Here is a 458459-nt window from a genome sequence, read left to right on the forward strand (position 1 = left end):
AAACGCGCCCCCCGCACGAACATCCCTTCGCCAGAAACGACGCCTTCCTGCCCTCGTTCAGGACAAGCCTCCCACCATCTCACGGCACTGAAGAATATCCCTCTTTTCCTGGGAGTTATGCCCCCCCCTTTGAAAGTTTTTGAAGGGGGTCCAGGGGGAAACTTTTTTTAAAAAGTTTCCCCCTGGCCGCCGGAGGCATTTCTTCCCTCTCCCTCCCTCCATCTATTATAATGGCCTGGTTGCCTGGCGGCGGTCATAGACGGCCCGGATGGCGCCTTCGAGTTCCTCGGTGGGGCAGGGTTTGAGCAGGTAATCGGCCGCGCCGCCGGCGATCATGGCCGAGGCGATGTCGACCGAGGCATGGCCGGTGAGCACCAGCACTTCGGCTTCGGGGCAGGCCTGGCGCAAAAGCGGCAGGGCTTCTTCGCCCGAGAGTCCGGGCATCTTCACGTCCAGCACGATCACGTCGCAGGGGGATTGGCCCAGAAGGGCGAGCGCCGCTTCGCCGCCGCCGGCGGCGCGCACGGAAAAGCCGTGGCGCGAGAGCAGCTTGGCCAGGGTTTCGCGAAAGCGTTCCTCGTCGTCCACAATGAGCACACGGATGGGGTCGGCCATTGGGGGGCTCCGTTTTTTGGGGGGACGTAGCGTTACAGGGGCAGGGTCACGGTGAAGGTCGCGCCTTCTCCGGGCGGGCTTGCGGCGGCGAGCGTTCCGCCAAGGCGCGCCACGATGCCGTGGGAGAGCGACAGGCCCAGTCCCGTGCCCTGGCCGGGTTGTTTGGTGGTGAAAAAGGGATCGAAGATCTTGTCCATGTTTGCCGGGGCGATGCCGCTGCCGGTATCGCGCACGGCGACGACGGCCCATTTCCCTTCGCGTCGCGTGGACAGGGTGATGGAGCCGCCTTTCGGCGTGGCGTGCAGGGCATTGGTCAGGAGGTTCAAAATCACCTGTCGCAGGAGCGGCACGTCGGTGCGCACCGGCGGCAGATCGGCCGAGTAGTCGCGCACGATGACCACGTCCCGGCCCCGGGCCTCGCGTTCGACCAAAAGCGCCATGTCCTCGATGACCCGGTCCAGGGCCTCTTCCTGGAGCACGGGGTCCATCTTGCGGGCGAAATTGAGAAGCTTGTGGGTGATCTGGCGGCAACGGTCCACCTGGCTGGCGATTTCGCGCAGGCTGTCGCGGGCGTCGACCAGATCCGCCTCGGCGAGGCAGGGCCCGCCGGCCAGAAGCTCCCGGGCCAGGTCGAGCTCCTGGGTGATGATGGCCAGCGGATTGTTGATCTCGTGGGCTATGCCCGAGGACAGTTCGCCTATCGAGGCGAGCTTTTGGGACTGGAGCAGGCGCAGGTCCATTTCGCGCAGTTCGTGTTCGTGGCGGCGGGTGCGCCGGGCCAGCATCAGGGCCGAGCCGATGCACACGGCGCCGGCGAAAAGGGCCAGGGCGACGTCCACGGCCGGGGGTGTGGCCAAGGTGGCCACCACCGCCGCGCCGGCCAGGGCAGGGGACAGCACGGTGTAGGGCCAAAGGGGCGCGAACGCGCCCGGGTCAACCCTGCCGGGTACGGGCTTCGGTGAGGTTTTTGCGTTCATAGGCTTTGCGGGCCTTTCCCAGCAGTTCCTCGAAGTCCACGGGCTTGAGCACGTAATCGTAAGCCCCGAGCGACATCCCTTCCATGCCGGCCTCCACCGAGGCGTGGCCGGTCAGGATAATGACCTCGACCAGGGGATGGCGTTTTTTTATTTCCCGAAGCACCGTCATCCCGTCCATGCCCGGCATGCGCATGTCGAGGATGACCACATCGAAGTCCTGGCTTTCCATCAGCTCCAGGGCCTGGGCGCCGCTTGCGGCGGCGGTGACCGGAATCTGGCGATAGGTGAAGCGTTTGACCAGGGTTTCGATGAAATCGGCCTCGTCGTCCACGGCCAGTACGCGAAGTCCCATCCGTTCCTCCCCTGCCGCGCTTACAGTTCCTTCCCACGGCGCGGTGCGCTCGGCGTTTTCAGGGAACAGCCGCCATTGGAATCCATCGTTTTTTTTAACCAATGCCTTTTAAAAACACGGCCTCAGGCGTGCAGCGGCAGCGTGATGTGGAAGGTGGTGCCCTGGCCTTCCTCGCTGGTCACATGGATATGGCCGCCCAGTTTCTCGATGATGCTGTAGCTGATAGTGAGCCCGAGCCCGGTTCCCTCGCCGACCTTCTTGGTGGTGAAGAAGGGGTCGAAGATCTTTTCCAGGGCTTCCTTGCCGATGCCCTTGCCGGTGTCGGCGATGGCGATGTCCACCTCGCCGGATTCGGGCAGGGACCGCGTGGTCACGGTGATGGTCCCGTTTTTATCGATGGCGTCTATGGCGTTGTCCATGATGTTGAGGAAGACCTGCTGGAGCTGGGAGGTGTCGGATTCGATGCGGGGCAGGTCGCTTTGGTAGTTGCTGACAAAGGCGATGCCCCGGAAACTGGCCTCGTTTTCCAGAAACGAGCGGGTCTGGTTCAAGAGCAGGTTGACGTCGATGTCCTCCTGGGTGGGCTCCATGCGGCGGGCGAAGCCGAGCAGGCGGTGGGTGACGTCCTTGGCCCGGCGCACGTGGAATTCGATCTTGCTCACGGCGTCGGCGAATTCCTGGAAGTTGGGGCTGGCCTTGATGTCCTCCTCGCTTAGGAGGTCGCGCATCCAGCCGGCCTTTTCCATGATGATGGCCAGGGGGTTGTTGACCTCGTGGGCCACGCCGGCGGCCAGCTTGCCCAGGGCGGCCATTTTGCTCGACTGGGTCAGCGACGCGTCGAGGGCCGCTTTTTCCCGCTCGGCCGAAATCAGCGCCTTGACCGTGCCGCCGGCCACCAGCACCGCCCCGCCGATGATGAGCAGCGTGCCGCCGGCCAGAAGCAGGACGAGCAGCCAGCGCGCCCGGGTCACGGGCAAAAGCTCCTCGCGGGGATCGTCCTTGATCACCAGCAGCCAGTCCTTGTGGTTGAGCCAGGTCATGGCGAAAAGCGAGGTCTGGCCGTCGATGTTCAGGCTGCTCACGCGGGTGCCGGCGAAGCGGGGAATGTCCGGAAAATCGAGGGTGTCGAACATGGCGTGGTCGAAGCGCGGCTTGGTCTGGAACACGTGGTCGGCGGAGAGCAGAAAGGCGTCGCCGGATTTGCCCAGATGGATGCTGCGCACCAGCGAATCGAAAATGTCCGAGTCGATGGCCGCCCGCAGCACCCAGGTCCGGTTGCCTTCGCGGCGGCTGACGGCGATGTTGAAGTGGGGGTATTTGCGAAAGCCCAGAAAGACATCGCTGACGTGAATGCCCTTGGCCATGACCTTTTTGAACCACTCTTCGTGGCCGTAATTGACGCCGAGCAGCTTGTAGGGGCCGATGTAGGAGACGCAGATGCCGTTCTGGTCGATGACCTGCAAATCGAGGAAGGATTTGCTGTGCAGCTGGAGCACGCTGAAGATGTGCTCCAGGTAGTCTTCCTGGGACAGGTCGCGGTAGGATTCGGTCTGGGCCAGATTGGAGAGCTGGGCCACGCGTTCGGCCAGAAAAAGGTCGATGGTGACCTTCTTGTTCTCCACCAGGTTGCTTAAATTGTCGTAGACCTTGTCGGTGTAGGTCACATAAAAGCGATCGTAGAGGACGAGGCCGAGACTGAAGAGGGGAATAAACGAGAACGCCAATGTTATGGCGATGAGTTTCAGGCGTAATTTGCTGAGTTGATCCTGTATCATACGGACGCCTCGCTGGTTATGCCGCCTGGGACGAAAATAGCCCAGGCCCGCCGCGATGGAAAGCGGAGTCGCTTACGCGGCTTCGGCCAGCGGTACGGTGACGGATACCGTACTGCCTTTTCCGGGTTCGCCGGAGATTCGGATGGAGCCTCCGTGGTACTCGACCACGGCCCGCGCTGCCGCCAGGCCGATGCCGAGCCCCGGCATCTTGCCGGTGAGATTGTCGCCGAGCTGGAGAAATTTTTCGAAAACCGCCTCGCGCTTTTCCGGGGGAATGCCGGGGCCGCTGTCCTCCACGCTGATGACGGCCATGGGCCCTTCGCGCGTCACCCGGCAGGCGATGTGCCCGGAGTCGGTGAACTTGACGGCGTTGGAAAAAAGATGGCGCAGCACGTAGACGAGGCGTTCACGGTCGCAGCGAAGCGGCGGCAGGTTGATAGGGATCTCGCTGGCGTACTGCAGCCCCTTTTCCGCGATGGCCCCGGCGAAGGGTGAAACGGCCCGCTCCACGACTTCGGCCGCGTGGACCAAACCTATGGCGAGCGGCGTTTCCCCGGCTTCCAGAGAGGACAGCTCCAGCACGTTGTCGATCATCTGGGCCAGCCGTCGTCCCTCGCCGAGCATGATGTCCAGGTTCTCGCGAAACCGGGCCAGCTCGGCGTCGAGTTCCGGCCGGCCGGCTACGGCCTGGGGCAGGGGGCGGCCGCGTTCCAGGCGTTTGCGCATGACCTGGGCGAAGCCGACCATGGATGTCAGCGGCGTTTTGAGCTCGTGGGAGACGAGGCTTAAGAAATTGGCCTTGACCCGGCCGAGATCCTCGGCGCGCTGGCAGGCCTCCCGGGCGCGCCTGGCCTCTTCGGCTGCCTCGCGCTCCTTGCGGGCCAGATCGAGAATGGTGGCGAGCAGATGGGTTTCCATGCGGCCGATGTCCTCGGCCAGGGCGTGAAATTCCCCTGTGAACGCGGTCGGATTCAGGTCGGACGCCTCGCCCCGGGCCACCCGGCGGGCATGTTCGCCGATGGCGGCAAGCGGCATGGCCACGGACCGGAACACGGCCCAGGCGGCCAGGCCCACCAGGATAAGGACCGCGCCCTGGATGCTCCAGCCGATCAGGGCGGATTGCCGCACGATGTCCCGGCGGTGGGTTTCATAGTGCTGCTCGAGCGCCTCGGTCATGGGTTCGAGGGCCCGGGCGGCGGCTACGAAGGCGGTGGTGGTGGAGCCGACCTGTTCCAGGCGGCCGGCATAGGTGGCCAGGGCTTCGCGGTAGCGCGCAAGCGCGGTGGCGGCGGCCTCGCCGGCCGGGCCGTTGTCCCGGGCCTTGGCGGTCAGCTCGTCCACTGCCGTCTCCAGGCCCTGCAACGGCACCCCGGTACCCGAGACGAGCCAGCGCTTTTCCAGCAGACGCAGCCGGGCGAGGCCGCCGGCGAGCGCCGGGTCGGCGCGTTCCAGGTGCTCCAGGTCCAGGGAGCGATCCAGAAAAAGCGTGGCCGGCGTATCGACGCCCGTGGCGTCGGGATTGCCGGTCATGGCGTGGAAGCTGGTCAGATAGTCGCGCAACAGGTGCAGGGCCGCGTCGCAGGAGGCGGCATGGGCCGGGTCGAGTCCGCGGATGGCTTCCACGTCCCGGATGGCCGTTTGCTGATTGCGGCGCACGGCGGCCAGGGATTCCTGGTCGTGGCGCAGGAAGTAGTTCTTTTCCTGGCGCCGCATGCCGAGCACCGCGATCTTGGCGGACACGGCCAGACGTTCCAGCTCCAGGGTGCGCTCGGTAAGACGGGTTTCCAGATGGTCAACAGTAAAGACCAGCAGGAAGCCCGCCAGAATGCAGCCGAAAAGCGCCAGCAGCTTATGCTTGACGCTTATGGCCGCGAATGTCGCCCCGGGTGCTCTCACGACCGTCTCCCTCCCCGCCTGGGGGCCGATGGCGGTTGCCGCCGGTCCCGGCCGCGCGGCGTTGCAGTCGCAACTGCTCGGTAAACCGTAGCGCAACCGGCCTGGGTTAGCCAGTGGATTGTTCCCTGTTTCACATGCGACGGCAGGGCTGACGGAAAACGTCCCGAAGCGGCGGGGGCCGTTCCGGGACGTTTGGGGAAAGGCGGAGGCGGTGGCGGGTTACTGCACGTCCTTTTCGAATGCGCCGTAGCCGTCGGCCGCCATGTCCTTGGCGGGAATGAAGCGCAGGGCGGCGGAATTCATGCAGTAGCGAAGGCCGGTCGGCGCGGGGCCGTCCTTGAAGACGTGGCCCAGGTGCGAATCGCCGTGGCGGCTGCGCACTTCGGTGCGCGTGGTGAAAAGGCGTTTGTCCTCGCGCGTGACGATGTTGTCCGGGACCAGCGGCCGGGTGAAGCTCGGCCAGCCCGTGCCCGAATCGTACTTGTCGCGGGAGCTGAAGAGCGGCTCGCCGGACACGACGTCCACGTAGATGCCGGGGGCCTTGTTGTTCCAGTAGGCATTGTCGAAAGGCCGTTCCGTGCCTTCGTTTTGGGTGACCTCGAACTGCAGGGGCGTCAGGCGCTTTTGCAGGGCGGCGGCGTCGGGCTTCTTGAACTGCCGCCAGTCGCCGTTGGCCTTCGGTTCCGGCGCGTCGGGCTTTTTATCCCAGACCTGGGCCAGAAACTGGTCGCGGCCGGAAAAGCGCCGGTAGGTCTGGTACTGGAGCTTGTGGGTCTTGTAATAGTTCTGGTGGTAGGCCTCGGCGTTGGTGAAGAAGGTAAAAGGCAAGACGGCCGTGGTCAGCGGCTTGTCGAAACGGCCCGTGGCGGCCAGGTCGGCCAGGGCTGCTTCGGCTTCCTTTTTTTGGGCCTCGGTGTGGTAGAAAATGGCTGTGCGGTATTGCCGGCCCCGGTCGGCGAACTGGCCGTCCGGGTCGGTGGGATCGATGTGGCGCAAAAATGCGTCGAGAATCTGGCGGTAGCTTACGCGCGCGGGATCGTAAAAGACCTGGACGGCCTCGTAGTGGCCGGTGCGGCCGGAGGAGACCTGTTCGTAGTCGGGGTGGGGCTCCTCCCCGCCGGTATAGCCCGAAACGACGTCCAGGACGCCGGGGAGCTTTTCCAGGTCCGATTCCACGCACCAGAAGCAGCCGCCGGCAAGGGTCGCCACGTGTTGCGTGGCATCGTTGTGGCTGGTCATGGCGGTTTCTGTCCTGGTTGCGGTTTGGCCGGCTCCGAAGACGGAGACGGCGGAAAAAAGCAATGCCAAAAGGCCCAGGGCCAGGGCGGCGGTCCGGGACCGTATGGGCAACATGTATTTTCGGAGGGGCATGGCGACCTCCTTGGCGGCATTCCGTTGGGCGGTAAATTCCTACGCCGCAGGTTCCATACCCTGGAATAAGACAGAAAACGGCGCAGGGAAGGGGGAGGCTGGTCGCAATGGGGGGCTTAGGAATCCTTGGCGGTGACGTAGGGGTGGGCGCGCACGACCCCGAGCACGGTGGCCAGCTCGCTGTCGGCCAGGCTGTAGCGGGCGCGGCAGGTATCCAGATCGCCCATCAGGCAGGCTTCCTGGACCGCTTTCATGCTCTTGAGCAGCTGATTGGCCCGTATGGGGCCGGCCATGCCGGCCAGATCATGGGACGCGGCCACGGCGGCTTCCAGGTTGCCGCTCTCCAGGGCCTGGCGCAGGGCGCATCGCCGGGACTCGGCCAGTTCCAGAAAAAGCGTCAGCATTTCCGTGGCGAATTCCCGCCGGCTTTCGCGGATGAAGGCGGTCAGGTCGAAGGCGGCTTGCGGGCCGGTCCCTTTGCCCTGGGGCATGGATGCCCAGCGATCGAGGGCCTGGCGCAGATCGTCGGCGTGCAGGGGTTTGGGCAGGTGGTCGTTCATGCCCGCGTCCAGGCACCGGGCACGGTCGTCCCGCATGGCAAAGGCGGTGGTGGCCAGAATGGGGATGTTCGGCGCATTGACGGTTCCGGCCTTGCCGTCGCGGATGATCCGGGTCAGTTCTAGGCCGTTGGTGTCCGGCAACTGGATATCCATGAGAATGATGTCGAAACGCTGGGAAGCCAGGATGGAGAGCGCCTGCCGTCCGTCGCAGGCCGCGGCCGGGACGTGGCCGAGCCTGCGCAACAGATGCAGCATGTAGAGTTGGTTGACGTCGTTGTCATCCACCACCAGCACGGACAGGGAAGATTTGGCCTGATCCGGCCCGCTTGCGCTCATACGCGTGTCCTGAAATCCTTCGCCAACCGTACGATCGGCCGGCTGCTCAGTTGCGAGGACCAAATGATAGCATAAAGCCGAATGAATTCAAGCGGGGGGCAAACCGGTGTTCCCGGCCTGGGCGATGGCGGTGTCAGCCGTGGCACACGTGAAGCCGGCGGCGAGCAGGGCGGCCTTGCCCCGGACGCTTAAGTCGGTGAGGAAGTCGAACTGGTCGCGGGAGTCCACGGGATAGGCCTTGAGCGCATAGCGGGTGCCGAGCGGGGTTTCCGCCACGATCACGGACACCGGGCGGTCACAGTCGAGAAAGGGGCTGGAAAGGGCCGTATCGCGCAGGATCTCCCTGGCCCGGACGCTGTCGTGCTCCGGCACGAGGCGCCAGGTGGCCACGCACAGGAGCGTGCGTTTGCCGTCGTTGGCGTTATAGACCGGGTCCTTCCAAATGACGCCGTGGGGGATGGTCACCACGGTGTCGTCGGGGGTGACGAGGCGCAGGCTGCGGTGGTTGACGGCCAGCACCTCGCCGTAGGCGTCGCCGATGCGCACGAAATCGCCCGGCCGGTACGGTTTTTCGAAAACGACCACCACCCCGGCCAGCAGGTTGGTGGCGTATTCCTTGAACGCGAAGCCGAGCACGATGCCGAATATCGAGGCCAGGGCGATCAGGTTGGCGGCCGTGGGGCGAACGACCATGGGGAGGATGAGCAGGGCGCTGCCGAGGATGATGACCAGCCGCAGGAACGGGATCAGGGGCAAAAGCCGCAGTCGCCACCCCGGGGCCAGGCGGCCGGTCACCCAGGGGATGGCGATGTCGACCAGCTTTTTGAGAATCCAGGCGCTGCAGAGAACGGCTGCAATGGCCAGGTAGTTGATGGAGTCCAGGTCGCGCAGGATGGACAGGGCGTGCTCTCGTATCTGGTCCATGGCGGTCCTTACGCGTCGTCGGCCAGGTAGCCCTGCTCGGCAAGCAGCCGGCGGCAGGCGGGCAGGGCCACGGGCGTCACGCGGCAGCGGCCGGCCGTGGCGGCAATGATGCCCGCCCGGCGCAATCGGGCCAAAACACCCGGTATGGCGTCGGCCAGAAGCGGCAGCAGCCGGGCCAGCCAGTCCGGCGTCAGTCCGCCGTGGACAAGCAGGGCGGACACGATGAACACCGTTTCGCGTCGGGCCTTGCCCGGCACTTCCGACGCGGTGGTCTGGGCGAAGGGGCGCACCCACAGCGGGCGAGCCATGGGGTCCGGGTCAAGTTGCGGATGTCGCAGGGCCAGGGGATCGGCGCCGAAAAGGATGTTTCGCCGCCAAAAGGCCAGGGCCGCGCCCGGCTGGCCCAGGACGTAAAAAGCCAGGTTCTTGAGAAAATCCGAGGTCGGCGCGTCAGGGTCGTCGGCCTCCGGCAGGACCGGTGCGCCGGTGTCGGACTGGAGCACCGTCACATGGCCGGTCAGGGCCGGGGCGGTGGCGAGCCAGCGGCCAAGGGCCTGGCCGTCGAATGGCGCCAGGGTCAGCGGCTTGGGGAAAAACGCCTCCAGGTCCGTGGCGCGGCGCAGGTAGGCCCAGGCGAACGAGCCGCAGCCGCAAAAAACCGCGCGGCCGCCGGCGGCAAGCCGCGCGCCAAGCCGGCGCAGCAGCGTCAACCCGTCGGCGTGGCGCAAAAAGAGCCGTTCCAGCCGGGGAATGCACACCGGCCCTCCCCGGTGGCTGTCCAGGCGCGACAGCCATTCCCCGCCCCCGGCCAGGATTGCCTCGGGTGTGGGCGGGGCGAGGATCGGCATGTCGCAACGCCTGGCGGCCAGGGCCAGGGCGGTGATGCCCGCGCCACCCGGCGGATCCACCACCAGCACGTTGTCGGAAGGGTGCTCCATGGCCACGGTGCAGGTGGGGAGCAGGTCTTCGGCGGCCAGATCCGGCCGCAGGGACGGGGAGATGGCGTCGGTGAGGCGGGTCGGCGGCGGGTAGAGCTTTTCCGGTCCGGAAAAGGGCTCGACCTGCCGGGGGCGGCCGAGAAAACCGTGGAAGATGGACCGAAGCTCCCGCCGCACCGTGGCCGTGGTCGGCCCATGGGGACGGGCGTAATCGGCCAGGGCGATAAAACGCCAGGGACCGGGGGCGTGCTCGCCAGCCGGAGCGGAGGGTCGGGACATAATCGGACGTTAGCCCAAGGCCGGCGCGCCGGCAATCCCGGACGCGGCCGGCGAGAGCGGAAACAGCGGTTGGCGAGTCGGCCTGGGGAAGGTCCCGCATGCGGGTGCCCGGAGGGGGGCGCGTGCCGGAAACGTGAAGAGAATTTCATGATGGAACCCGGGGGAAACGACGACCTGTCCGCGACGTCCCATGCGTCGCTGCGGAAAGCCGTTCCGAATCCCCCCCCGAGCGGCTCTGAAAAAGGAGGCACAGCCCTGGGTTTGCCCCCGGGGGACTTGCCATCTCGACGGTTAACCCTTACCTGATGGCGTGGCTGGGATGCTGCATACTACGAACACCGCGTGGTGCGGAGACCTCGCCTGGAGGTGCCCCGATTGGCGTCCCGGCTGGCGTAATGTTCCGGGGCGCTTGTGCGTTGCGGCGTCGGGCGTGAAGCGGCGCAAACCGCGCGGCTTCGATGACGCGGCCGGCCCGGAACCGTTCCCACCACGGTTTTTCCCGTAACCTCGTCCCCGTCGTGCCGCCGTCCCCGCAACCGTTGGGAATGGGACGGTTTCGGTCATGGCCCGACGGACCGCTCACTCGGCAAGGCAGAAGAGACCCTCCTATGGATAACCCGCAAGACAACGACGCGACCGAAGCCAAGGGCGGCGCAGCCAGCCTGGGCGGCTTCGGCATGACCCTGTCCGACAGGGAAAAAAAGAACCTGCTGACCTTCCTCTCCATCGGGGTCATCCTGGTGGAATTCGCCGTCACCATCGCGGCCGTGTGCTACGGCATCATCAACTCCCACAAGCTCCCGGACGGCACGACCCAGTTCCGCTTCCCCTGGATTCCCTACGGCGTGGCCCTGATCCTCGCTCCGGCGGCCATCATGCTCGTGGTCAACATCATCGGCCAGGGCTTCAACCGCTTCTTCAAGGGCGATCCGGCCATGGACGAGGAACACCTGCGCTATATGCCCGAACGGCTGCGGAAAATCATCAGCCTGTCGCGCGGCCTGCCCACCATCATCCTGCTCGGCGGCCTGATGCTCCTCGGCGTGGCGCTCTATTACCTCGACGCGGTCATCCAGATGCTCCTGCGCATCGGCGACCACGTGGAGGTCATCGCGCCGTGGGTCATGCTCGGACTCGTGGCAGCCTGGTGCCTAAGCTACCTCGTGCGCATGTGGTTTCTTTACAAAACCCGGCGCATGCAGGAGGAATACGCCTTCCGCCGCGAGGTCCTCGAACGCACGGGCATCGTCATCGTCGACGGCCAAAAGCATATCACCGCCGATGGCCGGACCGTGTGCGACCAAAAGGCCCTGCCCGGTCGCGTCATCGACGTGCTGCCGCCCGGTGAGTCCGATGTGGACAAGGAGGCCCCATGACAACAACATCCGATAATGCCGCCGCCGGTCTGCGGGAAAAAGCCCGCGTGGCGCTCCTTCGCCGCGTGGCCAGGACCGACGACGTCGGCCGCGCCGAAGCCCTGTCCGCCTTCGTCAACCTGGCCCGGCCCGACCTCGGGCCCGAGGCGGCCCGGGTCCTGGCCGAAAAAACGCCCCGCCTGCTGCCGCAACTAACGGAAAAGTGGATCGGCATGTTCGTGGACCGGCTTTTCGAAACCGTGCCCCTGCCCCAGCTCGAAATTCTCTGCGACGAGAGCGAGGAAAACGAGGCCGCCCTGGCCCTGGCCTACGTGATGTTTCTCGAATCCGAACGCATGGAAAAACAGATGGCCGAAGACCTGGCCGCCTGCGACCTGCCGCCCGGCAAGGACGGCAGCGACCTGGCCGCCGAAGTCTGCCGCCGCCTGACTACGGCCGAGGAAAAACGACGCCAGGAAGGACGCCGCAAGGCCGCGGAATACCAGCGCACACACGGACGTCGTAGTAAGTTGAACTAGGCGCGTTTTTCGGTCGGGGGAGGCGCTGCCTCCCCCGAACCCCCTCCGCCGGGAGGCCATGGGCCCCCCGGACCCCCCTTTACGCTTTGATCGAGCGGGACTTCGCGGGTTGGCGGACGATCGGGTAATTGTTGCGGCAATCGGCCCGGCGACATGAGGCGCTTTCGCGCCTCGACGCCGGACGCGATTGCCGCAACAACCACGCCAGCGGCGAAGCGCCGCATTTCAAGAAGAACTTTTTTCTGAATGTCGCCCCAAAGGGGCGACCGGCGCGGTGGGGGCGGAATTTGCCCGGGACGAGCCTGCCGCGAAGCGGCGGCAGCGTCCCGACAAATTCCGCCCCCATCTTCTCCACTCTCCGCCCTCCCGCCAGCCAACGCCTCCCTCGCCCAACCAAAGCACACCGGAAGGGGGGCCCGGGGGGCCCATGGCCTCCCGGCGGGGTCTGGGGCAGAGCCCCAGCCAGCTCCTGCCTCTGCTCCTACCTCTACCTCATGCCTGCGCCCGCGCCTACGCGAGGTAGCCTTCGCGTTCGAGGTAGAGCAGCACTTCCTGGGCGGCTTCGCCGGGGGCGAGGCTGGTGGTGTCGAGGGTGATTTCCGGGTGTTCGGGGATTTCATAGGGGTCGTCGATGCCGGTGACGCCTTTGACGATGCCGGCCCGGGCCTTGGCGTAGAGGCCTTTGCGGTCGCGTTGTTCGCAGACGGCAAGCGGGGTGGCCATGTGGATTTCGACAAATCCGCCGTGGGGCGCGACGAGGCTGCGGGCTTCGTTGCGCGAGCTTGCGTAGGGGGCGATGGGGGCGCAGATGGCGATGCCGCCGTTTTTGGTGATTTCGCTGGCCACGAAGCCGATGCGGGCGATGTTGAGGTTGCGGTGTTCCTTGGTGAAGGTCAGTTCGCTGGAGAGGTGGCGGCGCACGATGTCGCCGTCGAGCAGGGTGACGGGCCGGGTGCGCAGTTCCATGAACTTGACGTAGAGGATTTTGGCCAGGGTGGATTTTCCGGCTCCGGAGAGGCCGGTCATGAAGAGGGTGAAGCCCTGCCGGGACCGTGGGGGAAAGACGGCGCGCAGTTCGGCTGTCACCTCGGGCATGGTGAACCAGTCCGGGATATCCAGGTCGAATTCCAGCCGGCGGCGGAATTCCGCGGCGTCGATGGTTTTGACGGTCATTTCCGGCCCGACCTGGGCGCGGGGCATATACTGGGCCTTTTCCTCCACGTAATCCATGCAGGTTTCCGGAATCATGGCGATGCCGGTTTCGTCGGCGAAGTCGGCCACCAAGCGTTGGGCCTGCCCGGCGGGATAGAGCGGCTCGGCCTCCGGGGGCATGGGGTCGGCGTGGCGGCCTCCGATGAGGGCGTGGGTGCAGCCGTGGTTTTTCTGGATCAGCGCCTCGAACAGGGCCTGCCGGGGGCCGGCCGTGCGCAGGGGCAGGGGCAGCAGGTTTAAAAGCAGCATGTTTTTGGGGAAGGCGTCGGCGAAGATGCGGGCGCAGCGGATGCCGGCGAAGTGGGCCGCGCCTTCGGCCATGGCGTCGCCCACCGCCCGCAGCAGCAGGACGCTTGCCCCGGCGTCCATGGCGGCCTGACGGAGCATGGCCCTCTGGCGGCAGTGGAGCAGGGAGCCCGTCTGGTAGCCGAGAACCTTGCGCCAGCCGCGTTGCTGCAGGACGGCCTGGACTTCGGCCGGGCTGCGGCGCATCTCGGGAAAATCGACATGGGGCGGCAGGGACAGGCCGACCACGGGGCCGGCCACCCGGTACGCGCCTGTGCGCCGGACATGGGCGCGGGCTCCCGGATGGGACGCGATATCCTGGACGGCGAAAATGGCCCGGGCCTCGCCTTCGGGGTCGGCCGGCCAGACCTCGGCGACGGTCATGGCGGCCAGCATGAAGCCTTCCTGGTCGCGCAGGGCCAGCTTGTCCCCGGATTCGAGGCTTTCGCCGAGGGGGCCGGGCACGTCGAGGCTCACCGGCATGGGCCAGGGTGTGCCGTCGGCCAGGCGCATGGAGGCCAGTACCGCTTCGAAGTCGTCCTTTCCGAGATATCCCGTCAGCGGGTAGTAGGCCCGCGACAGCAGGAGCTCCAGATCGAGCAGTTGGAGCGGGGAGAGGTTAAAGGATTTGTAGGAGAGGGATTCGGCCTTGATTTCCTCGGCACGTCGAAAATGCACGAGGAGATTTTGCGCGTGATTGTCCATACGTTTCTCGCTGGTGCTATGGTGGAAAGGCAGGGAGGAATGCGGTGGGACGGAAGATGTTTTACAAATATGTCGGAACCTGGTGCATGTCCAGGACTTTCTCGTCGTTTTCGACGCTAGGCGGCGCTCAGGCGAACATGGCGCAGACGACCTCGAGGTGGCTTTCGGCCATGGCCACGATTTCGGGCAGGTCGGAGGGGGAAATCGCGGCCAGTCGCCAGGCTTGCGGAATGAACTCGGGGATGAGGCGTTCGCCGCTGCCGCCGGCCAGGGTGGCCACAGCCACCATGTCGGCCACGTTGATGATGGCCGGTTCCAGGGGCACGTCCGCGGCCATGGGGTCGTGGTGCCGCCAGACGGTCTGTTCCAGGCTTTCGGGGAAGCGCCATTTGCGCAACAGCATGCCGCCAAGTTCCGCGTGGTCGAAGCCGAAGGTCTCGCGTTCCACCACGACCAGATGCCTGTTCGATTCGGCGGCCCGGGCCAACGCCTCTCCGGATACGTCGGGAATGCGCTTGTAGAGCACCAGCCGGCCGATGTCGTGGAGCAGCCCGGCCACGAAATAACGTTCCGGGCTGGGGTCGCCCAGGCGGGCGGACAGGATTTTGGCCACGAGGCCGACGCCGATGCTGTGCTGCCAGAATTGGCGCAGATCCACGCAGTCCGGCGGAATGTCCCGGAAAAGCGGCAGCACGGAAACGCCCATGGCCAGGGTGGAAAGCTGGTTGAGCCCAAGCAGCATGACCGCCCTTGTCAGGGTGTCGACGGAGGCGGGGGGCAGAGAGCCGGAGACGCGCAGGGTGCGGGCGTAAAAGGCGCTGTTGACGAGCTTTAAGAGCTTGGCCGTCAGGCTCGGGTCCTTGCCGATGACCGCCGCCGCCTCTTCGATGGTGGAGGAGGGGTCGCTGAGGACTTCCCGGATGCGCATGAAGACTTCGGGCAGCGAGACGAGGACCGGATCGCCGGTGAGGATTTTTTCCGGCGCGGGCACGCCGGCCGGGGCATCGGGTTTGCGGCGCGCCGGCCGACAGGCCTTGGGCGGGACGCGGGTGTCCGCCCGGGCCAGGGCCTGGCGGCGCAACTCGATCACGAAGGGGTTGTCCCCGGGCAGATGGACGAACCGGGACAGGACGGCTTGCGCGGCATCCTCGGGCGCGTCATCCGTCGGCGCGTCCTGAGGCGGGGGCGGGGCTTCCACCTCGATTTCCCGGAGGTGCCAGCCGCGCAGCATGCGGATGTGCGTTTCCGTCAGGGAGGTGCCGCCGGTCAGGCGGTGATTGCCGTCGGGGCTTTCGGCATCTGCCGCCAGGACCATGCCCGGCTGCAGGTCGGCAAGGGAACGTAATGGCATGGGCCGTCACCTGGCCGGGCGTGCCGCCGGCCTGGGTCGTGAAGGTTTGCGGCCGAACCGGCCAATGTTCTTTGCATTTCATTATCAACGTCAAGCCGGATGGGCAAGCGGGGGCGCGGACGGGGCTTTCCCCGCGAAGGCGCTTGGCCTATAAGGGAGGTCCGTATTCCCTCCGCCGCAACCACGCCATCTTTCGGAGGCATCATGCTCACATCCCCGCTCGTTACCGGAGACGGTCAACTCGTCAGCGTCGGCGAGGTTCATTTCAACGAGGAACTGGCCGCGCCCCAGGCGCTTGGCGTCATGCGGTTTTCCCATACCAGCGACGCCTTGCGCGGGCTGGTGCGCGATTTGCGCGACCGGGCCGCCCGCGATTCCCTGCCGCTGCATCGGTTCATGGAAATAAGCGGCCGTAGCGGCCACTCCCGCATCGGCCTCGACGTAAGCCTGACCGGCGAACCGCCGGAGGTTTCGGACGGGCAACGGACCGTGGACGTGTCGGTGGCGCTGACGGCGCTCAACGCCGTTCTGGCCGAGTCCCTGGCCGACCTGCGCTGCTTGTGCGACGCCGGGGGCGTGGACTTCGGCCGCCTGTTCATCCCGCGCGGGCCGGCGCTCGGCCGGGACGAGATCGAGGAGGCGCTCGATCGCGGCTGGCTGCTTTTGCCCGAGGGGCACCGCATCGACGCGGACGGCGTGATGGAAATTCCGCTGCTCGACATGCGCTACGTGCTTTCCTCGCGTCTGCTCGGCGTGGGGCGCAATTTCGCGGAGATGCTGATCAAGGGCAAGCACGGCCTGACCATTTTCCAGTGCCTTTCGCCGACCGGCATGCCGCCGGCTCTGGCCGCCAAGGAGTTTCTGGTCGGGGCCATGCACATCGCCATTGGTCCTTTCGTGGCCCTGATCGAGCGTCAGACGTCGTCGCCGGACGTGTTCCATCTGGCCTCGCGGCTGCTCGACGGCGTACGCACCACGGGCATCACCACGCCGCGCCAGGTGGAACTCTACAACGGCGGCGAGGATGCCGTGCCAACCGCAGGCCTGGCCATGCGGATGCGGCTGTACCCACCGGATGTGCGGCTGGCCGGGCTGGCCGAACGGGTGCTGCCGCCCGGGCGGGCCAGGGATGTGCTGGCGGCCGGGGTGGATTTCGCGGACCTGACCGGCATTTTCGATCCGGCCGTCGCCCGGGGGCTTTTGGACGAGATCACGGCCGGACCGGACGAAGGCGGCAGCTACGGCCGGATATTCATGCCCGGCCGGATGCTCGCCATCCCCTGGGAACAGGAGGAAGGGGGCTGGCTCCAGGAGTTCCAGTGGCGGCTGGTCTACGAGTACGCCCGGGGCAACATCCCGGAAGGCGTGCTCATGGGCGAGGAGATCCCCAAGCGGCTGCGGCCGTTTCTGGAGGGGCTGCGCTATGTCGGCGGCGAGCAGAACCTGTCCAAGGTGTTCGTGGCCGAGTCCTTGCCGCCGGTGGACACGTTGCGGGTGCTCAAACGAAACGGCATCGGCGTGGTGGCGGCCCGGGGCATGGGCTGTTCGGTCGGCGAACTCTGCCGGCTGCCGCATTTCCGCATGGACCAGACGCTTTACGAGGAGCTGGTGCGCCTGGAAAACGAGAGCATGCGGTTCTACCTGCTGCTCGACTACAACGGCCACGCCCAGGTGCGGGAATTTTTCCGGGGCCTGTGGGTGACGCGCGAAGGCAAGGAACGCCTGCCGGGCGTGCACACCACCATGGCCATGTTCGGCTCGTCCTGCGACGTGCTGGGGCCGGTGCTCGAGGCGCCGATCACGGAATTTCTGCGTCGGCTGCGGGATCATCCGCGCCTTGGCGAGGGCTTTGCCGTGGCCCACGGTTCCGGGCCGGGGGTCATGCAGACCGTGGACAACGCGGCGGCCGCCCTCGGCATCTTTCGCATGGGCGTCGGCATCAATGCCGAGGAAATCGGGCAGAAGACCAATTTCGAGCCCGAAGCCGTGGCCCAGTTCACCAACCTGGCCATGAATACGCGCCAGGACATCCTGGATCGGCGTTCGGTGTTCAAGGTCTTCAACCTCGGCGGCTTCGGCACCAGCTACGAGGTCAACATGGCGCTCACCTTCATGAAGATCGGCCAGTGCCTGCCCGCGCCGTACATCTTCGTCGATCCGGTGGGGCTCGGGCCCGGGGGCGAGCCGTTCTGGCGGCAGACGCTGAGCCAGTTCCGCACGCTTTCGAGCGACCTGTCCGGGGGCGGCTACGACCTCGGGCCGCTCGGGCCACGCTGGATCGTCAACTGCTGCCACGAGGTGACGAGCTACGAGCAGGGCTACGACGTCATCGCCGCCTTTCTGGACGACCCGGCCGCCTACTGGCGCGAACGCGAAATCCCGATGGAAAAGGTGCGACAGGCCCGGGATAACCTCCACCGGGCCGGCATGCCCATCCCCCCCTGCATCGACGAAGCGCTTGGAGAGTGAGGGTAGAGAGGAAGGAGGAAGAGTGAAGAAAGTGCGAGAGGGGAACCCTTTTTGAAAAAAGGGTTCCCCTCTCGCGCTCTCCCCTCCCCAAAACTTTTACCCGGTTATGGCAATGGTGACGATAACATGCTGTAACCGTTAAAAGTCTTTTCCTATGTGGCCCGAAGTCAAGCCGGCTGACGCAGTCTAACCGCCCGTTTCCTATTCGCGCCCGAAGCGCCAAGTACCGATTCGGTAGTTTTCGGATTTTCGCCATTTGAGAAACGCCGCCATGCGGCCAGACTTTTCCGCGACCAATCCGAAAAATTGTTGGCTGTTAGGCTTTCAGTCTTCCCTACTCGTTGCCACAGGTCCTTGTTGGCGCTGCAATACCCTCTTGGCGGGCGAGGAGCACGGGGCTTCCCAGAGCCGGCGTGATCCTCGCCCGCCGCCGTTTCACGCCATAACCGCCTCAAATCGGTACGCTCGTTTCTCCAGGCTCAGCCGCCACAAAATGATGGCCAGTTTTCGAGCTAAGGCTGTGATGGCCTTTTGGGCCAGGCCGCTTTTCCCCAGCAACTTGTGATACCAGGCCTGAGCCTTCGGATCGTGTGCGCGCCATTTCCAGGCCGCCTCCACTAAAAGACTTCGCAGTTTGGTCTGCCCCACGGGCCGTAACCTGGCCCGGCCCTTGCTCTCGCCGCTCTGGCGCACCATGGGGGCAAGTCCCAGATAGCTTGTCACCTCTTCGGCCCGGCTGAAACGTTCCGGCTGAAACAACTCCAGACGGAAGGTCGCGGCGATGAGCGGCCCCACACCGGGCACGGTGCGCAGGCACTTGATGACTTTGTCATGCTCTCCCTGGCGGCAAATTGTCTCAAGTTGCTGTTCAACGAGGGACAATTCGCTGGTGATGGCATGCATCTCCCGCACAAAACTTTCCAGCGTATACCGGGCAGCCTGATGCATGGGCAGTTTAAGCAGGGATGCTACAGCGACCTTGCTCCAGTATTTCAGATTGGGTGGTTCGGTAAGGCCCAAAAAAAGCAGATGGGAATGGATGCGCAGTTTCACACGACGCAGGTCGTCGGCCAGATCGTGTCGTCGGCGCTCCAGGCTCCTCTGGGCTTCTTGCTCCTCGGTCGGCACGGCGATGGGACGCAGCATCCCCTTGGCGGCGTAATCGGCCAGTTTGACGCAATCGAGCCGGTCTGTTTTTGCGCCCCAGACCACGGGGCGGGGAATCCGACTGGGAGCCGCCACGAGATTGGGAATCCCTGCCTTTGTGAGCGCTCTGGACAGGGTGAATCCGGTCGGCCCGGATTCACTGGCCGCCATGGCCACGGTGACGCCCACCGCGGCCAATTTGTCGATCAGAGCCTGCGGGCTCGCCGACATCACCAAGGTGTGGACGACTCCATCAAACCGACGTAACGCAACAAAATAACTATTTTTATGGACATCCAATCCGACAAAAAAAGATCGACCTTGTGAAGCCTCCACAAACGCTTGAAGTTGGGATAACGCTTGTCCTGCCATGTTGGTCTCCTCGCCTCGTTTGTGTCTACGAGCACATTTACTGGCACTATCAGCCAGTTTGAGGGTCGAGGCCAACATGGTATTTGGGAAGGGGGTCCGGGGGGGAACCCTTTCTCCAGAAAGGGTTCCCCCCGGCTCGTTTCGGAAAATTTTCCCTACTCCATACTGCGGTGGGCGACGATGACTTCGCTGCGGATGCGTTCGTAGCGGTTGGCGTGGTCGCGGATGGCCCACCAGACCGAGCCCGCGATGCGGGCCTGCCAGCCCGGGCCGGCGTCGAGCATGTTGGCGATAACGGCCGCGCTGTCGCCGGATTCCGCCGTGCCGCCGAGCCAGTTTTCCGGTCTGGCCACGGTTTCGGACCAGGAGAAGGGGTCGGCCACGAGCAGGGTCGCCGTCTGTGCGCACACGCGTCTGGCCTCGACTAGGTGGAGCATCGGGCGCGGCAGCTTGTCCACGACATTGAGCGAGGCGACAAGGCCGAAGCTTGCGGCGCGAAACGGCAGGCGCGCGACGTCGGCCCGCACGAATTCCACCGTGCCCTGTTGCAGCCGCTTGGGCAGGGAAAAGCCGAAGCGCGTGGTCAGAAGCCCCTGCCTCGGGGCGGTGAAGACCATTTCCTTTTTCCTGGCGATCCGTCGGGCCAGGGTGATGAAGGGCCGCGACAGGTCGACACCCACGGCGAAACCGGTTTTCGCGGCCATCTCGAAGGTGAAACGCCCCACGGCGCAGCCGGCGTCCAGGGCCGGCCCCGCGCAGTCTCCGGCCATCTCCAGCCAGCGCGGATAGGCGTCCGTGGCTTCGCGGTCCTCCCACAAATCGGCGTAGTGGCTCCACAGGTAGGAGGCGGCCAGCCTGTCCGTGTCGTAACGTTCCTGGGCCGTGGGCACGGCCTTTTCGGGCGGGGCCAGATCGGCCAGCCCGTCGGTGATGGCATAGGCCGCGCCGCAGCCGGGGCAGACGAGGGTCCCGGAGGTGATATCGTCGCCGGAATGGCCCTTGTCTTTAAGCTGTAGCGGATGTTCCTCGGGCAGACAGACCGGACAGACGAGCATATCGAGCAGGCTGGTGTGCATGCGGTTTCCCCCTTTTGTTCTACGGCGGATGGGGGCTCGCTAGCCTTGCCCCCCGACCAGTTTGGCGATGGCGGCCATGAGCGGCCCGGGCCAGACGCCGAGCCAGAGCAGGCCGGCGGCCACGGCCCACAGGGTGAGACCGGCGGCCGGGCCGGCCGGGGCGGGAACGGCCGGGTAGGCTTCCACGCTCTCGCGCATGTAGAGGGTGGCCACGAGGCGCAGGGCGTAAAAGATGCCGATGACGGCCATGAGGATGCCGAAGACGGCCAACCCCGTGTAGCCGGCCCGAAGCGCCGCGCCGAAGACCAGAAATTTGCCAATGAACCCGGCCGTTGGCGGCAGCCCGGCCAGGGACAGCAGACAGAAGGCGAGGGCGCCGGCCAGCCAGGGATGGTCGTAGCCGAGGCCCTGGTAGGAGGTGATGGCGTCGCGGTCGGCGGCGTCGCCGGAAAGCGCCCCCACCGCGCCGAAGGCGCCGAGGTCCATGAGCGCATAGGCGGCCAGATAGAAAAGCGCGGCCTCGCCCCCGCCGGACTCGACGGCCAGGGCGGCCATGGCGATGTAGCCCATCTGGGCGATGGAGGAATAGGCCAGCAGGCGTTTGACGCTTTTTTGCCGCAACGCGCCGATATTGCCCACGGCCATGGAGAGGCCCGAAATGGCGACCAGGGCCGGAGAGAGGACCCCCATGGCGTCAGGCGAAGCGTCGGCGCACAGATGGAGCAGCGCGGCGGCCGTGGCGGCCTTGGAGCCGGTGGAGAGGAAGGCGGCTACCGGGGCCGGCGCGCCTTGATAGGTGTCCGGCGTCCAGAGATGGATCGGGGCAAGGGAAAGCTTGAAGCCGATGCCGACCAGGGCCAGCGCCAGCCCGGCGGTGACGATGGGGCCGCCGGCGGCCAGGGAGTCGGCGATGTCGAGGGTGCCGCTGCCGGCGTAGATCAGGCTGATGCCGAAGGTGAGGGTGGCCAGGGCCACGGCTCCGGGCAGGAAGTACTTGAGCGCCGCTTCGGCCCCGAGCCTGTCGTTTAGGCGCGCGGCCACCAGGGCGTAGAGGCAAAGGGACGCCAGCTCGAGCCCCAAAAGGAGCATCAGCCAGTCGGTCGCCTCGGCCAAAAGCAGCATGCCGAGGGCCGACCACAAGGTCAGGCCGTACAGGGCGTCGCCGGAAAATTTGCGCTCGTCGGCATAGCGGGCCAGCAGGCCGATCGTGCCCAGGGTGATGGCGCTTAGGAGCCCGGCGTAAAAGCGCGTCATGCCGCTGGCGTCCGGGCCGGACTGGAAGGCCCAGATGCCCGGCACGAGGGCGAAGAGCGCGGCCAGGATCGGGAGCAGTCCCTTGGGCGCGCCCCGGCGGAAAATGGCCGCGCCAAGGGTGGCCAGTCCCCCGGCGGCCAGGGCCATGTGGGGAATCAGGTCGGGAAAAAGTCCGGTGAGTTGGGCGGGCATGGGGAGTCCTTTTCTGTCTTACAGGCCAAGCCCGGTTGTCACTGTCGCCACCGCTGGCCAGACCTGTCCGGCGATGATGTCGAGGGGGGCGCTGATGATCGACAGGACGGGGCCGGGAAAAAGCCCGATCCAGAGCATGGCCAGGACCAGGGCGGCCATGAGCGCGGTTTCCCGGGGCGACAGGTCGGCAAAGGGGGCGTCCGAGCGGGGCGGGCCGAAGAGCGTGTCCCGGGCCAGACGCAGCAGGTAGATGAGCGTCGCGGCCATGCCGAGCACGGCGAAAGCGCCCGTGACGACATCGACCCGGAACAGCCCGAAGACGATCATGGCCTCGCCCACGAATCCGGACAGCCCCGGCAAGGCGGCCGAGGCCAGCACGCACACCAGAAAGGCCGCGCCGAACCGGGGGGCCTTGTTCCAGATGCCGCCCAGCACCGCGAAGCGGCGGCTGCCCATGCGTTCGCCGATCATGCCGGCCTGGGCGAACAGTCCGCCCGAGGTCAGGCCGTGGCTGACCATCATGACGACCGCGCCGCCGAGGGCCAGCCGGCTGCCGGAGACGATGGCGGCCACGGCCAGGCCCATATGTCCGATGCTCGAATAGGCGACGAGCCGTTTGACGTCCTCCTGGGCCAGGGCAACCCACGAGGCGTAGAAGAGTCCGATCAGGCCAAGCACGGTCAGGACCGGGGCATAGGCCACGGCCGCTTCCGGGAAAAGGGGCAGGGCGAAGCGAATGAGCGCGTAGCCGCCGGTTTTCAGCAGCAGCCCGGCCAGGATGAGGCTGCCGGCCGTGGGGGCTTCGGTGTGGGCGTCGGGCAGCCACATGTGCACCGGCACGAGGGGAATTTTTATGGCAAACGACAGCACGAAGGCGGCGAAGAGCCAGCGCGCCGTGGCAAGCGGCAAATGGAGCCGCGTCAGGTCGTAGAGGGCGAAGGTGGGGCCGGTGGGGCCGTCGGCGGCGTAAATGCCGAGAGCGATGACGGCCAGGAACATGAGCAGGCCGCCCACGGCCGAGAACAGGAAGAATTTGATGGCCACCCGCATGCGGTCGCCATGGCCGAAGATGCCGATGAGGAAAAAGACCGGGATGAGCTGGGCTTCCCAGAAGAGCGCGAAAAGAAAGAGGTCCGTGGCCAGGAACACGCCCTGGACGGTTGCCAGCGAACAAAGGATCAGGGCGTAATAAAGGGCCGGACGTTTCATATCGTCATGACGCGAGGCCAGCATGCAGCACACGCCGATAAAGGCGGTCAGCGCCACGAAGACGAGGCTCAATCCGTCGCAGGTCAGCGTATAGCGGATGCCGAGCGCCGGTATCCAGGCGACGTCCTCGGTGGCCGGCAGGGAGGAGCGGCCCACGGCGAAAAGGAGGATCACCAGCAAGGCCATCGCGGCTTCGATCAGGGCGGCGGCCAGGGCGTAGGAGCGGCAGGCCTCCCGGGAGCGCCGGAAAAGCGGCATGGCCACGGCCGCGGCCAGGGGCCAGAAAATGAGCAGGGTTAGCCAGGGGAGGTCCCGCAGCATGGACAGCATGGACGTCGTGGGCATCATGGCTGCGTTTCCTTATCCTTGTGTCCAGCCCACCGCGAGCCAGGTCAAAATGACGGCGGCCAGGGCGAAGACGGTGACCAGGGAGACGGCGATGCGCCCGCCTCCCAGCCGGCGCAGGCCGTTCGACAGGCCGGAGATGCCGGCTGTGGCGGCCAGGACCGTGCCGTTTAACATATCCTCATCCACGCCGCGCCACAGGAAGGCCGCCGCCCGCACATACGGCGCGGCCAGCCATTTCCGGTAAAAGCCGTCCAGGCCGAGTCCGGCCGTGAGGCACCCGTCCGGCGCGGCCTTGGGCCGGCGCGCGGGCCGGTAGATGGCCCAGGCGATAAACAGGCCGCCGATGGCGATGACCGCGTCCAGGACCATGACCACCACCTCGGCGTTTTCCACTTCGGGCGGGTTGGGGGCGACGGTCCCGGCCAGGAAGCTGTCGAGAAGTGGCTTTATGTGGAAAAATTCCGGCAGGTTGATGAACCCGTACACCAGGGCCAGGACGCCCAGGGGCCACAGCGGGCGCTCCATGCGGAAGAGGGCCGGATCGTCGCTTAAGCGGGCCGGGTCGGCCGGATCGGCGAAAAAGGCCACGAAGTACATGCGGAAGACGTAGATGGCGGTTAAAAGCGCGGCCACGGTCCCGAGCACGAAGGACAGCAGGAAAATGTCATTGGGGTGGGCCAGGGCGTCGGCCAGGGTCCGGCCCTTGCTGAAGTAGCCGGAGGTGGGCGGCAGGGCGGCCAACGCGGCCGCGCCACAGGTGAAAAGAACGAACAGGCCGGGCATCTTTTTGCGCAGCCGCGCGCCCATGCGGAAGATGTCGTGCTCCTCGTGAAAGGCCTGGATCATGACGCCGGAGCACATGAAGAGCAGGGACTTGAAAAAGGCGTGGCTTTGCAGGTGAAACATCGCGCCCGCCACGTCGCCGCAGCCGGCGGCCAGGAACATGTACCCGACCTGGCTTATGGTCGAATAGGCCAGGATGCGTTTGACGTCGCGTTGCCCGAGGGCGCAGATCGCGCCGTAAAGCGCCGTGGTCGCGCCGATGAAAGCTGCCGCCGCGCCGACGTCCGGGGCGAAGGCGAGCAGCGGGTCCAGGCGCATGAGCAGGTACACGCCGGCCGTGACCATTGTCGCGGCGTGAATCAGCGCCGAGACCGGGGTCGGGCCGGCCATGGCGTCGGGCAACCAGGCCGAAAGCGGCAGCTGGGCCGATTTCCCGAGCGCCGCAAAGAGGAAGCAAAAGCCGATGGCGGCGGCCATGCCCGGCGAAAGGGTCTCGGCCCTGGCGGCGAGGTCGGAAAGCGAGGCGTGGCCGAAAAGCGCGATGACGAGGCCGAGCGCCGCCACGTAGCCCAGGTCGCCGATGCGGGTCATGATGAACGCCTTGCGCCCGGCGTCCACGTTGGGCAGCTCCTCGTGCCAGAAGCCGATGAGCGCGAACGAGCAAAATCCCACGCCTTCCCAGCCCATGAAAAGAAAGATCAGGTCGTCGGCCAGGGCTATGACCAGCATGAAGAAGACGAAGAGGTTCAAGTAGCAGAAATAGCGCGCAAAGGATTTGTCCTCGCGCATGTAGGTGGCGGAGTAGAGGTGGATGAGCAGGGCCACGAAGGTGACGGTGACGGTCATGACCCCGGCCACGCGGTCGTAGAGGAGCGAAAAGGCCGAGGAAAAGCCGTCGAAGGCGAACCAGGAGCCGTAGCTTATCCGGTGCGGCGCGACGCCAAGGCCCCAGATGGCGACGACGGCCATGGCCAGGGCTCCGGCGATGGCGGCCGCGGCGGCCATGTTGCTGGCCCGACGGCCGCATTTCGCTCCCCAGCCGGCCTGGAACACCGCCCCGGCCAGGGGAAAGAGGAGCATGAGCGCAAGGAGTTCGGCCATCATTCCCCCGTAAGCCGGTTGTAGTCGTCGATGGAGGCGGTCCCGCCCGAGCGCCGGCCGTGGACGAGCAGGGCCAGCCCGAGGCCGGCCTCGGCCGCGGCCAGCCCCATGACGATCAGCACCGCCGCCTGGCCGTCCAGGTTGCCCCAGGCCAGCGACGCGCCGACAAAGGCGATCCCGGCGGCGGTGAGCATGAATTCCACGCCGACGAGGATCATGAGGATCGAACGCCGGGAAACGGCGCAAAGCGCCCCGATGGCGAAAAGCAGGCTGGCCACGGCCAGGACGTGGGACAAGGGCACGTTCATGCGGCGCTGCCTCCCTGCTGCCCGGCGTCGCGTTCGGCCCGGCCCAAAAGCAGCACGGCGGCCAGCGCGGCGAAAAGGATGATGGAAACGGCCTCCACCGCCAGCCAGTAGGTGCCGAAAAGCACCGTGCCCACGGCCGCCGGGCTGGCCATGGCCGCCGGCAGCAGGCCCCGGCCCACGGGATCGACGCCGATCAGGGCGAAAAGCGCCACAAGGGTCGCGGCGGCGATGACGCCCGGAACGACCAGCCGCGCCGCCGGCACCGCGCCAACGCCGACCGGCAGCCCGAGCAGCATGATGATGAAAAGAAAGAGCACCATGATGGCCCCGGCGTAGACCACCACCTCCAGTACGCCGGGCAGCGGCGCGCCGAGGACCACGAACACGCCGGCCGTGGCGATAAAGGCCACCACGGCGCAGCACACGGCATGGACGGGATTGCGCCGCGTGGCGGCAAGTCCCGCCGCGATGAGCAGCACGGCGGAGAGAAGGTAGAAAAGTGCGCCAAGAGCGGTCATGATGTGATCCTACGGCAGAATGCTTTTGACATCCACGGGTTCGTCCTCGCCGATGTGTTCGCCTTTGGGCCTGCCGGCGGCCACGCCGGCATGGGCGTAGAAGTCGTAATCCGGGTCCTTGCCGCCGTGATCCACCAGCAAGTCCTCTTTTTCATAGACGAACGCCTCGATGGAATCCTTGGAAAAGGCGAATTCGGGCGTGAGTTGGATGGCGAGCGTGGGGCAGGCCTCCTCGCACAGGCCGCAGTAAATGCAGCGGGCGAAGTTGATGCGAAACCAGGCCGCGCGTCGCCGGCTGTCCGGGCCCTCCTCGGACTGCATGGAGATGCAGTTGACCGGACAGACGCCGGAACAGAGGTAGCAGGCCACGCAGCGTTCCTTGCCGTCCGGGGAGCGGGTGAGAATGATGCGGCCGCGCGTGCGGGCCGGCATGGGCCGCTTGTATTCCGGGTACTGCTCGGTGACGGGCTTGCGGAAAAGGTGGGTCAGCGTCGCGGCGTAGGACCCGATGATCCCGGTCGCGCCGTCGACGACCTCGCGCAACAGGCCCGGCTTGTCGTTTTTATCTTCCATCGGCACGACTCCTTACATCCCGGCGGCTAAAATCGCGCCGGTGACGAGGATGTTGACCAGCCCGAGCGGCACCAGGAACTTCCAACCCACGGCCATGAGCTGGTCGTAGCGAAGGCGCGGCAGCGAGGCCCGGGTCCAGATGAGAAAGACCGGCACGGCCAGGACCTTGAGCATGAACCAGACGATCGGCGGCAAAAAGGGCCCATGCCAGCCGCCCAGGAAAAAGACGGCGGTGATGGACCCCAAAAGAATCATGTTGACGTACTCGCCGACGAAAAAAAGCGCGAAGCGCATGCCGGAATATTCGGTGTGGTAGCCGGCTTGCAACTCGTTTTCGGCCTCGGGCAGGTCGAAGGGGATACGGTTGGTCTCGGCCAGGGCGCTGACAATGAAGATGGCGAAGGCCACGGGCTGGAGGAGGGCGAAGGGAAGCCGCGCCTGGGCGGCCACGATGTCGGAGAGGCTCAAGGAGTGGGAGAGCATGACCACCGGGACCAGGGAGAGGCCGAGCGCCAGTTCGTAGCTGATCATCTGGGCCGCGCCGCGAAGGCCGCCCAAAAGGCTGTACTTGTTGTCCGAGGTCCAGCCGCCAAGGGCCACGCCGTACACGGCCAGCGACGACAGGCCGAAGATGACGAGCAGCCCCACGTTGGCGTCGGCGATCACCTGCCGGATGGTCACGCCGAACACGGTGAAATCCGGGCCGAAGGGCACCACGGCAAAGGCGAAAAGGGCGGTGCCGGCGACGATGGCCGGAGCAATGAGGAAGATGCGCCTGTCCACGCCGTCGGGGATGATGTCTTCCTTCAGCAGCATCTTGAGGCCGTCGGCGATGGGCTGGAGCAGGCCGAAGATGCCGACACGGTTGGGGCCGTAGCGCACCTGCATGCGGCCAAGGAGCTTTCGTTCCAGCAGGATCATGTAGGCGGCGAGCCCGAAGACCACGGCCAAAACGAGGCCCATCTTGACCAGCATGACCAGGACGCCGACGAGGATACTGAGCATGGCCTATCTCCGGCGCAGGTCGCTGGGACCCAGGGTTGCGGTCAGGCCGGCGAATTGCGGCAGTCGGGGAAGAATGGCCACGCCCCGGGCCGCATCCGGGGTGACGCGCGCCACGGCCTGGATGAAGCGGTCGAGCACGGCCACGGCGACGTTGTCGCCGTCGACAAAACCCAGGGAAGCGGCGTCCTCGGGATGGAGCGTCAGCGTCGGCTCGGTCGCGGCCAGTTTCGCCGCCAGCGGGGCGTAGCGGCCAAGCTCCTCGGTGCCGAAAAGGGCGTCGGCAAAGACCACGGCCAATCCTTCGGCGGCGGGGAAGGATTCCTCGCCGGTTTCTTTGGCCAGGCCGGCCAGGGCGGCAAAATCCGCGCGGCTTCCTTCCGGGCCGAGCCCGGCGATGCCTTCCAAGGGAGTTTCGGGCATGTCCACGGCCAGCGCGGCGGCCAGTTCGCGGCAAAGCCGGTCCGCCGGGCGCGGGTCCGTGCCGGGGAGCCTGCGGTCGTAGGCCCGGGGCGGATGGTTGCCGCCGCCGTCGCGGGAAACGGGATCGCCGGCGGGTTGCACCGGGGCGGCGCGCTGGAGCCGGCCTTCGTTATTCAGGAAAAGCCCGCCGGACTCGAACAGTGTGGTCGTGGGCAGAAAAATCGTGGCCTTGGCCGCGCTCGGCGTGGGCAGGCAGTCGCACACGGCAAGAGTGTCCAATCCGGCGCAGGCGGCGAAGAGCCTGGGCGAAAGCGTGGCCGGATCCGCCTCGACCACGAGCAGGCTTTTCACGCGCCCGGCGGTGATGGCGGCGGCCAGATCGGCCAGTCCCGGCGCGTCCGATGCGGCGCAGAGAGCCGCTCCGGCGGCGCCCGGGCCGGCAAAAACCGGGAACAGGCCGAATCGGTCATCGGTCGGCAAGGCTCCGGCCAGGGATGGGGCGAAGACCACGGCCGGGCGCTTGGCATCGGCCAGGGCCTTGGCCGCCTGTTCCAGCACCGGCCAAAGCTGGGGCGCAAGCGGCAGGCGTTTTTGGGCCAGGGCGGCGGCCTCGGTCGGGCCGGCGGTGACGATGGCGGCCACGGCCCCAAGTTGTCCCGGCGCGACCGGCAGGTGCGTGAAAGGCAGCGGCAGGGACACGGGCCTCGGGTCGGCCACGATGACGGTCCCGCCGTTTCGTGTGGCCTGACGCAGGGCGAGCGCCAGCATGGGCGCGTCGAAAAGCGGCGAAACGCCAAGCGTCAGCACAGCGTCGCAGCGGCCGATGTCGGCCAGGGACAGGGCGCGCGTTGGCGTCAGGGCGGCCAGGGAAGCGGTCACGGCAGCTTGCTGCGCGCGACTTTCGAAAAAGACCGGGCCGGTCCAGCCGGTGACCTTGGCCAGGGCCGTCAGCGCGGCCTGGGTCTCGAGGGTGGAGCGGGCCGAACCCACCACGGCCACGCTTGCCGGGCCGTTAGCCTTGGCCGTTTCCGCAAGCCGCGCGGCCACGGCGGCAATAGCGTCGTCCACGGCCGCTGTCGCGCCGTCGATTTTCGCTTCGCGCGGCCGCTCGGGGCTCGACTCGAAGCCGTGGGAGAACCGGCCCCGGTCGCAGATGAAAAAGCCGTTTACCGCCTCGTTTTCCCGGGCTTCGATCCGGGCCACGGCCCGGTAGCGCGACAGGGCCACGGTGTTGCAGCCAAGCGAACAATGCGGACACACCGAGGGCGCGCGTTCACAGTCCCAACGCCGCGACGTGAAGCGCGCGGTCTTGTCGGTCAGTGTCCCGGTGGGGCAGATGTCGGCCAGGTTGCCGGCAAAGGGGCTTGTAAGCGCGCCGTTTTCGAACCGCCCGAAATAGACCCGGTTGGCGTTTTGCATGGGGCCGAAATCGCGGTAGCCGCAGTAGTCCTGGTAGAACCGTACGCAACGGTAGCAGTGGATGCAGCGGTTCATCTCGTGCTGGATGAACGGCCCCAGGTCCTGGTCCAGGTAGGTGCGCTTGGTCCCCGGCCAGCGGCGCAGGCTGTGGCCGCCGGAGATCGTCTCGTCCTGGAGCAGGCAATGGCCGCCCTCGTCGCACACCGGGCAGTCGTGGGGATGGTTGGCCATGAGCAGTTCGATGATACGCCGGCGAAAGGCCATGGCCTCGGGGTGGAACGTCTCCACCACCATGCCGTCGGCGGCCGGGGTCATGCAGCTCATTTCCAGCCCCTTGACCGGGCCGCCGGTGAACATCACCGCGCACATGCGGCAGGCCCCGGCCGCGCCCAGGGCCGGATGCCAGCAAAAGCGGGGGATGACGATGCCGAGCGCCTCGGCCGCCTCGATGACCATTTTCCCCTTGGCGACCGTGACGGGGCGTCCGTCGATAATCAGATCGGGCATTGGTCCTCCGGACAGGGAGTCGGGCCGAAAGCAATGGGGCGCGTGCCGCAGGCCTTGCCGTGCAGGGCTGGCGGCGGGTTGCCGAAGGGGCATTTGTGCTGGTGCAGGTGCTCGCGCACTTCCGCCTCGAAATGGGTCAAAAGGCTCAGGATCGGTTCGGCGGCCCCGGGCGCGAAGGCGCAGTAGGCCGACTGCATGACCTTGGCCATGTCGCGGATCATGCCGATGTGCTCTTCCCGGCCCTCGCCGGATTCGATGAGCCGCAGCAGATGGCGCACGTAGGGCAGGCCCTCGCGGCACGGCGTGCACCAGCCGCAGGACTCGCGGGTGAAAAATTCGATCAGGTTCAGCGTGGCCCCGACCAGACAGGTGTTCTGGTCGAAGACCATGATGGAAGCCGTGCCCAGGCGCTGGCCGGCTTTTTTCATGGAGTCGAAGTCCATGGGCAGGTCGAGCAGCCTTTCGGGCATGAAGGGGGTCGAGGCCCCGCCCGGAATGACGGCCTTGATGGTCCGCCCGGGCGGCATGCCGCCGGCGTGCTCGAAGAGGATCTCCCGCAAGGGGATGCCCATGGGCAGCTCGTAGCAATCCGGCTTGGCGATGCGGCCGGACACGCTGAAAAGCTTGGTGCCGGCGCTTCCCGGCGTGCGGGCCAGGGACTTGAACCAGTCCGCGCCGTTGCGCACAATCCCCGGCAGGTTGGCCAGGGTTTCCAGGTTGTTGACGATGGTCGGGCAGTCCCAGAGTCCTTTGACGCTGGTGCGCGGTCCGCCTTTTCTCGGATTGGGGCGCAGGCCGGAGATGGCCTTGATCTGGGCCGAGGCCTCGCCGCAGATGTAGCGGCCGGCGCTTCGGTGCACGTGGATGTCGAAGGAAAAATCCGTGCCCAGGATGTTTTTGCCGAGGAGTCCCTTTTCCCGGGCGACCTGGGTTTCGCGCTCCAGCAGCACCGCGTCGGATTCGTAGGAGGGCCGGATGAAGCAGACGCCGAGCGTCGCCGAGACGGCATAGGCGCACAGGAGGATGCCCTCGATGACAAGGTGCGGGTCCACGTTGACCAGCACGCGGTCTTTGAAGGTGCCGGGCTCCATCTCGTCGGTGTTGACCACCACGTAGCGCGGCCCGACGTAGCCGGCCGGGATGCCCTGCCATTTGCGCCCGGCCGGAAACCCCGCCCCGCCCCGGCCGCGCAAATCCGAGGCCAGGACGATGTCCAGCACTTCCTCCGGCGTGCGCTTGCCGATGGTGGCGTAAAGCGCCTCGTAGCCGCCGCCGGCCCGGTATTCGTCGAAGGTGGCCGGCCGGCCGAGGTGGCGGTTTTTGAAAAGCACCTGCGGCGCGTCTACTTGCATCGAACCGGCTCCTCGGTGGTCTCGCGCAGTTCCCTAAGGACCGCATCAATGCGCTCGGGGGTGAGCTTGTTGTAGAAGCGGCCGTTGATGAGCATCGTCGGCGCGTTGTGGCAGTTGCCGATGCAGGCCGAAGGCAGCACCGTGAACAGGCCGTCGTCGGTGGTGCCGCCGGGCGGTACGCCGAGCGTGCGGCACAGATAGTCGAAGATGGAATCCTGGTGGAACATCCAGCACACCACCGAGTCGCACACGTGGATGACGTAATGCCCCACCGGCCGGCGGTAGAGGTAGTCGTAAAAGGTGGCCAGGGACTCCAGCTCCAGCGTGGTCATGCCAAGCAGCGTCGAGGCGTAATGCATGGCCTCGTCGCACAAATAGCCGTAGTGGCGCTGCAAGGCGTACATCACGTCCACCGCCGCCTCGCGGGGATGCTCCGCCTGGGCGATCATGCGCTTGAGGTCGCTTACGAGTGCATCAGGCAATGCCATGGCGAGTGCCTCCGGCGGCCGGAAGGGGCTCTGCCCCTTCCGGACTTCCCTGCCAGGGGCGCTGCCCCTGGACCCCGCCGAGGGGCTGTGGCGGACGCGAAGGCGTATTCTTCAAATATGCGCCGCGCGCGGCCGTCACAGCCCCTCGCCGGCCAACCAACCCATATTTTTCCAATATTTTCATATCACTATCACTATGTCTCATCTGTCGATGTCCGGCAAAATATAATCGTACGACGCGAGCACGGACACGAAGTCGGCCACCCGCAGTCCCTCGGCCAGAAGCGGCAGGGCCTGGATGTTGGCGAAGCCCGGGGTGCGCACCCGCATGCGGTAGGCGTGGCAGCCGCCGTCGGAGACGACGTAATAGCCCTGCTCGCCGCGCGGGGCTTCGGTCGCGGCGTAGGCCTGCCCGGCCGGGAGCCTGGGGCCGCGCGTGACGTTGACGAAATGGTGGATCAGGCTTTCGATGTCGGTGAGCGCCTCGCGCTTCTGGGGCAGGCTGTAGCGGGCGTCTTCGGCCAGCCAGCGGCCGCCCGGCATGTTATCCGCCGCCTGCTTGATGATGCGCAGGCTTTCGAGCATCTCGTCCATGCGCACGAGATAGCGGGCGAAGCAGTCGCCGGCGTCGCGGGTCGGCACGTCGAAATCGAAATCGGCATAGGCGCCGTAGGGCATCTTCTTGCGCCGGTCCCAGGCGACCCCCGTAGCCCGCAGGTTGGGGCCGGTCACGCCCCAGTCGATGGCCTCGGCGGCGGTGATGGTCCCCACGCCTCGGCAGCGGGCCTTGACGATGGGGTTCTTGGTCACCCCGGCGTGGTATTCCCGCACCCGGCCCGGAAAGATCTTGATGAAGGCGTCGACCTGCTCCTTCCAGCCCTCGGGCAGATCGGCCGCCATGCCGCCGATGCGCAGCCACGACGGATGGAGCCGGCCGCCGGTGATGGTCTCGATGATGTCGAGGACCATCTCGCGTTCCCGCAGGGCGTAGAAAATCGGGCTCATCATGCCGAGATCCTGCAGGAACGTGCCGAAATACATGAGGTGGTTGGAGATGCGGAAAAGCTCCGACAGCATGACCCGGGCATAGGCGGCGCGCGGCGGCACCTCGATGCCGGCCAGCGTCTCCACGGCCGTGACGTAGGACAGGTTGTTGGCCACGCCCGAAAGGTAGTCCACCCGGTCGGTGTAGGGGATGAACTGGTGCCAGGTCTGGCGCTCGCCGATTTTTTCCACGCCCCGGTGGTGGTAGCCGATGTCCATGCCGAGGGCCTTGATCCGCTCGCCGCGCATGGCCAGGACGTAGCGGAAGATGCCGTGGGTGGCGTAGTGGTGCGGCCCGAAATTGAGCAGGTAGTCCCCGGCGTCGGCACGGGCCCCAAGGATTTCCCGGGCGTCCACGGGCTCCAGGCGGCGGCAGTCGTCCTCGGTGAAGGGCGGCATGTTGGTGGCCCGGCCTTCGTAGTCCTTGCGCAGGGGATGGCCGACCCAGTCGCGATGGGTGAGCAGCCGTCTGGGGTCGGGGTGCCCGGTAAAGCGCAGGCCGAACATCTCGGCCGCTTCGCGTTCGTACCAGGAAGCGCTCGGCCACACGTCGGTCGCCGTGGCGATGGCGCTGTCGCGGGTGGGGAGCGCGCAGGTCAGGCGCACCATGCCCGGGGTGGACAGCGAGGTGAGCGTGTAGACCACGCTGGCCTCGTGGCCGGGTGGCGTGCGGCGCATGGTCTCGTCGACGGCGGTCAGGTCCTCCAGGCGCTCGAAGCGGGTGGGCGCTTGCGTCTTGAGATGGGTCAGCACTGCGGTGATGCGCTCCGGGGCCACGGCATAGGTCGGCATGTCCGGGGTGTCGGGGACGGGCGTTACGGCGTCGCCGAACGCGGCGGCAAGGTTGGACGCCACGGCCTGCTGGTCGTCGCGAAGGGACAGGCGCGGCGCGGGCGGGGTCCACATGCCGTCCGCCCGGGAGCCGTAGAAGCGGGGTTCGGTCGCGGCCGTGCCCCGGACGGGGATGCCGGCGTAGCCGGGGCCGCGCGTGTCGCGGCATTTGCTCACCCCGTCCACGAGGTGGTCGCGCCGGCCGCCTTCGCTGCCGCCCGGCAGGTGCAGCACGGGGCGTGTGGGTTTTTCGCCGGCCGCGATTTTTTTCTGGAGCAGCAGCAGCCCGTCGAAAAGCGCTTCGGGCCGGGGCGGACAGCCCGGGATATAGACGTCCACGGGCAGGATCTGGTCCGAGCCCTGGACCACGGAATAGACGTCGTACATGCCGCCGGAATTGCTGCACGAGCCCATGGAGATGACCCACTTGGGGTCGCTCATCTGCTCATAGAGCCGCAGGGCCACCGGGGCGATTTTTTTGAACATCGTGCCCGAGACGATGAGCACGTCGGCCTGCCGTGGCGAGCCCCGGAAGACTTCCGAACCGTAGCGGGCGATGTCGTAGCGCGGCCCCCAGGCCGTGGCCTCCTCCACGAAACAACAGGAAAGGCCGAAGAAAAAGGGCCAGAGGCTATTCTTGCGCGCCCAGTTGATGATGTAATCCGTGGGCGAGAAAATGGCGTCGAGGGGACCGGTCACAAGCCTTCCTCCTCGTTCCAGTCGAGCCCGCCCTTTATCCAGGCATAGGCCAGGCCAAGGCCCAGGATCACGATGAACACGGCCATGCGCAGGTAGCCGGGGAGCCCCAGTTCCGGCCAGGCCACGGCCCAGGACACGATATAGGCGGTTTCCACGTCGAAGATGAGGAAAAAGACGGCCATGAGGAAAAACGGCACCGGATAGCGAAACCGGGCGTCGCCCGTGGGCAGGATGCCGCATTCGTAGGGGCGCTGCTTGTCCGGGGTGGGCCGGCGGCGCACCAGGAAGCCCGAAAGAAAAAGGATGAGCCCCAGGACTGCCAGCACCAGGACGAAAAAGACCAGAAAGGCCAGCGCGCCCGGCTCCCAGGGGGAAAAGGGGGAGGCCAGGGGGGTAAATGATATCTGCGGCTGCATGGGCCCTCGTGTGCCGGCTCCGGATGCGCTCCCGAATGAAGCTTACAGGGCCGATTGCAGGCGATAATACCCGCAACGCTTTTTTTTGCAAGCCGCCATGGTCGGAAAGGGAGGAAGATCGGCGGGATGGCGTGCCGCATGGGCGACGGGTCGGTCACGGTCCCGCGACGGACGCCTTGCCGGGGGGGATCGGCGGTCGTGGCCTGGCGTCATGAAAACGTCATGGCAATGTCGGAAAGGCGCGGCCAAGCACGATGGGGAGCGGGGTAGCGAAAGACGATTCCGCCCAAGGTCTTGCCGGGCGCCCGGGCCGCAGCGCACGCGAAGGAAGTTTATGCAGTTCTCGCCGTGTCTTAAAGAAGATGTACGTATTCCGGATGGTGGTCCCCTCGACGGCTGCCAACTCCTTGGCCTCTTGCAGCGGGAGCACCGGGAGCGCGTGGCCGGGCATGTCGCCAAAGGCGGCTTCCTCGGCCTCGTTTTGCTGGAGATCCAGGACTTTTCCTTGCTCCGCCGGCTGTTTCGGCCCGAGGTGGCCGAGTCCCTGGCCGGAACCATGGCCCGGGAGGTTCTGCGAGTGGCCGAGCGGCGCACCCGGGAGCATCCCCTGGGACTCATGGAGGTGCTCGAACCGTCCCGGGTGTTGGTGGTTGTCGGCTGCGAGGATGACGACGCCGAGGCCCTCGAACGCCTGGCCGCGGTGCTGCGCCTGGAGGCGCGGGGCCGGCTGCGCCAGGAGTCGGTGCGTTTGACCGGTCAGGCCCTGGAACTGCGTTGCGGCGCGGCCAGGGTCATAAGCCGGGGGCCGGTCGGGCTCGACATGGCCTTGGCCGCGGCCGTGGCCGAGGCGTCGCGTCGGGCCGGCGGAGGCGGCGCGCTGGCCCCCGCCTTGCGCGAATTTCGCGAGATTCTCGAGTTGCGCCGGGTGCGGGCCGTTTTCCAGCCCATCGTCAACCTGCGGGCCGGTTCGGTCTTCGCCTGGGAGGCGCTGGCCCGGGGACCCCGGGACAGCACGCTGGAATCCCCGGCCATGCTCTTCGACGTGGCCGAGGAGGCCGGGGCCATCTTCGCCCTGGAGAAAATCTGCCGGGAGGCGGCCATCCGGGGATTCGCCAAACGCGAGCCCGGGGCCAAGCTTTTCTGCAACGTCCATCCCCGCACCCTGCTCGATCCCCAGTTCACCCCCGGCGAGACGCGGCGGCTGCTGGACAAGTACGGCATGGAGCCCCACGACGTGGTGCTGGAGATCACCGAGCGCCACAGCGTCAAGGATTTCAACCTGTTCCACCGAACGCTGGCCCATTACCGCGACGCCGGCTACGGCGTGGCCGTGGACGACGTGGGCACGGGCTATTCCGGGCTCGTGTCCATCGCCGAGATCCAGCCGGATTTCATGAAGATCGACATGTCGCTGGTGCGCGGCATCGACGCCAATCCGGTCAAACGGGCGCTCATGGAGACGCTGCTCACTTTTTCGGAAAAGGTCGGCTGCCGCATCGTGGCCGAGGGCATCGAAACCGAGGCGGAGCTGGCCTGCCTGATCCGGCTCGGCGCGCATTTCGGCCAGGGCTTTTTCCTGGGCCGGCCGGCGGAAACGCCCGCGCCCCTTGCCGAGGAGCCGCGCCTGGCCATCGTGCGCGGCGCGAACCGGGCCGCCGACGGGCTCAAATGTTCCTCGCCCATCAACGATCTGGCCGAGCGGCCCCATCAAGTGGAGCGGAACGCCACCATCGGCGAGGTCAAACACTTTTTCGACGGCAACGAATCCGTGCACGCCGTGGTGGTGACCCAGGCCGGCCGGCCCGAGGGGCTCATCATGGGCCAGCACCTGGATAAGCTCTTGAGTTCCCAGTACGGGCTGTCCCTGTTCCTGCGCCGCGACGTGAGCCGCATCATGGACCCCTCGCCCCTGGCCGTGGAGTGGGACACGCCGGTGGAGGTGGCGGCCCAGGCGGCCATGGCCCGGGATCGGGACAAACTGTACGATCCGATCCTGGTCACCTGCCGGGGCCGGCTGTCCGGGCTGGTCTCGGTGCAAAAAATCCTCGACGCCCTGGCCAGCGTCCAGGTGGAGATGGCCAAGGGGGCCAATCCGCTCACCGGCCTTCCCGGCAACGTGGCCATCGAGCGCGAGATCGCACGGCGCGCCGCCGCCGGCCGGCCGACCTGCTTCGTCTACGCCGATCTCGACAACTTCAAGGTCTTCAACGACGTCTACGGCTTCAAGGACGGGGACAAGGCCATCCTGCTGACGGCCCGCATCCTGGGCGAGGCGCTGTGCGCCCATGGCGGCCAGGACGATTTCCTGGGCCACGTCGGCGGGGACGATTTCATCATCCTGTGCGACGGCCCTGCGGCGGAACCGATCTGCCACGCCGTGGCCCAATCCTTCGCCGCCGCCTCCTCGGCCCTTTACAGCGCCGAGGACCGCGAGCGCGGCTACATCGAGGGCCAGGGCCGCGACGGCCGGGTGGGCCGGTTCGACCTGCTTACCATCTCCATGGGCGTCATCGACTGCGCCTTTGCCGTGCCCGTGACCATGGACGAGCTGGGGCTGCGGGCGGCGGCGGTGAAAAAATACGCCAAGTCCCAGTCCGGCAATTCCTTCGTGCGTGACCGCCGCGCCCCCTTGGGACTGCCTGATGCGCCGGGGCAGGAGGCCGAAAGGGCCGCCTGTCCGCCTCCACACGATACGATCTGATTGGCTTTGGCCTGTCCGTCGCCGGAGAATGGGCGGCTGCGTTTTCCGGGCGTCGCCGCCTCGGGGGGCGCGGCCGCTCTCTGGTGGCTGCGTTTGGGGGGCGCGTTTGGCGGCTGCGGCTACAGGCCGGGTTGGGCGGCCTTCAGGGAACGCGGCGTTTCGGTGGTTTCCCTGGTGGCCAGCATGTCCCAGGACACCATGTCGTCCTGGCGCGCCGGGCAGGTGAGCAGGCAGCCGGCCACGGCGTCGAGCAAAAGCGGCGACAGCCCGGTGCCCGGGCATTTGACGGTCAGGTCCTCGGGGGCAAGCACGTGTCCGGCCGGCAGGTCGCGGGAAAAGACCACGGACTTGCGCAGTTTGGCCGCCGCGCCTGCCTCGCCGGGAAAAACGCGCTTGCGCGAGACGCGCATGGCCGCCTCGGCCTCGCGCACCATGGCGGCCATGGCCGCGAATTCCGTGGGCGACAGCGACGCTTGGTGGTCGGTGCCCGGCAGCGTCTTGTCCAGGGTGAAATGGCGTTCGATGACGGCCGGGGCGAAGGCCGTGGCGGCGATCGTCGGGCCAAGGCCGCGCTCGTGGCCGGAATAGCCCACCGGCAGGCCGTAGCGGCGGCGCAGGGCGTCGATCAGCGGCAGCCCCACCTGCTCGTCGGGGCAGGGGTAGGAGCTGTTGCAGTGCAGCAGCACGATGCGGTCGTGGTAGCGGCGCAGTTCGGCCACGGCCGCGTCCACCTCGGGCAGGCCGCTCATGCCGGTGGACAGGATCACGGGCAGGCCGGTCTCGCCGGCCTGGCGCAAAAGCGGCAGGTTGACCAGGTCGGCCGAGGGGATCTTCAGTAGTTCCACGCCGAGATCCACCAAAAGGGCCAGGCTGGGCGCGTCCCAGGCCGAGGCGAAAAAGGTGAGTCCCAGCGACTCGGCCAGGGTTTTGAGTTCGGCGAGGGCTTCGCCGGAAAGCTCCAACGCGGCCCGGTGGCGGCCATAGGTCGGACCGAAGCTGTTTTTGCCGTTATACGGCGCATCCAGGCCGGCCTTGGTGAAAAGGGCGGCCATGTCGCGTTTCTGGAATTTGACGGCGCAGGCGCCGCTTGCGGCCGCGGCGCGGACCATCTCCCGGGCCATGTCCAGGCTGCCCTGGTGGTTGTTGCCGATTTCGGCCACCAGAAAGGCGGGACAGCCCGGGCCGATCAGCTGGCCGGAACGGAGGCGGATAAGCGGTGCGGCGGTGGGCATGAAGCGTTTGTCTCCCAAGCGGCGGCGAACGCGCCGCGCCTTGTGATGCTAGCCTCGAAACGGGGCCAGCACAAGCCGGGCCTGTGAAACGGCGGAAATTGCCGCCCGGCCATGAATTTTGCAAGCCTCGTGCCGTGCCGGGGGTTCTTGCCTTTGGCCGCGTTTGCGTTCAAGATGCTTCGATTTCGCCAAACGGACGCAAAAAACGCCATGACAAAACCCTTCATCGAAATACGCGGCCTCAAAAAGGCCTTCGCCGGACAACCCGTGCTTTGCGGCGTGGACATGACCGTGCCCGAAGGGGAAGTCACGGCGGTCATCGGCAAGTCGGGCGAGGGCAAGAGCGTGCTTTTAAAGCACATCATCGGTCTGCTTGCCCCCGACAGCGGCGACATCCTTTTTAACGGCGCGCCCCTGGCCGCGGCCAGCCATGCCGACCAGCGGGAATTCCGCCGGCGGTGCAGCTACATGTTTCAGAACATGGCGCTTTTTGATTCCATGACCGTCTACGACAACATCGCCTTGCCGCTTCGGGAAACCGCCCGGCTGTCCGAAACGGATACCGGGGAGCGGGTGCGGGCCATGGCCGAGCGGCTGGAACTGACCGGCATCCTCGGCAAGTATCCGTCCCAGATTTCCGGCGGCATGCAAAAACGCGTCGCCCTGGCCCGGGCGCTGGTTACCGAGCCCCGGCTGATCCTCTTCGACGAACCGACCACCGGTCTCGATCCCATCCGCAAGGCCTCGGTTCTGGCGCTCATCGACCAGTCCCGGCGACAATTCGGATTCACGGCCATCCTGGTCAGCCACGACATCCCCGACGTGTTCGAGGTGGCCGGCCATGTGGCCATGCTCGACGGCGGCCGCATCGTCTGGGAGGGCTCTCCCCAGGCCATCACCGCCTGCGACGATCCGGTGGTGCGGCGGTTCCTGGCCGGCGAGCCGGAACCGGAAGAGGCGGAGCGGATCGCCCAGGCCGGCTGACAGGGGGCTTTATGCGAAACGGTGCGCACTGTCGGCGCGTGGCGATTCTTGCCGCCGCCCTCTGGCTTGTTCTTTCGGTCCCGGCCCTTGCCGCCGTCCTGTACCAGGTCGGCACCATCGCCTCCCTGGCCGCCGGGGACTACGAAGGCCGGGAGACTTTCGCCACCCTGGCCCGCCACGGCGATTTCGGGCTTGGCACCTTCGAAAACCTCGACGGCGAGATGGTGGCCGTGGACGGCGGGTTTTACCAGGTGACGAGCGACGGCCTGGCCCGGCCCGTTGCTCCCGACCGCAAGACGCCCTTTGCCCAGGTGACCTTTTCCCGGGGCAGCCTCGATTGCGGCCGGCTGGACGGCCTGGACCTCAAGGCGATCGCCGCCGCCCTGACCAAGCGGCTGCCCGACCCGGCCCGCCAGTACGTGGTCCGGGCGGACGGGCTTTTTGCCGCCATCACGACCAGAAGCGTGCGGGCCCAGGCCAAGCCCTGGCCGCCCCTGACCACGGCCATCAAGGGCCAGGCCAGCTTCCCCATGGAAAACGTCCAGGGCACGCTCGTCGGCATTTACACGCCCCCGGGGATGCAGGCGCTTTCGCCCACGGGCTGGCATTTCCATTTCCTGACCGTCGACCGGCGGCACGGCGGCCATGTGCTGGCGGCCCGGGCCGAGGCCGTCAAGGCGCGCGGCGACCGCATCGACGCCATGACCGTTGTTTTCCCGGAGCATCCCGCCCCCTGTCCCGACGCGCCTCGGCCGGAGGCCGGAGCCGAATAGATGGCCTGGGATTTTTTCGCCTTTTTCATGCCTGGCGAGCGTCGTCCGGCCCCGGCCGCCCGCGATGCCGGGATACTGGCCGCCCGCTCCATGGCCGGGGAGTATCTGTCCCGGGCCAGACTGCGGCTGGACGGCCTTTCCGCCCTGCTCGAAACCGACGACCGGCGCGACGCCGCCCTGGTGGCCGCGCTTTTGGCCGAGGACCTGGACGCGGCCGGGGATATCCTGACCCGGGATGCCGGCCTGCCCCTGGCCGAGGCCCGGGCCATGCTCGGGCCCTTGCCTGCCGCCGCCGATCTGGCCGCTTTCGCCGCCAAGGCGCGGGCGCGGCTGACGTTTCTGGAAAAAGAGCTGGTCGGCCGTGTCGCCGGCCCCTGGCGCACGGACGCCGACCGCTTCACCGCCCGGGCCATGCGCCGGGCCAGACTGTCCCTGGTCGTGCTGGTGCTTGTCCTGGCCGGGGCGATCCTTTTTGGCGACGCCGTGGCCAAGAAACGCCGCGCCTTTATCGCCGGGGTGACCCTGGAGCATCAGCGCGCCGCGGCGACCGAGGCCCTGGCTGCCTTGTCCAGGCTGGCCGTGCGGGCCAAGACCGCCACGGGCCAACCCCTTTGGGTGGTGACCGGTCGCAACTGTTCCCGCTGCGGCTGCCAGGGCCGCGACCTGCGCACCGTCCCGGACGGCGACAAGTGTGTGCGTCAGTGGCGCGAGGCGCTTGGCCGCATCGGTCATGCCGCCGGCGCCTCGGACAAGGAGCTGGCCCGGTTTGCGCGCGATCCCTGGGGCGCGCCCTATCTGCTCAATGAAAACGAAGGCGAAAGCCCGGATTTCCCCTGCCTGCCCGATACCTTCGCCACGGCCGGGCAAAACGGGCTGGCCGGCGACGGCGACGACATCCAGGTGGCCGTCCCCAACGCCTTTTGCCCGAAGTAGGGGCCCGGCGCATGGACGCTTCTTCCTCCGTTGCCGGCGCCCAGGGCGCATCCCCCTTTTCCCGGGCCGTCGCCGGGGCCGGATTTTTCGCCGGCCTGCTGCTCGTGGCCCCGCACGCCTTGCTCACCTCCCTGACCCTCGTTCGGGCCGGCTGGTCGGCTGCGGGACTCGTGGCCTTTTTGTGGCTGTGGGGGCTGGCCATGGCCGTCTCCCGGCGCGGCCTCGCCTTCGGGCTGACGTTGCTCGGCTTTTCCCCGTTTCTTTTCGGCGCCCAGTCCTACGTCTATCCGGGCGTGGCCTTCGGCCTGCTGGCCGATGTGGCGGCCCTGGCCTTTTGCTGGCGAAACGCCGGCCGGGATGCCGCGACGCCTGGCCGTGCCGGCCCCACGGGCGCGCTCCTGGCCGCCCTGGCCGCCCTGGCCCTTGGTTCCACGCTGCTGTTGCCCTGGGCCAGGTTTGGGCAGGAGCTGTCCCTTTTCGGGCCGGGCGGCTTTTTCGCGGCCATGGCCTTTTCCCCGGCCGCCGCTCCGGGCTACGCCCTGGCCGGGGCCTGGCGGCTGGCCATTTTCGCCGTGCTGGCTTGGCAGCTTGCCCGGCTCGATTTTCCGGACCGCTTCGGCTGCCTGATCCGGGGACTTGTGGGCGGACTCCTTACCGCCATCGTCTTCGGCCTCTACGAGCATTTCCAGGGCGACCATTATCTGCTGCACTACCGGTTCACGTCGCTTTTCGCCAATCCGGGCTGGTTTGCCGAATACGCCGCCGTGGCCGCGCCGTATCTGCTCACGCTGCTGGCGGGCTCCGGCTGGCGGCGGCGCTGCCTGGCCGCGTCGGGGCTGGCCCTTTGCGGCGCGGCATTGGTCCTGACACTGGCCCGGGCCGGCTGGATCGCCGGCAGCCTGACCTTTTTCGCGGCCGGCTGGCTGTATTTTCGCGAGAACCGCTTTGTGCATTTTCGCCGGCCCTATGGCCATCTGCCGACCCTGGCCGTGGCCGGGGCGCTGGTGGTGGGAATCGCTTTATGGGGCGCGGGCCGGGAGTTCTCGGCCATAAGCCGGCCCATCAACGCGCTTTTGGCCCAGCGGGTGGACAATTTCACCGATTCGCCGCGCCCGGCGCTTTTCCGCTCCGGGCTTTTGATCGCGGCCGAGCGGCCGGTCTTCGGCATGGGCTTTACGAGCTACGCCCGGCACTATCCGGTGCTTCTGGCCACGCCCGGGGCCTGGCTCAACCGCTACGGCGACGCCGGGGCCGAGGTGTTCGAGACGCCGCACAGCCTGTACGTGCAGCTAGTGGCCGGGCTCGGCGTGGCCGGGCTTCTCGTCTGGCTGGCCATGGCCGGCCGGGCGGGCTGGGTGCTGTGGCGGCGGGCGCGCGACTATGCCAGCTTGCCGGACGCGGCCATGCTGCTTTCCCTGGTCGCCTTCCACATCTATGCGTTTTTCCAGGAAATGTTTTACGTGCCGGCGGTCTTGTTTCTGCTGTTCGTTCCCCTGGCCCGGGCCATGGCCCTGGAGGCCAGGGCGGTGCGCCTGGGCCGGGCTGGCCGGGCGGACAGGAGGGGCTGGGTCGGGGCGGCGGCCACGGGCGTGGCCCTGTGCGGCATCCTGGCCTACGGCCTGGATATCGGGCTTGGCGGCACGGCGGCGCGCCTGGGGCTCTACGACTGGCTGCCGCCCGGAGAGAAGGTCGTTTTCGAGGGGTTTTATCCGCCCGAGCAGGGGCGGGGGCGGACCTTTCGCTGGAGCGCCGGGGACGCGGTGCTGCTCGTGCCGCCGGGAAGAGGCAGCCTGACGCTGTCCCTTGCGGCCGTGTCACCGACCGAAGCGACGTTTTTTTCGCCGGCCGGACTGTGGGCCACGGTCCGCCTCGACAGCCGGCCGGTGACGTTGACCCTGCCCGTGCCCGAGGCGGGCGGCGGCCGGGCCGTACCGCTTTTCCTCACGCCCGCCCGGACGTATCTGCCCCAGGCGATTTCCGGCGCGCCCGATCCCAGGCGTCTCGGCTTGGCGGTTGGCGTCGCCTGCGATCACTGATTGTCGGTATTGCGCTCGAACACCCGCATTTCGTTGACCACCAGGTTGCCGATCGCGCGCACCTGCTCGTTGTCCTGGTTTTCCACCAGATCGCCCAACAGCTTGATGTCCTGGGGAATGCCGGCCAGGATCACCTTGCGCACGTCGTCGAGCCGGGCCTTGACGTATGTCCGGTCGCGCTTGGCGGCCATGTGCTCGAGGACATCGGCCAGATTCAGGATCACGTAGGCTTTTTCGGCGTAGATGGCGGAAACGGCGGTCAGGTGGGACAGGATGTTCTTCTCGCTGGTCTGGGACGCCTTGAAGTAGAGGTCGGCGGCCTTGGTGGCGTATTCGTTGAAGTGCTCGTAGGAGGCGCGGAAGTGCCTGGACGCGCCGAGAACCGGGGGCGCGGCGGCCAGGAGCATGGCCAGGCACAGGGCGCAGGAAGATGACAATTGTGTACGCATGCGGACTCCGTTGACAAAGGGGCCGCCAGAGAACGTGCTCCAGGCGGCAAGCGCCACATACCAGTTTTTGCTCAGGCGTCAAAGCGCCGGGACTCCGGGGGGGCCGGCCGGCGGCGCATTGACTTTTGGCGCTTTTGGGATAGGAATGCCGCGATTTCCACGCGTCACGACTTTTACGCCGTCTGGACCAGTCATGAAAAATACCGCCTTATGCCGCGTCGTCGGCCTGTTGTTCTTGGTTGCCCTGCTGTCGTCGTCGCCTGCCCCGGCCCGGGCGGGCATGGTCTCGATCGTTTTCGACGACGGCCTGGAAAGCGTCTACCAATATGCCTTTCCGGTCCTCGAAAAATTCGGCCTGCCGGCCACCGTCGGCATCATCGCCAACCGGGTGGACCGGGGCGATCCCGACTTCATGACCGTGGGGCAGATCCGCGATCTGGCCAAGGCCGGCTGGGAAGTGGCCTCCCACAGCCTGACCCACAAGCGGCCCATCGACATCCCCAAGTTCTACGCCCAGGAGAACTGCCTGCTCCTTAAGCCCGTTCGCGGCCAGCGCGCCATGTACGAGGCGAAATACAAGTACGAGGAACTGGCCGGACTGGTCGAAAACGGGAAGCTGCTGCGGGAACGCTCCAGCGATGCCCTGGTGCGCGCCGAACCGGGGAGCTACTACTTCGACGGACTGATCGGCGAGGTCCTCGTGCATCCCTTCGAGCCGGCCGAGGCCGCAAAACAGCAGATTCGGGCCATCTCCTACGAAAGAGAGATGGACCAGTCCAAGACCAAGCTCGCCGCGATGGGCTTTGCCGTTACGACCTACATCACCCCGCACAACTATTGGACGCCTGAGATGAGCGCGCTCTCCAAGAAGTTCTATTCCCAGGTGGCCGACGGCGGGGACGACTGCAACCGCAAGGGGGCGACCGACCGCTTCTGGCTCAAGCGCTATACCGTGCACTCCGACGATACGGCGGTCTCCCTCATCGACTTGGTCAAAAAGCACGCCATTCGCGAGGACGCCTGGGTCATCTTCTGCATGCACGGCATCGGTTCGGACCTGGGCTGGGAGCCCTGGGATGCGAGCAAACTGGCCGAACTTGCGGAATTCCTCAAAAAGCAGGCCGTGCCCGTGGTCACCATCGATCAGGGCGTCAAACTCTGGTTCGCGGGCAAGGGAACTCCCCGCATTTAAAAAAAAGGACGGATAGGTGAAACGCCCCCTTCGCATCCTGGTCGCCGGTTTTGCCATTGGATTTCCCTTGGGCGGCCAATTGTGGATGATGCTGCATTTCCTCTCCGGCTTACGCCGCCTCGGCCATGAGGTGGTTTTCCTCGAAGATACGTCCAACTGGGCCTACCCCTTCGATCCGGTGCTCGGCTATCCGGTGTGCGAGTCGTCGCGCGGCCGCGCCACCGTGGAGCGGCTGTTCGGCCGGGCGGGGCTGGCCGGATGCTGGGCCTATGTCAGCGAGATCGAGGACAAGCTTTACGGCATGGACCGGGCCACCCTGGACCGCCATTTGCGCGAAGCCGACTTTTTCCTCAACATCTCGGGCATCGCGCCCCTCAAGGAAGAGTACTTCCAGGCCCCGGTCAAGGCCGTCATCGACACCGACCCGGTCTTCACCCAGGTCAAGGTGGAGCGCGACGCCTGGACCCGCGACTATTACGCCGCCCACGACGTCTGCTTCACCTACGGCTACAACCTGCCGGCCGGCAAAACGGACGTGCCGCTTTCGGGCGTGGACTGGAAGCCGCTGCTGCCGCCGGTGGTCCTCGACGAATGGCCGGTGGGGGAGGGGGCTGGCGACAGCTACACCACCATCGGCACCTGGGAGGCCAAGGACCGGGACGTGGAGATCGCCGGGCGCAAGCTCTCCTGGCGCAAGAACGTGAAATACGAGGCCATTCTCGATTTGCCGACCACGCTGCGCGACATCCCCCTCGGCATGGCCATGGGCGGCATGTGCGACGACGCCTGGCGCTACGCCAACGCCGGCTGGATCGTGCGCGACGCCCTCGACGTTTCGCGCGACCCCGACGTGTACCGCGACTACATCCGGGGCTCGCGGGGCGAGTTCACCATTGCCAAGGACCAGAACGTGGTGCTCAAAAGCGGCTGGTTTTCCGACCGCACGGCCACGTATCTGGCGGCCGGCCGGCCGGCGGTGGTGGAGGACACGGGCTTTGGCGACTACCTGCCGGTGGGGGAGGGGCTTTTCCCCTTCGAAGGCCCCGATGCCGCCGTGGAGGCGCTTCGGACGGTCGAGGCCGACCCCATTCGGGCGGGCAAAGCGGCCCGGGAGATCGCCGGCGACTATTTCGACAGCGACAAGGTCCTCACCGGACTTTTGCGGGAATGCGGGCTGGCCTGAGGCCCGCTTTGCGACGATTGGGGGGAATTGTTCCCGAATTGATTGAAAACCGTTTGACTTCGGGCTAATAGGTCGCCGATGGCGGAAAAGACGATACTTTTTGTCGCCCCGGCCCAGGCGGTGACCCAATTCTTCCCGTATTTCAAGGAAGCGGGCATCGCCGCAGGCATCGCCGATTCCCTGTCCGCCGCCCTGGCCTCCATCCGCAAGTCGTCGCCCTGCCTCATCTTTTCCCAAGCCAAGATGGGCATCTACACCGCCGAGGCCCTGCTTGCCGCCGGGCAACAGGACGAGGCCTTTCCGCCGGTCATCGTTTTTACCGACCGGGGCACCGCCGCCGAGGCCGCCCGCTGCCTGGAACTCGGGGCCAGGGACTACTGGCTCGAACCGCTGACCTGGGAGAAAATCCAGGCCGTCATGCCGGAGAAGGCCGCGCCGCCCGAACCGGCCCCGGCCCCGGAAGCCGCGCCCGCCCGCCACGGCGCGGGAGCCGCGCCCTCCGGCAAGGGCTTCGCCATCGTCGGTGAACACCCGGCCATCCTCCGGGTTCTGGCCCTGGCCCGGCAGGTGGCCCGGTCCAAGGCCACGGTGCTCATTTCCGGCGAATCCGGCACCGGCAAGGAGATGTTCGCCCGCTACCTGCACGCCAGTTCCGACCGGGCCGAAGGCCCCTTTATCGCCATCAACTGCGCCGCCCTGCCCGAACATCTGCTCGAATCCGAGCTGTTCGGCCACGAAAAGGGCGCCTTTACCGGAGCCATCGCCCGCAAGCTCGGCAAGTTCGAGATGGCCTCGGGCGGCACGCTGCTCCTCGACGAGATTTCCGAGATGGACCTCGGGCTCCAGGCCAAGCTCTTGCGCGTGTTGCAGGAAAGCGAGTTCGACCGGGTCGGCGGCACCGAGACGGTGCATGTGGACGTGCGGGTGTTGGCCACCACCAACCGGCGCATGGAAGACGCCGTGGCCGAAGGGAAATTTCGCCAGGACCTCTATTACCGCCTGAACGTCATCCCGCTCAAGCTCCCGCCGCTGCGCGAACGCGGCCAGGACGTGCCGAGGCTCGCCGCCTTTTTCGTGGACAAGTTTCGCAAGTCCTACGAACTGCCACCGCTGGCTTTTGCCGCCGACGCCAAGGAGTGGCTGCTCTCCTACGATTGGCCGGGCAACGTGCGCGAGCTGCAAAATCTCATGGAGCGGGCCGTGCTGCTGGCCGGCGCCGGCCCCATCCACAAGTCCCATTTCCTGCTCGACGGCGACAGCGACGGCTGGCAGGACGGCGCCGGCGAGGCCTGCGAGGATACGCCCGAAAACGCTTCCGGCGCAGCCGAGGGCGAAGGCGCGGCCGGGGGGGCCGGGGGGGACGACGGTTTCGCCGCGGCCTCCCGCCTGTTCGACCAGACGCCGGCGGCCGGCGTGGGCGAATTGATGCCGCTTGATGTCATGGAACGCCACATGATCATCAAAAGCCTGGACCGCACCGAGGGCAACCGCACCCAGGCCGCCCAACTGCTCGGCATTTCCGTGCGCACGCTCCGCAACAAATTAAACGAATACCGCAAGCTCGGCATCGAAGTTCCCTGACGTTTTCGATGGGCGCCCCCACCACCTACAATATCCTGATGTATTCCCACGACACCTACGGTCTGGGGCATCTGCGGCGAACCATGGCCATCGCCGAGCATCTGCGCCAGCGTGGGGTCAATATCCTGATCCTCACCGGCTCGCCCCTGGCCGGCCGCTACGAGACGCCCGAAGGCGTGGACTTCGTGCGCATTCCGGGCATGATCAAAAAGACCAACGAGGAATACCTGCCCCTTTCGATCAAGATCAACGCCCGCCATGCCCTGAACATCCGGCGCAACATCATCGTGGCCACGGCCAAGGCCTTCCAGCCCCATCTTTTCATCGTGGACAAGGCGCCCATGGGACTGCGGCGCGAGGTGATGCCGACGCTCAAGTGGCTCAAACGCTGCATGCCGCGCACGCGCACCATCCTCGGGCTTCGCGACATCATGGACGACGCCGCCTCCACCACCAGGGAGTGGCGCGAGAAGGGCGTCTACGAGGTGCTCGACCAGTATTATTCGGAAATCTGGGTCTACGGGGACCGGGACCTCTACGATCCCATCGCCGAATATGCCATCCCGGAGAGTATCAGCCGCAAGATGGTCTTTACCGGCTACATCCCGCGCCATGTGCCCACGAGCCAGGCCATGGCCCGCACCAGGCGCGAGGAGCGGCTTTCCAGCCACGACCGGCTGGTGGTGGTCACCACCGGCGGCGGCGGGGACGGCTTTCCGCTCATGGACGCGTATCTCTCGATGCTGGAGGCCGGCAACGCCCCGGCCCACCGGGTGATTTTCGTGACCGGCCCCTTCATGCCGCGCCCCGAACGGGAAAACGTGGCCAAACGGGCCGGCCGGCTGCGGGCCCGGTTCTACCACTTCTACCGCCGCATGGAGACGCTGATCGGCCTGGCCGACGCGGTGGTGACCATGGGCGGCTACAACACCACCTGCGAGATTCTGTGCCAGGGCAAGCCGTCGCTGGTCGTGCCCCGGGAGGTGCCGCGCCTGGAGCAGCGCATCCGGGCCGAGGTCCTGAGCGCTCGCGGGCTGCTCGAATACCTGCCCTGGGACAGCCTCGCGCCCGAGACCCTGCGCGAGAAGCTCACCCGGCTTCTCGACGCGCCGGAGCCCTACAAGGCGGCCATGGCGGGTTTCCCTTTTACCGGCCTGTCCGTCATTTCCGAACGCCTGGCCTGCTTTCGCCAAGGCCTGCGCCGCGCGGGCGAAGAGCCGGGGGGAAACCTTTCTTGCAGAAAGGTTCTCCCCCCGGACCCCCTTTCCAAAGACGCTTGACGGTTACGGCGCATCAGCGTCACCGCATCCGTACCCGGTAAAAGTTTTGGGGAGGGGAGAGCGCGAGAGGGGAACCCTTTTTTCAAAAAGGGTTCCCCTCTCGCACATCTTCTCCCTCTCTCTCCCGTCCTAATGCGCGAAAAAGACCGCCCAGAGGCCGAAGGCGGCGATCAGCCAGCCCGAGACGCGCTTGATGGAGCGCATGTGGGCCAGGAGCCGCAATCGCAGCAGCTTGCCGCCGCAGGCGATGGCCGCCCACCAGATCATGGAGCCGCAGAAAACGCCGGCCACCACGGTCGCGGCCTCGCTGGCGTGGGCGTTGACCTGGCCCAGGCCGAATCCGGCGAAAATGGCCAGAAAGGCCACCACGGTCAAAGGGTTGGTCAGCGTCAGCAGGAAGATGGAGGCGAACGCTCCGGCATAACGTTTTTTGGGGGGCGCTTCCGCCGGCCGGGGCGGGGCCTTGGAGAGGGCCAGACGCAACCCCATGCCCACCAGGAAAAGTCCGCCCCCGGCCTGGAGCACCGTTGCATGCGCGGCCAGGAAATCCGACACGAAGGTCAGGCCGAACGCGGCGACGGCGCCGTAAAAGGCGTCCGCCGCGGCCGCACCCACGCCCGAGAGCAGGCCCACCCGCAGCCCCATGGTGATGGCCCGGCCAAGGCACAGCATACCGACCGGGCCGAAGGGCATGGCGATAATGGCCCCGATGGCCACGCCTTTGAGGAAGAATGCAAGCATGTTAAAGGGCTATCGGGTTTTCAGCCAGGGGGCAAGGCGCAGTGGTCGCGAGGCGCTGCCGCAAACGTGGCGTCACTCCGGGGCTTCCCGCGTGTAGCCGAGCAGGTCGATGTCCGCCGCCTTGATGCCGCAGACGCCGAGCAAGCCGTGGAGCTGGCCCCGGTGGTGCGTCTGGTGGTTGAAGAAGTGGGCCAGGCACAGGGCTAGGGGCGTGGCCATGGCCGTGCCTTCGGTGGTGGTGTAGCGCAGGATGTCCTCCAGGCGGGCCGGATCGAGGCCGCGCACGAAGGCCACGGCGCGCTCCTCCTCGATGTTCCGGGCGGCGGCCAGATCGGCGAGGTCCGGGTAGGGCACGGCGTCCACGGTCGTCACGGGCGCGCCCTGGCCGGTCAGGCGGTTGAGCCACAGCCGGTCGGCCAGCACGAGGTGGTTGGCGATGGCGAGCATGGACCCGAAATTGACTTCGCTTTTGGCTGTGAGCTGTTCGGGCGCGAGCTTGGCCAACTCGGCGTACAGCCGTGCATTGGCCCAGCGGTTGTAGCGGGAAAGGGTCACGAAAATATCTTTCACGGGTGCGGCTCCTCAGCGGCGGGCGCGGGTCGGCGGCGGCCCGTCCCGGCTTCCCGCAGCACGCGGGCGATGGTTTCCTTCAGGACTTCCTTTTCCATGGGCTTGGCGATGTAGTCGTCCATTCCGGCGGCCAGGAAGCGCTGCCCGTCGCCATCCATGGCATAGGCCGTCATGGCCACGATAGGCGTGTCCGCCTTGTCGCCGAAAGCGTCGCGGTCCCGAATTTCCTGCGTTGCCCGCACGCCGTCAAGGGTCGGCATCTGGATGTCCATGAAGACGAGGTCGAAATCCTCCTTGGCGAACAGGTCCAGTGCCTGTCGGCCGTCCGCGGCCGTCACCACCGTATGCCCCATGTGTTCCAGGAGATGCCGGCAGGCGATGGCGCTTATTCGGTCGTCTTCGGCCAGGAGAATCCGCAGCCCCGGTGTGGGTATCTCGGCGGGGCGGAGCGCGTCGCGGGGCACGGCCGTTCCCGGCTGCCGGGGGAGTTCCAGCGGCAGGGACAGGGAAGCGGTCGTGCCATGGCCTTCCCGGCTTTCGAGCGTGATTTCGCCGTCCATGAGGCGGGTGAGCTTCCGCACGATGGAAAGCCCCAGTCCCACGCCCTGGGTGGGGGGGAGCGTGTCCGGATGGGCCTGGGTGAAGGGTTCGCAGATCCGGGCCATGATCGTTTCCGGGATGCCGATGCCGGTGTCGGCCACGGTGAAAAGCAGGCGGATGCGCTGTTGCCCGATCCGTATGGGTTCGATGGCCAGGGAGACCGAACCCTGGCTGGTGAATTTGATGGCGTTGCCGATAAGGTTGAACAGAATCTGCCTGATCCGGACCGCGTCGCCCAGGAGGCCGTCCGGAATGCCGGGGGCTACGGAAAAGGACAGGGGCAGCCCTTTTTTCTGGGCCGAGAAGCTGAAGAGCTCTTCGATGGAGGCGACGAGTTCGCTCAACTTGAAGGGGGCCGGCGTGATCCGGATCTTTCCTGTCTCGATGCGCGAGAGGTCCAGGATGTCGTTTAAAAGCTGGGTCAGCCGCCGGGAGGCGCGTATGGCGGCCCCGATAAACCGCTGCTGTTCGGCCGAGGGCGTCGTATCCTCGAGCGCCTGGAGCATGCCCAGGATGCCGTTTAAGGGTGTGCGGATCTCGTGGCTCATGTTGGCCAGGAATTCGGTCTTGGCGCTGTTGGCCAGCTCCGCCCGCTGCCGGGATTCGATCAGGTCGGCTTCGATCTGCTTTTGCGCGGTCACGTCCTGGATGGTGCCGAAAATCTTGTTGTCCGTGGAATCATAGGTGGCGCGCGAGTTGATGTCGATGACGGCGTTATCCACCGGGCGGCGTATCTTGAACGTGACGTCGTAGGGGATGCCCCGGGCCACGAGGTCCGTCAGGGCCGCGTCGAGCATGGGGCGGTATCGGGGCAGCGGAATGTGCTGCACCTCCCGAAGCGTATAGTGGCGGTTCGGGTCCATGCCGTAGATGCGTCGCGCCCCTTCCGAGGTGGAGAGGGTGCCGTCCGTGAGGGCGACTTCCCAGTTTCCCGTCTCGGCCACGAGTTCGGCGCGTTGCAGCCGTGTTTTGCTTTCTTCCAGCTCCCTGGTCTTCTCTTCGATCTCGAACAGTTTCGTCCTGTTTTTTTTCTCCAGCGCGCCGACCAGGAAGGCCATGGCCGGCATGGTCATGAGGAAAACGGCCAGCCGGGAGACGTCGCGTGGGGCGTAGACGAGAAAATGGCCGGGTTGTGACCAGTAATAGAGGAGAAACAGGAAGGCGATGACCACACTGAGCGTCCCCGCGGCATACCCGCCGAGGTAGGCGGACAGGACTATGGCCAGTGACAGGAAAAGGACCGGGTTGGGCACGACGACGCCGTTTATCGCCAAAAAAGTCAGCACGGCCTCGATGCCGAGGATGAGCAGGGGGCCGGCCAGTATTATTGTCCAGGACGTTTTTTTCTGCATGCCTGTGCCTGCGGCGTGGATGCGGTCCGTCGTCCCGGGAAAAAAAGGACGTTGTGCACTGCTGCAACGAAGACGGCTATTGTCATAGTCGTAGCGGATAACTTGTCAAAGCGAAAGGGGAAAGGGGGGGCGTCTGCCCGGCGACTGCGCGCGGTCCCCGGGATGCGTCGGGCAGACGTGTCGGCCCGACTGGCCGTCGCGGCTTGCCTCGGGGCGTCCCGGACGCTATCCCTGTCCGGTCGCGCGGGAAATCGTCCGTGCGTTCGTTCGTTAAGGAGTACCCTGCCATGTCCACCCGCTATGTCCACACCAACATCGTTGCCCGCGACTGGCGGGCGCTGACCTCCTTCTACATCCGCCTGTTCGATTGCCGGCCCGTGCCGCCGGAACGCGACCTGTCCGGCGACTGGCTCGATGCCGCGACCGGGCTTGACGGCGCGCATATCACCGGCCTCCACTTGCGCCTGCCCGGGCATGGCGACACCGGCCCCACACTGGAAATCTTCTCCTACGACGCCCTGGACGAACGCCCCGAGGTGGGCGCCAATACCCCGGGGTTCGCCCATATCGCCTTTCTCGTGGACGACGTGGCGGCCAAGGCGCGCGAGATGCTCGACGCCGGCGGATCGGCCGTGGGGGAGCTGGTCTCGCGCGAGGTGCCGGGCGTCGGCAAACTGACCTTTCGTTACATGCGCGACCCCGAGGGCAACATGATCGAGATCCAAAGCTGGGGCTAGTGGCGGGCCTCCATGCATTCCGCGATCAACCAACTAAGATAATTGATTTTTTCGTGAAAAACGGACGTACCCTTTACCGGGCGCGACACGGAGTCGCCCGGTAAAGGGAGTGATTTCCGGGCCGTTTCCAGAAGCGCCCGGGTGCGCTATATCGCCCTGGGGCGGAGTATCCCGCGCCCAGGATTTTTACCCCCAAAAGTACCCATGTCCGATTTCGTCCATCTGCACTGCCATACCGAGTACAGCCTCCTCGACGGGGCCATCCGCATCGGCGATCTCGTCAAGACCGCCAAGGGTTTCGGCTGTCCGGCCGCGGCCATAACCGACCACGGCAACCTTCACGGCGCCTTGATGTTCTACGACTACGCCAAGAAGGCGGACCTCAAGCCCATCATCGGCTGCGAGGTCTACGTGGCCAAGGAGGACCGGCGCAAGAAAGACGCCCGCTCCCCCCGCGACGCCGGCTACCACCTGGTGCTCCTGGCCAAGGACATGACCGGCTACCACAATCTGCTCAAGCTCGTTTCCAAGGGCCACCTCGAGGGCTTTCACTACAAGCCCCGCGTGGACAAGGAACTGCTCGGCCAGTACGGCGAGGGGCTCATCGCCCTGTCCGCCTGCCTCAAGGGCGAGATCAACCAGAAGCTTCTGCGGGAGAGCCGGGATGCGGCCGTGGCCACGGCCAAGGAGTACGCGGCCCTGTTTCCGGACCGGTTCTACCTGGAAATCCAGGCCAACGGTATCCCCGAGCAGACCACGGTCAACAATTTCCTCATCGAGTTGTCCGACGACCTCAGGCTGCCGCTTGTCGCCACCAACGACTGCCACTACCTCCACGCCGACGACGCCGAGGCCCACGACATCCTGCTGTGCATCCAGACCGCCGCCTGCGTGGACGACGTCAAGCGCATGCGGTTTACCTCCAACGACCTCTACTACCGCTCCCCCGAGGAGATGGCCGAGGCCTTCAAGGATGTGCCCCAGGCCCTGGCCAACACCTGCGAGATCGCCGACCGCATCGACGTGAAGCTCGATTTCGAGGGCTACCATTTCCCGGTCTACAAGGCCCCGCCCGGCAAGTCCCTGGACGACGTCATGAGCGGCATGGCCCGGGAAGGCCTCAAAAAGCGCCTGGCCAAGATGCCGGACGTGGACGCGAAGAAATATTGGGACCGCCTGGAGCTCGAACTCGACGTCATCACGAAGATGGGCTTCCCGGGCTACTTCCTCATCGTCCAGGACTTCATCAACTGGGCCAAGGACCACGATATCCCCGTCGGGCCGGGACGCGGTTCGGCGGCCGGTTCCCTGGTCGCCTATTCGCTGCGGATCACCAACCTCGATCCGATGCCCTACGACCTCTTTTTCGAGCGCTTCCTCAATATCGAGCGCGTGAGCATGCCCGATATCGACGTGGACTTCTGCGAACGCCGCCGCCACGAGGTCATCCGCTACGTCACGGAGCATTACGGCGCGGACGCCGTGGCCCAGATCACCACCTTCGGCACCATGAAGGCCAAGGGCGTGGTGCGCGACGTGGGCCGGGCGCTCGGCATGACCTTCGGCGAGACCGACCGCATCGCCAAGCTCATTCCCGAAGACCTCAAGATGACCATCGACAAGGCGCTGGAGCTCGAGCCGGAACTCAAGACTCTTGTCCGCACCGATCCGCGCATTGCCCACCTCATCGATATTTCCCGTCGCCTGGAAGGCCTGGCCCGCCACGCCTCCACCCATGCCGCCGGCGTGGTCGTGTCCGACAAGGCCATGACCGAGTACGTGCCGCTCTATAAGGGAAAAAACAACGAAACCGTGACCCAGTGGGACATGAAGCGCGTGGAGAAGTCCGGACTGGTCAAGTTCGACTTCCTGGGGCTCAAAACCATCACGGTCATCGACGATGCGCTGAAAATCATCCGCGAGATGGGGGAGGAGCCGCCCGACTTCGAAACCCTGCCCATGACCGATCCGGCCACCTACGAACTCTTCGCCCGGGGCGACACCGACGGCATCTTCCAGGTGGAAAGCCAGGGCATGCGCAAGTATCTGCGCATGCTCAAGCCCAACTGCTTTGAAGACCTGATCGCCATGCTCGCCCTCTACCGCCCGGGGCCGCTCGGGTCCGGCATGGTCGAGCTGTTCATCCGCCGCAAGCACGGCCTGGACCCGGTCGAGTATCCGCATCCGCTCCTGGAGGAGACGCTCAAGTCCACCTACGGCGTCATCGTGTACCAGGAACAGGTCATGAAGATCGCCCAGGTGCTGGCCAACTATTCCCTTGGCGGCGGCGATCTGCTGCGGCGGGCCATGGGCAAGAAAAATGCCGAGGAAATGTCCCGGCAGCGCACCATTTTCGTGGAGGGCTGCGCCCAAAACAAGATCGACGCCAAAAAAGCCAACGAAATTTTCGACTTGATGGAGAAGTTCGCGGAGTACGGCTTCAACAAGTCCCACAGCGCCGCCTACGCCCAGATTTCCTATCAGACCGCCTATCTGAAGGCCCATTACCCCGTGGCCTTCATGGCGGCGCTCATGACCTCGGACATGGAAAACCAGGACAAGCTCCTGCAATACATCGCCGCCTGCCGCGACAACGACATCGAACTGTGCCCCCCGGACGTCAATGCCGGCCTGCCGCACTTTTCCGTCAAGAACAACAAGATCCTCTACGGCCTGGCCGCCGTCAAAAACATCGGCCGCGACGCCGTGCTCGAAATCGTGGCCGAGCGCGAGCAAAACGGCCCCTTTTCCTCGCTGCTCGACCTGACCAGCCGCGTGAACATGCGCAAGGTCACCAAGCGCGTCATCGAATATCTCATCAAATGCGGGGCCTGCGACGGCTTCGGCTGCACCCGGGCCGGACTTTTCGCCGGGCTCGATCAGGCGGCCACGGCAGGCCAGCGGCGGGCGGCTGATAAGAACGAAGGTCGCCTGTCGCTGATGGAGCTTATGCCCGACAAGCCCAAGCCCACCGTGGGCCTGGGGTTTTCCTGCTCCGAGGCCGATCTGCCCGAATGGCTCCACGAAGAAATGATGGCCTACGAAAAGGAAGCCCTCGGCTTCTACCTCACCAGCCATCCGCTTCTGGCCTACGAGCGCGACCTGCGTGCCATGCGCGTCACGACCCTGGCCCAGTGCGCCGGCCTGGAACCCGGCGTCGAGGTCAAGGTCCCCTGCATCTGCGTCACCACCAAGGAAATCATCACCAAGAAAGGCCAGAAGATGGCCTTCTGCAAGCTTGAGGACCATCTCGGCGGCGAAGCCGAAGTGGTCGTTTTTTCCGATTGCTACGCCCTTTGCCGCGAAAATCTGGCCGCCGACGCGCCGCTTTTCATCACGGCCAAGATCGGCCAGACCGAACAGACCGAAGGCGAGGGCAAGCAACTTATCAAGTTGCAGGCCGTGCGCATCGACCCCCTGTCCAAGATTATCGGCGGCAGCGACGAGCCCGTGGAAGTGTTGGTGGCCTGCCCCGAGGAAAAGGCCGTGCCCCTGGACCCCCTTGCCGACATCCTGCGCCGCTATCCCGGCCAGTGTTCCGTGCATCTGGTGCTGCATCTCCCCAAGGCCGTCTGCCGGCTGCGCCTGGGGCCGGGCTACGGGGTGCGGCGCTGCCCGGAACTGCGCCGCGAACTGGACGATTTCGAGCACGGCATGGCGCCGGCCCGGCCGTCTGCCGTGCGGTAGCGCGGCAGGGAAGGCGGAGGGAAGGCGGAGGGGAGAGAACCGGGCTCTGCCCGGACCCGCCGGGAGGCCACGGGCCCCCCGGACCCCCCGTCCGGTATGCTCTAGCGGGCGGAGGTAGGGCTGGACGGCCGGAGGCCGGAGAGTGGAAGATGGCGGCGGAATTTGCCGGGACGCTGCCGCCGCTTGCGCGGCAGGCTCGTCCCGAGCAAATTCCGCCGCCACCACGCCGTCGCCCCTGCGGGGCGAAAGGGGTGGAGGAAGATTTTCCAGAGCCTTCTGATGTCGGCTACTGGGGTGGACTCTCAAAGGTTTTAAGAAAGTTTGGTCCAGCCCCCCGTTAAAATTTTTCGGGGGGGTGGGGGCCTGGGGGAGGGGACCCCTTTTTTTAAAAAGGGGTCCCCTCCCCCAGTTCTCCCTCCTCTCCCAAAGGGAACTTTATGACGACGAATAAGCGTGGGATATGGCGGTTGACGGTGACGGAGTCGTTTAGCGCTTCGCATTGTCTGCGGGGCTATGAGGGGCCGTGCGAGAATCTGCATGGCCACAATTTCGGCGTCGAGGCTGTGGTGGAGGGCGAGCGGCTCGATCCGAAGATCGAGTATCTGATCGACTTCAAGAAACTGCGGGGGCGCTTGCGCGAGATATTGGCCCCCCTGGATCATCATCATTTAAATGAGGTGCCGCCGTTTGACGTGGAGAATCCTTCGTCCGAGAATCTGGCCCGGTATATTTACCGGAAGTTGGAGGCCGCCTTGGCTGGGGAAGTGGCCCGGCTGGTGAGCGTGTCGGTTCTGGAAAAGGAAGCCAGCAAGGCGACCTACATGGAATTGTAAGCAGCACGATTGAGGTTTGGTCATGTCGGCGGTCTCCTTTGAGGTGGATTTGGCGGAGGCGTTTGAGGCCAAGGTGTCGCGTCGCGTCCGGGAATTGGACGCGGGGGCGCTTTGGCGGCTGGAGCGGCAGGTGGCGGCCAAGCGCGAGGCCTGGTTTGAAAGCGCCGCAGGCCGGGATTTCCTGGGCAAGCGCATGACGCCCCGGCAGGCTTTTGAGACGCTCTTTTTTTCCTATATGGGCCTGCATTCCGAGGATTTGCCGGTTGTGGCCGAATCCGAGGACGAGATCGTCTGGCATTCGAAAAATTCCTGTCCGACCTTGGAGGCTTGCCTGCGGTCGGGGAGGGACACCCGGCAGGTCTGCCGGGCGGTTTACGAACGTCCGACCCAGCGTTTTCTATCGCGCCTGGACCCGCAATTGCGCTTCATGCGCGACTACTGCACGATCCGGCCCCATGCGCCGTATTGCCTGGAGCGCATCGTGCGCGTTGATTTCGACGGCATGATGCGCACCGCCATAGCCGAGGCCAAAGCCTCTTTTGCCGAGGGCAACAAAGGTTACGGAGCCGTGGTGGCCATGGGCGGGGACATCCTGGCCGTAGGACACGACACGGCCGCGACAGACGGCGATCCGAGCCGTCATGCCGAGTTCAAGATGCTGGGGGAAGCCGTCAAGGCGTATGGCGACACGAATCTTTGCGGCGCGGTCCTGGTGAGCACCTGCGAGCCGTGTCCGATGTGCGCGGCCATGGCTGTGTGGTGCAACGTGACGTCCATCGTCTACGGAGCGTCCATCGCGGACACCGTGGCCATCGGGCGTACCCGCATCGAGGTGGACACCCGGACCATTGTGGACAACGCGCCGGCGACCATAGAGGTAATCGGCGGCGTGCTTAAGGACGATTGCCTGGATTTGTATCGCTACTGAAGGTTGGAATCCTTTATGCGTCTTTTGCTCCAGCGGGTGCGGCGGGCATCGGTGACGGTGGCCGGGGAGGGCGTGTCCGCCATCGGCCCGGGTATTTTGGCCTTGGTGGGATTTGGGAAAGCCGACGGCTCGGATTTTGCCGACGGCCCTGTGTGCCGGATGATGCTGGAGAAGGTTTGCGACCTGCGTATTTTTCCCGATGCCGCCGGCAAGTTCGATGTCAGCCTGCGCGAAACCGGCGGGGAGCTTTTGCTGGTGTCGCAGTTCACGCTCTACGCCGCCTGTCGCAAGGGCCGCCGGCCGTCCTTTTCCGACGCCGCCCCGCCGGAGGTGGCCAGGCAATTGTATGACCGCCTCCTCGTCCTGGCCGGGGAAGTGTTGCCCGGGCGGGTGGCTTCCGGCGTCTTCGGCGCGGACATGGACGTTTCCCTGGTCAACTGGGGGCCTGTGACCATTCCCCTCGACAGCGCGACCTTTGGGGCATCCCGGCCTCTTGACGGCGCTTGAGGTTTCAGCGCAAAGCGTAATCGGGCTCACACGCGGCAAGCGGCCGCAAGCCATCCGGAGCGGGATTTTGAAACAGCCGGTGATTCACAAGGTCTTTGGCGCCATCTCCCATCCTGGCGACAGCCGTCGGCTGGCCAAGGACGTGGTGGAGTATCTGGCCCGCGAGCATCTGGCCGATCCGGAGGCCCTGCACGACCTCGACATCATCCTGACCGAGGCCTGCGCCAATGTCTGCCGGCACGCCTACGGCGGTGCCCCGGGCCGGGTGGAAGTCCGGCTGGATGTGCTGCCGGGAGAGTGGGTGGAGCTTGAGATCGTGGATTGGGGCAAGGGATTTGCCTCGGACGCCCGCTTCGAGAATCCGGGACCGGATTCCGAGGGCGGCCGGGGCCTTTACATCATGCGCATGCTCTCGACGCACTGCCGGGTGCATAAGCGGGACGGCGAAAACGTGGTCTTCATCCATAAGGACATAGGGACGACGCGGTGGAAAAGCTGACCATCATGCATGTTGGAAACGCCTTGATGCTGCGCTACGTCGGCGAAATCACCCTGGAGATCACAGGGGACCTCAAGCGCAGCCTGGACGCGGAACTCGACGGGAACAGCGTGGCCACGGTCGTCATCGACCTTTCCGAAGTCACGTTCATGGACTCCTCCGGCATCGGCTTCCTGGTGTCGGTCAATACCCGGATGCGCAGCGCCGGACGGTCTTTCTACCTGTATCGGCTGAGCAGACCCGTTGAGAAGACCCTGGGTCTGGTCCAGTTGCTCCAGTTCTTCCAGATTCTCGCCGACGAAACCGCCCTGGCCGCCGTCTGCGGCTGACGGGGCGTCATGGCTTCTTCCCGGCATGTCGCCACGCCTGGTTCCCGAAGGCCGCTTTTCCGTCAAAAGCTGCCCCGGGTGCTGTGCCTGACCAGCCGGTTGTTTCTTTTGGGCGAGGTGACGGCCGCTTGCAAGCGGCTTGGCGCGCCGTGCCGTTATCTCGAAACCGGCGACAGCATGGACCTCGACGCCTTCGTGGCCCTGGTGCGCGGCGCGGTGGCCGAATTCCGTCCGGATTTTCTGTTGACCGTCAACCATCTGGGCGTGGACCGCGAGGGCGTGCTGCTTTCGCTGCTTGCCGAGATGCGCCTGCCCTTGGCCTCGTGGTTCGTGGACAGCCCGGAACTGACCCTGCCGCTCTATGCGCCGGCGGCGACGGCCGACACGGTTCTTTTCACCTGGGACACGGACAGCATCGAACCGCTTGTCGCGGCCGGGTTTCCCCACGTCCATTATCTGCCGCTGGCCGCCGACGAGACGCGTTTCGCGCCGCGCCCTCCCGAGCCGGCGGACCATCCCTGGCGGGCGCGGGTGTCTTTCGTCGGCAATTCCATGCGCGTCAAGACCGCCTTGCGCCTGGCCGCCGCCAGACCGCCGCAGACGCTTCTCGACGCCTTTGGCGAGCTGGCCGCCGGGTTTGGCGCGTCGCATCATCGGTTGGTGCGCGCCTACATGGCCGAGGCCCGTCCCGAGCTCCTGCCGGCCTATGCGGCCCTTGGGACCGTGGAGCGGGGCCTGGCCTTCGAGACGGCCGTGATCTGGGAATCCACCCGCCGCTACCGGGCCGGGTGCGTGGCGCGCACCATGGCGTACAAGCCGTTGCTTGTCGGCGATCCCGGCTGGCGCGACACCTTTGGCGGCGAGGGAGCGGACTGGCGCTACCAGCCGGAGCTGGCCTATTACAACCAGTTGCCGCTTTTTTATCCGCTCTCCGAAGTCAATTTCAACGCCACCAGCCTGCAAATGAAGGGCGCGGTCAACCAGCGCGTCTTCGACGTGCCGGCCTGCGGCGCGTTTGTGCTTACCGACGCGCGGGCCCAGATGGAGCGGCTTTTCGAGCCCGGCCGCGAGGTGGCCATATATAGTGATGCCGAGGAGATTCCCGAACTCCTCGCCCGCTACCTGGCCGATCCCGCCGCCCGGCAGGCCATTGCTGCGGCCGGCCGCCGCCGGGTGCTGGCCGAGCACACCTATCCCCGGCGCATGACAGAGCTTTTCGCCGTCATGCGCCAGACCTTCGGGGGCGGCGCCTGATGGTGGTGGGGCAGGCGCCGTTTGCCCGGTTGCCGGAAGCGGTCTGCCGCCTGCTGCTCGTCGGCGGGCGCGGTCCCGGACTGGTGGCGGCCCGGGACGCGGCCATGGCCGCCGGGGGGGCGTGTCCGTCCCTGGCCGATGCCCTGGCCCTGGCCGTGTGGCAGGACGCGCCGCTTTGGCCCGAGGCGGCGGCGGTGCTCGCGACCCGCAATGCCAGCCGTACTTTTTTGCCGCCGGAGACGACCCACCTCGCGGCCCAGGTGGCCGCATATGCCGGGAAAAGCGTTCCCGAGCCCTATTTCGAGCGTCTGGCCGCCAGGCGCGAGACGGCCAGGATGCTGGCCTATCTGCTGACCCGGCACGGGAAGTCCCCGGACGATCCCGGCCTGGCCCACAGGATCGCCTGCCTGGCCCCCATGGTCGGGCAATTTGACGAAGCCGTGGATGTCTTGGCTGCGCTGCCGGAGCCGCTTGCGCCGCTTGGGCGGCAGGCGGCCGGCGAACTGGCCCTGCTTGCCGGCCGGGCCGGTGCGGCTGCGACATTGTTTCAGGGCACGTTGCCGACGCCGGCCGTGGACAAGCGTCTGGCCGAGGCGCTTGTGGCCGCCGGGAACCGGGAAGGGGGGCTAGCCGCGCTTTCCCGGGCGGTTTCGGCCCGGCCCTTCGACGCCTTGGGACTGGCCCGGCTGCACGATCTGGCCGTCGGCTTCGATTGGCGCACCGTCCCGCTCCCGGGTTCGGTCGCGGTGCTGGTCTATTCCTATAATAACGCCCGGCTGCTGGAGCGCACCCTGGACGCCCTGTCCCGGACCGACTGGACCTTTGCCGCCGACGGGGCGCGGCTGACGGTGCTGGACAACGGCTCGGGCGACGACACGGCCGCGCTGCTTCGCGGCTGGCGCGAACGCCTGGCCGGGCGCCTGGACGTCGTGGCGCTGCCGGTCAATATCGGCGCGCCCGCCGCCCGCAACTGGCTGGCCGCCCTGCCCGGGACCCGAAGCGCCGGATTCGTGGCCTTTCTCGACGACGACGCCTTGCCGCCGCCGGACTGGCTGGGGCGGTTCGGCGCGGCCGTTGCCGCGCATCCCGGGGCGGGTGTGTGGGGCGCGATGATCCGGGGCATCGGCAGCCCGCATTTCGTCCAAAGCGCGGACACGCACCTGCTCCCCACGCCGCGCTTGCAGGGGGAGTGGGGCAGGGGCTTCGATCTGGCCCGGCCCTGGCTGGCCACGGCCGATGACGGCGCGTACGGCGTGTGCCGGCCGTGCGCCTCGGTGACGGGCTGCTGCCATCTGTTTCGCGCGTCCGTTTTGGCCGATCTCGGCGGCTTCGACCTGCGCTTTTCCCCCACCCAGTACGACGACCTGGATATGGACCTGCGCCAGTTGCTCGCCGGCCGGCCGGCCGTGTGCCAGGGGCATTTGCGGGTGGTCCACGCCAAGGCCACGGGCGCGGCCTCGGGCCAGGGCGGCGGGCAGTACGGCTCGGGTTTCGCCAACCAGTTCAAGCTCCACCACAAATATGATGACGGGCAGTTTGCCGCCGCCGCCGAAACGGCCTTTGCCGCCCTGGCCGGGGACTGCGCCGCCAAGGCCGAGGCCCTAGCCGGCATGGGGCGCATCGCGCCGGAAACGGCGGCCTTGTGGCGCGTTGCGGAGGACGGCCGTGGCGGCTGAAAAACTCCCCATCGCCGTGCTCCAGACCCAGCGTATGGGAGACTTGATTCTCACCTATCCGCTGCTTTTGTGGCTGGCCCGGCGCTACCCCGGTCATCCTGTCACGGTGGTGGCCGAGCCAGATTTCGCCGCGCCCCTGGCTCCCCTGAGTCCCCCGGCCGGCTATTGGCCGCTGTCGCGCGGGGACGAGTTGGCCCGGCGCGAACACGCCCTTGTCGTCAACCTGAGCATCCGGCCCGAGGCGGCAAGGCTTGCCAGCCTGATCCCGGCGGAAACGACCCTGGGCCCGGTCGCCGATGCGGCCGGCGTGGTGCGGGTGGCCGGCGACTGGCAGCTCTACCGGGCCTCGGTGGTCGGCAACAACCGCCACAACCGCTTCCACTGGGCCGAGCTCAATGCCCTGGACCTGATCCCGGCCGGCGACATGGCGGCAACGGTCTGGCCTGCCCCGCGCGGCGGTCGGCCCGACCGGTCCAAGGTCGGGGTGTTCGTGGGCGCAAGCGAGCGCGACAAACGGCCGTCCGCGGCGTTTAGCGGGGCGCTTTGCCGGGAACTGGCCCGGCGGGGGCTGGTGCCGGTGCTCCTTGGCGGTCCGGGCGAGGTGGCGCTCGGGGCCGAGGCGGCAAAATGCGCCGGCATTGCGGTCGCCAACCTGTGCGGCAAGCTGGGGCTCATGGAACTGGCCGTGCTCGGCCAGGAACTTTCCCTGCTCATCACCCCGGACACCGGCCCCATGCACCTGGCCGCCTGGACCGGGCTGCGCACGCTCAACATTTCCGTCGGGCCGGTCAGCGCCTACGAAACCGGGCCGTACCAGCCCGGCCATTTCGTGCTGCGGCCCCGCATGTCCTGCCGGGGCTGCTGGGGCTGCGGGCGGGATCGGCCGTATTGCCGGGAACGCCTGGACGCGGCCCGGGTGGCCTACGTGGCCTCCCGGCTGGCCCGGGGCGAAACGGACCGGCTGGCCGGGGCGGTGGTCCCCGGCTACGAACTGCTTACCACGGGCCGCGACGGGTTGGGGCTCTACGCGCTGACGCCCCTTTGCCGGGGGGAGCGTCCCGACGCCCGGGAGGCGTTGGGGGCCTTTTGGCGGGCCCAGTTCGGCTGGCTGCTCGGGGCCTTTGACGCGGCCGCGCCCCGGGTCGCCCTGGACGCCCTTGCCCAGGACCATTCCCGGCTCCTTGTCGCCCTGTCCCGGGGGCTGGCCGGCCTTGGCGCCCGGCTTGTCCGGCTGGCTCGCCAGGGAGACGTGCCCGATGCCGGCTTTGCCCTTACCTTTGCCCCGGTGGTGCGCCCCCTGGCCGGATTTGTCGAACGCCTGCTGCAAAACGCCGACGGCGACCGGGCCTCGCGCCTGCGCTGCCTGGCCTTGCTCGAGCGCACCGCGTCCCTCGTTTCCCGGTCCTGAGCACTCCCCGCTGGGCCGTTTCCCGCCCCTTCCATTTGTCTCCGCCGCCCTTGCTCTTGTCCCGATTTTTCGGGTCCGGGGCCGCGTATCGGCCCGGCAAGGCGGAAAAAAACTCCCTGCCGCCTTTCTTTCAAATCGGTAAGATGCCGCCACTGCTCCTTTTTTCAAAATGGAACGGGTCTTGAACAATGTCAGGCGTCAGGAGGCCCAGTATGCAGATTCTTCCGCTTGTCACCCCGCGCGCGCAGGCAGCCGCAGACGCCAAGCAGCAAAACGCCGCGCTCACCTCGCGCCAGTCCGCGATGTTCGCGAGCCTTATGCAAAGCGTCCGCGACACTACCCAGGCAAGCGCCACGCAGGCTGGCGCCGATCGAACGAGCGCCTCTTCCGCCGCCGCCAGCACCAGCACCAGCACCGATCCGCTCTCGGCGTCCGACACCCCCAGCCGCCAGGACCTGATGGATCTGCCCCTGACCCGGGAAGATCTTGCCGCCCTGCATGACGACCTGGTGGATCAGGGCTTTTCCGACGACGAACTCGCCGCCATGGAGCAAAAGGTCGACAGCCCGGAGGGGCTGACCTGGGGCGAGATGATGCACGAGGTGGAGAAGAAGGTTTCCAAGACCAAGAGCAACGAGAAGAAGGAAGTGTCCAACGAGGATACGGTCCAGCTGCTCGGTCTTTTCGGCAAGCTCGGCTTCACCGCCGACGAGTCGCAGTCCATGGTGGATTCGCTCGGTAAGGGCGAATCCGAGGGCGTCTGGTCCAAGATCAGCGACAAGGTGGCGAGCCTCGGCGACGATAGTTCCGTCAGCCTCAGCTCTTCCGAAATGGCCACCCTCGGCCGGACCATGAACCTGTCCGAGGCCGCCCAGAAGCGTCTGACCGCCCTGTTCGACCAATCCAATGCCGAATCCGGGCTGTCCGGCCAGGGCCTGCGCACGGCCTTCGGCCTGGTAAAAAACGAAGTCTTGTCCCAGCTGGGCCAGGAAGCGCAGTCCATGCAGGCGTTTCGCCAGGCCGCTTCGGTGGTGCTGGACAAGGCCTGGCAGCGCCAGCAGACCAAGATCAGCTCCGACCTGCATCAGGACGACGTGGCCCGCAAGGCCGCCCAGGTCGTGGCCATGGGCGGCGAAAAGAAGGCCAAGCCCCAGGACGTGCCCACGGCCAGCCAGCCCGGCATCGACGTGCTGGCCGACGTGCCCGACGCCGGGACCTCGCCCCTGACCACGGATGCCGCCAAGGATGGCCAGGACTCCGGCCAGGCGCGCCAAGCGCAGCAGGGTGGCCGGGCCACCGGGCAAAGCGCCCAGGCGGCGGCTTCCGAGCTGCACGGCAAGGCCGGTGCGGTGGCCACCGAACAGGCGGTCGCGACCGGTAACCAGGCCGCGACGACCGGCGTCGGCACTCAGACCGCTTCTTCGGGCGATACGGCGCAACAAGCCCAGGCTTCGCCCAAGCAGACAGCGGCCACGCCCCAGTTCGCCGCCGGGAATTCGAACGGCAACGCGGCCGGCAACGCGGGCGGCTTTGCCGCCGGACAGCAGGGCGGCGGCGCGGGCGGTTCTTTCGAGCAAAACGGCCAGGAAGGCGGCTGGGGAGAATTTTGGAGCAAGGTGCGGGTGGACAAGTCCGGCGGGCAGGCGACCACCGGCACGGGCGGCAATACCGCCCAGACCATGGCCGCCATGGACGCGGTCAACGGTTCGCGCCAGGCCTCGCAGGCCAAGCCCTTTGACGCCGCCCTGGCGGCCCGGGCCGCCAGGCAACTCGAAACCGGCATCCTGCGCAACGTCGGCCAGGACGCCAAGCAGCTGACCCTCAATCTTTCGCCTGACGAGCTCGGCAAGCTGAGCGTCACGCTGACGGTCAAGGACAAGGAAGTCAAGGCGATCATCAAGGCCGACAATGCCGACACGGCCGCCATGCTGCACGATCAGGCGGCGCACATCAAGAAGACCCTGGAGGACCAGGGGTTTAAGGTGACCAAACTCGAGGTGCAGACCGGCGCCGCCCAGGACAACCAGACCGCCTGGCAAAGCCCCGAGCAGCACAATCAGGCCCGCGAACAGCGCGAGGCCATGGAACGGATGCGTTCCTCCCAGCGCCTGGCCCGTTCCGGCGGCAGTATCGCCCTGGACGCCGACGCTTCGGGATTCGTGCCCCAGGCCGCGACATCCGCCGCCTCCGGGCTCGACCTTTTCGCGTAACAACGGAGCACAGCCATGAGCTACATCAGCAGCATCCTCGGCGCCGATAAGTCGACCACGTCGACCACGTCGAAGACCGGCACCTCCAGCCTCGGCCAGGACGCTTTCCTGCAACTGCTTGTGACCCAGTTGCAGCACCAGGATCCCCTGAGCCCCATGGACGACAAGGAGTTCGTGGCCGAACTGGCCCAGTTCTCCAGCCTCGAGCAGCTCACCGAGATCAATTCCGGCATCGATAACCTGGCCACCCTCAACGAGAAGTCGCAGGTCATGGGCGCGGTCAACTTCATCGGCAAGACCATCGAGGCCACCGGCACCGCCGTGAGCCTCACCAAGGGCAAGGCCACCTCCGTGACCTTCACCCTGCCCGAGGATGCGCAAACCTGCATGGTCAACGTGCTCGACAGCTCGGGCACCATCGTGCGCACCAAGGACCTTGACGCAACGAAGGCCGGGGATGTGGAATTTACCTGGGACGGCAAGGATTACGACGGCAACGTCTGTGACGACGGCCAGTATCAGATCGCGGTGACCGCCACCAACGCCGACAGCGAAGTCATGAAGGTGTCGAGCACCATGAGCGGCACCGTGGTCGGCATCACCCAGCAAAACGGAACATACTACCTCAATATCGGCAATGATCGGTACGTGGCTTTCAACGACATCACCAATGTGATCGACAAGACCCCGACGACGACCAGCGATTCAGGCAGCGATTCAGGCAGTAAGTCAGGCTCCTAGCCGCGCGGACACGGGACGAAAGGAGGAGGTTTATATGGGCGTTGGATTAAATACCGCCATGTGGTCGGGAGTGTCCGGTCTGATGGCCAACTCGACGAAGATGACCAGCATCGGCAACAACCTGGCCAACGTGAATACCTACGGCTTCAAGTCGGCGCGCACGGACTTCGTGACGCTCATGAGCGCCACCATCGGCACGGCTTCGGGCGTGGACCAGGTCGGACGCGGCGTGCGCGTCGGCTCCGTGGTGACGGATTACTCCCAGGGCGGCCTGGAGACCACCAGCATCAACACCGACATGGCCATAAGCGGCAACGGCTTTTTCATGGTCAAGCAGAAGAGCTCGGTGGGCTCCAACGGCAAGATGCTCAATACCGGCAACCAGACCATGTATTACACCCGGGCCGGCGACTTCCACTTCGACGAGAACGGCTACCTGGTGAGCACCACCGGACTGGCCGTACAGGGCTGGAAGGTGGATCAGGACAAGCTCGACACTGCCAATGCCTCTGGTACGACCCTGAGCAACACCCCGATCACCGGGCAGATCCGGGACATCGTCCTCGATTCGTACTCCAGTCCGGCCAAGGCCACCACCAGCGTTACCGTCATCACCAACCTGGATTCCGATTCCACCAGCGCCACCACCCGCGACTCCAACGCCGGGTCCAGCTTCTACGCCATGAGTGCCACCTGGGATGGCACCAAGGACCCGGCCATGGCCTCCACCGCCTACAGTTATCAGACCACCGTCAAGGTGTACGATGCCAACGGTTCGCCCCATACCCTGACCACCTACTACGACAAGATCAAGAATAAGGACGGGAAGGAGTACTGGGAATACGCCGTGACCTGCAACCCGTCGGAGGACGGCCGGGTGGACGCCGCAGGCAACCCCCTTGCCAATACCGCGGTGGCCGGCTTGCTCATGGTCGGCACCATGACCTTCGACTCCTCGGGGTCCATGGAGAACATGAGTGCCTATACGCTGAAGGCCAGCAACGCCACCGCCGGTGCCTTCGACCCGGATGCATGGAGTGTGGCCGGCATCTCGTCCAGCGGCTATCCCGAATTCACGGCCAACTTCAAGTCGGTTTCCAACGGCAGCTTCACGGACCAGAGCGGCGCCACCAACATCTCGCTCAACCTCGGCATGCGCAGCACCTCAGGCTGGGCCACCGGCACCACCCTGGGCGACATCGACCCGACCGACCCGACCACCCTCGGTTCCTTCAACCCGGCGAAACTGAAGATCAACAGCAACGTGACCACCAACTACGCCACGTCCTCCTCCACGGTGTTCAGCTCCCAAAACGGCTATACCGCGGGGCTTTTGACCAGCGTCTCGGTGGACAGCGACGGCGTGCTGACCGGCACCTTCTCCAACGGCGTGAGCCTGCAACTGTGGGTGCTGGCCCTGGCCAACTTCACCAACCTGCAAGGACTCGACAACGCCGGCAACAGCCTCTACACCGCCACCCTGGAATCCGGCGAGGGGACGACCAACCGGCCCAACAGCGGCTCCGTGGGCTCCATCTCCGGCAACACCCTGGAATCCTCCAACGTGGACATGGCCACGGAGATGGTCAACATGATCGTGACCCAGCGCGGCTTCGAAGGCAACAGCAAGACCATCACCACCGTGGACTCCATGCTCTCCGAGATTATCCAGCTCAAGCGTTAGTCCCGTCCCTTCTCCTAGCCTGCGTCCAAGGCCGCCCCTGTCCGGGGGCGGCCTTTTTTCGTCGGTCGGAAAACCTTGCCCGGCTTCCGATCCGGCCGTGGCCGCCCGGGTGCGTCAATGGCGCGGGAGAATTGACTTTCGCGGGAGGAATTTTTTTCCCGCACCTGCCAATCGAATGTCTATCTTGTTGTTATTCATTTGAAAATGAGTGTTGGTACGGTGTCTGCTTACTCCAAGAAAAACCAACAAGGAATGTCTGGTTGCAACAAGGAGGTTTTTTATGGCCCTGACCATCAACACGAACATGATGGCGATGAACGCCGCCAGGAATCTGTCCAATTCCTATGGCGCCCTGTCGACCTCGACCCAGCGCCTGTCGTCGGGCCTTCGCATCAACACCGCGGCCGATGACGCCGCCGGCCTGGCCATTCGTGAGCTCATGCGCGCAGATATCTCCACCCTGAACCAAGGGGTGCGCAACGCCAACGACGCCATTTCCATGATCCAGACCGCCGACGGCGCGCTCCAGGTCGTGGACGAAAAGCTCATCCGCATGAAGGAACTGGCCGAACAGGCGGCCACCGGCACGTACACGTCCGACCAGCGCCTGATCATCGACTCCGAATATCAGGCCATGGCTTCGGAAATTACCCGTATCGCCATGGCGACCGACTTCAACGGCATTTATCTGCTTAACGGCAACCTTTCCGGCGCCGCCCACGACGGTACCGGCATCAACTCCGTGGGCAAGCTCAAGGTCCACTTCGGCACCGGCAACTCCAGCGCCGAGGACTACTACTACGTCCAGATCGGCAACTCCACGGCTTCCGCCCTGGGCGTGGGCATGGGCGCCGTATCCGGGGCTTCCGGCCGCAGTATCTCCACCCAGGCACTGGCCCAGAAGGCCCTCGACGCCCTCCAGTCGGCCATTGTTTCCAAGGACAAGATCCGCGCCAACCTGGGTGCCTTGCAAAACCGCCTGGAAAACACCGTTTCCAACCTGCAGATCCAGGCCGAGAACCTGCAGTCGGCCGAATCCCAGATTTCCGACGTGGATGTGGCCACGGAAATGACCAATTTCGTGAAGAACCAGATTCTCACCCAGTCGGCCGTGGCCATGCTGTCCCAGGCCAACTCGCTGCCGAAGATGGCCATGCAGCTTATCAGCGGCTAGGCCTGACGCGCGGAGTGTAGCATGAAAAAGGACCAGGGAGGCGGGGACTGCGGACGTCGGTCCCTCCCTGGTCCGAAACGGTTCGTTGGCGGTCGCGGCAAAGAATTGACGCTGCCCGCGCAAGCGCCTTGGCCCGGATGGAAGCATGCGCCGCCCCCGGGCGGAGGTTCTCCGGGAACCCGGCGACGGACGAAACGTCGCTTCTTCGGGCTACCAGATCGAGGTGGCGTCGGCGATTTTTTCCAGGGCCAGTCTGGCGGCCATCTGCTCGGCCTTTTTCACGCTTTTTTCCACGGCTTTTAGCGCGCGTCCGTCCGGCAGCTCCAGGCGTACGGTAAAGCGCTTGTCGTGCTCCGGCCCCTCGCTGCCGAGCAGGGTGTAGACGGGGCGCGCCTTGTGGACCTTCTGGGTGTATTCCTGAAGCCGGCTTTTATAGTCCCTGGTTTTGGGCGCAACGGACCTGACCGGCCAGACGTCGGCAAAGGTCGCGTCCACGAAGCGTTTGGCCGCTTTGTAGCCTCCGTCCAGAAAAAGCGCGCCGATGACGGCCTCGAAGGCGTCGCTCAAAAGCGACGGCCGGGTCCGGCCCCCCTGATTTTCCTCCCCCTTGCCGAGCAGGATGTGGTCCTCCAGGGACAGGCGCAAGGCCATGGCGGCCAGACTCGATTCGTTGACGAGTTGGGAGCGCAGGAGCGTCAGCTCGCCTTCGGGGGATTCCGGAAAGCGGGCGAAGAGTTCCTCGGAAACGGACAACTCCAGTACCGCATCGCCCAGAAATTCCAGACGTTCGTTGTGTTTGGCGGCTTCGCCGCGTTCATTGGCATAGGAACTGTGGGTCAGCGCCGTGGTCAGCAGTTCAGGCCGGGCAAAAACATGCCCCAGGGTGTTTTCCAGGGCGGTGGCTTCAGACATTGGGCAGGCTCCGGATGGCGGCGGGTCGTGACATGGGCAGGGATATTAGCGCGTTCGGACGCCATTTCCAAGGCACGGGCCGAACGTGATCGTGTTTTTACGCTCTCCCGGGCCAATTGTCTTGATTATCCCGGCCGGCGCAGGCATTTTATGGGGAGGACGTCCGTGATCGGCGCCAGGCGCGGCGGCTGCGGACGAGCCGCACAGGAGGGCAGCCATGGCTGGACTGTATGTTGGCGCGACAGCCGGATATTCCGGTAAAAATATGGTGGTCATGGGGCTTGGGCTCCGGTTCCAGAAGGAAGGCTACTCCGTCGGCTACCTGAAGCCCGTGGGGGCCATGCCGCGCGAGATCGACGGCCGGCTCTGGGACGACGACGCCTACCACGTCCAGCGCATCCTGCGCACCAACGAGGAACCCGAAACGCTGACCCCGGTCATCGCGTCCCATGATTTCCAGGTCAAGGCCTTTCGCAACCAGACCGGCGACGTCATGGGGCTTATCCGCGCCTCCTACGAGAAAGTCTCCGCCGGCAAGGACATCACCATCGTCGGCGGCTCGGGCGGCATGCACACCGGCAAATACTGCAACGCCGACGGCGTGCGGGTGGTGCGCGAGCTGGGGCTGACGGCCGTGGTCATCGACCGCTATTCCAAGGAACTCAACTACGACTACCTGCTCGTGCTCAAGGAGCAGCTTGGCGACCATCTGGCCGGCGTCATCCTAAACGACGTGGCCCAGAATTTCCTGGACGAGACCCAGACGCTCATCGCGCCCTTTTTAAGCGACCGGGGCATCCGGGTGCTCGGCGTCATTCCCAAGGACCCGCTCATGGGGGCGATCAAGGTCTCGGACCTGGCCGACCGGCTCGGCGGCAAGGTCATTTCGGCCCACCACAAGGCCGACCGCATCGTGGAGAATTTTCTGATCGGCACCATGCAGGTGGAAAATTTCATGACGCATTTCCGGCGGCAGAAAAATTCCGCCATCATCGTCGGCGGCGACCGCTCCGACGTCCACCTGGTGGCCCTGGAAGGCGACAGCCCCTGCCTGGTGCTGACCGGCAATCTTTACCCCAACGACATCATCCTCACCCGCTCGGAGGTCCTGGAGATCCCCATCATCGTGGTGCGCGAGGATACCTACACCGTGGCCAAAAAGATGGAGACACTCCTTTTGCGCCACAAGCTGCGCGACGAAATCAAGATCCGCCAGGGAGCGCAGCTGATAAACGCCAATCTCGATTTCCCCCTGCTGCTCGATATTTTGGGCCTCAAGCGTTAGGGAAGAGGCCAACGAGGATGCGAGAGGGGGACCCTTTTTGAAAAAAGGGTCCCCCTCTCGCGCTCTCCCCTCCTAAAAACTTTTAACGATTACAGCTGGGTGACGATAACACCCTGTAGCCGCCAAAAGTCTTTTGAAAGGGGGTCCGGGGGGAAACTTTTCGGAAGACAAAGTTTCCCCCCGGTTGCTTCCTCTCTCTTCTTCCCCGTCCTTAATTCCGTCGATGTTCGTGGCAACTGATGAGGAAAAGCGCGGCGCGAAGGCGCAGCACCTCGCGGGGCGCTCGGTCCATGAGGGCGTGTCCCGGCATGGGGGCCATGGTGGCAAAGGAGGTCGCCTCCCGGGAGGGCTGGTCGGCGTAACGCATGGTGGCGAGTTCGGCCAGGGCGGCCTGGACCTCGTTGCGTTCCCGGGCGAAGGCTTCAGTCAAGCGGGCGGCGTGTTCGGGCCGGTGGATATCGAGAATGCGGTCGGGTTGTTCGTGGCGGAGGACGGCGGCGTCTTTCATGGCGGACTCCTTGCCCGGTTCTCTTCGGCCGTCCGGGCGCAAGTCTTAGGGAAGGGCGGCCGATTTTTCCTGGCACGAAAGCTGCTTTGTGTCTGGAAAACGCAGGGAAGCGCCATCGTGAAAGAGCTCGTACCTATTTTCCGCCTGATTCGCCCCGCCCGGCTGCTGCTGGTGTTGCTAGCCATCGCGCCGTGCTGGCTTGGCGCGGCGGCAACCGAGGCCCTGGCGACCGACGCGGCCCAGGCCGCCGTGCGTGAGCCACAGCCGCCCCAGGTCGACCCATTGTCGCCCGGCGCATCGGGCGATGAAACCGCCGCCGGCCAGGGATTCCGGGTGGAGCTGGCCAAAAGCGCGCCGCCCGCCGGGACCATGCGGGTCGGCGGCGCGGCCTCGTTCGCGGCCCGTCTTTTTGACGGCGAACGGGAGCTGGACCGGGAAAACTACGTCTGCCGCTGGCGCTCCGACAGCGAAGCCCGGTTTCTGGAAACCGAGGGGCCTTTCACCAACACGGCTGTTTTTTTGCGTCCGGGACGCCAGCGGGTCTGGGTCGAGGTAGTGCCCCGGTCCGGCCCGTCCAAGGGGTTGGCGGCGGTTTCCGCCCCGGTGGAGTTGGACGTGGCCCAGCCGGCCTTTTCGCTTGCCGTGACGCCGCCGTCGCCGCTTGTCGGCGAGGAGACCACGGTCGCCATCCGGGACTTTCCGATCCATGACGGCGTGGAATTTCGCTGGGACCCGTTGCCGGCGTCGGCCAAGCTGGTGCGGGTGGGCGAGCGCAGCCTGACCTTTTACCCCACGGCGGCCGGGGAGATTCCCGTGCGGGTGTCGGCCACGGCCGGCGCGGGCGCGGGCGATGCGGCGGATCTGGGCGCGTCCACGGCCCGGGTGCGGGCAAAGGAATACACTGTCGCCGTGGCCGATAAGGGGCTTACCGGGCCACCGGCCACGGTCTGGCGCGAGGGTGAGGGGCCGGTTGCGGCCTCGGGCGTGGCCGTGCGGCAAAACGTGCGGCTTTTGGCCCGGATTTCCCCGTCCCCGCACAATCCGCCCCTGGCCTATGCCTGGAGTTTGTGTCCCGGGGCGCGGGCCCGGGGCGGGACGGATGGCCGTGAGATCGAGGCCTCGCGCGACGCCCTGGGGCCGTGCAAGGCTTTGGTCGAAGTCCGCGACGCCAGGGGCCTGCTTCTTGGCCGGGGGGAGGGCGGGTTTACCGTTTCCGTCTCCCAGGACGAACTCGACGCGGCCGTGGCCAACGCCCGCGAGACGGACAGGCTCACCCGGGCGGCGACCGACGCCTGGGAGGCCGGCGATGCGGCCGGGGCGCTGGCGGCGGCCGGACAAGCCGTGCGCAAAAGCCCCCATGATGCGCCGGCCCTGACCGCCTATGACCGCATCAGCCGCGACAAGGCCCGTCTGGATGACGCCTTGGCCAAAGCCGACGCGGCCCTTGGCGTGGACGATTTCGGCGAAGCGGCGGCCATGCTCGGCGAAGCGGCCAAGGTCTGCCCCCGGGCCGGGGCCATCGGGGCCATGCGCCAGGCGGCGGCCGCCCGTCGCGCGATCCTGGACAAGGTGGCGAAACTGCTGGCCGACGCCCGGGACAAATGGGACGCCGGCGCGGTGGACGACGCCTTGCGGCAAACCGGCCAGGCCCTTTCCCTCGATCCGAACCATGCCGCGGCCAAGGCCGAGCGCGAACGCATGGTGGCCGACCGCGACAGGCTGCTCGCCGCGCTCAAGCAATCCGCCAGTTATCTTGCGGCCAAACGCTTCGACAGCGCCGATGAGGCGCTGGCCGAGGCGCGGGCCATAAGCCCCCGTTTCCCGCCCATCGCTGAGCTGACGCGGGCCATTGCCGCCCGCAAGGATAAGGCCTGGCGCATGGATGAGCGTCTGGCTCGGGCCCGGGACCAGTGGAACGCCGGGGACGTCGACGGGGCCTTGGCGACGCTGACCGAGGCGTCCAATCTTGATCCCGAACATGCCGGCGCGGCCGGGGCCAAGAAGAAGCTGGGCCAGGCCCGGGAAAATCTCGCGTTGGCCGAGGATCGGGCCGAGGCGGCCTTGCGTGACGGGAAAATCGACGCCACCAAGGCGGCCCTGGCCGGTGCGGCCAGGATCAACCCGCGCCATGCGCGCCTGAAGCAATTGCAGGCGGCCCTGGCTCACCGGATCGACCGCGACCGGCGTGTGGCCGGGCTCGCTTCCGAGGCCGCGCGCCGCAGCGCCGCCGGCGATATGGACGGGGCGATTCTGGCCTTAAACGACCTGCTGGCTCTGGTCCCGACCGACGCCAAGGCGACGGCGACCCGTGATGCGCTGGTGCGCGCCCGCGACGCGGTCAACGAAGCCCTTTCCCGGGCCAGGGACGCCCTGGCCGCCGGCCGCTTCGACCTGGCCCTCGGGGCCGTGGCCGAGGCGCAAAAGGCCAATCCCAAACTGCCGGCCCTGGCCGGCTGGCGCGACAAGATCCAGGCCGCCCGGAAGCAGGCGGAAACCGAGGCTGCATCGCGTCTGGCCACGGCGGAAAAGTTGTACGCCAAAAAGGACATCCCCGGGGCGGACGCGGCCTTGCGCGCGGCCCGGGAGGCAGGGCCCATGCCGTCGGCCCTGGCCGGCAAGGCCCGGGACCTGTCCCGGCGCATCGAGGCCGGGCTGGCCCGCGAAGCGGCCGCCCGTCGCGAGCAGGCCAACCGTGTCCAAACGGCCGCCCAGCCCTCCCGTGGCGCCGACGCCGACCGCCGCGCGCGGTGCGCCGCCATCGGCCGGCAGGCCGCGGCCAAGCGGACCCAGGGGGATCACGCCGGAGCCATCCGCGACTACCAGTCCCTGCTCAACCAGTGTCCCGACACCTGCCAGGCCTATAATAATGTCGGGGCCTCGCTTTTCTCCCTGGGCTACGCCGCCGAGTCCCTGCCCTGGTTTGACGAGGCGGTCAAATGCGCGCCGGACGAGCGGCTTTACCGGGACAATGTGACGCTCACCCGCAAGCGGCTGGCCCAAAACCATCGTCCCGATCCCGGGAAAGCGGCGACCTGCCAGGCCGCTTTTGAAACCGCCGAATCCCGGCGCGTGGGCGGGGATCTCTCCGGGGCCATGGAAGGCTACCGCAGCGTGGTGGCGACCTGTCCGGATTTTTGCGCCGCCTACAACAACATGGGCCTGGCCCTGCACAAGCTCGGCCAGACGGCCCAGGCGCTGCCGCTTTTCGAGCGGGCGCTTCGCTGCAATCCCAGGGACAATCTTTTCCGGGACAACTACGAGCTGACGGTGAAGCGGCTGCGCACGGCCGAGCGGCGGCCCTGACGCATTGCGTTCCGGTCGGGTGGGCGGCTATGCTCGGCCCATGGAAAACGATGATGCGGGTGTGGTCGAGGCCGTGGTCCCCGGGGAACTGGCCGGTGAGCGCCTGGACCGGGCGGCGGCGCTTGTGCTGCCGGACACGGGCCTTCGCGGCCGGCGGCGGCTGATCGAGGCGGGACGGCTGCTTGTCGACGGGCGGTCGAAGGCCGCCGCTTACCGGGTCCGGGCCGGGGAAAAACTTGCCGCCCGCATCGCCACGCGTCCGCAAGGGGAGTTCCGGGCCTCTGACGTTCCGATTCTTTTTGCCGAGGCCGCCTATGCCGCCGTGGCCAAGCCCGCCGGGCTCCACAGCGCCGCCATCGCCTGCGGCGGCGGCCAAAGCCTCGAAGACCTGCTGCCGGAGCTTTTTCCCGGCCGCACGGCGATGCTGCTCTCCCGCCTGGACAGGCTCACCTCGGGCATTGTGCCCGTCGCCTTCGACGCCGTGGCCGGGGAAGGCTATCGTCGTCTGGAGAACGCCGGCCACGTGGCCAAGACCTACCTGGCCGTGGTCCACGGCAGCCTCTCTTCCCCGTTCGTGGTGGATTTTCGTCTGGACATGGCCGACCGGGCCAAGACCCGGGTGGGCCGGACAGCCGATCCCGATCCCTTGCGCCACACCCATGTCGCCCCGCACCGGACCGAAAGCGGCCTGACCCTGGTCGCCTGCCGCATCGCCAAGGGGGCGCGACACCAGATCCGGGCCCATCTGGCCGCCTCGGGCCATCCTTTGGTCGGGGACCCGGTCTATGGGCGGGGAGAGGGGACCCGGCTCTACCTGCACTGCGCCCGGCTCGAAAGCCCGGTGCTCACGGCCGCCAACGAACCGCCCTGGTCGCTTGCGGAAGCGGCTCGAACAGTCGGAAGCGATGCGCTGGAAAGAAACGCGGAAAAGGAGTGCGGATAAGGCCGGCTACTCGGCGTCGGTGCCAAGCGCGTCGAGCAGGCCCTCGATGATTTCGTAGCGTTGGATGAGGTACGTGCCGGACTCAACGCGGCGCTTGAGGTCCGCGATGCGACGGGCGCGGGCGGCCGGGTCCTCGCGGGGCGGGGCCGCGCCTGGTGGTCGGGAAGTGCTTTCTGGTACGGTCATGGCTGACATCCTTGTCTGCGCCGTCCGGCTGTGGCCGGGAAGGCATTTTGCTTCGTCAAACTTATCGGCCCTCACGACGGGGAACTTTAGCATGCCGGGAAAAATCCAGACCGAGCGCCGGCGGGGAAAAAACACTTGCCCATTGGGACCGGGTCGTTTATAAGAATAAACATGATGCAACGACATGACGCCGCGTTTGCGAGTTCAGGGGGGTTCGAGGGTTTTTTCGCCCGGGCCTCGCAAGCGGCGGACATCGTTTCCCAGGCCGAACTGGCCGCCCTGCTCGGGGTGCACCGTTCGGCCGTGACCCAGGCCAAGAAGAAGGATGCCGTGCCCAAGGCCTGGGTGCTGGCCGTTTCCCGAAAGACAGGGGCCGACGCCGACTGGCTGGAATACGGTCGGCCGGCCAGGGCGGTCGAAAAGGGCGCGGCGACCGATGACGGGCCGTATGTCGGCGTGCCCAAGGTCCGGGCCAGGCTTTCGGCCGGCGGCGGTTCCTTCGAGACCCGGGGCGAGGTCGAGGTTGTTTTGCCGTTTCGCCGGGACTGGCTGCGGCGCAAGGGCAATGTCTCGGGCATGGTGCTCATGGATGTCGTCGGAAACAGCATGGAGCCGGATATCCACCACGGCGACACGGTGCTGATCGACCAGGGCCAGACCTCCATAGTGGCCCATGGCGTCTACGCCGTGGGCGTCGAGGACACGGTGCTGGTGAAGAGGGTGGAAAAGCGCCCGGGTGCGCTGGTGCTTCTAAGCGACAACCGGGATTATGCGCCCATCGTTCTTTCCGGCGACGAACTCGACGCCTTGCGGGTCATCGGGCGGGTGTTGTGGGTGGGGCGGGAGTTGTAGGGGGAAATTTTTTTCTCCGCAGTGTTTATACTTATAAACTAATTGTTGTGCGGTTGCGCAACACGGAGGCTCATCATGCAACGTCGCTATTGCCGCTGCGGCATGTCCATCCTGGTGGAATTCAAACCGACCGGTCCGACCTGGCGGGCGCTTTTCTTCCGGCCGAGCCGGCTGTTTCGGGCCCGGCTGTCGCGCTGCCCGCATTGCGGCGAGCCCCTGGACATCGACCGGCTGTCCTAGGCGGCAAATTTGTTTTGAAAAGGAAGCCGCGTGAGGGGGAACCCTCGGCAAAGGGATTTTCCTTCGCCTGCGTTTCGCTTCCAATCCAAAACGCTTTGCTGCGGCGGGCGTCTTGGCCGGGCTTCCCTGCAATAACTGGTCGGACCCTTTTCCGGCGCACAACCGAGCAGGTCAGCGGTCATCGGACCCGTCGCCAGAGGGCGGCCTTCCCCCCGATCGGTCGTCCGGTGACGTTCCCCGTCCCGTGGCCGCATACCCCACGCCTTCGGCGTCGCACCCGCTCCCGCGACGCCGAAGGCATTTGTCGCGGTGCGACGGTTTTTTACTTTCCCGCGGCAAGCATTGCGCGTATAATAACAGTTGGCGCGTCGCCACAGGGAGCATGACACATGGGGAAATGGACACTGTTCGTGTTGTATGCCGCCACGGTCAGCGGCATCTCCTCCATCTACGCGCCCCAGCCGCTGCTGCCGGTCCTGGCTTCGACCTTCGGCGTGTCCGAGTCCACGGCCGGGCTGACCATCACCGCCACCATGCTGCCCCTCGGCCTTGCCCCCCTGGCCTACGGCTTTTTTCTCGACGCCGTGCCGGCACGCCCGCTGATCGGCATTTCTCTGGCCTTGCTGGCCGTCTGCGCCGGCGGCTTGTGCCTCGCGCCCAATTTCGGCTGGTTTCTGGCCGTGCGCGTGGGGCAGGGCCTGCTCGTGCCGGCGCTTTTGACGGCCCTTATGACCTATCTGGCCACCGCCGCGCCACCGTCCCAGGTGCGACGGGTCATGGCCGCCTATATCGCGGTCACGGTGTTCGGGGGCTTCTTCGGCCGTTTTTTTTCCGGCCTGACCGCCCAGGCCTTTGGCTGGCGCATTCCTTTCGCCGGACTGGGCATTTTTTTGGCCCTTTGCGCCGCGGCCTGCCTGACCCTGCCGCCGGATGCGCGCACGGCCTTTTCGCCCATCCGTCTGGCCTATGCGCCCCAGGTGCTGAGGAAACCCGGTTTTGCCGCGACATACGCCGTCGTCGCCCTGCTTTTCTTCGTTTTTTCCGGCATGCTCAATCTGCTGCCGTTTCGCCTGGGCCACCTTTCGGGCGGCTATTCGCCGCTTCGCGCCGGAATCATGTATTCCGGCTATCTCATGGGCATCATCGTCAGCCTCACCTCCCACCGGTTTTCCAAAAACTTCGGTGGGCCGACCCGGGCCATGAGCGTGGGCGCCGCCATTGTCATCGCGGCAGCGGCCGTTTTTTCCCTTCCCGCCCAGTCGGCGATCTTCGCCAGCGTCTTCGTGCTGTGTTCGGGCATGTTTCTGGCCCATTCCGTTGCGCCGGGCGTGCTCAACGGCGCGGAAAACGAGCACAAGGGACTTGTCAACGGCCTCTATATTTCCTTTTATTATTCAGGCGGGTCGCTTGGGACCTATCTGCCCGGGCTCATGCTCGCCGAGTTCGGCTTTTTCGCCGCGGCCGGGCTGCTGCTCTTGTCGGCCACCGCGGCCACGTGTATCGCCTTGCGGTTGCGTACGACGGCGTTCCGTTGACGGCGGCCGTCGAAAGGCGGAGATGTAGGCATGCGACGATACTTTGCACTGTTTCTTCTGGCCGCCAGCCTGCTGTGCGGGCTGTTTGCGGCCCGTAACGCCCCGGCGCAGCAGGGGGGGACGTTCGCCAGGGGTGGCACGGCCGTTTACTCCGGCATCGACGTCAACGTCGCCGACGGCGCGCGCCTGGCCCGACTGCATCTGGCCTTCGAGGCCCAGTGCATCAGCGAGGAGGCGGCGCGCATGGCGGCAAGCCCGGGAACGCGCGAGGCTGTCCTGCTTTTTTTGCGCGACCAGACCGTGGCCGGGCTGTCCACCCCCCTGGGCAAGCGCGCGTTTAAGCGCAACCTGCTTGCGGTCATGAACAAGGCCGTGGGCGGTCCGCGCGTGGTGCGCCTCTATTTTCTGCAATTCGTCATTGAATAAAGGGAGAAGGGATACCCCGCCATGCCGCTTTTCCGCCTGATCCGTCACGGACAAAGCGCTTCCAACGCCGGGCATGTGACGGACTATCCCGACACCATTCCCCTGACCGACCTGGGCCATGGGCAGGCCGCCCTGGTGGCCTCCTGCTTTCGTCGCGCGCCCCGGCTGATCGTTTTTTCCTCCTTCGACCGGGCCGTGCAGACGGCAACGCCCCTTTGCGAGCGTTTCCCCGAGACGCCCGTCGCGGTTTGGCCGGTGCAGGAGTTCACCTACCTGGCGCCGCGCCGCTACATGGGCACGACACGCCAGGAGCGGGGCGAGGCCGTGGCCGCCTATTGGAAGCGCCTGGACCCGCGCTGGCATGATGGCGACGGGGCCGAATCGTTCGTCAATTTCTGGGACCGCGTGGAAGCCTTCATGGAGCGGGCCGCCGGGACCCGGGGGCCGGTGGTCGTTTTTTCCCACGGCCAGTTTCTGCGCGGCGTGCTGTTGCGGGTGTTGTCCGGGCCGCTCGGGGCCCAGGAAGCCATGGTCCGCTTCCGTGCCCTGCGTCAGGCCGTCACCTGGCCCAACGCGGCCATGGCCGTGCTGGCGTTCTCGCCTTCCATGCCGCTTGTCGGTCCGGTCACGGCCGGACATTTGCCGCCGGAAATGCTCTCCACATAAAAAACCGTTGTCTTTTTGCACAATCCATTGAATCGGGGTCCCTCTTGCTCTACAACGTTGGCGCAACAAAAAATGCCCGCCCGGACAACCGGAGGGAGAAGTGAAATGACGCAAAGACGAAAGGCACGATCGGCCGGCATGGCGGCCATGATCGGGGCGATCGCCCTGGCGGCCCTCCTTTGCGTTCCGTCGCGGGGATTGGCGGTCAAACGGGCCGGAGTTTTCTGGTCCGGGCTCTCGCGCGAGCAGAAAACCGACCTGATCCTCGGCATCTTCGACGGCTTCAACCTCAACGAGAACATTTTGGGGATCACCCTCAAAAACGAATACACCATCTGCACCGACATCATGGAAAGCATCATGCGCCAGTCCGACGCTTTTTTCGCCGGCATGCCCGCCGGCAAGATCGTCACGGCGCTGGATACGTTTTATACCGACAAGAAAAATAAAAATATTCCGGTGTCTTGGGGCTTGTGGGTGGTCGTGCGCCAAAATCGTAAGGACCCGACCGTGGGGGATTTTCTGGGCGAATTGCGCGGCTTGTATCCGTAGGGCCGCGCGCCTTGCTTTTTTGCGCCGCGCGATTAAAAGGTCTTGCGCCGACGGACCGGGCGGCGCAAAGGAGACGGCATGCAGGCACCTATCGAAACGTACTACGCCAAACGCCTCGAAGATGTGGCGCAGGCCCTGCGGGACAATCATTTCAAGGCCCACGTCGTCGCTGATGCGGCGGCGGCGCGCGACCTCTTTTTGCAAGAGATCCTTCCCGCTGCCGGGGCCAAAACAGTGGCCTACGGCGGTTCGGGCACCATGCTGGCAACCGGCCTGCCGACGGATCTGGCCGCCATGCCGGATATCGACGTCATCGATACCCTGGATAAGACGCTCACCGCCGAGCAGGCCTATGAGCGGCGGCGGCAGGCGCTGTTGACCGACCTCTTTCTCACCGGTACCAACGCCGTGACCGAGGACGGCATGCTGGTCAACCTGGACATGATCGGCAACCGGGCCTGCGCCATCGCCTTCGGCCCCAGGCAGGTCGTGGTGTTTGTCGGCCGCAACAAGATCGTGCCGGACCTGACCGCCGCCATGTGCCGCATCAAGGAATACGCCGCCCCGACAAACGCCATGCGCCTGTCGAAGAAGACGCCCTGCGTGCGCACCTCCCGTTGCGAGGACTGCGGTAGCCCGGAGCGTATTTGCAACGTTTGGACCATCACCGAAAAGTCCTTTCCCAGGGGACGCGTCACGGTGATATGCATCAATCAGGATTTGGGACTGTAACAGAGCCGCTTGCGGCTAAACGAGGGTCCGGCTTTGGCTTGGAAGAAGATACCCCCCGAGGCGGATTATTTTCACTGCGAACCCGGTACGGAGTACTATATCTGCGAGGAGGGGCTTGTCGTCGAGGGGCGCTACCTCCAGGACGGCGAGGCCAATCTGGATAAGGCCATCTGGCCCACGGTGCAGGGCAGCCGGGCCTATATCCGGGTGCGGCGCAAGGGCGTGGACAAGAAGTTCCAGCTGGTGCGCATTTTCGCGGAGCTTTTTCCCGATCTGCTGGGGGGCGAGACCCAGGTGCGTACCCGCAAGGGCTCGTTTTCCCTGCGCGTGGAGACCGACGTCCGCGAAGCCGAGTCGCCCGCCCGACCGGTTGCCGCCAAGCCGCGCCGGGAAAAAGTCCATCGGCACGAGCACGAGGAGGCCGTCGAGGAACAAAGCGAAGTCGACGAGCCCGGCCTGGTGGACGAGGATGAGGACGAGGAGGCGACAACCACGCTGTCCGACGCCCGCATCTGCAAGGTGTGCAACCTGCGCAAGCGCGCGTCGGAGTTCAGCCCGCGCGACGACATGTGCATGGACTGCTACATGGGCCGCGACGAGCTCTTGAAGGAAATCATCGCCCGGCGTCGTCGCAAGAACCGGGCGGCCGCACCCCGAGCCAACGAGGAAGGCGGGTCGGGTGGCAACTCCGAAGAAAGCATGGACTCCTTCGGGCGGATGGATTTTCGCATCAACCTGCCCGAGTAGGGCCTGCCGGTTTTCCTTGGGGGAGCCGACTTCGGGGCGGGCGGTCCACGGTTTTTTGAACCGGCCGTCCGCCCCGTGCCGTTTCGTCGTGGCGCTCCCGGCTTTCTTGACAGCCTTCCCCAATCCCTTATGATCGTCGGATAGCAGGAATGCATCGCGTTGGCGCGGGCTTGGGGGACAATTGGTCAGATGCAACGTTTCCGAATTGCGGGAGGGCATGGTCCTGGCCGAGGATGTGCTCACAGCCGGCGGGCGTTTTCTCATGCCCAAGGGGACGACGCTTGACCACGGCCACCTGAAGTCCTTGCAGGCCTGGAACTTAAGCGCCGTATCCGTGGCCGCCGAGGCCACGCCTTCTGCGCCCGGGGCCTCGGACGACGGCGCGGTCGCGGCCAGGGAAGCGGCCGAAACCGTCGTGCGGGAGCGACTTTGCCGGCTCGACTGCGAGCACGAGGCCGGACGGGTGCTGTGGCGTCTGGCCCTGGAACGGGAGACGCGCCACCGGCTGGCCGGAGAGGCCGTATCCCCCGGTCAGGGCGAATCCGGGCCGCACCACCCGGGTGACGGCACCGTGGGCCGCCCGGAAGAGCTGCCGCCGCCGCTGTCCTCGCCCGAGGCGCTTTTGCGCGACGAGCCCAAGCTTGTCTCGCCCCCGGAAGTCTATCTGCGCATAAACGACGTCCTGCGCGACCCCAAAAGCACCGTCGAGGACGCAGCCGAAAGCATCCGCCATGACCCGAGTCTGGCCGCCAAGCTCCTGCGGCTGGTCAACAGTTCCTTTTACGCCCGCACCCTGCGGGCCGTTCGCGGCCGCTTTCCGGCCAAGGTGGACAGCCTGTCCCGGGCCGTGATGGTGGTCGGTGGCCGCCAACTGGCCACGTTGGCTCTTGGCGTGTCCGTGCTGCCGCTTTTTCAGGACATTCCCCCCCACTGGGTCAACATGCGCGTATTCTGGGAGCACAGCGTGGGCTGCGCCGCCGCCGCCCAGGCCATTGCCGGGGCCTGCTCCCGGGGCAATCCCGAAACGGCCTTCGTGGCCGGGCTGCTCCACGACATCGGCCGCATCATCGTGTTCAAGCAGGCCTCGACCCACATGGCGGCGGCCATGCGCCAGGCCGCCGACGCCAGGGAACCGCTATATAAGGCCGAACGCGACCTGCTCGGCTTCGACCACGCCGAACTCGGCGGGCATCTGCTCCACAAATGGCAGTTCCCGGCCAATCTGGAAAAGATGGTCCGCTACCACCACGACCTCGGGGAGCCGCTTTTCATCGACGAGCCGGCCGTGATCCATCTGGCCGACTGCGTGGCCACGGCCATGGGCTGGGGGGCCAGCGGCAACCGCCATGCGCCGCCGCTCGATCCCGCCGCCTGGCAGGCGCTGGGGCTGACCGGCGAGGAATTGGCCGGGCTGGTGCCGGCCATGGAGGCGCGCCTGGCCGAAACCATGCACAGTTTTTTTCCGGACAGGGACGGGCGGGCATGAGGGCCCGGCGGCAAGACAACCTGGAGCGGTGATGCCTGCGCGCATTCTGGTCATCGAAGACGACGCGGCTTTTCAGGCCATGCTGTTGGAGGCGCTTTCCTCCAAGGGCTACGATCCGGTCGGCGTGGGCTCGGCCGAGGAGGGCGTGGCCCGGGCCAGGGCCGAAGCCTTCGACCTGGTCATCACCGACGTCATGCTGCCCGGCATGGACGGCATCGAGGGCCTGTCCAGGATCAAGGAGGCCAGCCCCCAAAGCGAGGTCATCGTCATGACCGGCTACTCGGCCCGGGAAAAGGCCTTGCAGGCGGTCAGACTCGGGGCCTACGATTTTTTCACCAAGCCCTTTTCCCTGGCCGAGATGGAGGTCGTCATCCACCGGGCCCTGGAGCGCCGGGAGCTGGTCATGGAACTCTCCCGCCTCAAGTCGGCCATGGCCGCCGGGCGCGGACCGGTCATCGTGGGCCAGTCGCCGGTCATGCGGGACGTGGTGGACATGGTGCGCCGGGTGGCCCCGCTCGATTCCACGGTGCTCATTACCGGCGAATCCGGCGCGGGCAAGGAGGTGGTGGCCGACGCGGTCCAGGCGCTGAGCCTGCGGGCCGACGCCCCGTTTATCAAGGTCAATTGCGCCGCCATTCCGGAAAACCTGCTGGAGTCGGAGCTGTTCGGCCACGAGAAGGGCGCCTTTACCGGCGCGGTGGCGCTCAAAAAGGGCAAGTTCGAGCTGGCCAACGGCGGCACCCTCATGCTCGACGAAATCGGGGACATGCCGCTTTTCCTCCAACCCAAGCTGTTGCGCGCCGTGGAGCAAAAGCAGATCGAACGCGTGGGTGGAGCGCGGCCCATCGATATCGACATCCGCATCATCGCCGCCACCAACCAGGATCTCCAGACCCTGGTCGCCGCAAAGCAGTTCCGGGCCGATCTCTACTACCGCCTGAGCGTGGCCGCCATTCCCCTGCCGCCGCTGCGCGACCGCAAGGAGGACCTGCCCCTTCTGGTCGGGCATTTCCTGGAACGCATCAACCCGCGCGTGGGTGTCAATTTGCGCGGCGTCTCCCGCGAGGGCATGCAGCTCCTGTATGCCTGCGACTGGCCGGGCAACGTCCGCCAGCTGGCCAACGCCCTGGAACGGGCGGCCATTCTCAGCTCCGGGGATGTGCTGACCGCCGCGGAAATCTCCCGGGCTCTGGACGGCACGCCCCGCCGTCCGCCCGAGGAAGCGCAGGCGCCGGTGGTCGCCGACCGGATCGGCAACCTGCGCCAGACGCTCCAGGACATGGAGCGCGGCATGATCGTGGCCGCGCTGCAAAAATCCGGCGGTTCCCAGAAGGACGCGGCCAGGCTTTTGGGGGTCAGCCCCAAAAACCTGTGGAATAAGATACAAAAGCATCGCATTGGGGCGACCGACTACGGCGCCCTGCCGGCTTCCTGATCGTTTTCGGCCTTGCCGCAGCGGCGAAAATCGGGCATCGCCCCCTGCTGACTTCCACCTTGTTGCGTACGCTGCCCGAGGAGGTTTCATGGGCGACAGACGCTTGGCCGAAATCGTCTCACCCGACGTCATCGCCATTGCCCCGACCGAGACCATGCGCGCGGCCCTGGCCGTCATGCGCGACCACGGCATTTCCTGTCTTGTCGCCACCGAGGACGGCGCGCCCGTCGGCATCGTCACCGAGCGCGACATCCTGTGGGCGGCGGCCCATCGCGGCCTGGATTTCCCGGACCGGCCCGTGCGCGACGTCATGACCGCGCCGGTGGTGACCGTGGCCGGGGACACCATGCTTGTCGATGCCTACCATCTGATGGTCAAAAAGCGCCTGCGTCATCTGGTCATGGTGGACGCGGCCGGCAAGATCGGCGGCGTGCTGACCCAGTCGGATCTGGTCGAGGGGCTGGGCCATGAGGGCCTTTCGGAAATAAAGCGCGTCGGCGCCATCATGACCCGCGACGTGGTGACCGCGCCGGGAGGCATTTCCGTGCGCGAGGCCGTCGGGCGCATGGCCGGGCGGTCCATCTCCTGTCTGGTCGTGGTCCGCGACGGCCGTCCGGCCGGCATCATCACCGAGCGCGACGTGGTGCGGCTTTTGGCCGACAATCCCCGGCTCGGCCGGCTGACGCTGTACGACATCATGAGCTGTCCGGTGGTGTGCGTGGAGGCCGACCAGCCCGTGTTCGAGGCGGCCATGCTCATGAAAAAGCGCCGCATGCGCCGACTGGTGGTGGTCGATGACGACCGCCGCCTGATGGGGCTCGTCACCCAGTCGGACATCGTGCGGGGCCTCGAAAGCCGCTACGTGCGCAGCCTCAAGTCGGCCCTGGACGAGAAGGACCAGGCGCTGCGGCACGTGGGCGACTGCCTGGGCGAAAAGACCCTCTTTCTCGACAACCTGCTGCGCAGCGCCGAAACGGGCGTCATCGCCGCCGACGAGCACTGGCGCGTCACCTATGTCAACCCGGCGGCCGAGGACATCTTTTCCATTTGCGGCACGGCCCTTGTCGGCAGGGACATCCGCGAGGTGCACGTCCAGTACGGCGTGGACCTCGGGTCGCTGGCCCGGGGGCTCGACGCCATTTCCGCCAGCCGCAGCCACGAATTTTCCTTCTCCCTTCCCGCAGGCGACGGCCCCCGCCATTATGCCGCCCGGGCCTCGGGCATCTACGACACGCAGGGGGCCCCCGTCGGCTTCATGCTCGTGGTGCGCGACGATACCGAACGCTGCCGGGCCGGGGAGCATCTCGAACGCCTCACCCGCAACCTCGAGCGGCTCGTCATCGAACGCACGAGCGACCTGACCGCCAAGGCCCGGGAGTTGACGGAAGCCAACGAGCGCCTGCGCGATATGGACGCCATCAAAAGCGCCTTTCTCTCCTCGGTCTCCCACGAGCTGCGCACGCCGCTGACCTCGCTTTTGGGCTTTTCCAAGCTTATCGGCCGGGATTTCGGCCGGCATTTTCTGCCCCTGGCCGCTGGCGACGCCGTCCTGGCCAAGCGCGGGGCGCGCATCGTCGAGAACCTGCGCGTGCTTGCGGCCGAGGGCGAGCGCCTGGCCCGGCTGTTAAACGACTTTCTCGACCTGTCCCGCATCGAGTCCGGCCGCATGGAGTGGCGCGACCGTCCGGTGGATCTGGCCGAGGTGATCCGTAACGCGCTGGCCGCCGTGTCCGGGCTCTTCGCTTCCCGGCCGGAGGTGGATCTGGAGTCGCGGCTGCCGGAAGTCTCGCCGGTGGTGGTGGCCGATCCGGACCGGCTGGAGCAGGTCCTTTTGAATCTCATCGGCAATGCGGCCAAATTCACCACCGTGGGCGCGGTTACGGTGATGCTCGACGTGCCCCGTCCCGGGCTGGCCCGGGTGTCGGTGCGCGACACGGGACCCGGCATCGCCCCGCAGGATCGGGAACGCATCTTCGACAAATTCCGCCAGGTCGGGCGCGATCCCGAAGGCTCGGCCCCGGCCAAGGGCACGGGCCTGGGCCTGGCCATCTGCCGGGAGATCGTGACCCATTACGGCGGGCGCATCTGGGTGGAGCCTGCTCCGGCGCGCGGGGCGGCCTTCATCTTCGAACTGCCCACCGCAGCGTCCGGGGACGCGGACGCACCCGCCTCGCCGGGCAAGACGCGGCTGCGGGAAAAGCCGCTGGTCCTCGTGGTCGACGACGATCCGGCCGTGTCCTCGTTTCTCATCCAGTTCCTGGAAGGGGAGGGCTACCGGGTGGCCTCGGCCCATGACGGGGAATCGGCGCTGGCGGCGGCGGAAAAGCTGCGCCCCGGAGTGATCACCATGGATATGGCCATGCCGGGCATGGACGGCCGGGCGGCCATGGAAGCCTTGCGCCGGGACCCGGCCCTGGCCGCCATTCCCATCCTGGTCATCACCGGGCATGGCGACGCGCCGTTTGCGGCCGCCGACGCGGTGCTGCCGAAGCCCCTCGACCCCGACAAGCTGTTGACCGCCATCGAGACGCTTTTGGCCCGGAAGTGAGGGGCCGGCTCTTTACAACGGGACGGGGATGCTTATTTGGAAGGTGTAAGGGGAGCGGTTCTCCAAGCGATATGGGAGCAACGGAAACGGAGGGCAGCGCGAAATAAACAATATCTACCATACCCAGCGCATCGAGGCGCGATTTTCCGAGATTCGCCAGACGTACTAGGAAGAGTTCCCGAAGCAAGCTTCGGAACCGGTTGTGTAAGCAACTCCTGCGTCGACGGCGAATCTCTTTTTATATGGTTCGTTCGAAAGATTCCGGGGGGAAACTTTGTCTTTCGAAAAGTTTCCCCCCGGACCCCCTTTCCAAAGACTTTTAACGATAACAGCTTGTCACCGTTGAAAGTTTTTGGGAGGGGAGAGCGCGAGAGGGGAACCCTTTTTTCAAAAAGGGTTCCCCTCTCGCATCGCTTTCCATTTCCGCCCCTCTAGATCGTACCGTCAGCGGGTGGGGTGATGTTCCATTTCTTGCCCACCAGGGCGTCGAGGTTCTCGCCGGGCACGGGCTTGGAAAAGTAGAATCCCTGGGCGCTTTCGCACCGCAGATCCGACAGGGCCGTGCGATGCTCGGCCAGCTCCACCCCCTCGGCCACCACCTCCAGCCCCAGCTTGTGCGCCATGGCGATGATCGTGCGCACGATCTCCATGTTTTGTTCCGCCTCGTTCATGTTGCCCACGAACGAGCGGTCGACCTTGAGGCTGTCGAAGGGGAAGCGCTGGATATAGGACAGCGAGGAATAGCCCGTGCCGAAGTCGTCGATGACCACCTTGACCGACAGGGCCTTGAGCCGCTTGATGGTGGCCACGGCCTCGTCGGCGTTGTCCATGAGCACGGATTCGGTCAGTTCGAGCTTGACCAGCGACGGATCGATTTCGGTCTCGGTCAGAATGGCGGCCACTTCCTCCACGAAATCCGGTCGCTTGAACTGGCGTCCCGAAATGTTGACGGAAAGCGTCAGGTTTGCGCCGTCCGGGTGCTTCCTGCCCAGGTCCACCATGCACCGGCAGGCCTGGCGCAGGACCATGGCCCCCAATTCGTTGATGAGTCCGGTTTCCTCGGCGATGGGAATGAATTCGCTTGGCGGGATGGTTCCCTTGGCGGGATGGAACCAGCGGGCCAGGGCCTCGACGCCGGTGATCTCGCCCGTGGAAAGCGACACGATGGGCTGGTAGTGGACCGTCATCTCGCCCGACTCCAGGGCATGGCGTAGCGCCAGCTCCATCTCCATGCGGCGCTGGGTGAGCACCCGCATGCCGGCGTCGAACACGGTGTAGTGGTCGCCGCCGTGCTCCTTGGAGCTGTACATGGCGTTGTCCGCGTCGCGAAGCACCTGGTCGGGGTGTTCGTAGGCCCCGGAGCCAAGCACCACCCCGATGCTGCAGGTGACGAAAATTTCCTGTTTTTTGAGGCGAAACGGCGCGGCCAGATGCCGCAGCACATTGTCGGCCATGGCGCTGACGTCGGCCAGGCCGGCCAGATCCTCCACCAGGATGGCGAATTCGTCGCCGCCGAAGCGGGCCAGGGTGTCCACGTCGCGCAGCAGTTTTTGCAGCCGGTTGGCGATGATCATGAGCAGCCGGTCGCCGGTGACGTGGCCGAACGTCTTGTTGACCAGCTTGAAGCGGTCGATGTCGAGGTACACCACCGCGTACAGGGCTTCGGGGTTGCGCTTGAGGCGCTTTATGGCCTGCTCCAGGCGGTTGAGGAACAGGGCCCGGTTGAAGAGCCCGGTCAGGGTGTCGTGGAAGGCGTCGTGGAGGATGTGCTCCTCGAGCTGCTTTTGCCGCGAAATGTCCGTGAGAACGATCAGCGCCCCGGGCATCGCCCCGGCCAGCGGGGTCACGACCAGGGAGCGCCAGCTCGTGGATTGCGACTTGCCGCAGGGCAGGTCCATGGCGTAGCGGGGCGCTTTTCCCGCAAGCACCGAGGCCAGTCCTTCGCGTACGGCCGTCGCGGCCGCAGGCTGGAACAGGGCGTTGCAATACTCGGCGAAGGCGCGTCCCACGGGCTCGCCCGGAACGATCTCGCGCAACTGGGACAGGCAGGAGGCATTGGCCGCGACGACGACCCCCGCCGCATTGAGAACGGCGGTATGTGATGGAAGGGATTCCAGGAGGTCGGAAGGTTCGGGAAGCATGACCCTCGGTCGCCGGTTGCTTTGGTGGGGGAGCAATTGGCCGCCGTTTGTCGAAAAATTATACAGTTTTTGCAATCAAGCGTAAAGGCAAATCGCCGTCCGCGCGTCCTCCCTCAAGGCACCTGACGGGCTCGCCACAATCCAGGAATTTTCTGTTTGGCATAATATGCAAGCAAACACAATGCCTTGACCAGAGCTTTCGAAAGGGCGCTCCGCCTGGGCCGTTCTTGACTTTTCGCGGACGCCCCGTCATAGACGAGCTTCCCGGGCAATGTGCCTTGCCTGGGCGTTGGGGGGACAAGGTCCCGTGTACGTGACCATTTTTCTCCAACAACCGCGGAGTGTTGAGGCATCTTCCAGGGTGAGCGCTTCTCCCTGGAGCGGCAGAGGGTTTAGTGACGACATCCTGGCAACATAGGGTTTACAAGTCGGCTTGACGCCGCCCAGGGGTTTTTCCGGAAAACCGGGCAAGGCGGCTTCGAGCCAAACCTTTTAAGGAGGACCGGTCATGGCCATTGTTATCGACGACGACGCTTGCATGGGTTGTGAAGCCTGCGTGGAAACCTGCCCCGACGCCTTCGAGATGAATGGCGACGGCGACAAGGCCGTTGTGAAAGACGCCGATTCCGACGCCGAATGCGTGGACGAAGCCATCGACGCCTGTCCGGCCGAAGCCATCAGCAAGTCCTGAATCCGTTCGCCCGTTACGGGCAAAACCGCGCCGGGAAACCGGCGCGGTTTTTTTTTGTGGCGCGGCTAAGCCCTTCCCGGGATCGTCCGATAAGAACGGCGAAGGCCTCCCCGGAGAAGGGAGGAGAAATAAAAAAGGAACGCTTCTTGCTTATGAAAAAGCGTCAGGGGGCTCCCCCCCATCCGAGGTGCCATCATGAAGCGCTTTCGAAACTACCTGCAACATCGGCTCAACCCCGTGCATATGTACTGCCGGCTTGTGGATTTCGGTCTGGCCAGCGTCCGCGCCAAGCGTGTGTGCTCCGTCTACGAGCGCTTCATCTACAAAGCCTTGCTGTTTCATTAGGAAACGCCGTCCCCTGGTCGTAAGCCGGCCGCGACTCCCCGCCGCCGGCCTTACGGCTGGCCATCCCTCGACAATTCCCTCGCCTCGGCCCGAGTGCAATTTTTTCTCACTCCGATCACCAATTGTATCATTTTCGTAACCGGAACCGTCGGGCGCGTCCCTATCCGTCTCGCGCCTGCCTTGAAGCGCGGCCGGTTTGGGCGTACGTACGGGCACTTTCATAGCCAAGGAGGCGTCGATGGCCGAACGCACGCTGTGCCTGGATATCGGCTCCGGTACCCAGGACGTCTACTACCACCTGCCCGACCTGGAACCGGAAAACTGCCCCAAATTCGTGCTGCCCTCGCCAGCCCGTCGCGTTGCGGCAAGACTTGCCGCGCTGACCGCCGCCGCCAAGCCCGTCTACCTGTGCGGGCACAATATGGGGGGAGGTTTTTTCAAGGCGTTTCGCGCCCATAGAAAGGCCGACCTGCCCCTTGCCGCCCACCCCGACGCCGTCTGGGCCCTGACCGACGACCCCAAACGCCTCGAAGACACCATGGGCGTCACCATTACCGAACACCGCCCCGACGGCTACGTGCCCCTGCCGCTGTCCGATTACGACCCCGGTTTCTGGTCCTGTTTCCTGGCCGCCGCCGGACTGCCCGAACCCGAATGCGTCATGGCCTGCGCCCAGGACCACGGCCTGCACCCCGGCAAAAGCAGCCGCGAAGGCCGCTTCAAACTCTGGGAACGCTTCCTGCGCGAGGCCGACGGACACCCCGAAGCCCTGGTCTACGAAACGCCGCCCCCGGAACTCACCCGGCTGGCCACCCTCCAGACCGCCATCGGTGGCGGCCCCGTGGCCGACACCGCCGCCGCCGCCGTGCTCGGCATGCTCACCGACCCGGCCATCAAAGCCCGCTCCGCCGAGACCGGCGTCATGCTCGTCAACGTCGGCAACAGCCATACCGTCGCCGCCCTGGTCCACCGCCAGCGCATCTACGGCATCTACGAACACCACACCGGCATGCTGCCCGCCGATGACGTCTGGAACGACCTCGAACGCTTCCGACGCGGCGACCTTACCAACGCCGAAGTCTTCGACAAAGGCGGACACGGCAGCCTCACCCTGGCCTTCCCCGAAACCGCCGGCATTTTCCCCCATACCTGCGTCATCGGCCCCAAACGCGCACTGCTCAAAGGCTTCGATGTTACTTTCCCCAGCCCCGGCGCCGACATGATGCTCACCGCCTGCTTCGGCTTGGTGGATTGGCTGCGCCGTCGTCGGTAACGGGCGGGGGCTCTGCCCCCGTACCCCCGGCAGGGCGCTGCCCTGCACCCCACCGCCGGGCTCTGCCCGGACCCGCCGGGAGGCCATGGGCCCCCCGGACCCCCCTTCCGGTGTGCTTTGGCCAGGCTGGAGGTTTGGTTGGTTGGCGGAAGGGCGGAGAGTGGAAGATGGCGGCGGAATTTGTCGGGACGCTGCCGCCGCTTCGCGGCAGGCTCGTCCCAGGCAAATTCCGCCGCCACCACGCCGGTCGCCCCAAGGGGGCGACATTCGGAGAACATCTCTTCTTTTTTTAATGCGGCGCTTCGCCGCTGGCGCGGTTGTCGCCGCAATCGCGTCCGGCGTCGAGGGGCGTAAGCCCCTCGTGCCGCCGGGCCGATTGCGGCGACAAGCATTCGTCGTTCCGCCCCCCGACTCCACCTCCACCCACCATCCCAACCCGGTAAAAGGGGGTCCGGGGGACATCAAGTCCCCCGGCGGTGGGGGCCAGGGGAGGCAGAGCCTCCCCTGGCCGTCTATCCTTCCTCCTCCGCGAACGCTTCCCTGGCCACGGCCAGGCCGTTGAGGGCGGAGGGGAAGCCGGCGTAGACGGCCATCTGGATGAGCACCTCGGTGATTTGTTCACGGCTGACGCCGACGCTGCGGGCGGCCTTGATGTGAACTTTGAGTTGCGGGGCCATGGTGCCCCGGGCTGTGGCGGCGGCGATCATGGCGATTTCCTTTTGGGCCGGGGTGAGAACGGCGCGGGAGATGACGTCGCCGTAGGAGAAGTCGAGGATGAAGCCGGCCATGTCGGGTGCGATGTCGGCCAGGGAATCGACGACGCGTTGTCCGGCGGATTGGCTGGTGATGGCCAGGGCGGCGAGGCCGCGTGCGTGCCGGTCGGGATTTTCGGGCGCGGGCGGTGGCGTGGGGACGACGCCCTGGGCGGTGAAGACCTCGCGGGCGGCGGCCAGGGCGTTGAGCCCGGCGGGGAAGCCGGCGAAGACGGTGGTCACGTAGATGATGTCCACGATGGCTTGCGGCGTAAGTCCGGTGGCCAGACCGGCTTCGATGTGGAAGCGCAATTGGGGCGCGGCGTTGCCAAGGGCGGCCAGGGCGGCGATGGTGGCGGTCTGGCGCGAGGCCGGGTCCAGCCCGGGCCGGGTGAAGACGTCGCCGTAGCCGAATTCCACGACGAACCGGGCCATGTCCGGGGCGATGTCGGCCAGGCCATCCTGGACGGCCTGGGCTTTTTGGGGGGCCAGGGCGACAAGCGCCTTCCAGCCGCGTGCGTAGCGTTCGCTTTCCATGGTCGCACCTCCGCAAAGGGTTGTGGTTGTGAGGGTGAGCAAAAGGGCCAGGGCGGCCCGGATGCCGGTTACGGGTGATCGGATCATGGTCGCCTCCCTGGGGTTGTTTCCGGCAGGGTAGGCGGGCTGGATTGATATGTGAAATATAATTTCACATTCTGATTGATATGTGGAAGATATCGATCCATGGAATTGCGGGATTGTCGGTGTTTCGTGGCCGTGGCCGAGGAGCTGCATTTCGGCCGGGCGGCGGCGCGACTGGGCATGGCGCAGCCGCCGCTCAGTCAGCGGATTCGGGCGCTCGAGGCGGAACTTGGAGCGGCGCTTTTCGTGCGCACCAGCCGCATGGTGGCGCTGACTCCGGCCGGGGAGGCGTTTTGGCGCGAGGCGCGGGCGCTTCTGGCGCTGGCCGGAGAGGCGGCGGCGGTGCCACGGCGGGTGGCGGCCGGGCTTTGCGGGCGGCTCCGGGTGGGGTTCGTCAATCCGGCCATGGACGCGTTTTTATCCGCGACGCTGGCCATATTTCGGCAAAATGCCCCGGATGTGGAACTGGTGCTTCGGGAAATGGGCAGCCGGGAGCAGGGCGAGGCCTTGGCCGCCGGACGTCTGGATGTGGGGTTTCTGCGCCTTGGCGGGCCGGAGCCGCCGGGGGTGGAGGTGAGCGTCATTTCCCGGGAGCCGTATCTGCTGGCGGTGCCGGCCGGCCATGTCCTGGCCGGGAAGAAGCGGATCGCGCTGGCCGATCTTGGCGGGACAGCCATGATTTTGCCGCAACGGCGGCAGGCCTCGGGGCTTGTGGCGGCCATCGAGGCGGCGTTCGCGGCGGCCGGGAGCAGGCCGCGGGTGGTGCAGGAAGCGGCGTCCAAGTTCACCATGCTGTCGCTGGTCGCGGCCGGCGTGGGCGTGGCGCTGTTGCCGGCCTCGGTACGGGTGTGGCGGCGGCGTGGGGTGGTGTTCCGGGACCTTGAGCCGGGGTTGCCGGAGGTCTTGCTGGCGGCTGCCGTGCCCCGGGGGCGCGGAGATGCGGCAGTCGGGCGTCTGGTCGCCCTGGCCCGGGCCTGCGCTTCGGGCGATCAGTAGATCTTGCGCCGGGCGAAGCCTTCTCCGAGCACGTTGAAGGTGTTTTCCACCACGAAGAAGGCGTTGGGGTCGTGCTTGAAGACGAGTTCCTCCAGGCGTTTGATCTGCACGGTGTTGGTGATGGTGAGGATGACCCGCTTGGATTTGCCGGTATAGGCGCCCCAGCCGTGGAGGAAGGTGGCCCCGCGCCGCAGCTTGTGGATGATTTCCCAGGCGATGGCGTCGGCCTGGTCGGAAATGATGAAGACCATCTTGCGCTGGTTGAAAAGCGACAGGAAGTAGTCCATGACCTGGGAGTAGGTATAGGACAGGATGATGGAGTACAGGACCAGGGTCGGTTCGTAGAAGGCGAAGCCGGCGGCGAACACGGCCAGATTGAAAAAGAAATTGAATTGGCCGATGCGCAGGTTGTATTTCTGGTTGAGCCAGATAGCCAGGATGTCCGTGCCGCCGGCGGAGCCCATCGAGCGCAGCATGATGCCCGAGCCCGCGCCGAGGACCGCGCCGCCGAAAATGGCGGCCAGAAGCGGGTCGGCGATGAGGACGCGTTCAGGCAGGACCTGCATGAAGAGGCTGACGATGCCCATGCCGAAACAGGTGTACAGGAAGAAGCGGCGCGACAGGCTGTGCCAGCCGAGCAGCAGCAGCGGCACGTTGAGCAGGAAGTAGAGCGGACCCGGACCGAAGATTCCGGTCAGGTAGTAGACGAGCAGGGCCAGGCCCGAGATGCCGCCGGACATGAGTCCTTTGCCAACGGCGAATTCGTTGATGCCAAGGCTGAAGATCAGGCCCCCGAAAGTAAGCAGGCCGAGGTTCCAGGATACGGCGCGGATGTTTGTGGGCATATCCCCCTGTAGCCTTGCCGGCTTGCCCGGGCAAGGGGATTGTTGCCACTGCGGTGGGGTGGGTGTAGCCCTGGCTTGGCGTGGCCGACAACCGACCGGACGTGCGGGATTTTTTAACATGGCGTGTGGTGAGCAAGCGTATGGATGACGCCCTGCTGCAGCATCTCAAAGTCGCCTTGCTGGGGTATCTGGGCAAGGCGGTCGATTTCTGCCTGGGGCTGCTGGAAGCGGCCCTGGGCAGGCTCCTTGACGCGGCGGCCGCGCTGGCCGGCTGGACCGAGCACCTGCTTGCCCGAATCGCGGCCATGCCCTTGTGGATCACCATTCCGGCCGCCCTGGCCCTCATCGCCCTGGCGACCGCCTACGCCATGCGCCAGAAGCTCTACGACCGGCTCCTCCTTTATTACGATGTCTGGCTGCTGCGCGAAGGCTACCGCCGGCTGACGTTTTCGGTGCGTCGCGGCGCGGTGCGGCTGCGGCGGGTGCTCATGGCCCGGCCGGTGGCGCTGCCGGATCGCTTTGACGCCGTGGCGCTCTATGAGGCCGCGCCGGATCGCTATGCCGTGGCCTACGGCCCCGTCGACGGGACGGCCGAGGACGTGCGGCTGTACCGACGCGACAGACGCGCGGGCCTGCGGGACATGGGCGAGGACCTGATCCGGCATTTTCGGGCCAATGTGCACATGCTGCGCGCCGACGGGGAACTGCGGGCGCTTTTCGCCGTGCTCGATGCCCGGGACCAGGATTTCGCCGCCTGCCGGCCGGTGCTGCCCGGGGAGGAAGTGGAAAAGAGGGGGAAGATAAAGGAAGAAAGTGCGAGAGGGGAAACCCTTTGAAAAGGGTTCTCCCCTCTCGCGCTCTCCCCTTCCTAAATTTTTTACCTGTGAGGGGTTACGTCGGACATTCCCCCTTTATAGAGTCTTTGGAAAGGGGGTCCGGGGGGAGAACCTTTCTGCAAGAAAGGTTTCCCCCCGGTTCCTCCCTCGCGCCTAACGGCGGACGTTGGACCTGTTGGTGCAGGTGACGAAGCGGGCGTTGCACTGGTTGTAGCACATGTTGCGCGATTGCCCGAAGGTGGCGTGGTTGCAGCGCTGGGCGCAGTCGGCCTGCATCTGGTTGCAGCGGGCCACGTCGGCGACCCTGGCCCGTTCGGACCGTCCGGGTTGCCGCACGACAGCGCCCGGGGGCACGATCACCGACCCCGGAGGGGCGACCACCGGCGCACCGGGCTGGACCACGCCCTGGGAACGCGGCACGTACTTGGGGCGCGGCTTGTACCCCGGGGCCTTGGGCACGGGCGTGGTGGGCGCGGCTCTCGGGGGCTTGGGCACGGGTGCTGTGGGCGGGGTCACTTTGGGGACTGTGTTTCTGAATATGGGCTTGCCCGGCGCGTTGGGATTGACTGGCTGCCCGGGCGCGGGGCCGGACTGGAGCTGCACGAGCGGCTCGGCGGCAAGGGCCGGCGCGGCGGCGGGCAGGGTAAGCGCCAGGCAGAAAAGAAACGTCCTGATGCATGGCTGCATGGGCGAAAGCCTCCTTTGGCAAATGAAACATAATGCCGTTTGACAGCATAACGCGATCCTGCGAGAAAATACATCCGCCAAGGGATATGCAGGGAGTATGCCGTGGATGATGCCGCGCTTGAAAAGGCGGCCGGGCTTCTGGCCCGGTCGAGGACCGCCATTGCCCTGACCGGAGCCGGCATTTCGGTCGCCAGCGGCATTCCCGATTTCCGCAGTCCCGGCGGCCTGTGGGACCGCTACGACCCCATGGCCGTGGCCACGGTGACGGCCCTTGACCGTGCCCCGCGCCAGGTCTGGGAGTTTCTGCTCGACGCCATATCGGTCATCGGCCCGGCAAGGCCCAATCCGGCCCACGACGCCCTGGCCCGGCTGGAGGCGGCCGGGCGGCTCTCCGGCATCGTGACCCAAAATATTGACGGGCTGCACCAGGCCGCCGGCTCGAAAAACGTGGTCGAATTTCACGGTGGCATGGAGCGTTATTTCTGCATGGGCTGCGGCCGGGCCCACGCCCCGGAAACGGCGCTATCGCTGACCCGGGCGGACATCCCCTGGCGCTGCGGAGCCTGCGGCGGGGTGGTGCGGCCGGATATCGTGTTCTTCGGTGAGGCCATACCACTTGACGCCCTTGATAAAAGCGGTCAATTGGCCTTGGCCGCTGACATGATTATCGTGGCCGGAACATCGGGGGAGGTCGCCCCGGCCAACCTCCTGCCCAGGGAGGTCAAGGCCAAGGGCGGAACGGTCGTGGAAATCAATCTGACGGAAAGCGCCATAACGGGGCTCGCCGACGTCTCGATCTTCGCCGCGGCGGAGATCGCCCTGCCGGCCCTGGCCGGGCGCGCACTTTCCTAACCTCTTACATTTCCCACAGGTGGGTCGCAATGGATGCGCTTACGCCGCATGGCGGCTTTTGGGCCATGATGGCCAATGCCACGCCGACGGTCATGTTCGTCTTGTGTGTCCTTGGTTTCATGTCCCTTGGTTGTTGGAGCATCATCTTCGTCAAGATCTTCACGCTGACCTCGGCCAAGCGTGAAACCGCCAGGGATTTCGTCCGGTTCCAGGAAGCCGAAACCTTGCGCACGGCCATGCAGTCGCTTGGCCAGTCCCGCCAGTCCCCGGCGTTTCACGTCGGACGGCTGGCCTTCGAGGAACTCGTGCGCATGGAGCAGGCCGATCTCGATCCGGTGGAAAAAGGCCACGTCGCCATGGACAACATCCGCCGGGTGTTGCGCCAGGGCGTGTCCCAGGAACTGGCCAAGCTTTCGAGTTCCCTGCCCTTTCTGGCCACAAGCGCCAACGCCACGCCCTTTATCGGCCTTTTCGGCACGGTCTGGGGCATCATGAACTCGTTTCACTCCATCGGACTCATGCAGTCCGCCGCCCTGGCCGCCGTGGCCCCGGGCATCTCCGAGGCGTTGATCGCCACGGCCATCGGCTTGGCCGTGGCCATCCCGGCCGTCATCTCCTACAACTTCTTCCTGGGCTACATCCAGGCCATCGAGGGCGAGCTGGTCAACTTCGCCGGCGCGTTTCTCAACCGCATCCAGCGCGAAGTGACCTGGACCCCGCGCGAGGCCCAGGCCGACGCCCCGGCGGCGGCCCGTCGCCGGCCGGCCCCGGAGAGGTTCTAAGCCATGGGCATGCAGGTCGGCGGCAAGGGCCGCTTCATGGCCGACGTCAACGTGACGCCCTTTGTGGACGTCATGTTGGTGCTCCTTATCATCTTCATGGTCACCGCGCCCATGATGACCCAGGGGTTGCAGGTCGATCTGCCCCAGACCCGCGCGGTTTCCGTCCTGCCCAAGGAAAGCGACAGCGTGGTGTTGACCATCAAGGCCGACGGTGCCCTCTACCTGGATAAATACCAGGTGGAGCTCGGCGATCTGGGGGGACAGGTGCAACAGCTGGTGACCGCCCAGAAAAAGCAGCTTTTCCTGCGGGCCGACAAGTCCGTGCCCTATGGCACGGTGGTTGCCGTCATGGGTGTGGTCAAAGAGGCCGGCGTGGATAAGCTCGGCGTCGTGGCCGAAGAAGAAAAAACGGCCGCGCCCTCCTCAGCCGCCAAAAAGAAATAGGATCCGGACGCGTCGCCCGGCGTGTCACAGCGAGTGCCCCCATGCGCGTTCTTGGCTGGATATTTTCCATCTTCCTGCACCTGACGGTGGTGCTGGCAAGCCTCGTCTTCATCAATATCGAGCCGGTCAAATTCCAGCTCAACGTTCCCGTGTACGAAGTCGACCTCGTCTCGCTTGGCGCGCCCGGCCTGCCCCCCGGCGAGGCCGGCCTGCCGCCGGGGCCCAAGGGTCCGGGAGACCGGCCCCAGCCCGGTCCGCCCGAACCCGAGGGAGGACCCGGCGATGCCGCCGAGGCGCAACTGCCCGAGCCGGCCAAGGCTCCGGCCGAACCGGCCAAGCCCACCACACCCGAACCCGTGGCCGCCGTGCCCCAGGCGCCGGAACCGGAGCCCAAATCCGAGCCCAAGACCGAACCGAAGCCCGAGCCCAAGGTCGAGCCCAAGACGGATTTTAAAAAGCTCGAGGAAGCGACGAAGAAGGCCGAGGAAATCCAAAAGAAGGCCGCCGAGGCCAAAAAGATCGAGGAAATCAAAAAGGCCGAGTTGCTCAAAAAGGCCGAGGATGCCAAGAAGGCCGAAGAGAAAAAGAAAGCCGACGAGGCCAGGAAAGCCGAAGAGGCCAAGAAGAAGGTAGAGGAAGCTAAAAAGGCCGAGGAAGCCAAGAAAAAGGCGGACGAGGCGAAAAAGAAGGCCGAGGACGCCAAGAAGGCTGAAGAGGCCAAGAAGGCCGCTGACGCCAAAAAAGCCGAGGACGCGAAAAAAGCCGCTGACGCCAAGAAAGCGGCGGAAGCGGCCAAGGCGGCCGCGGCGGCCAAGGATGCGGCTTCCGCCAAGGACGTCCTGGCCAAGGCGCTCAAGGAGGCCAAGGCCAAGGCCGGACAGGGCGGCGGCAAAGGCACGGGCAAGGGCTCGGCTGGCGGTGATCCCCTGGCCAAGGCCCTGGCGGACGCCCGTCGCATGGCCGGCGGAGGCGGCGGTGGCGGTGGCAGCGGAGGAGGCGGCGGCGGCAGCGGCGTCACCATGGGGGTCTACGCCCAGATCGTCAACCGCGAGGTCAAAAAGAACTGGCGCTTCCCGCAAAGCGGCGCCCGGCAGCCGCTTATAGCCGTCGTGGAAGTGCACATCGACAAGAACGGGCGTATCCTCGAATATCGGCTGGTGCAGTCCTCCGGCCAGACCAGTTTCGACGCTTCGACCGTCAAGGCCGCGTCCGAGACGGACACGCTGCCGCCGCCGCCGCCGGGGCTGAACGTCCTGCAACTGCGGTTCAGCTCCCAGGAGCTTGGGCGGTAGAAATTCGATGGACGAGAGTTTTTTCCCCGGCCGGCATTTGCCTGGGACCCGGGAACACGGTATAGGCCGAAACGTGGGAATACCCATGCCGGCCATGAGGGCAGGCTCCCCGGCGCGGCGTCGGGGCTTAACGACAAACCGGCAAGCAGCGAGCTTCAGGGACTTGGACAATGACCACGCGCGTGCATAAGCGAATCATCAGTGTTTTCGGGGCACTCTTTATGCTTTTGGGCATCCTGTCCGGACGGGCCCCGGCCCAGACTTCCCTGGCCGTGGATATCCAGGGGCCGGGACAGGCCAAGATGAACCTGGTCCAGGCCAGGCCTTTTGCCGACGGCGGACAGCTCACACCGGCCGACAAACTGCAGGACCTTATCAACAAGGACCTGCAGTTTCTGCCATTCTTGCAACTGGTGCCGCCTTCCAACATCCCCGGCCAGATCGGCGGGGCCAAGGCGGAACAGATCGATTTCAAGCCCTTCGGCATGGCCAAGATCGACGTGCTCGTCACCTCCCAATGGTCACCCGGCGGCAACCTCGGCAATGTGGAGCTGCGCGCTTTCGAGGTCTATTCCCAGAAAGTGATCGTCGGCAAAGGCTATGACAGCGTCACCGACGCCCAATTGCCCGATATCGCCGATCGGTTCTGCATGGAACTCATGGCCGCGCTCACCGGCCAGGGCGGCTTCTTCAATTCCCAGATCGCCTTCGTGAAACCCAGCTCCGGCAAGGGCACCGACATCTGGACCGTGCGCCCCACCGGCCGGGGGCTGACCCGCGTCACCCACTACAACGAGCTCGGTATGGCCGAAAGCCCGTCCTGGTCTTTCGACGGCCGGCGCATCGCGTTTACCCTCATCGGCTCGCGCTCCCATTACCTGGGCGTCTGGTCCGGCGGCGGCAAGCCCCAGGTCTACACCCTGCCCAGCACCAATGTGGTGAGCCCGCGCTTTCTGCCGAGCGGCCAGATCGCCGTCAGCCTGCGCGTGCACGGCAAGGCGGACATTTACCTCCTGAATGCCAACCACCAGCCCGGACGGGTACTGGCCGGCGGCCCGGGCATCAACGTCTCCCCGAGCTTCGACGCCTCGGGCCGGCTCATGGCCTTTGTCAACGACCAGGCCGGCAACCCCAACATCTACCTTCAGGATGTCGGCGGCGGCTCCCCCAGGCGCATCACCACCTCGGGCTACAACACCAACCCGTCCATAAGCCCCGACGGCAAGCTCATCGCCTTCACCAAACAGCTTGGCGGCGGTCAGAAGGTCTTCGTCCACGATATGACCACCGGCCAGGAGACCCAGGTGACCTCGGGCGGTGGTTCGGATGAAAACCCCAGCTTTTCGCCGGACGGCTACTTTATCGTGTTTTCCTCGACCCGAAGCGGCCAGAAAAAGCTCTATGTCACGACCCGGCACGGCACACCGCCGATTAAGATTCCCACCGGTGACGGCGTAGCCCAAATGCCTTGCTGGGGGCCGCTGCCGCAGTAGTGTCACGGTTTTTTTCATTCCATGACGATCCTGTAATGGTCTGGCCAATGTGGAAAAGAACGGGATAAATGGAGTCCAGGGGTTAGCAAAAGCACTCAACCATGCAGAAAGCCCATAATTTCCCTGTTGCATTTTATTGCAGGAGGCGTAATTGGAGGCGCGTTCCGGTTGGTGCTTCGCCAGCCCCATCGAGAACACGGCCAGGGGTAAAGCTCCTGGCTTTGTAAAGCCCGGGCGGGCTATGTGAGGAGGAAGAAAAATGACGCGTTCGAGGATTTTGACTTTGGCGGTACTGGTGTTGATGCTTTCCCTTATGGGTTTTGGCTGTGCCAAAAAAGCCGGCGGCCCCGGCGATGGTTCCGGAACGAGCTGGGAAGACCAGGAAAAGGCTCGTCTGGAACAAGAGCGTGCCCTGCGGGAAAAGATGGGACAGGCCGCTAACGAACTGGCCCAGATGATTCACTTCGCCTTTAACAGCTCCAACCTGACGGCCGAATCCCGGCAGATCCTGACCCGCAAGGCCGAGATCATGCGGCAGTACCCGCAGATCAAGGTGATCGTGGAAGGGAACTGTGACCAGCGCGGCACGGCTGAGTACAACCTGGCCCTCGGCGAACGCCGTGCCCAGGCTGCCGCTCAGTACCTGAGCAAGCTGGGCATCCCCGCCGATCGGCTGTCCACCGTCAGCTACGGTAAGGAACGCCCCTTGGATCCGGCAACCACTGAGGCCGCATACGCCCAGAACCGCCGCGACGAATTCCGCGCCACCTACTAGTTTCTGTTGATTTCACGCCCACAAGGCGCAAAAGGCTGCCGGGTTTTCCCGGCGGCCTTTTTTTTTGTGTGTGTGTACGGATGCGGTTACAGGGGAGGCCGGCAGGGGAGGCTCTGCCTCCCCTGGACCCCACCGCCGGGGGACTTGATGTCCCCCGGACCCCCTTTTACCGGGTTGGGATGGTGGGTGGAGGTGGAGTCGGATGGCGGAACGACGAATGCTTGTCGCCGCAATCGGCCCGGCGACACGAGGGGCTTACGCCCCTCGACGCCGGACGCGATTGCGGCGACAACCGCGCCAGCGGCGAAGCGCCGCATTTTAAGAACAAACAGTTTTTCTGAAATGTCGCCCCAACGGGGCGACCGGCGTGGTGGCGGCGGAATTTGCTTGGGACGAGCTTGTCGCGAAGCGACATGCACCGTCCCGACAAATTCCGCCGCCATCTTCACCCAACCGACCCCCGCCCACCAACCCTGCTCCCGCCCAACCAAAGCACACCGGAAGGGGGGCCCGGGGGGCCCATGGCCTCCCGGCGGGTCCGGGCAGAGCCCGGCGGTGGGGTGCAGGGCAGCGCCCTGCCGGGGGTGCGGGGGCGGAGCCCCCGCCCGTTACGACCGGAGCCAGTGAAAGATGGCGAGGCAGATGCAGGCGTAGATGCCGGCCAGCACGTCGTCGATCATGACGCCGTAGCCGGCGGGCAGCCAGTTTTCGGAGGCGCGCACGGGGCGCGGCTTGAGGATATCGAAGGCGCGGAAGAGGAGGAATCCGGCGGCCAGTTCCAGTGGCGGCAGGCTGGCGAAGGGCAGGTAGGTGATCCACTGGCCGACGAGTTCGTCGATGACCACGTGGCTGGGGTCTTTTTTGTGGAGCAGGATTTCGGTTCGGGTGGCGGTGACGCTGCCGATAAAAAACAGGGCGACGAGGACGATGATGCGCCAGAAGCCGGGCAGCGGCAGGAAGAGGGCAGGTGCGGCGATGGCGGCCGCGGCCGAGCCCCAGGTTCCCGAGGCGTAGGGGATTTTGCCGATGGGGCCGAGCCCTGAAACGAGCAGGGACAGGCGGTCGCCTGAGGTCATGATCGAGGCCTCCGTGGAGTGGATGAATGAATCGGGGCAAGCTACACCGGGGCACGGAGCGGGGCAAGGGGTTGGGCATCTTGAGTTCGGGCGCGAAGTGTGGGAAAAAACAGGCGGCGGGCCATGGGCGCGCCACAACCCGAAAGGAAGGTGTCGATGTTGAGCCTGCGCTATACCATGGTGCTCTTTGTTATGTACTTTATGTTTTTTTGGCTCTTTTATCGTTTTTATTTCCGCCCACGGATTTATCTGCTGTTGTTGACCGAGCCATCCTACATGGATCATTATATTGATAAACTGCCGCATATGTACGACCGCCCTGACGAGCGGCTTGGCATGATCGAATTCATGCTGGCCAAGCGGAAGCGGTTTGTTCGTACCATGCGGCAATTCGTCTTTACCGTCACGGCCGCTTATGTGGCCCTGCTTATTCTCGGCGCAACGCTGTAACGCTCCGGCGGACTCTTTTCGATTCTACTATGAAAGATGAAAGTTTTTCGCTCCCGGCCACGGACGATGCGGCTGCATCCTTAGCGCAACGGGTGGTCGAGGCGGCGCGGCAGATTGCCGTGCATTACGGGCTATGGCTGGCCGAAACCGCGCATCAGTTGGGCCCGGAACAGGCCGTGGCCTTGGAATCCCAGGTCGGGGACGCCTATATTCCGCTGCTCACGCGCCGCATCGAGCGGGCGCTGGGGCTTTCCGGGGATATCAACGGCGTCTTGGCGGGGCTGGGCGAGGAAAAGCTCGGCAAGCTGCTCGACGCCCTGGCCGTTTCCTGGCTGGCGGCGGACGGGGTCTGGTTCCGCAAGGTCGAGGACGCGCGTGGCATGCATGACGCCAAGCGGGTCAACGACACCTGCTGGTCGCGCCTGGGCTATTACGAGGCCCTGCGGGCCAAGGCCGCTCTGGGACTGCCCGAGCGGGGCGGCCTCCCCGCGCTCAAGGCCGCCTTTGGCGCGCGGCTGGTTTCGCGCATCAACCAGTGGGAGATCGCGGACGAGACGCCGGATTCCTTCGTCCTGCGCATGGTGCGTTGCCGGGTGCAGTCCTCGCGCGAACGCCAGGGACTGCCGCCCTATCCGTGCGTCTCCGGCGGTTCGGTGGAGTACACGGCCTTCGCCGCCGGCATCGACCCCGCCATAGCCACCACCTGCGTCAGCTGCCCGCCGGATATCACACTTCCCGCCTGCGCCTGTGCGTGGAGATTTTCGACGAAATGAAAGTGTTAGGATGAGGAAGAGAATGCGAGAGGGGAACCCTTTTTGAAAAAAGGGTTCCCCTCTCGCGTTCTCCCCTCCCAAAAACTTTCAACGGTGACAAGCTGTTGCCGGTAAAAGTCTTTGGAAAGGGGGCCTGGGGGGAAACTTTTCTGCAGAAAAGTTTCCCCCCGGTCTCTTTACTCCTTGCTGATGCCGAGCTTGCGCAGGCGGGAGTCGAAGGTGGAGCGGTTGACGCCGGCGGCCCGGGCGGCCTTGGTCACGTTCCATTTGTGTTTTTCAAGCAGCGCCAGGGCGTAAGTCCGCTCGAGGGCTTCCCAGGTATAGTCCGTCAGGTCGAGGCTGGGGGCGTTGGCTATGGCTGTCTCGGGCGCGGCGGGCATGGCGTCGCGGTGCTGGCCGATCTCGTGTGGCGGCGGGATGTCGCCGGCCTCGATGACCGGGCCGGAAACGGTGGCGAGCAGGTAGCGCACCAGGTTTTCCATCTCCCGGACGTTGCCCTGGAAGTTGCGGCGCTTGAGGGCGGCCAGGGCGTCGCGCGAGAGGGCCTTTTGCGGAATGCACAGCCGACCGGCGTCGCGGGCCAGGAAATAGTCCAGCAGTTCCGGGATGTCCTCGGGCCGTTCACGCAGAGGCGGCAGCTTGAGCGGCAGGACGTTCAAGCGGTAAAAGAGATCCTCGCGGAAGGTCCCTTCGGCGATGGCCCGGGTGAGGTCCCGGTTGGTGGCGGAGATGACGCGCACGTCCACGGTGCGGGTCTTGGCGTCGCCAAGGGGTTTGACCTCGTTTTCCTGGAGCACGCGCAGGATGCGGGCCTGCAAGGAAAGCGGCATGTCGCCGATCTCGTCGAGGAAGACCGTGCCGCCGTCCGCCGCCTCGAAAAGACCTATCTTGTCCTTGTCCGCGCCGGTAAACGCGCCTTTCTTGTAGCCGAAAAGTTCCGATTCAAGCAGGGCGTCGGGGATGGCCGACACGTTTTGGACCAGGAACGGCTTGTCCTTGCGGTCGCTTTGGGCGTGGATCTCCCGGGCGAAAAGCTCCTTGCCCGTGCCGGACTCGCCGGTGATGAGCACCGGAAAATCGGTGCGCGAGTAGTTTTTGGCCGCTTCCAGGGCCGCGCGAAAGGCCGGGCTTTTGCCGACGAGCGGGGTCTCGCCCTTGATGCCGCCCAGGAGTTTCTTGAGTTTCTGGGCTTCGTTTTTCTGGTCGGCGAAGGCCAGGGCGTTGCCCAGGGCGATGGAGCCGATGGCCACGAATTCTTCCAGGAGCTCCAGGTATTCCTTGCCCAGGTTCAGCCGGCTGCCGCCGTGGGCCGTGTCGATGATCTCGACCGCGCCGTAGACATCGCCGTTCTTGAGTACCAGCGGAAAGCAGAGAATGAGGGTGGATTTGACGTCCAGGCCCGATTCCGCATCCTTGAAATGGCGTTTGTCCTTGCCCGGCTCGGCGATGGTCATGCGGCCGTTTTCGATGGCCCAGCCGACGATGCTCGGCTTGTCCTTGGGCACGACAAAGCCCACGAGCTGTTCGCTCTGGCCACCGCCGATGGCCTCGATGCACTGGTAGCCGTCTTCGCGCTTGATCCAAAGCGAACCGCGCTCGACGTTCTGGAATTCCACCAGCGCTTCCAGAAAACGACGCTGGAGCTTGTCGGTTTCCAGCTCCTCGAACAGGGCCTTGGGAAAATTGGGAGTGTGGGGGGGCATGGCGCGTTCCGGCGAAATCATGGTTGTCCGCAGCGCGTCGGGACGCGCAAGGCGGAAGGACTGACCGGAACATGCCGGAAAAGCGGCAATGGAGCAAGCCGGAGGGGGACTCGCCAAGCGGACGCTGGGCGGGGACCTGCGCCGCCCACGACAGGCTGCTATTTTGGAGGAAGGCGGAGCGCGGGCGGGGAACCCTCCTTCAAAAAGGGTTCCCCGCCCGCATGGTTTAATGGGTCGCCTGGGACAATTCGCGGATGCGCCAGAAATCCTCGGGAATTTCCAGGTACAGATCGTTTTCGGGCAGAGGGATGACGCAGACGAGCACCCCCGTGGAAGCGACCCAGTACATATGGCCGCTTAGGCCGCGCATGACGTCTTCGTAGCTGACGCCCGTCTGGGCCGCCACTTCCTTCATGGCGCGTTTCATGGTGGACATGGCCCCGTGGCCGATTTCCACTTCCAGGGCGGAGACGCGGTGAATGGCGTGGCTTTGTTCGGACAACTCGGGAGGAGCGGTTTTGCGCAATGTCAGAGCCGATTCCATGGCAACCTCCTAGAAGAATTAGGGCCCGGCCCGACAAGGGTCCGATCCGGGCTATCGCTTGTTATAAGCAATAGCCGTGCAAAGTACACCAATCTCGTGGAGAAAGTTGGTGTCTTTTTTTAATAGGCCGATTTTACTCAATGAATTTGTGGGGAGAAAATGTCGTGGCTGCGACACGCGGTACTGCCGACGTCAGGCTTGCTGCAAAAACGAAGGAAACAAAACAAAAGTGTCGCAAAATAGGGAGATGTCGTGACTGCCGTGGGTCAGAGCGATACGTCCGGCAGGGCGTCGTAGAGCGCGTTCCATGTTGTGTGGCGCGTCAGAGCCTCCATGACCACGGGCAATGGTGCGGCGTGGATGCCGGGCAGGTCGGCCTCGCCGGGAGCCATGACGGGAAAGGCCAACCGTTCCGTCGGCGGCGTGAACCGGGCATCGACGCCGGCTTTGTTGCCGCGCGGATCGATCCGGTACCAGCCCCAATCCTTGAGGCGCACGGCGGCAAGGCCATGGAGGCAGTAGCGCGTGGCGTCCTTGCCGGGATCGAGCACGAGGCGCTGGTAGCACAAGCCGGCCGGGATGCCGCTTGCCCGCAGCAGGGCGGTAAGCAGGTGGGCCTTGGCGTAGCAATAGCCCGTGCCATGGGCGAGCACCTCGGAGGCGGCGCGGGTGACGGGATTTTGGCGGTAGTCGGCGCTGTGGTGGATGGCGTCGCGCACAAAGGCGAAGACGGCTTCGGCCACGGCGGCGTCCGTGTCCAGCCCGGCGGCAAGCGCGGCGGCCTTGGCCGCGACGGCCGGATGGTCGCTGTCGATCCAGGCGGACGGGGCAAGGTAGGCGGCAAGGGGCGAAAGCGGCTCTAGCATGGGTGTGGCTCCGTTATGTTCCGGTGCTGTGCGTCCAGGAAAAGGTCCGTATACGCGCGGGGGCACTCCCGCCTGAGGCCAAGGGATGCGCCGTAGGCCCGGATGACGGGCAGGGCGGCCAGCCCGCGGGCGCGGTCCGGAGCCTGGTGTTCGATCTCGACGAACGCCTCGTCGGCAAAATCCACCGTGACCCGGGTGAGCTCCAGGGCGAGGCCGTCATGCACGACCCGGGAGCGCCGGCAATGCTTGACGTAGGCCATGCGCCGCACGAACCCCAGGCCGGCAAGAATGGCCTCCATGGCCTGGGCGTCGGCAACGGTCGTCTCCAGCTCTTCCTTGGAGGCCGTGGCCATGTCGAAGGGAGGATTCTTGCAGGTGAAAAGCGTCTGGCCGTCCGCCTGTCGCAGCCGCAGTTCCCGGCCCGAGGCGTAAAACGTCCCGTCGGGCGTATCGAAATAGACGTCATGATAGACCGCGTCGGCCAGACGCGTTCCCGGCAACCGGAACCCGGGCGGGGCGATGAACTTGATTTCGGCTTCGTACATGGGGCGCACGGTTAGCTGTTTACGACAGACTGATTTTGATCCATTATGACGCCATGTTACGCAAAATATCCGCAAACGGCAATCCCGGCCCGGCACCGGGGGCGGCTTCCGATCCGATGGCCGGCCAGGGACGGGCGGCCGCCGGGCTTTTGGCCGTCACGGCGCTTTTGTGGAGTACCGGGGGGCTTGCCATAAAGCTCGTGCCCATGCCTCCCATGGCGGTCACGGGCGGGCGCAGTCTGCTTGCCGCACTGCTGCTTGTGGCGCTTTTTCGGAGCAGGCTCGACTTTCGTCCGACAAAGCCCTTTTTGTGCGCGGCCCTGGGCTATGCCGGCCTGCTTGTCACCAACGTGGTCGCCACTCGGCTGACAACAGCCGCCAACGCCATCCTGCTGGCCTACACCGCGCCGGTCTACGTGGCGCTTTTGGCTCCGGCGGTGCTCGGCGAACGCACGCGCCCGGCGGACTGGGCCTTTGTCGCGGTCACGGTGGGGGGCATGGCGCTTTTTTTCCTGGACAGGCTGTCGCCGGAAGGCTTCTGGGGCAACGTGCTGGCCGTGGGCACGGGGCTGTCCTACGCGGTTTTCACCCTCGGCATGCGGGCCGGCCGGGCGGGATCGCCGGTTTCGGCGGTCATTGCCGGCCATTTGCTGACCGCCGCCGTGGGCCTGCCCTTTCTGGTGCGCGAACTGCCGCTTTCCGGGGAGGCGCTTTTGGGGCTGTCCTATCTCGGCATCGTGCAGCAGGGGCTGTCGTTGGCGCTTTACGTCTGGTGCATCAAGCGGTTGCGGGCCTTGACCGCGATTTGCATCATGACCCTGGAGCCGATTTTCAACCCGGTGTTCGTCGCCCTGGGCTACGGTGAACTGCCCGGCAAATGGGCCATGGTCGGCGGCATGGTGGTTGTCGGCGCGGTGACGCTGCGCAGTCTGGCCGCCGCGCGTCGGTAGGCTGTCCGCGCCCGGCCCGGCGGAAATACGCTATTCGGTAAATCCTTTTTCCCGCATGGCCTCGGCCTTTACAAACTTTGCCATGCCTGTCCGCATGTTGCTGAAGCCCTGTTTTCGATAAAAGCCTTCTTTCCCGGGGGCGGCATAGAGAATGACATTGCACCCGGCAACGGCGTCCAGGAGGTTTCGCATGATCATGGCGCCGATTTTCCGGCCCTGGTATTCCGGCAGGACCGCGCAGTCATATATTGCGGCCTGATAGGCCCCATCGGAAATCGCCCGACCAAATCCGATCAGCTTCCCCGCATCGTAAATAAACACGGTTGCCTGGCTCGCTTCAAACGCTTTGGCATGGACTTCCGGCGCATAGGAGGCCATGCCGACGCGTTTGAGAATATCCGCAATGGCTTGCCAGTCGACGCCGGAGCATTCATTTATAGTTTGTAATTGCATTCTATTTCCTTTTGAATTCGCGAGACAAGCTCCTCATACGAACTGGCAACCGGAATTGGAAGATTTATCTTGAATGCATAGCATGGGAATTTTTACGAAAATGGCGCACGCCAGCGCCTGCAAGGAGATTCAGGCCAGCTTCATGTGCAGTAAGGGAAAGGGCTTTCCCTGGCCATCGACCGATGAACGTCCGATGCGTCGGAAACCAATGTGCTCATAGAATGCGATTGCCTGCGGATTCTGCTCGTTTACATCAACGTAGGCAATATCCATATTTTCGATTGCATGCTTGCACAGAAAAGAACCGATGCCTTGCCCTCTGTTTTGGGGCAACACAAAGAGCATTTCAAGTTTCTTCTCGGAGACGCCGCAGAAGCCAAGAATGTTGCCTTGCTCATTTTTGACGCATCGTAATTTTACAGCATCAAAATATTGCTCAAGAAGCAATGGCTTTAAAAAGGCAATATCTGCATCTTTCAGGAAATGATGCGTCGCCCGAACGGAAGATTCCCATACTTCCACCAATTCGGGATAGTCTTTTTTGTCAGCATATTTGATCTTCATGCAACTTTCCTCCAAGCGGATACCTTGAAACTCTTCCGACAAGGGAATTCTGTTTCCTTTGAAACAAGAGCATCCAAACGTATGAGAAAATCCAGCAGTTCGCCAAGGGAAATTTCATGACGTCGATCAAGGTTGTGTCTCTATAACCGTCTTGTTCAATTGTAGGCGACCTTGCGACTCGCGCCTGGTGGGAGCTTTAGTGGGAATTGGGGGCGCATCCGTTCTTGGATACGTCACTACTCCTATTCTTACCTATTCCATTGTACTTTATTCATGTTGTGTTCTCGTTGTCAAGCAAGCAACTCCTTGAATATAAATATTTTTGTGTATTACTGAAAGTATGGGCAAGGATTTTGACCTGAATGTTTTGGGAGGAAAAGAGCGTATGAAACAGCAGCTGACCAGGAAAGGTATCAAATATCTTCTGGCACCATTTCGCTGGACCTTATTCATGATGATCGTATTTTTTGTCGCTGCGGGAAGATTGGATATCCCCAGGGCATGGCTTGCTTTCGGCCTTCATTTTATTGGAGCGGTGTTGGGGGCGTTGCTCATGTATCGCTTCGCGCCTGAACTGGCGAATCAGAGAGCGTCGGCCGGGCATGGAACGAAAGGTTGGGACAAAGCGATCCTGACGATCTATTTCTTTCTGTTGCTGGTGGGGATTCCGCTTACGGCAGGATTGGATGTCGGGAGATATCAGTGGTCCGAGTTGCATGACATGGGTCTTGGGCTTATATGCTATCTTCTTTTCTTCCTTCTCTTCTACTGGGCAATGCTGACAAATAAATTTTTCGAGGGGACCTCTCGAATTCAGACGGATCGAGATCATAGGGTCATTCGTTTTGGCCCGTATGCGTATGTGCGACATCCCGGTTATCTCGCAATGCTCTTCGCCAGCGTGTCGGATGCGTTGATCATCGGTTCGCTCTATGCCTTGATCCCGAGCTGCCTTGCCGTCGGCGTCACGATTGTGCGCACAAGCCTTGAGGATAAAATGCTCCGGAGTGAATTGGACGGTTACGCCGAATATGCCGCGACAGTAAAATATCGCTTGATTCCTGGCCTATGGTAGATGGCGTCAGCTCGCCTCGGAAATGCTTTTTGGGGGGAGTCGAGGGCTTTCGGCTCCCAGAGCGTTTCGGTGTCTTCAACTTCTTCGGCGCTCTGAGAACCCGGCCCAGTCATGGACCGAGAAAACGGGATCGCGGCTTTGCATCAGTCCCGGAGAGCCAGCGGAACCCTTTGAGGGCATCCGCTCTGATTTGACAAATTCGGGATGGAAAAATTATGGATCGATCTTACACATAGCTCATGCAGGACCCATACAATGTTTGACTACTCTTTCGGCCATTGGTCGACTTTTTTTCTCGCCGCTTTTTTGCTGAATATTTCACCAGGCCCGGATATGGCCTTTATTTTGAGCCATACGGTGAAAGGCGGGAAAAAAGCCGGGACCGCCGCGATGTTTGGGATTTGGACAGGAGCGTTCTGTCACGTCCTGCTGGCCGCATTGGGGCTCACGGCGATCGTCGCCACTTCCGCCACGGCCTTTTCCGTCGTCAAGTGGGCTGGCGTCGCCTATTTGCTCTGGCTCGGCGTACACGCCCTTCGTTCCGACGGCGGCTCGCTGCTCATAGACAAGAAGGCCAAGCCCAAAAGTATCGGTGCGGTGTTTCGGCAAGGCGTTTTTATTGATTTGCTCAATCCAAAAGTCGCCACCTTTTTTCTGGCTTTTCTGCCCCAGTTTGTCGTGAACGGCGCGGGTCCCGTCTGGGCGCAACTCATGATCCACGGCGTCCTGATCATTGCCGTCGCCGTGTTTGTGGAGCCTCCGATAATTCTGCTGAGCGACAGGGTCGCGGAAAGATTGCGCCAAAGCCATTCCCTCAGACTTTGGCTGGACCGCGTTCTCGGGCTCGTGCTCGTTTCTCTTGGAATCAAGCTGGCAATGTCCGAGCGGTGAATCGACCACTGCGCGGTTCGTGGAAAATCCTGCGGATGTACGGTTTTTTCAGCCTCTCCGCGGAACGAGAATACACCAAGATACTGAGACCTCTAATACACGAGGCAGGGGTAAGCCGACGACGTTGATCAGAATGGTAAAGTGGTAACCACTTGTCGTCGATTAACTTTGACTGCACCAGATGCCGTTGAGTGGGGAGTTGCGTGGGAGGTCTCTGGGCGCAACTCCTTGTGTTTTTGCCGCATTATTTTATTAGTCTTGAGAAGTGGTTGAGCTAGGCATAGCCCGCAACATATTATGACCAAGCGCCTTATTTTCATACCGGTAGTTCTCTTCTTCGTTATGGTCCTGTTCCTCGCAGGAGTCATATTTCACACCAAGGGGACTATCCGTGAATCCTTCAGATTGAATCAGTTGCGCAAAAGCGAGGGATATTACCTTGCTGAGTTCGAATGGAACATGCTTGCTTGCGTCAAGTATCTTGACACCGGGCAGTACGTTCGAGCCCTGACTGTCATGCATGCAATACATGACAGTCTTTCTGACCCCAAGCTGTTGGCACGGGCTCCGGCTTCGCCCGAGCCGCTGGAACGGCTGCGCTTCTACCAGTCCATGCAGAATCCGAGGACAGGAGCCTTCATCAGAGACGATTCCCTGCCCTTGTTCACCTACATCGGCCCAACCGCGAACATGATCACCCTTATCGAGGAACTGTCAGCCAAAGCGAAAAAACCGTTTGAGCTGAAATACTCACTTTCATTTCTCGATAAGATCAACACTCCTGAACGGCTCAAGGAATTACTTGATGACGCTTCCCGCGTCGGTTGGATAGGAGCTCAATTCAAAACTCCCTATGTCTGCGTTGCGGAACTCGGAGAGTTGGCGGCGAGTTGCGAACGGCTGGGAATCTACGAGTTTACTCCGGAGTGGAAAAAGTCCCTGTTCGATTGGTTTTACGAAAATCAGGATCCCGACACGGGACTTTGGGGACCTCGCTCGCGGTCTGACGACAGTCTGCTTCATGGCGGTTCTCTCACGGAGAGCGAACGGGTGATCAAGATGTTTGTGGATCGGGAGGGCAACCAGATTCACCATGCCTACCCTCTCAGATATGTGGATAACATCATTGCATCCTCGCTGGAAAAACTCGCCACCCCTATGCCCGACGATCTTGACGAACTCCACGAATGGATTTTGGCGCGGGACCATGGGACGCGGTTCATCACGCGGTATCTTTGGAGTTTCGCATCGTTGGAAAGCAGGGAAAAGGCAAAGGGCCTGATGGAGGATTTTATACAGCTCCGATTCAAAAAGTACTATGCTGAAAAGGACGGAGCATTCAGCTTATACCCCAATTCGGAAACCGCCGATCTGGACGGTACCGGCGAGGCCATAGGGATGTTCGGCTACCTGGGCATACTGGACAGCCTCAAGCAGCAACGTTTGTGGGGCGACTACGAAACGATTGTTGAAAACTTCGGTCGGCGAATAATCGCCAGGACATCCCAGGTGTCTTTCGAGTCAGTCAGCGGCTATTCCGGGGTCAACTCGATACGGGTTTACATTGCTCCCCCGGGTACGCGTTTCTTGGACAAGGTTGCTCTGATCTACTATCCAAGGAAAACCGTCGTGCCGGACGCAGTGCAAATCTTGGCAAATGTTAATGATTGGCTCGGTAAGACCCCGCAGCAGATGGGGAACTGGGTAACAAAGGACAGTATTCGAAAATTACTTGCAAACATTGCCGTCCAATCCGTCCCGACATTCATGTACCCTCCCGTTGATGAGGTGAACAGAATTCTCCAGGATAATGGGCAGGTAGTCTTGGTCGGATTCGATCTACTGCAAATTCCCCTCTGTATGATCGCATATCAGGGTGAAGGTCGAGAGAGAGAGAGAACTCCGAATTCAAAGCCCCGACGGGACAACTACACCCCAGGATGACAACACTTCTACCAGCCTTGCCAGGGGCAACCCCACGACGTTGGTGTACGAGCCGTTGATCGCGGTGACAAACGCCGCCGCCTTGCCCTGGATGGCGTAAGCCCCGGCCTTGTCCATGGGCTCGCCGGTCGCCACGTAAGCGGCGATGGCCACATTGGAAAGCGCCGCCATGGCCACGTCCGTGGACACGGTGAATATCTCCGGCTCCGGGCCGCAGCCGAAAATCGCGCAGCCGGTCACCACCTGATGCGTGCGGCCGGAAAGCAGCCCCAGCATGCGTTCGGCGTCGGCCGCATCGCGCGGCTTGCCCAAAATCACATGCCCCACGGCCACCACCGAATCCGCGCCGATGACCGCCGCTTCCGGATGCTCCCGGGCCACAGGCGCGGCCTTGAGCCGGGCCATGCGCGCGGCATAGGCCGACGGCAACTCGCCCATGTCCGGTTCGGGTTCCTCGGCCGGACTCGGAACGACCGAAAACGGCACCCCCGCCAAATCAAGCAACTCGCGCCGGCGTGGTGACGTCGAGGCCAGAATGATGCGTCGCTGTGTCGTGTACATAGTATGATGTTGGAAGAGCCGGGGGAGGGAACCCCTTTTTGAAAAAAGGGGTTCCCTCCCCCGGACCCCCACCCTCCCGAAAAACTTTAAAAGGGGAATAACGGCTCAAATTCCATCTTTATTCGCCCCGAAGGGGCGACGGCGTGGTGGATGCGGCATTTGCCGGGACGCGCCTGCCGCGAAGCGGCGGCATCGTCCCGATAAATGCCGCATCCATCTTCCACACATCCGCCTGACCGCCAGCCAACCCAGCCTCCGCCCGGCCAAAGCCGAGAAGGGGGGACCGGGGGGCCCGTGGCCCCCCGGCGAAGGGGTCCAGGGGAGGCCGCGCCTCCCCTGGACCCCGGAGGCATCATTTAGCTGTGGAAGTGGGGCACTTCGGTGTCCCAGTTCTGGGTGACGGGGCGGCCGCGTTTGTAGCGGAAATCGCACAGCGCGTCGCCCTGGGCCAGGGTGTGCCTGCGTTCGAGGCCGGTGTCCTGGGCGCGGGAGGCCAGGAAGTCGTTGAGGCAGAAGTAGGGGGCGACTTCGGCCACGCCCTGAGCTTTGAAATAGAGGACCGCGCCGCACTGGGTGTAGTCGTAGCCGAGGTCGAAGGTCTTGCCGTCGCCGGGGATGGCCTTGCCGACCCAGTCGCCGGGATACTGGCGTTTCTGGCTGGCGGCGGCCCATTCCTTGAGCGACGCGAAGTAGGCCGGCGAGAAAAGCGCCGCGCCCATGGCCTTGGCTTTTTGGGGCGGCACGGCGGTCCAGTCGGCGGCGTCGAGGTCGTAGAGGAGCCGGCCGGCGTCCTTGGCGGGCATGCCCTTTTCGCCCATGGCCTGGGTCAGCGCCGTGAGCCAGCCGGCCATGATGAGAAAGGGCTGGTTGCGGTTGGTCGTGCCGCCGATTTCCGGCATGCCGGGAAGCAGAAGGGCGTAGCGGCGCTCGGCGTCGGCGGTGATGGCCTTGGCCGTGGGTTCGGCGGTGCGGGCGGCGAGCCAGTGTTCGGCCCCGGCGCACACGCCCCGGAAATCAGCCAGTAGCTTGTCGCGGTTGGCGACGTAGAAATTCGGCTTCACCGTGGCGGCGGCCAGCGCCCGCCAGGGGAACAGGCAGGCGCAAGCGCCGACAAGCCCGGCGCGCAGGAGATGACGCCTGGTGATTCCTTGTTGCATCGTGGCATCTCCCATACTTCTCAAGACCCTTTTATCCTGCTTTCTTCAATGAACTGCCCCGTTGAAAGTTCTTGAAGGGGGGCGCGGGGGGAAACTTCTTTCAAGAAGTTTCCCCCCGCGTTCATTCTTTAATCTTTCGTCTTCATTTCACCCAACAGCGCCGCGCGCAGGGTCTCGTCCAGGCCCGGGTGGGGGAAGACGAGGGCCTCGCATTGGGCGCGGGTCCAGCCCTGGGACACGATGGCCGTGGCCAGGGTGCCCATGGCGGACGCGCCGTGTCCCACGGCGGTGAGTCCCGCCACCTTGCCGTCCTTCCAGGTGACGCGGGCGAACCCGGCCGTGTCGGCGTAGGCCTGGGCCATGGGGTTGGCCACGAAGGGGGCTTCGGAGACGGCGTCGCCGGGCTGGGCGATCTCTCCCACGCGCATGATCTCGGGGGCGCCGTAGTAGCAGCCCGGGATGGGGCCGGGCGCGTAGGGGCCGGATTCGAGGCCGGCGGCGTGGCGGGCGGCGTAGGTTCCCTGGCTGGAGGCGGCGTGGGCCAGGAGCACCCGGCCGTTGCAGTCGCCCACGGCATAGATGCCGGGCGCGGTTTGCAGGGTTTCGTCGGTGGAAATGAAGGCCCGGTTGGGCGAGGGATTGGCGAAGGTCGCGCCAAGCTCGGCCAGTCCCGGCACGGCGGTGGGGGCGAAGCGGCCGATGGCCACCAGCGCCTTGGCGGCGGTCACGACCTCGCCGCCGGCCAGGGTCATGCGGGCCAGACCGTCCTCGTCCGTGACCAGGCTTTCCACCTTGACCCCGGCCCGGGCGTCGATGCCTTTGCGGCGCATGACCTGGGCCACGACCTTGGACACGTCCGGGTCCTCGGCCGGAGCCAGGCGCGGGGCCGCGTCGACCAGGGTCACCTTGGTGCCGAGCCGATGGTAGATTTCGGAAATCTCGATGCCGATGGCCCCGCCGCCGATGATGATGAGGCTTTCCGGGGCTTCGGTGAAATCGAGCACCGGGGCCACGCCGAGCACGGCCTTGCCATCGGGCTTAACGCCCGGAAAGGCGGCGGCGCGCGAGCCGAGGGCCAGGATCAGCGTGTCGAAGGGAATGTCTTCGGTTTTCCCGCCGGCGGCCACCTGGGCGACGCTTGGCTTGAGGCCGGCGAGGTTGCCGGTCACAAGGCGCACGCCGGCCGATTCCAGGCGTTTGGCCATGGCGGAGTGGGTGGCGGAAAGGAGTTTTTTCTTCTTGGCCTGGATGGCGGCCAGATCCGGCCGGACTTCGCCGGCCACCAGCTTCTGTTTGGCCTGATCGGCCAGGGCGGCCACGGCCTGGGTCGTGGCCAAAAGATGCTTGGTCGGGATGCAGCCCCAGTTGAGGCAGGTGCCCCCGAGTTTGCCGCGCTCGACCAGGGTCACGGCCAGCCCGGCCGCCGCGCCGGTCAGGGCCGCGTCATAGCCGCCGGGCCCGGCGCCGACCACGACAAGGCGTTTGGCTTGGCTCATGTTTTGTCCTTGGGCTGTGCCCATGGGAAGGGCGTGTTTTGGGAGATGGCAAGGCTAGAGGTCATCGGTAATTTCCATGGCCCGGGCGGCGTACGTTTCGTCCAGACGGCCCACGGGCAACGTGGTGGGGCAGGCCCGCACGGCCTCGGGGTCGGTTTCGGCCAGGGCCAGGATGTCGCACAGATCGGCCACGAAGGCGTCGAGGGTGTCCTTGCTCTCGGTCTCGGTCGGCTCGATCATGAGCGCTTCCTTGATGATGAGCGGAAAGTAGATGGTCGGCGCGTGGTAGCCTTTATCCAGCAGCGCCTTGGCGATATCCAGGGCGCGCACGTTTTTTTCGGTCGCGAGCCTGGCGGCCGAGGCCACGAATTCGTGCATGCAGGTGCGGGCGTAGGGCACCTCGATGACGTCGGCCAGGCGCTTGCGCAGATAGTTGGCCGCCAGCACCGCAGCTTCCGACACCCGCGTCAGCCCCTCGCGCCCCAGGCGCAGGATGTAGGCATAGGCGCGCAGCACGATGCCGAAATTGCCGTAGAACGGGGCCACGTAGCCGATGGACTTGGGATGGTCGTAGCTTAGGGAATAGCGGCCGGCCTCGTCGCGCGTGACCCGGGAGATGGGCAGGTAGGGAATAAGCCGTTGCGACACGCCGACCGGTCCCGAGCCCGGGCCGCCGCCGCCGTGGGGCGTGGCAAAGGTCTTGTGCAGGTTGACGTGGACCACGTCGAAGCCGGCGTCGCCCACCCGCAGCTTGCCGAGGATAGCGTTGAGGTTGGCCCCATCGTAGTAGAGCAGCGCATCCACCTTGCGGCAAAGGGCCACGATCTCGGGCAGGTGGCGTTCGAAAAGTCCGAGCGTGTTGGGCACGGTCATCATCACGCCGGCGGTCTCGTCGTCGATGGCCGCGGCCAGGGCTTCGGGGTCGATGATGCCGTCCTTCGAGGCGATGGACACCACCTCGAAGCCGGCGATGTGGGCCGAAGCGGGGTTGGTGCCGTGGGCCGAGTCCGGGCAGATGATCTTGGTCTTCTTGTTGCCTTTGTCGGCGTGGTAGGCCGCGATCATGAGCGCCCCGGTCAGCTCGCCGTGGGCTCCGGCCATGGGGTGCAGGGTGAAGGCGTCCATGCCCGTGATCTCGCACAGAAACCGCTCCATCTCGTACATGACCTCAAGGGCGCCGGAGGTCATGTCGCCGCCGCCGGGCAGTTGGGGCGTCAGCGGATGGAGCCGGGCGAAGCCGGGCAGGGCGGCCACTTCCTCGGTGAACTTGGGGTTGTACTTCATGGTGCACGACCCCAGGGGATAGAAATTGCCGTCCACGCCGTAGTTCTTGCGCGAAAGCTCGGTGAAGTGGCGCACCACGTCGAGTTCGGACAGCGACGGCAGCCGGGGCGAGCCCTCGCGCAACAGTCCGCCGGGCAGAAAGTCGATGGGCTCGGTCTTGGGTTTTTCCGGCCACACACCTTCCCGGCCGGGGCGGGATTTGGAAAAAACGGTGCTCATAGGATTTTCCCCAGCCGTCTGGCCAGACGGTCGATTTCGGAGCGCTCGTGCTTTTCGGTGCAGCAGATCAGGAGCGCGTTTTCCAGGCCCTTGTAGTAGCGGCCCAGCGGAAAGCCCGGGATGATGCCGTCGTCCATGAGCGTGCGGGCCGCGAGCTTGGCGTTGACCGGCAGCACGGCGGCGAACTCGTTGCCGAAGGGGGCGTCGTTTATAAGCCGCACGCCGGGAATGGCTTCGAGCTTCATGGCGGCATAGTGGGCGTTTTCGATGGACAGCGCCGCCTGGCGGGTGAGCCCCTCCTCGCCGGCCAGACACAGGTTGATAAGCGCGCGCAGGGCGCACAAAGCCTGGTTGGAGCAGATGTTGGAGGTGGCCTTTTGCCGCCGGATGTGCTGTTCGCGGGCTTGCAGGGTCAGCACGTAGCCGGTGCGGCCGGCGGCGTCCCTGGTGCGGCCGGCGATGCGGCCGGGCATCTGGCGCACCAGCGACTTCCGGCAGGTCATGATGCCGAGGTACGGGCCGCCGAAAGAGAGCGGCAGCCCCAGGCTCTGTCCCTCGGCCGTGGCGATGTCCGCGCCCATGGCACCGGGGGTTTTGAGCACGGTCTGGAGCACCGGATAGCAGGACATGATGGACACGGCTCCGGCCGCCGCCGCTTTGGCGAAAAGCCCGGTGAAGTCCTGGACCTGGCCGAAGAAGTTGGGGTTTTGCACCACCACCGCCGCAGTCTGGTCGTCGATGGCCTCGGCCAGCCCGTCCATGTCGTCGCAGCCGGCCTTGTGGGGCACGGTGACGAGCTCGAGGTGGAGGTTCTTGGTGTAGGTGGCCAGCACGATGCGGTAGATGGGACTCACCGTCTCGCTGACCACGGCTTTTTTGCGCTTGGTGTGGCGCACGGCCATCATCAGCGCTTCGTACAGCGCCGTGCCGCCGTCGTAGCCCCCGGCATTGGCGCATTCCATGCCGAGCAGCCGGGTGACGGCGGTCTGGTATTCGAAGATGGCCTGCAGCGTGCCCTGGGAGGCCTCGGGCTGGTAGGGCGTATAGGCGGTGTAGAATTCCCCGCGCGAAAGGAGCAGGTCCGACGCGGCGGGCACGTAGTGGTCGTAAAAGCCGCCGCCGAGAAAGCTCGTCATGTCGGTCCGGTTCTTGGCGGCCAGACGTTCCATGGTCGCGCGAACGGCCATCTCCGTCCCGCCCCGGGGCAGGTCGAACCGTTTGGGCCGCAAGGCCGGCGGAATTTCGGCGAAAAGTTCGGCAACGTCGCGGGCGCCGACAACAGCCAGCATCTCCCGGACTTCTTCAGGCGTATGGGGGACGTAGGGCATGTCCTTCTCCCGCGATCAGTGCTCGGCCTTGGAAATTTCCTCGTATTCCTCGGGCGAAAGCAGCCCTGCCGGCTCGGCCGACAGGCGCACCCGGAGCATCCAGCCTTCGCCGAAGGGATCGGCGTTGATCTTCTCCGGAGTGGCGTCAAGCTCTCCATTGATTTCGATAACTTCACCGGCTACCGGGCTGTAAAGCTCGCTGGCCGCCTTGACGGATTCCACGGAACCCATCTCCTGGCCGGGTTCGAGCTCGGTGCCCACGGCGGGCAGCTCCACATACGTGATGTCGCCGAGCTGTTCCTGGGCGAAGTCGGTGATGCCGATCACCGCGATTTCATCCTCGACCCGTACCCACTCGTGGGTCTTGGTGTAGAGCAGGTCCTTTAACATGGCGCGTGTCCCTCCATGACGTGTGCGGCTTGGCCCGCCGTGGCAAGGTTGGCGGGCTGGCTTCGAATACCCCTTTGCGCAGCCTGGGGCAAGACATGGGGCCGACCGGGGTGACTGTGTCAGCGAATAATCGTCGTCGCCGGGCCCGGTTGCGCTGGCGGGGCTTTCGCGGTAACACGGTTGATGCGGTCAATTGCACGAATGGTCCGCTATGGAGTCTTGTGTGTCCGCTAATTATGCCGCCATGCCACTTTTGGCCGCCAATTCGACCCCACCGGACTGGCGCGGCAATCAGTTGCGGCTTTCCATCGGCGGTTACGATTTCGATCTGCGCCGTGACCAGGACATGGACGCGCTGTGGGAGTCCCTGGGCCGGGACGGTTTCGGCTCGGACGAGCGCATGCCGTACTGGGCCGAAATATGGCCGGCGAGCCTGCTGTTGACCGCCTGGCTGGCGGTGCGGCAGGGCGACATTGCCGGCAGGCGCTGCCTGGACCTCGGCTGCGGCATGGGACTGTCGGCCCTGGCCGGGGCGGCCGTCGGCGGGCGCGTCGTGGCCGTGGATTACGAGGAGGCCGCCATCGTCCATGCCGCCCGCAACGCCGGGCAAAACGGCCTGAGCCTGGATCTGGCCGTCATGGACTGGCGCAGGCCCTGTTTTACGGCCGGGAGCTTCGATCGGATATGGGGCAGCGACATTTTATACGAAACCCGGTTTTACGCGCCCCTGGTTTCGCTTTTCCGGGAGCTTCTGGCTCCGGGCGGCCGTATCTGGCTGTCCCAGCCCTGGCGGCAGGTGTCGGAGCCGGTGTGGGAGCGTCTTTCCGGCGACGGCTTTACCGTCGTCAAGGCGCATGAGGAATCGGTGTCCTTTTCCACGTACCGCTCCACGGTGAGCCTTTACGAGATCAGTCTGTAAAAGGGGGAGGAACATGGGCCAGACGATTCGCTTCGGCGTGTCGCTCAATTCCGAGTTGCTCGAGAAGTTCGACGCGCTTTGCGACGAGAAAAGCTACCAGACCCGTTCCGAAGCCATCCGCGACCTGATCCGGGGCGTTCTGGTCCAGAAGGAGTGGGAACAGACCGACAAGGAAGTTGCCGGCGTGCTCACCCTGGTCTACGACCACCATACCTCGGATCTCGCCCAGCGGCTCATCGAGATCCAGCACGAGGACCACGAGGTGATCCTTTGCACCATGCATGTGCACATCGACCACCACAACTGCCTGGAAGCCCTGGCCCTGAAGGGGGCCGGCGAGGCCGTGCAAAAACTCTCCCAACGCCTCATCTCCACCCGGGGCGTCAAATACGGCAAGCTCACCCTGGCCACCACCGGCCAGGAAATCGTGTAGGAGCGAAGCGCGTGGGAGGGGCGTCGCCCCTCCCACACCCTCCCCATTGGGGGGGATAATCCCCCCCAAACCCCTTTTAACGATGGGTTTCTCTCTTCCACTTTACACTGCCGTCGCCGCACAGTATTGACGATTTCCCGTCCCTTTAATTTTTGCAGGGGGGTCCGGGGGGCCCTCGGCCTCCCGGCGGGGTGCAGGGGCAGCGCCCCTGTCGGAAGGGTCCAGGGGAGGCGCCGCCTCCCCTGGCCGCCGGAGGCATACGAATCCATGCGCGATGTACAGAGCGGACCGCCGGATGTGGCTATTGCCGTGGACCGGGTCGGCATAAAAGATTTCAAGCTGCCCCTGGTGGTGCGCGACCGGGCCAAGGGCCGCCAGCACACCGTGGCTGAGGTTGAGCTGTCGGTCGATTTGCCGGCGCGGTTCAAGGGCACGCACATGAGCCGGTTCGTCGAGGCGCTTTCGGGCTTTGCCGGCGAGCTGGACCTCGTGTCCTTCCGCACCCTGCTTACGGACGTGCGTTCGCGCCTCGAGGCGGAAAACGCCCATCTGACCCTGCGTTTCCCGTATTTCCTGGCCAAGGCCTCGCCGGCTTCCGGGGCGCGTTCGCTCATGGATTACGCCTGCCAGTTGTCCGGGGAATTCGTGGGCGAGAAGTTTCGCCAGACGCTGACCGTGTCCGTGCCGGTGATGACGGTGTGCCCGTGCTCCCTGGCCATCTCCGACCAGGGGGCGCACAGCCAGCGAGCCCTGGTGACGCTGCGCTGCCGGTTTTCGGGCTTCGTGTGGCTGGAGGAGCTCATCGAACTGGCCGAGGCGGCCGGGTCCTCGCCGGTCTACGCGCTTTTGAAGCGCGAGGACGAAAAGCACGTCACCGAGCAGGCCTTTGCCAACCCGACCTTTGTCGAGGACGTGGCCCGGCGGGCGGCCAGCGCCCTGGCCGCGCACCCCAAGGTCACCTGGTACCAGGTGGACGTGGAGAGCTTCGAGTCCATCCACAACCACAGCGCCTTTGCCGGCATCGAGGGTGTGAACGCGCCTGGAAACGGGGCATGATGCATCTTTCTTTGAAATAGGTTCACCTATAACTCTCGCTGCCCCGGCTTCCCTGGTTCGAAAGACGGCTCCGGGACCATGATTCGTCCCGGTTTGGGCCCGAAAGAGTGCGATTTCGGCAGAAATCGTGGCATAAAACGTCATTTGTTCGCTGGATGGCCTTGCCGGGCGGGGGAGGCCCGGGTATTGGTAACCCCATGACGCTCCCCGGTTTGCCCCTAACCGAATGCGAGAGGATTTTGCAGCTCGCCCCGGTGTCCATCATGACCGTGGACGCCGCGGGGACCATCCTCTTCGTCAACGACTGGCATCTGGCCAATTTCGCCCGGGGCAAGCGCGGCCGGGATTTTTTTATCGGCCGCAAGCTGCAGGAACTGCCCGGCATCGTGTCCGCCGGCATCGTCGAGGACATCAAGGCCGTGCTGGCCGGAAAGCCCATCCATCTGGAAAGCGTCTACACCGACGAATGCAGCGGCGGCCAGTCGGCCTATCAGAACATCCGGGGCATTCCCCTTTGCGACGCCGGCAAGGTGACCGGCGCCATTTTCATTCGCGAGGACGTGACCAAGCTCGTCATGGCCCAGCACCTGCTTGGGGAAAACCAGGCCATCTTCAAGGCGCTTTTAAACGCCACGCACGATTCCATCATCCTGTCCGACCTCGACGGCTACATCCTTGTGCTCAATGAGGAAGCGGCCCGGCGGCGCGGCCATCCCGTCGACGCCCTGGTCGGGACGAGCCTTTTCAAGTTCATGCCCGCCGCCCAGGCCGAGGCGCGCCGCACGTACCTGAAGGAGTCGGTGGAGAAGGGCACGCTCGTTTCCTACGAGGAGCGCCACGAGGACCGCTACTTCCTGGTGAGCCTGTGCCCCATCGCCGACGACCATGGCCGGGTGATATTTATGGCCAGCTATTCCCGGGACATCACCATGCTCAAAGAGACCGAGGCCCAGCTGCGCCGGGAACGGGAGCTGGCTTTCTCGGCCAGCCAGGCCAAGTCGCAGTTTCTCGGCAACATCACCCACGAGTTGCGCACGCCCTTAAACGGCATCATGGGTGCGACCCAGCTGGCCCAGCAAGGCAGCGGCGAGGAAGAGCAGGCCGAGCTGTGGGACATTGTCGCGGATTCGGGGCAGCGGCTGCTGGCCATCGTCAACAATGTGCTGGAGCTGGCCGACATCGACGCGGCGGCCATCGAGCCGGTGCTTTCGGGCTGCGACGTGCGGGGACTCATGGAGAATCTGGCCCGGAATTATTCCATACGGGCCAAGGCCAAAAATATCGATTTCGCCGCGCGCGTCGATCCCCGCATCCCGCGACGGCTGATCGGCGACGTTTTCCGGCTGCGCCAGATCCTGTCCAACCTGGTCGACAATGCGCTCAAGTGCACGAACCAGGGACGCATCGACATCCGGGTGAAGCTGATCTCCACCAGCCGCATCGCCTTCGCTCCCAACTACCGCAACCTGCTTTTCATGGTCCGCGACACCGGCATTGGCATCGCCAAGGATTTGCAGGACAGGATTTTCGAGGATTTCGAACTGGCCGAGCACTACCTGACCAAGCGGGTGAGCGGGGCGGGCCTGGGGCTTTCCATCGCGCGCCATCTGGTCGAGATGCTCGGGGGGCGCATCTGGGTCAAAAGCGCGCCCGACCGGGGCAGCACGTTTTATTTCACCATCCCCTTCGCCCTGCCGGACTACGAGTGCCGGGACGCTTCGGTGGTCTATGCCAGCGAGGACGCGGTGTTCCATCCGGGCGAGTACACGGTGCTCCTGGTCGAGGACGAGCGCATCAACCGGCTGACCACCGGCCGCACGCTCGCCCGGCTCGGCTACAAGGTGCTGGAGGCGGCCAACGGCCAGGAGGCCCTGGCGACGCTGGCCAGGGACAAGGCCGACATCATCCTCATGGACATCCAGATGCCGGTCATGGACGGCATCGAATGCACCCACCACATCCGAAACGGCGAGGTGCCGGGGCTGGCCAAACGCATCCCCATCGTGGCGCTCACCGCCTACGCCAGCGAAAAGGACCGGGAACGGTTCCTGCGCCTGGGCATGAACGACTACCTGGCCAAGCCCCATACCATCGAACAACTTGGCGAAGTGCTGGAAGCCAATTTGAAGGCGAACGAGGAGAGAAAGGAAGATGCGAGAGGGGAACCCTTTTTGAAAAAAGGGTTCCCCTCTCGCGCTCTCCCCTCCTAAAAACTTTTAGCGGTGACAGGCTGTTATCGTTAAAGGTCTTTCCTATGTGGCCCGAAGTCAAGCCGGCTGACGCAGTCTAACCGCCCGTTTCCTATTCGCGCCCGAAGCGCCAAGTACCGATTCGGTAGTTTTCGGATTTTCGCCATTTGAGAAACGCCGCCATGCGGCCAGACTTTTCCGCGACCAATCCGAAAAATTGTTGGCTGTTAGGCTTTCAGTCTTCCCTACTCGTTGCCACAGGTCCTTGTTGGCGCTGCAATACCCTCTTGGCGGGCGAGGAGCACGGGGCTTCCCAGAGCCGGCGTGATCCTCGCCCGCCGCCGTTTCACGCCATAACCGCCTCAAATCGGTACGCTCGTTTCTCCAGGCTCAGCCGCCACAAAATGATGGCCAGTTTTCGAGCTAAGGCTGTGATGGCCTTTTGGGCCAGGCCGCTTTTCCCCAGCAACTTGTGATACCAGGCCTGAGCCTTCGGATCGTGTGCGCGCCATTTCCAGGCCGCCTCCACTAAAAGACTTCGCAGTTTGGTCTGCCCCACGGGCCGTAACCTGGCCCGGCCCTTGCTCTCGCCGCTCTGGCGCACCATGGGGGCAAGTCCCAGATAGCTTGTCACCTCTTCGGCCCGGCTGAAACGTTCCGGCTGAAACAACTCCAGACGGAAGGTCGCGGCGATGAGCGGCCCCACACCGGGCACGGTGCGCAGGCACTTGATGACTTTGTCATGCTCTCCCTGGCGGCAAATTGTCTCAAGTTGCTGTTCAACGAGGGACAATTCGCTGGTGATGGCATGCATCTCCCGCACAAAACTTTCCAGCGTATACCGGGCAGCCTGATGCATGGGCAGTTTAAGCAGGGATGCTACAGCGACCTTGCTCCAGTATTTCAGATTGGGTGGTTCGGTAAGGCCCAAAAAAAGCAGATGGGAATGGATGCGCAGTTTCACACGACGCAGGTCGTCGGCCAGATCGTGTCGTCGGCGCTCCAGGCTCCTCTGGGCTTCTTGCTCCTCGGTCGGCACGGCGATGGGACGCAGCATCCCCTTGGCGGCGTAATCGGCCAGTTTGACGCAATCGAGCCGGTCTGTTTTTGCGCCCCAGACCACGGGGCGGGGAATCCGACTGGGAGCCGCCACGAGATTGGGAATCCCTGCCTTTGTGAGCGCTCTGGACAGGGTGAATCCGGTCGGCCCGGATTCACTGGCCGCCATGGCCACGGTGACGCCCACCGCGGCCAATTTGTCGATCAGAGCCTGCGGGCTCGCCGACATCACCAAGGTGTGGACGACTCCATCAAACCGACGTAACGCAACAAAATAACTATTTTTATGGACATCCAATCCGACAAAAAAAGATCGACCTTGTGAAGCCTCCACAAACGCTTGAAGTTGGGATAACGCTTGTCCTGCCATGTTGGTCTCCTCGCCTCGTTTGTGTCTACGAGCACATTTACTGGCACTATCAGCCAGTTTGAGGGTCGAGGCCAACATGGTATTTGGAAAGGGGGGCTGGGGGGAGAACCTTTCTGCAAGAAAGGTTTCCCCCCAGGTGGCTTCTCTCCTCTATTTTTCCCTCGACGGCGGTTGGTGCAGGAAGAAGGTGCCTTCGGAGCGCAGGATGTCGGCGTTGCAGGGCGAGACGGCGGCCTTAAGTTCCGCTTCCGAGTTGCCGAATACATAATTAGTGAGGGTATAGAGCAGCTTGCCCCGGGCCAGGAACGTCTGGCGCACGAGCTGGTAGCGCACCACACCCTGCTCGTCGGCCACGTTGCGCAGGTAGATGGCGTCGTAGGCCCGTCTGCCTTGTAGCAGCGACGGCCGGCACATGACGTTGTAGCCCTTGAGCTTGTCCGCGACGTAGGCCTTGACCAGCTCGCAGTTGGCGAAGTCCGAGGCGGTGGGCAGGAAATCATCGGGGCGTTCGCTGACGCACACGTAGAAGCTGCATTCCCCGTTTTTCGCCGTGACCGAGGTCAGGCAGGACGGCGTTTGCTCGGCCGTGACTTCCCAGCCCCGGGGCGGTACGAAGCTGAAGAGATACTGTTTGTTGACGTAGCGTTTGAGCTGTTGCGGTTCCTTGCATCCCCAAAGCGGGGCCAGACAGGCGCAAAGCAGGCAGGCGGAAGCGAAAAGGCGCATGGCCGGGCTGTAGCATGGCCTTTGCGCTCCGGCAACCGGATGGTCCTTGCCAAGGGTCCGGGGCTGCTTTATCGTGGATAAGTCGGGAAACGGTTTTTTCGGAGGCAGGTCATGACAGACGCCATATCCGCCGCCCAGTCGGCCCTCGGAGCCATGTCCACGTCCATGGCGGTCACGGCCAACAACGTGGCCAACGTCAATACCGACGGCTACACGTCCAAGGAAGCCCGCCTGTCCACCGGTCCCGACGGCCAGGGCACGCAGGTGTCCGCCATCGTCGAGGAGACTGCCGACGCCGGCCTTCGCGCGGAAACCGTGGGCGTCGAAAACCAGGCCGGCGCGTACGAGCCCACCGAGGATATGGTGGCGATGAGCAACGTCGACCTGGTCCGTCAAAACGTCAACATGATCCAGGATTCGCGCGCCTTCGAGGCCAATGTGGCCGTGATCCGCACCGCCGACGACATGGCCGGCACGCTGCTCGACCTGCGCGTCTGATCCCCGGGCCGCGCCTGGGCGGCCGTCTGGCCCCTTTCCCGATACGATCCGCTTCCGTTGCCGCCTGCCATCCGCAAGGCGGCGCGCCAAACCGCCGGCTGCCTGGGTGGCGGTGTCTTTTCCAGGACGCTTCGTATCAGGCGTCATGCCGGTAATCTCCCGCTGTCCTTCTTCCACGCGCCATTGCCGCGTCTTTTTTGGTGTCTTTTTCCGTCAGGAAATTGACTGTGCCGCGCCGACGCTATAGGAAATGGAAAGCCGCCAGGAATGCGGTCTTTTTTCCGGAGGCCAGATGGAACTGAACCTTTCCGGCATGGTGGGCCAGAGTCCCTGCCTGGGCGAAGTCATACGCGTGCTCGCCAAAGTCGCGCCCACCGACAGCACGGTGCTGGTCACCGGCGAGTCGGGTACGGGCAAGGAACTGCTCGTGCGCGCCCTGCACAACAACAGCGGCCGGGCCGGCAAGCCGTTTGTTCCGGTCAACTGCGGGGCCATCCCCCGCGAACTCCTCGAATCCGAACTCTTCGGCCACGAAAAGGGGGCCTTCACCTCGGCCGTGCGTTCACGCCAGGGCCGCTTCGAGCTGGCCGAAGGCGGCACCATCTTTCTCGACGAAATCGGGGAAATGGACCTGAGCCTCCAGGTGAAGATCCTGCGGGCGCTGCAGGAAAAGGAATTCGAGCGCGTGGGCGGCGGCAAGACGCTCAAGGCCGACGTGCGCATCGTGGCCGCCACCAACCGCGACCTGGAAGTCGAGGTCGAGGCCGGCCGTTTTCGCGAGGACCTCTATTACCGCCTGAACGTCATTCCCCTGCATCTGCCGCCGCTGCGCGATCGGGGGGAGGACATCCTGCTTCTGGCCGATCATTTCCTGCGCCGCTTCTGCCAGCAAAAAAAACGGACCACCCTGACCTTTACCGACGAAGCCCGTTCCATGATCCTGTCCTATCCCTGGCCGGGCAATGTGCGGGAGCTGGAAAATTTCATGGAGCGGTTGTCGATCCTGTGCGAGCACGACGTGATCGTCGTTTCCGATCTGCCGCGCAAGATTCTCGACAACGCCGGGGTTGCCCCGCCGGTGGTGCCTGTGGTGACCGTGCCGGCGGGCTTTCGCTGGCCGCGCCTGGGCGATATGGTGGAACAGGGCATGGGGCTGAAGGAATTCTTCGACGTCATGGAGGAAAAGCTCCTCCTCGAAGCCCTGGAAAAGGCCGGCGGCGTAAAGAACCAGGCGGCGGAACTGCTTGGCATCAAGCGCACGACGCTGATCGAAAAGCTCAAAAAGCGCGACCTGGCGGGAGACTAGGCGTCGGTGGCGGCACCGGCGCATCGTGTCGCAGCACGTTCCTTGCAAGGGGATGCGGCGTGAGCCTTACCCTGCCTGCCGGTCTCCGGCGTCTTTTCCTCGCGGCCTTGCTGGTCGCACTCTGGGCCGGCCCGGCCCAGGCCTTGTCCGTTTCCACCATTACGCGTCCCGACACCGACTCGCTGATTCTCCAGTTTTCCAGGCCCGGGGCCTATCCGACCATCGCCCGGACCGGCCCGGCCGAAATCACCCTGACCTTTCCGCCCGGCATTCTGGCCAAGGAGGACAAGCCCGAGGCCGTCGATTTCAAGTCCTCGCGCCTGATCGAGGCGATGCGCGAAAGCGGCGACACGCTGGTGGTGCGCCTGAAAACCGACGCTTTCGGCTTCGTGGGCTGGCCCCAGGGTGAGCAGGAACTCAAGCTGCAGGTCTACCGCGATCCGGCAGGGGCCAACTGGACGCCCGCGTCAAAGGCGCAGCAGGGGCCGGATACCACCATGCCGCCCCGCGCCGCCGCTGCGCCGGCCGCTTCGTCCCTGAAGCTGCCCGTCACGCCGCCGAACAACAAGCCCGGCCCGTTGCATCTGCCGCCGCTGCCGGCCACCCTGGCGGACAACAAAGGCCCTGGGCCGGCCCGCCCCGGCGGTCCGCTGCCGGCACCTGAGCGCGCCGGCAAGAAGCCCGATGCGCCCAAGGAGCCGTTTTACGCCGTGCCCTATTCGATGCGGGCCACGGCCATGCATGTTTCCGCCGACAAATCCCCGACGCTGCGTCCGGCCGGCATGGAAGCCCCGACCCTGGCCGACGCGCGCGCCCCCTCGGCCCTGCCGCCGTCGACGCCGTCCCGGACGCCGGGCGGCAGCGGGGCGGGGGAATACCGCGTCAAATTGCCGCCGATTCCGCCGGCCGTGGCCGCCGCCGGCGAGGCGCGCGGGGCCGTGGCGCCGCCCGGTCCGACGCCGTCCGCCCCGAACAAGACCGCTGCCGCGCCACCGCCCGATGCGGCGCATGGCGGCGCGTCCCATGGCGACGTGGCCAAGGCCGAAGCGCCTGCGGGCAAGCCGCACGGGGCCGAAGGCGAAACGCCGCCTCCCATGGAGGAGGACCACGACGCCAACAGCCTCGTCGCCGCCCAGGCCGAGAAACTGGCCGGCAACTACGAAGCGGCCAGGAACATGCTGACGAGCCTCAAGAATGCGCCCGGCCTCAAGCCCGATCTGTACGAAGAAACGCTGCAAACCCTGGCCGGCCTCTACGTCGATATGTACAAGGACGACCCGGCCGCCCATTACGACGAAATCCAGGGCGCGCTGCTCGAGGCCATGAATGCCAACACCAACTCCTACCGGGTACCGCAGGATCTGCTCCAGCTCGGCATGCTGAATCTGCGGGTGGGCAACCTGCCCGAGGCCAAGGGCTATTTCAATGTCCTGACCCGCAAGTATCCGACGGACGCCAACGTGCCGCTGATCAACTTCTATTGGGGCGAGTATTATTTCGATCGCGGCGAGTACAAGAAGGCGGCCAAGGAGTACCAGCAGCTCATCGAGAAGTATCCGGAGAGCAAATACGTGCGCGAGGGGGCCATGGGCCTGGCCAAGACCCTGGTGCGGCTGGAACAGTACAAGGAAGCGGCCCAGATCGCCGACTACATCAACAAGCGCTGGCCCCGGTATTATGTGGAGTTCCCGCCCATCTTGCGCATAGACGGCGACATTGCCTATAAAAACGGCGATTTCAAGAAGGCGCGCGAGGACTATCTGACCTTTTACAATATGACCCCCAAGGCCAAGGACACCGATCTTGTCCTGGCCCGGCTCGGCGACATCTACGCCAAGCTCGGCAACCGTCCGGCGGCGGTGGATTTCTACAACATGGCCATCAAGGACTATCCCAACCAGGAAGGCGGGCTTATTGCCAAGATGCGCCTGGCCGAGCAGGGGGTGCACGACCAGCCCACCGTCTCCGAGATGTTCTCGCTTTTCGACAAGCCCCAGCAGGAGAGCCCCGAGACCATCTACGAGGGGATCATCCGCGACCATCCCAACAGCCCGCTGGCTCCCCTGGCCCAGATCAAGCTGGCCATGTGGCATCTGTATCGCCAGAACTATCCCGAGAGCCTCAAGGCGGCGGCCCGGTTCCTGGAGCGTTATCCCCAAAACGAGCTGGCCTCCAAGGCCGAGGAAGTGGCGGTCACGGCCTTCGAAAAGATGGCCGGCGACCTGATCGACCACAAGGACTATCCCCGGCTGGTGGCGGCCTACAAGGACAACCCCGTCCTGGCCGCCAACAGGGGCCTTTTATCCGACAAGACCCGGCTCGGGCTGGCGCTGGCCTATCTGCGCACGGGCGACGAGCGTTCCGCCCTGGCCGAGGCGCTGCCCTATATCGGGCCCAGGGAAAACGACAACGGCAACATGGCCTTGGCCCTTTCCATGAACGTGTACCGCAAGGAAAAGGCCTGGCGGGACATCGTCGAGCTGGCCAGGAAGGTCAAGGACTGGAAGTTCGGTCCGACGCGGCGGCGGGAACTCGAATACAACGTGGCCGAGGCCCTGGAAAACCTGGGCGATTCCAGGCGCGCCCGGGAACTGTGGCGACGGCTGGCCGGGGACGAGCTGCTGGAGACGGAAAAGCGCTGTTATGCCATGTATTTCATGGCCAAGGCGGCCATGGCCGACAAGGATCTGGAAAATGCCGAACTGTATGCCGGGGAGGCCGCCTTCATGTTCAAGGAGACGGGGCAGGACCCGGACAAGCGCAAGGCCTCGCTCAACATCCTGGTCGAATCGACCCGGGGGCTCGGCCAGTACGGCAAGGCGCTCAAGTGGGCCGGGGAATACGCTTCGCTGTGCAAGGAAGGCGACGACGACTGGGCCAGCAACCGGCTGCGCATCGCCGCCATCCAGCGGGCCATGGGCGATGTGGACGGCTGGCGCAAGACGCTGACCGCCATGCGCGATGCCGCCCCGGATTCCCTCTACGGCCGCATGGCCGCTTCCGATCTGGCCACAAGCGGCCTACAGCAAAGCCTCAACGCCCTCACCCAGAAGCCGTAAGACGTCGGCTTCGCCATCGCCTCCCTTGTCAAGGCGGCCCGAAGCAGGCTAGGACATCCATACTGCCCTGTGTCCCGACGTCCTGTCCGCCGCGCGGGGCGAGGAGGGAGCCATGTCCGTTGCGTCGTCCTCTTCCGTTTCGTCCATGATCCGCCAGCCCGTCGTGGCCGGCCGTTTCTATCCTGGCGATCCGGCCGGGTTGCGCCGCGAGGTGGCCGGCTATCTGGGGCAAGCCGCTCCCCGGTCCGAAAAGCCGACCCTCCTGGCCATGGTGCCCCACGCCGGCTACGTCTTCAGCGGTTCCGTGGCCGGGCGCACCCTCGGCGCGGCCAGGCTTGCCGACACGATCCTGCTCCTTGGCCCCAACCATACCGGGCGCGGCGCGCGGCTTGCCGTCTGGCCCGAGGGGGCGTGGCTGGTCCCGGGCTGCGAAGTGCCGGTGGACGCCGGGCTGGCCGGCCAACTGCTCGCCGCCGAGCCGCGTCTGACGCCCGATGTCGCCGCCCATCTGGGCGAGCATTCCCTGGAAGTGGAGCTGCCGTTCTTGTGCGCGGTCAACCCCGGGGCGCGCATCGTGCCGGTGTGCGTGGCCGAGCCCGACCCCGCCGTGCTGCGCGAGGTGGCCGGGTCCATCGTTGCGGTCCTTGGCGCGCTGGAGCGGCCGGTTTCCATCGTGGTCAGCTCGGACATGAGCCACTATATTTCCCATAACGCTGCCAAAAAGCGCGATTCCATGGCGCTCTCCCGCGTCCTGGCCCTCGATCCCGAGGGACTTTGCCAGGTGGTGCGCCGTGAAGGCATCACCATGTGCGGCGTGATGCCCATGGCCCTGGGCCTTTTCGTGGCCCTGGGGCTTGGCGCGCGGGAGGCGACCCTTGCCGCCTATGCCACGTCCGGGGAGGTGACGGGCGACATGGAGCAGGTTGTGGGCTATGCCGGAGTACTTGTTTCCTGACAACCGCCAACCGCCCGGTGCAAGGAGATGCCGTATGCGACGTATCCTTTGCGTGCTGCCGTTGACGAGCGCCTTGATCCTGATTCTTTCCACCTTTGCCGGTGCCCAGTTCGGCCTGCTCAAGCAGGGCATCGACGCCGTAACCAGCGGCAAGCAAGCCGCGACGCCGGGAGCGGGGTCGGCCGCCGCGCCGGCGACCGGCGGGGCCGGAGTGCTCGCCAGCGACACCACCTACAAGAACACGGCCCGCAATTTCGCCTTTACCATCCCGGCCGGCTGGAAGCTGGAAAACGGCGATCCGGCCAGCGAATCGGTGCTCTTTATGAAACCCGGCACCACCTGGTCGTTTCAGTTCCACCTCGAGCAGATGGTGCCGAGCTTTCCGCGCAAGGCTTCGGTTGCCGCGTCGCTTAAGCAGGCCAAGGAAATGGTGCAGATCAAGAAGTACCTGGAGGCCCGGCGGCGCGATGACGGCGACGCCAAGCGCAAATGCGGCGTCATCGGCTGGGAGGTTGTGGAAGCGCCCCAGAAAAACGGCTACCAGCGCATCATCTGGCAGGCCTATGACGGGGAGAACTTCTACATGAATTTCATGGCCGCCAGCGAAAACGGCCAGTTCGAGGCGGCCAGGGACACCCTGCGCCGCATCATGGACTCGATCCGGTTCTGCCGGTAGAAGCAATCACCGGCCGGCGTTTGCCGGTCCGGAATATCATCAAGAGGACCTATGAAACGCACCACCCTTTCCATGCCGGTTGGCCGGCTGGCGACGGCTTTGGCCCTTTGTTTCCTGCTTGCCTCCTGCGCGGTCTACACACCGCCGAATCCGCAAATATCGAACGTGGTCAACCCGGCCGCCCTGCCCGGCGCGGCGCGCACGGCCGACTGGGACATCGGGGCGGTGCGCTACCAATGGCAGGGCCGGGGGCTCAATTATTATGACGCCGGCCTTGCCCCGGTGCTGCTTCTGGTCAGCAACCATTCCGGCCGCTATCCGGTCATCTATGCCCAGGAATGCCGGGGGATCGGCGTCGGCGGGGCGGAGTACGCGCCGTATTCCGTGGACCAGGCGGCCGAACTGGTTTTCGCCTCCACGGCCTATCGGAAAAGCGCCGAGGCGGCGGTGGTCGGGGGCCTTACCGGCGCGGCAGTCGGAGCCGGGCTCGGGGCGCTGATCGGCTCGGGTTTCAACCACGGCTGGGGCGCGGGACCGGGGGCCCTGATCGGGGCCGGCGCCGGGGCCATCGGCGGCGCGGCGCTTTCCCAGCAGCCCTCCATGGACCAGTACCGGGCCTCGCTGTACCAGGAGATGGGCACCTATGCCTGGCGGCCGTCGCCGGTGCCGCCGGGCGGCCTCATGCCCGGCTACCTCTACTTTCCGGTCTCGGCCGGCGTCCATTCGCTGCGGGTGATCGTGCACGCGGAAAACCAGGTCCAGACCTTCATCATCCCCGTGGACATGCCGGTCTGGTAGACTGGGCCGGCTTCCAAACGATCGCAAACCGGCTCCGGGCCTTCGCCCGGAGCCGGTTTTTTCATGGAACGCGGCGACAAAAAAAGAGCCTCCCGTTCGGAAGGCTCCCTTGTATTGGTGTAGCTGCGGTGAGACGAGAAAGTTTAGGAAAGGGAGAGCGCGAGAGGGGAGAACCCTTTTCAAAGGGTTTCCCCTCTCGCACTGTAAACGCTAGTCGCGGTCGCGATGGCCGCGGTCACGGCCGCCGCGGTCGCGGTCGAACCCGCCGCGACGGTCGCCGCCGGGACGACGCGGACCGCTGGTCTTGGCATAATCGGCCGGATCGTAGGGGATGCCGCGTTCTTCGTTGAGAACCGCCTTGCGCGACAGGCGGATGCGGCCCGAAGGCTCCTGGTCCAGGACCTTGACCTCGATCTCCTGGCCGAGCTTGACCACGTCGGCCGGGCTGGCCACCCGCTCGACGTCGAGCTGGGACACGTGGCACAGGCCCTCGAGGCCGGGCAGGATCTCGATGATGGCGCCGCAGTCGATGACCTTGCGGACGATGCCCTTGTAGTTGGCGCCGACCTCGGCGTGCTGGTCGTAGTACGCGACGCGCGCCTTGGCCTTTTCCAGGGACTCCAGGGTGGGGGCGAAGATGGAGATCTTGCCCGAATCCTCGATGTCGATGGAAGCGCCGGTATCGGCCGTGATGGCCTTGATGTTCTTGCCGCCGGGTCCGATCACTTCACGGATTTTTTCCGGATTGATGTTGACCACGGCCAGTTGCGGCGCCAGGGGCGACAACTCCGGACGCGGCGCGGCCAGTTCCTCGGCCATGCGGCCGAGGATGTGCAGCCGGGCGTCCTTGGCCTGGGACAGCGCTTGGCGCATGACGGCCTGGGGAATGCCGGTGATCTTGATGTCCATCTGGATGCCGGTGACGCCGTTGGCCGTGCCGGCAACCTTGAAGTCCATGTCGCCCATGGCGTCCTCGTCGCCGAGGATATCGGTCAAGATGAGGAAGTCGTCGCCTTCCTTGATGAGGCCCATGGCGATGCCGGCCACGGGCTCCTTGACCGGAACGCCGGCGTCCATGAGCGCCAGCGACGCGCCGCACACCGAAGCCATGGACGAGGAACCGTTGGACTCCATCACCTGGGACACCACGCGCATGGTGAAGGGAAATTCGTCCGGACCGGGCAGCACGGGCAGGATGGAGCGCTCGGCCAGGGCCCCGTGGCCGATTTCACGGCGCGACGGGCCGCGCATGGGCTTGACCTCGCCCACGCAATAGGGCGGGAAGTTATAGTGGAGCATGAAACGCTTGTAGGTCTCGCCGTTTAACGTCTCGATTTTCTGCTCGTCGCCGGTGGAGCCGAGAGTGGCCACGCACAGGGACTTGGTCTCGCCACGGGCGAAGATGGTCGAGCCGTGGGTGCGGGGCAAAACGCCCACTTCGATGGCGATGGGGCGCACGGTCTTGGTGTCGCGGCCGTCGAGGCGGATGCCGGTTTCCTTGATAAGCTTGCGCAGGAGCTTCTTCTCCATGTCCGCGAGGATATCGCCGGCCTTGGCCTTGTAGGTCGGCTCGTCCGGGAAGGCGGCCAGCACGGCCTCGATGACGGTCTGCTTGACGGCCTTTCTGGCATCGCGCCGGGGCATCTTGTCCTTGATGGAGAAGGCTTCCCTGAGTCCGGCCTCGGCCGTCTCGTGGACGAGCTTTTCCAGTTCCGCGATGGGGGCTGGCGGGACGAAGGCGATCTTCGGCTTGCCGGCTTTCTCGCGCAGCTCCTCCTGGAGGTCGATTAAGGGCAGCACGCTTTTGTGCCCCCACTCCAGGGCATCGGCCAGCATGTCCTCGGAGACGAACTTGCCGCCGCCTTCGACCATGACCACCGCGTCGCGCGAGGCGGCGAAGGTCAGGTTGAGCGTGCTCTCGCCGGCCATCTGCTGGACGGTGGGGTTGAAGACGAACTGGCCATCCACGAAGCCCACCCGGCCGCCGGCGATGGGGCCTTCGAAGGGGATCTTGGAGATGTGCAGGGCGGCCGAGGCGGCGGTCAGGGCCAGCACGTCGGGCTCGACCACGCCGTCGGCGGAGAGCACCGTGGCGATGATCTGGACCTCGTCACGGAAGCCCTTGGGGAAAAGCGGCCGGCAGGGGCGGTCGATCAGCCGGCACACCAGCACCTCGCGCTCGGAGGGACGGCCGATCTCGCGGCGGAAGTACGAGCCGGGGATGCGGCCGGCGGCGTAGGACATTTCCTGGTAGTCGACGGTGAGCGGGAAAAAGCCTTTTTCCTCGGGCAGGACCTGGGTGCAGGCCGTGACCAGGACCACCGTGCCGCCGGACTGGACCCAGATGGCGCCGTCGGCCTGGTTGGCCAGGCGTCCGGTTTCCAGAATGATGGCGTTGCCGCCGATGTTCGCTTCGAGTCGGATGGGAGAAAATGGGGATGTCATGGGCACCTCGCTGAAAAAGGGGGGAATGCGGCGTATCGTGGCCGGCCCTCCCGCCATGCAGCAGGCGCGACGGCCACCGGGACCGGTGTCCCGAGGGCGGGCGCGCATAATGCATGTGCGGGAAGGCGGGAACCGGCCCGGAAAGGCCGGCTCCCGACGTGGCGGCGCTACTTGCGCAATCCAAGCTTAGCGATCAGGTCGCGGTAGCGCTGGATGTCCTTTTTCTTCAAATAGTTTAAGAGTTTCCGGCGCTGGCCGACCATTTTGAGCAAACCCGTCCGGGAATGGTAATCCTTGGGATGGGCCTTGAAATGGTCGGTCAGGTAGGTGATGCGCGCCGTCAGCAGGGCGACCTGGACCTCGGGAGATCCGGTGTCGCCTTCGTGCTTCTTGTGCTCCGTGATGACGCTTGCCTTGTCTTCGGCGGTCATAACCACAGCGTTATCCTCCATGGTTGGGGGTGGTTGTTCGCTCGGGGACGGTTTGTCCGCCGCGCCGGGCCGGCTGCGGGTCGCCGAAAAGACCGCGCAAAATGGCCCACCTTCGCGTGCCTTCCGTTTCTTCGACTTTGGCCAACGCCAGTGGCTGTCCGGCGTCGTCGGTCAGCAGGGCGCATCCGCCGGGAGCAACCGAGGCCCCGGCCCGCACACGCACGCCCTGGCGTACCAGGGCGGCCGTATCGGCGGGCAGGGCAATGGTGGCCCAGTGGGGAAGCGCCTGCCCGATGGGAATGATCCGTTCAGGCAGGGTTTCCGGGGCGGCCAGGATGTCATCCAGGCCATGCGCCTGCGTCAGGTCGAAGGGACGGCTGGCTTCCCGGGTCAGGGCGGTAAGTGCGGCGCCGCAGCCAAGTCGCTTCCCCAGGCTGTGGACCAGGGAGCGTATATAGACGCCAGCGGAAACCCGGACCCGAAATGTCGCCGACGGCAGGTCGATGGCAACGGCCTGCGCGTCGAAAACGGAAATTTTCTTGTGTTTGACAGGGGCGGCCAGACCCTGGCGGGCCAGGGCGTAAAGCGGCTTCCCCTGGTGCTTGGCCGCCGAGTAGGGCGGCACCTCCTGGCTTTCTTCCTGCGTCCAGGCGGCGATGGCCTCGGCCAGTTCGGCCGGGGCGATATGATCCCAGGCCGCTTCGGCGGTCACCGCGCCCTGGATGTCGTAGGTGTCCGTGGAAAGCCCCAGGCGCAATTGCCCCAGATAGGTCTTCTCGCCCTCCATGACGTAGGAGGCGAGTTTGGTCGCCTCGCCCAAAAGCACCACCAACACGCCGGCGGCCAGGGGATCGAGAGTCCCGGCATGGCCGATCTTCTTTTGTCCCAGGCGTTTGATGGCCGTCAGGCAGGCGGTGGAGGTCGGGCCCGACGGCTTGTCGAGCACCAGCACCCCGTGCAGTTGGGGCAGAGCGTTCCTAGGCGTCAATCGAATATTCCTTTGCCCCGGCAACGGCCTTGGACACGGCCGCAACGAGGATATCGGCGGATTCTTCCAGGGGATAGGCGAGTCTGCCGCCAGCGGCGTTTTTGTGCCCGCCGCCGCCAAACGAGGCGGCAACGGCCTGGATGTCGACGGCGCCGACCGAACGCAGGGAAAATTTTACGCCGCCCTCGGGCAGCTCACGCGCCAGGATGGCGGCGCGTACGCCCCGAACCCGGAGCGCGTTGTTGATCAGCCCCTCGCAGTCCTCGGGCCCTGTGCCCGTGCGGCGGAACATTTCCTGGGATATCCTGATAAGCCCCACCTGTCCATGGTCGGCCAGGCAAAGCTCGCCCAGCACCTCGGACCACAGCCGTATCCGGTTCATGGTCCACTGGTTTTTGATGCGCGCGCCAATGGCCCCGACGTCGAGGCCGTTCCGGATCAGTTCGGCCACGATCTCCATGCACACGGCCGAGGTGCCGCTGAAGCTGAAAAAGCCCGTGTCCGTGGCCAGGGCGGTGTAGAGGGCCTCGGCCAGGGGGCCGGAGAGCGGCACGCCCAGGTCCTTGGCGAGCAAGGCCACCATCTCGCCCGTGGCGCAACGGACCGGATCGACCCAGTTGATCAGGCCGAAGCCGGGATTGCCGAGGTGGTGGTCGATGACGATCATGCGGGCCGGATCGAGCACGGTTTCCAGGCGGCCCAGCCGGGGGCCGTCGCCGCAGTCGAGGACCACGGCCAGATCGTAGTCGTCGGCCGGCGGGACGTCGAGCAGGGGGGCCGGCAGTTCCAGCCAGCCGTACTGGGGCGGCACGGGGGAATCGTTTACCAGGGCGAACGACTTGCCGAGCGCTTCCAGAACGAATCCCATGGCGGCGGTCGATCCCAACGCGTCGCCGTCCGGGGCGGCATGGGCGGCGACCACGAAGGTGTGGCCTTCGCGGATCCGACGGGCGATTTCACGCCTCGGGTCGGGCATAGACCATGTCCTCCAGATAGGTGTCGCGGGCAAACCGCAGCTGGGGCACGGAGCGCAGGCGCAACCGCTTGCCAAGCAGCGTGCGCAAGAATCCCTTGGCCTGCTCGAGGCCTTCGGCCGCTTCGGCCAGCCGGGCCTCGTCGCCGCTTAGGGTGTAGTAGACCCGGGCGATGGAAAGGTCGGCATTCAAGGCCACGCCGCTTATGGTGACAAGCATGAGGCGGGGGTCCTGCACGTCCTCGACCAGGGCCGTGGCCATTTCCCGGGCGATCTGGTCGGCAAGGCGCGCCGAGCGGCGCGTAGGTTTGGCTTTCATGGCAGTATTTGCGCCTTACAGGAAAAGTATATCGATGTCGTCATCGACAAGTTCGGCCTCGGCCGTGGCCACGACCATGTTGAGCGCTTTTTGGAGCAGACCCCGGGCATGGGCTGCGTCGGAGGAGACGGTCACCGCGGCCAGAACGAGGGTGTCCCAGGATTCCTGCATGGCCGTCTCGGCGGCGGCCACGTTGAATTTGTTGCGCAGTTTGCGCTTGAGGCTTTGGGCCACGCGGCGCTTGCCCTTGAGCGAATCGTTGCCGTGCAACGTGAACTGGAGGGTCAGCACGCCTACGACCATGGTCATTCCGCATGCGGCGCGGGACGCGTGGGCGTCCCGCGCCGTCATCCGTTACAGGGTGGCCTTTTCCTCCACCGACTCGAAGGCCTCGATCACGTCGCCGACCTTGATGTCGTTGAAGTTTTCCAGGCCGACGCCGCATTCGTAACCCTTGGTGACTTCCTTGACGTCGTCCTTGAAGCGCCGCAGCGATGCGAGCTTGCCGGTGTAGACCACCACGCCGTCGCGCACGAGGCGCACGCCGGCGTTTCGGGTCAGCTTGCCGTCGAGCACGCCGCAGCCGGCGACCGTGCCGATCTTGGGCACGCTGAAGGTGTCTCGCACCTCGGCCTGGCCCAGGTACTGCTCGCGGATGACCGGGGCCAGCATGCCGGACATGGCGTCCTTGATCTCGCCCACGAGCTTGTAGATAATGTCGTAGAAGCGGATGTCCACGCTCTCGCGCTCGGCCATCTCCTTGACCTTGATGGTCGGGCGCACATTGAAGCCGATGATGATGGCGTCGGAAGCCGAAGCCAGCAGGATATCGGACTCGGTGATGGCGCCGGCGCCGGTGTGGATGATCTCCACCTTGACCTTGTCCGTGGAGAGCTTGTGGAGCGCGTCGGTGATGGCCTCGAGGGAGCCCTGCACGTCGGCCTTGAGCACGAGGTTGAGGGTTTGGGCCTCGGCCTCGGGCTTGCTGGCCAGGAAGGTTTCGAGGGTCACCTTGCTGGCCTTGCCGAGTTCGCGCTCGCGCTGTTTGGTGGCGCGGCCCTCGGCGATGCGGCGGGCGACCTTGTCGTCCTCGAGCCCGGCAAATTCGTCGCCGGCCTCGGGCACGCCTTCGAAGCCCTGCACTTCCACCGGGATGGCCGGTCCGGCTTCCTTGATCTTGCGGCCCTGGTCATCGAAGAGGGCCCGCACGCGGCCGGAGAACACGCCGCACACGAAGGCGTCGCCCTGGTGCAGGGTGCCTTCCTGGATGAGCACCGTGGCCACCGGGCCGCGACCCTTGTCCAGGCGCGCTTCGACGATGTGGCCGCGGGCGCGCTTGTCCGGGTTGGCCTTCAGCTGCAACACTTCGGCCTGGAGCAGGATCATTTCGAGCAGTTCGTCGAGGCCGATCTTCTGCTTGGCCGAGACGCTGGCGAAGATGGTGTCGCCGCCCCAGTCCTCGGGCACAAGGCCGAGCTCGCCCAGTTCGCGCTTGACGCGGTCGGGGTTGGCGTCGGGCTTGTCGATCTTGTTGACCGCGACCACGATGGGGACGCCGGCGGCCTTGGAGTGGTTGACCGCCTCGCGGGTCTGATCCATCACGCCGTCATCGGCGGCAACCACCAGGACCACGATGTCCGTGACCTGGGCGCCGCGGGCGCGCATGGCCGTAAACGCCTCGTGGCCCGGCGTATCGAGGAACACGATGTCCCCGCGCTTGGTGCTCACGTGGTAGGCGCCGATGTGCTGCGTAATGCCGCCGGCCTCGCCGGAGACCACGTTGGAGGCCCGGATGGCGTCGAGAAGCGACGTCTTGCCGTGGTCGACGTGGCCCATGATGGTGACGACCGGAGGACGGGGCTTCAGGTCTTCGGGCTTGTCCGTCTCGGAGGCGATGAGGTAGTCGTCCTCGGAGAAGCCGAATTTTTCCACTTCGAAGCCGAATTCGGACGCGGCCAGGGTGGCGGTCTCGACGTCGAGGGACTGGTTGATGGTCACCAGCGCCCCGAGGCCGAGCAGGACCTTGATGAGGTCCTGGGCCTTGGCGCCCATCTGCTTGGCCAGATCGGAAACCCGGATGGTTTCCTCCATGCGGATCTTGCGCTTGGCCGCCTTCATGGGCTGGGCGCCGGCGTCGACCTTGGTCTGGAGGAAATCGTCGCGGTTTTTCTTGCGCTTGAATTTGCCGCCCATGCGGCCGCCGGTGCGGTCCTGGATGTCGCCGGCCTTGCGCTTGCCGCCCTTGCCCGCGCCGAGACCGGCCCTGCGGCGATCGCCTTCGTTGGCCTGGGGCGTGAATTCCACCACGCGGCGGTCTTTCTTGCGCTTTTTCGCAGCGTCGTCGGTGCCGGGCTGCGGCGGCATGCCGGGCACGGGACGTCCGGTGGGACGGGGAGCGCCGGGACCGGGACGCATGCCGGGACGGGGCGAATCGCCGGCCGGGCGCCGGGGGGGCGCGGGGGGCGTTTTCTTCGGGTCCGGCATGGAAATGATACGCACCTTGGGCGCGGAAGAGGGCTCGGGCCGGCGGGGCTTGCGGCGGTCCTTCCCGGCGGCGTCGGCCCCGGCGGCGGGCGCCTCGGCCTTCTCGGGTTCCGGGGACTCTGGCGCGACCGGCGCCGGCGCTTCCTCCACCGGGGCCTCGACGGCTTCGGCGGCAGCTTGCGCTTCCTGCGTTTCGGGTGCCGCAACGGCTTGCGATTCCTCGGTCACGACCTCGGCCTCTGCTGTGACCGCGACTTCGACTTCGGCAGTCGGCGTCTCGGGTTGGGGCTCTTCGGCAGCCGGCGCACCGGCCGGGCGCACGACCCGGGCGGTTTCCATGATGACCGGCCTGGCCTCCTCGCGGGGCGCTTCGGGGGCCTCCGGCCGGGACTCCGGCGTTTCGCTCGCGGCTTGCGGCATCTCTTGCTCCACGGGCTCCACGACCTCCGTCTCCGGCGCCTCGGGGGCGGGGGGGGGCGTCACGGGCTCGGGCGCTTGTTCGCTTACGGTCGGCGCGGGGGGCGGGGTCGGGGCGGCCTTGCGGCGACGGACGATGACGCCGGGCTGCACTTCGGTATCAATGATCTGGGTACGGGCGGTCTGTCCCTGCTGCACGCGGGCGCGCACCTGGGCGGCTTCCTCGTCGGTCAACGTGCCCATCTGGCTTTTGACCTGGATGCCGAGCTCCCGCAGGATCTGCAGCAATTCCTTGTTGCCGATGCCCAGATCCTTGGTAATGTCCTTCAGTCTGATTTTATTCACCATTCCCCCCCCTCCGGCGCCTGGGCCGCCCGGAGTATTTCGAAAATTTCTCGGCGCATTCGGGGTTGGCGCAGAGATAGTGCCCCCGTCCCGGCATGACGGCCCGGGGATCGGGCACCAGGCGGGCGTCGCCGGTCGCGGCCGCAACATGGCGGCGCAACGCGCTTTTAGGATATCGGCCACGGCAGATGACGCACATGCGCGTGGGGCCGGCGCGGCGACCGGTCGTTTCGTTTTGCATCATCGGGTCGTATCCGTCTCCGGTTCATTGTCTGCCGCATCCACCGCCTTGGCGGTTTCAGGGGACGCTTCGGGAGCGGCCGCCTCGGCTTCGGGAGTTGCCGCCACGTCGGCCTCGGGCGGCGTTTGCGCCGCGTCCTCGACCGGAGTGTCCGCATCTTCGGCCTCGGGCGACGCCGGGGTCGCCTCCTCGGCCGGGGCGTCGGCGTCCTCGACCGGGGCTTCCCCGGCTTCGTCCGCATCGTCCTCGGTGTGGGCAGCCACCGCGCCCATGAGCTTGAGCGCCGCGCGCAGGTCGTCGCGCTTGGCCGGCGTCATGCCGTTTATGGCGTCGATGGCCTCATCGGGCGCTCCGGCCAGTTCCTCCATGGACTCGAAGCCGGCGGCCAGGATGTTGTCCACGGGGATCTCGGCCACGCTCGCCAGCTGCTCCAGGAATTTCTTGGAGGCGTTGACCTCGCGGAAGCGGGACTCGGTGAAGATGTCGATCTTCCAGCCGAGAAGCTTGGCCGCGAGTTTGACGTTTTGGCCCTTGCGGCCGATGGCCAGGTTGAGCTGGTCGTCGGAAACCACGACTTCCAGGGCTTTTTCGTCCTCGTCGACGGAAATTCGGGTCACCCGGGCCGGGGACAGGGCGTTGGCGGCGTAGCTGGCGATTTCGGGGTTCCAGACCACGATGTCGATGCGTTCGCCGCGCAGCTCCTGCACGATGTTCTGGATGCGCGAGCCCCGGATGCCGACGCACGCGCCCACCGGGTCGACGTCGCGGTCCTTGGACACCACGGCCACCTTGGCCCGGGAACCGGGATCGCGGGCCACGCCCACGATTTTGACCGTGCCGTCGGAGACTTCCGGCACCTCGCGCGAGAAAAGCGCCTTCATGTATTCGGCGTGGGTGCGCGACACGATGATCTGGGGGCCGCGTCCGGAGGGCAGGACTTCGATGATATAGGCCTGGACCCGGTCGCCGCGCTTGTAGCGCTCGCGGGGAATCTGCTCTTCCTTGGGAAGAAGCGCCTCGGTGCGGCCGAGGTTGATGATCCAGCCGGTACGGTCGCGGCGCTGGATGATGCCGGAAATGATCTCGCCCTTGCGGTCCTTGTATTCCTCGTAGATGATCTCCTGCTCCGCGTCGCGCATGCGCTGGATGATCACCTGTTTGGCCGACTGGGCGGCGATGCGGCCGAGGTTCTCCACCGTGAGCTTGAAGCCCATCTCGTCGTCGAGGGCCACGTTGGGATCGATGGCCTTGGCGTCGGACAGGCAGATCTCCACCGCCGGATCGGCCACGTCGTCGTCTTCCACCACGACTTTGAACTGGTACACCTCGATCTCGCCCTGTTCGTCGTTGTAGCTGACCTCGACGTCGAGGTTCTCTCCGTATTTGCGGATGACCGACGAGCGTACGGCCTCCTCCAGGGTATCAACCAGCAAGTCGCGGTCGATGCCCCGGTCCTTGCTGATCTGATCGATGGCTTTTTTGAGTTCCGTCATGGGGTTCCCTCCGAGGTCCCGGACGACGCTAGGCGTCGCCCTCCGTGGCCTCTCCTTCGGAAATGGCGTCAAAGGCGTGGATGAGACGGACCTTGTCCGCTTCGTCGAAATCAAAAGACAGCGAGAACGCCTGCGGCCCGGGATCCACCGTCAGGGTGACGCGCGTATCCGCAACCGCCGCCAGTTTCCCCCGGAATCGCTTGCGCCCGTCCCGGGGCGCGGCGAGCTTGGCCTCGATGGTCTCCCCGATGTAGGCCGGCAGTTGTCCGGCCGAGAAAAAACGGCGGCCAAGGCCCGGCGAGGACACCTCCAGCACGTAGGGACCGTGAAAGATGTCTTCCATCTCGAGCAGCGAGCCCAGGTGGCGGCTGACCGTGGCGCATTCGTCGATGGTCACGCCGCGACGCTCCGGCGTACGCGGGACGTCATCGGCGAGGTCGAGGTAGAGGCGCACAAGCTGGCGATGTCCGGACGCAGCCAGTTCCACGCCCCAGACGACAAGGCCCTTGGCGGCGAGGAACGGGGAAATCAGTTCCCGAATTTTTTCCGGCGCTACGCTTGTTCGCTGCATGTTGTCCTTTGTCAGCAAAAAAAAAGTGGACCGATCGTCAGGCCCACCTCGTCACGACAACCGTTGGGTTGGGAGACTCAGGTTGGAGCGGGCGACGAGGATCGAACTCGCGACACCAAGCTTGGGAAGCTTGTACTCTACCAGCTGAGCTACGCCCGCTCGAATTGGAGGGAATACCATCTCCCCCGTATTTGTCAAGCGAATGGGGCCAGCCTCGGAAAAAAGTACACAGTCCCCCGCCCGGCGTCTCCGGGAGCGGTTTTGGCCGTTGGCCCGCATGTTGCAACCGTGTCGGCCGAGGAGGGCCGCACCCCATGGAAATGAGCATGCTGAGCGCTGTCTTCGGGGCTTTGTCCACGGAATTGCGCCTGAATATGTCCGCCAATAATTTGGCGAACGTCAACACCACCGGCTATAAGCGCGACCGGGTGTCCTTCGAGGACACCTTCCTGCGCTACGCCCACGACTACCATATGGACCCGCGCGGCAACCTCCGGGAAAAGGAGATCTTCCCCCGGGCGGACCTCGTGGCCACGCCCCGGCTGGCCGAACAGAAAATCGATTTCGGCCAGGGCGCGCTGCAACTCACCGGCAACCCTCTCGACGTGGCCATCCAGGGGGAGGGCTTTTTCAAGGTCTCCTCCGGCGGCTCCACCTACTACACGCGCAACGGGGCCTTTCACCGCGATGCCCAGGGCATGCTCGTCACCGATCAGAATTATCCCGTCCTCGGCAACGGCGGTCCCATCCAGATTCCCGACGGCCGGGACATTTCCATCGACGGGACCGGGGCGATCCATGTCGACGGGGCCCAGGTGGGCCAGATCGACGTGGTGACCGTGCAAAATCCCGAGGCTCTGCAAAAATACGGCGCCAACCTCTACATGCCCCAGGACGGCGTCACCGTCCGGGAAGGGGCGGTGGTGGACGGCCAAAGTCAGGTCGCCCAGGGATACCTGGAAAAACCCAATGTCCAGGTGGTCGAGGAGATGGTCAACATGATCGAGACGCAACGTACCTACGAAGCCTATCAGAAGGTCATGACCAACACCAGCGATCTCGACACCAAGTCCATCCGCATGGGCACGGACAAGTCGTAACGCTCGAGAGGAGAAAGACGCCATGATGCGATCCCTTTGGACCGCCACCACCGGCATGGTGGCCATGCAGATGCAGATAGACACCATGTCCAACAACCTGGCCAACGTGAACACCGTGGGCTTTAAAAAAAGCCGGGCCGAGTTCGAGGACCTCATGTACCAGACGCTCCAGGTGGCCGGCACGGAAACCGCCGGCGGCAACCGCATCCCCACCGGCCTGCAGGTGGGCCTGGGCGTCAAACCGACGACGGTGCACAAGTTCTTCACCCAGGGCGACCTGCAAAATACCGGCAACCAGCTCGACATCGCCATCCAGGGCCAGGGCTTTTTCAAGATCGACGTCAACGGCCGGGAACTCTACACCCGGGCCGGCTCGTTCAAGCTCAACCAGGACGGCACCATCGTCAATGCCGGCGGCTATCCGCTCCAGCCGACCTTTTCCGTGCCCACCGAGACCAAGACCATCACCATCACCGAAAACGGTCACGTCTCCTGCCTCGACCAGGACGGCGCCGAACTGGCTTCGACCGATATCCCGCTTTACACCTTCATCAACCCGTCCGGACTCACCGCCGAGGGCAGAAACCTCTATTCCACCACCCAGGCCTCGGGCACGGCCAACGAAGTGACGCCCGGCGACCAGAACGCCGGCACCCTGGCCCAGGGCTACCTGGAAATGTCCAACGTGGAGCTCGTCGACGAAATGGTCGGACTGATCGTCGGCCAGCGCGCCTATGAAGCCAACTCCAAGGCCATCACCACAGCCGACGGCATGTTGCAGACCGCCGTCAACGTGAAGCGGTAAACGCCGTCGGGAACTTCCCCGGGAGGATGCCATGACACGCCTGATCAAAACCGCCGTCGCCGCCGCCCTGGCCTCGGTGCTGCTTTTCGCCGCCGCGACGGCCGGGGCCGCCTTGTGGCGGCTTTCCGTCAAGGAAGCGGCCACCGCCGCCGGCGAGCGGGTGCTTTTATCCGAAATCGCCGAGCCCCAGGGCCAGTTCCCGCCCGACGCCTGGGCGACGCTCGGGGCCACGCCCCTTTGGTATTCCCCGGAGACGGTGGGCACGCAGACGATCATTCCCGCGGCCAAGATCCTGGAGGGGCTTCGCTACTACCTGCGCGACGCGCCGGTGGAATACGCCCTGCCCAACCAGCTCGTGCTTTCGCGCGGGGGCAAGGTGCTCTCCCACGAGGAACTGCGGACCATGGCCGTCGAAACATTGACGCCCAAGGTGGCGGCCCTTGGCGGCGAGGCCCGGCTCGTGTCGGTGTCCGTGCCCGACCATCTTTTCATCGATGACCGGAGCACCGGCGTCCACGTGGAATGCGGGGAAGCAGTGCCCGGAAAAATGCCCTTCCGGTTCGTCGTGGCCGGTCCGGGGGCAAAGATATTGCAACAGATCCCGGCAGAGGCCGTGGTCGAACAGTTCGCCCGCGTGCCCGTGGCCATAAAGCCCATCCTCCCCAGGGACGGAGCAGCCAGGGAACAGGTCGCCTATGTTTGGGAACGCCGCAACATGGCCCACATCAAGGGCCGGGTGTTCGAACCCGGCGACGGCCAGTGGCGGGCGCGCCGGGGCGTCGGCGCGGGCCAGATCATCATGGCCGACGACATGGAGCCCATGCCGCTTATCCTGCGCGGCGACCAGGTCCGGGTGGTCTACCAGGGGCGCGGCGTGCGCTTGACGCTGCTGGCCGAAGCCCTGACCGACGGGGCCCCGGGCGGCAAGATCACCGTGAAGAGCCCCAAGGGCAACAGGGAACTCATGGGCATCGTCCGGGACAGGTCCACGGTCATGGTCCAGTAGCCTGAGAAAAAAATACGCGAGTATTCTTAAGAAAAAAGAGTGATCCGAATGCGCCGCATGCGGGATGCGCCGGAAAGCATCCCGAGGGCGCGACACGGGGCTGGCGTGGCACAAGGATGTGTTTTCGCAAACGCCGAGGACGGAAAGGACGGAGTCGTCATGATACGCAAGCACTATATTCCCCTGCTTCTGGTCGCCGGCCTTGCCGCCTGCGCGCCGGCCTCCAAGAAGGCCACGCCCATGCCCCAGGTCACGCCGACCGTGGCCAAGGCCCCGCCGCCGGCCCAGAATCCCGGCTCGGTCTTCAGCCAGAACCAGCCCACCTTTTTGTTCGACGACACCCGGGCCCGGCGCATCGGCGACATTTTGACCGTCAACATCGTGGATACGTCGAAGTCCGACCTCAAGGCCGAGACGAAAAACGACAAGACCAGCAGCCAGCAGCTCGGCGTGTCCAACTACTTCGGCAACAAGACCATCACCGGCAACCTGCCCGGGCAGCTCGGCGGGCCGGACTTCGGCATGAAGGGATACACCGGCTCCACGCCGCTGGTTGGCGTCAATAACGCCGAGAAGTTTCAGAGCAAGGGCGAGACCAAGCGGGAATCCGCCGTCACCGCCTCCATCGGCTGCCGCATCGTCAACATCCTGCCCGGCGGGGTGATGCAGCTGGAAGGGGCGCGGCAGACCCGCGTCAACAACGAAAACCAGATCATCGTGGTCAAGGGGCTGGTGCGGCCCATCGACGTCGGCCCGAGCAACACCGTGGCCTCGACCCAGCTGGCCGACTGCCAGATCGAATACTACGGCGAGGGCGACCTGGCCGACCGCCAGAAGAGCGGTTGGCTGGCCCGCATCCTCGACAACGTCTGGCCGTTTTAAGGCCGTATCGCGGGAGCAAAAGGATATGCACCCCATCATCATGAGCACAAGCCTCGCCATGCGTCCGGTCCGAGTGTTGGCCGCCCTGGCCCTGGCCGCCCTCACCGTGCTTGCGGCCCTGCCCCTGACGGCCTCCCCGGCCCACGGCGCGCGCATCAAGGACATCGCCACCGTCTCGGGCATGCGCAAGAACCAGCTCGTGGGCTACGGCCTGGTGGTCGGGCTCTCCGGCACCGGCGACCAGCGCGGCTCGGATTTCACGGTCCAGTCCATCTTCAACATGCTCGACAAGATGGGCGTGCGCGTGGACAAGGCGACGCTCAAGCCGAAAAACGTGGCCGCGGTCATGGTCACGGCCCAGATGCCGGTTTCGTCCCGGCCCGGCAGCCGGCTGGACGTGACCGTGTCCTCCATCGGCGACGCCACGAGCCTGCTTGGCGGCGTGCTGCTGGTGACGCCCATGAAGGGCGTCGACGGCAACATCTACGCCATCGCCCAGGGCTCGGTGCTGGTCGGCGGCGTCTCGGCCCAGGGAGCCGGGGCCTCGGTGTCGAAAAACATCACCACCGTGGGCCTGCTTCCGGGCGGGGCCAACGTGGAGCGGGCCGTGGCCTTTTCCTTCAACGACCAGCCCGACCTGACCCTCTCCCTGCGCAACCCCGACTTTTCCACGGCCACCCGCGTGGCCAAGCGCGTCAACGAAACCATGGGCTCGGCCATGGCCGCGGCCATCGACGCCGGCACCATCCGCCTGTCCGTGCCGCCGGAGAACCAGGGCAACCTGGCGCCGCTCATGGCTTCCATCGAGAACATCGAGGTCACCCCGGACCACCGGGCCCGGGTGGTGGTGGACGAAAAGACCGGCACGGTCGTCCTTGGGCAAAACGTCCAGATCTCGCCCGTGGCCATCACCCACGGCAACCTGCAGATCCAGGTCCAGGAGTCCGCCGACGTGTCCCAGCCGCTGCCGTTTTCCAATGGCCAGACCGTGGTCACGCCCCAGACCAACATCGGGGTGACCGAGGAGAACCGCAAGCTCAAGATGATCGAAGGCGCCACGCTCCAGGAACTGGTGGAGGGCTTAAACGCCCTTGGCGCGACGCCGCGCGACCTCATAAGCATCCTGCGCACCCTGGAATCGTCCGGGGCGCTGGCCGCCGACCTGGAGGTCAACTAGCCGTGAGCCTTCCTTCCGGCATGGGCGACCTGGCCGCGACGGGGTCCTTGCAGGCCGATGTGGCGCAAAAGCTGCGCGTCGACGCCCTGCGAAAGACCCTCTCCGGGGGCAAGACCAAGGAGGCCAAGCTGCGCGAGGCCTGCAAGGGCTTCGAGTCGGTCTTCATCTCCCAGCTCTTCAAGGAGATGCGCGCCACCGTGCCGAAAGACGGGATTCTCCACGGCCACTACGAGGATCAGTATTATTCCATGTTCGACAAGGCCATGTGCGACCAGCTCGCGGACGACGGCGGCATCGGCCTGGCCGACATGATGTACCGCCAGCTCAAGGGCCAGGTGACGGGCCAGGACGGCAAGGCCGGGCCGGGCGACATCCTGCCGGCCAACCGGCCCGTGGCCGCCCACGGATCGTCCTTGTCCGGCGTGGCGCGCATTCCTGTTCCGGGCGGCGCCGCCCCGGCCGGCAAGCGCGGCATCCCGGCCGACCATTTCTCGCCGGAAATGGCCGCCGCCATGGCCCGCCCCGGCGTCCCCCCCCTGGCCAGCGCCCATGCGCCGACGGACGGCGCGACCGACCAGGCCGCCGCCGCGACCCAGGCCGTGACGCCCATGGCCGCGCCGGTCAATGGCGAAATCACCTCGGAATACGGCTGGCGCGCCGATCCGTTCAAGGGCGACCGGGCCTGGCACGCCGGCATGGACATCGCCGCGGCCCAAGGGTCGTCGGTTTCCGCCTGCTGGGGCGGCACGGTCGTTTTTGCCGGGACGAAGGGGGGGTACGGCAACGTGGTCGAGGTGGAGCATCCCGGCGGATGGAAGAGTGTTTACGGGCACTTGAGCAGTTATTCGGTCAAGGCGGGCGATCCTGTCGCGGCTGGCGGAAAAATTGCAGAGGTTGGCAGTACCGGACGTTCCACCGGGCCGCATCTGCACTTCGAACTGCGCCGGGGAAGCGAGACGGTCGATCCGGAGCGGCTGCTGGCCGCGTCGGGACTTGTCCAGGATGCTTCGTAGAAACCGTATATTTCAAGGTGGTTAAGGAGGCGCAGCCATGATCGCGGGCATACTGTCCAACCTCGAACGCCAGCTCAAGGCCGTTTTGCTGCTGGATACGCTGCAAAAGGAAGAATTTTCCCACCTCTCCGCCCGTAATCCGGGTGGGGTCGCCTCCGCCGAGTTTTCCATCCAGGAGCTCCTGCGCCAACTGACCGTGGAGCGCCACAGCCTGCACGCGATTTACGCGGCGCTCGATCCCGGGGCCACGCGCCTTGGCGACGTCATCGGCCGCTTTTCCCCCGAGGATGCGGAAAAGGCCGGCGGGCTCGTGGCGGCCATCGACGCCGGCCAGCAGCGTTGCGCCAAGCAGGCCAGCCGCAACTACGCCATGGCGCTTGGGCTTTACGACGTGGCCAAGGGCAGCCTCGACACCCTGCGCAAACTGCTCGTGCCCAAAAAGGGCGTCTACGGGGCCACGGGACGCATGGCCACCGGTACGTCCGGGCCGGGGATCATCAGCGGGAGACTCTAATGTCGAGCTTAAGCTCCATCCTGTCCATCGGGCGATCGGGCCTTACCGCCTCGCAGGCCGCCCTGCAGGTGACGGGCAACAACATCGCCAATGTCGACACCGAAGGCTACAGCAAGCAGTCGGTGGTGCTCGTCGACGGGCAGTACATCACGTCCTCGCCCGGCCAGCTCGGTTCCGGCGTGGTGGCCCAGGAAGTGGTGCGCTCCTACGACTCCCTGACCGAATCCCAGTACGTGTCCCAGATTTCCGTGCGCGACCGCTGGAAGGCGCTGTATAACGGCCTCACCTCCATCCAGAACTATTTCAACGAGTCCAACACGAACGGGGCCAACGCGGCTTTGTCGAAGTTTTTCGGGGATTGGGGCGACCTGACCGCCAACACCGACGATACGGCCACGCGCCAGACCATGCTCGAGGACACGGACACGCTGCTTTCCATCTACCGGTCCATGGCCTCGTCCCTGGAGGGCCAGAAGACGGCCCTCGATACGGCCATCACCGACGACGTGGGCACTCTCAACCAGCTGGCCTCGGATGTGGCCGACATCAACCGGCGGATCAACCAGTACCAGATCGACGGTAAGAGCATTCCCAACAGCCTTTACGACCTGCGCGACTCCAAGGTCGAGGACCTCGCCTCCCTCGTGGACGTCAATGTGGTGGACAACGGCAAGGGCAACTACACCGTCTACACCAAGTCCGGGCAGACCGTCGTGGACGGCACCGAGGCCTACAGCTTCAAATACAAGCAAGGGCAGACCGTCCGCCAGCTGAGCGCGGCCTCGATAACGGCCGACTCGAACGCCCAGTGTTACTACGACGGCTCGGATTCCCACGAATACACGATCCAGGTGGTGGACTCCGGGGGCGTCGGCGCCGGGGCGACGTTTAAGGCTTCCCTCGACGGCGGCAAGTCCTGGCTGACCGCTTCCAACGGCAGCACCGCCATTTTTCAGGCCGACGGCACATCGGGAAAAGTCAAGGTCGGGGACCTGGATATTTGGTTCGACAAAGCGGATGCCTCGGACCCTTCGCCGTTAAGCGATCTCAACGCCGGCGACACCTTCACCCTGGTCCCCAAAAAGGCCCTCTACTGGCACACCACGACCGGCACCGAGGAAAACGTCACCCCGCAGTTGCATGCCGACGGCACGGACAACGAGCGTCGGCTGACCGGTGGGGCGCTTTCCGGCGCGTTTTTGCTGCGCGACGTGAATCTGGCCGGCTATCAGGATTCCCTCGACGCCATGGCCAACAGCCTGGTCTGGGAGATCAACCGCGTCCATTCGCAAGGCGCGGGGCTCACGAATTTTTCCTCGGTCCAGGGCACCTACGGCGTGGAGGATGCGGACGCGGCGCTCGGCAGCAACCAGGCCCACCTGACCTACGGCGACCGCCTGGCCTCGGGCGCGGCCATGATCTACGTCTACGGGCCGGACGGCGCATTGAATACCAAGGACAGCATCTGGGTGGACCCGACGGCCACCACGCTCAACGACTTCGTCACGTCGATCAACACCGCCTTCAGCGGCAAGCTGAACGCCACCGTGGTCAACGGCCAGCTCAACCTCAGCGCCGCCAGCGGCTACTCCTTCCAGTTCGGCGACGATTCCTCGGGCATTCTGGCCGCCCTTGGCGTCAATACGCTCCTGACCGGCTCCACGGCCTCGGATGTGGCCATAAACCACGTGGTGACAAGCGACACCAACCGGGTCAACGTGGGCCATGTCGGCTCGGCCGGGCTGACGGCTGCGGGTGATAACACCACGGCCACGGCCATAACCGCGCTGGCGGCCAAGGACGTCAATTTCTTCGTGACCGGCAAGGCCACCTCCAGCCAGACCTTGAGCGGGTATTACAACTCCCTGGTCGGGCAGGTGGGCTCGGACACCTCGAGCGCCAACTACCAGGCCACCTACCAGACGGCCCTGGCTTCCCAGGTCCAGGCCCAGAAGCTTTCGATTTCCGGCGTTAGCCTCGACGAGGAGCTGACCAACCTCATCAAGTTCCAGCACGCCTACCAGGCGGCGGCCAAGCTCATCAGCACGGCCGATTCCTTGTTCCAGACGGTTCTGGGGCTCAAAAACTAGCTCCAGGAGGTTGCATCATGGCCCTGCGCGTCACCCAGCAAATGCTCTATGGCACCGTCATCAATCAGAACAACGCCTCCCTCGCCAAGCTGATGGCGACCAACGAACAGGCGTCCACCCAAAAGCGCATCAACGCGCCGTCCGACGACCCCAACGGCGCGGTGCAGGTGCTCGGGACCCGGAGCGATTTGAGCCAGCTGACCCAGTACCAGAGCAACATCACCTCGGCCACGGGCTGGCTCAACCAGTCCGACAGCACCCTAAGTTCCGTCAGTTCGCTTATAAGCACCATCAAGGGCTACGCCGAGCAGGCGGCCACGGGCACGGTCACCGACGAGAACCGCAACGAGATCGCCACCCAGATCCGCCAGTACTTCGGCCAGCTCATCTCCTTGTCCAACACCACCTACAACGGCAAATCGCTTTTCGCCGGCCAGAAGACCGACTCCGCGGCCTACGAGGAAGGCCTGTGGATGAACAGCAACGACGCGACCTTCGACGCGGCCGTCGGCGCAAGCGGCGGGTTCACTATTTCGGGGAGCTCGGATTCGACGGTGCTGGTGCAGTTCATGGGCACCGACACCACGAACTATCAGCCAGCCTTCCAATATTCCACCGATGGCGGCACGACCTGGAACAACGGAACGTACGCCACGGCCCCGGGCGCGGCCAGCCAGACGCTGAACCTCGGTTCGGGCCTGTCCATGGACCTCGATGCCAATGCGCTGACCAACGTGACCGCCTGCGCCGACCATAACGATTCCAAAGGCACCTGGATGTGGATCCGGCCGACCGCCGTCTACCAGGGCAACACCAACGAGGACGTCACGGTATTTAGCGTGGACACCGGCGGCGGTACGGCCACGGCCTCGGCCTCGGGCGTATTCAGCGGCAACGTCATGGTGCGCATGGACGACACGGCCGGTGCCAAATACCAGTATTCCTACAGCACCGACGGCGGGACGTCCTGGGTGACGGGCAACACGTCGAGCGACATCGGGCCACCGACGACCATGGCCGTTCCCGGCGGGCTTTTGACGATCACGGGCGGCGCGCCCGCCGACGGCGACCAGTTCTTCATCCAACCGGGCACGGCCGACATTTCCATCGGCATCTCGCCGACGGATTCGGTGGTGGTCAACGGAGTGGGCACGGAGATATTCGGCGGCATCGACGACAAAACGGCCGTGACGTTTAGCGGTTCCAACGCCGGCAACCTCTTCGAGACGGTGGGCAAGCTCGTCGGCTATCTGGAGACCAACAATCAGGGCGGCATCCAGGATTGCCTGGACAACCTGACCACTGCGCAAAACCAGGTGCTGGTGGCGGCCTCGTCGGTTGGCGCCCGGGAGAACAGGGTGACCGCGGCCGGGACCATGATCACGACGCTTAAGGAGAACGCCACCTCGACGCTCAGCAATGTCGAGGACGCGGACCTGACGACGCTTATCACCACGCTGTCGGAGCAGGAGCTGGCCTATCAGGCGGTGCTCAAGTCTTCCAGCATGGTCATGGACATGTCCCTGGTCAAGTACATTTAGCCCCGGGCGCCGGCCAGCCGTTGACAAACGGCGGCAACGGCGCGTAAGGGTCATCGTAACAGGGCGCGAAGATGGAATTTTTCACGTCTGAAACATAAGTGGGGGCGCGGGCGTTCATGCTCATTTTGACCCGAAGGCCGGGCGAGAGCCTGCACCTCGGCGACAACATCAAGATTACGGTGCTGGGCGTCCAGGGCAAGCAGATCAAGATCGGGCTGGAAGTGCCCGACGATATGCAGGTGTATCGCGAAGAGGTTTATCTGCGGGTGCTGGAGCAGAATCGGCAGGCGCTTTGCGCCATGGATTCCGATGTCCTGGCGGCGGCGAAGTTATGGCCAAAAAAGACGAACGAGTAGTGGAAACGCGGCTCGGGAGCATAACGCTGCCCGAGGACCGCGTGCTCAACTTTCCCCGTGGGCTCATCGGCTTCATGGGACACCGCGAGTTCACCCTGATCCGGCTGCGCGAAGAGTCGCCGTTCATGGTGCTGCAAAGCCTAAGCGACCCCAAGCTCGGACTGCTCGTGACCGACCCCTACAGCTTCATGACCGAATACGAGGTGGTCATAGGCGAGCCCGACCGCCGGCTGCTCGGCATCGAGAGGCGGGAACAGACCGCCGTCCTCGTCACCGTGACCATCCCCCAGGGCATGCCCGAACGCACCACGCTCAATTTGAGCGGTCCCATCATCATCAACAACGAGACCCGCATCGGTCTGCAAATCCCGCAAACCGACTCCCGTTATCCGGCCCACTTTATCCCGGGCATGGTCCCGGTGGAAAAATAGCCCGGTTGCCCGCGGCCTTCGGCGGCCCGCTGGCGAGGCTTCCTCTCCATCAAAAAAAAGCCTTCCCGACGCAACGGCATCGGGAAGGCTTTCGTTTCTGCGTGATGGACCAACGTTAGCCGAACAGGTCGGACTCCATGGTCAGCATCTTTTCGGCGATCTTTTTGGAGTCCGGCTGGTAGGTACCGGCCTGGACCTGGGCCTTGAGGGTGGCCACCCGGTCGGAGCGGACCTCCGGGGCTTCCTTGGCCTGGCTTGCGGCCAGGGAAACCAGCCTGGCATCGCCGGAAAGGGTCACCCGATCCGATGCGGAACCCGCTTCGGTCTCGGAAGCGGAGCCGCGCGTCACGCCCGAGGTCTCGCCCGAGCCGCTGCGGCCGATTCGGCCCTGGCCGTACGCCTGATTGATTCCGAGTATGTTCTTGATGTCCATGGTGCCAACCCCCCTCCCGCGTTATCCCTCGCAATGTACGTATCGGTAGCGGGGGGACCGAAATTTAGAGCATGGTCGCGTCAACTTTTTCCAGGGCCAATTCCCACAACCGCTGAAACACGGCCGTCTTGACCTCACCTGTCAGTTCCTCATGGCCGTTTTCCGGGTCCGCCCGGAATATCTGCATTTCCTGATCCTCGGGCGGATAGGCGAACACCAAGGGGTATCCGAGCTCTTCTTCCAGCTCCGCCTTGATGTCCTCGACCACCGGCGTGTCCGAGCCCGTCACGATGCAGTTCTCGACGATCTCGGCCGCCACCCGACCCACCAGTTCCCGTCGTTTGGCCTCGCGGGAAATGCTGATTTCGTCTTCGGCGCCGGCGGCCATCAGCGACCGTCGGTAGCGGGCCAGGCGCCTGGCCGTGGTCACCTGCCGTCCGTAGGTGCGCAACATGGCGCGGACCTGGTAGGGGATCGCGGTCAAGGCGTGTAACTCCTTCTCACGGAACTTATCGGATGCTTGTCCCATACCTTTAGTGGCAATCGGGAAAAAAATCCATTGCCTGCCGTGGCGAGTCCCGGGCCGCGTCTTTCTTGTGTCATGACCGCCTTTGCCTTATAAGTGGCGTCCTCCCCGGACCGCAAGGGGATACAACCCGAAACGGAGACCGGGCATGGGCCACGACATCAAAACCATTCTCATTATTTATAAAGCCGAGCACACCCTGGCCCGGGATACGGCCTGGACCGTGGCCGACTGGCTGGCCGGGCAGGGCGTGACCGTGCTGGTCCGGGAAAACCTCCCCGACGCCCCAAGCTCCGTGGTGCCGCCCGGTGCGGTGCTGGCCGCCCGGCCGCAACTGGCCCTGATCCTCGGCGGCGACGGCACCATGCTTTCGGCCGCCCGGCAGACCGTGGCCGACGGCGTGCCCTTTTTGGGCATCAATCTCGGCCGGGTGGGGTTTATGACTTCGGCCGGCCTCGACGACTGGCGGACGATCCTGGCCGACGTTCTGGAAAACGGCTTCATCCCGGCCCGGCGCATCATGATCGACGTGGCCGTGATCCGGGGCGGGCAGCGCGTGTACGAGACGACATCGCTCAACGACGCGGTGGTCAGCCGCGGGGCCATGGCCCGGCTCGCCGCCTTCAACGTGAGCCTAGACGACGTCGACGTCTGCACGCTTCGGGCCGACGGCGTGGTCATCTCCACCCCGACAGGGTCCACGGCCTACTGCGTCTCGGCCGGCGGGCCGCTCATCTATCCCGGCCTCGACGTGTTGTGCGTGGTGCCCATCTGCCCGTTTTTAAGCGATTTCAAGCCGGTCATCGTGCCGGCCGAGTCCTCGGTGCGCCTGGCCCTGTCCGCGCCGGAAACCAACATGTACCTGACCTGCGACGGCCAGGAGCTTTTCCCCCTCGACGACAACGACGTGGTGGAGGTGCGCAAGTCGCCCCGGTCCCTGATCCTGGCCACGCGAAAGGACGACAGTTATTTCGGCCGGTTGCGGCTTAAAGGATTCATCAGCTGCCCATGACGGAAAAATCCCTCGAACCGGCGCTGCCGGCCGCGTCCCTGGAGCCGGGCCAGGCCCCGCGTTACGGCCTCGATCCCGTCCTCGACGCCTGGCTTTTGCACTTCATGACCGAGAACAATCTGGAGCATTCCATCGCTCCGGAAAAAAAACGCCTCGCCCGAACAACTGCGCTTCATGGTGGCGCTTGCGCCCGAGGAAATCTACGTGCCGTGCTCGGACGCCATGTTCGCCCATCTTTTCAGCGCCCGGGCCGACCCCATGGTCGTGGCCGAATACGACGGCCGGCTGGCCCGCATCGACGGGCTCATCGACGCCTCCGTGCCCGACGCCTACACCCGGACCAAGATCCGCACCCTGTGCCGGCTCAAGTACCGGCAGGCCCTGGTCAAGCCGACCATGATCCCCTCGCGCCTGGCCAAGCGGCTGTGCACCATCCTCCTGACCCAGTCCGGGCTCGACGACCCGCACCGGGAGCGCAAGCGGGCCTTCAACCGCCGGGCTTTTTCCTTCATCCAGAGCGAGGCGTTTTCGACCATGCTCTACGCCTGTCCGGACGATCTGCCGGGCTGCCGGGCGCTGCCCGACCTGCGTTTCGCCCTGGACATGCTGGAGCTGCGACGGCTTTTGGCCTTGGGCGCCATGCCCGCCATCTGGACGGGCGAGGGCGCGTTTCCCGGCCGGGGCGAACTGGACGCCGCCCTGGCCCGCTTCCCGGCCGATTTCGCCAAGCTTGAGGCGCTGCTCGATCCCCGGCGCGGCGGGCTCAAAATCCTTTTTTTGCCGGACAGCGCCGGCGGGGTGCTCTTCGACCTGCTGGCCGTGCGCACGCTCCTGCGCCTGGGCCACCGGGTGATCGTGGCCGTCAAGGACGGGTTTTATTACGACGCGCCCACGTTCTGGGACCCCGAGGGCGATCCCATTCTCGACGCGGCCCTGTCCGGGGCCCGTTTCGTCAGCGACCCGCGTCTGGGAAAAAACGCGCTGCTCCAGATCATGCGCGAAAACCCGCTGACGGTCATTTCCGACGGCACCCGTGAACGGCTCAACCTTTACCGCGTCTCGGTCACCTTCGCCCGGGCCTGGAAGGAGGCCGACCTGGTCCTGGTCAAGGGGTCGCTCAGCCACAAGCGGCTCATCGAGACGAGCCATCTTTTCACCCGCGACGTGGTGTCCTTTTACGGCGACGGGGAGCGCGGCCTGCGCCTCGACTTCAAGCCCCGCGCCCCCGGAGCCCGCTCGCTGACCGAGGCCGAGATCACGGCCAAGGCCGAGGAGATCATCGCGGCCATGCGCGCGGCCAGGACGGCCGGCAAGATCGTCATGTTCTACAGCGCCGTCATCGGCTCCATCCCCGGCCAGACAAAGACGGCCATCGAGCTGGTGACCGCCTTCGTGGCCCATCTGCGCGAAAAGCTCGCCGATACCTACATCATCAATCCGGCCGAGCACTTCGAAGAGGGCATGGACGCCGACGACCTGATGTTCATGTGGGAAAAGGTGCAGCGCAGCGGCCTGATCGACGTGTGGCGCTTCCAGACCCACTTCGACATCGAAAAGAGCTTCGAACTGCTCGGGCGCAAGGTGCCCCCGGCCTGGTCCGGCAAGGACGCCACCTTCTCCACGGGCTGCACCAAGGAGATGCGCATCGCGCTGTCCATGCAGGCCCGTCAGCCCGAAATGCAGATCATCGGCCCGGACCCGGAAAAATTCCTGCGCCGCCGCGAATACGGCGTGGGCAAGTTCTGCGACGCCGGCATCGAGTGCCGGTGACAGGCGAAAAGCGAACCGGGGGGAAACCTTTCTTGCAGAAAGGTTCTCCCCCCGGACCCCCTTTCCAAAGACTCTTCAAAGGGTAGGCGGTTACCGCCTGTAACTGTTGAAAGTTTTGGGGAGGGGAGAGCGCGAGAGGGGGACCCTTTTTTCAAAAAGGGTCCCCCTCTCGCACGTTCTTCCCCGCTCCTCTCCTACTCTTTCGGCTTGTGGCTGGCGCGGCAGACGACCTTGACCGGGGCCATGGTGATGCCGAAGAGCTTGCGCAGGCCGTTTTCCAGGTATCGCATGTAGGAGTCGCGCACCCGCTCGGTGTCGCTGACGAAAAAGACGAAGGTCGGTGGTGGATCGGAAGCCTGGGTCAGGTAGTAGAACTTGGCCCGGCGTCCGTTGACCAGCGGCGGCTGGTGCTTGTCCAGCACCTCGCGCATGGCCCTGTTGAGCGCGCCGGTGCCGACCCGGATCTGGCATTCCTTCCAGATTTCCTCGGCCATCGGCAGGATCTTGCCGATCCCCTTCCGTTGGGCGGCCGAGATGTAGAGCACCGGCACGTGGCCGCACATGCGCAGTTCGTCCTGGATGTCCTTGCGCAGCGCGATCATGTCCTTCTGGGGGACGAGGTCGATCTTGTTGACCGCGATGAGAAATGGCGTGCGTTCCTTGTCGAGGTAGGAAATGAGCCGTTTGTCCTGCACGCCCACGCCGCCCGTGGCGTCGATGACCACCACGGCCACGTTGGCGCGCTTGGCGCTGCCAAGCGCCTTGCCCACGCTGTAGCGCTCCAGCCCGTCGGTGATGCGGGTGCGCTTGCGCACCCCGGCCGTGTCCACGAACACGTAACGCCGGCCGTTTTTCACCAGCGCCACGTCCACGGCGTCACGGGTGGTGCCGGCCACGTCGCTGACGATGAGGCGTTCCTGGCCGAGCAGTTCGTTGACCAGCGACGACTTGCCGGCGTTGGGCCTTCCGAGCACGGCCAGACGGATGCCGGCTTCGGGCGCGGGCAGGCCTTCTTCCCCGGAGGCTTCTTTCTCGGGCAGGGCCTTGGCCAGGGTCTCGGCCAGATCCTGCAGGCCATGGCCGTGAGCGGCGGAGAGCGGCAGTATCGGAAAGCCCCAGGCGTGGAAATCGCCGGTCAGGGCCGTGATGCGTTCGCTTCCGTCAACCTTGTTGACGGCGACGATGACGGGCTTGCCCGCCCGGCGCAGCCGCTCGGCCATCTCGTCATCAATCGCCGTGCGTCCGGACTTGCCGTCGACGAGAAAAAGCACCACGTCGGCCATGGTCAGGGCGATTTCCGCCTGAACGACGATTTGCCGTTCAAGGCCTTCCGGGGCGTCGAAATCCATGCCGCCGGTGTCGATCAGGGTCACGATCCGGTCGTCCAGTTCGACGGTCGCCTCCAGACGGTCACGGGTGACGCCGGGACGGTCGTGGGTGATGGCTTTTGGGCGTTTGGCCAAGCGGTTGAAAAGGGTGGACTTGCCTACGTTGGGGCGTCCGACGATGGCCACGATAGGGGGCATGGGGCTGGTTTCTCCTTGGACGGGGCTCAAAAAGCGGAACGGCGCGAAGTGCGCGCAAAGGGGAGCTAGTGGCTTGACCACGACTTTCCCGCCATGTCAACCGCTAATACGAAAAGCGTCGTGCCCGGTCAATCATCCGGCAGGGAGGGGGAGGGCTCAGGACGCGGCGGCGGCCCGCTCCAGGGCGTCCACGTCCGCGCCGGCGATACGGGGCAGATGGCGGGCGATTTTTTCGTAGGGCCAGTTCCACCAGGCCACGGCCAGCAGCCGCTCGATCACGGCGTCGGGAAAACGCTGGCGGATGACGCGGGCCGGGTTGCCGCCGACGATGGCGTAGGGCGGCACGTCTTTGGCGACAAGGCTGCCGGAGCCGACGATCGCGCCGTGGCCGATGGTGCGCCCCGGCATGATCGTGGCGTTATAACCGATCCAGACGTCGTTGCCGACTACGGTGTCGCCCCGGCTTTGGCACAGCGGCGCGGCGGCGTCCCAGCCGTTGTCGCCGAAGATGCCGAAGGGGTAGGTGGAAACCGGGGAAAGCTCGTGGTTGGCTCCGTTCATGATGAAGCGCAGGCCGCTGCCCAGCGCGCAAAAGGAGCCGATCAGGAGTTTGTCGCCGATGAAATCGAAATGGTAGAGCACGTTGCGGGTCTCGAAGTCCTCGGCCCGCGCTCCGGGCGTGCCCGTGACGTCGAAGTAGGTGAACGCGCCGACCTTGATGGTGGGGCGGGTGATGCAGTTTTTGAGGAAGACGAGCTTGTCGTAGCCCGTGATCGGGTAGAGGGCATCCGGGTCCGGATAATGTACGATGGGCATGGCCACCCCTTGCCGGATGTGGTTGTTTTCTCTGCGCGGGAGAGGTGGTTCGGGAGGGGGCTTGCCCCTCCCGGCCGTCGGAGGCGTTACGCCCCGATTATCCCCGCAGCTTGGCGGCGATGTCCGCCGCGACTTTTTCGCCGGAAAGGAGCATGCCGCCGAAAATGGGCCCCATGCGGTAGGAGCCGAAGCTGGCGTTGGCGGCCATGCCGGCAACGTACAGGCCCGGGAAGATCTCCCGGGTGTTTTTCACGGTATTGGTCTCGGCCACATCGGCCCACATGGACTGTTCGCCCTCGATGCCGCCGGAAGGTGTATTGAGCTTGACGTCGTTCTTGCGCACCAGGGTGTGCAACACTTCCGTGGCGTGGCCCGTGGCCTCGATGAGGAACTTGCTGCCGAGCACCACCGGGTCCACATGCAGCCCGGCCATCTCCACCGGCGAGGAGTTGATGACGATGCCGGTGACGCGCTTGATGCCGTCCACCTCGCGCAGCACCACGTCCTCGACGCTCATGCAGTTGAACACCTTTACCCCGGCCAGGCAGGCGGCCGAAGCCAGTGTCGTGGTGGCGGCCACGGCGTCGGCGGTGAAGTAGTTGTCCTTGTAGCGGGCAACCGGAATGCCGACGTCGGTGAGGAGATGGGCGCTTTCCTCCTGCACCACGATGATATTGTAGGTCATGCCGCCGCCCCACATGCCGCCGCCAAGGGACAGCTTGCGTTCGAACAGGGCGACGTTGAACCCTTCCTTGGCCAGCAGCCGGGCGGCGGTCAGCCCCGAGGGGCCGCCGCCGACGATGGCGACATCGAGTTCGAGGCTGGATTTGAATTTGGCGAAATACCCGTCGACAATGGCTTCCGTGATGATGCGTTCGTCAAGAGGCATGAGACTTCCTTAACGGCTGTTGCGGTTGTGGTTGTGTTATTTTCCGCCGATGGCGGCACGGATGGCGTCGGTGTAGGGCGCGGTTAAGACGCCCTTTTCGGTGATGATGCCGGCGATAAGCTCGGCCGGGGTGACGTCGAAGGCGAAATTGTAGACCGGCACGCCCTCCGGGGTGATGCGGTGTTCGCCCACATGGGTGACCTCGCGGGGGGTGCGGTTTTCGATGGGAATCAGCTCGCCCGAGGGAAGCGTCAGGTCGAAGGTCGAGGCCGGGGCGGCGACGTAGAAGGGCACGCCGTGGGCCTTGGCGGCCAGGGCCACGGTGTAGGTGCCGATCTTGTTGGCGGCGTCGCCGTTGGCCGCGATGCGGTCCGCGCCGACCACCACTTTCTGGACCATGCCCTTTTTCATGAGGTGGCCCACGGCATTGTCGCAGGCGACGGTGACCGGGATGCCTTCCTTGGCCAGTTCGTAGGCGGTCAGGCGCGCGCCCTGGAGGAAGGGGCGGGTCTCGTTGGCGATGACCTTGATGCGCTTGCCCTGCTCGAAGGCGGCCCGGATGACGCCGAGCGCGGTGCCGTAGCCGGCCGTGGCCAGGGCGCCGGCGTTGCAATGGGTCATGACGGTGTCGCCGTCGTCGATCAGGACCGCGCCGTTTTTGCCCATGGCCTTGTTAATCTCGATATCCTCGGCCTGCATGGTCTCGGCCAGCCCCAGCCATTCCGACAGCAGCGCCGACAGCGAAATTTCGCCGAGATCCTGCCACTTTTGCCGCATGCGTTCGACGCCCCAGCGCAGGTTGACGGCCGTGGGACGGGCGTTTTCCAGCTCGGCCAGCAGTCCCGCCAGCTTTTCCTTCCAGCCGTCGCCGGCCGCGCCCGCTTCACGGGCGGCCAGGTAGCAGCCGTAGGCGGCCGTGACGCCGATGGCCGGCGCGCCGCGTACCACCATGGTCTGCAAGGCGTAGATGGTGTCGGCGGTGTTGCGGCACACGAAGGATTCCTCGCGGTCGGGCAGGAAACGCTGGTCGAGCAGGAGCAGGGCGTGCCTGTCCGGGGAAAAGGCGATGTGGTCGGTCATTGGCTACCATCCGTCTGCATGATGCGGCATAGGGTTAGAGCCTCTCGCGAGGAGATGTGGGGGACGATCCCCCGGGGGCGGCGGAAGCTACCCCAGTTTTTTGCGTAAAAGCTCGTTGACCAGTCCGGGGTTGGCCTGTCCTTTGGTGGCCTTCATGACCTGGCCGACGAAAAATCCCATGAGCTTGGTCTTACCGCCCCGGTAGGCTTCCACTTCGGCCGGGTTGGCGGCGAGCACCGCATCCACGGCCGTCTCCAGGGCGGAGGCGTCGGAAATCTGGACAAGGCCCTTGTCGCGGACGTAGGCGGCCGGATCGGCGCCGGTGGCGAAAAGATCCGGGAAAATCTGCTTGGCGATCTTGCCGGAAATGACGCCCTCGTCGATCAGGCGCAAAAGCCCGGCGAGGTGTTTAGGAGATAGCTTGCAGGCCCCGGGCGTCGTGCCGGACTGGTGGCACTCGCGCAACAGTTCCGTCTGCACCCAGTTGGCGGTCTGCTTCGGGTCGGCCCCGGCCGTAACGGCGGCCTCGAAGTAGTCGGCCATATCGCGTTCGGCCGTGAGCACGTCGGCGTCGTACTCGGAAAGCCCGAGCGCCGTGGCGAACCGTTCCCGGCGCGCGGCCGGCAGTTCGGGAAGCTCCGTGCCCCAGCGGGCGATGGTGTCCGTATCGAGATGCAGGGGAACGAGGTCCGGGTCCGGGAAGTAGCGGTAGTCGTTGGCCTCTTCCTTGCCGCGCATGGAGGCTGTGCTGTTTTTCGCGGCGTCGTAGAGCCTGGTTTCCTGGACGACCGTGCCGCCGTCGTCGAGGACGTCGCCCTGGCGCTCCACCTCGTATTCGATGGCCTTTTGCACGTGGCGGAAGCTGTTTAAGTTTTTCAGCTCCGTGCGGGTGCCGAAGGCCTCCTGGCCGACCGGCCGCAGGCTCACGTTGGCGTCGCAGCGAAACGAGCCTTCCTCCATGTTGCCGTCGCAGATGTCGAGGTAGACCAGGATGGCCCGCAGCGCCTTGAGGTAGGCCACGACCTCCTCGGGGCTGCGCATGTCCGGCTCGGAGACGATTTCGAGCAGCGGCACGCAGGCGCGGTTCAAATCCACGTAGCTTAGGTTGTCGGCCGCGGAGTGGATGTTCTTCCCGGCGTCCTCTTCCATGTGGATGCGGGTGATGCCGATGCGGCGGGGCTTGCCGTCGACCACCACGTCGATGTGGCCGTGCTCGCAGATGGGCTGCTCGAACTGGGAGATCTGATAGCCCTTGGGCAGGTCGGGATAGAAGTAGTTCTTGCGGGCGAAGACCGAAACGGGATTGACCGTGCAGTCCGTGGCCAGCCCCATCTTGGCGGCGAATTCCACGACCCTGGCGTTGAGCACCGGCAGCACGCCCGGCATGCCGGAGCATACGGGGCAGACATTTTCGTTGGGGTCGTCGCCGAAGCGGGTGGAGCAACCGCAAAAGATCTTGCTCTCGGTTTTCAGCTGGGCGTGCACCTCGACGCCGATGACCGTCTCGTACCTGGCCATGAAACGCTCCTTGGCATGGCGCGGTCCCGCCGGATCGCGCCACGAAATTTCGGTCGGGGGTGTACCCTGCTTCCGGCAGGTGGGTCAATGCCGCGCCGGGTGTGGGAAACGCAACGCAAGCGGTTGTATTTTCGGCGGGGGACGCCTACAACAGGAGTGTTCCGGGGCGGCCCGCGTCCGCAGGGTCCGGGACCATATTACCATACCGTGAGGCATGCCATGGCCAGTCACATTTTGTCGGCGGGGCGTTTCTTTCGCGTTGCCGTCCTCAGTTGTACGATGCTGTTCTCCGCTGTCCTGCCCGGCGTGATGCGTCCGGCGGTCTGCATGGCCCAGGATTACGAGGCCATGATGCCCGAGACCTTGCACCGTGAGTTGCGCAAGGCCGAGCACGCCTATCGCGACGCCATCGACAAGGTCAATGCCGCTGAAACGGAGCGTCTGGCCAGGAAGGCGGCCGGTGCGGCCCAAGGCGAGTTGCGCGCCTTGGACGAAAAGGTGGGCGAGCTTGTCAACAAGGCCGAGGACCTCAAGGTCCAGGCCGATTATCTCGAGGAACTCTACCAGGCCAAGAGTAAGGAATACAAGAACAAGTAGGTTGTTCGGGCCGGCCGCCCCAGCGCTGCCGGCCCTTTTTTTACGTTCCTTGCGACCCGGCTCCCGCCGCACGCGCCCCGCGCCGGGCGGCGGTGAAATCCAGATAGCCCCACACGTGGTTGCGGCGGTCGTAGCAGTGCGACTCCTCGGGCCGAGGGGCGATGTCCCATATCCAGGTCCGATCCGGCTCGGGCGGCTGCGCGCCTTCCAGGGCGTCGCGGCTTTCGACCACCGCCCCGTCGCCGTCCACTTCCTCCCACATCCGGTCACACACCAGCCCGACCCGTCCGGGCAGTCCTTCCAGCCAGGCGAAGTGGGCCTCGATCAGCCCCCGGCCGAACCGTTTGAGGTACTCGGCCGGAACCCGGCCGTCCAATACCTTATAAAAAGGGATGGGGAGCTGGGAGGCGAGGTTGAGCGAGATGGTGAAGTCCGCCCGCAGGCCGGGCAGGGGATCGGGCGGGGGCGTCGGGTCGGGCAGGGGGCGGCCGGCGGCGGCCGCGCGGGCGACGGTCTCGCCCATGCCGGTGACGTCGGCCGTGACCAGACGGAGATTGGGGTGGTTCCGGGCGAGCTTCCTGGCCGGCCGGGGGTGATGGGCGTCGACGAGAATCACCCGGCGGAAACGGGCGCAAAGCCCCTCCACGGGCACGTCCAGGCACAGGCCCGAGCCCAGGATGACGGCCGTATCCCGGCCGGGGGCCGTGTCGGCGGCCGTCAGCACGAGATCTTTGGCCGCTTCCAGATGGGGCTCCCAGGCGACGCGGCAGCGACGGTGCCGGGCGGCGATGGCCACGGCTTCGCGGTCATGGCCGAAACGCCTGGCTTGGCGCGAACCCCGGTCGCGCAGCAGTGTGATGCATTCCCACAACATGACGCCTCCCTCCGACGCCTTCGTCTTCTGGGTAAAACAGCCGGGCCGCGCAGGCAATGCCCGACTGCCCGCAACGTTGCGGTTTCGGGGCGGCGCGCGCCGTATCGACGGGGCGGCGCATGGTGCAATTCCGTTTTTTTGCCTGGCGTTGACAACACATGGGCCGTCCTCTAACAAAATGAAATAATCAAACGGTCCGTGCGGCGTGTTGCCCGACGGGCCGGCAAGGAGGTTTCCATGCGTCACCTGTATTGGATCCTCGGCCTGCTCGTCGCGCTGGCCGTTGCGCCGGCGGCCCATGCCGCCGCATCCGGGGATTCGGGGGCGAAACCGGCCCAGCCCGCGACGGCGGACATCACCCCGGCGGCATCCGGACCGATTACGGCCATGTGCGATTTCTTGAAGGCCCAGAAGAAATTTTCCTTTACCGCCGACATCCTCACCGAACTTGTCTATCCCAACGGCCAGACCATCCAGATTTCCCGAAAAGCCACCGTGGCTATCGAGCGCCCCAACAAGGCCTATTCCCATGTCGTCGGCGACGACTGCGATCGGGAGTACTTCTATGACGGCAAGACCGTGACCCTGGTCGACCGCGACCGGGGCGTTTACGCCGTGACCGAGGCTCCGGCAACCATCGACGCCACCACCGACATGCTGGCCGAAAAATACGGTCTTTCGGCGCCGCTGAGCGATTTCGTCGATGCCGCGCCCTGCGTCGCGCTTTTGCACAACGTGCGCACGGGCGACTTCGTGGGCAATCACATGGCCGCCGGCAAGGTCTGCGACCATCTGGCCTTCACCCAGAAGAGCGCCGATTGGCAGGTGTGGATCGAACAGGGCAAGATGCCGCTGCCGCGCAAGTTCGTCCTCAACGACAAGGACGTCCCGGGCTGGCCCCAGTACGCGGCGACGTTTTCGGACTGGAACCTGCATCCGAAACTGCCGTCCGGCCTTTTCACCTTCACCCCGGTCAAGGGCATGCAGCGGATAGAGTTCCTGCCCCTGGCAACCAAGGGCCAGGGCAAACCCGAGTAAGGAGGCGGTCGTGAGACGCTTACGCCTTTATCGAGGAATTTCGTCCGTTCTGGTGCTGGCCGCGGCCCTGAGTCTGGTGTTCGACGCCTCCAGGCTGTTGACGCTCACCGGGCTTTTCACCGGCAACGCCGAGGCCCGCCTGGGCGGAGGCGGTGGTCCGCATTTCGGCGGCGGGGGAGGGCCCCGCATGGGAGGGGGTGCGCCCCGTATGGGAGGGGCTCCTGGCGGCTTGCGTTTCGGCGGCGGCCCACCGGCCGCGCCGCGCCCGAGCGTGCGTCCGCCTGCGGCGCGTCCCGGCGGCCCGGGATTCGCGCCCATGCACGGTCCGGTTCCGGTCGCGCCCGGCTTCGGCCCGGGGCCCCGTGGCCCTGTGCCCGGACCTATTCCCGGTCCGCGCCCGGTGCCCGGTCCCGGTTGGGGGCCGCGTCCTGTCGGTCCGGTTCCGGTGCCCGGTCCTGGTTGGGGGCCGCGCCCCGTCGGTCCGGTTCCGGTTCCGGTGCCCGGTCCCGGTTGGGGACCTCGTCCCCCCCTCGGCCCCGGCCCCTGGCTGTGGGCCCTGCCTGCGGCGGCCGTGGCGCTCACCGTGGCCGGCATGACCTACTATAATTACAACAATACCTGCTATATCCAGCAGTTCCAGGGTGATCAGGTGGTCTACGTGCCGGTGCAGGGGCCCTGCCCGCCGCGTTGATCGCATTGATCTTGTTGATCGCGTTGCCAGCCAGGGGAGGCGTCGCCTCCCCTGGCCCCCTTCGAGGATAATCCTTAATCCTTCCCTTCCCCGGTTTGGTAGGCTTGTTTGTTGGCGATATGATATGGCAGGTTGGTCGGCCGGGGGGCTGGGCGGCCGCGTGCGGCGCATATTTGAAGAATACGCCTTCGCGCCCGACCAGCCCCCCGGCCGACTTTGGTGATGTGGCTGTTCTTCGGGGGCGCGTTTGGCCCATGATAGGCAAGTGGTAGTGGTCTGTGGATGGTCCGTTTTTGATCTCTGTTGGCAGGTTGGCAGGTTGGTCGGCGGGGGGCAGGGCGGCCACGTGCGGCGCATATTTGAAGAATACGCCTTCGTGCCCGGCCTGCCCCCCGCCGACCCTGCTCATACGGCCCATGTCGGGAACGATAAGCATCACCGGCCAAGGGGAGTCTTCAATCGTCAAGCCCCGTGGCGTTGCAGGCTTCACCCTCCCCAACATTCTTTCTTGTCGCTATTGCTCATCAAGAAAGAGAGCGGTCATTGTTTCCAAAGAAACGCCGACCGCTCTCTTCACATCGGGTGACTCCCCGATATTCCTCGATATCCCTTGTGAAAGTTTTTGAAGGGGGTCCAGGGGGAAACTTTTTTCAAAAAGTTTCCCCCTGGCCGCCGGAGGCATTGTTTTACTTCGCCTTGCCCTGGGCAGCGACGGCGGCCATGCTTTTGGCGATGGCGTCGGGGTCGCCGAGGTAGTGGTGGCGTATGGGCTTGAGGCTGTTGTCGAGTTCGTAGACCAGCGGCACGCCGGTTGGGATATTGAGCTGGCTGATATCCGCGTCGTCGATGTTGTCCAGGTATTTGACCAGGGCGCGCAGCGAGTTGCCGTGGGCGGCCACGAGCAGGCGTTTGCCAGCCTGGATGGCCGGGGCCATGACGTCGTGCCAGTAGGGCAGGACGCGGGCCACGGTGTCCTTGAGGCATTCGGTGCGCGGCAGTTCGGCGTCGGTCAGGCCGGCGTAGCGTCGGTCGTGGCCGGGGAAGCGCGGGTCATCGGGGGTCAGTTCCGGCGGGCGGGTGTCGAAGCTTCTGCGCCAGACGAAGACCTGTTCCTCGCCGTATTTGGCCGCCATCTCGGACTTGTTGAGGCCTTGCAGCGCCCCGTAGTGCCGTTCGTTTAAGCGCCAGGATTTCTCCACCGGGAGCCACAGCCGGTCCATGCCCTCGAGCACGATGTCGAGGGTCATGATGGCCCGGGAGAGCACCGAGGTCAGGCAGGCGTCGAAGTCGTAGCCGCCGTCCGTGAGCAGTTTGGCGGCGCTTTGGGCTTCGGCCCGGCCCTGGTCGGTCAGGCCCACGTCGGTCCAGCCGGTGAAGCGGTTTTCCAGGTTCCAGGCGCTTTGTCCGTGCCGCAGCAATACGAGGGTGTGCATGGCTCCTCCGCGGGGCGTTCGACCTTGGTTATTCGGACGTATCCTTGTCCTTTGCGTCGCAGGTGAAGCTGTCGCCGGTCATCATGCGCATGGCGCAAAGCGCGCCGCACATGGCGCATTCCTTTTCCTGGCTGTGCATGGCCCGGCGCTTGTGCAAGAGATCCGGGTCCAGGGCGAAGCCGGCCATGGCTTCCCAGTCCAGGTCGGCCCGGGCCTTGGACATGCCGAGGTCGCGGGCCACGGCGGCGGGGCGGCCAAGGGCCGTTTCGGCGCTTTGGGCGGCGACCAGGCTGGCCTTGATGCCGGCCCAGACGTCCTCCGGTCCGGGCAGGGTGAGGTGCTCGGCCGGGGTCAGGTAGCACAGAAAATCCGCGCCGAAATAGGCGGCCATGGCTCCGCCGATAGCCCCGGCGATGTGGTCGTAGCCCGGGGCGCAGTCCGTGGTCAGGGGCCCGAGCACGTAGAGCGGCGCGCCGTCGGTCAGGCGCTTGATGCCCTGGATCTGGCTCTGGACCAGATGGAGCGGCACGTGGCCGGGGCCTTCGATCATGACCTGGACGCCGCGCTCCCTGGCCCGGCGAGCCAGCCGGCCGAGGTTTATGACCTCTTCCCACTGGGCCGCGTCGCCGGCGTCGGCCCCGCAGCCGGGACGCAGGCCGTCGCCGAGGCTGATGGTCACGTTATGGGCCAGGCAGATGTCGAGAATGTCGTCGTAGCGCGTCAAAAAGGGGTTTTCCGCGTCGTGGCGGCGCATCCAGCGGCCGAGTATCGAGCCGCCGCGCGACACGATGCCGGTGATGCGTCCGGATTCGGCGGCAAGCTCGGCTCCGAGCCGCGTCACGCCGCAATGCAGCGTCATGAAATCCACACCGGCCGCGGCCTGTTCGGCAATCTCGGCGATGATCTCGGCCTCGGTGAAATCGCTCGGGTCCTTGCCCTTGGCCAGATGGCGCTGGGCCACGGCATAAAGCGGCACCGTGCCGAGCGGCAACTCCACGGCATCGAGGATCTGGCGGCGGATGGCGGTCAGGTCGCCGGCGGTGGACAGGTCCATCAGGGCGTGGGCCCCGGCTTTTTTGGCCAGGTTGGCTTTTTGCAATTCCATGGCCACGTCGGTGACGAGCATGGAGGTGCCGATGTTGGCGTTGACCTTGACTTTGGCCGGCTGGCCGATCAGCGTGGGGATGACGCCCTTGTGGGCGGGGTTGGCCAGGACGACCATGGTGCCGGCGTCCACGGCGGCGAAGATGGCCTGCGGAGTGAGCCCTTCGGCGTCGGCCAGTTCGGCCGCGCGGGCGCGCAGGATGTCGGAGCAAACGGTGTTTTTCGTGCGTATGGACATGCTTGATCCTTGGGTATGGAATGGGGACGCGTCTGGGTACCATGAAGGGCGGCAAAGCTCAAAGGCGGCCCGCACCGAAACGGTCAGTACCCCGGTGCGGAAAATCCGCTTCCGGGCGCTTGCCAACCCCGGGAAAAGGCGTTACTTGATTTCGCTTTCCCGAAAGGGTCACTTTCAAGGAGTCGGAAGATGAAAAAAGATATCCACCCGAAAGTCTACACTGCCACCATCCGCTGCAACTGCGGTTACGAAGAAAAGGCCCTGTCCACCAAGGGCGAGCTGATGCTCGTGGAAGTCTGCTCCAATTGCCATCCGTTTTACACCGGCAAGCAGCGTTTCCTCGACACCGCCGGCCGTATCGACCGTTTCCGCAAAAAGTACGCCAAGTTCGAGAAGAAGGACTAGTCCGCTGGAAAGTCCTGTTGCAGCCGCCGGGCGGCCAGCGCCCGGCGCAAGGTCTGGGAAATCTCCCATGAAACGCGCGCGTTTCCTTTTGCCTCTGCTCGTGGCCGCCCCGACCGTCGGCGGACAGGCCGTGATGGAAGGGGTCATGATGCGTGACCAGGAGCGTCTGGCCATTGCCGTGCGCAAGCCCGGCGGCGACATCCTGCTCGACGTGCGCCCGTGGTTTTCCCTGACCGCCGCCAAGTGGCTCAAAAAGCCCTTTGTGCGCGGCTTTCCCATCCTGCTCGAAACGCTGGTCAACGGCATCAAGGCCCTGAATTATTCGGCCCAGGTGGCGGTGGAAGACGATGAGGAGGAGCTCTCCCCCATGGCCATGGGGCTCACCCTGGCCGCATCCATCGGCTTCGCGCTGCTGCTTTTCGTCGTCACGCCGCACCTCTTTTCGCTCGGCATGAAGGCGGCCGGATTTTCCGGGGGAGTGGAGGCGTTAAGCTTCCACATCTGGGATGGCTTTTTCAAGATGGTCCTCTTCGTGGGCTACATCGCGGCCATCTCCTACCTGCCGGACGTGCGCCGGGTGTTTCAGTACCACGGGGCCGAGCACAAGGTCATCTGGGCCTACGAACAGGGCGCGCCCCTGACCCCGGCCGGGGCCCGCGACTTTTCCAGGCTCCATCCCCGCTGCGGTACGGCCTTTCTGCTCTTCGTCCTGGCCATCTCCATCGTGCTGTACGCCTTTCTGGTGCCCTGGCTGCTGACCTTTTACGCCCCGGCCACGACCTGGATCAAACAGGCCTACATCGTGGCCATGAAGCTCGTGCTCATGGTTCCCGTCAGCGCCGTGGCCTACGAAGTCATCAAGATCGCCGGAAAGTTTCGCACGAACGTCGTCTGCCGCCTGATCTCGGCCCCCGGGCTCTTCATGCAGCTGCTCACCACCAAGGAGCCGGACGACCGGCAACTCGAGGTGGCTCTGGCCGCGCTGCGCGGCGCGGTTGAGCGCCAGCCCGCTTCCTGACCCCGCGCCCGCACGGGCCGGTCTTTGCCAACCCCAAGCCGGGAGCGCTTTTTTTGAAAGCGTCCCGGTTCTTCGCTCCGGAGATGTCGCATGTTCGCCAAACTGGAAAGCCTTGAGCGCAAGTACGAGGATCTGGAAAAACAGCTCTCCGACCCTACGGTCGTGGACGACCAGGAGCGCTACCGCAAGCTGGCCAAGGCCCACGCCGACCTGGCCGAGGTGGTGGAGGGTTTCCGGGAGCACAAGCGCCTTACCCGGGACCTTGAGGAAAATACCGAGCTGGCCCAGGACCCGGACCCGGAAATGCGGGAACTGGCCATGGCCGAGGTCAAGACCATCAGGGAAGCGCTGCCGGAACTGGAAGCGCGCCTCAAGCTGCTGCTTTTGCCCAAGGACCCCATGGATGAGAAAAACATCCTGCTGGAAATCCGGGCCGGCACCGGCGGCGAGGAAGCAGCGCTTTTCGCCGGAGACCTCTTCCGCATGTACAGCCGCTACGCCGAAACGAAGCGTTGGAAGGTCGAGATCATGAGTTCCTCCGAAACCGGCTCCGGCGGGTTCAAGGAAGTCATCGCCAACATCTCCGGGGACAAGGTCTACAGCCGGCTCAAATACGAGTCCGGGGCGCACCGCGTGCAGCGCGTGCCGGCCACCGAATCCCAGGGCCGCATCCATACCTCGGCCGTGACCGTGGCCATCATGCCCGAAGCCGAGGAAGTCGACGTGGCCATCGACCCCAATGACCTGCGCATCGACGTCTACCGCTCGAGCGGCCCCGGCGGCCAGAGCGTCAACACCACCGACTCGGCCGTGCGCGTCACCCATATCCCCACAGGCCTCGTCGTCATCTGCCAGGACGAGAAGTCGCAGCACAAAAACAAGGCCAAGGCCCTCAAGGTGCTGCGTTCCCGGCTGCTTCAGGCCGAGCAGGAAAAGCAGCGCCTGGAACAGGAAGCCAACCGACGCTCCCAGGTCGGCTCCGGCGACCGCTCCGAACGTATCCGCACCTACAATTTTCCCCAAAGCCGCGTCACCGACCACCGCATCAACCTGACGCTCTACAAGCTCGAAGCCGTGCTCGAAGGCGACCTTGACGAGCTTTTCGACGGCCTCATCGCCCACTACCAGTCCGAAGCCCTCAAGGCCCAGGCCGACGCCGCCTAGTTGATGAAGGGATAAGGGATAGATGATGCCTCCGGCGGCCAGGGGGAAACTTTTTGAAAAAAGTTTCCCCCTGGACCCCCTTCAAAAACTTTTTGAAAGGTAGCTGGGGGCGTGCCTGAACAATGGTGGCTTTGAAGTGGGGTACGGCCTGCCTTCAAGTATGGGGCGTATGGCCGGAGTCGGCGGGGAAGGGGTTGGCGGACGCGAAGGCGTATTCTTCAAATATGCGCCGCGCGCGTCCGACAAACCCTCCCGCCGGCCGACAACAAAGAGACTTTTTCCCTGAGACGCTCTCCTTCCCGCCGACCGCCCGAGGCATTCTTCTTATGACTGTCCGCGAACTCCTCAAAAAAACGGAATCGTACCTGGCCGAAAAGGGCGTGGATGCGCCCCGGCTCTCGGCCCAGCTCCTCCTCGCCCATGCGTTGGGGCTCGACCGGTTGGGGCTGATTCTGGCCATGGACCGACCGCTTGTGCCCGCCGAGTTGGATGCCTACCGGCCTCTTGTCGCCCGGCGCGGCCAGGGCGAGCCCGTGGCCTATCTGCTCGGCGAGCGCGAATTCTACGGACTCTCCTTTGCCGTCTCCCCCGACACCCTCATCCCGCGCCCGGAGACTGAGGGCCTCGTCGACCGCGCCTTGGAGCTTTTTGCGGGCGACGGGCCGGGGAGCTTTACCGACCTCGGCACGGGCTCGGGCTGTCTGGCCGTGACCCTGGCCGTCAAGTGGCCGCTTGCAACCGGCTTGGCGTTGGATAAAAGCGCCGGGGCGCTGGCGGTTGCCCGGGGCAATGCCGCGCGCCATGGCGTGGACGGCCGGCTCGATTTCGTGGAAGCGGATTTTGCCGCCTTGCCGGTGCGCCAGGGCGGCTACGGGCTTGTCGTTTCCAACCCGCCGTATGTGAGCGCGGCCGAGTACCGGGCCTGTTCCTTCGAGGTGCGCGATTTCGAGCCGCAAGGAGCGCTGGTGCCCGGAGAAAGCGGGCTCGAGGCCGTGCCGGTGGTGGCGCGGACAGCCTTTGACCGGCTCGCCCCGGGCGGCTGGCTGCTCGTCGAAATCGGCTGGGAGCAGGGGCCGGATGCCGCCGCCATCCTGGTCGAAGCCGGTTTCGCGGATGTGACCGTGCGCCGCGATCTGGCCGGCCATGATCGGGTGGTGGAGGGGCGAAAGCCCACCTGAGCCCGGCCTCGCATGTTGCCTCGCCCCCAGGCCGTAAGCTAGGACCGGATATTCAGGTAACGGTCCGGTCCGGGCCGGGAAAGTGAGGTCCCATGCCGCCGCGTTCGACCAGGGAAAAAGTCCTGCTGGCCCTTGCCGTGGCCGTGCCGGCGCTGCTGGTGGCGGGCAGGCTGGCCCTGACCGCCGCCGACTTCGATCTTTGGGGCTACCTCGCCTTCGGCCGTCTCTTCTGGCAGCAGGGTTTTCCGTATAAGGACGTCTTTGCCTACACCCCGACGCTGACACCGTGGGTCTACCACGAGTGGCTGACCGGCGTCGTCTACTATCCGCTTTTGACCGCCTGCGGCATGGCCGGCATCCAGGCCCTGCGCTACCTCGCCGCTGCCGGGGTCTGCCTGGGCGTCTTCGCCGCTGCCCGGACCCGGCGGGCCGATGCCGTGACCAGCGGCCTGTTCTGCTTCGTTGCCGGCGAGCTGCTGGTGATCGGCTTCGCCCCGGCCCGGGCGCAGATTTTCACCTACCTGTTTTTCGCCGTGTTCCTGTGGCGGCTGGAAGCCTTTCGCGCGGACGGGAAGTGGAAGCGGCTGGCCTGGCTGCCGCTCATGATGCTCGTCTGGGCCAATCTGCACGGCGGCTTTCTGGCCGGGCTCGGGCTGGTCGGGCTGTACGCGGCCGGGGCGCTGCAAAAGCGGCGCGGCGTTTTCCCCATTGCCGTTTGCGCGCTCGCCTGCGCCCTGGCGACGCTGCTGAATCCGTATGGGCTCGACTATTGGACCTATCTGTTCGCGGCCATACGCCTTCCCCGGCCGGATGTGGCCGAGTGGGCCTCGGTCTGGCGGGCGCTCAGCATGGGCGGGCTGGCCGTAAACGCCTGGATATTTCTGGGCATGGCCGCGCTGGCCACGTTTTTCCTGATCAAACGCCGCCACCGCGACCTGACCGACTGGCTGGTCCTTGGCGTGACGGCCTGGATGGCCATGGGGCATCTGCGCCACCAGATATTTTTCATTCTGGCTTTTGCCGCGCTGCTTCCGTCGATCTTCGCCGACGGCAAGCGGCTGGAGGCCGGGCCGGGCCTGGCCCGGCTGGCCGAGCGCGTTCGCTGGCTGCCCGTGGCGCTCGGGGGGCTCGTGGCGGTCCTTGCCGTCAACCTCGTGCTGGCGACGCCCTGGCGCATCACGGCCCCGGACTGCGACGCGCCGGGGGCGGGGGCTTTTTCCTACCCCGTGGGCGCGGTCGCCTGGCTGCGGGAGCATCATCGTCTCAACGGTAGGGTGCTGGCCCATTTCAACTGGGGCGAGTGGCTGTCCTGGAACGACTATCCGGCGGTCAAGGTGGCCATGGACGGCCGCTACGAGACGGTCTATCCGCGCCCGGTCCATGAGGCCTATTTCCGCTTTATCAATGCCGAGCCGGGCTGGCGGGAATTTCTCGATGCCTACCCGCCGGACGTGATCCTTTTAAGCGTGCACGATCCGGTCACCGCCGCTCTGGCCGCCGACCCCGGCTGGCGGCTGGCGCGTCGCGGCCGGGGCAGCCTGCTTTTCCTGCGCCGAGACGCAGGGAGGAGCTGAAGGAACCCGCGGTCGCCTGCGACAATTTTTTTTGTGGGTTTTCATAGAGACGTATTTTCTATTTGATATAGGATATATGGTATGCCATGATAGTACCATGGGTCAGGGGGGCTTCTGGCCCGTTGGCCGGGGAAGGTGTGTCAAAGATGACGCCGACGCGCTGCCACTTGTGTGATTGGGCCGCGACCAACCGGCTCGAGGAGGCGTAATGGCGACGTATGAGGAACTGGCGAAAGCCGTGGAGGGGGAGGCGCCGTTTCTGGCCAGATGCCTGCGCATGGCCGGCAACGAGGCCTGCATCAAGTTGGCCGTGGATGTCTGGGCCAAGGCCTGCGGCGAGTCCTGCGACCTGGACAAGTTGCTTGCGGCCGCCGGCGATCCGAACAACAAGGAGAAACTGGCGGCGGCGAACAAGGACATTTTGCTGTGGCTGGAAAGGGTCAGCGCCTTGCAGGCGCTGGAGCAGCGTCAGGCCCGGATCAACATGGGCGCCATCGACGTGCGGGACTATGACAATCTCAAGGCGCTCAATTTATGGGCGAAAATGATTGTGGGCGGGTTGGTGGTGTTGGGGTTCTTTGTCGGATTGTACTTGTTTTATAAAATGGGCGATGCGCATAACAACAATCCGCAGTTTTCCTTCCTGGTCGGTGCGCTGGTCACGGCCTTCACCGCGGTCGTGCAATATTTCTTCGGATCGAGCGTGGGCAGTGCCGAGAAATCGCACATGATGCAGAGCAGGGAAAATGCAGCGGCCGCGCTCGCCTCGCCGGCTCCGACACCACCGGCTCCGACCCCGACGCCGCCAGTCACGACGCCGTCGACAGCGTCGTAGGGATCGTCCGCGCCCGGGCTGTTCCCTGCGCGGGCGGCCTGAAGCGCGAAGGCGGGCTTTCCCCAACCCGAAGGAGAGGAAAGCCCGCCTTTTTTATCGCCCGAAAGGAAGGCGCTAGGCCGCGGGGGCGCTTTCGGCCGCCTCCACCAGGGCCCTAAACTGCGTCTCGTCGATGGTTTCCGTTTCCAGCAGCGTCTTGGCGATATTTTCCAACAGCTCTTTCTTGTCGGCCAGAAGCTCGGCCACGCGGCCCTGCGACGCTTCCAGGATCTCCTTGATCTCGGCGTCGAGCTTGGCCGCCGTGGCTTCGGAATATTCCCGGCCGGCCAGCCCGCTTTGCTCGGTGCCCAGAAAGACCGGCCGACTCTGTCGCGGAAAGGTGGCCGGTCCGAGCGTCCTGCCCATGCCGTACTCGGCCACCATGGCCCGGGCGATGTCGGTTGCCCGTTGCAGGTCGTTGTGCGCCCCGGTGGAGATTTCCCCGAAAATCAGGCGCTCGGCCCCGCGTCCGCCAAGCAGCACGTCGATTTTGCCGAGCAGTTCCGTCTGGGTCATGAGGTAGCGGTCCTCGGTCGGTAGTTGCTGGGTCCAGCCAAGGGCCCCGATGCCGCGTGGTACGATGGAAATCTTGTGCACCGCGTCGGCTCCGGGCGTGCAGGTGGCCACCACGGCGTGGCCGGCCTCGTGGTAGGCCACCACCTGCTTCTCCTTGGGGTTGATGACGCGGTTCTTTTTTTCCAGGCCGCCCATGATGCGGTCCACGGCCTCCTCCAGGTCGGCCATGCCCACCGCGTCCTTGTCCTTGCGCGCGGCCAGAAGCGCCGCCTCGTTGATGGCGTTGGCCAGATCGGCCCCGGAAAATCCCGGCGTCTTGCGGGCGATGACCGAAAGGTCCACCTCGGGGGCCAGGATGACCTTGGCCGCGTGGACGCGCAGGATCGCCTCGCGCCCGGCCACGTCCGGCTTGTCCACCAGCACCTGCCGGTCGAAGCGCCCGGCCCGCAGCAGCGCCGGATCGAGGGTCTCGGGCCGGTTGGTGGCGGCCATGATGATGACCCCCACGCGCGGGTCGAAGCCGTCCATTTCGACCAGCAGCTGGTTTAAGGTCTGCTCCCGCTCGTCATGCCCCCCGACGATGGCCCCGGCCCGGGATTTGCCGATGGCGTCGAGCTCGTCGATAAAGATGATGCACGGGGCCTTTTCCTTGGCCTGGGTGAAAAGCTCGCGCACCCGGGCCGCGCCCACGCCCACGAACATTTCCACGAATTCCGAGCCGGAGATGGAGAAAAACGGCACACCGGCCTCGCCGGCCACGGCCCGGGCGAGGAGCGTCTTGCCCGTGCCCGGCGGGCCGATCAAAAGCACGCCCTTGGGCATCTCGCCGCCGAGCCGCCGGAAGCGGTCCGGGGTCTTCAGGTAGTCGACGATCTCCACGAGCTCGGCCTTGGCCTCGTCGCAGCCGGCCACGTCGGCAAAGCGGGTGGAGAGATCCTTCTCGGCGTAGACCCGGGCCTTGTTCTTGCCGAAGGCCATGACGCCGGCTCCCGGATTCATGCGCTGCATGAGGAAATACCAGATGCCGAAGAAGATCATGATGGGGATGATCCAGGACAGGATGTCGCGCAGGAAGGTGGATTCGGGCTGGGCCCGGAAATGGACGTTGTATTTGGCCAGTTCGTTGGACAGGTCCTGGGCGACCCGGCGGGTGACGAATTCCTCGTCCTTGGGTTCCTTGGTTTGCGCGTCCGGCACCTTCATGGTGCCGGCGATGACGTCGCCGGTGATGGACACCTCGGTGATGTCGCCGGCCTGGAGCTTTTTCAGGAATTCGGAATAGGGCAGGTTTTTGGGGCCGTAGGTGGTGACGATGAAGTTGTTGAGCAGCAAAACGCCCCATATGGCGATGAGCACGTACCAAAAGGAAAATCGATGATGCTTTTCCATGTTTTTCACGCAGCACTCGATGGGTGGAAGGTTTGGGTTCGGTCTTTATCGTTATGGTTCCTACGGAAAATCGCGCGCCTTGGCAACGCGGGCGGCAAAGGCGGTCGGCAGGGGAGACGAAAAAAAAAGCGGATTTGGAAAAAAGTTGTTGCCAAGGGTAAGGCTCCAGCGTAATAAACCCACTTCGCGTCCGCCTGAAGCGGATGTGGCCGTGAGCGAACGAAAAAGACTTGACAACCCGGCTTTGCCGAGCTAACTAGCTGCCTCTTGGGCGCTGGCGTAGCTCAACTGGCAGAGCAGCTGATTTGTAATCAGCAGGTTGCGGGTTCGAGTCCCATCGCCAGCTCCAGAGCGGAGGGGTTCCCGAGTGGCCAAAGGGAACAGACTGTAAATCTGTCGGCGTACGCCTTCGGTGGTTCAAATCCACCCCCCTCCACCATAACGCGCGAATGCTGTAGGAGACAGGTAGACCTGTCGCATGTACTACGTGTGATATACGCGGGAATAGCTCAATTGGCTAGAGCATCAGCCTTCCAAGCTGAGGGTTGCGAGTTCGAGTCTCGTTTCCCGCTCCAGTGCCGCCCGTGTCCTACGCATTTTATAAAGGCCCACGTAGCTCAGTCGGTAGAGCACTTCCTTGGTAAGGAAGAGGTCACCGGTTCAAATCCGGTCGTGGGCTCCATATCCAAATTCACCATAAAAATTCGAAGTCAAACCGCTGCTTAGGGGGACGACATGGGCAAGGCGAAATTTGAGCGGAAAAAGCCGCACGTCAACATCGGTACCATCGGGCACATCGACCACGGCAAGACCACGCTGACGGCCGCCATTACGCGCCTGGCCAGCCTCAAGGGTTTTGGCGAATACGTTCCTTTCGATCAGATCGACAAGGCCCCCGAGGAAAAGGAACGCGGCATTACCATTGCCACGGCCCACGTCGAATACGAGACCGAAAAGCGGCACTACGCGCACGTCGACTGCCCCGGTCACGCCGACTACATCAAGAACATGATCACCGGCGCCGCCCAGATGGACGGCGGCATCCTGGTGGTGGCCGCAACCGACGGCCCTATGCCCCAGACCCGTGAGCATATCCTGCTCGCCCGTCAGGTCGGCGTGCCCCAGCTCGTCGTCTTCATGAACAAGGTCGACTTGGTCGACGACCCCGAACTGCTCGAACTCGTCGAGCTCGAAGTGCGCGAGCTGCTCACCAAGTACGGCTTCCCCGGCGACGAGATCCCGATCATCAAGGGTTCGGCCCTGAAGGCCCTGGAGGCCGAAGGCCCGGACAGCCCGGACGCCAAGCCGATCTTCGAGCTGCTTGACGCCTGCGACACCTACATTCCTGAGCCCAAGCGCGACATCGACAAGCCGTACCTCATGCCCATCGAGGACGTGTTCTCCATCTCCGGTCGCGGCACCGTCGTCACTGGTCGTGTCGAGCGCGGCATCATCACCGTGGGCGACGAAGTGGCGATCGTCGGCATCAAGGACACGGTCAAGACCACCTGCACCGGCGTCGAGATGTTCCGCAAGATTCTCGACCAGGGCCAGGCCGGCGACAACGTCGGCGTGCTGCTGCGCGGTGTCAAGCGCGACGATGTCGTGCGCGGCCAGGTTCTGGCCAAGCCCGGCACCATCACCCCGCACCGCAAGTTCAAGGGCGAGGTCTACGTTCTCAACAAGGAAGAGGGCGGCCGCCACACCCCGTTCTTCACCGGCTACCGTCCCCAGTTCTATTTCCGCACGACCGACATCACGGGCGTCGTGACCCTGGCCGAGGGCGTCGAAATGGTGATGCCCGGCGACAACGCCACGTTCAACGTGGAGTTGATCGCCCCCATCGCCATGGAGAAGGGCCTGCGCTTCGCCATTCGCGAAGGCGGCCGGACCGTCGGTGCCGGCGTCGTCTCTGAAATCGTGGAGTAAGTGATGCGTATCAACATCCAGTTGCAGTGCACCGAGTGCAAGCGCAAGAATTATTCGACAGAAAAAAACAAGAAGAATACCACCGGCCGCCTCGAGGTGAAGAAGTATTGCCCGTTCGACCATAAGCATACGGTCCATCGGGAATCCAAGTAGGCGCCGGGTATTAACGCAGGGCAGTAGCTCCAACGGTAGAGCATCGGACTCCAAATCCGAGGGCTGGGGGTTCGAATCCCTCCTGCCCTGCCATTATTCGAGCAAGGCGAGGTCATGGCCAAAGAAAAGACACAGGCAGCCCAGGGCGCTGACAAGCCCCTCAAGGCTGCGGCTGGCAAGTCCACCGCCAAGGCGGAGGCCCCGGCCAAGTCCGGAAAATCCATGATGGGTTACGCCAAGGCGGCCCAGGAATTTTTCGAGCAGTCCAAGGTCGAACTGAAAAAGGTGACCTGGCCCACCCGCCAGGAAACCGTCAAGACCGGCGTCGCCGTATTGGTTTTCAGCGTCATAATGGCCATTTACCTCGGTGTCGTCGACATGGCCCTGTCCAGGCTTGTCGCGTTCATTCTATCGTAACGGGATCGATCATGACCGAACAGGAAGGCTCCGGCGAACAGCGCGTACCCGCGCGGTGGTATATAGTCCACACTTACTCGGGTTTCGAGAACCGTGTGGAGCAGACCATCCGCGAGATGATGCGCACCGGCCAGGATGGCGGGAGCATCGAGGAAGTCGTCGTTCCCACGGAAAAGGTCATCGAATTGGTCAAGGGGGAGAAGCGGACCTCCACCCGCAAGTTCTACCCGGGGTACGTCATGGTCAAGATGGCCATGAACGACAACTCCTGGCACCTTGTGCAGTCCATTCCCCGCGTGACCGGATTCATCGGCGGCAAGAACCAGCCCACGCCCATGCGCGACAGCGAGGCTGACAAGATTTTGAACCTGATGGTCAGCCGTCAGGAGCAGCCCAGACCCAAGTATCATTTCGAGCGGGGCGACGACGTCCGCGTCATCGACGGTCCCTTCGGCGGCTTCAACGGCGTTGTCGAGGACGTCAACTACGACAAGGGCAAACTTCGCGTCTCGGTATCCATCTTCGGGCGGCAGACGCCGGTGGAGCTCGATTTCGTGCAGGTGAGCAAAAACTAACGGGCGTCGCCCGTTTAAGGATACGCATCATGGCCAAGAAGATCGTCGCCAAGGTCAAATTGCAGCTTCCGGCCGGCTCGGCCAACCCGTCTCCGCCGGTCGGTCCGGCCCTGGGTCAGCACGGCGTCAACATCATGGAATTCTGCAAGGCGTTCAACGCCAAGACCATGGAGCAGAAGGGCACCATCATCCCGGCGCTCATCACCATCTACGCCGATCGCTCCTTTACGTTCATCACCAAGACGCCGCCGGCCTCGGTGCTGCTGGTCAAGGCCGCCAAGATCGACAAGGGATCGGGCGAGCCCAACAAGACCAAGGTGGGCAAGGTGACCAAGGCCCAGATCGAGGAAATAGCCAAACTCAAGCTCGTGGACATGACGGCCAAGGACGTGGAGGCGGCTTGCCGCACCATCTCCGGCACGGCCCGCAGCATGGGTATCGACATCGTCTAACCGGCACGACCGCGAGAGGATATTTCGAAATGGCCAAGCACGGCAAAAAATACCGCGAGGCGGTCAAAGACCTTGACCTCACGAACAAATACGAATTGAACGAAGCCATGGCTCTGACCGTCAAGACGGGCGTGGCCAAGTTCGACGAGACCGTCGACGTCGCCCTGTGCCTGGGCGTTAACCCCAAATACTCCGACCAGATGGTGCGCGGCGCCGTTTCGCTGCCCCATGGGCTCGGCAAGAACGTGCGCGTGGTCGCCTTCTGCAAGGGCGACAAGGAAGCCGAGGCCCGTGAGGCCGGAGCCGACTTCGCCGGCGGCGACGAGCTGATCGAGAAGATCAAGGGCGGTTTCCTCGACTTCGACAAGGCCGTGGCCACCCCGGACATGATGGCCTCGGTCGGCAAGATCGGCAAGATCCTCGGCCCCCGCGGACTCATGCCCAACGCCAAGACCGGCACCGTCACCTTCGACATCGCCAAGGCCGTTCAGGAACTCAAGGCCGGCAAGGTGGAGTTCAAGGTCGACAAGGCCGGCGTGCTCCACGTGTCGCTCGGCAAGCGTTCGTTCGGTCCCGAGAAGTTGCTCGACAATTTTCGGGCCCTGATCGACACGGTCATACGCCTCAAGCCCTCGGCCGCCAAGGGAACCTATCTGCAGGCCATGGCCCTGGCCACGACCATGGGCCCCGGCATCAAGGTGGACACCCAGTCGGTACGCAAGCTCCTCGAGGGCTAACTTTAGCCCCCCTTTAGGCAACCAATTGTCCCCGGCCAAAGGTGCGTCCTTTGGCCAGGGACGATTTTTCGATATAAAACAGGGCATGGAAGGCGAGTCAGAGACAGCGGGTGGGGACGTCCCCCTTAATTTCCCGCCGAGATTCGGCTTTGGCTCCCTTGAAGGCCCTCCAACCCGCATGTGGAGGTAGGTACCGTGCAACGTGCGCAAAAAAACGAGATTATCGAACAACTGCGCGCCAAGGCGGACCGTGCCGGCATTGCGGTGGTCACCGACTTTCGGACGATGACCGTCGAGGAGTTGACCGAACTGCGCGTCAAGCTCCGCGCCGCGGGCATCGACTACCAGGTTGTGAAAAACACCCTGGCCCGTCTGGCGGTGAAAGACGGCGCCCATGACATCCTGAAGGATCACCTGAAGGAAAACAATGCCATCGCCTTCGGCTACGACGATCCCGTCGTCGCCGCCAAGGCCCTGGTGGACTACGCCAAGACCAGCAAGAAGTTCACGGTCAAGCACGCCAGCCTCGGCGGCTCGCTCATCGATTCCAACGGGGTCGTCGAGCTGTCCAAGCTGCCGAGCAAGCCCGAACTTCTGGCCCATACCCTTGGCACCATGAACGCCGTTCCCACCAACTTTGTCAGCCTGTTTGCGAACGTCATCCGCGGCATGTTGTACGCGCTGACGGCCATCAAGGACAAAAAGGAAGCCGCGTAACCTGCCGGCTTTCGCCAAAGCGAACGTTTGAAGGAGAAACAGTCCATGTCCGACATCACCAAGGAACAAGTCGTCGATTTCATCGCCAATATGACCGTTCTCGAGCTCTCCCAGTTCATCAAGGAGCTTGAGGAGAAGTTCGGCGTTTCCGCCGCCGCCCCGGCCATGGGCATGATGATGGCCGCCCCCGCCGCCGGTGGCGATGCCGCCGCAGCCGAGGAAGAGAAGACCGAGTTCGACGTCGTGCTGACCGCCGCCGGCGGCAACAAGATTGCCGTCATCAAGGTCGTGCGCGCCCTGACCGGTCTGGGCCTCAAAGAAGCCAAGGCCAAGGTCGACGAGCTGCCCTCCACCATCAAGGAAGGCGTGGCCAAGGCCGACGCCGAGGAAGCCAAAAAGCAGCTGGATGAAGCCGGAGCGACCTGCGAAATCAAGTAACGCGCCGCGCGTTTTTGTTGTCGACGTGAAAGAGCGCCCCCTTTCCACAGGGGCGGGGGCGCTCTTTTTGCCTTTTTATCCTGTAAATGCTTTCCGTAGCCACCACCCCGGCGCAGCCTCGCCGGACCGGGGCGAAACCGGCGCCAGGCGCGCCTTGCAAGGCCGATGCGGGGCGCTGAGCCCCACTCCCTTCCAACGTCGTAGCCCTGCACAGAGGAAAAAATGGCCCAGCTGACCAAAAATTTCGGCAAGATCGTCAAAACGCTGACCATTCCCCATCTGCTCAACCTGCAGATCGACTCCTACGAGCTCTTTCTGCAAAAGGACATCCCCCCCACCAGCCGGGAGGATGCCGGGCTCGAGGGCGTGTTCCGTTCGGTCTTTCCCATCGAGGACTTCAATAAGACCGCCTCGCTGGAGTATGTCAGCTACGAAATCGGCGAGCCAAAATACGACGTTCCGGAGTGCATCGCCAAGGGGCTGACCTACGAAGCCCCGCTGCGCATCAAGGTCCGCCTCGTCGTCTACGACGTGGACGAGGAGACCGAAAACCGCACCATCCGCGACATCAAGGAACAGGTCATCTATTTTGGCACCGTTCCGCTGATGACGGAGAAGGGCACGTTCATCATCAACGGCACCGAGCGCGTCATCGTCAACCAGCTCCAGCGCTCCCCGGGCATCATTTTCGAGCACGATTCCGGCAAGAGCCACACCAGCCGCAAGGTGCTGTACTCCTGCCGCGTGATCCCCATGCGTGGCTCGTGGCTCGATTTCGACTACGACCACAAGGACATCCTGTACGTGCGCATCGACCGCCGCCGCAAGATGCCCGCCACCATCCTTTTCAAGGCCATGGGCATGTCGCGCGTCGACATCCTGCGCTATTTCTACGAAATCGAGCATTTCTTCGTCGAAGGCCCCCGTGTGTTCCGTCCGGTGCTGCCTGAGTTCTACCGGAAGGAAAAGGCCTACGCCGAAGTGCGCGACGCCGACGGCAACACCATCGTGGCCGTGGACAAGCCCATCACCAAGCGGGCCTGGCGCCTGATGCTCGAGGCCGGCATCGAGAAGATCGAGGTCGATCCCGCCACCCTGACCGGACAGTTCCTGGCCGAGGACATCGCCGATCCGGCCACGGGCGAGGTCCTGGTCGAGGCCGCCGACGAGCTGACCCCCGAAGTGATGGAAAAGCTCAAGGACGCCGGAATCGTCAATCTTCCGGTGCTGCATACCCGGGGCATCGACACCTCGTCATCGATCCGCGACACCTTGGTCCTCGACAAGACCACGGACACCATCACGGCCCAGGTCGAAATCTACCGTCGGTTGCGTCCGTCCTCGCCGCCGACCCCGGAAATCGCGGCCAATTTCTTCGAGAACCTGTTCCGCAATCCGGATTACTACGACCTGTCGCCCGTGGGCCGCTACAAGCTCAACGCCCGGCTCAAGATCGACCAGCCGCTCGATTTCCGCACCCTGGCCAACGACGACATCCTGAAGGCCGTCAAGCACCTGACCTTCCTCAAGGATTCCCACGGTCCGGCCGACGACATCGACCATCTGGGCAACCGCCGGGTGCGCCCGGTGGGCGAGTTGGTGGAAAACCAGTATCGCATCGGTCTGGTGCGCATGGAGCGGGCGATCAAGGAACGCATGAGCCTGCAGGAAGTGGCCACGCTCATGCCCCATGACCTGATCAACCCCAAGCCCGTGGCGGCTGTCCTCAAGGAGTTCTTCGGCACCTCCCAGCTGTCCCAGTTCATGGACCAGACCAACGCCCTGTCCGAGGTCACCCACAAGCGCCGCCTGTCGGCCCTGGGACCCGGCGGTCTGACCCGTGAGCGCGCCGGCTTCGAGGTCCGCGACGTCCACACCTCGCACTACGGCCGCATCTGCCCGATCGAAACGCCGGAAGGCCCGAACATCGGCCTGATCGTGTCCCTGACCACCCATTCCAAGGTCAACGACTTCGGCTTTATCGAAACGCCTTATCGGGTGGTGCGCGACGGCCAGGTGACCGACGAGGTCGTCTACCTGGACGCCACCCGCGAGATCGACGAGATCATCGCCGGCGCCAACGTCGAGCTCGACGCCGATTCGCGGTTCGTGCACCCCATGGTCGGCGCGCGTATCCGCGGCGACCTGATCATGACCCCGCGCGAGCAGATCACGCTCATGGACATTTCGCCGAGCCAGATCGTGTCCGTTTCCGCGGCGCTCATTCCCTTCCTCGAGCACGACGACGCCAACCGCGCGCTCATGGGCTCCAACATGCAGCGCCAGGCCGTACCGCTTCTGCGCTGCGAGCAGCCGCTGGTCGGCACGGGCATGGAAGGCCCGGTGGCCAAGGATTCCGGCGCCTGCCTGCTGGCCGAGGGCTCGGGCTTCGTCCATTACGCCGATGCCGAGCGCGTCGTCGTCTGCTACGACGGCGATGTGGCCGCGGCCTCCGGCGGCGCCAAGACCTATGTGTTGCTCAAGCACCACAAGTCCAACCAGAACACCTGCTTCGGCCAGGTGCCGCGCGTGCGGGTCGGACAGCATGTGGAAAAGGGCGATGTGCTGGCCGACGGGCCGGGCATCCGCGACGGTGAGCTGGCGCTCGGCAAGAACCTGCTGGTCGCGTTTATGCCCTGGTGCGGCTACAACTACGAGGACTCCATCCTGATCGCCGAAAAGACGGTCAAGGAGGACACCTTCACCTCGGTCCACATCGAGGAATTCGAGGTCGTGGCCCGCGACACCAAGCTCGGACCCGAGGAGATCACCCGCGATATCCCGAACGTCGGCGAGGAAATGTTAAACGACCTCGACGAATGCGGCATCATCCGCATCGGCGCCCGGGTCGCGCCGGACGACATCATGGTCGGCAAGATCACGCCCAAGGGCGAGACCCAGCTGACTCCGGAAGAAAAGCTTTTGCGCGCGATTTTCGGCGACAAGGCCCGCGATGTGAAAAACACGTCGCTGAAGGTCCCGCCCGGAATCGAGGGCACGGTCATCGACGTGCGCGTCTTCAACCGCCGCTCCGGCGAGAAGGACGATCGCACCCGCCAGATCGAGGATTTCGAGCTGGCCAGCATCGATGTCAAGGAAGGCCAGCACATCGACGCCATCGCCGACAACCTGCGTCGCCGTTTGTGGCCCGTGGTGTCCGGCAAGGCCGTGTTCCAGACCATCAAGGGGAACAAGAAAAACGAGGTGCTCCTCGAGGCCAACCACCCGCTGACCCAGGAAATCCTGGACCAGCTGCCGGTGAAAAAGCTCTCCGGCATCTTCGCCTCCAAGGAGACCAACGAGGCCGTGGCCGAGATGCTCGACGACTACGACCGCCACGTCCACTTCGTGAAGGGCGTCTACGACCAGAAGCGCGAGAAGGTGACCGAGGGCGACGATCTGCCCCCCGGCGTCATCAAGATGGTCAAGGTCTACGTGGCCGTCAAAAGAAAGCTCAACGTGGGCGATAAAATGGCCGGCCGTCACGGCAACAAGGGCGTCGTGTCCTGTATCCTGCCGGAAGAGGACATGCCCTTTTTCGCCGACGGCACCCCGGTCGATATCGTGCTCAACCCGCTGGGCGTCCCTTCGCGTATGAATATCGGCCAGATCATGGAGACCCACCTCGGCTGGGCCGGCATGGAGCTCGGCAAGCAGCTGGCCGCCCTGGTCGCCTCGGGCAAGCCCATGGAGGGCGTGCGCGCCGAGGCCAAGGCCGTCTTCCCGGAGGCGGCGACCGTGGCCATGATCGACGCCATGTCCGACGATGAGTTGCGCGTGGCGCTCAAGTCCCTCAAAAAGGGCATCGTGGCCAAGACGCCGGTCTTCGACGGCGCCACGGAAGACGAGATGTGGGGCTGGCTCAAGCAGGCGGGCCTGCCCGAGGACGGCAAGGTCACCCTCTACGACGGCCGCACCGGCGAAGCCTTCCACCGTCCCGTGACCGTGGGCTGCATGTACATGCTGAAGCTCCACCACCTGGTCGACGAAAAGATCCACGCCCGTTCGACCGGCCCCTACTCCCTGGTCACCCAGCAGCCGCTCGGCGGCAAGGCCCAGTTCGGCGGACAGCGTCTGGGTGAGATGGAAGTCTGGGCGCTGGAAGCCTACGGCGCGTCCTACCTCTTGCAGGAATTCCTGACCGTCAAGTCCGACGACGTCGGCGGGCGCGTCAAGATGTACGAAAAGATCGTCAAGGGCGATAACTTCCTGGAAGCCGGACTGCCCGAGTCCTTCAACGTCCTGGTCAAGGAGCTCATGTCCCTTGGCCTCGACGTGGACCTGATCCAGGACGAGAAGAAAATAGTCAAGGCCCCCCCTCGGCGCTAGGGCTGTGCGTCCGGGAGCCCGCCGCCCGTCCGGGTCCGATGCCGTGCATCGGATCCGGATGGGAGACACGGCAGGCCGACCCCGGGCCCGTATGCCATAGCCGACACTGGCCTTCGACAGCGTGTTTCGCCTAGCCAACGCCCGCCGGTTCCCCGGCCGGGCCCAGATGCGGGAAGGGTCCTCCCGCCATACGAGGTAACCGTATGTCTCTGGACGAACTGTTCAGCATGCGCGGCATTGGCCAGACCAGCGTGTCCAGCCGGTCGCTCAAATCCATCCGCATTTCCATTGCCGCGCCGGAAAAAATCCGCGAATGGTCTTTCGGGGAAGTCAAGAAGCCCGAAACCATCAACTACCGTACCTTCAAGCCCGAACGCGACGGGCTTTTCTGCGCCAAGATTTTCGGCCCGGTCAAGGACTACGAGTGCAACTGCGGCAAGTACAAGCGCATGAAGCACCGGGGCATCGTGTGCGAAAAGTGCGGCGTCGAGGTCATTGCCTCCAAGGTCCGCCGCGAGCGCATGGGCCATATCGAACTGGCCGCGCCCGTTGCTCATATCTGGTTCCTGAAGACCCTGCCGTCGAAAATCGGCACCCTGCTCGACATGACCATGGTCGACCTGGAAAAGGTCCTCTATTTCGACTCCTACATGGTGCTGGACCCGAAAGACACCAACCTCACCAAGTACCAGGTCATTTCCGAAGAGCAGTATATCCAGGTCATCGACCACTACGGCGGAGAGGACGCGTTGGAAGTGGGCATGGGCGCCGAGGCCGTGCGTTCGCTTTTGGAGGAGCTTGACCTCGTCAAGATCCGCGCCGAGCTGCGCGAAGAGTCCATGACCACCAAGTCGCAGACCAAGAAGAAAAAGATCATCAAGCGCCTCAAGATCGTCGAGGCTTTCCTCGATTCGGGCAACAAGCCCGAATGGATGATCATGGAGGTCATCCCGGTCATTCCGCCCGAGCTGCGCCCCCTGGTCCCCCTCGACGGCGGCCGGTTCGCCACCTCGGACTTAAACGACCTCTACCGCCGGGTGATCAACCGCAACAACCGCCTCAAACGCCTGATCGAGCTCGGCGCGCCGGACATCATCATCCGCAACGAAAAGCGCATGCTCCAGGAAGCCGTGGACGCGCTTTTCGACAACGGCCGCCGGGGCCGGGCCATCACCGGCACCAACGGCCGGCCGCTGAAGTCGCTGTCCGACATGATCAAGGGCAAGCAGGGCCGCTTCCGTCAGAACCTGCTCGGCAAGCGCGTCGACTACTCCGGCCGTTCGGTCATCGTGGTCGGCCCGAAGCTCCGGCTCCACCAGTGCGGCCTGCCGAAAAAGATGGCCCTGGAGCTCTTCAAGCCCTTCATCTATTCGAAGCTCGAGGAGCAGGGCCTGGCCACCACCATCAAGACGGCCAAGAAGATGGTCGAGCGCGAGGAATTGGTGGTCTGGGACATCCTGGAAGACGTGGTGCGCGAGTATCCGATCATGCTCAACCGCGCCCCGACGCTGCACCGCCTCGGCATCCAGTCCTTCGAGCCGACCCTGGTCGAGGGCAAGGCCATCCAGCTGCACCCGCTCGTCTGTTCGGCCTATAACGCCGACTTCGACGGCGACCAGATGGCCGTGCACGTGCCGCTGTCGGTCGAGGCGCAGATCGAGTGCCGCGTGCTCATGATGTCCACCAACAACATCCTGTCGCCGGCCAACGGCAATCCGATCATCGTGCCTTCCCAGGACATGGTGCTCGGGCTGTACTATTTGACCGTCGAGCGCAGCTTCGCCCAGGGCGAGGGCAAGATCTTCTCCGATCCCGGCGAGGTCATCTGCGCCGTGGACGCGGGTGTGGTCGATCTGCACGCCCGTATCGTCTGCCGCATCAGGGGCGAACGCATCCATACCACGCCGGGCCGCGTCATCGTGGGCGAGCTGTTGCCCGAGGGCGTGCCCTTCGAACTCGTCAATACGGTGCTCACCAAGCGCGCCATCGGCAAGCTCGTGGGCGACACCTACCGGATGCGCGGCACCAAGGCCACGGTCCTGCTGTGCGACCGCGTGAAGGGCCTGGGCTACGAATACGCCACCCGGGCCGGCGTCTCCATCGGCGTCAAGGACCTGACCATCCCGAAGGCCAAGGCCACGATCCTCGAGGCGGCCCAGAACGAGGTGGACGACATCGAGTTGCAGTACGGCGAGGGCATCATCACCCGCACCGAGAAGTACAACAAGGTCGTCGACGTCTGGACCAAGGCCACCAACGACGTCGCCTCCGAGATGATGAAGGAGATCTCCTGGGATATCGTCAAGGATCCCAAGACCGGCAAGGAAGAGCGCAACACCTCGGTCAACCCGATCTTCATGATGATCCACTCCGGAGCCCGTGGTAACCAGGACCAGATGCGCCAGCTCGCCGGCATGCGCGGCCTTATGGCCAAGCCTTCCGGTGAAATCATCGAGACGCCCATCACCTCGAACTTCCGTGAAGGCCTCTCGGTGACCCAGTACTTCAACTCGACTCACGGCGCCCGGAAAGGCTTGGCCGACACGGCGCTGAAGACCGCCAACTCCGGATACCTCACCCGCCGTCTGGTGGACGTGGTCCAGGACGTCATCATCACCGAGATCGACTGCGGCACGGTCGACGGCCTGGAGATCACCCACTACGTCAAGGCCGGCGACATCAAACAGCGCGTGCACGAGCGGGCTCTTGGCCGCGTGACCATGTTCGACGTGCTCGACCCCGAGACCGACGAGGTGATCATCCCGGCCAATACGATCATCGACGAGGCCTACGCCCAGTTGATCGAGGACAAGGGACTCAATTCGCTGACCATCCGTTCGACCCTCACCTGTCAGGCCAAGCACGGCGTGTGCGCCATGTGTTACGGCCGCGACCTGGCCCGGGGGCATCTGGTCAACGTCGGCGAGACGGTCGGCATCATCGCCGCCCAGTCCATCGGCGAGCCCGGCACCCAGCTGACCATGCGCACCTTCCACATCGGCGGCACGGCGGCCCGTGAAATCGCCCAGTCGTCGGTGACGGCCCAGCACAACGGCCGTGTCGCGCTCTCCCGCGTCAAGTCCATCGTCAACCGCCAGGGCCACACCATCATGATGGGCAAGTCCGGGCAGGTGTCGGTGGTCGACGACCAGGGCCGCGAACGCGAGCGCTACAGCCTGCCGTCCGGCGCCAAGCTCTATGCCGTGGCCGGGCAGGAGGTCAAAAAGGACCAGCTGCTGGCCGAGTGGGATCCCTTCAACGAACCCTTTGTCACGGACGTCGCCGGCATCATCAAGTTCACCGACATCGTCGAAGGCAAGACCTATCAGGAGAAGGTGGACGACGCGACCAAGCGGGCCACCCAGACGATCATCGAATACCGCACCACCTCGTTCAAGCCTGCCGTGTCCATCGTGGACGAGCGCGGCAACCCGAAGACCCGGCCCGGCACCAACAGTCTGGCCGTCTTCTCCATGCCCGTCGGCGCGCTGCTCATGGCGCGTGACGGCCAGGAGGTCTTCGAGGGCGACATCATCGCCCGTAAGCCCCGCGAATCGTCCAAGACCAAGGACATCGTCGGCGGTCTTCCGCGCGTGGCCGAGCTGTTCGAGGTCAGAAAGCCCAAGGAGATGGCCGTTGTCTCCGAGATCGACGGCATCGTCTCCTACGGCCCCGAGACCAAGGGCAAGCGCAAGATCATCGTCACCCCCGAGGCCGGCGACGCCAAGGAATACCTCATTCCGCGCGGCAAGCACATCACGGCCCAGGAAGGCGACTTCGTGGAGGCTGGCGAGCTTTTGACCGAAGGCTATCCGGAACTGCACGACATCCTGAAGATCAAGGGCGAGAAGTTCCTGGCCAAGTACCTCGTGGACGAAATCCAGGACGTGTACCGGTTCCAGGGCGTGGCCATCAACGACAAGCACATCGAAATCATCGTGCGCCAGATGCTCAAAAAGGTCTCGGTGCTCGATTCCGGCGAGACGACCTTCCTCATCGGCGAACAGGTCGACAAGATCCGCTTTATGGAGGAGAACCAGCGCTGCGTGGCCGAGGGGCTCAAGCCCGCCGTGGCCGAACCGCTGGTCCTGGGCATCACCCAGGCCTCCCTGTCCACGGATTCGTTCATCTCGGCCGCCTCCTTCCAGGAGACGACCAAGGTGCTGACCGAAGCCTCGCTCATGGGCAAGGACGATTCCCTGCGGGGCCTCAAGGAAAACGTCATCGTGGGCCGGCTCATCCCGGCCGGCACCGGATATCGCCGTTACATGGACAGCGAGATCGAGGTGCCGCGCCAGCCCGAGCGTCCCGACCGCTTCCTGGAGGAGCTGGAGGACAATCCGATCCTGGCCGAAACGAGCGCCAGCCCCGAAGAATAGGCTGTCGCGCCGCATCGCATCGCAACGAAAGGGGGCTCCATCCGGAGCCCCCTTTTTTTATCGGCATGGCTGGTTCCCTGGCGACGGCCTGGTTCCGATAAAGTGCCTTCTTGTTTCGCCCTGCCGCTCTGGTAAAAGGGTCGGCAAGGCATGGACGACAAGGAGGAAGACGGCCAATGCTCAACAGACGTGTCTTTATGAAGGGTGCGGCCGTAGCCGCCCTGGGGGCGACGGTCGGGTTGCCGACGCGGCAGGCGGTGGCCGGGCCTCCGGCCAAGGTGTCGCGTCAGGTCCCGGGCTATTTCCGCTTGCCGGTCGGCGACATCGAGGTCACGGCCCTCTACGACGGCGGCGTGACCATCCCGCCCAAGATCCTCCACGGCGCGACGCCCCGGGAGATCGACGATCTGGTGCGGCAGGCCTGCATCGACCTGGAACAGGGCCTGCCCACGGCGATCAACGCCTTTCTCATCAATACCGGAAACCATCTGCTGCTGGTGGATACCGGTGCCGGGGTGGCTTTCGGGAAAAAGGCGGGATTGCTGCCGGACAACATCCGGGCCGCCGGCTACGATCCCCATGAGATCGGTGTGGTGCTGCTCACCCATCTCCATTCCGACCACGCCCTGGGCCTGACCGACGGGGCCGGTAGCGCGGTTTTCCCCCAGGCCCGTGTGCGCGTGGCCGCGGCCGAGGCGGCCTATTGGCTGGGGCCGGATGCAGCGCAACGTATCCCCGAGGAAAAACGCAAAATGTTGCCGGCGATCAAGGCCGCCCTGGCGCCGTACCAGGAAGCGGGCCGCTTTTCGACGTTCGCCCCGGGCGAGACGCCGGCTCCGGGCGTGGAGGCCGTGGCGCTCCCCGGACACACGCCCGGCCACACCGGCTATCGTCTGGCCTCGAAAGGGCAGGGCATCCTTTTCTGGGGCGATATCGTCCACTGTCTGGCCGTGCAGTTTCCACGCCCGGAGGTGTCCATCGACTTCGACATCGACCAGCCGGCGGCCGTGGCCACGCGAACCGCGCTCATGAAATCCCTGGCGACGGGGAAGGAGTGGGTGGCCGGGGCGCATCTGCCCTTTCCCAGCCTCGGGCACGTGCGGCAAGCCGGTGCTGGCTACGCCTGGTGCCCCGCGTTGTATGCGGGGTGAAGAGAATAGAGAAGGGGTGAAGAGAATAGAGAATGAAGATGCGAGAGGGGAAACCCTTTCAAGAAAGGGTTCTCCCCTCTCGCGCTCTCCCCTTCCTCAAGTTTATAAAGGGGAGGCCGTTATTGCGGCCTGTTCCCTCTCTGAACCATGATCAGGAAGAGTTTCCGACATCAGACGCGTGTGCGTTTGATGAGGCAAAGCGACAGGTAGTGGGGCTTTTCCGGCGCGTCTTCCAGCTTGCGCACGATGGCCTCGCCGTCGTGGCCGATGCGGGTGGCGAAGGTGGTTGCCCGGGTCAGGCCCATGCGGCCGAGCAAGTCGCGCAGTCGGGGAAAGTTGCGGTAGGCTTTGAGGATGACGGCGTTGTCCGCCGCCGCCAGCCCCTTTTCCAGCCGGCCGCTCTCGTCCACGCCCGAGGCGATCAGCAGGTTCTCGCCGGATTCGACCAGCACGTCGCCGACCTTGGCCGCCGCCGCCTGAAACGAGGTGATCCCCGGCACGATGCTGACCGGAAGTCCCGGCAGGCGCGCGGTCAGGCGCGGCAGCACGTAGCCGAAGGTGCTGTAGAGCAGCGGATCGCCCAGGGTAATAAACGCCGCGTCGCGCCCGGCGGTAAGCACTGCGGCCATGGCGGCGGTGTTGGCCTCCCAGGCTGCGTCGAGGGCGGCCGGGTCCCGGGTCATGGGGAAGGGCAGGCGCACGATGGTCGCTTGCGGCGGCAGGTGCGGCGCGATGATGGCCTGGGCAATGGAATAGTCGTTCTTGCTCGACGAGGCGGCGAAGACCGTGTCCACCTCCCCGAGAATCCGGGCCGCCTTGAGGGTGAGAAGTTCCGGGTCCCCCGGGCCGACGCCAAGGCCATAGAGCGTTCCGAGTGTGCTCACGGACGTGCCTCCCGGGCCGGCGTCGCCGGCTTGCCGGCCAGTATCCGGGCAAGTTCCTCCGCCGCGTCCACGCTTCCCGGTCCGGGGCGGGAGAAAAGCGCCTCGTCGACGACGTAAGCCCGGCCGTTTTTGACGCAGGGCAGCGAGGCGTATTCCGGCCGGTCGGCCATGGACCGGGCTTCGGCGTTCATGGGGCCGCGCTGGGTCAGGCAGACGTCCGGAGCCAGGCGCAAGAGTTCCTCGTCGGTCAGCCGCACGAGTTTTTTGTCCAGGCTCACGGCGTTTTCCCCGCCGGCGGCGCGGATCACGGCATCGACCATGGAGCCTTTGCCGGCGGCCAGCAGGTTGCCGGAGCGGACCTCGAAAAAGACCTTGGGCTTCTTTCCCTCGGGAGCGTTCGCGGCCACGGCGGCGAGGCGCTTTTTGAGGCTTGCGTCAAGCGCTGCCGCCTGTTTTTGCGCGCCGGTCAGCACGCCGATGCGGTCGATGGCGGCAAAAAGCGAATCGAAATCGTGGAGGGAAAAAACGGCCACCGGCACGCCCAGTTTGGCCAGGTTGGCGGCCGCCTGCTCGGCTTCGCCGCGCCCGGCGGTTTGCAGCACGAGGTCGGGCCTAACCGCCAGCACGCGCTCCAGGTTGGGGCGCATGTGGGTGCCGATGACAGGCAGGGCGGCGATGGCGGCCGGCTTGTCGTCGGCTTCGGTGCGGGCCACGATGCGATCGGTGAGTCCCATACCGGCGAGAATTTCGTTGTACGCGCCGTAAAGGGCTACGATGCGTTTGGCTGGAGCCTTGAGCGTTATGACGTGGCCGAGGTCATCCGTGATGTCCGTTCCCGCCTGGGCCGCCAGGGCCGCCTGGGTCGTTACGAGCAGCGCCAGCAGCAGGAGCGGCAGGTACGGCCAACGCCTGGGGTAGGCCGCTTTTCGGATGGGTGATGACCAGGATTTCGGTTTCATAAATCCTCGACAATGTTTGGCTGGTAAAGACGGCGGCCACCGGGCCGTCGGCCTCGATGCGGCCGTTTTTAATAAATATCAGGCGACGGCAGAAAAGCGCCGCCAGGTTGATGTCGTGCAGCGCCGCCACGATGGTCGTGCCGGCGGCATTGCGGGCGGCCAGGAGCCCGTAGAGCTCCATTTTCCGGGCCATGTCCAGGCTGGCCGAGGCTTCGTCCAGGATCATGGCGCGCGCGTCCTGGGCCAGGGCCCGGGCCGTCAGCGCCCGCTGGAACTCGCCGCCGGAAAGCTCGTTCATGCGCCGGTCGGCGAGGTGGCTCACACCGACCGCCGCCATGGCCGCCTTGGTCGCGTCCGCGTCGGCCTCGCCGTAGCCGCCAAGGAAGGGCAGGTAGGGATAGCGGCCCATGCGCACCACCGTGCGCACGGTGAGCCCTCCCGCGCTTTCGGCCCGCTGGGGCACCACGGCCACAAGCCTGGCCCGCTCCCGGGCAGAGAGGCTGGCGATGTTTCGCCCGGCCAGGGAGACGCTTCCGGCCATTGGGGGAAGTATCCCGGTTGCGGCCAGAAGCAGCGTGGTCTTGCCCGCGCCGTTGGGGCCCAAGAGGCCCACCATCTCGCCTGGGGCGATGTGCAGGTCGATGTCGGCCAACACGTCGCGGCCGCCGTACCCGGCCCGAAGTCCCTCGATGCGGATCACGCCCGGCCACCGTCGCGGCCCGTGACGAGCAGGAAACAGAAAAACGGGCCGCCGAGAAGCGCCGTCACCACGCCCACGGGCAGCTCCGCGCCGCCGGGCAGGATGGTGCGGGCCAGTACGTCGGCAAAGACCAGGAGCGCCCCGCCGCACAGCGCGCTTTGCGGCAGCAGCGTGCCGTGTTCGGCGGAAAAAAGCCGGCGGCAGGCATGGGGGGCGATGAGCCCGACAAAGCCGATGACCCCGGAGACGGCCACGGCCCCGGCGGTCAGAAGACTCGCTCCGGTAAGGAGGGCAAGGCGTGCCCGGCCTGCGGCAACGCCCAATTGGCGCGCCTGGGTTTCGCCCAGAAGCAGGATGTCGCACTCGCGGATGTACAGGCGAATCAGGAGCGCGCCAGCCAGAAAGCAGGGCAGGAAAAGCGCCAGCTCGGCCTTGCCCCGTCCCTGGAAGCCGCCCATGATCCAAAAGACGATGCCGGCTACGGATTCCTCGTTGAGCGCCTTGGTGAGCGACAGCAGGGCCGAAAGGAAGGTGGCGGCGATGATGCCGGCCAGAACCACCGTCTCTCGGCGCAATCCGCCGCAGGCCCGGGCCAGGGCCAGCACGAAGGCCAGGGCCGCCCCACCGCCGGCCAGGGCGCAAAGCGGGGTGGCGATGACGCTTCCCGAGGCGGCGGCCAGGCCGAGGGTCAGGGAAAGGGCCGCGCCGAAGGCCGCGCCGCCCGAGACGCCAAGGGTAAAGGGATCGGCCAGGGGATTTCGCAGCACGCCCTGAAACACCCCGCCGGCCACGGCCAGGGCCGCGCCCACGCCGTAGGCCAGCACCCCCCGCCACAGACGCAGGTCGAGCACCACGGCGGTCAGCGCCGGATCGGCCGGGGCGGTCACGGGCAGGCCCATGGCCCGGCCAAGAACGGCGGCCACCTGCCCCGGGCTGGCCGGATAGGCCCCGGCCAGGCAGGCCGTCGCCAGGGAGGCCAGCCCGGCCAGGGCCGGGAGCAGGGCGCGCGCAGCCGCGCCTTGTGAGCGGTTTCGGGTCATTATTTTCCGGGCAGGGCGTCCACGGTCTTTTTCAGGTGGTCCATCCAGATGGCGGCCACGGCGTCACGATCGCCGTTGCCTTGCATCTGGGGCGTTGCGGCGATGCCGGCGACGGCGAGCTGCGAGGCCAGGGAATCCTCTTCCTTGCCGGCCATGTCGTTGTGGGCATGGTCCCCGGCCACGGCGAACATGGGCATGAGCCAGGCCTTTTTGATACCGCGCTTTTTGAGCTCCGCGATAAGGTCCTCGAAGCTCGGCGTGCCTTCGACCGTGGTCACGAAGGCGTTGGGATCGAGCTGCCACAGGCTGTATTGCAGGGCCGGGTAGGCCATGTTGGCCGGGTGGTCGGTGCCATGGCCGACGAGGACGAGCGCCTCGCCGGGCTTGCGGTCCTTGGGGGCCGAAGCGAGCAGCGCCTTGGCCACGCGCGGGAAATCCTCCTTGGCGTAGAGCAGCGGCGTGCTGACGGACACGTGGCTGAGTCCCTTGGGCAGGCCGGAGAAGGCCTCGGCCAGACGCACGAGGTCGTCGTACTCATGGCCGGGGATGGTTTGCAGGGAGAAAAGGGCCACGTCGGTGACACCCTTGTCGGGCAGCACGGCCAGGGCTTCGGCCGGCGAAGGCGGCACGGCCTTGCCTTCCCTGGCCAGTTTGTGGCGGATCATGGAGGCGGTGTAGCAAAGGGAAACGGGCACGCCGGGATAGGCGGCCTTGACGCGGTCGACCATTTTCTGGATAGCCGGCGCGGCTTCGGGAACACTGGTGCCGAAGGCGGCCACGACAATGGCTCTTTTGGGTTCCTTCTTGGCCTCATGACCGGCCAGGGCCGGCGCGGCCATGGCCAGACACAACCATAACGCCAAAAGCGCTCGCGGAAAACGGAGCATGGGAAAACCTCCATGGGCATGGAGGGCTCTTGATGAAAAGGACGGCGGGCAGCCCCCGCGCTGCGGGTTGACGCCCCGGTCCTTATGCCCGGCCGGCAAAAGCCCTCGTTGCCGACGGGTTGGCCTGTGATCGACCGGGCAGGTCTTCCGGCTCGTCCCATCGGCTCCGGCCTTCCCGGGATTTTTTTCCCAGTGGCGCGCGAGGAAGCCGACTGTGGCGGGACATACGGCGGCGGGACCGCTCCCGAATCAAACGGGATTCCCTATTAAGCCCATGCGGGCGCCCGAATCGTTTCCGCGCAGTACCGGGGGCGGGTGCGGCTGTCAAGGATAGGCGGGAGTTCGGGTGGGCTTGATGACGCCCCGGTCGACCAGGGGCTTGTAGTCGGCCCGCTTGGTGAGCAGTGTGGGGACATGGAGGCTTTCCAGGAGCTGGAGCAGGATCTGGATGGTGGTCGGGTTGGCCTTTTCCTCCATGACCACGATGGCCACGTCCTTGCTGACGGCGATTTTTTCGGCCACTTCCCAGGCACCGGTCACGGGCCTGCCGCCGTCGAGGCTGTAGGTGTTGCCGCGTATGGTGATGACGCCGGCCATGGCCGTGGCGGCGCACAGGGTCAGGGCCGCGAGCATTGTCAAAAGGGCCGGAACCGGGCGAGGCCGGCAGGGGTATCTGGACATCACGTCCCTTTGGGGTTAAAGATTTATTTCACGAAATACATCCGTTTGGGGGAGGTTCACCGTGACATTCGATTTCTCCGGCCTCATCGTTCTGTTCGGCTTTATTTCCGTGTTCATCGCCCTTCGGGTCATCAAGGCGCAGCAGGAAGCCAAACCCGAGAACCAGGACTGGTAGCACCGGCTCCTGGCGAGTCAGACTTTTCACGGCGGGCGGCTACGGCTTCCCGCCGTTTTGGTATTTTCCCCAGACGCCTTCCCGCCGAAATTCTCCCCTCTCCGCAGGCCCCCGGTGCCCCCCAATATCCCTTTGAAAGTTTTTGAAGGGGGTCCAGGGGGAAACTTTTTTCAAAAAGTTTCCCCCTGGCCGCCGGAGGCGTCCCCTATTTCCTGCGCAACTGGCGCTTGTCGCCGACGCGCACGGTCACCTTTTCCTTGTCCAGGTATTCGAGCAGGGCGATGAGGAACTTGCGGGACAGCCCCGTCAGTTCCCGAAATTCCGCCGGCCCCATGTCCGTGGCTCCGGCGGCGTAGTAGGCGCGCACCTTCTCGATGAGCCCCGTTATGGCCTCGGCGCAAAAATACATGTTTTCCTGGGCCTTGACGATAAGTCCTTCGTCCAGGAGCACCTTGTAGACGGGCTGGGCCTCCTTGAAGGTCAGGTCCAGGGGCTCCAGGATATCCTTGACGTTTGGCGGGGTGAGGCCGCCGGCGCGGTAGGCGGCAAGGAGCGTTTCGCGCAGCTTGGCCTGATCCGAGGCCAGGGAAACCTTGTGGTCGGGCAGGCGCAGCACGTCTTGGTCGGTGGCCAGCCTGCCGGCCCGAAGCTGGCGTTCGACCACGAAATGGAAAAGCTTGGGCGCAAGCGCCTTGCCCCAGGTGGAGGCCAGCTCGCTGCGCGAGATGCCGAGCTTAAGCGGTTCGCGCTTGTGGTAGGCGGCCACGAAATCGGTAAGGGTTTGCGTCAACGCCGTGACGACGTCGCCGTGGACGAAATGGCGTCCTTCCCTGCCTTCGCGGTCGACAAGCGCGGCCGCGCCCTTGTCGCACAGGCCGGAAAGCGCCTTGTCCAGGGACTTGGATTCGAGGTCGGTAAGCGTCATCAGCCGGGAAAATCCCAGTCCCTCGGCGCCGGCCCGGGCCAGTTGCAGGGCGACGAGTTCCGCTCCTTCGGCCGTGGCCAGGGCGGCAAGCGGCGCGGCCGCGTCGGCGTCGAAGCGTTTGACCTTGCGGGCAAGCGGCGAAAGGATGCGCCCGCCGGCCATGGTGCGTAGCGGCGCGCCCGAGCGGATGACCACCCGGTCGCCGTAGACCCCGGCCAGGGGCTCGGGAAAGCGGATCTGGCACACGGCCGTCTCGCCGGGCTCCAGCTTGTCGCGGTCGAGCAGATGCACCCGGGCCAGGACTTCCCGCGTGCCGTGGTGGAAATGCACCTCGGTGCGGTGCTTTATGCCGCGCGGGGCCGAGGCCAGACAGGAAAGCTCCACCTCCCAGGCGGTTTCCGGGAAAAGCGTGCCCGGCCGGGCCAGCACCTCGCCGCGCTCCACGTCCTCGACCTCGAGCCCGGCCAGGTTGACGGCCGTGCGCCGTCCGGCCGGCGATACTTCCACGGGTTGGCCGTGGGATTGCAGGCTACGGATTTTGCTGCGTTTGTCCGAGGGGTAGAGGCGCACGTCGTCGCCGATCGTGAACGTGCCGGCAATGAGCGTGCCCGTGACCACGGTGCCGTGGCCCTTGAGGGTAAAGACGCGGTCGATGGGCAGCCGGGCCAGATCGGAGCGCCGCTTCGGCGCGAAATTGGCGGCCAGCTCGGCCAGGGCCGCGCGCAGTTCGGGCAGGCCGGCCCCGGTATGGGACGAGACGGGAAAAATGGGGGCGTCGGCCAGGAACGTGCCGGCAAGCTCGGCGCGCACGTCGTCCGTGACCATCGCCAGCCAGTCCGCGTCCACCATGTCGGCCTTGGTCAGGGCCACGACGCCGGTCTCGATGCCGAGCAGGGTGCAGATGTCCAGGTGCTCGCGGGTCTGGGGCATGACGCCTTCGTCGGCGGCGATGACGAGGGTGACGAAATCGATGCCCGCCGCGCCGGCCACCATGTTCTTGACGAAGCGCTCATGGCCCGGCACGTCGATGATGCCGAGCCGCGCGCCGCCCGGCAGGTCCATGAAGGCAAAGCCCAGCTCGATGGTGATGCCGCGTTTTTTCTCCTCGGCCAGCCGGTCGCAGTCAATGCCCGTCAGCGCCTTGATCAGCGTCGTCTTGCCGTGGTCGATGTGCCCGGCCGTCCCCATGATGACTGGCATGGATGGTGCGCTCCTTGGTTGGGGTGGTGTGGAGAGGTGCCTCCGGCGGCCAGGGGAGGCGACGCCTCCCCTGGACCCCACCACCGGGGGGCTTGATGCCCCCCGGACCCCCCTTACAGGGGATCGGGGCTAGCTCGAAAGAAAGGCTTTGTAGGCCAGCACGGCGGTGTAGACGTCGGCCGCGCTGGTGATCTCGAAGGGGCTGTGCATGCTGAGCACGGCCGGGCCGAAGTCGATGATGTCCATGCCGTAGACGGCCAGGAACTTGGCCACCGTGCCGCCGCCGCCGAGGTCCACCTTGCCGAGTTCGGCCATCTGCCAGGGAATGCCGGCGCCGTCGAGGAGGTTGCGCAGCCAGGCCACGTACTCCGGATGGGCGTCGTTGGCCCCGACCTTGCCCCGGTGCCCGGTGAACTTGCAAAAGACCGGCCCATAACCAAGCGTCGCGGAATTGAGCTTTTCGTGCAGGTCCTGGTAGTCCGGGTCAAGGGCGGCATGCACGTCGGAAGACAGGGCCTTGCCGGCGGCCAGCACCCGGCTTTTGCGCGCGCCCGGGTCCCAGGCGTCGATCAGGTCTTCCAGGCAGTACTCGAAAAAGCGCGACTTGGCCCCGGTGGAGCCTTCGGAGCCGATCTCCTCCTTGTCCCAGAACAGCACGATCTGCGTGTGCTCCGGCGTCGGATTCTCGAGCAGGGCGGAAAGGGCGGTGAAGACGCACACCCGGTCGTCCTGGCCGTAGCCGCCGATGAGCGCCTTGTCCAAGCCCACGGGCCGGGCCGCCCCGGCCGGAACGGCCTGCAACTCGGCGCTGTAAAGGTCGGCTTCCTCGATGCCGTACTTGTCGTAGAGAAGCGAGAGGACCTTGGCCTTGATCGGGTCCTTGGCCTCTTTTTTCTCGCAGCCCTCGGCGGCCTCGGGCGCGGCTTCGGGGCTGTGGCCGATCAGGATGTTGAGCTTTTCCGCCTCGAAGGCGTCGGACAGCTTCTGCTCCACCTGCTTGTAGGCCAGATGCGGCAGCAGGTCCGGGATGGCGAAGACCGGATCGGACGGGTCCTCGCCGATGGTCACCGGGATGACCGTGCCGTCCTTTTTGGCCACCACGCCGTGCAGGGCGAGCGGCCGGGCCAGCCACTGGTGCTTGCGGATGCCGCCGTAGTAGTGGGTTTTGAGTTGGGCCACGCCGCAGGATTCGTAGAGCGGGCGCTGCTTGAGGTCGATGCGCGGCGTGTCGCAGTGGGCGCCGACCAGCCGGAAACCCTCGCGCAGGGGCTTTTTGCCCTTGCGGGCGATGAACACCGTCTTGCCCTTCATGACGCGAAAGACCGCGTCGCCGGTAAACTCTCCGTCCGGACATTCGACATAGCCCGCCTCGGCGAGGGCCTTGCGCGTGTAGGCAACGGTTTCGCGCTCGGTCTTGCAGGCGGTGATAAAGGCAATGTAGCGGTCGGCCAGCTCCCGCATGCCGGCGCGCTGCTCCGGGGAGGCGTAGGTCTCCCAGCAGCTTTTGGCCTCGATGGCGTGGGAGGAGGCACCGTTTTTCGTTTCGTTTGCATCGCTCATATCGCTAAGGCTCCTTCAATAATGGCAATGGGGACATAGTAAGCGCCCAGGCCCCTGGTGGGAAGCCCCCCGGACCTGTCGCGCAATGCACCTAGCCGGCCAGGGCCGCGTCCAGGACCCGGGCCACGAGTTTGAGTTCATCGTCGGCCAGGGTGCGCGGGTCCAGGAGAAAGGCGTCGCCCTCGATGCGCCCGACCAGCGGCGGGTCGGTGACGAGCAGCCGTTCCCGCAGGGCGTCCGGCGACGGCGCGCCGGCAAGGGGCGTCAGGGAGACCAGCGTGGTCGGCAGGTCGTGTTCCGGAAAGGCGCCGCCGCCGACCCGAGAAGCGCCGGGCAGGGCTTTGACGGCATAGCGTCCGGCCAGGGATTTTTTCAGGATCGCGGCCAGCCGCCGGGCTTTTTTGGCCAGCGCTTCCGGCGCGGCGGTGATCATGGCCAGGGTCGGGATTTCCTTTCTGGCGGTTGCCGGGTCGAGGTAGAGGCGCAGCGTGGCCTCGAGGGCGGCCAGCGTCATCTTGTCGATGCGCACGGCCCGGTTGAGCGGATTTTTGCGGATCGCCTCGATGTATTGGGCCTTGCCCACGAGGATGCCGGCCTGGGGGCCGCCGAGGACCTTGTCCCCGGAAAAGGTCACGATGTCCGCGCCCGAGGCCACGGCCTGCTGCACCGTCGGTTCGCCGGGCAGGCCGATGCCGGCGAAATCGGTCAGGTTGCCGCTGCCGAGGTCCTCCATCACGGGCAGGTCATGGGCGCGGCCGATGGCCACCAGTTCCGGCAGCGAGACTTCCTTGGTGAAGCCGATGATGCGGTAGTTGGAGGCGTGGACCTTGAGCAGAAGCGCCGTGTCCTCGGTGATGGCGTTTTCGTAGTCCCGGGGATGGGTGCGGTTGGTGGCCCCGACCTCGCGCAGGATGGCCCCGGATTTGGCCATGACCTCGGGGATGCGAAACGAGCCGCCGATTTCGACCAGCTGGCCGCGCGAGACGATGGCCTCGCGGCCCTTGGCCAGGGTTTCCAGGGCGATGAGCACGGCGGCGGCGTTGTTGTTGACCACGAGCGCCGCTTCGGCCCCGGTGAGCTTTTGCAGGATCGCCACCACGTGGCTGTAGCGGCTGCCGCGTTCGCCGGCGGCGAGGTCGAATTCCAGGTTGGAGTAGCGCCGACAGGCGGCGGCCGCGGCGTCGATGGCGGCGTCGGCCAGAAGCGACCGGCCGAGGTTGGTGTGCACCACCACGCCCGTGGCGTTGACCACGCGCCGGAAATGGGGCCGGCAGGCAGCCACGGCGAACCGGGCGCATTGACCCGAAAGCGCCTCGGGGGCGAGCTGGGCCGGATCGGTGATGCGGCCGGCCTTGATGTCGGCGCGCAGCCCGTCGAGGAAATCCGTGACCGCGTCATGCACGAGCGGGCGCGGCGCGGCGGCGAGATCGGGCAGGGCGGCCAGATCGGCCAGGACCGCGTCCACGGCGGGCAGCAGGCGAAAGAGGTTTTGCACGGGCGCTTCCGGGAAGTTCGGGTTGGCGGCGCGCGCAGCCAACCGGCAACGTCATAAGGATATTGCCGCAGGCGCGTCGCAGCCGCGTGGAAGCATCAGCCTAGCCGCAAACCCGGGCAAGATCAATTTTGCGGCGCGGCGAAGAGCGCTGCCAGCAGGTACATGGAGCCGCACACCAGCACCGTCCCTTCCAGGCGGCGCACGGCATCGAGGGCGGCGGCCGGATCGGCCACGGCCCTGGCCCGATCGCCCAGGGCGGCCACGACTTCCGCCGCAGGCCGCGCCCGGGACACGTCCAGCAGCTCGGGCACGTAGATGGGACCGGCGGTCAGTCTGGCGGCCAGGGGCGCGATGGCGGCAAGGTCCTTGTCGCCAAGGCAGGTGAAGATCAATCCCGCGGGGGCGATGCGCAGGGACGCGAGCGCCTCGGTCAGGGCGGCCAGCGCCGGCGGGTTGTGGGCGCAGTCCAAAAGCAGCCCCGGGGCCATGTCCGGGAGCTTGAGCAGATGGAGCCGGCCGGGGAGAAACGTTTCAGTCAGCGCCCGGGACAAGGCATCGGGGTCCGGCGCGATGCCGAGCAGGTCGGCGCACAGGGAGAATCCGGCCAGGGCCAGGGTGGCGTTGTCGGACTGGTGCGGTCCGGCCAGGCGCAGCCGGGCGGTGGGGATCTCCAGGCGCGGCCGTCTTTTGAGCACGGCATGACGGCTTGCGGCGTCGTGGTGGGCCAGTTCGCCGGCAAGGTAGAGCCGCGTGCCCCGCGTCGTGGCCTCTTCCCGAAGAATACGCATGACTTCCGTGGATTGCGGGCCGGTTATGGCGACGCCGCCCGGGACCATGGCCCCGGCCTTGTCCCGGGTGATGTCGGCCAGGGTCGGGCCGATGACCGCCGCATGGTCCATGCCGATGGGCGTGAAAAGCACTACATCGCGGCCAAGGACGGTGGTGGCGTCGCCCGCGCCGCCGAGTCCGGCCTCGTACACGGCGGCTTCCGCGCCCTGGTCGGTGAAAATCCGGGCGGCCATGGCGGTCAGCAGCTCGAAATAGGTGAGCCGGCCTTTTTCGCCGCCGCCGCGCGTGGCGCCAAGAACCGCGTTTGCCGCCGCCACCCAGTCGGCCGGGTCGAGCATGCGCCCGTTCATGAGGATGCGCTCGCGCACGTCCACGAAATGGGGCGACAGGTACAGCCCCGTGGGCAGGCCGTGGGCGGCCAGCATGGCAGCCAGAAAGGCGGCCGTCGAACCCTTGCCGTTGGTGCCGACGACCTGCACGGCCAGATGGGGCAGGGTGGTCAGCCGCATGCCGGCCAGGGCCGCCTGCATCCGGTCCGGCGTAAGCTCCATGTGGAAAAGCCCGAGACTGTCGAGATAGGCCGCAAACGCGGCAAAATCGGTGAAATCAGATGGTGATGCAGTCATGTTCGCGCAGCAGATGGTAGGAATGCCCGGCCAGTTCGCGTTCCAGTTCGTTCTCGATCTGGGCGGCGAAGGGGGCTTTCATATGGTAAATGTGGACTTCGGGGTTGGCGTGCAGCTTGGCCAGTTCGGCGTGCAACAGACGCGGGGTGAGGTGCTTGGAGGCGGTGGCCAGGGTCTCCATGTCGCTGGGGAAGGAGGCCTCGGTGATGAGGTGGCGCAGGGGGAAGGGCAGCGCGTCGCAAAAGCGCCACCAGGCGTCGCAGGGGCCGGTGTCGCCGGTATAGGCCAGATTCTTCGCGCCGCCGTCCTCCCACAACACGTAGCCCGAGGCCGCCTTGGCGTGGTTGACCGGATGGGTGGCCACGGTCAGCCCGTCGATGACGACCGGTTCGCCCGGCGTCATGGGGGCATAGGTCAAAACCGGTGAATTTTCCGGGATGACGGTGAAATCCGGCCAGATGGTGTCGTTTAAAAGATGCGCGGCGATGGCGTCGAGCACCTCGGGCAGGCCGTGGATTTGCAGAGGCGGCCGGTTTTTGCCGGCGAAAAATTCGATGAGGTTGTCGGCCAGAAACAGGATGTCCTTGATGTGGTCCAGGTGGGGATGGCTGACGAATATATGTTCGATGCGGGCCTGGGCGGCCAGATCGAGGGCGGAGGTGACGGTGCCGGCGTCGAGCAGGACGGTGTCGTTGACCAGAAAGGACGTCAGGTTGTGACCGGGGAGGTCCGAGCCGGAGCAGCCGAGCACGCGTAGATTCATGTCTCCCTCCTGGTTGCGGGGACGGCCGGGGTTAAGCAGTTTGGGCTTGCGGTGGTCTTTCGTCAAGAGCGACCTTGACCGCGTGCGGGGGCTTTATTAGGTATGCCTGCACGCGCCCGTAGCTCAGTTGGATAGAGCATCTGCCTTCTAAGCAGACGGCCACAGGTTCGAATCCTGTCGGGCGCACCAATATAGCAAATTTCAAGGGGTTGGGCAGTTTTTTGCCTGGCCCCTTTTTTTCGTGTGGCTCACCGGGGCGGATGACTTTTGGGCGGGCCGACGGGAGTGGGCCCGCAACGACCCTGCCTGGTTGTAGATCAGGAAACGCCTCGCGCTCCCTTGGAGCATGGCCACGGACACGGGCAGGTCACGGAGCCTCATAAACGGCCAGCCGCCGGGTCCGACCCAACCACAAATACTTCTCGACGACGCTCCCGTTCACCTTCTTGGCGATGCGCAGACCGGGCGGGGCGTGGGCGTACCCTGCCAGCGTGCCGCCTGGCAGGTCCATGCACCTCGCAAAAAAAAGTTCCCCGCCTCGTAATTTTACGAGTTGTTGGCTTTGTGAATTTTTTATTAATCCACAGCGAACGGGCACGGCTTGCCGGGCCTGGAAACTGTTACTTGCCGTTTTCGCTTTCTGTGCAGACACCAATGCTGCGGGCAATGAAAGCGAGGAGAAAGGAGGTTCGCATGGCGGACAAGAAAATCAAAAATGTCGTATTTATCATGCTGGATACATTGCAGCACAATTATTTGGGTTGCTATGGAAACAAGACTGTCAAAACACCAAACTTCGACAGATTCGCCCGCAACGGTTTTCTTTTCGAAAACGCCTACAGTGAAGGCCTGCCCACGGTGCCCGTGCGCCGCGCGCTCATGACCGGCCGGTTCACACTGCCGTTTGCCGGCTGGCAGCCGCTGTCCCCCGAGGACACCACGGTCACCGACATTCTCTGGGGCCGCAAGGTCCAGACCGCCCTGGTCTACGACACGCCGCCCATGCGCCTGCCCAAGTACGGCTATTCCCGGGGGTTCGACTACGTGAAGTTCTGCCCCGGCCATGAGCTCGACCACACCACCTACGCCGACGAGCCCCTCGATCCGGGCATGCGCCCCATCGATTACACCTCGCCGACCATGGTCTACAACGAAAAGGGCGAAATGATCGATGACGCGAGCCAGGCCCTGCTCGACGAAATCGAGTGCTTTCTCAAGTTCCGCCAGGAGTGGCGCAACGAGGACGACAACTACGTGAGCGTGGTGGCCCGCGAGGCCGACCGCTGGCTGCGCGACGTCCGCATCAAGACCCGCCCCTTCATGCTCTGGGTCGACTCCTTCGATCCGCACGAGCCTTGGGATCCGCCTTCGGTCTGGACCAAGGAACCGTGCCCCTACGACCCCGAATGGCAGGGCAACCCGCTCTTGCTCGCTCCCTGGACGCCCGTCGAGGGCCGCATCACCGACGAGGAGTGCGCGCACGTCCGCGCCCTGTACGCCGAGAACATCGAGCTCGTGGACAAGCAGATCGGCAAGCTCCTCGACTCCATCCGCGATCAGGGTCTGTGGGACGAGACCATGATCATCATCACCAGCGACCATGGCCAGCCCATGGGCAAGGGCGAGCACGGCCACGGCATCATGCGCAAGTGCCGGCCCTGGCCGTACGAGGAACTCGTGCATGTGCCGCTTATGATGCACGTTCCCGGCCTCGAAGGCGGCAAGCGCCTCAAGGGGTTCGTCCAGAACGTGGACATCGCCCCCACGATTTTAAACGCCCTCGGCCTGTACCAGGATATCAACGACCTGGACAGCGGACATGGCTTCCCGGTCTATGGCTGCATCGACATGCAGGGCAAGGACCTGCTCCCCATGATGCGCGGCGAGGTCGACAAGGTCCGCGATTTCGCCATCGCCGGTTACTACGGCATGTCCTGGTCCATCATCACCGAGGACCACACGTTCATCCATTGGCTGCTCAAGGACGCCAGCCAGCGCGATTACGTCAGCGCCGACAGCCCGGCCAAGGAAATCATGAAGGACGAGGCCATGTGGTCCTGCACCGCCGGGGCCAAGCAGGAAGTGCCGGACAGCGACGAGCTCTACGACCGCCGCGCCGACCCCTTCCAGCTCAACAACATCATCAACGACAACAAGGACCTGGCCGCCGATCTGCTGCAAAAGATCAAGCTCTACATCGGCGAGCTCAAGACGCTTTAATACCATGCCGGGCCGTAGGTGACTGCCTGCGGCCCTTCGAGGATATGCCATGATACAGGAAATCGCTCAGGACGATTACAAGGAAGCAATCGCGGCCACCCAGGCCGGCGTGCTCATCGTGTTCAAGGAGCTGTGCCCACACTGCAAGAACATGGAAAAGGTCATGGAGAAGTTTTCGGCGCTCCTGCCCGGCGTCGCGCTCCTCGGCCTGGACATCCAGAAAAATCCCGACGCGGCGGCCGCCCTCGAGGCCGAACGCGCGCCCACGCTGTTCGTGATCAAAAACGGCGCCGTGGCCCAGAAAAAGACCGGCCTCATGAACCCCAAGGAACTACTGGCCCTTTACAAGGCCTGCTAGGGGACGCGTCATGAAGCCGGTACACCACTACGACTGCATCATCCTCGGCGGCGGCCCCGCCGGCATGACCGCCGGCATCTACGCCGCCCGGGCCAAGCTCAAGGCGGTTGTCCTCGAGTCCAACATCACGGGCGGCCTGGTCAATTCCACCTACACCGTCGAGAACTATCCCTCGTATCCGTCCATCCACGGCATGGAGCTCATGCAACGCATGCGCGAGCATCTCGATTCCTTCGAAGTGCCGGTGGAGGAGGTCTGCGAAGTCGAGCGCCTGGACCTGACCGGAGTCGTCAAGGTCGTGGAGACCGACGAGGCCATCTACCAGGCCCGGGCCGTCATCCTGGCCACCGGCCGCAAGCCCGTGCCCCTGGAAACGCCCACGCCCTGCGATCAGGTGCACCACTGCGCCATCTGCGACGGCGCGCCCTACGCCGGAAAGCGGGTGCTCGTGTGCGGCGGCGGCAACAGCGCCTTCGATGAAAGCCTCTACCTGCTCTCTCTGGGCGTGGCCCATATCACCCTGATCGAGATCATGCCCCGGTTTTTCGCCGCGGCGGCCACCCAGGAATCCCTTCTGGGGTCCGGCAAGGCCGAGGGGCATACCGAAACCCGGGTGGTCGACCTCGAGGTCGCGGGCGACCTGCTGGTGGCGGCCATCCTGGAAAACGTCGCCACCGGCAAGACCTGGCGCGAGGAAGTGGACGGGGTCTTCGTCTTTTTGGGACAGCGCCCGAGCAACGAACTTTTCAAGGATCAGGTGACGCTGACCGAGGCCGGCTATGTGCCGGCCACGTCGGACATGTCCACGAACCTGCCCGGCGTGTTCGCCGCCGGCGACATCGTGGACAAGCCGTTTCGCCAGATCACCACGGCCGTGGCGGACGGCACCGTCGCGGCCCTGTCCGTGGAACGGTTCCTGCGCGCGCGCTAGGAACCGGACCGGCGGCCGGCGCGGCGTTCCGGGAGGCTCGGCCAGGCCCGATTCTCCCGCAGGCTCGGCGGGGAACCGCTCGGGAAGCCCCTTTGGGGCGGCGATACTGCCTTTTCCGCACGCGTTTTTTTAAGGAACGCGGCGCGAGGGCGGCGGGAGATCGGTCCCACCGCCAATCCCTAACGACGAAACGACGAAGCCCGGCGATTGGTCGGGATTCATCGGACGGCTCCACCTGGGGAACCTGCTGTCGGGGCTTGTGAAAAAAAGCGCTTCGCCCCGGGTCTCGAGTCGCGCCTTCGCGCCGGCCGGATCGGGAAGGGGGGATGCGCCGGACGATGCGCGACGGTTAGGACGGTTGGGGAAACGACATTGGCTCAAGCATTGAAAGGAGTGAGAAGCATCATGGCGGAAAGCACCTTGGAAAAAATGGCGGGCCCGGGCATGGGCGCGTCCTCCCTGCTGCCTCAGGGAGAAGCGTGCGTCGGCGTGCCGGGAGAGGCGACGTCGACCGGGCGGTTCGTCAACAACTACTTCGACGGCGTTCCTGTCAGCGGCGTCCACAAGTTTCTTTTTTTCATCATCATGGCCGCCTACTTCTTCGAGCAGCTCGACAACTGGAATTTCGGCTTTGTCGCCCCGGCCATGTCCCAGTCCTGGGGCCTCACGATGACCGACATCGCCACCATTGTTTTCTGGTATTTCATTGGCATGACCTCGGGCGGCTTTCTCGGCGGCGTCATTTCCGACCTGATCGGCCGGCGCAAGACCTTCTTGTGCTCCATCCTCGTCTTTTCCATCTCATCGATCATCACCGGCTTCACGGACAGCTTCGCGATCTTCACGATCTTCCGCGCCCTGACCGGGTTCGGCGTCTTCTGCATGATGGTCACCTCCCAGGCCTACATCGCGGAGATGGCTCCCTGCGAGAGTCGCGGCAAATGGCAGGGGAAGGTGGCGGCCGTGGGGTTTTGCGCGGTGCCGGTGGTCGCCTTTTTGTGCCGCATCATCATCCCCACGGGTCCCGAGGCCTGGCGCTTGGTCTTTTACGCCGGCGGCGTGGGGCTCGTCGCCTTCCTGTTCGGCCTGCGCTACCTCAAGGAATCGCCGCGCTGGCTGGTGTCCCGGGGCAGGATCGCCGAGGCGGAACAGGTCGTGGCCTTCATCACGCACAAGGATATCGACCTGTCCGAGGCGGCCAAGCGGGTGGAGCCCAAAGTGGACGTCATGAACGTGCTGACGGGCATGTTTGCCAGGCGCTATTTGTCTCGCACGATACTGCTCATCCTGCTTTTCATCACCATCACGCCGGCCGGCTTCCTGCTGACGACCTGGACCACGCAACTCATCAAGATGAAGGGTTTTTCCGTCACGGACAGCCTCACCGCCGCCACCATCATCAGCATCGGCGTGCCGCTCGGCTGCTTTCTGGCCTCCATCGTCTCGGACATGGGCGGCCGCAAGATTCCGCTGACGATCCTGTCCGCGCTCACCGGCTGCTGCGCCTTCGCCTTCGCCTTCATGGACGGTCTGGTCGGCCTCATCGCCGCCGGATTTTGCGTGACCGTGTTCAACCTCGCCCTGAACTTCATCCTCTTTTCCTATACGGCCGAGTCCTACCCGACCCGGATGCGCAACACGGCCACCGGATTCCACAACGGCCTGGCACGGCTGTCCGTGTCCGCCTCCCAGCCGCTCATTCCGATACTCCATCAGGCCTACGGCTTTGCCGGCGTGTTCGGCGCGGTGGGCACGCTGTACCTGCTCCCGGTCATTCCGGTGCTGCTTTGGGGCAAGCGCACAGGCGGCAAGAGCCTTGAGGAAATCGAGTAACCCTGGACTGTTGGAGACGGCCTTAACGAGCCGACGCGGGTGCATGACGCATCCGCGCCGGCTTGCGCGCCGTTGGAGCTGCGAGCGGGGGAGGGGACAGACGATGGGGGATGTCGGCTTCGCGGCGTATCATTGGGAGGATAATCCGCTGTGACACGAGGAAATGCAGTTGTTGTGAAAAAACTTGACTTGTTTTGTAGAAATTGGAGACGGTATCCGCCTGCCGCATCTTCTCGCCAGCGCTTTGCAAGCTCCGGGCTTTGCTCAGGCGGCAACCGCGGCCGACCCGGATGGCGGCTGCGCCCGACCTGCCGGTTCATTCCCGAGTGACGAGTTATGGCTTTTTCCCGCAATATCCGTCTGAGGCCTCTTCTGGCCGCCGTTTTCCTCGCTGCGCTCTTTGCGGCGGGAGGCATCTTCCCCTGCCGTGCCGCCGTGTTGCCCCAAGCGTCGCCAGTCAGGGGCGAGAAGCGGGTGGTGGTGCTCTATTCCATGCCGCTCGATTTTCCGGCTACAAAGCTGGCGGAGGAAGGCCTGCACGAGGTGCTTGCCAAGGAACACGGGCTTTCGGTGCAGTTTTTTTCCGAATATCTCGACCTGTCGCGCTTTCGCAACGCCAGCCAGCGGCAGGCGCTTTCCGACCTGTTGCACCAGCGCTACGGCAATATCGCCACCGACCTCGTCGTGACGGTCGATGTCCCGGCCACGCATTTTCTGATGGAAAAGGCGGAGGAAATTTTCCCTGGCGTGCCGGTCGTGGTTTGCGATATCCCGGACCTCTTCCAGAAGGATATCCTGGCGTCACCCATCAGCAAACGGGTCAGCGGCGTATTGGAGCCGGCCGGGCTGGCCGGCGACCTTGTCGCCTCGGCCCTGCGGCTGCGGCCGGAAAGCCGGCATGCCGTGCTCATCTCCGGGGCCTTCGAGAACGACCAGATGCGGGCGGCCACGCTGCGAAACGCGCTTTTGCGCCTGGAGCCGCGCGTAACGCTCATCAATCTGCGGGGGCTTTCTCTGGGCGAGATCGTGGACCAATGCCAGTCCCTGCCGTCGGATTCCCTGATTTTTTTTTCGACGCTCTTCGTGGACACCAGCGGTCGCTTTTACGTGCCGCGAAACGTCATCACGTCCATCTCCGCCTATACCAAGTCGCCCATCTGGGGACCGTACGATTCCTATTTCGGCAGCGGCATCGTCGGCGGCCCCATGCTCAGCATGCGACTGCAGGGCGAACATGCCGGCAGGATCGCCCTGCGCATCCTTTCGGGCCAGTCACCGGCCGATATCCCCTTCGATTCCGGGGAGGGGACCATGATCACCCAATACGACTGGCGTCAGCTCAACCGCTTTCATCTCGACATTTCCCAACTGCCGCCGGACGCCAAAATCCTGTACCGCGAGGCCACGACCTGGGATCGCTACAAGTACTACATCGTCGGCATCGCCACGCTCTTCGCCCTGGAATCCATGCTGGTGGTCGGGCTCTTTTTCAATCTGCGACAGCGCAAAAAGGCCGAGGAAGCGCTTTTGGCCAGCCAGCGCGAGCTGCGCACCCTGGCCGGGCGGCTCCTCTCCTCCCAGGAAGAGGAACTCAGCCGGCTGTCCCGGGAGTTTCACGACGATTTCGTGCAGCGTCTGGCGGCCATGGCCATCGAACTCGGGACGGTCGAGATGCATGCGCCGTGCCTCGACGCCGGCATGCGCGCCAAGATGCTCCATCTCAAGGATTCCATCATCAGTCTTTCCAACGACATGCATGCGCTGTCCCGGGAGCTCCATCCGTCGATTCTCAAGGATTTCGGCCTCGAAAGCGCGCTGGGCGCCTTGTGCCGCAATTTCGCCGACCGTGAAGGCATTCAGGTGGATTGTCGTCTCGGGGGGATTCCCGAGCGGCTGCACCTGGACACGGCGCTGTGTCTGTACCGTGTCACCCAGGAGGGGCTGCGCAATATCGCCAAACACGCCCGGGCGCGGTATGTGGGCATCAGCCTGGAATGCGGCGAAGGGCGCATGGTGCTGACCATTCGGGACGACGGCGCGGGGTTCAAGCCGCAATGCGCCAAACTCACGCCCGGAATCGGTCTGGCGAGCATGCGCGAGCGCGTGCAGTACGCCAAGGGCGCGTTTTTTATCCGATCCGAACCGGGGCAGGGGACCGTCATCACCGTTTCGGTTCCCGGGCGCAAGGAGCCTTATGATGAAACCGAAAATCCTGCTGGCTGACGACCACCGCCTGGTGGCCGAGGGCGTGCGCGGCCTGCTTGAGCCGGACTACCATCTGGTCGGCATTGTGGAGGACGGCCGCGCCTTGCTCGATGCCGTGGAAAAGCTGCGCCCGGACGTCGTCGTGGCCGACGTCTCCATGCCGCTCCTCAACGGCATCGACGCCGTGCGCCAGCTCAAAAAACGCCACGAGTCCCTGGTCGTCATCTTCCTCACCATGCACATGGACGTGCAATACGCGGCCAGCGCCTTTGACGCCGGCGCGTCGGGCTACGTGCTCAAACATTCCGCGCCGTCGGAACTGCTGACGGCGATCAGCTGCGGGCTTAAGGGCAAGACCTACATCACGCCGTTTCTGGCCGGCGACCTGCTCCAATATCAGCGGGACCGCCCGCCCGCATCCATGGATGCCCTGGCCCAGCTCACGACGCGGCAGCGCGAGGTGCTCCAGCTCCTTGCCGAAGGCCTTTCCGTCAAGGAAGCCGCTGTCGTGCTCGGCATCTCCTCGCGCACCGTGGAATTCCACAAGTACGCCATGATGGAGGCGCTCAGGCTCAAAAGTTCCGCCGAACTGATCCGTTTCGCCGTGGAGCACACCAAGGGCGTCTCCTCCGCGGACACTGCAGAGCGCCGCGGCACCGTCAAGCCGCAATCCTGAGTCGGACCGCGCTGGCGTTTTTCCCTGTGATCCTGCCTGGCGGCGCCGGTCGCATCCTGCCGTGCCGCGTGCGCCGCACGTGAAGCTTGCCCGCCGGCCCGTTGCATCTCCCTCCCCTCGAAAAGAAAAGAAGCAAGACTCGTAATTTTACGAGTTTTGCCGGTACCCGATTCCACGTACCCCTCGTGAAACAAAGAACAAGGTCATGGCGAAACGGCGGCACAAGCCGTTTTGCCGGAAACCGGGAGACCGTACGGCGTCATGCCGGCCGGCATCCGGGGCTCCCGTCACACCGGGGAACGCCCTCTCCCGCCTTGTCCGAAAGCGTGTGGCAAAGGGGTATTGGAATTTGTGAAAACGCATGTTTTGCGTCAACCGGGGAGTACTTGATGAAACGGTGGTTGTTGTGTGTGTTTCTGGGAATCGCGGTCTTGGGGATATCTTTGTCGGCGTGGGCGGAAACCAACGTCAAGATGCGCGGCGACGTGTTCATCATGGGGAATTTTCACGTCAACCATAACTACACGGGCTGGACGAAGACGGGAACCAAGACCGAGGACAACTTCGAGATCTGGCAACGGTACCGGTTGCGGGCCGACTTCGAGGCCAGCAAGTCCGTCTATTTCCGCCTGGGGCTGCGCATCATCGACACCTGGGGCGCGGGCACCTACACCGCCGCCAATCCGGCCGCGGCCATCCTGGTCGATGTGGCCTACCTGCAATTTCGGGTGCCGGACACGAAGATCCAGGTCCTCGCCGGTTACCAGTATGTGGGGCTGCCCCAAAACGACATCTTCAACGGCAGTGTCATCTACAGCGACCTCATGGCCGCTTTGACGGTCCAGGCCCCGCTCGTGCCGGACACCCTGTCGGTGATCGCCGGTTTCGGACGGCTCTTTGACGCCAACCGGACCTACGATACGTCCACGACCCAGGTCAGCGACGAATTCGACGCCTATTTCCTGGCCCTGCCCGTGACCGTGGAGGGTTTCAAGGCCACGCCCTGGGGCGCGTTTGCCCTGGCCGGTCGCGACGCCGTCTACACCTACAAGAACACCGCCGACTTCGCCGAACTCGGCAACAGCTTCAACAACGCGCTGTTTTCGGCCGCCAGCGTGGCCAACATGGCCGAACCGACCGGCCTGGGCCGTTGGAAGAATTCCCAGAATCCCTATTTCTGGGTCGGCGGCGCATTCGAGGTTTCGGCGCTTGATCCCCTGCGGTTTTACGCGGACGTGATTTACGGCGAAGGCGCGATGAACGACACCAAAGCGGCCAAGCGCCACGGCTGGATGGTCGATTTCGCCGCCCAGTACACGGGCCTGCCCTCCATGACGCCCCAGGTGTTCGGCTTCTGGTCCACGGGCGAGGACGCCTCCACCCGCAACGGCTCCGAGCGCATGCCGTATATGCGGTCGGCCTGGGGCCCGGGCAAGAGCTTCCTGTTTGAATGCGGCCAGGACCTGCCCCGCGACACCACCACCTACACGAGCCCGGTCGGCATCTACGGCTTCGGCGTTTCCCTCGACAACATCAACTTTGTGGAAAAGCTGAGCAACCGCGTGACGTTCGTCTACGTCCACGGCAACAACAGCCCCCGGGCCATCCGCGCGGCGCGGCTCTTAAATGCCTCCTACATGACCATGGGCCACGACTTGTCGGAAAACGAGCATCTCGTCGGGCTCAATCTGGACACCAAATACAACCTGTATGACTGCCTCGACCTCGTCAGCCAGATGGGCTGGGCGCACGGGCAGTTCCAGGAAAGCGTCTGGGGACACCGACTGGCCAGCCAGGCCGCAAGCAAAGGCGACAACACCTGGTTGCTGGCTGTGGGGCTGATCTACAAGTTCTGATTTTCCGACACGAAAAGGCATGATTGAAAGGGGTTGGGTCTTGTTTGGCCTGACCCCTTTTTCGTGTGGATGACCGGGGTGGATAACATTTTTTTGATAACAATTTTTGATAATTGAGAAATTTTTGACAACATTCGGGCAGACGTTGGCCCGCGTCGGGGCAGACGGCGGGCATTGCGCGGCGTACGCACAGTCGGGTTCCGCTTTCTTTGGTTCAACCGTCTCATAGTACGGTCGCCGACTCATGGGCGTATATCGGGATGGCCACTCGGCCCCCAAGGCGGCATGAGCACCAACCGGACGAGAGCTTGACTACGTCGCCAAACTGTCCAACCAATCCGGACCAGCTCACTGGAGCACCGTCTGGATGACCGAGCCCTGAAGATCGGGTGGGTAGCCGTATTTCCGCAGAATCCGTTTCACCAGCACACGCATTCGGTCGCGGGCGCTTTCCCGGTGCGCCCAATCGACGGTGATGCTGCCCTTCAGACTGATGAAAAACACATGGCGATGAGCCGCAACGACGCGTCCCCCATGACCTCGACTGTCCCTGGTTGCCGACCATAATGGAAAGCAATGGCGTCATGTTGACGGGCGCGCCTTCAAATGGGTACTGTTATTTTGTAAGAGCAGCTATATCTATCCATTTTTTATGGGTTTTATCAAAAAAATAAGAACGGTATGGTCCATGAAAATAATAATGCCGGACTCAGTGAGATTCAACCTTATGTTGGTGGTCTTGGCCGGGCTGCTGCCTGTTGTGGCGGCCATGGCCAGTTCGATTTTGGAGCGTTGGAACCATGAAATCGAGGGCACAGAGCTTACCAGTCTCCGCTTAGTTACATATTACGCTGCACAGCAGGATGAAGAAACCCGACGCATTAAAACGGTGCTTAACAACCTGGCGGGAACCTTGCCTGTGCGGGCCATGGACCCCGTGGCCTGCGATGGTTTGTTCCGAAGCTATCTTGCGGCCAATCCTGGCTATGTGAACTTTGCCCTTACGGATGCCCAAGGGAACGCTGTGGCCTCGGCCCTCCCATTTACAAAGCAGAACCTCATGGACCGGAAGGAGGTCAAGGAGGCCTTGTCCGCCGGGAAGTTTTCCGTCGGGGAGTTTGCCGTGGGCAAGGTGAGCGGGGTGGATATTCTTCCCTTTGCCCTGCCGGTGCGGGACGGCGGGGGTGGGGTGCGGGGTGTCCTGGTCGCAACGTTGCGGTTGCAAGACCTCAAGCCGTTTTTCGAACGGGCTCGATTGCCCCAAGACTCCTTCGCGGGGCTGGTCGATGCCAATGGCCACCGGCTCTTCAGATTTCCAGCCAAGGATTCTGACCCTATCGGGAAACCGATCGCCCCCGTTGTTTGGCGGGCGATTGAGTCCCTGGGACAAGAAGGCGTCTTCACGGGGCATGACGCCGACGGCCCGGAACGAATCTACGCGATACGCCGTATGGCGCTGGCTCCGGGTGACGCTCCCTACCTGAACCTATTTGTAGCCATCCCCAAAACCGTGGTTATGGACAACGCCAACGCGGCTATTCAGCGACAGGTCGGGTGGCTCCTTCTCTCTGTGGTGTTGGCTGGAAGCGCGGCTTGGCTGGTGTGCCAGTACGGTATCTACGAGCGGGTGGACGCGTTGTCCGTCATGGTCCGCCGTCTGGAGGGGGGTGACTTGTCCGCCAGGACAGAGCTCGACAATCCCCAGGGCACCTTCGGCGAACTGGGGGCCACCCTCAATACAATGGCCGCGGCCCTGCAACAGGATATGATCGAGCGCACCGAGGTACAGCGCAATTTGGAAATGGAAATCCTTCGCCGCAAGGCCCTGATGGAGAATGTCGGCGATGGCATCGTCGCCATCGATCAGGAACACCGGGTGGTGGAGGCGAACCGCAAGTTCGCGGAGATGCTCGGTTATACACCGGAAGAGTTGGTCGGGATGGCGACCTGGGACTACGAAGCCAGGTTGAGCGAGGAAGATATCCGCAATAATTTTGGTGCGGTAGACACGGTTAGGAATGTCTTTGAGTCCGAGCACCGACGCAAGGATGGTACAACCTTTCCCGTGGAGGTCAGTGCCAGCGGGACCAAGTTTCAAGGGCGGTCATTTGCCCTGGCCGTCGTGCGGGACATTGAGGAGCGAAAGCGCGGGGAGCAAACTCTGCGTAATTTCTACGCACTTCTGGAGAACTCAGAGCACGTGATGGTCTTCAAGGATACGGCCCTGCGTTATGTCATAGTCAACAGGGCCTACACGCAACTGACCGGGCATTTGCCGCAGGACGTCATCGGCCGAAGCGACCAGGAACTCTTCGCAGGCAAGTCCACCCCGGAGCAGATCGAAGCGTATATGGCCAACGACCGGCAGGCCTTGCCCCTGAAGCCGGGCCAGTCAGTCACTGCCGAGGAGGAGACGCTGGGGCCAAACGGAGAAGTGCGCACCTATCTGACCAAAAAGTTTCCAGTCTACGGCGAGGATGGCGGACTTATGGGCGTGGGGACAATTGCCTGGGAGATCACCGACCGCAAAAGAATCGAGGTGGAATTGCGGGAAGCCAAGGAGGTGGCCGAAGAGGCCACCCAGACCAAAAGCCGTTTCTTGGCCAACATGAGTCACGAGATCCGCACACCCATCAACGGGATCGTGGGCATGGTCCAGTTGTTGAAAACGACCGAGCTTGACCAGGAACAGATCGAGTATGTCGAGATGGCGCTCCGATCCTGTCGGCGGCTTGCCGGACTGGTCGCCGACATCCTTGATCTCTCCCGGATCGAGGCCGGGCGGCTTCAGATCAAGGCCACGCCATTCATGTTCATGGAACTGTTTCGGGCCGTTGAACAGCTTTTCGCCATGCCGGCACGCCAGAAAGGCATCCGCATAACCTTTTATGCGGATGCAAGAATCCCGGACCACGTGGTGGGAGACAGTTCCCGGCTGCAACAGGTGCTGAACAACTTGATCGGCAATGCCATCAAATTCACTCAGGCCGGGGAGATAAACGTTGAGGCCTACCTCTTGCCGCCTTCTGCCCCGGACAAGGTTCGGGTGCTGTTCTCCGTGGCCGACACTGGAGTCGGCATCGATGATGCGATACTTCCAGCCTTGTTTGAGCCCTTCACGCAGGCCGACGACAGCTTCACCCGGAAATACCAGGGCGCTGGTCTCGGGTTGTCCATCTGCAAAAATTTGGTGGAGCTCATGGGGGGAGGTGTCTCCATCGACAGCGCGAAGGGCGTCGGCACCACGGTGCATTTCTGCGTCGTGTTCGGAAAGGTCGTAGAGGGGGCTGGACAAGTCGAGGGCAAAACGGCCCCCCGGACGGATGCAGTCCATGAAGTCACGGTGCTCGTGGTCGAAGACGACAAGGTGAACGCGATAGCGCTCTCCCATCTCTTAAAAAAGGCTGGCCATCGCATCCGAAACGCTGAAAATGGGCGACAAGCACTGGATATCCTCCAATTCGAAACCTTCGATCTCATCCTCATGGACATCCAGATGCCGGTTATGGACGGCCTGGAGGCCACACGCCGCATCCGAGCCGGGGGAGCGGGAACGGACAAGGCCGACATCCCCATCGTCGCCCTTACCGCCCACGCCATGTCCGGTGACAGGGAAAAGTTCCTGGCTGCGGGGATGAGCGACTACCTCGCCAAGCCCGCTGAGATGGAGACGCTTAGGGAAGTCATTGCGAGGGTTGTTACAGGCGGTCCCGCCAACATTGGGAGCGCCTGAAGAACGTGGGGTCCATGCTTCTGTGGTCGACTTTCTCCGTCCAAATTCCTACGGGTTTGTGCTGAAAAGACCGGAGAACCGAGCTGGATGGCCTGAGGCGTTGGATAGACGCGTGTCGCCTCTTTCATGGCGCCGACAATGATTTTGCAGGCACCGCTTGCGGGCAAGACACCTTTCCACTGTGTGGCGTCGTCAAAAGTCGCAGCGGACTTATTCTCGTCAGTCTTTGCCTGCCGGGCACTTTGGCCATGAGCGTGTTGTTTCTCCTCGGTTTGCTCGAGATCTGCGACTTTTTCCTGCCCGACAGGGAGCGCGGGGAAATAAAAAGGCCCTGATAGGGAACTATCAGGGCCGGAAACAAAGCGGGAAAGGTCCTTTCCTGGTTACTGGAGCAGCATGTTCCAAAACGGCATGGCAATGAAGGTGACAAAAAGCCCGGCCAGGATCAGGCGCACACCGAGCACCTTGAACATATCCTTGGAGCGGATATAGCCGAAGCTGAAAAAATATAATAATACCGCGTATTCATAAGGGAAAATATAGTTGTCCAGGCCGTATTGAAAGGAGAAATACAAGGCGCGCGAATCCACGTGCATCTGCCTGCCCAACTCGGCCAGGGGCGAAGTCATGGTGGTGGTCGCCGCCAGGGGGGTCAGCAGGAAGTTGGCGGCCATGCCCAGGGTATACGCCGCTCCCCCTGCCGCATTGTCGCCGAGGCCATGCAGGTAGGGCAAGGCCATCTGCGCGATCCAGTCCGTCACCTTGAGCGCGCCGCCGGCGCTGCCGATGGCCATGCAGCCCATGATGAAGAACAGCGGGGCGAAGTTGATCTTGGAGAATCGCTGGCCGTCCATGAGCCGCACCCCGGGCAGGAAGGTGACGAACGTGATGATGATCAGCACGATGCCCGCACTGATGCCGTGCAGCTTGTCCGTGGCCAGCAACAGCAACGTGACAAGCATCAGGTAGGCCGCCCGCTTTTGTTCGGAAGTCGCCGGGCCGAGATCACAGCATTTTGCCAGCATGTTGGCTTTCATCTTTGCTTTGTTCGTGGACGAAGGCAGCAGGGCGATGACGAGTCCCACCGACAGGAAGGTGTAGATCATGCCGGGCAGGAAGTTGTACATGGCGTATTCGAGCCATGTGGTCTTTATGCCGAGCACTTTGTCGACCAGGGCCATGCCGAGAACGAGATCGGCCCCACCGGTGAGATAGCACAGCTTCGTCGATGCGACCGTCAGGAAACAGGTCAGCATGATGGCGGTCGCTTCTCGACTCTTGGCCTTGAAATCCAGTGCGTCGCACAGGCTGACGCCCAGGGCGCAGATGATGGCGGCCTTGCCCATGATGGAGGGAACAAGTGGTGCTATGATCGCGCCGGCCAGACATATCCCGATCAGTGTGCCGGAAAAGCTCCCACCCATGGCCCTAACACATAACAAACCGATGCGTTTTCCGAGGCCGGTTTCATGGAATATTTTGCCAAGCGTGAATCCACCTATCACAATAATGGGAACATCACTCAGCCATGGGCCGAAAACAACACGTTGTTTGACGCCGCATATCAAAATATAAAGAATAGGAAGCAGAATTCCGACAGCTACTTGGTCGACAACATCCATCGACCACATGGCAACGGCCCAAACGGTGATGGCCATGAATAACGCCATGTGGGGCGTTACGATGCCGTCGCCAACGGGCATGGCGATATAGGCAAGTATTGCCAAAATAAAACTTAAGCCCCACTTGCACAGTGAAGCCTTACAAAATCCGGCTGATGGCATAGCCAATCCTCCTGCGAGTATTGTGCTTGAGGCTTGGCGGACAATAGGTGAGGAGCATATTCTTCGCTGTAACGGTTGCTACAGTTTTCACAAATTATTTCTTGCATCTCTTTTGGGATAAGGCAAATATTTACCGAACGCCTGCCCTACATCATCTGTCGCCATAGGGAGAAAACCCCATGGATGAAGGGAAATGTTGTCTCCTTGATGAGGATAAATCTCTGGAATTCGTCAGGATTTCCTCTGTTGCCAAAGTATGGCGAAAAGTCCTGTGCTACGGAAAATGCTGTCGCTTTCCCAAAGGGACGGACATTCTTCCGGGGGGTGTGACCGGAGAACAGCTGTATTTCATTGAAAAAGGCGAGGTGCGCCTTATGCGCATCACGCGCGACGGACGGGAAAAGCTGCTGCTTTCCCTGTATCCCGGTGCCATTGTCGGTGAAACGCCTTTTTTTGACGAAGTGCCCGCCAGGAGCACTGTCGTTGCTGCAACAGACTGTGTTCTCTATGCTTTTTCACGGGATTGCGTCATCGGCGAGCTCATTCCCCGCTATCCGGAACTGGCCTTGGCCTTGCTGCGAACCCTGGCCGCCAAGGTCCGCGTCCTGTGCAACCAATCCGTCAGCCTGTGCCTGGAAGATCTCCCTTCCCGGATTTGCACGTTTTTGCGCGTGCGGGCCAACATTCACGACGACGGCACCATGGAGGCCAGGGTCAAGCCGTGCCTTAACCAGCAGGAGCTGGCCAATCTGCTCGGCGTGCACCGGGTGACGCTTAACAAGGCCCTGCGCGAACTGGAGCGGGAATCCATCCTCGGTCCCTATACCAAGGACGAGGTGTACATCCTCGATGAAAACCGCTTTCTGGCCCTTGTCCTGAAATAAAGCGCTTCCGGGCCGGGCTCCCCGGGCCGATCTCCCCGAGTCGGTCTCCCAGGGCCGGCTTGTTCTCCCCCCTCGCGGCGGCATGCCTGGCCTGTCCAGGCCAGGCATGCCAGGAAGTGCCCCCACGGCGTTTCCCCCTGCCCGCCGCCTTTGCCGCGGCGGGCAAGCCTTTCCTCGCCGTCCAGGGATGTTTGCGGCCCTTTTTATGGTCGGGACGCGCGGCAGGGCCCCGGCCAGGATTCCGTCCGCATCCCCCTCGCTGTTCCCCGGGTTCCCCGGGTTCCCCGGGTTCCCCGGAGCGAACTTCCTTTCCCTTCTCTCGGCCGCCCAGGCCTGCCCCCCCTTTTGCCGGTCCGTGCGACGAGCTCCTTGAAAGCGTTTTCGCATCAGGCTGATTTCCTGGCTTAAATACAAAGTTTGTCGCGAAAAAATCATTTCTTTGCGAAAAATGTAACGAGTGCAACAGCAGCGCGGGCGGGGACTTGCTAAAAGGGGTTCATGCTTGAGGCTAACGTGAGGAAGAGGCTGCTATTACTTTTGTAGAAAAAAAAGGAGTCCACACATGGGGCACCCGACAATTTACCCGACTGGAGTTACCGTTTACGACCCCGATAAATGCTGGAGTGGTTTCACCATTTATCAGGCACAGGAAGTCGGAGCCGTTCTTATGGATATGAACGGACACGAGGTCAACGTCTGGAAAGGCGTCCTCGGCATGCCGAACAAGATATTCCCCGGCGGCTATCTGATGTCCAGCCGTGGTCGTCGCAACGGAAAGTACAGCGTCCAGGACGGACTGGATGTGGTGCAGATCGACTGGGACGGCAAGATCGTCTGGAAGTTCGATCGCAATGAATACATTGAAGATCCAGGTGCGCCGGGACAGTGGATGGCGCGCTACCATCACGACTTTCAGCGTGAAGGCAATCCCGTGGGTTATTACGCCCCGGGCATGGAGCCCAAGACGGATTCCGGCAACACGCTGGTTCTGGCCCACCGCAATGCCCGCAATCCCAAGATTTCCGACAAGCAGCTGCTCGACGACGTCATTCTGGAAGTCGACTGGGACGGCGACATTGTCTGGGAATGGAATTGCCACGAGCATTTCGAGGAAATGGGCTTTCGGGAAGTCTCCAAGAACGCCCTGTGCCGCAACCCCAACTACCGTCCCACCGAACCCGAGGGCATGGGCGACTGGATGCACATCAACTCCATGTCCGTCCTTGGCCCCAACAAATGGTATGATGCCGGGGACGAGCGCTTCCATCCCGACAACATCATCGTGGACGGCCGCGAAGCCAACATCCTTTTCATCATCAGCAAAAAGACCGGCAAGATCACCTGGAAGCTCGGCCCCTATTTCGACGATTCCCCCGAGGCCAAGGCCATCGGCTGGATCATCGGCCAGCACCATGTCCACATGATCCCGGGCACCCTCCCGGGCGGCGGCAACATCCTGGTCTACGACAACGGCGGCTGGGGCGGCTACGACGCGCCCAACCCCGGGGCCCCCACCGGCGTCAAGGCGGCCCTTCGCGACTACTCGCGGGTGCTCGAAATCGACCCCGTGGCCATGAAGATCGTGTGGCAGTACACGCCGAGCGAAGCCGGTTTCCTGGCCCCCATGGACAGCAACCGCTTCTACAGCCCGTTTATCAGCGGCATGCAGCGCCTGCCCAACGGCAACACGCTCATCACCGAGGGCTCCGACGGCCGCGTCTTCGAAGTGACCCCTGACCACAAGATCGTCTGGGAGTTCATCTCTCCCTACATGGGCAAGCTCGTGCCCATGAACATGACCTACCGGGCCTACCGTGTGCCCTACGAGTGGGTGCCGCAGGTCGCAAAGCCCGTGGAAACCCCGGTCGCCCCCATGGACGTGGCTTCGTTTCGGGTGCCCGGCGCCGCCGCTTTGGGCGCGCGCGCCAAGGAAGTGTCCGTCGAGGGTTGCGTCCCTTACGCCGGCAGCAACGCGCTGTGCGTGGCTTCGGTGGAAGACGGCGACGCCTAAGCAACGCCGGGTGGGGAAGACCGCTTCCCCACCCGGAAACAGGAAGACCGCTTATGAGCATAACCTTGTACACCGCGCCGGATTGCCAGCGCTGCAAGATCGTCAAGGCGTTCCTCAAGGAGCGCGGCATCGCATACGGCGTGATCGACTTCAAGGGCGACGCCCAGGAATTCAACACGTTCTACCGCGCCAACCGCAAGCACATCTATCGCAATCCCGAGGGCGTGGAGTTTCCCCTGTTTTCCGACGGCGAGGTCATCAAGCAGGGCAGCGGCGAGGTCATTGCCTACCTCCTGGCCGGCCGCGCCCTGGAAGTGGCGGTGACGCGCAGCGAACTGCTGCACGGCTGGATTTCCGGGCTCTACGTGTCCCGGTGCCCGGCGGAGCAGGAAGACAACTTCGTCACCCTGGCGGAATATCTGGCCGCCGGCGGGCTATCGGTCCTCTTGCGCACCGACGGGCGCAATCCGGCCTTGCTGCGCCGCCTTGTCGCGGCCAAGACCGCGGCCAAGCTGTCCCTGGACATCCCCGGACCGGCCGACGTCTACCAGTCCCTGTACGGTCAGGCGCCGGACAGGGCGGCCCTGGCCGAAACCATCGAAATCGTGCGCGCTTTTCCGGACCACGAAATCCGCTTTTTCGCCACGCCGGTTCCCCGTGCCGACGGTTCCCTTTCCTGGCCGACCCGGGACGAGGCCGGTGCGGCGGCGGCCATGGTCTACGAGGCCTGCGGCGACCATCAGCTGCCGTATCGCATTGCCTGCGCCACGGCGGAAACGCCCGGGGGATTGCAAGGGCTTGCCCCGCTCGAAGACGCGGTGCTGCTCAAATATCGCTCGGCCTCCCGGAGCACGCTTTTCAAGGCCGATATCGCGCCCAGGTAGCGGCCGGCGAAAAGGTCAGCGACGCGCAAAACCATAGCCGCCCGGCCACGGGCCGGGATCGCGGCGGGGTGTCCCGTGGGTCGCGACAACCCGCTGTGCGGAGAAGAAAGGCGAATTTATGCAGTATGATGCCATCATCATCGGCGGCGGTCCCGGCGGAACCACCGCAGCGAAAATCCTGGCGGCCGGCGGCAAGAAGGTCGCCATAATCGAGGAAAAGCACTGGGGGGGGACCTGCCTCAATTGCGGCTGCATCCCCACCAAATTGCTCCTTGGGGCCGTTGCGCCCAAAAGCCAGCTTAACGCGTTGTCGCGGCTGCGGCTGGCCGCCGGGGACGTCAGCGTGGATTTCGGCGCCCTGCGCAACCGGGTCTCCCGGTTCCTCAAGGGCTCGGGCCAGGTGCTGGCCAAGTCCCTGGCCGACAGCGGCATCACGCTCCAGGGCGGCCAGGCCGTGTGCACCGGCCAGGGCCGCGTCGCCTGCCTCAAGGGCGAGGCCCGGCAGGACCTGGAAGCCGACGTCGTCATCCTGGCCGGCGGTTCCCACAACGCCGTTTTTTCCAGCATGGCCCCGGACGGTCAGGCCGTGCTCGACAGCACCGGGGCGCTTAACCTCGAGACCGTGCCTGAAAGCCTGATTATCGTCGGAGCCGGGGCCATCGGCCTGGAGCTCGGGGATTTCTACGCCGCCATGGGGACCAAGGTCACCATGGTGGAAGCCGCACCCCACATCGCGCCCACCGAAGACCCGGATATCGCCGCCGAACTGACCCGGGCCATCACCAAGGCCGGCCGGACCTGCCTCACCGGCGTCAAGGCCGTTTCCCTGGTGACCAGGGACGGCCAGGCCCGCCTCGAGCTGGAGGACGGCCGCGTCCTCACGGCGGAAAAGGCCCTGGTGGCCATCGGCCGCGCGCCCAACACCAAGGACCTGGACTGCGAAAAGTCGGGCTGCGCCCGCGACCGGCGGGGATTCGTCGTGGTCGACGACACGCTCCAGGCCGCGGCCACGGTCTACGCCATCGGCGACATCAACGGCCGGACCCTGCTCGCCCATGCGGCCGAGCACCAGGGCGCCTACGTGGCCCGCCGGATTCTGGGCGAGGAAACGGGACCGTACGTGCCCGGACCGGTGCCGTCCTGCATTTACGGCAGCACCGAGGCCATGCGCGTGGGCGAGACGGCCAAGGGGCTGCTCGCGGCGGGACGCCCGGTTTCGGTCTCCTCCGTGCCCCTAAGCCTCAACGCCATCGCCCAGGCCGGAGGCAATGCCACGGGCTGCGTCAAGGTGGTCTGGGACGGCGAGACGCTCGCCGGCATCGCGGCCGTGGGGCACGGCGTTTCCCATCTGGTCACCGTGGCCCAGCTGCTGCTCGTCGGCGGCTACACGCCGGCGCGGCTTAACGAGGTCATGTTCGCCCATCCGACCCTGGACGAAATCGTGCCCATGGCCATCCGGGCCCCGCGCAAGCCGGTCACGGCCGGTTGAAAACCGATTTTCCGCCTGATCCCAGGCAGGGAGCGTTTCCATGAGTCTGACTTATCCTGATGACCGTTTCTATCACGCCGAACACCTTTGGGCCCAGTCGAAGCCGGACGGAACCTTCCTGATCGGCATCACGGATTTTGCCCAAAGCCAGCTCGGCGACGTCGTTTTCGTCGATCTCCCCACTGTGGGGGATCATTTCGACCAGGGCACATCCTGCGCCTCCATCGAATCCGTCAAGGTGGTCTCCGAGGCGATCATCCCGGTTGCCGGCGAGATCGTGGCCGTAAACGAGGCCCTGGCCGACACGCCCGAACTGCTCAACCAGTCCCCGTACGCGGACGGCTGGCTTGTGGTCGTCCGGCCGGACAACGGGACGTGCGGACTGTTAAGCGCTGCGCAATACGCGCAGCAGGTCGGATAGCGCGAACGCGGCAGGCGCCGCTTTTGGGAAAGGCCCGGCGGGTGGGGACCCACCGGGACCGCATGGGGATATTGGGGGGTCATTTTGAGCATGCCGCGCGCGAAACGCCGCCGGGGCGGCGCGAAGACGCGGCGCAACATGAGAGAGGAGAGAGTCGTATGAAACGGTTGGCAAGGGCATGTGTTGTTACGGCGTGTCTTTTGGCCCTGTCGGTTCCGGCCCTGGCCTACGAGGCCATGGTGGGCCCGACGGGAGTGCTCAAGTACGACAAGGCCAAAGCGTACAACGGGTACACGCTCATTTCCCCTACGGTGAAAAGCAAGATCACCTATCTGATCGACATGGAAGGCAATGTTGTCCACGAGTGGCATTGCCAGTACACGGCCGGCCTGTACGCGGAACTGCTGCCCAACGGGCACTTGCTTCGCGGTGGGGTTATCCCGCAAAAGAACGTCGGCTTCGGCGGCGTCGGCGGCATCGTCCAGGAGCTCGACTGGGACGGCAACGTGGTCTGGGAATACAAGATGGCCGACCAGGACCATCTCCAGCACCACACCTTTCACCGCATGCCGAACGGCAACACCCTGATTCTCGGCTGGGAGCGCAAGACCAAGCAGGAAGCCTTGGCCAAGGGGCGTGATCCCAAGACCATCCCGACCAAGCCGGTCGAATGCAAGGGCGTCGAACACAACGACTTCTGGGTGGATTTCGTGCGCGAGGTGGACAAGGACGGCAAGACCGTCTGGGAATGGCACGCCTGGGACCATCTCGGCAAGGGGCCGAAAAATCTGGATATCAACTTCACCCTGCCGAGGCCCATGGGCAGCGTGTACCCCAACTTCGACTGGACCCACTTCAACACGGTGGATTATCTGCCCAAAACCGACCAGATTCTCGTCAATTCCCGCAACTTCAGCGAGTTCTACCTGATCGACCACAAGACCGGGGCCATCGAATACCGCTGGGGCAATCCCGCCGCCTACGGCGCGGGCAAGTCGCCTTCCTGGTATGACGACGGCGACCAGCAGGTCTTTGGCGAACACTGCGTGACCCCGCTTGAAAACGGCCACATGCTCATCTTCGACAACGGTTCCGAGCGCCCCGAGGGCAACCGGTCCCGGGCGGTGGAAATGGATCCCAAGACCGGCAAGGTCGTCTGGGAATACGGCTCCATGGACGTCAACAGCTTTTTCAGCTTCCGCCAGGGCGGCGTGCAGAAGCTGCCCAACGGCGACGTGCTCGTCACCTCGACCCACCACGGCCACATCTTCGAGGTCACTCCGGACAAGCGGATCGTCTGGGACTACGTGAACCCCGTCGCTGCCGGCGTGCCCAAGTGCGTGCTCGACGAGGACAAGGATGTCCTGCCAAACGCCCACCTCAAGATGATGACCAACGCCGTGCACCGCGCCTACCGCTACGGCCCGGACTATCCGGGGCTCAAAGGCCGGGACCTGGGCAAGAAAACCCCGATGGTCCCAGGCGGTTGCCCGCTGTTTTTCAAGCAAGGGAGCGCCAAGACGACCACCGCGACAGGCTCAGCTTCCTAAGCCGTTTTACGGCGCACTGCACAAGAACGATGGCGCGGGCCGAAGCTGTCGGCCTGCCTTGTCATAACGGCTTTGAGAACGCTTTTTTGAGAGGCGCGTCCGTTGCCGGGGCTCTGCTTTTGCCCTGAAGTGGATTCATATCGCCTATATTGGTGCTTTGATTCCACGATAATCAGGAAGCAAAAACGGGATGCCGCGGGGGGAGACACGTGAGGCGCTTGAAAGCTGTCGCGGAGCACATTGAGGAGTATCGCAAATGCAAAGGAAATGGCTTCATCTCGCCGTGGCGATCGTCGCGACGCTTGGGATTTGCACTTCGGCGCTTGCCGCAACCCAGGTGAGCATGCAGGGATCGTCCGATATCATGGGGACGTTTTACCTCAACCATAACTACACGGGCTGGACGAAAACAGGGAAAAAAACAGAAGATACCTTTCAGATCTGGCACCGGATTCTTCTGCTGAGCGATTTCAAGGCGAACAATGCGTTGAAGTTTCGCCTTGGCCTCAAAATAATGGATATCTGGGGGCATGGCACCTATACGGCCGCCAATCCGTCCGCCGTCATCCTGGTCAATAAGGCCTACCTGCAGTTCAAATGGCCGGATACGCCGATTCAAATCACGGCCGGTCTCCAACCCCTGGGCCTGCCCCAGTCGCCGCTGTATAACGGCAGCGCCATTTATTCCGATTGCGTGGCGGCATTGACCGTGAAGGCGCCGCTCATCCCCGACACGCTCTCGCTCGTGGCGGGGTTCGGACGGCTCTTCGACACCGACAGGACCTATGACGACACGACGACCCAGCGGGCCGATGAGCTGGACGCCTACTTTCTCACCCTGCCCGTCACATTGCCCGACTTCAAGTTCACGCCGTGGGGCATGGCTGTCGTGGCCGGCAAGAACACCGATTACAGCCGCAAGAATACCGCGGATGCCGCGGATTACGGCAACTCCTTCAACAATGCGATTCTTTCCGCCGCCAGCGTCGCCAATATCGCCGGCACCTCCGGGCTCGGACATTGGAAGAACGCGCAAAATCCGTATTTTTGGGCTGGCGGCTCTTTTCAGGTCTCCGCCCTGGACCCGGTGCGTTTCTACGCCGACGTGATTTATGGCGCCGGCGCCATGAACGATAGCAAAGCCGCCCAGCGTCACGGTTGGTTGGTCGATTTCGCGGCCGAATACACTGGCTGGACTGTGATGACTCCCCAGGTCTTCGCCTGGTGGTCCACGGGTGAAGACAAGTCCACGCTGAACGGTTCCGAACGCATGCCGTATCTTCGCTCCCGCTGGGGACCGGGCAGGACATTCCTGTTTGAAGGAAGCTATGATGTGATGCGTGGATCCAGCACGAATACGACTCCTGTGGGAAATTACGGCGTCGGCCTGTCCCTGGCCAATATATCCTTCATCGAGAAACTGACAAACTGCGTTACGATTGACTACCTTCGCGGAAACAACAGTGCGCGCGCCATACGGACTTCGCAGCTGCTTGACGATTCCTATATGACCATGGGGCATGACATGGCGGAGGGCGAATATGTCGTGGGCGTAAACCTCGATACGAAATACATGCTTTACGAAAACCTGGCCCTCGTTCTGGATACGGGCTGGGCGCATGGCAACTTCAAGGAGAGTGTCTGGGGACACCGCTTGTATAGCCAGGCGGAAAGCAACGGCAACAACACCTGGAAGGTCGCCATGGGCCTTTCCTACAAGTTCTAGCGAAGCGATAACGGGCGTTTTCCCCGTCCCCTCCGCAATGCCCAGGCAGAGGCCCGGGCGTTGCGGAGGTTTTTCCGTTGGGAATTCCGGCATGTTTTGCTTTCCCAGGTGCCGTTTCCCCTGCGAAACGCTGCCATGGCCCTTCGGCCGGGGCAGATGCTTCGCAGCGCAACTCCCAAGCAGAAGAAGTACCAGGAGCGTGCCATGCGTTTTCGAAGCATCACCACGGCCATGTCGCTTATCATCGGCGCTATCATCCTCGTTATTCAGGCGATATTCATTCTGACGGCGTCATCGTCGGTGTACAAGGAAAGCGTGACCGCCAAGCGGCATGAGATGGAAGTGCTGGTCAACACCATCGCGAAGTCGGCGGAGGATTTCGGCGAGCAGGAGATGCAGCTGGTGCGGGCCGCTTCGAACCTGCCGGCCCTGCGGGAATATCTGCGCACCGGTTCCGGCACGGCCCCGGAAATCCTGGCCGGCCTGTCCAGGGCTTCCGACGACGTCAACACCTTCTACCTGACCAACGCCCAGGGACGGCAGGTCATCCTCATGACCCAGGGCAAGACCGCGCCGCCGAACGATCTTGGCAAGAGCCCCACGATCCGGGCCGCCCTGGACGGCGCGGAATCGCGCAGCCGGATTCCGGGTAAAAGCAATGCCACCCAAAAGCTCATCGTGAGCCTCAACGTCCCGATCCGGGGGGAAGACGGCGCGGTACTCGGGGTGGTGGGCATGACCTATCCGCTCGACAGGCTCATTGAGCGCTATATCGAGGGCACCCGGCTGGGGAAGACCGGTTTCCCCTTCATTTTATCCGAAGCAGGCGTCATGATCGCCCATCCGGACAAACGGCTGATACTGCGTGACGTGGCCGGGGAACCCGGTGTCGCGGCCATGCTCAAGAAAAAAAACGGCACCGGGACCTGCGCCATGAACGGCAAGGAAAAGGAGATCGTCTGGGTTCATATCCCCGCTTGGCATTGGGTCATGGCCTTCTCCATGGAGCAGTCCGAGATCGTGGCCCCGGCCGTGCGCCAGCGCAACCAGCTCGTCTGGGCCGGCATAGCCTCCGTGGTGGCCCTGGTCGCCATCAGCATGCTGGCGCTCTCGCGCCTTGTCGTACGTCCCCTCAAACAGCTCGGGGCCTACGCGGCGGCGGTGGACGGCGGCCATCTCGACGCGCAATTGTCCTTTGCCCGGCCAAACGAATTGGGCCAGCTGGCCGAACGGTTGCGGCACATGGTGGCAAGCCTTAAAAGCACCATCGACGAGGCCCGGGAGAAGACCGAATTGGCCAATCAGGCCGTGGACCGGGCCAACAGTGCCCAGCAGGATGCCGAACAGGCCAGACGTGCCGCCGAGTCCGCCAGGACGGAGGGTATGCTGCAGGCGGCCGGCACCTTGGAAGGGGTGGTGGGTGTGGTCTCCCAGGTCTCCGAGGAGCTTTCGGCCCAGATCGGGCAATCCAACCAGGGGACGGAACTCCAGAGTACGCGGATGGGGGAAATCGCCACCGCCATGGAGGAGATGAACGCCACGGTGATCGAGGTGGCGAAAAACGCGGCCGATGCCGCGGCCGCCGCGGCCCATGCCGGCCAGAGCGCCAAGGACGGCGCGAGCGTGGTTTCCCAGGCCGTGGCCGGTATCGGCAAAGCGCGGCAGCAGGCGTTTGCGCTCAAGGAAACCATGTCCCTGCTCGGCGGGCAGGCCAAGGACATCGGGGCGGTTCTGAGCGTGATTTCCGACATCGCCGACCAGACCAATCTGCTGGCCTTAAACGCCGCCATCGAGGCCGCCCGGGCCGGCGAGGCCGGACGCGGATTCGCCGTGGTGGCCGACGAAGTCAGAAAGCTGGCGGAAAAAACCATGGCCGCCACGGCCGAGGTCGATCAGGCCATCCGGGATATCCAGAAGCGGACCACGGAAAGCCTTGATGGCGTGGAGCGGGCCGTGAACTCCATCGAGGAGGCGACCGGGCTGGCCGGGCAGTCCGGGGATTCCCTGCAAGGGATCGTGGCCCTGGTCGAGCAGACCTCGGGCCAGGTGCGGTCCATCGCCACGGCGGCGGAACAGCAATCCGCCACGAGTCAGGAGATCAGCCGCAGCGTGTCCGATGTGTCCCGCATCTCGGTGGAGCTTTCCGAGGCCATGCACCATTCCTCCCAGGCCGTGGAGGCGATGGTTGCCCAGGCGCAGACGTTGCAGGGACTTATCGACGACATGAAGCGGTCGTGACGTCGGCGCGAGGCCCGGCGGCAAGAAAACGTCATTGAACGGACAGATACAGGGTGTGCGCGTGCGTTATTTGCATCTGGAAACAACCGATCCGGCGGTGAATCTCGCCACCGAGGAATGGTTGTTGCGGCACGATACGGCGGATGTCTTCATGTTGTGGCGCAATGGGCCTTCCATCATCATCGGCCGCAACCAGAACGCGCACGCCCAGATCAATGAAGCGTATGTCCGTGAGCAGGGCATCCCGGTCGTCCGGCGGTTGACCGGCGGCGGCGCGGTCTTTCATGATCTCGGGAATGTGAATTTCACCTTCATCACGACCGGGCGGACAAGCACCGCGTTGGATTTCAAGCGGTTTACCGATCCCATTGTCGCGGCCTTGCAGAAAATCGGCGTGCCGTGCCGCCTGGACGGCCGCAACGACCTGACCGTGCATGGCCGCAAGATATCGGGCAATGCCCAGTTCGCCTTGGGAAATCGCGTATTGCATCATGGGACGTTGCTGTATGCCGCTTCGATGCCGGACATCGCCCAGGCGCTTGTCGTGAACCCGGTGAAATATCAGGACAGGGCCGTCAAAAGTGTCGCCGCGCGCGTGGCGAACATCCGCTCCTTTCTGCACGAACCGTTGTCCGTCGAGGACTTCATCCAATTCATGTTCACTGCAATAGTCCCACGTGGTCAAAGCGACGACAGGCGGCTGACGCCTGAGGAGCAGCAGGGAATACAGCTGCTCGCCGACAGAAAATACCGATCGTATGCGTGGAATTTCGGCTGTTCGCCCAAGTATGCCTTTTCGAAATCCATCCGGACGGCCGGTGGCGTGGTGGAGATCCATTTTGATGTCGCGGGGGGCGTGATACAGGCCCTGAAGATATTCGGGGAGTTTTTTTCCAAAAATGAATTGGTCTCATTGGAGAATAAAGTCAGAGGATGTTGTCATTCCCGCGAAGCTCTCTTGAAGCGCCTTGAGGATGTCAACTTGGACGACTACATGCTTGGTGTCGATACGGGGACATTCGTGGACTGTTTTTTTTGATGCGTTCGCAAGCCGTCCTGTTGGCGAACGCATGAAGCGGGATGCATACGCTTCATGGCTCGATCCCACGGCCATGGATGCGGGGGCGGGTCCACGTTTTGAGGTGGGGAGCGCGCGAGGGGCGCTCTTATTTTTACAAAGGGCTCCTGTGCTACTCAAACCCCGTCGACAGGGTGAGCGGATCGCGCAGGAAATCGATTTCCTCCTGGGTCAGGATGCAGGGCTCCTGCCCCGGCGGGTTGGGGGCGGGGCGCAGGCGGCAAAGGGTTTCGCGGGTCTGGGCCAGAAGCGACTCCGGCAGGATCGGCAGCTGGCAAAGCCCCTGGATGCGGCCTTTGGCCGTGGCCTGGCGCACCACGACCGGGCAGGGCGGATGGAAAAGCGCGATGACCTCCATGCCGCGCCGGCCCAGGACATACATGTCCGCCACGGCTTCGTCCGCATCCTGACCCACCTCGTAGTAGGCCAGGCGGCAGATCCGCCGGCTTCCCATCAAACGCAAGGCCTCGTCGCAGTCGCGGGCCGCGACCACGGGATATTTGCCCGACAGGACCCCGGCCATGACGGCGAGGTCGACGATGTCCGGGCTGATGATGCAAACGCTGGCGGCCGGCATGGGTCTCCTGGCGGATACGCTCCATACGTGTCCTTTATCCGATGGGGCAACGCCTCGGTTGGATTCCATTTTTATCATACCAAGGCACTTTTGGGGGAGTGCCGCTTTGATCGGCCGTGAAGTCGCGGATTTCATTTTTGAGAGGATAGACACATCGCTTTGTTGCGACAGTGTGTTGCCGGCCAAGAGGTTTCCAGTTTCCAGCTTATTGCTAGGAGGTCGTTCCGGAAGCGCTTCCGGTTACCACCAGGACTTTCCCGGCGGCGGGCGGCGGGGCACGGCCGTGTTGCCCCGGGGCGCGGGAGAGTTCATACTCGGTGAGGCGAGCGCGGCGTTCGGGAGGTTTTGCCAGCCGGCCGGCTGGGGGCGATCCGCTTGCCAAATCGTTTTCGACGGGAGCTCCCTTGGATTCGACCCGACCTCAGGACCGCACGCGCACCCCGGCGCTCATGATCCTCACTTCGCACCGCAGGGACTGTTTCGATCTGTGCGTCTGGTGTCTGGAACGCTTCACCCGGCTGGAGCGTTTTACAGCCGTCTATGTCCTGGCCAACGCCGTTTCGCCCGAGCACGAGGCGAGCATCACCGCCTTCGCCGCGCGCCATGCCCATGTCCGGGTGGTTCCCTGCCTGCCCGAGGGGCTGGTGCCGGCGGTCATGGAGGCGCAAAACACCATCCTGGCCAGACACGCCGATGACGGCGTGGTGAAAATCGACGAGGACGTCTTCGTGACTGAGCACTGGCTGGATCATCTGCTGGCGGCGCACCGGATGCACGCCGAAAATCCGGGGGTGCTGCTCGTCGCCTGCCCAACGCCCGTGAGCACCACGGGCAAACGGTGCCTCGGGGCTTTTTTCCGGGCGCATTTTCCCGATATCGTGGAGCGCTGTGCCGCGAGCCGGGTCTACGACGATCCGGTCTATCACCGGTTGGTGTGGGAGGCGGTGCTGACGCGGGACCTGATGGGGAAGTACGCCCGCTTCGCCAACGACGCCTACTTCTATTCCGCGAGCCTCATCATCCACTGCGTGCTCTACGACCGCAAGGCCCTGGAGGCGATCGGGCCGTTCCCCACCCAGGCCATAAAGGGCGCGCTGGTGACCGATGAAGTGGCGGTCAACATGGCGCTTCGCCGCACGGGGAAAAAGGCGGCCCTGCCCTCGGCCGGGCTGGTGCACCACTACAGTCACGCCGCCTGCCTGGCGGCCATGTTGCGCGACGTGCCCGTGGCGCGCATCGGGGCCTGGATGCGCGAGGCGGCGGGAAAATAGCGCCGTTACGGCGTCGGGACCCCGAGCAGGCGCAGCAGCCCGTCCAGGATGGTCAGCGGATGGGGCGGACAGCCCGGAACGTAGAGGTCCACGGGCACGACACCCGGCGCGCCGCCGCAGCTCTCGGCGCTGGCCGCGAAGATCCCGCCCGATATGGCGCAGGCCCCGACCGCGATGGCGAGCCTCGGGTCCGGCACGGCGTCGAAGGTGTCGCGGGTCGCCTGGCGCATATTTTCCGTCACCGGGCCGGTCACGGCCACGCCGTCGGCATGGCGGGGCGAGGCCACGAAATCGATGCCGAAGCGGCCGAGGTCGTAAACCACCGTGCCGAGCACGTTGATGTCCGCCTCGCAGGCGTTGCAGCCGCCGGCGCTTATCTGCCGCAGCTTGAGCGAACGGGCGAAGAGCCGGCGTCTGGCGGGCTCCAGGGGGTTGACTTCGGGTCTGGTTCCCGGGCGCAGGATCAGTCCCTCCCGGGAGGTTGCGGCCAGGCGGTGGTCGCCGGTGAAACGCACCCGGCCGCCGGGGCAGGCCGCGCAGGCCCCGCACAGGATGCAGCGGCCGAGATCGAGGTACAGACCGTCATGGTCGAAACCGAGGGCTCCGGTGGGGCACAGCCCGGCGCAGACGGCCTTGCAGTCCGAAACGCAGGGGCCGTCGACCAGCTCGGGCCGTCCCCGGTAGCGGGGCGGCAGCGGGGGGACGCTTTCGGGGAAGGCGACGGTGCGCCGGCCCTGTTGCAGGCGTTCGAGCAGAATGCGAAACATGGGCGCGTTCCTACAGGTCGTGTCCGCAGTACGACAGATTGAAGCTCTTGTTGCACAGGGGAAAATCCGAAATCTGCTGTCCCCGCAGCGCCACGGCCAGCCCGAACCAGTTGTGAAAGGACGGGTCGATGATCTTGTAGGCGGCGAAACGGCCGTCCGGGCCGGTCACGGCCACATGATGCACTTCGCCGCGCCAGCCCTCGACGATGCCGACGGCCAGGCGGTCCGGTGGCAGCCCGTCCGGCATGGGCCGGCCTATGGGGCCTGTGGGCGGATCGGCCAGGGCCTTATCCAGAAAATCGAGTGACGTTTCCAGCTCCAGCCGGCGCACCAGGGCCCGGGCGTAGACGTCGCCGAAATCGTGCAGCGACAGCGGAATGTCCTTGGGATCGGTCCCGGGCAGGGGGAAGGTGCGCCTTGCGTCCCGGGACAGGCCGCAGGCCCGGGCGGGGGGACCGACCAGCCCCAGCTCCTGGGCCGTCGTTGCGGTCAGCCGCCCCGTGCCTTCGAACCGGGCCAGGACCGTGGACGAGGCGAAGAGCAGTTCGCAGGCCCCGAAGGCGGCCCGGCGGCCGGCCTCCAGGCGCTTGGCCAGTTCCACGCGCGCTTCCTCGTCGAGGTCGACGGCCGCCCCGCCCGGGCGCACGATGCCCCGGCCGAAGCGGTTGCCGCAAAAAAGCGCGGTCATGTTGAGAAAATCGCCCCGGATGCGGCCGCAGTAGGACATGGTGGGCAAGAAGCCCACGTCGCCGGAAAGCGCGCCCAGGTCGCCGGTATGGTTGGCCAGGCGCTCCAGCTCCAGGGCCATACGGGCGATCCAGCGGCCGCGTGGCGCGGCGTCCCGGCCGGTCAGGCTTTCCACCACGGCGGCATGGGCCAGACTGTGCCCGATGGTGGTGTCGCCGGCGACCGTCTCCACGAGATGGGGCGTGCGGATGTCCGGGCCGCCGACAAGCAGGCGCTCGACGCCCCGGTGCTGGTAGCCGAGGCTTATTTCCAGGTGCAGGACGTTCTCGCCGGCGCACTGGAAGCGGAAATGGCCGGGCTCGATGATGCCGGCATGGACCGGCCCCACGGCCACCTCGTGGACTTCCTCGCCCTGGACCTTGAAAAAGTCGGTGATGCCCGGCCGGGGCCTCGGCCCTTCGGGATGGGGAAACGACGGGGCGAAGCGCACGGGTTTGAGCCAGGGATGGCCCTCGGGCCGGATTTCCCACTGCTCGAAAAGTTCGCGCTCGAAGAGATGGCACTGCGGGCACTCGGGGGTGAGCGACGGGTAGGCGGTCACGGGGCCGGTGCGAAAGACGGCCAGCTTGCCGTCGTGGTCGCGCCCGGTCAGGGCGACAAGTCCCACGCCGTCTTTGCCGGGCAGGCCGAAAAGGGCCGTCACCCGCCAACCGTCGGCAACGCGGTCGAGGACCCGCTGGCGAAAATCGTCGAGCGACAGCAGGGGAATGTCGGCCAGGGGCAGGCTTTGGGTATGGGAAAATTCCATGGCGTCAGCCTCCGATGGCCCCGGCCACCCGGGAAAGAAAGGCCTGCAAGGGCGCGGGCAGGAAAAGGCCCAGCACAAGGACCAGGGCCAACAGGGCGAAAGGCGGCCCCCAGGAGACCACCGGTTCCGAAACCGGCGGATGCACGGCCGGCGGCACCGGTCCCTGGACCATGCGCAGGACCGTCACGGACATGCCGACGAAAATGACCGCCAGAAAAACCAGGTAACATACGGCGGCGGCGATGGCCCCGGCGGCGAACATGGCCCGCAGGATCAGCAGTTCGCTGACGAAGAGGCCAAAGGGCGGCGAGCCGCAGATGGCCAGAAAGCCGGCCAGCCACAGCGCGCCCGTGACGGGCAGGGCCCGGGCCAGCCCCCGGGCGTCGTGGCAGGACCGCGTGTGGTACAGCGCCAGGATATTTCCCGAAACGAGAAAGAGCGCGCCCTTGGTCAGGGAATGGCAGGCGGCGTGGAGCATGGCCCCGAAAACGGCCCCGCCGCCGATGCCGACGCCCAGGGCCAGGATGCCCATATGCTCGACGCTGGAATAGGCGAGCAGGCGTTTGTAGTCGCCCTGGCCGACGATGAAGACGGCGGCCACGCCCATGGAGAGCAGACCGAAAAGGACCAGCAGCCCGCCGCTGAAATCGGCGATGCCGGCCGCGCCGAGCACTTGGTGGGCGCGCAGGATGCCGAGAAAGGCGCAGTTGAGAAGGGCTCCGGAGAGAAGCGCCGAAACGAGCGACGGCGACTGGCTGTGGGCGTCGGGCAGCCAGTTGTGCATGGGGGCCAGCCCCATCTTGGTGCCGTAGCCGACGAGCAGGAAAATAAAGGCCGCCTTGAGCCAGGGTTTCCCGGCCAACGCCGCCCGGGGCAGCATGGCGGCGATGTCCATGGAGGGGAGCGGACTGGCCGGATCGTAGAAGGCCACGGAAAAAAGGATGTTGCCGAGTAGGGCCAGGGCGATGCCCACCGAACAGATGAGCAGGTATTTCCAAGTCGCTTCCAGGGAGCGGCGGTGGCGGTGGAAGTAGATCAGCGGCGCGCTCGAAAGGGTGGTGGCCTCGATGCCGACCCAGAGCACGGACAGGTTGCGCGTGGTCGCGACCAGGGTCATGGAGGCCAGAAACAGGCACAGGCAGGCGGTGAAGATGCGCTCCGGGGCGTTTTGAAACACGGCCCCGTCCTGGAAATCGCGCTTGGCCCCGCCGCCTTCGGCGCGCAGGTAGCCGGTGGCGTAGATGGCGGCGGCCAGAAACAGCAGGCTGGCCAGGGTCAGGAAGAGCTGGCCGGGCGCGTCGAGTTCCAACAGCCCGCCAAAGGCCGGGGCCGGCGGATGGGCGAAGGTGGCCGCGACGAGGGCGGTATGGAGCATGGCCGCGACGACCAGCACGGCCCGGCGGGGCCGGTCGGCGGGCAGGGCCAGGGACAAAGCGGCGGCCAGGATCGGGACGAGAAGCAGGGCGTCGAGCATAGAGGATCAGTCCCGCAGGCTGCAAAACCGTCCGACGTCGATGGACTCGAAGGTCTTGTTGATGTGGTGGATGGCGATGCCCATGACGAACACGGCCACGAAAATGTCGAGCAGTACGGACAACTCCAGCCAGACCGATCCCTGGCCGGAAAGGGGCGTGCCCAAAAGGAATATGCCATTTTCCATGCCCAGGTAGCCGATGACCTGGGTCAGGGCCTTTTTGCGGGCCACGACCAGGGTCAGGCCGGCGAAGATGGTGGTCAGGGCCGTTGGGAAAAGAAGCGGCGGGAAAAGCCCCGGCGGAAAGGGCAGGCGCGTTTCCAGCCACAGGGAAAAGAGCAGCCCGGCCACCCCGGCCACCAGCGACAGGTGGAAGCCGATGGTCGGCTCCACCACCGGGTTGACCTCGAGGCGGGAAAGCGTGCGGGCCAGAAGCGCCGGAAAGCCCACGCCCTTGATGGCGAACACGGCCAACGACAGGGCCAGCGCATGGCCATGGGCGGCCGGGCCGGTGAAAAGGAGCGGCACGGCCGCCAAAAGCGCTCCCTGGATGGCGGTCAGGCGGATCAGCACCCGCAGCCGCGAAATGGCCAGATAGGCCAGGTTGCAGCACAGCAGGGCCACCAGGACGGATTCGAAAAGCTCCACGCGCCTACCTCCAGAGCGTCAGGACCAGGGACAGGGCGGCCAAGGCCCCGGCCCCGCCGAGAAGGCGCGGCACGCGCACAAGCCGCAGCCGGGCCATGATCGACTCCACCACGCCGACGACGACCGCCGCAGCCAGCATGGCGACAAGCCACCCTCCCCAGGCGGCCAGCGGCGGCAGGCCGGCCAAAGGCACCAGGCAGCCGACGACCAGGGCGCAGAAAAGCCAGAGTTTGAGCGCCGCGCCGTACACGATGGCGGCCATGTCCGGGCCGCTGTGGTCGAGGACCATGACCTCGTGGATCATGGTCAGCTCCAGGTGGGTGTTGGGATCGTCCACCGGCAGGCGGGAGTTTTCCGCCAGCAGCAGCACGAACAGCACGGCCGGGACGAAAAATTCCTCGGGCGCGAAAACCCGGCCCGGTCCGACGAGCATGGCCGAGAGCGACAAGCCGTCGGTCTGGCTGGCCAGACACAGAAAGCACAAAAAAAGCACCGGCTCGGCCAGGGCGGAAAAGACGGCCTCGCGGCTGGCGCCCATGCCCTCGAAGCTCGATCCCGTGTCCAGGGCGGCCAGCACCAGGGCCAGGCGGGAGAGCCCGAGCAGATAGGCCATCAGCATGAAATCCCCGGAAAAGCGCACGGGCGCGGGCTCGCCGCCGGCCGGGACCAGGGCCAGGGCACAGGCCACGGCGGCCAGGGACACGGTCGGGCCGGCGACGAACATCCAGGAGGCTGTGTTGCTTATGACCGCGCCTTTGCGCGCGAGTCTGGCCAGATCGAAGTAGGTCTGGAGCAGCGGCCGTCCCTGCCTGCCGGCGAACCGGGCCTTGACGCGGTTGATGACGCCAAGGAGCAGGGGGGCCAGAAGCAGGGCCAGGAGGGGATGGATGAAGGACTGCATGGCTTAGAGTTTCCAGGCCAGAAGCAGGACGACCGTGGCCAGGATGTAGAGGATGTAGAGGTGGACCCGGCCGTGCTGCACCACCTTGAGGCTGTCGCAGACCCGGGCCGCCAGCTCGAAAGCCGGCGCGAAGACCGATGTCTTGAGTCGGTCCGGGGCGGTGACCGTCAGCCGGGCCCGGGCCGGAAACCAGCCGGGGGCCATGTCCAGGCGGCTTTTGACGCCCATGGGGCCGGACAGGATTCTGGCCGCCGGCTCGACGAACGAGGCCGCGCCGTACTGGATGCGGGCGGTGGGGGCCAGGTAGCCGCAGCCCCAGGTGGGCTCCCGGCGCGTGCCGGCGCTGGCGAGCAGACGGTTGCGCAGAAAGAGGATGGCCAGGATCAGGACGAGCAGACCGCCCAGAACGGTCAGCACGCCCCACTGCATGCCCAGGGCGTCGGCCACGGCCTGCCGGGCCGGACCGGCGCTTTGGCCGGGAAAGGTGAGCGCGGCCTGGGCGGCAAGGTCGAAAAGCCGGGGGGCGCTTACGGCCGCTCCCAGGCAGCAGGCGGCCAGGGCGATGACCGGGACCAGGGCGCCCGGGCCCGGGGCATGGGCCGTTGCCGCCGCCTTGGTGCGGGGCTCGCCGAGAAAGGCCAGGCCGTCGGCCTTGGCCAGGGCGGCCAGGGCGAAACCGCCCACGGCGGCCAGGGCGGCCATGGCCGCGGCAAAACCGGCCCGGGGCAGCAGTCCCGGCAGATCGAGGCCGTGAAACATGGCCATGGCCAGGGTCAGTTCGCCGGCGAATCCGGCCAGGGGCGGGAGGCCCGCGATGCCGGCGGCGGCCAGGGCGAAGGCCGCGCCGACGACAGGCATGCGTTTGCCGAGGCCGCCGAGGTGGCTTAGGCGCACGCTGCCGACGCCGTGGAGCACCTCGCCGGCGCACAAAAAGAGCGTGCCCTTGAAGGCCGCGTGGTTGAGCATGTGGAAAAGCGCCCCGGCCAGCCCCAGCACGGCCACGGTCGGCGCGCCGGCCTGCAATCCCACGCAGCCGATGCCGAACCCGAGCAGGATGATGCCCATGTTTTCCACGCTGGAGTAGGCGAGCAGCCGCTTGAGGTTGCCCTGGGCCAGGGCCTGGAGGATGCCGGACAGGGCGGTGACCAGCCCCAGGGCGATGAGCACCCAGCCCTGCCAGGGCGCGGCCGGGCCGATCAGCTCCAGGGCGCGCCACAGGCCGTAGAGCCCGGCGTTGATCATGGCCCCGGACAGCATGGCCGAGACATGGCTCGGCGCGGCCGGATGGGCCTCGGGCAGCCAGACGTGGAAAGGAACGAAGCCGGCCTTGGCCCCGAACCCGACCAGGGCCAGCACGAAAAGGACGGCCGGTGCGGCAAGCCCGCCGTGGGACAGGGACAGGCGGATGGCCGCGAATTCCGTTGCGCCCGTGCCTGCCCACAGCAATGTGAAAAAGGCGATGACGCAGACCGCGCCGAGGTGGGCGGCTATCAGATAAACCCAGGAGGCTTCGCGCACGCTCGCCTCTTCGTCGTGATGGGCGATGAGGAAAAACGGGGCCAGGGACATGATTTCCCAGGCCAGAAGAAAGCAGATGGCGTCCCGGGCGGTCATGACCAGGACAAGGCCGGCCAGAAGCAGGTTGTAGAAAAACCAGTGGGAGCCGGTGCGATCCGTGCCGCCGTGTTCACCGGCCAGGGCGGCCGCGCCGGAGGCGGCGCAGATGGCGCCGAGCACGCATACCGGCAGCAGGAAAAGCCGGCTGACCGGATCGAGCCCCAGGGACAGCGCGCCCATGGGCAGGCCCCAGGGCAGACGCATGGCGAGGAAACTACTAAAGGGACCGGACAGCACGGCGGCCAGGGTGGCCAGACAGCCCAGCACCGCGCCCGCCGCGCCAACGGCATTGCCCTTTTGGCGCAGGCCCAGGGCGAGCAGGCCGCTTGCGATGAAAATCGCGACGGCGACGAGAAGCCACTCCACGGGAAAAACCTCGCATGAGGGCCTTTTCTCGCGGCAATGCGCCTTCGGCCCGGAATATGGAAAGAAGTAATCGCTATGCTTGTTGCCTGACGCTGTCAATGCGGCGGCTGCACCTGACGGGGAAAGGCGTGCGGTTGCAGGGGCCCCTGCGGTCAAAAGGCGCGTCGCTCCAGTCGGGCGGGCGAGCGTCGCAGAGGACTTGCGAGCACGCCAACTCCCGGATGTGGAAGTCCCGCGTACCGACGACGGCCGTTTTCACCTGCATCCTGCTCCCGTCCTTGGCGACAAAACCCCGGATGAACGCATCACCCTGGACGAAGAGACCAACAGCTTCCAGGGCCTCGCCGGCGTCTGCACAGCGGGGCGTTTTTTGCGTTTCGCATTTTTTCTTGGCAGGCTTCGCCGGCATGGTTATTTTAAAAAAAAAGCTTATATCTAACTCTCGAGTCCCCGAGGGATGGTCATAATCTTACCTGATCGAATACGGTCCGAGGGCCGCTCTATGCAGAAGAAAATTTTAGCTTTGTGTCTATGCAGCCTCCTGCTGTCGGCAAGCGCGGCTGTTGCGCAACCGAGATGGGGGCCAAGACATGGGTACGGTCCCGGTCCTGGTCCTGGTGTCGGCGTAGCACTCGGTGCCGGCATTCTGGGCGGAGTGGTTGGTGGACTGCTGGCAGCACCGTATTACGCTCCCCCGCCCCCGGTTTATGTAGCACCGCCGCCGCCTGGGTATTACCCACCTCCTCCTGGATATTACCCGCCACCTCCTGGGTATTACCCGCCGCCTGGGTATTATTATCCACCGCCACCTCCAAGATATGGGTGGTAGCGCAAATTTTTTATTGAAACGGCTCCTGATTCAGGGGCCGTTTCGTGTTTCTGACGGGAATTGCTCCCCTCTTCCCCGAGGCGCAAGAGGCCGCCCGCGAGGTCGGGCTTGCTGACAACCGATCCGCAATGCTTTGAGGCGCACAAAGAAAGACCTCGCCCAGCTTTTTTAGAGCCAAGCGAGGTCGTTATTTCGTCATTTTTCAGCGTTGCCGAAATATGGTGTAGCGCGTCTCGACAATTTCTCTATCGGTTCTTACCCGCATTCTAGACGATCAGAAAAGTCTTATCGTCTTCTCGGCCTTGGTGCAGCACCTCGGGGCCTTCTTGTCTGGGCGACTCATTTCGCCTGCTATGCAATTTCGTACCCCATCGGCTTCTAACCCCCATCTGGAGTTCCTTCATCGGCGCTCTCCTTCGAGGTCGCCTTCCACTGTAGAGATAAGACCCTCTGCTCCATTGTAAAGCGAAATCAGACAAATACTTTACACGGCAGGATGGGCACGCAGACCATCCGGGGACGGGGTTTTACACCGGGCACGGGCGCTCCATGCGGCCGGCATGGGTACCGGCCGCCGGCCGGTTGGAATAGCCCCGGCACGGACGATGATATCGCTCTCGCGGGCGCAGGCTGTGATCGCAAAAGGTGGACGTCAACGAGCACACTACCCACAGTGGCCAATAGCCAGGACTATGTTTTTTTGCAGGAATCCACAAGATACATTGTACTTTTAATGTAATATTTGAGGATATTGGATTGTGCACGCTAATAATACAATATCTATTAAAACTATGCGTTATATATGGCGTAAAAATAAAGTCGATAAATCTTGTCAAAACAGTGGCAATCCCCTCCAGTCGTGGTATGAAGAGGAAGTTTCCAGAAACAACGAACCAAAGGATTGAGCGATATGAAAGTTAGCGCCCGCAATCTTATTCCCGGCACCGTCAAAAAGGTTAACATCGGCATGGTCAATGCCGAAGTCATCATCGAGGCCGGGCACGGTGTCGAAATTATTTCCATCATCACGAAGGAATCGGCCGAGCGTATGGGCCTGAAAGAAGGCTCCAAGGTCAAAGCCATGGTCAAGGCCTCCAGCGTCATGGTCGTCACCGACTAGACACCTCGCCTTCCCCCGCCATGTGAAAGGTCCCGCAGCATTGAGTTGCGGGACCTTTTTCTCTGCGTCCCGGCCTGTCCGGTCGTTGAGGGAACGGCCCGTCCGGTTTTGAGACGCAAACGTGCGGAGAACGTACATTTGAACGTACCAACGTAAAAGGCCCCAGGGATGCTTTCCCTGAGGCCTTTGGAAGTGGTCGCAACCACTCTTGTGTCTGGCGGGGCCGACGAGACTCGAACTCGCGCCCTCCGGCGTGACAGGCCGGCGTTATAACCAACTTAACTACGACCCCGCATGATCTCTGGTAGGCGGAACAGGACTCGAACCTGTGACCCTCGGCTTGTAAGGCCGATGCTCTCCCAGCTGAGCTACCCGCCCGCCCGGCGAGACACGGTATCTACGCAGGGCCCGTCCCGACGTCAACAAGTTTTTTCAAGAAATTTTGACCCAGGTGCATTTTTATTGCGATTCCGGTAGGCTGGAAACATCATCCAACCGCTGCCGGAGGCGCTGCCGTGACGCTCGTCGTTTGGCTTTTGGCCGTTGTCTGCCTCGTATCCGCCGCCGTGACCGCGCTGACCACGGTTTTTTCCCTCTCCGAGGCCGCCCGCCATGGCGCGCCCGGATTCCTGCTGCGTCCGTGCCGTCATCGCCACGCCGTCTGTCGTCTCTACGGCATTGCCACCGGCCTGGCCAGCCAGTGCGTCATGCTGCTGACCTATCCCCTGGGGCCCTTTGTCGGCCGCCCGCCGGCGCAGGCCCTGGACCCGGGCGCGCCGACCGTGGTCTGCCTGCACGGGCTTTACCACAATGCCGCCGCCTTTCTCCTCATTCGACCCGTGTTGGCCCGGTATGGCTTTCGGCGCGTGCTGTGCCTGTCCTACCGGAGCCTGGGCCCGGATTTCGAGGCGGTGGCGACGGCGCTTGCCGCCCGGGTGCGCCGGGAAGCGCCCGGGGAGGGGCCGCTGCTCTTTCTCGGCCACAGCCTGGGCGGGCTTCTGGCCCGGCGGATCATGGCCGAGGCCGATATCGCCAAGCGCACCCGGGCCGCCGTCACCCTGGGCACGCCGCACGGGGGAAGCACGCTGGCCAGGCTGGCCCTGGGCCGGCTGGGTCGTGGGCTCGTTCCCGAAAGTCCGCTTTTTCCCGCCCTCGACGCCCTGCCCGATCCTCCGGGCGCGGCGCTTTTGTCCCTGGCCTCGCCGGTGGACAACATGGTCATGCCCCTTGCCGGGCTGGTCGTGGGGCGTCCGGGCTGGACCGAGGAGGCCTGCCCGCCGGTATCCCATGTGGCCATGCTCTATGCGCCCGCCGTGGCGTGTCGGGCGGCGGCTTTTCTCGCCGGCGCGGCCGCTTCCGTCCGGTAACATGTTCATGAGCCGCAGCTTGGGGTTGTCCTGCGCACGAATGTTGGGCTAGGCTCGTTTGTCCCAGCACTTTTATGATCCGTGATCGACGGGGATGCCCTCATGGGAAAAAACGAATCCGCCCGCATCGGCTTTCGTGTCTGGCTTTTGGTCCTGACGATCTTCGCCTGTGTCCCCATGCTGCTTTTTTCCGTCATCTCCCTGGGCCTGCTCCTGCGCAGCCAGGGCGAGGTCGAACGGGACCGGCTGCGCCGGGAGGCGGCCGCATTGGCCGGGACCCTGGAGCGCCATCTTGCCGCCAGGGTCAGCATGCTGACCGCCATCGCCAATTCGGCGGCCGCGAAAAAGGGCGACCTGCGCCTGATCTACGAGCATGCCGCCAGGCTGGTGCGGCAATACCCCCGGCTTGCCTCCATCACGCTGGCCGATGAATCCGGACGTACCGCCTTTAGCACGCTGCACGCGTTCGGCACCCCTTTGCCCGAAACCCAAAACATGGATTTGCTGCGGCATATCCTGCAAACGGGCCAGGCGCAGGTTTCGGGCGTCTTTGAAGGGACGATATCCCACCGCAAGGTCACGGTGCTGGGCGTTGCGCTCACGACGGATTCCGGAGCGCGGTATTGCCTGGAAAACGTCCTGCCCGTGCTCGAACTCGAGGCGATCCTGGCCCAACAGCATTTGGGCGAGGTCTGGACAAGCGCCGTTTACGGGCCGGGGGGCAACATCATTGCCTGCCATGGCCCGCGTCTTCTCGTCGGTGACGCCGCGGTGGACGACCAGGGAAACGCAACGGTCGCGAAGGGGCCGGTCGAGCATGTCTGCGAATCCCTGGACGGCACACTCGTGGAGACCTCCTTGGCCGGCGTGGGCCAGTGGGGCTGGACCGTTTCGGTAAGCGTCCCCCAACAGTCCTTTGCCGCGCCGCTTCGCCGTTTGCTGGTGAAGATCAGCCTGGCCGGCGCGCTTTGCCTCCTCTCCGCGATTTTGGCCTCGTTCTGGCTGGCCCGTCGCCTCAGTCGCGACGTGACCCGCCTGGCCACGGCCTCGGCCGCCCTGGCCGCCGGCTCGCCCGGCCTCGAGGGCCGTGTCCTCATCCGGGAAATGGGCGAGGTGCGGGCCTGCCTCTGGGCGGCTCACGAGCGGGAGGAGCTGGCCCTGCACGATCCCCTGACCGGGCTTGCCGGCAGGACGCGCTTCTGGGAACTGGCCCGCGAACTGGAACAAAAGGCCAGGGACAATCCGGAACTGGGGCTGGCCGTCATGTTCATCGACCTCGACGGCTTCAAGCACGTCAACGATCACCACGGCCATGCCCGGGGGGACTGGATACTGCAACGCACGGCCGCGGCCCTGCGCGAGAGCCTTCGCGACACGGACGTGGCCGGGCGGCTCGGCGGCGACGAATTCGTGGTTGGCCTGATCGCCGGCAGGGAGCAGTTGCGTCAGGCGGCCACCTCCATCGCCGAGCGCATCGTGTCCCGGGTCCGCAACCTCGGCTATGGCATCGGTTGCAGCATCGGCGTGTCGCTGGGCCGGCACTATCCTCCCAATCTGGAGCGCTCCCTCAGCTTGGCCGACCAGGCCATGTACGAGGCCAAGGCCCAGGGGAAGAACCGCTACGTCGTGCGCGAGGACACGGTCGGCGGCTGAGGCGGCCGCCTGTCGCGTTCCTTTGCGCTGTCGCCGCAATCCGGAGGCTTCCCTTTCAGGGACACGATCCTTCAGGGCATGGACTTGCGCATCTGGGCCACCAGTTCCTCCAGGGGCAGGTCGTCGTCGATGCGGTAGGGACCGTTTAGCGGGGCTTCGGGCGGCCGGGAGGGCGAGGCGGATGTCTGGCTGGCCGGAGGCTCGGGCGCGCCGTTTTGGGCCGGGGCCGGTTCGGGGCAGGGCGCTGCCGGGACGAACTGGGGCGCTTCCATGGGGCGTACGTGGGCCGGGGTGTTGGGGCTTGGCCGAAAGGCCAGGGTCGGGGGCGTGAGCCGTGCCTTCTGGTCCAGGAATTCCTCCCGGTAGCGCTCGAAGGTGAACATGCCTTCGTTTCGGCCGGCCTGTTGGATGCCTTCGAGCTGGTTGAGGCGGTTTTCCCGGATCACGTTTTTGACCGAACTGCTGGTGCGCACGATGGAAAGCACCGGCGCGCGAAATCCCACCCTGGCCAGCACCTCCATGCGTTGCACCACCACCGCCGCCAGGCATGAGGCGATCTGGGCCCGGGCGTATTCCTGGGAGCCTTCGCCGTAGGCGTTGCACAGCCGCAGGAGCGCCTCCTCGGAAGTGCCGGCGTGCAGGGTGGCGATGACCACGTGGCCGGCCTCGGCGGCGTTCACGGTCAGGCGCATGGTCTCGGGGTCGCGCAACTCGCCCACCATGATGACGTCGCCATCCTCGCGCAGCACGTCCTGCAATCCCTGCTCGAAGGAGAGGAAATGCGCGCCGAGCTCCCGCTGGTCCACCAGCGCCTTGCCCGAAGTGAAGCGGTATTCGATGGGGTCTTCCAGGGTGATGATGTGGCAGGAGCGGGTTTCGTTGATTTCCCGGATCATGGCCGCGATGGTGGTGGATTTGCCGTTGCCCGTCGGGCCGCAGATGAGGATCAGGCCATGGGGAAGCGAGCACAGGTCGCGCAGGGAAGGGTGGAGGTTCAGGGCCTCGAAGTCCGGGATGACCGAGGGCAGAAAGCGCACGGCCAGGCCCAGCCCGTCGGCGGAGTAGAAGGCGTTGAGCCGCATCTGGGCGTCATGAAGATAGGACGAGAAGTCGAGCGACCAGCGTTCGGCCAGCATCCTGCGCTGGCGGTCGGTTGTCAGTTCGCGCAGCAGGGCCTCCAATTCCGCCGGGTCGAAAACGATATCCCGTTGGAAGTGGAGATGGCCGTTGCGGCGCACGGCGACGGGCTGGCCGGCCCGGATATGCAGGTCGGTGATGCCGTTTTTGACGCAGGTGCTGACGAGTCGGGTGAATTTTTCCATGTCGGGCCTGATCATTTGGTCGGGGTGGTGACGGTGAGGCGGGACAACGCGCCGCTGGCCCGCAGTTCCGGGGCGTACATGGCCTCGGCCTGAGCCGGGGGCACGATGAAGCTGCCGGGGGTGACGGCCCGCAACAGGGCGTAATAGGCATGCCACTTGTCGTCGGGCAGGTCGGTGAAAAGGAGCGTGCGGTCGTCGCGCATGTCGAGGTAGCCCGCGTCCGTTTTTTCGTCGGCTTCCATCCAGGGCAGGCGCTCGGTGGTGGAAAGACGCGGGTTTTCCACCTCCAGCCCCGCCGGCAGCAGGTTTTCGAGCACCACGTTGGAGACCGGCCCGGCCGTGGCTCGCACGGCGAACTTGACCACGATGAGCGCGCCCTGGGGCACGGCGTCGAGGTTTACGGGCTGGCCGCTCCGGGTGAGGTAGGTCCTGTCGATGGCAAGCCCCGTGGCCTGGGGCGCGTAGGCCGCCTTGGTCGGGATGGCCCGGGTGCGCACGGAATAGGCGCAGGCCCCGGGGGTAAAGCCCTGCTTGACCACGAAGCGCAGGTCGCCGGACTGGGGCAGGCCATGCAGGCTTGCGACCTTGTTGCTGGAAAAATCCGACAGCACGCCCGTGCCGGCGTAGAGCACGCCGGAGAAGGGCGGCTTGGCCTTCTGCCTGGCGTAGAACTTGCCGAGGGCCAGCAGGGCGAAGGCGTTTTCCTGGGTGGAGGGGTACGGCTCGCCCTCGAGCAGCCGCCCCACGTCCTCGGCCAGGCTCACGATCCTCGGGTCCGCCGGCACGGCGTCGAGCAGGGCGGAGAGGAAAAGCGCCTTGTCGCGCAGCGTCGAACCCAGGTTGCCGCCGGTCTCCTTATGCTGTTCGCCGGCCGGGACGGGACCCGAAAGCAGCATGTCCGCGGTGCGCGTGTTGCCGACGGCCGCGTAGGCCGCGCCGAGAAGCCCCCGGGCCTCGGCCGGGAGCCTTTTGGCCTGGCTGTCGCGCAGGTTGTCCATGGCCCCGATGTCGGCCCGTCCAGCCTTGGCCTCAACGTAGAGGGCATAGGCGGCCAGGGTAAGCCCGGCCGGCTTGGACAGGTCCGCCTCGCGGCCGGTCTCTCCGGCGAAGGCCAGGGCCTGGGACATGACCCCCGGGTCCACCGGATAGCCGGCTCGTCCCGCCTCGGCCAGGAAGTTGGCGGCATAAAGGCTCATCCAGGCTTGCGGCTCGCTGCCGCCGGGCCACATGGAAAAGCCGCCGTTATAGAGCTGCATGCCGGTGACGCGGCGGATGGCCGACTGGACCATGGCCTGGGGCGTGGCCGACGTGAACGCGCCGGGCGCCATGCCCTGGGCCAGATCGGCGAAGTAGAGGAGCGGAAAGGCCCGGGACACGGTCTGCTCCAGGCAGCCGTACGGATAGCCGAGCAGGGCTTTCAGGTTGCCGGTGAAGCGGATGAGCGGAAAGCGGCCCACGGTGACGTCGATACGGGCCGTGCCGGGGAGAAATTCTCCGGAGGCGAGGTTCGGCACGGTCAGTTCGGCCGTTTCCAGGGCCCCGGAGCGCACGGAGGTGCGCGGCGGCAAGGGGGAGCGCACCGCGACTTGCGCCGTGTCCGCCGAGGATTCGCCCCCGCCGGAGACGGCCACGTCAAAGGCGGCCACGCCCTCGGCGTTGCCCACGGTCACGGGGAATTCCACGGTCGCCGTGCCGCCGGAGGCGATGTCCACGTTGCGGCTGGGATCGGTCACGGTGACCGGTCCGGCGGCGGTGAGGCGTATGGCGAAAGAGCCGGCCTTGCCGGTGTCGTTTCGTACCGTGACCGGAATCCTGGCCGCGTCGCCGAAGGAGAGAAAGCGCGGGAAGGACGGCAGCAGCACCAGCGGGCTTTTGACCAGCGTTTTGGCCTCTGCCCCGGCGAACCGCCGTCCCGAGATGCCGACGGCCATGAGCCGCACCTGTCCCTGGAATTCGGGGATGTCGAAGGCTACCTGGGCCTTGCCCGTGGGACCGACCGCCACCGGGCCGGACCAGTAGGCCACGGTGCGGCGGGCCGGGCTTTGGGTGCGCACGAAATTGGACAGGTCGTCCGTGCCGTCGCCGCCGCCGGCCAGCGCCTTGCCCATAAGCGGCGGCACCTCGGGCAGAAGCAGCGAGAAGGTGTCGTAGGTTTGCACCTGCAACTGGCGCTTGGCGTACAAGGCGGCGAAGGGGTCGGGCGTTTTCTGGGCGATGAGCTGCAAAATGCCTTCGTCCACGGCGGCCACGGTGACGAGGCTGCCGGGCGGGGCCGAGACTTCGGCCGTGAGCTTGCCGTTCGGGCGCATGGCCTCCGGAGCGGCGAGCGTCAGCGGCAGCCGGCCCGAGGCCCGGTCCACGAACATCGGGGCCGCGCCGTAGGCCCGCGACGGGGTGTCGGCGGTGACGTTCGCCGCCTGGCGCACCAGGGTCGCGGTCACGTACACGCCCGGCATATACGCGGCCTTGACCGGCACCTCGATCTGGCCGGTGTTGCCGGCGAGGTCGAGGATCTGCACGTCGTGCACGTCCGAACCTTCCACGGTGACCAGAAGCTTGCCGGCAAAGGGGGCGCGCACCTGGAACCGGGCGGTCTCGCCCGAGGCGTATTCGGTTTTGTCCGGGACAAGCTCCAGGCGGGCCGGATTTTCCACGGCCCAGGGCGAGTAGCCGAAGCCGCCGGCGTAGAATTCCAGCTGGGAGGTGGCCCCGGACTCGGGATCGGCCAGGGTCAGCCGGTAGCTGCCGAAGGACGGCGGCGTGAATTCCACGGCTCCCTTGCCGCCCGGGGCGTTCACGGTCTTGACGTCCACGGTCCGGGGATCGCGCACGGATTCGTACTTGAACGAGCCGTCCGGTCCCTTGCGCAGCACCGTCTGCCAGCGGTCGCGGTACAGCGTGGCCGTGAGTCCCTTGGCCGGGGTGGGCTTGCCCTCGGGGGTTACCACCACATACTCGAAACGCACGGGCTTGCCCGGGACGGTGGCGTCGCTTTTGAGGCGCTTTATGCCCGGAAACGTGGCGTAGACATGGACCGGCAGCTTGGCCATGCCCGTAACACCCCGGCCGCCGCCCTCGCGGACCCGGGCCGTGACGATGGCCGTCAGCGCCGCCGGCGGGTTCAGGTCGCCCGGCAATTCCGCCGTGTAGGAAGCCTTGCCCCCGGCGTCCAGGTTGCCGGTTTCCTCCAGAATTTCCGTGTCCTCGAAGCTGCGTTGCGGGTCGCCGAACACATAGTCGCCAAAGCCCTTGGGGGCAAAGGCCGCCTTGATCAGCCGCACCCGGGCCTCGACCGGCAGGTCGGAACCCGGCGCGCCGAAGAGGTAGCGTCCGGCCACCGTGAAGGTGAGCGGTTTGCCCGCCTGTCCCGCCTGTTCGTCGGGATTGACGGCAACGCTGATGCGGTCGGGAACGAAATCCTCCACCTGGAAGCGGTACTGGCCGATGACCGTGTCCGCGACCACCAGGTCGATGGTGTAGGCCCCGGTGAGCGTCTGGACGGGCAGGGGCTGGTGCAGGGAGATCGTGCCCTCGGCCCCGGTCACCACGGTCTTTTCGCTCAATTTGCGGCCCTGCGGGTCGCTCAGGCGCAGGGTCACGGGCATGGACGGCGGCAGGCCAAGCCGCGTGTCGCGCACCACGGCCAAGCCCTCGAGGGTCTCGCCCGGGCGGTAGATGTCGCGCTCGCCGTACACGAAGGCGGTGTAGCCGGCCTCGGGCATGACCTTGCCGGAAACGTCGAGGCCGGTGGTGTCCACCTGGAAGCGGTCGTAGAGCAGGTAGCTTCTGTCCGCGCCCTTTTGCACCATGATGAGGTAGGGCCGCTTGTCGCGAAGCGTCTTCGGGCTGATCCTGGCCCGGAAAAGCCCCTTGGCGTCGGTCGTGCCGGCGGCCAGCTCCTGGTTCTGGTAGGACAGCACCCGCACGTTGGCCCCGGCCACGGGAGCCAGCGTGGAATAGGAGGCCGTCCAGACGAGCAGGTCGCCAAGCCCCTGCTTGGCCACGATGCCGATGTCGGTCATGAGCACGTAGCGCTGGAAGCCCTGGAACTTGCCGGGCACATTGACGGCCACGCGGTAGAGGCCCGGCTCATGGCCCTGGATGTATTTCTCCAGATTGACCGGCGTGAGCACGGCGGCATTGCTTTTATAGCGCAGGGGAACGCGGCCGTTATAGATGCGGTCGCCCAGACTGCCGTTGACCGCGCCGCCGCCGGACTCGTCGTCGAAGACGGAGTAGTCCATGGAAAAAAGCGGAAACAGGTTGTTGTAATAGACGCGGTCCACGGAAAGCTCGGCCGCGTTGGTGTTGATGCTCTTGATGGCCAGATTCTTGTAGCCGTTTTTGGACAGGAAAATGCCCTGGTCCCGGAAATCCACGGACGGCTCCAGGTCGGGGATGCGCACCGTGCGGGAAACCTTCGCGTCGAGCACAGCGCCATCGGCCGCGACCAGGCCCTTGTCCACGGTCACGACGTACTCGCGTCCCGGCTCGAAGGCGCCGCTTATGACCAGATCCGCGCCGTCGGCGCTCAGGTTCGTTTCCAGCGGCGGCTCGATCCGGATGTGCCCGGCGGTCAGGTCGTTGGCCTCGACGGGCGTGGACAGGTTCAGCCGCAGGGTGGACGCGCTTTCTTCGGATTGTGCCTCGATGCGGCGCAGGCGCAGATGCGGGTCGAGCGCCACCGGGATGACGGCCACGGCTTCGGTTGCCAGCTCGATGTCGCCCTTTTGGGGCCGCAGGCCCGGCGTCACGACGATCTTGACGTCGCGCTGCTCGGCCGTCTTGATGATGGGTTCGGACACGAAGCCGATTTTCTTGCTGGTATAGGTGGTGGTCAGGGAAACGGACACGGGCTTTTTCGGATCGCGGGGATCGATCAGGGAAATGTGGTCGGCCAGGGCCTTGGGGTCGACGGCGCGATTGAAGGCCGCTTCCCCCCGGACCACGACCATGGCCCCGCCCTCGGGCGCGGGTTCCAGATGGCCCGTCAGGCGCGCCACCTCGAAGGAGCCGTAGGAGGCCTTCCAGACGTCCTGGCCGGCAAGCTCCTGGGGCGCGGCCAGAAAATCCTTGCCGGAAAAGGCGAAGGTGTAGCTTCTGGCCTGGGCGAAGCCGTCTGTGGGCGCGAAACGCAGCATGTACGGGGAAACCCAGGTCCAGGTGCCGGACAAGGGCGGCTCGACGGTTGCCGGGGCGGTCGACAGGACGGTTCCTTCCCTGGCCCCGGCCACGGGACGGTCGAACGCCACCAGCACGTAACGACCGCGTTCCGGGTCCATGCCAAGGCCGGCCACACGGACGGCGTCGTGCGCGGCCGGGGCTCCGGATGCGGGGGACTGCGCGGTCTGGCCCGGCTGCGGGGCCTTGGCCGGACCGGGCATCAGGAGGAAAAATTCCCCCAGGGCGATGCACAGGAGCACCACGATGATGGTGTTCTTCACGTTGGCGCGACGGTCGCCGGGGGTCTTTTCGTTCATGCCGTCCTCCCGTCTATCCAGTCATACCCATGCGCCGTTTTTTTTCAACCATGCGCCGGGGCACTTATTCGGTTGCAAAATAAACCCTGTCTGTTACCGAAAGCCATGCCCGCCAAGGAGGTTCCATGCGTCGCTTGCATTGCACTCTTTTGACTCTCACCCTTTTTGTCAGTGGCCTGTGCTGCGCTCCGGCCCTGGCCGTGACCGCCCAGGAATCCGGCAAGAAAACACTCTACGGAATGTTCAAGCAGACCACGGAAGGCAGCATTGTTTTTCTCGATCCGCAAGAGACCGGCGTGGTCTATCTGCCCTTCGATTCGTCCGCCAGTATGAGCGGCTCTCTCGATATCCAGGTTCAGGTCCAAGGCGAGATCCGCGATTCGTTCAATCGCAACGGCAAGACCTATCGCGTGCTGACCGTCAGTTCCATCCATCCTCTGACGGCGGAATACGGTTCCACGACAGCCCAATCCGGCCGGCACGTCGGCCTGCCCGGCGCCGAAACGGCCGATGTGCATACCTATCAGAACAAGACCTGCTACGTGTACGACCGCTACGCGGTGCTCGAAACCTTGGCGGATTATTCCGACGGCCATACGTTGCGGGTGGTCTCGCGCACGGCCGCCGACAATCCCTCGGCCGTGTGCGAAAACCTGCAAGGCACGCCACTTTTCGAGATCCCGAACGGCGGGGAATTCACCTTCGCCGGCCTGTCGGGCGACACGCTCTTCGTGGAAAACGGAAAGCCCAGCGCCCTGCACGGGCTCATGGCCGTCAACCTGGCCCGGCAAAAACAAACCCTCGACGCCACCGTCCTGCCCGGCGCGGCCGTGAACAAGGGAACCCTTCACTATACGGAAAAATTCAACGCGCTCAAATCCTGCCCGGCCGGCACCATGCCCATGCACAAGATGTCCCTCGATCTGGCCGCCGGGAAGACGCAAAGTTTGGGAAGCGGGTTTTGCAAGGCGTCGGGGGAGGGGACCCCTTTTTGAAAAAAGGGGTCCCCTCCCCCGAACCCCCTCCCTCCCCAAAAACTTTCAACGGGGTGGATAAAGGGGGTTTTTGAGACTTCCGAAAGTAGAAATCCATCCCCCTTCGCCCCGAAGGGGCGACGGCGTGGTGGCGGCGGAATTTGTCCGGGACGAGCTTGTCGCGAAGCGACATGCAGCGTCCCGGCAAATTCCGCCGCCATCTTCTCCACTCTCCGACTTCCCGCCAACCCACCGCACTCCCGCCCGACCAGAGCCGAATCGGGGGGACCGGGGGGCCCGTGGCCTCCCGGCGGGGTCTGGGGCAGAGCCCCAGCCGCCTTTGCCTTTCCCTTCGCCCAGCCTAACCGCTACTCGCCGGCCTTCGCCGCAAAGCCCTGCCTGACGAAGGACAGGGCGAGGCCGGCGCAGAGGGCGGCTTCGGTGGCGATGGTGGCCAGGGCCGCGCCTTTGGCGGCGAGGAGTGGGATCAAAAGCAGGTTGAGGCCGATGTTGAGGCCGGCGGCGGCGATGGTGACGCCGGCGTAGTAGCGTTCGCGGCCGAGGGCGACGAGGGCCTGGGTGAGGACGTAATTGGGGAGGATGAAGGGCAGGGAGGCGAGCAGCCAGGCGAGCAGGGGGATCGCTGCGGCATATTTGTGGCCGAAGGCCAGGGTGAGGATGAACGGGCCGAGGAGAAGCCCGCCGATGGTGGCGGCGGCGGCCAGGCCGATCATGACGGCGAGCATGAGGGTGAAGGAACGCTTGAAGGCCTGGGCGTCGTCCAGGGAGACGCGCAGTTTGCGGAAAAAGATGTGGGCCAGCGGCGTGGCCAGCATGATGACGCCTTCGATGAGGCGGTAGGCGGCGGCGTAGTTGCCGACCTCGGCCGGGTCCGGGGTGAGCAGGCGCAGCAGCACGATATCGCAGCGGAAGTAGATGGCCGTGGCGGCGGAGATGCACAGAAAGGCCAGACAGGGGGCGTAGATTTCGCGGCTGACGGCCAGGCGTGGCCGCACGGCCAGCGGCTTGGCAAAGGGAGTGGCCAGGGCGATGGCTTGTCCGACGAGCAGGCCGAGGAAGATGACGGTGGGGCCGGGTGACGGCACCAGCAGGGCGAGGCCGGCGCAGATGGCGGTGGCGGTGCGGGTGACGGCGCGCCAGACGGCCTCGGCGGCGAAATTGTTATGGCCCTTGAGGTGGGCGGAGACCAGGGCGGCGGCGGTGAAAAGGGCGTAGTAGAGCACGGCCGCGCCCAGGGACGAGCGCTCGCCCCGGGAAAAAAGGGGAAGCAGGCACAGGCCGAAAAGTGTCGTTGCGGCCAGATGTCCTATGGCCAGGGACATGAGCGGCGGCCGCCCCGTGGACGTTACGAGCCCGGCCTTGGCGGTTTCGCGGAAGATGAGCGTGGTGAAGCCGCCGTCCTGGAGAATGGCGAAGAGCGAGGCCAGGGTGAGGATGTAGGTGTACTGGCCGAAGCCGGCCGGTCCCAGGACGCGGCCGAGCAGGAAGGTGAGGCCCACGGAGACGGCGGCGGCGTAAAGCGTGGCCGCCCATTGGCTGGACAGGGCCTTGGCCAGGGCGCGGCTCATGGGCGGGGCGTCCCGGCCGTTTCCGCCTCGAGGAGAAAGGCCACGGCGGCGGGCAGGTCGCGGGCCAGGACATGGGGCCAGGCGGGTTGACGCTCGGCCAGGACCCAAACGTCGCCGGAAAGGTGCGGCAGCTGGAGTTTATCGGCATCCCGCCTGCCATGGCCGGTCATGACGAGGATGGTGACGGCCGCGCCGAAGGCCAGTCCGAAGGCGATGTCCGAAGCCGCGTCGCCGATCATCGCCGTGGCGGCCGGGTCGAGGCCGTGGCGGGCGGAGAGGGTCTCGAACAGGCCCGTGGCCGGCTTGCGGCAGGCGCAATTGTCGCCTGGCGCATGGGGGCAGAAGGCCGTTTCGGTAAATTTCGCGCCAAAGGGGACAAGGAGGTCCACCAGTCGCTTTTGGACAGCCTGGAAATGCGTTTGGGTATAATACCCACGGCCGATGCCGGATTGGTTGGTGACGCAAAAAAGCCGTTTCCCGGCCCGGACGAGCCGTCCCAGGGCTTCGCCGCCGCCGGGGACGAGCGCCACGCCGGCCGGGTCGCAGAGATAGTGGCGTTCCTCGATGATGGTGCCGTCCCGGTCGAGGAGCACGTCGCGAATGGCGGGCAGCGCCATCAGAAATCGTCCTGCAGGCCCGGCAGATAAGGCTGGGGCCGTGGCGAGAGGAATAGGGACAGGGACGCGCCGGCGTTGTCTTCGAGCTTGAGCGGGAAGGTCGGGGCGCTTTCGGTCAGACCGCGAAACCTGGATGCGTCGAGCACGGCCTCGATGCGCATGCGGGTCACGTCGCGCGACCAGAGCTGCGCGCCCTGGCCGGAAAGATCGAAGCGGACGAAGCCGTTGGTGATGGGGCGGCGAAAGCGCATGACCGACACGCGCCGCACCATGAGCCCCTGCCACAGGCCCGAGCGGTCGCTATGCAGGGTGTCCAGGGGCCTGAAATGGGTCCCGTCCGGGGAGAAGGACACGGTGACCGTATTTTTGCCGGCCTTGTCCGCGAACACGCGGGGATAGGACAGGATGCGCAGGGTCTTGATCGGGTAGGCGGAGCTTATGGGCACGGTGACCGAGCAAGGGCCCGGGGCCTTGCAGGACAGGCAGTCCTCGCCGTCGTTCTTGCGGATGTTCCAGGCCAGCGGAAAGGCGGCCAGGGCTTCCTTTTCCCGGGCGAAGCTCGGCTCGAAGCGCAGTACGCCGACGCCGTCCGTGCCGAGGAGCAGGGTCGTCGGCGGCGGGGCCAGCACCGGCACGGCAAGCTCCGTGTCGCCGATGCGCAGCCTGGGGCGGTTGAGCGCGCCGGAGAGCTTGATGGCCGGAACGTTGCGGGGCGGCGTTTCGCCCAGGCGGGCCGTGACCGGAACATTTTGCGCCAGGGCGACGAAGGGATCGGTCAGGTCCGGATCGTAAAAAAGATAGGCCGGTTCACCGTTTTCGCCGGGGATGGCAAACACGGGCTCGATGCCGGGATGGGCGGCCAGAAACGGGGCCAGGGCGCTTGCGGGATTGGCCGGGCCCTGGGGAATGTCCGGACCGGCTGGGAAAACGTAGAGTGCGTCGGCATCGACGAGGGGCTCCCCGGGATGCCACGTGGCCAGGGCGTTATGCCCGGCGGCGCGAAGAAGCGCGGCTTCGGCCGGGCCGGGACCGGTCGGCCGACCAGCCATGGTGGCGCTCGCCTCGATGCGGATGGCCTCGATGATGCCGGGGTTGGCCACCGGGCCGTAATCCAGGCGCAGGCGGACCTTTTCGGTGCCCGGATCGATGGCCGGCAGGTCATAGGTTTTGGTGATGAAGCGGCGCTTTTCATGATTGGGGGCGATCAGCTTGCCGTCCGGGCCGAGAAAGTCCTTGCCGGTCACCGTGCCGATTTCCGTAAAGGGCGCGTCGCCGACGGCCACGGACACGCCGATGCGCGAATCCGACGGCACGCCTTCAAGGAACGTGGCCGAGAACATCAGCGACAGCTTCGCGGCGGTAATGCGTGTTCCGGCGGCGGCCTGGAAGGTATAGGTCGCATGGCCGGGCTTTTCGTAATCATAGTGGGACAGGGTGTGGTAGCGGCTTTCGGGGCCGAGGTTCACCGCTTCGTCGCAGTCGGCGTAGAAGTTGTAGGTGGTGAAGTCCTCGACGAAGCGCGCCGCGCCTTTCGCGTCCGGGTAGAGCACCACCGGGGCCGTGCTGACAAGGCCGATGGCCGAGACCGTGGTATCCTGGATGGTGATGCGCTTGTGCGGGAAGAAGGGCGTTTGGGGCGGCGTCAGATCGCTTTGGATCAGATGATACGTGCGCTTGTAGCCCTGCGGCGTATAATGGGAAAGGTTTTCAAAGACGTGGGGCAGGTACCAGTCGGCAATGAGCTTGGGATTGCGGTTGCTCTGGTAGAACAGGTAGCGCACGTCGTTCTTGTTCCAGGCGAGATAATCGGCCAGTTCCTTGGAATAGGACGTTTCGCGGCGATAGTAGATCCCGAGCGAGCGCAGGTTGGGGATGTTGACGACAACGCACAGGCAGATGCCGACCAGGGGCACGGCCCAGGCGGTGCTTTTTTCGGACAGGTCCAGATGGGCGGCGATGCGATCGAGGAGTACGGCCATGGCCAGCCCGGCCATGGCCATGAGCAGGTAATAGGCGTTGAAGACGTAGCGGGAGCTGATTTCGAGCTGGGTGCCGGCGACGAGAAAGGCCACCACCGGCATGAAGGCAAAGGCCCCGAGCAGCACCAGCCCGTCGCGGTAGCGGCGTCTGGCGGCGATGACGCAGCCGGCCAGTCCCAGCAAGGCCAGGGGCAGCCAGGGCAGGCCGTGGCGTTCGGCCGCGTAGGCCCCGAATTCCGTCAGCACGGTGAGGGGGAAATCGGCCGGGATGCCGGGGGAAACGCCTTTGGACCGCAGCAATGTGAAGATGTTGCGATAGGCCGGAATCCACGGCAGGTAGCACAGCCCGACCACGGCCACGGCGGCCAACAGGGCCAGTCCTTTCTTGATCGCTGTCCGCAGCGGCAAGTCCTTTTTCGCCAGCCGGCCGCCCAGGAACCATACCGTGAACACGCCCTCGGCCGCGATGTTGGAGCTGGCCATGTAGGACGTGTAGCACATGGCCATGGTGACCAGGGCGTAGGCGACGTAGCGGAGAGCGCCGCCGCGCGAAAGCGCCCGGTAGAGCGCCCAAAGCGACAGCAGGGCCAGCAGCATGAAGAGGCTGTAGGGCCGCAGTTCCCGGGAATAATGAAGCTGGTAGACGGAAAAGGTGGTGAGCCCGGCGGCGAAAAGCCCGGCCCGGCGCGACAGGATTTCGCTGATCAGCCCGTAGAGCACGGCGATGGAGGCCGTGCCGCTGGCGACGCTCAAAAGTCGCAGCACGGCATCGTCATGGCTGACGGAGAGCACGAAGTGGGTGATCAGATGATAGAGCGGCGGGAAGAACTCGCCGCCGATGTCCGACGGGCCGACCACGGTCAGGATGTGGAGCATGCGGCCGATGGAAAGCTGGGAGATGCCGAGCGTGATGAATTCGTCCCACCACAGCGAGGGTTCGCCGAGATAGGCCAGACGCAAGACCGCCCCGGCCAGGAGCAGCAGGACGAGCAGCAGGGGATACAGACGACGGGCGGTGGTTGGCATACGGAAGGTTCCTGATCCCGAAACGCCGGGACCAACGCCATTTAGCCAAGCTTTCCGGGGAAGACAAGGCCGGGGGGAGGACTTGCCGCCCGCGCCGGTCAGGTTTTGCCCCTCTCCGGTACCGTCCCCTGCCCTATGAGAAGTTTTTGATAGGGGTCCCGGGGGAAACTTTTTTCAAAAAGTTTCCCCCGGGCCGCCGGAGGCTCCCCTCTTCCTTTGCCTACGCTACAATAACGCCGCCGGCGAGCACGCGGCCCGCCGCATCGTACAGGGTGGCCACCTGCCCGGGGGTGGGGCGGGGGAGCGGTGCTTCGAACACGATGTCCAGACTGCCGTCCGCCGCGATTACGGCCCGGGCCGGACGCGGGGCCATGCGGTAGCAGGTCTGCCCCAGGACCGTTTCCGGCCAGCGCTCCGGCGGGACGAGCACGTTGACCTCCCGGGCGCGGCAGGATGTGGCCAGGAGGTCCTTTTTCGGGCCGACGCGCAACGTGTTGGCGGCGGCGTCCTTGGCCAGGACGTAGAGCGGCTCGCGCCAGCCCACGCCAAGGCCCTTGCGTTGGCCGATGGTGTGCCGCCACAGACCCTGGTGCGCGCCGAGGATCGTGCCGTCCGGGAGCGCAATGGGGCCGGGGCCGGAGAGGGGAACGCCGCTTGCCTCCAGAAAGGCGCGGTAGTCGTCGCCGGGCACGAAGCAGACCTCGCGGGATTCCCGGGGCAGGGGCGGAGCCAGGCCCTGGGCGGCCAAGGCCTCGGGATTGTCGACTTTTTTGCGCCGGGCCAGGGGGAAAACGGCCCGGGCCAGGGCGCTTTGCGGCACCAGGGACAGGAAATAGCTCTGGTCGCGCGTGGCGTCCGCGCCGCGAAAAAGGGCCGTGCCCTCGGCAGTGTCCGCAAGCCGGGCATAGTGGCCGGTGGCGATCTTGTCCGCGCCAAGGGAGCGCGCGGCCTCGGCCAGCAGGCCGAATTTCAGGTCGCGGTTGCAGGCGGCGCAGGGATTGGGGGTCTCGCCGGCAACGTAGGCGGCGATGAAGGGCTCGATGACGCGGGCCCGGAAAGCCTTCGACAGGTCGAGGGCCTGGAAGGGGACGCCGATGGCCGCGCATTGGGCGGTAATGGCCGCCGCGAGAGCTGTTTGTTTGTCGTCCGGGGGCAGAAAATGGGCGTGGATCGCGAAGACCTCATGCCCTTCGGCGTGCAGCAGGCCCAGGGCAAGGAGGCTGTCCGCGCCGCCGGAAACGGCTACGGCTATGCGCATGAAAATCCTCCGGCTGGTTGGGTGGGGGGCAGGGGGCAGGGCGGCCGCGCGCGGCGCATATTTGAAGAATACGCCTTGGCGTCCGTCCTGCCCCCTGCCCCCCCTGGCGATCCGATTCATACCTGGGGAAAAAACATCCTTTCGGCTCTTGGGTATGGCCGAGAAGGATCATTTCACTGTACAGGGGGATTTATTGTGCTGTCCGACTGTCTGACTGTCTGCGTCCCTGGCTGACCGGCCGGCGTGGGGGCAGGGCAGCCGCGTGCGGCGCATATTTGAAGAATACGCCTTCGCGCCTGCTCTGCCCCCACGCCGGCCATGGCCACGCGTTTCAAGTCCGGAAGTAATGGTGGTTCGTTCCCGCATGATCGGACCGTGAAGGTCGCGTTATACAAGGGCAACGAGTCGCTCGTTTCTTACAGGCCTACCTTCTGAACATCACGGTCGCGGTGAAGTGAACACACCCACCCCGCCGAAAGTTTTTGAAGGGGGTCCAGGGGGAAACTTTTTTCAAAAAGTTTCCCCCTGGACGCCGGAGGCAATCGCTTACAATTACAATCCCGCCGGTTCGGGCAGTCCCGGCAAGGCGTCGCCGAGGACCTTGGCCGTGCGCAAGATGGTTGTTTCGTCGAAGGCCGGGCCGAAGAGCTGCATGCCGATGGGCATGTTCGAGTCCTTGCCGAGACCCACGGGCATGGAGAGTCCGGGCAGGCCGGCAAGGTTCAAGGAAATCGTAAAGATGTCGCTCAAGTACATCTTGAGTGGGTCGCCGGACATCTGGCCGATGGGGAAGGCGGCGAAGGGCGAGGTCGGGCCGCAGATGACGTCGCATTTGCTGAAGGCGTCGAGGAAATCCTGGCGGATGAGGCGTCGGACCTGGGCCGCCTTGCGGTAGTAGGCGTCGTAGTAGCCGGCCGAGAGCACGTAGGTGCCGATGACGATGCGGCGCTTGACTTCGTGGCCGAATCCCCGGGAGCGCGACAGTTCGTAGAGCTCTTCCAGCGACTTGGCGTCCGGGGCGCGGTAGCCGTAGCGCACGCCGTCGAACCGGGCCAGGTTGGAGGAGGCTTCGGCCATGGCCACGATGTAGTAGGTGGCCACGGCGTAGGGGGTGTGGGGCAGGGAGACGGGCACGACGTTGGCGCCGAGTTTTTGGGCCGTATCCACGGCCGACTGGCAGGCGGCGCGCACTTCCTCGTCCACACCGTCGCCCCAGTATTCGTCCGGCAGGCCGATGGTGAGGCCGGAGAGATCTTTGGCGTCGGCGATGGCGGCCTCGAAATCCGGGACCTCACGCGGGGCGGAGGTGGAATCCCGGGGATCGTGGCCGGAAATGACGGTGAGCATGGCGGCGGCGTCGGCGGCATTGCGGGCCAGGGGGCCGATCTGGTCGAGGCTCGAGCCGTAGGCGACCAGTCCGTAGCGCGACACGCGGCCGTAGGTGGGCTTTATGCCCAGCGTCCCGCAAAAGGCGGCGGGCTGGCGGATGGAGCCGCCGGTGTCGGTGCCGAGCGCCGCGAAGCATTGGCCGGAGGCCACGGCGGCGGCCGATCCGCCGCTCGATCCGCCGGGGACGCGGGAGGTGTCCCAGGGGTTGGCCGTGACCTTGAAAGCGGAATTTTCCGTGGAGGATCCCATGGCGAACTCGTCCATGTTGGCCTTGCCGAGGATGATCGCGCCGGCGTCCCGCAGCTTGGCAATGCAGGCGGCATCGTAGAAGGGAACGAAATTTTCCAGGATCTTGGAGGCGCAGGTGGTGGGGGCGTCGGCCACGCAGATGGCGTCCTTGATGAGCACCGGCACGCCCCACAGGCGTTTGCCGGTGTCCGGACCGGCGGCGTCCATGGTCTTGGCCTGCTCCTGGGCGGCCTCGGCGGTGAGGGTGAGGACGGCCTTGATCCTGGGCTCGGTGGCTTCGATGCGGCCCAGGCAGGCGGCGACGGCTTCCTCGGCCTTGATTTCCCCGGCGGCCAGTTTGTCGCGGACTCCGGTCAGGGACAGACGGCAAATCTCGGACATGACAAATCCTTTATGCGCGTACCCCCTTTCCCCTTGATGGGGGGACCGGGGGGCCCTTGGCCCCTCGGCGGGGTGCGGGGCAGCGCCCCGCTTTCTGTATCTTTTTTTCTTTACACAATCTTCGGCACGACGAAGAACTGGCCGTCGGTGGCCGGCGCGTTGGCCAGCACCTTGTCGCGGGGGCAGGTCTTTTGCGCCTTGTCCTCGCGCAGGGGCGTCGCGTGCAGCACCGGGCTGTAAAGCGGCTCCACGCCTTCGGTATCCACCGCGCCAAGGGTGTCCATGTAGGCCAGGATGTCTTCCATCTGGCCGGCGAATCCGGCCAGGGCCTCCTCGTCGAAACGAAGCCTCGCCAGTTTGGCCACCTTGGCCGCTTCTTCCGGGCTGATCTTCATACCTCGAACTCCCTTGGGTCAGGAGACCGACATGACCTGCTGGTGGGCCGGGACCGGCTCCAGCGGGGCGGGTTGTTGCTGTTGCGGCTTGGGCGCGGCCGGCTGCTGTTGTGGCTGCGCGGGCTGGACCGTGGCCGGGCTGGCCGGCTGTTGTTGGGCCGGCTGTTGTTGGGCCGGTGGGGTCGCAACGGGCGCGCCCGGCTGGGCGGCCGGCGCGGGATTGGGCGAATAGGACTGCTCGGTTTCGGGGGCCGGATTTTCCAGGGCCTTTTGCCTGATGGCGTTGAGGCGCTGGCGGAATCCCTCGGGATCGAGCAGCACCGGCCCGGCCACCGACGGACGGAAGAGATACATGGCCACATGGGCCCGGCCGTCCGGTCCATAGGACAGGGGGGCCATGCTGAAGTCCATGCCCTTGGCGGCCTGGGCGAGGCGGGAGCTGACGTCCTGGGGCGGCGTGCCCTGGGGCAGGCGTCCCAGGCGGGCGGCGAACCGGGTGAAGTCGTAGCCGAGGGCCTCCCACATGTCGGGATGGTCGTCGCCGGCGGCGCGCATGGCCGCGAGGAGGTCCTGGGTGGCCTTGCCCTGGCTCTCGGGCCACCAGGCCCCGGGGCACACGGCCAGACGGTAGTTGTTGATGTTGATCGGCGTCTTGTTGGCGGCCGCGCGGTAGAGCGCCTCGGTCCACAGCTGCGGGCCGAGAATGAGCAGGTCGTCGACCTTGTTGCGGAAGAAATTGGCCAGCACCTTGTCCGCCCGGGCCCAGTCGTCGGGGATGAACACGGCCCCGAAACCGGGCCGGCCGCCGCCGGTCTTGAGCATCTCCAGCACGGTCGCATCCCAGCCGGTTGCGTCCTGGGGCGAATACACGCCCGTGGCCGTGATCTGCCCGCCCAGCTGGGACGCAGCCAGGGCGAAGGCCTCGCCCATGGACTGGCCGTAGCGGTCGCCGGGGCGCAGGATGCCGAACTGGTTGATGCCGTAATTGGTCAGCGACAGGCGCAACAGCGCGTCGATCTCATCCGCCGCGCTGGGGAAAAACCGCCAGGCGTCGATACCTTCGCGGGCATCGCCCAGGTTGGACAGAAAAGCCAGGAAAACGCGGCTTTGCAGCAATCCGGTGGATTGCAGTTCCTTAAGCGTCAAGGGGTGCATCGGCCCGCCCACCACGCCGACTTCCGGCGGCAGGTTGCGCAGGGTGTTGACCCAGTCGGGCTGGGTGGCGTCGATGACGATGACGTCCAGGGGCGTGCCGGCCGCGGCCAGCTCGTCCTGGGCCGCCTTGATGCCCTTTTGCACCTTGCCGCCGAGTTCGCGGAACGGGCCGCCGAGGGGCAGCAGCACGGCCACGGTATTCTGGCTCACAGGCGTCGGCGGCGGGGCCGGCGTCACGACCGTCGGCGTCGGCGTTGGCGCTTGCGGCGTCGGCGGCGGTGTCTTGGATCCGGAGAAAAGACCGCCGCAACCCGAAAGGGTGGTCAGGACGAGACACAATACCAACCCCGCGGCAAGGCGGGGGGAGAGGCGGATAAGTGAGGTCTTGGCGTGCATGGGCGAACCGGGGGTTTGGCGGCCGTGCCGCCGTGGCCAGAGCATGAAAAAAGCCCGACCCGTCTGGGGACGGGTCAGGCTTTCAACTACGCGTGATCGGACGCGAAAGCAAGTACGCGCCCGGCGCGACTATTTTACTTCGGTGTAATCGGCGTCGACCACGTCCTCGTCGGGACCGGCCTTGCCGGCCTGGGCTCCGCCAGCGGGACCGGCCTCGGGACCGCCGGGCTGGGCGCCGCCGGCCTGGGCCTTCTGCTGGTAGAGGGTCTCGGCCAGCTTGTGCGAGGCCTGGGACAGGTCCTCGGTGGCGCGCTTGATGGCGTCGCCGTCATCGCCCTTCAAGGTTTCCTTGACGTGGTTGAGCTTGGCCTCGATATCGCCGCGGGTGGCGGCGTCGACCTTCTCGCCGAGCTCGGCCAGGGACTTCTCGGTGGTGTAGACCAGCGTGTCGGCCTGGTTGCGCACCTCGATGAGTTCCTGCTTCTTCTTGTCGTCCTCGGCATGGGACTCGGCATCCTTGATGAGATTCTGGATGTCGGATTCGGACAGGCCCGAGGAAGCGGTGATGCGGATGGACTGCTCCTTGCCGGTGCCGGTGTCCTTGGCTGAGACGTTGACGATGCCGTTGGCGTCGATGTCGAAGGTGACTTCGATCTGCGGGATGCCGCGGGCCGCCGGCGGCAGGCCGGCCAACTCGAAGCGCCCGAGCGTCATGTTGTCGTTCGCCATGGGCCGCTCGCCCTGGAGCACGTGGATGGACACGGACGGCTGGTTGTCGGCGGCCGTGGTGAACACCTGGCTCTTGCGGGTCGGAATGGTGGTGTTGCGGTCGATCAGCTTGGTGAACACGCCGCCCAGGGTCTCGATGCCAAGGGACAGCGGGGTCACGTCGAGCAGCAGCACATCTTTCACGTCGCCGGCCAGGATGCCGCCCTGGATGGCCGCGCCCATGGCCACGACCTCGTCCGGGTTGACCGAACGGTTGGGCTCCTTGCCGAAGAACTCCTGCACGCTCTTCTGGACCAGCGGCATACGGGTCATGCCGCCGACGAGCACGACCTCGTCGATCTCGGAGGCCTTGAGGCCGGCGTCGGCCAGGGCCTTGCGGCAGGGCTCCACGGTGCGCTGGACCAGGTCGTGGACCAGGGACTCCAGCTTGCTGCGGGTGAGCTTGACCATCATGTGCTTGGGACCGGAGGCATCGGCCGTGATGAAAGGCAGATTGACCTCGGTCTCCATGGCCGTGGAAAGTTCCTTCTTGGCCTTTTCGCCGGCTTCCTTGAGGCGCTGCAGGGCCATGCGGTCCTTGGCCAGGTCGATGCCGTTTTCCTTCTTGAATTCCTCGACCAGGAAGTTGATGACGCGCTGGTCGAAGTCTTCGCCGCCGAGGAAGGTGTCGCCGTTGGTGGCGCGCACTTCGACGACGTTGTCGCCGACTTCCAGGATGGAGATATCAAAGGTGCCGCCGCCAAGGTCGAACACGGCGATCTTCTCGTTGGACTTCTTGTCGAAGCCGTAGGCGAGCGAAGCGGCCGTGGGCTCGTTGATGATGCGCTTGACCTCGAGGCCGGCGATGCGGCCCGCGTCCTTGGTGGCCTGCCGCTGGGCGTCGTTGAAGTAGGCCGGCACGGTGATGACGGCTTCGGACACGGTCTCGCCCAGGTACGCCTCGGCGTCCTTTTTGAGCTTGCCGAGGATGATGGCCGAGATCTCGGCCGGGCTGTACTTCTTGCCCTCGACCTCGATATAGGCGTCGCCGCCGTTGCCCTCGACAATCTTATAGGGGCAGTGCTCCAGCCAGCGTTTGACTTCCGGGCCGTCGAACTTGCGGCCCATCAGGCGCTTGATGGCGAAAATGGTGCGCTCGGGGTTGGTGACGGCCTGGCGTTTGGCGATCTCGCCCACCAGCCGTTCCTTGGTAAAGGCCACGATGGACGGGGTGGTGCGGCCGCCCTCGGGGTTGGTGACGCACTTCGGGTCCTTGCCCTCCATGACGTAGACGCAGGAGTTGGTGGTCCCGAGGTCGATCCCGATTATCTTACCCATGATAGCCTTTCCTCCTTGGTGGTTCCGGTATGGTCTTTCGTCCTGCGGACGGATAATTTCCTGGTGACAGGCTGCTATATAAGGCCCGTTTCATTCGAGTAAAGGGGCTTTGGCGAAAAAAAGGCGTCCTAGCCGGCGCTTTGGGCCTTGTTGACCATGACCTTGGCCGGACGCAGCAGTCGGCCGCGCAGATTGTAGCCCTTCTGGACCACCTGGGCCACCGTATCGTCGGGCAGGTCGGGGCGGGAGGCCATGCCCAGGGCCTCGTGGGTCTCGGGGCTGAACGCCTCGCCCTCGGCGCCGAATTCGGCCACGCCGTGGCGGGCCAGGATGTCGACGAAGGCCTTTCTGGTCATGTCCACGCCGATGACGAAGTCCTTGCAGGCTTCGTTGCCCCGGCCGTGGGCCAGGGCCAGGTCGAGATGGTCGAGGACGGGCAGGAGTTCCGACACCAGGGATTCGGTGGCGTATTTCTGGAACTCTTCCTTTTCCTTCAGCAGGCGTTTTTTCAAATTTTCCGCTTCGGCCAGGCTGCGCAGGCGGTGGTCGGTTTCGGCGGCCAGTTCGGCGCGCAGTTTTTCGATCTCTTCCTCCGGGGAGCCGGCGGTTGCGGCCGCATCTTCCGGAGTGGGGACTTCTTCGGGATTTTTCTGCTCAGGGGACATGCTTCCTCCAGGACGTGAGCCACCTGGGCGCGAAAAAAGGCCGGCTTGGACCGGTCGCGCCGCAAGCGGAGGCTTTTTCGGTTAAAAACGCCGGTCCAGCAGCCGGCTTAAGGTGTCGGCGGTGAAATTCACCACAGGCACCAGCTTGGCGTAATCCATGCGCAGGGGGCCGATAAGGCCGATGGCCCCGAGTGGATGGGAGCCCGCGCCGTAGGGCGCGGTGATGACGCCGACGTCGACCAGGGCGACACGGTCCAGTTCGCCGCCGATGGTTATTACCGTTCTAAGCTCGTTTGCGGTTTTGTCCAGCAGTTCAAGCAGGATCGTGCGCTCTTCGAGCACGCGCATGAGTTCGCGCAGGTGTTCGGCGTCGGTGAATCCCGGCTGGCCCAGGATGTTGGGCGTGCCGTCCACGATGACCTCGCTTGCCGCCTCGCGTTCTCCGTCGAAGGCGGAGCTGGCCAGGGTCAGCGCTTCCCGGCACAGGGCGTTGACGGTCCGCTTGGCTTCCTCGAGCTCGCGCACGAGTCTGGCCCGGACCTCGCTTACGGTCATGTCCCCGAACAGCTCGTTTAAATAATTGGCGTAGCTGACCAGGTTGTCGGCCGTGACCTCGGGGGCGGTCTCAATGACCCGGGTGCGGACAAGGCCGCCCTGGAGCACCAGCAGGACCATGACCAGGCCGGGGTTTAAAAGGGAAAAGTCGATGCGCTTGAAGCGCGCGTCGGCTTGCTTCGGCGCGATGACCATGGCCACCTGGAGCGACAGCCCGGCCAGCACGCGCGAGGCCCGGCGCAACAGGTCGCCCACCTCGAGCCCGGCCGTGGCCAGGTCGTCGGCGATGCGGCGGCGCTCACGGGCGGCCAGCGGCGAGGGACGCATGACCGTGTCGAGGTAGAAGCGGAAGGCCTTGGCTGTGGGCACCCGCCCGGCCGAGGTGTGGGGCTGGTCCAGATAGCCGGCCTCGGTCAGGTCGGCCATGATGTTGCGGATGGAGGCCGGTGACAGCCCCAGGGGGCTGATTTTGGACACGGCCCGGGAGCCGACCGGCGAGGCCGTGGCGATATAGACCTCGATGATGGTGGTCAGTACTTCCCGTTCGCGATCCAAAAGCGTCATGATGGAGCATCCCCGGTTTGGCACTCGAATCAATAGAGTGCCAAACGAGTAACAATCCGATCACGGCGTGTCAAGGGAAGACGCGCAAATGAAGATGTATCTTCCCAAAATAACAGGGTGTTTCAAAAGGGGTGCAATCCTGGACAGCGACCGGAATCCCAGGGCCGGGCGGCTTACTGGGTGGCGAGCTCCTGGGCGTCGCTGCTGGTCCGGTCCATGGCTTCCAGGGCGAAACGCACGGCCGCATCGGGGTCCTTCTCGACGATGGCGGTCAAAAGGCCCGTGTGGATGCGGTTTTGGTACTGGTTGACGCCCCGGTCGGCGATCAGCGTGTCGAGAAAGTCCTGAAAGACCATGCAGAAGCTGCGGTAGAGGTCGGCCAGAAGGCCATTGCCGCTGGCCGCGGCCACGGCGGTGTGGAAGGCGATGTCGGCGGTCACGTAGCCGTGGGCATCGCCGGCGATCAGGGCGGTCTGCTTTTTCTCCAGGCATTCGCGCATGGTCTCGATATCGGCGGCGCTGCGATTGGCGGCGGCCAGCCGGACCGTCTCCACCTCGAGGATGCGGCGCACCTCGCTTATTTCTTCGGTCTTGGCCCGGCGCAGGCGGTATTCCAGGGGTTCGTGCCCCGAGTGGCGTTCCAGGACATAGGTGCCGTCGCCCTGGCGCACTTCCAAAAGCCCGGCGCTGACCAGCACGCGCACAGCTTCGCGCACGGTGGAGCGGCCGACGCCGAGTTGGGCCATGAGCGTGGGCTCGGTGGGAATCTTCGCCCCCGGAGGGAACACACCCAGGGAAATTTTCTCCTGGATCTGCTGGATGACGAGATCGCCAAGTTTGCGGCTGCGCACGGGGGTAAGACGGGAAGGCATCGTCTGATGATCTCCTTGGATTTCGTAGAGTCTTTTCGTGACCGTTGTCAACAGGTCGGCGGCTTTGAGCCCGAAGCATCGAGCCGGCGCGGCGGGCGTGAAACGGCCCGGCCGGCGGGGAATCCCTGGGGTATCGCTGTCGTCGATACCCCAAGCGCGCTTGGATAGGAACAGGATATTGGATTGTGCCGTGTCGATGCCGTAGGCTCGCCGCTTTCTGACATCCGGTCCGGAGAGGGACCAAAGGAGGGGGCGATGCGGGAAAAATCGGATTGTCCGGGGCGGCGCACATTTCTCAAGGCTGCCGCCGTTTCCGCCTGCGGGGCGCTTTGCGGCGTCGCGCCGGCGCGGGCGGCCGGAACCGGGGAGATGCTGCGGGTCTGGTCGTGCGGCGGACTGGCCGAGGCCATGATGCCGGCCAACCTGGAGTTCGAGGCCAAGGCGGGTGCCAAGGTGGCCTATACCGGGGCCTTTGCCGCGGCGCTCGGCAAATCCCTGCTCGGCTCGGCCACCACCGACGTGTTCGCCGCCCGGGTGCTGGCCCTGGCCCAAAAGCTGCGCGCCACCGGCAAGATGGCCTGGTTCAAGCCGCTTTGCTTCACCCAGTATGTGCTGGTGACCCCGCCGGGCAACCCGGCCGGCATCAAAAGCGTCGAGGATCTGGCCCGGCCCGGGGTCAAGGTGGTGTTGGCCCCGGAAGCCTCGCCGCCCGGGGGCGCGGCTTCCCTGGCCCTGCTCAAAAAGGCCGGTGTACTGGAGGCGGCCCGGAAAAACGCCGTCACCAACGGCACCTGCGTCCAGCGCGTCATGGACGACATTCTGTCCGGGCGCGGCGACGTGTCCGTGGTCGAATTGCGCGTGACGCGGCTGCCCCAGTTTGCCGGCCGCATGGACGTCGTGCCCATCGACGAAGGGTTTTTCCCGCCGCCGCCCATGACCTTCACCGTCGGCGTCATGACCAGCGCGCCCAACAAGGCCCTGGCCGAACGGTACGCCAATTTCCTGATTTCGCCCGAAGGCCAGGCCCATTTCGAACGACAGGGATTCATCGCGGCCACGTCGGACAAGGGCCGTCAACTGGTGGAAAAATACGGGGTGCGCGATGTCTGAGCTCGCCGTTGCCGGCAAGGTTTCCTCGGTGCGGGTGCGCCTGTGGCGGCGGATCGTGCAGATCGCCGGCCTGGCGGTGCTCGGCGAATGGTCGCTTTACGGCCTGCTGCGCTGTCCGTTCGTGGTGCCTTTCGTAAGCTGCCAGAACTGTCCGGTCATCACCTGTCCGGGCCGGGTGTTTTCCACCTACTGGGGCTTTTGGCTGCTTTTGCCGCTGTCGGTCCTGGCCGTGGGCCGGGCCTTTTGCGGCTGGCTCTGCCCCGGCGGGCTGGCCGTGCAGCTTTTGGGCAAGCTCGCCCCCTTTGGCCGCAAATACGGCGGCAAGGCCCTGCGCCTGGCCGGTTACGGCAAGTACCTGGCCCTCGCCGCCTGCCTTTACATCTATTATATCATGGGCCAGCCCCGGGCCGACGTGCCGATCCGGGTGGGGGCCTTTTTCGAATCCGCCATCCTGACCTTCGACCATGCCGGCCTGCTGTGGCTGGTGCGTTCCTTTCTCGTCCTGGGCTTTTTGGCTCTGGGACTCGCCTTGGCCGGGGCCTGGTGCCGGTTCGCCTGCCCCATGGGCGGCGCGCTGGAGGCGGTCAAGGGCGTGGCGGTCTGGAAGGTCTTCAAGACCAGCGCCTGCACCGGCTGCGGCAAATGCAACCGGCTCTGCGAACTGGCCACGCGACCCGAGGAAGCCAACTGCACCAACTGCGGCGACTGCCTGGGCGTGTGCCCCGTCGACGCTATCGGCTTCGGCCGCAAGCCGAAGGAAGAGGGGAGGAAGGGGTAGCTTTTAAGGAGAGGGAAGATGCGAGAGGGGAAACCCTTTAAAAAGGGTTCTCCCCTCTCGCGCTCTCCCCTTCCTAAAGTTTATTATAAGGGGATCGTGCGGGAATACGTTGTAATGTGAAATGCTGAGAAGGGAGCCTGGGGGAACGTGGTCGGAAGGCCGGGTTTCCCCGGGCTTTTTTTGTGTCCGGGCCTACTCAGGCAGTGGGGGATACGGTCAGCGTCAGGCCGCCCACCTTGGCCGTGGCCGTGATGAACGTGGTCACGTCGGTGGATGGGATGCCGGCCTTGGCCGCGTCGTAGCGGGCGGCGTCGTCGGCGAAAAGCGAAATGGAGTGGGTGGTGAGAAACGAGGCCGGATCGGTCAGCAGGGCCGAGAGGTCGAGGCCCGAGGACGTGCTGGTCTCGCCCGTCGCCACGGTGATGGTGAGCCCGGCCGTCTGGGTGCCGAGGGAATTGGTGAAATCCGAGCTGTCGGCGAAGGCCGTTATCCGGGCGTCCGTGCCCCAGGTCGCGTCGCCGCCGGAAAGGCCCAGGGAGCCGAACACCACGGCCGAGTAGTCGGTCGCGGCGGTGTCGGTATGCTCGGCCATGTAGGCCTGGGCGGCCGCGCCGCCGAGGCTGTGCCCGGTGACGTAGACCTGGCTTATGCCCAGGGCCGAGACCGCGGCGTCGAAGGCCTCCACGCCCTGATCGATCAGGTGGTAGTAGCCCTCGGTATCGAGCCAATAGGAGGCGTCGGTGCTGCTTACGTACGCACTGAGGCCGTCGAGGGAGTAGTTGATGTCGTCGGTGCCGCGAAAGGCGATGATCGCCGCCGGTTCGCCGTTTATGACCGTGGTCCAGGCGTCGAAGGCGGCATTGGCGGCCACGTAGGTCCCCGTGCCGCTGCCGGTCAGGTCGAGCTGGGTCAGCCCGTCGGTCGTGAGCGCCGCGACGAGGTTCCCGTCGTCGCGGTAGGCGGCGTCGGACACCACGGCCATCACTTCCTCCAGGTTGGCGGCGGTGATGGGGGTGGTCGTAAAAGCGGCGTCGGTCAGGCTGTTCATGTCCGGTCCCGGTTGTCGGAGTGTGGCCTATCACCTGCTCTCTACGCGGGTGGCCCACAGCCGTCAATGACGCCGGGAAAGCAGTGGCTGCCGTCTGGCCGCGAGATGCGTTCCTCCAGATTTCGAAGGCGGCGCATTCGCGGGTTCCGTGTCAGGCCACCCGCACCATGGAGCGGCGCATGACCTCGGCCGGCAGGATCTCCTTGACCTTGCCTTCGGCGTAGTGGACCACGTCGCCGCCGAAAAAGGCCACGTCGGCCGGGTCGTGGGTGACCATGACCAGCGGGATGTCCAGGCGGTTTAAAATGCCGGCCAGCTCCACCCGCAGCCGCTGGCGCAGCGGCACGTCCAGGGCGGAGAAGGGCTCGTCGAGGAGCAGGGCCTTGGGGTCGCCGACAAGGGCCCTGGCCAAGGCCACACGCTGCCGTTGCCCGCCGGAAATGCGGGACGGCCTGACCTCGGCCAGGGGGATGATGCCGAAAAGGTCCATGATCTGCGTCACACGCTTGGTGTTTTCCGGGCTCATTCGCCCGAAAAGCCGTTTCAGGCCGAATCCCACATTTTGGCGCACGGTGAGGTGGGGAAACAGGGCGTAATCCTGGAAGAGGTAGCCGATGTTGCGCGAGCGGGGCGGCACGAACACGCGGGCGGTCGTGTCCACAAGGACACGGCCGTCCACGGTGATGGTGCCGGCGTCGGGCCGCATGAGCCCGGCGATGGCGCGCAGCGTCAGCGTTTTCCCCGAACCGGAAGGGCCAAACAGCACCACCCGGTTGCCCGTGGTGGCGAATTCGGACTGCAGGTGGAAGTCCCGCTGGGCCGATTTGTAGGACTTGGTGATGTTGACGGTGATGCGCATGGACCAACCTTGCGTTACGGTTTCTTGAATCCAAACTTGCTCAGGATTTCCTGGCCCTTGGGGCTGGTGACAAAGGCGATGAAGGAGGCGGCGTCCTTCTTGTTGGCCGCATTGGAAAGCACGGCGATGGGGTAGCTCACCGGCTTTTCCAGCGGGATCTCGGCCATGATCGCGACCTTGTCCCCGCCCTGCTTGGCGTCGGTGCCGTACACGAAGCCGCAGTCGACCTCGCCCCGGGTGAGGTAGTTGAGCACCTGGCGCACGGACTCGGCCATGATGAACTTGGGCTTGAGGGCATCCCACACGCCGGCCTTGGTCAGCGCCGTCTTGGTGTAGGCGCCGGCGGGCACGGTTTCGGGGTTGCCCACGGCGATGGTCTTGACGCTGGCGCCCTTGAGGGAAGCGAGGTCCTTCACCTTGGCCGGGTTGGCGGCGGGCACGGCCAGGACCAGGGAGTTCTGGGCGAAGTTGACGCGGGTGGCGGTGTTGATGAGCTTTTTATCCACGGCCTTGTCCATGGTCTTCTGGTTGGCCGAGGCGAACACGTCGACGGGCGCGCCCTGTTCCATCTGGGAGAGCAAGGCTCCGGAAGCGGCGAAGTTCATGTTGAGGGTAACGCCGGGATGCTCTTTCTGGTAGGCGGTTTTCACCGCGTTGAAGGCGTCGGTGAGGCTGGCGGCGGCGGACACGGTCAACTGGGCGGCAGCGGCGGGCAGGGCCATGGCCAGAACCAGTGTCAGGGCCAGCAGGGTTTTTTTCAACATCGCGCTTCTCCTTCTCATGTTTTGGGTTTGATGACTTTTGCCACGATGACAAGCAGGCTGACGCACACCACGGAAATGATGAGCACCAGCGTGTTGGCCAGGGTTTCGTTGTTGGCGGCCATGGCGCTGTAGACAGCCAGCGACATGGTCTGGGTCTTGCCGGGCAGGTTGCCGGCGACCATGAGCGTGGCGCCGAATTCGCCCATGGCCCTGGCCTGGGCCAGCATGATGCCGGCCAAAAGACCGCGCAGGGCCAGCGGCAGGGACACCCGGAAAAAGATGGCCGTCTCCGTGGCCCCGAGCGTTCGGGCCGCGTTCTCCAGATTCTCGTCCACACCCTCGAAGGCGGCCCTGGCCGATCGGTAGACCAGGGGAAAGGCCACCACCGCCGCGGCGATGACCGCGCCCTCCCAGGTGAACATGATGTTGAAGCCGAAGTGCTCCCACAAATACTGGCCGACAATGCCCCGACGGCCGAGGAACACGATGATGTAGTAGCCGAGCACGGTCGGGGGCAGCACCATGGGCAGGGTCAGGACGGCGTCGGTGAGATCCCTGCCCGGAAATTTGCGCACCGTGGCCAGCCGGGCCAGGGCGATGGCCGGAATGCAGGCCGAGGCCGTGGCCAGGACGGAGATCTTGAGGGTCAACAGCAGGGGCGAGAGAACACTGGCGTCAAACATGCGGGGGCGTTTTCCTTGGCGCGTTGGGCGCGGCGGGCTGCGGCGCGCCGCACATCCCGGGCGCCATGATCCATAGTGCGGAGACGATAGGGAAAGGATGGCCTTCTGTATAGAGTCACACGGATTTTGTTGAATGGGTGCCAGTCGCTTCCCTGTAACGTATTTCAGATGCGGTTTGTGCCGGAACTGAACTGGCGCTGTGGGAACTTATGGCTCCAGCAGTGTCTCAGGCTGGGACATTTTGTCCCTGTCTCGAAGCAAGGGCTTTCCTTGTCCCAGGCCGGCCACAGCATTGGCGGACGACGCAGGGGACCGGGAAATAGGGGCCGGTGGGAGGAAAAAACAGGGACAGTAGGCGTACAAGCATGGCGCACTCCTTGTTTGCAAGAAGCGGGAAGCAAGAACAGTGCCTGTCGGAAGGAACCGCACCATGGGAAGGGAAGGCGCTGGCGATCCCCGTTGCAGCTTCGAACGAACAAAATTGAAGGAGGGCTTGCGACGTTTTCGTTGCGAGGGGAACCCGGCGGGCGGTCAGCCCAGCACCTGCAGGGCGGTATCGAGGTAGTTGGCCAGGGCTTCCCGGATCTCCCGGGGGACTTCCCTGAATTTGAGCCCGAGATCCACCCGGCGGGCCGAAGGGAGCACCCGTTTGACCGCGCAGGGAAGTGTGGCCTTGGCGTTTGAGCCGATCAGCTCGCAGGACAGTTCCACCAAGGCGTCGATGGCCGGCTGCGGTGCTGCGGCCTCGCGCGGAAAGGAAAACTGGCAGCCGGAAATGCTGACGTCCCTGAGCAGGCCGGCGACGGTGACGTCGCCATGCTTCATGCAACCGGGCAGGCAGCAGGTGATACGCTTGTGCTTGCGCAGGTCGCGGGATTCGAGATTGGCCGGGTAGGTGAGAAAGACCAGGGGAAAAGGGATCTGGATGTATTTGATGAGGCGGGAGGAGAATCCCACCACCGAGCCCTCATGCAGATAGCGGGCGATCACCGTGTTGTCGGGATAGAGCATCGGGTACAGGGCGTCGCGGGAGGTTTCGGTCGTCGACGGCATCTGCACGATCACGAACCGGCCCCGCTGATGGCCCACGCAGGTCGTGGCCAGTTTTTCCTCCAGGCCGGCAATTTCCAGCAGCACCTTGGTGCCGGGCGGGCAGTGCAGGGAGAAGGTCCCGGGAACGCTCATGCCGGCCCCGTGTCCTGGGCGGCGCCGTCGCCGGCGTCGGCGGCGAGCCCGTCGAGATGGGCCAGGAAGCGCCTGGCCTCGGCGAAGTCGGGGCGCAGGGCCAGGGCCTGGCGCAGATGCCCTTGGGCGGCCGGGATGTCGCCGCCTTCGGCCAGGGCCCGGGCCATGTTGAAGTGGAGGTTTTCGTCGTCGGCATTGCGCGAAAGGGCCTGTTCGTACAGGGCCAGCGCTTCGGCGAAGCGTTTTCCCTTGCGCAGGGCGATGGCGAAGGTGTTGAACAGGTGCCGCTCCTGTTCCTGGAACAGGGCGTCGATGCCGAGGATGCGCCGCATGGCCGAGGCCAGCTTTTTCCCGTCGCCCTTTTCCAGGGAGATTTTGCCCAGCTCGACGTTGGCCTTGGGGTGTTTTTCGTCCAGGAGCAGGGCCTTGACGAATTCCTTTTCGGCGGTGTCGAGTTCGCCCGCGTCCAGGTATTTGTCGGCCGTGGCGATTTTTTTCTTGAGGGATTCGAGAAACGGCAGACAGCGCTTTTCGTAATAGCCGGGGCGCGGCTGGTAGCTGCGAAGAAACTCGCCCTTGGTGAGCGTGGTTATGGGGCCGGATGGAATGGAATTGGCGTTTAAGGGTTGGACGCAATAGTCATCGTCGTTGATACGACGCACGAACCAGAGCGTCTCCTGGGCATAGCGTTTCTTTGTTCCGCCAAGGCCTGTCCGCGAATCCTGACTGAGTGCGTAGACGCCGAGGACATGACTTTCATCGGAAACGGGTTCGTCAGAACCTGTTTGCAGTTCGATACTGTCTATTATTTCGGTGTTCGCAGTGTTTTGCATGTCCTGTTACAGTGTCGACCAACGGAGGCATGCGCGGATCGAATGTATTTTTTGTCTATTTTCAACTTGCCGTATGGCCCATTTTAAGGTGTTGCCAGGGAAATGGCCATATACCATGGAATCATGGAACGATAAATATACCGACGCCACGCTGTTGTCAAAAAATGAACGGCGATCCACCCGGGAGTTTGGGTGAATCGCCGTTTTCATAAATATCGACGCCTGGATACGCTACAGGAGTTTTCCGGCGTGCTGCCGTCCGGCCGGGGATCAGCCGCAACCTTCGCCGCTGCCGCCGCTGCAGCCGCAGGCCTTGCCCAGGCCCTTGCGCCGGCTCTTGAGCAGGGACAGGTCCCCCGCGCCGTACACCTCGGTCAGGGCCGTTTCCAGGAATCCCGAGCATTCGTAGGGCAGCACCCCGGCCGCGGTCAGCACCTTGCGCGGCGTTTCGCCGTAAGCCGCCACCAGCACGGCCCGGCAGTCGGAGAGCACCTTGGCCAGTTCCTCCCAGCGTTTGGGGCCGGCCCCCGGGTCCGGGGCGTAGCGATCCTCGACGTAGGAGAATCCGATGCCTTCCTGTTTCCAGATCTGGAACTTGTGGGCCTCGCCCAGGTGCATGTTGACGAGCATGCCCTCGCGGGTGGCCACGGCCACGTAGGGGCGCTTGGACAGGTCGGCCCCGGGCACGGTGTGGGAGCATTCGCTTAGAAGCGGGGCCAGTTCGCCCGAGCGGTCGTTGCACAAGAGGCCCACGGCGTCGGCCCGGCAGCGCTTGCAATGGCTCATCTGGGGCAGCATCTCGCCGGCATTGGCCCGCAGCTCCTTGATCATCTCGGCCGTGGGCGCGGGCACTTCGGCAAAGGGCGTCTCGGCCACCGGGAAAAGCGGCATGATGTTTTGGATGTCCACCCCGAGTTCGGAGAGCTTTTTGGACACTTCCAGCACGTGCCGATCGTTGACCCCGGGGATGACGATGGTGTTGGATTTGACGATGACGCCATTTTCCTTAAGAATTTTGATTCCTTCCAGCTGCCGTTCGAGCAGCAGCCTGGCCGCGTCCTCGCCCCGGTGGATGACCTTGCCGTCCCGGGCCCAGGCATAGATCTTGGCCCCGATCTTCGGGTTTACGGCGTTGACCGTGACCGTGACGTGGGAGACGCCGAGTTCGGCCAGTTCCGCGGCCCGGGCCGGCAGGGCCAGGCCGTTGGTGGACAGGCAGAAAAGCATCTGGGGGAATTTTTCCTTGAGCAGGCGGATGGTCTCGATGGCTTCCGGATTGGCCATGGGGTCGCCCGGACCGGCGATGCCGGCCACCGTGATGCGGGGCTCTTTCTCCAGCACCTTTTCCATGTACAGGACGGCCTGTTCCGGAGTGAGCACGGCGCTGGTCACGCCGGGGCGCGATTCGCTCACGCAATCGTATTTGCGATTGCAGAAGTTGCACATGATGTTGCACTTGGGCGCAACGGGCAGGTGGACACGGCCGCAGGAGCCGGCGGATTCGCGGTTGAAGCAGGGGTGCTTGGAAAGGTCTTTGGTGGTGGTCATTGCGCGCTCCTTTTAAAGATAGCCGTATCCGACGCCGCTGTCGGCCTGCTTGCGTTCGAGGATGGTGTTGACGAGCCGGTCGAAAAGCGTCTGGGTGCCGCGGTAGCCCACATGGAGCAGGCGCGGGCCGCCGAAGCGGTCGTGGATGGGAAATCCGACGCGAAGAAGCGGCACGCCCATGTCCTTGGCGTAGCGGTACCCCTTGCTATGCCCGACGAGGATATCCGGAGCGAGGTCGGCGGCCTGTTCGGCGATGTCGTGGAAGTCCACGCCTTCCCTGGCCTCGGGCGGTTCGGGCAGGATGCCCTCGGTCACATCGGCCAGGGCCTGCTTGAAGTTGCGACAGGTGGCGCCGGTGGCGGCCAGGATGGGCTTGACGCCGATTTCGGCCAGAAAGGCCACCATGGCGATGACGAGATCTTCCTCGCCGTAGACGATGGCCCTTTTCCCGGCCACGTACTTGTGGCCGTCGACGTAGGCGTCGATGAGCCGGCCGCGCTCGGCGGCGTGCTTTTCCGGCAGGGGCGTGCCGGTCAGCTCTTCCAGGGCGGCGAAAAAGGCGTCGGATTCGCGCACGCCGATGGGCAGGCCGACGCGGATGTTGCGCACCTCGAAGCGGCGCTCCAGGTTGGTCCCGGCGCTTTCGGCCATGTGGTCGGCCCGGCCGCATTCGATGGAGCCGAGCGCGCCGGACATGGCCCGGATGGAGGCCACGGGCGTGCCGCCGGCCGGCAGCTTCTCGTAGTCGAGCAGGGCCGGGCGGTCCATGGCTTCGGAAATGTCGGGCAGGACCGTGTAGGCGACGCCGTAGTCGTCCAGGATTTCCTTGAAGTAGCGGATGTCGGCCGGGGAGACGAAGCCGGGGATGAGATTGACGCGGCGTTCGGCCGGGGCCTTTTCCCGCACGAGCTGGGAGGCCAGGGCCGCCGTTGCCGCGTGCCAGCCTTCCATGTGGGTGCCGGAGTAGCTCGGGGTGGAGACGTTGACGATCTCGGGCAGGGGCAGGTCGCTGAACTCCTTGCGGAACTCGTAGAGAAGGCGCGGCACGTCGTCGCCGATGGTCTCGGTCAGGCAGGTGGTGGCCACGCCGACCACCGTGGCCCCGTACTTGGACATGACGTTCAAGATGCCCTTTTTGAGGTTGGGGCCGCCGCCGAAGACCGCCTGCTTTTCGCCCAGCGCCGAGGAGGCGATGTCCATGGGCTCACGGAAATGGCTGATGATGTAGCGGCGCATGTAGGTGGCGCAACCCTGGGAGCCGTGCAGGAAGGGAATGGCCCCTTCCACGCCCCGGAAGGCCAGGGCCGCGCCGAGCGGCGTGCACAGCTTGCAGGCGTTGGTGGTGGAAACGTAGGGCGAATCGCTCATATGCCTTCTCCCCCGGCCGCGCGCTTGGCGGTCTCCTGTTCCTTCAGTGCCTTGGCCATGGCCTCGCGCCTGGGCACGAAGCGCCAGATGGGGCTGGTGGCCGAGGCGTGCACTTCCTTGGCGAAATTGAGCATGCCGACGAAGCCTTCCAGGGCCTCCTTGCGCTCGTGGTTGTGGTCGCAGAAGCCGACCCCGAGCTTGTGGGCGATGGGCCGTTCCTTGACCCCGCCGACAAAGAGATCCACGTCGAGTTCCCGGACGAATTTCGACAGCTCCAGCGGATTGGAGTCGTCGACGATGACCGTACCCGGGTCGCAGATGGAGGCCAGTTCCTCGTAGTCTTCCTTGGTGCCGGTCTGGGACCCGACCAGGACCACCTTCATGCCCAGGTGGCGAAAGGCCTTGATGAGCGAGAAGGCCTTGAACGCGCCGCCGACGTAGACGGCCGCCCGCTTGCCCTCGAGATCCTTGCGGTACTCCTTGAGCTTGGGCAAAAGCAGGCTCAGTTCCTCGCGCACGAGCTTCTGGGTGCGCTCGACGATGCCCGGATCGAGATGCTTGAAGCGGTCGGCCACGGCGTAGAGCGAGTCGGCCATGTCCTCGATGCCGAGGTAGGACACCCGCATGAAGGGCGTGCCGAACTTCTCTTCCATCATTTTGGCCAGTTCCATGGTGGAGCCGGAGCACTGTACGATATTGAGCCCCGCGCCGTGGCAGCGGCGGATGTCGGCCACCCGGCCGTCGCCAGTGATGTTGGCCACCACCTGGACGCCCATCTTCTCGAAATATTCCCGGATGATCCAGATTTCTCCGGCCAGGTTGAAGTCGCCCAGGATGTTGACCGACATGGGGCTGATGTCCGAGGTGTCGCCGGTGCCGGCCAGGGTGAAAAGGGCCTTGCAGGCGGCGGCGTAGCCTTCGCGCTTGTTGCCCTTGAAGCCTTCGGACTGGACCGGGATGACCGGAATGCCGGTCTTTGCGGCCACGTCGCGGCACACCGCGTTCACATCGTCGCCGATGATGCCCACGATGCAGGTGGCGTAGACGAAGGCGGCGTTGGGCTTATGGCGTTCGATGAGTTCGAGCAGGGCGGCCTTGAGCTTTTTCTCGCCGCCGAAGATGACGTCGCGTTCCTGGAGGTCGGTGGAGAAGCTTAGGCGATGCAGCTCGGGGCCGGAGGAAAGCGCGCCCCGGATATCCCATGTATAGACGGCGCAGCCGATGGGGCCATGGACCAGATGCAGGGCGTCGGCGATGGGGTAGAGCACCACGCGCGAACCGCAAAAGACGCAGGCCCGCTGGGACACCGCCCCGGCCAGGCTGTCGCGGTTGCAGGCCAGTTCAAAAGGCCCTTCCCCCTTGCGGTGGATCTGATCGCGCCGTTCTTCGAAAATGGCCTGTTCCATGAAGGCTCCTTTCCCCGGTCACCATCTGTCGGGGTCAGCGAGACTCTACAAGGATCATGCCAGGAAAGGTCTTGTTGATTTATAAGGATTTTTTGTCACGACCCTGCCTGGGTATTACAAAAATGTACGCGGGATGGCGACAGAAATGTAGAGACAGGCACGCTTGCCTGCAAAAGCGTGGCCGGAGCCGGCGCAACGTGTCTTGCCCCGGGTGTCAGGCCCTGGCCAGGCGCCGCGCCCAAAGCCGGCCGACGACCACCACGCCCACGGCCCCGACGACCTCGCCGGCGTACACGGCCGTTTGGCCGGGTCGGGCCAACGACGCCACCCAGGCGTCGGTCAGGATCATTTCGGCCGCCACCTTGCCGAGTACGGCCGCGCCAAGCGCGATGATGATCGGGAACCGGTCCATAAGGCGCGACAGGGCGTTCGCCGCGAAGACGACAAAGGGGATGGACAGCCCCAGGCCGAAGATCAGCAGGGCCAGGTTGCCCCGGGACGCGCCGGCCACGGCCAGGATGTTGTCCGTGGACATGACCAGGTCGGCCGCGACAATGGTCGTTATGGCCTGCAAAAAGGTCGTGCAGGACTTTTCCTTGTCCGCCGCGTCGCCCTCGGCGAAGAGCTTGACCGCGATCACGGCCACGAGCAGGCCTCCGGCAAGCTTCAAAAAGGGCAGGTCGAGGAGCTGCGCCGCGACGAAGGTGAGGGCCACGCGCAACACGACCGCCGCGCCGGCTCCCACGGCAATGCCCTTCGTGCGGGACCGGGGCGGCAGGTTGCGCACGGCCAGGGCGATGACCACGGCGTTGTCGCCGGCCAGGACCACGTCGATGGCCACGATGCTTAGAAGTTGCAGCAGGAAATCGAGGGAAAAGGAAAAACCGGAGAGAAAATCAGGCATGGGTGCTCCCTTGGCCAGCCGGCTCTAGCAAACCGGGCCGGCCGGGGCAATGCCCCCTGGGCGGCAGGATTGTCTCACGCCCGTCACTGTCCCGTCGCCTGCCGGGCCGGGGCCTTGCGTATAAGCGGCGGTCAACAGCGCATTTTCCAACCAACCGGCCGTCCAATCGGCCAACCGGAATCCGCCCGCACCCATGGCAAAAAAACTCCCCACCCGCGTCCAGGACGCCTTTTTCCGCCTCGTTCACGGCAACCGCCTCGTCTACAACACCTGCTGGGAAGACCCGCGTCTGGACCGGCAGCTGCTCAAGCTGACCCCCCATTCCCGCGTGGCGGTCATCACCTCGGCCGGGGACAACGCCCTGGATTACCTTCTCGAAGATCCGGCCCGAATCGACTGCGTGGACGTCAATTTTCGCCAAAACGCCCTGCTCGAGCTCAAGCGGGCCCTTTTCAGCCAGGCTTCCTTCGAGGAACTCTACGCCTTTTTCGGCGAGGGCGGCGGGGCGGCCTGCGCCGGCATCTACCAGCGTATCCGGGAGACGTTGCCGGCCTACGCCGCCGATTTCTGGGACCGCAACATCGACTATTTCAAAAACGGCCGCCTGTCGCGTTCCTTCTACTACCATGGTGCGTCCGGGGCGGTGGCCTTTGCCTTCTCGAAGATGCTCAGCGCACTCAAGCCCGGCCTGCGGCGAAACATCCCCCGGCTGCTTGGCGCGGCCAGCCTCGAAGAGCAGCGCCGCGTCTTTGCCGCAATCGAACCCGTCTTCTGGGATCGTTTCAGCCGCTGGCTGGTCGGGCGGCCCGAGACCATGGCCCTGCTCGGTGTGCCGCGCCCGCAAATCGACCTTATCCGCGCCTCCCATCCCGGCGGCCTGGAAGGCTTCGTGCGCGACAAGGTCAAGCAGGTCTTTACCGGCCCGCCCATGGCCGAGAATTATTTCTGGCGCGTCTACCTGACCGGCCGCTACACCCGGCGCTGTTGCCCCGAGTACCTCAAGGCGGACAATTTCGCGGCCATCCGCGACCGTCTGCCGCGCCTGGCCAGCCATACCGACACGTTAAGCGGTTTTCTGCGCCGCCATGACGGGCCCGGCTACAGCCACTTCATCCTGCTCGACCACCAGGACTGGCTGGCCAGCCACGCGCCGGCCGCCCTGGCCGAGGAATGGGAGCTCATCTTCGCCAACGCCGCTCCCGGCGCGCGCATCCTCATGCGCTCGGCCGGGCTAACCGTGGACTTTCTGCCCCGCGACGCCCGCCGGCGGTTGCGCTTTTTCCCGGAACTGACCGAACCGCTCCACGCCGCCGACCGCGTCGGCACCTACGGCAGCCAGCATCTGGCGGTGGTGGCATGAGCAGGAATGCCTGCGCCAACGAGGCGCTGCTCGGCTACTACAAGTGGCATTCGCGCATCTACGACGCCACGCGCTGGAGCTTTCTTTTCGGCCGCGACCGCATTGTGCGTCTGGCCGCTGCGGCCCTTGGCCCCCGTCGCGAAAAGCCCCTGCGCATCCTGGAGGTCGGCTGCGGCACCGGCCGCAATCTGACCCGCCTGCTGGCCACCTTTCCCGCCGCCCGCGTCACCGGCATCGACCTGTGCCCCTCCATGCTTAAGCGGGCGAGGAGCGCCACGGCCGGTCAGGCCGCGCGCGTGCGGCTCCTCTGCGCGCCCTATGCCCCCGAAAGCTTCGATCCCGCCAGCGCCGACCTCATCCTCTTTTCCTACAGCCTGACCATGTTCAACCCCGGCTTCGAGGCGGCCCTGGACGCGGCGCGCGGCCACCTCGCCGTGGACGGCCTTCTGGCCGTGGCCGACTTCCGCCGCAGCCGCTTCCCCTGGTTCGAGCGCTGGATGGGCGTCAACCACGTCCGCATGGACGACCACCTGCTTCCCGCCCTGGAGCGCCGCTTCATCGCCCGGTGCCAGGAATCCCGTCCGGCCTACGCCGGTTTCTGGGACTACTTCTGCTACCTGGGCCAGGCGCGGTAACGGCGCGGGCAGCGTCCGAGCCCCCGCAGAGCCCCGCCCTGGGGCCGCCGAAAGGCGAGCGTCTCCCCGGCATCGCTCGGGGTGTGTGATCTTCACTTTTTTCACAATTTCCGTGGCGTGTATCGCACGGCCAGTGCGTTGTTTGTGCGGCGAGGCGCAAACTTCGGCTCTTTTGCCGTTTGCATCATGCATCGGAGAAGTGAGGTTTAATGGATCCGGTGCGGGGAGAAAATTTTTCACGAATTGGAATTTTAAAAATAAATACAATAATATTAATATATTACATTTGTGCGTTTGCCTGCGGCCCAGGCATGGAGTCGTATTTCTATAATAGATGCTCTGGCGGCGGGTGAGGGGACATGCTACAATAAGGTAACTTTTTCATCCTTGACTGGCGTGGGGAAAGGGGTTTATAAGCTTCCGGCAGTCGTAACACAGATAGTAAAAATCATGACACGGCTAGCGCGATTGTTATTTGAAAATTGCAGCATGATACAAGCTACGCGGCAGCGTCGCTTCAATTCCAGGCGCAAATTGTGAAAAAAAGATCATAAAACGCCAGCCATGAAGGCTGGCGCTATTGTTGTTTTGAGTAACGCTGACTGTAAAAGGAAAGTAAAACATAGTGGCACTGGTTGCCAGAGTATGTTTGAATAGAAACTTGTAGAAAAGATTTGAAAGAATAAAACAAAAAAAGATACGGTCCGTGACAATTTCTAGATTGGATGTGCAAGTGGACATGCTGCTTTGACAAATATTGATGCTCAATGGCGTGTTTGATTTCTCAGGTATGGTTGTTTTTTAGTGTGGTTGACTGTTTTGTGGTGTCCATGTCCGGCTTTACCAACGGATGAGGCTTTTGACCGCTGGAAATCAGCTTGTTCGATTTCCAAAATGAGAGCAGCGGGGCGCTTATGAACGAAATGTATCTTGGCCAGTTCGCCTTCGCCTTTTACACCCTGATCGTCCTGGCCGGCGGCGGCCTTGCCGTTTCCGCCGCGAGCCTGGTCAGGGCCATGCTGGGGCTTGTCGTGGCCCTTTTTGGCGTGGCTGGACTGTATCTTCTGCTTTTGGCCGATTTCGTGGCCCTGATGCAGATCCTCATCTATGTCGGCGCGGTCACCGTCCTGATCTTCTTCGCCATCATGCTCACCCGGGCCGCCGCGGACGGCGGCGAGGCGGAAGGACCCGGGGCCGGCGGCATCCTGCGCGCCATCCCGGCCTTTCTCGTCCCGGCGGGCATCCTGGTGCCGCTTCTGGCCGTGTACGGCGCGACCGGATTCCCCACGCCCAAAAACGTCAGCCCGGCCCAGCTCGGCGCCGGGTTGCTCGGCCCCTACACCCTGGCCTTCGAGCTGATCTCCGTGGTGCTGCTCGCGGCCATGGCCGGGGCTGTCATTCTGGCCTTTGAAAAGCGAGAACCCAGATGAACAATCCGCTCGTGCTTTACCAGGTCGTGGCCGTGATGCTGCTGTGCCTGGGGCTTTATGCCCTGGTGGCCCGGCGCACCCTCATCGGCATGCTCATCGGCGTGGAACTGATGTTAAACGGCGCGGGACTTTCCATCGTGGCCGCCGCCCAGCTCACGCCCATGGACGCCGTCCTCGGCCAGCTCGGCGCGCTGCTGGTCATGGGGCTTGCCGCCGCCGAAGCCACGCTGGTCCTGGCCATTGTCCTGGTGGTCAACAAACGTTTCGGGGACGCCGCCGCCGACGGCCCCAGCGAACTGAAGGGGTAGCTCATGGCCGTTGCCGCTCAAACCGTTGAAAGCGCTCGGGTCCTCGCCCCGATCATCATCACCTTCCTGGCTCCGTTCGCCTTGTGGCTCCTGCGCAAGAACCAGGACCTGCGCGAGGGCGTGTCTTTCGCCGCCGCGGCCATGGCCTTCGCCGCCGTGGTGTCCATGGTGCCCGGGGTGCTTGATGGCGTCGTCTGGACCTACCACGTCGTCACCTTCTTCCCCGGCGTGTCCATCACCTTCGCCGTGGACGGGCTGTCCTGCATCTTCGCCATCGTCGCCACGTTTTTGTGGTTCTTCGCCACAAGCTACAACATCGGCTACATGCGCACGCTCAAGGAACACGCCCAGACCCGTTATTACTTCTGCTTCGCCGTGGCCATCTTCGGCGCCGTGGGCGTGGCCTTTTCCGGCACCATCGTGACGCTGTACCTCTTTTATGAGGTCATCACCGTCTTCACGTATCCTCTGGTCGCCCACCACCAGGACGCCGAAGGCTACCATGGGGCGCGCAAGTACCTCATCTACTTGATGGGCACCTCGAAGCTCTTCCTGCTGCCGGCCATGATCCTGACCTACGTCCAGTGTGGCACGCTCGACTTCAACCTGGTCGACATCAGCCACGGCATGTTCCCTCCGGGGGCCAACCCGACGCTCGTGACCATCACCTACTTCCTGTTCATCTTCGGTCTGGCCAAGGCCGCCATCATGCCGCTGCACAACTGGCTGCCCTCGGCCATGGTCGCGCCGACGCCCGTCTCGGCCCTGCTGCACGCGGTGGCCGTGGTCAAGGCCGGCGTGTTTTCGGTCGCGCGCGTCATGCTGTCCTGCTTCGGCGTGGACCTGCTCTCCCATCTGGGACTGGGGCTCATCACCGCCTATCTGGCCGCCTTCACCATCCTGGTGGCCTCGATCATCGCGCTCACCAAGACCGACCTCAAGGCGCGGCTGGCCTATTCCACGGTCAGCCAGCTCTCCTACATTATAATAGGCGTGGCCATGCTTTCGCCGCTGGCCATCAAGGGCGGTCTGCTGCACATCGCCAACCACGCCTTTGCCAAAATCACGCTCTTTTTCGCCGCCGGCGCGATCTTCGTGGCCACGAGTCTGCGGGAGATCCCACTCATGGACGGGCTTGGCCGCAAATTACCCTTTACCTTCGGCGCGTTTGCCGTGGCCTCGCTGTCCATGATCGGCGTGCCGCCGGTGTGTGGTTTTGTCAGCAAATGGTATCTGGTCAACGGAGCCGTCAGCATCCACCAGTATATTCTGCTGATCGCGCTTTTGGCCTCGACACTCTTAAACGCCGGCTACTTCGTGCCGGTGGTCTACCGGGCCTTTTTCCGGCCGCCGGTCGCCGGCATGGACCACTCGCAGTTCAAGGAAGCGCCGCTGGTCATGGTGGTGCCGCTTTGCCTGACGGCGCTCATCTCCGTGCTGATCGGCGTGTATCCGCAGTTTTTCCTGTCCTTCGTGGACGCTTTCGGCAGATTTTAATCGGCAACCGCAAGGAAATGCCGGTCGTTTGTAAATGATGGCAGGGCCGCGCGTCCCTTGGGGCGGGCGGACACAGAGAAGGGGAGATCGCCATGCAGGAACCGCAATCGCTTGGAAACTGGCTGGAGCGGGCCAGGGCCAACGCCGCCGGATGGAAAAAAGCGCTCTATGCCGTACTGGGCTTATGCGTGGTGCTCAACCTCTTCATCACGCCGCACCATCCCCATTTCCCCGGTGAAGGCATGCCCGGGTTCTGGGAGGTCTTCGCGCTCGTGGCCACGATCGTCATGGTCGTGGTGCTCAAAAAGGTGATCTACCCCATCTTGGCGCGCCCGGAGGACGACAATGGCCGGTCTTGAAAACATCGTGGGCATCCATTTTCTGCACCCGGCCATCGGCTTCCTGGCCTTGGCCCTGGTCATGGCCTTTTTGTCCAATGAAACCTACAAGACATGGCGCTGGCTGCTGCTGGCCCCGCCAATCATGGCCATCGCTTCGGTCGTTGCCCTGACGCTCGGCCCTGACGGCGTACGTAACCTGGCCTCCATTCCCTATCTCGGCCAGACGTTGGAGCTGGGCCGGGTGGACGCCCTGTCGCTCATTTTCGCCGACGTCTTCGCCATCCAGGCGCTTATAGGCTTCATCTACGCCCTGCACGTGCCGGATCGGGGCCAGCACATGGCCGCCTGCGCCTACGTCGCCGGTGGATTCGGCTGCGTGTTCGCCGGGGATTACATCACGCTCTTTATTTTCTGGGAACTGATGAGCGTCGCCTCGGTGTTCCTCATCTGGTTGCGCCAGACGCCCCAGGCCACGGCCGCCGGCTTCCGGTACTTCCTGTTCCACACCTTCGGCGGCTTGTTCCTCCTGGCCGGGCTGCTGCTGCGCTACGGGGCCATCGGCACCTTCGCCTTCACCCCGGTGGATCCGGCCACGGCCCACTACTACGACTACCTCATCATGCTCGGCTTCCTGGTCAACGCCGCCTTCGTGCCGCTGCACGCCTGGCTGCCCGACGCCTACCCCGAAGCCACGGTCACGGGCGCGGTGTTCATGAGCGCCTTTACCACCAAGACCGCCGTCTACGTGCTGGCCCGGGGCTTCGCCGGGTTCGAGATCCTGGCCGTCGGCGGCTGCATCATGGCGCTCTACGGCGTCTTTTACGCGACCATTGAGAACAATGCCCGGCGCATCCTGTCCTACCACATCGTTTCCCAGGTCGGGTACATGGTCTGCGGCATCGGCATCGGCACGGCCATGGCCGTGGACGGGGCCTGCGCCCACGCCTATGCCCACATCCTTTATAAGGGCCTGCTGTTCATGGGCACGGGCTGCCTGCTCTACGCCTGCGGCACGGCCAAGCTGTCCGAGCTTGGCGGTCTGGCCTCGCGGATGCCGCTGGTCATGATCGGCTACATGGTCGGCGCGGTCTCCATCTCCGGCATGCCGCTCTTCAACGGCTTCGTGACCAAGACCATGACCATCACCGCCGCCGCCGAGGCCCATCGCACCTGGTTGGCCCTCGGCATGGAACTGGCCGCCGTGGGCACGTTCCTCTCCGTCGGCATCAAGCTGCCGTACTTCGCTTTCTGGGCCAAGCCGAAGAGCACCATGGAGATCAAGCCCATCCCCTGGAACATGTACCTCGGCATGGCCATCTCTTCGTTCCTGTGCCTCTTTATCGGCCTGTTCCCGGGCACGCTCTATTCGCTGCTGCCCTTTCCCACGGACTACGTGCCCTACACCCCCTGGCATGTGTTGCAGGCCTGCTGCCTGCTCGGCTTCACCGGGCTCGGGTTCTACCTCATGCGCAAGATCATTCCGCCGCACCCCAGCCGCAACCTGGATTTCGACTTCCTGTACCGGGCCATTGGCCGGGGCTTTGTGAAGGTCGTTTCCGTGCCGGCTGCGGCTATCGATAACATCTGGACCGATGTCTACGAGAAGGTTGGGCTTAAGGCCCTGATCGAGGCCGGACACGGCACGAGCATCTTTGACGGCAAAGTCATCGACGGCGTGCTCGACGGCTCGGCCAGGAGCGTGCGTGAAGTCGGCGGGGCGACGGTCGCGCGCGGCCAGACCGGACGGCTGCAGGATTATCTCGCCGCGGCCGTGACCATAGGTCTTGTCATCTTCGCCATCGTCTGGTTCGTCGGCTGACCGCCAAGGGTCAAAGGGAGCTTTGCATGACGACGCAATACGGATTTCCGGTGGTGACGATGCTGATCGTCCTGCCTTTGGTGGTCGCGGCGGCCTTGCTGGTGCTGCGGCGAAACGAGCGCACCGTGCGGCTCGTGACGCTCGGCGCGGGCATTCTCGAATGCCTGCTCGCGTTGCCGCTACTCTCCTACGCGCCAAACGGCCCGGCCTTTCAGTTCGTGGAGCAGGCGCCCTGGCTGCCGGCCCTTGGCATGTCCTACCACATGGGCGTGGATGGCCTGAGCCTCTACATGATCCTCTTAACCGCCCTGATGCTGCCGCTTTGCGTACTCGGCTCCTGGACGTACATCAGTAAGCGCGTCACCGAGTTCCACTTCTGCCTGCTGCTGATGACCTCGGCCTGCATCGGCGTGTTCGCGGCGCTCGATTTCGTGCTCTTCTACGTCTTCTGGGAGGCCATGCTCGTCCCCATGTACCTGCTGATCGCGGTCTGGGGCGGGCCGAGACGGCGTTACGCCTCCATCAAGTTCTTCCTCTACACCCTGGCCGGCTCGACGCTCTTGCTCGCGGCCATCGTGGCCTTCCGCCACGTCGGCGGCACCTTCTCCATCCCCGAACTGATGGAGAAGAGCTATTCCTTCCGCTTCCAGATGTGGGCTTTCCTGGCCATGGCCCTGGCCTTTGCCATCAAGGTCCCCATGTTTCCGTTCCATACCTGGCTGCCGGCCGCCCACGTCGAGGCCCCGGCCGCGGGCAGCGTGCTGCTGGCCGCCATTTTGCTCAAAATGGGCACCTACGGCTTCCTGCGTTTCTGCCTGCCGCTGACCCCGGCCGCCTCGGTCACGGCCGCCCCGGTCATGATCGCCATCTCCATCGCCTCCATCATCTACGGCGGCTGCATCGCGCTCGGGCAGACCGACATCAAGAAACTGATCGCCTACTCGTCCGTGGGCCACATGGGCTTCGTGACGCTCGGCATCTTCCTTTTCAGCGTCAAGGGCGTCTCCGGGGCCATCCTCCAGATGCTCAACCACGGCATCACCACCGGCGGCCTCTTCATGATGGTCGGACTCATCTACGAACGCAGCCACAGCCGCGAGATCACCGACAACCAGGGACTCGGCAAGTTCATGCCGGCCTTCATGTTCCTCTTCGGCCTTTTTTCCTTCTCGTCCCTGGCCTTTCCGGGCACCAACAGTTTCGTGGGCGAGATCCTGGTCCTTATCGGGGCCTTCTCCAGCAATACCTGGGTCGGCTTCTGCGCCGTGCCCGGGGCCATGCTCGCCGCCGCCTACATGCTGCGCCTGCTGCAGCGCGTGACCTGGGGCGAGCCGAGCTCCTTCAAGAAGAGCTGGCATGACCTCGGCGCGCGGGAATGGGTGACGCTCATCCCGCTGGCCTTGCTCGTCTTCTATATCGGCCTGGCCCCGTCGTTGGCCATCAAGACCATCGAGCCCTCCATCGAGCGTGTGCTTTCCGTCATGCACCAAAAGAATCAGGCCATGGGCTTGACCAGTGACATGAAGTTCACCGAGCGCATGCGCCTTCCCGCGTCCATGACCGTGGCCACCGCCACGGACGCCGTCCGCAAGGAGCTTCCATGACCATCTTCAAACTGTTGCCGGAATTGTGGCTGCTGGGCATTGTCTGCGCCCTGTTCGTCGCCAGCGTGCGCGGCTCGCGGCGGGTGATGTCCTGGTTGCCCGTGGCCGCCGGAATCGGCGTGCTGGTCGCCGTGGCCGGGCTCTCGTCCCGGGGCGAGATGCTCTACGCCACCTACAAGCTGGATGCCCTGTCGCAGTTTTTCAAGCTCGCCATCGCCTTCGGCTTCGCCGTGGTGGCCGGCATCGCCGCCGGCAAGAAAGAAAGCCGGGACCTGACCCCTGACTACTTCATGCTGCTGGCGCTTTCGGCCTGGGGACTCATGCTTTTGGCCTCGTGCGTGGAGCTGGTCACGCTGTACCTGGCCCTGGAGCTTTCCTCCTACAGCCTCTACGCCCTTATTCCGCTGCGCGGCCAGGATCGGCGCGCGGCCGAAGCCGGCATCAAGTATATCCTTTTCGGCGCGGCGGTGACGGCCATTGCCCTTTTCGGCCTGTCCTACATCATGGCCGCCAAGCACACGACCTACATCGCCGCCTTGGCCGCCTCCTCCTGGAGCTTTGCCGACGCGCCCCTGGCCGTGGTCGGGTTGACCCTCTTTCTGGCCGGCTTCTTCTACAAGCTGGCGCTGTTCCCGTTCCACTTCTGGTGCCCTGACGTCTATCAGGGGACGAAAAACGAGACGGCCGCCTACGTGGCCACCATTCCCAAACTCGGCGCCGTGGTGGTGCTGGTGCGTCTGGCCGCCATTCTCACCCCGCACATGGAAGTGACCACCATCCTGGCCATCCTCGGCGCGATCTCCATGACCGGCGGCAACCTGGCCGCCCTGGTCCAGCGCGACGTCAAGCGCCTGCTCGGCTACTCCTCCGTGGCCCATGCCGGCTACGTCATGCTGGGCCTTGCCGCCGGATCGGCGGCGGGGCTGGCCGCCTCGGCCTTTTACAGCCTGGCCTACATCCTCATGAACCTGGCTGCCTTCTACGTCGTGTGCACCATCTCGAAAGACGGCGAGAATCCGAGCCTGGACGACCTCGACGGCCTGTATCACCGCGCGCCGGCCCTGGCCATGATCCTGGCCGTGGCCGCCTTCTCCCTGGTCGGCCTGCCGCCGACCGCCGGGTTCACGGGCAAGCTCTTCCTGCTCTCGGCCGCCTGGGATCAGGGCTTTTACTGGCTGGTGATCGTGGCCGTGCTCAATACGGCCATCTCCATCTACTACTACCTGGGTCTGGTGCGCCACGCCTACACCGGCGAATCCGACGCTCCGGCCCTGGTCATCCCCAAGGGCACGTTGGTCTTTGGCGGCGTGCTGGCGGCGCTGGTGCTCCTGGCCGGCATCATTCCCGCGCCGCTGTACGATCTGGCGGCCATGGCCGGGACCCAGCTGCACCCCTAGGGTGCGGCGGCAGTCAACGAAAGGAGGGAAAGGCGCATGGTCTTTACCTGGTTTCAAGCGGCGATACTGCTCTTCTTCCTGGGCGGGGTGCTCTTTGCCGCCGGCCCGCTTCTGGCCGAGCTGTTCCTCGCCCCCAAGGCCCGCGGCGGAGCCCTGGCCGAGACGTACGAATGCGGCGTGCCCACCCACGGCCGTTCCTGGGTCCGGTTCGGCATCAACTACTACTTCTACGCCCTGATCTTTTTGGCCTTCGAGGTGGATATCCTCTACCTCTTCCCCGTGGCGGCCCTTTTCGCCAAGCCCCAGGGGATGGTCGCGGCCATCAAGTTGCTGGTTTTCATCGCGGTGCTCGGCGCCGCCATCATCTACTTCATGCGTAAGGGAGTGTTCACATGGCCCCGCAGAATCCAGGTCCGTGTTGCGCCCCGGCCGTAAACACGGTCGAACCGGCGCTCGTCGCCACGCCTGCGGTCCAGAAGATCGTGGATGTGTGCCGGGCCATGTCCATCTGGCCCATGACCTTCGGCATCGCCTGCTGCGCCATCGAGATGATGGCCGTGGGCATGGCCCGGTTCGACATCGCGCGCTTCGGCGCGGAGGTTTTCCGGCCCTCGCCGCGCCAGTCCGATCTGATGATCGTGGCCGGTACGGTCAACAAGAAGCTCGCCCCGCTGGTGGTGCGGCTTTTCGAACAGATGCCCGCGCCGCGTTTCGTCATGGCCCTTGGCAACTGCGCCATCTCGGGCGGCCCGTTCAATATTGAGGGCCAGTACAACGTGGTCCAGGGCGTGGACACCCTCATCCCGGTCGACGTCTACGTGCCCGGCTGCCCGCCCCGTCCCGAGGGATTGCTGGAAGGCCTGTTCGCCATCCAGCAGAAGATGACCGGCCGGCGCTGGTGGCAGGTCCCCGCTGGAGGCGAACGATGAACCAGGCCCTTCTCGAAAAACTCCATCCGGCCTGCTCCGCGCCCCTGGATTTCAAGGCCACGGGCTGCGTGCTCTCCGTCACCCTGACGGCGGAAACCATCCACGACGCCGTGGCCGTGCTTTTCGCCGAAGGCTACCTGCTCGAGGACGTCATGGCCTCCGACCTGGAGGAGGGCTTCGAGGTGGCCTACCACCTGAGCCTGCTCGACGGCGCCAACCGCATCGTGCTGCGCCTGACCGTGCCCCACGACAACCCGACGGTACCGACGGTGAGCGACATTTATTCCGGGGCCGACTGGCACGAGCGGGAATGCTTCGATTTTTACGGCATCACTTTCACCGGCCATCCGAACCTGCACAATCTGCTTCTCCCCGAGAACAGCGATATCCATCCGCTGATCAAGGCGGAGAAGGCCCGCAAGTCCCTGGCCGATCTCGTGCCGCTTTCCTATCTCGTCGACTGCGGGCTGGCCGAGCCCGCTCCCGAGCCCAAGGAGAAGGCCAAACCCGCGCCGGTGGCCCCAAAAGCCGCCAAGGACGCCCAGGGCTAAGGAGGAAGCATGCAAGCCTTCGATCCGAATTCCTTGCGGGGTGATCTCGTCTCCGCGCGGTTCGAGCCCGGACCGACCGAGGACAAGCTCATTTTGAGCATGGGCCCGCAGCATCCCTCCACGCACGGCGTGTTGCGCATCATGCTCGAACTCGACGGCGAGTACATCGTGCGGGCCGAGCCGGTGCTCGGCTACATTCACCGCATGCACGAGTGGATGGCCGAGCAGAAGACCTACATGCAGTTCATGCCGAACATGGGCCGGGTGGACTATCTCCATCCCATGGCCTGGAACTGGGCCTTTGCCGGTGCGGTGGAACGGCTGATGGGGCTCGAGGTGCCGGAGCGCGCCGAGTACATCCGCGTGGCCGTGACGGAACTCAACCGCATCACCTCGCATTTGCTGTGGTGGGGCGCCTATCTGCTCGACCTCGGGGCGTTTACTCCCATCATGTACGCCTTCGACGATCGCGAGAAGATCCTCGACATCCTCCAGGACGTCACGGGTTCGCGCCTGACCTATTCCTACTTCACCATCGGCGGGCTGTACGGCGACGTGCCCGACGACTTCGCCTCGCGCTGCCTGGCCTTCACCCGGCACCTGCGGTCGCGGCTGCCCATGTACCGCGATCTGGTCACGGACAACGTGATCCTGCGCGGGCGCTGCGAGGGCATCGGCGTCATGGACGTGGAACTGGCCCGCCGCTACGGCGCGACCGGCCCCATGATCCGCGGTTCGGGCGCGCCCGTGGACACCCGCCGGGCCGAGCCCTACGGCGTCTACAACCGCTTCGACTTCCACATCCCGACCTACACCGAAGGCGACGCCATGGCCCGCTACATGGTGCGCCTCGACGAGCTGGTCACCAGCTGCGACATCATCGACCAGGCCGTGGCCAACCTGCCGGGCGGCCCGATTCAGACCAAGGTGCCGAAGACCATAAAGCCGCCCAAGGGCGAGGCCTCCTTCGCCGTCGAAGGCGCGCGCGGCAAGATCCTCGTCCACGTGCGTTCCGACGGCGGCCCCAAGCCGTACCGGGTCAAGCTGCGCGCCCCGGGTTTTTCCAACCTGCACGTGTTCAGCGAACTGGCCGAGGGCACGCTCCTGGCCGACGCCGTTTCCATCCTGGGCAGCCTTGACCTTGTCATCCCGGAGATCGACCGATGAACATGGACATGCTTTTAAGCCTCGATTATCCGCTGACGCGGCTGGTCATCGGCCTGCTGGGCATCTTCGCCTTTGTCGGCCTCAACGGCCTGATCCTGGTGTGGGTCGAACGCAAGGTGGCCGGCCATTGCCAGTACCGTCCCGGTCCCTTGCACGTGGGGCCTCACGGCCTGCTGCAGCCGCTGGTCGACGCGGTCAAGCTCATGGGCAAGCAGCTCGTGGCGCCGGCCCGGTGCGACCGGGTCCTTTTCTGGACCGCGCCGCTTCTGGCCTTCGCACCGGTGACCATCTGCCTGTTGCCGTTGCCCTACGGCCCCAGCCTTTCACCCATCCCCATGAACCTCGGGCTGGTGCTCATCCTGGCCTTTTCCGGGCTTGGCGTGCTGTCGCTGATCCTGGCCGGCTGGGGGTCCAACAACAAATACGGTCTGCTCGGCGCGGCCCGGGCCGTGGCCCAGTCGGTAGCCTACGAGGTGCCGCTGCTGCTGTCGGTCATGGCCGTGGCCCTGACCGCCGGTTCGCTCGACCTCTACACCATCTCGGCCCAGCAGGGCGGCTGGCCCTGGCAGTGGTACGGCGTCAAGAATCCGCTGGCCTTTTTCATCTTCCTCATCTGCGCCGTGGCCGAGACCAACCGCGCTCCCTTCGACCTGCCGGAAGCCGAATCGGAACTGACGGCCGGGTTCCACACCGAATACTCGGGCATGGGCTTCGGCCTGTTCTTCCTGGCCGAATACGCCAACATGATCGTGGTTTCGGGCGTTGCCGCCGCGCTGTTCCTGGGCGGCTGGCAGGGGCCGTTCCTGCCCGGCGTGTGGTGGTTTCTGGTCAAGATCTACTGCGTGCTCTTCTTCATCATCTGGCTGCGCTGGACGTATCCGCGCGTGCGCTTCGACCAGCTCCTTAACCTCAGCTGGAAGTGGCTTACGCCCCTGGCGCTGATCGACCTTGCCCTGACCGTGGTCGTGGCGGGACTTGGAGGCTGACATGTCGCAACTTTCGCAACTTATCGAAGAAGCCTACACGGGGCTCAAAAGCCTGGTCATCGGCCTTGGCGTGACGGGAAAGGCGCTGTGCGAGCCCGGCGTGACCGTGATCTATCCCAAAGAGGAAGTGGACAACCTGGCCACCTTTCGCGGCCATGTGGAGCTGATCGGCAAGGACGACGACCCGGCCGTGGCGCGTTGCGTGGCCTGCGGCGCCTGCGCCAAGGCCTGCCCGTCGAACTGCATCTCGGTGTTGTGCCCGGTGCCGGTCAAGGAAGGCGAGGCGGATACGGGCAAGCTGGGGCCGGCTCCCCAGAAGGGCAGCAAGACGCCGGCGCAATTCATTGTGGATTACTCGCTTTGCAGCCTGTGCGGCCAATGCGCCCGGGCCTGCCCCGTGGATTCGCTGCGCTTTTGCCACGACGCCTACACGGTGGCTTTTGACCGCAAGGCGTTTCAATTCGAACTGGTTTCCCGGCTGCGCCAGCAGGCGGAGCAGGCGCTCGAAGGCGGCGAGGAATAGAAACGCGACACGGCGTTTTCTTTCGCTGGATACGACAAGCGCCCGTGGTTGCCCACGGGCGTTTTTTTTTGTCCGCCGGGCACCTCTCGCCCGTTACGCATCGGCCGACGCGGCACTATCCCTTTGAAAGTTTTGGAAGGGGGTCCAGGGGGAAACTTTTTTCAAAAAGTTTCCCCCTGGCCGCCGGAGGCACGAGACATCCTCAACCTCTGTCGGGCAACACCTTGCCCGGGTTCATGACGCCCCGGGGATCGAACAGGTGTTTGAGGCCCTGTTGCAGGGCGATGGAGCGGGGTGAAAGTTCCATGTCGAGGAAGGGCTTTTTGGCCAGGCCGATGCCGTGTTCGCCGGACATGGTGCCGCCGAGTTCGAGGACGATGGCCACAAGCTCGCGCAAAAGCGCCTGGCCGCGCTCGCGGCTGCCGTCCTCGCCCGTGACGTTGACGTGGATGTTGCCGTCGCCGGCATGGCCGAAGGCGTAGACCGTCATGCCGAAGCGCTGTCCGAGCCCGGGCAGGCGGGCCACAAGCTCGGGGATGCGGGCTATCGGCACCACCGTGTCGTCGGAAAGGTAGACCGGCGCGCTTTCGTGGATGCGCGTGGAGGTCTGGCGGCGGATGTCCCAGAGCTTTTCGCGCTTGGCGGCGTCGTCGGCCGGCATGATGGCCAGGGCCCCGGCGTCGCGGCAGATGTCGGCGATGCGGGTGATGTCCCTGGCCGCCTCGTCCGGGTCGCCGTCGGCTTCGAGCAACAGCAGCGTCGGTTCGCCGTCCGGAAGGGGCAGGGGCAAAAGCTCCTCCACAAGCCCCAGACAGGCCCGGTCCATGAATTCCACGGCCGAGGGCGTGATGCCGCTGGTCATGATGGCGGACACGGTGGTCACGGCGGCGCGGGCGTCGGCGAAAAGCGCGGCAACCGCCCGCACCGCGCGCGGATGGGGAATGAGCTTGACGGTAAGCTCCGTGATGACGCCAAGGGTGCCTTCCGAGCCGACGAGCAGCCCGGTCAGGTCGTAGCCCACCACGCCCTTGCGCGTGGCCACGCCCGTCTTGAGGATTTCCCCGTCCGGCAGCACGCAGGTCGCGCCGAGCACATAGTCGCGGGTGACGCCGTATTTGACGCAGGCCGGGCCGCCGGCGTTGGTGGCGGCGTTGCCGCCCAGGGTGGAGGTGGCCAGGCTCGCCGGGTCCGGCGGGTAGAAAAGGCCGGTTTCGGCGGCGGCGTCGCGCAGGGTCTTGGTGACCACACCCGGCTCGACCACGGCCACGAGGTTGGCCGTATCGATGGCCAGGATGCGGTCCATGGCCGTGGTCGCCACCACCACGCCGCCGGCCGTGGCCACGCAGCCGGCGCACAGCCCGGTGCCGGCCCCGCGCGGGGTCACGGCAAAGCCGTGGCGATGGGCCAGACGCAGCAGGCAGCTGATCTCGTCGGCGTTTCGGGGGAAAAAGACGGCTTCGGGCGCGGCGGCAATGCCCGAATCATCGGTCGCGGCCCCATTGAGCACTTCGGGGTCCGTGCGAAAGCCCGGCCCCAGCTCGCGGGCCAGGGCGGCAAGCAGCGCGACGTCCACGGTCAATCCTTTTTGGCTTCGAATCCCGGCAGTTCCAGGCGCTTTTCCACCGCGCGCAGCACCAGGGTGGCCACGGTCACCAGCGCCAGATAGTAGACGCCGACCACGACGAAAACCTCGGTGTTGCGAAAGGTGGACTTGGCCAGGCTCCTGCCCATGCCGGTCAGGTCGCTGACCGTGATGATGGAGGCCAGCGACGAATATTTGATGAGGTAGATGATCTCGTTGCCGCAACCGGGCAGCGCCCGGCGAAAGGCCTGGGGCAGGACCACCGAGGTGATGGTGGTAAACGGCGTCATGCCGAGCGCCTGGGCGGCCCGCAGCTGGCCCCGCTTGATGGAGAGCAGCCCGCCCCGGATGTACTCGGACTGGTAGGCCCCGCTACACAGCGCAAACCCGATGATCGAGGCCCACATGGGCGACAGGATGCAGCGCCAGTCGCCGATGGAGACGTAGGGCAGGGCGAAGTACCAGAAGTAGAGCTGCACCACCAGCGGCGTGCCGCGAAAAAGCGACACGTACCATTCGAGGCCGCGCACCAGCGGCCGGGGGCCGTAGACCCGGGCCGTGCCCACGGTCACGCCGATGGCGATGCCCAGGAGCGAGGAGGGGATGATCAGGAGAATGCTCGTCCACAGGCCCGCATTGAGCGTCGGAATGATGCGGCTGGCCGCGAAATGAAAAAAGCTGTCCATGGCGTCAGGCGGCCGGGGAGGCGAGTTCGCAGGTGGCTTCGCCGGCAAGTTCGCTGAGCTTGGCGCAAAACGACTGGGTGCGGCTGCCCGAGCCCGGAGCGAGCAGGACCGCGGGCGAACCGCGCTCCACGATGCGCCCCTGTTCCATAAACAGGAACTCGTCGGCCAGGGCGGCCGAAAAACTGATCTGGTGCGTGGCCATGATCATGGTCATGCCCTCGTCGGCCAGGTCGCGGATGACGGTGAGCACTTCGCCGATAAGCTCCGGGTCCAGGGCCGAGGTCGGCTCGTCGAGGAGCAGTACCTTGGGGTCCAGGGCAAGCGCCCGGGCCACGGACACCCGCTGCTTCTGGCCGCCGGAAAGCTGGGCCGGGTAGAGCGAGGGTTTGTCGGCCAGACCCACCCGGGCCAGTTCCTCCATGGCCCGCGCGGTTGCGGCGCGCTTGTCCATGCCCTTGACCTTGATTAAGGCCACGCGCACGTTCTCCATGGCGGAGAGGTGGTCGAACAGGTTGAAATCCTGAAAGATCATGCCGACCTGCTGGCGCAGGGCGAGCAGTTCGCGCTTGCTTTTGCCGTCGATGGTCTTGCCTTCGAGGGAGATGGTGCCGGAGTCGGGTGGGGAGAGGAAGTTGATGCAGGCGAGCAGCGTGGATTTGCCCGCGCCCGAAGGACCGATGAGCACCTTGAGTCCGCCCCTTTTGACGGTAAGGGATACGTCGTCGAGGATGCGGTTCCCGCCGATGGTCTTGACGATGTTTTCGACGCGCAAAATGGGCTGGTCAACCATGCTACAATGATCCCTGGTGCGCGTATCCGGGGATGCGCACCTTGGCCTCGAGGCGTTTGAGGGCCTTGATGCCGGCCCAGGTGAGAAAGAAAAAGAGCGCCCCGGCCAAAAGGGAAAGGGGCAGCGGCTGGTGGGTGACGGCCGCCACCGACCGGGTGCGGGACATGACCTCGAGAACGCCGATGGTAAAGGCCAGGGCCGAGTCCTTGAGCAGAATGGAATATTCGTTGGACCAGGCCGGAATGGCCAGACGCAGCGCCTGGGGCAGGATGATGGCGCGGATGGCGGTGGCGTCGCTCATGCCGAGCGCCCGGGCGGCCTTGAGCTGTCCCGGCGGCAGGCCCTGGATGGCGCCCCGGAAAATCTGCGACTGGTAGGCGGCGCTGGTCAGGCCAAGGACCAGCACGGCGGACAGAAAGCCCGAGGACAGGGGCAGAAAGGACAGGGCTGGAATCTCGCTTAAGTAGGCCATGATGCCGAAGTAAAAGAGGTAGAGCTGGACCAGGATGGGAATGCCGCGAAAAAGCCAGATGTAGGCCGAGACGAAGCGGCGCATGGCCTTGCCGCCGTAGACGTGGGCCACGGCCAGGGGAATGCCGAAGAGGAGCCCCAGGCCCATGGCGCCGATGATAAGTCCCGCCGTCCACCACAGGCCGCCGAGGATGTAGGGCAGGCCTTCCCAAATGGCCAGGGCTGCCTTGACGTAACCGTCCATAATGATTTGTGTCCGGGAAAGGCGCGCCCGCGCCCGGAGCCGCCCGAAGAAGGACGTCCGGACGCGGGCGGCGCGGCGGATTACAGGCCGTACTTGGCCTTGAGTTCCTTCCAGTAGGGATCGGCCATAAGGAGCTTGAGCCCCTCGTTGATCTTCTTCTGGAATTCCTTGTCTTCCTTGCGCATGGCGTAACCGTACTTCTCCGGCTTGGCGTCGAAGGTGCCGGCGATCTTGTAGCCGGGGTTCTTCATGGCTTCCTTGGCGATGGTGCTGTCCATGCCGGAGCCGGCGATGCGGCCGATTTTCAGGTCCTCCAGGGACAGGTCCGTGGAGTCGTAGGGCACGACCTCGAACTTGTAGCCGGGCTTGGTGACCAGCTCCTCGAGCAGCTTGGCCGTGACCGTGCCGCGCTGTACGCCGATCTTCTTGCCGGAGTGCAGTATGTCGGCCAGGGAGGTGTTGTCCTTTTCCGGAACCACCAGAACCTGGGTGACTTCATAATAGGGGATGGAAAAATCGACCTTTTTGGCCCGCTCGGCCGTGGCGCTCATGCCCGAGGCGATGATGTCGATTTTTTTGGCCAGAAGCGCCGGGATGATGCCGTCCCAGTCCATGGGCTGGTGCTTGACCTTGAAGCCCATTTTCTTGGCGATCCAATTGAGCGACTCGACATCGAAGCCGGAGGGCTTGCCGTCCTTGTCCACGAAGCCGAACGGCGGAAAGCCGAAATCGATGCCGTTGATGTAGACTTTTTCCTCCGCCGCGGCCAGACCGCCGAAGCACAGGACAAAGACGGCCAGTGCGGCCAGAAGAAGGCCAAGACGCTTGCGCATGGTACGCTCCCGGGTTGAGGTGGCGAGGTGAGGGCCAGGGCCGAAACCGACGATGCCGGAACTTCCGGCGTGGACAGACGATGCGGCGTTACGGAACCGTAACCGGATAGCAGAGATGCCGCATCCGGGCAAGGGCGCGGCACATGGGGAAGCGGCTGTGGGAAGGCGTGGACGCGGCCTAAAGGGCCATTTCGCCAAGAACCCGGTTGCGGCCGGCCTGCTTGGCCGCATAGAGCATGCGGTCGGCGGCGCCGACGAGCGCCTCGGGGGTCATGCCGGCCTTGGGCGTGAGCGTTGCCGCCCCAAGGCTCACCGTGACCACCTCGGCGGCACGTGAATCCTCGTGCCCGATGTCGATGTCGATGACGGCTAAACGCATGCTCTCGGCCAGATGCAGCGCGCCGCGAAGGTCGGTGTTTTCGAGCACCACGGCGAATTCCTCGCCGCCGAAGCGCGCCACCAGATCGCCGGGGCGGCGCAAAGCGCCGGAAAGCGCCCGGGCCACGGAGCGCAGGCATTCGTCGCCGGCCATGTGGCCGTAGGCGTCGTTGTAGGCCTTGAAGTCGTCGATATCGGCCATGATCATCGACAGGGTAGTGTTGCAGCGCATGGCGTGACGCCAGGCCTGATCCAGGTATTCGTCGAAACGCCGCCGGTTGGGGATGCCGGTCAGCCCGTCGCGCATGGAAAGCGTTTCGAGCAGGTCCCCCCGGCGTTTGAGCTCCACATGGGCGCGTACCCGGGCCTGCACGATGGGCACGGTGATGGGCTTGGTGATGTAGTCCACCGCTCCAAGGGCCAGCCCCAGCGTCTCGTCGGACACCTCGTTTTTGGCGGTCAGAAAGATGATCGGGATGTTGCGGGTGGAAAAGTCGGCCTTGAGACGGCGGCAGACCTCGTAGCCGTCCATCTCCGGCATGAGGATGTCGAGCAGGATGAGGTCCGGCGGGGTGTCGCACACGAGGCGCAACGCCTCGGGACCGCTCGTGGCGATACGCACGGCGAATTCGTTCCGAAGCGTTTCGGTCAAAATGGCCAGGTTCGACGGGGCGTCGTCAACAACCAGGACATTGGCCGGGGTGGTGGGCGTATCCATGAACAAGGTCTCCGGGACGGAAAAAGTGGCTATGCTGTAGCCGCAAGCGGGTGAAAGCGCAAGACGGTTATCGGTTTTCATATGGTTTCATTTTCCGGTTGGTCAGCCAGACCCCGGCCAGCACCAGCGTGCCGCCAAGGGCCAGGGAGGAGGAGAGCGGCTCGCCGAGGAGCAGCCAGCCGAGAAAGACCGCCGTGACCGGCACCAGATTGATGAACACCCCGGCCTTGGTCGGGCCGATGGCGCGCACGCCTTCGTAGTACCAGGAGAAACCGAAGCCGGTGGCCAGGATGCCGAAAAAAAGCAGACAGCCCCAGGCAACGACGCCGGCGGCGGCCACGTCCCGGACGAGCCCCGTGGCCAGGGCCGGGGGCAAGAGCATCGCCGCGCCGAGAATGCACGACCAGGTGACCGCGCCGTAGGGGGCCACCCGCTCCATAGCTTTTTTCCCGGCCAGCGTATAGGCGGCCCAGGTCAGCACGCAGCCGAAAATGCAGACGTCGCCGAAGGAAAGCCCCTGGCGTAAAAGCGCCCCGGGATCGCCGCCGGAAACGATGAGCCCCACCCCGGCGAAGGAGACCGCGATGCCGCAGGCCTTGGCCACGGTGAAGCGTTCCTTGAAGAGTAGGGCGGAAAAAAGCGCCACCACGGCCGGAATCGAGGCCACGATCAAGGCCGCCCGGCCGGCCGGCACCGTGCGCAGCCCGGCGAAAAAAAGCGCGTTGTAGGCAAAGATGCCGGTCGCGGCCAGGAGCAGCAGCCAGGGCAGGGTCTGGCGGGTGAGCTTCGGCACCCGGCCTTCCAGGCGCGCCGTGAGAAAGACCAGGAAGATCGAAGCGAGCAGAAAGCGCATGAACGCGGCGGAAAAAGGCCCCATGTACCGGCCGAGAATCCGCCCGGCCACCCATGTGCCGCCCCAAAGCACGGCCGAACCGATCAGTTTGCAGTAGATGCCGGACATGGTCTCCTCCGATGGCTTCGGGTCTTTGACGCGTGGCAGGTCGTGGCACAAAGGCGGGGGAAAGTCATCCGGGCGTTGTGATGCCCCGGCCTTTCGCGTACCCTGGCATCGGAACCGGAGGCTTTCATGGACGCCATGAATTTCAATTTCCTGTGCGACGAGCCGCCCCCGCCGAGCGGGGCCTCGGTCGGCATCATCGGGGCCGGTCCGTCGGGACTGGCGGCGGCCGGGTATCTCTCGTGCCTCGGCCATGCGGTCGAGGTCTACGACAAGATGCCAAAGCCCGGCGGGCTCATGCTTTTCGGCATCCCCGGCTACCGCATCCCGCGCGAGCGCATCGAGGCCGGCACTTTGCGCATGGCCCGGCGCTACGGTGTGGTCTTTCACACCCACACGAAAATTTGTTGCAGCGCGCCGCTTTTCGAGGAAGAGGGCGACCATTTCGCAACCGAGGTCAAGGGCCTTGGCGACATGGTCAAAAAGCACGACGCCATCATGATCGCCACCGGCTCCTGGAAATCGCGCCGGCTGGAGATCCCGGGCGAGGAACTCCCGGGCGTGCTGTCCGGGCTGGAATTTCTCTTTCCCATCCGGGCCGCACACTACTGCGCCCCGAACGTCAAGGCCCCGGACGTGGCCGGCCGGCGGGTGGTGGTCATCGGGGCCGGGCATTCGGCCGTGGACGTGGCCCATGGGGCCGTGTCCCTGGGCGCGGCATCGGTCGACGTGCTCTACCGGCGCAGCCGCGCGGAGGCCCCCTGCGGCAGCCTCGAAATCGAACGCCTGGAGCGCGCCGGCGCCACCTGGAACGAAGGCTGCGTGCCGGTGCGCGTGGTGGGCGAAGAGGCGGTCGCCGGCATCGAATTCAGGCGCGGCGGGGCGCTGGAAAGCCTGCCGGCCGACCTGGTGGTGGCGGCCATCGGCGAGGTGGCCACGCCGCCCTTCGCCAAGGAACTCGGGCTCGAATCCGTGCGCAAGGGCGAGGTGCGCTGGCTCAATATGACGGCCATCGAAAACGTGTTCGTGGCCGGCGACGCCTTAACCGGCCCGAGCAAGATCGGCAAGGCCGTCTATTCCGGGCTGCGGGCGGCCCGTTCCCTTGGCAATTGGCTGGAGCTCAAGGCCCAGAACCGGCAGACGGAATTCGCCGCCGACGAGCTTATCAGCCGCGAGGCCGACCGCTTCCCGGGCGGCGGCTTTCGGGACGCGCCCCGGGTGCGCGGGCTGTAACGGACGGACGTCACCATGACCGCGCGCAAGACGCTTTACATCGACTATTCCAAATGCATCGGCTGCGAGACCTGCGAGTATGTCTGCCGGTTCGTCCACGACGTGCCGCGCATCCACATGATCCGGGCCGTCTCGGGCCTCATGGCCCCGTTGTACTGCCGGCACTGCGCCGAGCCCAATTGCGCCAAGGTCTGCAAGCGCGGGGCCATCCGCCGCGACGTGGACGGGGCCATGGTGCTCCAGCCCATGCTGTGCCGGGGCTGCGAGTCGCGCCAGTGCATGCTGGCCTGCCCGTACATGGCCGTTTTCGAGACGGACAAGGGCGTCATGGTGGTCAAATGCGACCTGTGCGCCGCCCGCCGGCAGATCGGCCAGGAACCGGCCTGCGCCCAGATGTGTCCCTGCGGGGCCATTCATTACGTCGCGCCGGACGACATCCCGGCTTTGGCCTGCGAAGCGGCCCAGGACGCCGAGGAGCGGGTGTTGGCCTGCCTGCGTCCCCCGAAAAAAAACGGGAATCCGGGCGGAGGCGGCCAAACGTCTTGACCTCGCCGGAAAAGACCGTCACCCCAGCCGTACAACGCAAGCATCAATCGTAATACCGGCCGGCAGCGGCCGGCGCGGGAGGACAGACGTGCACACACCCGAACAGGATGAAGCAGCCCTCGCCAAGGCCGAGGCCATCCACCAGACTGCCCTGGAAGCCCTGGAACGCAAGGAATTCGATGCCGCCCGGGACGGTTTTCTCAAGGCCCTCGAAGCCTTCCTTTCCCTGGACGATGCCGTGGGACAGGCCATGAGCCAGCATAACCTGGGATTGACCAGCCAGGAGATGGGTGATTTGGCCAAGGCTCGGGAATGGCTGGAAAAATCCCTGGCCATCAGCGAAAAGGAAGAACTCGAAGGCGGCATCACCGTCACCTGCCATCAGCTCGGCGTGGTGGCCCAGATGGCCGAGGACTACCCCAAGGCCGTCGAATGCTACGAGCGCGCCCTGGCCCTCGAGGAAAAAAGCGGCAACATCGCCGGAGAAGCCAGGACCTGCCACCAGCTCGGTCTCGTCGCCAACTACCAGGGCGATCTGGAAGCCGCCAAGGTCTGGTACGCCCGGGCCGTGGCCATCTTCGAGGAACTGGGCGACAAGGAAAACGCCGGCAAGACCAACAAACTGCTCGATTTTCTCACCGACTTCGAACGCAAGGGCAGCCACGAAGGCCACTCCGGCCCCTGCAGTCACGCCTAGCTGTCGAGCGGCGCGAGACTGGGGCTCTGCCCCAGACCCCGCCGGGAGGCCGAGGGCCCCCCGGGCCCCCCATCCGGTGTGCTTTGGCTGGGCGGAAGGCTTGGCTGGCGGCGGGGGGGGGGAAGTGCGGAGAAGATGGAGGCGGAATTTGTCGGGACGGTGCATGTCGCTTCGCGACAAGCTCGTCCCAGGCAAATTCCGCCTCCACCACGCCGGTCGCCCCTGCGGGGCGACATTCGGAGAACATCTCTTCTTAATTCTCTTAAAATGCGGCGCTTCGCCGCTGGCGTGGTTGTTGCCGCAATCGTGTCCGGCGTCGAGGGGCGAAAGCCCCTCGTGCCGCCGGGCCGATTGCGGCAACAAGCGTCTGGTCTCCCGCCGTCCCACCGCGCCTTCGCCCGGCAGAGCGTGAAGGGGGGACCGGGGGGCATCAAGCCCCCCGGCGGTGGGGTGCAGGGGAGGCAGCGCCTCCCCTGCCGGGGTCTGGGGCGGAGCCCCAGCCAGTGAGTGCGTGCTTTATTTCGGTGCGATGGCCCAGGCGGGCAGGTGGGACAGGTCGATGCCCCACAGCATCGGCATGAGGTAGAAGGTCATGCAGGTGATGATGAAGATGCCGAAGACATTGAGCCAGAATCCGGCCTTGCACATCTGTCCTATACTGACGCAGCCGCTGCCGAAGACGACGGCGTTTGGCGGCGTGGCCACGGGCAGCATGAAGGCGAAGGAGGCGGCCACGCAGGCGCCGATGATGGTGGCGTAGGGGTTGATGCCGAGCGCCACGGCGGCGCTGCCCATGATCGGGATGAGCAGGGTGGCGGTGGCGGTGTTGGAGGTCAGTTCGGTCATGAAGATGGTGATGGCCACCACGAGCATGACGAACAGCACCGGGGCCATGCCCTGCAGGGTGGACAGGTTGCCGGCGATCCAGTCGGCCAGGCCGGTCTTGGTGAAGCCGTTGGCGATGGCCAGGCCGCCGCCGAAGAGCAGGATCACGTCCCAGGGGATTTTCACGGCGGTCTTCCAGTCGAGGAGGAACTTGCCGTTCTTGAAGTCCGTGGGCAGGGCGAAGAGGATCAGCGCGCCGACGATGCCGATGGTGGCGTCGTGGACCATGCTGAGCGCGGGGATTTTGACGAATCCGCGCACGATCCAGCAAAAGCCCACGAAGCAGCCCACGGCCACGATCCACTTTTCCTCTTTCTTCATGGGGCCAAGCAGTTCGAGCTCGTGGTCGATGATCTGCTCGCCGCCGGCCAGGGTGAGCTCGCCCATGGGGAACAGGACGCGGGTGAGCAGGTACCAGCAGAAAAGCAGGGTGATGAGCGCCAGGGGCACGCCGAAGGCCATCCACTGGGCGAAGCCGATGTGCTGGCCGTACATCTTGCCGATCATGGCGACCATGATGACGTTGGGCGGAGTGCCGATGATGGTGGCCACGCCGCCGATGGAGGCGGCGTAGGCGATGCCGAGCATGAGCGCGGTGCCGAAGTTGTATTCCGGACCCGAGCCGGAGCCGTGCTTGAGGTCATGGCCTTCGAAGCCGAAGGCCTGCTGGATGACGGCCAGGCCGATGGGCACCATCATCATGGTGGTGGCGGTGTTGCTCACCCACATGGACAGGAAGGCCGTTGCCGCCATGAAGCCGAAGATCATGCGGCTTGGGCTCACGCCGACGAGTTTGATGGTCCTGAGCGCGATGCGCCGGTGCAGGTTCCAGCGCTCCATGGTGACGGCGATGAAAAAGCCGCCCATGAAGAGGTAGATGAGGTGGTCGGCGTAAGGCGCCGTGGCCGCTTTGGACGGCATGATCTTCAGGAGCGGAAACAGGGCGATGGGCAGCAAACTGGTGGCCGGAATGGGAATGGCTTCCGTGATCCACCAGATGGCCATCAATGCCGTTACGGCCGCCACGCGTTGGGCTTCCGGCTTCATGCCCGGCGGCAGCGGCATGAGCAGCAAGATGATGAACACCACGGGGCCAAGGAAGAAACCGACCTTGTTGGCTGTGTGATACTGACGCACAAAACCCCCCTCTACGTTAAGGAAACAATGCCATGCCGGCGGATTCCGCAGGGAACCGTCCGGCCTTCGCGTCCGCGCTCCGGAGTCTGCTTCCCGGGAGCGTCGGACACGTTCGCCTCATTGTCTGGGTGCGTTCTCACAGAACCGGACCGCGACTGCGCGCGGGGGCAATGCGCGGTCGCCATGTGGGGTGGCCGGAGCCGTCGGAGGCCGGGCGCTCTCCCGCAAACGGCATGGCGGGAAGGCGTGGCGGACGGATGCATTGCAGTGGAAAGAGCATAACATGGGTTGATTGATTGGTCAATCAGCCTAGAAAAAAAACTGGGGTTCCGGCTGATTGCGCCAGTCTTGCTAATGGCCGGCGAGTGCCCTAAGGTGCGACTCTCCATGAAACGATCTCAAAATGAAACGTCAAACGCGCCATCCGAACCCGACGCTTCCGCCCGGGAGATGGAGCCTTTCGTACCGAGTGCGGGAGGCGATGCGGTGTCGGGCGGGGCCGGCAAGAAGGAGCGCATCCTGCGCGCGGCCCAGGCCATGTTCGGCCGTCACGGCTTTGCCAACACGACCATGAAGATGATCGCCGAGGAGGCCGGGGTGGCTTTCGGGCTGGTGGCCCATCATTTCGGGGGCAAGGAGAACCTGTTCATCACCGCCGGGTTCGACATGATCGGGCGGCTACTGACCCGGGTACGGGAAGAAGCGAGCGATGCGGAGTCGGGCTATGACGCGCTGACCCGGTTCATACGGGCCTATCTGCGCTTTACCCTCGACAATCCCGAGACGTTTCCCGTGCTCATCCGGTGTTCGCCTTTCGGGGAGCTTGGCGGGGACGACCACAAAGCGCTTGTGGCGGAAAAATTCGACCTGATTTTCGACGAGATCGCCGGCCATTTGAAGCGCGGTATGGACGACGGTTCCATTCGTCTTTTGCCGGTGCGCAAGACGGCGCTGCTGCTCTATGGCAACATCCTGACCGCCGTGCGCACCCACTTCATCACGCCCTACAAGTTCGCCGGTCTCTACGAGGAGACGCTACGCTACGTGCAGCACGCCGTGGCCAATCCCGAGGGGCTCGGGCGCGAAGCGGTCTTTCGCCGCAAGTTCCAGCATTTGTCGCTGATCGACTAAGGGGCGTCGCGCAAGGCCTGTTGGGAATCCATTTTGAAAAATGGTTTCCCACAGTTTTCGTTAGAGCCCCATTCTCTCGCAACCGAGTTTCAATACAAGAAGTTGAGGAAGGGGAGAGCGCGAGAGGGGAGAACCCTTTTCAAAGGGTTTCCCCTCTCGCATTGTCTTCTCTATCTTCTCTTCTCTCTTATTTGCGGGGGGCCCATTGGCTGGCCATGGTCTTGATGGAGGCGATCTGGCGCTGGGTCAGCATGCCCTGGATCTGGTCGCGCAGGGCCTGGGCCCCGGGCTTGTCCTCGGGCGGCAGGTCGGCGGCGCCGGCGGCCAGGAGGGACCAAAAATAGGCTTTGACCGGATTTTGGGCCACGCCCTTGCCGTACAGGTACAGGGTGGCGAGCAGGTATTGGGCGCCGCCTTTGCCGGCAAGGGCGGCTTCGGTCAAAAGCTTGGCCGCGTCCTCGAAATTCTGGGGCACGCCCTGGCCGTAGTAGAGGAGCTTGCCCAGGCAGTACTGGCCGTCGGGATTGCCGGAAGCGGCGGATTTTTTGAACCACTCCGCAGCCTTGGCATAGTCCTGCGGGACGCCAAGACCGGTGTAGTACATGGCTGCCACCTGGTTTTGCACGGCGGCGTCGCCGGCATCGGCCAGGGGCAGGAATTCCTCGAGGGCCTTGGCGTAATCGCCGGCGCGATAGGCCTGCTTGCCTTCCTCGAGTCCGGCCCGGGCCAGGCCGGGCAGCGCCAGACACAGCACAACGACCAGCCCTTTCACCAGCCGGGGGAGATACCGTCGCATGCTTATTTTTTCCCGTGACCGGCTTTCGCTTTGGTGTCGTCCGGGCGGCAGTTGGCGCTTTTTTCCCCGGGCAGGCACTGTTGCAGGTCGTTGCCGAGGATGACGTAGCGGAAGATGAACACCGACACCGGCACCCCGAGCACCATGCCCCACAAGCCGAAGAGCTTGTGCCCCACGTAGAGGATCATCAGCGTGACCAGCGGGCTGATCTTGAACATGGCGGCCACGATGCGGGGGTTTAGGATGTAGGTCTCGATGGTGTGCACGATGATGATCATGACGATGGCCCACAGGGCGTGGTGGGGGCCCGTGGTGTTGACGGCCACGAGCACGATGGGGGCCGAGGAGATGAACGTGCCGAGCACCGGGATCAGGCCGCAGAAGAAAACCACCGTGGACAGGAGCATCACGGGTTGGATACCGAGGAAATGCATGCCGATGGCGGTCAGTATCGTGTTGACCGCGGCGATCAGCATCTGGGCGCGAAACCCCATGCCGACCACCACCGCGAAACGCACCACGCTGCGGGCCGTGACGTCGTAGATGTCGCGCAGCCGCGAATCGCGCATGGCGATGGTCTTGGCCCGGAGGTTGGGGAAGTCGAGCATGATGAGGAAGCTGAAAAGCGTGCCCAGGAGGAACGTCGAAACGTAGGTGGAAATCTGGTTGAAGGAGTTGACGGCGATGGTGAAAAGCGTCTGCGCCTTGACGCCGACCAGGGCCTCGATGCTCAGGTAATCCTTGACCTTGGCGATGGGCGCGGCCATGTCCGGGGCCAGCCAGGCCCAGTTGTCCAGGTGGCCGCGCAGGGTCTCCAGGGTGTCGGGCAGCTTTTTGAGGAACGACGTCGATTCGCTGCCGAGCTTGGGCAGCACCGAGGAGACGATGGTGAGCACCACGGTCACGAACACGATGTAGACCACGGCGGCCCACAGGGTGCGCGGCAACTTGGTTTTGACGGCCAGGGTGTGGATGAGGCCGTTAAAAAGGAAGCACAGGATGTAGGTGATGAAGACCAGTCCGAACAGGCCATAAAAGTTGGCCAGCCAGACCAGACCGAAAAAGGCGGCCCAAATGGTGAGGGTCTTGTTGGTGCGCAAGAACTGGACGATGTCGAATGCCATGGTGAAGGGCAGTCGCTAGCACAAAAAAGTGCGGTGGACAATCGCAACCATGCAGGAAACGCCGATTGTCATTTGCGGAAGATCCAGGCCAGAACCGTGAGGGCGATGCTCACCACAAGGCAGGTGACCCAGGGAAAATAAAAGGAAAAACCCTCGCCCCGGTAGCGGATGTCGCCGGGCAGCCGGAAAAGGGGAAAACGCTGCCACAGCCCCTGCCAGAATCCCGGCCGGTCGGCCAGGAGAAGGACCGCCAGCCCCAGGCAGGCCACAGCGAGGCCCACCACCAAAAGAACCTTGCCGACCGCGTGATTCATGGGTATGTCCGCTTGTTTTCGATTCCCCAACCTATCCATCCTTGAAAAGGAAAGCAAACGCCGTGCCCTTGCCCCCATTTCGCCTGGAACGTTTTTTCGCCTGTCATGAGTTCACCGCTCCAAGCCTGCTGTGCGCCTCGGACGGCGAGACCATAAGCGTGGCCGAACTGCTCGACCTCGTGCCCGGATCGGCCGAGGGCCTTTCCCGCCTGCGCCTGGGCTACACCGACTCCCGCGGCGCGCCCGAACTGCGGGAAGCCATTGCCGGACTCTATACGACCATATCCCCGGACGACGTGCTGGTTCACGTCGGGGCCGAGGAGGCCATCTACACCTTCATGCAGGCGGCGCTTGCCCCGGGCGACGAAGTCGTGGTGCCAACGCCGTGCTACCAGTCCCTGTCCGACGTGGCCGGGAGCCTGGGCTGCCGGGTGGCTCCCTGGCGTTGCGATCCGGCCTGGGGGTTCGCCCCGGACATGGGGGAACTCGGTGCACTGCTCGGGGACCGGGCCAGGGCGTTGGTGCTCAATTTTCCCCACAACCCGACGGGCTACCTGCCCTCGCCGGAAGTCTTCGCCGCCATGATCGGGCTGGCCCGGGAACGCGAGGCGCGGGTTTTCTCCGACGAGGTGTATCGTTTTTCCGAAGCCGAAGGTGTGGCGACGCTGCCTGCCGCCTGCGACCTCGATGCCGGGGCCGTTTCCCTTGGCGTGCTGTCGAAATCCTTCGGCCTGGCCGGACTGCGGGTGGGCTGGGTGGCCTGCCGCGACCGGGAGTTTCTGTCGCGCATGGCCATGGTCAAGGACTACCTGTCCATCTGCGGCTCGGCGCCGTCCGAGTATCTGGCCGTGTGCGCCCTTGCGGCCAAGGACGCCCTGCTTTCGCGCCTGCGGGCGCTTTTGGCCAAGAACCGTTCGTTGCTGGAAGCCTTTTTTCATGAACGCTCGGACCTTTTTCATTACGTTTCGCCGCGCGGCGGGTTGACCGCCTTTCCGGGACTCGTGTCCGGGGACGCCGACGGGTTTTGCCGGGCCGCCCTGGAGCGCGGCGGGCTGTTGCTCCTGCCGGGCCGTTTGTACGGCGAGGAGTGGCCGGACCGGTTTCGCATCGGGTTCGGCCGGGCGGATTTCCCCGATAATTTGGAGAAATTTGCTGATTTTTGTCAAAATTGGCAGCACGGGGCCAAGGCGTAAAATAGTCCGAAAGAGGTGAAATACGGAGTCCCACGGCTTGAATTTTGGTGTTTTTTCGGCCACAAGGGCGTGACACACAGTTCGTTGCGCTGGGGATGTCCCTTTTGCCTTGCCACTTCCAACAACAGGAGTTCTCCATGGTCAAAAAATTTGTTTTGGCCCTGGCCCTTGTGGCCATGACCGCCTCCCCGTCCCTGGCCAAGACCATCGTCTTCGCCACCGACGCCACTTGGCCGCCGATGGAATTCGTCAACGCCGACAAGCAGATTACCGGCTACGCCATCGAGTACATGAAGGCCGCCGCCAAGGAAGCCGGGTTCACGGCGGAATTCAAGGCCGTGGCCTGGGACGGCATCTTCGCGGGCCTTGCCTCGGGCAAGTACAACGCCATCTGCTCCTCGGTGTCCATCACCCCCGAGCGCAAAAAGACCATGGATTTCTCCATCCCCTATTTCAAGGTGCGCCAGGCCCTGGTCATCCCGGCCAAGTCCACGGCCAAGTGCATCGACGACATGAAGGGCAAGACGCTGGGCGCACAGATCAGCACCACTGGCCACTTCGCCATCAAGAAGGCCGAAGGCGTCAAGGACAAGTCCTATGACGAGGTCGGCCTGGCCTTCGAAGACCTGTACAACGGCCGCATCGACGGCGTGGTTTGCGACGATCCCGTCGCCGCCCAGTACGCTCTGCAAAACGAGAAGTACAAGGGCGCGCTCAAGATCGCCTGCATCATCGAAGCCGGCGACGAGTACTACGGCATCGCCGTGAAAAAGGGCGACAAGGAAGACCTCGACCTGATCAACAAGGGCATTGAGGCGGTCAAGAAAAAGGGCATCGACAAGCAGCTGCTTGCCAAGTGGATCGGCGGCGGCAAATAGCGCTCGCGTAAAACGCAACCTGACGTCCGCCGGCCCCGAAAGCCGGCGGACGTGTCTGGCGGAATCGTCTCATGACCAAGCAATGCAATGATCCTGGCGAGGAAGGGAATACCGTCATCGACGTGGGCGAGGGGGCGGCCATCCCCAAGCCCTCGGACAAGGGCCTGGTTTCGGCCTGGCGTATCTCGTTCGCCGGCGCGCTTCTCACCCTCGGCTGCCTGCTTTATTTCAAGCCCGATCCCTACCTGAAGATTTTCCGGTTCGTTCCCGACGGTATCCTGATCACCTTCCAGGTCACGGTCTACTCCATCGTCCTGGCCCTGATTTTCGGCCTCATCACAGGGCTTGGCCGCATCTCGCGCAACAAATACATCAACCTCATCGCCTCGACCTACGTGGAGGTCGTGCGCGGCGTGCCGCTGCTGGTCCAGCTCTTCTATATCTACTACGCGCTGGGACGCCTCGTGCAGGTCCCGGATCTGCTCGCGGCCGTCATTTCCATGAGCGTGTGCTACGGAGCCTACATGGGCGAGGTCTTCCGGGCCGGCATCACCGCCATCCCGGTCGGCCAGACCGAGGCGGCCCGGTCGCTTGGGTTCACCCGGGCCCAGACCATGTACTACGTCGTCCTGCCCCAGGCCTGGCGCACCATCCTGCCGCCGGTCGGCAACGAATTCATCGCGCTTTTGAAGGACACCTCGCTGGTCTCGATCCTGGGCGTGGCCGACCTGCTGCGACGCGGCCGCGAATACGCCTCGGAGTCCTTCGAGTACTTCGAGACCTTCACCATGGTGGCCGTGATCTACCTGATCATCACCCTGATCCTGTCCAAGCTCGTGAGCATCATGGAGGAGCGGTTGTCCAGCCATGTCAAACGATAGCCCGATCATCAGCATAAAGGACGTCAGCAAGTTCTTCGACCACGTCGTGGCGCTCAAAAACGTCAGCCTCGACGTGGCGCAGGGCGAAAAAGTGGTCATCATCGGCCCGAGCGGCTCCGGGAAATCCACGCTGCTGCGCACCATCAACCGGCTGGAGAACATCAGCCGGGGCCGGATCGTGGTGGACGGCCACGACCTCGACGACAAGACCGTCGACATCAACAAGGTGCGCATGGAAGTGGGCATGGTCTTCCAGAGCTTCAACCTGTTCCCGCACAAGACCGTGCTCCAGAACGTGACCCTCGCCCCGATCAAGATCAAGGGCATGGCCAAGGCCGAGGCCGAAGCCATGGCGCAACAACTCCTGGACAAGGTCGGCATCCTGGAAAAGTCCGACGTGTTCCCGGCCAAGCTCTCGGGCGGCCAGCAGCAGCGCGTGGCCATCGCCCGGGCCCTGGCCATGAGCCCCAAGATCATGCTCTTCGACGAGCCGACCTCGGCCCTGGACCCGGAAATGATCGGCGAAGTGCTCGACGTCATGGTCAAACTGGCCCGCGAAGGCATGACCATGGTCTGCGTGACCCACGAAATGGGATTTGCCCGCGAAGTGGCCGATCGCATCGTGTTCATGGCCGAAGGCGAAATCCTCGAAATCGCCTCGCCGGAAACCTTCTACACCAACCCCTCCCACCCCCGTACCCAGAAGTTTCTGGAACAGATTTTGTGAGGTGGGCTTGGGGGAACGGAACCGGGGGAGGGGACCCTTTTTTGAAAAAAAGGGTCCCCTCCCCCGGACCCCCACCCTCCCCAAAAACTTTCAAAGGGGTGGTTCCTTGTAAAGTTTTCGAAAGTAAAATTCCGTATTTCCTGAATGGAAAAGGGGGATTGGCTCGGGCCAATCCCCCTTTCATTTTTCGATCGCTCCTCTCGGAGACGCTCCGCATCCCCAACTCCTCCCCTATAAGAGTTTTTCGGGGAGGGTGGGGGGTGTGGGGGGCGGGAACCCCCTTTTTGCAAAAAGGGGGTTCCCGCCCCCCACATAGCTTACTCCACTTCCCAATGCGCCAAGGTCTGGTTGTCGGGGTGCGCTTCGCGCAGGCGGCGCAGTTCCTCGGTGAGGCGGCGTTTCTGGCCCAGGCGGGCGAGTTCTTCGAGCAGCACGATATCCGGTTCCATATCGCCGGGGGCGGCGGTGGCGCGCATTTGGGCCACTTGTTTTTCGACGGCGTCCAGGTCGGCGCGTTCGTCGTCGCTCAAGGTTTTGTCCTCGGGCACGGTGACGTCACGGGTGCGTACCTGGGCGGTGGCCTGTTCGCCGGCCTGGGTCAGGATGGACGAAGCCTGGCCGCCGGCGGGCTTGGTGCGCAGCGGCAGCTTGTCGATGACGGGCGGGGTGTCGCTGTCGGCGCTTTGGCCGCCGTCGGCGGTGATGACCACCTGGGCCGGGCCGGTCCAGGTTTCGCGCACGCCTTTTTGCAGGAAGGCGAGCTGGACGTCCGCGCCGCGCGGCAGGTCGAGCCTTTCGCCTTCGCGTAGCCGGGTGAAGACTTCCAGTGGTTTTTTCGGCCCGTCGACGGGCGACAGGGTTATCTGGCCGTTTAGGGCGGAAACGAGGCACACCAGGCGGGGCGCTTCGGCCGAGACCGACGTGCACAGGGCCGCCAGCAGCAGTGTGGTGAGAAGGAGTGTACGGCGACGCATGGATCGCTCCTTTTTATTGGTCGGCCAGCCCGAGGATTTCCAGGGCCGGCACGGGTTCGCTCTTGCCTTTCACTTGGGCCTGCTCGGCACGTCCCGTCAAGATGCCGGGCCCGGCCAGTTCCACCGTGGCCCGGCTGGCCACCACCGGGCAGCCCATGACCTTGGTGAAGCCTTCCAGGCGCGAGGCGGTGTTGACGGTGTCGCCGATGACCGTGAAATCGAGACGCTGGCGTGAGCCGATGTTGCCGACGACGGCCGGGCCGCTGTGCAGCCCCACGCCGATGTGAAATTCCCAGTCGCCGAGTTTGGGGAAGCGCTGCCGCATCCAGCCCTGGAATTCCCGGGCCGCTTCCACCATGCCGAGCGCCGTGGCCAACGCCTGCCGGGCGTGGCTGGGATCGGCCAGGGGCGCGCCGAAAACGGCCATGACCGCGTCACCGATGAATTTGTCGATCATGCCGCCGTGAGCCAGGATGATGTCGCAGACCTTGGAGAAGTAGGCGTTTAGCAGTTCGACGACTTCCTGCGCCGAGAGCTTCTCGCTCAAGGTCGTGAAATTGCGGATGTCGGAGAAAAGGATGGTGACCGTGGCCAGCGATCCGCCAAGGGCTGGCGGCTGGCCGCTTTTGAGGATGCCGGCGATGGCCGCCTCGGACACGTATCTGCCGAAGGCGTGGCGGATGTGGGCCTTTTCGCGTTCGCCTCGCGTCAGGCGCACCGCGTTGGCTCCGGCCCAGGTGAGCGTCAGGCCGACATCAAGCCCGGCCAGGGGCAAAAGCCAGCCGGTGCGAAACAGGCCGTAGCCCAGGCCGAAGGAGGCCAGGCCGCAGGCCATGGTTGCCAGCACCGACCGCCCGGGGCCGAGTCGGGCGCAGGCCAGGGCGCAAAGGGCCAGGAAGGGCAGCCAGAGGGCGGACGCCGTGACATGCCCGATGGGCTTCAGGCTGCGGCCGGTCAAAAGCGCCTCCACGATGTTGGCGTGGATTTCCGGGCCGGGCATGAATTCCTTGGGCGCGCCGAAAAGCGGCAGGGAGTAGGGGGAGGCCAGCCGGTCGTGAGCGCCGTGGATGTCGATGCCGAGGATGACCACCTTGCCGGCCAGCGCCTTCACTTCGGGATCGTCGGCCGCGTCCTTGGCCAGGAGTCTGGCGAAGCTTATGTGCTTGAAGGTCTCGGGCGGGCCGGAAAAGACGATGGGCCGCGGGGCCAGGGCCGCCGGCGTGTCGATGTCGGCCAGCCCCGGGGCCTTGGGATCGGCTTTTTGGGCCAGGGCGGCGGCGAACGACAGCCTGGGCTCTCCCTTGGAATAGAGCGCCGGGGCGAAGCGGCGCACCACGCCGTCGCGGTCGAGCGGCACGTTGGTGAGCCCCAGATCCGCCTCGTGTCCGGGCAGGGCGATCAGGTAATCGGCCGCCGGCAGGCTGAAGGCCGGTTCGCCGGATTCGTTGGAGACGCTGGCGGCCAGGATGACCTTGCCCTTGGCCAGCTCCAACATGAAGTCGCGGTCGAAGTCGCGGCTGGCATCGGAGCCGATGATGTCCATCCAGGTGACAGGGGAAAGGGCCGGCTGGATGTCCAGGCCGATGGCCGCCACGCCCACCTTGTGCAGCGTGGCCAGGATCTTGGCGTACAGCGGTCCCCAGAAGACCAGCGGCCGGTCCGGTTCGGCGGCGAGGGCCTCGTCGTCGAGCAGGGCCACGGCCACGCGCGTGGGCTCGTGGCGCTTGCCGGCGAGGACGTGCCACAGATCCGAGTTCCAGGCATCGACGCGCCTGGCCGGTTGCAGCGAGGAAAAGAAAAGCCCCGCCGTCAAGGCGGCGAGGATGAGGCAAACATAAAAAAAGGGCTTGAAGTGCATGGCGGTTCCGCGATTGCCGGCTCAAAGGCGCGGCGGGTGGGTTGGCCCGGGACGGGCGACGGAGCCCTTGTCGCGCGAACGGCTGCCGGCGTCCACGAAAAAATGCGGGGGTCCGCCCGGTCGGTGGCGGCCCGACTTTTTTGCGCGGACGGCTTGCCTAAGACGCGGGAGTGCTCCACAATTGGCAGGGCTTGCAACCGCTGCCGTGGCAGCGGTCGAAAAGGAGGATATCTATGCGCGTTGCCGACGATATGACGCAACTGACGGGCCATACCCCCATGGTCTGGCTGACCCGGCTGGCCGAGGGCTGCGTGGCCCGGGTGGCCGCCAAGCTGGAATCGTTCAACCCCTGTTCCTCGGTCAAGGACCGCATCGGCGTGGCCATGATCCTGGCCGCCGAGCGCGACGGCCGCGTGCGCCCCGGGACGGTCATCGTCGAGCCCACCTCGGGCAACACCGGCGTCGGACTGGCCTTTATGTGCGCCGTTCGCGGCTACAAGCTCGTCCTGACCATGCCGGAGTCCATGAGCGTGGAACGCCGGGCGCTTTTGCGCGGTTTCGGGGCCGAGCTGGTGCTGACCCCGGCGACTCAGGGCATGCGCGGGGCGGTGACCCGGGCCGAAGAGCTCGTGGCCGATCTGCCCGACGCCTTCATGCCCATGCAGTTTTCCAACCCGGCCAATCCCGATGCCCATTACCGGACGACCGGCGTCGAGATCTGGGAGGACACGGACGGGCTGGTGGATGTCTTCGTGGCCGGCGTGGGCACCGGCGGGACGCTGACGGGCGTGGCCAGGGCGCTCAAGGAGCGCAAGCCGGCGGTTCGGGCCGTGGCCGTGGAACCCGCCTCCTCGCCCGTGCTTTCCGGCGGCAAGCCCGGACTGCACGCCATCCAGGGCATCGGGGCCGGATTCGTGCCCGAAGTGCTGGACATGGGCGTGGTCGACGAGATCTTCCCCGTGGAAAACGAGGCGGCCATGACCACGGCCAAACGCCTCATGCGCGAAGAGGGCATCCTGTGCGGCATCTCTTCCGGGGCCAACGCCCATGCGGCGATCACCATCGCCAAGCGTCCGGAAAACGCCGGCAAGATCGTCGTGTTCGTGGTGTGCGACACCGGCGAACGCTACCTGTCCACGTCGCTTTTCGCCGAGGAGGCCTGATCGCCGTGAGTCCCATCACCCAGCCGCCGCGCCGTAAACCTTCGCCCGTGGAGTGGGTGGCCGAGATGCTGTGCGAGGAAGCCTCCTACCGCACGGTCTACCACCGGCCCCTGCACGACGAGCCCATGCCGGCCATCAAAACCCTGGCCGAGCTCATGGAACGCCTGCGGGCCGTCATCTTTCCGGGCTATTTCGGCCATTCCGACATCACCCCGGAAAACATGCGCTTTCACATCGGAGCCAACCTCGACGCCATCTACCGGTTGCTCACCGACCAGGTGCGCCGGGGCTTCTGCTTCTTTTGCGACCTCGACGGCACGGGCGACTGCCAGGAATGCGAGGAAAAGGCCCGGCGGCTGGCCGGCGACTTCCTCATGCGCCTGCCGGAAATCCGCGAGGCCCTGGCCGAGGACGCCCAGGCCGCCTACGAAGGCGACCCGGCCTCGCGTTCGCCCGGGGAAACCATCTTCTGCTACCCGAGCCTCACTGCGCTCACCCACCACCGCGTGGCCCATGAACTGCACCTGCTCGGCGTGGACCTCATCCCCCGCATCATCACCGAAATGGCCCATTCCGCCACGGGCATCGACATTCATCCCGGCGCCACCATCGGCCGGCGGTTTTTCATCGACCACGGCACCGGCACGGTCATCGGGGAAACCTGCATTATCGGCGACAACGTGCGCCTGTACCAGGGCGTGACCCTCGGGGCGAAAAGCTTTCCCAAGGACGAGGAGGGAATGCTCGTCAAAGGCATCGCGCGCCACCCGGTCGTGGAAGACGACGTGGTCATCTACTCCGGGGCCACCGTGCTTGGCCGCATCACCATCGGCAAAGGCTCGGTGGTCGGCGGCAACGTCTGGGTCACCCGCGACGTGCCTCCCTATTCGCGCCTGATCCAGCAGGGACCGGGCGGCGGCGTCAGTTGCGACGGCGGAGGGATTTGAGCGGGATGGAGAGGGTAGGGATAGGGCAGGGATAGGAAGGGAGAGGGCAGGGGCGCTGCCCCTGTACCCCGCCGGGGGACTTGATGTCCCCCGGACCCCCTTTTACCGGGTTGGGATGACGGGTGGAACTGCTGCTGGCAAGCGGCGAAGCGCCGCTTCCTCAGTCGTCGCGCAGCGATTCCGCCGCCTGTTGCCGATCGTCCGGTGGCGGGGCTGGGGGAGCGGCGCGGGGATATTCGCGGCCGAAAAGTTTGCGGTAGAGTTTGCGCCCTTCCTCGAATCCGGGGCTGCTGTCCAGGGCCTTTTCCACGCAAAGCTTGGCGTCCTCGGTATTGCCCATGAAGTAGTAGGCCTTGGACATGTTGAAGTGGATATTTTCGTCGCTTGGCGTGAGGGAAAGGGCCTGCTTGTAGGCGTGCAGGGCGCCGGCGAGGTCGCCGCTCTTGCGCAGCTTGACGCCGAGGGAGTTGAAGGGGTTCGGGGTGTTGGGATCGTATTTGAGGATCTCGATGAACAGTTCCTTGGTCTCTTCCATGTGGTTGAACTGGGCGTGGATTTCGGCGGCCTTTTGCAGGTTGCGCTTGAATTCGTCCAGGTCTCCCTTGCCCTTGTAGGCATCGGCCAGGCCTTTGTAGGCTTCGGCGTACAGGTCGTTTATCTTGATGGCCTTTTTGAAGGCGATGATGGCCTGGCCGTATTTCTGGCGCACCAGGCAGCGGCAGCCCATGTCGTAGTACTTCTGGGCCATGTTTTGTTCGGTGATGATTTCCTCGAAGGCCTCGATGGCGTCGTCGAAGTTGCCCATGGCCACCATTTCGCGGGCGTCTTCGATCTGCTGGCGTTCGATCTCGGTGACGCGTTCGACCTGGCAGCCGCGCAGCACGTGCTTGCGGAAGGTCTCCTCGGAGTAGGGGCGCAGGATGTAGCCGGCGCAGCCCACGGCGATGGCGTCGAGAACCTTGTCGCGCTGGCTCTGGGAGGTGACCATGACAATGGGCACGTCCTTGAGGCGCCGGTCGCGGCGGCTGGCGCGCAGGAACTGGGTGCCGTCCATGTCGTCGAGCTGGCTGTCGAGGAGCACGACGTCGGCGCGGTTGGCGGCGAGGAAGGCCAGGGCTTTTTCCCCGGAGGCGAACTGTTCCACGCACCGGGGGCGAAAGGGGGCCAGGGAGCGCCGGTCGCGTCGGACGTTTTCCTCGTTGCCGCTGACGATAACGACTGTATCGAAGAGGATCGGGGAGAAGTCCATGGCGCCTCCGTTCGTCAGGGGGAAACCGTTTCGCGTGGGGCGAACCGGTCGTGGTAGCGTGTCTTGAAGGCGAGCAGGTCGGGCAAGTCCGGCAGCGCGTCGAAAAGGCCGGCAACGAGGCCGCGGGTGAAGAATTCGCGCCGCGTCCGGGCGAAGTTCATGTCGTTGATCCAGCTTAAAAGCAGCAGGGCGAAGTCGTTGGTGGAGCCCATGGCGTAATAGTTTCCGATGCGGCCGGCTTCGATGTCTTCGAGGAAGACGGGGTTGTAGGCGTCCGGGATGTCGGGCAGCCCCAGGAACACCACGGCGTCCTTTTCCTTCGGGTCTTGAAAATGTTCGAGCATGACCCGGACGATATCGAGCTTGTCGGCGTCGCGCGCGATGCGGACAAGGGCCAGGGCGTCGGCATCCGCACCGGAGGCGACGCGCGCCGGAATGGCTCGTTTATTGTGGCAGATGATGGCCGTGCGCACAAGGGTTCGGGACCGTTTGTCCAGCTCGGCCAGGGCCTTTTCGCGGGCCAGGGCGATGGTGCCGAGGATGGCGTGGTTGGCGCTGTCGGCGTCGCGGAAGGTGTGAAAGCGCCGGTATTGGGGAAAACGGCCGGTATCGTGCAAAAGTCCCGTGATGACGGCTAGTTGGCGCATCTTCCCGGACAGGTCCAACGCTTCGGCCTGGGCCCCGGCCTCGTCCATGACATGCAGGCTGTGGGTGCGCTTGAGATCCAGATGGGCGTCGTGGTCGGGTGTTCCCTGGCGGTGCGCGTCGACAAAGGTCTCGAACCAGGCGCGAATGGCCGTGATCATTGTTCGCGCCGGTCCTTGTCCTGGTTTGCGGGGTCTTCCGGGTCCGGTTCGTCGAATTCCTTGTCGCGCATGGGGCCGCCGGGGCCGAAAAGATAGCGCAACAGCCAGGCCATGCCGCCGAGGATGGCCAGGATGAAAAGCCCTTTGAGGATGACCGAGAAAAAGCCTTCCTCGAGACCGGGGCCGAAAGGCCAGGTCTTGTGCCAGCTTGGTTCCACCTTGCTGGCGGCTTGGATTGCCAAGGCGTTCAAAAAAAACATGCGGTTGCTCCATGGCGCCGATAGCGCATCCCATGCGACTTACGCGGGATCGGGCCGTGTTGCAAGACGCGCCGGCCCATGGACGGAACGGGGAGCGGTTGATTACAGGATTAACGTCCCGGCGCATTGCTTTCCCCGCGCTTTGCGCTTACAAAAGACCACTAGGCTTCTTCGCGTCTTTTGTCCGCGAGGCCACTTCAGCACAGGGTTATTACAGGCGGTACGGTTGAGGAGGCGGCGATGCGAGTGTTGGTAGTCGAGGACGACTTTACGAGTCGGAAGATCCTCCAGAAAATTCTCGGCCCCTATGGCGAGGTCGACATCGCGGTCAACGGGCTTGAAGCCGTCGAGGCCTTCAGTCAGTCCCTCGAGGACGACAATCGCTACGACCTGATCTGCATGGACATCATGATGCCGGAGATGGACGGGCAGACGGCGCTCAAGACCATTCGCGCCATCGAGCGGGAGCGCGGCATCACGCCGGCCCAGGAAGCCAAGGTGGTCATGACCACGGCCCTGGACGATCCCAAAAACGTGGTGGAAGCCTATTACAAGGGCGGGGCCACCTCGTACGTCCCGAAGCCCATCGACAAGCACATGCTGCTGCATCTGCTCAAAAACCTCGGCATCATCGAATAGCCGGGGGCGGCCCCTCCCCTTGCCGGCGCGCGGACGGCGCTCTCCCCGTCCTCTTGCCCCACGGAACTCTTCGCGGCTTTCGCGGCGCGATGCGCGCCAGGCGGCTCTTTTTTGCCTTTTCCGCCATGGCGGCCGCGCAACCGCCCCTTCACAATACAAAACCCCGGCCCGCCACATGACGGACCGGGGTTTCGCCCTTTTGGGGGGCGGGGGGGTTACACTTCCTTCTTCATCTTGGACCGGGTCATGGAAAGCCCGATGCCGTTGAAGATGTCGAAGATGGCGAAGCCGTACCAGACGGTGTAGAGGAGGTAGAAGGCCAGCATCCCCGTGACGAGCAGCATCTTTTCGCTGACGTGCTCGGCCGGGATGCCGTAGAAGTTGTAGGCCGGCTCGATGGCCTTCTGGTTGACGTCGTTGACGACGTTGGCTTCATGGATGAGCTTTTGCTTTTGCAAGGGCTGGATCATGGCGGCCAGCATCGTGTACCAGGTCTCCATGGCCTTCTTCTCGTCCATGCCATAGAAGTCCGCCACGGGCTTGCCCTCGTCCTTGTACATGTAGTCCGAGTCGGTCAACACCTGCGACAGGATCTTGTGCAGGTTGCCCTTGATCTCATAGAGGTCGCCCTTGGCCTCGCCGCTCGCGCCGACCTTGGCCAGCAGGATATCGGCCGTCTTGGCGATAGTGGGGTCCTTGAACTTGACGGTGACGTCAAGCTGCTTGTCCATGACCGTGTCGACTTCCGCCTTGACCTTGGGGATGAAGTACGAGGACCCCTTGGCCAGCTTGTTGAAGAAATCGTCGGAGAATTCCAGCCCGTTTCGACCCTGGCCGAATATGGGCAGGAAAATCACTATGAGAACGCCGATGAAGGAGGCCATCAGGAGAATGCCTGTGGTCAGCTTTTTCTTGCTGGCGATCATGGCTAGTTCACCTCCTGGTGATGGAGATTGGCGAGGTTGGTGACGAACTTGCTGATGACCCAGACCATGAACACGGCCACCACGATCCAGAAGAGGATGTTGCCGACGAACTCGATATTGCCCACCACGGCCTTGGGCCAGTTGATATAGCCCATTTCCATGAACTTCTTCGGCAGCGCGGCGATCCGGTTGATGAAGCCGGCCAGGATGGTGATGGCGTAAAAGCCCCGGATATGGATGCCCTTGACCACCTTGGTGGTCAGCGCGCCGACCTGGATGCCGAGCAGGGAACCGAGCAGCATGCCGACGGCCAGGGAATAGAACACGTAGCCGTAAATGGCGTACTGGGCGATGGAGCCGACGCCGGCGGTGAAGATGATCTGGAAAATGTCCGTGCCCACGGTGGTCATGGAAGAGACGCCGAAGATGTAGACGAACATGGGGAAGGTGACGAAACCGCCGCCCATGCCCATCAGCGCGGACAGGATGCCGACGAGCAGGCCGCCCGAGGCCACGATCCAGCCGGAGATGCGCTTGCCGCCGGGCACGAAGTCCTCGTCGAAGGGGATCATGGGGGCGACGTTGAGATTTTGCAGTTTCGCGCCGATGCTGGTGACGCCCGTGGCTCCGCCGTGACTGTCAGTGCTGCTGCTGGCGGCCGGGGCCGTCTTGCGGGTGGCCCGGATGTAGTCCGTCATGGCGTAGATGCCCAGGAAGCCGAGTATCAACACGTAAATGATGCTGATGAAGGTATCGGAAAGGAGCGGGTCCTTGTTGTAAAACCATTTGTTGATGGCGCCGCCGACGAAGGTGCCGGAGATAGAGCCCACCAGAAAGGCGATGGCCAGTTTGACCGAGACGTTGCCAAGCTTCTTATGGACCGTGGTGCCCATGATGGCCTTGGCGAAGATGTGGAAGAGGTCGGTGCCGACGGCCAGGATGCCTTTGACGCCGACGGACATGAGCGCCGGAGTGATGATAAATCCGCCGCCCGCGCCGATGCAGCCGGTGATAAGCCCGGCGGCCAGGCCCACGGCGATGGAGGCAAAGAAGATCGTCGAGGTGTAAAAGGCCGGGGCATAGGCGTGCTTGCCGCCGAGATAACCGCCGGCTTCGGCAAAGGAGACCGCGATGATGGGCAGCAACAGGATCCCGAGAATGAGCAGCTTTTTACGATTTTTTATGATGGATGTGGATACTTCCAAATCCCATTGCGCATGAGCGATCGATCCTGCCTTGAGGAATTCATAGACCTGCCTGCCGAATCCCATTCCTTCTTCCTCCGTTTTGAAAGTCCGTGTTCGCGCGCTTTACGTCGCGCGATACCCCAACCCCGCGACGTTTGCTTCGCTTTCCCCTAGCCTGCCTTGCCGGGTTCGTCCTGTCCGGCCCGATTGGCGAGCACCTCGCGCACGACGTGCTTGAGGCGCTCGAAATCCCCTTCCTTGCGCACCCGCACCACGCTGCCTTCGTCGCCTTCCTGGCCGGCGAAGACGTGCAGCACGACGGGCAATCGGGGGAAGAGCCGGGTCAGGCGCGGCACAAGGCTTGCGCCGTCGCTGCCGCCGATCTCGGCGTCGAGCACGAGCAGATCCACCAACTCCGGTTCCCGCAGCAAGGCCAGGACTTCGGCGCCGGAGCTCGCCGTGGTGACGGCGTAGCCCTCGCGGCCGAATTCCCGGCGCAGCAGTTCCCGGATATTGGCGTTTCTCTCGGCTATGACGAGCGAGGCCTGGCAACGTTTCACCGCATGCTCCCTGACAAGGTTTTGTCAGGACATCGCAACTCCCGTGCCAGGGAGAGGGGAATCTGGGGAAGAGCTAGTTCGTTGTAATAAAACGATTTTTCAAAAACAGCCGATCAACGCCGCAAGCGTTGCGACATCCGGGCTGTCAGCTATTTTTACGGCTTGTAAAAGGGAACGGGATCAGGAGCGGCTGTCGCGCACGCGGGATTCGATGCGCAGGCCGTACTTTTCGATCTTGGCGATCAAGGTCGGTCGGGACAGGCCGAGGAGCCTGGCGGCCTGGGTGCGGTTGCCGCCCGTGGCTTCGAGGGCCTCGCGGATGACGAGCTGGCCGAAGTGGTCCATGAGCTCCTCGAACAGGCTTTCCCGGCCGGAGGCGAGTTGCCGGCGGATGAAATCCGCCAGGGCGTCGCCCGTGGCCTGGGCGGCGAGGTCGCCGTTTCGCAGCGGTTCGCCCGAGGCCTTCTGGATTTCCTCCGGGCCAAGGGTTGCTCCCCGGTTGAAGATGAGCGCCTTTTTGACCGTGTTGCCAAGTTCGCGCACATTGCCCGGCCAGGGATTGGCGGTGAGAAGCGCCATGGCCGCCTCGGACACGCCGGGATCGGGATGGCCCATCTCCTTGGCGTAGCGGGCCATGAAATAGCGCACCAGAAGCGCGATGTCGCTGGGGCGTTCGCGAAGCGGCGGCAGGGTGAGGCTGACGACCTTGAGCCGGTAGTAGAGGTCCTCGCGGAACTGCCCCTGGCGCACGGCCTCTTCCAGGTCGCGGTTGGTGGCGGCGATGATGCGCACGTCCACCGGGATGACCTGCCGTCCGCCGAGCCGCTCCACGTTTTGCTCCTGGAGCAGGCGCAGGATCTTGGCCTGGATGGCCAGCGGCATGTCGCCGATCTCGTCGAGGAAGACCGTACCGTGGTTGGCCTGCTCGATCTTGCCCACCTTGCGGCCGGTGGCCCCGGTGAAGGCGCCTTTTTCGTAGCCGAACAGCTCGGATTCCAGAAGGGTTTCGGGGATGGCCACGCAGTTGATGACCAGGAAGGGTTTGTCGGCCCGTAGCGAGTGCTGGTAGACGGCCCGGGCCACCAGCTCCTTGCCGGTGCCGGATTCGCCGCGGATGAGCACCGTGGCGTCCGTGGGCGCGGCGCGGCCGATGGCCTTGTAAAGCTCCTGCATGGCCGGGCTGCGGCCGATGATGGCGTCGGCGGCCAGGGCCTGCTCGCCTTCCTCGCCGACGGCCACGCGGCTGCGCATGGACCGGCCGGCGGCGATGGCCTTGTTGATGAGCTTCAGGATGTCCGGGATGTCGAAGGGCTTCAATATATAGTCGAAGGCCCCCAGCTTGGTGGCCTCGATGGCGATGTCCGTGGTGCCGTAGGCGGTCATGATGATGACCGGGAGCCTGGGCTCGATCTCGCGCATGGCGGCGTAGGCCTCGAGCCCGGAGATGCCGGGCATGCGCACGTCCATGATCACGACGTCGGGCGCGGCCTCGCGTACGGCCGTGATGCCGGCCTCGCCCGAGGAGGCGGTGCGCACCTCGAAGCCCTCGGCGGCCAGCAGCCGTTCGAAGCTCATCCGCAGCTGATGATCGTCGTCGACGATCAGGATCTGTTCCATTCGCCTGCCCCTTCGTACGGAAAGACCATGGTGAACGTGGCCCCCTTGCTCTCCGGGGACTGGACCGTGATCCAGCCGCCGTGCTCCTCGACGATGCGCTTGACGATGGGCAGCCCCAGGCCCGACCCCTCGCCCTTGGTGGTGAAAAACGGCTGGAAGATGTTCTCGATGAGCGCTTGCGGGATGCCTGGCCCGCTGTCCGAGATGCGCACGGCCAGGATATGGCCGTAGGAGTCGAGCACGCCCACCTCCTCGCGGATGTGAATCTCGCCGCCTTCGATCATGGCTTCGCAGGCGTTGAGCACGAGGTTGACGAGGGCTTCCTTGAGCTGGTCGGGATCGGCGTTGATCGGGGGCAGGGGGCGGACCCGGTCCAGGGTGACGGTGACGTTGTAGGATTCCAGGCGGTGCTTGAGCAGGGTCAGCGTCGTGTCGACCACGTCGGAGAGGCTGACGGGCTGGGCGGTGAGCTTGGGCGGCCGGGCGAACTCCAGGAAGTTGCGCACGATGGTGTCGATATGGCCGATCTCCTCGGCGATGACCTCGAAATCCTCCTTCTGGGTCGGGTCGAGCTTGAGCCCGCGCTCCAGGGAGAACAGCCGCATTTTGACCGAGGTCAGCGGATTGCGGATGGTATGCGCCACGCCGGCGGCGAGCCGTCCGGCCATGGCCAGCTTTTCGGACTGCATGAGGTGCCCCCGGCTTTGCTCCAGGTCCAGATGGGCCTGGTCCACGTCCTTTTCCAGGTCGCGGAACTTCTGGCCAATGGCCTTGACCTCGTTGGACACGCCGGCGAGCGCCTCCTTGCTCCGTTCGCCCCGGGCCAGCCGGCGGATGGGGTCGAGGATCTGGCTGACCAGGACGTAGGCCAGGAAAAAGCCCAGGCTGGCGTTTATCGCCACGCCGATGACGGCCACGCCCATGACCATGTCGGTCCGTTCCAGATAGATGCGGCCGGTGCGGCGCATGCGGTTGCGGAAGAAGTCCTTGAACCGCTCGCACAGGTCGCGCAGGTCGTCGAACTCGTCGCGCACCTCCCAGTGCTGGTCCTTGGCCGCCTCGATGCGTCCCTGCTGGTAGAGGTCGATGACGTTGTCCTTGGCGTCGGCGTATTTCTTGTACGCCCGGGTGATGGCGTCGAGCAGCTGGATTGCCTCGGGCGCGTCCACCTGCTGGCGGATGCGCTCCAGCCACTGGCTGAAGTTGCGCCGGCTTTCGTCGAGTTTGCCGAGCCAGGAGGCGTCATGGCTCAAATAATAGTAGGTGGCGTAGCCCTTCTGGTTGAGCAGGGCGTTTTCCAGCTCGTGGGCGGCGGTCAGGGCGGCCAGGTCCTTGTCGGCCGTGGCCGTGTAGAGGTCCCGGGCCATGGCCGCGTACCAGATCATGATGACCGGGCCGGTCATGTTGACCGCAAGCAGGCTTCCGAGCAGCAGATAGACCCGGGCGCGTAGGCCCAGGCGGGAGAGCGCGGCGAGTCCGAAGGCGGTTTTGGCGTCGGTCATGGGTGTTTGTCTTCTCGGCGTCCGCCGGTGCCGGGGGTAAGGCCATGGTTGCGACCCGCCGTATCGACGTCGATGCCGGTTAGGGTCTTACCGACGCCGGCCGGCCGTGGCAACGTTTTCCGTCACCGCGGCCGGGATCGGGCGCTTCCACGGGGTTTCCAAGGCACCGGCAGGCCGTTTGGGGCTGCGCGGTCAGGCGGCCAGGGCGCGGGGGCCGGGAAGCGCGGCCTGATCGCCGCGCAGCCGGGCAATGAGCGCCTTGAGCTCGTCGGCCATGGCGGCCAGGGAATGGGCGGCCTTGGCCGTGGCCTCGACGCCGGCCACATTGTCGTCGGCCACCTGGTTGATCTCGGTTATGGCCCGGCTGATCTGCTCCGAGGCGGCGGACTGCTCCTCGGCCGCCGTGGCGATGGACTGGACCTGACCGGTCGTGGCGTCGGCATGGCCCACGATGGCGAGGATGGCTTCGCCGGAGTGTCCGGCCAGGGCGTTGGCGTCGGCCACGGCGGAAACGGCCTGGTCCATGCTCTTGATGTTGCGCCCGGCGGCTTCCTGAATGGCCCGGATGCGCGATTCCACTTCCTTTGTCGCCACCATGGTCTTCTCGGCCAGCTTTCTGACCTCGTCGGCCACGACCGCGAATCCCCGTCCGGCCTCGCCGGCCCTGGCGGCCTCGATGGCGGCGTTTAGGGCCAGCAGGTTCGTCTGGTCGGCAATGTCGTTGATCACGCCGACGACCTCGCCGATGGACTGGGCTTCCTGGCCGAGGCTCCCCATGTCGGCCTTGAGCTCCATGGCGATGTCGTTGACCTTGGCCATGGACTGTCCGGCCTGCTTGACCACGTCCGCGCCCGTGGTGGCGTTGTCGCGGGTTTCCTCGGCGGTTTGCGCGGCGGCGCCGGCGTTCGAGGCGATTTCGAGGACGGTGGCGTTCATCTGGCTGACGGCGGTTGCGGTCTCGTCCACGCGGCGGCGTTGCAGCTCCACGCCGGAAGCCGACTGTTCGGTCTGGGCGGAGAGGTCCTTGGCGGCGGTGGACAGGCGGCGCGAGATATTGCCCGCTTCATCGGCCACGGCCTGCATCCGGGAAAGCGTGGCGGCCAGTTCCTCTTCCTTGCGCTTGGTTTCGAGCATGGCTTCCTCGGCGGCCCGGGCCTGCCGGCTGGCCTCGGCCTGCTTCTCGGCCACCTGACGCATCTTTTCCTTGAGGTTGGCCACCATGGCGGTGATGTCGTCGCGCAGCACCGCGCATTCGCGTTCGAAGTGGCCCTTGGGCCGGGCGTCCAGGTCGCCGGAAGCCACCTGTCTGGAATAGGCCCCGAGCGCCGAAAGTGAGCCGGTGATGCCGCGAATGATCCACAGGATCACGAACAGCACGACGACCCCAAGCGATCCCTGGACGGCCAGCATGGACCAGTCCACGATCGTCTGGACCTCGCCTCGGCGGGCGGCGTAGAAGCGCTCGATCTTTTCGAAATGGGGCATGAGATCCCGGCCGTTTTGCACCATGGCGGCGGCGATATTCTTGGCCTTGGCGCTGGCCGCGACGTAATCCTTGAAACTGCGCTGGTAGGTGTCGAGGACCGTGGTGAAACTCTTTTTCTGCTCCGGGGTCAGGTCCGGGTTGCCGGCGACCATGGTTCCGAGTTGCTTCACCGCCGCGTCCACCTTGCCCACGTAGGTCTCCGCGTCACGTAACTGCCAGTTTTTCTCATGGCGGCGGATGCTGAGCAAAACGATCTGGAAATCCTTGTCCGTCACCGGCTTGAACTTCGTATCCAGGTCCCTGGCGGCGTACACGAAATTGCGCATCAGCCCCTGGTTTTCATCGAATCCCTTGCTGCGCTGGGTGGCGACAAGATCCTCGAAGCCCTTGCGGTAAGCGGCCAGTTCCGTCAACGCTCCCCGGACCTCCTGCGCCATGGCCGCATCCAGGCCCGACAGCAGCGTGATGTCCTCCCTGACCTTGTCGGCATGGGCCAGGGTCGGCGCGACATACTTCGGGTCCAGGTGCAGCAGGAAGTTCTTCTCTTCCCGTCGGGCCTGCAACAGTTCGGTATAGGCATCCGCCGCCAGTCCCTCGAGGTTGCGGTATTTGGCGGCATAATACTTGCCGGTCCGGTCCGCGGCGACCGAGCAGAGAAAACCCAGCGCACATACGCCTATCAAGAGGAACAATTTCCGCCGGATACCCATTGCAACCCCCTCCGGTCCATCTCTATATGGACCGCATCCCGTATCGCCTTGCCCACACGCGCTCTGCCATGTTGTCGCAAAAGTCATGAAAACCCGCGGGACGACATGGCCCCGCCACAAGCATCACGCAAAGGACATGCCAACATGCAAAGCGTGAATGCTCATGTATTTCATATCGTACCGACCGGTTGCTCCATTTTCGGGGGAAGGGGGGTGTCAGGAATTTTTACAGGGCGTCAAGTCTTGCGCATTGACTTGGCCGGGCGGCTTTGACAAAAAAACAGTATGGAGAAGCACCCTCGTATCGCATTTCCCCTTGGCCGCTTCTGGCGCTGGCGCGGCCGTGCCGCCCTGGTCGGGGCCGGCTGCCTCGGTTTTGTTGCCGCCGCGCCCGGCGTGGCCCTGGCCGACCCGCTGACCGGGGGCGTGCTCGGCAGCGTTTTGCGCGGCGACGAGTTCACCGGGCCACGCGTCCTCGACCTGCTCGTGATCGGATTGGTCATCTTCCTGCTTCTGCGCCTGCTGCTCGGCCGTTCGCGCCGTTCCGGCCAAGGCCAGTCGCAGCCGCCCTACGACCGCTCCGGTCCCGCCGAACCCTACGACGCCACGCCGCCGCCGGCTCCCCCGCAACGGGCAAAACGCGACATGTACACCAATGCCCAGGCCACCTGGGATGCCCTGCGCTCGACGCCATCGGCCAAGACCGCGGCCCAGCCCGCCGGCCAACCCCCCGCAGACGCGACGCCGGACGAGGAATTCCTGGCCGGAGCAAAAATGGCCTACGGCCGCATTCTCCCCGCCATCGCCAAACGCGATTTCGACGATCTGGCTAATTTCACCACGCCCGGGTTTCTGGCCAACCTCAAAAACAGCCTGCCCCTGTCGCCGCCGCCCGCGCCGGACATCCTGCTCGTCGAGGCGACCCTGGCCGAACACCGCGAGGAAGGCTCCCAAACCGTCATGGTCGTGGATTACAAAGTGCTCATCCACGAGAAGGACGCCCCCCACAACACCGACCGCTTCGACCACTGGCGCTTCGTCCGCGACAACGCCTCGCCGGGAGCCAACTGGCTGCTCGACGCCATGGAGCAACGCTAGGCGTTAGGCGTTCTGCTGGCTGGCGGGCTGACGGGCTGGCGGCTGGGGCCCTGCCCCAGGCCCCGGCAGAGGCTCTGCCTCTGCATTCCGCCGGGGGGCGAGCGCGCCCCCCGTGCCCCCCGTCCGGTGTGCTTTGGTCGGGTGGAGGCGGGGATGGTTGCCGGCAAGGCGGAGAGTGGAGAAGATGGCGGCGGAATTTGTCGGGACGGTGCATGTCGCTTCGCGACAAGCTCGTCCCAGGCAAATTCCGCCGCCACCACGCCGTCGCCCCTGCGGGGCGAATGGATATGGAAGAAGACTCTCGGAAGCCTTGGAAGAGTGAGCGCTCTTCGACCCCGTTAAGAATTTTTGGGGAGGGTGGGGGTCCGGGGGAGGGAACCCTTTTTTGCAAAAAAGGGTTCCCTCCCCCGGTTCCTTCTCCTCCTCCTCTCCCCATAAAAAAAGCCCGGTCGCCTCGCGAGAGGCGGCCGGGCTTTTGGCTGGCGCGATAATGCTGTTAGTCGGTCACGATCATGACGCTGGTGGCCTTGACCATGGCCTTGACCTTGGCGCCGGCCTTGAGGCCCAGGCCTTCGGCGGATTCCTTGGTGATCACGGAAACGATCTCGACGCCGGGGGCGGCTTCGATGACGACCTCGGCGTTGACCATGCCGATGGAAACCTTCTTGACGGTGCCGGGGATCAGATTGCGAGCGCTGACTTTCATGGTATTTCTCCTTGAGTTTTTGGTCGGTTGTTTGCGGCGAAACTAGTCGGTGACGACCATGACGCTGGTGGCCTTGACCATGGCCTTGACCTTGGAACCGGCCTTGAGGCCCAGGCCTTCGGCGGATTCCTTGGTGATCACGGAAACGATCTCGACGCCGGGAGCGGCTTCGATGACGACCTCGGCGTTGACCATGCCGATGGAAACCTTCTTGACGGTGCCGGGGATCAGATTGCGGGCGCTGACTTTCATGGAGGTTCTCCTTGTTTTTATGGTGTTGCGGGGAGGGGCGAGTGCCTGATGCCTTCCTGCCGAAAAACTTTGTCCTCGTGGGAAAAGAGATAAGGCATTTCTAACTCACACGCAAATTATTTTTTTCGTGTAAGTAGTGTTATTTTTAACATTAAATAAAACAGCATATTAAACTTATTGAAACACGAAAACAATAAAAGCGTGACAGTATGGAAAAGAAAGGCACTTCCAATTTTGTGGCGAAATATCAGGCTGTTGGAAAGATATTTGGGGGGTCGCATCATGGCGGATTGTTACGAAAAAGTGTCATGAAGGCCTGCGCTATGGCCCGGACGGGCTTGGCGGCGATGGTGCGGGGCGGTCCGGCGGGGAGCCGGAGGGTCGGGGAAGGGGCGGGGCCGTTTCCGGCCGTATCCGTGAAGACACGGCCGAAAACGGCGACGGGGCTTCTTGCCGTCAGGCAAAAGCGGGCGTGTTATTTGTTCCGGTCCAGCCGCACCACCACGGTGGGGTCGAGCACCTGGAAAGTGAATGATTCCAGGAAGAAGAGCGCCACCTTTTCCGTGTCGTGGGAGGAATAGCCGATGGCGATGTCGCCGCCGAGGGTCATCTCCAGGTCGCCGCCCCGGGTCGAGAGCAGGTAGGCTTCCTCGATAAAGGGGCTGACGATGACTTCGCCGCCGAGCATGGTTTCGAGGTACTGCGACAGCGGATAGCCGCGCACGTGTCCCGACAGGGCCACCCACATCTCGGGGCCGACCACCAGGGCGTAAGGGCCTTCCACCGAGGTCTTGCGCAGGGCGGTAAGCCCCTTGGAGACGACTTCGGCGATGTCCTCGGGATTGTCGCCCACGCTCATGCGCGACTGGCTGGAGACTTCCGACAGGCCCTTGATGCCGGCCGGGGCGAAGCCGTGATAGAGGGCCTCTTCCTCGAACCGGACCAGTTTTTCCGCCGCTTCGTCGAGGCCGGCCAGATCGATGTCCTTGCCGCCCCGGGCCGCATTGTCGATTTCGGCGATGTCCAGGGTGAAGGGCACCTTGACCTCGACCAGCGGTTTGACCTGGTGCAGGCCGTAGGTGATGCCGGAGACGGACTGGGGATGGCTGTAGTCGATGCGGCCGAGCGGCACGGCGGCGTATTCCCAGCCGAGCGGACCGGTCACGTCCACCACCCGGCGGGCGGAAAGCATGCTGGTCAGCGTCTGGCGGGCGCGGCTGTCCACGGCGTCCCAGGCGGCTGCGGTGATGGGGGCGAGATCGCGTTTCAAGATATCCATGGCGTACTCCCGTAACGGTGCTTAACGGTTTCCTTTCAGGCTGCCGATGCCGAGGGACCCGCCGGAAGTCGCCTTGCCGGCGGGTGCGCCAGCGCCACCTTCACCGCCGGTGGCAGCGCCTTCCAGGGCGGTGATGTCGCCGCTGGTGAAGAAGTAGGTGCGCATGTTCTCGTCCCAGGCCGGCATGTTGCGGCGCAGCCATTCCAGGCCCATGACGGCGTGTTCGATCTCCTCGTCGCGGTTGTGGGCCATGATGGCCTTGATCTGGGGATCGGTGGCCGCGGCCACGCGCTGATGGTACCAGTTGATGGCTTCCAGCTCTTCCTTGACGCTGTTGAGCGCCCGGACGAAATCCCGGTCCTGGGGCGAAAGTTCGGCAACGGGCTCGTGATACTGATCCATACGTCCTCCGTATGACCCGTTTGAAACGGTCATAGTGATAATTGCCGACAGTATGCCACAGGCGCGAGGGATTGCAACGCCTTGGCCGGAAAAAAGGAAAAGTCCGGGAATGGAGCGGATCAGAGCAGGATAAGGTCCTTGAGCGTATTGGCGTCGCCGGGGCGCGGCGGATAGAGCGCGGCCAGGGCGGTGGCCAGATCGCCGATGACGGCGGTCAGCGCCTCGCAGGGGCGTCCCTGCCGGATGCCCGCGGAAAGCGCGGCCGTCCCCGCCTCGAGGATTCGGGGATCGATCCGACCGGCCAGGCCCGTGTCGGGCAGCACGAAGACCAGCCGTTCGAAAACGGAAATGTAGATGAGCAAGGCGTTGCGGTCGGCAGTGGCGCAAAGGCCCTGGGCGTAAAAGGCGGCTTGGGCCGCGACAAGCGTTTCGTGGCTGGCGCGCGGCTTGGAAACGAAAAGTCGTTTGAGAGAGGGCAGGCGTTTGACGGCCTGGAATCCGGCCAGGGCGAACAAGCCGAAATAAAGCAGGAAAAGCCACATGCCGCGCGTGCCGAAAACCAGCGCGCAAAGGACGCCGCCCACAAGCCCTAGGGCCAGGCCGCAGGCCAGCTCGGCCTTGGGATAGGAATCGCTGGCCCCGACCACCATGGGCACGATCTCGGCCGAGGTCGTGCCCTCGGCCGCGCGCACCGCCGCCACCACTTTTTCCCGGTCCCCGGCGGGCAAAAACGCATTCACCAGATGACGCATGAGAGCCTCCTACCAGCTTCCCGACGAGCCGCCGCCGCCAAAACCGCCGCCGCCCCCGGAGAAGCCGCCGCCTCCTCCACTTCCAAAGCCGCCGCCCCCGCCGCCGATGAAGAAACCGCCGCCGCCGCCCCGGCCGGAGCTGAACAGAAACGGCCCGATCAGCCCGAGCGCGATGCCGCCCACGCACAGCAAGGCCAGCATGCCGATCCCCAGGCCGAAAAGCGCGCCCACACCCGGCATGGTCAGGCCGAAGATGCCGGCCCGGGCCGGGGCCGGAAGCCCGGATAATACGGCCGTCAGGATGATGGCCAAAATGAAAAGACCGAACACCGCGTTGTCGTCCCCCCCCTTGCCCTTATGGGAGGGCGGGGCCTTGTACTCGCCGCGCACGGCCTGCATGATGGCCGAAACGCCGTCCGTGATGCCGGCGTCGAAATTGCCGGTCTTGAATTGCGGCACAATGGCATAGTCGATGATGCGCCCGGACAGCGCGTCGGTAAGCTTTCCCTCCAGGCCGTAGCCCACCTCGATGCGCACCTTGCGGTCGCCCTTGGACACGAGCAGCAGTACGCCGTTGTCCTTGCCCTTTTGCCCGATGCCCCAGGCCTCGGCTACTTTGATGGAATACTCCTCCAAGGACTCGCCCTCGAGGGACGGGATGGTCAGCACCACCACCTGGGTCGAATCCGAACGCTCGAAATCGGCCAGCTCGGCGTCGAGCCTGGCCTTGGCCTGGGGCGACAGCAACTTGGCGTAATCGTTCACCCGCCCGGTGAGCTTCGGCACCTCCAACGCCATCGCCGATGTCGTGACGCAAAGGATGAGGAGGGCGAAGATGATGCTGATGAGGCCTCCGGCGGCCAGGGGAGGCGCCGCCTCCCCTGGACCCCTCCGCCGGGGGGCCGAGGGCCCCCCGGACCCCCCTGACGGGGGGCTCGGGCGCGGGGCGCGGGCCGATGCGCCGGCGCATGCCGCTTCGCGGCAAGCACGCCGCATGCGCGCCGCGCCCTGCCAGGGCAACACATTGGTTGGGCTACTTATGTCGGGCATGCGCCTCCCAATTCATAACACGCTGAGATTGTACAAGTTGCCATGAGAAGTTTTTGAAGGGGGTCCAGGGGGAAACTTTTTTCAAAAAGTTTCCCCCTGGCCGCCGGAGGCATCTTAACCTCTTTCTCTTCCCTAAAATTTCACCTTGGGCGCTTGTTTGGCGGCCTCGTCGGCCTTGAAGTATTCCTTGGGCTTTAAGTGCAGCATCAGGGAGTTGGTGATGAAATTGGGGAAGGTGCGAATGGAGGCGTTGTAGATTTCGACGGCCTGATTGTAGCGCTGGCGGGCGACGTTGATGCGGTTTTCGGTGCCCTCGAGCTGGTTTTGAAGGTCGCGGAAGTTCTGGTCGGCCTTGAGCTGCGGGTAGTTTTCGGCGATGGCCAGAAGGCGCGACAGGGAGGACTGCATTTGTCCCTGGGCCTGCTGGAAGGCGGCCATGGCCTTGGGGTCATTGAGCGTTTCGGGCGTGATTTTCACCTGCGTGGCCTTGGCCCGGGCGTCGACCACGGCGGTCAGGGTGTCTTTTTCATGGCTGGCGTAGCCTTTGACCGTTGCCACGAGGTTGGGGATGAGGTCCAGACGGCGTTGCAGGGCCGATTCCACGTTGCCCCAGGCGGCGTTGACCGCCTCCTCGTTGGTCTGCATCTGGTTGTAGCCGCAGCCGGAGAGGCTGGACAGCATGAGGACGGCGATGAGGAGTCCAAGAAGTCTGGGCATGGTCGCTCCTTGAGAAAGGGGTGATGCTGCCACGCCTATACGCAACGGTGGGGCGTGGCAAGGTTTGGCGGATTTTTCGCGGGATGGGACATCAGCCCATGCGCCCCGCGCCGAGAATCCGGGAGACGATGTCCCGGGAGTTGGCCTCGGCTTGCAGGTATTCCTCGTGGCTGAGTCCCGCGCCGAGGGCGATTTTCTTGCGGCGTTCCTGGGAGACGAGGTCGTCCGGGGCGTGGGCGTCGTTGTCGATGACGAGTTTCGCCCCGAAGCGCCGGGCCAGGGCAGCCACGTGGCCGTTGGTCAGGCTATGGCCTTTGCGGGTGGTGATTTCGAGCGCCACACCGCGTTCGGCGGCCAGTTCCGCCTCTTCCGGGGTGATGAGTCCCGGATGGGCCAGGATGTCCACCCCGGCCTCGATGGCGGCCAGGTTGGTGCCGGTTTCGACGGGCTCGACGATGGTTTCGCCGTGCACCACCACGATCTGCGCCCCGCGTTCCCGGGCCATTTCGATCAGGTGGGGGATCAGCGGCGGCGGCACGTGGGTGATCTCCACCCCGCACAGCACGGTGACGCCGAGAAAGGCCCCGGTTTCGGCCACGAACCGGCCGATGTTGGTGAGGATCAGGTCCAGGTTGGAGAAGTCGGCGTGGTCGGTCATGGCCATGGCGCGGTAGCCGGCTTTGGCGGCGCGGCGGGCCAGTTCCGAGGGAATGAGTTCGCCGTCGGAGAAGGTGGTGTGGGTGTGCAGGTCAATCATGGCGTCACATTTTGTATTTGGTGTCGTCGAGGTCGAATTTTTCCAGCAGTTCCGTCCACTTGTCGCTGTCGTCGCTGGAAAATGCCACCACGGATTCGCTTTTGGCCTCGTTCGCCACCTGTTCGAGCACGGGTTCGGCCACGAGGATGGGGGCCTTGGCTCGCAGGGCCAGGGCGATGGCGTCCGACGGGCGGCTGTCCACGCGGCGGATGCCGCCTTCCACCTCCAGCTCGATGTCGGCGTAGTAGGTGCCTTCGGCGAGCTCGGTCACGTGGATGGCCACCACGTGCCCGTCGAGCTTGGCGATCATGTTGAGCAGCAGGTCGTGGGTCATGGGGCGCGGCAGCACCACGTCGTTTAGGGCCAGGGAGATGGCCATGGCTTCCATGGCGCCGATCCAGATGGGGAGAACGGCTTTTTCCTCCATGTCCTTGAGGATCAGCACGGGGACCTGGGATTCTTCGTCAAGGGCCAGTCCGAACACTTTCATTTCAATCATGGTCGGCCTCCGCCTCCCCGATCAGGGAGTGCTTTTTGGCTTGACGGATGCGGGCGCGCACGATCGTTCCGGCGGCATCCGCAACGCCCGGCAGGGCCATGTTGACGATGCGCCCCCCGGGATCGCGTCCTCGCCAGGAGGGGCCGGTCGGACCGTCCCGGCGGCTGGCGCCTTCGATGAGGACCTCGGTCGTCCGTCCGACCTGCGCGGCCAGGGTCGCCGTGAGGCGCTCGTCGAGCAGGGCCTGCAACTCGGCCAGACGGGCCGATTTGACCTCCTGGGCGATTTTCGGCTCCATGCGCTCGGATACGGTTCCCGGCCTATCACAGTACATGAAGGAGAAGCCGCTATCAAACCCAACCTCACGCACCAGATCGAGGGTTTGCCGGAAATCGTCGTCGGTTTCACCGGGAAAGCCCACGATGAGGTCCGTGGTCAGGGCGATGTCCGGCCGGGCGCGGCGCAGCTTGTCCACGAGGAGCAGGTAGGCCGCCCGGTCGTAGCGCCGGCCCATGCGCCTAAGCACCGCGTCGGAGCCGGACTGCACCGGCAGATGCAGGGCCGGGCACAGCTCGGGCAGGTCGGCGAAGCGGGCGATGACGTCGTCGCTTAAGTCCTTGGGGTGGGAGGTGGTGAAGCGGATGCGCGCGATGCCCGGTATGGCGGCCACGGCGTCGAGCAACCGGGCGAAGGACGTGCCGTCGCCGGCGTTGTCGAGGCCGTAGCTGTTGACGTTCTGGCCAAGGAGCGTGATCTCCCGCGCCCCACGCCCGGCCAGCGCCTCGCACTCGGCCACGACCGCCGGGAGCCCCCGGGATTTCTGGCGGCCGCGCACGAAGGGCACGATGCAGTAGGCGCAGAAGTTGTCGCAGCCCTGCATGATGGAGACAAACGCCCGGGGCGGCACCGTATCCTCGGGCCAGGACTGGTCGCGCTCGGGATAGGTTTCGGTGAAATCCAAAAGCGACAGGCGAAGCCCGGGTTCGGCGGCAAGGCGGGCAAGCGCCCGGGGCGCGCCGGCGATGCCGTCCGAACCGAAAACGAGGCGCACCATGGGGAAGCGCCGCCACAGGGCCGGGCCGATCTGCTGGGCCACGCAGCCGCCGACCGCCACGAAGGCGTTCGGGTTGTCCCGGTGGCGGTCGGCGATGCGGCCGAGTTCGCTGGCCACTTTCTGTTCCGGCTTTTCGCGCACCGAGCAGGTGAAAAGGATGAAGAGCTCGGCCTCTTCCTCCGAAGCGGGCGTGAAACCCAGACTGATAAGCGACCGGGTCAGCCAGTCGCCGTCGCCGACGTTCATCTGGCAGCCCATGATGGTGACGTGAAATTTCATGATTGCGGTGAGGATAATGCACGACCGTGCGGCGGTAAAGGGCGGCGCAGGCCCCTTTCCCGGCGGGACGAGGCGAATATGTCGCGGCCGGGAGCCATTGCCACGCCCCGGCCGTGGTGGCATAGCACGTATTGAGGTGTCGGGCGCGCCACCCCACAACGACGGGCGGTACACGCGTCCGGAAAAAGCGATCGGGAGGCGGATGTGGCAACGACAACGGTTCCTGCGGTCTACGACCCGGTTTGGAAAACCATCCATTGGCTCACCGTGGCCCTGGTCCTGGCGCTTCTGGCCATCGGCTGGACCATGTCCGGGGGTGTGCTCTTCATGTGGCACGCCTCCCTTGGCGTCACGCTCTTTGTCGTGACGCTTTTGCGGCTTGCCTGGCATGCCGGCCATGTTCCGCCGCCCGTGCCGTCGACGCTTCGGCCCTGGGAACGCAAGGTGCTCAAGATCGTCCAGGTCCTTTTTTATGTTTTTCTGCTGGCGCAGCCGCTTATCGGCTGGTCCATCTACAGCCTCTCGCCGCGCTACACGCAGTTTTTCGGCCTGGCCTCCCTGCCGAAACTGCCCGGGCTGCTGGCCCTTGGCCATGGGGCGACCCTCCGCGATATCCTCGAAGGCGCGCACGGCACGGTGGCCACGCTTTTGGCCGCGCTGTTCGTGCTCCATGCCGGGGCGGCCATGAAGCATCACTTCATCCTGCGCGACAATGTGCTTTTGCGCATGGCCCCGTCCGCCCTGGGGCCGCTGCTCGATACGCTGCGGGGAAGACGCTGATGGCACGGGCCGGCCGGAGGATTTGGCATGTCTCCCGCGTTGCTGCATGATTTCGGCTTCATCCTGCTTGGCTTGGGCGTCGGCGCGTACGGCACGCTGATCGGCGCGGGCGGCGGCTTCGTGCTCATGCCGGTGCTGCTGCTGCTCTATCCGCACGACTCCCCGTCGCTTCTGACCAGCATTTCCCTGGCCGTGGTCTTTTTCAACGCCGCCTCGGGAGCCCAGGCCTACGGCCGGCTGGGGCGCATCGACTACAAGTCCGGGCTGGCATTCGCCATGGCGGCCGTGCCCGGGGCGGTGATCGGCGCGCTTTCGAGCAACTGGGTGCCGCGCCGCGTCTTCGACGTGATTTTCGGGGTGATCCTGGTCGCCGGGGCGCTTTTTCTCATGGTGCGGCGAAACGGCGCGACAAGTCCCGCCCGGGAGAAGCCCGGGCTTACCCACCGGCGCATCGTGGAGCATGACGGCGTTGTCCACGAATACGACTTCCGGCTGCGCACGGGCGTCATCATCAGCCTCTTCGTCGGCTACCTGTCGAGCTTTCTCGGCATCGGCGGCGGCATCATCCACGTGCCCGCCCTGGTCTACATCCTGTCCTTCCCCGTGCATGTGGCCACGGCCACATCCCACTTCATCCTGGCCATCATGGCCCTGGCCGGCACGCTGACCCACGTCTTCACCGGCGTTTTCGTCCAGGGCGTCCACCGCACGATCTATCTGGCCCTGGGGGCGATGGTCGGGGCCCAGGTCGGAGCCCAGCTGTCCAATCACCTGAAAGGCCGCTGGATCATCAAGAGCCTGGCCGTGGCCCTGGTCTTCGTCGGAGCGCGCATTCTGTTCCAGGCGCTTTGATTTTCCGAGGGCCTTGGTGACGCCCCAGGGCAACGAAATCGGGGTTTTGTCTTGCCGCGGTCTGCCCCTTATTGTAACCGCAGTGGCAGGATTCCACGCATCCCCTGCGTAGCGACGCGGGCTGGATGAGCCTATTCCCGTGCGGCCGTCGAACGGTCGGCGGGCGGGACTGACAAAGGAGGACAGCCGGATGAACGAGCGCATCGAAACGGACAGCCTGGGCGAGGTGAAAGTCCCGGCGGACAAGCTCTGGGGCGCGCAGACCCAGAGGTCGCTTGAACATTTCAGCATCGGCGACGACCTCATCCCGCGCGAGATGATCGGTTCCTACGCCATCCTCAAAAAGGCCGCCGCCCTGGCCAACGCCGAACAGGAGCGCCTGCCCCGCGACGCCATGGCCATGATTTGCGCCGTGTGCGACGAGATCCTCGACCACAGGCACGACGACATGTTTCCGCTGCGCGTCTGGATGACCGGTAGCGGCACCCAGTTCAACATGAACGTCAACGAGGTCGTCTCCAACCGCTGCTGCCAGCTGGCCGGCACGCCCCTTGGCGGCAAAAAGCCGGTGCACCCCAACGACCACGTCAACATGTCCCAGTCGTCCAACGACAATTTTCCGACCGCCATGTACATGGCCGCGGCCATGGGCGTGGTGCGCGACCTGCTCCCTTCGCTGACCGGGCTGCGCGACGCCCTGGCCGCCAAGGCCGAGGCCTGGAAGAATATCGTCAAGATCGGCCGCACCCACCTTCAGGACGCCGTGCCGCTGACCCTTGGCCAGGAGTTTTCCGGCTACGTCGGCATGCTGGCCGATGACGTGGCCCGTTTGGAGGCGGCCCTTGGCGGCGTCTACGCGTTGCCGCTCGGGGGCACGGCCGTGGGCACGGGCATAAACGCCGCGCCCGGGTTCGCCGAGGCGGCCATCGCCCACATCGCCGAGCTCACCGGTCTGCCGTTTACCCCGGCGCCCAACAAGTTCACGGTGCAGGGCGCTCATGACGCCCTGGTGCAGCTCTCCGGGACGCTTCGCACCCTGGCCGTGTCGCTTTTCAAGATCGCCTGCGACATACGCCTTTTGGCCTGCGGTCCCCGGGCCGGCTTTTACGAGCTCATCATCCCGTCCAACGAGCCGGGCTCCTCGATCATGCCCGGCAAGGTCAACCCGACCCAGTGCGAGGCCTTGACCATGATCGCCGCCCAAGTCATGGCCGCCGACGTGGCCGTGGGCTTCGGCGGCGCGGGCGGAATCCTGGAGATGAACGTCTACAAGCCGCTCATCATCTACAACATCATGAAATCAATCCGCATCCTCACGGACGGCATGCACAACTTCCGCCGCTTCCTGGTGGAGGGCATGGAACCCAACACACGGCGCATCGCCGAGTTCGTCGGCCGTTCGCTCATGCTGGTCACGGCCCTGTCCCCGGTCATCGGCTACGACAAGGCCTCGAAAATCGCCCATCATGCCATGGAGCACGACCTGACGCTTCGCGAGGCGGCCATGGAGCTGGGCTATGTGGACGGGGCGGAGTTCGATCGGATCGTGGTGCCGGCCAGGATGACCCAGCCGTTCGTGGCCAAGGATTGATCTTTTCCCGGCCAAACCGTCGCGCAAGCGGCCCAAAGGATGCGAGGTGGCGCATGACCCAGGCAGGCAAACGCGGCAGGGAACTGCTGCTTGATCCGGCGTGCAACCAGGGAACGGCATTTTCCGAGGCGCAAAAGCAGTCGCTCGGACTGGTGGGGCTGGTCCCGGACGTGACCGAGACCCTCGACAGGCAGCTTGAACGCGTCCGCCTGCAGCTTGGCCACAAGCATTCGGACATCGACCGCTATATCTATCTGGTGGGCCTGCTCGACCACAACGAGACGCTTTTTTACAAGACCATCATGTCCGACCCGGCCCGGTTTCTGCCCATCATCTACGACCCGACCATCGGCGAGGCCTGCCTCAAGTTCGGCCACATCTTCCGCCATCCGCGCGGGCTGTACCTGTCCATCGAGCGACGGGGCTCGGTGCGCGAGGTGCTGCGCAACTGGCCGGAAAAGGATGTGCGCTTCATCTGCGTGACCAATGGCGGCCGCATCCTGGGCCTTGGCGACCTGGGCGCCAACGGCATGGGCATTCCCATCGGCAAGTTGCAGCTCTATACCGCCGCCGCCGGCGTGCCGCCAAAGGGGCTCTTGCCCATGCTGCTCGACGCCGGCACCAATAACGCCGAGCTTCTGGCCGATCCACTGTACCTTGGACTGCGCAAACCGCGTCCGGCCACGCAGGAACTCTATTCCTTCGTGGACGAGTTCGTCGCGGCGGTGCAGGAGGTCTTTCCCGGCTGCTGCATCCATTTCGAGGACTGGACGGGCGTGGACGCCGTGCATCTTCTCGAGCGCTACCGGGACAAGGTCTGCTGCTACAACGACGACGTGCAGGGCACGGCCGGCATCACCCTGGCCGGGGTGATAAACGCCTGCCGGGCCAAGGGCACGAAGCTTACCGACGAATCGTTTCTTTTTCTCGGCGCGGGTTCGGCCGGCGTCGGGCTGGCCAATCTCCTGTGCGCGGCCCTGGTCGACGAGGGCCTTACCCTGGCAGAGGCGCGGGGCAGGGTGCATATGTTCGACGTGGTCGGGCTGCTGGAATCCTCGCGTACCGATCTGGTGGATTTCCAGAAGCCCTACGCCCATGCCCACGCCCCCATGCCGCGAAGCGATTTCGCCAGGGCGGTGGAGGAATTGCGGCCCACGGTGCTGATCGGGGTCAGCACCATGGGCGGGGCCTTTAACAAGGACGTGGTCGAGGCCATGAGCCGGGTTGGCGACAGGCCGGTCATCCTGGCGCTGTCCAACCCCACCGAAAAGGCCGAATGCACGGCCGAACAGGCCTATGCCTGGAGCGAGGGCAGGGCGCTTTTCGCCGCCGGCGTCCAGTTCGCGCCGGTGTCGTACAAGGGCCGGACCTTCCTGCCGGGCCAGGCCAACAACTTCTACATCTTCCCGGCCGTCGGCATGGCCATCTACGCCACGAGAGCCAACCGCGTGACGGACCGGATGTTCATCCGCGCCGCCAGGGCCGTGGCCGAACAGGTGACAGACGCCCAGCTGACCCAGGGGCTCCTCTATCCGCTCCAGTCCGACATCCTGGAAACCGAGATCAGAACCGCCGCCGCGGTGGCCGGGCTGGTCTTCGACGACGGCCTGGCCACGGTCGACCGGCCTACCGACATGGAGGCGTTCATCCGCTCCCACGTCTATGTCCCGCGGTACGTTCCATAGGATCACGGCGATGGGCGGGAGCGCGCCGTGCGTTCCCGCGTCCTGCCGGCCGGGACATGCCGCTTGTCTGCCCGGGCCGGCGCTGGTAAGGCTGGGGGGTGGCCGTAAAATACGAATCCGTCGTGCCCTGGGGCAGGTCCTTTGACGAATACGTTTCCATGTTCGCCCTGTCGGACGCGGACCTCGACGCCCGCATTCTGGGCTGTGGCGACGGCCCGGCAGCGTTCAACCATGGCATGAGGAAGCGGGGCGGACGCGCGGTTTCCCTCGACCCGATCTACCGGATGGAGACGGCGGCCATACGCCGACGCATCGATGAAACCTGCGCCGACGTCCTCGAGCAGACGCGCCGCAACGCGGAGCAGTTCCGCTGGGACAGGATACGGGACCTGGATGCGTTAAGGGATTTGCGCCTTGGCGCCATGGCCGATTTCCTGGAGGATTTCGAGGCCGGCAAGCGGCAGGGGCGCTATGTCGCCGGCGGCGTGCCGGAGCTGCCCTTTGCGGACGGGGCCTTCGACATCTGCCTGTCGTCCCATTTCCTGTTTCTTTATACCGACAACCTGACCCTCGACTTCCACTGCCGCGCCATTGACGCCATGCTCCGGGTGGCCGGCGAAGCGCGCATCTTTCCCCTCCTCGACATCAATTCCCGGCGCTCCCCCTACGTCGACGCCGTGCTCCGGCGCTACCGGGACAGCGGCCGCGACGTGGCGGAAGTACCGGTGGACTATGAATTCCAGATCGGCGGCAACGCCATGCTGCGTATCCGCTGACGCGGCCTCTTTCGCGGCGTCTTTTTCCCCACCCCGGTTGGCCTCGCGCCCCGATTGGGCTACCGTTTCCCTATGGAAACCGTGATGGAAGCCGCCCTGCGGGCCGGCAAACCCGTATTCTGGCAAAATCCGCTTCGCCGCCCCGTGGATGAGCTGCGTGGGGAGTTGTCCGGAGTGCTGGCCGATATCCGGGCCGCTGCCGCGCGTTTTTCCCGCTTCGCGCCGCTCCTGGCGGACCTGTTTCCGGAACTGCGGCCCACGGGCGGCGTGATCGAATCGCAGTTGCTCCCTCTGCCCGAGGCCATCGGTGCCGGCGGGGGCCGCGAACCTGTGTTCCTCAAGGCCGACCACCTGCTTCCCGTCGCCGGATCGGTCAAGGCGCGCGGCGGGTTCCACGCCGTCCTGGCCGTGGCCGAGCGGCTGGCGCTCACCTCCGGGCTGCTCGCCGGCCCGGACGCGGATTCCCGCCTGCTCGGGGAAGGGCGATCCCGGGCCTTTTTCGCCGGCCACACGCTTTCCGTGGGCTCGACCGGCAATCTCGGGCTGTCCATCGGCATCCTTGGCCGGGCCCTGGGGTTTGCCGTCACGGTCCACATGTCGGGTGACGCCCGGCCCTGGAAAAAGGAAAAGCTGCGCGAGGCCGGAGCCACGGTGGTGGAGCACGCCGGGGACTACGCCGCCGCCTGCGCCACGGCCCGGGCCGCCGCCGCCGGCGATCCGACCAATCATTTCATCGACGACGAGAATTCCCGCGACCTGTTTCTGGGCTATGCCGTGGCCGGACTGCGCTTGCCGGCCCAACTGCGGCCCCTGGGCATCGTCGTCTCGCCGCAGCGGCCGTTGTGCCTGCATCTGCCCTGCGGCGTGGGAGGAGCGCCCGGCGGCATCGCCCTGGGCGCGCGCCTGGCCCTTGGCGACGGGGCCCTGGCCATTTTCGTCGAGCCGGCCGAGGCCCCGTGTATGCTGCTCGGGCTGGCCACCGGTCGCCACGAGGCCGTGTCCGTCAAGGATATGGGGCTTTCCGGCCGCACCATCGCCGACGGCCTGGCCGTGCCGCGTCCCTCGGGACTCGTTTGCCGACTGGTTGCCCCCGTAGTCGATGGCGTGTGCACCGTGACCGACGCGGCCATGGCGGGCCATGTCGTCGCCGCCTGGAAGCGGGCCGGGCTGCGCTTGGAGCCTTCCGCCGCCGCCGCGTTGGCCGGTCCGGCCATGACGCGCGCCGCCGGTCTGCCGCGGCTTGCCGGCAAGACGGCCAGCCACATCGTCTGGGCCACAGGCGGGGGCATGCTGCCGGACGAGGTGTTCGAGGAAATCCTGGCCATGGGGGAAGGGCAGGGGTGATCATAAGCGCCAGCCGCCGCACGGACATCCCGGCCTTTTATGCCCGCTGGCTACTCAACCGGCTGCGGGCCGGGTTCTGCGAGGTGGTGAGTCCCTTCAACGCCGCCCAGGTCAGTCGCGTTTCCCTGGCTCCGGAAGACGTCGACGCCATCGTCTTTTGGACCCGCGATCCGCGCCCGCTGCTGCCGCATCTGCCCGAAATGCGAGCCATGGGCCACGAACCCTTTTTCCTTTTCACCGTGCTGGCCAATCCCCGGGAGCTGGACCCCAAATGCCCGGCCCCGGACGTCTCCGTGCCGGCGTTTGCCGCCCTGGCCGAAGCGCTGCCGGGCCGGATCACCTGGCGCTACGACCCCATCGTGCTGACGGAAAAAACGCCGCCCGACTGGCATCGGGGCGTCTTTGCCCGGCTGGCCCGCCGTCTTGCCGGCCTGACCGACCGGGTGGTGGTCAGCTTCATGGAGCCCTATCGCAAGATCGCCAGCCGCATGAAACCCCTGGCCGGGCAAGGGTTCGCGCCGTTTGCCCCGGACGAGGAGGAACACCTGCGCCTGCTCTTCGATCTGCGCGACATGGCCGCCGCGCACGGCCTGCGGCTTATGACCTGCTGTCAGCCGGAACTCTATCAGGAAGCGGGCATCACCCCGGCCCGGTGCATCGACCCGGACTGGATCGCCACGCGCCTCGGCAGGCCCCTCGATCTCGGCAAGGACCCGCACCAACGGCCGCGTTGCGGCTGCGCCCCGAGCAAGGATATCGGCGCCTACGACCGTTGCCTCTTCGGCTGCCGTTACTGCTACGCCACGTCGAGCTTCGAGCGCGCCCGGGCGGCCTTCGCCCGCCATGACCCCGAAGCGGCGGCGTTGTGAGGGATGTATGCCTCCGGCGGCCAGGGGGAAACTTTTTGAAAAAAGTTTCCCCCTGGACCCCCTTCAAAAACTTTTCAAGGGGGCGAAATGGTATTGATGACAGGTGCCATTTCTCGTTGCGGTGTTTTTGCATGAGAAACGGGATGGGGGGAAAGTGCGGCGAACGCCCGGAATTCGGGAATTGCTTCCGCACAGGCGTATGCGATTGGGGTGACTGACTGCCGGGGCCATGGCGTAAGGCCTCTTCTTGTCGCCTATGGGGCGCGTGGCCTGGGGCCGGCGGGCGGTTGGCGGGACGCGAAGGCGTATTCTTCGAATATGCGCCGCGCGCGTCCTGCCAACCGCCCGCCGGCCAGCCAAAGGAAGCAATCGAACCGACGCCGTTCGGTTCGAGCGAATGAAATTTGTCCCCCCCTTGAAAAAGAGGGGGTTAGCGGTTGTTGGCCGCGTAGAGGGCCGCCACTCGGGCGGCGAGGCTTTTTTCTTTTATTTGGCGCATGGGGGACGGGGATTGCTGCGCCTCCTCACGCGGGCTTCCGGCAGCTTCGGGAAAAGAGCCGTTGGAAGCGATGGCCGTGGACGCCCGCACCGTGGGGACGTTGGTCGTGGCCGCCGGGTCGGCCAGCTTGAAGGGCGAGGCGAAGCGGTAGCCGCATTCCGGACAGGCCATGAGCATGCCGCCGATGCCGGCGGGAAAACGAAGCGCCTGGCCGCAGCCTGGGCAATGACGCACGGGTCCCTCGGACATCCGATCCTCCGATACAGGACGTATTGCAAGAGAAGTACCTGCAAACCCGTGTTTGGTTACAGAATGGCGTGCAACAAGGGAAAGAAATGATGGAACAGCTTGTATTTGATGATTTTCTCAAGGTGGATATGCGCGTCGGCCGCATCCTGAGCGCCGAGCCGCTGCCCAAGGCCCGTATCCCGGCCTACAAGCTGACCATCGATTTCGGCGAGCTTGGCGTCAGAAAGTCGAGCGCCCGCGTCACTAATCTCTATACCGCCGCCGATTTGCCCGGTCGGCAGGTCATCGCGGTCGTCAATTTTCCGCCCAAGCGTATCGCCGGTTTTTTGTCGGAGGTGCTGGTGCTCGGCCTCGACGGCGAGGGTGGGGTGGTGCTGCTCGAGCCCGAGCGCGAAGTGGCCCCGGGGCAGCGTGTTTATTGATGCCCGTCAATTCCCGTCAAAGGGGGTCCGGGGGGAATTATTTCCCCCGGCGGGGTTCAGGGGCAGAGCCCCTGGTGGGGTGGTCCCGGAGGGGCGACGCCCCTCCGGGCTCTTCGCTCCCCCACCTTCGCAAAAACGCCAATACGGCGTCGCGGCAGGCTTCGATGGAGAGGTGTTCGGCGTCCACGACGCATTCCGCCTTCGGGTCCTCCTCGAAGGGCACGTCCACGCCGATGACCTGCCCGAGGCCGGGAAACTGCCGGCCGGTGGTCTTTCGCAGCATGGCCTTGGCGTAGAGCCCGGCCATGACCAGCCCTTCGGGGCGGGCCGCTTCCCGGGCCATGGCCGTGGCCAGGGCGCAACGGATGTGCGCCTCGGCAAAGCGGCCCATGAGCGAGCGGGCATACTCGCGCATGGCGCGTTTCGGGGCCGAGGCGTCCATGAGGATGTAGTCGTGGCCGCCGGCGCGGTACAGTCCGGCCGCCTCCTCGGCAAGGAGCCGGTAGGCCGCTTCGCGTTCGGCCTCGCTGTAGGTGGGCTTGGGGAAGTAGGCCTTGCGCCGGGCGTCCATCTCCAGATACGCCACGCGGGAGCCGCCGAGGGTCAGCGTTTTTTCCACGGCCCGGGCCACCGCGCTTTTGCCCGATCCGGGCAGTCCCGTGAACCACAGCGTGGCGGGCATGGTCACCTCATGTACCGGTTGAAGTCCTGGCAATCGAACCGGTCGTCCTCGAGCACGTTGACGAGAAAACGCAGGAGTCCCTTGCGCACCTCGGGCGGATGGCCGGGGTACCATTGGGGCGAGGCCACGACCAGTCCCCGGAAGACGAAAAACGGCGCGATGACGGCAAGGATGTCGTCGTCGCCCGATTCGCGCAGGTACGTCTCCCAAAACGTCATGTAGAGCCGCTCGAAATCCCCGGTAAGCTTCGGTTCCTTGTACAGCCCGAACAACACGTAGTTGAGGCTCATGGTGGCCACGTCGTCGGCCGGTTCGCCCCACTGCCCCCGGCTGCGGTCGAGCACGGCGAAGTCGCGTTTTGCGCCGTCTTCCTGGATCAGCACGTTCCAGGGATGGAAGTCGCCGTGCACCTCGCTTAAGCGGTGGGTGTAGCCGCGAAGCTTCCAGCGCCAGTCGACCACGCGTTTTTCCAGGGCGCAAAACTTTTCCGGTGGGAACAGCTCGTACGGATGCGGGTAGGCGTCCACCAACCCGAAGATGCATTCCGACGCGCCGATCAAATTGCGCACCCGGCGCAGGTACAGGTCCGCGTCGTCCTTTTTGACGGCATGCACCCGGGCCAGCCACTTGGCAAATTCCCCGGCCATGCGGACATCCTTGTCTTCCAGGCCTGTTTTCTGGATGCGTTGCAGATCCAGATAATAGTCGTATCCTTGGGCCTTCTCGCTGATGATGAAAAATTCCTTGGGCGCACTGACCGGCACAAGCCGGTCGTCCCGGTCGAAATAGCCGAGCCCGATGGGCCGCACGTGCTTTTCCATGCGCCCGCCGGCCTCGTACTGGAACATCAGGATGGCCGCCCGGTCCCAGTAGAACTGATGCCCGTACTTGTCGCCGCGCATGATGGACAGCACGCCGTGGCGCACCTCGCCGTCGACCTCGAAATCCAGGCACACCGGCTTGCCGTAGCCGAATTCCTTCATGCCCTGGCCGCCCGCGCCCATGGCGCACACGCCAAGGAGCCGCGCGCCGTCGCCGAACGCCTCGCGCAAATAGCGCTCCACAGCCTCGGGCCGCACCACGATGGGCGTCTTTTCCTCGGTCCCTTTGCGCATAGCTGGCTCCCCCCGCACCCCCCTCCCTCCCGAAAAATTTTCAAGGGGTATGCGTGAGACGGTAAGTCGGAACGAGGTGTGGGGGCAAGACGTTTCGGGGAAAAAGGGAGCGAGACGCAATGCGAAAGGCGTGGCGGTCGTTGACGGCCGCAACGAAAAAAAACGGGAGGGGGGTGAGAATCCTTTCCCCGCCGGGGCTTCCCTGGGAGCCCTGCCGGGCAGGCGCTCTCAGCCGCCGCCGACCGCCGGGAACACGCCGACCCGGTCGCCATCGACCAGGGGGCGGTCCAGGGGCGAGATGACGCCGTTGACGAAAACGATTTTGACGTCCTCCTCGGCAATGGAGAGCCGCGTGAGAACTTCCAGCACGGTTTCACCGGGCGCGACGGGAAAGGCGGCCGCGTCGGCCGGGGCGCGATCCGCCAGCGTGGCGTAGCATTTGATCTCGATGGGCATGGGGGATTCCTCGCTTTACGACGGTTGTGGGCCGTTGCCCCCCTTGCGGACAAGGCTCTCGGGATGTGCGCCGCAAGCGCGGCAATCCGGGTTGCGCCGGACAGGGCTCTTCATAAATTCCATGGCCTTTGCGTCAAAAATGAGCAGGTTGTCGCAAAGGAGCTCCCCAGTGCCGGTGAGATACTTCAACACTTCGGTCGCCTGGATGGTTCCCGTTATGCCGGGCACCGGTCCGAGGAGGCCTTTTTCGGCGCAGGTCGGCGCGCTTTTGGACACGTCGCCCATGACGCACCGGTAGCAGGCGCTTTTTCCGGGCAGTACGGTCATGGTCTGGCCGACGAACTGCAACACGCCGCCCATGGAAAAGGGGATGCCGGCCAGGATGCAGGCGTCGTTGATCAGAAATTTCGTCTGGAAGTTGTCCACGCCGTCCACGACGAAATCATAGGGCGCGATGATCTCCCCGATATTCGACGCATCGACCTGCGTCTCGTAGGTCCGCACGCAAATGTCGGGATTGAGTTTGTTGAGCTTTTCCTTGGCCGAAATAACCTTGGGTCTGCCGATATCCTCCGTGGTGTGGAGAATCTGGCGCTGCAGGTTGGAGCGGTCCACGACATCGCAGTCGACGATACCCAGCACGCCGACCCCGGCCGCGGCCAGGTAATAGGCAACGGGTGATCCCAGGCCGCCCGCGCCGATGACGAGCACCTTCCCCTGCATGATTTTGCGCTGCCCCTCGAGGCCGATCTCCGGCAGGACGATGTGGCGGCCGTAGCGCTCCAGAAACATGGCTTCGGATTCCATACGTCTCCCCGGCATCCAACGTGCCGACAGGGCCGGTTCCGGCGAAAGAAGCGGGCCGGAACAGCGGCCGTGCGAGAGCATTACAAGGCGATGCCTGTCGCGTCTCTTTTTTTGGGTAAATTCGGTTTCCACCAGGAGTGGAACCGTTGCGAGCCGGTTTTCTCCTGGGTGTGCAAGAGCCTGTCGATCGTATGGAGCACGTCCGACTCCGCGGTATCCTTGGCGAAGATATCCTTTAAACAGGGGCCGAGGGATTTGAATTGTTCGGCTTTCAAAGGGTAGAGATGCTCGTGCAGGACGATACTCGCCGTTTTACGATTGGTCTGTAGATAGTAGTCGTTCACAAACTCAAGGATTCTACATATTTTTATACGATTGTAATTGCAATAGCCAAGGATGAGGTCAAAATTGATATATTCGCAGACAGATACGATGTCCAGCCAGGAATGGACGCAAACAACCTGTATCCCCTTCTTCTGCAGGATAGCGATACTCCCCGATGATAATGGTTTTTCCTCATGTGTACTTAGAATGTACTTTTTCATAAATGCAAGAGAAGGCTGATTGGTCCATTTTGGTTTTTTATGAGGACGTTGCCTGCAGAGTCATCCCATTTTCTTGAAACCAAGCAAGACGCGATAAGGTCCGGGAACACCCGGAGGAGCCAAGGCGACTCTGTCGCCACCGCACACAACGGCCGAGGACGGTTGAAAGGCTTTTCCATTCACGAAGATGACCTCGACCATGTCTTCGGCAAGACCCAGCCGGGTGATCAATTCCAGGCCGGAGATCTCGTCGGTAACAGTCACGATCTTTGGATTTGTCCAGTTTTTATCGCGAAAATACTTGGATAGTCCCATGAAGGCACGGATTTCGACTGTAGATGACGCCGTCACGCCTTTCTCCTTGTTGGATGTTCTCGTGTCAGCTTTCCCTGTACGCTCTTTCAAGATCGTCGTGAACAAGATGTTTTTTGTGGTGTCAAGGTATGATTATTAAGTAGAAGCAATCTGTTGCCATCTGGAGAATATTTGTATCTCTGCTCTCTATATGCAATGGAGGTAAACAGCATCTCCGTTTACCTCCATTGCGAATCGTCCGTGTTCAGGGGCTCATGCGGACCCCGTGGTATGCCGTTTCCTTCACTGCGGCACGAGGTATTTTTCCCGTGCCGCAGTGTGTTGCGCTCCGTAGCTGGAAAGGCTTGCTAGAAGTCGAGCACCGAATCGATTTCCTCGTCCGTGAAGTCCCAGGTCACGTTGTGGGGCGCGCACTCTTCCTCGAAGAACTCGGGCAGCCGGTCCTGGGCGCTGGTGAGTCCGGCCCGCTTGTTGAAGTCACGCTCGGTGCGCAGGATGCTCTTGCCGAGTTCGACCACGTCGTCCGCCGTCAGGGACAGGCCGTAGCGCGCGTTGATCATGTCGATCAGCGCGTTGAACCCGTCGGCGATGTCCAGAATGGCGAAAGCGATGAACAGGCACATGCCGGTGCTGTCCACGGCGGCGGTGGCGATCTGCAGGTTGCGGGACAGCTCCACCTGGCCTTCCTTGCAGAGCGGATCCACGAAGCCGCCGACCTTGAGGATGTTGGTGGCGACGGCGTAACCGGCGGTATGGTCGGCGCCCATGGGGGTGGTGGCGTAGGTCAGGCCGACGCCCTTGACCGCGCGCGGGTCGTAGGCCGGGATGGCCTGGCGCTTGACCACGGGCACCCGGGAGAGGCCGTACATCTGGCCGACAGCCGCCGCGCCGCTGCCCATGATCCGGCCCATGGGCGTGCCTTTGCGGATTTCCTTGATGAGTTCGAGGGCGCCCTTGGCGTCGCCCCAGGGGAGGACGCCGCCTTCCATGGCCACGCCGACAGCCACGGTGACGTCGATGGAATCCACGCCGACGTCATCGCATTCGCGGTCGGCATAAGCGATCATGTCCAGGTTATCGATGCAGGCGTTGGCGCCGAGCGCCCAGACGGTCTCGTATTCGAAACCGCTGGTGAGGTACTTGCCTTCCTTGTCATGATAGTGCTGGGAGCAGCGGATGACGCAACCGGCATGGCAGCCGTGGGTGGTCTTGCCGCCGCGGGACTCGATCACTTCCGCCATGGTCTCGCCACCGATGTCGTTGGCCCACTCGTTGCGGCCGGTGCGGAAGTTCTTGGTGGGCAGGCCACCGGCTTCGTTGAGGATGTTGACCAGGATGTTGGTGCCGTACTTGGGCAGGCCCTGGCCGGTGACCGGGTGGGTGGTCAAGGCGGAGGTGAAACGCTTGGAGGCGCTCTTGAAGGCCTCGACATCGGCGATGGCGACCTTGCCCGCGCCGGTGTCGTCGATGACGATGGCCTTGATCTTCTTGGAGCCCATGACGGCGCCCAGGCCGCCGCGTCCGGCGCTACGGATGTTGCTCTGGGGGTCGGCGAAGGAGATGTTGGCCGCCGTCAGGCGCATTTCGCCGGCCGGTCCGATGATGGCCACACCGACCTTGGCCCCGTATTTTTCCTGCAGGACCTTGATGGCTTCGTAGTTGCCCATGTTGATCGTTTCGGCGGGGGCCTCTTCGATGGACACGCCATCCATCGTGATCTTGACGACAAAGAACTTGTCTTCCGCCGGGATTTCCTCGAAAACAATGGCCTTGATGTCCATCTTGGACATCTTCTGGCCAAAGGTGCCACCGGTGTTGCTCTCTTTGATGCCGCCGGTGAGCGGGCTTTTCGCGCCGCAGGAAAGCCGGCCGGAGTTGGCCGCGCTCGTGCCGGTCAGATAACCGGGGGCGAAGACGAGCTTGTTGTAATGGCCGAGCGGATGGCACGAGGCCTTGACTTCATTGGCCACGAACGTGGAGGTGAGACCGCGTCCAGCCAATCCGGCGTACTTTTCCGGGCATTCCTCGGTGGTGACCTTTTTGGACTTCATATCCACTCTGATAAACTTGGGCATATCCCCTCCGCTGGTTATGATGGACGTGCAACATTGTTCTCGCATCGACAATCAAGGAGATGAAATTTTTGTTGGAGGTATGTTGCAGTCCATCCGGTTTATTTTGGATACGAGGCAATCCCCACAGCCGTTTCGAGTCCCCAGCGCCTGGCGGAGAGGCCCTGCGCCGTTTTCATTCGGTTAAAATTAGCAAGTCTTGAGCCAAAAAAAATATCTATGATATCAATGTGTTGAAATTTTAACTTTGGATTGTTTTGAGAAAACCGGTGCTGATTGGCCAGCGGGGAGACGCTGACGGCGACAAAGTGGGGTTTTTTCTATGTTAAATTAAATATTACAACAAGTTCTGGATATGGCAAAAATGACCCAGGCAATCACTCGTCTTGGGTCAAAAGTAAACGCCAACTCACGACAATGTGCGAATCGTGACGAATACGGGGAGGACGCTCCCGCACGCTTCCGGTGTGGCGGGTGCCGAACGGGGCCGAGGTGTTTCTGCGCAGGCCGACGTCGTGGCCCTGACCGGCGCATTCTTCACCAACCATGCGTTCGACGGGCTTATCCGTCTGTGCCGACCCCGGGCCTTTGTGCTCATGCTGGGAGATTTCGTGCCGTTTACGCCGCTGCCCTTCGATCATGGGGGGGGGGGACGCCTTGTGCAAAGCCGTGGTCTTCGATCCGGAGAAAGTGCTTCGCTGTGTCAGCCAGGGAGGAAATTATCGATAAATTCAGGGGGGAAGCGGCTGACCATGTTCAAGCAACAGCCCTGAGGCCTGGAGATCGCAGCGCCACAGGGGAATTTTCTCCCGGTTTGGACATCTTGCGTGTCTTGGCGCATGCTGGGCAGCAAAAAAAGTCTGGAGGGTCTCATGAGCACATTCGTGATTCATCCCATCGTGTTGGGGACCAAGGAATTCGACAAGGGCATGATGACCTACCAGGTCGACTACGGGCAGCCCTACACCATTCCCATTTATGGCTGGTACCTGGAAGGGGGCGACAAGCGCATCCTGGTGGACACCGGGGAGATGCGGCCCGTGGTTTCCGCAGCCAGGGAGGCGGCCATCGGGGGACCGATCCATACCTTTGCCGAGGGATTGGCCCGCTTCGGCCTGACGCCCGGCGATATCGACGTGGTGGTGCACACCCATCTCCACAACGACCACTGCGAAAACGACAGCCTGTGCGAAAATGCCGTGTTCTACGTCCACGAAAAGGAATTGGCTCACGCCCGCAATCCGCATCCGCTCGATTACCGCTATAACGAGGAATACATCGAGGACGTGGCGGAAGCCGGGCAGATCGTGACCCTATCCGAGGATACGGAAATCGCACCCGGCCTGCGCATGGTCCATACCCCGGCCCATACGGAAGGCGGCATGTCCGTGTTCGTGGACACGCCGGCTGGCTCGGCCGTCATCACCGGCTTTTGCGTCATCCGGGAGAACCTTTTCCCGCCCAAATCGGTAACGGCCCGGGAAATGGAGGTCATCCCGCCCGGGACCTGCCTCAACAGCTACGACGCCTATGACATTGTGCGGCGGATTCGGGACGCGGCGGACATCGTCATCCCGCTTCATGAGCCGTCGTTTGCCACGGGCGCGCCCATCGGCCTGAAGTGATTGCCCCCGGGGCCTGACCAGGGAGGGGATGTATTATCCCCTCGCGGTGGACCGGCCTTCATCTTTCGGTTGGGCGAGGGGCCATGAAGCGGGGAGGGAAGGTGATTTTTCCGCTCCTGTCCATGTCTTCCCGAGAAGGGGGGACGAGTGTGGGACCAAAATGAGGTGGGATAAAAAACAAGGGGTCGGTCTTTCGACCAACCCCTTGAAATTTTGGTGCGCCCGGAAGGATTCGAACCTTCGACCTACGGATTCGTAGTCCGGCACTCTATCCAGCTGAGCTACGGGCGCACGCGAGAAAAAGACTTCTACGCGCCCACCCCGGACCCGTCAATACTTTTTTCCGGGCAAGGTGTTTTTCCTGGGAAATTTTTCCGCGCGCCCCATGCAAAAGGCCGCCCCGATAGCCTCGGGACGGCCTTTTCATGCGATCCGTGCCGAAGCGAAGACGCTATTCGCTGACCACTTCGGCCTTTTCGATGATCACCGGGACCACCGGCACGTTCTCGTGGAAGCCCTTGGTCATGGTCGGCACGGCCTTGATGGCGTCCACCACGTCCTGGCCTTTGACCACCTTGCCGAACACCGCATAGCCCCAGCCCTGCGGATTTTTGGCGGTGTGATCCAGAAAGCCGTTGTCGGCCACGTTGATGAAGAACTGGGCCGTGGCCGAATGCGGATCGGCCGTGCGGGCCATGGCCACGGTATAGGCCCTGTTCTTGAGCCCGTTGTCGGCCTCGTTCTGGATCGGAGCCTCGGTTGCACGCTCCTTCATGGACTTGTCCATGCCGCCGCCCTGGATCATGAAGCCGTTTATGACACGGTGAAAGACCGTGCCGTCATAATGTCCCGATTTGACGTACTTGAGAAAGTTCTCAACCGTGATCGGGGCTTTTTCCTTGTCCAGCTCGATGACGATGTCACCCTTGCTGGTTGTCAACTTGACCATGGGGTTACCTCCCTCGGCCCGGACGACGCCCACGCCGCCCAGGGTTGCGGCCAGAACGCAGCACAGCGCCACAAGCGCCCGCAGCCAAAACCTCCGGCCAATTGCCACCATAACGTCAACCTCCGGAAAAAAGTTGCATCGCCCTAAGGGAAATTCGCAATTTCGTCGAGTGAAAAATGGAATCGGAAGAGGCCGTTGCCATTTTGCCACAAACAGGTCACTGTCACGCCCACTTATAAATCCTCATCCCGGGACAGTGGCATGACCGAGCACAGGAAAGGACAAACCCGCGTCGTCGTCTATCCGGACTGGTGCAAAGGCTGCGGCATCTGTGCCGCATTTTGCCCGAAACAAGTACTCGCGCTCGGCCCTGATGGCAAGGCCAGGGTCGTCAACGAGGAAGCCTGCGTCAATTGCGGCTTTTGCGAGCCGCATTGCCCGGATTTCGCCATCATGGTGGTTCCCGCGAACGGCAACGGCCGTCAAAACGGCCACAAGGACGACCACACCGTCCAGCCCCCGGCGCAGGATGCCTGCCTGGGCCCCGAAGCGCCGGACGCGCCCGCCGCGACCGTAACCAAGACGGACGACAAGGAGGGCAGGCCGTGACGCAGCATCTTCGCAAAAAACGGCGCGAGGCCTTCGTGCTCGGCAACGAGGCCGTGGTCGAAGGGGCGCTGGCCGCCGGCTGCTCCTTTTACGCCGGCTATCCCATCACGCCGTCCACGGAAATCATGGAGACCATGGCCCGCCGGCTGCCGCTGGCGCCGGACGGCGTCTTTATCCAGATGGAGGACGAGATCGCCTCCATGGGAGCGATCATCGGCGCGTCGCTGGCCGGGCGCAAGGCCATGACCGCCACCTCCGGCCCCGGATTTTCGCTCATGCAGGAGCAGATCGGCTACGCCGCCATGACCGAGACGCCGCTGGTCATCGTCGACGTCATGCGCGGCGGCGCGAGCACGGGACTGCCCACCAGCCCCGGCCAGGGCGACGTGCAGCAGGCGCGCTGGGGCGCCCACGGCGATCACCCCATCATCGTGCTCTCGGCCACGGACGTGCCCCAGTGCGTGGAAATGACCGTGGCGGCCTTTAATTTCGCGGAGAAATACCGCACCCCGGTGGTGCTGCTTTTAGACGAAATCACCGCCCACACCCGCGAGAAGATCACGCTGCCGGAACCTGGCGATTTCGAGATCTTCTCCCGCCTGGTGCCGACCATGCCGCCGGAGTGGTACAAGCCCTATGAGGAGACCCTTCGCGGCGTGCCGCCCATGCCGCCGGTCGGCTCGGGCTACCGGTTCCACGTGACCGGGCTCACCCACGACCTGCTCGGGTTTCCGACCTCCCGGCCCGAGGAGGTGCGCGCCCTGGTCGAGCGGCAATTCCGCAAGATCGACCGTTTTTTTCAGGATGTGCAGCTTGTGGAACACGTGGACACGGAAGACGCCGAGGTGCTGGTCGTGGCCTACGGCTGCGTGGCCCGCTCGGCAAGGCTCGCCGTGAAGCAGGCCCGGGACGTGGGGGTCCGGGCCGGCCTGCTCGTGCTCAATACGCTTTTTCCCTTTCCAAGGGCCCATGTGGAAAAGCTCATGCGGACTTGCCGGCTGGTCGTGGTGCCGGAGCTCAACGTCGGCCAGATCTCCCGCGAGGTCAAACGGGTCAACGAGGGCTACACCGCCGTGCGCACGATAAACCGCATCGACGGCCAGATCATCACCCCGTCGCAGATATTCAAGGAGATCGCCTGAGGCCGGCCTTGGCTTTCAAACGGAGAATCCCCGTCGCAGATAGCAAGGAGATCGCGTGATATGGCCGAAGTAACGCAGCTTATCCACCAGTACCTGCGCCACAACAAGAAGTTTCCCCTGGTCTTTTGCCCGGGCTGCGGCCACGGCATCGTGCTGGGGTCCCTCGTGCGCAGCGTCCATGCCCTGGGCCTGTCCAAGGACGAGGTGGTCATCGTGGCCGGCATCGGCTGCTCGGGCCGCATCGCCGCCTATGTGGACTTCAACACCGTCCACACCACCCACGGCCGGGCGCTGACCGTCGCCACGGGCATCAAGATGGCCAACCCGGCGCTGACCGTCATCGCGGTCATGGGCGACGGCGACGCCTTTTCCATCGGCGGCAACCACTTCATCCATGCCGCCCGGCGCAACATCGGCGTCACGGCGCTGGTGCTCAACAACTTCATTTACGGCATGACCGGCGGCCAGTGCTCGTCCACCACCCCCGAGGGCGCCTACACCCACACCAGCCCCATGGGCCAGCCCGAGGCCTCCTTCGACGTGGTCGAGCTGGCCAGGGCCGCCGGGGCCAGCGGCGTGGCCCGGGGCACGGTCTACCACGTCAAGGCCCTGGACGGACTTATCACCGCCGCGCTTGCCCAGCCGGGCTTCAATCTGGTCGAGGCGCTGACCCCGTGCTTCACCCAGTACGGCCGGGGTAACGGATTCAAGAACCCGGTGGCCATGTTCCAGTGGCTCAAGGAGCGGGCGGTGCCCCTCGAGGCCTACGAGAAGCTGGAGCAAAAAGACGGGCGCATCCCCATCGGGGTGTTCGTCAAGCGCGACGTGCCGGGCCTTGAGACGCGCTACGCCGCCATGTGCCGGGAGTTTCGGGAGAAAAAGGGAGGCGCGGCATGAACGGCGAGGATATGGTGCTGGCCCGCTACGAGATACGGCTGTCCGGGCTTGGCGGTCAGGGCATCCTGACCATGGGCAAGCTTTTGGGCCAGGGTCTGGCGCTTTACCACGGCTACCACGTGACCCAGACCCAGAGTTACGGCCCCGAGGCCCGGGGTGGGGCCAGCCGGTCCGACCTCGTGGTCAGTTCCGACCCCATCAGCTATCCCAAGACCGAATACCTGGACCTGCTCGTGGCGTTGTCCCAGGAGGCGGTCGGCATCTACTACCATTACCTCAAGCCCCGGGGCACGCTGCTTATCGATACGGGGCTGGTCAAGCAGACGCCGTCCAACGTGTTTTTGGGCCTGCCGTTTACGGCGCTGGCCCGGGACCATGTGGGCGTGCCCCAGTCCACCAACGTGGTGGCGCTTGGCGCGGTGACCTGGCTTTTGCCTTTCGCCAAGCCCGAGGCCATGCGCAAGAGCCTCAAGGCGGCGTTGCCCGAAAAGATCCGGGCCGCCAATCTCAAGGCCTTCAACCTCGGCTACAACGAAGCCAAGAAGCGCCTGGGCCAGCCCATCGCCGTGCTCGAGCCCGGCGCCGGCGACGGCCAGGACGAGGAACGCATGGACCTTTGCAACATCATGGCCGAGGACTAGGGCAAAGCATTTGGAAAAGATCGTGCGAGCGGGGAAACCCTTATAAAAAGGGTTCTCCCCTCTCGCGCTCTCCCTTTCCGAAACGTTTTTACGTTGCAACTCCGTGTGATCACTACCTTTTGGGTTGCGAAAGTTGGGAAAGCCCCTTGAGGGAAAATCTTCGCCCGATCAAGCAGTTCCCACCGTATGTTTTTTTGAGGTAGGGGAAAGGAAACGGGAGGCGGAAAGGCCGCTGCCGCATCGTTGCAACCCGTAAGGGAGCGCCGTCCATGCATCTGACCGAACACGCCGGCAAGAAGCTTCTGGCCGAGGCGGGTATCGCTGTTCCGCCGGGCATCGCTTTCGAACCGGGCGAGGTGGACGGCCTTGCGCCGCCTTTTGCCGCGCCCTATTATCTCAAGGCCCAGACTCTTTCCGGCGGCCGGGGCAAGGCCGGCGGAGTGGTCCGGCTGGAATCGGCCGGGGAGTTGCCCGAAGCCGCCCGAGCACTTTTTTCCCGTCCTTTCGGCGGCGTTTGTCCGCCTTTTTTGCGCCTGGAGCCGGCGGTTGCCCATGACCGGGCGCTCTATGTGTCCCTGGGCGTGTCCCGGGAGCGCCGGGCGCTGTGTCTGACCCTCGCCCGGCAGGGCGGGGTGGACGTGGAGGGGCTGGCCGGCACGCCGGACCTGCTCGTCCTGTCGGTCGTGCCGCCGTTTGTCCCCACGCCGCGCCTTGTGCGGCGGGCCTTTTTCCATTTTGGATTGGCCCGGGAATGCTACGCGGCCTTTGCCGACCTGCTCGACCGGCTTTTTGCCGCCGTGGCCGATTACGGTCTGCTCTTGGCCGAAATCAATCCCCTGGCCGTGACGCCGGACGGGCATTTCGTGGCGCTCGACGCCAAGGTGGTCATCGACGACAGCGCGGTGTGCATTGCTCCCGGGCTGTCCCGCTTCGGCGACGACCGGCTGGCCACGCCGGCCGAGCGGCTGGCCCGGGACCATGGCCTGTCCTTTGTGAGCCTTTCCGGCCACATCGGCCTTGTGGCCAACGGCGCGGGCCTGGCCATGGCCACCATGGACGCCCTCGACGTCGCCGGGCTGGCAGCCGCCAACTTTCTGGATTTCGGCGGCACGGCCGACGCCGCCCGGCTGCGGGCCGCCTTTGACCTCATTTTCGCCGAACCGCGCGTCGCGGCCTGCTGCGTCAACATGTTCGGCGGCATCCTGTCCTGCGCCGACGTGGCCAAGGCTCTGCTCGAGGCCTTGGGCGACGCGCCGCCGTCGCGACCGATCGTCGTGCGCTTCGCCGGCAACGGCGCGGAGATGGGCGCGGCGCTGTTGCGTCGCCAGGGCCTGCCCGCGCTGCTCGTGGCCGACGACATGGACCAGGCCGTGGCCTTGCTGTCCGAGGTGGCGCCGGTCGGCCCGCGAAAGCCGCAGGTCGAAGCGGCGCCGGATCACTGCCGCGAGGTGACGTCCGTCTCCCGGACGCCGGCCGCATCCGGGAGACGCGCGCCGATGCTGCCGTCGCTGCTCGCCCTCGACGGTGCAAGCGGCGTGCTCGTCCAGGGCATCACCGGCCGGGCCGGGCGGCTGCACGCCAAGCGCATGCGGGCCTACGGGGCCAACGTGGTCTGCGGGGTGACGCCTTTCCGGGGCGGCACGGCCGTGGACGGGGTGCCGGTCTACGATACCGTGGCCGCGGCGGCCGACGCCCACGACATCGCCCTGTCCGTCATTTTCGTTCCAGGCATGGGCGCGGCCGATGCCGTGCTGGAGGCGATCGAGGCCGGCGTTCCGCGCATCGTGTGCATCACCGACGGCGTTCCCCAAAAGGACATGCTGACCGTGCGGGCGGCTCTTTCCGGGCGCGGCATCCTGCTGCTCGGGCCCAACACGCCGGGCATGCTGCTGCCGGGCAGGATGCAGGCGGGCATCATGCCGGCCGAGCCCTTCATTCCCGGGCCGGTGGCGGTTTTTTCCCGAAGCGGCACGCTGACCTACGAAGTGTGCTCACGCCTTTCGGCGGCCGGCATCGGCCAGGCCGTGGCCGCCGGCATCGGCGGTGATCCTTTCGGCGGCGCGGGCTTTGTCGAGCTGTGCGAAATGGTGCGCGACGATCCCCAGGTGCTCACGGTGATGGTCATCGGCGAAGTGGGGGGGCGGGCCGAGGAGGATCTGGCCGCCTATGTGGCCGAGACCGCCTATCCCAAACCCGTGGCGGCCTTTGTCGCCGGCATGACCGCGCCCGCCGGCCGGGCGCTCGGCCATGCCGGGGCGCTGCTCGAACACCCCGGCGGCATCACCGCCAAGATCGCCTGCCTCGAGCGGGCCGGCATCGCCGTGTGCCCGGAACTCGGCGACGTGGCCGGCGTCATGGCCGGATTGTTGTGTGGCCGATAAAGATTTGGAAAAGACAAACAGTGCGAGAGGGGGACCCTTTTTGAAAAAAGGGTCCCCCTCTCGCGCTCTCCCCTCCCCAAAACTTTTCACGGTGAAGGGGGAGAGGGATGTATCGGGAAAAGAGAGGGGAAGTAAATTTACCGTGAGACGGGGGAGCCCGGCGGAGATCAGTTTCCCTTGGGCGCGACCGGTTCGGCCTTGGCGTTTTTCTTCTTGTCGTGCTTGGGCCGCACGTAGCCCTTGTACTTGTCCTCGATCTTGTTTTTTTCCTTGGTGAATTCAACCGCATCCGCGGCATGTTCCCGATCCACCCAGGCGCGGTAGCGCGCTTCGGCCGCATCCGTGGCCGGGTTGGACGGCCCGTGCTCGGCCGGTTCGGCCTTGGCGGCGGGCGTTTTGGGGGACGCGGCGGCGGGCGCTTTGGGGCTTGTCGCGGCGGCCGGGGCTGCCGGGTCGGCGGCCCGGCTCGGAGAGGGCAGGGCCAAAACGATGGCCGCCAGCATTATCGGCAAGAAAACCTTGTACATGGAATCTCCCTGGCGGCATAGGGCCGCGAAGATCATCGTCGAGCGAACTAACCATATTTTACCCGGTCCGGCAATGGCCCGTCGGCCATGCTCCGGGGAACCGCCCACGCCAGACTGGTCAAGGCCTCGCAACTCCCCTATACTTCGCGTATGGCCGATACCCTACCGCTGTTCGGTGATCCCGCGTTTGTCGGGGCGTTGCTCGACGCCTCGCCGGACCTTTTTTTCTACAAGGACGCGGCCTCCTTCGTCTACCGGTTTGCCAACAAGGCCTTTTGTGAGCTTTTCGGGCTATCCTTGGAGGCCGTGGCCGGGCAGACGGATTTCGCGCTTTTCGAGAAGGAAAGCGCCGAGCGCCATCGGCAGGCTGATCTCACCGTTCTGCGTACGGGACGTTTCGGCGCCTTCGAATACGAGGTGGTGGGCGGCGGGCGGTCGGTTTGGCTCGAGGTGTTCAAGACGCCCGTGCGCGACGCTTCCGGCGGCATACGGGGCATCTTCGGCACGGCGCGCAATATCACGACCCACAAGCGGCTCGAAGCGGCGTCCCGAAACGCGCGCCTCGAACTGGAAAAGGATGCGGCCGCCCGGGCCGAGGACCTGCGCCGCGTCAACGCGGAACTGCGCCGGCAGATGGCCGAACGCAGCAAGGTGGAAAAGGCCCTGGAAGAGTCCCTGCGCACCGTCAATCTGATCTTGGAAAACAGCCCCATCGGCATCACCTTCGTTGCCGATCGCGTGGTGCAGCGGGCCAACCCGACCTTTCACGAACTGTTCGCCATGCCCCCGGATACGGTGGCCGGACGGTCGACCGCCGATTTCTATCCCGACCGCGAGACCTACGAGGCCTTTGGCCGGGAGTTTTATCCGGTCCTTGGACGCGGGCGGCGCGTGGACACGGTGCGGCCCATGCGGCGCGCCGACGGCACGGAGTTCTGGTGCCGCATCATCGGCCAGGTGCTTTTCCCGGACAGGCCCCAGGCCGGCTCCATCTGGCTCATGGAGGACGTGACCGAGCGCCGTCTGGCCGAGGAGGCCACCTTGGCCGCCGAGCGCCTCAAGCGGGAATTCGCGGACAACATGTCCCACGAGGTGCGCACGCCGCTCAATGGCATCCTGGGCATGGCCGAACTGCTGCTGGCCACCGACCTGACCGAAGAGCAGCGGGGATTGGTGGCGACGCTCAAGGAGTCGGCCGGCAACCTCACCGAACTTCTGGAAAGCATCCTCGATTTTTCGCGCTTGGACGCCGACTCCGAGGCGACCCGGAATACGCCCTTCAACATCAACAACATCATCCAGGGCGCGGTCAATTCCTTCGGGTCCTCGGCTCTGCAAAAGGGCTTGTCCCTGACCTGGCGCATCGAGCCCGGCGCGCCGGACATGGTCGTTGGCGATGGGGCGGGGCTGCGGCGCGTGCTGGCGGCGCTCCTCAGTAACGCCATCAAATTTACGGTCCAGGGCGGGGTGGAGGTGGCCGTCTCTGTGGGCGCGGATTGCCGGGAAGCGGCACCCGCGGCAACGGACGGGGTGGTCATGGTGTCCTTTGCCGTGCGCGACACGGGCGTCGGCCTGCCCGCCGACCAGTTGGAAACCGTTTTCGAGCCCTTCCGCCAGGCCGACGGCAGCAAGACCCGGCATTACGGTGGCGCGGGCCTGGGGCTGGCCATCGCCCGGAAAGTGGCCACGGCCATGGGCGGAAGCCTGACCGTGGAAAGCCTGCCCGGTGGCGGCAGCGTTTTTTGTTTCACCGCGCCGTTCACGTTGCCCCGGGGAGAGGACGCGCCCGCGCCTTGACCCTGGCGTGCCTCCGGGGCATGGAAGGCCATGCCGCGCCGCGCCGCCTCCTTTGCTCCAGAACTGCTGCGTCGTCGGGACGATCCCGACCTGCCCGGGCTCGAGGCCCGTCTGGCCGCCTACCGTCGGCAGGTCTTTTCCCGCCACATTCACGATGCCTGGTGCGTGGGCCTGATTCTTTCCGGGGCCACGCGGGTCCGGCGGTCCGGCGGCCTCGGCCGTATCACCGCCGGGGAGACGGCGCTCATCGCTCCGGGCGAGCCCCATGCCTGCAATCCCGAACCGGACGGCAGGCTGGCCTACGTCATGTTTTTCCTGGGGCGCGAGGCGGTGCGGCTTGCCGCCATCGGGGACGAGCCGGCCTTTCGCGCCCCGCTTGTGCGGGACCCGCTCCTGGCCGCGCTCCTGGCCGGGCTCTACCGGGCCATGGCCACACGGCGCTGCCGGTTGGAAAAGCAGTCGCTTTTATGCCTGGCCCTCACGCCTCTTTTTTCCGGGACCGACCGGCTGCCCCGCCCGTGCGGCCGGGGGCTGGGCCGGGTCCGCGAGTATCTCAGGGAGCATTGGCGCGACAAGGTCTCCCTGGCTGAACTGGCCGCGCTGGCCGGGCACAGCCCGACCCATGTGCTGCGTCTGTTCAAGCGGGAATACGGCCTGCCGCCCCATGCCTACCAGAACTTCCTGCGGGTGGAGCGGGCCAAGGCGCTTTTGGCCGGCACGGACCTGCCCGCCGCCGCCGTGGCCCAGGAAGTCGGTTTCGCCGACCAGAGCCATCTGATCCGCACCTTCACGCCCCAGGTCGGGGCCACGCCCAACCAGTACCGCTTGTCCCTGCGACGCGCCTTCCCCCGGCCGTAGTCCCCGGGAAGGGCAATTTCGTTCAATCCTGCCCGGGGCAGGCGTGGCATGCCCTCCCGGCGCGGCTTTGAAGCCGTGGGGAGGTTTTGTCTTGAAAAACAGCGATAAGGCCGTGGCCGTGGCCCTGGTCGTCACGCTTCTCGCCTGGGGCCTGTCTTATGTCTGGACCAAGGTGGCGCTTGGGGCCATGGGGCCTTTCACCCTGGTGTGCGTGCGGTTTTCCCTGGCAAGCGGGCTTTTCGGGCTGTTGTTTTTGGTCACGGGACGGCGGCCGCAGCGGCTGGGCCGGGCCGACCGCTGGCGCATGTTCGTTCTGGCCCTGCTCCAGCCGGTCGGGCATTTCGCCTTCGAGACCTGCGGGCTGGTGTACACCACGGCCTCGGCCGCGGCGCTGATCGTGGCCGCCATTCCCCTGGCCGTGCTGGCCCTGGCCGCCTGTCTCGGCCGGCAGCGGGCCGGGGCGGGGGATTTGGCCCGCATCCTCGTCTCGGCCGGGGGCGTTTCGCTGATCATCCTGGGCGGTGGCCAGGGCGGGCTTGGCGGCGGCGAGCTGGTCGGCGATCTGCTGATGCTGGGGGCGGTTATTTCCACGGCCGGCTACGTGGTGCTGGGCGGGGAGCTCGTGCGCCGCCTGGACGCCCTGACCGTTACCTTTGTGCAACTGGCCTGGGGCGCGGTGCTATTTTTGCCGGGTTGTCTGTGGGAAGTCGTCGCGCGGGGCTGGCCGGCTCCCGACGGCAGGCAGCTGCTGGCGGTGGGAGCCCTCACCGTGCTGGCCGGTTTTGCCGCTTTTTTGTGCTACAATTACGTGCTTTCCCGCCTGAGCCCGGCCCGGGCGGCCCTGTGGCTCAACGCCGTGCCCGTGGTGGCGGCTGTCGGGGCCTGGGTGACCCTGGGCGAACGTTTGGGAGGCTGGCAGCTTGTCGGCGGCGCGGCCGTGGTCATGGCCGTGGCCGTGCCCCGAGTCGTGTCCTTGAAGTTCGGAAGATACCGGCGTGTCGTTTAAGGGGCCCAGGCATCCGCGTCGGCAACGGCCTGGCAGGCCGCTTCGGTCAGCCCGTCCATGAGCGGCCCGTGGTCGAACCCGGCCAGATGCAGAAAGCCGTGGGCCAGAAGCCTGGTGAGGTGCCCGGTCGGGTTCTGGCCATAGAGAAAGGCCTCGCGCACGGCCGTGTCGCGGCTGACGGCCATTTCCCCGAGATAGTCCGGCCGGTCGGGATCGTCGGCCGGGAAGCTCAACACGTTGGTCGGGCCGCAAAGCCCCAGATAGTCGCGGTTGAGCCGCGCCATTTCCGCGTCGCCCACCAGCCGCAGGTCGAAGTCGCGGCCCGGGAGGTCCAGGGCGGTAAGGATGCGCCGGCAAAGCGCGCCGAGCTCCCGGCGCGAGACGGGAAGTTCCGGCTGGACGGGCCCGCGCGCCACCCCGATCATGCCGCGTGTTCCGCCGCGTTTTTCGGATCCACGGCGCACACCGGCTCCTCGCGGGTCTTGCCGTTTTTGACCTCGGTCGTCTTGGCGCTCGGGTACTCGATGCGCTGGTGGAAGATGCCGGTCAGGATGCGGTGGAAGGTCTCGGAAAGCAGGGTCAGGTCCTTGAGCGTGAGCTGGGAATCGTCCAGCTCGCCCTCGGTGTAGATCTTGCGCACGATGTTTTGGATATGGCCCTTGATGCGGCTCGGCGTGGGATCGACCAGGGTGCGGCTGGAGGCCTCGATGGCGTCGGCCAGGAGAATCAGCCCGGCTTCCTTGCTTTGGGGCTTGGGGCCGGGATAGCGGTAATCCTCTTCGCGGATGGGCTCCTCGCCCTTGGCCTCGGCCTGTTCCTTGGCCTTGTGGTGGAAGTAGGCGATCAGCGTGGTGCCGTGGTGCTGGCCGATGAGGTCGGTGATCTGCTGGCCCAGGCGATGTTCCTTGGCCAGCTCCACGCCCTTTTTGACGTGGGCGATGAGGATCAGCGCGCTCATGGACGGGGCCAGCTTGTTGTGCCGGTTTTCCTTGCACGAGATGTTTTCGATGAAATAGTGCGGGCTCTTGAGTTTGCCGATGTCGTGGTAGAGCGCCGCCACCTTGCCCAGAAGCGGGTTGGCCCCGATGGCCCGGGCTCCGGCCTCCACCATGTTGGAGACGATCAGCGAATGGTGGTAGGTGCCCGGCGCCTTGACCATGAGCTCCTGCAGGAGCGGCTGCTCGAGGTTTAAAAGTTCCATGAGCCGGAAGCGCGACGTGTAGCCGAAGAGCAATTCCATGATGGGCGCGATGCCGACCACGGCCAAAAGCGACAGAAAGGCGGAGAGCGCCACGAAGACGAGGCCCGTACCGGTCACGGCCGGCGTGCTTAAGTCCATGAGATTGATGGAAACCCACATGACGCACAGCGCGGCGAAAAGCGGCAGGGTGGCCCTCAGCACCTGGGACCGGGTCTCCGAGCGCTTCATGAGGTAGATGTAGATCATGGAACCGACGAAATAGTAGCAGAAGGCGCCGATGCCGCCGAAGACCATGTTGGAGGCCAGAAAGGCCAGGATGAGGCTGACGAAGATGCACAGGCGCTTGGAGAAAAAAAGCGCCAGGATGCCCGCCGCCCCGGCCATGGGCAGGCTGAAGGCGAAATAGAGCGCCCGCGTGCCCTCGGGCAGCCCGCTGCCGCCCGGCAGCGTGACCACGTCGGCCATCTTGGCCAGCAGGCCGAAAATCACCAGGATCACGGCCAGAAACATCCAGTCCGTGTTGCGCAGGCGCTTGACGCCGGTGCGCTCCAGGGACGCGTAGAGCACGGCCAGAAACATCAGGCACATGCCGAAGATGCCAAGGGCCCGCAGCATGTTGTAGGAGCCCTTGCGGTGGGAGTAGAGGGCTTGCAGCTTCAGCTGCTGGACGGGGCCCACGCGCTCGCCCTGGCGCACGATGACTTCGCCCTTCTTGATGATGTAGTAGAGCGGCTCCACGGCCTGGCTGATTTCGCGGCGGCGGGACTGGGTCGTCTCCTGGTTGAAGGTCATGTTCGGGGCGATGAAGGGATTGACCAGGGTGTAGACGGCCTTGCGCACCCGGAAGGGTTTGTTCATGGACACCTTGAGCATGTGTTCCATGTCGTCCTTGACCTGCTTGATGTCCTTGATGTCGCGGGTGTCCATGCGCAGCGTTTCCATCATGGACGGCAGGTCGCGGATGAGAACGCCGTTTTTGTACGGCGCGAAAAGGGCGGCGGAGGCCACCACGCCCTGTTCGTAATTCTACTTGAGCCAGGGCAGGACGTCCTGGTCGATCAGGTTCTTGAAGCCGTCCTGGCGCCAGACCTCGATGATCTCGCCGCCGATTTCGGTGTTGAGGTTCTCGGCGATCTGCCAACGCAGCTTGTCCAGGTCCTCGCCGCCGGCGGTGCGCACCGAGGTCAGGATATCGTCCACGTTTTTGGCCAGGGCCTCGTAGGGCAGCGGGCTGACGTCGAAAACAGGGGGTTGGGACTGGGCCACCTGCTCGCGTTTGCGGCTGGTGGACTCCACGTCCTCGATCTGGAGGTTCTGGTCGGCGGCCACGTCCTGGGTCGCGATTTCGCCGGCGGTGAAGATCTTGACGGAATTATCGAGCCCGAGCCGGGCGATGAAACTCAGGGCAAAGACAATGGCCAAAAAGAAGACGAACCCCGGCAGCCCGTTGGCCGTGACCGCGCAGCATACGGCCTGCGCGCCGGGATGGCTTTTAAGCTTCCGTTTGACCTTGTTTGCTATCTCGCTCATAGGCCTTGACGATCCTTCCCACAAGGGGATGGCGGATCACGTCCGCGTCGCTAAAGGATATGAAATCGATGCCGCGCACGTTCGCGAGCACGCGTCTGGCCTCGATGAGGCCGGAGACCGCCCGGGAGGGGAGGTCGATCTGGGTCACGTCGCCGGTGACCACGGCCTTGGAGGCCAGGCCCAGGCGCGTGAGAAACATCTTCATTTGTTCCGGCGTGGTGTTTTGCGCCTCGTCCAGGATGATCAGCGCGTCGTTTAAGGTGCGCCCGCGCATGAAGGCCAGCGGGGCCACCTCGATCACGCCCGTCTCCAGCATTTCCCGCACTTTCCGGAAGTCGAGCATGTCGTTTAGGGCGTCGTAGAGCGGGCGCAGGTAGGGATTGATCTTCTCCACCATGTCGCCCGGCAGGAATCCGAGCTTCTCGCCGGCTTCCACCGCCGGCCGGGTGAGGATGAGCCGCTTGACCTTGCGTTCGAGCAGGAAGCTCACGCCCATGGCCACGGCCAGATAGGTCTTGCCGGTGCCGGCCGGGCCGATGCCGAAAACGAGGTCGTGGCGGCGGATGGAGGCCAGGTAGTCGCGCTGGGTGGCGGTCTTGGGCACCACGCTCTTTTTGGCCGAAACCACCAGCCCTTCCTCCCGGTACACCCGGTTGAGGCTGGCCTCGGGTTCCTTGGCCAGGACGGAGAGCGCCTGTTCCACGTCGGCGGGATAGACGGGCTTGCCCTGGCGCAGGAGTCCGTAGAGCTGCACCAGGACGTTGGCCACGTGGGCCAGTGTTTCCTCGGAATCGGCGCGCAGGATGACGGCGTTGCCGCGGGTGTCGAGACGCGCCCCGGATTTGCCGGCGATCAGGGCGATGTTGGCGTTGTGGGGACCGAAGAGGTCCCTGGCCAGCTCCGAGTCGTCGAACTCCAGCCGCCGTTCGTGCTCAAGGGTTTGCATCATGGTGTCACGAAGCGGTTACGGTCAAATGCCGCGCGTATGGCCCGTGTCCGCACCTAATACAACGCGGCGACAAGTACAAGCGGATGGCGACATTCATGACGGTTCCCGCAATATTTCCAAGTGTGGGTCCGGGGCGACCCGCAACGTTTCCAACAGATTGTTCACGGTCACGCGCCCCGTGGCCGCGCCCCTGACGCGCCGCACGTCGGCCACCTTGGCCAGCATGACGTCGGCCGCGCCCGCCTTGCCGGCAAAACTGGCCAGGGCCGCCAGTCCCGCCGCTTCGAGCAGGCTTCGCCTGGGCACCTCCCGGCCGGGATGGTCCCGGCGCAGGATGACATGGGCTCCGGGCCCGCCCGCCGCGTGCAGCCACAGGTCGAAGGGGCTGGCCTTGCGCAGAAGCTGCTCGCCGGCCTTGGCGTTTTTGCCGCGAAGAACCAGGAAACCGTCGGAGGTGCGGTAGACGTTGGCCGCAATGCCCGAGACGATGGCGGGTGTTGGGGGCGCGGGCGTTTTCGTGCCCGCGACGTGTTCCCGACCTTGTAAGTATTTTTTGGCGACTTGCAAGTCCCCCCGGCGCTTGGCGATGGCGGTGAGCCCCCGTTCGCCCTTTGCCGCCAAATGATAGAGCTTTTGCATGTTGCCAAGCACCGAAAGCGACGGGTCCAGGGCAAGCTCCCGACGGCCGCCGTCCGGGGTGGTCACGGAAAGTGCGTGAAGTTTGGCCTGCTTATCCAAAACGTGCAGTTGCGCCGCGATCAGGTCGGCGTCGGCGCGCCGGGCGATAAAGGCCCGCATGCGCGCCTCGTCGGCGTCGAGTTTGGCCAGGGCCTTGGTCAGCCGGCGTTTGCCGGCCGTCCGGGCGGCGGATTGGGGCGCGGCTTCCCGCCCCGACACCTCGCCGAAGGCCAGCGGTTCGCCAAAGGCGGCGGCCGCGGCCAGCGCCGAGGAAAAGGCGCGCACCTCCCGGCCGCCTTTGGACCCGTCCGGCCAGGACACGGGCCAGACGGCCTCGGGCTCGCCGTTTTTCATTTCCACGAAAGCGCCTGCCGCCGTCTCGCTTTGGAGGCTGGCATAGACGGCCTGGGCCTGCTCTATGGGCAGCCCGGCCAGCCGGCGTCGCAGGGCCGGGGAGAGCTGGGGATTGTCCCGCCATATCTCGGGGTCGGTCAGCACAGCCGCAAGCGGCGGCCAGGAGAGCCGGTCGTCGGCGGGAGGCGACGGGGCGTCGGCCAGACGGGGAAAGGACCGGGGATCGAGGACGAGGCAGGGGCCTTCCCCGGTCAGGACCAGCGTCAGGACGCGGTGGGGCCAGTCGGCGACGACGCCGGCCACCCGTCGTCCGCGCAGGTGCTTGCGCAGGCGCATGGCCGCTTCCGGGGCGCGTTCGGGCTGGTTGGTCTTCAGGGGCGAGAGAAACAGGAAGAAACGCCCCGTACCGTACCTGACGTGGAGGTACAGGGTCTTTTTCCCCCCGACCACGGCGGGATCGCCGCCGGGCGGCATGTACAACGCCAGGGAGATGACGTTGGGGCTTGGCAGAAAGATCTTTTCCACCCGGGCTCCGGGCAGGACCCGAGCCAGTTCCCGGGCCAGGGAGCGAAAAAAGACGGCCTCCATGGAAGTTGTCCGATGCGCCGGTCAGCGCGCCCGGCGGGCGGGTTGCGGGCGCGGGGGGTGGAACAGGAACATGATCCGGCGGCGAAGGAGCAAAGCGGGGTTAGTCCCCGCGCAGGTTCTCGTCGGCTTCCTGCTTGCTTTTGCACTTGATGCAAAGCGTGGTGACGGGACGGGCCTTGAGCCTGGCCACGCTGATGTCCTCGCCGCACTCCACGCATTCGCCATAGGTGCCGTCGTCGATACGTTCAAGGGCTTCCTTGACCTTCTTGATGAGCCGGCGTTCGCGGTCGCGCAGGCGCAACGTGAAAGCCCGGTCGGACTCGGCCGTGGCCCGGTCGGCCGGGTCGGCGTAGACTTCCACGGTGTCGGTCATGTCCTCGATGGTCTCCTCGCCTTTCTTGAGGATATCCTGGAGCATGCCGTTTAAAAGTTCCCGGAAAAATTCGACATCCTTGGGATCCATGCGGTCCTCCTGGGTCTGGGCCTGCCGGCTCCGACTTTGAAATTGACTTCCCTACCGCAAACCTTCCGCGAGGTAAAGGGGGTGGTATCCCGGCGGGCGCGTCCTTGCCTGGCGCGGCCCACCCTTGTTAGAAGAGGCGACCGTCGCGCGCCGCGCAAGGAAACCACGCCCAAGGAAACGCCATGGAACAGCCCTGCCCGGAGTCCGTCTGTGATGTCCACAACCTCTGTCAGCACCTCAACAAGATGGGGTGCGGCAGGGAAACGGCATGGCTCGCGGTGACCCTTTTCGTGCGCGATCTGGTGCAGCATTTTTCCCTTTTTTCCGATGCCGGCAAGCAGACCATGCAACAGCTCGTCTTCGACGCGCTGGCCCGGCGCGACCCGTCCGTGGAGCATCTGCAGCACGTGGTGCGGCGCCTGGAAGAACACCTCACGGACAACGCCAGGACGGCGGCTTTGCAAGAGGCCCTGGAATCGGAAAAGGCCGCCGCCGACTCCCTGGCCGAGTCCGTCAGTGATTTTCTCAAGGATTCCCTGGAGTCGGAGCAGGAGCGCGGCCGGTTGTTGCGCCACTTCGGCAAGGACGCCATGGACACCCTCGGCAGCGGTGACGACCATGCGGTCATGCTGCCGAGGCTGCGCACCCTGGTGACGGAGATGCTCGCCCATTACCGGGAGGAGGCCAAGACCTGGGAACGCAAGGCTGCGGCCCTGGAACAGGCCATGCTGGTCGACCCGCTGCTCACGCCCCTGCACAACCGCCGTGCCCTGGACGAACACCTCCGCCAGGCCCTCGACGCCGCCGACAGGGACGGCCGTCCCCTGTCCGTGCTCATGATCGACGTCGACCGCTTCAAGACCGCTGTCAACGACGCCTACGGCCATACCGTGGGCGACGACGTGCTGCGCACCCTGGCCAAGATCGTCGGCGGCCATGCCGCCCGCCATGGCTGGTTCGCCGCCCGCTACGGCGGTGATGAGCTGATCCTGGTGGCCCCCCTGGACGGCGAGGCCGCCTCGATCCAGGCCGAAGCCATCCGGCTGGCCGTGGCCCGCTACGAGTTTCGGCCGCGCATCGACGGCCGGCTGACCGAGGCCGCCATCCACTTCACCGTCTCCATCGGCGTGGCCGCCTACGCGCCCGGCATGACCGCGCGGGAGCTTGTCGACGCGGCGGATCGGGCCATGTATCGGGTCAAGGGCACGGGCCGCAACAATGTGGCCCGGTTTGCCTCCCTCGGCGCGGGTTGAAACGACCTGTCACGCTTTGTCCGGCTCGCCGGAACTTCCCTTTTCATGTAAAGTAGGTATGCTGTCATTTGGTTGCCATCGAAACGTACGCGGCCAGCCGTCATGGTCGCCTCTCCCGGTTTCCGGGATCGTCCGGGGACCGGGACGTGTAACCATCCCCATCAGGAGGGAATCATGAGCGAAAAGGAATGCGCCTATTATCGCACCCTGTATGAAGTGGCCAAAGGCATCAATTCGAGCCTGGAGCCCGTCACGGTGCTTCGGGCCATCGTGGAGCAGGTGGCCAGGGCCCTTGACGCCAAGGCCTGCTCCATCCGCCTTCTGGACAAGAAGGGGAAGACGCTTCTGGCCAGCACCTCGTATGGCTTGAGCAAGGGCTACCTGCGCAAGGGGCCGGTCGAAGTGGCCAAAAGCAAGCTGGACCAGGAAACCCTGGCCGGCAATATCGTCCAGATCAAGGACGCCGGTTCCGATTCCCGCTTCCAGTATCCCGAGGCCGCCAAGGAAGAGGGCATCGCCTCGGTCATGGCCCTGCCGCTGACCGTCGAGGGACGCGCGATAGGCGTGCTTCGCCTCTATTGCGACAAGGTTCGGGAGTTCGAGGAAGGCGAGGTCCACTTCGCCACGGCCATCGCCAACCTAAGCGCCATCGCCATCGAGAACGCCCGGCTGCATCAGGCGCTCAAGACCGATTACGAACTGCTCACGGCCTACGATTACACCATCCACGAGTAGCGGGAGAAGCCCTTATGAATAAATTGCGCATAGCCATCAACGGCTTCGGCCGCATCGGCCGGCAGGTGCTCAAGGCCATGATCGAGCACCACGCCGAGGCCATGGAAGTCGTGGCGATAAACGATCTTTTCGACGTCGAAACCAACGCCCATCTGCTCAGCTACGACACCAACTACGGCAAGCTGCCCGTGGCCGCCTCGGTCGAGGGCGACATCATGGTCGTCGGCGACTGGCGCATCCGCAACTATGCCGAACGCGACCCCCACGGGTTGCCCTGGGACGAGCTTGGCATCGACGTGGTCATCGAATCCACGGGAATTTTCCGCACCGGCCCCAAATGCCAGGCCCACATCGAAGCCGGCGCGAAAAAAGTCATCATCACCGCCCCGGCCAAGGAAGAGGACCTGACCGTGGTGCTCGGTGTCAACCAGGACAAGTACGACCCGGCCGCCCACCACATCCTGTCCAACGCCTCGTGCACCACCAACTGCCTGGCGCCGGTGGCCAAGGTCATCCATGACAGCTTCGGCATCGTCAAGGGCGTCATGACCACCATCCACTCCTACACCAACGACCAGCGCATCCTGGACCAGCCGCACAAGGACCTGCGCCGGGCCCGGGCCGCCGCCTGCAACATGATCCCCACCTCCACCGGCGCGGCTCAGGCCGTGGCGCTGGTGATTCCGGACCTCAAGGGCAAGTTTTCGGGCCTGTCCGTGCGCGTGCCCACCCCGACCGTGTCCCTGGTCGACTTCGTGGTCCAGGTGGAAAAAGCCACCTCCACCGAGGAGGTCCGGGCCAAGCTGAAGGAAGCCGCCGCCGGGCCGCTTAAGGGCATCATGGGCGTTTCCGAAAAGCCTCTCGTGTCCATGGATTTCAAGGGCGATCCCCGGTCGAGCATCGTGGACGCCGAGTACACCACCGTCCAGGGCGGCGACATGGTCAAGATCCTGTCCTGGTACGACAACGAATGGGGCTATTCCTGCCGGGTGGCCGACCTGGTCGCCTTCATGGCCGCCAAGGGCCTGTAGTTCCCCCATAGAATCGACCGTCACGGGCGGGAAGGCATACGTGCCTTCCCGCCTTTTTTATGGCCTGTGGACCGATAGCTGTTTTTATCTTCAAAATATTTGACTATCAAAAAATAATTCAATAAAGATTCTTTCGCATAAAGACGTTTTGCAAGGAGTTGTCCATGATCGGACGCTTTTCCAGCCTCGGGGCGTACAAGGGGCTTTTCACGCTGCGGGAATTTTACCGGTGCATGGCCGGCGGCGGGCTGGCCCTGGCCGCTTTCGTCGTCGGACAGGCGGGAGGGCCGCTGTGGCTGGCCGTGCTGCTGGGATTGGCTTCGGTGGCGATCAACGGCTTGCCCATCGTCATCGAGGCGGCCAGGGGGCTTTACGAGCGCCGGATCAACGTGGACGAGCTGGTGAGTCTCGCCATCGTGGCCACGCTTATCCAGGGCGAGGTGCTGGCCGCCGCGGTCATAAGTTGCATCATGACCCTCGGGTCGCTGATCGAAGAGGCGGTCAGCGACGGAGCCCGGCGGTCCATCGAAGGGCTCGCCGCGCTTTCGCCCCAGGAAGCGGTACTGGTGACCGACGACGGGGCCGAACGCACGGTGTCCGTAGCCGATATCCGCCTGGGCGACATCGTGCTCGTACGCCCGGGCGAGCGCATCCCGGTCGACGCAGTCATCGAGTCCGGGACGACGGCCGTGGACGAGTCGGCGCTGACCGGCGAATCGCTCCCCCGCGAGCGCCGTCCCGGCGAGGCCATCCTGGCCGGCACGCTCAACTACACCGGCCGTATCACGGCCCGGGCCGTCAAGGTGGGCGAGGACACCACCTTCGGCAAGGTGGTGAAGCTCGTGGTCGCGGCCGAGGCCGGCAAGCCCCGGGCGGCGCGCATCGTCGACCGCTATGCCCGCTGGTTCACGCCGCTGGTGCTTTTGGCGGCGGGGCTAGCCTGGCTTTTTTCCGGCCAGCTGGACCGGGCCGTGGCCGTGCTGGTGGCCGGCTGTCCCTGCGCGCTTCTCATGGCCGCACCTACGGCCACGGTCGCGGCCGTCGGCCGGGCGGCCCGGCGCGGCATCCTCATCAAGGGCGGGCAGTTCCTGGAAGAAGCGGGCCGGGCCGATGTGGTCCTTTTCGACAAGACCGGCACCCTGACACTCGGCCGGCCGGCCGTGACCGAGGTCGCTTCGGCCGAGGGGGAATCGGCGACGGAGGTCATCGGCTGCGCCGCCTGCCTGGAGCGGGAAAGCTCCCATCCGCTGGCCGCAGCCATTTGTGACGAGGCCCGGCGTTTGGGCCTTGAGCCGGCCGCGCCCGAGTCCATGTCCGCCGCCGTCGGCCTGGGGCTTCGCGGCAGGGTGGCCGGCAAGGCCGTGGAAGTGGGCAGCCCGGAGATGGCCGGCGGCGCGGAAACGCTCCCGCCACCGCTGCGGGAATGTCTGGCGGCCATTCGGGAGCGGGGGGCAACGGGGCTGGTGGTGCGCCGGGACGGCGAGGCCATCGGCGTCATCGGCGTGGCCGACGCGACCAAGGGCATGGCCGCCCGTGCTGTGGCGGCGCTGCGCGAACTCGGCATCAAAACCATCGGCATCCTGTCCGGGGACCACGAGAAGGCCGTGGCCGCGCTGGCCGGCCGGGTCGGCGTCACCGATGTGTGGGCGGGCCTTGCCCCGGGAGACAAACTCGATATCCTGTCCCGGTTTCAGGAGCGGGGCGGTCGGGTGCTTTTTGTCGGCGACGGGGTCAACGACGCCCCGGCGCTCGCCCGGGCCAACGTGGGCGTGGCCATGGGCGCGGTGGGCTCGGACGTGGCCCTGGAGACGGCCGACGTGGCGCTAGCCGACGACGACATCGCCAAACTGCCGTTTCTCATCCATCTGGGCCGGCGCATGACACGGCTTATCGGCGTCAACATCGGCCTGGGGCTCCTCTTCAACTCCGTGGCCATCCTGGGCGGGGCCTACGGCTACCTGTCGCCGGTCGCGGCCGCGATTTTCCATAACGTGGGGTCGGTGGTGGTGGTGCTGTCCTCGGCCAGCCTCGCCCTCACCAGGGAGCCGGACCTTTTTGCCGGCAAGGAGGCCTGATCCGCCATGGAGCATGAAAAGCTCACCCGATTGCTCATTGCCTTTTACGAGAAGTTTTCGTCCTGGGAGCATGGGGTGGTCAAGGAAAGCGGGCTGACGTTGCCCCAGATGCACACCTTGGAGATTCTCGGGGCCGACGGCGACCTGCGCATGACCGAGCTTGCCGCCAGGATGGGGGTGACGACCGGGTCGCTGACGGTGTTGGTGGACAGGCTGGAGCGGGGCGGATTCGTGGCCCGCCGGCCCCACGAGACGGACCGGCGTTCCATCCGTGTGGGGCTGACTCCCGAGGGCGAGCGGCTTTTCACCGAGCATCATGCGCTGCACGCGAAGCTGACGAGCGAAATCCTGTGCGACCTCTCGCCCGAAGAGGCGGACCAGTTCGCCGGCATGCTGGAGCGAATTACGGCTTGCCTGTGATGGGAGGGATGCCAGAGGCATCCCTCCTCCGATTCTTATCGGCCGGAGGATTCCTTGCGGCCGAGGCCCTCGGCGAGCAGGGACACGGCAAGCGTGTTCATGCTGACGCCTTCGGCCTCGGCCTGCCGGGCCAGTTTGGCGTGCAGGCTTTTGGGTGTGCGCAGGTTGAACTTGCCCGAGACCGGGCCGCCGCTGCCGGGCTCCGGAAGTTCGCGGCCGTCCTCCTGGTAGACGGCAATGACGCTCTCAAGCGCATCGCGTCCGTTCAGGAGGGCCTCCTCAGGCGTTTCGCCGTCGGACATGACGGCCCCTGGAAAATCCGAGAAAACAATCAGCCAACCGCCGCCATCTTCTTCGGTGAGCGGCGTGAGGGTGAAGGGATAGCCGTGAAAATCCATCAGGAAGCACCTCCCTGCGTTGTCGCTGCATCGAGGAGCGCCACAAACCGTTTGATATAGATCGGTTTGATCGGTCGGTGGGCAGGCACGGAAGCTTCGCCGGGCATTCCCGGAAAGGAGAAGACGACGTGGCTACCACCGCGTCGGCGGATAGTCAGTCCGAACCGCCGCGCCAGGGTTTCCATGTCCTCAATGCGCCAGTCGCGAGGATTGGCGCGCATCCGGGCCAGTATTTTGTCCGCGTTGCCCATGGGAGATAGTACCGCATCTGGGGCCAAAAACAAGAGGTGGACGGCTTTGTATGGAAAGAAGTCGGGAAAGGCAGGTGTGCTGGTCGGTTGATCGGTTGGTTAGCTGGTGGCTGGCTGGTCGGCGGGGCAGGGCGCGCGGCCGTGTGCGGCGCATATTTGAAGAATACGCCTTCACGCCCGCGCGCCCTGCCCCGCCGACCCTGGACACGCGACCCATCAGTCTGTTGTGAAAGTCCTCTTTCGCAGGCTGCTGTAGATTTTTGCTGGAATGGAAAAAGTCAATATCGGCAGAAAGAAGCCTCAATGAAGCTTGGAACGGTAGTCTGCTACGCTTGGGAACAAATATTTTTTTGTCCCTTTGAAAGTTTTTGAAGGGGGTCCAGGGGGAAACTTTTTTCAAAAAGTTTCCCCCTGGCCGCCGGAGGCGTTCCTTCCTCCCTCACCCCTTTCTACCGCATCGCTTCGGGGAACAGCTTGGCCCCCAGCTCGCGCAGCTTGTATTTCTGCACCTTGCCGCTGGTGGTCAGGGGGAATTCCTTCACGAAGGCGATGTATTTCGGAATCTTGTGCCAGGCGATCTGGCCCCGGCAGAAGTCGCGCACTTCCTCGGGCTCCATGGCGACGTCCTTTCGAAGGATGATGTAGGCGCCCACTTCCTCGCCGTACTTGCGGCTGGGGACGCCGGCCACCTGGACGTCGGCGATGCCGGGCATGGTGTAGAGGAACTCCTCGATTTCGCGGGGATAGATGTTTTCGCCGCCCCGGATGATCATGTCCTTGATGCGGCCGGTGATGGCCACGTAGCCGAACTCGTCCATGACGCCAAGGTCGCCGGAATGCAGCCAGCCGTCCTTGTCGATGCATTTGGCCGTGGCTTCGGGGTTGTTGTAGTAGCCCTTCATGGCGTTGTAGCCGCGACAGCACAGTTCGCCCTGCTTGCCGCGCTCCATTTCCACACCCGTTTCCGGGTCGGCCACCTTGACTTCGACGTGGGGGAAGGCCCGGCCCACGCCCTCGACCCGGTAATGGTAGGGGTCGGTGACGTCGGTCTGGGTCATGCCGGGCGAACTTTCGGTCAGCCCGTACACGCTCGTGATTTCCTTCATGTACATCTTCTCGGTCACCTGCCGCATGGTCTGGGTGGGACAGACCGAGCCGGCCATGATGCCGGTGCGCAACGACGAGAAGTCGAATTTCGGGAAGAGCTTGTGCTCCAGGATGGCGATGAACATGGTGGGCACGCCGTAGATGGCCGTGCACTTTTCCTGTTCGATGCTCATCATGGAATGCACCGGGTTGAAGACCTCGGTAAAAACCATGGTGGTGCCGTGGTTGACGCAGGCCATGACCCCGAGCACGCAGCCGAAGCAGTGGAACAGCGGCACCTGGACGCACAGTTTGTCATTGTGCGTGAAGCGCTGTCGCTGGCCGATGGAGTAGCCGTTGTTGACGATGTTGTGGTGGCTCAGCATGACGCCCTTGGGAAAACCGGTGGTTCCCGAGGTGTACTGCATGTTCACCACATCGTGGCAGGTGAAGGTGGCCTGCCGGGCACGCAGGTCCTCGTCGGTGACGGTGCGGGCCAGGCCCAGGATCTCGGGGATGGAGTACATGCCCCGGTGCTTTTCCACGCCCAGGAAGCAGACGCGCTTCAGGTGCGGGAAGGTCTCGCTTTTAACGGCCCCGCGCTGCATGGTGCGCAGTTCCGGGGCCAGGCCGTAGAGGATCTCGATGTAGTCCGAGTCGCGGAACCCATTGGTGATGAAGATGTTTTCCGCTTCGGAGTTGGTCATCAGGTACTTGAGCTCGTTGCGCTTGTAGGCGGTGTTGACCGTGAGCAGCACGGCCCCCATCTTGGCCGTGGCGAACATGAGCGCCACCCAGAAGGGCACGTTGGTGGCCCAGAGCGCAACTTTCTCACCCTTTTCGATGCCAAGCGCGATAAGCCCCTTGGCCAGCTCGTCGGTCAATTCGTCGAACTGTCGCCAGGTCAGCCGGTAGTCCCGGTCCACGTAGACCACGGCTTCCTGATCCGGGTATTTGGCGGCCGTCTGGTGGAGCAGCTCGCCGAGCGTCAGGTCGAAAAGCGGCGGCTCGTGCAGTGGAGGAGGCACAAAGGTCATAAGGTGGCTCCTTTCGTTATTGCGGGATGTACAGCACGGCGTAGATGTCGGTTCTTTCCGCGTTGCCGCAGCCGACATAGTGGGGCACCACCGAGTTGTAATAGATGGAGTCGCCGGGGGCGAGGACATGGCGCTCGTTGCCCAGGATCACTTCCAGCTCGCCGGTAACGACCACGATGAATTCCTCGCCCTCGTGGGAGGACAGCGGTTTTTCGGCCGCGGCGTCCTCGTCGGGGTAGACCTCGATGAAAAAGGGCTCCATGTGGCGATCGGTCTTGCCCCGGCCCATGGAATGGTAGCGGAAGGCGGCGCGTTTGCCCCGGGCCTTTCTGAGCACGGCGTCGTCCTCGGCTCTGTCAACCCGGCAGGTCAGGCACACATCGCCGTCCACGGCGTCGTCCATGAAGGTGCCCAGGCGCTGGCCCAGGGCCAGGGCTATCTTGAGTAGGGGGCCGATCGAGGGAGTTACGTCTTCTTCTTCCAGGGCGGTCAGGAAATCCACGGAAAGGCCCGTGCGCCGGGAAAGTTCCTCGCGGGAAAGCTCCTGGCCCTCGCGGTACGTGCGAATGCGATCACCAAGCTTTTTGTCGCTCATGGCTCCCTCGTTGGTAGAATCTGAAGTAAGGTGGGGCGGAAATGACGGCACAGCCCCGTGAAGCAGCTTCCATAGCCCAAGGTTTGGCGAAATTCCAGCCGTTTTTGCATGTCCCTGGCCGTGAAAAAAAATTGACAAGCCCCTTTGACGTGCGAAAAGACGGGGAGGCGCGAGTGCATTTAAAACATCAGGCAAGGGGACTCTCATGAGCAAGGAAATCGGACCCGTGCGGGAAATCGCCATGCGGCTGCGCGGCATCCGCGAAGTGACGGGTTTCACCATGGAGCAACTGGCCGAGGCCACGGGCGTTTCGGCGGACCAGGTGCTGCTGTACGAGACCGGGGAAGAAGAAATTCCGGTCAGCTACCTTTACGAAGTGGCCAAGGCGGCCGGCGTCGACCTTACGGCGCTCTTGACCGGCGGCGAGGCCCACCTGCACGCCTATTCCCTGGTGCGCGACGGCAACGGCCTGTCCGTGGACCGGCGCAAGGCCTATAAGTACCAGTCCCTGGCCTACCGGTTCCACAAGCCGCTCATGGAGCCGTTTCTGGTCACGGTGCCGCCCAAGGCCGAGTCGGAGATGGAATTCAACCGGCACCTGGGCGAGGAATTCATCTACATGCTGCGCGGCCGCATGGAAGTGCGCCTCGGCGACGAGGTGCTTACCCTCGAACCCCATGATTCCCTGTATATTTCCTCGCGCACGCCCCATGCCATGCGGGGACTCGACGACACGGAAGCCGAATTCCTCGACGTGATTATCTAGCCGGGCGCCGATTGCCCATGCGGTGTCCGGCCGAGCCGATCCATGCCAAAGCGTTTCACGCGACACCAACCTATTGCCCTTGGAGCCCAAGACCATGCCTGTCGCCAAACTGCGACCCAAAACGTATCGTGAACTGCTGGAGACCGTGTCCGTCTCCGTGCCCGAAAACTATAATTTCGCCTTCGACTTCCTCGACACCGAGGCCGCCGCGGACCCGACCCGCCCGGCCATGATCCATATCGACAAGGAGGGCAACCGCCGGGATTTCGACCTGGCCTTTTTCAGCAAGGAATCTGCCCGGCTGGCCAACGCCTTCAAGGACGCGGGGCTCAAGAAGGGCGACCGCGTCATGGTCATCCTCTACCGCCGGCTGGAGTGGTGGGTGACCATGCTGGCGCTGCACAAGCTCGGGGCCGTGCCCGTGCCCTCGCCCAACCTGCTTACCCCCCACGACATCGATTTCCGGGTCAATTATGCCGGCATCAAGGCCCTCATCGCCGAGGATTCGGTCGTCTCCCGGGTGGAGGACGCCCGGCCGACCTGCCCGACGCTTTCCGTCCTCATCCATGTGGGCGAGGCCCCCATGCCGGCGGGCTGGCTCGACTACGAAACCATCCGCGCCGCCGCTTCGGACGTTTTTCCCCGGACCCCCGACGCCCCCGGCGGCAAGGACACGCTGCTCATCTTCTTCTCCTCCGGCACTACCGGCATGCCCAAGATGGTGGAGCACACCCACGCCTACGCCCTGGGCCACATGCCCACCGGCGTCTACTGGCACAACCTGGAGCCCGGCGACATCCACCTCACCGTGGCCGACACCGGCTGGGGCAAGGCCGTGTGGGGCAAGTTCTACGGCCAGTGGATGGCCGGGGCCACGATCTTTGTCTGGGACTTCCGAGGCAAGTTCCATCCGGCGGAGTTGCTCGAGATCATGAGCAAGCACAAGGTCACGACCTTTTGCGCCCCGCCCACGGTCTACCGCTTTCTCATCCGCGAGGACCTGAAGAAATACGACCTGTCGGCGCTTCGCTACTGCACCACCGCCGGCGAGCTGTTAAACGACGGCGTGTTTCGGGCCTGGAAGGAGATCACGGGGCTGCCCATCTACGAAGGCTACGGCCAGACCGAAACCTGTCTGCAAATCGCCACATTTCCCTGCATGGAGCCCAAGCCCGGTTCCATCGGCCGGCCGGCCCCGGGCTGGAACGTGACGCTCCTTGACGAGGAGGGGCACACCTGCCCGACGGGCGTGGAAGGCGAAATCTGCATCGGGCTCGAGGACGACAAGAACGTCGGGCTCTTCGCCGGCTACCTGCTCGAGCCGGCAAAGACCGCCTCGGTCGTGGTCAACGGCTACTACCACACGGGCGACAAGGCCTGGATGGACGAGGACGGCTACTACTGGTTCCTCGGCCGCACCGACGACCTCATCAAGTCGAGCGGCTACCGCATCGGACCGTTCGAGGTGGAAAGCGCGCTCATCACACATCCGGCCGTGGTCGAGGCGGCGGTGACCGGCGTGCCCGATCCCGTGCGCGGCCAGGCGGTCAAGGCCACGGTGGTTTTGGCTTCCGGGTTCGACCCGTCCGACGAGCTGGCCAAGGAGTTGCAAAACCACGTCAAGAAGGAGACCGCGCCCTACAAGTATCCGCGTGTCATCGACTTCGTGGACGAACTGCCCAAGACCATCAGCGGCAAGATCAAACGAGCCGAGATCCGCGCCCGCGACGCGAATAGGGAGATATAAAGGGGATGCGAGAGGGGAACCCTTTTTGAAAAAAGGGTTCCCCTCTCGCGCTCTCCCTTCCCAAAAACTTTTAGCGGGGACAGTCTGTTATCGTTGAAAGTCTTTGGAAAGGGGGCCCGGGGGGAGAACCTTTCTTCAGAAAGGTTTCCCCCCGGTTACGTCTTAAAGCACTTTCATTAAGCGCGGATTGACATGGAAGGCCCGGCCGGTCTTGGCCAGGTCGGCCCCGCCGACGCGCACGATGTCGGCCGTGGCGGCGTAGGATTTGAACAGCCCGCCGATGCCGAGCGATGCGAAGAGCCTTGGGTGTTCGCGTCGGGCCGCCGCGAAGGCCGCCACCTTCTCCAGGTTTCCGAAACCGCTCGAAAGCACGATATCCACCTTGTCATGTCCGGCCGCGTCGAGCGCCCGGCGCACGGCCAGGGCGCTGGCCACGGTGACGCCGGGACCGGTCTGATAGGTGCGCCCGTCGAAGGCGACGCCTCCCTGCCCGAGGCATTCCCCGGCCGTGTCCAGGCGCACGCCGTCGAGGCGTCCGTCAAGGGCTTTGGCCGTGTCCAGGGAATCGTCGACCTCGTGGTTGAAGGTGTCGACCAGGGCGATGCGGGGACAGGAGCGTTCGATGTGCCGGTCGAAGGCGATGGTGGCCTCGCGCGTGGCGTGCTCCCGGCCGACGCGGGAAGCAAAGGCCAGGACGAGCGCGTGGGGAATGGTGCCGACGCCCTGGGACAGTCCGGCGGCCCTGGCTCCGGCGTCCGTGGCGCAGGAATCGAAGCCCGCGCTGACGGCGGCCTGGCAAAACGCTTCCTCCCGCGACCAGTGCCAGTGGCGCGCGCCAAAATACATCAGCGGCGTGTCCGGCAGCAGTTCGCGGATGGCGGCGGCCTTGGCCGCGACCTCCCGCGTCGTGGGCTCGGGCAGGCCGCAGGCAAGCGACGTGGCGGCGCTGACGATGCCGAGATAGAGCGTTTCCAGCTCGATGAAATCCAGAAGTGGCCCGGTAATGTGCATGACCGGCTCGAGGGGCGAAAAATCCGCGCCCTCGGGCAGGGCGAGGATTTCCCCGCCATGGTCGGCCAGGGGCGAAAAGGCCCGGAACACGGCCACGGCTTCGTCTATGCCGGCGAACTTTCCCGGTCCGTCCCGGAAAAACACCTGCATGGTCGCGATGGGATTGAGGCCTTCGGCCTCCAGGATCTGCCGGGATCGAAGGAAGTATTTGTCCGCATAGGGCTGCGGGCTTTCGGGCAGCGTGTACATAATACTTATTTTATCCTTTAATGGCAGGTGGTTCAAGGGCAATGCGGCCGATTCGGGTGTTTTTCTTTCTTTTCGTGACCATTGGAGCGGAAAAGACGCCAGTCGCGGCTGTTCCTGAACCGGGGCAGCCAGCGCATGGCCACGAGCGCCGCCAAAAGCAGCAGCAGATAGAGCAGATGCAGCAGGTCCGAACGGTCCATGAGGCCTCCGGGAACGGTCAGCCGGCGGTCACCACGGGCAGTTCGGCCCAGACGGTGGTGTAGCGCGGGGAGCGCATGTTCTGGCGCATGGCCCAGGATTGCCCCGTGGCCGCGGCTCCCTGGGCGGCGCAGCGCAACGTGTCGCGGCCCCATTTGGCGTTTATGGCGTCCAGGGTGGCCATGAGCCGGGCATCGCGGGCCGCGTTTGCCGGCTCGGGGTCGAGCAGGGAAAGCTGGCGGCCGGATTCGCGCTCGAGGCCGGTGAGGATCACCCCGGCCTTCTTGTAGCGCTGGCCGGGCCGGAAGATGCCGGACAGGGCGGCTTGGGCCAGGGCGATGAGCGTTGCGGTGTGGGCCGTGGGCGATTTGGGCGCGGCGGCGGCGATGTCGGAAGAGGGCGGGCGTCCCGAGGCGTCGGCATAGGTCCGGACGTAGACTTCGATTCCCCCGGCCACGAGGCGCCTTGCCCGCAGACGGGCGGCCGCCCGGGCGACATAGGAGGCCACGGCCTCAGAGAGCGGCTCCAGGGTCGTCACCGCCTCGCCGAAGGAGCGCGAGGACATGAGCGTGCGCGGCGGCGGCGGGGCCTTTTCCAGGTCGATGCAGGAAAAGCCGCGCAGTTCGAGCTGGGTGTGCACGCCCTGCACGGTCATGTGCCGGCGCACGAACACCTGGGGCAGGTCGCGAAACTGCTGGGCGTTGACCACGCCGAATTTGGCCAGCTTTTCCCCGTGGCGGCGGCCGATGCCCCAGACCTCCGCAACCGGCACGCTTTCGAGCAGGGGGGCAGGATCGGGCCAAGCCGAAAAATCGAACACCCCGCCGCATTCCGGCCGCATCTTGGCCATCCTGTTGGCCAACTTGGCCAGCGTCTTGGTAGGGCCGATGCCAACGGAAACCGGGATGCCCGTCCAACGGCCGACCGTCTCCTTGATGCGGCGGGCATGGTCGCTCGCGTCGCCGGGAAGCCCGGTCAGGTCCAGGAATGCCTCGTCGATGGAATAGATCTCCAGGCTTGGGGCCATGCGGGTCAACACGCTCATGACCCGGGCCGACATGTCGCCGTAGAGGGCGTAATTGGAGGAAAAAACCGTCACCCCCCGGCGGGCGAAAAGGTCCCGGCACTTGAAGGCCGGCGCGCCCATGGGTACTCCCGCCGCCTTGGCTTCGGCCGAGCGGGAGATGACGCAGCCGTCGTTGTTGGAAAGCACCACAATGGGTTTGCCCTGAAGCGACGGCGCGAAGACCCGCTCGCAGGAGGCGTAGAAGTTGTTGCAGTCGACCAGGGCGAAAACCGTGGGCATGGGGGCGTTACGCCTTGTGGATGATGTAGGTGACCACGCCCCAGACCTCGAAGGACGCCTCGGGGCCGACGGCCACCGGCGCATAGTCGGGATTTTCGGGCACAAGCAATATCTGGCCGTTTTTGCGTCGCAGCCGTTTGACCGTCAGCTCGCCGTCGAGGGCCGCGATGACGATGTGCCCGTCGCGGGGTTCCACGGCCCGGTCCACCACCAAAATGTCGCCGGACGCCACCCCGGCGTCACGCATGGAATCGCCGTCCACACGCACGAAAAAGGTGGCCGCCGGATGGCGCACCAGTTGCTCGTTGAGATCGAGCTTCTTGTCGATGTAGTCCTCGGCTGGCGACGGAAATCCCGCCTGGACCGTGGACAGGTAGAGCGGCAGCCCCAGCTCCGCGCGCCGCTCGAACCCGAATATTGCAAGTTTCACTTGAGTGCCTCCGGCGGCCAGGGGCGGCTCCGCCTCCCCTGGCCCCTACCGCCGGGGGGCCCTTGGCCCCCCGGACCCCCCATAAAGCTTTTAAGGGATTTTTGCCGTCTGCTACCCTAAAAGAGCGCTCATTTTCTGTCCATTCCCGTTGCGGCGCTTCGCCGCTGGCGCGGTTGTCGCCGCAATCGCGTCCGGCGTCGAGGCGCGAAGCGTCTCGTGCCGCCGGCCGATTGCGGCGACAAACATCCCTCGTCCCGTCCCGTCCTCTCCCGACTTCACCGCCGCCCACCATCCCAACCCGGGAAAAGGGGGTCCGGGGGACATCAAGTCCCCCGGCGGAGAGGTGCAGGAGAGGCGGAGCCTCTCCTGCCGGGTCCAGGGCGGAGCCCCTGCCTCCACGCTATCCCGCAACCAGCTGCAACTCCGGGGGCGGCGTGGCCAGAAGCGGGGCCACGTCCTGGCGTTCGGTCAGGAGCGGATCGAGCCAGTCCCTGAAAATCTCCGGCGGCAGGATGAGCGGCATGCGGTCGTGGATGGCGGCCATGGCGGAGGCGGCGGGCCGGGTGAGGATGGCCACGGTGTCGCGGGCCTCGCCTTCCGGGGTAAGGGTGCGTTCGTAGATGCCGGCCAGGGCCATGACGGGCGTTTCGGGCAAGGTGGCGAAAAAGCGGGTTTTGCCGCCGCCCGGGTCCGTGCGCCATTCGTAGAAGCCCTGGGCCGGCAACAGGCAGCGACGGTAGCGGATGGCGCCCCGGAAGGAGGGTTTGTCCAGGACGGTTTCGGCCCGGGCGTTGATCATGGGGCGCAGGGGCCGGTCGGATGTGGCGAAGGAGGGGAGAAATCCCCAACGAAACAGGCCGGCCATGTGTCGTCCGGTTTGCCGGGCGGCGAAGATGCCCTCGACGAGTTCGCCGGGGAAGATTTCCGGCCGGTCCGGGATGTTTTGGGGCATGTCCGGCACGCCCATGGCTTCGGCCACCAGGCGTCGCGGCACAGCCAGGGCGAATCTGCCGCACATGGTGTGTCCTCCTTATGTGTGGGGCGCGATCATGGCAGTCCGGTCCCGGGCTGGCAAGGAGGCGGAAACGCCGAAGGAGCGGCCCGTCTTTTGCTAAGGGGGGAGTGATAAAACCGACCAATAAGCAGTGCAATGCGCCAATTCGCCGCAAATACGAATGTTTTTGGCCAACCGAAGGGGAAGGCCGGGATGGTGGAGCGCTATTTTATAACAAAGTCAAACGCCGCATGACCGCATGACCGCATGACCGTATTGCCGCCGCCGCCGCTCGACCCGGGAAGCGAATACCAGCCTATTCCGCTGACGCATCTCTTCGCCCATGCCGCCGGGGACTTCGAACTCTATCTGCGCCATGGCGACACCCACACCCTTTTCGCCCATAGCGGCGAGGCGGTCACCCGGGATCGGCGCAGGCTTCTGGCGGAATATGGCGTGTCGGTGGTCTACATCCACCAGGAGGAGCGGGAGCGCTACCGGGGCTATATGCGGCGGCACCTGGGCGAGGCGCTGTTGTCCCCGGACATGGCGACCGAGCACAAGGCGGCGGTTTTTTATCACAACTGCTGCGACATCGTCCGGGATCTGCTGCGCACGCGGCTGCCCCAGGGCGTTTCCGAAAGGCACGGCCGGCTGTTCGGGGCCTACGTGCGCGACTGCGTAAACTTTTTGGCCACCGAGGCGGGGCTTGCCCGCATAGGGACGCTCATGTCCCATGACTACGACGTCTACAGCCATGGGGTGCATGTCTTTGTCTACACGCTGTTTCTGCTCAAGTCCCTGGGCCTGCCCAAACCGGCGCTGATCCAGGCCGGGGTGGGGGCGCTTTTGCACGACAGCGGCAAGGAAGCGGTGGACGTCTCCATCCTGCGCAAGCCCGGCCGCCTGATGCCCGAGGAATTCCTGGCCATCCGGGAGCATCCCGCCCTCGGCGTGCGCTATTGCCGGCCGCTTTCCCTGTCGCGCCTGGCCCGGGAGTGCATCCTCATGCACCACGAAAAGATGGATGGACGGGGCTATCCCGGCGGCCGTTCCGGCGAGGCCGTGCCCCTGCACGCCCGGGCCGTGTCCCTGGCCGACGTCTACGACGCGCTGACCTCCAGGCGCGTCTACGCCGATGCGGTACGCCCCTTCGAAGCGCTTTCCATCATGCGCCACGAGATGGCCGGCTCCTTCGACCTCGAACTCTACAAACGTTTTGTCATGCTTTTAAGCGGCGCGGCCTTGTTGTGACGGCGCGGGTGGTTGCGGCCGGGTCGGGGATCGCGTAGCCGGGAAGACAGGGAGGAGTCGCATGGTCCAGCCGCCGATCAACGCCACCATCGCGCCGTCGCGTTCGGGCAATCGCTTCCATATCCTGCTTGGCGCCCTTTTGGCCCAGATCGTTGCCTCGCCGTTTTTGACGGGTCCGGGCACGGACGTGTTCCAGGACATCTTTTTCCTGATTCTGCTCATTGCCTCCGTCCATGGCGTGCGCCACAGCCGGCTCTATCCCGTCATCCTGGGGCTTACGATCGCAAGCGTCTTCGGCGTCATGGGAAAGCACCTCATCGGGGGGATTTTTTGGAATTTGTCCTGTGACGCCCTGGGCGCGGCGGTGGTCTTTCTGGCGGGCGTCGCGCTGTCGCTGTATCTGGCCCGGCAACGCCGGGTCAATCTGGATACCGTGCTGGGAGGGCTTTGCGTTTACCTCTTTATGGGCGCCATGTGGTTTCTGCTCTACGGCTTTGTGAACAAGGTCATTCCCGATGCGTTCGCCTTCACGGTCCACCACGGTCCCCTGTCGCAGGAGATGACCGATCGCCTGCTCTTTTTCTTCAGCTACGTGACGCTCATGACCATCGGCTACGGCGACATCGTGCCGCTTTCCCCGGTGGCCCAGGTCATCGCGATTCTGGAAGGGTTGCTCGGCCAGTTCTACCTGGTCTTTTTCATGGCCCGGCTGGTGGGGCTGCACGTGGCGGCCAGGCAGGGCGATCCCGAAACGTAATGGACTAGCTTTCGCGCGCCAGGCGGTCGCACAGGCCGAAGGCGCGCACCAGCTCGGCCACGGCCGGCGGCACGAGGGGTTCCCAGGGACCTCCCTGGGCCATGAGACGCCGCACATCCGTGCCGGAAATGCCCTTGTCTTCTTGCGCCACCTCCCACAGTACCTCGATACGCAGTCCCAGTTCCTGGAAATAGGCGCGTTTGCGCCGTCCCCAGTCGTCGTAGATGGTCAGGAAGAAGACTGCGTCGAGGGGGACGTAGAAGCGGTAGAGCTCCGGAAAGCTGATAGGGAAGGGCACCACCGTGAAATCGGCCGGGTCCGTCCCCGCCGCGGTCAGGGCGGCCCGGACCATGGCCTGGCGCTCGAAGTAGGTCAGGGGATTGGCGGCCGGGGCCGAGCGTTTGGCGTCGGCCGCTTCGCTACGGGTGTGGGACGGATCGGGGTTGGTGATGCCGACCACCAGATGGCGGCAGCGTTCGCGCCCGGCCAGCAGGTAGCGCAGGTGGTCGTTGTGGAGCACCTGGAATCGGCCGTGGATCACGCCGACGTCGACCGGGTGGAGCGCGTTCATGGCTCCTCCAGGCGCATGGGGGTTACCGGCCCGGGATAGCAGGCCGGCGGCCGGGGCGTGTCGCGGATGCCGGCCAGCCGCGCCCGTTCCAGGCCGTTTAGAATCAGATAGGGCAGTTCGTGCCCGCGTACGCAGCCAAGACAGCCGCCGGCGGCCGCGATCTCGTCGAAGCGCGTCACCGCGTCCACCCGCTGCCCCTGGCCGTGGAAAGTCAGCGGCACGGGCTCGCCGCCGTGGATGAGCGGGCCGCAGGAGGGCGTGGAGTGGTCGGCCGTGACCACGAACAGGATGTCGGGGTCGCCGAGCAGCGGTCCGGCCGCCCGGCCGATGGCCGCGTCCAGGGCCTCGATGACCGCCCGCTTGGCTTGCGGGTCCTTGGTGTGGGCGGCCACGTCCGGGGCCTTGGTGTGGACGTGGATAAATCCGTAGTCCGCCGCCGCCTTGGCCGCCAGGGTGAGCCGCTTTTCCAGGTCGGCCCCGGGATCGGCGGTGTCGGGCGTGGCCAGGAAATCGAAGCCGAGGGCCCGGGCCAGTCCGGCGAACAGCGTGCCCGAAGTGATGGAAAGCGGGCGCAGGCCGAAACGTTCGACAAAGGGCGGCAGGTCCCGCCTGCACCCGGCCCGCTGGGTGACCAGGGCGTTTATGGGCGTCAGTCCGGCCGCCCGGCGCGCGCGGTTGACGGGATGGTCGCCGAGCACGCGCCAGGCGTGGAGCAAATACGCCTTGAGCACCCGGGCGGTATGGGCCGCCGCTGCGTCCGCGCCGGCCATGGGCTCGGGCTCGGGCACGAACAGCCCGTCCACCATGGGGTTGGTGTCCGTCACCTCGGGGCTGACGTCGCCGTCCAAGGTCAGCACGCCGAAAAGCCCCTTGTCCGGGTGCAGGCGCACGGTCGTGCCCTCGAAGGAAAATTCGGCCACGGCGGCGAACAGCGCGGCCGCCTCGTCCGGGGAGGGCTTTTCGGGCTTGTCGCGGAAAAGGCGCAGGCAGCCGTTTTCCGCCCGCGCGTTGCAGAAATGGGTCAGCAGGCAGACCGTGTCCGGCCCCGGGGAAAGGCCCATGCCGAGCGCCTCAAGGTAGCCCCGGCCGGGAAACTCCCCGGGCGCGTAGCCGAACATGGCGAAATGGGCATTCTCGCTGGGCAGGGCCTGGCCGAGAAAGCCGGCGTGGTAGAGGCCGTTGGCCCCGGAGGCGGCGATGCGGTCAAGATGCGGCGTGACCGCCGCCTCAAGCGGGGTGCGGCCGCCAAGGACGGCATGAGAGCGGTCGCCCAGGCCGTCGAGGACCACGAGCACGCAACAGCGAGGCATCAGCGGTCGCGCCTTCGGCCGTATCGGCTCATATGATAAAAAAGCGGGTTGTGCATCGGGATTACCACTTTGCCTTTTTCCGACCAGGGCCGCAAGGTAGGATATGCTTTTCGACCTGCATGTGCATACCGAACTTTCGCCGTGCAGCCGGCTGCCGGTTGCCGCGATCCTGGCCAACGCCCGACGGCTTGGGCTCGACGGGGTGTGCCTGACCGACCACGACACCATGGCCGCCGGCCGCCGTGTGCGGGAAGGCGCGCAGGACGACGGGCTGTGCGTGATCATCGGCATGGAGTACGCCACGCCCGAAGGGGACATCCTGCTTTTCGGGCCGTTCGAGGGGCTGCGTCCCGGGCTTTCGGCCCGCGAGGTCCTGTCACTGGCCCCGGCGGTTGGCGGCGTGGCCGTGGCCGCCCATCCCTTCCGGTCCTGGCGTCCGGCCGGGCCGGGGATTTTGCGTCATGAACGGCTGCTGGCCGTGGAGGTGGAAAACGGGCGTAACCGGCCCGAGGAAAACCTGGCGGCCCGCCGTTTCGCCGCTGACAGGAACCTGCTGGCGGTCTGCGGCTCCGATGCCCACAGCCTGGAGGAGCTCGGTCGCGTGCCGGTGCGGATCGAGGCCACGGTGCGCTGCCGGGGTGATTTCGTGGCCGCGCTTCTGGCCGGTAACTGCCGTTTGGTCGGGGATTTGCCGCATTGCGGGGCTGTCGCCAGCCCCAAAGATCGGCGGGATCGGCCCGGGACGGCGGCGTGCACGGTCTGACTGCGGTGTTTTGACGCTGTTATAGTAGAAACGCCCTATTCCCGGGAAGGCTGAACGCATCCATCTTGAGAGGAGCGGATCTTTCCATGGTAGTGGTGGGGCGCCTCATCTTTGTAAAATGATGCGCTTGTTCCCCTCTCGCCTCCCGTCATCGCAGCTATTCCCCTCATTCCCCAAGTTTCCTTTTTCTGCAGTCTTCATTTCTCCTTCTCCCACGCTTCGAAAACGAGCCAAGGGATCTTTGACCTATGCCTGAATGGATTGGCTTCCGTGACCGCTTGTCGGGGCTCACTGTTACGTGATGCAATCCCGGCGGCCTTCGTTAGAGCAAAATTCATGGATGGTGTGATGGTTATTTACGGGGGTGCACCTTTTTTGTTATAATCGATTCAATCTGTTTTTTATGTTCATTGTGACAAAGGAAAAAAAGATGGGAAAAGTCAAGAATATTATTATAGCTGACGATGAAGCGGAGTGCAGAGAAGAATTTACTTCCAGGCCTGAGCATTTTAAGGTTCTCGAAGTTGATAATGCAAATAATCTTGTTGATGAACTCAAGAAGCTATTTGCAATAAATCAAAGTCCAGACCTTGTGTTGCTTGATATTTGGCGGCCTGCTGACCGTATACCGCCTGATCAGGCGGAGCGTGAAGACCGTGCCAAGAAAAGTTTACAGGATTTGACCGCTCAATTGGAACTGACACGCAGTATTGTTAAGGAGGCATGGATTCCACGAGGCTTTCATGTCCTCAGTGAAATTCGTAAAGAGTGGCCTGATCCAACGGAATTGCCTGTCGCCCTGTATTCCAAGCGCGGCTACTTTTTAGCTACCCCTGAGCAATTGGAGCAAGTTGAGAACCAAAATGCACATTGGATTCTCAAGAATGATGAGAATGAGTTTTTCGAGTACGTGCAAGACCGCATCGATCGCCTTGTTGGCATTTACAAAAAGAACAGGAAGACGAAAAAACAAATTTTCAAGATGCGTATTATTTCAATTTCTGCAATTTTTATATCAATTGCTGTTCTGGCCCTCTTCGTCGGGAAGCATCTTCTTGGAGCGAATTCTTTCCCAGAAACAGTGGCCTCGTGTATTCTGAGCGTCATTTTGACATATGGCCTTGACCGCCTCCTCTTGCGCTGAACCGTAAGGGAGAAAGACGGGAGCGGATGAACTGGAGGGCAAAGTCCGTTCGACAACGCGCGAGGCTTCTTCTCCAGGCGCCTGCCGCCTCTTTTAAAACGACGACAAGATTCCCACCACCGTTCCGGTCATAAGCGAGGCCAATACGCCGGCCACCAAGGCGCGCCCGCCAAGGGCCGTGATCTCGTGCTTGCGCGACGGGCAAAGCGAGGTGAGCCCGGCGAGCAGGATGCCCACGCTGCCGCAGTTGGCGAAGCTGCACATGGCATAGGTCATAATCAGGCGGCTGTGCTCGGAAAGCGCCCCGGCCGGCAGCTTGGCCATGTCGATGAAGGCGATGAATTCGTTGAGCACGATCTTGGTCCCCAGCAGCGAACCGGCCGTGGCGGCTTCGGCCCAGGGCACGCCGAGCAGCCAGGCCGCCGGGGCCAGCAGGAAGCCGAGCATGCGCTCGAGGGTCAACGGCGCGCCGGCCACTTCCGGAAAGAGCGCAAGCATGATGTTGGCCAGCTTGACCAGGGCCACGAACACAAGCAGCGTGGCCACGATGCTCCAGAAGAGCTTCAGCCCGTCGGCCGTGCCCGAAACGATGGCGTCCATGGCTCCCGAGGCCGGCGAGGCGGGCAGCTTGCGGCCCAGGGTCGGTGGTTCGCTCTCCGGAATCATCAGCGCCGCCATCACCAGCGCCGCCGGGGCGTGGATGACCGAGGCGGTGAGGATGTGCCCCACGGCGTCGGGAATGACGGATTTGAGCACCGTGGCGTAGAGCATGAGCATGGTGCCGGCGATGCAGGACATGCCTGTGGCCATCATGGCGAAAAGCTCGCTTCGGGTCATGCGCTCCATGTAGGGGCGGATGAGAAGCGGCGCTTCGATCATGCCGAGAAAGACGCAGCCCGCCGAACCCACCCCGAGCACTCCGCCGATGCCCATGCTCTTTTCCAGGATCAGCGAAAAGCCCCGCACCACCTTGGGCAGAATTTTCCAGTAATAGAGCAGGGCGGTCAACGCCGCGATGACGATGACCAGGGGCAGCGCCTGAAAGCCGAGTATAAACGCCGAGGACTGGTCGGTGACGGCAAAGGGAGCCGGACCGCCGCCCACGTAGCCGAACACGAAGGCCGTGCCGGCCCGCGTGGCCTCGTCCATGGCCGCGACCAGGGCGTTTAGGGCCATGAACAGGCCGCGCAGAAACGGCGCCTTGAGCATGAAGGCGGCGATGGCCACCTGCAACCCCAATCCCCCCAGAACCAACCGCCAGGGAATCACACCCCGACGTTCACTGAGCGCCATGGCGACCAGAACAAGCGCCGCCAGCCCAAGCAGGCTTTGTCCCATGGACGTTCCTTTTAAGAGGTGAAGAGATGGGGGAAACCTTTCTGGAGAAAGGTTTCCCCCATGCCCCCTTCCAAAGACTTTTAATAGTAATAGTGCGTTACTGGAAAATTATTTGTTACGTTAAGAAGTTTAGGAAGGGGAGAGCGCGAGAGGGGAGAACCCTTTTTAAAGGGTTTCCCCTCTCGCATCCTCTTCCCTCTTCTCCACCTTAAAACATACTCCACAGCATGCGCGTGGCCATGGCCAGGAGGAACAGGGCGAAGACGCGTTTGAGCGTCCCCACGGGCAGGGCGTGGGCGAGTTTAGCCCCGTATTTGGCCGTCAGCATGCTGGTGGCCACGATGCCGATGAGGGCCGGCAGGTAGATGTAGCCGATGCTCATGCCCGGCAGGTCGGCCTTGCCCAGGCCGTTGGCGATATAGCCGATGACCCCGGCCACGGCGATGGGGAAGCCGATGGCCGAGGCCGTGCCCACGGCCACGTGGATGGGGATATTGCACCAGGTCATAAACGGCACGGTGATGGTGCCGCCGCCGATGCCGACCATGTTGGAGATGAGCCCCACGCCGCCGCCGGTGGCGAACATGCCGGCCGTTCCCGGGATGCTCCGTGTGGGCTTGGGCTTGATGTTGAGGATCATCTGGATGGAAACGTAATACAGGAAAGCGACGAAAAATCCCTTGAGAAATTTGGTGGACAGTTGGGCCGCCACCCAGGCTCCCAGAAACGAGCCGATGAGGATGCCGGGGGTGATGCTCTTGAAGATGTCCCAGCGCACCGCGCCGCGCTTGTCGTGGGCGCGAAAGCTGGCCACGGAGGTGAAGACGATGGTGGCCAGCGACGTGCCGAGCGCCATCTGCATGATGTGCGCATGGGGCAGTCCCTGGGCTGTGAAGAGGAAATACAGGGCCGGAACGACGACGATGCCTCCACCCACCCCGAGCAGGCCGGCGATGATGCCGGCGGCGCAACCGAACGCGAGATAGGCGAGCCAGAACGAAACGGACGGCATGGCGAAACTCCTTGCGGGTACTGATAGGGCTGGAGGTTGCCTGTAACGGAAAAAGTCGGGAAAGAAAAGAGGTTGCGTTATATTTTGGCGGGAAACGCCGCGTCCAGGTCCGCCGCGAAGCGTGCTTCCAGGGTGGCGAGGCTTTCCGTGCGGTCGGACTGGCCGGCCAGGGCGCAAAGCTGCGTGAGCAGGGGATAGTCCCGGACCAAGCCGGCCGGAGGCTGGGCGTCGTCCCCGTCCACGGCCCGGGCCACGTCGGCCAGGGTCACGTCCTGCGCCGGGGCCAGGGGCACGAAGGTGCGGCCGTTGGCCCCGGCGGCCGCGACCGCCAGTCCGGCGTCGGCGAGCGACTGCCACAGTCCGGTCATGGTCTCCTCGGGCAGGCCCAGGAGCGCCGCCTGGCGGGTGATGTCCGGGAGCTGACGGCGTTTGGCGGCGGCCCGCGCGGCGAGCAGAAGCAGGAAAAGGGCCAGGGCGTGGCGGTGGGACTGGGCTAGGCCGTCGGCACGGGACTGGCGCAAAAAAACGTCGTAGCGTTGGGCGGTGTGGCTGATCTGGGCTCCGAGCAGCACGATGGCCCAGCTGATGTAGAGCCACAGGAGCAGCAAGGGAATCTGGGCAAAGCTGCCGTAAATGGCATTGTAGCCGGCGGCTCCGAACTGGAATTTGAGATAGGTCCACTGCACGAGCTGCCACAGTGTCCCGGCGCAAAGCGCCCCGATAACGGCGCATCGCGGTTTGACCCGGGTATTGGGCAAAAACTGATAGAGCACGAAAAAGACCGTCCAGACGATGAGCACCGGGGCCACGGACAAGACAATGCGCTCGACGTCCTGGATCAGGGAAAATTCCAGCAGCCGGCGGGTGAGGCTTGCCTCCTGGACCGCGGCCATGGCGCTTACGGCGGCGAAAAGCAGCGGCGGGCAGATGATGATCAAAAGCAGATAGCTGGTGAAGCGGGTAACAAGGCTGCGCTTGACGCCGATGTCCCAGGCGGCGTTTATCGCGCCCTCGATGGTGGAGACCAGGGACACGGCCGTGACCAGCAACAGCACCGTACCGATGGCCCCGAGTGTCTTGACGTTGGTGTTCTGGATGTAGAGCAGGATCTGCTCCACCACTTCCGCGCGGCCGGCGGTGACGCGCATGAGCAGGTCATGGACCTGGGGCGAGTCGTAGAAGCCGAGGCCCTTGGCCACGGAAAAAGCCACGGCCAGAAACGGCACGATGGACAGCACCGTGGTGTAGGACAGCGCGGCGGCGAGACTCAGGCTGTGATTTTTGAGAAACGAGCGCAGGGCGTGGAATATCGGCCCCAACCAGGCCGGCAGGGGGCACTGGTCCGGGACGCGGCCCGTGGCATAGGCCCGGCCGATGGCGGCCGCCAGGGATGCGGCGGGATGGGAAGCGTCGGAGTCGGGCACGGTAACGTCGTGCCGGCCGCTGCGACCCGGAGGCGCTTCCGGGTCGCAGGCACGGCGGGAGCGGCGCTTAGGCGATGCCGTAACCGCTGATGTGCTTCATGTATTCGTCGACTTCCTTGGACAGGTGGTCGAACAGCTTGCTGACGCCTTTGTCCGGCTCGGAGCCGATCTTGCTGAAGATGTTGCCGGCCTTGGCGTAGGCTTCCTCGAAATGGGTCTCGTCGAGGCCGCATAATTCCTTGGCTTCCTCCCGGGTCAGGTAGCCGGTATGGGCGAAATAGGCGCAGACGACGGCGTTGACCTTTTTGACGTGCTCAACTTTGGTGGACATGCGGGACTCCTTTGATGGGATCGGTGGTCGACAGTGGTTTTGCTAAAGCATTTCCCCGGTGCTCGGCAAGCCTTGGACGGAAAAAAACATGGCCGTGCGGATTGTTGCCTGTCGCACTCAGGTATTTTTTTGACGGTCGGCCAGCGGTTTGATGTCGATGACCGGGGTACCGTCAATGGCCTCCAGGGCTTCGACGGTGATGGTATCGCCATTGATGGCGGCGATGCGCACCTTGTGCAATCCGATGGGGTTGGGCCGGTCCGGCGAGCGGGTGGAAAAAACGCCGGTCAGGGGACGGGCCTTGTCCCGGCGGGGGTGGACCTGCTGGCAGGACCGGTCGGCTAGGTGGAGCCAGGTGAAAACCAGGATTTCCTGCCCGACCTCGAGGGATTCGGCCGCGGCGTGGTAGGCGGGGTCCAGGACCAGCTCGGCGGATGGGGCGTTTTCGGTCTCGAAGCGCGGGGCCGTGGCCGGGTCGGTGAGCTTCGAGCGCACCGTGCCGAGTACGCGAAGGGTCAGGTCCATGGGGAACGCTCCTTTAAGGTTTGTCGGCGAAGCGGACGGAACCGAGATAGATGCCGCCAAGGGCCAGTACCACTCCGCATAGTTCCACCGGACCGGTGGCTTTGTCAAAAAAGAGTACGTCCCAAAGATACGACAGCGTGGGCTGGAGCAGCAGGATGAGCCCGGCCAGGGCGGGACGCACGCCGGCCAGACCGCTGGAGATGGCCAGCCAGCCCAGGCATTGGGCCAGGATGCCGAGCGCGACCAGGGACCAGACCGCCTGGAGCCCCGGCAGGGTGAAACTTGCATCCGTCGCGGCGACCACCGGAACAAGCAGCGCCGCTCCGAGAAAGGAAAGCACCGCCATGGTCGCCATGGGGCCGGCCCGGCCCTGGTCGGTGACGGCTTTTTTGAGGGTCAGGATAAAGAGCGCGTAAAAAACCGCCGCCGCCAGACCATAGCCCACGCCCAGGTGGAAATCGGACGACTGGGCGGCGAAATTCCTGCCGACCACAAGGTACAGCCCGAAAAGGGCCAGCCCCATGGACGCCAGAAACCCCGGCCGGGGCAGTCGGCGACCGGCCACGGCGGCCACGGCCGTCAGGGCGAACACCTGGAAGTTGGCCACCAGCGTGGCCAGTCCCGGTCCCACCCGGGCGATGCTGGCATGCCAGCACAACAGGTCGCACACGAAAAAAACGGCGCAACCGACCGCCGGCCAGGACATCGCCCGGCGAAACGCCGGAAGGTTTTTTGTCGCGGTCAAAAGCGACAAGAGCGCCAACCCGCCGATGAGCAGCCGGTAAAACGCGGACACCGAGGTGGCGACGCCGGCCAGCTTGACGAACACGGCTGCGAAACTGATGCACGTCGCCCCGAATAAAAGAAGTCCCATGATTTATCCGAAATGATCGAAGCCGTTCATGGCGAAGGGCGCGCCGTTGAGCGTATAGCCCGGCTTGCCGCCGACCATGCCGATGGGGTTCGCCCCGGGGAGGGCGGCGCGCACCGCTTTCCAGCCTTCGGGCGTGGCGCTGGCCACGAGCGCGTAATCCTCGCCGCCGAAAATCGCCTCTTTCTCCGGCTGCCGGCCATGCCCGGCGGCATAGGCCGTCACCTCGGGATGCAGCAGCCCCGGCGGCAGGAAAAGATCCGCCCCCATGCCCGGCGGCAACAGGCGGGGCAGGTCCCGGGCCAGGCCGTCGGACACGTCCATGCAGGCCGTGACCCCTGGTATCTCGGCCAGGATGAGCCCCTCTTCCACCCGGGGCGTCGGGCGCAGATGGGCGGCCACAGCGGCCGGGAAAGACTCCCTCGCGCTGCGTCCGTCTTTTTCCAGCAGAGCCAGTCCCACCCTGGCCAGGCCGATTTCCCCCACAACGAACAAAATATCCCCCGGCTTGGCCGTGCCCCGGGTCAGGAACCGGCCCGACGGCCCGGCCTCGCCCCAGATGGTCACCGTCAGCCCGACCTTGTCGCCCCGGCTCAAATCACCACCCACCAGCGGCAACGCATACGCTCCCGCCAGCTCGGCCATGCCCGCCAGGACCTCGTCCCAATACTCCCGGTCGGCCTCGCCAGGACTCACAAGCCCCAGCACGAACCCCAGCGGCCGCGCGCCCATGGCGGCCACATCGCTTATATTGACGGCCAGCGCCTTGTACCCGACATCCCCGGGCGAAAAGTACGAGCGCCGGAAATGCACGTCCTCCAAAAAAAGATCTGTGGTGACGCACATCCGGCCGGGACAGGAAATCACCGCCGCGTCGTCGCCGCGCGAAAGCGCCACCGACTCCCCGCCACGCGGGAAATGCCGGTCGACCAAAGCCAGGAAATCATCCTCGGAGCGTAAATGCGGCATGGTGTGGTGTGCGGGGGGGAGGAACCGGGGGAGGGAACCCCTTTTTGAAAAAAGGGGTTCCCTCCCCCGGACCCCCACCCTCCCGAAAAATTTTAAAGGGGTGAAGTGGCGAGGGCCGCGACATCGGGAGCCAAGAAATATCGAACGATTTCGTTGAAAATGGAAGCTCTTTTAAAAGGGGGAGGAAGAGACTTTCTTATTTCGCCCCGAAGGGGCGACGGCGTGGTGGCGGCGGAATTTGCCTGGGACGAGCTTGTCGCGAAGCGACATGCACCGTCCCGACAAATTCCGCCGCCATCTTCCACTCTCCGCCCTCCCGGCAACCCGCGAAACCTCCGCCCGGCCAAAGCCGAATCGGGGGGTCCGGGGGGCCCGTGGCCTCCCGGTGGGGTCCGGGGCAGAGCCCCGGCCTATGGGCGGCACCGCTACTCTTCGCTACGCCAGTTCGCCGAATGTCGCGGCGTAGCGGGCGCGGAATGCGTCCCAGGTGAAGTGGTGTTCCTGGGTGCCGTGTTTTTCCACGGCGTAGGCGGCGGAGACCGATCCGATTTTTGCGGCGTCCACCGGGGATTTGCCCAGGCACAGGCCTTTGATGAATCCGGCCCGGAAGGCATCGCCCGCGCCGGTCGGGTCCTGGACATCGGCGACAGGGCAGGGGGCGATGTGGTCTTCCTGCGCGCCCTGGCGGATGGTGGAGCCGTTTTCGCCGAGGGTGGTGATGACGGTCTTGGCCCGGCCGACGATTTCGGCCAGGGTGAGTTTGGTGGTATTTTCGATCAGTTGCAGCTCGTAGTCGTTGCTGACAAGGTAGTCGGCGCCGGTGAGCATCTCGGTGAGTTGTTCCCCGGACAGGGCGGTGATGTTCTGGCCGGGGTCGACGATGACGGGGATGCCCTTGGCTTTGCAGATGCGGGGATATTCCTGCATGTCGTCCAGGTTGCCGGGGGCGGCGATGGCGATGGTGTCGGCCGGGTCGCACTCGGCCACGGGATACTGGGCGCCGTGTTTCATGGCGCCGGGGTTGAAGCCCGTGATCTGGTTGTCGGAACGGTCGGTGGTGATGTAGGCCCCGGCGGTGAACTCGCTGCCGATGCGGCGGATGCCTTGCAGGGAGAGGCCGCAGTGGCGCAGCCAGGCTTCGTAGGCGGCGAAGTCCTTGCCGGCGGCGGCTACGATGGTCGGGTCCTCGCCGAGGAGCTTCAGGCAATAGGCGATGTTGCCGGCTGTGCCGCCGAATTTTTCCTCCAGCCCGTCGACCAGGAAGCAAACGTTGAGAATATGGATTTTGTCGGGCAGGATATGGTCGGCGAAGCTGCCGGGAAAGCTCATGATGCGGTCATAGGCCAGGGAGCCCGAGACGAGGATGCGCATGGGCGGGGTTCTCCTTTATTATGCGATTGGGGCGGTTTCGTCGTCGATCCAGCGCAGAAATTCCGGCAGCCCGGAGACAATGGGCACCACCACCGCGCAGGGGACCTCGTAGTCGTGCAGTTCCTTGACCCGGGCGGTGAGCGCGTCGGCCAGCTCCAGGCGGGTTTTGGCGATGAGCACGGTTTCCTCGGCGGTCTCGATGGCGCCCTTCCAGCGGTAGATCGAGCTCATGCCCGGCAGGATGTTGGCGCAGGCGGCAAGGCGCTCGGTGACCAGGGCGCGTCCGATGGCTGCGGCGGCCTCGGGCGACGGGGCGGTGATGTAGACCATGGCGGCGGACATGGCATCCTCCAGGCCGGCTGGCGGCGTTACGACATTCGGGCTGATGGCTTACACGAGGGTTATGGCGTTTGCAAAGCCGCCGACAGTGGACCGGAGGCGGATGCGGCGAACATGGAGATTGCGGCATTGACGGGAGGGCGACGCGTGGGCACGGAAACCGGCCGGTTTGCGGTATGAAGCGGCGGGAACTTTTTTTGGCCATGCACCGGGCCATGCTCGATGCCCTTGGTCAAAGCGGCTGGTGGCCGGCGGATTCGGCCTTCGAGATGGCGGTGGGTGCGATTTTGACCCAGAACACCAACTGGGCCAACGTGGTGCGCGCCATCGACACTCTGAAAACCGCGGGCCGGTTTTCGGCCGAGGCGCTCTACGCCCTGCCGGCGGACGAGCTGGCGGAGCTGATCAAGCCGGCGGGCTATTTCCGGGTCAAGGCGGCCCGGCTGCGAAACCTTCTGGCACTTATCGTGCAAGAACTTGGCGGCGACATCACGACCCTGGCCGAGAGAGGGCTCGATGCGGCCCGGGAGCGGTTGCTTGCGGTCAAGGGCGTGGGGCCGGAGACGGCGGACAGCATTCTGCTCTACGGTCTTTCGCTGCCGAGCTTCGTTGTCGACACCTACACGGCGCGCATCTGCAACCGGCACGCCCTGGCCCCGGAAGACGCGGGATACGAGGAATTGCGGGAACTGTTCATGGACGCCTTGCCCGAGGATACGGCCTTGTACAATGAATTCCACGCCCTGCTCGTGCGTGTGGGCAACGGCTGGTGCCGGCCGCGCGCGCCGCGTTGCGATACTTGCCCGCTGGGAGCGTTTCTGCCATGAGGCTGTGGACACTTCTGGTTGCCGTCGTCATCTTTTTGACGACAACCGGATGGGCCGTGGCCCGGGAGTCGACCCGGTCCCATGCCGTCCGGCCCGCTGGCGCCCGTGACGATGCGGCCCGGGAGGCGGCCAACAGGCGTCAGGCCGCGCTCCTGGCCGCGCTGTGGCCCGGCCGGGTGGCCGTTTTGACCGGGGAACCCGGTGCCGGCGGGGATTGGGCCGAGGCGGACCGGCTCTATGTATGGATGCGGACGCTTTTCCGGGATGCGGGACTGCCCGGCGCGGCGGCGGCCCCGGCTTTTTTGCCGCCGGAACTCCTTGCACCGCCGAAGACGTCCGTTCCATCGCCGTCGGCGCGGGCCAAGAGCCTTGCCCCGGTCGATGCGCTGTCGGAGAACCCTGAGGACGTCCCGGACGTGTTCGCGCCGCCGGAGGGGGGACTTTCCTGGCCGGCGACCGGCCGGGTGGCCGCCGCCTTCGCTCCGGCGGAGAATCCGCCACGCCAGGGGCTGGTGTTGGCCGTGCCCGAAGGCACGCCCGTCAAAGCCGCCGCCGCCGGCCGGGTCGTTTTTATCGGAGCGCTCATGGGCCTTGGCCGGGTGCTTATTTTGTCCCATGGCGGGCGCCGCCACACGGTCTACGCCTGTCTGGAGCGTCTCGATGCGGCCGAGGGGGACATGCTCGCCCAGGGAACGGTTCTCGGGCAGGCGGGATATTGCGGCCCCATTCGCAAACCAGGCGTCTATTTCGAATTGCGTTTTCGTGAAAAAGCTCTTAATCCGGCGGAGTGGCTCGCCGTGAGGCGATAGGGTCTTTTCGGACGAGAGCGAGGGAAACGGCTGCGCGGGAAATTAAGGGCGCGGCCTGTCATGTTCCGTGGAGGAAGGTATGCGTCTTTTGACCAAGGTGTCCTGTTCCCTGATCGTCTGCCTGGCCGTCGGCTCCGTTGCCCTGGCCGCCAAGAACGACGAAGACCGCTTTGCCCCGCTCAAGCGCTTCAGCCAGGTCATGGACCTGGTGGAGAACCATTACGTCAAGCCCGTCACCCGAAACGAACTCATCGACGGGGCCATCGTCGGCATGCTCCAGCAGCTCGATCCGCACTCCAGCTTCCTGTCCAAGGAAGAATTCAAGGAGATGCAGGTCAGCACTTCGGGCGAATTCGGTGGTATCGGCATCGAGATCAGCATGGAGAACGGCCGGCTGACCGTCATCTCGCCCATCGACGACACTCCGGCTGATAAAGCCGGCCTCAAGGCCGGTGACGTGATCCTGGAGATCGACGGACAGCCGACCCAGGACATGACCCTGATCGACGCGGTGCAAAAGATCCGCGGCCCCAAGGGCAAGCCCGTGTCCCTGACCGTCATCCACAAGGACCAGCAAAAGCCCTTCAAGGTCAGTGTGGTGCGCGACACCATTCCGATCATCAGCGTGAAGAGCAATGAGGTGGAACCCGGCTACCTCTATATCCGTCTCAGCCGCTTCAACGAAAATACCACCAACGAGCTCAATCAGGCCCTGGTCGATTATAAAAAGGGCGGGAAGCAGCTCAAGGGCGTCATCCTCGATCTGCGCAACAACCCCGGCGGGCTGTTGGAACAGGCCGTCAACGTCGCGGACGTCTTTTTGCCCTCGGGCCAGATCGTGTCCATCAAGGGCAAGAACGCGGACCAGGAAAAGGTGTTCAGCGCCAAGGGCGACGGCGCAGATCAGACCTCGCCGCTGGTGGTGCTCATCAACGCCGGCTCAGCCTCGGCCTCGGAAATCGTGGCCGGTGCGCTCAAGGACCACAAGCGTGCCTTGCTCGTTGGGGAAAAGACCTTCGGCAAGGGCTCGGTGCAGACCGTCATCCCGCTCTCCGACGGCTCGGGCATCAAGCTGACCACGGCCTTGTACTACACGCCCAACGGCCGTTCCATCCAGGCCGAGGGCATCGAACCCGACTTCATGGTGCCGCTCCAGGACAATGGCTCGGACGGCGACAAGCTGGCCGCCAACCACCAGTTCCGGGAGCGCGACCTGTCCCGGCACCTGGAAAACAAGCGCAAGAAAAAGGCCGGGACCTCCGACGATCCCAAGCAGAAGCTGCTCGAGCAACTTGCCCGGGACAATCAGCTCAAACTCGCTTTGGAACTGGTGAAGTATTTCCCGATCAAGACCTACACGCCCTAGCACGCGCAAGCAGAAATCGGCTTCCATGAAACCCGCCAAGGGGCCGGGGAAAGCTCCGGCGCGCTCCAAGGCCGGGGGGAAACGAAAAGTCGTTCTCCCCGGCCGACCTTATCTCGCGGTCATTGCCGGGCTGGTCCTGGCCGTGTCCCTGGGCGTGCTGGCCATGCTGCTTTTCGGGCCATTCCCGCCGCTGCCGGCGGACCATGCCGTTCGGAGAGCCAAGGTCGGACACGTCCGCCAGCCCGCGACTGCCGCCGCTGCCGTAACGCAGCGCCAGCCGTCCAAGCCCGTCCGGGAGCAGGCCGTGGCCCATGCCGCCCGCCCGGCCGCGTTGCCTTTCGAGGAACATCTGCCCGGTACGGACGCGTCTCCCGACGGTTCGCAGATGCGGGCCAAGGTCGAACCGGCCGCTCCGGCCACATCGGCAACGCCCCTGACGCCTCCGGCCACCGGGCCCACGACGCCATCTCCTGCCACGCCCGAGGAAACCGCCAAGGGGCCGCGCATGGTGGTGGTCATCGACGACATCGGCGACAATCCGGCCATGGCCAGAAAAATCATGGAACTGCCGTTCCCCGTGACCCTGGCCATCCTGCCCGACCGACCGCACACCCGTTCCCTGGCGGCCGAGATCACCGCCCACGGCAACGAAACCATCCTGCACCAGCCCATGCAGCCGATCTCCTACCCCCGGGTCAATCCCGGCCCGGGAGCGCTTTTCACAGACATGGACACCCGGCGCATCCAGGACACCGTGTCCGAAAACATCGCCCAGCTGCCGCATATCGTCGGCATCAACAACCATATGGGCTCGGCCTTCACCAGCGATCAGGCCGGCATGGACGCCGTCATGCCCGTGCTCAAGGCCCATGGCCTCTTTTTCATGGACTCCGTCACCTCGCCCACCAGCGCCGCCGCCGCCGCCGCCCGCAAAGCCGGCGTGCACTACTACCGGCGGGCCGTCTTCCTCGATAACGTCCGCAATGTCCGCACCATCCTCGGCCAACTCAAAACCGCCGAGCGCCACGCCCTCAAACACGGCCACGCCATAGCCATCGGCCACCCCTACAACGAAACCTACGAAGCCTTGCTCCTCTGGGCCAAGGAACGCGATCCCCACGTCACCCTTGTTACGTTGACCGAACTCGGCCCCGAGTTTTAGGCGGCATGCGGCCTCCGGCGGCCAGGGAGGCTCTGCCTCCCCTGGACCCCACCGCCGGGGGACTTGATGTCCCCCGGACCCCCTTTTACCGGGTTGGGATGGTGGGTGGCGGTGAAGTCGGGGGAGGACGGGACGAGGGATGTTTGTCGCCGCAATCGGCCCGGCGGCACGAGGGGCTTTCGCCCCTCGACGCCGGACGCGATTGCGGCAACAACCGCGCCAGCGGCGAAGCGCCGCATTTTAAGAAGAAGATAGTTCTCCGAATGTCGCCCCCTTGGGGCGACCGGCGTGGTGGAGGCGGAATTTGCTTGGGACGAGCCTGCCGCGAAGCGGCGGCATCGTCCCGACAAATTCCGCCTCCATCTTCCCCCAACCGCCTGACCGTTTCTCCGTCAAAGTCCCGCCCAGCCAAAGCCGAGAAGGGGGGCCCGGGGGGCCCATGGCCTCCCGGCGGGGGGGCGGGGGCAGAGCCCCCGCTGTCTCCTCTCCTCTCCGCTCCGTCTACCCCCTGCCGCGGCCGCGTGCTTCGAAGGCGGCCACGAGCTTGTCCTGGTAGCGGGCCAGGATGGCGGCCAGGGGCAGGCTTATGGCGGCGAGCAGGCACAGGGCGACAAAGGGGCGCATGTGGGGGCGCAGGAGGTCCGCGCCGTAGCCGAGGATGGGCTGGTGGAGCAGGTAGAAGCTGTAGGAGGCGGCGGCCGCGGCGGCGATGCGGGGCTTGGCGCCGAGTCGGGCCATGGCGGGCCAGGCGAAGAGCGAGCCGGCCACGCCGATGCAGGCGGCGACGAGGAGGATATGGGCAAGGGGTATGGGTAGGGCGGTTTTGAAGAGGATGGCCAGGGGCAGGCAGAAGTAGGCCAGTGCGGCGAATCCCATGCGCCAGGAGGCGGGGACGCCGGTGGGGTCGTCGCCGGAGAGGAGCGCGGCCCGGGGCTTCCAGGCCAGGGCGAAGGCCATGCCCAGGGCGAATTCCGGCAGGCGGTAGGGCAGGTTGAAGTAGAGCATGTAGTCGAGCAGGGCGGCGGTGCCGCTTATTTTGGCCAGAAGGGACAGCAGCAGCCACAGGCCCCAGCCGAAGGCCAGGCAGGAGATGAGGGCGCGTTTGGTGCCGAGCTTGCGGAAAAGGCGCAGCAGCAAGGGGTAGGTCAGGTAGAACTGGGCGAGCAGCCCCATCCACCATAGGGCGGGCTCCAGGCAGAAGAAGCGGGCCGGGTCGAAGGTCTGGGCGAAGATGATTTTTTCGCCCACGCAGGCGGCCAGGGCGGCGAAGGGCATGGTCCCGGCGACAAGGGCGACGAGGCTCCACAGGGCCAGGGACAGGTAGTATTGGGGCACGATGCGGCCGAAGCGGCGCAGGAAGAAGTCGCGATAGCGCATGGGCGGCTTGCCGCCGGGATCGGCGTGGGGCAGGGTGAGGACGAAACCGGTGATGGCGTTGAAGACCACGACGCCGAGGTAACCCTGGCTCAGGACGTCGCCGAGGATGGGGCCGAAGGGGTTTTGGGCGCCTGCGTCGGGCAGCACGGTCCACAGGTGGTAGAAGAAGATGCCGGCCATGGCCAGGACCCGGATGCTTTCGATCTGGGTGACGCGCCGCTGCATGGGAGCTCCTTTCGTGGTCATGGTTATGCGTGGCGGGCAAAAGGGGTAGCCAAGTCGGGAACTTGGCGGAAATGCGGCCTTTTCGCAAGAGAGGAGTCGGGGATGCGGGTGACGTTTGTCGGTGTGGGCGAGGCTTTCGACGAGCGGTTTCCCAACACGAGCCTGTTGGTGGAAGGCGCGGGCGCGGATGGGCCGCGCACGGTCCTTCTGGATTGCGGTTTCACGGCGGCGGCCGCGTTTTTCGGTTGCGGGGCGTTGCCGGCGGCGCTTCGGGAGCGGGGCCCGGACGCGATCTGGATCTCCCATTTCCATGGCGACCATTATTTCGGCCTGCCGTATGCGTTGACGCGCTGGCACGAGCAGGGGCGTCGCGAACCGCTCGCGGTCTATGGCGGCGAGGGGATGGCGGAAAAGCTCGCGGCCCTGGTGGACATGGCTTATCCGAATGTGCGGGGAAAGCTCACGTATCCGTTGCAGGCCGTGGCCGTATCCGACGGCGAGGCGTTTTCACTGGCCGGTATCCCGGCCCGGGCGGCGCTGACCGGGCATGGCGCGCCGTGTCTGGCCTTGCGCTTGGAAACGGTGGACGGCGGGCTCTATTACAGCGGCGACGGCGCGCCGACCGAGGCGTGTGGGGAATTGGCCCGTGGCTGCGGGCTTGTCGTGCAGGAGGCGTATGGCATCGCGGCCGGCATTCCCGGTCACGGCTCCGTCGCGCAGGCGATCGAACTGGCGCGTGAGGCCGGGGCCGGGGCGTTGGCCGTTGTCCATGTGCGCCGGGAAGTGCGCCGGGACCAAAGCGAGGCTATCCGGCGGATGCTCGGGGAGTGCGACATGAGGGCAATGATGCCCGAGCCCGGGGACGTCCTGCCGGGTGGTCAGCGCGAGGCGCTGTAATTCGAGGAATCGCCGACCACGAGGTAGCTGCCGGGGTTGCCCACGGGCGTGCGGTCGGCCCGCAACTGCCACATGTCCTTGTCGGGCTCGCTTGCGGCCAGGGCCTCGTAATGCCGGTCCAGGATCGAATGGCCATCCAGAAAGGCGTTGGAAGCGGCGGAAATCCGCACGCAGCCCTTGGAGTCCGTGCCGCCCAGACGCGGTTCGCCCTGGTCCGGGTCGGTTGCGTGCATGAGAAGCCGCATCTGGCTGTCGTAGACGCCCTGGCGGAATTTGCGCGGGGCCTGCTGGAAGCCGAAATCCCACACCCGGCTGCCCTTGGCTCCGAGTCCCCGCCATCCCTTGCTGTTTTTCGTGCCCTGGGCGCGGTAACTCCAGTTTTCGGTGGTATTCTCGAAGACGCCGGCCGGTGTGATGAAGGAATCCTCATGGGCGCGCAGTTTGCCCGTGGAGATGAAATCCACGCCAAGAAGCAGCACTTTTTTCGCCCCGGCATCGTAAAAGGCCAGAAAGGCCAGCTGGGCCGCCGGATTGCGGTCGGCATAGAGGAAGAACTGGCTGGCGGAAAGGTCGGCTCCGGCAGCCCTAAGCCGGTTTAGGGCGTCGAGGCGGATGTCGTCGCGGTACTGGCTGCTTGGGGCGCGCAGCATATCCACCCGGTGGTGGCGCGGAGAGCGGCTGACGCGGGCCAGGGTCTTGGCCGTGACCGTGGCGGCGTAGTCGCCGGCGATGCGGGCAAGTTCCTGGCGCAGGACCGGCGTGGAGGCTTCGCCGGCCTCGATGACGCCGAAGTCCGAGGGCGCGGTGCGGGGCTTTTTTTTCTGGGCGGCCTGGGCGGGAAGGAGCAGGGCCAGAAAAAGGACGGCCAGAAAAAAGGTTCCGGCGACGAACCCGGGTCCCCGCCTTGCCGGGAGAACAAAAAGCGGGCTCCCCGTTCGTGGGAAACCCGCTTGTCTGGCAAGGAGGAAATTCGGGACGCCCAAGGGCCTAGAAGACCCGGCGACCTCCGGCATAATGCGTTCTCCAGTAATCTTCTTCGAGGTTGCTTATGGTCACGGTCTTGCCGTGGCTGGCGCTGTGGATGAACTTGCCGTTTTCAAGATAGATGCCGACGTGGCTGATGCCGCGCTTGGAGCGGAAAAAGACCAGATCGCCCTTGCGCAGCCTGTTTTTGGCCACCATCTTGCCGACATGGTACTGCTCGCGCGAAGAGCGGGGCAGATGGATGCCGTAGCGGTTGAAAACCCAGGTGGTAAAGCCCGAGCAGTCGAAGCCGCTGTTGGGATTGCAGCCTCCGGAGCGGTAGGGAGTGCCGATCTGGGTGTTGGCGGTGCGCAGCATGCGTTCGTAGACGCTGCCCTTGCGCTGCACGGCAGCCAGTTCGAAAAGATTTTCGCTCAGGAGTTGTTTGGAGCCGGACGCGACCTTGGGCGTGGAGCCCTGGTCGAAAAGGTTGCCTGAAAGCAGATTGTTTTCGGCGTCGGCCTTGAGGCGTTCTTCGGGAGCCGTATCGTGGGTGATAAAGTCATTTCTGGCGTTAAAACCCTGGTACTCTTCGAATTTATACGAATAGGTTTTTTGTTTCGAAGAGCAGCCGGCAGCCAATAGGGCGAGCAGGGCTACGAAGATGACCGGTTTGAGTTTGTGTCTGACGTGTGCATGCGCGTCGGTCAAAACCGTTCCTCCTTGCTGGAGTTTCTGGCCGGGGCAGCTTTTCGCTGTGTTCACGACAACCTTTCGCGCCGCAAGAGCACATTCATAACACTTCGTCCGATTCGCGTGACGCCACGCGGGACGTGCTCTCAATTCGCCAGATTCTCTACGAAAGGTTAGGCGTTTTCTAAAAGAGTCGCTTTTTTTCGTCAAGGTCATTTTGACAATTTAATAAATTGAAACCAAAATCGTTGTTGGGTAAACCTTGTCCGTTTGTTGGATGCGAGGTATAATTAGTTGAAATGAAAAAATATTTTACAGTTGCAACCACCGAGGGCGAGCGACCGGTTTCAGTCGTTGCCGGCGAGGTCATGGCCCGTTCCCTGTTCCGGGCCGGATATTTCGTCGGCGCGCCGCTCTGCGCCGGGTTGGGGCGCTGCGGCCGGTGCCGGGTGCGCTACCTTTCGCCGCCGCCACAGCCCCTGCCGCCCGAAATTCGTCGGCTTGGCGACGCCGCCCTGGCCGACGGCTGGCGGCTGTCCTGTCTGCGACCGGCCCAGGGCGGCGAACGGCTGGCCCTGGGCGCGACCGGACCCGCGCCGGCCTACGATCCGGCCGCCGTCACCGGAAGCCTTGGCGGCGACGGCCCCCTTGGGCTGGCGGTCGATATCGGCACCACCGGCCTGGCCTGGCGGCTGGTGGGTCTTGCCGACGGGAGCGTTGCGGCCGAAGGGCGCGGCGTCAATCCCCAGCTCGGGGCCGGGGGGGAGGTCGTCTCCCGTCTGGCCTTCGCCCTGGAGCCCGGCGGCGGGGCCTATCTGCGCGATCTGGTCCTCGACGTCATAAGCCAAAAAGCCGCTCTGGCCGGGGATCGGCTCGCCGGGCTGTGCGTGGCCGGCAACTCGGCCATGGTGTCCATCCTGTGCGGCAAGGAACTTTCCGGTCTGGCCCATGCCCCGTATGGCCTCGTCTGGCGGGCGGGGGAGGAGGTGCCCCTTGGCCGGGGCCTGCCGCCGGCCTACATCCCGCCGCTTTTGGGCCCGTTCGTCGGCGCGGATTTGAGCGCCGGGCTGACCGCGCTCTTGCGGCAAAAGCCCGCCTATCCCTTTTTGCTGGTCGACCTCGGCACCAACGCCGAGATGATCCTGGGGCTCGCCCCGGACCGGTTTCTGGCCGCCAGCGCCCCGTTGGGCCCGGCCCTTGAAGGCGTGGGCCTCAGCCAGGGGGCGCTGGCCGGGCCGGGCGTTGCCGTCTCCTTCGAGTTGACGCCGGCTGGCCTCGCGCCGGTGCTGTTCCCGGGGAGCGACGCGCCGGCAACCTCCCGCGGCATCGCCGGACCGGGCTATCTGGCCCTGGCCGCGCTGCTTGCGGAGCAGGGCGTGCTTGACACCGACGGCCGTTTCGCCCAAACCCCTGCGCCGACCCCGCTTGGCGCGCGACTGCGCCGGATGGTCGCGACCGACCACGGCGAACCCGTGTTCGAGACGGCCGGCTATCGCCTGTTCGCCTCGGATGTGGAAGAGTTGCTCAAGGTCAAGGCGGCCTGCAATCTGGCCGTGGCCTCGCTTTTGGGCGCGGCCGGGCTGACCACGGCCGATCTGGCCGGTGTGCATCTGGCCGGGGCGTTCGGGGCCAAGGTCGCGCCGGACGACCTGGAAACGCTCGGCTTTTTCCCGCCGGGCCTGGCCGGCCGGGTCCAGGTGGCCGGCAACCTGTCCCTGGCCGGGGCGTCGCTTTTCCTGACCGAGCCGGAAAGCCGGACTACGGCCGAGGCGCTGCCCGCCGTGACCACGATCGTGCCCCTTGTCGACGCAAGCCCCGGAACTTCCGACGCTTCCGACGCCTTTATCCGCAGGATGGTTTTTACCTATGTCCCCTGATGCCGCACCCGCGACCGTGCCCCCACGGCACCTTTTTCGTCCCTTGCTTCCCGAGGCGACCACAACCCTGGCCGGCTATGCCGCCCTGCTGCGCCGCGCCCTCGGGATGACTCCCGGTCGGGAGCGCGAATTGCCGTGGCGCATCCGCGACCTGTCGCTGTCGCTGACCGCCGAGCGCGAGGGCGGCCCCAAGCCCGGCTATTTGAGCGATCCGCGCACCCTGGCCGCCTATGCCTGGTATTTTCTGCCCTGGAATTTGCTGCGCCTCTCAAGGCTGCTGCCGGGGCTCGACCTCGATATCCCCGACGGCGGGCTGGTGTGCGACGTGGGTTCCGGACCGCTGACCTTTGTCCAGGCCCTTTGGCTGTCGCGCCCCGATCTGCGCCGCAAGCGGCTGCGCTTTACCTGCGTGGACCGCTCCCGGCGCGCCTTGGACCTTGGCTTGACGCTTTTCTCCGGGCTTGCCGGCTTCGATCCGTCGGCACCGGACGCGCCCTGGCGCATCCGGACCGTGCGCGGCGAATACTGGCAGGGCCTTGCCGAGGGGGCGCAGCTTACCGCCATGGTCAATGTGGCCAACGAACTGGCCGACTCGGGTCGGGAACCCCTCGATATCCGCATGGAACGCCTGGCCGCCCAGCTGGCCGATTCCCTGGCCCCGGGCGGGATTGCCCTGGTGGTCGAGCCGGGCACGCGCCTGGGCTGGCGTTGTCTGGCCGCCATGCGCACGGCCCTTGTCGAGATGGGACTGGGGCTGTCCGCTCCCTGTCCCCACGGCGAGGAGTGTCCCTTTTCCACGAGCAAGGTGCGGGCCTGGTGCCATTTCACCATGTCCCTTGCCGGCGCGCCGGCCTGGCTCACCAAGCTTTCCGAGCGGGCGGAGCTTGGCAAGCAGCGCCTGAGCCTGTCCTTTCTCGCCGCCCGGGCCGCGCCGCCGGTCTATGCGAAGCCCGCCATCCGCGTCGTCTCCGGCCCCTTCTCCCTGGACGACGCGCCCGGAACGGCCGCGTACGGCTGCACGGAAAAGGGGCTGGCCGTGGTGGTCGCGCCGGATGGCCGCGCGCCGCGTCCGGGCGACCTGCTCTGCCGCGACATTCCCCCCGACGCCCCAAGCGACGTCAAATCCGGCGCTCCCCGGGTGATCCTCGAGGTCCGACCCGGATCCGCACCGGCTCCCGTGCCGGAGAAGGGAAAGACGGAACGGCCCGGGGCAAAGCCGTCGCGACGGGAGCCCCGTTCCGACTCCGGGAACGCGGCGGCCTCGTCGGGGCAGCGGGAACGGTCGGGCCGGCCGGCCAAACCGCGCCCCAGGACCGCGCGCGGCTCCGGCCCGGATCGCGGGGCCGGCGGGGGCAAACATCCCGGGGGCGGGAAAAGGAGCCGGAAGGCATGAGCGAAGAGGATCACAGCGAAGGCCGGCCCGGCCCGGCCGGGCGCCTGCCGTCCTGGCTGCGGGTCAAACTGCCGAAAGACGCCGCCTTCGGCGCGACAGCCCATACCGTGGCCGCCGGCGGACTGCGCACGGTCTGCCGGGGGGCGCGCTGCCCGAACATCTTCGAGTGTTTTTCCCGGGGCACGGCCACCTTTTTGATTCTCGGCGGCGTGTGCACGCGCGGCTGCGCCTTTTGCAACATCAGCGCCGGCACGCCCGATCCCGTGGACCCGGACGAGCCCGCGCGCCTGGCCGCGGCCGTGGCGGAGCTGGGGCTCACCCACGCCGTGGTCACCTCGGTTACCCGCGACGACCTGCCGGACGGCGGCGCGGCCCATTTCGCCGCAACCATCGCCGCCCTGCGCCAGGCTTGCCCGGGTACCACCGTCGAGGTGCTCACCCCGGATTTCGGCGGCGACCCGGCCGCCCTGGATATCGTACTGGCGGCCCGGCCCGACGTCTTCAACCACAATGTCGAGACCGTGCCGCGCCTCTATCCGATCGCCAGAGCCCGGGCCGATTATGCCGGCAGCCTTGGCGTGCTCGCCCGGGCGGCGGCTTCCGGCGCGGCGGTCGTCAAAAGCGGGCTCATGGTGGGGCTTGGCGAGACCCGTGAGGAATTGGCCACGGTGTTTGCCGATCTTTCGCGGGCCGGCTGCCGGGTGGTCACGGTGGGGCAGTACCTGCGGCCGTCGCGGCGCAACCTGCCGGTGGTCCGCTACGTGCCGCCGGAGGAATTCGATGCCCTGGCCGCTTTGGGCCGTGATTGCGGCATCGCGGAAATGGTGTGCGCGCCGTTGGTGCGCAGCTCCTACAAGGCCGGCAGCACGGCCGCGGTCGCCTCCCTTCGCTGTTGTCCGCACTCCTGAAATGGGGTAGGGACTGCGGCATCCACGTTTCCAAGCAGAAAACCGTTCATCAGGAGGTTCCGCGTGGAGGTGTCACAAACCGGCATCCCCGGGCTTGTCACGATCAAACCCAAGGTGTTTGGCGACAACCGGGGATTTTTTCTTGAAACCTACAGCCGCGCCGCCTTTGCCGCAGCCGGCCTCGATTATGATTTCGTCCAGGACAACCATGCCCGGTCGGGCCCCAAGGGCGTGCTGCGGGGACTGCATTTCCAGCGTCCGCCCTCGACCCAGGCCAAGCTCGTCTGGGTGGTGCGCGGGGCTGTGCTCGACGTGGTCGTGGACCTGCGGGTGGGATCGCCGACCTACAAGAAATGGTACGGCATCGAGTTGACCGAGGAAAACTTCATGCGGCTGATGGTGCCGCGCGGGTTAGCCCACGGCTACGTGACCCTGACCGAGAACGCGGAGTTCATGTACAAGGTCGACGCGCCCTATGCTCCGGCCGACGATGCCGGCATTGCCTGGAACGACCCGGACATCGGCATCGACTGGCCCGTGACCGACCCCATTTTATCCGAGAAGGACGCCCGGCAGCCGACTTTGGCCGTCTTGGGTTCGCCTTTTGTCTATGACCGTTGACGCCGCTTCGAGCGGGGAGGACGCATGACGGAAACTGCCTGTTGCACCGGAGGCAAGGGCCGCTATGCCCTGATTTTGGCCGGCGGATCGGGGACGCGGCTGTGGCCGCTGTCCCGGACATTGCTGCCCAAGCAATTGCTGGATCTCGGCGAGGGCGAGACGCTGTTGCAGTCCACCGCCCTGCGGGTGTGCGAGTCGTTTGCCCCGGATCATGTGCTGGTGATCACCAACGAGGAACACCGGTTCGAGGTTCGCACCCAGCTCCAAGCCGTTTTGCCGGACGCCGGCACGCGCGTTCTGGCCGAGCCCATGGGGAAAAACACGCTGCCCGCCATCATGCTTGGCCTCGAATCCATCGTGGCCGCCGATCCGAAGGCCGTTGTCGGCGTCTTTCCGGCCGACCACCGCATCCATGACCACGCCGCGCTCAAGGCGGCCATGGACCGGGCCGCGGCCCTGGCCGAAGAGGGCTGGTTCGTCACCTTCGGCATCCCCCCCCACGCGCCGGAAACCGGCTACGGCTACATCCACCGGGGCGAACCGCTGGGGCAGGGCGCGCACAAGGTGGCGGGTTTCACCGAGAAGCCCGACCTTCCCACGGCCGAAAAGCTCGTGGCCGGCGGCGAACACTTCTGGAACAGCGGCATGTTCGTCTTCCGGGCCGACAAGTTTCTTGCGGCCGTGGCCGCCCATGCGCCGGCGATCCACGCCTGGTGGGAGAGCCGCGGCGAGCGGCCCTTGACGGCCGGCTACGCCGGACTCCCGGACATCTCCGTGGACTACGGCGTGGTGGAGAAGATGGACGACATCGCCATGGTCGAGGCCCCCTTCGACTGGGACGACCTCGGCAGTTGGGAGGCGCTCTACCGCCTGGGCAAGAAGGATGGTTCGGGCTGCGTCACCACGGGCGAGGTCCTGGCGCTCGACTGCGCGGATTCGCTGTTCTTTTCCCAGGGCAGTTCCCTGGCCGTGGCCGGGGTCAAGGACATGATCGTCATCCAGACCCGCGACGCGACCCTGGTCTGCCCGGTGGCCGAAGCCCAGCGGGTCAAGGACGTGGTGGGGCGGCTCAAGTCCCAGGGCAGCAAGCTCGTCGAGGCCCACGTCACGGTGCGCCGGCCCTGGGGCAGCTACACGGTGCTCGAGGGTGGTCCCGGCTACAAGATCAAGCGTATCGAGGTTCCGCCGGCCGGGCGGCTGTCGCTGCAGATGCATCACCACCGGGCCGAACACTGGGTGGTGGTCTCGGGCACGGCGCTGGTGCAGCTCGGGGACACGGAGCGGATCCTGATCGAGAACCAGTCCGTGGACATCCCCAAGGGCACGGTGCACCGGCTGTCCAACCCGGGCAAGATTCCGGTGGAAATCATCGAGATCCAGTCCGGGCCGTATCTCGAGGAGGACGACATCGTGCGTTTCGATGACGTCTATGGGCGCAAGGTCGGCGATGGCGGGGCGAAGGCCGCGGCATCGGAAGATGTCGGGGATTCGTGAATTTTTTCATTAAACCTTGACACGGAAGTTGTGGCCTGGGTAAAAAGCGCGGTGCGGCGCTCCATGCCGGGGTGAGGGGACAGCCCCCGGCAAATGCCGCATCCGCAACCGTTTCCTTTTTTCCGACCGCGCCCCGGGGGCGGCGGGGCGTCGCGCGGCATTGCCCGCGGCGGTAAACCAGCAACGGCACATGGGCAGGGGAAGTATGGAGGAGAACAGATCGAATTCGGCCGGCGGCGTTGGCGGCATGGTGCTTTGTGCCCTGATCGGCTTCGTCGGCGCCCTTGTGGTAGGGTGGGTCATCTTTCCGAAACTGCTTTACAGCGAAAAGACACAGCCCATTCGTTTCAGTCACACGGTCCATGCGCAGCTGGGCATAGAGTGCGAACAGTGCCATCATCTTGGCCCTGACGGCCGGCTTGCCGGCCTGCCCACGACCGAATCCTGCGCCGAATGCCATGGCGATGAAACCGGGGACAAGTCGCCAAACGGCAAGGAAATCGACAAGTTCGTCAAGGACTACGTCAAGACCGGCGCCCAGGTCCCCTGGCTCGTCTACCAGTATCAGCCCGACAACGTGTTCTTCTCCCATGCCGCTCACAAGGGATTCGAGTGCACCAAGTGCCATCCCGACGTGGCCAAGATGGACAATCCTCCGGCGTATTACGAGAACCGGATCAGCGGCTATAGCAAAGACACGATGAAGATGTGGCAGTGTGAACGTTGTCACGCCTCCATGGGCACCAGCAACGCCTGCTACGTTTGTCATAAATAAGGGGGGAGAAATGGGAGTTGATCGCAGAGCTTTCCTCGGGCTTGTGGCGGGTGGCGCCGTGGGCACCATGTTCACCCCCATCCCGTGGAAATTGTTGGATGATGTTTCCATCTGGACCCAGAACTGGCCCTGGATTCCCAAAGTGCCCAAGGGCCAGATCGATTATGTGACCACGACGAGCAAGTTGTGTCCGGCCGGCGAAGGCCTCAAAATCATGCGCGTGGCCGGCAATCCGATCACGGCATCCGGCAACCCGGCTCACCCCCTGTCCAGCGGCGGCGTCTCGGCCCTGGCCCGCTCCGAAGTCTACATGCTGTACAGCCCGGCCCGGGTCAAATCGCCCATGAAAAAGTCGGGCAAGGCCTTCGTGCCGATCACCTGGGAACAGGCGCTGATCGAAATGGCCGACAAGCTCGGCGCGGCCAAGGGCTCGGTCGCCTGCATCTCCGGCGACCAGTCCGGCACCGTAAACGAGGTGCTTTCGGCGTTCGTCGGCAAGCTCGGCACGGCCGGCTACTTCATGATGCCCTCCGAGGCCACCACCGCCGCCAAGGGCATGCAGGTCATGGGCGGCAAGGGCCAGGCCGGCTACGACTTCGAGAACGCCGACACCGTGCTGGTTCTTGGCGCGGACATCTTCGAAACCTGGGGCACCTCCACCCGCAACCGCAAGGCGTTTAGCGCCAAGCGGCCGGTCGGGGTCAAGCCCGCTTCCAATTATATCTACGTCGGTCCGACCAGGAACAACACCGCCGCCGTGTGCGACCAGTGGATTCCGGCCTCGGCCGCCGACCTCGGCGTGGTGGCCCTCGGCATCGCCTGGCACCTGATCAAGGCCGGGGCCACAAGTGCCGCGCCTGGTTTCGACACCCTGCGCGCCGTGGTCAACGGCGGTTTCGGTCCGGACGACGTGAAGCGCGCCACGGGCATCGAGCCCGCCGTGCTCGCCGGCGTGGCCAAGGCCCTGGCGTCCTCCAAGGCCGCCATGGTGGTCACGGGATCGCCGTTCGGCCAGGGACTGGGCGCCGGAGCCTTCATGGCCGGCATGGCGCTCAACATCCTGCTCGGCCGCATCAACAAGCCCGGCGGCGTCTACGCCCTGCCGGAGCTGGCCACGGTCGTGCCCGGCGCCATGACCCGCGAGGCCATGCTCAAGGCCGACCTGCCCGGCTTCCTCAAGGCCGTGGCCGACGGCAAGAAGCCGGCGCCCAAGGCCTTGCTGGTCTACGACGCCAACCCGGCCTACGGCCTGCCCGAGGCCGCGACCATGGCCAAGGCCCTGGAAAAAATCCCGTACAAGGTCAGCTTCTCCTCCTTCATGGACGAGACGGCGGCCATGTGCGACCTCGTGCTGCCCAATTCCCTGACCCTGGAGCGCTACGACGACGTGGTCACGCCCTATGGTTCGGGCTTTTGCATCTACAGCCTTGTCACGCCCTACCAGAAACCGGTGCACGATACCCGGCCGACCGGCGACGTGATCCTGGCGCTGGCCCGCAAACTGAGCATTGAACTCAAGTTCGACAACTTCCTGCAGGTGCTCAAGGAGAAGGTGGCCTCTCTGGCCAAGACCTCCGGCGGGTTTGTCGCCAAGGACGTCATGCCCTGGCAGGTGGCGGCGGGCAAGCCCGCGCCCGCGCTTGCCGGCGGCGACCTGTGGAAGGCCCTTTCCGCCGGTTACGCCTGGACCATGGTCGGCTCCGTGACCCAGACCGGACTCGGCTTTGCCCCCGAGGTGCTGGCCAAGGCGGTCAAACCCGGCAAGACTTCCGGCAAGACCGTGACCCTGGCCCCCTATGCCCAGCTGCGTACCGGCACCCCGACCACCGGCATCCCCTGTCAGGACCTGACCATGGTGCCCGACACGGAGCTTCTCGGCGAAACCACCATGGTGCGCATGGGTAGCGCCACGGCCAAGGCGCTCGGCGTCAAGCCCGGCGCGATGGTCAAGCTCACCGGCGCCGGAACGCACTGCAAGGCCCAGGTCCACATCTTCGAGAGCGTCATGACCGGCGTTGTGTCGGCTCCCTTGGGCTTCGGCCATACCGCCTTCGACATCTTCAGCAAGGGCAAAGGAGCCAATTACCTGGCGCTTTTACCCGTGACCGAGGAGCCGGGCACCGGCATGTCCATGTGGGCCGCCGCTGAAGTCAAAATCGCCTAACCACGAGTCAAAGGGAAGCCGTTATGTCCGGACACAGTTTCAAAGAATTCCCGATCACCTGGGGCATGGTGATCGATATCGACAAGTGCACCGGCTGCGGGGCCTGCATGGCCTCCTGCCAGACGGAGAACAACGTCAATCCCCAGCCCGAGGCCACCAACAAGCTGCGTTCCACCTCCTGGATGCTGGTTTACGAGCTGACCAACGACAAGGCCTTTCCCGACCATGACGTGGCCTTTCTGCCCCGTCCCTGTCAGCAGTGCGGCAACCCGCCCTGCGTGTCCGTGTGCCCGGTCGTGGCCACGGATAAAAACGAGGACGGCGGCATTGTCAGCCAGATCTACCCGCGCTGCATCGGCTGCCGGTACTGCGTGGCCGCCTGCCCCTACCATGTCCGTTACTTCGGCTGGTACGACCCGATCTGGCCCGAAGGCATGACCAAGACCCTGTCGCCCCTGACCTCGGTGCGGCCGCGCGGCGTGGTGGAGAAGTGCACCTTTTGCCACCACCGCTGGAACCTGGCCAAGGACGCCGCCCGGGCCGCCGGCAAGGACCCCGAGGATCTTGAAGACGGCGCCTACGTCACCGCCTGCGTCCAGAACTGCCCCTCCGGGGCGCTGTCCTTCGGGGATCTCAAAAATCCCAAGCACAAGGTGCATGAGCTCATCAAGAGCCCCTACGCTTTCCGGCTGCTCGAACGCCTGGGCACCAAACCCCAGGTCTACTACATCAGCCGGCGGGAGTGGGTGCGCAAACTCGGCGATAACTACCTCAAGAGCGAAAAAACCGAGTAATTCCGGGGGATGCAATGAGCTTTATTGATATTGAGAAAAATTGGTATCCCGAGGGTGTGACGCGTTGCGGCCTGGGGAAGTTCATGGGGTGGCTGGGGTTCCTTGGCGTGATTGCCCTTTTTGGCCTCATCGCCATGCTGGTCTGCTTCTATTACGGCCTGGGCGTCACCGGGCTTGACAACTACTTCGGGTTCGGCCTGTGGATCACCTTCGATCTGGCCGTCATCGCCCTGGGCGCGGGAGCCTTTTTCACCGGGCTCATCCGTTACATCATCGGCGTCGATGAACTCAAAAACATCATCAACCTGACGGTGATCAAGGGGTTCATCTGCTACTCCGGGGCCATGCTCATCCTGTCCCTGGACGTCGGCCAGCCGATACGGTCGTGGTTCGGCTACTGGCACCCCAACGTCCACTCCATGCTCACCGAAGTTATCTTCTGCATCACCTGTTACCTGATGGTGCTCATCATCGAGTACGTCCCGCTGATCCTTGAGCAGAAGCAACTCAATAAGATCCCGTTCCTGCACAATCTGGCCCACCAGATGCACGTCGTCATGCCGCTTTTCGCCGGCATCGGCGCGTTTCTGTCCACCTTCCACCAGGGCTCGCTCGGCGGCATGTACGGCGTCATGTTCGCCCGTCCCTACGCCTTCCGCGAAGGGTTCTTCATCTGGCCGTGGACGTTCTTCCTGTTCGTCCTGTCGGCCATCTCCTCGGGCCCGTGCCTCACGGTGCTGATCTGCGGCTTCATGGAGAAGCTCTCCGGCCGCAAGCTCACCACCTACCGCATCAAGTCGCTGATGGCCAAGATCGGCGGCACCATGCTGCTGATCTACATGGTCTTCAAGTACCTGGACACCTGGGCCTGGATCAACGGCGTGCTGCCCCGGGCCGGCCTGACCTTCGACCAGATGTTTTACGGGCTGGTCTACGGCAAGTGGTTGTTCTTTACGGAAATCGTCCTGTGCCTGCCGGTGCCGGTCATCTTCCTGCTCACGCCGCTGCGCAAGAAGCCGGCGTTCATGTACACCGGCGCCATCCTGGCCTGCCTCGGCGTTATCATCAACCGCTACGTCTTCACCGTCCAGGCCCTGGCCCAGCCGGTCCTGCCCTTCACCAAGTGGGTGGTCTATTCCCCCAACTGGGCTGAATGGGCGACCTCGGGCATGGTCATTGCCTACGGATTCATCATCATGAGCCTTTCCTACCGCTACCTGCCGATCTTCCCGCAGGAAGTGGGGCTCAACAAGAAATAGTCCCCGGGCGCTCTTGCCCGACAAAGCCCGGTCGTTTCGCGCGACCGGGCTTTTTTATATCCGCTGGCGGGAGGTTCTGCGGGCTGCCCCGTGGTGGGGAGGATTCGGTCGCTGAAAGTGCGGCGCTAAAATGGCATGCCGGTTGCTAATCAATCCGGATATGCCTAAAATAAAAATGCCATTTTTTCCCGGGCAGATGTTTGGGCTGCGGGAACGACACCATGACGGCCTCTTGTCGTTTGAAGCGGCCCCAACCTCCGCGCGGGGGGAAAGCTTGGCTTTCAAAACCAGAAAAGGCGCCATCACGTGGCTGCGCGTCGTGGACCTGGCTGTGGCCGCCGTGGCCTTGCTCATCGCCGGCGGCGTGGCCGCGGCCGAGTCGCCCGAGGCGTCCCTGCGCCTCGACCTTCCCACCCTGGCGCTTTTCGCCTGGCTGCTTACGGCCACGGCCAGCGTGTTTCCGCTTTTTGCCCTCTATACCGAGGTGGCGCTTTTCCAGTGGCGCGAATCGGTCAAGGCCACGGTCAAGGCCGTCACCGCCGTGCTGCTGATCCTGGTCGCGGGCGCGGCGGTGCTCGATCCGCCGCTCATCACGGCGACGCTTTTGATCCTCTATTGGATTTCGGCCTGCGCCGGCGGCATTGCCGCCCGACTGGCCACGCGCCGGCTGCTTTTCCTCACCGAGGCCCAGGGCATCGCCGCCCGCCGCACCCTCATTGTCGGCACGGGCGCGCGAGCCCAGGAAATCGCCCTGCGCATGCTCGCCCAACCCGGCCACGGCTACCGCTTCTGCGGTTTCGTCGGCAATGGCTGGGAAAAGGAGCCGCCGTCGCCCTTGCCGGGGCGTTTCGATCTGGTGGCCGACATGGCCGGTTTCGCCGGTTATTTGCGGGAGCACGTGGTGGACGAGGTCCTGGTCTGCCTGCCGTTGACCGAGCTGAGTGAAAAGGCCACGGCGCTCGTTTCGGAGTGCGAGGAGCAGGGGGTGGCCGTGACCGTGATCACGCGCCTTTTCGAGCTGAAAAACCCGCGCCACCGTCCGGGCAGCCACGGCGGGGAGCTGGTGGTGACCATCTCCAACACCCTGGCCGACGAGCGCGAGCTGATCCTCAAGCGTTTCCTCGACGTGTCCGTGGCCATGGCCATGTTGGTGGTGCTTTCCCCGCTGTTGCTCGTGGTCTGGGCGCTGATCCGGTTGACCTCGCCCGGGCCGGCCCTGTTCGCCCAGGAGCGGGTGGGGCTCAACAAGCGGGTGTTCAAATTCTACAAATTTCGCACCATGGTCCAAAACGCCGAGGCCCTGCAGGCGGATCTCGAATGCCGCAACGAGACCAACGGCGCGACGTTCAAGATCAAAAACGATCCGCGCGTGACGAGGCTCGGCCGCATCCTGCGCAAGACCAGCATCGACGAGCTGCCCCAGCTGGTCAATGTGCTCAAAGGCGAGATGAGCCTCGTCGGCCCAAGGCCGCTGCCCATGCGCGACGTCGTGCGTATCGAAAAAGACTGGCCGCGCCGCCGGTTCGGGGTCAAGCCCGGCATCACCTGCCTGTGGCAGATATGCGGCCGCAACAAGCTGCCGTTCGAGCGGATGATGCAGCTCGACATCGAGTACGTGGACACCTGGTCCGTGCTGCTCGACATCAAGATCCTGCTGCGCACCGTGCCGGTGGTGTGCAGCATGCGCGGCGCGTATTGAGCCACGCCGGCCGGCTAGCTTGCCCGCAAGCGCCCCCTGGCCTATAGTGCCGCAACCAGAAAGCCGGGGGACACGCGACGGATGCGCATTATAAAGCCTTTCAAGGGACGCCGGGGTTTCGGTCCGGTTTTCTTCCTTCTGGCCGGGGCTCTGCTTTTGGCACCCCTGGCCGCGGCCGGGTTTGCCGGCTACTACCTGTTTCTCAAGGACGCCCACAAGCCCGAGGTCGCCTTGCTGCCCGAGGCCGACGCCTCGTCGCTGAGGCGCCCTTTCACCGTGACCGCCGCCGATCCGCAGTCGGGCATCCGTTCGATCACCGTCACCGTCACCCAGGGCCAGCGTCGCAACACGATACTGCACAAGACCTATGATCCGCCCAAGGACAAGGTGGCCGAACGCTTCAACCTGGAAAACTCCGAACTTCGCGGCGGAGCCTTCGAACTGCAGGTCGCGGCCTACGACGGTTCTTACGCCAACCTCGGCGCGGGCAACACGGCCCGCATTTCCCGGCGCATGCTCCTCGACCTCGTGGCCCCCACGGTCAAGGCTCTGACCCCGGCCCATTACGTGCGCCAGGGCGGCGTGGGGCTGGTCGTCTACGAGGTCAACAAGGACGCCGTCAGAAGCGGGGTGATGGTCGGGGACAAGTTCTACCCCGGCTATAAGCAACCGGGCGGCCAGTATGCCTGCCTGTTCGCCTTTCCCGCAGACATGGACGCCAAGGACTTCAAGCCGCGCCTTGTCGTGGAGGACGCCGCCGGCAACGAACGCACCGGATTTTTCGTCAATATGGCCATAAAGCGGCGTTTTCGTGAGGAGCGGGTGGACATCTCCGACGAGTACCTGGCCTCGCGGCTGCCGGCTTTTGCCAAGCTGTATCCGGAAATCCACGATCCCGTGGCCCGGTTTCAGAAGATCAACGATGCCCTGCGCCGCCAAAACGAGGCCGTGCCGGCCGCCCTTTCCAGGGAGAGCCCTCCGGAAGCGCTTTGGGACGGGGCGTTTATCTACATGCCGCGCTCCATTGTGCGCGGTTCGTTCGGCGCGGACCGCGTCTATGTCTACGACGGCCGGGAGATCGGTCGGGAAACGAGCGCGGGCATCGATCTCGCCTCGGTCCCCCATGCCCCGGTGCCGGCGGCCAACAACGGCAAGGTGGTCTATGCCGGACCGCTCGGCGTCTACGGCAACACCGTCATCATCGACCACGGCCTGGGGCTTTTGAGCCTCTACGGCAATCTGTCCTCCATGGCCGTGCGCCGGGGAGAGACCGTGAAAAAGGGGGCGGTGATCGGCGCCACCGGCACAACCGGCCTGACGACCGGCGATCAGGTGCATTTCGCCATGTATCTCGACGGCCAGCCGGTCATTCCCATCGAATGGTGGGACGCCCACTGGCTGGAGGACAACGTCACGGCCAAGCTCAAGCGCTATGCCCCGGCCCCGGAGGGTGCGGCCGCGAAGACTTCCCCGGCTCCCGCCCCGGCCCCTGCGCCCCGGTCGTGACAAGGGCCGCGAGCCGCCTTTTGCCGGAACTTCCCGGAGGCCTTGGTTGACAAAGTCCTCTGTCCCTTTTTAACGTCGCAAGTTGTTCAAAATTTCTCATTCGAGGAGCACAGGCGCATGGAAAAGACGGTATATTGGATCGAGGGCGACGGAATCGGCCCGGATGTCTGGACGGCCGGCCGACCGGTCCTCGACGCCGCCGTGGAGAAGGCCTATGGCGGCAGCCGCAAGCTGGTCTGGAAGGAACTGCTGGCCGGCGGCAAGGCTTACAAGGAAACCGGCGAATATCTGCCGGAGGCGACCCTCACCGCGCTCAAGGGCGCGGAGCTGGCCTTCAAGGGCCCGCTGGCCACCCCGGTCGGTGGCGGTTTCCGCAGCCTCAACGTGACCTTGCGTCAGGTCCTCGACCTCTACGCCTGCATCCGCCCCATCCGTTATTTCAAGGGCATCGAGTCCCCGGTCAAGCGTCCCGACCTCGTGGACATGGTCATCTACCGCGAGAACACCGAGGACGTGTACGCCGGCATCGAATATGCCACCGGCACGCCCGAAGCCAAGAAGCTCATCGCCTTTTTGCGCGACGAACTCGGCGCCAAGGTGGACGACACCGCCGGCATCGGCATCAAGCCCATCACCCCGGCCGGCTCCAAGCGCCTCGTGCGCAAGGCCATACAGTTTGCCGTGGACACCGGTCGCAAAAGCGTCACCCTGGTGCACAAGGGCAACATCATGAAGTACACCGAGGGCCTGTTTCGGGCCTGCGGCTACGAAGTAGCGGCGGCCGAATTCGCCGATGCGGTCATGACCGAGGAAGAGGCCGCGGCCGGCGGCAAGAAGTCCGTGGTCATAAAGGACCGTATCGCGGACAACATGTTCCAGGTGGCGCTCATGCGGCCCCAGGACTATTCGGTCATCGCCACGACGAACCTCAACGGCGACTACATCTCCGACGCTCTGGCCGCCCAGGTCGGCGGCCTCGGTCTGGCCCCGGGCGTCAACATGAGCGAAAAGCTGGCCTTTTTCGAACCCACCCATGGCATTGCCCCGGCCCTTGCCGGCAAGGACAAGGCCAACCCCGGCAGCCTGATTCTAAGCGGCGCCATGATGCTCGAGCACATGGGCTGGAACGAAGCAGCCAAGCTTATCCATGATTCCATGGACAAGACCATCTCCGAAAAGAAGGTCACGGTCGACCTGGCCGACCAGATTCCGGGCGCGACCACCATCGGCTGCGCCGCGTTCGGCGAGGCCTTGGCCAAAAATCTGTAACGATTGCCGTGTGAAAGGCGGGGGGGACGCCGTCCGGGACCGCATGGCCCGCGTTCCCCCCGCATTTTCCCGCCGCCTGGGTGTGGCCGCGCGTTGGTGGAGAAACCTGCCGCGCCGGACGACGTGACGTTGTACCCGCTTGGAAACAAGATGAAAGTCCTCTTCGCGGCCGAAGGGGGAAGGGGGCCAGATGGCCGTTGTCGGCGTGGATACCGGTGGCACTTTCACGGACATCATCTGCTGGCGCGATGGCGCGTTTGTGGTGGTCAAGCTGCTTTCGACCCCGGACAATCCCGCCCGCGCCGTGCTTGCGGGGCTTGAGCGGTTGGGATTCGCCGCGAATCGCGTGCTGCACGGTTCGACCGTGGCCACCAACGCGATTTTGGAGCACAAGGGCGCGCCCACGGCTTTCGTCGCCAATGCGGGCTTTGAGGACATCATCGCCATCGGCCGCCAGAACCGGCCCGAGCTGTACGACCTGGCCAGCCGCAAGGAGCCCTGCCTTGTGCCCGAGGAACTGCGCTTCGGCGCGCCGGGGCGCGTTTCGGCCGAAGGCAAGGTGCTTGAGGACCTGACTCCCGAACAGGCGTCCGAACTGGCCCGGGCCGTGGCCGATGCCGGCGCGACCTCGGCCGCCGTGTGCCTGCTTTTTTCCTTTCTCAAACCGGAGCACGAACGACTCCTTGGCGAGGCGCTGGCCGACTGCGGCCTGTCCGTCTCCCTGTCCAGCGACATCCTGGCCGAATTTCGGGAATACGAACGCGCGGCCACCACGGTGGCCAACGCCTATGTGGCCCCGGTCATGGACGCCTACCTCGGCGACCTGGAGGCCGGATTGGGCCAGGATGCGGCGCTTTCGGTCATGCAGTCGAGCGGCGGGCTCATCACCGCCAGGACGGCCCGCCACGAACCGGTGCGCACGATTCTCTCCGGCCCGGCCGGCGGGGTGGTGGCGGCTTTGGCCGTGGGCAAGGCCGCCGGCTTCGACAGGCTCATCACCTTCGACATGGGCGGCACCTCCACCGACGTCTCGCTCCTCGACGGCGGCCTGTCCATGGCCATGGAGACGCGGCTTGCCGGCCTGCCGATCAAGACGCCCATGCTCGACATCCACACCGTGGGCGCGGGCGGCGGCTCGCTGGCCGCCCTCGACGCCGGCGGGGCGCTGACCGTCGGGCCGCAAAGCGCCGGGGCCGATCCCGGGCCGGCCTGCTACGGCCAGGGCGACGGGCTGACCGTCACCGACGCCAATCTGTTTCTCGGCCGGCTTGCTCCGGACCATTTCCTTGGCGGCGGCATGTCCCTTGCCCCCGATCGTCTGCCGCCGCTTTTTGAGGCGTTGGGTGCGGCGGCCGGCCTGACCCCGGTCGAGGCGGCCGAGGGCATCGTGGCCGTGGCCGAAGCGGCCATGGAGCGGGCCATCCGGGTCATCTCCGTGGAGCGTGGGCACGACCCGGCGGATTTCGCGCTGCTCTCCTACGGCGGCGCGGGTGGGTTGCACGCCGTGTCCCTGGCCCGGCTCCTCGGCGTCCAGACGGTCGTCGTGCCGCGCCATCCCGGCCTTTTTTCGGCCCTGGGCATGCTCCATGCCGACGTGGTCAAGGATTTTTCCGAGACGGTCATGTTGTCTTCGGACAAGATCGATGTTTTCGAGCTGGCCGGGCTTTTCGGCTCCCTGGAGGACAAGGCCCGCCAGGGCATGGCGGCCGAGGGCCTGGACGGGGGCGACATGGTGCTCGAACGCCAGCTCGACATGCGCTACCGGGGCCAGTCCCACGAGTTGCCCATTCGCTTCGTGGCCGACCCGTTCACCGCCTTCCACAACCGCCACGAGGATATTTTCGGCTTCAAGGAGCCCAGGGCCGTCATCGAGGTGGTCACGCTGCGCATCCGGGCGCGCGCCATCCAGGAAAAGCCGCCGTTTAAGGAAGCCGAGCATCTTGTCGCGGCGGTGTCCGAGGACGCGGTGCTTGGCGAACGGCTGCTTGTCTGGCGCACCCGCGAGATCGCGGCGAAGTGGTACGACCGGGAGAAGCTCGTCCCCGGCAACCGCATCCTCGGTCCGGCGCTCATCGCCGAGATTTCCGCCACCACCTTCGTTCCGCCCAAGGCTGAGGCCCGCGTGGACGGCTTCGGCAATATCGTCATCGACACGCATGCCGCAGGATGAGGGTGAGGGAAGGGGGCCTCCGGCGGCCAGGGGGAAACTTTTTGAAAAAAGTTTCCCCCTGGACCCCCTTTAAAAACTTTCAATGGGTGGAGGGATGAATGGCTTTTTCGTTCCTTCGAGACGTATGGAAAGCTGTGCCTTGACGGGGTAGGCTATATCCCCGGGCCTTTCAACGTTCGGCCATGTTATGACGGGCAGGATCGCTCCCGGGCATGCCGCGCGGTCAGGCCAGATCTTGCTTCCGGTGATGGGGCGTTGTGCCTGGGGTCGGCGGGGGGCAGGGCGGACGCGAAGGCGTATTCTTCAAATATGCGCCGCGCGCGGCTGTCCTGCCCCCCGCCGACCCGCCAAAGAAACCGGACCCGGCAGAGCGGAGCAGAGCAGAGCAGAGCAGGGCAGGGTGGCGGAAAATTGGGCAACAGCGCCTTGAAATTGGGCAACTGACGGGGGCGTCGGGATGCTTGTTATCGGCACGCCATGTTATGGCGGGGTGGTCACGCTGCCCTACATGCTCTCCATGTTGGCGCTCAAGGATGTGCTCAACGCCGCGAAGGTTCCGTTTCGCCTGCTGACGCCCGCCAACGACAGTCTCATTACCCGGGTCCGCAATTCCATCGCCAATACCTTCCTGCGCGACGAGCGGGCCACGCATCTGCTTTTCATCGACGCGGACATCGAATTCGTGCCGGCCATGGTGCCCCGGCTGCTTGGCAGCGGCCATGACGTTGTCTGCGGCGTCTACCCGGTCAAGGGCCTGCGTCTGGACCGCGTCATGGGGCAACCGGCGGGGACCACGCCCCAGGCGGCCGAGGCGGCGAGCCTGGATTACGCGGTCAAGCTGAAACCCGGCTGCCACATGGACGCCCAGGGTTATCTGGAAGTGGACTACGCGGCCACGGGGTTCATGATGGTGAGCCGCCAGGCGCTGACGCGCCTGATGGACGCCTATCCGGACTTGCGCTATCGCTATAGTTGCACCAATGAGGAGCCGGCGGACAATTTCGCCTTTTTCGACACGACCATAGATCCGCAAACGCTCGACTATCTGCCCGAGGATTATGCCTTTTGCAAACGCTGGCGCGACATCGGCGGACAGGTGTTCGTCAGCGTGCCGGGCCGCTTCGCCCACCACGGGGGAAGAGCATATCTTGGAGATTTTGCGGCCTTTCTGGCCCGACACGGTGCCAAGCCGAAGCCCTAACGCAATGGAACGCGCATGAATATCACTCCCATCACCCTGGAAGTCTTCAAGAACAAGTTCGCTTCGGTGGCCGAGGAAATGGGCATGGCGCTCACCCGCGCCGCCTTTTCCCCGAACATCAAGGAACGCCGCGACTTCTCCTGCGCCGTGTTCGACGCCAAGGGCGACATGGTGGCCCAGGCCGCCCACATCCCCGTCCACCTCGGCTCCATGCCGCTTTCCGTGGCCTCGATCATCGAGGCGCTGGAACTGGCCCCGGGCGAAATGGCCATGCTTAACGATCCGTTTCGGGGCGGCACCCACCTGCCCGACATCACGCTGGTGGCCCCGGTCTATGCCGGCACCGACGCCCCGGTCTTTTACGTCGCCAGCCGCGCCCACCACGCCGACGTCGGCGGCATGGCCCCGGGGTCCATGCCCCTTTCCACCTCCATCTTCCAGGAAGGCCTCGTCATACCGCCGGTGAAGATCGTCGTGGGCGGCGAAATCGTCCCGGACGTCATGAACCTTTTTCTGGCCAACGTGCGCACCCCGTCCGAGCGTCAAGGCGACTTTTCCGCCCAGATCATGGCCAACCGCACCGGCGTCGCCCGCATGGAAGCCCTGGTCAAAGCCCACAGCCTGGAGACCGTGACCGCCATGGCCGAGGCGCTCATGGACTACGCCGAGCGGCTCATGATCGCGACCATCGCCGCCATGCCCGACGGCTCCTATGAAGCCGAGGACAGCCTGGACGACGACGGCGTCGGCGGCCAGGACGTGACCGTGCGCCTGACGCTTTCCATCGGCGGCGAGGAGGCGGAACTCGATTTTACCGACAGCGACGAGCAGACGGCCGGCTGCGTCAATGCGGTCAAGGCCATTGCCGTCTCGGCCGCGCTCTACGCGTTCCGTTGTCTGGCCGGCGGCGATGCCCCGACCAATGCCGGCTGCCTGCGGCCCATCACCGTGCGCACCAAGGCCGGCACTGTGGTCGACGCCCGCTTTCCCGCGGCCGTGGCCGGCGGCAACGTCGAAACCTCCCAGCGTATCGTGGACGTGATCCTGGCCGCCCTGGCCAAGGCGCTGCCCGGTCGCATCCCCGCCGCCTCCCAGGGCACCATGAACAACGTGGCCGTGGGAGGCTTCGATCCGCGCGTCAAAAAATCCTTCACCTACTACGAGACCCTCGCCGGCGGAGCCGGGGCCGATGCCCAGGGGCCCGGCCAGTCGGCCGTGCATTCCCACATGACCAATACCCTCAATACGCCTATCGAGGCGCTGGAATACGCCTATCCGATGCGCGTCACACGCTATGCCATCCGCCATGGTTCCGGTGGGGCGGGCGAAAATCCCGGCGGTGACGGGCTGGTGCGCGAGATCGAAGCCTTGACGCTCATGGAAGTGACCGTGCTGTCCGACCGGCGCTTTCGCGGCCCCTGGGGGCTGGCCGGCGGCGGGGAAGGGGGGCATGGCGTCAATACCGTGACACGGCGAAACGGCGAGATGGTCATGCCCGGCAAGTTCCACGTGCGCTTGCGTAAAGGTGACAAGCTGCGTATCGAGACGCCCGGCGGCGGCGGTTATGGAAGGAAGGGGGAAGATTAAAGCGATGAACCGGGGGGGAACTTTGTCTTACGAAAAGTTTCCCCCCGGGCCCCTTTCCAAAGACTTTAATGAAATGAGTTTGTTGCGGTAACGAATATCCCTGTTAAAAAGTTTAGGAAGGGGAGAGCGCGAGAGGGGAGAACCCTTTTCAAAGGGTTTCCCCTCTCGCAGCATCTTTCCTCCATTCCTTCTCCGCCTCCGATCATGGTGGCCGTGGTTTTTGTTCTTCCCTTTCTCTCTTTCTTCGTGTAGTATTGCCTATTTCGTATTCGCAAAATCACGCCCCGATCGAACCGAAATCCGCCCCGCCAGACCCGGAGAGGGGCGATAATCCTGGAGGAAGCCTTGGAATATACCGTCAATCAGATTTCGCCTGTCAAAACGCAGGTCAACGTCACCGTCCCCGCCGAGGAAGCGGATGCCGCCCTGGCCACTGCCGTCGCCCTCTACCGCTCCAAGGCCGACATCAAGGGCTTCCGCAAGGGCAAGGTGCCCTCCAGCGTCATCGAGTCGCGGTTTAAAAAGGAAATCACCGCCGAAGCCACCACCGATCTGATAAACGTCCATGTCAATGAGATCATGGGCGAACTCAAGCTGTCGCCGCTCTCCGGCCTGGACGTGGGCGACGCCGCGCTGCAAAAAGGCGAGCCCCTGGACTACAGCTTCACCTTCGAGCACGCCCCGGCATTCGATCTGCCCGATTACAAGGGCCAGGCCATCGAGGAAGAGGAAGTCGTGGTCGGCGACGGCGAAATCGATGTCGTGGTCGAGCGCGTGCGCAAGAACCTGGCCGAGGTGAAGCCCATTGCCGACGCCCGTCCGGCCAAGGATGGCGAGGTCGTTTCCGTCACCTTCGAGGCTTTTGAAAACGACGCGCCCATTCCCGGCGTGCGGGCCGAGAACTTCGAACTGACCCTTGGCGAAGGCCAGGCCCTGCCCGAGTTCGAGGCGCTCATCAAGACCGTGCCGGCCGGCGAGGAGGGCTCTTCCGAGATGACCTTCCCGTCCGACTTCATCAATACCGACCTGGCCGGCCGTACCGTGCTCATGAAAGTGGCCGTGCATGTCATCAAGGAACGCCTCCTGCCCGAGGTGGACGACGAGCTTGCCAAGAAAGCCGGCAACTTCGAAAACCTGGACAAGATGCGCGAAGCCATTACCATGTCCTACAAGAAGTCCCGAGAGGACCTGCACCGGTCCTCGGCCCAGAAAAAGTTGCTGGACAACCTCCTGGCCCAGGTGGAGTTCCCCCTGCCGGAGTCCGTGGTCGAGCAGCAGCTTTCCAGCATGGCCGACGATTTCGTGCAGAAGTTGGAGCGGCAGGGCAAGAGCCTCGCCGGCGTGGGCAAGACCATGGCTGACCTGGAAGCCGATCTCAAGCCCAAGGCCGAGGAACTGGTCAAGACCCAGATTTTCCTCGCCGCGGTGGCCGCCAAGGAGGAGCTCTCCGTCAGCCCGCAGGAGATGGACGCGTTTTTCTACCGCCTGTCCACCCAGACCGGGCAGGATGTGGTGCTGCTCAAGCGCTACTACGAGGATAACGGGCTCATGATCATGGTCCGTGACAAGCTGCTGGCGGACAAAGCTGCCGATTTCATTTACGCCAATGCCCTGGTGACCAAGGTGCCGGCTGTTGAAAATCCGGCCGATGCGCAGGGATACGGCGTGCGCGACTAGCGCGTTACGATTTGGCTTCTTTTTTGCATGGCCTACAATGCGGTCATGGTGGGTGAAACGGCGGGGATGCCGCCGTTTCGCCCGAAACCCCCAACCCCCTGCGGTCGCGGCGAAGGCGGCTGGCGACGAAAATGTCGCACCGTGTCGCCCTCCGGCGCAAAAAGGGAGCGCAATGACTACCGTCCCTATTGTCATCGAGACCACCGGCCGTTCCGAACGGGCCTACGACATTTATTCGCGCCTTTTAAAGGACCGCATCATTTTGCTCGGCAGCGCGGTGGACGATTACGTGGCCAACCTGATCTGCGCCCAGCTGCTCTTTCTCGAGTCCGAGGACCCGGAGAAGGAAATTTTCATGTACATCAACTCCCCGGGCGGCGTCGTCTCGGCGGGGCTGGCCATCTACGACACCATGCAGTTCATCCTGCCGCCGGTGTCCACCCTGTGCATGGGCCAGGCCGCCAGCATGGGCGCGCTGCTCCTTTGCGCCGGCGCGACCGGCATGCGCTATGCCCTGCCCCATAGCCGCATCATGATCCACCAGCCTTCGGGCGGCTTCCAGGGCCAGGCCACGGATATCGAGATCCATGCCAAGGAAACCAAGCGCACCCGCGAGGCGCTCAACGAAATCATGGCCAAGCACACCGGCCAGCCCATCGAGAAGATCCAGGTCGACACCGAGCGCGACAATTTCATGAGCGCCGAGGAAGCCATGGCCTATGGCCTCATCGATAAGGTGTTGACCTCCAGGGAACCTGTTGCAAAAACGGAACCCCGGGACGCCTAGGCGCGTCTGGGTTTCGCTTAAATGGCCCGGAGGCCCGGGCAAAGTGGGTTTTCCCGTATGACGCGAAAAAAAAGCCCTGTGTCGGGCGAGTTGTGCTGCTCGTTTTGCGGCAAGAACCAGGATGAGGTCCAGCGGCTGATCGCCGGCCCGGACGTGTACATCTGCGACGAGTGCGTTGCGCTTTGCAACGAGATCATCGCCCAGGAGTCCGTCAGCGAAGAAACCGAGGGCGGCAAGCTCCTGCCCCCGGCCGAGATCAAGCGGCTGCTCGACGAGTATGTCATCGGCCAGGAACAGGCCAAGAAGATTCTGGCCGTGGCCGTCCACAACCACTACAAGCGCGTATACTACGCCGGGGCCGCGAGCCCCGACGACGTGGAGATCGACAAGAGCAACATCCTCCTGATCGGTCCCACCGGGTCGGGCAAGACGCTGCTCGCCCAGACCCTGGCCCGCATCCTGAACGTCCCCTTCGCCATCGCCGACGCCACCACCCTGACCGAGGCCGGCTACGTGGGCGAGGATGTGGAAAATATCCTGGTGCAGCTGTTGCAGAACGCGGATTACGACATCGAGTCCGCCAGCCGCGGCATCATCTACATCGACGAGATCGACAAGATCGCGCGCAAGGGCGACAGCCCGTCCATCACCCGCGACGTGTCGGGCGAGGGCGTGCAGCAGGCGCTTCTCAAGATCATCGAAGGCACCGAGGCCAACATCCCGCCCAAGGGCGGGCGCAAGCACCCGCAGCAGGAGTTCATCCGCTTAAATACCGCCAACATCCTCTTTATCGTCGGCGGCGCGTTCATCGGCCTGGAGAAGATCGTGGGCCAGCGCATGCGGGGAACGTCCATGGGGTTTGGGGCCAAGGTGGAGGCGCGCCACGACGACGACGCGACCCGGATGCTGGCCCAGGCCCATCCGGCCGACCTGATCAAGTTCGGCCTGATTCCGGAATTCATCGGCCGTATTCCGATCCTCACCGGCCTTGAGGAATTGACCAAGGACGACCTGGTGCGCATCCTGACCGAGCCGAAAAATGCCTTGGTCAAGCAGTACCAGAAGCTCTTTGAACTGGACAAGGTGCGTCTGCGGTTTACGAAAAACGCCATGGACGCCATTGCCGAAAAAGCCATCGAACGCAAGACCGGCGCCCGGGGACTGCGCAACGTCATGGAGAGCATCATGCTCGAGATCATGTACAAGTTGCCGTCGCTGACCGGCGTCAAGGAGTGCGTCATCAACAAGGCCGTGGTGGAGAAGGGCCTCGAGCCGCTTCTGTTCTACCACCAGGAAGTCAAATCGGCCTGACGATGTTGCCGCCTCCCGTTTGACATCGTTTTTTTCGGCCTTACCTTGAGCATTCGCCGCATCCGCCCGTCGGGCCGGACAGTCTCCGGTCCGGCGGGCGAAAGCCGATGCCAACCCCGAAAACGGGAGGTTTCATGACGGGTTTTACCTTCGACACCGACCGGTTTGCCGCCGAGTCCATACGCCTGCCCATGATGAGCCTGCGGGAAGTGGTCATGTTCCCGCGCTCCATCGCGCCGCTTTTCGTCGGCCGCGAGGCGTCCATCAAGGCCATCGAACAGGCCGTTGCCGTCCACGACAAGAAGATCTTCCTCGTCGCCCAGCGCTCGCCGGAAACGGAAAAACCGAGCGCCGAGGACCTCTTCGAGATGGGCACGGTCAGCAAGATTCTCCAGATGCTGCGCCTGCCCGACGGCACGATCAAGGTTCTTTTCGAGGGCCTGTACCGGGCCGAGTGGGAGCCGCAGACCATGGGCGTCGGCGAGGATGCCGACTATCCCATGGTCACCGTGACCCGGGTTCCGGAAGAGGAATCCCACGGTCCGGAATCCGACGCGCTGATCCGGGCCACCCAGGAGGCCCTGGAGCATTACGGCCGCATCAACAAGAAGCTGGCCCCCGAGACCATCCTGGCGATCAATTCCATCACCTCGCCGGGTCGGCTCGCCGACGCCGTCATGCCCCACCTCAAGGTGGACTACATCAAGAAGCAAAGCGTCCTTGAAGAGCTCGAGCCGGTCAAGCGCCTGGAAGAGACCTATGCCTTCCTCCAGGGCGAGATCGAAATCTCCTCCATCGAGAAGCGGATCAAAAACCGCGTCAAGCAGCAGATGGAGAAGAACCAGAAGGAATATTACCTTAACGAGCAGATCAAGGCGATCAACAAGGAGATGGGCCGCGAGGACGATCCCGGGGCCGAGGCCGCCGAATTCGAGACGCGCCTGGGCGAGAAGAACATGTCCGACGAGGCCCGGGAGAAGACCCTGCGCGAGATCAAAAAGCTGCGCCAGATTCCGCCCTCGTCTGCCGAGTACACGGTGGTGCGCAACTACGTGGAGTGGATTCTGGATTTGCCGTGGAACGTCTACAAGGAGACGGACCTCGACATCGCCGCTGCGGAAAAAGTGCTCAACGAAGACCACTTTGGCCTGGAAAAGCCCAAGGAACGCATCCTGGAATACCTGGCCGTGCAGAAACTGGTCGAGCGCATCAAGGGCCCCATCCTCTGTCTGGTCGGTCCCCCCGGCGTCGGTAAGACGTCCCTTGCCAAGTCCATCGCCCGGGCCATGGATCGGGAGTTCGTGCGCTTGTCCCTTGGCGGCGTGCGCGACGAGGCCGAGATTCGCGGCCATAGGCGGACCTATGTCGGGGCGCTGCCCGGCAAGATCATCCAGTCGCTTAAGCGCGTGAAGTTCAACAATCCCGTTTTCTGCCTGGACGAAGTGGACAAGATGAGCACGGATTTCCGCGGCGATCCCTCGTCCGCGCTTCTGGAAGTCCTCGATCCCGAGCAGAACTACGCCTACAACGACCATTATCTGGATCTGGACTACGACCTGTCCAAGATCTTTTTCATCACCACGGCCAACTCCCTGCATTCTATCCCGCTGCCCCTCCAGGACCGCATGGAGATCATCCGCATCCCCGGCTACCTGGAAACGGAAAAGATGGAGATCGGCAGCCGGTTCCTGATGCCCAAGAACATCGAGCAGCACGGCCTGAAACCCGAGAACCTGGATTTTGCCAACGATGCGCTGCTTGAGGTCATTCGGCGCTATACCCGCGAGGCCGGGGTGCGTAACCTCGAGCGCGAGCTGGCCTCGGTCTGCCGCAAGGTGGCCCGCAAGTTGGTCGAGGGCAAGGACAACGACGGGGCATTTCCCGTCACCACCGAAAACCTCGAATCGTACCTCGGCGTGCCCAAGCACCGCCATGGCGAGATGGAGGCCGCGCCGCGCGTCGGGCTTTGCACAGGCATGGCCTACACCGAAGTCGGCGGCGAGATTCTCATGGTCGAGGCCGCCATCATGCCCGGCACGGGCAAGGTGGAGATCACGGGCAAACTCGGCGACGTGATGCAGGAATCGGCCCGGGCGGCGCTGTCCTACCTGCGCTCCCGTTCGGGGCTCTACGGCCTCAAGCCCGATTTCCACAAGGAAATCGACATCCACATCCACGTGCCCGAGGGCGCCATTCCCAAGGACGGCCCGTCGGCCGGCATCACGCTGGCCACGACCATCATCTCGGCGCTGCTCAATATCCCGGTGCGAAACGACCTGGCCATGACCGGCGAAATAACGCTTCGCGGCCGGGTGCTGCCCATCGGCGGTCTGCGCGAGAAGCTCCTCGCCGCCCACCGGGGCCTTATCCGCACGGCGATCATTCCGGCGGAAAACGAAAAGGACTTGAAGGAGGTGCCCGAGGCCATCCTCAAGGACATGAAGATCATCACGGTCGAGAGCATGGACGAGGTGCTGTCCAAGGCGCTCGTCTGCCAGGAGCCGGAAAAGGTGTTCTGTCGCAGCCTCGGCAACGACGTGCCCCTGGCCGAGTCGTTGCTCAAGGAAGAGTTCCGCCCCGAGCCCCGGCATTAGCCGGTTGGATGTGCCTCCGGCGGCCAGGGGAGGCTCCGCCTCCCCTGGACCCCACCGCCGGGGGGCTTGATGCCCCCCGGTCCCCCCTTTCCCGCCATAAAAAAGCGAGGGCTGCAAGCAGCCCTCGCTTTTTTATGGCGAAGAGCGGTCGAAAGTTTCGCCGCCCCGCTTACCCCTTGAAAAGTTTTGGGGAGGGGAGAGCGCGAGAGGGGGACCCTTTTTTCCAAAAAGGGTCCCCCTCTCGCACTTCTTATTCCGAATCCGACGCCTCTTCTTCGCGTTGCCGGTCCAGCTCGGCCAGCTTCTGGCAGCGCAGTTTGCGCAGCTTTTCGCCGGACACCGGGCCGCGCATGCGCTGTTTGCCGGGCAGATGCACCGACAGCATGTCGCGCAGGTCCCGCTTAGCCAGCGGCCAGACGTCCGCGCCGCAATCGGCGGCCACGACCTCGAACAGCGGTTCGACCAGTTCGTGCTTGTGCAGCCAGGTGAGCATGTCCACCCGGGTGCCGGCCCGCAGCTCCCCGTAGTGCGCCGCCTTCATGTGCAGTCTTGCCGCCGCCACGCCGGCCTCGCGCACCCGGTTGGGGAGCTTGAGGCGTTTGCCGAGTTCCTCGGCCACGTCGGCCCCGACGTCGTCATGGCCGTGGTGGCTCGGCCACTGGCTTTCCGGCGTCAGCGTCTTGCCCAGGTCGTGGCATACGGCCATCCAGCCGGCGATGGGCTTGCCGGCGAGAATGTCGACCAGATCGCACAGGTGGGTGAACACGCTGCCGTCATGATGCTCGGGTGGGCCGGCCGGCACGTTTCGCGCGGCTTCGAGTTCGGGCATCCAGGGCAGCAGACAGCCGGTTTCGGCCAGCAGGCTGAAAAAGCGCGAGGGTTTGGCCGCGTCCAGGGCCTTGCGTACTTCCTGGGCCACGCGTTCGGCGAAAACGTCGTCGAGCGCCCCGCAGGCGGCCACGGCCCGCATCTGGGCGATCAGTTCCGGGTGGGGCGAAAAATCGGGCAACGAGGCCGCGAACCGGGCCGCTCGGAAGACGCGCAGCGGATCGTCGAACATGGACATCTCGCCGCACGGGCGCAAAATCCGGTCGCGCAGATCGGGCAGGGCCAGGGGATGGAAGTGCAGCCGGCCGGCGATATGGCTCGAATCGCCCATGGCGATGGCGTTTATGGTGAGGTCCCGGGCCAGCAGATCCTCATGGATATCCCCGCCGCGCGGCCAGGCGTACTGGGCGCTGCCGAGCATGAAAACCGGAAAGGTCTTGCCGACTTGCCGGGCTCTCCGATACCTTCGCATAAACGCCTCGGGCGTGGCGTCGACAATGAGATAATCCTGATCCATCACAGGGCGGCCCAGCAGAATGTCGCGGACCGCGCCGCCTACGAGATACCGTTTCATGCATGACTCCGGTGCGGACATTGGCCCAAAAAGCCTGAAAAATCCAGGGGGCGAAGGCTCCATGCCGCAAAACCCCTTCGCGGGGGGGGGCATCTGGCTTTGGCGCGACGGTGCGCCGGAGCTGGCCGGGGCGCTTTCTCCTGAAATTCTGGCGGGTTCCCATCCACTGTGGGCGGCCGACATGGCGCGGCTGGCCCCGTGGCGCGAGGTCGCCCTCGGCCCGGAGTATGGCCCCGCCGCCGGAAGGTGGCTCGTGGCCGAAGGGGATGCCGGCCAGGTGGCCGATGCCGTTTTGTGCGTGGGACGCTGCGGCTCGAGCCTGGATGTGGCCCGCGTCTTCGTCGCGGCCGGATTTTTGCCGCCTTTTTCCTCGGTGCTGGCGCTTACCCAGACCAGCGGCCGGGGCCAGATGCGTCGGGACTGGGTTTCCCCGCCGGGAAACCTTTATGCCGCGCTTTCCTGGCCCGCCGATTCCGGCCCGCTTGGCAACGCCGCGCCGGTTGTCGTCGGGGCCTGCCTGGCCGATGCGCTCTATGACAAGGGGCTCGCGGCCCGGGTCAAGTGGCCCAACGACCTGCTGGTGGACGGTTGCAAGGTGGGCGGCATATTGCTCGAAGAGCAGGGCGGGGCGGTTGTGGCCGGCATCGGGATCAATCTGTCCAGTGCCCCGGATGCGGCCTTTTTACGCCGGGAACATGCCGCCCCGGCGGCGGCGCTTGGCGCTTTTGGCGAGGTCCCCGGCGCTGTTACGCTGTGGGCCGAACTTGTGAAGTCCGGGCAAACCTGCTATCGGCAGTGCGTTGCGGTATCGGGCGCGCGGGAGTTATCCCGTTTCCTGGAGGGCCGTCTGGCCTGGATGGGGCGGGAGGTGCTCGTGCGTGAAAGCGATGCGGACGGTTTTCGGGCGCGGATCGTTGGTTTGACCGAGGACGGGGGGCTTCGGCTGCGGCGTGACGATCAGGGCCCCGGGCAGGATATGACGCTTCTCAGCGGGAGCATCTCCCTCCTTTTATAGCCGGCCCCCGCCGGAAAGTCACACGTGACAATAGGATTGGTCGCCCCCTGGGGTGAGAGGACAGCATGATCGCCAAGACGTTCCTTGAAGTCCTTTCCGAAGTGGAAGGGAAAAAGATTCTCGTCGCCAACCGGGGGATTTCCGCCCGGCGGGTGTTGCGTTCCATTCGCGAACGGCTCCACGCCATTCCGGTTTTGACCGTCACCGATGTGGACATGACGTCTCCGGCCACCGCCGGCGCTCACGAACTCATCACGTTGGGGGCCGACCCGCGGGCCTACCTCGATATCGACGGCATCATCAAAAAAGCCAAGGCCCACGGTGTGGTGGCTATCCACCCCGGCTGGGGCTTCGCTTCGGAAGACGAGGAATTTCCGCGCAAATGCGCCGAAGCCGGCATCATCTTCATCGGTTCCTCGGCCGAGGCCATGAAAAAGCTCGGCAACAAGGTCGAGGTACGCAAGATCGCCATGTCCCTCGGCGTCCCGGTCGTACCCGGCTCCGAAGGTTCGGTCACCATCCCCGAGGCCCGCGAGATCGCGGCCAAGATCGGCTTTCCCATCATGCTCAAGGCCGAGGGCGGCGGCGGCGGCCGAGGCATCTACGAAATTTATTCCGAAGCTCAGCTCGAATCCGCTTTTTCCAAGGCCTCGGCCATGGCCCAGGCCTCGTTCGGCAATCCGCGCCTGTTCGTGGAAAAGCTGCTTACGTCCGTACGCCATATCGAAATCCAGGTGGCGGCCGACATGCACGGCAACATTTTCGCTTTTGACGAGCGCGATTGTTCCGTGCAGCGCAACCACCAGAAACTCGTCGAGATCACGCCCTCGCCCTGGCGCGGCATGACCGACGAACTGCGCCAGCGCCTCAAGGACTACGCCGAACGCCTCGTACGCGAGACGGGCTATTATTCCCTGGCCACGGTGGAATTTCTGGTCGACGCCGACGGCGAACCGTACCTCATCGAGGTCAACACCCGGTTGCAGGTGGAGCATGGCATCACCGAGTGTCGCTATGGCGTCGATTTGGTGGAAGAGCAGATCAACATCGCCTTCGGCGGCAAGCTGCGGTTCAACTGCGGCGATACGCAGCCGTTTTTGCACGCCATGCAGCTGCGCATCAACTGCGAGGACCCCAAGCAGAACTTTACGCCCAACGCCGGGCTCATCGCCCGCTACCTGTCCCCCGGCGGCCAGGGCATCCGCCTCGATTCCTGCCTGTCCGCCGGCTACGAGTTCCCCACCCAGTACGATTCGGCCGGGGCGCTCCTTATCGCCTATGGCCGCAATTGGCCCAAGGTGGTGGCTGTCATGGAGCGGGCGCTGCGCGAGTACATCATCGGCGGGCTCAAGACCACGATCCCGTTCCACCGCCAGATTTTGAGCAACCAGGATTTCATCAAGGGCGATTTCGACACCAAGTTCATCGCCGCCAATCCCTATCTGCTCAATTACCGCGACGAGGAACCGGAATCGCTTCGCCTGTCGTGGCTGGTGGCCGACATTGCCGCCCGGGGCTACAACCCCCACGTCATGCTCGGCAAATACCGGGGCCGCGAGGATTACCGCCTGGGCCGCTTCAGGCCCCACCTGCCCGAAGTCGATTTCCGCAAGCACGAAAGCCCCTATCCGCGCGGCGACCGCCAGGGCATCCTCGACTACGTGCGCGATTCCGGCAAGGTCCACTTCGTGGACACGACCACCCGCGACATCACCCAGTCCAACAGCGGCAACCGCTTCCGCCTGGCCGAGGACGAGTTGGTCGGGCCCTATCTCGACAACTGCGGCTTCCTTTCCCTGGAGAACGGTGGCGGCGCGCACTTCCACGTGGCCATGATGGCCAACATGACCTACCCCTTCACCGAGGCGGCCCAGTGGAACCAGTTCGCGCCCAAGACCCTCAAGCAGCTGCTTATCCGTTCGACCAACGTGCTCGGCTACAAGCCCCAGCCGCGAAACCTCATGCGGCTGACCGGCGAGATGATCTGCGAGCACTACGACATCATCCGCTGCTTCGACTTCCTCAATCATATCGATAATATGTACCCATTTGCCGAGGTGGCCCTGTCGCGCCCCGGCATCATCTTCGAGCCGGCCATCTCGTTCTCCTTCGCCAAGGGCTTTGACGTGCACCATTACATGGGCGTGCTCGAGGCCATCCTGGACCAGATCGCCAAGGCCGGCGGCATGACCAAGACCAAGGCCGCCAAAAGCATCATCCTGTGCCTCAAGGACATGGCCGGCATGTGCCCGCCGCGTTTCGTGCGGGAGATGGTGAAAGCCATCCGCACAGCCTACCCGGACCTGGTGCTCGACTACCATCGCCACTACACGGACGGCCTCTTCGTGCCGGCGGTCGGGGCGGCGGCCGAGGCCGGCTGCCATATCGTCGACACGGCCATCGGCGCTTCCGTGCGCTGGTACGGCCAGGGCGAGGTCCTTTCCACCGCGGCCTACATCGAGGAAGACCTCGGCGTGCCCGTGGCCCTGACCAAGGACAACAAGGACATGATCCGGGCCGCCAACTTCGTGCTCAAGCAGATCATGCCCTACTACGACCGTTACACCGCCCCGTACTTCCAGGGCATCGACTACGACGTGGTCGAGCACGCCATGCCCGGCGGCGCCACGTCTTCGTCCCAGGAAGGGGCCATGAAGCAGGGCTACATCCATCTGCTTCCCTATATGCTCAAGTTCCTGGCCGGCACCCGCAAGATCGTGCGCTACCACGACGTCACCCCTGGTTCCCAGATCACCTGGAACACGGCCTTTCTGGCCGTGACCAGCGCCTATAAGGCCGGCGGCGAACGGGCGGTCAAGGACATGCTCGAGGTGCTCGAGGCCGTGGGCGAAACGCCGGAAGAATGCCTGACCCAGGCAGCCCGGCATGACCGGTTGCTGCTCTACGCCAACTGCAACGACGCCTTCCGCAACCTGCTGCTCGGCAAGTTCGGCAAGATGCCTCTTGGCTTCCCGCCCGACTGGGTCTACGAAAGCGCCTTTGGCGCGGAGTGGAAGAAGGCCATCGCCGAGCGCACCGAGGAGTCGCCCCTGGACGCCCTGGGCGAAGTCGACATGGCGGCGGAGCGGGCGGCGCTCACCGGCCAGATCGGTCGCGAACCCACGGACGAGGAATTCGTGCTGTATCTGAACCATCCGGGCGATGCCTTAAAGACTATTGAATTTCGCAAGAAATTCGGCGATCCTAACAAACTTCCCCTGGACGTCTGGTTCGAGGGTCTCGAACCGGGCGAGGAACTGCTGTTTAGCGACAGCCAGGGCAAGCCGCATCATATGTCCATACTCAACATCTCGCGCCCCGATGAAGCCGGCGCCGCCACTGTGCGCTACGCCCTGGATTCGGAAATCCTGAGCCACCGCGTGGCTGTGGCCGCGCCCCAGGGCGGCACCGCGCCGCAGGTGGAGATGGCCGACCCGAACAATCCCTACCATGTGGGCGCGCCGGTCTCCGGCGATCTGTGGGTCATGCAGGTCAGTCCCAACGACTACGTCAAGGCCGGGGAGGAACTCTTCAACATCTCGGTCATGAAGCAGGAGAAATCCGTGGCCGCCCCTCTGGACGCCACGGTCAAACGGGTGCTCAAAAGCGCCGATTACGCCAACGACCGCAAGATGGTCCCTGTCAAGGAAGGCGAGTTGCTGGTGGAACTGGGACCCGTCACCAAGGACTGCCCGTCCTGTCGGCAGCCCGTGCCCGACGAGCGTTTCAAGTTCTGCCCCAACTGCGGCCAAGAGGTGTGATCGCTGCCACGAACATGTTGACGGCGGCCGGCCGGACCGGCGCGCCGAGCCGGAAGATATCAAGGAGGGGAAAATGGCCAAGACCAAAGCCAAAGACCAACCGCGCCAGGACGACGCCACGTCCGCCAAAAAGGAAGGCGCGGCCATCGATACCGCCACCACGATCATCCTCACCGGGGCCGATATTGTCGGCATGGGCGAGGATGCCGAGATTCTCGTCGGCGGCAAGAACTACAATACCGCTCTCATAAGCCAGATCGGAGGCATCCGCGCGCCCCAGTTTAGGGCCGTATCCTCCGTGGCCTTCCACCGGGTGCTCGACGAGACCCGGGTCAACGCGGCGCTCATCCGCGAGGTGGTCAACGACGGCTATCGCCGCGTCAACTGGAATGACGAAGACGTCAACAGTGACCCGGAATATATGAAGAACCTCGTTCGCGATCTGGCCGATGAAGTCAGGGCCAAGATCGCCGACGCCTCGGGTTCCTCCATCATGCTGCGCACGTTCATAAACAACGTGGTCGAGGGCTTCGCCACCTCTCCCGAAGGCATCGACCAGCTGCGCAAACGCTCCGTGCTCGTCCAGGTCGCCATCCTCGCCGTGGACATGCCGGCCGAGGTCCGGGAAGCCGTTTCCAACGCCTACAACGATATCTGCCGCGACGCCGGTCTCGAGGACGTGCCCGTGGCCGTGCGCTCCTCGGCCGCCGGCGAGGACAGCCGCAAGAAGGCTTTCGCCGGCCTGCAGGACACCTATCTCAATATCGTCGGCGCCGCCCACGCGGTCACGGCCTATCAGTGGGACTGCGCCTCGGCCTATAACCTGCGCTCCATGACCTACCGCCGCGAGGCCATTCTCGACGCCGTGGCCCTGGCCGAACGCACCGGCGACAATTCCATCGCCGAGACGGCCAAGCAGGAATGGGCCATCGAGAACACCTCGCTGTCCGTGTGCATCATGCGCATGATCAATCCCGTGATCTCCGGCACGGCCTTTGCCGCGGACACGGCCACCGGCTGCCGGGGCACCTCCCGCAACGACCTCGTCTCCATCGACGCCAGCTACGGCCTCGGCGAGGCCGTGGTCGGCGGCATGGTCACCCCGGACAAGCTCTATGTCTTTCAGCGCGACGACGGCTCCGAAGTCGTCATCCGCAACATGGGCTACAAGGACAAGAAGATCGTCTACGACGAGGCCGGCGGCACCAAGCTGGTCAAGGTCAGCGACGAGGAGGCCTATCGCTGGGCGTTGTCCCTGGCCCAGGCCGAGGAAGTGGCCCGGGGCGTGCGGGCGATCAGCGTCGCCTACGGCGGCTGCATCATGGACACCGAGTTCTGCATCGACCAGTCCGACCGCCTGTGGTTCGTCCAGGCCCGGCCCGAGACGCGGTGGAACGAGGAACTCGAGCGCCATCCCCACACCATCTTCATGCGCCGCATGGAAGTGGAGAAAAAGGCCGTGGCCTCGGCCGAGGTGATCCTCGAGGGCAACGGCGCTTCGCGCGGGGCCGGTCAGGGCATGGTCCGCTTTCTGCGTTCCGCCCTGGAACTCAACAAGATTCAGAAGGGCGACATCCTGGCCGCCGAGCGCACCGATCCGGACATGGTGCCGGGCATGCGCGTGGCTTCGGCCATCCTGGCCGATGCCGGCGGCGACACCAGCCACGCCGCCATCACCTCGCGCGAACTCGGCATCCCGGCCGTCATCGGCATCCAGCGCGCCGAGACCCTGCGCGCCCTCGACGGGCAGTACGTCACCGTCGACGGTTCGCGCGGCTGTGTCTACCGCGGGCTTTTGCCCCTGGAGGAAGTCGGCGGCGAGATGGACATCGCCAAGCTCCCGCCCACCAAGACCAAGGTCGGCTTGATCCTGGCCGACGTGGGACAGGCTCTTTTCCTGTCGCGGCTGCGCACCGTTTCCGATTTTGAGGTGGGGCTGCTTCGCGCCGAGTTCATGCTCGGCAACATCGGCGTCCATCCCCAGGCCCTCGAGGCCTACGACAACGGCACCCTGCCGGCGCTGATCGAAAGCAAGGTCAAGGAATTCGACGCCAAGCTGACCAAGATCGTGCGCGAGCAGATGGCCGCCGGCTACATCAACGTCCAGATCAAGCTTCGCAGCTACGTGGGGCTCATCACCGGCCTGACCAGCGAGCTCGACGCCCTGGCCGACCATGCCGGCGCCCGGGGCACGGACGAGGTCATGGCCGTGCACCGTCGCATCCGCGAACTGGAGAAGAAGCTCGATCACCACCTGGAAGAGGTCACCCGCCGCCTGGACCTGCTCAAGACCTCGGCCGACCTCGCCACCCATGTGGCCATTGTGCTCGGCTACTGGGACGAGCTCCAGGAAAAGGCCGTCGATCCCGACGCGATCAAGCGCCGCTACGAGATCAAGGCGCATATCGACGATCGCGTGGCCGCCGTGGCCGAAGAGCCCATCATCAAGGATACCCTGGCCAAGATCGTGGCCATGCGCCAGGAAGTCGCGCGGCAAATCGGCATCAAGGGCCAGATCGACGACCTCACCGCGCTTTTGGCCAAGATTCGCAAGCAGCTCTTCTCCCGGGGCTTCCGCTCCGGCAAGGAACTCTACGTCCAGACCCTGTCCCAGGGGTTGGGGCTTTTCGCCATGGCCTTCCACGGCAAGCCCATCCTTTACCGGACCACGGATTTCAAGTCCAACGAGTACAGAAACCTGCTCGGCGGCAACTTGTTCGAGACCGTGGAGGACAACCCCATGCTCGGCTACCGGGGCGTGTCGCGCAACATCCACGACTGGGAGATCGAGTCGTTCAAGCTTGCCCGCGGCATCTTCGGCGGCAAGAACCTGCATATCATGCTGCCCTTCGTGCGCACCGTGGAGGAGGCCACCTCCATGAAGCGCTACCTGGAGCAGGTGCACAACCTCCATTCCGGCGACGACGGGCTCAAGATGTTCATCATGTCCGAGATCCCGAGCAACGCCATCCTGGCCAAGCAGTACATCCAGGAGTTCGACGGCTTCTCCATCGGTTCCAATGACATGACCCAGATGGTGCTCGGCACCGACCGCGACAACCCGGCCTTGCGCCACATCTACGACGAGGAGGACCCGGCCGTGGTCTGGGCGCTTCTGGTCACCATCTTCGCCGGCCAGAAATACGGCAAGAAGGTGGGCTTTTGCGGCCAGGGCGTGTCCAACAGCCTCATCCTGCGCGGTCTGGTCGCCATCGCCGGCATCGTGTGCGCCTCTGTCGTGCCCGACACCTACTACCGCACGAAGTTCGACCTGGCCCATGTGGAGTCCGAGGAGATCCCGGTCAGCCGGCTCGGCGAATGGTTGGCCGCCCAGCATCTGGAACGCCTCAAGACCGTCTTGATCGAGAACAAGTACGAGCACATCGTCAAGAAATACGACACCGCCACCGACATCAAGGACTGGTACGACGGCGAAATGACCAGACTCGCCGAGCAGCTGCGCGAGAATCTGGAAAGCGCCAAGGCCCATTTCTACCATCAGGAGATGGAGAGCTTCCGGCGGTTGTTCCACAAGCCGGTGCTCTACGCCACCTGGGACTGGTCCGGCACGGTCTTCGACGCCCTGCGTCAGGCCGGCTTCGATTCCTACAAGGAACAGGCCGAGGCCCTGGCCACCCAGCGCGCCAAGAAGTGGTAGGATAGGGTAGGGTAGGAATAGAAGAAGGGAGGGAGGATGCCTCCGGCGGCCAGGGGGAAACTTTTTGAAAAAAGTTTCCCCCTGGACCCCCTTCAAAAACTTTAGCGGGGTGTTGGTTCAAATGCCCCGGCCATCATGAAAGAGGCCGCCCGGTTTTTTTACCGGGCGGCCTCTTTCATGATGGCCGACAAAGGTGTCGCAGCTTCTTCTTAGAGCAAACTGACGGCGATAACCTGATAAAAAAATAAAAGATTTAGGAAGGGGAGAGCGCGAGAGGGGAGAACCCTTTTTAAAGGGTTTCCCCTCTCGCATTCTCTTCTCATTCCTTACATCTTATTGAGAATATTATCGTCGATCCAGTGCTGATCCCACCATTCGACAGGGGAGGTGGGGTGGCCGAAGACCAGGACGCCGAAGTGCAGGTGGTCGCCGCCGGCGAGTCCGGTGGCCCCGGTCTTGGCGATGATCTGGCCCTTTTTGACGTCCTGCCCTTCCTTGACGTCGATTTCCCGGAGGTGGGCGTAGAGCGTTTGCAGTCCGAGCCCGTGGTCGATGATGATGGCGTTGCCGTAGATGCCGAAAAAGCCGGTGAAAACGACTTTGCCGCTGTTGGCCGCCGGCACCGGCGCGGCCTCGAGGGAGGCCAGGTCCACGCCCAGGTGGGTCTCCTGGTCGATTTCCTTGCCATTGTAATAGTAGGTCCGGTGATCGCCGAAACCGGCCTTGGGCGCGGCGTTGGGCAGGCGCAGGAAGGCCTTTTTGTCCCAGAGCATGGTCGGGGCCGTTGCCATGGCCAGATCGTGCAGCTTGGCCCGGTTTTTCTTGCGCAGTTCCTTGTTGACCCGCAGGTAGATTTCGAGATTGTCGCGAGTGTCGGTGATGATATTGTAATACTGGGGCATCTTGGACTCGAGAAAGTTGTCCGAGATGTTGATCCTGTCCTGGCGGAATTTCCGGGGAATGGCCTGGTAGCGGAACGAGGCGTAGGCGGTGTTGCCGGCCTTGTCCACGGCCTTGACCTTGGGCACGAAATCCTTGGGGTCCATGTCGTAGGGAAAGACGAACAGCCCGAAATACTTTCCGTTTTCCTGCTTGAACGCGGGATAGAAGTCGTCGCCGACCACCACCCCGGCGCTTTCGGGGTCTTCGCTCAGCTGAAAGGACACCGCGCCAACGCCGCCTTGGCGGACGTTGTGGGCGAGGCTCAGCACGTCGATGCGCGGCGGAATGGTGTCCAGGGTGACGTCCTTGCTCAGCTTGACCGTGTTGCCGGCCCCGAAGTTGGCCAGGGAGCGGTCGGTGGCCGTGGCCACGAGCGTGAACGGGCCGTCGTGCAGTCCCGCCGGCTCCAGGGTGAATTTCTCCTCCGCCGTCTTGACGGGCATGGCGTAGGTTTTGTCGAGCAGGGTGATCTGCTTGTCGCCCTGGGTCACGATGACCTTGGCGTTTTTGAGCCCCGCGCCGGCGTCCTTGAGCGTCAGGGTGAATTCCCGTTTGGGCGCGGCCACGGCGTTGTCCGGGGACAGCGCGATTTCGGGCTTGACGGTGTCGGTCAGGAAAAAATAGGCGGCCGCGCCGGCGGCCACGACCAAGATCAGAAAAAGGACAAAAACGAGTTTCTTCATGCTGGCTTCCTCACGTGTGCCGACCGCTTCATACCGGCCGGGCCGGGAAGGCGCAACCCCGCTTCCGGGCGATACAGGGCTTGCCCCGAGAGGCGTTTGCAGGCTACTGCCTTGGTATGCCTGCAAATGGTCGGTCCCAGGAGCCTTTATGAACGCCTTGCGCCTGTCGTGCCTGACGCTCTGCTGCCTGTGTGGCCTGGCCCTGTCGTGGGGGCCGTCTTCCGCCTTGGCCGACCGCGAGGATCCGACGCTGTGGAGTTCTATCGCGGAGGGGCTGCGCCAGAGCATCGTCTTAAAAAGACGTGAGCTTGCGCATATCAAGGAAAAGTTGCCGGCGGCCAGGGCCGCCCTGGCCCAGACCCTGGCCCAGGAGAGCAGCCGCCTCGATCAGGTGTTGCTGTTGCGGGGCGTGGCCGGGGAAACGCCCTGGGCCAGCCGCACGCTCATCATGCAGTTGCGCGAGATCGACAACGCCGTGGACGCGGCCAGCGGCTCCCTGGAGGACATGCACGACAGGCTGGCCCGCACCAAGGAGGAATACGCCACCCTGCGCCAGATACGGCTTCAGAACGCCAGTCGGGAATACACCGATCTGGTGAATGAGGAGCTGGCCGGCCCCGGGCGGGATTTCAAGGCGCTCAAGGACGAGGTGGACACGGTCAAGACGGAAGTGGATGCCGCCTTGTCCCAGGCGTCGGGCCTGAAAAAGGATGTCCGCGAGGCCAGAACAAACGAAGTCGAGCGTTTCGTGCGCCTTTTCGGCGAGACCTATTTCGCTTCTTCCGGTTCCTTGCTGCGGCTGGGCAATCTTCGCGGCGCCATGGACGATCTGCGCCAATGGATCGATACCGCGCCGCGTTTTTGGGGGCCCATCCTGGCCTGGACCGATTGGGGCCGGTTTTGGCTGACCGGGCTTTTCGGCTTCGCGGCCTTTGGGGCGGTCATCACCCTGGCCCGGCGGCATTGGCCGACGGTCGGCGAGCTTTCCCGCCCGGGGCTTTTCTGGCTCGCCGTCGGCCTGGGGCTGGGCCTGGCCCGCCACACCGTCCTTTTCGCCGGAAACCAGTTCACGTCGCTCCCCTGGGTGCTGGCGACCTGCTGGGGGCTTGTGCTGCTGATGCCCCATGGGCCGGTGCTGTCCGTGCTTTTCGGGTGTTTCACCGCCGCCGCCTGTCTGGACGTCGTCAATACGCCGGCCAGCATCGTCGGCGCGCTCTGGCTGGTGGTGGCCGCCTTCGCCATCGTGCGGTTGCGCCGCGCCGGGTCCGCCGGGCCCTCGATCGTCGGTTTTTTTGCCGCCACGGCGGCGGCCGGTCTTTTCGGCTTTGGCCCGCAGGCGACCGCCCTGACCGAAGCGCTTTTCATGCTGCTTTTGGCCCTCGGGCTCACGGCGGCCATCCAACGCCGCCTGGACGGGCTGGCCGCCGGGCGCAAGCATTCCCTGGCCGGTCTGGCCGGGCCGCTGGCCGTGACGCTGATGGCCACGCTGTATGTGGTCTGGGTGCTGGTCTTCATGGGCGGCCCGGGACTTATGGACCGCGTCTTTGGCATGCGTTTTTCCATCGGCAAGGCGACCTTTTCCCTGGACGCCCTGGCCATGCTGTGCGTCGTCTTTTTCCTGTTGCGCCTGGTGCAGGCCTGGTTTGCCCAGTTGCTCGCTCTCGTGCGGCTGCGCGGCCGGACCGTGGAGCCCGCCTTGGCCCACACGATGGGCGCGGTCTTTTCCTATCTGACCTGGACGCTGTTCGTGCTGTTCGGCCTGCATCTCTTCGCCGTGCCGCTCGGGGCGCTGACCTGGATCGCCAGTGGCCTGTCGGTGGGCATCGGCTTTGGCCTCAAGGACATCGTCAACAACTTCGTCAGCGGCCTGATCATCATGTTCGGCGGGGCGGTCAAGAAGGGGGACATCATCCAGCAGGGCAAGAATTTCGGCGAAGTGGTGGACTTGTCGGTGCGCAACACCATCATGCGCACCCTGGACAACACCACGGTCATCATTCCCAATTCGAGCTTTCTGCGCGGCGAGATCGTCAACCTCACCTACCAGGACGCTTCCATGCGCCTGACCATCCCCGTGACGGTGGCCCCCGGCACCAAGCTCAAGAAGGTGCGCAAAATCCTGCTCGCCGCGGCGAAGAAGCACCCCGACGTTTTGAAGAGTCCGCCGCCGGAGGTGGCGATGATCGCCTTCGCCCGTTTCGGGCTCCAGTTCGAGCTGTATGTCTGGATCGACAACTTCATGAAGAAGTTCCAGGTGCAGTCGGAACTGGCCACGACCATCGACCAGGAGTTCCAGGACAACAAGGTCATGCTGGCGTTCCAGGGCGTGAAGGTGAAGTACAAACCCAAGGGCACGGAGGCCATGCAACTCGACGCCATGCGCGAGGAATTGCGGCGCAAGCGCTCGGAAACGTTCAAACGCTCGCGCACGCTGCGCCGGGTGCACGTCAGGAAACGCTGGCCGGCCCCGGCGGCGGCACGCTCCGGGGAGGCGTGATGCCACACCGCCCGATGTTGACGTTCATGCTGGCGATGGCGTGCCTGTGTGGCGCGCTGCTCCCGTCTGCCTGGGCTCGCAAGGCGCCCGCGGTCGCCCCGCCGAAGGTGGTCACCATCGGCATCGTCGAGGCGCCGCCCTTTGTCATAAAGGACGAGCACGGCCATTTCGTCGGCATCGCCATGGACCTGTGGCGCGACGTGGCCCGGGATATGGGGCTGGAATGGAAGGAGCGCGAGTACGACCTGGTCGGGCTGCTGGCGGCCCTGGAAAAAGGCTCGCTGGATGTCGGGGTTTCGGCGCTGTCCATAACGCCTGACCGCGAAGCGGTCATGGATTTCTCCCAGCCGTTTTACTACACCGGCCTTGGCATCGCCGTGCCGGCCAAGGAGCATGTCGGGATCATCCGCCATGTGCTGCGCACGTTGTTTTCGTCGCAGGTCCTTCTCTATATCCTCTCACTTCTGACCTTGCTGTTGGCCGTGGGCACCCTCGTCTGGGCCATCGAACGCAAGCGCAATCCCGGGAATTTCCGGCCGGGCAAGCGGGGCATCGGCGACGGGTTGTGGTGGTCGGCCGTCACCATGACCTCGGTGGGCTATGGCGACTCCACGCCGAAAACGCTGTTCGGCCGCGCCGTGGCCCTGGTCTGGATGTTCGCTTCGGTCGCCTTGCTGGCTTCGTTTACCGCCGGCATCACCACCTCGCTGACCATGGCCTCCCTGGACACCGGCCAGGTGCATGACCAGGACGACCTGCACAAGGTCCGCACCGGCGTCAAGCGCGACTCCTCGGGCCAGGCGGAACTTGTCGCCTCCCACATCGGCGTGGTGCCCTACGATACGGCCATGCAGGGGCTTCAGGCGCTCGCGGCCGGCTCCCTCGACGCCTTTGTTTTCGACCAGCCCATACTCCGTTATTACGTACACAAGGATTTCCCCGGCCAGATCAAAATATTGCCGGGCTTTTTCGATCCCCAGCTCTACGGTTTCGCTTTTTCCCGGGATTCCCCTTTGCGCAAGGCCGTCAATGTGGCCTTGCTGCGGCGGATGGAGGATCACGAGTACCGGCTGAAGCTTTTCGGGCCCTACCTGGGCAAGGGCGCGGTGCATTAGGTTTCCCCCGGTGATGCCGCAAAAGGGAAGGACGGGGGAAAGGGGAAGTGCGAAAGGGGCTACGGCTCTTTTCATAAGGTTTTTCCTCTCGTATATTCCTTCTCAAAGGAACGTGCCGGCCAAGTGCTCCTTTCAATGCGGCAATATAGCGACATCATCCGTTAATGCCTTGACTTTACCGCTTGAATGTTGGAAACAATCACTATTCCCAAACCAAGGATTTTTCCCAGCGCCCAGCCGCTTTTGCAGGCACGGTGCGTTTTAAAGAGAGGAGACCGCATTCATGCCTGTCGCACCCCCGCGCGTCGCTTCCCGGCCGAGAACCGCTTCCTGCCTGCTTATCGTGCTGGCGCTGACCGTCGCCGCCCTTCTGGCGGGATGTGACCGGAAAAAGCCCCAGGCCGAAGCTCCGACCCCGGTCGAGGTTACGGTGGTGGAAGCCAAGGCCACCACCGCGCCGCTGGCCGTGGACGGCATCGGGCATGTGTACGCCCTGCGCACCGTCAATGTCCGCAGCCAGGTTTCGGGCGTGCTCAAGGAAACCTATTTTGCCGAAGGCGACCTGGTCAAGGAAGGGCAGCCCCTGCTCCTGATCGACCCGGCCCCCTACAAGGCCCAGCTCGATGAGGCCACAAGCACGCTTGCCCGCGACCGGGTCACCGCCGCCCAGGCCCAGCGGGACTGGCTGCGCTATAAGGACCTCGTGGCCCAGGCCGTCATCAGCCAGGACGACTACGAACAGAAACGCACCGCCTACAGGCAGGATCTGGAGCAGGTCCGCGTGGACGAGGCGTCCGTGCAAAACGCCAAGGTCAACCTCGGCTACTGCTACATCAACGCCCCGTGCACGGGCGTGGTCGGCCTCCAGCAGTACAAGACCGGCAACCTGATCAAGTCCGAGGACTATATCATCGTCACCCTCAACCAGATCGAGCCCATAAACGTCCAGTTCGCCGTGGCCGAGAAATACCTGCCCGACATCCGCAAGTATGCGGCCAAGGGCAAGCTGGCTGTGGAGGCGAGTCCTCCCACCCATCCAGAGCTGGTGGCCAAGGGCACGCTCACGGTCATCAACAACACCGTGGACGTGAATTCCGGCACCATCACCTTGCAGGGGGAATTCCAAAATAAGGACAAGGTGTTGTGGCCGGGACAATTCGTCAACGCCTCGGTCGTCCTGGCCGACACGGCCGACACCATCCTGCTGCCCTCGAGCGCCCTGGTCGAAACCCAGGACGGCTCTTCGGTTTTCATCGCCAAGCCCGACAACACGGTGGAGATGCGCACCATCACCGTCGGCCGCAAGATCGGCCC

General features: G+C 64.7%; 395 protein-coding genes, 10 tRNA genes, 4 pseudogenes and 1 riboswitch (1 of these 410 running past the window's edge). Of the genes and pseudogenes, 217 read left to right on the top strand and 192 right to left on the bottom strand.

From position 1 onward, the window contains the following. Nucleotides 1-225: 225 nt before the first annotated feature. The 9 genes from K9F62_12320 to K9F62_12360 form a co-directional block, all read right to left on the bottom strand. A complete protein-coding gene (locus K9F62_12320; protein UJX39513.1) occupies nucleotides 226-615 on the bottom strand; it encodes a response regulator in 390 nt (129 codons plus the stop codon). Between the two features lie 32 nt (nucleotides 616-647). Then, complete coding sequence (locus K9F62_12325) at nucleotides 648-1592, bottom strand: two-component sensor histidine kinase (protein UJX39514.1); 945 nt, start codon at nucleotides 1590-1592, stop codon at nucleotides 648-650. Then, the gene (locus K9F62_12330) at nucleotides 1549-1944 is read right to left on the bottom strand and encodes a response regulator (GenBank protein ID UJX39515.1); all 396 of its coding nucleotides are present in this window, start codon (nucleotides 1942-1944) and stop codon (nucleotides 1549-1551) included. The genes K9F62_12325 and K9F62_12330 overlap by 44 nt, the downstream gene beginning before the upstream one ends. Before the next feature lie 122 nt (nucleotides 1945-2066). Then, nucleotides 2067-3719 (bottom strand): GHKL domain-containing protein, encoded by a 1653-nt coding sequence (locus K9F62_12335; GenBank protein UJX39516.1) that lies wholly within the window; start codon nucleotides 3717-3719, stop codon nucleotides 2067-2069. Between the two features lie 72 nt (nucleotides 3720-3791). Further along, on the bottom strand, nucleotides 3792-5615 hold the full coding sequence (locus K9F62_12340) for a sensor histidine kinase (GenBank protein UJX39517.1): 1824 nt from the start codon (nucleotides 5613-5615) through the stop codon (nucleotides 3792-3794). 219 nt (nucleotides 5616-5834) lie between these two features. Then, nucleotides 5835-6986, bottom strand: a complete 1152-nt coding sequence (gene msrB / locus K9F62_12345; GenBank protein ID UJX39518.1) for a peptide-methionine (R)-S-oxide reductase MsrB — start codon at nucleotides 6984-6986, stop codon at nucleotides 5835-5837. A 116-nt stretch (nucleotides 6987-7102) separates the two neighbouring features. After that, nucleotides 7103-7882 carry a response regulator gene (locus K9F62_12350; GenBank protein ID UJX39519.1) on the bottom strand — a complete coding sequence of 260 codons (780 nt, stop codon included), beginning with the start codon at nucleotides 7880-7882 and terminating at the stop codon, nucleotides 7103-7105. 87 nt (nucleotides 7883-7969) lie between these two features. Further along, nucleotides 7970-8806 carry a mechanosensitive ion channel family protein gene (locus tag K9F62_12355; protein ID UJX39520.1) on the bottom strand — a complete coding sequence of 279 codons (837 nt, stop codon included), beginning with the start codon at nucleotides 8804-8806 and terminating at the stop codon, nucleotides 7970-7972. 8 nt (nucleotides 8807-8814) lie between these two features. Next, on the bottom strand, nucleotides 8815-10023 hold the full coding sequence (locus tag K9F62_12360) for a hypothetical protein (protein ID UJX39521.1): 1209 nt from the start codon (nucleotides 10021-10023) through the stop codon (nucleotides 8815-8817). 608 nt (nucleotides 10024-10631) lie between these two features. Here K9F62_12360 and K9F62_12365 point away from each other — a divergent pair. Beyond that, a complete protein-coding gene (locus K9F62_12365) occupies nucleotides 10632-11399 on the top strand; it encodes a hypothetical protein (protein ID UJX39522.1) in 768 nt (255 codons plus the stop codon). Beyond that, entirely contained in the window at nucleotides 11396-11917 is a 522-nt protein-coding gene (locus K9F62_12370) for a hypothetical protein (GenBank protein ID UJX39523.1), read from the top strand. The genes K9F62_12365 and K9F62_12370 overlap by 4 nt, the downstream gene beginning before the upstream one ends. Before the next feature lie 510 nt (nucleotides 11918-12427). Here the strand turns inward: K9F62_12370 and K9F62_12375 are convergent. Together K9F62_12375 and K9F62_12380 are read right to left on the bottom strand one after the other, a co-directional pair. Beyond that, nucleotides 12428-14119 (bottom strand): bifunctional sulfate adenylyltransferase/adenylylsulfate kinase, encoded by a 1692-nt coding sequence (locus K9F62_12375; protein UJX39524.1) that lies wholly within the window; start codon nucleotides 14117-14119, stop codon nucleotides 12428-12430. Between the two features lie 127 nt (nucleotides 14120-14246). Beyond that, nucleotides 14247-15470: an HDOD domain-containing protein gene (locus tag K9F62_12380; protein ID UJX39525.1), complete on the bottom strand. Its 1224-nt coding sequence runs from the start codon at nucleotides 15468-15470 to the stop codon at nucleotides 14247-14249. 204 nt (nucleotides 15471-15674) lie between these two features. On the opposite strand from K9F62_12380, the gene K9F62_12385 reads away from it, so the two are divergent. Then, nucleotides 15675-17939: a Rossmann fold nucleotide-binding protein gene (locus K9F62_12385; protein ID UJX39526.1), complete on the top strand. Its 2265-nt coding sequence runs from the start codon at nucleotides 15675-15677 to the stop codon at nucleotides 17937-17939. Between the two features lie 435 nt (nucleotides 17940-18374). Here the strand turns inward: K9F62_12385 and K9F62_12390 are convergent, their stop codons facing one another. The 14 genes from K9F62_12390 to ndhC all read right to left on the bottom strand — a co-directional run bounded on the left by K9F62_12390 (nucleotide 18375) and on the right by ndhC (nucleotide 35000). Beyond that, nucleotides 18375-19457 carry an IS110 family transposase gene (locus K9F62_12390; protein ID UJX39527.1) on the bottom strand — a complete coding sequence of 361 codons (1083 nt, stop codon included), beginning with the start codon at nucleotides 19455-19457 and terminating at the stop codon, nucleotides 18375-18377. A gap of 155 nt (nucleotides 19458-19612) precedes the next feature. Beyond that, nucleotides 19613-20533 carry a methyltransferase domain-containing protein gene (locus K9F62_12395; GenBank protein UJX39528.1) on the bottom strand — a complete coding sequence of 307 codons (921 nt, stop codon included), beginning with the start codon at nucleotides 20531-20533 and terminating at the stop codon, nucleotides 19613-19615. A gap of 39 nt (nucleotides 20534-20572) precedes the next feature. Continuing rightward, nucleotides 20573-21979 (bottom strand): NADH-quinone oxidoreductase subunit N, encoded by a 1407-nt coding sequence (locus tag K9F62_12400; protein ID UJX39529.1) that lies wholly within the window; start codon nucleotides 21977-21979, stop codon nucleotides 20573-20575. 18 nt (nucleotides 21980-21997) lie between these two features. Next, the gene (locus K9F62_12405) at nucleotides 21998-23506 is read right to left on the bottom strand and encodes an NADH-quinone oxidoreductase subunit M (GenBank protein UJX43197.1); all 1509 of its coding nucleotides are present in this window, start codon (nucleotides 23504-23506) and stop codon (nucleotides 21998-22000) included. 42 nt (nucleotides 23507-23548) lie between these two features. Continuing rightward, nucleotides 23549-25420, bottom strand: a complete 1872-nt coding sequence (locus tag K9F62_12410) for an NADH-quinone oxidoreductase subunit L (GenBank protein ID UJX39530.1) — start codon at nucleotides 25418-25420, stop codon at nucleotides 23549-23551. Then, nucleotides 25420-25728: an NADH-quinone oxidoreductase subunit NuoK gene (nuoK, locus tag K9F62_12415; protein UJX39531.1), complete on the bottom strand. Its 309-nt coding sequence runs from the start codon at nucleotides 25726-25728 to the stop codon at nucleotides 25420-25422. The genes K9F62_12410 and nuoK (K9F62_12415) overlap by 1 nt, the downstream gene beginning before the upstream one ends. After that, nucleotides 25725-26246, bottom strand: coding sequence for an NADH-quinone oxidoreductase subunit J (locus K9F62_12420; protein UJX39532.1), 522 nt, complete (start codon nucleotides 26244-26246; stop codon nucleotides 25725-25727). The genes nuoK (K9F62_12415) and K9F62_12420 overlap by 4 nt, the downstream gene beginning before the upstream one ends. A gap of 9 nt (nucleotides 26247-26255) precedes the next feature. Further along, complete coding sequence (nuoI, locus tag K9F62_12425; protein UJX39533.1) at nucleotides 26256-26819, bottom strand: NADH-quinone oxidoreductase subunit NuoI; 564 nt, start codon at nucleotides 26817-26819, stop codon at nucleotides 26256-26258. 12 nt (nucleotides 26820-26831) lie between these two features. Beyond that, on the bottom strand, nucleotides 26832-27824 hold the full coding sequence (gene nuoH / locus K9F62_12430; GenBank protein ID UJX39534.1) for an NADH-quinone oxidoreductase subunit NuoH: 993 nt from the start codon (nucleotides 27822-27824) through the stop codon (nucleotides 26832-26834). Nucleotides 27825-27827: 3 nt separating this feature from the next. Further along, the gene (gene nuoG / locus K9F62_12435; protein UJX39535.1) at nucleotides 27828-30170 is read right to left on the bottom strand and encodes an NADH-quinone oxidoreductase subunit NuoG; all 2343 of its coding nucleotides are present in this window, start codon (nucleotides 30168-30170) and stop codon (nucleotides 27828-27830) included. Next, nucleotides 30158-31522: an SLBB domain-containing protein gene (locus K9F62_12440; protein ID UJX39536.1), complete on the bottom strand. Its 1365-nt coding sequence runs from the start codon at nucleotides 31520-31522 to the stop codon at nucleotides 30158-30160. Before K9F62_12440 ends, nuoG begins: the two co-directional genes overlap by 13 nt. Beyond that, nucleotides 31513-32010 (bottom strand): NADH-quinone oxidoreductase subunit NuoE, encoded by a 498-nt coding sequence (nuoE, locus tag K9F62_12445; protein UJX39537.1) that lies wholly within the window; start codon nucleotides 32008-32010, stop codon nucleotides 31513-31515. The genes K9F62_12440 and nuoE overlap by 10 nt, the downstream gene beginning before the upstream one ends. Nucleotides 32011-32211: 201 nt before the next feature. Further along, the gene (locus K9F62_12450; protein ID UJX39538.1) at nucleotides 32212-34584 is read right to left on the bottom strand and encodes an NADH-quinone oxidoreductase subunit B/C/D; all 2373 of its coding nucleotides are present in this window, start codon (nucleotides 34582-34584) and stop codon (nucleotides 32212-32214) included. Further along, nucleotides 34581-35000 (bottom strand): NADH-quinone oxidoreductase subunit A, encoded by a 420-nt coding sequence (gene ndhC, locus K9F62_12455; GenBank protein UJX39539.1) that lies wholly within the window; start codon nucleotides 34998-35000, stop codon nucleotides 34581-34583. The genes K9F62_12450 and ndhC overlap by 4 nt, the downstream gene beginning before the upstream one ends. 334 nt (nucleotides 35001-35334) lie before the next feature. On the opposite strand from ndhC, the gene K9F62_12460 reads away from it, so the two are divergent. Continuing rightward, complete coding sequence (locus K9F62_12460; protein ID UJX39540.1) at nucleotides 35335-37701, top strand: EAL and GGDEF domain-containing protein; 2367 nt, start codon at nucleotides 35335-35337, stop codon at nucleotides 37699-37701. Nucleotides 37702-37820: 119 nt separating this feature from the next. Here K9F62_12460 and K9F62_12465 read toward each other — a convergent pair whose 3' ends face one another. Then, complete coding sequence (locus K9F62_12465; GenBank protein ID UJX39541.1) at nucleotides 37821-38933, bottom strand: N-acetylneuraminate synthase family protein; 1113 nt, start codon at nucleotides 38931-38933, stop codon at nucleotides 37821-37823. 210 nt (nucleotides 38934-39143) lie between these two features. Between K9F62_12465 and K9F62_12470 the strand changes: the two genes are divergently transcribed. The 4 genes from K9F62_12470 to K9F62_12485 are packed head-to-tail and all read left to right on the top strand — an operon-like array spanning nucleotide 39144 to nucleotide 43659. Next, nucleotides 39144-39917 (top strand): ATP-binding cassette domain-containing protein, encoded by a 774-nt coding sequence (locus K9F62_12470; GenBank protein ID UJX39542.1) that lies wholly within the window; start codon nucleotides 39144-39146, stop codon nucleotides 39915-39917. An 11-nt stretch (nucleotides 39918-39928) separates the two neighbouring features. Continuing rightward, complete coding sequence (locus K9F62_12475; GenBank protein UJX39543.1) at nucleotides 39929-40690, top strand: acetolactate decarboxylase; 762 nt, start codon at nucleotides 39929-39931, stop codon at nucleotides 40688-40690. After that, nucleotides 40691-41623: a hypothetical protein gene (locus K9F62_12480; GenBank protein ID UJX39544.1), complete on the top strand. Its 933-nt coding sequence runs from the start codon at nucleotides 40691-40693 to the stop codon at nucleotides 41621-41623. Between the two features lie 11 nt (nucleotides 41624-41634). Beyond that, nucleotides 41635-43659, top strand: coding sequence for an O-antigen ligase family protein (locus K9F62_12485; protein ID UJX39545.1), 2025 nt, complete (start codon nucleotides 41635-41637; stop codon nucleotides 43657-43659). Here the strand turns inward: K9F62_12485 and K9F62_12490 are convergent. Continuing rightward, the gene (locus tag K9F62_12490) at nucleotides 43653-44108 is read right to left on the bottom strand and encodes a hypothetical protein (protein UJX39546.1); all 456 of its coding nucleotides are present in this window, start codon (nucleotides 44106-44108) and stop codon (nucleotides 43653-43655) included. The genes K9F62_12485 and K9F62_12490 overlap by 7 nt on opposite strands. A gap of 193 nt (nucleotides 44109-44301) precedes the next feature. Here K9F62_12490 and K9F62_12495 point away from each other — a divergent pair, with 193 nt between their 5' ends. The 4 genes from K9F62_12495 (at nucleotide 44302) to K9F62_12510 (ending at nucleotide 49344) form a co-directional block, all read left to right on the top strand. Continuing rightward, entirely contained in the window at nucleotides 44302-45300 is a 999-nt protein-coding gene (locus K9F62_12495; GenBank protein ID UJX39547.1) for a polysaccharide deacetylase family protein, read from the top strand. Nucleotides 45301-45316: 16 nt separating this feature from the next. Further along, entirely contained in the window at nucleotides 45317-46483 is a 1167-nt protein-coding gene (locus K9F62_12500; protein ID UJX39548.1) for a hypothetical protein, read from the top strand. Between the two features lie 78 nt (nucleotides 46484-46561). Then, the gene (locus tag K9F62_12505; protein ID UJX39549.1) at nucleotides 46562-48064 is read left to right on the top strand and encodes a sigma-54 dependent transcriptional regulator; all 1503 of its coding nucleotides are present in this window, start codon (nucleotides 46562-46564) and stop codon (nucleotides 48062-48064) included. 8 nt (nucleotides 48065-48072) lie between these two features. Beyond that, the gene (locus tag K9F62_12510) at nucleotides 48073-49344 is read left to right on the top strand and encodes a glycosyltransferase (GenBank protein UJX39550.1); all 1272 of its coding nucleotides are present in this window, start codon (nucleotides 48073-48075) and stop codon (nucleotides 49342-49344) included. A 129-nt stretch (nucleotides 49345-49473) separates the two neighbouring features. Here the strand turns inward: K9F62_12510 and K9F62_12515 are convergent, their stop codons facing one another. From K9F62_12515 to K9F62_12525, 3 genes are all read right to left on the bottom strand, one after another. Continuing rightward, nucleotides 49474-50085, bottom strand: coding sequence for a LysE family transporter (locus K9F62_12515; GenBank protein UJX39551.1), 612 nt, complete (start codon nucleotides 50083-50085; stop codon nucleotides 49474-49476). A gap of 72 nt (nucleotides 50086-50157) precedes the next feature. After that, nucleotides 50158-50655 carry a DinB family protein gene (locus K9F62_12520; protein ID UJX39552.1) on the bottom strand — a complete coding sequence of 166 codons (498 nt, stop codon included), beginning with the start codon at nucleotides 50653-50655 and terminating at the stop codon, nucleotides 50158-50160. Next, complete coding sequence (locus K9F62_12525) at nucleotides 50652-52607, bottom strand: response regulator (GenBank protein UJX39553.1); 1956 nt, start codon at nucleotides 52605-52607, stop codon at nucleotides 50652-50654. Before K9F62_12525 ends, K9F62_12520 begins: the two co-directional genes overlap by 4 nt. A 287-nt stretch (nucleotides 52608-52894) precedes the next feature. On the opposite strand from K9F62_12525, the gene K9F62_12530 reads away from it, so the two are divergent. From K9F62_12530 to K9F62_12595, 14 genes are all read left to right on the top strand, one after another. Then, nucleotides 52895-53344 (top strand): VOC family protein, encoded by a 450-nt coding sequence (locus tag K9F62_12530; protein ID UJX39554.1) that lies wholly within the window; start codon nucleotides 52895-52897, stop codon nucleotides 53342-53344. A 204-nt stretch (nucleotides 53345-53548) separates the two neighbouring features. Next, the gene (dnaE, locus tag K9F62_12535) at nucleotides 53549-57031 is read left to right on the top strand and encodes a DNA polymerase III subunit alpha (protein UJX39555.1); all 3483 of its coding nucleotides are present in this window, start codon (nucleotides 53549-53551) and stop codon (nucleotides 57029-57031) included. Nucleotides 57032-57468: 437 nt separating this feature from the next. Next, the gene (queD, locus tag K9F62_12540; GenBank protein ID UJX39556.1) at nucleotides 57469-57864 is read left to right on the top strand and encodes a 6-carboxytetrahydropterin synthase QueD; all 396 of its coding nucleotides are present in this window, start codon (nucleotides 57469-57471) and stop codon (nucleotides 57862-57864) included. A gap of 49 nt (nucleotides 57865-57913) precedes the next feature. Then, the gene (locus tag K9F62_12545) at nucleotides 57914-58792 is read left to right on the top strand and encodes a nucleoside deaminase (protein ID UJX39557.1); all 879 of its coding nucleotides are present in this window, start codon (nucleotides 57914-57916) and stop codon (nucleotides 58790-58792) included. 15 nt (nucleotides 58793-58807) lie between these two features. Further along, nucleotides 58808-59299 carry a D-tyrosyl-tRNA(Tyr) deacylase gene (gene dtd / locus K9F62_12550; GenBank protein UJX39558.1) on the top strand — a complete coding sequence of 164 codons (492 nt, stop codon included), beginning with the start codon at nucleotides 58808-58810 and terminating at the stop codon, nucleotides 59297-59299. A gap of 67 nt (nucleotides 59300-59366) precedes the next feature. Next, complete coding sequence (locus tag K9F62_12555) at nucleotides 59367-59798, top strand: ATP-binding protein (protein ID UJX39559.1); 432 nt, start codon at nucleotides 59367-59369, stop codon at nucleotides 59796-59798. Then, a complete protein-coding gene (locus tag K9F62_12560; GenBank protein UJX39560.1) occupies nucleotides 59786-60127 on the top strand; it encodes an STAS domain-containing protein in 342 nt (113 codons plus the stop codon). The genes K9F62_12555 and K9F62_12560 overlap by 13 nt, the downstream gene beginning before the upstream one ends. A 9-nt stretch (nucleotides 60128-60136) precedes the next feature. Then, entirely contained in the window at nucleotides 60137-61381 is a 1245-nt protein-coding gene (locus tag K9F62_12565) for a glycosyltransferase (GenBank protein ID UJX39561.1), read from the top strand. Next, entirely contained in the window at nucleotides 61381-63057 is a 1677-nt protein-coding gene (locus K9F62_12570) for a glycosyltransferase (protein UJX39562.1), read from the top strand. Before K9F62_12565 ends, K9F62_12570 begins: the two co-directional genes overlap by 1 nt. Beyond that, on the top strand, nucleotides 63047-64465 hold the full coding sequence (locus tag K9F62_12575) for a glycosyltransferase family 9 protein (GenBank protein UJX39563.1): 1419 nt from the start codon (nucleotides 63047-63049) through the stop codon (nucleotides 64463-64465). The genes K9F62_12570 and K9F62_12575 overlap by 11 nt, the downstream gene beginning before the upstream one ends. 212 nt (nucleotides 64466-64677) lie before the next feature. Next, nucleotides 64678-66675 carry a flagellar hook-length control protein FliK gene (locus K9F62_12580; GenBank protein ID UJX39564.1) on the top strand — a complete coding sequence of 666 codons (1998 nt, stop codon included), beginning with the start codon at nucleotides 64678-64680 and terminating at the stop codon, nucleotides 66673-66675. 15 nt (nucleotides 66676-66690) lie between these two features. Then, nucleotides 66691-67416, top strand: coding sequence for a flagellar hook assembly protein FlgD (locus K9F62_12585; GenBank protein ID UJX39565.1), 726 nt, complete (start codon nucleotides 66691-66693; stop codon nucleotides 67414-67416). A 34-nt stretch (nucleotides 67417-67450) separates the two neighbouring features. After that, nucleotides 67451-69100 (top strand): flagellar hook protein FlgE, encoded by a 1650-nt coding sequence (locus tag K9F62_12590; protein ID UJX39566.1) that lies wholly within the window; start codon nucleotides 67451-67453, stop codon nucleotides 69098-69100. A 280-nt stretch (nucleotides 69101-69380) separates the two neighbouring features. Next, complete coding sequence (locus tag K9F62_12595; GenBank protein ID UJX39567.1) at nucleotides 69381-70274, top strand: flagellin; 894 nt, start codon at nucleotides 69381-69383, stop codon at nucleotides 70272-70274. A gap of 210 nt (nucleotides 70275-70484) precedes the next feature. On the opposite strand, the gene rnc is transcribed toward K9F62_12595, so the two are convergent. Continuing rightward, nucleotides 70485-71186 carry a ribonuclease III gene (gene rnc / locus K9F62_12600; protein ID UJX39568.1) on the bottom strand — a complete coding sequence of 234 codons (702 nt, stop codon included), beginning with the start codon at nucleotides 71184-71186 and terminating at the stop codon, nucleotides 70485-70487. A 217-nt stretch (nucleotides 71187-71403) separates the two neighbouring features. Between rnc and K9F62_12605 the strand changes: the two genes are divergently transcribed. Next, the gene (locus K9F62_12605) at nucleotides 71404-72471 is read left to right on the top strand and encodes a phosphotransacetylase family protein (protein ID UJX39569.1); all 1068 of its coding nucleotides are present in this window, start codon (nucleotides 71404-71406) and stop codon (nucleotides 72469-72471) included. 211 nt (nucleotides 72472-72682) lie between these two features. Here the strand turns inward: K9F62_12605 and K9F62_12610 are convergent, their stop codons facing one another. After that, nucleotides 72683-72979, bottom strand: coding sequence for a hypothetical protein (locus tag K9F62_12610; protein ID UJX39570.1), 297 nt, complete (start codon nucleotides 72977-72979; stop codon nucleotides 72683-72685). An 81-nt stretch (nucleotides 72980-73060) separates the two neighbouring features. On the opposite strand from K9F62_12610, the gene K9F62_12615 reads away from it, so the two are divergent. Continuing rightward, a complete protein-coding gene (locus K9F62_12615; GenBank protein ID UJX43198.1) occupies nucleotides 73061-76282 on the top strand; it encodes a tetratricopeptide repeat protein in 3222 nt (1073 codons plus the stop codon). Nucleotides 76283-76322: 40 nt separating this feature from the next. Next, entirely contained in the window at nucleotides 76323-77225 is a 903-nt protein-coding gene (locus K9F62_12620) for an RNA pseudouridine synthase (protein ID UJX39571.1), read from the top strand. A 6-nt stretch (nucleotides 77226-77231) separates the two neighbouring features. On the opposite strand, the gene K9F62_12625 is transcribed toward K9F62_12620, so the two are convergent. After that, nucleotides 77232-77411 carry a flagellar biosynthesis anti-sigma factor FlgM gene (locus tag K9F62_12625; GenBank protein UJX39572.1) on the bottom strand — a complete coding sequence of 60 codons (180 nt, stop codon included), beginning with the start codon at nucleotides 77409-77411 and terminating at the stop codon, nucleotides 77232-77234. A gap of 171 nt (nucleotides 77412-77582) precedes the next feature. Here K9F62_12625 and K9F62_12630 point away from each other — a divergent pair, with 171 nt between their 5' ends. The 11 genes from K9F62_12630 (at nucleotide 77583) to K9F62_12680 (ending at nucleotide 88630) form a co-directional block, all read left to right on the top strand. Further along, the gene (locus tag K9F62_12630; protein ID UJX39573.1) at nucleotides 77583-78263 is read left to right on the top strand and encodes a helix-turn-helix transcriptional regulator; all 681 of its coding nucleotides are present in this window, start codon (nucleotides 77583-77585) and stop codon (nucleotides 78261-78263) included. A gap of 75 nt (nucleotides 78264-78338) precedes the next feature. Then, nucleotides 78339-78503 carry a hypothetical protein gene (locus K9F62_12635; GenBank protein ID UJX39574.1) on the top strand — a complete coding sequence of 55 codons (165 nt, stop codon included), beginning with the start codon at nucleotides 78339-78341 and terminating at the stop codon, nucleotides 78501-78503. A 389-nt stretch (nucleotides 78504-78892) separates the two neighbouring features. Further along, a complete protein-coding gene (locus tag K9F62_12640; protein ID UJX39575.1) occupies nucleotides 78893-80038 on the top strand; it encodes an MFS transporter in 1146 nt (381 codons plus the stop codon). A gap of 30 nt (nucleotides 80039-80068) precedes the next feature. Then, nucleotides 80069-80464, top strand: a complete 396-nt coding sequence (locus K9F62_12645; protein ID UJX39576.1) for a flagellar basal body-associated FliL family protein — start codon at nucleotides 80069-80071, stop codon at nucleotides 80462-80464. Nucleotides 80465-80485: 21 nt separating this feature from the next. Further along, nucleotides 80486-81130 carry a histidine phosphatase family protein gene (locus K9F62_12650; GenBank protein UJX39577.1) on the top strand — a complete coding sequence of 215 codons (645 nt, stop codon included), beginning with the start codon at nucleotides 80486-80488 and terminating at the stop codon, nucleotides 81128-81130. Between the two features lie 105 nt (nucleotides 81131-81235). Next, the gene (locus K9F62_12655; GenBank protein UJX39578.1) at nucleotides 81236-81682 is read left to right on the top strand and encodes a hypothetical protein; all 447 of its coding nucleotides are present in this window, start codon (nucleotides 81236-81238) and stop codon (nucleotides 81680-81682) included. Between the two features lie 78 nt (nucleotides 81683-81760). Next, nucleotides 81761-82414 (top strand): lactate utilization protein, encoded by a 654-nt coding sequence (locus tag K9F62_12660; protein UJX39579.1) that lies wholly within the window; start codon nucleotides 81761-81763, stop codon nucleotides 82412-82414. 33 nt (nucleotides 82415-82447) lie between these two features. After that, entirely contained in the window at nucleotides 82448-83161 is a 714-nt protein-coding gene (locus K9F62_12665) for a hypothetical protein (protein ID UJX39580.1), read from the top strand. A gap of 181 nt (nucleotides 83162-83342) precedes the next feature. Then, nucleotides 83343-84647 carry an HDOD domain-containing protein gene (locus K9F62_12670; GenBank protein UJX39581.1) on the top strand — a complete coding sequence of 435 codons (1305 nt, stop codon included), beginning with the start codon at nucleotides 83343-83345 and terminating at the stop codon, nucleotides 84645-84647. 31 nt (nucleotides 84648-84678) lie between these two features. Beyond that, a complete protein-coding gene (locus K9F62_12675) occupies nucleotides 84679-86082 on the top strand; it encodes a sigma-54 dependent transcriptional regulator (GenBank protein UJX39582.1) in 1404 nt (467 codons plus the stop codon). 88 nt (nucleotides 86083-86170) lie between these two features. Continuing rightward, the gene (locus K9F62_12680) at nucleotides 86171-88630 is read left to right on the top strand and encodes a CBS domain-containing protein (GenBank protein ID UJX39583.1); all 2460 of its coding nucleotides are present in this window, start codon (nucleotides 86171-86173) and stop codon (nucleotides 88628-88630) included. Nucleotides 88631-89061: 431 nt separating this feature from the next. On the opposite strand, the gene K9F62_12685 is transcribed toward K9F62_12680, so the two are convergent. Beyond that, nucleotides 89062-90771: an EAL domain-containing protein gene (locus tag K9F62_12685; protein ID UJX39584.1), complete on the bottom strand. Its 1710-nt coding sequence runs from the start codon at nucleotides 90769-90771 to the stop codon at nucleotides 89062-89064. A 508-nt stretch (nucleotides 90772-91279) separates the two neighbouring features. Between K9F62_12685 and K9F62_12690 the strand changes: the two genes are divergently transcribed. From K9F62_12690 to K9F62_12700, 3 genes are all read left to right on the top strand, one after another. Next, nucleotides 91280-91462, top strand: a complete 183-nt coding sequence (locus tag K9F62_12690; GenBank protein ID UJX39585.1) for a ferredoxin — start codon at nucleotides 91280-91282, stop codon at nucleotides 91460-91462. Nucleotides 91463-91657: 195 nt separating this feature from the next. After that, nucleotides 91658-91807 carry a hypothetical protein gene (locus tag K9F62_12695; protein UJX39586.1) on the top strand — a complete coding sequence of 50 codons (150 nt, stop codon included), beginning with the start codon at nucleotides 91658-91660 and terminating at the stop codon, nucleotides 91805-91807. 238 nt (nucleotides 91808-92045) lie between these two features. Further along, on the top strand, nucleotides 92046-93080 hold the full coding sequence (locus K9F62_12700; GenBank protein UJX39587.1) for a DUF1786 domain-containing protein: 1035 nt from the start codon (nucleotides 92046-92048) through the stop codon (nucleotides 93078-93080). Nucleotides 93081-93592: 512 nt separating this feature from the next. Here K9F62_12700 and K9F62_12705 read toward each other — a convergent pair. After that, nucleotides 93593-94456: a carboxymuconolactone decarboxylase family protein gene (locus K9F62_12705; protein UJX39588.1), complete on the bottom strand. Its 864-nt coding sequence runs from the start codon at nucleotides 94454-94456 to the stop codon at nucleotides 93593-93595. Nucleotides 94457-94555: 99 nt separating this feature from the next. Here K9F62_12705 and K9F62_12710 point away from each other — a divergent pair, with 99 nt between their 5' ends. Next, nucleotides 94556-95449 carry a LysR family transcriptional regulator gene (locus K9F62_12710; GenBank protein ID UJX39589.1) on the top strand — a complete coding sequence of 298 codons (894 nt, stop codon included), beginning with the start codon at nucleotides 94556-94558 and terminating at the stop codon, nucleotides 95447-95449. Here the strand turns inward: K9F62_12710 and K9F62_12715 are convergent. Beyond that, nucleotides 95443-96294, bottom strand: a complete 852-nt coding sequence (locus K9F62_12715; protein UJX39590.1) for a YitT family protein — start codon at nucleotides 96292-96294, stop codon at nucleotides 95443-95445. The genes K9F62_12710 and K9F62_12715 overlap by 7 nt on opposite strands. 140 nt (nucleotides 96295-96434) lie before the next feature. Between K9F62_12715 and K9F62_12720 the strand changes: the two genes are divergently transcribed. After that, nucleotides 96435-97130: a hypothetical protein gene (locus K9F62_12720; protein UJX39591.1), complete on the top strand. Its 696-nt coding sequence runs from the start codon at nucleotides 96435-96437 to the stop codon at nucleotides 97128-97130. 153 nt (nucleotides 97131-97283) lie between these two features. On the opposite strand, the gene K9F62_12725 is transcribed toward K9F62_12720, so the two are convergent. Beyond that, nucleotides 97284-97817 (bottom strand): hypothetical protein, encoded by a 534-nt coding sequence (locus tag K9F62_12725; GenBank protein UJX39592.1) that lies wholly within the window; start codon nucleotides 97815-97817, stop codon nucleotides 97284-97286. A gap of 102 nt (nucleotides 97818-97919) precedes the next feature. On the opposite strand from K9F62_12725, the gene K9F62_12730 reads away from it, so the two are divergent. The 6 genes from K9F62_12730 to pal all read left to right on the top strand — a co-directional run bounded on the left by K9F62_12730 (nucleotide 97920) and on the right by pal (nucleotide 103455). Beyond that, entirely contained in the window at nucleotides 97920-98669 is a 750-nt protein-coding gene (locus tag K9F62_12730) for an NAD-dependent deacylase (protein UJX39593.1), read from the top strand. A gap of 29 nt (nucleotides 98670-98698) precedes the next feature. Then, nucleotides 98699-99451, top strand: a complete 753-nt coding sequence (locus K9F62_12735) for a MotA/TolQ/ExbB proton channel family protein (protein UJX39594.1) — start codon at nucleotides 98699-98701, stop codon at nucleotides 99449-99451. Between the two features lie 3 nt (nucleotides 99452-99454). Continuing rightward, entirely contained in the window at nucleotides 99455-99895 is a 441-nt protein-coding gene (tolR, locus tag K9F62_12740; protein UJX39595.1) for a protein TolR, read from the top strand. Between the two features lie 41 nt (nucleotides 99896-99936). Next, entirely contained in the window at nucleotides 99937-101187 is a 1251-nt protein-coding gene (tolA, locus tag K9F62_12745; GenBank protein UJX39596.1) for a cell envelope integrity protein TolA, read from the top strand. A gap of 170 nt (nucleotides 101188-101357) precedes the next feature. Then, complete coding sequence (locus K9F62_12750; GenBank protein UJX39597.1) at nucleotides 101358-102680, top strand: TolB family protein; 1323 nt, start codon at nucleotides 101358-101360, stop codon at nucleotides 102678-102680. Between the two features lie 259 nt (nucleotides 102681-102939). After that, complete coding sequence (pal, locus tag K9F62_12755) at nucleotides 102940-103455, top strand: peptidoglycan-associated lipoprotein Pal (protein ID UJX39598.1); 516 nt, start codon at nucleotides 102940-102942, stop codon at nucleotides 103453-103455. Nucleotides 103456-104063: 608 nt separating this feature from the next. On the opposite strand, the gene K9F62_12760 is transcribed toward pal, so the two are convergent. Then, nucleotides 104064-104531, bottom strand: coding sequence for a phosphatidylglycerophosphatase A (locus K9F62_12760; GenBank protein ID UJX39599.1), 468 nt, complete (start codon nucleotides 104529-104531; stop codon nucleotides 104064-104066). 156 nt (nucleotides 104532-104687) lie between these two features. Between K9F62_12760 and K9F62_12765 the strand changes: the two genes are divergently transcribed. Further along, the gene (locus K9F62_12765; protein UJX43199.1) at nucleotides 104688-104981 is read left to right on the top strand and encodes a hypothetical protein; all 294 of its coding nucleotides are present in this window, start codon (nucleotides 104688-104690) and stop codon (nucleotides 104979-104981) included. 29 nt (nucleotides 104982-105010) lie between these two features. After that, entirely contained in the window at nucleotides 105011-105754 is a 744-nt protein-coding gene (locus tag K9F62_12770; protein UJX39600.1) for a DUF6125 family protein, read from the top strand. A gap of 176 nt (nucleotides 105755-105930) precedes the next feature. Here K9F62_12770 and K9F62_12775 read toward each other — a convergent pair whose 3' ends face one another. From K9F62_12775 to K9F62_12790, 4 genes are all read right to left on the bottom strand, one after another. Then, a complete protein-coding gene (locus tag K9F62_12775; GenBank protein ID UJX39601.1) occupies nucleotides 105931-107457 on the bottom strand; it encodes a sigma-54-dependent Fis family transcriptional regulator in 1527 nt (508 codons plus the stop codon). A 226-nt stretch (nucleotides 107458-107683) separates the two neighbouring features. Further along, nucleotides 107684-108001: a hypothetical protein gene (locus K9F62_12780; protein UJX39602.1), complete on the bottom strand. Its 318-nt coding sequence runs from the start codon at nucleotides 107999-108001 to the stop codon at nucleotides 107684-107686. Between the two features lie 266 nt (nucleotides 108002-108267). Continuing rightward, nucleotides 108268-108867 (bottom strand): transglutaminase family protein, encoded by a 600-nt coding sequence (locus tag K9F62_12785; protein ID UJX39603.1) that lies wholly within the window; start codon nucleotides 108865-108867, stop codon nucleotides 108268-108270. Further along, nucleotides 108861-109412: a class IV adenylate cyclase gene (locus K9F62_12790; GenBank protein UJX39604.1), complete on the bottom strand. Its 552-nt coding sequence runs from the start codon at nucleotides 109410-109412 to the stop codon at nucleotides 108861-108863. The genes K9F62_12785 and K9F62_12790 overlap by 7 nt, the downstream gene beginning before the upstream one ends. Before the next feature lie 116 nt (nucleotides 109413-109528). Between K9F62_12790 and K9F62_12795 the strand changes: the two genes are divergently transcribed. Continuing rightward, on the top strand, nucleotides 109529-110362 hold the full coding sequence (locus K9F62_12795) for a DMT family transporter (protein ID UJX43200.1): 834 nt from the start codon (nucleotides 109529-109531) through the stop codon (nucleotides 110360-110362). Between the two features lie 30 nt (nucleotides 110363-110392). On the opposite strand, the gene K9F62_12800 is transcribed toward K9F62_12795, so the two are convergent. Continuing rightward, nucleotides 110393-110815 (bottom strand): GNAT family N-acetyltransferase, encoded by a 423-nt coding sequence (locus K9F62_12800; protein ID UJX39605.1) that lies wholly within the window; start codon nucleotides 110813-110815, stop codon nucleotides 110393-110395. Between the two features lie 129 nt (nucleotides 110816-110944). After that, complete coding sequence (locus K9F62_12805) at nucleotides 110945-111379, bottom strand: GNAT family N-acetyltransferase (GenBank protein UJX39606.1); 435 nt, start codon at nucleotides 111377-111379, stop codon at nucleotides 110945-110947. Nucleotides 111380-111764: 385 nt separating this feature from the next. Between K9F62_12805 and K9F62_12810 the strand changes: the two genes are divergently transcribed. The 3 genes from K9F62_12810 (at nucleotide 111765) to K9F62_12820 (ending at nucleotide 115289) form a co-directional block, all read left to right on the top strand. Next, nucleotides 111765-112454 (top strand): isoprenylcysteine carboxylmethyltransferase family protein, encoded by a 690-nt coding sequence (locus K9F62_12810; GenBank protein UJX39607.1) that lies wholly within the window; start codon nucleotides 111765-111767, stop codon nucleotides 112452-112454. Between the two features lie 255 nt (nucleotides 112455-112709). Then, nucleotides 112710-113345 carry a LysE family translocator gene (locus tag K9F62_12815; protein UJX39608.1) on the top strand — a complete coding sequence of 212 codons (636 nt, stop codon included), beginning with the start codon at nucleotides 112710-112712 and terminating at the stop codon, nucleotides 113343-113345. A gap of 297 nt (nucleotides 113346-113642) precedes the next feature. Next, a complete protein-coding gene (locus K9F62_12820) occupies nucleotides 113643-115289 on the top strand; it encodes a hypothetical protein (GenBank protein ID UJX39609.1) in 1647 nt (548 codons plus the stop codon). Here the strand turns inward: K9F62_12820 and K9F62_12825 are convergent. From K9F62_12825 to gcvH (K9F62_12850), 6 genes are all read right to left on the bottom strand, one after another. Then, entirely contained in the window at nucleotides 115254-115850 is a 597-nt protein-coding gene (locus K9F62_12825) for a Maf family protein (GenBank protein ID UJX39610.1), read from the bottom strand. The genes K9F62_12820 and K9F62_12825 overlap by 36 nt on opposite strands. Nucleotides 115851-116206: 356 nt before the next feature. Beyond that, complete coding sequence (locus K9F62_12830; protein ID UJX39611.1) at nucleotides 116207-117022, bottom strand: L-2-amino-thiazoline-4-carboxylic acid hydrolase; 816 nt, start codon at nucleotides 117020-117022, stop codon at nucleotides 116207-116209. A gap of 113 nt (nucleotides 117023-117135) precedes the next feature. Further along, nucleotides 117136-118503 (bottom strand): FAD-dependent oxidoreductase, encoded by a 1368-nt coding sequence (locus tag K9F62_12835; GenBank protein UJX39612.1) that lies wholly within the window; start codon nucleotides 118501-118503, stop codon nucleotides 117136-117138. 54 nt (nucleotides 118504-118557) lie between these two features. After that, entirely contained in the window at nucleotides 118558-120006 is a 1449-nt protein-coding gene (gcvPB, locus tag K9F62_12840) for an aminomethyl-transferring glycine dehydrogenase subunit GcvPB (protein ID UJX39613.1), read from the bottom strand. Further along, on the bottom strand, nucleotides 120003-121334 hold the full coding sequence (gcvPA, locus tag K9F62_12845; protein UJX39614.1) for an aminomethyl-transferring glycine dehydrogenase subunit GcvPA: 1332 nt from the start codon (nucleotides 121332-121334) through the stop codon (nucleotides 120003-120005). Before gcvPA ends, gcvPB begins: the two co-directional genes overlap by 4 nt. 15 nt (nucleotides 121335-121349) lie before the next feature. Continuing rightward, complete coding sequence (gene gcvH / locus K9F62_12850) at nucleotides 121350-121724, bottom strand: glycine cleavage system protein GcvH (GenBank protein ID UJX39615.1); 375 nt, start codon at nucleotides 121722-121724, stop codon at nucleotides 121350-121352. 223 nt (nucleotides 121725-121947) lie between these two features. Between gcvH (K9F62_12850) and K9F62_12855 the strand changes: the two genes are divergently transcribed. The 4 genes and pseudogenes from K9F62_12855 to K9F62_12870 all read left to right on the top strand — a co-directional run bounded on the left by K9F62_12855 (nucleotide 121948) and on the right by K9F62_12870 (nucleotide 126261). Further along, nucleotides 121948-122643, top strand: coding sequence for a methyltransferase domain-containing protein (locus K9F62_12855; protein UJX39616.1), 696 nt, complete (start codon nucleotides 121948-121950; stop codon nucleotides 122641-122643). Nucleotides 122644-122656: 13 nt separating this feature from the next. Beyond that, entirely contained in the window at nucleotides 122657-123076 is a 420-nt protein-coding gene (gene nikR / locus K9F62_12860) for a nickel-responsive transcriptional regulator NikR (protein UJX39617.1), read from the top strand. A 267-nt stretch (nucleotides 123077-123343) separates the two neighbouring features. Continuing rightward, nucleotides 123344-124132, top strand: a complete 789-nt coding sequence (gene folE2, locus K9F62_12865; GenBank protein UJX39618.1) for a GTP cyclohydrolase FolE2 — start codon at nucleotides 123344-123346, stop codon at nucleotides 124130-124132. Between the two features lie 197 nt (nucleotides 124133-124329). Further along, nucleotides 124330-126261: pseudogene (locus K9F62_12870) on the top strand (response regulator). 406 nt (nucleotides 126262-126667) lie between these two features. On the opposite strand, the gene K9F62_12875 reads toward K9F62_12870, so the two are convergent. Together K9F62_12875 and K9F62_12880 are read right to left on the bottom strand one after the other, a co-directional pair. Next, nucleotides 126668-127750, bottom strand: a complete 1083-nt coding sequence (locus K9F62_12875) for an IS110 family transposase (GenBank protein UJX39619.1) — start codon at nucleotides 127748-127750, stop codon at nucleotides 126668-126670. A gap of 150 nt (nucleotides 127751-127900) precedes the next feature. Further along, a complete protein-coding gene (locus tag K9F62_12880) occupies nucleotides 127901-128476 on the bottom strand; it encodes a hypothetical protein (protein ID UJX39620.1) in 576 nt (191 codons plus the stop codon). A 111-nt stretch (nucleotides 128477-128587) separates the two neighbouring features. Between K9F62_12880 and K9F62_12885 the strand changes: the two genes are divergently transcribed. From K9F62_12885 to K9F62_12910, 6 genes are all read left to right on the top strand, one after another. Beyond that, on the top strand, nucleotides 128588-128974 hold the full coding sequence (locus K9F62_12885) for a flagellar basal body protein (GenBank protein ID UJX39621.1): 387 nt from the start codon (nucleotides 128588-128590) through the stop codon (nucleotides 128972-128974). 292 nt (nucleotides 128975-129266) lie between these two features. Continuing rightward, on the top strand, nucleotides 129267-130280 hold the full coding sequence (locus K9F62_12890) for a sigma-54 dependent transcriptional regulator (GenBank protein ID UJX39622.1): 1014 nt from the start codon (nucleotides 129267-129269) through the stop codon (nucleotides 130278-130280). 59 nt (nucleotides 130281-130339) lie between these two features. Then, complete coding sequence (locus tag K9F62_12895) at nucleotides 130340-133339, top strand: tetratricopeptide repeat protein (GenBank protein UJX39623.1); 3000 nt, start codon at nucleotides 130340-130342, stop codon at nucleotides 133337-133339. A gap of 112 nt (nucleotides 133340-133451) precedes the next feature. Next, nucleotides 133452-134294: an AmmeMemoRadiSam system protein B gene (gene amrB, locus K9F62_12900; protein UJX39624.1), complete on the top strand. Its 843-nt coding sequence runs from the start codon at nucleotides 133452-133454 to the stop codon at nucleotides 134292-134294. Nucleotides 134295-134328: 34 nt separating this feature from the next. Next, the gene (locus tag K9F62_12905) at nucleotides 134329-134970 is read left to right on the top strand and encodes a hypothetical protein (GenBank protein UJX39625.1); all 642 of its coding nucleotides are present in this window, start codon (nucleotides 134329-134331) and stop codon (nucleotides 134968-134970) included. Between the two features lie 51 nt (nucleotides 134971-135021). Then, entirely contained in the window at nucleotides 135022-135768 is a 747-nt protein-coding gene (locus K9F62_12910; protein UJX39626.1) for a hypothetical protein, read from the top strand. Between the two features lie 210 nt (nucleotides 135769-135978). On the opposite strand, the gene pnp is transcribed toward K9F62_12910, so the two are convergent. From pnp to K9F62_12965, 11 genes are all read right to left on the bottom strand, one after another. Next, a complete protein-coding gene (gene pnp, locus K9F62_12915) occupies nucleotides 135979-138213 on the bottom strand; it encodes a polyribonucleotide nucleotidyltransferase (protein ID UJX39627.1) in 2235 nt (744 codons plus the stop codon). Nucleotides 138214-138380: 167 nt separating this feature from the next. Beyond that, on the bottom strand, nucleotides 138381-138650 hold the full coding sequence (gene rpsO, locus K9F62_12920) for a 30S ribosomal protein S15 (protein ID UJX39628.1): 270 nt from the start codon (nucleotides 138648-138650) through the stop codon (nucleotides 138381-138383). Nucleotides 138651-138654: 4 nt separating this feature from the next. Further along, nucleotides 138655-139632 carry a tRNA pseudouridine(55) synthase TruB gene (gene truB / locus K9F62_12925; protein ID UJX39629.1) on the bottom strand — a complete coding sequence of 326 codons (978 nt, stop codon included), beginning with the start codon at nucleotides 139630-139632 and terminating at the stop codon, nucleotides 138655-138657. Further along, entirely contained in the window at nucleotides 139622-140608 is a 987-nt protein-coding gene (locus K9F62_12930; protein UJX39630.1) for a bifunctional oligoribonuclease/PAP phosphatase NrnA, read from the bottom strand. Before K9F62_12930 ends, truB begins: the two co-directional genes overlap by 11 nt. Continuing rightward, complete coding sequence (gene rbfA, locus K9F62_12935; GenBank protein ID UJX39631.1) at nucleotides 140589-140924, bottom strand: 30S ribosome-binding factor RbfA; 336 nt, start codon at nucleotides 140922-140924, stop codon at nucleotides 140589-140591. The genes K9F62_12930 and rbfA overlap by 20 nt, the downstream gene beginning before the upstream one ends. A gap of 15 nt (nucleotides 140925-140939) precedes the next feature. Beyond that, on the bottom strand, nucleotides 140940-141227 hold the full coding sequence (locus K9F62_12940; protein UJX39632.1) for a DUF503 domain-containing protein: 288 nt from the start codon (nucleotides 141225-141227) through the stop codon (nucleotides 140940-140942). Nucleotides 141228-141278: 51 nt separating this feature from the next. Then, nucleotides 141279-144173, bottom strand: a complete 2895-nt coding sequence (infB, locus tag K9F62_12945) for a translation initiation factor IF-2 (GenBank protein ID UJX39633.1) — start codon at nucleotides 144171-144173, stop codon at nucleotides 141279-141281. Next, nucleotides 144163-144414: a YlxR family protein gene (locus tag K9F62_12950; GenBank protein UJX39634.1), complete on the bottom strand. Its 252-nt coding sequence runs from the start codon at nucleotides 144412-144414 to the stop codon at nucleotides 144163-144165. Before K9F62_12950 ends, infB begins: the two co-directional genes overlap by 11 nt. Beyond that, nucleotides 144411-145904 (bottom strand): transcription termination factor NusA, encoded by a 1494-nt coding sequence (gene nusA, locus K9F62_12955; GenBank protein ID UJX39635.1) that lies wholly within the window; start codon nucleotides 145902-145904, stop codon nucleotides 144411-144413. The genes K9F62_12950 and nusA overlap by 4 nt, the downstream gene beginning before the upstream one ends. 28 nt (nucleotides 145905-145932) lie before the next feature. Then, nucleotides 145933-146475, bottom strand: coding sequence for a ribosome maturation factor RimP (locus K9F62_12960; GenBank protein ID UJX39636.1), 543 nt, complete (start codon nucleotides 146473-146475; stop codon nucleotides 145933-145935). Between the two features lie 83 nt (nucleotides 146476-146558). Continuing rightward, nucleotides 146559-146634 (bottom strand) — tRNA-Gly (locus K9F62_12965). Nucleotides 146635-146789: 155 nt separating this feature from the next. On the opposite strand from K9F62_12965, the gene flgF reads away from it, so the two are divergent. From flgF to fliW, 11 genes are all read left to right on the top strand, one after another. Continuing rightward, nucleotides 146790-147575: a flagellar basal-body rod protein FlgF gene (gene flgF / locus K9F62_12970; GenBank protein UJX39637.1), complete on the top strand. Its 786-nt coding sequence runs from the start codon at nucleotides 146790-146792 to the stop codon at nucleotides 147573-147575. A gap of 22 nt (nucleotides 147576-147597) precedes the next feature. Then, the gene (gene flgG, locus K9F62_12975) at nucleotides 147598-148380 is read left to right on the top strand and encodes a flagellar basal-body rod protein FlgG (GenBank protein ID UJX39638.1); all 783 of its coding nucleotides are present in this window, start codon (nucleotides 147598-147600) and stop codon (nucleotides 148378-148380) included. 31 nt (nucleotides 148381-148411) lie between these two features. After that, on the top strand, nucleotides 148412-149386 hold the full coding sequence (flgA, locus tag K9F62_12980) for a flagellar basal body P-ring formation chaperone FlgA (protein UJX39639.1): 975 nt from the start codon (nucleotides 148412-148414) through the stop codon (nucleotides 149384-149386). A 159-nt stretch (nucleotides 149387-149545) separates the two neighbouring features. Next, nucleotides 149546-150268, top strand: coding sequence for a flagellar basal body L-ring protein FlgH (locus K9F62_12985; GenBank protein UJX39640.1), 723 nt, complete (start codon nucleotides 149546-149548; stop codon nucleotides 150266-150268). 40 nt (nucleotides 150269-150308) lie between these two features. After that, nucleotides 150309-151445, top strand: a complete 1137-nt coding sequence (locus K9F62_12990; protein UJX43201.1) for a flagellar basal body P-ring protein FlgI — start codon at nucleotides 150309-150311, stop codon at nucleotides 151443-151445. A 2-nt stretch (nucleotides 151446-151447) separates the two neighbouring features. Continuing rightward, complete coding sequence (locus tag K9F62_12995; protein ID UJX39641.1) at nucleotides 151448-152458, top strand: peptidoglycan DD-metalloendopeptidase family protein; 1011 nt, start codon at nucleotides 151448-151450, stop codon at nucleotides 152456-152458. A 37-nt stretch (nucleotides 152459-152495) separates the two neighbouring features. Then, nucleotides 152496-152972: a flagellar protein FlgN gene (locus tag K9F62_13000; protein ID UJX39642.1), complete on the top strand. Its 477-nt coding sequence runs from the start codon at nucleotides 152496-152498 to the stop codon at nucleotides 152970-152972. Then, nucleotides 152972-155062, top strand: coding sequence for a flagellar hook-associated protein FlgK (gene flgK / locus K9F62_13005; GenBank protein UJX39643.1), 2091 nt, complete (start codon nucleotides 152972-152974; stop codon nucleotides 155060-155062). The genes K9F62_13000 and flgK overlap by 1 nt, the downstream gene beginning before the upstream one ends. Nucleotides 155063-155079: 17 nt before the next feature. Continuing rightward, on the top strand, nucleotides 155080-156603 hold the full coding sequence (flgL, locus tag K9F62_13010) for a flagellar hook-associated protein FlgL (protein ID UJX39644.1): 1524 nt from the start codon (nucleotides 155080-155082) through the stop codon (nucleotides 156601-156603). A gap of 116 nt (nucleotides 156604-156719) precedes the next feature. Beyond that, nucleotides 156720-156959: a carbon storage regulator CsrA gene (csrA, locus tag K9F62_13015; protein ID UJX39645.1), complete on the top strand. Its 240-nt coding sequence runs from the start codon at nucleotides 156720-156722 to the stop codon at nucleotides 156957-156959. Further along, nucleotides 156935-157390 (top strand): flagellar assembly protein FliW, encoded by a 456-nt coding sequence (gene fliW, locus K9F62_13020; protein ID UJX39646.1) that lies wholly within the window; start codon nucleotides 156935-156937, stop codon nucleotides 157388-157390. Before csrA ends, fliW begins: the two co-directional genes overlap by 25 nt. A 115-nt stretch (nucleotides 157391-157505) precedes the next feature. Here the strand turns inward: fliW and flgM are convergent, their stop codons facing one another. Together flgM and K9F62_13030 are read right to left on the bottom strand one after the other, a co-directional pair. Further along, nucleotides 157506-157823 (bottom strand): flagellar biosynthesis anti-sigma factor FlgM, encoded by a 318-nt coding sequence (flgM, locus tag K9F62_13025; GenBank protein ID UJX39647.1) that lies wholly within the window; start codon nucleotides 157821-157823, stop codon nucleotides 157506-157508. A 64-nt stretch (nucleotides 157824-157887) separates the two neighbouring features. Further along, nucleotides 157888-158352: a hypothetical protein gene (locus K9F62_13030; protein UJX39648.1), complete on the bottom strand. Its 465-nt coding sequence runs from the start codon at nucleotides 158350-158352 to the stop codon at nucleotides 157888-157890. A 145-nt stretch (nucleotides 158353-158497) separates the two neighbouring features. Between K9F62_13030 and K9F62_13035 the strand changes: the two genes are divergently transcribed. Both K9F62_13035 and K9F62_13040 read left to right on the top strand, forming a co-directional pair. Next, on the top strand, nucleotides 158498-159361 hold the full coding sequence (locus K9F62_13035; protein ID UJX39649.1) for an NAD(+)/NADH kinase: 864 nt from the start codon (nucleotides 158498-158500) through the stop codon (nucleotides 159359-159361). Next, a pseudogene (locus K9F62_13040) lies at nucleotides 159358-161131 on the top strand (hypothetical protein). The gene K9F62_13035 and the pseudogene K9F62_13040 overlap by 4 nt, the downstream one beginning before the upstream one ends. A gap of 194 nt (nucleotides 161132-161325) precedes the next feature. Here the strand turns inward: K9F62_13040 and der are convergent. The 5 genes from der to gatB form a co-directional block, all read right to left on the bottom strand. Further along, complete coding sequence (der, locus tag K9F62_13045; protein ID UJX39650.1) at nucleotides 161326-162657, bottom strand: ribosome biogenesis GTPase Der; 1332 nt, start codon at nucleotides 162655-162657, stop codon at nucleotides 161326-161328. Nucleotides 162658-162813: 156 nt separating this feature from the next. After that, nucleotides 162814-163473 carry a CatB-related O-acetyltransferase gene (locus K9F62_13050; GenBank protein ID UJX39651.1) on the bottom strand — a complete coding sequence of 220 codons (660 nt, stop codon included), beginning with the start codon at nucleotides 163471-163473 and terminating at the stop codon, nucleotides 162814-162816. A gap of 97 nt (nucleotides 163474-163570) precedes the next feature. Beyond that, the gene (locus K9F62_13055) at nucleotides 163571-164362 is read right to left on the bottom strand and encodes a sulfide-dependent adenosine diphosphate thiazole synthase (GenBank protein UJX39652.1); all 792 of its coding nucleotides are present in this window, start codon (nucleotides 164360-164362) and stop codon (nucleotides 163571-163573) included. Nucleotides 164363-164398: 36 nt separating this feature from the next. Next, entirely contained in the window at nucleotides 164399-165442 is a 1044-nt protein-coding gene (gene mtnA, locus K9F62_13060; protein ID UJX39653.1) for an S-methyl-5-thioribose-1-phosphate isomerase, read from the bottom strand. An 87-nt stretch (nucleotides 165443-165529) separates the two neighbouring features. Beyond that, nucleotides 165530-166960 (bottom strand): Asp-tRNA(Asn)/Glu-tRNA(Gln) amidotransferase subunit GatB, encoded by a 1431-nt coding sequence (gatB, locus tag K9F62_13065; protein UJX39654.1) that lies wholly within the window; start codon nucleotides 166958-166960, stop codon nucleotides 165530-165532. 219 nt (nucleotides 166961-167179) lie between these two features. Here gatB and K9F62_13070 point away from each other — a divergent pair, with 219 nt between their 5' ends. Then, complete coding sequence (locus tag K9F62_13070) at nucleotides 167180-167557, top strand: hypothetical protein (protein UJX39655.1); 378 nt, start codon at nucleotides 167180-167182, stop codon at nucleotides 167555-167557. 40 nt (nucleotides 167558-167597) lie between these two features. Here the strand turns inward: K9F62_13070 and K9F62_13075 are convergent, their stop codons facing one another. Then, nucleotides 167598-168431 (bottom strand): hypothetical protein, encoded by an 834-nt coding sequence (locus K9F62_13075; protein UJX39656.1) that lies wholly within the window; start codon nucleotides 168429-168431, stop codon nucleotides 167598-167600. A gap of 237 nt (nucleotides 168432-168668) precedes the next feature. Here K9F62_13075 and K9F62_13080 point away from each other — a divergent pair, with 237 nt between their 5' ends. Next, nucleotides 168669-169469 carry a DUF2092 domain-containing protein gene (locus K9F62_13080; protein ID UJX39657.1) on the top strand — a complete coding sequence of 267 codons (801 nt, stop codon included), beginning with the start codon at nucleotides 168669-168671 and terminating at the stop codon, nucleotides 169467-169469. Between the two features lie 496 nt (nucleotides 169470-169965). Then, nucleotides 169966-170160, top strand: a complete 195-nt coding sequence (locus tag K9F62_13085) for a hypothetical protein (protein ID UJX43202.1) — start codon at nucleotides 169966-169968, stop codon at nucleotides 170158-170160. 686 nt (nucleotides 170161-170846) lie between these two features. Here the strand turns inward: K9F62_13085 and gpmA are convergent. Further along, a complete protein-coding gene (gene gpmA, locus K9F62_13090) occupies nucleotides 170847-171593 on the bottom strand; it encodes a 2,3-diphosphoglycerate-dependent phosphoglycerate mutase (GenBank protein ID UJX39658.1) in 747 nt (248 codons plus the stop codon). Between the two features lie 28 nt (nucleotides 171594-171621). After that, nucleotides 171622-172935 carry a phosphomethylpyrimidine synthase ThiC gene (gene thiC, locus K9F62_13095; protein ID UJX39659.1) on the bottom strand — a complete coding sequence of 438 codons (1314 nt, stop codon included), beginning with the start codon at nucleotides 172933-172935 and terminating at the stop codon, nucleotides 171622-171624. A 189-nt stretch (nucleotides 172936-173124) separates the two neighbouring features. Here thiC and rpmE point away from each other — a divergent pair, with 189 nt between their 5' ends. The 6 genes from rpmE (at nucleotide 173125) to K9F62_13125 (ending at nucleotide 179109) form a co-directional block, all read left to right on the top strand. Continuing rightward, entirely contained in the window at nucleotides 173125-173340 is a 216-nt protein-coding gene (gene rpmE / locus K9F62_13100) for a 50S ribosomal protein L31 (protein ID UJX39660.1), read from the top strand. Nucleotides 173341-173407: 67 nt separating this feature from the next. Beyond that, nucleotides 173408-174358 carry a DUF1385 domain-containing protein gene (locus K9F62_13105; protein ID UJX39661.1) on the top strand — a complete coding sequence of 317 codons (951 nt, stop codon included), beginning with the start codon at nucleotides 173408-173410 and terminating at the stop codon, nucleotides 174356-174358. 90 nt (nucleotides 174359-174448) lie between these two features. Next, entirely contained in the window at nucleotides 174449-175522 is a 1074-nt protein-coding gene (prfA, locus tag K9F62_13110) for a peptide chain release factor 1 (GenBank protein ID UJX39662.1), read from the top strand. 326 nt (nucleotides 175523-175848) lie between these two features. Continuing rightward, nucleotides 175849-176700 carry a peptide chain release factor N(5)-glutamine methyltransferase gene (gene prmC / locus K9F62_13115; protein ID UJX39663.1) on the top strand — a complete coding sequence of 284 codons (852 nt, stop codon included), beginning with the start codon at nucleotides 175849-175851 and terminating at the stop codon, nucleotides 176698-176700. Between the two features lie 92 nt (nucleotides 176701-176792). Further along, complete coding sequence (locus K9F62_13120) at nucleotides 176793-178274, top strand: hypothetical protein (protein UJX39664.1); 1482 nt, start codon at nucleotides 176793-176795, stop codon at nucleotides 178272-178274. 208 nt (nucleotides 178275-178482) lie between these two features. After that, nucleotides 178483-179109 carry a hypothetical protein gene (locus K9F62_13125; protein ID UJX39665.1) on the top strand — a complete coding sequence of 209 codons (627 nt, stop codon included), beginning with the start codon at nucleotides 178483-178485 and terminating at the stop codon, nucleotides 179107-179109. Nucleotides 179110-179223: 114 nt separating this feature from the next. On the opposite strand, the gene ftsH is transcribed toward K9F62_13125, so the two are convergent. Beyond that, nucleotides 179224-181053 carry an ATP-dependent zinc metalloprotease FtsH gene (ftsH, locus tag K9F62_13130; GenBank protein UJX43203.1) on the bottom strand — a complete coding sequence of 610 codons (1830 nt, stop codon included), beginning with the start codon at nucleotides 181051-181053 and terminating at the stop codon, nucleotides 179224-179226. Between the two features lie 273 nt (nucleotides 181054-181326). Here ftsH and K9F62_13135 point away from each other — a divergent pair. The 16 genes from K9F62_13135 (at nucleotide 181327) to K9F62_13210 (ending at nucleotide 196330) form a co-directional block, all read left to right on the top strand. Next, a tRNA-Thr gene (locus tag K9F62_13135) sits at nucleotides 181327-181402 on the top strand. Between the two features lie 4 nt (nucleotides 181403-181406). After that, nucleotides 181407-181492 (top strand) — tRNA-Tyr (locus tag K9F62_13140). A gap of 59 nt (nucleotides 181493-181551) precedes the next feature. Beyond that, nucleotides 181552-181628: transfer RNA gene (locus K9F62_13145), tRNA-Gly, on the top strand. A 31-nt stretch (nucleotides 181629-181659) separates the two neighbouring features. Then, nucleotides 181660-181735: transfer RNA gene (locus tag K9F62_13150), tRNA-Thr, on the top strand. Nucleotides 181736-181788: 53 nt separating this feature from the next. After that, a complete protein-coding gene (gene tuf / locus K9F62_13155; GenBank protein ID UJX39666.1) occupies nucleotides 181789-182982 on the top strand; it encodes an elongation factor Tu in 1194 nt (397 codons plus the stop codon). A 3-nt stretch (nucleotides 182983-182985) separates the two neighbouring features. Further along, nucleotides 182986-183135, top strand: coding sequence for a 50S ribosomal protein L33 (gene rpmG, locus K9F62_13160; protein ID UJX39667.1), 150 nt, complete (start codon nucleotides 182986-182988; stop codon nucleotides 183133-183135). A 17-nt stretch (nucleotides 183136-183152) separates the two neighbouring features. Next, a tRNA-Trp gene (locus tag K9F62_13165) sits at nucleotides 183153-183228 on the top strand. 21 nt (nucleotides 183229-183249) lie between these two features. After that, a complete protein-coding gene (gene secE / locus K9F62_13170; protein ID UJX39668.1) occupies nucleotides 183250-183552 on the top strand; it encodes a preprotein translocase subunit SecE in 303 nt (100 codons plus the stop codon). 11 nt (nucleotides 183553-183563) lie between these two features. Next, nucleotides 183564-184127, top strand: coding sequence for a transcription termination/antitermination protein NusG (gene nusG / locus K9F62_13175; GenBank protein UJX39669.1), 564 nt, complete (start codon nucleotides 183564-183566; stop codon nucleotides 184125-184127). 29 nt (nucleotides 184128-184156) lie between these two features. Next, a complete protein-coding gene (gene rplK / locus K9F62_13180) occupies nucleotides 184157-184579 on the top strand; it encodes a 50S ribosomal protein L11 (GenBank protein ID UJX39670.1) in 423 nt (140 codons plus the stop codon). A gap of 29 nt (nucleotides 184580-184608) precedes the next feature. Continuing rightward, nucleotides 184609-185316, top strand: coding sequence for a 50S ribosomal protein L1 (gene rplA, locus K9F62_13185; protein UJX39671.1), 708 nt, complete (start codon nucleotides 184609-184611; stop codon nucleotides 185314-185316). A 195-nt stretch (nucleotides 185317-185511) separates the two neighbouring features. After that, nucleotides 185512-186033 (top strand): 50S ribosomal protein L10, encoded by a 522-nt coding sequence (rplJ, locus tag K9F62_13190; protein ID UJX39672.1) that lies wholly within the window; start codon nucleotides 185512-185514, stop codon nucleotides 186031-186033. Between the two features lie 45 nt (nucleotides 186034-186078). Then, complete coding sequence (gene rplL, locus K9F62_13195) at nucleotides 186079-186471, top strand: 50S ribosomal protein L7/L12 (GenBank protein UJX39673.1); 393 nt, start codon at nucleotides 186079-186081, stop codon at nucleotides 186469-186471. Between the two features lie 222 nt (nucleotides 186472-186693). Next, entirely contained in the window at nucleotides 186694-190800 is a 4107-nt protein-coding gene (gene rpoB, locus K9F62_13200; protein UJX39674.1) for a DNA-directed RNA polymerase subunit beta, read from the top strand. Nucleotides 190801-191003: 203 nt separating this feature from the next. Further along, complete coding sequence (rpoC, locus tag K9F62_13205) at nucleotides 191004-195179, top strand: DNA-directed RNA polymerase subunit beta' (protein UJX39675.1); 4176 nt, start codon at nucleotides 191004-191006, stop codon at nucleotides 195177-195179. Nucleotides 195180-195355: 176 nt separating this feature from the next. Continuing rightward, nucleotides 195356-196330 carry an MBL fold metallo-hydrolase gene (locus K9F62_13210; GenBank protein ID UJX39676.1) on the top strand — a complete coding sequence of 325 codons (975 nt, stop codon included), beginning with the start codon at nucleotides 195356-195358 and terminating at the stop codon, nucleotides 196328-196330. Nucleotides 196331-196500: 170 nt separating this feature from the next. Here the strand turns inward: K9F62_13210 and cobI are convergent, their stop codons facing one another. The 11 genes from cobI to K9F62_13265 all read right to left on the bottom strand — a co-directional run bounded on the left by cobI (nucleotide 196501) and on the right by K9F62_13265 (nucleotide 209014). After that, nucleotides 196501-197214 (bottom strand): precorrin-2 C(20)-methyltransferase, encoded by a 714-nt coding sequence (cobI, locus tag K9F62_13215; GenBank protein ID UJX39677.1) that lies wholly within the window; start codon nucleotides 197212-197214, stop codon nucleotides 196501-196503. Beyond that, entirely contained in the window at nucleotides 197211-198041 is an 831-nt protein-coding gene (locus tag K9F62_13220) for an ABC transporter substrate-binding protein (protein ID UJX43204.1), read from the bottom strand. The genes cobI and K9F62_13220 overlap by 4 nt, the downstream gene beginning before the upstream one ends. Further along, nucleotides 198031-198873: an ABC transporter ATP-binding protein gene (locus tag K9F62_13225; protein ID UJX39678.1), complete on the bottom strand. Its 843-nt coding sequence runs from the start codon at nucleotides 198871-198873 to the stop codon at nucleotides 198031-198033. Before K9F62_13225 ends, K9F62_13220 begins: the two co-directional genes overlap by 11 nt. Continuing rightward, nucleotides 198870-199913: an iron ABC transporter permease gene (locus K9F62_13230; protein ID UJX39679.1), complete on the bottom strand. Its 1044-nt coding sequence runs from the start codon at nucleotides 199911-199913 to the stop codon at nucleotides 198870-198872. The genes K9F62_13225 and K9F62_13230 overlap by 4 nt, the downstream gene beginning before the upstream one ends. After that, entirely contained in the window at nucleotides 199913-200800 is an 888-nt protein-coding gene (locus K9F62_13235; protein ID UJX39680.1) for a sirohydrochlorin cobaltochelatase, read from the bottom strand. Before K9F62_13235 ends, K9F62_13230 begins: the two co-directional genes overlap by 1 nt. 119 nt (nucleotides 200801-200919) lie before the next feature. Next, a riboswitch (cobalamin riboswitch) is annotated at nucleotides 200920-201103 on the bottom strand. A gap of 21 nt (nucleotides 201104-201124) precedes the next feature. Then, nucleotides 201125-201481: a hypothetical protein gene (locus tag K9F62_13240; protein UJX39681.1), complete on the bottom strand. Its 357-nt coding sequence runs from the start codon at nucleotides 201479-201481 to the stop codon at nucleotides 201125-201127. A 380-nt stretch (nucleotides 201482-201861) separates the two neighbouring features. Continuing rightward, the gene (gene selB / locus K9F62_13245) at nucleotides 201862-203781 is read right to left on the bottom strand and encodes a selenocysteine-specific translation elongation factor (protein UJX39682.1); all 1920 of its coding nucleotides are present in this window, start codon (nucleotides 203779-203781) and stop codon (nucleotides 201862-201864) included. 129 nt (nucleotides 203782-203910) lie between these two features. Beyond that, complete coding sequence (locus K9F62_13250; protein ID UJX39683.1) at nucleotides 203911-205341, bottom strand: aminopeptidase; 1431 nt, start codon at nucleotides 205339-205341, stop codon at nucleotides 203911-203913. Nucleotides 205342-205432: 91 nt separating this feature from the next. After that, nucleotides 205433-206836 (bottom strand): L-seryl-tRNA(Sec) selenium transferase, encoded by a 1404-nt coding sequence (gene selA / locus K9F62_13255; protein ID UJX39684.1) that lies wholly within the window; start codon nucleotides 206834-206836, stop codon nucleotides 205433-205435. 122 nt (nucleotides 206837-206958) lie between these two features. After that, entirely contained in the window at nucleotides 206959-208251 is a 1293-nt protein-coding gene (locus tag K9F62_13260; GenBank protein UJX39685.1) for a bifunctional folylpolyglutamate synthase/dihydrofolate synthase, read from the bottom strand. Beyond that, nucleotides 208232-209014, bottom strand: a complete 783-nt coding sequence (locus K9F62_13265; protein ID UJX39686.1) for a 3',5'-cyclic-nucleotide phosphodiesterase — start codon at nucleotides 209012-209014, stop codon at nucleotides 208232-208234. The genes K9F62_13260 and K9F62_13265 overlap by 20 nt, the downstream gene beginning before the upstream one ends. A gap of 112 nt (nucleotides 209015-209126) precedes the next feature. Here K9F62_13265 and K9F62_13270 point away from each other — a divergent pair. The 8 genes from K9F62_13270 (at nucleotide 209127) to K9F62_13305 (ending at nucleotide 219093) form a co-directional block, all read left to right on the top strand. Continuing rightward, nucleotides 209127-209203, top strand: a tRNA-Arg gene (locus tag K9F62_13270). A gap of 504 nt (nucleotides 209204-209707) precedes the next feature. Continuing rightward, on the top strand, nucleotides 209708-211234 hold the full coding sequence (locus K9F62_13275) for a sulfatase (protein ID UJX39687.1): 1527 nt from the start codon (nucleotides 209708-209710) through the stop codon (nucleotides 211232-211234). Nucleotides 211235-211283: 49 nt separating this feature from the next. Beyond that, a complete protein-coding gene (locus tag K9F62_13280) occupies nucleotides 211284-211592 on the top strand; it encodes a thioredoxin family protein (GenBank protein UJX39688.1) in 309 nt (102 codons plus the stop codon). Nucleotides 211593-211602: 10 nt separating this feature from the next. After that, a complete protein-coding gene (locus K9F62_13285; GenBank protein UJX39689.1) occupies nucleotides 211603-212523 on the top strand; it encodes an FAD-dependent oxidoreductase in 921 nt (306 codons plus the stop codon). Between the two features lie 444 nt (nucleotides 212524-212967). After that, nucleotides 212968-214356, top strand: coding sequence for an MFS transporter (locus K9F62_13290; GenBank protein UJX43205.1), 1389 nt, complete (start codon nucleotides 212968-212970; stop codon nucleotides 214354-214356). 435 nt (nucleotides 214357-214791) lie between these two features. Then, nucleotides 214792-216579: a hypothetical protein gene (locus K9F62_13295; GenBank protein ID UJX39690.1), complete on the top strand. Its 1788-nt coding sequence runs from the start codon at nucleotides 214792-214794 to the stop codon at nucleotides 216577-216579. Beyond that, nucleotides 216554-217237: a response regulator transcription factor gene (locus K9F62_13300; GenBank protein ID UJX39691.1), complete on the top strand. Its 684-nt coding sequence runs from the start codon at nucleotides 216554-216556 to the stop codon at nucleotides 217235-217237. The genes K9F62_13295 and K9F62_13300 overlap by 26 nt, the downstream gene beginning before the upstream one ends. Before the next feature lie 389 nt (nucleotides 217238-217626). Further along, the gene (locus K9F62_13305; GenBank protein UJX39692.1) at nucleotides 217627-219093 is read left to right on the top strand and encodes an outer membrane homotrimeric porin; all 1467 of its coding nucleotides are present in this window, start codon (nucleotides 217627-217629) and stop codon (nucleotides 219091-219093) included. A 348-nt stretch (nucleotides 219094-219441) separates the two neighbouring features. Here K9F62_13305 and K9F62_13310 read toward each other — a convergent pair whose 3' ends face one another. After that, nucleotides 219442-219597 carry a DUF3387 domain-containing protein gene (locus K9F62_13310; GenBank protein UJX39693.1) on the bottom strand — a complete coding sequence of 52 codons (156 nt, stop codon included), beginning with the start codon at nucleotides 219595-219597 and terminating at the stop codon, nucleotides 219442-219444. Nucleotides 219598-219832: 235 nt separating this feature from the next. Between K9F62_13310 and K9F62_13315 the strand changes: the two genes are divergently transcribed. Further along, nucleotides 219833-222826, top strand: a complete 2994-nt coding sequence (locus tag K9F62_13315) for a PAS domain S-box protein (GenBank protein UJX39694.1) — start codon at nucleotides 219833-219835, stop codon at nucleotides 222824-222826. A 383-nt stretch (nucleotides 222827-223209) separates the two neighbouring features. On the opposite strand, the gene K9F62_13320 is transcribed toward K9F62_13315, so the two are convergent. After that, nucleotides 223210-224610: an anion permease gene (locus K9F62_13320; protein ID UJX39695.1), complete on the bottom strand. Its 1401-nt coding sequence runs from the start codon at nucleotides 224608-224610 to the stop codon at nucleotides 223210-223212. Between the two features lie 179 nt (nucleotides 224611-224789). On the opposite strand from K9F62_13320, the gene K9F62_13325 reads away from it, so the two are divergent. The 9 genes from K9F62_13325 to K9F62_13365 all read left to right on the top strand — a co-directional run bounded on the left by K9F62_13325 (nucleotide 224790) and on the right by K9F62_13365 (nucleotide 236852). Then, nucleotides 224790-225494 carry a Crp/Fnr family transcriptional regulator gene (locus K9F62_13325; GenBank protein UJX39696.1) on the top strand — a complete coding sequence of 235 codons (705 nt, stop codon included), beginning with the start codon at nucleotides 224790-224792 and terminating at the stop codon, nucleotides 225492-225494. Nucleotides 225495-226056: 562 nt separating this feature from the next. Beyond that, nucleotides 226057-227505, top strand: coding sequence for an aryl-sulfate sulfotransferase (locus K9F62_13330; GenBank protein ID UJX39697.1), 1449 nt, complete (start codon nucleotides 226057-226059; stop codon nucleotides 227503-227505). 53 nt (nucleotides 227506-227558) lie between these two features. Then, nucleotides 227559-228389, top strand: a complete 831-nt coding sequence (locus K9F62_13335; protein UJX39698.1) for a glutaredoxin family protein — start codon at nucleotides 227559-227561, stop codon at nucleotides 228387-228389. Between the two features lie 118 nt (nucleotides 228390-228507). Continuing rightward, the gene (locus tag K9F62_13340) at nucleotides 228508-229878 is read left to right on the top strand and encodes an NAD(P)/FAD-dependent oxidoreductase (protein UJX39699.1); all 1371 of its coding nucleotides are present in this window, start codon (nucleotides 228508-228510) and stop codon (nucleotides 229876-229878) included. A gap of 40 nt (nucleotides 229879-229918) precedes the next feature. After that, nucleotides 229919-230299, top strand: coding sequence for a glycine cleavage system protein GcvH (gene gcvH, locus K9F62_13345; protein UJX39700.1), 381 nt, complete (start codon nucleotides 229919-229921; stop codon nucleotides 230297-230299). A gap of 158 nt (nucleotides 230300-230457) precedes the next feature. After that, nucleotides 230458-231849 carry an aryl-sulfate sulfotransferase gene (locus tag K9F62_13350; GenBank protein ID UJX39701.1) on the top strand — a complete coding sequence of 464 codons (1392 nt, stop codon included), beginning with the start codon at nucleotides 230458-230460 and terminating at the stop codon, nucleotides 231847-231849. Nucleotides 231850-232105: 256 nt separating this feature from the next. After that, nucleotides 232106-233575, top strand: a complete 1470-nt coding sequence (locus K9F62_13355; protein ID UJX39702.1) for an outer membrane homotrimeric porin — start codon at nucleotides 232106-232108, stop codon at nucleotides 233573-233575. Nucleotides 233576-233779: 204 nt separating this feature from the next. Further along, the gene (locus K9F62_13360) at nucleotides 233780-235813 is read left to right on the top strand and encodes a methyl-accepting chemotaxis protein (GenBank protein ID UJX39703.1); all 2034 of its coding nucleotides are present in this window, start codon (nucleotides 233780-233782) and stop codon (nucleotides 235811-235813) included. 61 nt (nucleotides 235814-235874) lie between these two features. Then, nucleotides 235875-236852, top strand: a complete 978-nt coding sequence (locus K9F62_13365) for a lipoate--protein ligase (protein UJX43206.1) — start codon at nucleotides 235875-235877, stop codon at nucleotides 236850-236852. Between the two features lie 151 nt (nucleotides 236853-237003). Here K9F62_13365 and K9F62_13370 read toward each other — a convergent pair whose 3' ends face one another. Then, nucleotides 237004-237414: a hypothetical protein gene (locus K9F62_13370; GenBank protein UJX43207.1), complete on the bottom strand. Its 411-nt coding sequence runs from the start codon at nucleotides 237412-237414 to the stop codon at nucleotides 237004-237006. A gap of 458 nt (nucleotides 237415-237872) precedes the next feature. On the opposite strand from K9F62_13370, the gene K9F62_13375 reads away from it, so the two are divergent. Then, a complete protein-coding gene (locus K9F62_13375; GenBank protein ID UJX39704.1) occupies nucleotides 237873-238739 on the top strand; it encodes a glycosyltransferase family 2 protein in 867 nt (288 codons plus the stop codon). Between the two features lie 5 nt (nucleotides 238740-238744). Here K9F62_13375 and K9F62_13380 read toward each other — a convergent pair whose 3' ends face one another. Genes K9F62_13380 through K9F62_13405 form a run of 6 tightly spaced genes read right to left on the bottom strand, consistent with a single transcriptional unit; the run spans nucleotide 238745 to nucleotide 246007 of the window. Continuing rightward, nucleotides 238745-239506: a hydrogenase gene (locus K9F62_13380; GenBank protein ID UJX39705.1), complete on the bottom strand. Its 762-nt coding sequence runs from the start codon at nucleotides 239504-239506 to the stop codon at nucleotides 238745-238747. Between the two features lie 10 nt (nucleotides 239507-239516). After that, nucleotides 239517-241001 (bottom strand): hydrogenase, encoded by a 1485-nt coding sequence (locus tag K9F62_13385; protein ID UJX39706.1) that lies wholly within the window; start codon nucleotides 240999-241001, stop codon nucleotides 239517-239519. Nucleotides 241002-241005: 4 nt separating this feature from the next. After that, nucleotides 241006-242475, bottom strand: coding sequence for an NADH dehydrogenase FAD-containing subunit (locus tag K9F62_13390; GenBank protein ID UJX39707.1), 1470 nt, complete (start codon nucleotides 242473-242475; stop codon nucleotides 241006-241008). Between the two features lie 6 nt (nucleotides 242476-242481). Next, complete coding sequence (locus K9F62_13395; GenBank protein UJX39708.1) at nucleotides 242482-243123, bottom strand: hydrogenase-4 component E; 642 nt, start codon at nucleotides 243121-243123, stop codon at nucleotides 242482-242484. 4 nt (nucleotides 243124-243127) lie between these two features. Further along, entirely contained in the window at nucleotides 243128-244024 is an 897-nt protein-coding gene (locus K9F62_13400; protein ID UJX39709.1) for an NADH-quinone oxidoreductase subunit H, read from the bottom strand. Nucleotides 244025-244027: 3 nt separating this feature from the next. Then, entirely contained in the window at nucleotides 244028-246007 is a 1980-nt protein-coding gene (locus K9F62_13405) for a hypothetical protein (protein UJX39710.1), read from the bottom strand. 223 nt (nucleotides 246008-246230) lie between these two features. Here K9F62_13405 and K9F62_13410 point away from each other — a divergent pair, with 223 nt between their 5' ends. Then, complete coding sequence (locus tag K9F62_13410; protein ID UJX39711.1) at nucleotides 246231-246446, top strand: hypothetical protein; 216 nt, start codon at nucleotides 246231-246233, stop codon at nucleotides 246444-246446. Between the two features lie 1300 nt (nucleotides 246447-247746). After that, a complete protein-coding gene (locus K9F62_13415) occupies nucleotides 247747-247956 on the top strand; it encodes a TOBE domain-containing protein (GenBank protein UJX39712.1) in 210 nt (69 codons plus the stop codon). A gap of 215 nt (nucleotides 247957-248171) precedes the next feature. On the opposite strand, the gene K9F62_13420 is transcribed toward K9F62_13415, so the two are convergent. Both K9F62_13420 and K9F62_13425 read right to left on the bottom strand, forming a co-directional pair. Next, nucleotides 248172-248248, bottom strand: a tRNA-Asp gene (locus K9F62_13420). Nucleotides 248249-248258: 10 nt separating this feature from the next. Beyond that, a tRNA-Val gene (locus K9F62_13425) sits at nucleotides 248259-248334 on the bottom strand. A gap of 137 nt (nucleotides 248335-248471) precedes the next feature. On the opposite strand from K9F62_13425, the gene K9F62_13430 reads away from it, so the two are divergent. Both K9F62_13430 and K9F62_13435 read left to right on the top strand, forming a co-directional pair. Then, nucleotides 248472-249323, top strand: a complete 852-nt coding sequence (locus K9F62_13430) for an alpha/beta fold hydrolase (protein ID UJX39713.1) — start codon at nucleotides 248472-248474, stop codon at nucleotides 249321-249323. Nucleotides 249324-249425: 102 nt separating this feature from the next. Further along, nucleotides 249426-250976, top strand: coding sequence for a diguanylate cyclase (locus tag K9F62_13435; protein UJX39714.1), 1551 nt, complete (start codon nucleotides 249426-249428; stop codon nucleotides 250974-250976). Between the two features lie 71 nt (nucleotides 250977-251047). Here K9F62_13435 and tadA read toward each other — a convergent pair whose 3' ends face one another. Together tadA and K9F62_13445 are read right to left on the bottom strand one after the other, a co-directional pair. Continuing rightward, the gene (gene tadA / locus K9F62_13440; protein ID UJX39715.1) at nucleotides 251048-252298 is read right to left on the bottom strand and encodes a Flp pilus assembly complex ATPase component TadA; all 1251 of its coding nucleotides are present in this window, start codon (nucleotides 252296-252298) and stop codon (nucleotides 251048-251050) included. An 11-nt stretch (nucleotides 252299-252309) separates the two neighbouring features. Further along, the gene (locus K9F62_13445) at nucleotides 252310-257778 is read right to left on the bottom strand and encodes an alpha-2-macroglobulin family protein (protein ID UJX39716.1); all 5469 of its coding nucleotides are present in this window, start codon (nucleotides 257776-257778) and stop codon (nucleotides 252310-252312) included. A gap of 125 nt (nucleotides 257779-257903) precedes the next feature. Here K9F62_13445 and K9F62_13450 point away from each other — a divergent pair, with 125 nt between their 5' ends. Beyond that, on the top strand, nucleotides 257904-258773 hold the full coding sequence (locus K9F62_13450; GenBank protein UJX39717.1) for a hypothetical protein: 870 nt from the start codon (nucleotides 257904-257906) through the stop codon (nucleotides 258771-258773). Between the two features lie 347 nt (nucleotides 258774-259120). On the opposite strand, the gene K9F62_13455 is transcribed toward K9F62_13450, so the two are convergent. From K9F62_13455 to K9F62_13505, 11 genes are all read right to left on the bottom strand, one after another. Further along, nucleotides 259121-260341 carry an oligosaccharide flippase family protein gene (locus K9F62_13455; GenBank protein UJX39718.1) on the bottom strand — a complete coding sequence of 407 codons (1221 nt, stop codon included), beginning with the start codon at nucleotides 260339-260341 and terminating at the stop codon, nucleotides 259121-259123. After that, nucleotides 260338-260958, bottom strand: a complete 621-nt coding sequence (locus tag K9F62_13460) for an HAD family hydrolase (GenBank protein UJX39719.1) — start codon at nucleotides 260956-260958, stop codon at nucleotides 260338-260340. The genes K9F62_13455 and K9F62_13460 overlap by 4 nt, the downstream gene beginning before the upstream one ends. Next, nucleotides 260958-263963: a glycosyltransferase family 39 protein gene (locus tag K9F62_13465; GenBank protein UJX39720.1), complete on the bottom strand. Its 3006-nt coding sequence runs from the start codon at nucleotides 263961-263963 to the stop codon at nucleotides 260958-260960. Before K9F62_13465 ends, K9F62_13460 begins: the two co-directional genes overlap by 1 nt. 220 nt (nucleotides 263964-264183) lie before the next feature. Then, nucleotides 264184-265221: a tRNA 2-thiouridine(34) synthase MnmA gene (gene mnmA, locus K9F62_13470; GenBank protein ID UJX39721.1), complete on the bottom strand. Its 1038-nt coding sequence runs from the start codon at nucleotides 265219-265221 to the stop codon at nucleotides 264184-264186. A 552-nt stretch (nucleotides 265222-265773) separates the two neighbouring features. Next, on the bottom strand, nucleotides 265774-267240 hold the full coding sequence (gene gatA, locus K9F62_13475; GenBank protein UJX39722.1) for an Asp-tRNA(Asn)/Glu-tRNA(Gln) amidotransferase subunit GatA: 1467 nt from the start codon (nucleotides 267238-267240) through the stop codon (nucleotides 265774-265776). A gap of 110 nt (nucleotides 267241-267350) precedes the next feature. Further along, on the bottom strand, nucleotides 267351-267635 hold the full coding sequence (gene gatC / locus K9F62_13480; GenBank protein ID UJX39723.1) for an Asp-tRNA(Asn)/Glu-tRNA(Gln) amidotransferase subunit GatC: 285 nt from the start codon (nucleotides 267633-267635) through the stop codon (nucleotides 267351-267353). An 18-nt stretch (nucleotides 267636-267653) separates the two neighbouring features. Further along, nucleotides 267654-269186: a penicillin-binding protein activator gene (locus tag K9F62_13485; GenBank protein ID UJX39724.1), complete on the bottom strand. Its 1533-nt coding sequence runs from the start codon at nucleotides 269184-269186 to the stop codon at nucleotides 267654-267656. Between the two features lie 129 nt (nucleotides 269187-269315). Further along, on the bottom strand, nucleotides 269316-271232 hold the full coding sequence (dnaK, locus tag K9F62_13490) for a molecular chaperone DnaK (protein ID UJX39725.1): 1917 nt from the start codon (nucleotides 271230-271232) through the stop codon (nucleotides 269316-269318). A gap of 128 nt (nucleotides 271233-271360) precedes the next feature. Further along, nucleotides 271361-271897 (bottom strand): nucleotide exchange factor GrpE, encoded by a 537-nt coding sequence (locus K9F62_13495; protein ID UJX39726.1) that lies wholly within the window; start codon nucleotides 271895-271897, stop codon nucleotides 271361-271363. Nucleotides 271898-271978: 81 nt separating this feature from the next. After that, on the bottom strand, nucleotides 271979-273016 hold the full coding sequence (gene hrcA, locus K9F62_13500) for a heat-inducible transcriptional repressor HrcA (protein ID UJX39727.1): 1038 nt from the start codon (nucleotides 273014-273016) through the stop codon (nucleotides 271979-271981). Between the two features lie 173 nt (nucleotides 273017-273189). After that, nucleotides 273190-273888, bottom strand: coding sequence for a FadR family transcriptional regulator (locus K9F62_13505; protein UJX39728.1), 699 nt, complete (start codon nucleotides 273886-273888; stop codon nucleotides 273190-273192). Between the two features lie 255 nt (nucleotides 273889-274143). Here K9F62_13505 and K9F62_13510 point away from each other — a divergent pair, with 255 nt between their 5' ends. Beyond that, a complete protein-coding gene (locus K9F62_13510) occupies nucleotides 274144-274998 on the top strand; it encodes a substrate-binding domain-containing protein (protein UJX39729.1) in 855 nt (284 codons plus the stop codon). Continuing rightward, complete coding sequence (locus K9F62_13515) at nucleotides 274991-275776, top strand: 4Fe-4S binding protein (GenBank protein UJX39730.1); 786 nt, start codon at nucleotides 274991-274993, stop codon at nucleotides 275774-275776. Before K9F62_13510 ends, K9F62_13515 begins: the two co-directional genes overlap by 8 nt. A gap of 196 nt (nucleotides 275777-275972) precedes the next feature. On the opposite strand, the gene K9F62_13520 is transcribed toward K9F62_13515, so the two are convergent. The 10 genes from K9F62_13520 to K9F62_13565 form a co-directional block, all read right to left on the bottom strand. Next, on the bottom strand, nucleotides 275973-276824 hold the full coding sequence (locus K9F62_13520) for an alpha/beta hydrolase (protein UJX39731.1): 852 nt from the start codon (nucleotides 276822-276824) through the stop codon (nucleotides 275973-275975). A gap of 151 nt (nucleotides 276825-276975) precedes the next feature. Next, complete coding sequence (locus tag K9F62_13525; protein ID UJX39732.1) at nucleotides 276976-277683, bottom strand: ABC transporter ATP-binding protein; 708 nt, start codon at nucleotides 277681-277683, stop codon at nucleotides 276976-276978. A gap of 14 nt (nucleotides 277684-277697) precedes the next feature. Continuing rightward, the gene (gene modA / locus K9F62_13530; GenBank protein ID UJX39733.1) at nucleotides 277698-278447 is read right to left on the bottom strand and encodes a molybdate ABC transporter substrate-binding protein; all 750 of its coding nucleotides are present in this window, start codon (nucleotides 278445-278447) and stop codon (nucleotides 277698-277700) included. A gap of 14 nt (nucleotides 278448-278461) precedes the next feature. Next, entirely contained in the window at nucleotides 278462-279130 is a 669-nt protein-coding gene (gene modB / locus K9F62_13535; GenBank protein ID UJX39734.1) for a molybdate ABC transporter permease subunit, read from the bottom strand. A 531-nt stretch (nucleotides 279131-279661) separates the two neighbouring features. Next, entirely contained in the window at nucleotides 279662-280315 is a 654-nt protein-coding gene (locus K9F62_13540) for a flagellar brake protein (GenBank protein UJX39735.1), read from the bottom strand. Next, nucleotides 280312-281148, bottom strand: a complete 837-nt coding sequence (locus K9F62_13545; protein ID UJX39736.1) for a tetratricopeptide repeat protein — start codon at nucleotides 281146-281148, stop codon at nucleotides 280312-280314. Before K9F62_13545 ends, K9F62_13540 begins: the two co-directional genes overlap by 4 nt. Before the next feature lie 270 nt (nucleotides 281149-281418). After that, nucleotides 281419-282696 carry a radical SAM protein gene (locus K9F62_13550; GenBank protein UJX39737.1) on the bottom strand — a complete coding sequence of 426 codons (1278 nt, stop codon included), beginning with the start codon at nucleotides 282694-282696 and terminating at the stop codon, nucleotides 281419-281421. A 12-nt stretch (nucleotides 282697-282708) separates the two neighbouring features. After that, nucleotides 282709-284064: a nitrogenase gene (locus K9F62_13555; GenBank protein UJX39738.1), complete on the bottom strand. Its 1356-nt coding sequence runs from the start codon at nucleotides 284062-284064 to the stop codon at nucleotides 282709-282711. Beyond that, nucleotides 284061-285470 (bottom strand): nitrogenase iron-molybdenum cofactor biosynthesis protein NifE, encoded by a 1410-nt coding sequence (gene nifE / locus K9F62_13560; protein UJX39739.1) that lies wholly within the window; start codon nucleotides 285468-285470, stop codon nucleotides 284061-284063. Before nifE ends, K9F62_13555 begins: the two co-directional genes overlap by 4 nt. 214 nt (nucleotides 285471-285684) lie before the next feature. Then, nucleotides 285685-286374: a TerC family protein gene (locus K9F62_13565; GenBank protein ID UJX39740.1), complete on the bottom strand. Its 690-nt coding sequence runs from the start codon at nucleotides 286372-286374 to the stop codon at nucleotides 285685-285687. 193 nt (nucleotides 286375-286567) lie between these two features. On the opposite strand from K9F62_13565, the gene K9F62_13570 reads away from it, so the two are divergent. The 15 genes from K9F62_13570 (at nucleotide 286568) to K9F62_13640 (ending at nucleotide 300921) form a co-directional block, all read left to right on the top strand. Beyond that, entirely contained in the window at nucleotides 286568-287734 is a 1167-nt protein-coding gene (locus K9F62_13570; protein ID UJX39741.1) for a BtaA family protein, read from the top strand. Then, on the top strand, nucleotides 287731-288369 hold the full coding sequence (locus K9F62_13575; protein UJX39742.1) for a class I SAM-dependent methyltransferase: 639 nt from the start codon (nucleotides 287731-287733) through the stop codon (nucleotides 288367-288369). Before K9F62_13570 ends, K9F62_13575 begins: the two co-directional genes overlap by 4 nt. Nucleotides 288370-289283: 914 nt before the next feature. Beyond that, nucleotides 289284-289799 (top strand): NADH-quinone oxidoreductase subunit J, encoded by a 516-nt coding sequence (locus K9F62_13580; protein UJX39743.1) that lies wholly within the window; start codon nucleotides 289284-289286, stop codon nucleotides 289797-289799. Then, the gene (gene nuoK / locus K9F62_13585) at nucleotides 289796-290107 is read left to right on the top strand and encodes an NADH-quinone oxidoreductase subunit NuoK (GenBank protein UJX39744.1); all 312 of its coding nucleotides are present in this window, start codon (nucleotides 289796-289798) and stop codon (nucleotides 290105-290107) included. Before K9F62_13580 ends, nuoK (K9F62_13585) begins: the two co-directional genes overlap by 4 nt. 3 nt (nucleotides 290108-290110) lie before the next feature. Beyond that, nucleotides 290111-291604 carry a monovalent cation/H+ antiporter subunit D family protein gene (locus tag K9F62_13590; protein UJX39745.1) on the top strand — a complete coding sequence of 498 codons (1494 nt, stop codon included), beginning with the start codon at nucleotides 290111-290113 and terminating at the stop codon, nucleotides 291602-291604. A gap of 92 nt (nucleotides 291605-291696) precedes the next feature. Next, complete coding sequence (locus K9F62_13595) at nucleotides 291697-291963, top strand: hypothetical protein (protein UJX39746.1); 267 nt, start codon at nucleotides 291697-291699, stop codon at nucleotides 291961-291963. Further along, nucleotides 291950-293764: a Na(+)/H(+) antiporter subunit D gene (locus tag K9F62_13600; protein ID UJX39747.1), complete on the top strand. Its 1815-nt coding sequence runs from the start codon at nucleotides 291950-291952 to the stop codon at nucleotides 293762-293764. Before K9F62_13595 ends, K9F62_13600 begins: the two co-directional genes overlap by 14 nt. A gap of 26 nt (nucleotides 293765-293790) precedes the next feature. After that, entirely contained in the window at nucleotides 293791-295368 is a 1578-nt protein-coding gene (locus tag K9F62_13605; protein UJX39748.1) for an NADH-quinone oxidoreductase subunit M, read from the top strand. Then, nucleotides 295365-296765, top strand: a complete 1401-nt coding sequence (locus tag K9F62_13610; GenBank protein UJX39749.1) for an NADH-quinone oxidoreductase subunit N — start codon at nucleotides 295365-295367, stop codon at nucleotides 296763-296765. Before K9F62_13605 ends, K9F62_13610 begins: the two co-directional genes overlap by 4 nt. Nucleotides 296766-296801: 36 nt before the next feature. Beyond that, the gene (locus K9F62_13615) at nucleotides 296802-297200 is read left to right on the top strand and encodes an NADH-quinone oxidoreductase subunit A (GenBank protein ID UJX39750.1); all 399 of its coding nucleotides are present in this window, start codon (nucleotides 296802-296804) and stop codon (nucleotides 297198-297200) included. Further along, on the top strand, nucleotides 297158-297694 hold the full coding sequence (nuoB, locus tag K9F62_13620) for an NADH-quinone oxidoreductase subunit NuoB (GenBank protein UJX39751.1): 537 nt from the start codon (nucleotides 297158-297160) through the stop codon (nucleotides 297692-297694). The genes K9F62_13615 and nuoB overlap by 43 nt, the downstream gene beginning before the upstream one ends. Continuing rightward, the gene (locus K9F62_13625) at nucleotides 297691-298245 is read left to right on the top strand and encodes an NADH-quinone oxidoreductase subunit C (protein UJX39752.1); all 555 of its coding nucleotides are present in this window, start codon (nucleotides 297691-297693) and stop codon (nucleotides 298243-298245) included. Before nuoB ends, K9F62_13625 begins: the two co-directional genes overlap by 4 nt. 9 nt (nucleotides 298246-298254) lie before the next feature. After that, the gene (locus tag K9F62_13630) at nucleotides 298255-299412 is read left to right on the top strand and encodes an NADH-quinone oxidoreductase subunit D (GenBank protein ID UJX39753.1); all 1158 of its coding nucleotides are present in this window, start codon (nucleotides 298255-298257) and stop codon (nucleotides 299410-299412) included. After that, nucleotides 299409-300398, top strand: a complete 990-nt coding sequence (nuoH, locus tag K9F62_13635; protein ID UJX39754.1) for an NADH-quinone oxidoreductase subunit NuoH — start codon at nucleotides 299409-299411, stop codon at nucleotides 300396-300398. Before K9F62_13630 ends, nuoH (K9F62_13635) begins: the two co-directional genes overlap by 4 nt. A 1-nt stretch (nucleotide 300399) precedes the next feature. Continuing rightward, nucleotides 300400-300921 (top strand): 4Fe-4S binding protein, encoded by a 522-nt coding sequence (locus tag K9F62_13640; protein UJX39755.1) that lies wholly within the window; start codon nucleotides 300400-300402, stop codon nucleotides 300919-300921. 202 nt (nucleotides 300922-301123) lie between these two features. Here the strand turns inward: K9F62_13640 and K9F62_13645 are convergent, their stop codons facing one another. The 7 genes from K9F62_13645 to K9F62_13675 form a co-directional block, all read right to left on the bottom strand. Beyond that, nucleotides 301124-302494 (bottom strand): FAD-binding protein, encoded by a 1371-nt coding sequence (locus K9F62_13645; protein UJX39756.1) that lies wholly within the window; start codon nucleotides 302492-302494, stop codon nucleotides 301124-301126. A 2-nt stretch (nucleotides 302495-302496) separates the two neighbouring features. After that, nucleotides 302497-303189: an amino acid ABC transporter permease gene (locus K9F62_13650; protein ID UJX39757.1), complete on the bottom strand. Its 693-nt coding sequence runs from the start codon at nucleotides 303187-303189 to the stop codon at nucleotides 302497-302499. A 4-nt stretch (nucleotides 303190-303193) separates the two neighbouring features. Continuing rightward, complete coding sequence (locus K9F62_13655) at nucleotides 303194-303979, bottom strand: amino acid ABC transporter ATP-binding protein (GenBank protein UJX39758.1); 786 nt, start codon at nucleotides 303977-303979, stop codon at nucleotides 303194-303196. 1 nt (nucleotide 303980) lies between these two features. Then, entirely contained in the window at nucleotides 303981-304694 is a 714-nt protein-coding gene (locus K9F62_13660) for an amino acid ABC transporter permease (protein ID UJX39759.1), read from the bottom strand. A gap of 80 nt (nucleotides 304695-304774) precedes the next feature. Then, complete coding sequence (locus K9F62_13665) at nucleotides 304775-305527, bottom strand: ABC transporter substrate-binding protein (GenBank protein ID UJX39760.1); 753 nt, start codon at nucleotides 305525-305527, stop codon at nucleotides 304775-304777. A 178-nt stretch (nucleotides 305528-305705) separates the two neighbouring features. Beyond that, nucleotides 305706-306623, bottom strand: a complete 918-nt coding sequence (locus tag K9F62_13670; protein ID UJX39761.1) for a diguanylate cyclase — start codon at nucleotides 306621-306623, stop codon at nucleotides 305706-305708. 67 nt (nucleotides 306624-306690) lie between these two features. Next, complete coding sequence (locus K9F62_13675) at nucleotides 306691-307584, bottom strand: DMT family transporter (GenBank protein UJX39762.1); 894 nt, start codon at nucleotides 307582-307584, stop codon at nucleotides 306691-306693. Between the two features lie 126 nt (nucleotides 307585-307710). Here K9F62_13675 and K9F62_13680 point away from each other — a divergent pair, with 126 nt between their 5' ends. The 3 genes from K9F62_13680 to K9F62_13690 all read left to right on the top strand — a co-directional run bounded on the left by K9F62_13680 (nucleotide 307711) and on the right by K9F62_13690 (nucleotide 310057). Further along, a complete protein-coding gene (locus K9F62_13680; protein UJX39763.1) occupies nucleotides 307711-308814 on the top strand; it encodes an FAD-dependent oxidoreductase in 1104 nt (367 codons plus the stop codon). A 15-nt stretch (nucleotides 308815-308829) separates the two neighbouring features. After that, complete coding sequence (locus K9F62_13685) at nucleotides 308830-309360, top strand: 4Fe-4S binding protein (protein ID UJX39764.1); 531 nt, start codon at nucleotides 308830-308832, stop codon at nucleotides 309358-309360. Between the two features lie 88 nt (nucleotides 309361-309448). Then, complete coding sequence (locus K9F62_13690) at nucleotides 309449-310057, top strand: tetratricopeptide repeat protein (protein ID UJX39765.1); 609 nt, start codon at nucleotides 309449-309451, stop codon at nucleotides 310055-310057. A gap of 516 nt (nucleotides 310058-310573) precedes the next feature. Here K9F62_13690 and K9F62_13695 read toward each other — a convergent pair. After that, nucleotides 310574-312007: a DASS family sodium-coupled anion symporter gene (locus K9F62_13695; GenBank protein UJX43208.1), complete on the bottom strand. Its 1434-nt coding sequence runs from the start codon at nucleotides 312005-312007 to the stop codon at nucleotides 310574-310576. 522 nt (nucleotides 312008-312529) lie between these two features. Here K9F62_13695 and K9F62_13700 point away from each other — a divergent pair. Then, entirely contained in the window at nucleotides 312530-313210 is a 681-nt protein-coding gene (locus K9F62_13700) for a TetR/AcrR family transcriptional regulator (protein ID UJX43209.1), read from the top strand. 187 nt (nucleotides 313211-313397) lie between these two features. On the opposite strand, the gene K9F62_13705 is transcribed toward K9F62_13700, so the two are convergent. The 3 genes from K9F62_13705 to K9F62_13715 form a co-directional block, all read right to left on the bottom strand. Then, nucleotides 313398-314006: a sel1 repeat family protein gene (locus tag K9F62_13705; protein UJX39766.1), complete on the bottom strand. Its 609-nt coding sequence runs from the start codon at nucleotides 314004-314006 to the stop codon at nucleotides 313398-313400. 2 nt (nucleotides 314007-314008) lie between these two features. Then, complete coding sequence (locus K9F62_13710; protein UJX39767.1) at nucleotides 314009-315130, bottom strand: AI-2E family transporter; 1122 nt, start codon at nucleotides 315128-315130, stop codon at nucleotides 314009-314011. Nucleotides 315131-315198: 68 nt separating this feature from the next. Further along, nucleotides 315199-315444, bottom strand: a complete 246-nt coding sequence (locus K9F62_13715) for a DUF2905 domain-containing protein (protein UJX39768.1) — start codon at nucleotides 315442-315444, stop codon at nucleotides 315199-315201. A 62-nt stretch (nucleotides 315445-315506) separates the two neighbouring features. Between K9F62_13715 and K9F62_13720 the strand changes: the two genes are divergently transcribed. The 4 genes from K9F62_13720 to K9F62_13735 all read left to right on the top strand — a co-directional run bounded on the left by K9F62_13720 (nucleotide 315507) and on the right by K9F62_13735 (nucleotide 319123). Then, nucleotides 315507-316637, top strand: a complete 1131-nt coding sequence (locus tag K9F62_13720; GenBank protein UJX39769.1) for a pyridoxal phosphate-dependent aminotransferase — start codon at nucleotides 315507-315509, stop codon at nucleotides 316635-316637. A 137-nt stretch (nucleotides 316638-316774) separates the two neighbouring features. Further along, nucleotides 316775-317515: a basic amino acid ABC transporter substrate-binding protein gene (locus tag K9F62_13725; GenBank protein UJX39770.1), complete on the top strand. Its 741-nt coding sequence runs from the start codon at nucleotides 316775-316777 to the stop codon at nucleotides 317513-317515. A gap of 71 nt (nucleotides 317516-317586) precedes the next feature. Then, entirely contained in the window at nucleotides 317587-318396 is an 810-nt protein-coding gene (locus tag K9F62_13730) for an amino acid ABC transporter permease (protein ID UJX39771.1), read from the top strand. After that, nucleotides 318383-319123 carry an amino acid ABC transporter ATP-binding protein gene (locus K9F62_13735; protein ID UJX39772.1) on the top strand — a complete coding sequence of 247 codons (741 nt, stop codon included), beginning with the start codon at nucleotides 318383-318385 and terminating at the stop codon, nucleotides 319121-319123. The genes K9F62_13730 and K9F62_13735 overlap by 14 nt, the downstream gene beginning before the upstream one ends. A gap of 317 nt (nucleotides 319124-319440) precedes the next feature. Here K9F62_13735 and K9F62_13740 read toward each other — a convergent pair whose 3' ends face one another. Together K9F62_13740 and K9F62_13745 are read right to left on the bottom strand one after the other, a co-directional pair. After that, nucleotides 319441-320097 carry a hypothetical protein gene (locus K9F62_13740; protein ID UJX39773.1) on the bottom strand — a complete coding sequence of 219 codons (657 nt, stop codon included), beginning with the start codon at nucleotides 320095-320097 and terminating at the stop codon, nucleotides 319441-319443. Nucleotides 320098-320110: 13 nt separating this feature from the next. Continuing rightward, nucleotides 320111-321955 (bottom strand): adenylate/guanylate cyclase domain-containing protein, encoded by a 1845-nt coding sequence (locus tag K9F62_13745; GenBank protein ID UJX39774.1) that lies wholly within the window; start codon nucleotides 321953-321955, stop codon nucleotides 320111-320113. Nucleotides 321956-322188: 233 nt separating this feature from the next. On the opposite strand from K9F62_13745, the gene cysK reads away from it, so the two are divergent. After that, complete coding sequence (gene cysK / locus K9F62_13750) at nucleotides 322189-323118, top strand: cysteine synthase A (GenBank protein ID UJX39775.1); 930 nt, start codon at nucleotides 322189-322191, stop codon at nucleotides 323116-323118. 5 nt (nucleotides 323119-323123) lie between these two features. Continuing rightward, nucleotides 323124-324065 carry a serine acetyltransferase gene (locus K9F62_13755; GenBank protein ID UJX39776.1) on the top strand — a complete coding sequence of 314 codons (942 nt, stop codon included), beginning with the start codon at nucleotides 323124-323126 and terminating at the stop codon, nucleotides 324063-324065. 160 nt (nucleotides 324066-324225) lie between these two features. Here the strand turns inward: K9F62_13755 and K9F62_13760 are convergent, their stop codons facing one another. From K9F62_13760 to K9F62_13770, 3 genes are read right to left on the bottom strand one after another with little or no spacing between them, the layout of a single operon-like run. Beyond that, a complete protein-coding gene (locus K9F62_13760) occupies nucleotides 324226-325314 on the bottom strand; it encodes a tetratricopeptide repeat protein (protein UJX39777.1) in 1089 nt (362 codons plus the stop codon). A 14-nt stretch (nucleotides 325315-325328) separates the two neighbouring features. Beyond that, a complete protein-coding gene (locus K9F62_13765; protein ID UJX39778.1) occupies nucleotides 325329-326120 on the bottom strand; it encodes an HD domain-containing protein in 792 nt (263 codons plus the stop codon). Continuing rightward, nucleotides 326117-326380 carry a hypothetical protein gene (locus K9F62_13770; protein ID UJX39779.1) on the bottom strand — a complete coding sequence of 88 codons (264 nt, stop codon included), beginning with the start codon at nucleotides 326378-326380 and terminating at the stop codon, nucleotides 326117-326119. The genes K9F62_13765 and K9F62_13770 overlap by 4 nt, the downstream gene beginning before the upstream one ends. Before the next feature lie 240 nt (nucleotides 326381-326620). On the opposite strand from K9F62_13770, the gene K9F62_13775 reads away from it, so the two are divergent. Beyond that, a complete protein-coding gene (locus K9F62_13775; protein UJX39780.1) occupies nucleotides 326621-327019 on the top strand; it encodes a response regulator in 399 nt (132 codons plus the stop codon). Nucleotides 327020-327234: 215 nt separating this feature from the next. On the opposite strand, the gene K9F62_13780 is transcribed toward K9F62_13775, so the two are convergent. The 6 genes from K9F62_13780 to K9F62_13805 all read right to left on the bottom strand — a co-directional run bounded on the left by K9F62_13780 (nucleotide 327235) and on the right by K9F62_13805 (nucleotide 335007). After that, on the bottom strand, nucleotides 327235-327945 hold the full coding sequence (locus K9F62_13780; GenBank protein ID UJX39781.1) for a hypothetical protein: 711 nt from the start codon (nucleotides 327943-327945) through the stop codon (nucleotides 327235-327237). Between the two features lie 2 nt (nucleotides 327946-327947). Further along, a complete protein-coding gene (locus K9F62_13785; protein UJX39782.1) occupies nucleotides 327948-329216 on the bottom strand; it encodes a sulfite exporter TauE/SafE family protein in 1269 nt (422 codons plus the stop codon). An 86-nt stretch (nucleotides 329217-329302) separates the two neighbouring features. After that, nucleotides 329303-329692, bottom strand: coding sequence for a response regulator (locus K9F62_13790; protein ID UJX39783.1), 390 nt, complete (start codon nucleotides 329690-329692; stop codon nucleotides 329303-329305). A gap of 180 nt (nucleotides 329693-329872) precedes the next feature. Then, nucleotides 329873-331309, bottom strand: coding sequence for a sigma-54 dependent transcriptional regulator (locus K9F62_13795; protein ID UJX39784.1), 1437 nt, complete (start codon nucleotides 331307-331309; stop codon nucleotides 329873-329875). Next, on the bottom strand, nucleotides 331294-332811 hold the full coding sequence (locus K9F62_13800) for a CHASE3 domain-containing protein (protein UJX39785.1): 1518 nt from the start codon (nucleotides 332809-332811) through the stop codon (nucleotides 331294-331296). The genes K9F62_13795 and K9F62_13800 overlap by 16 nt, the downstream gene beginning before the upstream one ends. 192 nt (nucleotides 332812-333003) lie before the next feature. Next, nucleotides 333004-335007, bottom strand: a complete 2004-nt coding sequence (locus tag K9F62_13805) for a methyl-accepting chemotaxis protein (GenBank protein ID UJX39786.1) — start codon at nucleotides 335005-335007, stop codon at nucleotides 333004-333006. A 285-nt stretch (nucleotides 335008-335292) separates the two neighbouring features. On the opposite strand from K9F62_13805, the gene K9F62_13810 reads away from it, so the two are divergent. Next, nucleotides 335293-336105: a hypothetical protein gene (locus K9F62_13810; protein UJX39787.1), complete on the top strand. Its 813-nt coding sequence runs from the start codon at nucleotides 335293-335295 to the stop codon at nucleotides 336103-336105. A 496-nt stretch (nucleotides 336106-336601) separates the two neighbouring features. Here the strand turns inward: K9F62_13810 and K9F62_13815 are convergent, their stop codons facing one another. The 10 genes from K9F62_13815 to miaB all read right to left on the bottom strand — a co-directional run bounded on the left by K9F62_13815 (nucleotide 336602) and on the right by miaB (nucleotide 343852). After that, entirely contained in the window at nucleotides 336602-336811 is a 210-nt protein-coding gene (locus tag K9F62_13815) for a TOBE domain-containing protein (GenBank protein UJX39788.1), read from the bottom strand. A gap of 42 nt (nucleotides 336812-336853) precedes the next feature. Beyond that, a complete protein-coding gene (locus K9F62_13820) occupies nucleotides 336854-337063 on the bottom strand; it encodes a TOBE domain-containing protein (protein ID UJX39789.1) in 210 nt (69 codons plus the stop codon). Between the two features lie 475 nt (nucleotides 337064-337538). Further along, nucleotides 337539-338342, bottom strand: coding sequence for a bacteriocin family protein (locus K9F62_13825; GenBank protein ID UJX39790.1), 804 nt, complete (start codon nucleotides 338340-338342; stop codon nucleotides 337539-337541). A gap of 21 nt (nucleotides 338343-338363) precedes the next feature. Next, nucleotides 338364-338744: a ferritin-like domain-containing protein gene (locus K9F62_13830; GenBank protein ID UJX39791.1), complete on the bottom strand. Its 381-nt coding sequence runs from the start codon at nucleotides 338742-338744 to the stop codon at nucleotides 338364-338366. Nucleotides 338745-338863: 119 nt separating this feature from the next. After that, complete coding sequence (locus K9F62_13835; GenBank protein UJX39792.1) at nucleotides 338864-339496, bottom strand: hypothetical protein; 633 nt, start codon at nucleotides 339494-339496, stop codon at nucleotides 338864-338866. A 9-nt stretch (nucleotides 339497-339505) separates the two neighbouring features. Then, a complete protein-coding gene (locus K9F62_13840; protein UJX39793.1) occupies nucleotides 339506-340546 on the bottom strand; it encodes a TPM domain-containing protein in 1041 nt (346 codons plus the stop codon). Nucleotides 340547-340678: 132 nt separating this feature from the next. Beyond that, the gene (locus tag K9F62_13845; GenBank protein UJX39794.1) at nucleotides 340679-341263 is read right to left on the bottom strand and encodes a LemA family protein; all 585 of its coding nucleotides are present in this window, start codon (nucleotides 341261-341263) and stop codon (nucleotides 340679-340681) included. Between the two features lie 91 nt (nucleotides 341264-341354). Then, on the bottom strand, nucleotides 341355-342020 hold the full coding sequence (locus K9F62_13850) for a histidinol phosphate phosphatase domain-containing protein (protein UJX39795.1): 666 nt from the start codon (nucleotides 342018-342020) through the stop codon (nucleotides 341355-341357). Nucleotides 342021-342024: 4 nt separating this feature from the next. After that, complete coding sequence (locus K9F62_13855) at nucleotides 342025-342519, bottom strand: bifunctional nuclease family protein (GenBank protein UJX39796.1); 495 nt, start codon at nucleotides 342517-342519, stop codon at nucleotides 342025-342027. Further along, nucleotides 342512-343852, bottom strand: a complete 1341-nt coding sequence (gene miaB / locus K9F62_13860) for a tRNA (N6-isopentenyl adenosine(37)-C2)-methylthiotransferase MiaB (GenBank protein UJX39797.1) — start codon at nucleotides 343850-343852, stop codon at nucleotides 342512-342514. Before miaB ends, K9F62_13855 begins: the two co-directional genes overlap by 8 nt. A 204-nt stretch (nucleotides 343853-344056) precedes the next feature. Between miaB and K9F62_13865 the strand changes: the two genes are divergently transcribed. From K9F62_13865 to K9F62_13895, 7 genes are all read left to right on the top strand, one after another. Next, complete coding sequence (locus K9F62_13865) at nucleotides 344057-344632, top strand: cytochrome b/b6 domain-containing protein (GenBank protein UJX39798.1); 576 nt, start codon at nucleotides 344057-344059, stop codon at nucleotides 344630-344632. Between the two features lie 27 nt (nucleotides 344633-344659). Further along, nucleotides 344660-345484, top strand: coding sequence for a sulfite exporter TauE/SafE family protein (locus K9F62_13870; protein UJX39799.1), 825 nt, complete (start codon nucleotides 344660-344662; stop codon nucleotides 345482-345484). Nucleotides 345485-345674: 190 nt separating this feature from the next. Then, nucleotides 345675-347075, top strand: coding sequence for a class II fumarate hydratase (locus K9F62_13875; GenBank protein UJX39800.1), 1401 nt, complete (start codon nucleotides 345675-345677; stop codon nucleotides 347073-347075). A 53-nt stretch (nucleotides 347076-347128) separates the two neighbouring features. After that, nucleotides 347129-348760 (top strand): NAD-dependent malic enzyme, encoded by a 1632-nt coding sequence (locus K9F62_13880; protein ID UJX39801.1) that lies wholly within the window; start codon nucleotides 347129-347131, stop codon nucleotides 348758-348760. A gap of 98 nt (nucleotides 348761-348858) precedes the next feature. Then, complete coding sequence (locus tag K9F62_13885) at nucleotides 348859-349536, top strand: hypothetical protein (protein ID UJX39802.1); 678 nt, start codon at nucleotides 348859-348861, stop codon at nucleotides 349534-349536. A 72-nt stretch (nucleotides 349537-349608) separates the two neighbouring features. Beyond that, on the top strand, nucleotides 349609-350880 hold the full coding sequence (locus K9F62_13890; protein ID UJX39803.1) for a D-serine ammonia-lyase: 1272 nt from the start codon (nucleotides 349609-349611) through the stop codon (nucleotides 350878-350880). Next, the gene (locus tag K9F62_13895; protein UJX39804.1) at nucleotides 350877-351749 is read left to right on the top strand and encodes a DUF1848 domain-containing protein; all 873 of its coding nucleotides are present in this window, start codon (nucleotides 350877-350879) and stop codon (nucleotides 351747-351749) included. The genes K9F62_13890 and K9F62_13895 overlap by 4 nt, the downstream gene beginning before the upstream one ends. 430 nt (nucleotides 351750-352179) lie before the next feature. Here K9F62_13895 and K9F62_13900 read toward each other — a convergent pair whose 3' ends face one another. Then, a complete protein-coding gene (locus K9F62_13900; GenBank protein UJX39805.1) occupies nucleotides 352180-352497 on the bottom strand; it encodes a hypothetical protein in 318 nt (105 codons plus the stop codon). Between the two features lie 89 nt (nucleotides 352498-352586). Between K9F62_13900 and K9F62_13905 the strand changes: the two genes are divergently transcribed. Further along, entirely contained in the window at nucleotides 352587-352919 is a 333-nt protein-coding gene (locus K9F62_13905; protein UJX39806.1) for a tRNA-binding protein, read from the top strand. Nucleotides 352920-353040: 121 nt separating this feature from the next. Here K9F62_13905 and K9F62_13910 read toward each other — a convergent pair. From K9F62_13910 to K9F62_13940, 7 genes and pseudogenes are all read right to left on the bottom strand, one after another. After that, nucleotides 353041-353601 (bottom strand): annotated as a pseudogene (locus tag K9F62_13910) (adenylyl-sulfate kinase). A gap of 2 nt (nucleotides 353602-353603) precedes the next feature. Beyond that, the gene (locus tag K9F62_13915) at nucleotides 353604-354716 is read right to left on the bottom strand and encodes an aminoglycoside phosphotransferase family protein (GenBank protein ID UJX39807.1); all 1113 of its coding nucleotides are present in this window, start codon (nucleotides 354714-354716) and stop codon (nucleotides 353604-353606) included. Nucleotides 354717-354944: 228 nt separating this feature from the next. Continuing rightward, entirely contained in the window at nucleotides 354945-355172 is a 228-nt protein-coding gene (locus K9F62_13920) for a MoaD/ThiS family protein (GenBank protein ID UJX39808.1), read from the bottom strand. 15 nt (nucleotides 355173-355187) lie between these two features. Next, nucleotides 355188-355979, bottom strand: coding sequence for a HesA/MoeB/ThiF family protein (locus tag K9F62_13925; protein UJX39809.1), 792 nt, complete (start codon nucleotides 355977-355979; stop codon nucleotides 355188-355190). A gap of 80 nt (nucleotides 355980-356059) precedes the next feature. Then, nucleotides 356060-356323: a hypothetical protein gene (locus K9F62_13930; GenBank protein ID UJX39810.1), complete on the bottom strand. Its 264-nt coding sequence runs from the start codon at nucleotides 356321-356323 to the stop codon at nucleotides 356060-356062. 261 nt (nucleotides 356324-356584) lie between these two features. Then, nucleotides 356585-356839: a MoaD/ThiS family protein gene (locus tag K9F62_13935; GenBank protein ID UJX43210.1), complete on the bottom strand. Its 255-nt coding sequence runs from the start codon at nucleotides 356837-356839 to the stop codon at nucleotides 356585-356587. Between the two features lie 347 nt (nucleotides 356840-357186). Then, nucleotides 357187-358914, bottom strand: a complete 1728-nt coding sequence (locus tag K9F62_13940; GenBank protein UJX39811.1) for an aldehyde ferredoxin oxidoreductase — start codon at nucleotides 358912-358914, stop codon at nucleotides 357187-357189. 416 nt (nucleotides 358915-359330) lie between these two features. Between K9F62_13940 and K9F62_13945 the strand changes: the two genes are divergently transcribed. Then, nucleotides 359331-359684, top strand: a complete 354-nt coding sequence (locus K9F62_13945) for a hypothetical protein (GenBank protein ID UJX39812.1) — start codon at nucleotides 359331-359333, stop codon at nucleotides 359682-359684. 99 nt (nucleotides 359685-359783) lie between these two features. Next, nucleotides 359784-360536: an N-acyl homoserine lactonase family protein gene (locus tag K9F62_13950; protein ID UJX39813.1), complete on the top strand. Its 753-nt coding sequence runs from the start codon at nucleotides 359784-359786 to the stop codon at nucleotides 360534-360536. A 214-nt stretch (nucleotides 360537-360750) separates the two neighbouring features. Here K9F62_13950 and K9F62_13955 read toward each other — a convergent pair. Both K9F62_13955 and K9F62_13960 read right to left on the bottom strand, forming a co-directional pair. Beyond that, a tRNA-Arg gene (locus K9F62_13955) sits at nucleotides 360751-360827 on the bottom strand. 160 nt (nucleotides 360828-360987) lie between these two features. Continuing rightward, nucleotides 360988-361596 carry a peptidyl-prolyl cis-trans isomerase gene (locus K9F62_13960; GenBank protein ID UJX39814.1) on the bottom strand — a complete coding sequence of 203 codons (609 nt, stop codon included), beginning with the start codon at nucleotides 361594-361596 and terminating at the stop codon, nucleotides 360988-360990. Nucleotides 361597-361746: 150 nt separating this feature from the next. Here K9F62_13960 and K9F62_13965 point away from each other — a divergent pair, with 150 nt between their 5' ends. The 5 genes from K9F62_13965 to K9F62_13985 all read left to right on the top strand — a co-directional run bounded on the left by K9F62_13965 (nucleotide 361747) and on the right by K9F62_13985 (nucleotide 367155). Further along, complete coding sequence (locus K9F62_13965; protein ID UJX39815.1) at nucleotides 361747-362094, top strand: 4Fe-4S binding protein; 348 nt, start codon at nucleotides 361747-361749, stop codon at nucleotides 362092-362094. Next, nucleotides 362091-363236 (top strand): 2-oxoacid:acceptor oxidoreductase subunit alpha, encoded by a 1146-nt coding sequence (locus tag K9F62_13970; protein ID UJX39816.1) that lies wholly within the window; start codon nucleotides 362091-362093, stop codon nucleotides 363234-363236. The genes K9F62_13965 and K9F62_13970 overlap by 4 nt, the downstream gene beginning before the upstream one ends. Nucleotides 363237-363296: 60 nt before the next feature. Next, nucleotides 363297-364133, top strand: coding sequence for a 2-oxoacid:ferredoxin oxidoreductase subunit beta (locus tag K9F62_13975; GenBank protein UJX39817.1), 837 nt, complete (start codon nucleotides 363297-363299; stop codon nucleotides 364131-364133). After that, nucleotides 364130-364774, top strand: coding sequence for a 2-oxoacid:acceptor oxidoreductase family protein (locus tag K9F62_13980; GenBank protein ID UJX39818.1), 645 nt, complete (start codon nucleotides 364130-364132; stop codon nucleotides 364772-364774). The genes K9F62_13975 and K9F62_13980 overlap by 4 nt, the downstream gene beginning before the upstream one ends. 269 nt (nucleotides 364775-365043) lie before the next feature. Continuing rightward, nucleotides 365044-367155, top strand: a complete 2112-nt coding sequence (locus K9F62_13985) for a succinyl-CoA synthetase subunit beta (GenBank protein UJX39819.1) — start codon at nucleotides 365044-365046, stop codon at nucleotides 367153-367155. Nucleotides 367156-367322: 167 nt separating this feature from the next. On the opposite strand, the gene K9F62_13990 is transcribed toward K9F62_13985, so the two are convergent. Then, nucleotides 367323-367682 (bottom strand): hypothetical protein, encoded by a 360-nt coding sequence (locus K9F62_13990; protein ID UJX39820.1) that lies wholly within the window; start codon nucleotides 367680-367682, stop codon nucleotides 367323-367325. A gap of 150 nt (nucleotides 367683-367832) precedes the next feature. Between K9F62_13990 and K9F62_13995 the strand changes: the two genes are divergently transcribed. From K9F62_13995 to K9F62_14005, 3 genes are all read left to right on the top strand, one after another. Beyond that, nucleotides 367833-369479 carry a PAS domain-containing protein gene (locus K9F62_13995; protein ID UJX43211.1) on the top strand — a complete coding sequence of 549 codons (1647 nt, stop codon included), beginning with the start codon at nucleotides 367833-367835 and terminating at the stop codon, nucleotides 369477-369479. A gap of 30 nt (nucleotides 369480-369509) precedes the next feature. After that, nucleotides 369510-370337 carry an AraC family transcriptional regulator gene (locus K9F62_14000; protein ID UJX39821.1) on the top strand — a complete coding sequence of 276 codons (828 nt, stop codon included), beginning with the start codon at nucleotides 369510-369512 and terminating at the stop codon, nucleotides 370335-370337. Nucleotides 370338-370428: 91 nt separating this feature from the next. After that, a complete protein-coding gene (locus K9F62_14005; protein UJX39822.1) occupies nucleotides 370429-371343 on the top strand; it encodes a DMT family transporter in 915 nt (304 codons plus the stop codon). Here the strand turns inward: K9F62_14005 and ybeY are convergent. The 5 genes and pseudogenes from ybeY to dksA form a co-directional block, all read right to left on the bottom strand. Continuing rightward, complete coding sequence (gene ybeY / locus K9F62_14010; GenBank protein ID UJX39823.1) at nucleotides 371340-371768, bottom strand: rRNA maturation RNase YbeY; 429 nt, start codon at nucleotides 371766-371768, stop codon at nucleotides 371340-371342. The two genes, K9F62_14005 and ybeY, sit on opposite strands and share 4 nt — an antisense overlap. Continuing rightward, a pseudogene (locus K9F62_14015) lies at nucleotides 371765-374074 on the bottom strand (HDIG domain-containing protein). Before K9F62_14015 ends, ybeY begins: the two are co-directional and overlap by 4 nt. Beyond that, nucleotides 374037-375023: a PhoH family protein gene (locus K9F62_14020; protein UJX39824.1), complete on the bottom strand. Its 987-nt coding sequence runs from the start codon at nucleotides 375021-375023 to the stop codon at nucleotides 374037-374039. Before K9F62_14020 ends, K9F62_14015 begins: the two are co-directional and overlap by 38 nt. 93 nt (nucleotides 375024-375116) lie before the next feature. Continuing rightward, nucleotides 375117-376643, bottom strand: a complete 1527-nt coding sequence (locus tag K9F62_14025) for an NFACT RNA binding domain-containing protein (GenBank protein UJX39825.1) — start codon at nucleotides 376641-376643, stop codon at nucleotides 375117-375119. A gap of 100 nt (nucleotides 376644-376743) precedes the next feature. Next, nucleotides 376744-377106 (bottom strand): RNA polymerase-binding protein DksA, encoded by a 363-nt coding sequence (dksA, locus tag K9F62_14030; protein ID UJX39826.1) that lies wholly within the window; start codon nucleotides 377104-377106, stop codon nucleotides 376744-376746. Nucleotides 377107-377288: 182 nt separating this feature from the next. Between dksA and K9F62_14035 the strand changes: the two genes are divergently transcribed. From K9F62_14035 to K9F62_14055, 5 genes are all read left to right on the top strand, one after another. Then, the gene (locus K9F62_14035) at nucleotides 377289-378359 is read left to right on the top strand and encodes a GGDEF domain-containing protein (protein ID UJX39827.1); all 1071 of its coding nucleotides are present in this window, start codon (nucleotides 377289-377291) and stop codon (nucleotides 378357-378359) included. A 174-nt stretch (nucleotides 378360-378533) separates the two neighbouring features. After that, nucleotides 378534-379094: a GAF domain-containing protein gene (locus tag K9F62_14040; protein ID UJX39828.1), complete on the top strand. Its 561-nt coding sequence runs from the start codon at nucleotides 378534-378536 to the stop codon at nucleotides 379092-379094. A 14-nt stretch (nucleotides 379095-379108) separates the two neighbouring features. Continuing rightward, nucleotides 379109-380125: a type I glyceraldehyde-3-phosphate dehydrogenase gene (gap, locus tag K9F62_14045; protein UJX39829.1), complete on the top strand. Its 1017-nt coding sequence runs from the start codon at nucleotides 379109-379111 to the stop codon at nucleotides 380123-380125. Between the two features lie 164 nt (nucleotides 380126-380289). Next, complete coding sequence (locus K9F62_14050; GenBank protein ID UJX39830.1) at nucleotides 380290-382200, top strand: cation-translocating P-type ATPase; 1911 nt, start codon at nucleotides 380290-380292, stop codon at nucleotides 382198-382200. Between the two features lie 6 nt (nucleotides 382201-382206). Beyond that, nucleotides 382207-382620: a MarR family transcriptional regulator gene (locus K9F62_14055; protein ID UJX39831.1), complete on the top strand. Its 414-nt coding sequence runs from the start codon at nucleotides 382207-382209 to the stop codon at nucleotides 382618-382620. Between the two features lie 35 nt (nucleotides 382621-382655). On the opposite strand, the gene K9F62_14060 is transcribed toward K9F62_14055, so the two are convergent. The 4 genes from K9F62_14060 to K9F62_14075 form a co-directional block, all read right to left on the bottom strand. Then, nucleotides 382656-383018, bottom strand: coding sequence for a type II toxin-antitoxin system HicB family antitoxin (locus tag K9F62_14060; protein ID UJX39832.1), 363 nt, complete (start codon nucleotides 383016-383018; stop codon nucleotides 382656-382658). Beyond that, nucleotides 383018-383269 carry a type II toxin-antitoxin system HicA family toxin gene (locus K9F62_14065; GenBank protein UJX39833.1) on the bottom strand — a complete coding sequence of 84 codons (252 nt, stop codon included), beginning with the start codon at nucleotides 383267-383269 and terminating at the stop codon, nucleotides 383018-383020. Before K9F62_14065 ends, K9F62_14060 begins: the two co-directional genes overlap by 1 nt. A gap of 449 nt (nucleotides 383270-383718) precedes the next feature. After that, the gene (locus K9F62_14070) at nucleotides 383719-385392 is read right to left on the bottom strand and encodes an AMP-binding protein (GenBank protein UJX39834.1); all 1674 of its coding nucleotides are present in this window, start codon (nucleotides 385390-385392) and stop codon (nucleotides 383719-383721) included. A 16-nt stretch (nucleotides 385393-385408) separates the two neighbouring features. Further along, nucleotides 385409-385987 (bottom strand): XRE family transcriptional regulator, encoded by a 579-nt coding sequence (locus tag K9F62_14075; protein UJX39835.1) that lies wholly within the window; start codon nucleotides 385985-385987, stop codon nucleotides 385409-385411. A gap of 205 nt (nucleotides 385988-386192) precedes the next feature. Between K9F62_14075 and K9F62_14080 the strand changes: the two genes are divergently transcribed. Both K9F62_14080 and K9F62_14085 read left to right on the top strand, forming a co-directional pair. Continuing rightward, the gene (locus tag K9F62_14080) at nucleotides 386193-386753 is read left to right on the top strand and encodes a cupin domain-containing protein (GenBank protein ID UJX39836.1); all 561 of its coding nucleotides are present in this window, start codon (nucleotides 386193-386195) and stop codon (nucleotides 386751-386753) included. Between the two features lie 94 nt (nucleotides 386754-386847). Next, nucleotides 386848-388500 carry an AMP-binding protein gene (locus K9F62_14085; GenBank protein ID UJX39837.1) on the top strand — a complete coding sequence of 551 codons (1653 nt, stop codon included), beginning with the start codon at nucleotides 386848-386850 and terminating at the stop codon, nucleotides 388498-388500. A gap of 162 nt (nucleotides 388501-388662) precedes the next feature. Here the strand turns inward: K9F62_14085 and K9F62_14090 are convergent, their stop codons facing one another. The 5 genes from K9F62_14090 to K9F62_14110 all read right to left on the bottom strand — a co-directional run bounded on the left by K9F62_14090 (nucleotide 388663) and on the right by K9F62_14110 (nucleotide 392712). Continuing rightward, on the bottom strand, nucleotides 388663-389760 hold the full coding sequence (locus K9F62_14090) for a nicotinate phosphoribosyltransferase (GenBank protein UJX39838.1): 1098 nt from the start codon (nucleotides 389758-389760) through the stop codon (nucleotides 388663-388665). Between the two features lie 32 nt (nucleotides 389761-389792). Continuing rightward, the gene (locus K9F62_14095; GenBank protein UJX39839.1) at nucleotides 389793-389960 is read right to left on the bottom strand and encodes a hypothetical protein; all 168 of its coding nucleotides are present in this window, start codon (nucleotides 389958-389960) and stop codon (nucleotides 389793-389795) included. 17 nt (nucleotides 389961-389977) lie between these two features. Then, entirely contained in the window at nucleotides 389978-391264 is a 1287-nt protein-coding gene (locus tag K9F62_14100) for a Y-family DNA polymerase (GenBank protein ID UJX39840.1), read from the bottom strand. 7 nt (nucleotides 391265-391271) lie between these two features. Continuing rightward, nucleotides 391272-391694, bottom strand: coding sequence for a translesion error-prone DNA polymerase V autoproteolytic subunit (gene umuD, locus K9F62_14105; GenBank protein ID UJX39841.1), 423 nt, complete (start codon nucleotides 391692-391694; stop codon nucleotides 391272-391274). 400 nt (nucleotides 391695-392094) lie between these two features. Beyond that, nucleotides 392095-392712, bottom strand: coding sequence for an SOS response-associated peptidase (locus K9F62_14110; protein UJX39842.1), 618 nt, complete (start codon nucleotides 392710-392712; stop codon nucleotides 392095-392097). A gap of 243 nt (nucleotides 392713-392955) precedes the next feature. Here K9F62_14110 and K9F62_14115 point away from each other — a divergent pair, with 243 nt between their 5' ends. Beyond that, on the top strand, nucleotides 392956-393942 hold the full coding sequence (locus K9F62_14115) for an HD domain-containing protein (protein ID UJX39843.1): 987 nt from the start codon (nucleotides 392956-392958) through the stop codon (nucleotides 393940-393942). A 61-nt stretch (nucleotides 393943-394003) separates the two neighbouring features. Further along, nucleotides 394004-394699 carry a two pore domain potassium channel family protein gene (locus K9F62_14120; GenBank protein ID UJX39844.1) on the top strand — a complete coding sequence of 232 codons (696 nt, stop codon included), beginning with the start codon at nucleotides 394004-394006 and terminating at the stop codon, nucleotides 394697-394699. Between the two features lie 4 nt (nucleotides 394700-394703). Here the strand turns inward: K9F62_14120 and K9F62_14125 are convergent, their stop codons facing one another. Beyond that, on the bottom strand, nucleotides 394704-395270 hold the full coding sequence (locus tag K9F62_14125) for a nicotinate-nucleotide adenylyltransferase (GenBank protein UJX39845.1): 567 nt from the start codon (nucleotides 395268-395270) through the stop codon (nucleotides 394704-394706). Next, nucleotides 395267-396580, bottom strand: coding sequence for a phosphoglycerate mutase (locus K9F62_14130; protein ID UJX39846.1), 1314 nt, complete (start codon nucleotides 396578-396580; stop codon nucleotides 395267-395269). The genes K9F62_14125 and K9F62_14130 overlap by 4 nt, the downstream gene beginning before the upstream one ends. Before the next feature lie 103 nt (nucleotides 396581-396683). On the opposite strand from K9F62_14130, the gene K9F62_14135 reads away from it, so the two are divergent. Both K9F62_14135 and K9F62_14140 read left to right on the top strand, forming a co-directional pair. After that, the gene (locus tag K9F62_14135) at nucleotides 396684-397343 is read left to right on the top strand and encodes a PHP domain-containing protein (protein UJX39847.1); all 660 of its coding nucleotides are present in this window, start codon (nucleotides 396684-396686) and stop codon (nucleotides 397341-397343) included. A gap of 430 nt (nucleotides 397344-397773) precedes the next feature. Beyond that, nucleotides 397774-398487 (top strand): hypothetical protein, encoded by a 714-nt coding sequence (locus tag K9F62_14140; GenBank protein ID UJX39848.1) that lies wholly within the window; start codon nucleotides 397774-397776, stop codon nucleotides 398485-398487. Nucleotides 398488-398580: 93 nt separating this feature from the next. Here the strand turns inward: K9F62_14140 and K9F62_14145 are convergent, their stop codons facing one another. The 9 genes from K9F62_14145 to K9F62_14185 form a co-directional block, all read right to left on the bottom strand. Then, the gene (locus K9F62_14145) at nucleotides 398581-399825 is read right to left on the bottom strand and encodes a nucleoside:proton symporter (GenBank protein UJX39849.1); all 1245 of its coding nucleotides are present in this window, start codon (nucleotides 399823-399825) and stop codon (nucleotides 398581-398583) included. Between the two features lie 208 nt (nucleotides 399826-400033). After that, entirely contained in the window at nucleotides 400034-400837 is an 804-nt protein-coding gene (locus K9F62_14150; GenBank protein UJX39850.1) for a sulfite exporter TauE/SafE family protein, read from the bottom strand. Between the two features lie 77 nt (nucleotides 400838-400914). Then, entirely contained in the window at nucleotides 400915-402261 is a 1347-nt protein-coding gene (locus K9F62_14155) for a YihY/virulence factor BrkB family protein (protein ID UJX39851.1), read from the bottom strand. 67 nt (nucleotides 402262-402328) lie between these two features. After that, entirely contained in the window at nucleotides 402329-402592 is a 264-nt protein-coding gene (locus K9F62_14160) for a hypothetical protein (GenBank protein UJX39852.1), read from the bottom strand. Between the two features lie 117 nt (nucleotides 402593-402709). Further along, entirely contained in the window at nucleotides 402710-403117 is a 408-nt protein-coding gene (tsaA, locus tag K9F62_14165; protein UJX39853.1) for a tRNA (N6-threonylcarbamoyladenosine(37)-N6)-methyltransferase TrmO, read from the bottom strand. 13 nt (nucleotides 403118-403130) lie between these two features. Then, on the bottom strand, nucleotides 403131-403991 hold the full coding sequence (locus K9F62_14170; protein UJX39854.1) for a DMT family transporter: 861 nt from the start codon (nucleotides 403989-403991) through the stop codon (nucleotides 403131-403133). 3 nt (nucleotides 403992-403994) lie between these two features. Beyond that, a complete protein-coding gene (gene thiL, locus K9F62_14175; protein ID UJX39855.1) occupies nucleotides 403995-404957 on the bottom strand; it encodes a thiamine-phosphate kinase in 963 nt (320 codons plus the stop codon). A gap of 435 nt (nucleotides 404958-405392) precedes the next feature. After that, a complete protein-coding gene (locus tag K9F62_14180; protein UJX39856.1) occupies nucleotides 405393-406328 on the bottom strand; it encodes a carbohydrate kinase family protein in 936 nt (311 codons plus the stop codon). Nucleotides 406329-406346: 18 nt separating this feature from the next. Continuing rightward, nucleotides 406347-406670, bottom strand: a complete 324-nt coding sequence (locus tag K9F62_14185; protein UJX39857.1) for a divalent-cation tolerance protein CutA — start codon at nucleotides 406668-406670, stop codon at nucleotides 406347-406349. 173 nt (nucleotides 406671-406843) lie between these two features. Between K9F62_14185 and K9F62_14190 the strand changes: the two genes are divergently transcribed. From K9F62_14190 to K9F62_14205, 4 genes are all read left to right on the top strand, one after another. Further along, nucleotides 406844-407494 carry an endonuclease III domain-containing protein gene (locus K9F62_14190; GenBank protein UJX39858.1) on the top strand — a complete coding sequence of 217 codons (651 nt, stop codon included), beginning with the start codon at nucleotides 406844-406846 and terminating at the stop codon, nucleotides 407492-407494. Further along, a complete protein-coding gene (locus tag K9F62_14195; GenBank protein ID UJX39859.1) occupies nucleotides 407491-408303 on the top strand; it encodes a peptidoglycan DD-metalloendopeptidase family protein in 813 nt (270 codons plus the stop codon). The genes K9F62_14190 and K9F62_14195 overlap by 4 nt, the downstream gene beginning before the upstream one ends. Before the next feature lie 79 nt (nucleotides 408304-408382). Then, nucleotides 408383-409669 carry a S41 family peptidase gene (locus tag K9F62_14200; protein UJX39860.1) on the top strand — a complete coding sequence of 429 codons (1287 nt, stop codon included), beginning with the start codon at nucleotides 408383-408385 and terminating at the stop codon, nucleotides 409667-409669. A 25-nt stretch (nucleotides 409670-409694) separates the two neighbouring features. Further along, complete coding sequence (locus K9F62_14205; GenBank protein UJX39861.1) at nucleotides 409695-410831, top strand: divergent polysaccharide deacetylase family protein; 1137 nt, start codon at nucleotides 409695-409697, stop codon at nucleotides 410829-410831. Between the two features lie 501 nt (nucleotides 410832-411332). Here K9F62_14205 and K9F62_14210 read toward each other — a convergent pair. Further along, complete coding sequence (locus tag K9F62_14210; GenBank protein UJX39862.1) at nucleotides 411333-412433, bottom strand: acyltransferase; 1101 nt, start codon at nucleotides 412431-412433, stop codon at nucleotides 411333-411335. A 102-nt stretch (nucleotides 412434-412535) separates the two neighbouring features. Here K9F62_14210 and K9F62_14215 point away from each other — a divergent pair, with 102 nt between their 5' ends. Further along, nucleotides 412536-413330, top strand: coding sequence for an MBL fold metallo-hydrolase (locus K9F62_14215; GenBank protein UJX39863.1), 795 nt, complete (start codon nucleotides 412536-412538; stop codon nucleotides 413328-413330). Here K9F62_14215 and K9F62_14220 read toward each other — a convergent pair. Together K9F62_14220 and K9F62_14225 are read right to left on the bottom strand one after the other, a co-directional pair. Beyond that, complete coding sequence (locus K9F62_14220) at nucleotides 413312-414343, bottom strand: hypothetical protein (protein UJX39864.1); 1032 nt, start codon at nucleotides 414341-414343, stop codon at nucleotides 413312-413314. The genes K9F62_14215 and K9F62_14220 overlap by 19 nt on opposite strands. Beyond that, nucleotides 414318-415004 (bottom strand): C40 family peptidase, encoded by a 687-nt coding sequence (locus K9F62_14225; protein UJX39865.1) that lies wholly within the window; start codon nucleotides 415002-415004, stop codon nucleotides 414318-414320. Before K9F62_14225 ends, K9F62_14220 begins: the two co-directional genes overlap by 26 nt. A 281-nt stretch (nucleotides 415005-415285) precedes the next feature. Between K9F62_14225 and K9F62_14230 the strand changes: the two genes are divergently transcribed. The 19 genes from K9F62_14230 to lon all read left to right on the top strand — a co-directional run bounded on the left by K9F62_14230 (nucleotide 415286) and on the right by lon (nucleotide 442072). Beyond that, nucleotides 415286-416863 (top strand): ASKHA domain-containing protein, encoded by a 1578-nt coding sequence (locus K9F62_14230; GenBank protein ID UJX39866.1) that lies wholly within the window; start codon nucleotides 415286-415288, stop codon nucleotides 416861-416863. Next, nucleotides 416853-418256 carry a small ribosomal subunit Rsm22 family protein gene (locus K9F62_14235; protein ID UJX39867.1) on the top strand — a complete coding sequence of 468 codons (1404 nt, stop codon included), beginning with the start codon at nucleotides 416853-416855 and terminating at the stop codon, nucleotides 418254-418256. The genes K9F62_14230 and K9F62_14235 overlap by 11 nt, the downstream gene beginning before the upstream one ends. Further along, on the top strand, nucleotides 418253-419164 hold the full coding sequence (gene lipA, locus K9F62_14240) for a lipoyl synthase (GenBank protein ID UJX39868.1): 912 nt from the start codon (nucleotides 418253-418255) through the stop codon (nucleotides 419162-419164). The genes K9F62_14235 and lipA overlap by 4 nt, the downstream gene beginning before the upstream one ends. Nucleotides 419165-419227: 63 nt before the next feature. After that, nucleotides 419228-419785: a dTDP-4-dehydrorhamnose 3,5-epimerase gene (gene rfbC / locus K9F62_14245; protein UJX39869.1), complete on the top strand. Its 558-nt coding sequence runs from the start codon at nucleotides 419228-419230 to the stop codon at nucleotides 419783-419785. A gap of 24 nt (nucleotides 419786-419809) precedes the next feature. Then, nucleotides 419810-421279, top strand: a complete 1470-nt coding sequence (locus tag K9F62_14250) for a mannose-1-phosphate guanylyltransferase/mannose-6-phosphate isomerase (GenBank protein UJX39870.1) — start codon at nucleotides 419810-419812, stop codon at nucleotides 421277-421279. Nucleotides 421280-421484: 205 nt separating this feature from the next. Then, on the top strand, nucleotides 421485-422054 hold the full coding sequence (locus tag K9F62_14255; protein UJX39871.1) for a cytochrome c family protein: 570 nt from the start codon (nucleotides 421485-421487) through the stop codon (nucleotides 422052-422054). Between the two features lie 10 nt (nucleotides 422055-422064). Then, nucleotides 422065-424218, top strand: coding sequence for a molybdopterin-dependent oxidoreductase (locus K9F62_14260; protein UJX39872.1), 2154 nt, complete (start codon nucleotides 422065-422067; stop codon nucleotides 424216-424218). 23 nt (nucleotides 424219-424241) lie between these two features. After that, nucleotides 424242-425012, top strand: a complete 771-nt coding sequence (locus K9F62_14265) for a 4Fe-4S dicluster domain-containing protein (protein ID UJX39873.1) — start codon at nucleotides 424242-424244, stop codon at nucleotides 425010-425012. Between the two features lie 14 nt (nucleotides 425013-425026). Then, nucleotides 425027-426271 (top strand): polysulfide reductase NrfD, encoded by a 1245-nt coding sequence (gene nrfD / locus K9F62_14270; GenBank protein ID UJX39874.1) that lies wholly within the window; start codon nucleotides 425027-425029, stop codon nucleotides 426269-426271. A gap of 274 nt (nucleotides 426272-426545) precedes the next feature. Further along, on the top strand, nucleotides 426546-427970 hold the full coding sequence (locus K9F62_14275; GenBank protein UJX39875.1) for a sugar transferase: 1425 nt from the start codon (nucleotides 426546-426548) through the stop codon (nucleotides 427968-427970). 81 nt (nucleotides 427971-428051) lie between these two features. After that, a complete protein-coding gene (locus K9F62_14280; GenBank protein UJX39876.1) occupies nucleotides 428052-429476 on the top strand; it encodes a M23 family metallopeptidase in 1425 nt (474 codons plus the stop codon). Nucleotides 429477-429593: 117 nt separating this feature from the next. Next, the gene (gene icd, locus K9F62_14285) at nucleotides 429594-430745 is read left to right on the top strand and encodes an NADP-dependent isocitrate dehydrogenase (protein UJX39877.1); all 1152 of its coding nucleotides are present in this window, start codon (nucleotides 429594-429596) and stop codon (nucleotides 430743-430745) included. 190 nt (nucleotides 430746-430935) lie between these two features. After that, nucleotides 430936-432915, top strand: a complete 1980-nt coding sequence (locus K9F62_14290; GenBank protein UJX39878.1) for a hydantoinase/oxoprolinase family protein — start codon at nucleotides 430936-430938, stop codon at nucleotides 432913-432915. A 457-nt stretch (nucleotides 432916-433372) separates the two neighbouring features. Continuing rightward, on the top strand, nucleotides 433373-434116 hold the full coding sequence (locus K9F62_14295; protein UJX39879.1) for a hypothetical protein: 744 nt from the start codon (nucleotides 433373-433375) through the stop codon (nucleotides 434114-434116). 15 nt (nucleotides 434117-434131) lie between these two features. Beyond that, a complete protein-coding gene (locus K9F62_14300; GenBank protein ID UJX39880.1) occupies nucleotides 434132-435703 on the top strand; it encodes a hydantoinase B/oxoprolinase family protein in 1572 nt (523 codons plus the stop codon). A 345-nt stretch (nucleotides 435704-436048) separates the two neighbouring features. Next, nucleotides 436049-437380 carry a trigger factor gene (tig, locus tag K9F62_14305; protein UJX39881.1) on the top strand — a complete coding sequence of 444 codons (1332 nt, stop codon included), beginning with the start codon at nucleotides 436049-436051 and terminating at the stop codon, nucleotides 437378-437380. A 172-nt stretch (nucleotides 437381-437552) separates the two neighbouring features. Further along, entirely contained in the window at nucleotides 437553-438167 is a 615-nt protein-coding gene (gene clpP / locus K9F62_14310; GenBank protein UJX39882.1) for an ATP-dependent Clp endopeptidase proteolytic subunit ClpP, read from the top strand. 57 nt (nucleotides 438168-438224) lie between these two features. Continuing rightward, nucleotides 438225-439478: an ATP-dependent Clp protease ATP-binding subunit ClpX gene (clpX, locus tag K9F62_14315; GenBank protein UJX39883.1), complete on the top strand. Its 1254-nt coding sequence runs from the start codon at nucleotides 438225-438227 to the stop codon at nucleotides 439476-439478. Nucleotides 439479-439612: 134 nt separating this feature from the next. Beyond that, entirely contained in the window at nucleotides 439613-442072 is a 2460-nt protein-coding gene (gene lon, locus K9F62_14320) for an endopeptidase La (GenBank protein UJX39884.1), read from the top strand. Between the two features lie 250 nt (nucleotides 442073-442322). On the opposite strand, the gene K9F62_14325 is transcribed toward lon, so the two are convergent. Continuing rightward, nucleotides 442323-443474, bottom strand: coding sequence for an HD domain-containing protein (locus tag K9F62_14325; protein ID UJX39885.1), 1152 nt, complete (start codon nucleotides 443472-443474; stop codon nucleotides 442323-442325). A 61-nt stretch (nucleotides 443475-443535) separates the two neighbouring features. Here K9F62_14325 and K9F62_14330 point away from each other — a divergent pair, with 61 nt between their 5' ends. The 3 genes from K9F62_14330 (at nucleotide 443536) to K9F62_14340 (ending at nucleotide 451908) form a co-directional block, all read left to right on the top strand. Further along, nucleotides 443536-444489, top strand: coding sequence for a biotin--[acetyl-CoA-carboxylase] ligase (locus K9F62_14330; protein ID UJX39886.1), 954 nt, complete (start codon nucleotides 443536-443538; stop codon nucleotides 444487-444489). Between the two features lie 65 nt (nucleotides 444490-444554). Continuing rightward, complete coding sequence (locus K9F62_14335; protein ID UJX39887.1) at nucleotides 444555-448250, top strand: pyruvate carboxylase; 3696 nt, start codon at nucleotides 444555-444557, stop codon at nucleotides 448248-448250. A gap of 73 nt (nucleotides 448251-448323) precedes the next feature. Beyond that, nucleotides 448324-451908 carry a phosphoenolpyruvate synthase gene (locus K9F62_14340; protein ID UJX39888.1) on the top strand — a complete coding sequence of 1195 codons (3585 nt, stop codon included), beginning with the start codon at nucleotides 448324-448326 and terminating at the stop codon, nucleotides 451906-451908. Nucleotides 451909-452234: 326 nt separating this feature from the next. Here the strand turns inward: K9F62_14340 and K9F62_14345 are convergent, their stop codons facing one another. After that, entirely contained in the window at nucleotides 452235-453533 is a 1299-nt protein-coding gene (locus K9F62_14345) for a M23 family metallopeptidase (protein ID UJX39889.1), read from the bottom strand. Nucleotides 453534-453681: 148 nt separating this feature from the next. Here K9F62_14345 and K9F62_14350 point away from each other — a divergent pair, with 148 nt between their 5' ends. The 3 genes from K9F62_14350 to K9F62_14360 form a co-directional block, all read left to right on the top strand. Further along, entirely contained in the window at nucleotides 453682-456030 is a 2349-nt protein-coding gene (locus tag K9F62_14350) for a mechanosensitive ion channel (GenBank protein UJX39890.1), read from the top strand. Next, nucleotides 456030-457145, top strand: a complete 1116-nt coding sequence (locus K9F62_14355) for a transporter substrate-binding domain-containing protein (GenBank protein ID UJX39891.1) — start codon at nucleotides 456030-456032, stop codon at nucleotides 457143-457145. Before K9F62_14350 ends, K9F62_14355 begins: the two co-directional genes overlap by 1 nt. A gap of 283 nt (nucleotides 457146-457428) precedes the next feature. After that, nucleotides 457429-458459: the 5' portion of an efflux RND transporter periplasmic adaptor subunit gene (locus tag K9F62_14360; protein ID UJX39892.1), read on the top strand. The gene runs 190 nt beyond the window's last position; the window shows 1031 of its 1221 coding nt (coding positions 1-1031); the start codon lies at nucleotides 457429-457431; its stop codon lies beyond the right edge, outside the window.

This window comes from Desulfovibrio sp. JY, assembly GCA_021730285.1.
GTDB lineage: Bacteria > Desulfobacterota > Desulfovibrionia > Desulfovibrionales > Desulfovibrionaceae > Solidesulfovibrio.

What these genes read in the sequence shown, in the direction of transcription:
- K9F62_12320 (UJX39513.1), bottom strand. Translation starts at nt 615, where the DNA reads ATGGCCGACCCCATCCGTGTGCTCATTGTGGACGACGAGGAACGCTTT.
- K9F62_12325 (UJX39514.1), bottom strand. Translation starts at nt 1,592, where the DNA reads ATGAACGCAAAAACCTCACCGAAGCCCGTACCCGGCAGGGTTGACCCG.
- K9F62_12330 (UJX39515.1), bottom strand. Translation starts at nt 1,944, where the DNA reads ATGGGACTTCGCGTACTGGCCGTGGACGACGAGGCCGATTTCATCGAA.
- K9F62_12335 (UJX39516.1), bottom strand. Translation starts at nt 3,719, where the DNA reads ATGATACAGGATCAACTCAGCAAATTACGCCTGAAACTCATCGCCATA.
- msrB (UJX39518.1), bottom strand. Translation starts at nt 6,986, where the DNA reads ATGCCCCTCCGAAAATACATGTTGCCCATACGGTCCCGGACCGCCGCC.
- K9F62_12350 (UJX39519.1), bottom strand. Translation starts at nt 7,882, where the DNA reads ATGAGCGCAAGCGGGCCGGATCAGGCCAAATCTTCCCTGTCCGTGCTG.
- K9F62_12355 (UJX39520.1), bottom strand. Translation starts at nt 8,806, where the DNA reads ATGGACCAGATACGAGAGCACGCCCTGTCCATCCTGCGCGACCTGGAC.
- K9F62_12360 (UJX39521.1), bottom strand. Translation starts at nt 10,023, where the DNA reads ATGTCCCGACCCTCCGCTCCGGCTGGCGAGCACGCCCCCGGTCCCTGG.
- K9F62_12365 (UJX39522.1), top strand. Translation starts at nt 10,632, where the DNA reads ATGGATAACCCGCAAGACAACGACGCGACCGAAGCCAAGGGCGGCGCA.
- K9F62_12370 (UJX39523.1), top strand. Translation starts at nt 11,396, where the DNA reads ATGACAACAACATCCGATAATGCCGCCGCCGGTCTGCGGGAAAAAGCC.
- K9F62_12375 (UJX39524.1), bottom strand. Translation starts at nt 14,119, where the DNA reads ATGGACAATCACGCGCAAAATCTCCTCGTGCATTTTCGACGTGCCGAG.
- K9F62_12380 (UJX39525.1), bottom strand. Translation starts at nt 15,470, where the DNA reads ATGCCATTACGTTCCCTTGCCGACCTGCAGCCGGGCATGGTCCTGGCG.
- K9F62_12385 (UJX39526.1), top strand. Translation starts at nt 15,675, where the DNA reads ATGCTCACATCCCCGCTCGTTACCGGAGACGGTCAACTCGTCAGCGTC.
- K9F62_12390 (UJX39527.1), bottom strand. Translation starts at nt 19,457, where the DNA reads ATGGCAGGACAAGCGTTATCCCAACTTCAAGCGTTTGTGGAGGCTTCA.
- K9F62_12395 (UJX39528.1), bottom strand. Translation starts at nt 20,533, where the DNA reads ATGCACACCAGCCTGCTCGATATGCTCGTCTGTCCGGTCTGTCTGCCC.
- K9F62_12400 (UJX39529.1), bottom strand. Translation starts at nt 21,979, where the DNA reads ATGCCCGCCCAACTCACCGGACTTTTTCCCGACCTGATTCCCCACATG.
- K9F62_12410 (UJX39530.1), bottom strand. Translation starts at nt 25,420, where the DNA reads ATGGCCGAACTCCTTGCGCTCATGCTCCTCTTTCCCCTGGCCGGGGCG.
- nuoK (UJX39531.1), bottom strand. Translation starts at nt 25,728, where the DNA reads ATGAACGTGCCCTTGTCCCACGTCCTGGCCGTGGCCAGCCTGCTTTTC.
- K9F62_12420 (UJX39532.1), bottom strand. Translation starts at nt 26,246, where the DNA reads ATGACCGCTCTTGGCGCACTTTTCTACCTTCTCTCCGCCGTGCTGCTC.
- nuoI (UJX39533.1), bottom strand. Translation starts at nt 26,819, where the DNA reads ATGGAAGATAAAAACGACAAGCCGGGCCTGTTGCGCGAGGTCGTCGAC.
- nuoH (UJX39534.1), bottom strand. Translation starts at nt 27,824, where the DNA reads ATGCTCAGTATCCTCGTCGGCGTCCTGGTCATGCTGGTCAAGATGGGC.
- nuoG (UJX39535.1), bottom strand. Translation starts at nt 30,170, where the DNA reads ATGCCCGATCTGATTATCGACGGACGCCCCGTCACGGTCGCCAAGGGG.
- K9F62_12440 (UJX39536.1), bottom strand. Translation starts at nt 31,522, where the DNA reads ATGCAAGTAGACGCGCCGCAGGTGCTTTTCAAAAACCGCCACCTCGGC.
- nuoE (UJX39537.1), bottom strand. Translation starts at nt 32,010, where the DNA reads ATGGCATTGCCTGATGCACTCGTAAGCGACCTCAAGCGCATGATCGCC.
- ndhC (UJX39539.1), bottom strand. Translation starts at nt 35,000, where the DNA reads ATGCAGCCGCAGATATCATTTACCCCCCTGGCCTCCCCCTTTTCCCCC.
- K9F62_12460 (UJX39540.1), top strand. Translation starts at nt 35,335, where the DNA reads ATGCAGTTCTCGCCGTGTCTTAAAGAAGATGTACGTATTCCGGATGGT.
- K9F62_12465 (UJX39541.1), bottom strand. Translation starts at nt 38,933, where the DNA reads ATGCCCACCGCCGCACCGCTTATCCGCCTCCGTTCCGGCCAGCTGATC.
- K9F62_12470 (UJX39542.1), top strand. Translation starts at nt 39,144, where the DNA reads ATGACAAAACCCTTCATCGAAATACGCGGCCTCAAAAAGGCCTTCGCC.
- K9F62_12475 (UJX39543.1), top strand. Translation starts at nt 39,929, where the DNA reads ATGCGAAACGGTGCGCACTGTCGGCGCGTGGCGATTCTTGCCGCCGCC.
- K9F62_12480 (UJX39544.1), top strand. Translation starts at nt 40,691, where the DNA reads ATGGCCTGGGATTTTTTCGCCTTTTTCATGCCTGGCGAGCGTCGTCCG.
- K9F62_12485 (UJX39545.1), top strand. Translation starts at nt 41,635, where the DNA reads ATGGACGCTTCTTCCTCCGTTGCCGGCGCCCAGGGCGCATCCCCCTTT.
- K9F62_12490 (UJX39546.1), bottom strand. Translation starts at nt 44,108, where the DNA reads ATGCGTACACAATTGTCATCTTCCTGCGCCCTGTGCCTGGCCATGCTC.
- K9F62_12495 (UJX39547.1), top strand. Translation starts at nt 44,302, where the DNA reads ATGAAAAATACCGCCTTATGCCGCGTCGTCGGCCTGTTGTTCTTGGTT.
- K9F62_12505 (UJX39549.1), top strand. Translation starts at nt 46,562, where the DNA reads ATGGCGGAAAAGACGATACTTTTTGTCGCCCCGGCCCAGGCGGTGACC.
- K9F62_12510 (UJX39550.1), top strand. Translation starts at nt 48,073, where the DNA reads ATGGGCGCCCCCACCACCTACAATATCCTGATGTATTCCCACGACACC.
- K9F62_12515 (UJX39551.1), bottom strand. Translation starts at nt 50,085, where the DNA reads ATGCTTGCATTCTTCCTCAAAGGCGTGGCCATCGGGGCCATTATCGCC.
- K9F62_12525 (UJX39553.1), bottom strand. Translation starts at nt 52,607, where the DNA reads ATGCAGAAAAAAACGTCCTGGACAATAATACTGGCCGGCCCCCTGCTC.
- K9F62_12530 (UJX39554.1), top strand. Translation starts at nt 52,895, where the DNA reads ATGTCCACCCGCTATGTCCACACCAACATCGTTGCCCGCGACTGGCGG.
- dnaE (UJX39555.1), top strand. Translation starts at nt 53,549, where the DNA reads ATGTCCGATTTCGTCCATCTGCACTGCCATACCGAGTACAGCCTCCTC.
- queD (UJX39556.1), top strand. Translation starts at nt 57,469, where the DNA reads ATGACGACGAATAAGCGTGGGATATGGCGGTTGACGGTGACGGAGTCG.
- dtd (UJX39558.1), top strand. Translation starts at nt 58,808, where the DNA reads ATGCGTCTTTTGCTCCAGCGGGTGCGGCGGGCATCGGTGACGGTGGCC.
- K9F62_12565 (UJX39561.1), top strand. Translation starts at nt 60,137, where the DNA reads ATGGCTTCTTCCCGGCATGTCGCCACGCCTGGTTCCCGAAGGCCGCTT.
- K9F62_12570 (UJX39562.1), top strand. Translation starts at nt 61,381, where the DNA reads ATGGTGGTGGGGCAGGCGCCGTTTGCCCGGTTGCCGGAAGCGGTCTGC.
- K9F62_12580 (UJX39564.1), top strand. Translation starts at nt 64,678, where the DNA reads ATGCAGATTCTTCCGCTTGTCACCCCGCGCGCGCAGGCAGCCGCAGAC.
- K9F62_12585 (UJX39565.1), top strand. Translation starts at nt 66,691, where the DNA reads ATGAGCTACATCAGCAGCATCCTCGGCGCCGATAAGTCGACCACGTCG.
- K9F62_12590 (UJX39566.1), top strand. Translation starts at nt 67,451, where the DNA reads ATGGGCGTTGGATTAAATACCGCCATGTGGTCGGGAGTGTCCGGTCTG.
- K9F62_12595 (UJX39567.1), top strand. Translation starts at nt 69,381, where the DNA reads ATGGCCCTGACCATCAACACGAACATGATGGCGATGAACGCCGCCAGG.
- rnc (UJX39568.1), bottom strand. Translation starts at nt 71,186, where the DNA reads ATGTCTGAAGCCACCGCCCTGGAAAACACCCTGGGGCATGTTTTTGCC.
- K9F62_12605 (UJX39569.1), top strand. Translation starts at nt 71,404, where the DNA reads ATGGCTGGACTGTATGTTGGCGCGACAGCCGGATATTCCGGTAAAAAT.
- K9F62_12610 (UJX39570.1), bottom strand. Translation starts at nt 72,979, where the DNA reads ATGAAAGACGCCGCCGTCCTCCGCCACGAACAACCCGACCGCATTCTC.
- K9F62_12620 (UJX39571.1), top strand. Translation starts at nt 76,323, where the DNA reads ATGGAAAACGATGATGCGGGTGTGGTCGAGGCCGTGGTCCCCGGGGAA.
- K9F62_12625 (UJX39572.1), bottom strand. Translation starts at nt 77,411, where the DNA reads ATGACCGTACCAGAAAGCACTTCCCGACCACCAGGCGCGGCCCCGCCC.
- K9F62_12630 (UJX39573.1), top strand. Translation starts at nt 77,583, where the DNA reads ATGATGCAACGACATGACGCCGCGTTTGCGAGTTCAGGGGGGTTCGAG.
- K9F62_12635 (UJX39574.1), top strand. Translation starts at nt 78,339, where the DNA reads ATGCAACGTCGCTATTGCCGCTGCGGCATGTCCATCCTGGTGGAATTC.
- K9F62_12640 (UJX39575.1), top strand. Translation starts at nt 78,893, where the DNA reads ATGGGGAAATGGACACTGTTCGTGTTGTATGCCGCCACGGTCAGCGGC.
- K9F62_12645 (UJX39576.1), top strand. Translation starts at nt 80,069, where the DNA reads ATGCGACGATACTTTGCACTGTTTCTTCTGGCCGCCAGCCTGCTGTGC.
- K9F62_12650 (UJX39577.1), top strand. Translation starts at nt 80,486, where the DNA reads ATGCCGCTTTTCCGCCTGATCCGTCACGGACAAAGCGCTTCCAACGCC.
- K9F62_12655 (UJX39578.1), top strand. Translation starts at nt 81,236, where the DNA reads ATGACGCAAAGACGAAAGGCACGATCGGCCGGCATGGCGGCCATGATC.
- K9F62_12660 (UJX39579.1), top strand. Translation starts at nt 81,761, where the DNA reads ATGCAGGCACCTATCGAAACGTACTACGCCAAACGCCTCGAAGATGTG.
- K9F62_12675 (UJX39582.1), top strand. Translation starts at nt 84,679, where the DNA reads ATGCCTGCGCGCATTCTGGTCATCGAAGACGACGCGGCTTTTCAGGCC.
- K9F62_12680 (UJX39583.1), top strand. Translation starts at nt 86,171, where the DNA reads ATGGGCGACAGACGCTTGGCCGAAATCGTCTCACCCGACGTCATCGCC.
- K9F62_12685 (UJX39584.1), bottom strand. Translation starts at nt 90,771, where the DNA reads ATGCTTCCCGAACCTTCCGACCTCCTGGAATCCCTTCCATCACATACC.
- K9F62_12690 (UJX39585.1), top strand. Translation starts at nt 91,280, where the DNA reads ATGGCCATTGTTATCGACGACGACGCTTGCATGGGTTGTGAAGCCTGC.
- K9F62_12695 (UJX39586.1), top strand. Translation starts at nt 91,658, where the DNA reads ATGAAGCGCTTTCGAAACTACCTGCAACATCGGCTCAACCCCGTGCAT.
- K9F62_12700 (UJX39587.1), top strand. Translation starts at nt 92,046, where the DNA reads ATGGCCGAACGCACGCTGTGCCTGGATATCGGCTCCGGTACCCAGGAC.
- K9F62_12705 (UJX39588.1), bottom strand. Translation starts at nt 94,456, where the DNA reads ATGATCCGATCACCCGTAACCGGCATCCGGGCCGCCCTGGCCCTTTTG.
- K9F62_12710 (UJX39589.1), top strand. Translation starts at nt 94,556, where the DNA reads ATGGAATTGCGGGATTGTCGGTGTTTCGTGGCCGTGGCCGAGGAGCTG.
- K9F62_12715 (UJX39590.1), bottom strand. Translation starts at nt 96,294, where the DNA reads ATGCCCACAAACATCCGCGCCGTATCCTGGAACCTCGGCCTGCTTACT.
- K9F62_12720 (UJX39591.1), top strand. Translation starts at nt 96,435, where the DNA reads ATGGATGACGCCCTGCTGCAGCATCTCAAAGTCGCCTTGCTGGGGTAT.
- K9F62_12725 (UJX39592.1), bottom strand. Translation starts at nt 97,817, where the DNA reads ATGCAGCCATGCATCAGGACGTTTCTTTTCTGCCTGGCGCTTACCCTG.
- K9F62_12735 (UJX39594.1), top strand. Translation starts at nt 98,699, where the DNA reads ATGGATGCGCTTACGCCGCATGGCGGCTTTTGGGCCATGATGGCCAAT.
- tolR (UJX39595.1), top strand. Translation starts at nt 99,455, where the DNA reads ATGGGCATGCAGGTCGGCGGCAAGGGCCGCTTCATGGCCGACGTCAAC.
- tolA (UJX39596.1), top strand. Translation starts at nt 99,937, where the DNA reads ATGCGCGTTCTTGGCTGGATATTTTCCATCTTCCTGCACCTGACGGTG.
- K9F62_12750 (UJX39597.1), top strand. Translation starts at nt 101,358, where the DNA reads ATGACCACGCGCGTGCATAAGCGAATCATCAGTGTTTTCGGGGCACTC.
- pal (UJX39598.1), top strand. Translation starts at nt 102,940, where the DNA reads ATGACGCGTTCGAGGATTTTGACTTTGGCGGTACTGGTGTTGATGCTT.
- K9F62_12760 (UJX39599.1), bottom strand. Translation starts at nt 104,531, where the DNA reads ATGACCTCAGGCGACCGCCTGTCCCTGCTCGTTTCAGGGCTCGGCCCC.
- K9F62_12765 (UJX43199.1), top strand. Translation starts at nt 104,688, where the DNA reads ATGTTGAGCCTGCGCTATACCATGGTGCTCTTTGTTATGTACTTTATG.
- K9F62_12770 (UJX39600.1), top strand. Translation starts at nt 105,011, where the DNA reads ATGAAAGATGAAAGTTTTTCGCTCCCGGCCACGGACGATGCGGCTGCA.
- K9F62_12775 (UJX39601.1), bottom strand. Translation starts at nt 107,457, where the DNA reads ATGCCCCCCCACACTCCCAATTTTCCCAAGGCCCTGTTCGAGGAGCTG.
- K9F62_12780 (UJX39602.1), bottom strand. Translation starts at nt 108,001, where the DNA reads ATGGAATCGGCTCTGACATTGCGCAAAACCGCTCCTCCCGAGTTGTCC.
- K9F62_12785 (UJX39603.1), bottom strand. Translation starts at nt 108,867, where the DNA reads ATGCTAGAGCCGCTTTCGCCCCTTGCCGCCTACCTTGCCCCGTCCGCC.
- K9F62_12790 (UJX39604.1), bottom strand. Translation starts at nt 109,412, where the DNA reads ATGTACGAAGCCGAAATCAAGTTCATCGCCCCGCCCGGGTTCCGGTTG.
- K9F62_12795 (UJX43200.1), top strand. Translation starts at nt 109,529, where the DNA reads ATGGCCGGCCAGGGACGGGCGGCCGCCGGGCTTTTGGCCGTCACGGCG.
- K9F62_12800 (UJX39605.1), bottom strand. Translation starts at nt 110,815, where the DNA reads ATGCAATTACAAACTATAAATGAATGCTCCGGCGTCGACTGGCAAGCC.
- K9F62_12805 (UJX39606.1), bottom strand. Translation starts at nt 111,379, where the DNA reads ATGAAGATCAAATATGCTGACAAAAAAGACTATCCCGAATTGGTGGAA.
- K9F62_12810 (UJX39607.1), top strand. Translation starts at nt 111,765, where the DNA reads ATGAAACAGCAGCTGACCAGGAAAGGTATCAAATATCTTCTGGCACCA.
- K9F62_12815 (UJX39608.1), top strand. Translation starts at nt 112,710, where the DNA reads ATGTTTGACTACTCTTTCGGCCATTGGTCGACTTTTTTTCTCGCCGCT.
- K9F62_12820 (UJX39609.1), top strand. Translation starts at nt 113,643, where the DNA reads ATGACCAAGCGCCTTATTTTCATACCGGTAGTTCTCTTCTTCGTTATG.
- K9F62_12825 (UJX39610.1), bottom strand. Translation starts at nt 115,850, where the DNA reads ATGTACACGACACAGCGACGCATCATTCTGGCCTCGACGTCACCACGC.
- K9F62_12830 (UJX39611.1), bottom strand. Translation starts at nt 117,022, where the DNA reads ATGGGAGATGCCACGATGCAACAAGGAATCACCAGGCGTCATCTCCTG.
- K9F62_12835 (UJX39612.1), bottom strand. Translation starts at nt 118,503, where the DNA reads ATGAGCCAAGCCAAACGCCTTGTCGTGGTCGGCGCCGGGCCCGGCGGC.
- gcvPB (UJX39613.1), bottom strand. Translation starts at nt 120,006, where the DNA reads ATGAGCACCGTTTTTTCCAAATCCCGCCCCGGCCGGGAAGGTGTGTGG.
- gcvPA (UJX39614.1), bottom strand. Translation starts at nt 121,334, where the DNA reads ATGCCCTACGTCCCCCATACGCCTGAAGAAGTCCGGGAGATGCTGGCT.
- gcvH (UJX39615.1), bottom strand. Translation starts at nt 121,724, where the DNA reads ATGTTAAAGGACCTGCTCTACACCAAGACCCACGAGTGGGTACGGGTC.
- nikR (UJX39617.1), top strand. Translation starts at nt 122,657, where the DNA reads ATGGGCCAGACGATTCGCTTCGGCGTGTCGCTCAATTCCGAGTTGCTC.
- folE2 (UJX39618.1), top strand. Translation starts at nt 123,344, where the DNA reads ATGCGCGATGTACAGAGCGGACCGCCGGATGTGGCTATTGCCGTGGAC.
- K9F62_12875 (UJX39619.1), bottom strand. Translation starts at nt 127,750, where the DNA reads ATGGCAGGACAAGCGTTATCCCAACTTCAAGCGTTTGTGGAGGCTTCA.
- K9F62_12880 (UJX39620.1), bottom strand. Translation starts at nt 128,476, where the DNA reads ATGCGCCTTTTCGCTTCCGCCTGCCTGCTTTGCGCCTGTCTGGCCCCG.
- K9F62_12885 (UJX39621.1), top strand. Translation starts at nt 128,588, where the DNA reads ATGACAGACGCCATATCCGCCGCCCAGTCGGCCCTCGGAGCCATGTCC.
- K9F62_12890 (UJX39622.1), top strand. Translation starts at nt 129,267, where the DNA reads ATGGAACTGAACCTTTCCGGCATGGTGGGCCAGAGTCCCTGCCTGGGC.
- amrB (UJX39624.1), top strand. Translation starts at nt 133,452, where the DNA reads ATGTCCGTTGCGTCGTCCTCTTCCGTTTCGTCCATGATCCGCCAGCCC.
- K9F62_12905 (UJX39625.1), top strand. Translation starts at nt 134,329, where the DNA reads ATGCGACGTATCCTTTGCGTGCTGCCGTTGACGAGCGCCTTGATCCTG.
- K9F62_12910 (UJX39626.1), top strand. Translation starts at nt 135,022, where the DNA reads ATGAAACGCACCACCCTTTCCATGCCGGTTGGCCGGCTGGCGACGGCT.
- pnp (UJX39627.1), bottom strand. Translation starts at nt 138,213, where the DNA reads ATGACATCCCCATTTTCTCCCATCCGACTCGAAGCGAACATCGGCGGC.
- K9F62_12930 (UJX39630.1), bottom strand. Translation starts at nt 140,608, where the DNA reads ATGCCCGACCCGAGGCGTGAAATCGCCCGTCGGATCCGCGAAGGCCAC.
- rbfA (UJX39631.1), bottom strand. Translation starts at nt 140,924, where the DNA reads ATGAAAGCCAAACCTACGCGCCGCTCGGCGCGCCTTGCCGACCAGATC.
- K9F62_12940 (UJX39632.1), bottom strand. Translation starts at nt 141,227, where the DNA reads ATGGTCGTAGGCGTGCTGACCCTCCAGTTCACGTTGCACGGCAACGAT.
- infB (UJX39633.1), bottom strand. Translation starts at nt 144,173, where the DNA reads ATGGTGAATAAAATCAGACTGAAGGACATTACCAAGGATCTGGGCATC.
- K9F62_12950 (UJX39634.1), bottom strand. Translation starts at nt 144,414, where the DNA reads ATGATGCAAAACGAAACGACCGGTCGCCGCGCCGGCCCCACGCGCATG.
- nusA (UJX39635.1), bottom strand. Translation starts at nt 145,904, where the DNA reads ATGACGGAACTCAAAAAAGCCATCGATCAGATCAGCAAGGACCGGGGC.
- K9F62_12960 (UJX39636.1), bottom strand. Translation starts at nt 146,475, where the DNA reads ATGCAGCGAACAAGCGTAGCGCCGGAAAAAATTCGGGAACTGATTTCC.
- flgF (UJX39637.1), top strand. Translation starts at nt 146,790, where the DNA reads ATGGAAATGAGCATGCTGAGCGCTGTCTTCGGGGCTTTGTCCACGGAA.
- flgG (UJX39638.1), top strand. Translation starts at nt 147,598, where the DNA reads ATGATGCGATCCCTTTGGACCGCCACCACCGGCATGGTGGCCATGCAG.
- flgA (UJX39639.1), top strand. Translation starts at nt 148,412, where the DNA reads ATGACACGCCTGATCAAAACCGCCGTCGCCGCCGCCCTGGCCTCGGTG.
- K9F62_12985 (UJX39640.1), top strand. Translation starts at nt 149,546, where the DNA reads ATGATACGCAAGCACTATATTCCCCTGCTTCTGGTCGCCGGCCTTGCC.
- K9F62_12990 (UJX43201.1), top strand. Translation starts at nt 150,309, where the DNA reads ATGAGCACAAGCCTCGCCATGCGTCCGGTCCGAGTGTTGGCCGCCCTG.
- K9F62_13000 (UJX39642.1), top strand. Translation starts at nt 152,496, where the DNA reads ATGATCGCGGGCATACTGTCCAACCTCGAACGCCAGCTCAAGGCCGTT.
- flgK (UJX39643.1), top strand. Translation starts at nt 152,972, where the DNA reads ATGTCGAGCTTAAGCTCCATCCTGTCCATCGGGCGATCGGGCCTTACC.
- flgL (UJX39644.1), top strand. Translation starts at nt 155,080, where the DNA reads ATGGCCCTGCGCGTCACCCAGCAAATGCTCTATGGCACCGTCATCAAT.
- csrA (UJX39645.1), top strand. Translation starts at nt 156,720, where the DNA reads ATGCTCATTTTGACCCGAAGGCCGGGCGAGAGCCTGCACCTCGGCGAC.
- fliW (UJX39646.1), top strand. Translation starts at nt 156,935, where the DNA reads ATGGCCAAAAAAGACGAACGAGTAGTGGAAACGCGGCTCGGGAGCATA.
- flgM (UJX39647.1), bottom strand. Translation starts at nt 157,823, where the DNA reads ATGGACATCAAGAACATACTCGGAATCAATCAGGCGTACGGCCAGGGC.
- K9F62_13030 (UJX39648.1), bottom strand. Translation starts at nt 158,352, where the DNA reads ATGGGACAAGCATCCGATAAGTTCCGTGAGAAGGAGTTACACGCCTTG.
- K9F62_13035 (UJX39649.1), top strand. Translation starts at nt 158,498, where the DNA reads ATGGGCCACGACATCAAAACCATTCTCATTATTTATAAAGCCGAGCAC.
- der (UJX39650.1), bottom strand. Translation starts at nt 162,657, where the DNA reads ATGCCCCCTATCGTGGCCATCGTCGGACGCCCCAACGTAGGCAAGTCC.
- K9F62_13050 (UJX39651.1), bottom strand. Translation starts at nt 163,473, where the DNA reads ATGCCCATCGTACATTATCCGGACCCGGATGCCCTCTACCCGATCACG.
- K9F62_13055 (UJX39652.1), bottom strand. Translation starts at nt 164,362, where the DNA reads ATGCCTCTTGACGAACGCATCATCACGGAAGCCATTGTCGACGGGTAT.
- mtnA (UJX39653.1), bottom strand. Translation starts at nt 165,442, where the DNA reads ATGACCGACCACATCGCCTTTTCCCCGGACAGGCACGCCCTGCTCCTG.
- gatB (UJX39654.1), bottom strand. Translation starts at nt 166,960, where the DNA reads ATGGCCAGGTACGAGACGGTCATCGGCGTCGAGGTGCACGCCCAGCTG.
- K9F62_13070 (UJX39655.1), top strand. Translation starts at nt 167,180, where the DNA reads ATGGCCAGTCACATTTTGTCGGCGGGGCGTTTCTTTCGCGTTGCCGTC.
- K9F62_13075 (UJX39656.1), bottom strand. Translation starts at nt 168,431, where the DNA reads ATGTTGTGGGAATGCATCACACTGCTGCGCGACCGGGGTTCGCGCCAA.
- K9F62_13080 (UJX39657.1), top strand. Translation starts at nt 168,669, where the DNA reads ATGCGTCACCTGTATTGGATCCTCGGCCTGCTCGTCGCGCTGGCCGTT.
- gpmA (UJX39658.1), bottom strand. Translation starts at nt 171,593, where the DNA reads ATGCACACCCTCGTATTGCTGCGGCACGGACAAAGCGCCTGGAACCTG.
- thiC (UJX39659.1), bottom strand. Translation starts at nt 172,935, where the DNA reads ATGTCCATACGCACGAAAAACACCGTTTGCTCCGACATCCTGCGCGCC.
- rpmE (UJX39660.1), top strand. Translation starts at nt 173,125, where the DNA reads ATGAAAAAAGATATCCACCCGAAAGTCTACACTGCCACCATCCGCTGC.
- K9F62_13105 (UJX39661.1), top strand. Translation starts at nt 173,408, where the DNA reads ATGAAACGCGCGCGTTTCCTTTTGCCTCTGCTCGTGGCCGCCCCGACC.
- prfA (UJX39662.1), top strand. Translation starts at nt 174,449, where the DNA reads ATGTTCGCCAAACTGGAAAGCCTTGAGCGCAAGTACGAGGATCTGGAA.
- prmC (UJX39663.1), top strand. Translation starts at nt 175,849, where the DNA reads ATGACTGTCCGCGAACTCCTCAAAAAAACGGAATCGTACCTGGCCGAA.
- K9F62_13120 (UJX39664.1), top strand. Translation starts at nt 176,793, where the DNA reads ATGCCGCCGCGTTCGACCAGGGAAAAAGTCCTGCTGGCCCTTGCCGTG.
- K9F62_13125 (UJX39665.1), top strand. Translation starts at nt 178,483, where the DNA reads ATGGCGACGTATGAGGAACTGGCGAAAGCCGTGGAGGGGGAGGCGCCG.
- ftsH (UJX43203.1), bottom strand. Translation starts at nt 181,053, where the DNA reads ATGGAAAAGCATCATCGATTTTCCTTTTGGTACGTGCTCATCGCCATA.
- tuf (UJX39666.1), top strand. Translation starts at nt 181,789, where the DNA reads ATGGGCAAGGCGAAATTTGAGCGGAAAAAGCCGCACGTCAACATCGGT.
- rpmG (UJX39667.1), top strand. Translation starts at nt 182,986, where the DNA reads ATGCGTATCAACATCCAGTTGCAGTGCACCGAGTGCAAGCGCAAGAAT.
- secE (UJX39668.1), top strand. Translation starts at nt 183,250, where the DNA reads ATGGCCAAAGAAAAGACACAGGCAGCCCAGGGCGCTGACAAGCCCCTC.
- nusG (UJX39669.1), top strand. Translation starts at nt 183,564, where the DNA reads ATGACCGAACAGGAAGGCTCCGGCGAACAGCGCGTACCCGCGCGGTGG.
- rplK (UJX39670.1), top strand. Translation starts at nt 184,157, where the DNA reads ATGGCCAAGAAGATCGTCGCCAAGGTCAAATTGCAGCTTCCGGCCGGC.
- rplA (UJX39671.1), top strand. Translation starts at nt 184,609, where the DNA reads ATGGCCAAGCACGGCAAAAAATACCGCGAGGCGGTCAAAGACCTTGAC.
- rplL (UJX39673.1), top strand. Translation starts at nt 186,079, where the DNA reads ATGTCCGACATCACCAAGGAACAAGTCGTCGATTTCATCGCCAATATG.
- rpoB (UJX39674.1), top strand. Translation starts at nt 186,694, where the DNA reads ATGGCCCAGCTGACCAAAAATTTCGGCAAGATCGTCAAAACGCTGACC.
- rpoC (UJX39675.1), top strand. Translation starts at nt 191,004, where the DNA reads ATGTCTCTGGACGAACTGTTCAGCATGCGCGGCATTGGCCAGACCAGC.
- K9F62_13210 (UJX39676.1), top strand. Translation starts at nt 195,356, where the DNA reads ATGCTCAACAGACGTGTCTTTATGAAGGGTGCGGCCGTAGCCGCCCTG.
- K9F62_13230 (UJX39679.1), bottom strand. Translation starts at nt 199,913, where the DNA reads ATGACCCGAAACCGCTCACAAGGCGCGGCTGCGCGCGCCCTGCTCCCG.
- K9F62_13235 (UJX39680.1), bottom strand. Translation starts at nt 200,800, where the DNA reads ATGCTCCGTTTTCCGCGAGCGCTTTTGGCGTTATGGTTGTGTCTGGCC.
- K9F62_13240 (UJX39681.1), bottom strand. Translation starts at nt 201,481, where the DNA reads ATGTCCAGATACCCCTGCCGGCCTCGCCCGGTTCCGGCCCTTTTGACA.
- selB (UJX39682.1), bottom strand. Translation starts at nt 203,781, where the DNA reads ATGCCAGTCATCATGGGGACGGCCGGGCACATCGACCACGGCAAGACG.
- K9F62_13250 (UJX39683.1), bottom strand. Translation starts at nt 205,341, where the DNA reads ATGAGCGATGCAAACGAAACGAAAAACGGTGCCTCCTCCCACGCCATC.
- K9F62_13260 (UJX39685.1), bottom strand. Translation starts at nt 208,251, where the DNA reads ATGACTGCATCACCATCTGATTTCACCGATTTTGCCGCGTTTGCGGCC.
- K9F62_13265 (UJX39686.1), bottom strand. Translation starts at nt 209,014, where the DNA reads ATGAATCTACGCGTGCTCGGCTGCTCCGGCTCGGACCTCCCCGGTCAC.
- K9F62_13275 (UJX39687.1), top strand. Translation starts at nt 209,708, where the DNA reads ATGGCGGACAAGAAAATCAAAAATGTCGTATTTATCATGCTGGATACA.
- K9F62_13280 (UJX39688.1), top strand. Translation starts at nt 211,284, where the DNA reads ATGATACAGGAAATCGCTCAGGACGATTACAAGGAAGCAATCGCGGCC.
- K9F62_13285 (UJX39689.1), top strand. Translation starts at nt 211,603, where the DNA reads ATGAAGCCGGTACACCACTACGACTGCATCATCCTCGGCGGCGGCCCC.
- K9F62_13290 (UJX43205.1), top strand. Translation starts at nt 212,968, where the DNA reads ATGGGCGCGTCCTCCCTGCTGCCTCAGGGAGAAGCGTGCGTCGGCGTG.
- K9F62_13300 (UJX39691.1), top strand. Translation starts at nt 216,554, where the DNA reads ATGAAACCGAAAATCCTGCTGGCTGACGACCACCGCCTGGTGGCCGAG.
- K9F62_13305 (UJX39692.1), top strand. Translation starts at nt 217,627, where the DNA reads ATGAAACGGTGGTTGTTGTGTGTGTTTCTGGGAATCGCGGTCTTGGGG.
- K9F62_13320 (UJX39695.1), bottom strand. Translation starts at nt 224,610, where the DNA reads ATGCCATCAGCCGGATTTTGTAAGGCTTCACTGTGCAAGTGGGGCTTA.
- K9F62_13325 (UJX39696.1), top strand. Translation starts at nt 224,790, where the DNA reads ATGGATGAAGGGAAATGTTGTCTCCTTGATGAGGATAAATCTCTGGAA.
- K9F62_13330 (UJX39697.1), top strand. Translation starts at nt 226,057, where the DNA reads ATGGGGCACCCGACAATTTACCCGACTGGAGTTACCGTTTACGACCCC.
- K9F62_13335 (UJX39698.1), top strand. Translation starts at nt 227,559, where the DNA reads ATGAGCATAACCTTGTACACCGCGCCGGATTGCCAGCGCTGCAAGATC.
- K9F62_13340 (UJX39699.1), top strand. Translation starts at nt 228,508, where the DNA reads ATGCAGTATGATGCCATCATCATCGGCGGCGGTCCCGGCGGAACCACC.
- gcvH (UJX39700.1), top strand. Translation starts at nt 229,919, where the DNA reads ATGAGTCTGACTTATCCTGATGACCGTTTCTATCACGCCGAACACCTT.
- K9F62_13350 (UJX39701.1), top strand. Translation starts at nt 230,458, where the DNA reads ATGAAACGGTTGGCAAGGGCATGTGTTGTTACGGCGTGTCTTTTGGCC.
- K9F62_13355 (UJX39702.1), top strand. Translation starts at nt 232,106, where the DNA reads ATGCAAAGGAAATGGCTTCATCTCGCCGTGGCGATCGTCGCGACGCTT.
- K9F62_13360 (UJX39703.1), top strand. Translation starts at nt 233,780, where the DNA reads ATGCGTTTTCGAAGCATCACCACGGCCATGTCGCTTATCATCGGCGCT.
- K9F62_13370 (UJX43207.1), bottom strand. Translation starts at nt 237,414, where the DNA reads ATGGCCGGGGTCCTGTCGGGCAAATATCCCGTGGTCGCGGCCCGCGAC.
- K9F62_13380 (UJX39705.1), bottom strand. Translation starts at nt 239,506, where the DNA reads ATGTTTCGCATTCTGCTCGAACGCCTGCAACAGGGCCGGCGCACCGTC.
- K9F62_13385 (UJX39706.1), bottom strand. Translation starts at nt 241,001, where the DNA reads ATGGAATTTTCCCATACCCAAAGCCTGCCCCTGGCCGACATTCCCCTG.
- K9F62_13390 (UJX39707.1), bottom strand. Translation starts at nt 242,475, where the DNA reads ATGCTCGACGCCCTGCTTCTCGTCCCGATCCTGGCCGCCGCTTTGTCC.
- K9F62_13400 (UJX39709.1), bottom strand. Translation starts at nt 244,024, where the DNA reads ATGCAGTCCTTCATCCATCCCCTCCTGGCCCTGCTTCTGGCCCCCCTG.
- K9F62_13415 (UJX39712.1), top strand. Translation starts at nt 247,747, where the DNA reads ATGAAAGTTAGCGCCCGCAATCTTATTCCCGGCACCGTCAAAAAGGTT.
- K9F62_13435 (UJX39714.1), top strand. Translation starts at nt 249,426, where the DNA reads ATGGGAAAAAACGAATCCGCCCGCATCGGCTTTCGTGTCTGGCTTTTG.
- tadA (UJX39715.1), bottom strand. Translation starts at nt 252,298, where the DNA reads ATGGAAAAATTCACCCGACTCGTCAGCACCTGCGTCAAAAACGGCATC.
- K9F62_13445 (UJX39716.1), bottom strand. Translation starts at nt 257,778, where the DNA reads ATGAACGAAAAGACCCCCGGCGACCGTCGCGCCAACGTGAAGAACACC.
- K9F62_13450 (UJX39717.1), top strand. Translation starts at nt 257,904, where the DNA reads ATGCGTCGCTTGCATTGCACTCTTTTGACTCTCACCCTTTTTGTCAGT.
- K9F62_13455 (UJX39718.1), bottom strand. Translation starts at nt 260,341, where the DNA reads ATGAGCCGCGCCCTGGCCAAGGCCCTGTCCAGCCAATGGGCGGCCACG.
- K9F62_13460 (UJX39719.1), bottom strand. Translation starts at nt 260,958, where the DNA reads ATGGCGCTGCCCGCCATTCGCGACGTGCTCCTCGACCGGGACGGCACC.
- K9F62_13465 (UJX39720.1), bottom strand. Translation starts at nt 263,963, where the DNA reads ATGCCAACCACCGCCCGTCGTCTGTATCCCCTGCTGCTCGTCCTGCTG.
- mnmA (UJX39721.1), bottom strand. Translation starts at nt 265,221, where the DNA reads ATGCGCATAGCCGTAGCCGTTTCCGGCGGCGCGGACAGCCTCCTTGCC.
- gatA (UJX39722.1), bottom strand. Translation starts at nt 267,240, where the DNA reads ATGTCCGAGATTTGCCGTCTGTCCCTGACCGGAGTCCGCGACAAACTG.
- gatC (UJX39723.1), bottom strand. Translation starts at nt 267,635, where the DNA reads ATGAAGATCAGCCCGGAAGAAGCGGCCAAGGTGGCCAAACTGGCGAGG.
- K9F62_13485 (UJX39724.1), bottom strand. Translation starts at nt 269,186, where the DNA reads ATGCACGCCAAGACCTCACTTATCCGCCTCTCCCCCCGCCTTGCCGCG.
- dnaK (UJX39725.1), bottom strand. Translation starts at nt 271,232, where the DNA reads ATGGGTAAGATAATCGGGATCGACCTCGGGACCACCAACTCCTGCGTC.
- K9F62_13495 (UJX39726.1), bottom strand. Translation starts at nt 271,897, where the DNA reads ATGTCCCCTGAGCAGAAAAATCCCGAAGAAGTCCCCACTCCGGAAGAT.
- hrcA (UJX39727.1), bottom strand. Translation starts at nt 273,016, where the DNA reads ATGACGCTTTTGGATCGCGAACGGGAAGTACTGACCACCATCATCGAG.
- K9F62_13505 (UJX39728.1), bottom strand. Translation starts at nt 273,888, where the DNA reads ATGCCTTCCCGTCTTACCCCCGTGCGCAGCCGCAAACTTGGCGATCTC.
- K9F62_13510 (UJX39729.1), top strand. Translation starts at nt 274,144, where the DNA reads ATGCGGGAAAAATCGGATTGTCCGGGGCGGCGCACATTTCTCAAGGCT.
- K9F62_13515 (UJX39730.1), top strand. Translation starts at nt 274,991, where the DNA reads ATGTCTGAGCTCGCCGTTGCCGGCAAGGTTTCCTCGGTGCGGGTGCGC.
- K9F62_13520 (UJX39731.1), bottom strand. Translation starts at nt 276,824, where the DNA reads ATGAACAGCCTGACCGACGCCGCTTTTACGACCACCCCCATCACCGCC.
- K9F62_13525 (UJX39732.1), bottom strand. Translation starts at nt 277,683, where the DNA reads ATGCGCATCACCGTCAACATCACCAAGTCCTACAAATCGGCCCAGCGG.
- modA (UJX39733.1), bottom strand. Translation starts at nt 278,447, where the DNA reads ATGTTGAAAAAAACCCTGCTGGCCCTGACACTGGTTCTGGCCATGGCC.
- modB (UJX39734.1), bottom strand. Translation starts at nt 279,130, where the DNA reads ATGTTTGACGCCAGTGTTCTCTCGCCCCTGCTGTTGACCCTCAAGATC.
- K9F62_13540 (UJX39735.1), bottom strand. Translation starts at nt 280,315, where the DNA reads ATGAGCGTTCCCGGGACCTTCTCCCTGCACTGCCCGCCCGGCACCAAG.
- K9F62_13545 (UJX39736.1), bottom strand. Translation starts at nt 281,148, where the DNA reads ATGCAAAACACTGCGAACACCGAAATAATAGACAGTATCGAACTGCAA.
- K9F62_13550 (UJX39737.1), bottom strand. Translation starts at nt 282,696, where the DNA reads ATGACCACCACCAAAGACCTTTCCAAGCACCCCTGCTTCAACCGCGAA.
- K9F62_13555 (UJX39738.1), bottom strand. Translation starts at nt 284,064, where the DNA reads ATGAGCGATTCGCCCTACGTTTCCACCACCAACGCCTGCAAGCTGTGC.
- nifE (UJX39739.1), bottom strand. Translation starts at nt 285,470, where the DNA reads ATGGAACAGGCCATTTTCGAAGAACGGCGCGATCAGATCCACCGCAAG.
- K9F62_13565 (UJX39740.1), bottom strand. Translation starts at nt 286,374, where the DNA reads ATGCCTGATTTTCTCTCCGGTTTTTCCTTTTCCCTCGATTTCCTGCTG.
- K9F62_13570 (UJX39741.1), top strand. Translation starts at nt 286,568, where the DNA reads ATGGCAAAAAAACTCCCCACCCGCGTCCAGGACGCCTTTTTCCGCCTC.
- K9F62_13575 (UJX39742.1), top strand. Translation starts at nt 287,731, where the DNA reads ATGAGCAGGAATGCCTGCGCCAACGAGGCGCTGCTCGGCTACTACAAG.
- K9F62_13580 (UJX39743.1), top strand. Translation starts at nt 289,284, where the DNA reads ATGAACGAAATGTATCTTGGCCAGTTCGCCTTCGCCTTTTACACCCTG.
- nuoK (UJX39744.1), top strand. Translation starts at nt 289,796, where the DNA reads ATGAACAATCCGCTCGTGCTTTACCAGGTCGTGGCCGTGATGCTGCTG.
- K9F62_13590 (UJX39745.1), top strand. Translation starts at nt 290,111, where the DNA reads ATGGCCGTTGCCGCTCAAACCGTTGAAAGCGCTCGGGTCCTCGCCCCG.
- K9F62_13595 (UJX39746.1), top strand. Translation starts at nt 291,697, where the DNA reads ATGCAGGAACCGCAATCGCTTGGAAACTGGCTGGAGCGGGCCAGGGCC.
- K9F62_13600 (UJX39747.1), top strand. Translation starts at nt 291,950, where the DNA reads ATGGCCGGTCTTGAAAACATCGTGGGCATCCATTTTCTGCACCCGGCC.
- K9F62_13605 (UJX39748.1), top strand. Translation starts at nt 293,791, where the DNA reads ATGACGACGCAATACGGATTTCCGGTGGTGACGATGCTGATCGTCCTG.
- K9F62_13610 (UJX39749.1), top strand. Translation starts at nt 295,365, where the DNA reads ATGACCATCTTCAAACTGTTGCCGGAATTGTGGCTGCTGGGCATTGTC.
- K9F62_13615 (UJX39750.1), top strand. Translation starts at nt 296,802, where the DNA reads ATGGTCTTTACCTGGTTTCAAGCGGCGATACTGCTCTTCTTCCTGGGC.
- nuoB (UJX39751.1), top strand. Translation starts at nt 297,158, where the DNA reads ATGGCCCCGCAGAATCCAGGTCCGTGTTGCGCCCCGGCCGTAAACACG.
- K9F62_13625 (UJX39752.1), top strand. Translation starts at nt 297,691, where the DNA reads ATGAACCAGGCCCTTCTCGAAAAACTCCATCCGGCCTGCTCCGCGCCC.
- K9F62_13630 (UJX39753.1), top strand. Translation starts at nt 298,255, where the DNA reads ATGCAAGCCTTCGATCCGAATTCCTTGCGGGGTGATCTCGTCTCCGCG.
- nuoH (UJX39754.1), top strand. Translation starts at nt 299,409, where the DNA reads ATGAACATGGACATGCTTTTAAGCCTCGATTATCCGCTGACGCGGCTG.
- K9F62_13640 (UJX39755.1), top strand. Translation starts at nt 300,400, where the DNA reads ATGTCGCAACTTTCGCAACTTATCGAAGAAGCCTACACGGGGCTCAAA.
- K9F62_13650 (UJX39757.1), bottom strand. Translation starts at nt 303,189, where the DNA reads ATGGACAGCTTTTTTCATTTCGCGGCCAGCCGCATCATTCCGACGCTC.
- K9F62_13655 (UJX39758.1), bottom strand. Translation starts at nt 303,979, where the DNA reads ATGGTTGACCAGCCCATTTTGCGCGTCGAAAACATCGTCAAGACCATC.
- K9F62_13660 (UJX39759.1), bottom strand. Translation starts at nt 304,694, where the DNA reads ATGGACGGTTACGTCAAGGCAGCCCTGGCCATTTGGGAAGGCCTGCCC.
- K9F62_13665 (UJX39760.1), bottom strand. Translation starts at nt 305,527, where the DNA reads ATGCGCAAGCGTCTTGGCCTTCTTCTGGCCGCACTGGCCGTCTTTGTC.
- K9F62_13670 (UJX39761.1), bottom strand. Translation starts at nt 306,623, where the DNA reads ATGGATACGCCCACCACCCCGGCCAATGTCCTGGTTGTTGACGACGCC.
- K9F62_13675 (UJX39762.1), bottom strand. Translation starts at nt 307,584, where the DNA reads ATGTCCGGCATCTACTGCAAACTGATCGGTTCGGCCGTGCTTTGGGGC.
- K9F62_13680 (UJX39763.1), top strand. Translation starts at nt 307,711, where the DNA reads ATGGACGCCATGAATTTCAATTTCCTGTGCGACGAGCCGCCCCCGCCG.
- K9F62_13685 (UJX39764.1), top strand. Translation starts at nt 308,830, where the DNA reads ATGACCGCGCGCAAGACGCTTTACATCGACTATTCCAAATGCATCGGC.
- K9F62_13695 (UJX43208.1), bottom strand. Translation starts at nt 312,007, where the DNA reads ATGCCGCTGCCGCCGGGCATGAAGCCGGAAGCCCAACGCGTGGCGGCC.
- K9F62_13700 (UJX43209.1), top strand. Translation starts at nt 312,530, where the DNA reads ATGGAGCCTTTCGTACCGAGTGCGGGAGGCGATGCGGTGTCGGGCGGG.
- K9F62_13705 (UJX39766.1), bottom strand. Translation starts at nt 314,006, where the DNA reads ATGCGACGGTATCTCCCCCGGCTGGTGAAAGGGCTGGTCGTTGTGCTG.
- K9F62_13710 (UJX39767.1), bottom strand. Translation starts at nt 315,130, where the DNA reads ATGGCATTCGACATCGTCCAGTTCTTGCGCACCAACAAGACCCTCACC.
- K9F62_13715 (UJX39768.1), bottom strand. Translation starts at nt 315,444, where the DNA reads ATGAATCACGCGGTCGGCAAGGTTCTTTTGGTGGTGGGCCTCGCTGTG.
- K9F62_13725 (UJX39770.1), top strand. Translation starts at nt 316,775, where the DNA reads ATGGTCAAAAAATTTGTTTTGGCCCTGGCCCTTGTGGCCATGACCGCC.
- K9F62_13730 (UJX39771.1), top strand. Translation starts at nt 317,587, where the DNA reads ATGACCAAGCAATGCAATGATCCTGGCGAGGAAGGGAATACCGTCATC.
- K9F62_13735 (UJX39772.1), top strand. Translation starts at nt 318,383, where the DNA reads ATGTCAAACGATAGCCCGATCATCAGCATAAAGGACGTCAGCAAGTTC.
- K9F62_13740 (UJX39773.1), bottom strand. Translation starts at nt 320,097, where the DNA reads ATGCGTCGCCGTACACTCCTTCTCACCACACTGCTGCTGGCGGCCCTG.
- K9F62_13745 (UJX39774.1), bottom strand. Translation starts at nt 321,955, where the DNA reads ATGCACTTCAAGCCCTTTTTTTATGTTTGCCTCATCCTCGCCGCCTTG.
- cysK (UJX39775.1), top strand. Translation starts at nt 322,189, where the DNA reads ATGCGCGTTGCCGACGATATGACGCAACTGACGGGCCATACCCCCATG.
- K9F62_13760 (UJX39777.1), bottom strand. Translation starts at nt 325,314, where the DNA reads ATGGACTTCTCCCCGATCCTCTTCGATACAGTCGTTATCGTCAGCGGC.
- K9F62_13765 (UJX39778.1), bottom strand. Translation starts at nt 326,120, where the DNA reads ATGATCACGGCCATTCGCGCCTGGTTCGAGACCTTTGTCGACGCGCAC.
- K9F62_13770 (UJX39779.1), bottom strand. Translation starts at nt 326,380, where the DNA reads ATGTTTTTTTTGAACGCCTTGGCAATCCAAGCCGCCAGCAAGGTGGAA.
- K9F62_13775 (UJX39780.1), top strand. Translation starts at nt 326,621, where the DNA reads ATGCGAGTGTTGGTAGTCGAGGACGACTTTACGAGTCGGAAGATCCTC.
- K9F62_13780 (UJX39781.1), bottom strand. Translation starts at nt 327,945, where the DNA reads ATGATCGCCAGCAAGAAAAAGCTGACCACAGGCATTCTCCTGATGGCC.
- K9F62_13785 (UJX39782.1), bottom strand. Translation starts at nt 329,216, where the DNA reads ATGGGATTCGGCAGGCAGGTCTATGAATTCCTCAAGGCAGGATCGATC.
- K9F62_13795 (UJX39784.1), bottom strand. Translation starts at nt 331,309, where the DNA reads ATGGAACAGATCCTGATCGTCGACGACGATCATCAGCTGCGGATGAGC.
- K9F62_13800 (UJX39785.1), bottom strand. Translation starts at nt 332,811, where the DNA reads ATGACCGACGCCAAAACCGCCTTCGGACTCGCCGCGCTCTCCCGCCTG.
- K9F62_13805 (UJX39786.1), bottom strand. Translation starts at nt 335,007, where the DNA reads ATGGGTATCCGGCGGAAATTGTTCCTCTTGATAGGCGTATGTGCGCTG.
- K9F62_13810 (UJX39787.1), top strand. Translation starts at nt 335,293, where the DNA reads ATGGAGAAGCACCCTCGTATCGCATTTCCCCTTGGCCGCTTCTGGCGC.
- K9F62_13815 (UJX39788.1), bottom strand. Translation starts at nt 336,811, where the DNA reads ATGAAAGTCAGCGCTCGCAATCTGATCCCCGGCACCGTCAAGAAGGTT.
- K9F62_13820 (UJX39789.1), bottom strand. Translation starts at nt 337,063, where the DNA reads ATGAAAGTCAGCGCCCGCAATCTGATCCCCGGCACCGTCAAGAAGGTT.
- K9F62_13825 (UJX39790.1), bottom strand. Translation starts at nt 338,342, where the DNA reads ATGGATATCTTGAAACGCGATCTCGCCCCCATCACCGCAGCCGCCTGG.
- K9F62_13830 (UJX39791.1), bottom strand. Translation starts at nt 338,744, where the DNA reads ATGGATCAGTATCACGAGCCCGTTGCCGAACTTTCGCCCCAGGACCGG.
- K9F62_13835 (UJX39792.1), bottom strand. Translation starts at nt 339,496, where the DNA reads ATGCGTCATCTGGTGAATGCGTTTTTGCCCGCCGGGGACCGGGAAAAA.
- K9F62_13840 (UJX39793.1), bottom strand. Translation starts at nt 340,546, where the DNA reads ATGCCCGACATAAGTAGCCCAACCAATGTGTTGCCCTGGCAGGGCGCG.
- K9F62_13845 (UJX39794.1), bottom strand. Translation starts at nt 341,263, where the DNA reads ATGCCCAGACTTCTTGGACTCCTCATCGCCGTCCTCATGCTGTCCAGC.
- K9F62_13850 (UJX39795.1), bottom strand. Translation starts at nt 342,020, where the DNA reads ATGATTGACCTGCACACCCACACCACCTTCTCCGACGGCGAACTCATT.
- K9F62_13855 (UJX39796.1), bottom strand. Translation starts at nt 342,519, where the DNA reads ATGATTGAAATGAAAGTGTTCGGACTGGCCCTTGACGAAGAATCCCAG.
- miaB (UJX39797.1), bottom strand. Translation starts at nt 343,852, where the DNA reads ATGAAATTTCACGTCACCATCATGGGCTGCCAGATGAACGTCGGCGAC.
- K9F62_13870 (UJX39799.1), top strand. Translation starts at nt 344,660, where the DNA reads ATGTCTCCCGCGTTGCTGCATGATTTCGGCTTCATCCTGCTTGGCTTG.
- K9F62_13875 (UJX39800.1), top strand. Translation starts at nt 345,675, where the DNA reads ATGAACGAGCGCATCGAAACGGACAGCCTGGGCGAGGTGAAAGTCCCG.
- K9F62_13880 (UJX39801.1), top strand. Translation starts at nt 347,129, where the DNA reads ATGACCCAGGCAGGCAAACGCGGCAGGGAACTGCTGCTTGATCCGGCG.
- K9F62_13890 (UJX39803.1), top strand. Translation starts at nt 349,609, where the DNA reads ATGGAAACCGTGATGGAAGCCGCCCTGCGGGCCGGCAAACCCGTATTC.
- K9F62_13900 (UJX39805.1), bottom strand. Translation starts at nt 352,497, where the DNA reads ATGTCCGAGGGACCCGTGCGTCATTGCCCAGGCTGCGGCCAGGCGCTT.
- K9F62_13905 (UJX39806.1), top strand. Translation starts at nt 352,587, where the DNA reads ATGGAACAGCTTGTATTTGATGATTTTCTCAAGGTGGATATGCGCGTC.
- K9F62_13915 (UJX39807.1), bottom strand. Translation starts at nt 354,716, where the DNA reads ATGCGCAAAGGGACCGAGGAAAAGACGCCCATCGTGGTGCGGCCCGAG.
- K9F62_13920 (UJX39808.1), bottom strand. Translation starts at nt 355,172, where the DNA reads ATGCCCATCGAGATCAAATGCTACGCCACGCTGGCGGATCGCGCCCCG.
- K9F62_13925 (UJX39809.1), bottom strand. Translation starts at nt 355,979, where the DNA reads ATGGAATCCGAAGCCATGTTTCTGGAGCGCTACGGCCGCCACATCGTC.
- K9F62_13935 (UJX43210.1), bottom strand. Translation starts at nt 356,839, where the DNA reads ATGGGACTATCCAAGTATTTTCGCGATAAAAACTGGACAAATCCAAAG.
- K9F62_13940 (UJX39811.1), bottom strand. Translation starts at nt 358,914, where the DNA reads ATGCCCAAGTTTATCAGAGTGGATATGAAGTCCAAAAAGGTCACCACC.
- K9F62_13950 (UJX39813.1), top strand. Translation starts at nt 359,784, where the DNA reads ATGAGCACATTCGTGATTCATCCCATCGTGTTGGGGACCAAGGAATTC.
- K9F62_13960 (UJX39814.1), bottom strand. Translation starts at nt 361,596, where the DNA reads ATGGTGGCAATTGGCCGGAGGTTTTGGCTGCGGGCGCTTGTGGCGCTG.
- K9F62_13965 (UJX39815.1), top strand. Translation starts at nt 361,747, where the DNA reads ATGACCGAGCACAGGAAAGGACAAACCCGCGTCGTCGTCTATCCGGAC.
- K9F62_13975 (UJX39817.1), top strand. Translation starts at nt 363,297, where the DNA reads ATGGCCGAAGTAACGCAGCTTATCCACCAGTACCTGCGCCACAACAAG.
- K9F62_13980 (UJX39818.1), top strand. Translation starts at nt 364,130, where the DNA reads ATGAACGGCGAGGATATGGTGCTGGCCCGCTACGAGATACGGCTGTCC.
- K9F62_13985 (UJX39819.1), top strand. Translation starts at nt 365,044, where the DNA reads ATGCATCTGACCGAACACGCCGGCAAGAAGCTTCTGGCCGAGGCGGGT.
- K9F62_13990 (UJX39820.1), bottom strand. Translation starts at nt 367,682, where the DNA reads ATGTACAAGGTTTTCTTGCCGATAATGCTGGCGGCCATCGTTTTGGCC.
- K9F62_13995 (UJX43211.1), top strand. Translation starts at nt 367,833, where the DNA reads ATGGCCGATACCCTACCGCTGTTCGGTGATCCCGCGTTTGTCGGGGCG.
- K9F62_14000 (UJX39821.1), top strand. Translation starts at nt 369,510, where the DNA reads ATGCCGCGCCGCGCCGCCTCCTTTGCTCCAGAACTGCTGCGTCGTCGG.
- ybeY (UJX39823.1), bottom strand. Translation starts at nt 371,768, where the DNA reads ATGATCGGGGTGGCGCGCGGGCCCGTCCAGCCGGAACTTCCCGTCTCG.
- K9F62_14020 (UJX39824.1), bottom strand. Translation starts at nt 375,023, where the DNA reads ATGATGCAAACCCTTGAGCACGAACGGCGGCTGGAGTTCGACGACTCG.
- K9F62_14025 (UJX39825.1), bottom strand. Translation starts at nt 376,643, where the DNA reads ATGGAGGCCGTCTTTTTTCGCTCCCTGGCCCGGGAACTGGCTCGGGTC.
- dksA (UJX39826.1), bottom strand. Translation starts at nt 377,106, where the DNA reads ATGGATCCCAAGGATGTCGAATTTTTCCGGGAACTTTTAAACGGCATG.
- K9F62_14035 (UJX39827.1), top strand. Translation starts at nt 377,289, where the DNA reads ATGGAACAGCCCTGCCCGGAGTCCGTCTGTGATGTCCACAACCTCTGT.
- K9F62_14040 (UJX39828.1), top strand. Translation starts at nt 378,534, where the DNA reads ATGAGCGAAAAGGAATGCGCCTATTATCGCACCCTGTATGAAGTGGCC.
- gap (UJX39829.1), top strand. Translation starts at nt 379,109, where the DNA reads ATGAATAAATTGCGCATAGCCATCAACGGCTTCGGCCGCATCGGCCGG.
- K9F62_14050 (UJX39830.1), top strand. Translation starts at nt 380,290, where the DNA reads ATGATCGGACGCTTTTCCAGCCTCGGGGCGTACAAGGGGCTTTTCACG.
- K9F62_14055 (UJX39831.1), top strand. Translation starts at nt 382,207, where the DNA reads ATGGAGCATGAAAAGCTCACCCGATTGCTCATTGCCTTTTACGAGAAG.
- K9F62_14060 (UJX39832.1), bottom strand. Translation starts at nt 383,018, where the DNA reads ATGGATTTTCACGGCTATCCCTTCACCCTCACGCCGCTCACCGAAGAA.
- K9F62_14065 (UJX39833.1), bottom strand. Translation starts at nt 383,269, where the DNA reads ATGGGCAACGCGGACAAAATACTGGCCCGGATGCGCGCCAATCCTCGC.
- K9F62_14070 (UJX39834.1), bottom strand. Translation starts at nt 385,392, where the DNA reads ATGACCTTTGTGCCTCCTCCACTGCACGAGCCGCCGCTTTTCGACCTG.
- K9F62_14075 (UJX39835.1), bottom strand. Translation starts at nt 385,987, where the DNA reads ATGAGCGACAAAAAGCTTGGTGATCGCATTCGCACGTACCGCGAGGGC.
- K9F62_14080 (UJX39836.1), top strand. Translation starts at nt 386,193, where the DNA reads ATGAGCAAGGAAATCGGACCCGTGCGGGAAATCGCCATGCGGCTGCGC.
- K9F62_14085 (UJX39837.1), top strand. Translation starts at nt 386,848, where the DNA reads ATGCCTGTCGCCAAACTGCGACCCAAAACGTATCGTGAACTGCTGGAG.
- K9F62_14090 (UJX39838.1), bottom strand. Translation starts at nt 389,760, where the DNA reads ATGTACACGCTGCCCGAAAGCCCGCAGCCCTATGCGGACAAATACTTC.
- K9F62_14095 (UJX39839.1), bottom strand. Translation starts at nt 389,960, where the DNA reads ATGGACCGTTCGGACCTGCTGCATCTGCTCTATCTGCTGCTGCTTTTG.
- K9F62_14100 (UJX39840.1), bottom strand. Translation starts at nt 391,264, where the DNA reads ATGCCCACGGTTTTCGCCCTGGTCGACTGCAACAACTTCTACGCCTCC.
- K9F62_14110 (UJX39842.1), bottom strand. Translation starts at nt 392,712, where the DNA reads ATGTGCGGCAGATTCGCCCTGGCTGTGCCGCGACGCCTGGTGGCCGAA.
- K9F62_14115 (UJX39843.1), top strand. Translation starts at nt 392,956, where the DNA reads ATGACCGTATTGCCGCCGCCGCCGCTCGACCCGGGAAGCGAATACCAG.
- K9F62_14120 (UJX39844.1), top strand. Translation starts at nt 394,004, where the DNA reads ATGGTCCAGCCGCCGATCAACGCCACCATCGCGCCGTCGCGTTCGGGC.
- K9F62_14125 (UJX39845.1), bottom strand. Translation starts at nt 395,270, where the DNA reads ATGAACGCGCTCCACCCGGTCGACGTCGGCGTGATCCACGGCCGATTC.
- K9F62_14130 (UJX39846.1), bottom strand. Translation starts at nt 396,580, where the DNA reads ATGCCTCGCTGTTGCGTGCTCGTGGTCCTCGACGGCCTGGGCGACCGC.
- K9F62_14135 (UJX39847.1), top strand. Translation starts at nt 396,684, where the DNA reads ATGCTTTTCGACCTGCATGTGCATACCGAACTTTCGCCGTGCAGCCGG.
- K9F62_14140 (UJX39848.1), top strand. Translation starts at nt 397,774, where the DNA reads ATGGGAAAAGTCAAGAATATTATTATAGCTGACGATGAAGCGGAGTGC.
- K9F62_14145 (UJX39849.1), bottom strand. Translation starts at nt 399,825, where the DNA reads ATGGGACAAAGCCTGCTTGGGCTGGCGGCGCTTGTTCTGGTCGCCATG.
- K9F62_14150 (UJX39850.1), bottom strand. Translation starts at nt 400,837, where the DNA reads ATGCCGTCCGTTTCGTTCTGGCTCGCCTATCTCGCGTTCGGTTGCGCC.
- K9F62_14160 (UJX39852.1), bottom strand. Translation starts at nt 402,592, where the DNA reads ATGTCCACCAAAGTTGAGCACGTCAAAAAGGTCAACGCCGTCGTCTGC.
- tsaA (UJX39853.1), bottom strand. Translation starts at nt 403,117, where the DNA reads ATGGACCTGACCCTTCGCGTACTCGGCACGGTGCGCTCGAAGCTCACC.
- K9F62_14170 (UJX39854.1), bottom strand. Translation starts at nt 403,991, where the DNA reads ATGGGACTTCTTTTATTCGGGGCGACGTGCATCAGTTTCGCAGCCGTG.
- thiL (UJX39855.1), bottom strand. Translation starts at nt 404,957, where the DNA reads ATGCCGCATTTACGCTCCGAGGATGATTTCCTGGCTTTGGTCGACCGG.
- K9F62_14180 (UJX39856.1), bottom strand. Translation starts at nt 406,328, where the DNA reads ATGCGCATCCTCGTCTCGGGCTCCCTGGCCTATGACCGCATCATGAGC.
- K9F62_14185 (UJX39857.1), bottom strand. Translation starts at nt 406,670, where the DNA reads ATGTCCGCCGCCATGGTCTACATCACCGCCCCGTCGCCCGAGGCCGCC.
- K9F62_14190 (UJX39858.1), top strand. Translation starts at nt 406,844, where the DNA reads ATGAAGCGGCGGGAACTTTTTTTGGCCATGCACCGGGCCATGCTCGAT.
- K9F62_14195 (UJX39859.1), top strand. Translation starts at nt 407,491, where the DNA reads ATGAGGCTGTGGACACTTCTGGTTGCCGTCGTCATCTTTTTGACGACA.
- K9F62_14200 (UJX39860.1), top strand. Translation starts at nt 408,383, where the DNA reads ATGCGTCTTTTGACCAAGGTGTCCTGTTCCCTGATCGTCTGCCTGGCC.
- K9F62_14205 (UJX39861.1), top strand. Translation starts at nt 409,695, where the DNA reads ATGAAACCCGCCAAGGGGCCGGGGAAAGCTCCGGCGCGCTCCAAGGCC.
- K9F62_14210 (UJX39862.1), bottom strand. Translation starts at nt 412,433, where the DNA reads ATGCAGCGGCGCGTCACCCAGATCGAAAGCATCCGGGTCCTGGCCATG.
- K9F62_14215 (UJX39863.1), top strand. Translation starts at nt 412,536, where the DNA reads ATGCGGGTGACGTTTGTCGGTGTGGGCGAGGCTTTCGACGAGCGGTTT.
- K9F62_14220 (UJX39864.1), bottom strand. Translation starts at nt 414,343, where the DNA reads ATGCCGGAGGTCGCCGGGTCTTCTAGGCCCTTGGGCGTCCCGAATTTC.
- K9F62_14230 (UJX39866.1), top strand. Translation starts at nt 415,286, where the DNA reads ATGAAAAAATATTTTACAGTTGCAACCACCGAGGGCGAGCGACCGGTT.
- K9F62_14235 (UJX39867.1), top strand. Translation starts at nt 416,853, where the DNA reads ATGTCCCCTGATGCCGCACCCGCGACCGTGCCCCCACGGCACCTTTTT.
- lipA (UJX39868.1), top strand. Translation starts at nt 418,253, where the DNA reads ATGAGCGAAGAGGATCACAGCGAAGGCCGGCCCGGCCCGGCCGGGCGC.
- K9F62_14250 (UJX39870.1), top strand. Translation starts at nt 419,810, where the DNA reads ATGACGGAAACTGCCTGTTGCACCGGAGGCAAGGGCCGCTATGCCCTG.
- K9F62_14255 (UJX39871.1), top strand. Translation starts at nt 421,485, where the DNA reads ATGGAGGAGAACAGATCGAATTCGGCCGGCGGCGTTGGCGGCATGGTG.
- K9F62_14260 (UJX39872.1), top strand. Translation starts at nt 422,065, where the DNA reads ATGGGAGTTGATCGCAGAGCTTTCCTCGGGCTTGTGGCGGGTGGCGCC.
- K9F62_14265 (UJX39873.1), top strand. Translation starts at nt 424,242, where the DNA reads ATGTCCGGACACAGTTTCAAAGAATTCCCGATCACCTGGGGCATGGTG.
- nrfD (UJX39874.1), top strand. Translation starts at nt 425,027, where the DNA reads ATGAGCTTTATTGATATTGAGAAAAATTGGTATCCCGAGGGTGTGACG.
- K9F62_14280 (UJX39876.1), top strand. Translation starts at nt 428,052, where the DNA reads ATGCGCATTATAAAGCCTTTCAAGGGACGCCGGGGTTTCGGTCCGGTT.
- icd (UJX39877.1), top strand. Translation starts at nt 429,594, where the DNA reads ATGGAAAAGACGGTATATTGGATCGAGGGCGACGGAATCGGCCCGGAT.
- K9F62_14290 (UJX39878.1), top strand. Translation starts at nt 430,936, where the DNA reads ATGGCCGTTGTCGGCGTGGATACCGGTGGCACTTTCACGGACATCATC.
- K9F62_14295 (UJX39879.1), top strand. Translation starts at nt 433,373, where the DNA reads ATGCTTGTTATCGGCACGCCATGTTATGGCGGGGTGGTCACGCTGCCC.
- K9F62_14300 (UJX39880.1), top strand. Translation starts at nt 434,132, where the DNA reads ATGAATATCACTCCCATCACCCTGGAAGTCTTCAAGAACAAGTTCGCT.
- clpP (UJX39882.1), top strand. Translation starts at nt 437,553, where the DNA reads ATGACTACCGTCCCTATTGTCATCGAGACCACCGGCCGTTCCGAACGG.
- clpX (UJX39883.1), top strand. Translation starts at nt 438,225, where the DNA reads ATGACGCGAAAAAAAAGCCCTGTGTCGGGCGAGTTGTGCTGCTCGTTT.
- lon (UJX39884.1), top strand. Translation starts at nt 439,613, where the DNA reads ATGACGGGTTTTACCTTCGACACCGACCGGTTTGCCGCCGAGTCCATA.
- K9F62_14325 (UJX39885.1), bottom strand. Translation starts at nt 443,474, where the DNA reads ATGAAACGGTATCTCGTAGGCGGCGCGGTCCGCGACATTCTGCTGGGC.
- K9F62_14330 (UJX39886.1), top strand. Translation starts at nt 443,536, where the DNA reads ATGCCGCAAAACCCCTTCGCGGGGGGGGGCATCTGGCTTTGGCGCGAC.
- K9F62_14335 (UJX39887.1), top strand. Translation starts at nt 444,555, where the DNA reads ATGATCGCCAAGACGTTCCTTGAAGTCCTTTCCGAAGTGGAAGGGAAA.
- K9F62_14340 (UJX39888.1), top strand. Translation starts at nt 448,324, where the DNA reads ATGGCCAAGACCAAAGCCAAAGACCAACCGCGCCAGGACGACGCCACG.
- K9F62_14345 (UJX39889.1), bottom strand. Translation starts at nt 453,533, where the DNA reads ATGAAGAAACTCGTTTTTGTCCTTTTTCTGATCTTGGTCGTGGCCGCC.
- K9F62_14350 (UJX39890.1), top strand. Translation starts at nt 453,682, where the DNA reads ATGAACGCCTTGCGCCTGTCGTGCCTGACGCTCTGCTGCCTGTGTGGC.
- K9F62_14355 (UJX39891.1), top strand. Translation starts at nt 456,030, where the DNA reads ATGCCACACCGCCCGATGTTGACGTTCATGCTGGCGATGGCGTGCCTG.